We start from the raw sequence: 461,373 nt of genomic DNA, 5'->3' as shown, positions 1-461,373 counted from the left end.
GTAGGCGCCTATAACTTTCCAAATGTAATGGCCGCAGTAGCCGTAGCTACCCACTTTGGCGTACCGGAAAAAGATATTGCACCTGCTATTGCTCATTATACACCGTCTAATAACCGCTCCCAGGTAATACAACAGGGTACCAACACCATCATTATGGATGCGTACAATGCCAATCCTTCCAGCATGAAAGCCGCCATCGAAAATTTTGCCGGCATACAAGCAGAGAAAAAGGTATTATTACTGGGCGCCATGATGGAATTAGGAGCAGACAGTATAAAAGAACATACTGACCTGGTTCACTTACTGGAACGCACACACTGGGATGCCGTGGTATTGGTGGGTGGAGATTTTAAAAAGGTAAATCATCCTTATATCTTCCTGGAAAATGCTACAGAAGCGGGGAAGTGGCTACAGCAGCAGCAATTCCAACACACACACCTGCTGATTAAAGGGTCCAGGAGCACCGGTATGGAAAAGGTACTGGCATAAGGGATCCAACTTGTCATGCGCCGCCAAAAAACAAATAGTTCAAATAATTTGTTAACGATTTCATAATTGTATTATTTTTAATACTTGAATCTGTCATTTGAACTTTGCACAAAATCTGAATCGCATGCACAAAAAGATCTGGTGTTACCTCATTTGTATGCTTTGTTGCGTACTTATGTTGCCTAATGCCCTGTTTGCCCAGGAAACAACGGCCGATATTGCCGGAACCATTGGCAGTAAAGAAGGCCCTGTACCAGGTGCCAGCATTGTGGCCATACATCTCCCTACCGGTACTAAATACAATACTGTATCCCGTAAAGATGGCCGCTTTAACTTACCCAACCTCCGTGTTGGTGGTCCTTACACCTTAACCGTTTCTTATATTGGTTTTAAAGATGAGAAACGGGAAAACATCAATCTGTCACTGGGTCAGGAATACAAAGCAGATGTAACACTGCAACCCAGTACCAGCACACTGACGGAAATAGTAGTTACTTCTGTTGCGCAAAACAAAGTAATCAACAAAGCCCGCACTGGTAGCCAGGAAGTGATTACCCGTTCACAGATGGACAGGTTGCCTACGATCAGCCGTTCTATGCAGGACTTTACCCGGTTGACCCCTTCCGCCAATGGTCTTAATATTGGTGGTAGAAGCAACCAGTTAAACAACATCACCGTTGATGGTGCCAACTTCAATAACTCTTTCGGTTTGCAGGCTACACTTGGCTCCCAGACCTCTTCCCAGCCTATCAGCCTCGAAGCACTGGAGCAGATACAGGTAAACGTATCTCCTTATGACGTAAGACAAGGCGGCTTTTCCGGCGCCGGTATCAACAGTGTTACCAAGAGTGGTACCAATACCTTCAAAGGTTCTGCGTACACTTACATCCAAACACCTGGTTTGCAAGGCCGGAAGGTGGGTAATGTTACCGTTCCTAAACCGAACTTCAATTACAACATGCGTGGATTTTCTATTGGTGGTGCTTTCATTCCCAACAAATTGTTCTTCTTTGTAAGCGCTGAACAGGAAAGGATTAAAGCTCCCGCTACCAGCCTGGTGGCTAACAAACCTGGTGGTGTTGCCGGTGGCAACGTTTCACAAGCGGTAGCAGATACCCTGGATGCACTGAAACAATTCCTGATCAGCAAATACGGATACAATCCAGGTGACTACCAGGATTATACTTATCGTACACAAAGCGATAAGGTAACCTTTAAGGTAGACTGGAACGTAAACGATCATAACACCTTTACTTTTAAATACAGCTACCTGAAATCTTTCAGAGATATTGCAGCCAGCAATAGTGGCGCACCAGGTGGTGGCGCCGTTGGAAGTGGCCGTCAGCCCAGCGCTACAGGTCTTCCTTTTAGCGGTAGTGGTTATACCATCAATAATAACTTCAACATCTTTATCGCCGAATTAAATACCCGTATCGGTAACCGCGCTTCCAACAAATTCCAGGTAGGATTTTCGGCAATGCGTGATTACAGAGCAGCACTCTCTCAAAGTAATTTCCCGTTGGTGGACATCATGAACGGACAAGGCGCCAGCTATACCGCCTTTGGTTATGAGCCATTTACTTACAACAATAAGCTCAATACCAACGTATACCAACTGTCCGATATCTATACCATGTATAGAGGTAAACATGAAATTACCATCGGTACTCAAAACTATTACAAAACATTCCTGAATGGTTTTGCTCCTAACTACATGGGTAACTACCGTTTCAACAGCCTGAGCGACTTCTACGCCAGTGCAAAAGACGGATTGCCCACCGCGGTTCGTTACGCATTATCCTATGCTACCACCAAAGACAAGTCTTTCCCATATGCGAAAGTAAATATGCTGGAACTGGGTGCGTTTATACAGGATAAATGGAATGTTTCCAACTTCTTTACCTTCACTTACGGTGTTCGTATAGACTTACCAGTTATAGGTAGTACGTTTGACAGGAATGATTCCCTGACTACCTTAACTTTCAGAGATGGGGTAAAACTGGATGTAGGTCAGGCGCCTAAAACTACACCATTGATTTCACCTAGAATTGGTTTTAACTGGGATATCACGCATGATGGTAAAACGCAGTTACGTGGTGGTGCCGGCTTATTTGCAGGTCCTCCGCCGGCGGTGTGGATCAGCAACCAGGCAGGTAACAACGGTGTACAGTTTGGATCATTTACCGCACAAACCAGTACTACTGTTCCTGTTATCAATTATCCTTTCAATCCTAATCCGGATACTTACCGCGATAATTCAGGACAGCTCTCTAAACAATATAATATAGCCGTTACCGATAAGAATTTCAAATACCCGCAGGTAATGAAAGTAACCCTGGCTATTGACCGTCAGTTACCATGGGGTATCATTGGTACATTGGAAGCCAACTATTCCAAAGATATCAACGCAGTATACTTCCAGAACGTAAACCTGCCGTCTACCGGATTTCAACTGGACAGCACCCCTGACCACCGTCTCCGCTACAGCAGCAGCAAAATATACGGTGCAGGTACCAGCCTTGGCAACCCGAATATCAGCGATGCTATCCTGATGCGTAATACCAATAAAGGCTACTCTTATTTTGCCACTTTACAGTTCCAGAGAAATGTAAATAATCTTTACATGAGTGTTGCCTATACTTATAGCAAATCACGCAGTGTAAATGATGGTGGTACCATTGCACAGAGCAACTGGCGCGATCGTCCGGTACAGGGAGATCCTAACGCCAATGTATTGGGTTATTCCAACTACTATATGCCACACCGTGTGGTGGCTGCCGCTTCTTACCGCTTTACCTGGGCAAAACATTTTGCTACGTCTGTGGGTATGATTTATGAAGCAGCACCAAGCGTAAATGGCCTTTATAGCACTACTTCTTATACCTATAACGGAGATCTGAATAATGATGCTTCCGGTGGTAACAATGACCTGATCTACATTCCCAGAAACAGCAATGAGATTAAACTGGTACCAGTAGGTTATGGCGATAAAGGATTTAATCCTGCTACCAATGCGGATAAACGCACTGGCGCTATCATCTGGAACCAGGTGGATAATTTCATCAAGCAGGATGCTTACCTGAGCAGTCACCGTGGTGAATATGCAGAGCGTAATGCAGTAGTATTGCCTTTTGCTAAAAGAATGGATGTAAATATCACACAGGACATTTTTGTGTATAGCGGCAAGGAAAAAAACAAGCACACCATCCGTATCAGCTTCGACATTATTAACTTCGGTAACTTCCTGAACAAAAACTGGGGTATTTCCAAAATGCCTAATGTGCCTTCTTTCCTGAAATATGAAGGTCAGTTCAGAGATCCAAGTGGTAATACTACCAATGCTGCTGCTTTCTCCTTCCCTTACCAGGATGCTAATAACCAGATCCCGGTTACCAATTCATGGAGAGATAATACCAACGTTATTTCCCGTTGGCAGGGTCAGATTGGTATTAAATATCTGTTCAACTAACAAAAACAAACCTATAAAAAAGAAAAGTCCGGATCATGATCCGGACTTTCTTTTTTATAAACATGACATCATCTTTTACATCAACATCTAAAATGTGTGTGAGCAAATAAAATCACTACACAACACTGGAACATCCACGCGGCATATCTCTTACCTGCTTTCCCGAAATAAAAATATACTTGAAACAATTTGCTCGATCTGTTGAGCGTTAATAGCATTAACAAATAAGCATAGCAGCTGTACGATCCCTCCCTGAAGCTATTTCCCGGCTAATTGAATTGAATCACTCTCTGTAGAGGTAGCTTTTAAAAAAAGACCTGCAAGCTAAAAAACCCGCAGGTGTTCATAACCTATGCCAACTTTAGAGTAATCGTTAAAACTTAAACTGTTAAAATCTATAAAGCTTAAGTCTTGTAATATTTTGAGTATTGTTCTTTTTTGTATTTGAGTGTTTGTAGATATAACGCTATGGAAAATCTATTTGTTCAGTTTTTTTATAAAAATATTTTGGTTTTAACTTTTTGTGCCCTTTTGGGGGGTGTTTCATAATTACTTACGAATACATAATTCCTTTGGATTGCTAAAATGGAAAAAAAATTAAAAAAAATATTATTATTTATATTTAATATATATAAGTAAATGTTTACTTGATCTCCTGGCAAATTTCGATCAAAACCCCGTTACTGTGCTTAGGATGGAGGAAACATATCAGTTTATTATCTGCCCCCTTTTTGGGTGTTTCCTGTAATAAAACGAACCCTTCTGCTTGCAATCTTTTCATCTCCGCATAGATATCTGCTACCTCAAAAGCGATGTGATGCATGCCTTCCCCTTTCTTATCCAGGAATTTAGCAATAGCACTACCCGGACCAGTCGCTTCCAACAATTCTATTTTACTTTCTCCCTGCTGAAAAAAGGCCGTTATCACTTGTTCACTGCCTACTTCTTCCTGTTTATAACAGTTAGTGTTTAACAGCTTTTCAAACAACGGAATGGAGTCAGCCAATGAATTTACTGCAATGCCAATATGTTCTATCCTGAGCATGTTTATGAGTTTAATGATGTATCCGAAATACAGTGTCTGCAAGGCATTTTCGGGACATGCCCTACCCGGTAAAAATAGAACTTATGTCGTAAATTTGTTAGCTCAGCGATGAGATAACAAAGACACATATGCTACAATTGCCTGTTTACCTTGACAATAACGCTACCACTCCCTGCGACCCAAGGGTAGTAGCCGCCATGTTACCCTACTTCACCGAAGTATATGGAAATGCGGCCAGTCGCAGCCATCCATTCGGGTGGGCTGCCCAGGAGGCAGTAGATTATGCCCGTGAACAAGTAGCCAGGCTGATAGGCGCTGATACCAAAGAAATCATATTTACATCCGGTGCCACCGAAGCGGTAAACCTCGCCATCAAAGGCGTATATGAAATGTATGCCAGCAAGGGCCGTCATATTATTACCGCTACTACGGAACATAAAGCCGTATTGGATACTTGCAAACATCTCGAAAAACAAGGCGCCCAAATCACCCTGCTGCCGGTAAACAGGGAAGGACTGATTGACCTGACTGCGCTGGAAGCTGCCATTACGCCGCAAACCATCCTGATCAGCATCATGTACGCCAACAATGAAACCGGTACTATACAGCCGGTGCAGGCTATCAGCGCCATTGCCAGGAAACACGGCGTATTGTTTATGACAGACGCCACACAGGCCGTAGGAAAAATTCCGGTCAACGTAAACACCGATGGTATAGATCTGCTCACCCTGAGCGCCCATAAGATATACGGCCCAAAAGGAGTAGGCGCCCTCTATGTACGCAGACGTTCCCCCCGGGTAATGCTCGCTGCCCAGATAGATGGCGGCGGACATGAACGCGCTATGCGTTCCGGCACCCTGAACGTACCCGGCATAGTAGGCCTGGGTAAAGCCTGCGAACTATGTGACGCAGAAATGGCCAGCGATAACGCCCGGATCAGCCTCCTGAGAGACCGGCTGGAAAAGGCCCTGCTGCAACTGGAACAATCCTATGTCAACGGATCCACCACCCATCGACTACCTCATACCACCAACCTCTCTTTTAAATATATAGAAGCAGAAACCCTGATGATGGGCTTTAATAAAAACATTGCCCTCTCTACCGGTTCCGCCTGTACGTCGGCCTCCCTGGAACCCAGCCACGTGCTGAAAGCCCTGGGGATGAGCGATGAACTGGCACGCGCTTCCCTTCGCTTCGGACTGGGACGTTTTACCACGGAAGAACAAATAGATTATACCATCCGCACCATTACAGATGCGGTAAATAAGGTGAGAAGCGAAAGCCCGATATGGGAAATGTATAAAGATGGAGTAGACCTTGATACAATAGCCTAAAAGGTAATAGCGTTTAGCTATATTTGTATCTTTACTAATATCCTAATCCTTACAAACTGTTCATGCTAGCCATCTTTAAGAAAGAGATTAACCAGTTTTTCAGCAGTGTAACGGGCTATGTGGCCATTATCCTGTTTTTGCTGGCAAATGGATTATTACTCTTCGTTTTTCCGGAAACCAGTTTGCTCGATACCGGTTATGCTAACCTGGATCCGCTGTTCAACCTGGCACCATTCATTTACCTGCTGCTGATCCCGGCTATTACCATGCGCTGCTTTGCTGATGAATTTAAAAGCGGTACCATGGAACTGCTCAGCACCAAACCTGTTACCGGCTGGCAAATAGTAATGGGCAAATTCTGGGGTAGTATGGTGATTGTACTCATTTCGCTTTTACCGACCATCGTATATTATTTTGCTATCCAGCAGTTGAGTGTAGACACACAACAGCCAGACACCGGCGGTATCATCGGGTCTTATATAGGCCTGCTGTTGTTGGGCGCATCGTTTACGGCTACCGGCATCTGGGCGTCTTCCTTCACCAACAATGCCATGATCGCCTTTCTCATTGCCATTTTTACCTGTTTCATATTATATAACGGTTTTGACGCCATCAGCAAAATACCTGCTTTCACCGGCGGGGCCGACTATTACCTGCAGATGGCCGGTATTAAATTTCACTACGCTTCTGTTAGTCGTGGCGTGATTGATAGCCGGGATATCATTTATTTTATCAGCATCATTGGCCTGATGCTCTATCTCACTAAATTATCCCTCCAAAGAAAACTCTGGCAAAACGGGTAAAGATTTCCCTTACTAAATGTTATGGCTACACGAAAAAAATACATACAACGTGCAATAGCAGTCATCCTGCTACTCACGGGCATCAATATAGCAGCCGCTTACTTTCATGGCAGATGGGATCTGACAAAAGAAAAAAGATATACGCTCACCAGCCATACCCGGCAAATGCTGCGTCAGCTGGATAGCCCGGTAGATATTGAAGTATTCCTGAAAGGCGATTATCCTGCCAGCTTCCGTCAACTGGCGCAGGCCACCTCCGAATTACTGGAAGAATTCCGGGAATACGGTAAACAAAATATACGGTTTACCTTTATCAACCCCGGGCAGGGCATGAACGATACTGCCCGTATGAAATTCCTCGGAGAGCTGACAGCACAGGGTATCATGCCTTTTAATATGCAGGTACAGCAGGAATCCAACGATGGCTTCGCACAAAAACTCATCTTCCCCGGTGCACTGGTGCATTACAAAGGGAAAACCATGGGCGTGAACCTCCTGAAAAATCAGGGCGGACAAGATCCCATGCAAACCATGAATAATTCCGAAGCCCTCCTGGAATACCAGTTTGCCAATGCGATCAACAAACTACAACAAAAGGAAAAACCACTCATCGGCTATATGATGGGCCATGGAGAATCATTAGGTGCAGAAGTATATGACGCGCTGAGTACCCTCCAAAGCAACTATGCCCTGGATACGCTCACTTTACAGTCTGCCTCTTTTATTTCCCCTGAATTCAATGTGATCCTCTTTGCCAAGCCTGCCGGCACTTTCAGCGATGCCGACAAGTTGAAAATAGATCAATACGTGATGAATGGTGGTAAAGTATTGTGGTTTATCGACGAAACCAGTGCTTCCATGGATAGCCTGCATCAACAAAACGCCTTTGTAGCAGTAGACCGGGGACTCAACCTGGAAGATCTCCTGTTCCGTTATGGCGTGCGCATTAACCAGGACCTGGTAATGGATCTGCAAAGTGATGTGGTACCACTGGTGGTAGGTAATGTAGGTAACCGGCCACAGATACAGCCGGTACCCTTTCCCTACTTTCCCATGCTCATGCCTACCAAAGCGCATCCTATTGTAAAAAACCTGGATATGGTGCTGAGCCGGTTTGTTAGTTCTATGGATACCATAAAAAATGACGCCATCCGTAAAACCATTTTACTGACCAGTTCCCGTACCAGCCGCTCCGTGCGACTGCCAGCCGAAGTGAGCTGGGATGTGGTAAAAACCCAACCTAACCAACGCGAATATCGCCAGCAGTATATCCCGGCGGCCGTATTACTGGAAGGACACTTTACTTCTTTATTTCATAACCGCCAGGATCCGGCAGTAGTGGAAGCGCTGCAACGTGCTTCCGGCAAGCCTTTCCGGGATGCAACAGACACGCTCAATAAAATGATTGTGGTGAGCGATGGCGACCTGATTGCCAATGCCGTATCCCGCAAAGACGGCCCGCTGCAAATGGGTATCAACGAATTTAATCCAGGCTTTACCTTTGCAAATAAAGAATTTTTCCTCAACTGCCTGGAATACCTCAGTGGTAACAGCGGTATCATGGAAGCGCGCAATAAAGAACTGACGCTGCGCCTGCTTGATAATGGAAAAATCAAGCAGGAAAAAACCAAGTGGCAGGTGATCTGTTTCCTTGTACCCATTGGGTTGATCCTGTTATTCGCCATGGTTTTCCAATTTATACGCCAACGAAGATTTGCCGACTAAATCAATTGCCGCAAATGCAGCGAAGATTAACATAATATGTTCTCCGCTGCATTTGCTAAAAGCTAAAAGCTAACTGCTAACCGCCGTTTCACTATCTTTGCTCCTTCATAAAAAAAATCAACTACATGACCTCCATACAATGGACCTATCTCATATTCTTTATTGTGGTAGTCATTGCATTAATTTTTGACCTGGGTTTATTCAGCAAAAAAAACGAGAAAACAACAATCAAAACTGCCCTGTGGCAAAGCATCTTCTGGGTAGGGCTTTCCGTATTATTTTTTGGATTCATGTGGTTTGAAGATGGTCCTGACACCGCCGTTAGCTTTATGAGTGCTTACCTGATGGAGAAGTCATTATCCATGGATAATATTTTTGTATTCATTCTCATATTTAGTTTTTTTAAAATAAAAGAAGAGAATTATGCCCGGGTATTGCTGATCGGTATTGTGCTGGCTATCATTTTCAGGGCTATCTTTATCAGCGTAGGCGTTGTATTGATTCGTCAATTTGAATGGATCTTATATATCTTTGGCGCCTTTTTGCTGTATACCGGTTTTAAAATGTTTACAGCCAACGCGGAGGATGAATTTAAACCGGAGGAGAATTTTGCCTACCGGTTTATGAATAAGTACATGCGGGTAACAACAGAAGAGCCGAAAGGACGTTTTGTTATTCAGAAACATAATAAGATGTATCTCACCACGTTATCCCTGGTAGTGGTAATGCTGGCGGTAACAGATATCATATTTGCACTGGATTCTATTCCAGCTGTATTTGCGATATCACAACAACCGGTAGTGGTGTATACTTCCAATATATTTGCGGTACTGGGACTCAGGTCCTTGTTCTTTTTACTGAGGGGAGCGGTGGATAAATTTGATTATTTGCCTCAGGGTATTGCTATTGTGCTTATTTTCATAGGACTGAAAATGCTGGCAGAGTATTTTATTCATATACCGGTATATGTATCATTGATAGTGATCGTACTATGCCTGGGAGGTTCTATCCTCTATTCCCTCTATCATCAGAAAAAAGAATTACCGGAAGCAGAAGAGAAGTAAAAAGCAGCTGTAGACAATGTTTTTGCGGCCGCTAAGTGATTATTCAAACCTGATAAACGTGTATAACGCAGCAAGCATCAACAAGACTTTGAAAGGGGAATTGTTGCAAGAGACTGGATTTTCTGAAATTGACCATCTTTTATTGGATAGCAGGAAGCTAAGCTTCCCGGAGTCGTCGCTGTTCATTTCTTTGGTTAGCCCACGGCGCAACGCGCACCAATACATTGAAGAATTGTACCGCAAGGGAGTCAGCAATTTTGTTATAAGTGAACCAGTGCCATTGGAAAAATACCCCAAGGCCAACTTCATTTTAGTAAAAGATACCCTGCAAGCCTTACATGCACTGGTGGCCTTTCACCGTCACCATTTCAATATTCCTGTGATTGGCATTACCGGCAGCAATGGAAAAACCATTGTAAAGGAATGGCTGTATCAATTACTGGAAAAGGATTATAACATAGTACGCAGTCCTAAAAGTTATAATTCCCAGATAGGCGTACCCTTGTCGGTATGGCAAATGAAGCCGGAACACCAGCTGGCCATTTTTGAAGCGGGTATTTCACAACCCGGGGAAATGGTGAACCTGGAAAAAATTATCCGTCCTACCATTGGCATTTTCACGAACATCGGAGAAGCCCACAGTGAAGGTTTTTTAAATATCCGGCAGAAGATCAACGAGAAGCTGGTATTATTTGCGAAAAGTGACATCCTCATTTACTGCAAAGACTACCTCGCCCTCAATGAGTGTGTGCTGGCCTTTCACAACCAGGTAGGTAAAAAAGAAAACCAGGAAGGCGGCGGACCGGAATTATTCTCCTGGTCCCGGAAAACAGATGCCGATCTGCGGGTGATCAGTGTGGATAAAAATGATAATCATACCCGCATAGATGCCCTGTACAAACAGGAACCCCTGCACTTTACCATTCCGTTTGTAGATGAAGGCTCCATTGAAAATGCCATTCACTGCGCCGCCCTGATGCTGTACCTCGGTAAGGATGAAGCGACCATCCAACAGCGGATGGATCAGCTGAGCAATATTGCCATGCGCCTGGAATTGAAGCAGGGTATCAATAACTGCTCTGTTATCAACGACGCCTACAACCTGGACCTTGGCTCTTTAACCATTGCACTGGATTTCCTGCAACAGCAGCAACAACACGCTACCCGCACCGTCATCCTCAGTGATATCCTGCAAAGTGGTAAAAGCGATGCTACCCTCTATGAGGAAGTAGCTGACCTGTTACAGAAAAAAGGCATTAATAAATTAATTGCCATCGGGAAAAATATTGGCCGGGAAAAGAAAAGCTTTCAACAGGTGGAAGGACTGAAAACACAGTTCTTTACCACTACCGATGAATATATACAACAATTCAACGCAGACGATTTCCAGAATGAAACCATACTGGTAAAGGGATCCCGCATATTTCAGTTTGAGCGTATCGGCAAATTACTGGAACAGAAAGCGCACCAAACCATCCTGGAAATCAACCTGAGCGCTATTTCGCACAATGTAAAGCTGTATCAGTCGCTCCTGAAGCCCGATACCAAATTAATGGCCATGGTGAAAGCATTTTCCTATGGCAGCGGTAGTTTCGAAATAGCGAACCTGTTACAGTTTCATGGGGTAGACTACCTCGCGGTAGCCTATGCCGACGAAGGCGTGGAGTTAAGAAGGGCCGGTATTACCATGCCTATTATGGTAATGAACCCGGAACCTGCCAGCTTTGACGCTATTTTGCACTGGAACCTGGAGCCGGAAATTTATTCCATGCAGATATTATTGCAGTTTATGGAAGAAGTGACGGCCGCAGGCAAAACAGGATTCCCTGTTCACATCAAGCTGGATACCGGTATGCACCGGTTGGGCTTTGTGAAAAGTGAAATTGCCGAACTGGCACAGCTGCTGACTGCCAGCCCGTTAATGAAAGTACAATCTATTTTCAGCCACCTGGCTGCCAGTGAGGATCCGGAAAAAGATGCCTTTACACAGCAGCAGGGACGCTTATTTTACGATATGAGTCATGAGCTGCAGAAAGCATTGGGCTATGCTGTGATCCGCCATATTGCCAACAGTGCCGCTATTACCCGTCATCCGGAATTACAACTGGATATGGTAAGACTGGGTATAGGTATGTATGGCATCGACAGCAGCAATGGCATCCAGGATCAGCTCCGCAATGTGAGCACCCTGAAAACCACCGTGGCGCAGTTGAAACACCTGGACGCCGGCGATTCTGTAGGCTATGGCGCCAAATGGGTAGCAAATGGCCCGGCAGTTACGGCAACTGTGCGTATTGGCTATGCAGATGGGTACCCCAGGAGATTAGGTATGGGTGTAGGCAAAATGCTGGTTCGTGGCAAATTGGCCCCGGTAGCGGGTGTGGTGGCCATGGATATGCTGATGCTGGATGTAACCCATATCCCGGACGTGGAAGAAGGGGATGAAGTGATTGTTTTTGGCCAGGACCTGTCAGTACAGGACTTATCAGCCTGGGCGGACACCATTCCTTACGAAATATTAACAGGAATTTCACAGCGGGTAAAAAGGGTATATTTCCAGGAATAATGATATTGCAGGCTTCGACTTTGAAATAAACTATTATTTTTGATAAAATTTTAATATCAGTTGAAATATCGTCACGTAGTATTTATCGTTATCCTGATCCTGGTTATTGACCAGACCCTGAAGTTTTGGATCAAAACGCATATGTTCATGCAACAGGAGTTTGTGATCTTCCCTAACTGGTTCCGTATCCACTTTATTGAGAATGAAGGAATGGCCTATGGGCTTAAGTTTGGAGGCGACTTTGGTAAAATTCTGCTTACCATGTTCCGCCTGGTGGCGGTAGTAGTAGGCTTTGTGTACATGAAGAAGCTGATCAAAGAAAAGTACAGTACGGGGCTGCTGATCTGTGGTTCACTGATCCTGGCTGGTGCTGCCGGTAACTTGATCGACAGTATGTTCTATGGCCTGATCTTCAATGATAGCGTAGGTTATGACGTAGCTAAGTTCCTCCCTGCAGGAGGCGGCTATGGCAGTTTCTTACACGGCAGGGTAGTAGATATGCTGTATTTCCCCATCTATGAAGGCTATTTGCCCAACTGGGTACCATTCAAAGGAGGCGATTACTTTGTGTTTTTCCGCCCGGTATTCAACGTAGCGGATGCGGCTATTTCAACGGGTGTAGTAGCTATTCTGCTGTTCCAGAAACGTTTTTTCGGCAAACATATGCAGCCTAAAGAAATAGAACAGCCAGTGGCAAAAGACCATGTAGTATAAAAAAAATTAAATATTTATAGGGAGAAGCGTTCGCCAGTGGTGAACGCTTTCTTTATTTGCGAGTTTTTGTCTTTTTCAGGATTATACTGATTATACTGATTTTCTACTTTGATTATATAGGATTAGAAAGGTTACAAGAGCCCAGGTTACAAAAAATCAGTATAATCAGTATAATCCTGAAAAAGACAAAAAAACTCGCGTAATCCCTCATTCCCAATGTGTTAATGGCCGTCCTGCGGCCTGTTTGGCAGTCGTACTACTGCAATTTTCCAACAAATACCTGCATTTGCTTTGAAATAAAAAATATCCGGACTACATTTGTCTACTAATTCTATAGACTATATGATAATAGCATTTACAAAACAACTTATTATTAACCGATGTTGAGGCACGACAACGGTTTACACATCCCCCTTATCAAATTTTATCATTCCAGGATCTTATAATGTTAACAACACTATGCAAAAGTTCTTACCTATACTGGCAAAATACCTTTTTGCGATATTGGTATTCAGTCCGGTACTAGTACAGGCCCAACTCAATGGTTCCTATGTAATCCAGGGAAACATTACAGACGACCACGGGAACGCCCTTCCCGGCGCTTCTGTACAAATTAAAGGCACTTCTTTTGGCTCACAAACAGATGCACAAGGCCATTTTGAAGTAACCACCAACGCCAAATTCCCCCTGAAACTGGTATTCCGCCTCATCGGCTATCAGCCACAGGAATTTGAAGTGAAAAGCAGTACCAGCAAACTGGCCATACAGTTATTCACCCAATCATTGCTCGTAAATGAAGTGGTGGTATCTGCTTCCCGGCAGCAGGAAAAGATACTCCGCTCACCGGTAGCCATCGAAAAACTGGATATCAGGGCCCTGAAAGAAACCCCGTCCTCTACTTTCTATGATGCATTGGGTAACCTCAAAGGGGTTCAAATGACTACTGCCGGCCTTACCTTCAAAGTATTCAATACCCGCGGTTTCAACGTACCCAATAACTTCCGCTTCATGCAGCTGGTGGATGGCGTGGACAACCAGGCCGCTACCCTTGGCGTACCACTGGGTAACGCTATCGGCCCTACGGAGCTGGATATTTCTACCGTAGAAGTAACGCCCGGCGCCTCTTCCGCACTGTATGGCATGAACGCTATCAATGGTATGTCCAACCTCATCACTAAAAACCCCTTCCAATACCAGGGCGTAAGTGTATACCAGAAGGTAGCTGTAAACCATGTAGGCGACGACGGCGGCTCCAAATTACTCACGGAAACGGCTGTACGCTATGCACAGGCGTATTCGCCCTGGTTTGCCTGGAAAATTAACTTCAGCTACATGCAGGGTACCGACTGGTATGCCGACAACCACAGCGATTTTTCCCCGCAATCCAAAGCCAACCCCGACTTTCCACAGTTGAGTGGTCCTAACAACATCGCCAACGACGGCTGGAATAAATATGGGGATAACTCCAACCTACAAGTAATTGACAAAGACGGACGCGCTTACACCGTACACCGCACCGGCTACTGGGAAAAAGACCTCGTAGGCGATTACACCGTAAAAAATAAAAAAGCGGATATCTCCCTCAACTTCCGTTTACCCCGCAAACTGGAATTATCTGCTTCCTATCGCTATGGCGAAATGGATGGCTTCTTCCAACGCGGTAACCGTATTGGCTTACGCGGCGTTACCGTGCAAAATGCCAAACTGGAACTGACACACCCGGACTTCACCGTGAGATCCTATATCTCTATTGAAAATACCGGTAACTCTTACAACATGAACCCGCTGGCGGATAACCTGGAAAAATCTTTCAAGCCGGATAAAAAATGGCTGGCTGATTATACTACCGGCCTGAATAATGCACTCACCGGAGGTGCTGACCTGGTAGCCGCTCACCAGGCTGCCCGCTCCTTTGCCGACGCCGGCAGATGGACACCCGGCACACCCGCCTTTGATGCACAGGTAGCTAAAATCAAAAGTATCAATGACTGGGATATTTACCCTACTTCCAAAGATCCTAACAATACCAGCGGTGGTGCAGCCCTCCTGCAAAAAAGTCGCTTCTATCATACAGAAGGCACCTGGAACCTGCGCAAATACATCCATTTCGCCGATGTACTGGTGGGCGCCGATTACCGCACCTACGAAATCATTCCCGATGGAAACAACTTCGTAGACTTCTCCCGCCCTGCAGACAAACGCAACACACCTGGCGGAAAACACATCTGGTACGGCAAATACGGCGGCTTCGCACAAATCAGCAAAACATTCTTCAATGACGCCCTGAAACTTACCGGCTCCCTGCGCTATGATAAAAACGAGCAATTCGATGGAAAAGTAAACCCACGTATTGCAGCCGTATACAGCATCAAAGACAAACATAACTTCCGCATCTCCTGGCAGAATGGGTTCCGTTTCCCCTCACTGTTTGAAGCTTATTCCTTCGTAAACAACGGCCAGGTAAGACGTGTAGGTGGTTTGGCCTTCATTGAACAAGGACTGGGTTACTTCAAAAACTCCTTCCTCACCAGCACAGTAGATGCGTTCGGGGTAGCGGTGAATAAAACTATCAATGCGGAACATATCTCCAAAGATGCTGCTGCCGCTAAAAACGCCGGCATCCTGAAAGTAGCGAACCTGGATCCTATTGTTCCGGAACAAATCACTTCCTTTGAAGCCGGCTATAAAGCCGTACTGCTCGAAAACAAACTGTTTATCGACCTGGATGCATACTATAGCTCCTACAAACATTTCATTGGACAAATAGAAGCAGTAGTACCTAAAACCGGTAACGTGAACAGCCCTGATCAAAGCGTGCTGAATCAGATGCTGGACAAGGCGCAGCAAGACCGCTACCGCGTATGGACAAACAGTAAATCTACCGTTAACAACTACGGTTTAGCGCTGGCCGTTACCTATGATATCTACAAAGGATATACAATCAGCGGTAACGCCAACTATAATAAACTGGCGCAGGATAAAACCAAAGATGATGCACTGATTCCCGGCTTTAATACACCGGATTGGTTCACCAATGTGAGCGTGGGTAACCGCAACGTAGTCAAAAATGTAGGCTTTAACGTGGTATGGCACTGGCAGAATACCTTTTACTGGCAGAATCTTTTCGGTAACGGCGACGTGCCTGCGTACAGTACCGTGGATGCACAAATTACTTATCGCGTGCCTAAAATCAATACCTCCTTTAAACTGGGTGCTTCCAATGTGCTGAACAGTAAATACTTCCAGTATGTAGGCGGTCCTACTATCGGCGGATTGTACTACTTGACGATAACGTATGATAATGTGTTTAAGAAGATCAAGTAAGCTATTAGCCATTAGCTTTTAGCCTTTAGCAAAAATGCAGCGGAGATAAACATGTAACATGTTCTCCGCTGCATTTTTGCTAAAGGCTAAAAGCTAATGGCTAATAGCTATTTTATTTCCCCTACCATGTGTGCAGGTACTACCCATTCATCAAATTCAGCAGGGGTTACATAACCCAGTTTCACTGCCATTTCTTTGAGGGTGGTGCCTTCTTTATGGGCTTTCTGCGCAATTTCAGCCGCTTTGTAATACCCAATTTTGGTATTCAGCGCTGTTACCAGCATCAGGGAATTTTCCACGTGTTTTTTGATATTGGCTTCGATAGGCTCAATACCTTCTGCACATTTATCATTGAAGCTTACGCAACCATCGCCGATGAGGCGGGCGGAGTGCAGGAAGTTGAAGATCATCACCGGTTTAAACACGTTCAGTTCGAAGTGACCGTTAGCGCCGCCGATGCTGATGGCCACGTCGTTACCCATTACCTGTGCAGCAATCATGGTGAGTGCTTCACACTGTGTTGGGTTCACTTTACCTGGCATAATAGAAGAACCCGGCTCATTATCAGGGATATGAATTTCACCGATACCTGCGCGTGGGCCGGAGCTCAGCATGCGGATATCGTTGGCTATCTTCATTAAACTTACTGCTACGGTTTTCAGTGCGCCATGTGCTTCTACGATAGCATCGTGGGCTGCCAGTGCTTCAAATTTATTTTCAGCTGTGATAAAAGGTAATCCTGTTAACTGTGCAATATTTTTAGCTACATTTTCAGAGTATCCTTTCGGTGTATTGATACCGGTACCAACAGCAGTACCACCCAATGCCAGTTCGCTCAGGTGTGGCAGGGAGTTGTTGATGGCTTTTAAACCATGCGTCAGTTGTGCTACATACCCACTGATTTCCTGACCGAGGGTAAGCGGGGTAGCATCCATAAAGTGGGTACGACCAATTTTTACCACATGCTTAAAGGCTTCTGCTTTTTTCGCGAGGGTGTCGCGCAGCTTTTGAATACCGGGAATGGTTACTTCCAACAGCATTTTGTAAGCGGCGATGTGCATCGCAGTAGGGAAGGTATCGTTAGAGGATTGTGATTTGTTCACATCATCATTGGGGTGAACGAATTTATCCTTGTCGGTGAGTTGACCGCCGTGCAGCACGTGTGCGCGGTAAGCTACCACTTCGTTTACGTTCATATTGGACTGAGTACCGGAACCGGTTTGCCAAACTACCAGCGGAAACTGGTCGTCCAGTTTACCTTCCAGGATTTCATCGCATACCTGACCAATCAGATCACTTTTTTCTTTCGGCAGCACGCCCGCTTCCACGTTGGTGATAGCAGCGGCTTTCTTCAGGTAAGCAAATGCCTTGATAATTTCTTTCGGCATTTTGTTGATATCCTGCGCAATCTTGAAATTTTCAATGGAGCGCTGTGTTTGAGCGCCATAATAGGCATTTACAGGCACTTTCACCTCGCCCATTGTATCTTTCTCTATTCTGAATTCCATGACTTAAACGTTTTATAATAATGGGTACAAAAGTAAAGAATTACGAATTACGGATTACGGATTTGTGGGTAGATATTAGCAAATGTTGTAATTCGCGTTTACCATCTACCCACAAATCCGTAATTCGTAATTCTTTCTTATTCACCCTTAAAATTCGGTTGTCTTTTCTGTATGAAGGCAGCCGCACCTTCTTCCAGGTCTTTGGTGGCAAAGCAGGCGCCGAATTCCTTCAGTTCCAGTTCAAAGCCATCCTGGTCTTTATCCAGTGCGGCGTTAGCGCATTTAATAACGCGGGCAATGGCCAGCGGGGCTTTGGTTTGTATTTTTCGTAAGATGGATAGCGCTTTGGGGAGCAATTCCTCCAATTTTACCACGTGGTTCACGAGTCCCCAGGCCTGTGCTTCTGCAGCGGTAATCATGTCGCCGGTCATCATCAGTTCCATGGCTTTGCCTTTTCCTATCAGCTGGGTCAGGCGCTGGGTACCACCATATCCAGGAATGAGGCCCAGGTTCACTTCCGGCTGACCGAATTTGGCATTTTCGCTGGCAATGCGGAAATGACAGGCCATGGCCAGTTCGCAACCGCCGCCGAGGGCAAAACCGTTTACGGCTGCAATGATAGGCTTCCCGCAACTTTCTATACGTTTAAAAATAACATGGCCTCTTTTAGCCAGTTCTTCGCCCTGCTTATCTGATAAAGTTAGAAACTCACTGATATCTGCACCTGCTACAAAAGCCTTTTCTCCTGAGCCGGTAATAATGGCTCCTTTGATTTCCCGGTTACCATAAATTTCGTCTACCACCAGTGCCAATTCGGCCAGCACCTGCTGATTGAGCGCATTCATTTTTTCCGGGCGGTTGATCGTAATCGTCAGAATATTATTATCCAGTTGTGTGCTTAACGTCTGATACATGAGCTGTATTTTTAGTTTATCAATATTAAGCAATATTCAATAACCTAACGAATCAGGCCGGCAACAGGGCGTTAAACACAAAAAAGCCGACACTCCGCTATGCGGGGTACCGGCTGGATTATACTAAAGTCGCGCTATCTTAATAATTCACTTCAAACTCTGTTTTCCCGCTTTTCATCCTCATGTAATGTCTTTTCTTCTTCACCTTGAAATAGTTGATACCGTTAAAATTATAACTGAGCGTAACAAACACCAGGTTAGCTTCCAGGTTCTTATTGGGATAAACGGTGTTTCCTTTCACGGTTGTTTTAAAGTCCTGGTTAAAGAAGTTCTGCGGATAATACTGCACTTTCAGCCCAAAACCAGGATGCACACGGAATCCGGCAAACAGGGAGGGCATTAACAGGGGCGTACGGTCACTGAACCATTCATTGAACTTATGCTCCTTTTTCCCATCTATAAATTGTTTTTCCTTGTAGTTGATGGCCAGGTCAATTTCGCCACCGGCAAAGAAAAAGAAGCTGCCACCGGACAGGTCACCGATTTTGAAACCCAGCGGTATACCGATTGTATATACCCGTTGTTTCAGCTTAAGGGAGTCGTATGGCTTGGAAATCAACCCGATATTTTTGAGATTGAGGCCGGTAAAGAAGCCCAGGTGCCGGGTTACATCCTTATTAAAGTTGGTACCGATGTTGAAAAACAGGGTAAAGCGTGGAATATTACGCATATGCTCCCCATTGTTTGTCATGTTGGCAAAAGACAGCAGGGCGCCTTCTCCTCCACGGGTTACGTATATCCCTTGCCGGTGCTTGGGATATTTACCAAAAATAATGGAGAAGGTAGTACCTCTCTCCACGGATTTCTCTACGGTAGTATCAGCGGCAGCGGTGCTGGCCGAATCTTTCTTATCCTGTGCAAAAGCAAAAACACTACAACTAATCAGCAACAGTACCAGGAATAACGGGCGTAACGTACATTTCATAAAAACGGGTGTTGTGGTTTTTTAGACTTGGTGGACTATTTCACCTAAAGACGACCCGGTTAAAGAAATGTTACGGCGACGGCAGAAAATTTTTAAAAATTTCTGTGAGTGGCCACCCAGTGTGTGATATACTCGGAAATATCTTTGGTGTTGGTACCCGGAGGGAACAATTTACCCACCCCCATTTCCTGGAGGGCTTCCATATCGGCGTCAGGAATAATACCGCCGCCGGTTAGCAGCACGTCATTCATCCCTTTTTCCTTCATCTGGGCAATTATTTTAGGGAATACGGTCATATGAGCTCCGGAGAGGATACTCACACCAATAGCGTCCACATCTTCCTGCAGTGCGGCATTTACTACCATTTCGGGGGTTTGACGGAGGCCGGTATATATTACTTCCATACCAGCATCCCGCAGCGCTGCCGCAATTACTTTTGCCCCACGATCATGGCCATCAAGGCCCACTTTAGCTACCAAAACGCGAACCGGACGATTTAACGGGTTGACCATACCAATTATCATATTAAGGAAGTAAATGTACGAAAAAGCCGAAAGCAGAAAGCAAAAAGCCATTAAAACGAATGACCAGAGCGGATTTTGTCTTTGTTTACAGGTGCTTTAGCACTTCTGCTTTCTGCTTTCTGCTTTTTCGTACATTTGTCCTCCAAGATAAAAAGCACTATGAGCGAAGAAAGATCTCTCAACTTTATAGAACAAATTGTTGAAGAAGACATAGCGAACGGCGTTAATGATGGTCGGGTACTGACACGTTTCCCGCCGGAACCGAATGGCTACCTGCATATCGGGCATGCCAAATCCATCGTCCTGAACTTTGGTCTGGCCCAGAAATACAACGGAAAAACCAATCTTCGCTTTGATGATACCAATCCTGTAACAGAAGATACAGAATATGTGGACTCCATCAAGGAAGACATCCGCTGGCTCGGATTTGAGTGGGAAAAAGAACTGTATGCCTCCGATTACTTTGAGCAGCTCTACGCTTTTGCCGTAAAGCTGATCGAAAAAGGACTGGCTTATGTAGAAGACGCCACTGCCGAGCAAATTGCTGCCGCAAAAGGAACGCCTACTACCCCAGGTACGCCTACACCTGCCAGAAGCCGCTCCGTGGAGGAAAACCTGGATCTGTTTGCCCGTATGCGTGCCGGTGAGTTCAGGGACGGAGAAAAAACACTCCGCGCCAAAGGCGACCTGGCCGCACCTAACATGCATATGCGCGACCCCCTGATGTACCGCATCAAACATGCGCATCACCACCGCACCGGCGATAAATGGTGTATTTACCCCATGTACGACTTCGCCCACGGACAAAGTGATAGCATTGAAAATATTACCCATTCCATTTGTACACTGGAATTTATTCCTCACCGTCCGCTGTACGATTGGTTTATCAAGGAGCTGGATATCTTCCCCAGCCACCAATACGAGTTTGCCCGTTTAAACCTCACTTACACGGTGATGAGTAAACGAAAACTAAAACAACTGGTGGAAGAAGGTCATGTACGCGGCTGGGATGATCCCCGGATGCCTACTATCAGCGGCTTACGCCGCCGTGGTTATACCGCCGCCAGCATCCGTATGCTCTGCGAACGCGTAGGTGTACAGAAACGCGACAACCTGATCGAACTGGGACTGCTGGAATTCTGCATCCGCGAAGAGCTGAACAGAACTGCCAACCGCGTAATGGCCGTATTGGATCCCGTTAAACTGGTGATCACCAACTACCCGGAAGGACAAGTGGAAGAACTGACCGCCGACAACAACCCGGAAGACGAAAACGGCGGCTCCCGTACCCTGCACTTCAGCAACACCCTGTATATTGAGCGGGAAGACTTCATGGAAAATCCTCCTAAGAAATTCTTCCGTTTGGGCCCCGGTAACATGGTACGCCTGAAAAACGCTTATATCATCAAAGGAGAAAGCTGCGATAAAGATGCAGATGGTAACATCACCACCATCTACGCTGCCTACTTACCGGAAAGCAAAAGTGGCGGCGATCAGAGCGGCTTAACCGTTAAAGGTACCATACACTGGGTAAGCGCTGCACATGCGGCTACTGCCGAAGTACGTATCTACGATCGTTTATTCACCGCAGAAAATCCTGCTGCCGAAGAAGGAGATTTCAAATCGCTGATTAATCCGGACTCCTTACAAGTGATCGAAAAAGCATACGTAGAGCCAGGTCTGCTACAAGCCAAACCAGGCGAACGTTTCCAGTTCCTGCGTAAAGGATACTTCTCCGTTGATCCGGATAGTACGCCGGAGAAAGTGGTGTTCAACAGAACGGTAACACTGAAGGATGCATGGGCGAAAGAAAGCGCAAAAGGAAAGTAAGTTTTTATTTAAATAAGTGAAAGCCGGGCAGTTACTGTCCGGCTTTCTTTTGTGTATAGAGGTAGTGTTTAAAATATTTTTTATGGCAAACACAACTATCGATTTAAACAACAGGCTTATAAAAGAAGCTATGCGCCTTAGCAAAGCGAAGACAAGGAAACAAGTGGTAAATATGGCGCTGGAAAAGCTTATTATGGGTATCAGTCAAAAAAAATTCTTAGCATTACCTGGGGAAATTACTTTTTGGGATGACTATTTAGATGATGCACGGAGTCTATGATTCCGTGCATTTCATTTTGTAAAAACGAAATTGATTTTCGTCAAAATTAGATCAAGGGCTAACAGTATTATCGAACGTTTGGTGTGTATAATATTTGTAATTTTATTTGTAATAAAACCATTCTTTATGGCAAAAGTAAGACCTAATATCCCTCAGGCAACTATTGCGAATTTAGACCCTGAGTTGATCAAAGAAGCAATGAAACTTAATAAGGGAAAGACTTATGAGGAAGTACTCAACAAGGCTTTAAGGGAGTATATTGTCGGAGTTAAAAACAGACAACTATTGAACCTCAAAGGAAAAATTCATTGGGATGGCGACTTAAATGAAATGAGAGGAGCATGAACCCACCACTTATCTTTGACACGTCAGTTTGGGTTGACTTTATCAACAGAAAGAATACCCCACAAACAACACTCTTAAAGTATTATCTCGAACATAAGTTCGAGATCCCGCTTGTTCCTGTTATTCTCCAGGAATTTCTACAAGGGGTAAGAGAAGATAACCAACATAAAAAGATTGTAGAGGTTCTGCGGTGGCATACAAGATTAGAATTACCCCACATGACAGGGGCGATTGGAGCAAGCTCATTGTTTCGAAGACTTCGCAAAAAAGGTGTCACCATTCGTAAAAGTAATGATTGTCTAATTGCTTACTATGCTATACGTTTTGATCTGGAACTGGTACACAATGACAGCGACTTTGATTTAATCAGCGCCAACGAACCTCTAAAAACATGGAAAAACAACAAAGGCTAAACGATTCTCATCGCCTAGCCTTTATCTATATAACAATTAACAATTCTACTTAAACGCGTCCACCCCTTTTGCTATTCTGTTGCGTGTTTCCGCAATACCCAGTGTAGCCACGATATCAAATACCGGAGGTCCGAATTTACCGCCCGTCAGCATGATACGAAAAGGCAGTTGCACATCTCCCATTTTCAGGTTCTTTTCAGCCGCCAATGCTTTGAAAGCAGCTTCCAGATCCGCCGCGGTAGCAGTAGCGAGGGATTCCAACTGAGCAGACCAGGCCGTGAAGAACGCTTCTTTATCTGCATTCCACTTTGGTTTCACGGCAGCTTCATCATAGCTTTCAGGCCCCTGGAAGAAAAAGAAACCATGGTCCCATATTTCATTCACGAAGTAGCAACGCTCCTTTACCAGTCCTGCTACAGTAGCTACATAAGCAGGATCTGCGCTGATGCCTTTTTCCGCCAGGACCGGCAGGAAAAGGGTGGCGAGGGTTTCATTGTCTTTATGATGAATATACTGGTGGTTAAACCATTTGGCTTTTTCGTAATCGAATTTAGCGCCTGCTTTGTGTACACGCTCCATAGAGAACTTCTGAATCAGTTCTTCCAGGGAGAATATTTCCTGTTCGGTGCCGTCATTCCAGCCCAGCATAGCCAGCATGTTGATGAAAGCTTCCGGCAGGAAGCCTCTTTCACGGAAACCTTTAGTGAGGTCGCCAGTCGCTGGATCTGTCCAGTTCATGGCATATACGGGGAAGCCTAAACGATCTCCGTCGCGTTTGCTGAGTTTACCATTACCATCGGGTTTCAGGATCAGTGGCAGATGCGCCCATTGCGGCATATCAGCCTGCCAGCCCAGGTATTTCCAGAGGAGGAGGTGAACGGGTGCGGATGGCAACCATTCTTCTCCACGGAAGGCGTGGGTGATTTTCATCAGGTAATCATCTACTACCACGGCGAGGTGGTAAGTAGGCATACCGTCTGCTTTCAGCAATACTTTATCATCTACCTGTGAGGTATGAAAAGTTACCTCGCCCCGAACCATGTCGGTAAAGGTGAGCTCTTCATTTGCAGGCATATTAATACGGATGACGTGCGGGGTGTTTTTTGTCAGCAGCTCCTGTACTTCTGCATCCGGCAGGGTGAGGGAGTTACGCATTTTTTCCCTTACCACATGATTGTATTGTGGAGAAGGATTTTCCGGCGTTTTCAGCGTTTGGCGCATATTGTCCAGTTCCTCAGGGGTATCGAATGCATAGTAAGCATGACCGGATGCTACCAGTTGCTCAGCATACTGGCGGTATAACGGTTTACGCTCACTCTGGCGATAAGGACCATACGGACCACCTACTGCAGGGCTTTCGTCCGGCGTAAGGCCGCACCAGCTCAAACATTCGCTGATGTATTCTTCCGCGCCGGCTACAAAGCGGGTTTGGTCGGTATCTTCAATACGCAGCACAAAATCGCCTTTGTGCTGTTTGGCAAATAAATAGTTGAACAATACAGTGCGTACACCTCCAAGATGTAGGCCACCAGTAGGACTGGGCGCAAAACGCACTCTTACTTTTTTGTGTTCCATAGGCGGCAAAGATAAGGATTTAGTGTTTAGCTATCAGGTGTGAATACCAGGGATATGCAGTAAATTAAAATTTTTTAATACGTCTTATCGCTTTCACACATTGAGTATATTGCATTATCAAGCATCATATACGCTATGTTCTATCTTACTAAAACACCCGGGATCCTGAAAGCCCTGTATAGTAGTTGTGTCTGGAATATGTCGCCGGCCGGCAACAAAGTATACCTCACTTTTGATGACGGCCCCCATCCAAAGGCTACGCCTTTTGTGCTGGAACAACTGGCTAAATATGATGCGAAGGCCACTTTTTTTTGTATCGGTAAAAATGTATTGGAATATCCGGCTATTTATCAACAGATCCTGGAAGCGGGCCATGCAACTGGTAATCATACCCATAATCATCTCAATGGATGGAAAACCAGTACCCAGGAGTATATAGAAAATGTGTTGGAAGCTTCTCAATATATTGCGTCTCCTTTGTTCAGACCTCCTTATGGCCGGATTACCCCTTTCCAGATCCGGCAAATAAAGAACAAGCTGCCAGGGGCTAAAATTATAATGTGGGATTTGCTGAGTGGCGATTTTGATACAGACCTGAATGGAGAAGCCTGTGTGCAAAATGTAGTATTTAAATTACAGCCGGGGTCTATCGTGGTATTTCACGACAGTGCCAAAGCCTGGGACCGGCTGGAATACGCGCTCCCACGTGTGCTGGAGTATTGCAGGAAACAAAAATACGAGCTGGCAGCTATCGTATAAAAGAAGAAGGGCCGATACGGTTGGTATCGGCCCTTCTTCTTTTTATATAAAGTAATGATTACAGTTTAATTTCTTTTGCTTTATCGCCTACCGTAATAGTAGCCAGGTTATCGCATACCCCATCTCCATAGTTAATTACACCGGTGATATTATTGAAATCCACCTTCAGTTTACCCTTGGAAATATACTGGCAGTTCCACATTTTTATCAGTGATTCTACTGTGGTAAAGGTAGCAGTAACACCTGTTACCGGGCCTTTCTCATAGCTGAGTGAGGCAGTACCATCAATACTGTACACATCGTCAGAGGGGTTCAGGAAAGGAGTGGTGAGGTCAAAACCAGCTATTTGCTTCACCGTCTTTTTATAAGCATAGTTCACCACGGTGGAATCGTTCAGGGTTACTTTACCATTGGTTAATTCCGCGGTGTACTGGATACCAGTAGCAGCACTATAGCTGGCATTGCTGATAACGAAACGACCGGCCACTGCTTTGCCGTTAACTTTGTAGTCAGATGACTCAATGACGATAGTAGAAGCTGGTTTAAAGAGCGGACCGGAAAAAATGACTCTCAGCGTACCGCTGCGATAAACACCGTCCCTGCTAAGGCAGGATGCTCCAAAATTGATCACCACCCGTTTAGGCCAGGTATTACCGGTAGCATCCAACAGTTCTGCAGATGGGCAGGAAGGAGCATCCGCGGTAGTAGTACCTGGGGTAGCCTGACGGCCATTCATCCCCTGGGAAATGCCTACAGTGGTGGCTGTTTCAAACCAATCATTGTACATGGCGCTTGCGGCGGCCTCATGTTGTACCGCTCCCATGGTTTTGTTGTCGGATTCGTTGTTGGGGGCAGTGTCTGTGGTTACTTCTTTCTTGCATGCAAAGAAAATAGTGGCTACGGCCACACCGGTGATGGTCCACGCCAGCACACGATTTGTACTGAAATAGCTTTTCATAGTTTAGGTTTTATTAGCAATTAGGTTTTTCGGTCTTTACCTTTGCGATATAAAGATATCCTTTAAATATTAAAGAAATTACAAATTCAATAAATAAATTATTATGCACTGGATAGACACCCATACCCACCTGTATTCAGAGGAATTTGAGGCTGACCGGGAAGACATGGTAGCGCGCGCCATCGCCGCAGGGGTAACCCAGCTGTTTTTGCCCAATATTGATGAAGACTCCATAGCAGGTATGCTGGCACTGGAAGCCCGGCATCCGGAACATATTTATGCCATGATGGGGATACATCCCTGTTATGTAAAAGAAGACGTTACCTCCCAGTTAAACCTGGTGAAAGCCTGGCTACAACAACGCAGCTTCAAAGCAATCGGGGAAATAGGGCTGGATTTTTACTGGGATAAATCGTTGTTAACCCAGCAGTACCAGGCCTTCCAGGAACAGCTCCTGCTGGCCAGGGAGTACCAGTTACCCGTATCTATCCATAGCCGGGAAGCCACACGGGAATGTATCAACGAAGTAAAAGCATTACAGGATGGCCGCCTCAGTGGCGTATTTCACTGCTTTTCCGGTACGCTGGAAGAGGCAAAGGAAATCATTGACCTGGGCTTTTACCTGGGCATCGGTGGGGTAGTCACCTTTAAAAAATCCGGACTGGACAAGCTTTTGGAAGAAATAGACCTGGCGCACATTGTACTGGAAACAGATGCACCCTACCTGGCGCCGGTACCTTACCGGGGAAAACGTAATGAAAGCGCCTACCTCCCGCTGGCAGGAGAAAAGGTGGCAGATATAAAAAATCTAAAAATAGCAGACGTAGCAGATATAACAAGCAGCAATGCCCGGAAATTATTCAAAACGCTCTAACTGTTTAGGTAATACCTTTGCAGGCAATGGCTACTAGCACAATGAGCAAAATATTGATTATTTACACGGGCGGTACTGTGGGTATGATCTATGATGATAAGACCAAAGCACTGCGCCCAATCGGATTCAACGAGATACGGAATAATTTACCGGAACTATACCGGATGGGGATCGATTTTTATGTGTACGCATTTAATCCTCCCATAGATTCATCAGATATGCAGCCAGAGATATGGGTAGAACTGGCCAGTATCATTGAAGACCGGTACGACCGGTATGATGGATTTGTTATTTTGCATGGTTCCGATACCATGGCTTTTACCGCTTCCGCACTGAGTTTCATGTTGGAGAATCTGTCGAAACCGGTGATCTTAACCGGCTCCCAGTTACCTATCGGCAAAATACGTACGGATGCCAAGGAAAACATTATCACTGCCATGGAAATAGCCTGCAGCAGGCATAATGGCACTACGGTATCCATGGTACCAGAAGTATGTATTTACTTCGACTTCTCCCTGTTCAGAGGTAATCGCTCTAAAAAATATAACGCAGAAAAGTTCGAGGCATTCTACACCATGAATTATCCGCAACTGGCGGAAGCGGGCATTGATATTAAGTTTAAGCACCAGTTCATTTTACCCCCACCAGTAAAACCACTGAAGGTGCATAAAGAACTGGAAACAAATATTACGGTGCTGAAGTTATTTCCAGGCATCACCAGGCGGGCTGTAGAAGCAACGTTGAGCGTATCCGGCCTGAAAGGCGTCATTATGGAAACCTTTGGTAGCGGTAACACCAGCACACAATCCTGGTTTATTGAAAGCATTAAAAAGGTAATCGACAACGGCGTAGTAGTAGTGGATATCACACAATGTGATGGAGGTTCGGTTGAACTGGGAAAATATGAAACCAGCCAGCAACTCATGGAAATGGGTGTTGTAAGTGGCCATGACATGACCTTTGAAGCCGCCGTTACTAAACTGATGTTTGTATTGGGGCAGGGGTTATCACCAGCAGAAACGAAGAAGATGATAGAAACGTCGCTGCGTGGAGAGTTAACACCTATTGAAGTTTACTAACCCTTTTTTCAACGTTATACAAAGCGGGAAGCACTTTAGTTGAGCTTCCCGCTTTTTTTTATCTTGAATATTTAAGGTAAATTTAGTTATCACCAATTTCACATTCCCCGATTTCTATTCACCACAAAATTTGTCTTTCTATGGCGGTTTCATTATCACAGAAATGTATTGCAGAATTTTTTGGCACCTTTGTTTTAGTATTTATGGGTTGTGGCAGTGCGGTGTTAGCCGGCACGCATGTGGGATTCCTGGGTATTGCTTTTGCATTTGGTTTATCGGTAGTAGTCATGGCTTATGCAGTAGGTCATATTTCCGGTTGCCATCTTAATCCGGCCATTACCATCTCTCTGGCCGCTACCGGTAAAATATCCGGTAAAGATGCGGGAGCGTACATTGTGGCCCAAATCCTGGGAGCTATTGTGGCTTCTGCGTTACTTTACTTTGTAGCCCAGGGCAAGGCTGATTATTCCCTTGCGGCCAATGGCCTGGGTGCAAATGGGGTAGAACAGGGATCACCAGACCATTACTCTCTCATCAGTGGCCTGGTAGCCGAAATCATTTTAACCACTATTTTCCTCGTGGTAGTGCATGGAGCCACCAGCAAAAACAATGGTAATACCGCTTTTGCAGGGTTAGCCATCGGTTTATGCCTGACAATGATCCACATTGTAGGTATTCCAGTTACCGGCGTATCCGTAAACCCGGCACGTAGTATCGGACCTGCCATCTTTGTGGGCGGTCAGGCCCTTAGCAACCTATGGGTATTTATTGTAGGACCTATTGTGGGCGGGCTTCTTGGAGCAGGAATCTGGAAATTATATGACAGTAAATAAAAAGTTTTGAAATATAAACTAAAGGATTATCTTTGCAACCCTGAATTGGAAAACAACCGTTCCATTTTAGTTCAGAAAAGATAATCACGGAGAAGTGCAGGAGTGGTTGAACTGGCACGCCTGGAAAGTGTGTATAGGTGAAAGCCTATCAAGGGTTCGAATCCCTTCTTCTCCGCAAGCTTTAAAGCTCTGGTAACGCAAGTTATCAGGGCTTTTTTGTTGTCATTCAGTTATCCTGAATTAACATCAATCAACCCCACCATATGTTCATCCTATAACAGCTCCGGGAAATTAATTTAACTTGTGCAACTGAAAAACCTATTACGTTAATCCGGATTCAATTTTAACCATTCTTAATTATCTTTATGAAACACACCATTGCCATTATTTTGGCCGTTCTCCTTTTGACCGCCTGTAGTAAAAACATTAGTATTGAAAATCCTCCCGGCAAGCCTGACACGTCAAAGAAATTTCCCGTCCAGTTTAGTGTTACCGGTTTCTCCCAGGATATTGATGATTTAAGCCGAAGTAGTGTAGTGGCCCGCAATATGACAAGGACACCTGCTGACTCACTGGCTAAATCTATCCACTATCTTCTGTATAGTGTATTTGACGCAGATACGCATCTTAAGGTAAGATCCATTTATCAAAAATGCCAGGACAGCTCCTTTGGCTTAATCCGGGACACACTACCAGCGGGCAAATATGTCATTACTGTTACTGCCAGTAAAGACTCTGTTTTTAGCCCGCCGGTGATATATGATCCCAACAGTCCAATACCACCATTATACGACCTTAACTACGGTTTCAGCGCAGCTAATCCGCCAGGTACAGACGTATTCTATAAAAAAATAGAAGTCAGTGTTGACGACGCAGTCAATCAGCAATTCACCCTGAAGAGAATAGTATCTAAATTAAAAATTAACATCAAAGATAATATGCCATACACTATCCGTTATATCCAGATGGTGATGATCCCTGATTCTCAGGTGGTGGGAACATCTTATCTGCCGGCATATTTTCACTTTGAAACAGGCATCAGCTATGGCAAGAAAAACGAAGTTTTTTACTTACCCTATACTATCCCCGTTCCGGATGCTGCGAAAGGGAAGCCCAACTTTCAGTTTGAAACATATGTTTTAAACACAGGCACGTTAAAAATCACTCCTATTCTATACGCTATTGATACAGGCAATGCGGGGGTTGCCCGGAAAGATATACGAAATGTTACCCTGGAGGCTAACAGAAAAACTACCTTATCCGGCTATCTTTTCAACGTTCCCGGATCCGGCGCAAACGTTGATTTAGAATCAACCTGGAGAGCGGATAGCATTTATGCGGAGTTTTAATAATTACCTGCTAAAGTATTCATGTTAGATAGCAAATATTTCAGCGCTGATAACTAATGTTATCAGCGCTTTTCATTGTAGTGGCTACCTTTATCGGAGGCAAACAAACACGCCAGATATCTATCTAAATAGATATCTTTATAAAATAGTATTATTTTAGTTTTGTAATCCTTATATCAAAAATAGTTTTAAATGAAACGCGTTTACCTAACCCTGTGCTTAGCAATTCTTGGCTTTACAGCCATGGCACAAACCCCTTCTATTCAGTGGGGAGAAGACTTTAGACTTCGCAAAGGCAGTACCGACCTGAAAGTAATATCTGCAGACAATACCGGCGCTTATCTCCAGGAAGGCCACCTGGCTATGAAAAGCTACTTTGTAGTGGGTGCCAGCTTCAGAGAATCTGCCACACTTGTAAAAGTAGATAAGAATTTAGCGGAAGTTTATCGCAACGACTTTAACAAAGAATTGAAAGGGAAGGAATTTGAACAACTCTTTGCTTTCCAGGAGAAGTTATTCCTGTTTGCATCTGATTACAGCAAACGGGAAAAAACACTCACGCTTTATGCCGCACCAATAGATAAAAGCTCCGGAGAACTTGCCGGCGACTGGAAACAAACTACCGTTTTCCAACTGAATGAAAAAAGTGATGATGTTAACTTCAAGATTGACTACAATGTGGATAGCACAAAAATACTCATTGTAAGCAGCACAGAAGGTACCGAAAGAAATGAATACAAGATCCAGGAACTGGATAAGAATTTGAAAGCTACCGCCAAACCACTTATTCTCAGGAACGAGTTTGAGCGTAAGAAATATGAACTGGAAGATCTGTTGTATACCAGCGATCGCAGTGTGGTATTGGTAGGACGTATGTACGAATATGAAGAAGGCAAAAAGAAAAAGGACAAATTTCTCGACTTCACCAACTACAATATTCGTATTTACAACGATAAAGGAAAACAAAAAGCAGAGATCAATACCGGCATCAACGGAAAATGGCTCACCAACACCAAACTGATACAGGAAAAAAATAAAGATCTCGTACTGGCAGGATTTTACAGCAACGTAAAAAAAGGCAAAACAATTGACGGATTACTGGTGCAAAGAATCAATGTGGCTGATGGAAGCGTAGTATCTACCAGCGATAAAAAAATCAATAACTCGCTGTTGTCTGGTGACCAGGATGATGATGACGATGTTGACAAAGATGAAACCAAAGAAGAAAGAAAAAAGAGAGAGGAACTGAAGAAAATGCAAGCAGAAGGAGAAGGTTTTTCGAAGTACATGCAATTTCGGAAAATCTTTTACACGGCCGACAATGGACTGATTATCCTCGCTGAACGTTACGACCATTACGTAACCACTACCCAAAGTTATAGTCCCGGTCCTGTTGGCGGTGTTGGAGGTATCGGTGCTTCAGCTGGCCAATGGAGCTCAACTACCTATTCCGTTTACCTGTCTGGCGACCTGATGATGTGTAAAGTAGATGCATCTGGCAACATTGGCTGGTTGCAAATAATACCTAAAAAACAACGTGAAGAAATACAGGGCGGTACCCGTACTACCGGAACCGGGCTTTCATTTAGTACGTCTTATTTTATGGACGGAGGCAGACCTTATTATTCCGGCTTTGCCGCACTTCAATCGAATGGAAATATCCAGGTACTGTTTAACGATAACCGCAAAAACATTGCTGTTACCCAGGCAGGCCAGAAAGCAAAGCCAATTTTCCGTTTCTCCAAATCTGATTGCTTCGTTTTAAATATTGACGAAATTTCCGGAAAAATTACCAGGAAGGTATTTTTCTCCAATAGTGACATTCCCACTTCCATGCCCCGTTTAGGAGCAATTGTGGGAAACGATATGTATATGGTAGGAAGAACAGACAGGGCCTTGTCTAAGACAAGAGTAGCCATAGGAGTAATTAATATAAAGTAGGATACCTAAATAAAAAAGGCCTTGGTAACGCATGTTACCAAGGCCTTTTTTATTTAGATTATGTACTCAATCTAACCACCCCATCTCTACGTACATATCAACATAGGAAACAAGTATCAAAACCATATCCTCACATGAAAAAAAATCTCCTGCTGCTGATTTTTATGACTGGTTTCACCGGATGCATGAAAGAAGATCAACAAACCAGCCCTGATAAAATCATCATCATATACGAATTAGAATCCAATACAGACATACCTTTTGATGAAATAAAATACGGTAGTGGCACCACCGGCGCTAATTCCAGCTGGAATGTTTCAGGTATAGGTACTTTTCAAAAAACAGATACCCTTAAAAAGGGGATAGGCGTATTTATGGAAGCCCGCCATCCCAGCAGTAACAAATGGAAAATCCGGATAAAAACAACAGACGAATCTTTATTGATTGAAGGCCCGGTAAAGTTCTCCGGAGGCACACCTGGCTATTATTATTCTACGATAGGCGCCACCGTTAATTAACGGTGTCAGCCCTTTCCTGTTTATTCACTTAACTAGCTCAAAATATTTCCGGAAAATTTCCGCGGTTAATAAAATAACTGTAGATTTACAGCCGAATTGTTTAACCCGTATTGTAACCCGTATAATATATGTGCACCTATATTCATTATCATTTTTTAACATCCAATTTTTAATCCTTTAAACCACTTTTTATCTATGAAAATGAAATGGCTGATAGCGATATCGCTAAGCGTATTATTTTGTGCCTGTAGCAAAGAGCATACCCCTACTAAAGCCCCTGTGGCAGCTGAAAAGTTTCCTGTCAGAATGAGTGTAGCCGAATTTATAAAAAAGGTACAGCCGTTGTCCCTTGTTAATGGCAGGACCAGTGCGGCTTTTGCAAGAGATTCAGCGCTTGCCGCCAAGGTTTCTGATATTTATTACTACATTTTTAATTCTAGTGGAGAACTGATTACCCTTAAGCATCAAACGCTGGCAGATCCCAATTTTGGTTCCATGACTGATTCATTACCTGCGGGCACGTATAAGGTAAATATTGCAGCTAGTACTGATTCTTTAATTTTTGGTTCCAGCCCTTTGGCAGCGATACGTCCTGTTCATTATGAGGGCTCAGACGCAATCATTGACAAGGCGTGGCCAGATATCTTCTTTAAAAGTAGCACTATAACGGTTTCATCAAATGAATCAAGCAACAATTTCCCTATGGTTTTAAATCGCATGGGGTCTCAACTGGAAGTTAATATAACCGATGCGCCAGCTATAGGAGATTCAAACATTACAGTAAATGTGGTAGGTGAGTGTTTTGTCTTTAATCTTTACGATGGATCTAAATCAACATCATTTAGATTACCAATACCACGAAAAAGCCCATCTGTGTATAGCGAATTGGTATTACAGACTGATACTGATATGACCTTAAATATTTCTTATCCAGACAAACTGACCAAAGTTATTGTAACCAAAGAAATACATGTTCAACTATCCCAAAATACTAAAACCATACTAACGGGTAGTTTGTATTCTCCTTCACCAGGGAATACAAAGAATAGTGGTTTCAGTGTCCAGATACAGGACGCATGGAACCCCTCCGAAATAATTAATTTTTAACACCACAAAATATTCACTAATAGAAGAAAGGATAGACGCAAATCTGTCCCTTCTTCTATTTTTCGCATGTAACAAGCATGCTACAATTAACGCTCACCCTAACCTAACATTATTACTTTACGACGCTATACATCGCCTGCTGCACTGTTGTTGTTAAATAAGGATACAACATCCCCGCAAAAACCTGGCTGTAATGCGCTATCGCCTTGCTACCCCTCAGCTTCCCGGTTAACTCATTATTGGAAAGCCAGAAATCTCCCACAATAAATATCTGTGTAACCAGCGATTGTAATACTTCCGCAGGGATATCCGGCCTGAAGATGCCATCCGCTTTAAATTTATCAAAAATGCCCAGGAACTCCTTTTCCCGCCGTTGCGTTAAAGCATGATAATCCTTTCTGATAGCGGGAATACGCATGCCTATCTCCACAAAATGCAAAAATATAAAACGATACTTATACATCAATTCCAACGACCTGTTCACAAAACTCCGTACCGTATCCAGGTTAATATCCGTTGAAGCCCCCACCGCTACCATGATGGCATCAAAATCGGCTGATAACCGGCTATATAAGGTTTGAATGATTTCGTCTGTATGCTTAAAGTGATAATGCAAATTCCCGGCGCTGATACCCATTTCTGCGGCAATATGCCTGCTGGTAATGGTATAAATCCCCTGCTGGTTGTACAGGTCCAGCGCCGTTTTCAGGATGCGTTCTTTCGTTTCCATGTTCAAATTTAGAACAAATGTTCTAATTTCAGAAACATTTAGTACATTTGTTCTAAATACAAGGCAATGAATAACGAAACAACTGATCCAATAGCTGATCAAATGTCTTTATTTCAGCGGCTGAGAAGTACCATGTTCCCCATCAAACCAACAGATGGGGTACCCGTAAAAATATTAAAGGAAAGTGGATTCTATTTATTCGCAGTCATGATTGCGCTGATCACCCTCACCCTTGGTGGGGCTATTATGTTTGTTTTATAACATGAGAAAGTTATTTGATCCACTATTCATTACTTACTGCCTGCTGTGGATCGTGATTCATGGATTCAGACGCCTGCAGCTGCCTGTTCCAATCCTGAATGGCTACCTGACCGACTTCATAGCCATACCGGCCATGGCGCATATCACACTTACCATTACCCGCATATACATTGTTCGAAATAACGTATATACCTATCCGTTACCGTACCTGCTCTTTATTGCCGGATATACTGCTGTTGTTTTCGAATGGCTACTGCCACTTTACTCATCAAAGTATACCGGTGATGTATGGGATGTGGTGGCGTATTTTGGGGGCAGTTTATTCTACTATTATTTTCATGGCAACCGCCTGCCCCGAAGGGCGCAACAATTATAAAAAGCCACTGTCTGCTTCCGATTTTTTTGAAAACTGAATCAGACAGTGGCTCACATTTATTTACCTTACGATAACCCTGGTGGCGCTGGCTCTGCTACTATAGTATGCCTTGCCTATTTCACGGATCGCATTGATACTTTTTTCCTGTAAACTATACTGTCGCTGTTCTCTCTTCTCTACCTTTGCTTCCAGTTGCTTAATCAGCGCAGTCACTTCCTTATTGCAGGCAGCATCCGGTGCAATCTGATCCAATGTGGTCATTGCCAACTCAAAATCGTTATTGGCAATAGCCGCTTTTGCCCTCGCTATATTTTTGCTGCAAAGAAGCGCCTGCGCTTCTTTGTAAATAGCCAGCGACTTAGCCTGCGCGGTAGCATAACAGCTGCCCACCGTTGATGGGATAGCTTGCAGCAAACTCAATGATTGCTCGTAATCATGCTTCCCGGCCAATGTGGTAGCCTGCTGAATGATTTTATTGCAATTAGCTGTATAGTACTGTATAATTTTAGTTCTAGCAGTGGCAAGAAATTGCTTGTAGCTATCATCTGCCGGCTTTATCTGGCTGATAGCATTGCTAATAGCCAATGCTTTATTATTACCACTTCCTTTTAGCTTTTTAGACAACGTATTATATACCAAACTCCCTGCATACTGCTTTATTACCAGCGACAACTCTACCGTGGTAACAGTCAGGTTTTGCAGTCCGCCTTCCACTATCCCGGTTTCTTCCTCCAGCAGCGTGGCATACACTGCAAAATCATTGGTATACCCCATCATGGCTTCCCCGGAGTTATTAATGATTTGCGTCACTTTATTCGACAGCTTCTGTAGTTGTTCGGGAGAAAGTCCGTTTGTTGCTTCGGGCAGCACCACGCCGAGTGTAAAATCAGTTTGTTGTGCGACAGCCATCTTTACCATTCCCAAAAAAGAAAACAGCACCAGCAGGCAGTCTTTAAAAGAAAATAATTTCATTTTTCTAATTGATAGTGATATAAATGGTATTTCCTTTCACGTCCCTGGAAGCTGAAAGTCCTAATGACTTAAGATAGGAAATCAGTTGTAAAGAGAATTTGCTGGCAGTAAACCGGTTGTTATTGGGATCTTTCAACGGTATCCTGGCATCATCAAATATCATTTTAAGGCTGGTAGCGCCTTGTATGTGATAATTGCCATTCACTGTATGCTCAGACATCCATAACTCCAGTGCATCAGACAACACCTCGTTATTTACCTTAGAGGTCATATTATTGGTGGCATTTTCTGCGAAAGAAAAATTTACCAGCACTGACTGTCCATTTTTTGCGATATCCGCCAACTTCAACAACATGGCTTCAGCAAATCCGTCCATGCATTTCTCCGCCGCCTTGTTGGTCAGTTTTCCCAGGTCGGCAGTAAAAAACTTTCCGGAACTGCCTACTTTGCTCGCAAGTGAGTTACCAGTAGCTGTTTCGTAAGAAGTAAGAATGACGTTTACACCCGATCCCTGGTTGTCTTGTTGTGCATCCACTTCTGCCACAATAAAAATATCACATGCCGCCAATTCAATGATTTTTGATTTGATGTCTGTTTGGTTGTCAGAAGTAAATACCTGGTTATCACGCGCCGCTTTCAATTTTCCAACAAAATCAACGGTAGTAAATCCTTTGGCATCTAATCCTTCTTTTACTTTTGCGATAGCAATACGCCGGTTCACATCATTGTCTAACACAGTTCTGATATCCTCTCCATCCTTAGTAAAAGGAATTACCATTATTTTTTGCTGTGTCTGTATTGTTTGCGCAAAGCCTGTAGCAGCAGTAAGCGCCAGCGAAACCGCAGTAATAAATTTGCGCATTATATTCCGTTTATAAGTTCACATTTAACTTTTGCACCCGCTTCTATTTTCTTTGCAATGTCGGCGCCGCCTTCTTTTACTGTACAAACAGAAAATGTTTCATCTTCTACTTTGCTTACCACTACTTTACCAATGGCTTTCTTCCTCGTCATCTTCTTGCCATCTACCACCATTGTTACTTCTTCATATACTTTAAACTCATTGTTCTCTTTCACGCCAGTAGAGGATCCTCCGGCAATGAGAATTTTAACGGCCTCTCCTGCGGATGATTTTTCTTCGATAGAAGCAACGGACACCACCACTTTGAAGTTATCTTTTACAAATTTTTCAATCTGTGGACGGATACCTTTCAGCGCATCATCGAAAGCACTTTTTCCTTTTGCAGAATTGCTAAAGCTGCTGGAGGCAATGATTTCGCCAGTACTTACATCTACCACCCGGATGCTGAACGAAATTTCCGCTACATAGCTGGTAGTAGTACCCACATAAGGAATGTAACCCTGTTTTTTGTCGGTGCCTGCTTTAGCCACATTACCTAACACCACATATTGTGCACCAAGTGATTTAGATTGTTCAATCACAGAACCATCTATAAAGTCTTCACTTTTCTGCAGGTTCTTTTCTGAATTCAGCTGATCCATTTTCTCCCTTTCTACCAGGGAAAATCTTTTTGAGTTCAGGAATCCTTCTGCCACAGCATCTTGCAGGGCAATCCGGTTGCCTTTATCGGCATCACGGTCATAGTAATCACGACTATTACCACTGCTGGCAGCATTTTTAAATGGTACAATACCCACCAGGGCTTTTTCCTGTGCTACAGCCAATGTGGTAATGAATAAGGAGGAAAGGGCGAGGACAAATTGCTTTTTCATGTTTTCATTTAATGTTTATAGGTGCTACCAAAGCAGCCAGTTTTAAGTATGACTTGTTTATTGTTGCTACTGACAAACTTATCATGCAGGATAAACGTTACAATCACCGGGGGAATAAGTACCATCATGCTTCCTGGCATAAGTGTATAAGGGATACAATTGGGCATTCACATTCTTCCGAAGTATTTTTTTGTATGCTACTGATCAGGTATAGGATTGGCTGCTATACACTATTACCATTTCTTCTATCCGGGTGAAAGCTATTTGTTACTGTCCAATTACTTTCAACAATACCGGTACTGGTATCTAGCGTACAAGCATGTACGAAGATAAAATATTATTTAATTTTATTATGAATATTTTTCAGAAGATGAATAACTTGATAAGTATTCTGCCCGGTACAACCTGGGCATCTCGCTATTTTTCCTGTAAGGTCATGAAAAGAATAGGAAATGGTTTTCCCATCCCATCTGTAGCGGCGCGGCCGGTGATAACAAATCCCATATGTTGATAAAATCCTACCGCCTGACTGTTCTGTTCATTTACGTCTACGGCGTTAATGTTTTCATGCTTAATTACATACTTTATCAAGTCGCTGCCAATACCTTTTCCCCTGGCGGCGGGATCTATGAATAACATTTCTACTTTCTGTTCTGCCACGCCAATAAAGCCTGATATTTTGGAGTTGTCATCCTTCACGCAAAACAGGTTCACGACCTGCAGGTATTCCTGCATAATGAGGGGCTTATAGAATTGAATATCTGCTTCGGTTAAAAAATCGTGGGTAGCTCTCACAGAAGCCTCCCATACGGCTACCACTTCGGGGTAATCCATTGTTTCCACTGCTGATACAGGGTATCTCATAAGATCAAAAATTCAGTCGTCAAATGTAGTGTTTTATCCGTATTACTACTTAGATACAAAATTCAGCACAACACCTCATTTCTCTCACTTGCCGTCAAAATACCTTTGTATGGTTAAATCCAGCCTGTATGAAAAAGAAAAAATATTCTACCCACATCATATGGCGCTTATGCCTGCTATTACTTTTATTGGGCTCCTGCCATAAAAATCCATCAGATAAACCGGGTCCGGTGAATCCCGGAGATGTTGACGAACCAGGGGTTGCTACCACTATAGGCGTTGCTAAAGGCACCCCGGTATCCGTAGCTATTGGCGCACAGGGTGGCACTATCAGCGCCAACAACGGCACGATAAAGGTGGAAATTCCGCCTGGTGCGTTAACCCAAACCACCACTATTAGCATTCAGCCAATCACCAATACCACGGAAGCAGGGGTAGGCGACGGTTTCCGGATCACGCCGCACATGACATTTGCTAAACCAGTGAAAATTACTTTTGACTATACCGCTCAGACAAATGAAATTGCCAATCCGCTATTCACCGGTATTGCTTATCAACATACAGATAACATCTGGTACATGCTGCCCGATGCACAAAACGATACCCTTCATAAAAAAATAACGGTCAACACTACACACTTCAGCGATTGGAGCCTGGTGAAATGGTTAAGTCTTGTTCCTATTAACGCGATTGTTCCAACCAGCGATGACAGACGCATTACGGTCTTAAGATTTGTACCCCTAAAACCGGCTACAGATGATGCTGAATTAATCCTCCCGCTTGTAGCGTCAGCGATCCCAATAGGCAAGGGACACGAATTGTCTGCCTCCCGCATTAAAGAATGGAAACTCAAAGGGGTAGGGGTGTTAGAAGGACAAGGTTCAAAAGCAGTGTATATAGCACCGGCAAGTGTGGCAGGCACAGAGCATGCAGTCGCAATTTGTGAACTGAAAGTACGTGATGCGCAAATCTTACTGTTCTGCCATATCACCGTTTTTGAGGAAGGCATTTTTCTACGGATAAGCAATGGCCCCGAATTAAAACTCCCAGGTAGAATGACACAAAAGCCTGGCACAGATGACTATGTTGTTGAGAGTGTTTCAGCCAAACGTCCTTTTGTTACCATACTATGGCCCGGCCTTGCGGGTACCTGGACCTGGGCTGATCCCAATGAAGATCCAAGCGAACCGCCACCATTGAAAGAGTTTTCGCTTAAGATGCTTATGCCCGATACCACACAATACGAAAGCCATTACTTCACACCAGATTCCCATAGGAATCGTATCTACCATACTAGCGGCGGCAATTTAGTGATAGATGGAACAAATGGAAAAATATGTTTCGGAACATTTAAAGTCCTTACAGCCGGAGCATTCAAGCTAAACACGGAGGACTTTAATACCATCACCAGCATCACTGGAAGATTTGCAGTACGCATTTTATAAGTACCAAAATCAGCTACAAAAGTATCCGCTTTGGTAGCTGATTTTTTTATCGGAATCATTTATCTTAGCCAACATGTATTTTATCAGAATAGCCTGTATCCTTGTATTTGCATTACTGTTGCGGCCCACACTATGGGCACAAACAACCGCTTCCGATACCTTGCTTGTTCATAAATGGCTGCTAAGTATCCGGGAAAAACTGGACAATAACGACCTGGATTCCGCCAACTGGTATCTCAAAAAAACCAGCGAAAAATTTAATGCCGCGCTCCCCTCACAAAAACAGCAATACCTGGAGCGCTATGGCATGTACCTATACTCGCGTTTACAATACCAGGAATCGCTGAAAGCCTACGAACAGGCGCTCGCCATCAGCCTGCAATTAAAAGATCATTCTTCCACGGCCCATATCTATAATAACATTGCTATCCAGCACCGATGCTTAGGCCAATTACAACCCGCTGCGGAAGACATGATCAAGGCACTGAAAATACTGGGTAATCTGAAAGACTCTGCCGGGCTTCGCAGGTCTTATAATAACCTGTCTTCCATTTTCCTGGACCTTCATGACAAAAAAAATAGTCTTTATTATGCAGAACTAAGCTATGCTATTGCCGTCAGGCTAAAGGATTCCCTGCAACTCGCCAAAAGCATTGTAAACCTGGCCAATGCAGAAGTACTGTATGAGCGGTATGATACTGCCACCCAGCACCTGTTGCAGGTAGCCGCCATATCCGGCAAGCTGAAAAACAATTCCCTGCTATTATATGCCTACGTTAACCTGGGCGACATCTGCAACCGCACGGCCAATTACCAGGGTGGCATGAATTATTATAAAAAAGCTGCGGATCTTCTGCAGTCAGCTCCCGATCCCGATTTTGAAATTTATACCAACTATGGCCTTGCCAATTCTTATAATAACCTCGGTGATCCGCATACCGCAAAAAAATACTACGACCTGTCCATTGCCAGCGCACAGGACCTGATGCCCAAAAATGACCTGAAAGAGGTGTATATGCTGGGAGCATCTATCCATGAAAAACTTCACCATCCGGAGGAAGCACTGGCATTATGGAAAAAATACAGCCAACTAAATGACTCCATCATCAATGGCAGCACGCAAAAAATTATCCTTGAAACCGAAATCAAATACCAAACCTCGCTGAAAGAAAAAGCCCTGGTAGAACAACAACTCCAAATCAGCAACAACAAAGTGCAACTGCAAAAGAAAGATAGATTCATTTTGCTGGCATCCATTATCATCATAGCGTTGATCAGCGTTTGCCTCATTATCTATCTTATCTACCGGAATAAAAACAAACTCATAGCACTCAACCTGCTGAAAGCACAAATCCATCCACATTTCCTGTTCAACACCCTCAATAACCTGTATGCGTTAAGTCTTCGTAAATCCGATAAATCTTCCGCTGTAGTACTGGAGCTATCGCATATCCTGCGTTACATCCTCTACGAATGCAATACGCCTACAGTAAACCTGGAAAAGGAAATACAAATGATTCAACGCTATATATCATTAGAGAAAATACGATACCAGAATCAGCTGGAAATAAACATGGATATAGACGGCGACCTTTCCAAATTTAATGTGGCGCCTTTGTTAATACTGCCATTAGTGGAAAATTCCTTCAAACATGGTATCAGTAAACTGATGGAAGATGGCTGGATCAATATCTCGGCAAAAGCAAGAAACAATGAATTTACTTTCAAAATTTCCAATAACAAACTGCCGGAAGATAACAGTAAAGCCCCTTCTTCCGCTTTCGGTAATATAGGGCTCCTTAATATCCGGAAACGGCTGCATTTCCTGTATCCAAACCGGCACCAGCTGAAAATCATCAGCGAAGACGAAGTTTTTATGGTTGTTATGAGAATAAAGCTATAGTAAACGGCCAAATTTGCTGTTAATCGATAAAACAATACGGTATATCTTCAGTAACTTATAGGAGCCTCCTAAGAGCTTATCTTTGTAACTGTAGTCTGTCGCACACATGAATAAAAGAGTTTTTATACATATAACTTTCTGGCTTGTTGTAATTACCGTACTTACCATTTTCTATGGCACAGGCTTACCTAACTATGGTATTGGCTTTAACATTATCATGATGCTATTGCCGGTGCATGTCGGATATTTCTATACGGTAGCCTATGGCATACTTCCTAAATTCCTTTACCGCAAACAGTATGGAAAGCTGCTATTGTGCGTGTTCGGATGTACCCTGTTTTTTGCAGCGGTATACCGGGTGATAGAAATACGCTTTGCCGATCCATACCTCTATCACATCCTGGTAAAAGAGAATCCCGCCTTTAAATGGAAGAAGTTAAATGGTACCTTCTGGCAACAATTTACCAATCCTATTTACATCGTTAATGCGCTGGAACAAAGTAACTTTGTTTTCCTGGTTGCCATATCACTGAAGTTTATAAAAATGTGGATTGAAAAAAGGCAGCTGACCGTGCAGGCAGAATTAAGTGCCCTGAAAAGCCAGATACATCCGCACTTCCTGTTCAACACCCTCAACAACTTATATTCACTCACTTTACAGCAGTCGCCTCAATCGCCGGCCATTGTATTAGGCCTGTCAGACATTCTCCGCTACATGCTCTATGAATGCAATACTGATAACGTTTTGCTGAAACGTGATATAGAAATCATGCAGCATTACGTAGCATTGGAAAAACTGCGTTATGAGGAACGGTTGGACCTGAATTTCAGCATCACCGGTGATGTGAATATGCAAAGAATCCCGCCTTTGCTGATGCTGCCCCTGATAGAAAATGCTTTCAAACATGGCACCAGTGAAACCATTGATGAGGTATGGATTAACATAGACCTATTCCTTAAAAAGAATAAACTGAAGTTTAAAATATCTAATAGCAAGCCTCCTGAAGCAGCCAATATACTGAAAAAGTCAGGCGGGCAAATCGGATTGAATAATGTAAAAAAACGACTGGAACTACTTTTCCCGCATGCTCACCAATTGCAGGTGTTTAATACGGAAGATATGTTTGTCGTTATTCTTGATATAGACCTAAAACAAAACCTGGTACTCCATGAAAATAAAAACCTTAATCGTGGATGACGAACCACATGCGATTGAGATCATTGAAAAATACGTAGAAAATTTCCCTGAAATAGACCTGGTATCCAAATGCAATAATGCTATCCAGGCTTTCCAGGTACTGCAGCAGCATAAAATTGACCTCATTTTCCTGGACATTAAAATGCCGGGACTATTGGGTACGGACTTTATCAGGAGCCTGAAAAATCCGCCTAAAATTATTTTCACTACTGCCTACCAGGACTATGCACTGGAAGGCTATGACCTCAATGCAGTAGACTACCTGCTGAAGCCTATCCCTTTTGATCGCTTCCTCAAAGCCATTGACAAGGTTTTTGCCTTGTACAAAGTAAGCAGCCAGAAAATCAGTATTGCAGAACGTCCGGCAGAACAAGCCAGTGACGTGTTTCTTTACCTGAGAGTAGAAAGGAAGATGGTGAAAGTAAATGTAAACGACATTTACTGGATAGAAAGCCTGAAGGACTATATCAAAGTAGTACTCAAGGACAAGGTGTTGATTTCTAAACAAAAAATCAGTTTGCTGGAAGAGTTGTTGCCGGAAGAAAAATTCATGCGCATACACCGGTCTTTTATAGTAGCTACCCATAAAATAGAAAGCTACCATGCCTACTCCGTAGAGGTATTAGGCATTGAGCTTCCTATCGGTCGAAATTACAAAACAGAATGTCACAAGCGGCTGAAAAGTACCTAATCACACGCAATATTTCCCGAGCAATGCTTTGTCCACTCCTTTCCTGCAGCCAATATTGGCGAGGATATTAAACAATGGAGTCAATAATTTAAAGATCCCGGGCAGGTACATGCCGCTCATGTTAGAAATGACGGCCATGCTGATCAAGTCGTGCGGTAATCCTTTTTCATTGGTCAGGCGATCACCTGCGAGCCCATAAAGAATACGCAGCGAATTCTCAAAACCAACAGAACCTGGTTCTATAATGGTTTTGAAAGTTACTTTCTCATTGGTGGCATTAAAAAACCGGTGTATTTCCTTTTTCTGTACGGTGTAGGTCATTCCTCCTGTCAGGTGTATCACTTGTTTTCGTCCCAGTTGAATACTTAGTATGCCGTCCAGCACCACAAACTGTTCCGTAAAATCTTTGTGAAAGTGCAGTGGGGTACCACCTCCGGGGCTCAGTACCACTTCCATTTCTGTAATGCGGCCATTTGATTGCCGGCTGGTTTGAATAAAGGTAACCTGGTCTTTGATGAGCGGGTTAGTAATCGTTTCTTTCATAACATCGATATCAGGCAGTTAAAAATTCCGGCGCCCAAAAGAGCGCCGGTCCATCATTTGTCAAAAGGTATACTTCACGCCAACTCCACCGTATTCCGCGGTGAAGCCACTATCGTAATAACCGCTGTTGAACTGGAATGCAGGTTGCCAGTCGGCACTAACGGCCAGGGGTATCGTTTTAAACTTATACTCGGCTCCCATTACGCCGGACAATCCAAAATAGGTAGTAGACGCCTTCCCGTAATATCCTTCCCATGCATCCGCATATACATTCTTCAGTTTAAAATGCCCGATCATGGGGCCACCACCGGCGTACCAGCGCAGGCCTTCTACCGGGATATCTCCATGATATTCGTACAGGAGTGTCAGGTTGATATCACTGCCTACGCCATGATAGCCCCTGAACTTAAAAATAGCTTCTCCGGCATGATGATCTTTGAAAAAGTGTTTTCCCGTTACAGCAAAACCCCACATTGCTTTGAGGCCCACCGCAGTGGAATATAAGGCTTTGGTATTCAACACCTTCACTGGCTTCGTTGGTGCAGCTGGTTTACTTTCCGCTGCGGAGGTAGTAGCGGTGGTGGTAGAAGTAAGGGGAGCGGCGTTTGCCGTTTCCTTTTTTTCCGCTACAGGGGCAGCCGTACTGGTAGTAGCTGTCTTTTTTTTCGGCGCCGCAGCAGGCTTTGCTACAGTTGTTTTCATTGCCTTCTTAGGTACTGGCTTGCCTGTAGATGTTCTAATCTGTGCAATAGTAGCCAACGAACAAAACAGGAATAATCCGCAAATCGATAAAATTGTTTTCATGTTTACTTGTGCTTACTTTTTTTTAAAATGTGGGGTTATTAAATTTTCGATGATAATCAAATAGAAAAAAATGAGGTAAAAAAAACACGTACAACAAACGTATAACCAACAGTGGTGGCCGATCCATCCGGAATACATTCCGGTACTTCATCAATAAAAAAATGGCATCAGGCAGTTTTGGAACGCCACTTTTATTGGTGGCTCCTATATTAGCCAACCACGTGATGGTGCGGAGAAAGTTTTCCGTACTCATAGACGGTGTTACCTTCCAGCTCACAACTGTTTCCTTAAATCCGGAATTCCATACGCTATGCCTTTCTTCCCTTTTTATATGTATTACGGCGCCCTGCCGGTAAATTTTCACTTCTCCATTTAATCGAACGGTCAACTCTCCCGCCAGCACCTGGAAGTACTCTTCCTGGTATGGATGATAATGAACAGGAGGCTCTTCGGAGAACGGCATGTACCGGGTCTCCATTTCCAGCAGTCCTTTTGTATCTGTTCCCGCTGGTAGGAATTTGACAATCTGCCCTGTTGCCTTATTAGTAATCTGATGATGATCAGAAATAAAAATTTCATTCATTTTCCTGGGGGAATTTTAATAACTATTTTTTAGTGCCCGATGTAACAGACCACAATATTGCGCTATAAAAAAATGCGGTACAAGCAACAGGGATACAAGGAGTTCCAATGATTCCGGATGGGTTAAAATCGCGGGCTAACAGCATTGGGAATACAATACCTGCTGAACGGGGCAATAAATGTGTATTTCGTCTACAAAACAAGGATGTATATCCGTCCAATACTGTGTACTATAGCAAGTTTGGTCGTTATTTCGGAACATTGTACTATCAATTTGTTCACCCCAAAAAATCGGAACAAATGCGCTTGATTCCGATACCAAAAAACAAAATGAAAATGAAAACAATCTTTTTATGTTTAGCGATATTAATGCTAACATCCTGCTCCAAGCCGGCAGAAAGCGATGGTCCCGGTGAAGGGTCCATTACCTGGGGTACACAACCTCCATTACCGGTAGTAAACGGCGAGGCTACCTTTAATCTTTCAGCTACAGATGACCACGTAAATGTGATGGGCAATACTATACCAAGAATGCCTGCTTTCCCTCCCCTGAAAACACAACCGAAGAAATTGCGTGGCTTTGTGGCAGACCTGAGCGGAAAGCCGCTTAAAGGGGCTTATATTGGCATAAGAGCAACTATTGATGGAGGACTCTACTCTGGCGCTTCTGCAGAAACCGATGAAAAGGGCTATTATGAAATCTCCTTACCTGCCGGTGCCATACATTTCTACGCCGCAGGATACAATATTACCTACGGCAATACCATCACCACAGTAGGGCTGTATGCGGCAGATTATTCAGCAGACAATTTTGCTTATCAAAAGGGCGCAGTAGAAAACTTTGTGCTGTTGTCTTATGGCGTTGCAAGCGCCCAACAGGCGCAGGCGATGCCCAGAGACGAAGCAAACTATTTTGGAGGCGCCTTATCCCTGAGTTATGCCGTATTTGACCCTACTGACATCCTTCACAGCCCGGGAGAATTACCACAGAACGCAGAAATTGAAATTAAACTGGTTCCCGATGGCGCCGGGTTATACGGAGAAAACAAAACATTTGTCATCAACAAAAAAGTAGGTAACACCAGTTTCTCTGTTACCAATATCCCGGTAGCACAATATAAAATCAGTGCTAAGCTGAAAGATGGACGACAACTGCGTATAAAAGCAATCGGGCCACAAACCAATAACTTCCCTTCTTTAGGATTGCAACCCCGGGAAGCTTTGGGTACCGCCAAAGTATTGTTTACACCATTGTTTCATTCTCTGCCATCCACAGCATTGGCACATACCGGCAACTGGCGGAATGTGGAAATTAAATTTGAACTGCCCTAATGATGAAAATACTATTCCTGCTTTGTTGCTTACTCAGCACAACGGCCTGCCGGAAAAAGCAGGAACCTTCACCGGGGGAATCTATACTGCGCATCAAAGCGGGAATAGGGATAGTAGCAGGACTTTCCAGCTTCAAAACTATTGGCACGGAAGGAGACAGGCACGGACTTTTTAATATACAACTGGATATTCCGGCAGGTGCATTACGTCAAACAACAGGCATTGGAATCAGCATCATTTCAAACACCCTGCCTGGCAGCCCGGGCAAAGCTTTCAGAATTCTCCCAACAAGTATTGCTTTCCAAAAACCAATAGATATCGTTTATACTTATAGTGAGGCAGAAAAACAGGGTGGCACCCTTTATCTCGCGTACCAGGATGATGAGGCGTACTGGACTATTATGAAACAGACTAAAATAGATACCGTCGCACACACACTAACGATCACTACTACACGAACAGGAGACTGGACCATTTATTCGAAACTATAACCGACATACTACCTACAACTAAACACAACTAAAGCGGCAGTTTGCATCATAGCAGCTGCCGTTATTTGTTGGGGTTGGTGAGTAAATAGCAGGCGATCCCGGTAATAGGCTCTCCTTCTTCTTCCAGTCGCTGCCGGAGCGCATCGTCCAACATAAAATGATACCGTTGCAGTAACTTCACGGAGCGCTCATTTGCTTCAACAGGCAAGGCCGTAATACGGGTCAACCTCATCGCCTCAAACCCAAACTGGATAACCGCCGGCAGCACTTCCCGCATAATGCCTTGTCCGAAAAATTCAGATTGTAATTCATAGCCTACTTCCGCTTCATCCAAATCGGGTACGAGGTTCCATAAACAAATGGTGCCAAACACTTTTTCGCTGTTACTTTCTGTGATCACCCAATACATGGATTTGTAGGAACGGATATTATCCAGGATCATTTCCAGGAACTTTTCAGCGGCTGCTACGGTAGTAGTGGGAGCCCGGTCCAGGTACTGATTTACACGGGAATCAGAGCGTAAACGCGCTATTTCCGGGGCATCAGATAGCGAAGGCGGTCTCAATAGAAACCGGGAGGTAGTTAACTCGGAATATGGGTTAAAATCGAATGTTAGCATATACTAAAAGTACCGATTTTCGGAGAAGAAAAAACAAAGGATATTTATATTTACATCCACAAAATTTAAATCGTTGCTTATGGAAAAGTTATTAAAAGAGGTTAGAATCCTGAAAATCTATGCCCTTACGTTAACCGTCATTTTTGCCTTATTTCTGTTCATGTCTTTCAGACCCGATATTACCCGTCAAAAGTTCCAGGAAATTGATGTAGAGCGCATCAATGTGGTGGAAAAAGATGGTACACTGAAAATGGTGATCTCCAACAAGGAGCGCCAACACCCTGGTATGACGGAGGGAAAAGATTTTCCTAAACGTGAAAGATCCCAGGGCATCATCTTTTTCAATGGTGCAGGAGATGAATGCGGTGGCCTGGTATATGAAGCGGATAAGTCTTCTGCCGGCATGGTGTACTCCGTAGACCAATACAAAAATGACCAGGTTATGCAGTTGCAATACTCCCAAAACATTGGCGGCGACAACCTGAAGCGTTCTTACGGATTGAAGTTATGGGACCGGCCAGACAACTTCACACTGGCGGCGCAAACTAAATTCTTCGACTCTCTTACAGCGCTTAAAAATGACGCCATCTTTGAGAGAGAAGCACAACGGTTATCTGATGCGGGTATGCTGGGCACAGAACGCTTATTTGTAGGTAAAACTACGAAAGATGAGGTGGGGCTATTTATCCGTGATGCAAAGGGGAAAGTAAGGATTAAGCTCTATGTAAATAAAGACAATAAAACAGTAGTGGAAATGCTCGATGAAAACGGGCAACCGATATCCCATTAAGTGAAATCGCTGCTAATACAATGTAACCTGCATAGACCGCCATTAGCGTCCTATGCAGGTTATTTTTTTATATCATAAGAAGACTATACCGGCCAGGGGTTCTGGTAAGTTGAGTTATTCAACTTCACTTCCCTGGATGACAGGGTTAACTGAATTTGCAGGGGCTGCTCATTGTTGGCATTAAACAATTCTGAATAAGCCACACAATAGGCATCTGTAAATTTCAGCTCTTTTAACCGGGACATGGAATCGCGCCGGAAAAAAGTAATACTGCCATTTTTTGTTTGCGTATTAGAAATCATCCAGTCAAATAAACTGGTTTCTCCGGCAGACTCTATCAGTAAATCAATGGAACCTCCTTTAGGGCGGGCTGCTGGTTTTCCATTATGGTCTGTGTTCTGGGAAAATGAAAACCTGCATTCGAGGACGTTCATTTCTTCCCCATCAATGTTGAGAACGGCTTTAAAAGACATAATTAATTTGGTTAACAAGCCCGTTGCAAGGCGCAACAGACAGGCAAAAAAATATGGTATACAGAATGAAAATACACATTTCTGTTTACATCCCGAAAAATGAAAGGTTATTTTTTCGGGCACTGGTGCAGTCCATATCTGGCCTGACTTTCAGCGCACCTATAATATAATACTTAACAATTATATAAGATCAAATGCCTGGGCAAAACTGGTCAGATCGTAGCTGGACTGTGCCCCGATTTTAGCTTTGATATTGCGTCGGTGTGTAACGGCTGTTTTCTCAGAAATACCCGTGTTGGCAGCAATTTCTGCCGCACTGAAGCCCAAAGCCAGCATACGCAGGATTTCCTTTTCCCGCCGGGTCAACGACGCGAAAACATGTTGGTTACGGCGCAGGAAATTATTCTCTTCCAGCAGGCGGTTCACCTTACTGGTCACGTGATGCAACGGATCCACGGGTGTAGCGCAGGTAATAACATGCGTAGGCATGCCCTGGGCATCCCGGCAAAATACCCTGCTGGAACCCAGGTGCCAGGCCCAGTCCCGCGAATTGGCCCTTCTTACCTGTTGGAAAAAAGTAACCGTCATATTAGCGGCTACCGGCGCATCCAGCATCGCCACTACCTTTGGTACGTAGTCGGCCACGTCGTGCGGGTTAAAGAAGTTATCGAAGTATTTGGGGCCCATTTCCCGCAGCTCCTCCAGCGTAACACCTAATTCCCTACAGCCCCTGGGCGACATATACTCCACATAATTCTTCAACACATTCATTACTATTACTACTACCGGAAGTTCCTTATCAATGGCTTTCAAAGCGGTCAGCTTATCATCCAGGCCGGATTCAACATTTCTAAATGCAGCATGCTCCATCATGTACGTGGTATAAATCGTGTATAGGAATTTCTCTAAGATGTTGGTTGATTACTGTGCTCCTGCAACAAATGTAATAAAAATAAGAAAGGGTCCCTCATGAAAAAGAGACCCTTTTTTGGGGATAGAAAAATAGTTTACCCGTTTAATCCAGGTGGATGACTTTATAATAAGGTTAATTGAGATCAATTCGTTGCAACAAAGGTATGTTAAAGTTCAGGGCTATCAAATACCTAATTGTGAGTATTTTTACAAAAATAAAAGCCGCTTCGCTACATGAAATCCACCCCCTCCAATTTACCGGAAACCCTTTCCCACATTGCGCCAATGAGCGCTGAAGCCATGTCTTTGTTCTTAAACAGTGCACAACGCGAAATAGTAAAAAAAGGTGACTATCTGCTATCAGAAGGGCAGCGCTGCCACTCCATCTGGTTCATTGAAACCGGTGCCTGCCGCGCTTTTTACGACCATCATCAAAAAGAAACCAATACCAGTTTTTACTTCGAAAATACTTTCTTTACCAACCTAAACAGTCTCCGGAACAGCGTTTCCTCCGATTACCATATCCAGGCAATGGAAGCTACCGTTCTATGGAGATGGCATAAAGAAGAACTATCACGCCTGTACGAATTATCGTCCGAAATTGTTGCATTTGGCCACCAGTGGCTGGAACATATGGTCATTGCACAGGAAAGACATACCAGCTGGCTGAAAAAGAATACCCCGGAAGAAAGATACCAATCCGTCCTGACCCATCACCCCGAACTGATACAGCGGGTGTCTCTTACCCAACTGAGTTCCTACCTGGGTATCTCCCGGGAAACATTGAGCCGCATACGCCGCCGGATACAATAGGCATTTCAGATTTGTGGAGTACCCCGGATTGTGACGTTTGACACAATGGCGCCATTTCTGGCGGTATACCTTTGTATGGTAAAACACAACCTTATGACTATACAGGAACAAAAAAACCTCGTCAACAACTACATTCACACTATCTGGAACGAGGGTAACACCTCCCGGCTGAACGAATTTCTGCATCCCAACTTTACAGATCACGGCCTGCCGCCCTCCCTCCCGGCAAACGCCAGTGGCCTGACGCAATGGGTAGCATTAACCCATAGCTCTTTTATACCTGAAACGGTAATAGAGCACCAGGTAACAGAAGGCGACCTATGTATCATTAAAATCACCATGCGCATGCAACACATTGGGTTGTGGCGGGGCATACTACCCACCGGGAAAACCGTAACAACAAATGGCTACCGCACCTTCCGGTTCCAGGACGGCCGTATCATTGAACATTGGGCTTTGATTGATGGTACCACACTGGAACAGGCCCTTCAGGGAAAAGCGCACGCCTGTGCGAGATAGCTTTGCGAATACCTTCCGCTCCCGTCATACAGCGGGGCGGAATGGTACTGTCTGCGGCTTATTTAACACATACATGAATTTAATGCCAACCTAATGGTGGTACTTTTTTATCTATTGATTATACTTTTGATTGTCACTTACATCACACAGAATAGGTGTAAAACATACACACATACTGCCAATTAGCCGCAGTACAAGTATTATACTAAAAAATAACCCGAAATTTTATTTTACATTTGATACGCCTGCTTTTATAATGCTTTTTTAGCCGTAAAAACGCTTATGAGAAGACATATTACATTCCACGTAGTACCGTTTCCGTTAGTATAAACCACGTTATTATGAAAGGTAAGTTATTAAGAGAGATTACCCCGTTAACCCAGAGCGATTGTTTCACTTTATTTTCCAGGGAGAAGAAGGAGTTTGATTTTCCATTGCATTACCACGACGAATTTGAATTAAATTTTATTCAGCATGCCAAAGGCGCCAAGCGCATTATTGGTGATCATATAGAAGAAATTGACGAGCTGGAATTGGTGCTGGTAGGCCCTAACCTGCAGCATGGCTGGTTTACACATAAACATGCCGGCGGAACCATCAAAGAAATCACCATTCAATTTCACCGCGATTTATTCGATGAAAAATTTTTGCAGCGCAACCAGATGCACTTCATTAAAAATATGTTTGAGCGTTCGTTGCGAGGCATTCTTTTTTCTGCAGAAACGATGCAACAAATTATGCCGCGACTAATCCTGTTGTCACAGCAGCAAGGGTTTGATTCTGTACTGGAACTGATGTCGATATTACATGATTTATCTACCAGCCGCAATATGCGGTTACTCTCTGATTCTACATTTGGTAACACAGAAACGCTTTCCTATAACAGTCGACGTGTAGAAAAAATTATGACTTACCTGAATGCTAATTTTGATAAAAATATTTCGCTGGGTGAAGCGGCTAAATTAGCTGCGATGACGGAAGTAGCTTTCAGTCGTTTTTTCAAAGCCAAAATTGGAAAAACATTTGTAGATACGCTGATAGAAATAAGGTTAGGGCATGCTTCCCGTTTATTAATTGAAACCACGCATACGGTAAATGAAATTGCTTATAAATGCGGTTTCAATAACATCTCCAATTTCAACCGCATCTTCAAAAAGAAAAAAGATTGTACGCCAAAGGAGTTCAGGTTGGCTTATACCTCTTCCGGCACCCGGACTTTTGTATAGTTATCGAGTAATAAATTTCTTACAAAATGTAAGAAATACATTACTTTTTGTAAGAAATTTCTATCTTTACAAAAAGACCCTAATGATGAAATCTCGTTATTTATTACCCTACCTCTACAAGAAAATTGGCTTTTTTCTGTTCCTGGTGTTTCTGACATTAGGTGTTTTGCTGAGTTGTTTTGATTATACCATAAGCTGGCTGACATATGATACACCTATAAAATGGGCATCCGGAAATTTAACTGATGAACTTGTGGTGACCGGGCTGATGATCGGTTTACTGATGATTGCTTTTTCAAAAGAAAAAAATGAAGATGAGTACATTGCTACGGTTCGGTTGGAGTCGCTACAGTGGGGCATTTACATCAATTATGGATTATTGCTGATTGGCACCTGGCTATTTTTTGGATTTGATTATCTCAGTGTGATGATCTATAATATGTTTACGCCACTGGTATTCTTTATTCTCCGTTTTCATTATGTAATAATAAAAAACCGCAGAACTTTACCCTCATGAAAAACACCATAAAAGTGCAGCGGGCTATTCATAATATGACGCAGGAAGAACTGGCAAAAAAAACCGGCGTAACCCGTCAAACCATTAACACCATTGAGGCTGGGAAGTATGTTCCCTCTACCGTACTGGCCCTTAAAATGGCTAAAATATTTAATGTATCAGTAGAAACAGTCTTCCAACTGGAAGCTGCTGATGAATAAAACAAGACGGATAGCTGCTGGCTTACTGCTAAAAAAATCGTAACTTTGCGGCTTCATGCAAACGTCTACATTACTAAAGCCCGGGAACTACGTAAACGATGCCGCTTTTGACTGGCTGTATCCTGAAAAGATACAACAACTATCAAGACGCCACTGGACACCGATTAGCATTGCTAAAACAGCTGCCCGTTTTCTGGCGAATGAGCCCGGTAAAAAAATACTGGATATTGGTAGTGGAGTAGGAAAGTTTTGCCTGGTAGGCGCAAGGTTTTACCCGGAATCTACCTTCTTTGGTGTAGAACAAAGGGAATCACTGTATCAGCAGGCAATGGAAGCAAAAGAAGTAATGCAGTCACGCAATACCCACTTTATCCATGGCAATTTTACAGAATTAGACCTTTCTGCTTACGATGGTTTTTACTTCTACAATTCTTTCTTTGAAAACCTGGTAGACCAGGATCAGATAGATAGTTCCGTAGAACAATCAACAAGTTTATATAATTATTATAGCCGCTACTTATTCAAGCAATTGGATAAATGTGCCAGCGGCACAAGACTCGTAACCTTTCACAGTCTTGAAGATGAGGTACCACCCTGTTACCAGTTGGTGGATACTTCTATGGATTTAATGCTCAAAATGTGGATCAGAAGATAGGCGCAGACTATCGAAAAATTAATACCATGACAACAGACGAACAGGCATTACTGATAATCGCACAACTCAGCGCGGCGAAGGATTACATGCAGGCAGACGAAATACTTGCAACTGTTGAAAAAGAACACGCATCTCTACCAAAAGATCTCCTCACTTCCCTTCAGGAAAAAATAGAAAATTTATCACCACTGGAGTGTAACAGTTTACAATGGAGCAACTACCGCTATACGCTCATGTGCATCCGTAAACGCACCATGATGGAACCTGCCTGATTTTCAGGCACTGATAGCCAGCTTTTTATCAATAGCTGCTACCAGCGTTTCCGGTGAAAATGATTCCTGTAAATACAGATCTACAAATGCATAACTGATTTCCAGTGAAGGTGTCACCAAATAAACGCCAGGCACAGGTACATCTGCATTTACACCAGATACCCGGCCCCAGATGGGGTCTGACTCCCTGTATATACCAGCTTTCCTGGCAATACGGTGCTGTGCGTCATGCACTACATCGAAAGGAATATCTCCTGGATTCACCGTTGTAAACAGTTTCTTGTCTTCACTGGATACCACCAGTAAACGCGCACCTGCTGCTTCAATAGCCGCATGCGCCTCTTTTAATTGTGTAATTAAACGATCGGCATACCCATTCCAGTGCCAGGAATAAAACGCAATCACCAGTGGCTGCGCCGTCAGCTGATGCAATGATACCAATTGGTCAGCATCCGCTAATAAAGCACCGCCATTAATAATGCGGGATTCTTCCAGTAAAAATTCAGGGAAATAGTTACCTGTATTCAAAGGATTTATTTTCTCCCGTACTTTAACAGGACTGGGGAAATTTTCCGGAACCGGGGTAGGCAGGTAATCTGCGTATCTGTAGAGCGTTGACAGTGATGACATATTCAGTTTTTTTAATGGCTGGTAAAATGGCCGCTGTTATAGGTTTGGTGATTGTCTTTTTGCTATCGTGAAACAAATATAGGGAGAATATTTTAATTACTCTACTATTCCTATAGACTATTAGGTAATTAAAATATAAATAATTGATTTTTAGAGAGATAATATTCCCATTTTTTTTCTTTAATTTCAAAATAGGACCGTTACCCAAAAAAAATACGCCATAAAATATCCGGATATATGTTGCTGAAACATCGTCTTTCGCTCAGCCAGATTTTTTCCTTTACCTGGAAAGTAGATCTTATGCTGCTGGCTTGTTGCACCCTTGTTTTTTTATTAGACAGATACTGGATGGCTGCTCATGTATCCATACCGGTTGCCGTATCCGCAGTACTCGGTACCGCTATCGCCTTTTTCATTGGATTCAATAACAACCAGGCCTACGACCGCTGGTGGGAAGCCCGCAAAATATGGGGCGCACTGGTAAATGATTCCCGCTCCTGGGGCCGCGGCCTGCTTTATTATGCTGCCGCTCCCGGCGATCCTGCTACCCAGGCTATCGTACGTCACATGATTTACCGCCACCTGGCCTTCATTTGCGCCCTGAAAGCCAACCTGCGCAAACGCCCGGACGAATACTACACCCGCTATCTCACCCAGGAAGAAATTGCCGAGGTACAAAAACAAAGCAATATCCCCAATGCCCTCCTCAACATGCAAACCCGCGACCTGCAGGAATTACGGAACACCGGCGTAATAGACGGATTTAAGTTTATTGAACTCAACCAGCTCCTGATCAGGCACTGCGATTCTATGGGACAATCAGAGAGAATCAAAAACACCGTATTTCCTCCCAGCTACGTATACTTTACCCAGGTGTTCATCTGGTTTTATGTGATCATGAATACCCTCATGATGACCGAATCCATTGGCGTTTGGGCCATCCCATTCGGTTGGATGTTTGGATTTGTATTCCATGTTACCCACCTCAATGGGATTACCCTCATGAATCCTTTTGAACTCCAGCCCCTGGCCATTCCACTCGACAATATTTCCAGAACCATAGAAATCAATCTCATAGAGCTATTGGGCGATGAACCAGTGCCCACCCCCGTACAGCCAAGGCTCAATGGGCTTTATATCATGTAAAAGCGCGGGGATTGTCTTTGTACAAGATTAGACTGATTATTCTGATTATAATTTTTGATGATAAACGATCATCTTTCTTTTATCATTTAAAATTTAAAAAAATACAAAATCAGTACAATCAGTCTAATCCTGTCCCAAGACAAAATCCACTGTAATTCCTTATTTTTACGTTTATGACGTATGACCAATTATGTAATCTATATGCCCAATCAGTAACACTGAAGATACTCCGGGCACGTAGCGCGCCAATGATGCTGTCATTTTTTCATTACACATTCAAGGAAAAAAACCATACCACCATTTCCAATGTGGAACTGGTAACGCGTTTATCAGACTACCTCGGCATCACCGGCTACCGGGCCACCGATGACGAAATAGACGCAAGCAGCCTGCTGGAAAATGACGACGAAAAAGCCCGGAAGTATATTGAACAGTGGAGCAATAAAGGCTTCCTCCGCAAATATCCCGACGACGACGGCCAGGATATCCATGAGCTGAGCAGCGACATGGAAAAAGTAATGCATTGGGTATCCACCCTGCAGAAACGCGAATTTGTGGGAACAGAAAGCCGCTTCAAAGATATTTTCTCCAAACTCAAAGAACTGATCGATCAGAGTAACAAAGACCCTGCACAACGTATACAGGAGCTGGAGAAAAAGAAATATGAGATAGAACAGGAAATAAAAGCCATCACCATCACCGGTAAAGTACAGGTGTTTGATGACACACAGATAAAGGAAAGATTTTACGACGTTAACCGCATGTCGCGTGAACTCCTCAGCGATTTCAAAGAAGTAGAACAAAACTTCGAACAAATCACCCAGGAAATATACCGCAAACAAAGCGAGAGAGATGTCGCCAAAGGCGCCCTGCTGGAATATACCCTCGATTCCTTCGAAGCCCTGCGCCAAAAAGATCAGGGTAAAAGCTTCTATTCCTTCTGGCAATTCCTCATGGATGAAAACAAGCAGGAAGAAATGCGCGAGCTGATAGAAAAGCTCTACACCCTGCTGGAAGACCGGAACATAGAATATAAAAATGATCGCTTCCTCAAAAAGCTGAAACAATTCCTCCATGCCTCCGGAAAGAAAGTAATTGATGCCAACAAAAAACTGAGCGATAAACTCAGCCGGGTACTCAGTGAAACCAATCTCACCGACCGTAGAAAAGCCCTGGAACTCATCAATGATATCCGTCAACTGGCTTTCCAATCGCTCGATAACCCTCCCGGAGAAGAATTCTTCATCGAAATAGAAAGCGATCCTGACATAGATCTGCTCGACCGCTGGGATATGGCGGAAGAAAAGAAACCTAACCTGGAAGTAGAATTCCCGGACGGCGTAGGCGGCACAGAATTTGACCCCGACGATCTCAACGCATTATTTAACCATTTTAATATAGACCGTGCCCTGCTGGAAGATCGCATCTCTACACAGTTACAAAATAAAAAACAGGTCAGCCTGAAAGAACTGGTAGACATCTATGGCGCCGAAAAAGGACTCACCGAACTGATTACCTACTTTTCCATCGCCAGCCAGTCGGCACACCACATTATCCTGGAAACACCAGACCCGGTAATGTTAGGTAGCCGCACCATCAATATGCCCATGGTGCTGTTCACAAATTCACAAAACTAAAAACATGGCCGAGAAAAATATATCTCCCTTTGCACACGTGTTTCTAAAACTCATGCAGGGACCCGTATACGAAGAAGACAAATCCTACTGGAAAGACCTGCTCGGATGGCAAACAGAACTGAGCAAATACCTCCAGCAAACAGGCTTACAACTCGTTATCAACGAAGCCGACGGCTTTGCCCGCATCGTACAACCGGAAGCAGAAGAAACCAACGACAAACCACTGCCACGGCTCATGCGCAAAACCCGGCTTACATACGAAGCCACCCTGCTTTGCATTGTGCTCCGGGAAGCCCTCGACGAATTCGATCTACAGGGAAATGGTACCCGTCTTTTTATGACCCAAAGGGAAATCAAAGAAAGACTCGCCCTCTTCTTCAAAGAACGACACAACAAATCCAAACTGCTGAAAGATCTCAATAAACCTATCAACAGCCTGCTAAACGTAGGAGTGCTGAAAGTTACCCGCGAAGATGCCGCCAATAAAGAACTGCATCAATACGAGGTAAAAAGAATTATCAAAGCACTGGTGAATAATGAGAAACTGGAAGAAATAAAATCAAAATTAAAACTGCATGTCCACCCTGTTCAATAGCGATTCGAAAGAAAGTGGATTCCGGCTGCAATATCTCGAAATATACAACTGGGGTACCTTTCACAATAAAATATACCGGCTCAATACCAATGGCAATACCTCCCTGCTCACAGGCGCCAATGGTAGCGGCAAAACCACACTCATCGATGCCCTGCTAACCCTGCTCGTGCCAGCCGGCAAACGCTTCTATAACCAGTCTTCCGGTACCGAACAACGGAAAGACCGCGGCGAAGAATCCTACTTCTGGGGATACTACGGAAAAACATTTTCGGAAGATTCCCTCCAGTCTAAAACAGAACAACTCCGGCACAAGGAAAACAATCCCTACTCCGTACTGCTGGCCTACTTCTACAACGCCGCTACCATGCACCAAATTACCCTCGCACAGGTAAGATGGCACTCCGGTGAACTGAAAAGACAATTCATCGTTTCTCCCCATAAACTCAATATCAACGACCATTTCGGCGCCGGTAAGTTTGATGTGAAAGGAGACTGGAAAAAAAGATTACGCCTCGAATTTCCTAAAACGGAAATCACCGATAGCTTTAAAGAATACGCTGCCCTGTTTAGCAACATCTTCGGACTGAGAAGTGAAAAAGCCCTGTCGCTCTTTAACCAAACCGTTGGTATCAAAGTACTCGGCGATCTCAATACCTTCATCCGTAGCCAGATGCTGGAAGAAACAGATGCCGAAGCAGAGTTCATCAAACTGCGCGAAAACTACGACAGCCTCCTGTCCAGCCACCGCGCCATTCAGAAAGATGAAACCCAGCTGAAAATGCTCGGCCCCATCATCGAAAATAAAACCGCCTGGCAGGCACTACAGGACCGCAATCGCGAACTCCAAATGCTCCAGGACATCCTGCCCACCTGGTTCAACAAACAGGAAAAAGATATCCTCGAAAGAGACCTGGAAGTATTGCAGAAAGAACAACAGGTAACCGGCAGTACCCTCGCCAGTATCAACGAACACCTGCAATCACTGAACCTGCGCAAAGATGAGCTGATTGCCCAGAAAGCCAACAACAGCGTAGATGAGCAACTTCGCTCCATCGAAAAATCTATCCATTACGAACAAAAGGCCCTCGAAGCCAAACGTAATAAGATGGAAGAATATAACATGCTCGCCGACCGGCTGGAACTGGCCCCCAACCCCGATGAACAGCAATTCCATGAAAATATCACCGGCGCAGAACAACTGAAAGCCGGTCACGATAAACAGCTGGAAACATTACAGGAGGAAATGTTCCACCATAAAAGCAGCCTGAATGCCGAAAGAACACAGGCTTCCCGCCTGGAAGAAGAAATAGACTCCTTCCTGAACCGGAAAAACAATATTCCTTATGAACTGATCCGCATCCGCCAACAGCTGGCCGATATGCTGGAGGTACAGGAAGATGACCTGCCTTTTGCCGGTGAACTGATCAAAGTAAAAGAATCGGAACTACACTGGGAAAATGCCATTGAGAAAGTATTGCACAACTTCGGTCTGCGCCTCCTGGTACCGGAAGAATACATCATGGATATCAACCGGTATATCAATTCCAATAACCTGCAAACACGCCTGGTATACCACAAGGTAGAGGAGGAGAGCTATACCATGCTACGCATGCCTACCGAAAAGGAAAGCCTGCTGCAAAAAATAGACATCAAACCAGGCACCGTTTTCAAAGAATGGTTGCAAAACCAGCTGCTCGACCAATTCGACTATACCTGTACCGATGACATGGCAGTATTCAACCGCTCACGCAAAGCGGTTACTTCCAATGGACTAACGCGACAGGCTACCCGTCACGAAAAAGATGACCGCCCTAACCGTTCCCAGCAAAACAATTATGTACTGGGATGGAACAATAAAAACAAACTACGCCTGTTAAAAGAAGAACAGGATGAATGCAATAACAACATCGCCACGCTGCAACACAGCATTACACAGCTGGAAAACAGCCGCAAAGCCGTTACCACCATCAACACGCTGTTGAATGCGTTTCTGTCGCTCCGCAACTACAGCGAAATCAGCTGGCAATCGCATGCCGGCGTCATCGAATCGTTTGCGCGTGAAAAATCACAGCTGCTGCAAACCAGCGATAAATACCAGGTCATCTGCGATCAACTCGACGATATCACCGCACAACTGCACGCCAAAGAAAAAGAGAAGGAAAGAACCCTGCAGGAAAAAGGACGATTGGATGATAAAGCCGCGGAAAAACTACGCCACTTCAACCAGCTAAAGGTCAATAAACTCGATGATATCTCCCTCCAATACGTGATGGAATACCTGACAGACCTTTCGCTCACTGAGCCGGCAGAAACAGCCATGGAACTGGCTTCTTACCGCAAACGCGCCGATGATAACATGAAAGCAACCATGCAGGATGCCATGCGCCAATCGGCCGAAAAAGAAGCAGAAATCACACGTCAGCTGTCCGCCTTCGTGATGCCGCCTAAAGCCATTCATGATACCTATCCCGACTGGCTCGGCGATGTAACCGACCTCCAACCACATGTGAAATACCTGGAAGAATTTACTTCCCTGTACGAACGCATTAAATTCCAGCGTCTCATTGAACATAAAGAACGGTTCCGCAAATACATGGATACCAGTATGCTCAATGCCATCACCAACTACCGTGCATGGATATACGGACAGGAAGACCTCATCCGCGAAGTAATGGACGATCTTAATGAACCTTTGCGTAACATTACCTTCAACAAAAATCCGGATACCTACCTGCAACTGGAATGCCGCCATGTAAAGGACGTGGAAATACGCAACTTCAAAGAAAAACTCAGTGGCGCTGTTCCCGATTCCTACAAATATCACATGGAAAAGGACGAAGCCTATGGTGATCAGCTCTTCGAAAATATCAAGGTCCTCATCGATGAACTGCAGCAAAACGAAGCGTGGCGTCGTAAAGTAACCGATGTGCGTAACTGGCTCGATTTCGGTGCGAAAGAATTCTATATCGCCGATAATAAAGCCTTCAAATATTACGAAGATACGGCCAGTCTTTCCGGTGGTGAAAAAGCACAGTTTACCTACACCATTCTCGGTGCCGCCATTGCTTACCAGTTTGGTATCAACGAAGCCAACAGGCAGCATCGCAGCCTGCGCTTCATCACGGTGGATGAGGCTTTCAGCAAACTGGATCCTGAAAAAAGCCACTACCTGATGGAGTATTGCGGACAGCTCAATTTGCAGCTGTTAGTTGTAACGCCGCTGGATAAACTGAATATCGCAGAACCGTATATTCATGCTTGTCACTTTGTAGCGAATAAGAACAAACGCGATTCAGTAGTGTATAATTTTACGATGGAGGAGTATAGAGACAGGAAGAAAGAATTTGAGGCAATGGCAACATTGTCGTAAAAGGATAATTATAACTAAGATGCCCCCCACTGAAAGCGGAGGGGCATCTTAGTTTATACTGCTATTGTAGCATTGATTATTCAAAATTTGCTGAAAAGTTCAGCGTTTTAAGGTGATCGCATTTTGCGACTACCTCCTCTTTTTCCGCTACCGTATTGAAAGCTGTTCCGTCACCACCAGCTCATAATGCGGCTCCAGTCCCATCTGCTTCCGTCCCCAGTTACTCAACAGCTTAATGAAAGGCAACAACTCTCTGCCAGTAGCTGTTAATTCGTACTCCACCCGCGGTGGCACTTCCAGGTATACATGACGGGTGACCAACTGATCTTCTTCCAATTCCCGCAATACCTGCGTCAGCATTTTTGCAGTAATACCGGTTACTGACCGGCGTAATTCTCCATATCGCCTTACACCATCTCTAAGATGATAAATAACCCGTCCTTTATGTTTGCCTCCAATGCGTTGAAAAGCATAATCTACTGCACAAATAGTATCGAGATCATTATTTTTTTCCGATTTCTTCATTTTTTTGGCATTGATTATCAGCAATAGTACCCAACTGGTAACTACATTACCAAAAGGTGCATACTTGTCTGATATGAAGTTAGTATGCAATTTTGTGTCAGAAAAATTATTCTTATGAAAGCAGTACAACAAATAGCCTTCGGACTGGACAGTTTACAACTCACAGAACTCCCTACCCCCACACCTGCACCGCACGAAGTATTAGTTAAAATAGAAGCCGCCGGGCTCAATTATCTTGATGTAGCCCTGGCTACTGGTACTTATAGTAAACAATTGCCTTTACCCCGCATCCCAACTTCTGATGGCGCAGGCGTAGTAGCCGCCATCGGCGATAAGGTAAGCCAATGGAAACCTGGCGACCGGGTAATTGTACAATATAATCAGCTTTGGCAAAACGGGAAAGCCACTCCCACCACCAATCACATCAGAACAGGTGTGAGTACCCCCGGTATGCTCGCAGAATATGCAGCTGTTCCGGAATATGCTTTGGTGCGTACGCCTGCTAACCTCAGTAGCGTAGAGGCGGCCACGTTACCAGTTGCTGGTGTTACCGCATGGACAGGCCTTATGGGTTATGCCGGCATTCAACCCGGACAAACCGTTCTTACACAAGGCACTGGCGGCGTTTCCTTGTTCGCGTTGCAATTGGCCCTGGCGGCGGGTGCGAAAGTAATCGCTACCAGCAGCAGCCCGGAGAAATTAAAAAAATTGCAGGCGTTGGGGGCGCATGAAGTCATTGATTATAAACAATATCCCGACTGGCACGAAGAAGTAAAGCGGCTGACTAATGGCGCAGGCGTACACGCTACGCTGGATATTGCCGGCGCTGCCACTATTGTTAATTCTGTGAAATCTGTTGGCATGAACGGCTTTGTGGGATTGGTAGGATTCATTGCGGGTGCGCAATTACCATTAGACCTGTTTACCATTGTAGGTAATTACATCCGGTTACAGGGATATTCTGTGGGTAGTTTGGAGAGTTTCCAGCAATTGGTAGCAGCAGTAGAGGCAAATGATATTCATCCGGTTATAGACAGCGTATTCCCTGTAAGCAAGGTGCAGGAAGCATTCCAACACATGGGTAGCAGTAGCTATTTTGGTAAAATCGTGATTGAAATGAACTAAACTAATATACATATAAACGTCCTGCGCAGCGGCAGGACGTTATATCAAGTAAACCATTACACTAAAATTATTGTTTCAAGATAGTAAAACAAGGCGACAAACCTGTTATTTTCCTTGTTAAGGTGATGATAACATTATATTTTTATCAATACATGACAAACATCAGTTTCATGGATATCTTCACCTCCTACCTTTGCATCAATAATTTTGTATTATGCCTTCTGTAGAAATACTATCCAGGATACAATTTGCCTTCACCATTGCCTTTCACTATATCTATCCTCCGCTGAGTATAGGACTGGGACTCTGTCTCGTTATTATGGAAGGGCTGTATCTCAAAACAGGTCTCGCACTCTATAAGGATATCACCCGGTTTTGGATCAAAATATTTGCCCTAATCTTCGGGATTGGGGTAGCCACGGGTATTGTGATGGAGTTTGAATTCGGGACCAACTGGGCTACCTACTCTCATTATGTGGGGGATATCTTCGGCAGCGCCCTGGCGGCAGAAGGGATCTTCGCTTTTGCCATGGAATCTGCCTTCCTGGGCGTTTTACTGTTTGGATGGAACCGGGTGAACAAAGGCGTTCACTTTTTTTCTACCTGTATGGTTGCCCTGGGTTCTATTTTTTCCGCGTTGTGGATCGTTATTGCCAACTCCTGGCAGCAAACACCCGCAGGATTCCGCATTGAAGGCCACGATATGCAGGCGCGTGCGGTAGTAACAGACTTCTGGGAAATGGTGCTGAATCCTTCTTCTGTAGATCGCTTCTCTCATGTTATTATTGGTTCCTTCCTCGCAGGTGCTTTCCTGGTGATGAGTGTAGGCGCCTGGTATATATTAAAAGAACGTTTTGTAAAACACGCGCAGGCTATGTTCAAAGTAGGCCTGAGTGTAGCCGTGGTGGCTGCTTTGATGCAGCTGTTCACCGGGCATCGCTCTGCACATTATGTCAGCAAATACCAGCCGGCTAAATTAGCAGCGATGGAAGGCCACTATGATAGTTCGGCTGTAGCGCCAATGTACCTGGTAGGATGGGTGGATAATAAAAATGAAACCACTACAGGTATAAAAATCCCTGGCGGTCTTTCTTTCCTGACACATGGGAACTTTTCAGCGCCGGTAGAGGGATTGCGGGCTACGCCCAAAGAAGACAGACCTGGTGCCGTCAACTTCGTTTTCCAGATGTATCATATGATGATCTCTATTGGCATGATACTCATTGGATTAACTTTGTTAGCTGTTTTTCTTTTATGGAGAAAGAAGTTGTTTAACCAACGCTGGCTGATGATCATCTTTGCCTGGGCTGTGGTGTTACCACAAATTGCCAACCAGGTAGGCTGGTATGCCGCAGAAGTAGGACGACAACCCTGGGTAGTATACAAGCTGCTACGCACCTCAGATGCTTTATCGCGGAAAGTGACTTCAGACCAGGTGATGTTCTCGCTGATATTATTTACGCTGGTATATCTATTGTTGTTTACGCTTTTCATGTACCTGCTAACCCGTAAAATCCAGCATGGGCCAGACATTTCGGAGAATGCTGAAACAGAGTTTGATGGCTACTACAATGACAACCTTACTTACCATCCTAAATCATAGCAATATATGGAAACAATACTCGGACTGGATCTGCCAACCTGGTGGTTTTTAGTAATTGGCGGATTGATCACAGGATATGGTGTACTCGATGGTTTTGACCTCGGAGCAGGCGCCCTGCACTTATTTTTTAAGAAAGAAGAAAGCCGGCGCCTGGTGCTGAATGCTATTGGACCGGTATGGGATGGTAATGAGGTATGGCTGGTTATTGCAGGAGGGGCGCTGTTTGCAGGCTTCCCGCTGGTATATGGCGTAGTATTATCTACCTTTTATATTCCCTTCATGTTATTCCTGGTAGCCCTGATTTTCCGGGCTATTTCCATAGAATTCAGAAGTAAGGAATCCTGGCTGTGGTGGCGGAAAATGTGGGATATCAGTTATACCGTTTCCAGCACCAGTATTACGTTGCTGTTGGGATTGGTATTGGGCAACCTGATTCATGGGCTGCCTATCAATAAAGAACATGAGTTTACCGGCAACCTGCTTACCTTCTTTAATCCATACGCTATCCTGATTGCGTTTACCACATTATCGCTGTTTATGCTCCATGGAGCTATTTACCTGGTCATGAAAACAGAAAACAGGTTGTATACAAGGCTGACAGTGATTGTAAACAACTGCAGTAAATTTTTCATCCTGTGTTTTATACTAACGTCAATGGCTACCCTGATTTATGTGCCACATATGACGCATCAGTTTAAAACACATCCGCAGCTGTTCATATTGCCAATGGTAGCGGTACTCATCCTGTTAAACATCAAAAGGAATGTAGACGCCCGTAAATATTATACCGCTTTTCTCTATTCCAGTATTATTACCGCCTGCCTGCTGATCCTGTTTGCGGTTGGATTATACCCGAACATCGTCATCTCTACTACAGATCCAGCCTATAGCATCAGCATTTATGCCGCGGCTTCTTCTGTAAAGTCATTAAAAATTATGTTATTAATTGCGGCTATCGGTACCCCTATGGTAATTGGATATACGGTTTTCCTGTTCTGGACTTTCAGGGGTAAAGTGAAATTAAACGAGATGAGTTATTGATAGAAGCTAAAGGCATAAAGCCGAAAACAAAAAGCTATTAAAGCGGGTGAGGAAATTGTATAGGCGACTTTTTAGGTGCTACTTTCGCTTAAGCATTCGCTTTGATAGCTTTTTGCTTTAACCTCCTAAAAAAACAGGTCCCCGCAAGAAATTGCAGGGACTTACCATTTAACCTATATTCTGTACTGTAGCATTGTGTTGATGATCTTCCGAAAGTCGTCTTTGTCTTTTTCTCAGTATCTTTTCTGTTATCAGAAGATTGTTATGTATTTAAGACGATGTACGTTGAATAAAGTTTAATGGATTTAAAAAAAATTCTGAAAATAATTTTTGGACCCCGAAATTCGTACCCAGAACAACAGCCTTCATGAACCGTATAGACCGTCTAACAGCCATTCTCATTCAATTACAGGGTAAAAAAATTGTAAAGGCGGCAGAAATCGCCGACCGCTTTAATATTAGCCTGAGAACGGTGTACCGGGACGTAAAAGCCCTACAGGAGGCTGGTGTGCCTATTGGAGCGGAGGCAGGAACCGGCTATTATATCGTGGAAGGCTATCACCTGCCGCCGGTGATGTTCTCTAAAGAAGAGGCTGCTGCGCTCCTTACCGGCGAAAAACTGATGGAGCACTTCAGCGACCACAGCAACAAGAAGCAGTTTAGCCTGGCCATGGAAAAAATACGGTCCGTATTGCGGGGAGCTGAAAAAGACTACCTCGAGTCCCTGGACGAAAACATCGCTGTATTCAGGTACCAGCCTGTAAATGCGGAAGTGAGCCAGTTTCCTAACCGCTTTCTTTCCGATATTCAACAGGCACTGGGTATGAGCCAGGTAGTCAGCATGGAGTACTTTTCCCTGCAGGAAGGAGTAGGGACCAAAAGAGAAGTAGAACCAATAGGTATTTTTCATCTCAGCAGTAACTGGCACCTGATCGCCTTTTGCCGGCTCAGGCAGGGCTATCGCGACTTCCGGTTAGACCGGATCCGTAAATTAAGTGTACTATCTGTCAATTATCAGAAAAACAAACACCCCTCTTTACAGGATTACCTGGAACAACAGCGCCAGCAGAATAAGGAAGATACCCACCTGATCAAAATCAATGTGGATAACGAAATCATGCGATATATCCGCGAGCAGAAATATTATTACGGCCTCATGGAAGAAAAGGTGACCGGTAACCAAACAGAGATGACTTTTCTCCAACCCTACCTGGGAAACTTTGCCCGCTGGCTCATCATGTTCGGCAACCATGTGGAGGTAATCCAGCCACAGGAGCTCAAAGAGCGGATGCAAGAACTGGTAACGGAGCTCAAAGAACATTATTTATAATTTTCAGATTACTGCTGACATAAGGTTGTCACTGCCCCATCGTTGCTTTGTATTGTGATTAAAAACAACACAATATGAAGACGCTGAACAATTGTTATGTATTCCTTTTCGATGGCTATTCAGACTGGGAACCCGCCCTTGCGATGTATGGCATGGGTAGCTTTACATCTGTTAATATCGTTACTTTCTCGCTCGATGGCCAGCCTGTTACATCCGGAGGCAAACTATTGGTACAGCCACAAGCCAGCCTGGCACAGGTAATGGCTGCTGATATTGACCTGCTGATTCTCCCGGGAGGCGCACCCATGGAGCAAGGCGCCAACACCGAAGTATTACCTCTTGTCCGGCAATTACTCGAAAAACAGAAAACTATTGCCGCCATCTGTGGCGCTACTGCATTATTAGCCCAACACGGCTTCCTGGATAATATCCCGCATACCAGCAATCATTCGGAAGTTCTGAAACAACTGGCGCCAGCTTACAAAGGCGGCGATTTCTACGACAACAGCCCGGCAGTGGCGGCACCGCATATTATTACCGCCAGCGGCACCGCGATGGTTCCTTTTACCAAAGCTATCCTTCATCACTTCGACCTGCTGCAAAACGAGCAGCTAAAATTCTGGTTTAGCTTCTTTGACGGTGGCGCTGCAGGTACTGACATGGGAATGTCTTCTTCCTTTCACTTCTTCTACCGCCGCTATGAAACTAACTATGAAGGCATGCTGAAACTGGTACGTACTGCTATTAAAGACGTATACGAGGCAGCAGTAGCAGCCGGGCTGGAAATCAGCGGCGGAGCGCAATGGCACTACCATGGCTTCGATGGGCAACCTGACACCATATTTGCCCTCGATATAGGCCTGCCGGTTACCGAAGTAAAAGCAGTGGCCGCCCCCTGGCAATGTGAAACATTACCTCCCTTCAAATGTGTAAGCATGCAGCACCACGGCAGCTGGGATCTTTTAGCCAACACGTACGGTAAACTGTTTACCGGTATGGGAATGCTGGGTTTACAAATGAATGGTTATACCCGCGAACAGTACCTCCAATACAATTTTGAACATCCTGAGCATAACATCACCAACGTGCAGATAGGAGTTATATAGTCTGATAGTGGGTGCGGGAACGGGCGCCTGCACCCATTATTTGTATTGCCCAAACCTTTTATATGAAAACGTATATCTATCTGGGCTGGTTGCTCCTGATCTCATTTGCTTTTGATATACAGCTAACACTCAAACACATGGACAAACTGGATTTAACGAAAGTATTCAAATCCTACTATACCGCCGGGAAAACACCTGAGCTGGTAACCATTTCAAAAGGATTATTTCTGACGATTACCGGCAAGGGCGATCCGGATGGCGCCTCGTTTGCAGAAGCCGTTGCAGCACTATATGGTGTAGCTTACGGGATTAAATTTGCCAGCAAACAAAAGGGGCTTGATTTCACGGTCAGCAAACTGGAAGGTTTCTGGTGGGTAGATAACCAGCAGGTAGACCCTTTACAGGTTCCCCGGGATCAATGGAATTATGAACTGGCTATTCGGTTGCCAGATGAAATCACCCGGCAGCAATTTTCCGAGTCAGTATTGGCTACAGAGAAAAAGAAGCATTCGGTTTATATCCGGCAGATTGACTTTAAGCAGATAGAGGAGGGGTTATGCGTACAAATGCTACATACCGGACCTTTTAGTGAAGAACCGGCATCACTCAAAAAGATGGACGATTTCATGGAAAAGGAAGGCTTACATATGAATGGCCTGCATCATGAAATCTATTTATCTGATTTTAGGAAAACGGCGCCAGAAAAATTGAAAACAATATTAAGGCATCCGGTGAGGAGATAATATAGGGAGATGTAAAAGAAAGTCTCCAACAACAACAAGGTAGTGGACCATTGTAGACGAAAGCCGGAAGCTTACTGCTGACGGCTTTTTTAGTCGCCTAATCCCAGTTGTATAATGGCTTGTTGGGCAGCAATCTGGCTGGCATCTTTTTTATTAAACGCTTTACCGCTGCAAATCAGTTCTCCATCTACCACAGCTCCTACGGTAAAGATGCGGCGGCCGTTATCCATTTGTTCTTCGAGCAATTCGAATTCCAATGTTTTGCCATTTTTATTGGCCCAGCCGTATAGTTTGTTTTTGTGGTTCATTTCCACGGTTTCCAACATTTCCATGTCGATATAAGGCATAATAATGCGCTTATGAACAAATTGCTGGGTTTTATTATAACCGCGGTCCAGGTAAACGGCGCCTACAAGGGCTTCGAGGGTGTTACCGAATATCTGGCTGATTTTGAGAAAGCTGTTGTACTTATCGTAGATGGTGAGCTTACGCAGTCCCATCTTGATGGCGATATCATTGAGTTGCTGCCGGTTTACAATCTTGGACCGCATCTCTGTTAAGTATCCTTCTGTTTTGTAAGGATATTTTTTAAAGAGATAGTCCCCCACGATGGCGCCGAGAATAGCGTCTCCGAGGTATTCCAGCCTTTCGTTGCTTTCCAGGAATTTTTCTTTACTGGAACGATGGCTCAGGGCCACTTCATAAAGGGCGAAGTTACCTGGAGGGAATCCCAGCAGGTTGTGCAACTCCTTATATAAGTGCCGTTTTTTGGAAACTAGTCGATATAAAAAACCTGGCAGTAAATTCACACAATCAAGATCAAGGAACGAATTTTTTGAAAATAACGGAGGCATTATGTCCTCCAAAACCAAAGGTATTGGATAATGCAGCGCGTACTTCTCTCTTTTGTGCGATATTAAAAGTAAAATTCAGCTTCGGGTCTAACTGCGGGTCGTCAGTAAAGTGGTTGATCGTAGGAGGAACTATGCCATCAAGGATTGACATAATTACGGCTATAGATTCAACGGCGCCGGCAGCCCCGAGCAAGTGCCCGGTCATGGATTTAGTAGAGCTGATGTTTAAATTATAAGCATGCTCTCCAAAAACCCCCTGAATGGCTTTTACTTCGGCAATATCTCCCAACGGAGTGGAAGTACCGTGAACGTTGATATAATCGATTTCGTTGGCCTGCATTTCGGCATCTGCCAGGGCATTCCGCATTACATTTAAAGCGCCCAGTCCTTCCGGATGGGGGGCTGTAATGTGATATGCGTCTGCGGTAGCGCCGCCACCGGCTAACTCTGCATATATCCTGGCTCCTCTTGCCTGTGCATGTTCTAATGACTCCAGTACAAGGGCACCAGCTCCTTCTCCCATCACAAAACCATCACGGTCAAGGTCAAAGGGTCTGGAAGCAGTTTTGGGATCATCATTCCTTTCCGACAGGGCCTTCATAGCGTTAAATCCGCCAACACAAGGCTCATTAATTACATTTTCTGACCCACCGGTAATCACCATATCGGTTTTACCATAGCGGATACTGTACATGGCCTCTATGATTGCATTGGTTGCAGACGCACAGGCTGATACAACAGAAAAATTCGGCCCCCTGAAACCATGGCGGATAGAAATATACCCTGCCGCGATATCAAGAATAAGCCTCGGAATTAAGAAAGGACTGAAACGGGGTGTACCATCCCCAGTGTGGAATTCTTTCAGCTCGTTACTGAAATTGATCATACCACCAACACCGGTACCCCATATCACTCCAACCCGATCAGCATTGATCTTGTCTTTATTGATATTGGCGTCCAGTATCGCCTGATCTGCGGCAATTACAGCCGTTTGTGTAAAGGGGTCCATCTTACGGGCCTCCTTTTTGTCCAGGTAGTTAGCAGGATCAAAATTTTTCAGTTCACAAGCAAAACGAGTTTTAAACTTGGAAGCATCAAATTGCTTGATAAAATCCGCGCCGGATACACCGTTCGTCAATCCGTGCCAAAAATCAGCTACGGAATTGCCGAGCGGTGTAAGAGCGCCTAAACCTGTAACGACAACTCGTCTTGGTTGCATTAAAACAATTCTGATTAGTAGGATTATTTTACATGTTCTTCCAGGTAAGCAACTGCCTGGCCAACAGTAGTAATAGTTTCAGCTTGTTCGTCAGGAATGGAGATGTTGAATTCTTTTTCGAATTCCATAATCAGTTCTACCGTATCCAAAGAGTCAGCGCCTAAGTCGTTGGTGAAGCTGGCTTCAGGAGTTACCTCGGCTTCGTCAACGCCCAATTTGTCAATGATGATCTTTTTAACTCTTGATGCAATGTCTGACATAATTTTAAGTGTTTTTGGTTTAAAACTTGACTGCAAAAATATAATTTTTATTGAATTGCCAACAGATAGCCCGAATTTTAAAGGCGCTCCAATAGGATCAATCTCACCAAACCCAGTACAGTAAACATATTCATAGCTTTGTTAATAAAAGAATTTATATAATTTTGATACTGGCAGGTTTATAGATTTGCTTATTTTAGCACAAAAGTCGCCTTTTTCGGGACAAATAAGCCAATCTCCCAAATCCAAAATCTATAAATCTTAAAATATCTCCATTCAACCACCTATATCACCACTTATCTAAAGCCTTAACGCTAATTAACAGTTGCCGGTAGTATTCAGCCCCCTCAATGCTTAAATTTGCCCGGCTTGTGAGATAATGGCACGATATCGCCATCTTCCAATTGTTGTATTCGCGTATTTTTCTGCTAAAACTAGCAGCTAAGGACCAAAAAGCTATAAAAAACACCTATAAAAAGATATGGCCATCACCAAAAAGACTGTTCGCTCAATCGTATTATTGGCCGCTGCCGGTATTGTAGTCTTCCTTATTTATAAGAAAACAACCAATACCAAGGCTGCCGGAGAACCAGCCGCAGCCGCCAAAGGAGCCGGGCCCAAAGCCCTGCTCACCGATGCCTGGATTGTAAAATCATCCCGGCTCGACCAATCTATTGAAGCCAGCGGTACCCTTCAGAGCAATGAAGAAGTAGAAGTAAAGCCGGAAATCAATGGCCGTATCATACACCTCTATTTTAAAGAAGGCACCTCCGTTAAAAAAGGCGACCTCCTCGTAAAACTGTACGATGAAGATCTCAAAGCCCAGCTGCAAAAACTCAAATTACAACAACAACTGGCCAAAACTACGCTGGAACGCCAGGAAAACCTGCTGAAAATAAATGGTATCAGCCAGCAAGACGTAGATGTTACCCATAACCAGGTAAGCGCTTATGGCGCCGATATGGACTATACCCAAACCCAACTGCAGAAAACGGAACTCCGCGCCCCCTTTAGTGGAAAATTGGGCTTACGGAACGTCAGCGAAGGCGCCATCGTGTCCTCCGCCACCGTTATTACCACCCTCCAACAGATAGATCCACTGAAAATGGACTTCTCCGTAGCAGAGAAATACCGAAATGCCATCAAAAACGGCGACCAGGTCAATTTTTATGTAGCAGGAGACAATAAAGAATATAAAGGCAGCATCTATGCCATTGATCCGAAAATTGACCTGACCACCCGCACCGTAAAACTCCGGGCCATTGTTCCTAATAATAATGGTGTACTGTTCCCCGGATCTTTTGCCAAGGTGAAAATCATATTAAAAGACCTGCCCGACGCCCTGATGATTCCTTCACAGGCGGTGATTCCCGGTACCCGCGATAAAAAAGTAATTGTAGCAGATAGCGGCAAAGTAAAATTTGTAGTAGTGGAAACAGGCCTGCGTACTGAAAGTAGCGTACAAATCACCTCCGGACTGCAGCCCGGCGATACCGTCATTACCACCGGTATCCTCCAGCTGAAACAAGGCATGCCGCTCAAGTATAATAAGATACAATAATGAAAAATTACGAATTAGGAATTACGGATTTGTGAGGAGATCATAGCGGATACGCTTCGCGTTCACCATCTTCCCACAGATCCGTAATTCCTAATTCGCAATTCTTCCTAAAATATTTACCATGAGTTTACCTTCATTATCACTCAAACGCCCCGTATTTGCTATCGTGATGAATATCATTATTGTGATATTCGGTCTGGTGGGCTTTACTTTTCTGGGGGTAAGAGATTTCCCGGCCATCGATCCGCCTATCGTGAACGTGCGCACCTCCTATGCCGGCGCTAACTCCGATATTATTGAAACACAGATCACGGAACCACTCGAAAAACAAATCAACGGTATCGCCGGGATTAAAAATATATCTTCCAGCAGCAGCCAGGGAAGCAGCAATATTACCGTGGAATTTGAGCTCGGACAAGACCTGGAAGGCGCTACCAACGACGTACGCGATAAAGTTTCCCAGGCCCTCCGCAGCTTACCTCCCGATATTGATGCCCCTCCCGTAGTATCCAAGCAGGACGCCAACTCAGACGCCATCATTTCCATGACGGTTCAGAGTAACACCCGCAACCAATTGGAAGTAACAGAATATGGTACCAACGTACTCCTGGAAAAACTGCAAACCATTCCCGGCGTAAGTGCCATACAGATATGGGGAGAAAAAAGATACGCCATGCGTATCTGGATGGATCCGGCTAAATTATCTTCCTATAGCCTTACCCCCGGCGACGTACAAGCCGCGCTGGCAAGAGAAAACGTGGAGTTACCTTCCGGGAAAATAGCTGGTAATGCTACCGACTTCACCGTACGTACCTTCGGCCGCCTCGTTTCTGAAGATGATTTCAATGGCCTCATTATCAAAAATATCAATGGCAGCGAAATCCGCATCCGGGATATTGGCCAGGCCGTACTCGGACCGGAAAATGAAGAAACCGTGCTGAAAGAATCAGGTAGTCCTATGATTGCGCTCGCCCTGATTCCCCAACCCGGCTCCAACTATGTGGCCATCGCCGACGAATTCTACAAAAGATTCAACCAACTCAAAAAAGATATTCCGGACGATTACTCCGTAAATATCGCCATGGACAACACCAAATTCATCAAACAATCTATTGATGAAGTAGAGGAAACCCTCATTGTGGCGTTAGTACTGGTAATCATTATTGTATACTTGTTCTTCCGCGACTGGTTGATGGCTTTGCGCCCTTTGATAGATATTCCGGTATCCCTGATCGGCGCCTTCTTCATTATGTATGCCTGCGGATTTACCATTAATATCCTTACCCTCCTGGCCATCGTACTCGCTACAGGGCTGGTAGTGGATGATGGTATTGTGGTAACAGAAAACATTTATAAGAAGATAGAAGCCGGTATACCCAGAATGCGGGCGGCCAGAGAAGGATCCGAGGAAATATTCTTTGCGGTTATTGCAACGTCTATCACCCTCGCCTTCGTATTCTTACCTATCATCTTCCTGCAGGGGTTTGTTGGGCAGCTTTTCCGCGAATTCGGAATAGTGGTGGCAGGAGCGGTAATTATTTCTGCTTTTGTCTCCCTCACCTTAACACCTGTACTGAACGTGAAGCTGGGTCGTAAAACACATACCCACTCCTGGTTCTATACTAAAACAGAACCTTTCTTCCGCTGGATGGAAGACGGCTATAAAAATTCACTGGAAGCGTTTATGCGTTTCCGTTGGGTAGCAGGATTAATTATCGCCGGCTGCCTGGTGATGATTTACTTCCTCTTCAAAACCCTGCAATCAGAACTGGCGCCACTCGAAGATCGCAGCACTTTCCGCTTGTCTATCACCACACCGGAAGGCACTGCCTATGACTACATGGACAACTATGTAGACCGGCTCACCAAATTCATGGTAGACTCCATACCGGAGAAAAAGATTGTACTCAGCGTTACCTCTCCCGGATTCAGTGGCTCCGGCGCCGTTAACACCGCCTTCGCCAACGTTATGCTTACCGAACCACATGACCGTAAACGTTCGCAGAAAGATATTGTGAATATGGTGAACCGTAATATGAACCGGTTCCCTGAGGGTAAGGTATTTGCCATTGAAGCACAAACCATCCAGGTAGGGCGTCGTAGCGGATTACCGGTGTCATTTGTACTGGAACATATCAACTTTGATACGTTAACATCTGTACTGCCTAAATTCATGGAAGAAGTAAGCAGTAGCCCCATTTTCCAGGGAACGGATGTGGACCTGAAGTTTAATAAACCTGAATTACGCATACATATCAATCGCGATAAAGCCACACAGTTGGGTGTTTCTGTGCAGGACATCTCACAAACCCTGCAGCTGGCGTTGAGTAACCTGCGCTATGGCTACTTTATCAGAAATGGCAAACAATACCAGGTAATGGGGCAAGTGTTCCGTGCAGATCGCGATGATCCAATGGATCTGCAAAACCTGTATGTACGCAACTCCCGCGGCGAAGCGATACAGCTGGACAACGTGGTAAGCATTGAAGAAGAAACCAGTCCGCCGATTATTTATCACTTTAACCGTTATAAATCTGCCACCATTTCTGCGGGCCTTGCTCCGGGCAAAACCATTGGTGATGGTCTTAAAGAGATGTACCGGATTTATGATAAACTACAAAAAGAACAAATCCTCAATGACTCGTTTAACACCGCATTATCCGGTTCTTCACGTGACTATGCAGAAAGCGGTTCCAATACGATGTTTGCATTAGGATTGGCGCTGGTACTCATTTACCTGGTACTGGCAGCACAGTTTGAAAGCTGGGTAGATCCGTTAACCATCATGCTTACGGTACCACTGGCTTTTGCAGGTGCATTGTTATCACTCTGGCTGTTTAATCAAACCTGGAATATCTTCTCTCAAATCGGTGTTATTATGCTGATCGGGTTGGTAACCAAGAATGGCATACTGATCGTGGAATTCGCCAACCATCAGCGCGACAACGGCATGCAGAAAGCGGATGCTGTTATCAACGCGTCTTCCATGCGTCTTCGTCCCATCCTGATGACCAGCCTGGCCATGGCGCTGGGTGCGTTGCCAATTGCCATGTCATTGGGTGCCGCCGCTACCAGCCGTATTCCACTGGGGATCGTAATTGTGGGAGGTATTGTATTCTCACTGGTATTAACACTATATGTAATTCCGGCCATGTACACCTTCCTCTCCCGCAGAGGTAACTTATCTCATGATGATGAGGAAGCAGAAGAGGATGCGACAAAGAAAATTGCCGCCACGCATGCCTGAGGAGGAATGGATTGAATGATTAAGACTAAGTTTTTTATGAAGACATATATCCGTAAGCGTTACTTATTATTAACCCTGTTACTGGCAGGTACCGGCGCATTGCATGCACAACAGAAGGTACTTACCCTGGAACAGGCCATAGACCTGGCGCTGAAAAACAACTATGATATTCGCCTGGCAAGGAATACAGCAGAATTGTCGGCTAACGATTACGCCTACGCGAATTTTGCTTTTATTCCCCGGCTGAATGCTACCGCTGGTACTACCTGGAGTAACACCGCTACCAAACAGGAGTTTGTAAATGGTACCGGACGCGACACCAGCGGCATCAAAGGCAATAACATCAATGCCAGCGCCAACCTTAGCTGGACATTATTTGATGGTCTTAAAATGTTCGCAACACGCAATAAACTGGAATCTATCCGTAACCTCGGAGAGCTGGCGATCAAAGACCAGGTACAAAATTCCGTTGCGACTATCATTAGCGGGTATTATAATATAGTGCAACAAAAACAACAGCTGAAGGCTTTAGCAGAACAGATGTCCATTTCTGAAGAGCGGGTAAAATTATCCGATGCCAAATTCAGTACCGGACTGGCACCTAAAACAGACCTGTTACAATCAAAAGTAGACCTGAATGCACAAAAGGCATTATATATCCGTCAGCAATCACTGATAGCGCAAAGTAAAGGGTTGTTGAACCAGCTCATGGCAGTGCCTGCAGGCGCCATTGGATATGATGTAATTGATTCCATACCACTGGAAAACAGTCTTTCTTTTGCTGCCTTACAGGAAAATATTGCCAATAATAATACCGCCATCAAAGTGCAGCAACAAAATGTAAATGTATCGGCACTCACTATTAAAGAACGTCGCGCTGACTATTTCCCGGTGATATCTTTTAACTCTGCTTACAACTATACCCGGAATACCTCCAATGCTGCGTCCAATGCCTTCAGTCCTAAATTTAGCAGGAACGGCGTGATTAACTATGGCCTGACAGCTGCTATTCCGATCTTTAATGGCTTCAATGTAAAAAGGCAGGTACAAGATGCGCGGATAAATTTTGACTTTCAAAACATCACCCTGGATAACTTAAAATCACAGGTAGATTTGTCTCTCAATAATGCCTTTAAGGATTACGAATACTATAAAAAACAGGCATCCCTCGAAGAAGAAACCAATGACCTGGCGAGGGAAAATGCCATGGTGGCGTTGGAACGCTTTAAACAAGGTGTATCTACTATTCTCGAAGTGAAAATAGCACAACAAAGCCTAGAAGACTCCTACTATCGGCTCATCCAGGCAAGATATAATACCAAATTAGCCGAAACTGAATTAGGACGGTTAAATGGTGCTTTGGTAAAATAAATAGTCTACCTGATTGACAAAAAATAAAAGCGCAAAGCAAAAAGCGCTTGCAACAAATGACCAAAACGGCGATTGATACTCGTTCCTGGCATTCGCTGCAAGCGCTTTTGCTTTGCGTGCTACTTTTACATTATGTGCGGGCATGAACAAAGGGTTGTATTATTACCGAACACATATGAAATAAGACAATGTAATAATCGTTACTTATCAGCACTAACTCCTCCGGCATGGTTTTGTAAATGCTATAGTTTATAAACCCTGCGATTATGTTACGCCACCTTTTAATTATGTTCGTTTGTCTGTCATCAGTACCCGGCACCGCTACCGGACAGCAATTGCGGGTTGTAAACCGTGGAATGGTTGCAGATTCCGCTACCGTACACCTTGATCAGGCTCCGGGCCCGGGAATTGCCTGGATCACCCAACAGCATTTTAACAACGGCACCATAGAATTTGATGTAAAAGGGAAAAATATACTACAGCAAAGCTTTGTTGGCATTGCCTTTCATGGGGTAAATGACTCCACATACGATGCCATCTATTTCCGGCCTTTTAACTTCCAGGTGCCGGAAACTACCAGGAGAAAGCATTCTGTTCAGTATATTTCTCTACCGGCGTACGACTGGCCCCTACTGAGACAGAACTACCCAGGCAAATACGAAAATGAAATAGATACCAAGGTAGACCCAAATAGATGGTTTCATGTAAAAATTATCGTATCTTCTCCCGGAGTATTCGTGTACGTCAACGATCAAATGTGCCTGACAGTGACACAATTGAGTAACCAAAAGGGGGATATGATTGGATATTGGGTAGGTAATGGTTCCTCCGGCGACTGGAAGAATTTAAAGATCAAATAAAGTTTGTTGATTGATACAGTTAGAAGTCGGGCTTTAGGAACGCGGGTTCTTAAAGCCTTTTTTTTGCAGTCTATTTCCTCCTGCTAACGGTCCTTCCTATTTTGAAGTAACCTCAATCTCTCACTACTCCGGCTCAAGCTTGATGACTGCTACCACACCCGGCTGGTGCTGACTTCACACAGTGCATAGCAGAGGCAACTCGTCAGTGTTTGGGTTAACAAACTGCGGATGAAAATCATGCAGATGTATTCTTAAAAAGCAATAGCTACAAGCCTAAAAAATAAAGATGATGACTGAAACCCCGCCGGACCGATATCAACTTCAAGTGGTACTCGGCAGAGGTAACAGGCCATCGTTGGGTCAACAAACTGCGGATAATAACCATGCAGATGTATTCATAAAAAGCAATAGCTGCAAGCCTAAAAAATAAAGATGATGACTGAAACCCCGCTGGACCGATATCAACTTCAAGTGATACTCAGCGGAGGTAACAGGCCATCATTGGGTCAACAAACTGCGGATGATAACCATGCAGATGTATTCATAAAAAGCAATAGCTGCAAGCTTAAAAAATAAAGATGATGACTGAAACCCCGCCGGACCAATGCCGACTTCATACAGTACTCAGCGGAAGTAACAGGTCATCATTGGGTTAACAAACTGCGGATGATAACCATGCAGATGTATTCATAAAAAGCAATAGCTGCAAGCTTAAAAAATAAAGATGATGACTGAAACCCCGCCGGACCGATCAAGCGGCACTCGGCGGAGGTAACAGGTCATCGTTGGGTTAACAAACTGCGGATGATAACCATGCAGATGTATTCATAAAAAGCAATGGCTGCAAGCTTAAAAAATTAAAGATGATGACTGAAACCCCGCCGGACCGATCAACTTCAAGCGGCACACGGCGGAGGTAACAGGTCATCGTTGGGTTAACAAACTGCGGATGATAACCATGCAGATGTATTCATAAAAAGCAATAGCTGCAAGCTTAAAAAACACGGTTGATGACTGAAACCCCGCCGGACCGATGCCGACTTCATACAGTACACGGCGGAGGTAACAGGTCATCATTGGGTTAACAAACTGCGGATGATAACCATGCAGATGTATTCATAAAAAGCAATAGCTGCAAGCTTAAAAAACACGGTTGATGACTGAAACCCCGCCGGACCGATCAACTTCAAGCGGCACTCGGCGGAGGTAACAGGTCATCGTTGGGTTAACAAACTGCGGATGATAACTATGCAGATGTATTCTTAAAAAGCAATAGCTACAAGCCTAAAAAAGTAAAGATGATGACTGAAACCCCGCCGGACCAATGCCGACTTCATATAGTACGCGGCAGGGGTAACAGGTCATCATTGGGTTAACAAACTGCGGATGATAACCATGCAGATGTATTCATAAAAAGCAATAGCTGCAAGCTTAAAAAACACGGTTGATGACTGAAACCCCGCCGGACCGATATCAACTTCAAGCGGCAATCGACGGAGGTAACAGGTCATCGTTTGGTTAACACATGCTACAGGATTATACAGTACCCGAATGTCTAAACAGAATAAGATCTTCATCATAAATAAATAATTTCAGCAGTATTCTTCCAGCAATTGATTTTATACCCCTTATAGCAAGGAGTTACAATAAAGCAACATCACTCAAACACGCGTCCCTCTTAACTGGATGACAACCGCCCTACTGACGCACACACAGCAACCTTCAACACACAGCAAGGCAAGTCATCATCGTTGGGATAACAAAAGAATCAGATATAACGTATAAGTATATACGCAATAAAAATAAAATACTACACATAGCGATCCCTAATCCGTGAATCAATCAAGGAACAAACTGCAACAGTCATAAGCTGTCCGTTCAACCTGTCAACGACAGGTACTACAACAAGTTCACATCTAAACTATTCTGGCTACTGCTCTTCAACAACGACAATGCTAACTTGATGATAGTCGCCCTGGCTACTTCTATCCACCAACCATTTATCACATGCAGCATAGGGCGATCCATCACCGTTGGGTTAACGAAATCAAACAACTTAAATACCATGACAGTATCAATAAAACATCTTCATTTTTAAATATTTCCATAACAATTATTTACGTAGCATTCCCCAAGCGAAGCCAACAGGCGTCGCCAAATTGAAGATTCTCTGATGTATAGGATATTCTCCCCACAGCATGTGCTGCGCTGACTTACTCAGGTACCAAAAGGTGCATGACAACTGGTCGTTCGGGATATTTCCCTACCACTACATAACTGGATTTTAGTTGCACTAGCAGTACATTTAATGATTCGCTCATTAATAGATTTCCATTTGGGTTCCAAAGGCTCCAGAACACTTATTTATCTGAAGCTATATATTTTATTCTCTTGTGACAGATCAATTCCAGGGACAATTTGCGCTACTTTAAGACCAACAATGCTCTCCAATAAAACAATATCTTAACTCACATAGCAGTAATTGCAGCTAAATCTACTGCAATACCAACATCACAAAACTCCTCTAATCTCAGCACCCCATCATGCTATTCAGTTCCTGCGCATTTTTCTGCATCAATATTATTCCGATATTCCTTTCTATTCATGATCACCCACTCGGAATATACTCGTCAAGGAGACTTTCATCCTCCCATAGCTCATTCAATGAGCGGTAAAACTATACAAACTATCGTCAGGTTTCCCTAATAGTTTGCCTGATGCAACATACATTTACTAGCGGATGGAATGCTTATTGTGTCAATAATACTGTTCAAAAATTTCGCAGATTATAGCAGAAGAAAAAGACTGCTTGGGATTTTGGTTGAGCGAAATTATATTTTTTTCAACAAAAACAAAAAAACTTACAAAAAAAATTTCTCACCAGCAATAATCAATATCTACAAACGCAATACAGTAAAGGGTTAAAATGACTAAAAAAAATATTTACAATCTCGAAAAAATAATATCATTAAAAAAATTTAGGTAGGATTCTTAATTATTTTTTTTGCAATTAAAATTAATTACATAATTTCGGACCCATGTTTGTTCCCAACAATCATATCCTCTCCCAAAGAAATCCTCAGACATTTTAATCAACAAAAACATGACCATATTCACCAAAACAACTGTATCCGTAGGAGCGCAACAATTTGGACAATTCCAGTTCCTTCACTTAAAACAATCCATGACAGCGCACCACGAATTTGAACTGGGCATTGGATACGATTGGCTATCACGCCAGGGCTCAAATCCAATAGCAGCCGGCAAATCCTTTCTCGGAAAGGAGATTAGCATCTGTATTCAACCGATTGAATCTTCCCTAAATTTCAAACCACTCCTATTCAACGGCATCATCACCAATGTAAGCTCCGGCAAAGAAAAAGATGGCATTACCGGCAACTGTATATTGCGGGGAAACAGCCCAACCATCCTACTCTCCGGGAATCCACATACCCAATCATTTGAAGAACAAACACTATCAACCATCGTTCATACCATTTTTAAGAACAGCCACCCGGTAGCAGTGAGCCCACACATCAATCCTGTTATCATTCATCCACTAAAATATATTGTTCAATACAAGGAAACCGGGTTCGACTTCCTTTACCGACTCTCCGAGCGCTATGGAGAGCCCTTCTTCTATAATGGGCAACAAATTATATTCGGACAATACACACCACAACGAACGCCACTAACGCACCAGGAAGATCTTACCGAATTTCAACTGGAATGCAAACTAATACCCGGCAAGCAGGTATTAAATGTCTATGAATACAGGCTGCAACAATTCCTGGATGAAGAATCAGGAAAACAAGGCCTCCGTTCTCCCAATAGTCACTCACAACAGGCGTACGATTTAAGTAATAAATTCTTTCCACAACCTGGCCATTATAAAATCCCTTTCGCCGTTTCAGGCAATGCCAGCGCTGAACTATCAGTACTTGCCCGGCAATACCAGCAATCACGCATATCGCAAATGGTTTTCATGAAAGGGCGTAGTAATAATACCAGTTTACAACCCGGGAATATTATCAACATACGCGAGAAATGGATCTCGAATGAAGAACACGGAGAATATCTTCTTACAGCACTGGAGCATTATTGCAACGGAAACGGGAACTACTATAATACCTTTGAAGGTGTTCCTGCCGACGTGGCCACTCCCGTTATGCACCTGCATAATATACCTTACTGCGAGGCGCAAAGCGCCATAGTAACAGACAATCGCGACCCCAAAGGGCTTGGAAGAATCCGTGTAAAATTCCAATGGCAAAAAGGTACCACGCCATGGATCAGGCTACATCAACCCCATGGCGGACCAGACAAAGGCTTTTACTTCATTCCTGAAATCAATGAAGAAGTATGGGTCGAGTTCGAAGGTGGTAACCCCGAAGCTCCCTATGCCACCGGCTGTGCCAGTAACGGTAATTCCCGGACGAACTACGGCGACGACATGAATAATGTAAAAGTAATTAAAACCCGTAGTGGACATACTATCCGACTGGATGACACCCATCAGCAGGAGCATATAATTATTTCTGACAAAGGCGGAAACTCCATCATGATGGATACCCAGGGGCAAAACATTTCCCTCTCCGCCCCGGAAAATATCAAAATAACGGCACGAAATATCAGCCTTTTCGCCCTTGAAAACATAGATACACAGGCAGGATTTCATATGACGCATACTGCCGGACAGAACATCACTCAGCGTGCAGGCGATTGTTTAAGTCAATATACTGTAAACGACTATCTGTTAACGGCCACAAACATCACCAAAACTGCATTGGAAAATATAAACATCCAGGCAAGGGAAATAGAAAAAACTGCGGCAGCAATAACAGTAGAAAGTACTAAAGAAGATATGCTGTTCCGCGCTGAGAAATCCGTCACTATTCAAAGTAACGAGAAATCCAAAATATCTTAATACCAAACGTCATGCATCAATACCCCACAGGCAACATGCGTATTATCTGCAAAAATTATACAGAAACTGGCAGAAATATCCACTGGCACAGTAGCGGAGAACTTTATATTCATTCCGGAAAATCGGTAATCCTGAATGGTATAAAAAAAGGCATAAAATTCCGAAAAAAACACCAATAATATATCCCGTAAGCTAACCATATCATCATACCAACAACCATTAAAATGGCTGACAAACATTTTGTAGTACAGGGAGCCATCTGTAAATGTAGTTTTGGCAGCACCAGCAGCCAACTACAGGTAGCTGGGGGCACCGAATACATCAACGACTATAGTGGCACCATTAAAGCTGCTGCCAGTACCAAAGAAACGGGAAATCCATTCCTACCACCCACATTCGGCATGTGTAAAATTTCGCATAATGCCTGCATACCGGCTATTACAAAATGGCTGGGATATTCACCCAATATTACATTATCAAATAACGGACAAATACTCACGGAAGACAGTAAAGCCGTTTGTGCAGTAGCAGGAAGCCCTTGCATCAGCATCAGTCATCACGGACAAACAGCAACTGTGATTACTTCATCCGACCATGATCCGACATCCGAAAGCGCATCTACACTTAATCCATTGGCACCGGGAAAAGCAGCAGTAAAAGAACTGCCACGGATACTCAGCATTAGCCTGCAGCTGGAAGAGCGCCCCAACAGATGCACGTACTCCGGCTCTAAAATAAAAGATAACACGCTCCCCGAAATCATCGTACGGGTTAACGAGTCACTGTTCTTTTATATAAGCCAATACGATAATCCCGGGAAAACAGACGAATCATTGGTTAACTGGAAAGTATACAATAGCCATGGCTATAATACTATGCCACTTTCTTTTGAAAAGCAGGGGCCCTCACTACGCATCAAATTGGAAAAAGCAGGTAAATACCGTGTTACGGCTTATGGCAATGAACAAACAGCTAATACGGCATACCTGGATATCACAGCAACCATCAATCACTTAAAAGATGCGTTCAGCATAACTGGTACCGTCTCTGATATACCTACCAACAAAACACATCAGCTGAGAAAAGGAGTACCCGTGGAAATAACAGCAGTATACGAAATAACTCCTCCTACTCCATCAGAAAAACAAAGCGTTTCTTTGCAAATTGCCGATACGTGTAACAATATCGTCGCCATTTCAAACACAGATAGTATCAGTTTTACCCCTCCCAATAGTACCGCAACTTATTTCGTGAGTGCCATGATGTGCAGTAATGATTACGCCCAAACCATTATACATATTTTAGCACCAGGAAAAGAAATAACCATATCAAAAACCAACCACCTGATCAGACCCCGAACATCCCTGCAATTGCATGTCAATGCAATCATACCTGGTCCCATAGAATGTTTGGGTAACGCGGAATCCACCCAATGGACTCTTAACGGAAAAAAAGTAGGCATCGGTTCATCCATCGCAATGGATGGCGATACTCATTTCACTCTCCCAGGCAAATATCTTGTCGAAGCCCGTTTAAGTTACCCAACATCAGGGACCTCTTCAACCAACATTGTAAAATACGGCTCCTGGAAACTGGAAGTAAAAAACAACGAACTACTACCCATCAAAGTAGTCAACGGCAATACTAACTGGATAGTAGGCAAACTTTACCAACTGTCCGTTAAAACGCGGATGCCTTATGACGATGCCCTGGACGGTCCTATTACCTGGAGCCCATTCGGTGCAGGCGGCACCATCCTGCAAAATGCCGTAGCTACACAACCAGGTCATTTAACAATAAGTGCCGCCTTAGGTACATCAAAACAAATACTGGAGATCAACGCCTGTTATGCCAACATCACCCGCTGGTGTTTTGCCGACCAGGAAGGCATCTGCAAACCATCCGCAGGGTGGCGGGAAAACATTAATATTACTATCAACGCTCCGATGGCCGCTAATGAAAAGATACGTATACATCTGTTGCAAGCCAATCCGGCCAACAGCATATGCCACATCAAAGACCTTGGATCGGTCTCCTTTGATGGAACTGGAGAATTGAAACTAAATTTCAGCATCTACAGCCTGAAACCATTACTAACCGCACTGAGTTTTGAATGGGATACTTTCAACTTACTGTTTGCTATCGAACAGGTAGCAAACAGTATCCAGTTTTCTGATATGAAAACCATCCAATGCGGTAACAAAAAGTACTGGTTTCCCAGCATGCAAAGCAACAAGCGAAATGCAGAAAAAGGGAAATCCCTTCGTATAAACGCAAGAAAAGAAATCATTTCAGTAATACTATACGACAGCCATAATTACCCGGCCTATAAAGTATACAAATATGGAGAAAAGATAAAAATACATATACAAACAAGCAACCTGTCCGGTGAAAAACTGCTATTACAAATCTGGGAAAATAAATTCCTGGATGAAGACAAATGCCGCTACAGTACCAATCTTGTGATAAACGAAGATGAAATATGCAATACGGTAATTAATACACGTATACTTAAAACCGGCAACTTGTTGGAGGATAATTTCTTCCGCTGTTTCTATGTAGTTATAAAAACAACAGCAGGCAAATATCTATATCCTGCCGACATAGCGGACGCTAATATGTTAAATCCCAATAGTGTCAGCTTTTATCAGCATATCAAGCTATCTGATAAATTAGATCGCTTATTGAATCAGTTTGGCAAAAAAAATGCGCCGGCTGTACTCGGCGAGTCCTTGCCCGAAGATCTATTCGCAAAAGAATGTCCTAGGTGCAATGAAAATATCACCTTGTCACAACTTAAGAGCATGTTCCCCGGAGCCAATGATACAGACCTGTTGATAGTAGCAGACACCTACAACCGGTATATGAAAGCAACAGGCATGAATACCTGCTGGAATAAGGCTCATTTCTTTGCCCAGGTGGGCATTGAAAGCGGTCAATCTCTTCATATTAAGCACGGAGAAAATTTTAACTGGTATTGGGAAGATCTTTGTAAACATTTTTCTGCATTCAATACCGTAGAAGGAAAAAAGAAAGCCAAAGAGTGGGGTAGAAGTGTAAGAAAACCCGCATCTCCTGGCGTAAATGAAGAAAACCAGAAAAACATCGCCAATTACGCCTATGGTCCAGATACAGCTACTGGTAAAGTACTGGGTAATACAGTAAAAGGAGACGGCTGGAATTTCAGGGGTCGTGGGCTCATACAAATTACCGGTCGTGATGCATACGCTTTTGCGAATAGTTATACCATCAAAGAAAAAGCAGACATCATTAATCACCCAGACCTGGTAGCTACTGATATGAAAATAGCAGTGCTTTCCGCAATGGCATTCTGGAAATGGAAAAGCTTACAGCATATCGCCAACCGCAGTAAAGAAGTAACAACCCAAATTAGCAGAGCAGTTGGAAAGAAAATTATATCGGGTGGAAAAAGCAATTATGAAGAAAAAAACCGGCTCTTCAAAAACAATACCGCCATTGTATTTCAGGTAAGCAACTGTCAATTTTCGGAGGCCGCTGCCGGAAGACTTAACAGGTACGTTATCTATGCAGATATATTTACCTACAAATTTGTCGAAACTAATACCAACAGCAACAAATATCAATACGACATATACTTATCCAATCGCTTGATAAAATCATTCCAATTAGAAAAGAATAAACATGGTCTTTTGCCGTTCCCGGAAACTGGCCCTAACTGGGGCCGATATGGGGACAGAGATAGTGGAGATGATAACTATATTGCCCCACACATAGCGGCTCCTTTATTCGGGTTCTTTTATTCTTTACCTAAAAACGGATACAAGGAAATACTATATTACAATGATATTTCCGCTAGTAATAAACGGAATATCGGACATCAGGGGCATATTGAAGGAAATGATATTGATATCAGGTACCCCGGTAGCACTAATAGGGGAGGAGAAGTATTATGGAGCGAAGCTAAAAGAGCGTATAAATCGGAACAGGAGTTTATAAATGTGCTTGAAAATATCCTAAAAGTAGCCGACAGATGGGGGTTCTGTAAAAACTATGGCTACAAAGTTGGTATTAAAAACACGACCGGTGGTTCAACAAGAGTGCATAAAAATCATTTTCATTTAGGATTTAGATAAAAAATATTTCTATGAGGACAATATACATCATGTTCATAGTTAGCCTATCAATCACTTTTACAAGCTGTCAAATGAAAAGGCAACAGCATGAACCATCTATCGAAATAGATAAACCCAAACCAGTCGAAAAAACTTATACTATGAATATTGCAGAAATAAGAAAACACGACGCATTACAGGAACATATCGAAGCATCCGAAGATAACAGTTATACTATTTATAATTACACAGTACATGATGTGGAAATTGCATTGCCTGTCATTGCCCAAGGGTTAAAGGAAAAAAAATTTGTCACACTCGACAAGGATGCCTTTAACAAAAAAATAAAAACCATTTTCGGAGATATCTTCAATAAAGAAAATAAAAAAGTTAAACTTAGAGATAAGTTCAATACGGTATTCGTCGATACTGTTGCCAATGAAGAAAACGAATTTGATTATACGATTGACAACATCTTCATTTCAAAAGAATATAATTTTATTACTTATGTCCCGCTCATTGGAGACTTTATTACTTTCGTAGATAGTAGCCATTATACTATTGAAATAAATCCTCCACTTATCGCTCGCAACAAATATCTCCTTAACAATAGCCAACCAGACCTCGCCTACCTTCTCCACGAAGACACCCTCTTCCTCAAAACGTTGGTCAAATCATTCGGTTACACAAAAGAGCCCAAAATAAACGACCTCGTCATGAAAGATTACCTCGACCTGGATGATAATCGTATAGCTTCCGTCGGAGAAATCATCTTTGTAAAAAATGCAGCCGGCGTATTAGAAATAAAAGAAGAACTACTCAAATGGATCACTGATCATACCAGTATCAACGACAATCGAATGGCGGATGCATTGCGTTCGTACGCCGATGCGTTATACGACAAATCGTATAATACTTTTCTCAACATCAACGCCTATCAATTTTCCCTGGATGAAAAAAGGAAAATTGCTGCGTATATAATCAACACCTATGACCCACTCTATCGCCGTTTTGTGCTCCAAAACCAAAGGATCTGGCCTGCGGATGGAGCGCTAAACGGCCTACTGATAGACGATACCGGAATGGCAGACTATTTTAAACAACAACATTACTTCTCATTGCCTGCACTGAAAATGGAAATGGAACTTACGGTTGATGCTTCGCAATGATATACCAGTTTCCGGCAACTGCCTGAACGGTAATACCCAGATAAGCAACAGCTGAGGTAAAGGAGGTGGCATTATCAAGTTTCTGTCCTGCGGCTGCAGGTTTAATAGTGATGCCTCCAGACGTGCCTGTTCCCAACAACTTGATGTTGTAAATACGCCCTTCGCGGATAGTGGCATCTGGAAGGAAAACAGTAATATTGGTATTAGCAGATGCATCTACCAGTATGGTATAATCTGCATCATTGGCAGTGGTAGTACTGTTAACAATTCTTGCAGCACCACCCACGGATCCATTTACATGGAATGTAGACGCGGGCGTTGCAATTCCCACACCGATACTACCAGAGGCAGTAATGCGAAGGCGTTCTGGTTGCGTCGTTCCACCAGCGCCCGTACCGGTATGAAAGCTCATGGCGCCGGGGGTAGTTGAGTTAGCACCCGCGATCAATTTAATTTCGGCGCCTTTAAATGAATTAACCGTTGTTGCTCCTCCAAAAATGCTGATATCTCCAATAGAATTATTAGAACAGATAACAGGAGTGGCGAGTGTACCAAAAGTTCCTCTACCCGACCAAAATGAGTTGCCAGCCCCATCTATCCTTCCTACTTCCGTAGTACCTCCATAGAATTTAAAATCATTAGTGGCATTGTTTTGAGGCACTGCCAGCCACAGGCTGGAGGTATCAACACCCAGGCTGTAATCTCCCTGAGAAATACTAATCGTCGGGTTTAGGGTTATTTTTGTACCAGTACTCCGCGTATTTAAAGCAGGTTTCCCTACCTGCGTGGCGGTAGTGCCGAAATAAATATTATTTGCGGTAGTGTTCAATAACCTCAGCTGCCCACCATCATAATCAAGGGTAGAAGGGCCTACATTCATTTTTGCCACACTGCCATTGGAATATACGTTTACATTGAAGGCGTTATTGACTCCCTGACTCAGTTCTGTTGAATCTGTATTGAGTAATAGTTTTATAGGTCTCGCAGTAGCTGTATTTACGGCGATATTATCAACCCATGAGGAGGATGTTACATCTTTAGCATCAAAATAAGATACATACCAGGTTACATCACTGGTGGTTGGCCCTGCCAGATAAAAATAATTCACACTGGAAAAGCTCCCTCCATCGCCGGCTCCCCAACGAAAAATATAATCTTCCCATTTACCGGTTCCTTCGGTTTTACTTAACCAACGATCCACCCACGAAGTACCATGTGCATTTGACGCCTGTTGTATAGCATATCCTACCGGTATTAATGCACGTATCCTGGTAATGTAAGTTTTATTTGCGGCGGTGTTAATATGAGCAACAATACCTCCAAGTCCCGGTGTTACTGGTAAACCCGACTTATAATCTACTTTAAGATAATAACCCGTAGCGTTAGGGACAATATTAGTTAATGGAGCATTGGTTCTCACAACGGTAACAGCGCCCCCACCTGCATTGTTATAGGAAATAACATTATTCATTCCACTTCTGAATTCCGGATCAGGAAATAGCTGCCTTCCTTCAAATGAATTCCATAGTTGATTAATGCCACCATTTGAAGAATTGGCAAACGGTGTATTGATATATTCTGAAGCCCGGATACCTGCTCCGGTTACATCCAGTTTACTTCTCGGATTGGTAACACCCATCCCTATAAATCCACCAGGTGTGATGCGCATCGCTTCTTTCCAACCACTGGCATCATATGCCCAGAATGCTAGCCCCGGATAGCCGTTAGCATCATTACCTGTTAGCTGAATATTAGCGCCTTTACTTGTAGGATCCTCCAGTACGATGCTTGCATTCAAGGCATCCGATCCTAATTTCAATAAGGAGAACCTCCCTTCTGTACGTTGTATGCCAGTTATCCAGCTATCAAAAGGCTGTGCTACTGTATATTGATTACGGAGATAAGATTTATCTCCATAATCTTTAAATAACAATTCACGCCAGGCGCTCCATTGTAACCGGTTATCATCCTTAGTTCGGATAAACGCACCATTAGGCCCCAATAGTTCACCATCCCAGTTTATGGCAAAATCGAATCCGGTAGCGTTACCAGCCGGAGATGTTTTAACAACCAATCCATTAAAGTAGTTTTTTCCGCCTCTGCCCTGGAATGCCTGATCCGATAATATCGGCATGTCTTTCCCCTTATAGGCAAAGTATCCCATCACTTTTCCGGCAGCCCAATTATCGAATAATACACTATCTCCATCAGCAATCACTCTAAAGTTAGTACTTGCCAGATCATAACGGCTATCGCCCCAGGCACTCAAATCCATCTTTATGGCAAATGTCCTACCATCCATCTTCCGGTAATACAGGGTATCCGCAGACCTGTATAAAGTATCTACCGCTGTCTTTACCAATGTTCCCAATTGAATAGTATCCTGCCCTACAATCGCCAGGGAGTTCCCCAGCAATTTCAGCCTCATTTTTCTAAACTCCGTACGTCCTTTACCTTTATTTAAAAGTACACCCAGGGTATCTTGTGTATGGTTTTCAATAATCAGCTCGGCTGTATCGCAGGCACTATAAATTCGAACACTGTCAGCCCGGATTTGGTAAACAGTTTGTGCATAGGATACAATACCGATTAAGCAAAACAGTACAACACAGGATAAAAATTTCATAGGGTATGAATAACAAATTTTATTTGGAAGAGCGTTCGTTATTATTTTTCTGTTCCAGTTTATCTAATCTTGCATTTGTCTCTTCAATGCTTTTATCTACTTTGGCATTCAATTCTTGTACACTTTTCAGCAATAAGCCTATCGCATTCATCATATCCAGGTGGTCATGCTTCTCTCCCGAAATAATGGCAGGTTCTTCATCTGCAATGATGCCAATTACTTTTCTACCAGGCGCTTTCTTATATTCAAACTCTCTTACCTTAATGCTATCAATGATCCGTAGCGCATTTAGTTCAAAATCTTTGATATTCATTTTTAATGCACGTAGAGAAGGCGGATTAAACCCGGTAGCAGTCACTGTTCCTGTTACCACCACGTTACCACCTATTGTCAAATTACCGCCCAATGCGCCGGTACCATTCAGATTAAAGCTACCTGCCTGTGCACTGGCGGATTGATTTTGAATATAGCTTGTCGAACCTGTAGCAGGGGCTGCGGCGATATCAGCCGGTGTTAGCGTCCTGGTGGTAGCTGCTGTTACGTGTCCTGCATCATTGGTTATAAAAGAGGCCAGCACATTTGCTCCTGTAAGTGTAGGCGTCAATGGTTTTCCGGCAACATGGTTATTTGAATGCCATATTGTGTACTTATTCGTACCATTATCAGGTGAGTATAACGGTGCAGCATCGGTATTATTTAAATAGAATATTTTTGATCCGGTAGGAGTACCATCAGCAGTGGAAATAAATAACCCACCAACATTGGCACCCGTATTAGATACACCGAGAGAAGCGGTAGCATTGATTCCACCAATGTAACGAGTAGTTTGAAAAACATATTGAGTGGCATCGCCTGCAGCTCCCAGTGCCACAGTTTTCTGGGCAGTGTTACCATTATTCAATATGGCAGATAACGCAATATTAGCTGGAGCTGCGGCAATATCAGTAGCTTTTAAGGTTCTTGTTTTTACCTGTGTAACGTGTCCAGCTGAATTTGTGAAGAAAGAATCCAGCACAGTGGCTCCCGGGAAACCAACAGTTACTGCGTTTCCTGCGGGGTGATTCGTTTGCAGCCAAAGAGGGTCTCTATTTGTACCGACTTTGGGTGTGGCGGAAAATATAACATCTCCATTTACCCTCGCAATCTGCAATGGGTTGTCCTGAAACACACCATTGTCATTGTACCTTGATATCACAAAATTACTACCGGCATTTCCTCCGGTCTCTGCTCCTGATTTATAAAACACCCATCTTTTGTTGGTAGCGAGAGAGTCCGGATGCGAAGATTTATATATTACAAAATCCTCGTTGCCTATATTAGCTCCTGTAGCAATGCTTTTGGCAACACCCGAACCGGATATATTAAAACTGATAGCCTGTGGAGCAGCGCCCAAAGCCTGCACAAAATTAGCGGAGCTATTAATCAGGTATCCATTCGCATCTGTTCCTAAAACGCCTACATTAAAAAACTTCGGAGTACCGCCTTCTAATTTGATATTTTTGGCCTTTATCCTGAGTGTGCCAATAAAATTGCTGCCATTGCGTGGGCCAAATACAATGTCTCCATTATCTGGCGTATCAAACCAAATACGGTTTCCATTCACACCGTCCACCGCAGTAAGGTTATCACTATACACACCAAATCCCTGCTGCCAATCCATCAGTTGATTGGCTGCCGACAGGGTTCTGTTAAAAACAATAGCGTTGTTACCTGTTTGGTTACCCGCTGCCAGAATATTTGACAAAGAAGCTACTTTGCTTACCAGGTAGCCATTTGCATCCGTTGCCAGCATACCTGCATTAGTTAAACTATTAAATCTATATCCTGTTCCATCTATCCCAAACGTCTTGGGATCATTAGCTGCGCTTCCCCCTGTAACACTGATAGTAGTGTACATATTTGTCGTTCTGTTATACCCCCGCAACTGCGCCTGACCTGATGAAAAACCTACCTCTGTAGCAGGCCCGGCACCACTTGAATAATCGCCCTTGAATCTACTCATCCCTTCCCAGTCAGCACCGCCTTGCCCATCTATTTTGCCAATTGGTGTGGTCCCTCCATAAAATTTCCATCCAATATTATTTGCATTCTGCGGTACGGAAAACCACGTATATCCCGATTCCATACCTATCCCATAGTCAACGGTTGTCGCGCCAATACCAGAGGACAACACCACTTTCGTTCCCTTACTTCTGATACTAAAAGCTGGCGCACCAATACCATAACCGGCATAAACAATGGTATTAACCGTTGTATCGGAAAGACTTAATGTCCCCGTTTTCAAGATTAAATTTCTGGTGCCCAGGTTAAATTGAGGATCTTGCGCACTGTATGCGGAAAGGGCGATATTCCCTTTGGCACTCTGAAAAGTAAGATCATCATTAAGGGATGACCGCTTGCCGATATATCCTACCTCATTTACCACATTCGATTCCATAAACGTCAAATAGGATTGATTCACAGTCCCTGTTCCTGTTCCCCGAATCCGCGAATATGGACCTGCTATCAACCCCGACGGCATATCTACCATCCCTGTCTGCCTTTTTATCACTAATGCCGGACCTGTCAGATTGCCAAAATCATTATACCTCCATAGCACAAAATCAGAACCGTCATTTGCCTGACCTGTTTCTGCATTGGTTAAACCAATGTTCCACCTGTTATTATTATTTACCCTTAAAGTATAATGCTGTATATTTTGCCCCGCATTAGCAATAAAGCCTTTGTCTGATTTTCCCACACCATCAATATAAAAATTGCCGCTCTGGGCAGAATCATACTGATTTCGTATATACCGCGCATTCGACTCCACCTTCGTATAAGCATCCACCACATACAATCTCACTCCCACAATTTTCCCATCAGTTTTCCTGTAATACAAGGTATCATTAGACTTATAAAGGGTATCCACAGCTGTCTTTACCAATGCCCCCAATTGAATGGTATCCTGCCCAACTAATGCCAACGAATTCCCTAACACCTTCATGCGCATCTTCCTAAATTCAGTTCGTCCTTTCCCTTTGTTAAAAAGAAAGCCCAACGTATCTTGTGTATGATTTTCGATAATCAATTCAGCGGTATCGCAACCGCTATAAATACGAACACTATCGGCGCGGATTTGGTAAACATTTTGCGCATAGGAAACGCTGCTTATCAGGCAAAGCAATGCAAGGCGGAATAACAACTTCATAGGATACAGAACTATTGGTATAGGTTTAAAGGTACACACTGTTGAGGGCAACTGCTCATACAGCGTAACAATATGCAAATATATAAATAATTATATGTATTAGGGAGATATATACCGCCCCGTAAATAATTACGCCACGCGGAGAATCGCGTGGCGTAATTAATTCCTTTAAGGTTCCTTTCTGACGGCCTTTTCTTTCTGATAGGCTTCAAACGACTGCTTGATATATAACATCAGGTCATATTCTGAAGCACTGTTAAGAAACTGATAGCCTGGCCGGTATTTATACATAAAGGAATCCAACTCGGGGCTCTGCAATTTGGTCATTTTTTCCACTAATTCGGGTGAATAACGGTAATCAATATATTTTTCCTTCTCCCAATAAAGCAATTGTTCATGAAATTGCTCCTTCCGTTTACGAACCTTACTAGGTACCAGGTAGGTTAATGCAGTGATAGGATTAGCCGGCAGCGTTTTCAACACATCTACTGCTCCTGGCTTATGATAATTGAAATAACGCCCATATTCATCACGTAAGGCCATCGAGTCGTTACGATAATTCTTTCCCCTTACATTTACGCCTTGTAATTCAAACAACCGCTTCTGCATATATACATTCTGGGAAGAGGACAGCATCGGTACAATAATTACTTTAGTAGCATAACTCAACATGGAAAATTCCAGCGTGTCCCCGGGAATAGCTTCCATATAATAACGGCCACTTTCATTGCTAAGTGCCCCCGTCATAGTTCTCTTGTTTACAATGGAAACAAAAGGCAATCCCGTTTTGGTCTCCTGATCCGCCACCATACCAGACAACCGCACCTGTGCGACAGTACCCTGCATGCTAATGAAAAAGAAAAAAAACAGCGCTCCGATATATACTGTAAAACGAATCATGAATAAAGTAATCCTTCAAATTTAATGTTCCACCCGCAAATGAAAAGTTAAAAAACAGGGGAAATGACAGTGCTCAACGGCAAAAATATTAATTATCAACGTTATAAATATCCCCTCAATCACTTATTTTTACCATTATCTAGGATATATCCTGTAAAAGTCATGCCACAGAAGATCATTTTTGCTACACAGCATTACCAGTACCTGAAAAATAAGATACTGTCAATCACAGGAAATACCTGGGAAAATGGGGAATTGGAGATACGCGATTTCCCTGATGGGGAACATTATCATCGCATACTGAGTAATGTCAGCAACAAAGAAGTGATCTTAATTGGTGGCACCATCGACGATCAGGCCACCCTCGAATTATATGATCTTGCCAGTGGATGTGTACAACTGGGCGCCTATTCTCTCACAATCGTTATCCCTTTCTTCGGATATTCCACTATGGAAAGAGCAGTGAAATACGGAGAAATTGTGAAAGCAAAAACCCGCGCAGTACTGTTTTCCTCTCTTCCCAATACCTCGCGGGGTAACAGGATTGTGATGATCGATCTCCATGTAGACGGCATCACCTGGTATTTTGAAAACGATGTACGCCCGGTTCATTTATACGCAAAAGAATTTGTCATGAACGCTGCCATAGAACTGGCTGCCGGCCATCCTTTCGTCCTCGCCAGCACAGATGCCGGCAGAGCAAAATGGGTAGAATCTCTCGCCAACGATATGCACGTTCCTGCCGCCTTTGCATTTAAACGTCGCCTCTCCGGCGATGAAACCGCCATCACCGCCATCAGTGCCGACGTGAAAGATAAAACCGTTATCATTTACGACGATATGATCCGCACAGGCGGATCGCTGATTCACGCCGCCCAATCTTATCATGATGCTGGTGCAGCCGATATCTGTGTAATCACCACCCACGGCATCTTTGCAGGTAATGGATTTGAGAAAATCAAAAAAAGTGGCCTCATTAAAAAAGTTATTTGCACCGATACCCACCCCAACGCACTCCGGATAAACGACCCAATGCTAACAGTCAAATCAGTAGATCAACTCATCGTCAGCTATTTTAACTCACAACATTCCTGATTCCCGGTTGGCAAGCTATTTGTCTTCCCGACAATTATGGACATTGTAGCAAATCAACTGCTCACCTTGCAATTACTTAAATTGCAGTACATAAACCTAACAAACAAATATGCTTGATTTTCGTATACTCGAGTACGGTAGTTGTGACTATCACACCATGCTGGACCTTCGTAACGAAGTACTCCGAAAACCACTGGGACTCAGCTTTACAGCAGAACAACTGCAACAGGAAATAAATGATATTTTCATTGCCGGATTCATCTCCAACAATGAAAAAGAAATACTCGCAGGTTGTTGCATTCTTACTCCGGTGAATGAAAATACCGTACAACTGCGACAGATGGCCGTTTCTCCCACCTTGCAAGGGAAAGGAGCCGGCAGGGAAATTATCTTGTTCGCAGAAGCATATGCACGTGAAAACAACTTCGATATACTAACTATGCATGCCCGCAAAGAAGCCACAGGCTTCTATCAGAAACTAGGCTATGAATCTTGTGGAGAAGAATTTACAGAGGTGGGCATTCCACACTACGAAATGAGGAAAAACCTGAAATAATATTTTTTTTGCTTTTGCAACCCATTGTAGAAGCCATTTTGATTGTATTGTTATATTGATGGATCACCAATATAACAATAGACAGCGTAGGATTCCTGTCAAAAAATTTTGTAACCAAATCTTTGATTATACAATGAGAAGCCATGTACTAGCCTGGTCGGGGCTGTGCTATGCCTTTTTCTGCTATACCTCCAGCAGCGCATACGCAAAACCCGAAGGGTATCTATCCGCCAAACTGCCCGCTGATACCACCGTTCCGGTAGTGATTAAGCCTGCTGCAGCCGATACCAGTGTGAAACCCAGGCAAGATACTGCCGTCAAAGCAGCTCCTGCACAGGATACCACCAAACCCAAACAGGATACTTCCGGTAAATCCGTTCCTGATACTACTAAAACTACTACCGCTAAACCTAAAGAGGATACCGCCCTCATCCTTCCCCCGGACCCGGCTACGGCAAAAAGTGAAGTGGGAAAGTTCTCTCTCACCGGCACCGTGAAAGATGATAAAGGAACCCCGATTCCTGGCGCTGTGATCCGTAATAAAACAGCTAAACTAAATGCCCAAACAGATCCTACAGGTAACTATACGATCAAGGCAGCTATCAGAGATACCATCCTCATAACAGCACCTACTTTCGGCGAACAAACAATTCCCATAGAAAAAAGAGGGGAACTGAATATTACCATGGTACCTTCTAATGCTACTAAAAAAGTGTTGGGAGAAGTAGTAGTAACCGCCCTTGGCATTAAAAAGAACCCCCGCTCAGTAGGCTATGCCATACAGGAAGTAAGCGGCAGCGCGGTACAGGAAGCCAAAGAAGTCAATTTCGTCAACGCCCTTACCGGTAAAGTGCCTGGTGTGCAAATCAGTAGTAACACCGGATCTATGGGCGGTGCCAGTAAAATCACTATCCGCGGTGTAAAATCCATCCTGGGCGATAACAACGCCTTCTTCGTACTCGATGGCGTCCCCATGATGAATAACGTTACTAATGATCCCGGTCAACAAAACGGTGGCGGTGGCTACGACTACGGTAGCCCCATGCAGGACATCAATCCGGAAGATATTGAAAACATCTCCGTCCTCAAAGGCGCCGCTGCAACAGCTCTTTATGGAAGCCGGGGCGCCAATGGCGTTTTACAGATCACTACTAAAAAACGTCCTGATACGGAAAGAGGAATTGGTGTTACCTACAGCCTCAATGCACAAATTGACCAGGTAGCTGTTCTTCCAAAATACCAGAATATGTATGGTGGCGGTAATGCAGGAAAATTCGATACACTGTATTATAACCAACATCCCGATGGGTTCCTCAATGAACAAAGCGCTACCTACGATGATAACAATGGCAAAGGACGCTATGACCTGCTGCCACAATATGCAGTGGATGAATCATGGGGACCAAAACTGAATGGACAAATCATCCGTCCTTATTGGTCATGGGATAAAAATAAAAATAACCCCAACTTCGGTAAAACCGATACCTGGTCAGCACATCCGAATAATGTAAAAGACTTTTACAAAACAGGTTTTACACTTACCAACAATATCTCTATGGCTGGTAGCAACGATAAAGGAAGCTTCCGCCTGTCATACGGCAATATGGATCAAACCTTTGTTTTGCCCAACGCTACCAACAAAAGAAATAACCTTTCCTTCAATGGTAGCTACGAATTAACAAAGGGAGTGAAGGCAGTCGCCTCCATGAATTATACCTCCTTAAAAGTGAAAGGCCGCCCCGGTACCGGTTTTACCGGGCCCAACCCAACTTTACAGTTTACCATGTACGGCCAACGCCAGCTGGATATAGCAAGAGAAAAGAACTACCAATATAATGATGGTTCCCAAATTACCTGGAATCGCCGCGCATGGGATGATCCAAGTATTTCTTCCAGCAATGGTCCGTACTGGAATCGCTATATGGATTACGAAACAGACAGCCGTAACAGACTGTTTGGATCTGCTGGCCTGGATGTAGACGCTACCAAATGGCTCTCTTTCTCCGGCCGTGTATTCATGGACGACTATAATACACTCGAAGAAGAAAGAACTGCAAAAGACTATTCAATTGGTGGGTATATCAAACGCGTAAGAAGCAACCGCGAGATGAACTACCAGTTAACAGCAGATATCAAAAAAGACTTTGGTAAAGACTTCCAACTGAACGCTACAGTCGGCGGAAATATTATGCATCGTCAGTGGACAGTTACTGGTGGAAGCACAGTCCAGGGCCTGATCACCAAAGGTGTGTATAACTTGCTCAACTCTGTACAACCAGCACAAGCTATTGATCAATACTACGAGAAACAAATCAATTCCGTTTTCGCTACTGCCAACCTGGGGTATAAAAATCTCCTGTTTCTCGACCTGACAGGACGTAGCGATTGGTCATCAACACTGGTAAAAGGTAATAACCAATATTTCTACCCTTCTGCTTCCCTCTCTTTTGTTTTCTCAGACCTGTTGAAAGACTGGAAGTGGTTGTCATTCGGTAAGTTAAGAGGTAGCGTGGCCGCAGTAGGTAATGATGCAGACCCTTATCGCATTTATAATACCTACGATTTCGTTCCTCCTTTCGGTAGTAATCCAATTTCTCAGTTCTCATACACTTTATACAATCAGGACCTGAAACCAGAGCGTACCACGGAAGTGGAAACCGGCGTAGAACTGAAATTCCTCGACAATCGCATCGGACTGGATTTAACTTACTACAGACGTGTCACTAAAGACCAGATCATTACACTGGCATTACCCACTGCTACCGGATTCACCGGTGCTTATGTAAATGGTGGTAGTGTGGAAAACAAAGGCATTGAAATAGGCTTAAACCTGAATCCCATCCGCCTGAAGAATGGCTTCCGCTGGGATATCAATGCCAACCTTGCCCGCAACAGAAACAAAGTACTGAACCTGGATATCGCACAGTATAATACATCCCTCGCTTTCCTGACCATTGGTACCGACCGTCGTACACAAAAGGTGTCCGTTGTAGGACAGGTTGGGGAACCACTTGGAACTATTCGTGGTACAGATTATACTTATCTCAATGGGCAAAAAGTAGTGGATGCGCTTGGTCGTTATGTACCCAGTGCAATCAAACCTATCGGTAACGCCTATCCGGATTATGTGGGTGGTGTTACAAATACCTTCTCTTATAAAGGTATTTATTTGTCTGCCCTGGTTGATTTCCAACACGGCGGCGACTTTTTCTCCTACACTAACCTGTATGGAAACAAGTCTGGCTTGCTGGAATCTACTGTGGAAAACGGGATTCGTGAAAATGGCATTATCGTTCCGGGTGTAACAGCCGATGGTCACGCCAATACCACAAAAATTACAGCACAGGATCATTTCAATTATAACGGAGGCAATGTGATTAGCAAGGCTAATTTATATGATGCCAGTTATATCTACCTGAGGGAAGCAAAAATTGGTTATAACCTGCCGGAATCATGGTACAAGAAAATTGGCGCGCAGGCGGCACGTATTTCCGTATATGGCCGTAACCTCTGGCTAATTAAATCCAATGCACCTAATGTGGACCCGTCCAACATCCTCAATTCTGCATCTAATGTGCAGGGTATTGAAGGAGGGGCGCTGCCTTCACTCCGGTCTTATGGATTAAACCTGAATGTATCATTCTAAATTTTGTGACGATGACTAAAAAGATTTTAAAATATAGCAGCTTAGGAATCCTGATGGTTTCACTGGCAGTCACCAGTTGTAAAAAACTGGATGATATGAACCACGATCCTACCAAACCTACTACTGCCGAACCACAATACCTGCTCACCGGGGCGCAGAAAAGTACCATGGATGTGCTTTACAGCGGATTGCAGAATGGCTTTATCGCCATGAACTACGCACAATACTGGACTGGCAATTCCAGGACCAATGATAGCCAGTTTAATCTCGATGAAGGTAACAACGCCACTTTCTGGAACACATTGTACCGCGTATCATTACATAATTTGGACGACCTGGTAAAACAAAATAATGCGAAAGCAGACCAAACCGGTGTGCCGAATCAGAACGCGATCGCCAAAATTACCAGTGCATGGATTTACCAGATCCTGGCAGATACTTATGGTAATATTCCATATTCACAGAGCTTCCAGAACACTACGAACATTACACCCAAATATGATGACGCTAAAACCGTTTATAATGCCCTGATCGACACTTTACAGGCGCAGATAAATGTACTGGATACAGCACAAATCAGCTTCAATTCCGGAGACGTTATTTACAATGGAGATGTGGAAAAATGGAAAAAACTGGCTAATTCACTATTGCTCAGAATGGCTATTCGCATGGTAGATGCCAACCCGGAAAAAGCCAAACAGATCATCGAAGCGCATTATAAAGATGCTATCAGCAGCAATGATGACAATGCACAATTTCAATACCTGGATGCAATGCCTAACCAATTTCCTTATAATGAGGCTGCACGTCCTATTATTGATTTCTCGGTAAGTGCCACCCTGGTTAATTACATGAAAAGTGTGAATGATCCGCGTCTTAGCATTTACGCCCGTCCTTCCAAAGATGACAAAGTCTATAATGGAATGCCATACGGCTGGGCCGCATCAGATACCAACAGGCTTTCACAGGATCGCTACTCTTTTCCGGGCACCCAGATCTATAGCGCCACAATGCCAGGCATCCTGATGGGTTATTCAGAGGTAGAATTTATTCTGGCAGAGGCTGCCGCCAGGGGCATGAAAGTAGGAGATGATGCAGCTACTCACTATGCAAATGGTATCCGGTCTTCTATCAATTACTGGCGCCTACTCACCCGCAACAAGGATATTACCGACGCAGCGGTTGATGCATATATTGCCAAAGTGCCTTATGTAGCATCTGACTGGAGAAATGTGATCGGTACACAAAAATGGCTGGCACTTTATCCACAAGGCTTCCAGGCATGGTTTGAAAGAACCAGGCTCCATTTCAGCAAGCCGGGTGGTCAACCCTTATTTATTGCACCTGTGTCTGGTTCACTGGACCCAAGTGTCACCGTAGTGCCCTACCGCTTAACCTATCTGCAATCCGAACAAACACAGAATAAAACTAGTTATGACGAGGCCGCTGCAGCTATTGGAGGCGATAAAAAAGGCACCAAACTGTGGTATAATAAATTCTGATACAACAATCAACTATAGCTAAACAACAATCTATCGGCGCCTGCATCTGCAGGTGCCTTCTTTTTTTAGCCCCGGTTTCCTTATCTTTAACGCCAACCTATATTCAGCGATTATGAGGAAAGTACTGCTCACAATGGCTCTGATAGCCATTGCCCGTTTTGTATCAGCACAGGATATGACACAAGCCTACCAAAACTGGTATACCTATTTTGGCACCACAAAAATTAACAGCAAATGGGCCATTCCGTTTGATATACAATTACGTATCAGAGATGGTATCAGCAACAAAGGTCAACTCCTGATGCGGGGCGGATTACAATATTCACTCACCAAACAGGATCATATTTTATTAGGCTATGCCTATGTTCCTACCTATAACGGAGTAAGCAACACCTGGCTGCCGGAACAACGTATTTTCGAACAATACATTCACAAGGCAAAAAAACTGGATATGACACACCGGGTACGATTAGAACAACGCTGGGTGTCTCAGCCATCTAAACCAGGCGCCCACAGCGCTATTGGTGACTGGAAATATGGCAACCGCGCCCGCTATTTTAACCGCACCCAATTCGCTATTAAACATAAAAAAGAAACAACTCCTTTTTATGTAGCCTTACAAGATGAAATTTTTCTGAACCTGTGGGGAAATGATATCAGCAACCTGCTATTTGATCAGAACCGCTTCCTGGCGGCATTCGGGTACCAGTTTAATACCAAACTTAAAGCCGATATCGGGTATATGAACCAATTGGTACAAGTCACTTCCGGCGCTAAAACCATGAATCATATCCTGCATTTCAGCGTATTTCAAACAATTGATCTGTAGACAGATTATATTTTAAAAATTTAGAGAGATAGATAACAGCTTGAAGTGATTGATTCGCTCCGACCTGTTATCTATCTCTCTAAACTTTTAAAATATAATCTGTCTGATCCTGTATAAACACAATCTCCGCCCGCTTACTTATAATTACTGAACTTCTCTTTAAGCATACCAGTGAACTGCCGGTAAGCCTCTTCTGTTTGAAAGGCACTGATGGGAATAAGAAAGAAAGTTTTTTTGTCTCTATATAGAAAGAAGAATTTCCTGGTTTCAACTACCTGGGAAAAATTGCTCCAACTGATGGCCCGCTGGTGCTCACTGGCACGCGTGGATATTAACAGACCTTCGTCCGAATAATTAAGCTGTATGCTGTCTTTAAATGTAGCTGCCTTATTGTAGATGGAAATAGGTAGAAGATACCAGAATACCCATCCTAATACCAAAATCATGAGTACGATCCCTGTAAGGGCGCTGGAAGTAACTACACGGAAAAAATAACCGGTTAAGGTGGCTAGTAGGAGTATAATAAGGGTATTGCGAAAGACTTTTATCTCTCCTCTCCGCATAAAATGATAGCGCAATGCATGCAATACCTCCCCCTTATCGTAATTAAACTCTAAATGCATTATCGCCTGGCAAAACGATTTTATCTGTTAACTGAAATCGACATAGGATTATCCATTTCATCACGCACAGTAACAGGTGCTTCTTTCTTCCGGCCGCGTTTTACATTAGACAAGTCGTCTTCGCTGAAACCCGGGAAGTTTTTCTTGATGAACAGAAAATATTGTTGCAAGGTCTTAGGATCTACCTTAAAAGGGAACGCCAATTCCTTACCACTTCCTTTAAGGAAGTCGTTAGTATTTAATTTGGTTTCGTTTTGTAAATACCATTTGTACAAATCCACAATAGCTTTTTCCAACTCTCCCTCATCAACTTTCTCCGCTGTCTCAACCCGTGGAAACATTAACACGAACTCTTCTACCCGTACAGGCTTAGGATTATTTGTGTTCTTGGAGTTATTACGGTTATCGTTGTTGTCCCCGTTTTTATCTCCATTCTTATCCCCGTTATTGAAACCAGTGTTGGCATTTGCTGAAGCGGCTGCGGCCAAAACTACCAACAGCATTAACAACAGCTTTTTCATAAGGTGTCAAATTTTCGAGTCTAAAAATACAATTATATTTTGAGATTTCTAGCAGATAAAAAAATATGCGTAAAAACCCGTAAAAGCCCTGAAAAAACAAAAGCAATGGACGAACCATTGCTTTCGAGAGTCATTTACAGTGCATGAGGAGTCATGCGGTGTAGGAATATTTGGTTTTTCATAGGACAGTAACCATAATAAAAATTAATACAATAACAAATATAATAAAATTATATCGTGACTCGCTGAAAAGTATAAATATTAGAAAAAATCAAATATTTGAGAGCTTAATTATAAAAGCTGCAACAAAATTGATTTAAACAGAAAATTATCAAATGAGAAATATAGACTTAAAAAAATAAGAGAGGAATCCTATGCCCAAAAAAGAAGGTAAAACCAGGTGTTTTCTAAAAAAAGTAAGGGCGCCTAGAAAAGCGCCCTCAATTTGTTACTATCCTATGAAAACCCTATTTGAATACAAAGGTAAGGGCATGTTATTTTTCTTTGAAATTTTAAAGGCACAATAACATATCATTAACAAGAAGTTGCAACATCAATCAGCTGCAACCCATGCTGGTACCGCAATTCAAACATTTATAACAAGTTCCTGATCGTACGGTAATATGCCCGCAAGTATGGCATGCAGGTGCATCACTTTGCATACTTTTCAGATAATCCTGCGTGGTATTTTCTTGCTGAAACCCGCTAACAGACTGAGCTTTGACCACACGCGGTGCCACTCTTCCGGTACTGTTTACCAGTGGGGGAGCAGGAGCCTCCGTTTCATCATCTTCCCCGGTATTACCAGGCGCATCCAACACATGCACCAGGTCTGTACGCCCCAGGTACTCATAACCCAGCACACGGAAAATATAATCTATCAGGGAAGTGGCTGATTTAATGTTGGGATGATCTACTACACCTGCCGGTTCAAACCGTGTAAATATGAACTTGTCCACAAATTCTTCCAGCGGCACCCCATATTGCAGTCCTACAGAAACCGCGATGGCAAAGCAATTCATCAAACTGCGCAGGGTAGACCCTTCCTTCGCCAGATCTATAAATATTTCTCCTAACGTACCATCATTATACTCCCCGGTACGCACAAAAATTACTTGTCCACCTACATTCGCCTTCTGCGTAAAGCCACCCCGCTTGGATGGCAACGCCTGTCGCTCTACAATCCTCGACAACTGCCGCTTCAATGTAGTATCCCTGCTGGCCAGCATCCGCTTATTCACTTCTTCCAGTAATTCATCTATGCTTAACTCATTCAAATCTGGCGTAGTAGCCGAGGTAACGGCCTCTGCTTTCTTTTTCTTATCGCTTTTGTTGCTCAACGGCTGACTTAATTTACTGCCATCCCGGTACAACGCGCAAGCCTTCAACCCCAACTGCCAGCTCAGTTGATAGGCATCCGCCACCTCTTCCACCGATGCTTCATTCGGCAAATTGATGGTTTTAGAAATAGCGCCGGAAATAAATGGCTGCACCGCCGCCATCATCCGGATATGCCCATGCGGATGAATATAACGCTCTCCATGCTTGCCGCATTTGTTTGCACAGTCAAATACCGGTAAATGGGCCTCTTTCAAATATGGCGCCCCCTCTACCGTCATGGTGCCACATACAAAGTCGTTGGCAGCCTCTATCTGCGCATCAGAAAAGCCAAGCTCATGCAATAAGCTGAATTCCAGGTTATAATATTCTTCTGCCTTAAATCCTAACCGCTGCAGGCACTCTTCTCCCAACGTATAAACGTTGAAAACAAAAGCAATATCAAAGGAAGAAATAACCGCCGCATCCAGTTTCTTCAGTTCTTCCCCCATAAATCCCTTCTCACTCAACGACTGATGGTTAATATAGGGCGCGCCCGCAAAACTGCCGGTTCCCCTGGCATAATCCACAATAGCCTTAATTTCATGAGACGTATATCCCAGGTTTTGTAATGCCGTGGGAATAGACTGGTTGATAATCTTAAAATAACCACCCCCCGAAAGCTTTTTGAACTTCACCAGCGCAAAGTCCGGCTCTACACCGGTAGTATCGCAATCCATCACCAACCCAATAGTACCGGTAGGAGCAATAACGGTGGTCTGCGCATTGCGGTAGCCATACTGTTCTCCCAGCTTCACCGCTTCATCCCAGGCTTTGGTAGCGGCTTTCAGTAAATAATCCGCACAATAGCGCGCATCAATCCCCCTGGGCTTTATTTCCAGCCCGTCATAAGCATCTACCGCATCATAGGCCGCGGCCCGGTGATTACGCATTACCCGCAACATATCTGCCCGGTTAGCGGCATATTCCGGAAACGCTCCCAGGTGTGCAGCCATTTCCGCAGAAGTTTTATAGGCTACACCAGTCATGATGGCGGAAATAGCACCGGCAATGCCCCGTGCTTCCTCACTGTCGTAGGCAATACCACTCACCATCAGCATGGATCCCAGGTTAGCATAGCCCAAACCCAGCGTACGGTAATCATAACTAAGCTGCGCAACTTCTTTAGAGGGAAATTGCGCCATTAACACAGAAATCTCCAATACAACCGTCCACAACCTAACAGTATATTCAAATCCGGGAACATCAAACAGGTTACGCTTATCGTCAAAGAATCGCCGCAGGTTCACTGATGCGAGGTTACACGCAGTATTATCCAGGAACATATACTCTGAACAAGGATTGGAGGCATTGATACGTCCTCCCTGTGGGCAGGTATGCCACTCATTGATAGTAGTATCATATTGTGTACCCGGGTCAGCACAGCGCCAGGCAGCATAGGTAATCTGATCCCACAAATCCTTTGCCTTCACTGTTTTTACTGTTTTTCCGTTGGTACGGGCCTTGAGGTCCCAATCGCTATCTGCTTCCAGCGCACGGAAAAAGGAATTAGGAACACGAACAGAATTATTTGAATTCTGACCCGACACCGTTTTATAGGCTTCTCCCTCATAATCAGAAGAATACCCGGCGGCAATCAGTGCCGCCACTTTTTTCTCTTCTTCCACTTTCCAGTTCACAAAGTCCATGATTTCCGGGTGATCCAGGTCGAGGCATACCATTTTAGCCGCACGCCGGGTGGTACCACCCGATTTAATGGCACCTGCTGCCCGGTCACCTATCTTCAGAAAACTCATTAATCCACTGGATGTACCACCTCCACTCAGTTTCTCACCGTCTGCCCGGATTTGTGAATAATTGGTGCCCACACCAGACCCGTATTTAAAAATGCGCGCTTCCCGCATCCATAAGTCCATAATACCGCCATCATTTACCAGGTCGTCATTCACACTAAGAATAAAACAGGCATGCGGCTGAGGACGCTCATAGGCAGAAGTGGATTTTTCCAGCTTCCCGGTTTGTTGTTCCACATAATAATGTCCCTGGGGTTTGCCTTTTATGCCATAGCTCTCAAATAACCCGGTATTGAACCATTGTGGGGAATTAGGCACACAAGATTGGTTTAGCATGCTATAGCTCAGCTCTTCATAAAATATCCGGGCATCCTGTTGGGAAGCAAAATAGCCATATTTCTCACCCCAGGCCCGCCAGCAGTTGGCCATCCGGTGCACCACCTGCTTCACAGAGGCTTCCCGCCCCGATGTTCCGTCGGCCTGCGGCACACCCGCCTTCCGGAAATATTTTTGCGCCAGGATATCTGTGGCTATCTGCGACCAGCCTGCTGGTACTTCTACATTGTTCATCTCAAATACAATGTCGCCGCCAGGATTACGAATAACAGAGGAGCGGAGTTCATACTCAAATTGATCGTAAGGACTCACACCTTCTTTGGTAAAATGACGGGAGAACGCGAGACCACTAGTACTATTGACTGGATTTTTCATGCCCATGACTTTTTCTTAGGTGATACAAATGAGTTAGTAATGCGGAGTACTCTAAAATTAATTTTTAAATACGGGGCTCATTCCATTTATTTTGCACAGATTGTGGATAATTGCGCAAACAGTTTGCCAACCCATTTGTTATACCCCCTGAAAAGAAATCCGGCTCAAAATTTGCCCTTAAGAAAAAATTTGCAGTTGTATAACATATAATCAGGTAGGTATCATGAAGTTCATGAATAGAAAATGAATTGAATGCTTATTTATATAGCACTGTGTGTTATTAACAAAAATATTATACATTTGCGACAACCGGAACAATGCGCTATTGATGTACAATAACATATACACTTCGTTCATCGAAAGAAAGGCTAAAAAGGAAAAGGCATTCGCGGTTTTAATTGATCCGGATAAGGTTACACCTACCGATATCATAGAAATTGCTGCCAAATGCACTGCTGCCAAAGTTGATTATATCTTCCTGGGAGGCAGTTTGGTGATTTCCGATCATCTGGATGAATGCGTACAACAGCTGAAAGCCAGCTGCGATATACCCGTTGTATTATTCCCCGGCAGCCCCTCCCAGGTATCAAAATATGCTGATGCCTTACTCTATCTGTCTGTTATTTCCGGCAGAAACCCAGAATTGTTGATTGGTCAGCATGTAGTATCTGCGGCGGCTGTTAAGAAAAGTGGGCTGGAAGTAATTTCCACGGGCTATATGGTCATCGACGGAGGAGCCCCTACCACCGTATCTTATATCAGTAATACCACTCCCATTCCGGCAGACAAGGCAGATATTGCCATGTGCACTGCCATGGCAGGCGAAATGCTGGGAATGAAGGTAATATACATGGACGCCGGCAGCGGGGCCCGTATCCCAATCACCGAAAGCATGATTAGCCGCGTTGCCAGCCAGGTGCAAGCCCCTATCATTGTTGGTGGCGGTATCAGAGACGCAGAAAAGGCCTACCTGAACAGCAAAGCCGGCGCGGATATTATTGTAGTAGGTAACGCTATTGAAAAAGATCTCTCCCTGATAAAGGAACTTGCTGATGCAGTACACTCTGTAAGCAGAAAGCAAAAAGCCTAAAATAAAAAGCTATTGAGGCGAATGATTAGCGAGTATATAATATTCGCTAATCATTCGCCTCAATAGCTTTTTGCTTTACCTTTTCGGCTTTCAGCTGTTTTAGAGGCTCATCATTTCCTTGAACTTCACCGCCTGTCTGCGGCTCACTTCAATTTTTTCACCTCCACGCATTTCCAACAACAAGCCACCATTGAAATAAGTATCAATTTTTTCGATCATCCGCAGGTTCACGATATGCTTACGGTTGGCACGGAAAAAAGTACGTTCATCCAGTCTTTCCTCCAATGCGTTCAATGATTTCAGGATCAAAGGCTTATTCGTTTCGAAATATACCCGGGCATAGTTACCAACGCTTTCAAACAACCGAATCTCCTGTAATTTCACAAACCAGCAACGGTCCCCGTCTTTCACAAAAACCTGGTCATTTTCAGACAGTAAATTGCGGATTCCCCCGGTAGCCGCCAGGCGGTCCTTCTCATCCTGCTGATGCAGCTTGTGAATAGCATCCGCCAAACGCTTAGGCTCTATCGGCTTTAACAGGTAGTCTAACGCATTATATTCAAATGCTTTCAATGCATACTCATCATATGCTGTAGTGAAAATCACCTGCGGTGTTTTCTCTAATTCAGCCAACAAGTCAAAGCCGGTCTTGTCAGGCATCTGGATATCCAGGAACAGTAAGTCAGGATGGAGCGTTTCTATCTTCTCTATACCATCCTTCGCATTCACAGCTTCTCCCACCACCACTATTTCCGGGTGATCTGCCAGCAATTTTTTAAGTTCACTCCTGGCCAGGCGTTCATCATCTATTATCAATGCTTTTTTCATTGGCAATATGAAGTTTGGTTGATGATTTAATTAGTTAAATAATAATAGCCATATCCACTATGAAGCAGCTATGGCAGGTTATAACAAGTGATTTAGAGCAAAGGCATCACTACAGTAGCTTCTACCGTCTGCTCGTCTTTATTCCTGATTTCAAAAGAGGCCCTGTTGCCAAACAAAAGACTTAACCTTTGCCGGGTGCTCTGTAAACCAAAGCCATGGCCATTTATACTATTTTCTACTATTTGCCCGGTGTTCTCTATGGTAATTACATGCTGCATCCCCTTCAAAGAAGAGTTGATGTACACCGATCCTCCCATAATAACACGGGAAATCCCATGTTTAATGGCATTTTCCACCAATGTCTGTAACATCATCGGCGGCACCTGTAACTCCAGCGTATCCGGATCAATCTCATATTTTACGTTCAGGCGTTCCTCAAAACGGATATGCTCTAATGCAAGGTAATCCTTTACAATGTTTAATTCATTTTCCAGGCTCACCGTTTCTGCTTTCTCCGTTTGCATGGAACTCCGCAATATGTTGGAAAGTTCTGTGATAGCTGTTCTGGCCCGTTGTGGATTCTCATCCACCAATGCCCGGATACTGTTCAATGCATTAAAAATGAAGTGCGGATTCATTTGGGCCTTGATCGTTTTTAGCTCCAGCTCCTTTACTGTTGTTTCCAACTTCAGCTGATCTACCTGGGAACTACGGTTCCGCTCTATATAGTGCCAGATATAATAGATCATCCACCACATAAAAGAAAGCGCAAAAGCAGACACGCCTTTGATAATGCCCGTGAAAAGATCCTCCTGCTTATACCTGAATACAAAGTACATCAGCGCGTTATAAGAAATATATAACGTGACCGCCGTACCCGTCACCATCATAAAGAATAAAAAAATCTGCTGCTCAGAACTATAGGTCACCCATTGTCGCCTGTTTATTAACGTGCGAAAAAGATGTGTTATCAGAACTCCTAAAGTAGTGAAAATTAATAAGTTAACAAAGTCAATCAGCTTAACTATCGACTTGTCCTGGGTGTAGTAGATAAAACAATTTAACACGAAATAGGCCGCCCACCCCAAAATCTGACACCACCAGTATTTGTTTATTTGCTTAAACATTAAATCAAATTAGTAAACTTCACCTATATTCCAAAAATACCCTACAGCGCCCCCCGTAGAAACCTAAATGTTATAAATGGTGAATCAAAACTGGTAAATGGCAGATGCCTCCATCTGAATGGTGAGATATCACTTATCTGTACTACTTTCCTGTGATCAGATCACGATTTACCACATATTTTTATGTATTTTTGTTACTTCATATAAACCCTGAGCCCAATTATGAATATAAAGGCAGGTCAACTGTTGAGCCAGATAGAATATCCCGCTGATTTGCGAAAGCTGAATAAAGAACAGCTTCACCAGGTATGTGAGGAGCTGCGTCAGTACATCATTGACGTGGTAAGTGTGCATGGTGGCCACTTTGCGGCCAGCCTTGGTGTAGTTGAGCTTACAGTGGCTTTGCATTATGTTTTTAACACCCCATATGACCAACTGGTATGGGATGTAGGCCATCAGGCTTATGGCCACAAAATCCTGACCGGTCGCCGGGAAGCATTTCCTACCAACCGGAAATACAAAGGACTTAGCGGATTCCCTAAAAGAGACGAGAGCCGGTACGACACCTTTGGTGTGGGACACTCCTCCACCTCCATTTCCGCCGCACTGGGTATGGCCATGGCCTCCCATTACAAAGGCGAATTTGACCGCCAGCACATTGCCGTGATCGGCGATGGCGCCATGACAGCAGGTATGGCCTTTGAAGCACTGAACCATGCCGGCGTTGCCAATGCTAACGTACTGATTATCCTGAACGATAACTGCATGTCCATAGATCCAAATGTGGGCGCGCTGAAAGAATATCTCACAGATATCACCACTTCCCCTACCTATAACAAAGTAAGGGATGATGTGTGGAACCTGCTCGGAAAACTGCCGGTAGGCAAGAAATTTACCCGCGACATGGCCTCCAAACTGGAAGCCAGCCTCAAAGGTGTAGTATCCAAATCCAGTAACCTCTTCGAAGCACTGAAGATGCGCTATTTTGGCCCTATCGACGGCCATAATATCACCAAACTGGCCGATACCCTGCAAGACCTGAAAGATATCCCCGGTCCAAAATTGTTGCATATCGTTACCACCAAAGGTAAAGGCTATGCCCTCGCAGAAAAAGACCAAACCACCTGGCACGCACCAGGCCTGTTCGATAAAATCACCGGCGAAATATTCAAGAAACCAGTTACCAGCCCTCAACCTCCTAAATACCAGGACGTTTTTGGCCATACTATCATTGAACTGGCAGAACAAAACGAAAAAATCATCGGTATCACTCCCGCCATGCCTTCCGGCTCCTCCCTCAAATTTATGATGGAGAAAATGCCGCACAGAGCCTTCGATGTTGGCATCTGTGAACAACATGCCGTTACCTTATCTGCAGGTATGGCTACCCAGGGCATGCGCGTATTCTGTAACATCTACTCCTCTTTCTTCCAACGTGCCTTTGATCAGGCCGTACATGATGTACTGATCCAAAAACTCCCCGTAATATTCTGCCTCGACAGAGCAGGATTGGTAGGAGAAGATGGACCTACACACCATGGCGCCTATGATATCGCCTACATGCGCGGTATTCCAAACGTAATCATCAGCGCACCTATGAACGAAGAAGAACTGCGGAACCTGATGTATAGTGCACAATTACCGGAAAATGATATGCCTTATGTAATCCGCTACCCACGCGGACAAGGAGTGATGCCGGAATGGCGCACACCGTTTAAAGCTATCAAAGCCGGTACCGGCCGCAAAATCCGTGACGGTAAGGATATTGCTATCCTCTCCCTCGGACATACCGGCAACTTCGTAGTAGAAGCCTGCAAAGAATTAATAGGAGATGGACTTCAACCCGCTCACTATGATATGCGCTTCGTAAAACCATTGGACGAAGCCCTCCTCCACGAAATATTCCAGTCGTTCGACAAGGTAATTACAGTGGAAGATGGTACCATTGTAGGTGGCTTCGGTAGCGCCGTGATAGAATTCATGGCCACCAATAACTACAGCGCTCAAATAAAACGATTAGGCATCCCCGATAAATTAATTGAACACGGTAAACCAGAAGAACTCTACCGCGAATGCGGCTACGATGCCGCCGGTATTGCCCGCACTACCAGGGAAATGCTGAAAGAAAAAATTACGGTGACCATTTAAAGTGGAATTACGAATTACAAATTACGAATTACGGATTGATGTGGAGATGACAGCAAATGATCAACATTTACCTATCTCCCCACAAATCCGTAATTCGTAATTTGTAATTCGTAATTTTTTTTCTTCTTATGTACTTTCAGCTAAGGATAACGGATATCATACGCGAAACAGCAGGTACTTACACCTATAAACTGGAAAATACCACGCCAGAGCCACTTGAGTACCTTCCAGGCCAGTTCCTGACCTTTCTTATTACTCTTCACAACAAAGAATACAGACGCTCCTATTCCTTTAGTTCCACCCCGGGAGTAGATCCGTTTATGTCCGTCACCATCCGCGAAAAAGAAAATGGTGAAATATCCCGGCACCTGATCCATACCTGGAAAAAAGGAGATATGGTGACCGCCCTGGAACCCTCCGGTCGCTTTACGTATGAAAAACCTGTCACAGCAGCGAGAGATATCTTCCTGCTCGCAGCGGGCAGCGGTATCACCCCCGTATTTTCACTACTCAAACATATCCTGAAAAATGAACCAGGTGCACATGTTAAACTGATTTATAGTAACCCTACACCGCAAAGCACCATCTTTTACCAGCAGTTACTGCAATGGCAAACGCAATACCCGGAACAATTACAAATCCTCTTTCTTTTCAGCAATGATCCGGATAGCGATCATACTTACAGAAGACTCAATAACATGTTACTGGAACAACTGGTAACAACACATCTTCGTTACTCCCGCGCAGCCGCCACATTTTTCCTTTGTGGCCCTCCGGACTATATGCGCATGATTCTGCTTACCCTTACGTTTATGGGTTTTCATGAAACCCAGCTGCACAAGGAAAATTTCGTAGTCAATACAGACGCACGAATCGCTAAAACACCACCGCCACCCGACCATCAACCTAAAAAGGTGCTGATACGTTATCGTAACGAAGCCTATCACCTCGAAATACCGGGCAATCAAACCATCCTGAGCTATGCCCTGGAAAACGAAATATTGCTGCCTTATAGCTGTAAAGGCGGGGTATGCGGTTCCTGCACGGCACAATGTATCAGTGGCAAAGTATCTATGACCGTGAACGAAGTACTCACCGATAAAGAGCTGGCAGAAGGCCTGGTGCTGACCTGTGTAGGATACCCCGCCAGCGATGACATTATTCTCGAATTATAATCACTTATAATACAAAAAATACTATCAATCATAATGCCCTGAGATAATTTTTTCTATTGGTCAAAATTTGGCTAAATTATATGAAAATCAGGTCATGCGGAATGCCCCTTTAAAAAAGATGGCTTGCATAATTTTAGTTCTCATTGTTTTTGTAATTAACAGCTATCTCCTCATAAAAACCGGTCCCGGACAGCATACATTTTTGCTTGCCGCAACTATATTATTATCTGCTGGTATCCTTCTCTTATTATTCTTCTCTGCCGGATGGCGTAATCAACGCTCACTTCAATTTGAGCACCTCTTTAATGAATATCCTATTCCCATGTGGATTTACGAGAAAGCCACCATGCGCTTCCTCTCCGTAAATACTGCCGCACTTGAAAAATATGGTTATTCCAGGCAAGAATTCATGGAACTAACGCTAAAGGATATACGCAATAAAGAAGACATTCCACTACTGCTGGAAAATGCGGCTGAACGTTGTAATGGCACCGATTACAGGGGAATATGGCGGCACAGGAAAAAGGATGGCAGCAACTTCTTCGTGGAAATATATTCCTTACCCGCCGTCTACTACGGGAAAACTGCCCGCTTCATTATGGCCAAAGATGTGGATGCGGAAGTAAGAGCCAGCAAAGAAGCACATGAATTGGGTATGCGCTACGAATTACTGGCGCAGGCAACCAATGATGCAGTATATGATAAAAATATGGCAACCAATACGGTTACCTGGAACAATGGTCTGACCAATCTTTTTCAATACAATATTAACCAGGAAACAGACCTCGTGCAATGGTGGCAGCAGAACTTACATCCTACTGATCAAGCCCGGGTCACTACCTCCCTGGCAGCCTGCATTGCTGCCGGCTTTAACTACTGGTCAGAAGAATATCGCTTCCAATGCGCCAATGGCGTATACAAATATGTGGTAGACCGCGCTTACATAATCTATGAAAACGGACAACCTATTCGTATGATAGGTATGATGCAGGATATTGACAAACACGTCAAACAAGCCATGCAACTGGAAGAACAAAATAGAACACTGAGAGAAATAGCCTGGATTAACTCACATGAAATACGTCGTCCGGTAGTATCCATTCTAAGCATTGCCGGCTTATTCGATAAAAGTAACCAGGACCGGCATCTCAACTCTCAGCTCATGGAATGGCTACACGAATCCACGCAACAGCTGGACAATATCATTCACAAAATAGAGCACAAAGTCAAGACCCTTGAGTAATCATTTAAGGCTCACAAAGGCATAAAATGATTGAAATCTTCCTTTAATCCCACATACAATTTCTGGAATATTTCCATACGGGTTTGTATGGTGTCAAAGTCATCAACCGGACGGTCGTCATGCACTACCGTTACAGGCGTGTCAGATAGTTTTTTGGCACATTGCTTAATGTCGTGATGCATTTCATCAGCTACTTCCCGTTGGCGTAGTAAACGGTTTTCAAAATGTTCTACTTTAGTCATTACTTCCCTGGAAGCTTTACTAAGACTAATCTGTTCCAATCTTTCCCGCATCATCTTCACTTCATTTCTTACTTCATTTACTTCTTCTTTCCAGGAATTTAGCTGCTGGTGCAGTTCTTCAGTGGGAGTTGTCATTTCCATGGTGTATTGATTTATCAATTTAAATGATGATTAAAAAGCTATTCATCATACCAAACGCTGTTGTCAATATCCATATCAAATTACTTGCAAAGACCTATTCTAAGTTACAATCTTTTTCTCTTCCCCTCATCATTTTTCACCCCTCTTTTCACAGATAAATACCGAATTCCGGGAAAAATTCCATGGCCTCCAGGATGCCACCGGCTCCTGCACGCTGTGCCTGTAATACATGCGCCATGGCAGCAGTTTGTTTCACTAATTCGGGTTCCGAATCACCTACTACCACCCCTTTAAACCCAGTGGCATACATAGAATAATCATTCATAGAATCCCCGGCTACCAACACCTGTTGATGTGGTAAGGCCAATACTTCCAGCAATTGTTGCAGCGTATACCCTTTGTTTACACCGGCAGGCAGTATATCCAGGTACTTACCGGCAGATAACACCAGGTCGCATCGAAGTGAAGTGGCCAGCAGCCGGGCGCCATCAATATCTGTCCCTTCATCATAATAGTAGGAACAACGATACTGCTGATGTGCTTCCTGGTGCAATAAACCTTTCACCGTTTTCAGGGTTTCTCTTACCTGGTCACCAGGCCACTTAGCAGCAATATTAGACTGCACCGGTTCTACAGCAGCAAGCGTAGGGAGATGGGTAACCGTGGCCCCTACATCACAAATAATATATTCCGGTCGCGGCAGTACAATATCTTCCAATAGCTGCAATACACTTCGTATGCCCCTTCCTGTTACAAATACCAACTGTATCTCTTTATGCTGATGCAACAGGGTATATAAACGTTGCTTATCTTCCGGTGTACCTCCTAAAAAAGTACCATCCAGATCCGTGGCTAATAGCATGATAATTCCTCCATAGCGGCTGTTAAAGAATGATGGCAATAATAATAAAAAAAAAGATCAGCCTTATCAGCTGATCTTTTATATAACGGGTTAGTATCTAATGACGTGTATGATTAGCCCAACATTGCTATATCTATCAGCAAAAACTCTGCCGGTTTAATCACTTCAATAGTGGCGGTATCATAATCCCACAATCCAATGGCATCACGTGCCTGCAATACTTCACCGGCTATCTTTATTTCTCCACTCAGTAAAAACAAATAACTTCCTGTACCTGCTGCCTTGGGTGTGATGTCCAGTAATTTACCGGCATCAAATTTACCTAATGAAAACCAGGCTTCCTGGTGTAGCCAAAGCACGTTTTCGTTTTTATCTGGTGATACAATTATCTGCAGCATATTTTCACGGCCAGCAGGATCAAATGTTTTCTGATCATATCGGGGTGTTACATTCCGCGTAGCTGGTATTATCCAAATCTGCAGGAAGTTCACATCTTCCGTTTTGGATGCGTTAAATTCAGCGTGCACCACACCTGTTCCGGCGCTCATAATCTGTACATCATTTTTGCGGATAATTTCCTGTTTACCCGTATTATCCCGATGCTCCAATGCACCATCCAATACAATAGACACGATCTCCATATTGTCGTGAGGATGCGCACCGAAACCCATTCCTCCTTTTACCACATCATCATTCAATACACGCAGGGCACCAAAGTGAAGCCTGTTAGGATCATAATAATTTGCAAAGCTAAATGTATGATGACTCTTTAACCAACCATGGTTAGCATACCCCCTGGTATCAGCACGATGAATAATTTTTTTCATAACTCAATCTCCTTTATTTAATACATCACAAATATCGCTATAAACGCGCCGCCAGAGAATGGATCAACTATTGAAAAGGATGGACAAAAAACAGAAAGCCTATTGTATGGCTACAATAGGCTTTCTGCTTTATCCTTTCAGCTTAATTATACCAACTTAGCGTCAGTAGTAATAGCTGCATTCAATACTTTGCTCACAGGGCAGTTTGCTTCTGCATCTGCTACAAATTCAGCAAATTTTGCTGCATCCAGGCCTTCTACGCTGGCAGTTACTTCCAGGTGGCTGGTAGTGATAGCGCCATTCTCCAGGGTGATGGTGCATTTGGTATCAATGTTACCAGGCGTAAAACCGGCACCAGTGATTACAAAGCTCAGCTTCATGGTAAAGCAACCAGCATGTGCAGCGGCAATCAGTTCTTCAGGGTTAGTACCAATACCATCTTCAAAACGGCTGCTGTAAGAGTACTGAGTTTTGTTCAATACGGTTGACTGGGAAGTTAAAGTGCCTTTACCTTCTTTGCCGGTACCTTGCCAATTGGCAGATGCAAATCTTTTCATGTTAAATTTTTATTTTTTCTTGTTAGAAAAATCAGTGTGGAGGCCCAAATTACAAATTAATCGGCAATAAAAAACGCCGGAGCTTCCTGCCCTCAAAACGCACTCACTACGCTCAACAAAAAAGCCGCACCAAAATAGGGTGCGGCTTTATACTTATTCCTGTCAATTGATCCTTATATCGTTTCTACCAATTCTGCTATTGGCTTACGTACTTTCTTAGCATGTTGCATCACATCATCTGCGGCTCTGAACCCTACTGCAGCAAGAACTACGGTAGCCAATCCTTTATCTTTCAATCCTAAAATTTCATCGTATTTGGCCGCATCAAAGCCTTCCATAGGGCAGGCATCTATATTTTCAACGGCAGCGGCGGTGAGCAGGGTGCCTAATGCCAGGTACGCCTGTTTAGCGCTCCATATGGCAGTTCCGGCTGCTCCCAGGCGGTTAACAGTACCTTTCATCATACCCGAAAAACCAGCCAGCTGTTCCTGGTCTATCTGACGTGTGCTAGCGATGTTACTCGTATAATCATCCACGTGAGATTCATTCAGGTCAGTATATCTTGCAAAAATAACCAGGTGCGATGCGTCTGTTATCTGCGTCTGATTATTCGACGCTCCTTTCAATTGCTCACGTACAGCGGGATTTTCCACAATCAGGATCTTATAGGGTTGTAGCCCATAAGAAGAAGCCGACAATCTTGTGGCTGCAATCAGTTTTTCCAGTTGTGCTTCACTCAGCTGTTTTGCCGGGTCAAATTTCTTAACGGCATAACGCCATTCCAGTTTACTCAGAATATCCATTCTTCACGATATTATAATCAGATATGCTGTTCAGGATACAGGGCTGTAAATAAACAGCATATCTGAATGATGATATAAAATACTTATTGTTTAACCATTTGTACACTTGCCAGCAATTTCACTTCATCGCTCAGCAATATGCCGCCGGTTTCGGTAGTAGCGTTGAAAGTAAGACCGAAATCTTTACGGTTAATCTTACCGGTTAATTCAAATCCAGCTTTAGTTTGACCATATGGATCCACTACTTCACCACCAAATTCTACATTCAGTTCTACCGGGCGGGTATTGTCGCGGATGGTTAAATCTCCTACCAGTTTATAATTCTCTGCATCTACTTTCTTTACTTCTTTAGACACGAATGTGAGCTTCGGATATTTGGCTGATTCAAAGAAATCTGCCTCCTGCAGGTGTGCATCACGCTGCGCATTCTGTGTGGAAATACTGTCGATGTCTGCTTCAAAAGAGATGTTGGCAGTGCTGAAATCATTGTCAGTGGTCTGCATGGTACCCTCAAATTTTGCAAACTGACCGGTTACGGTCGTAATCATCAGGTGTTTAACTTTAAATTGTACATCACTATGTGAAGGATCAATTTTCCAGGTTGTCATATAACTTTTAGTTTTAGTATTATTAATAAATGTTAGTGTGTGATTAGTTTAATTCGCCCATTTTACCGGCATTGTAGTCGTTGATGGCCTGTCTGATATCGTCTTCTGTATTCATTACAAAAGGACCATAAGCGAAAATGGGCTCGTTTATCGGCTCTCCGCTCAATACTACCATACTGGTATCTTTCAGCGCAGTAATGGTAATTTCAGTGCCTTTACGTTCGAATAATGCGGTTTCTACTGCTTTCACCGGCTGACCGTTAATATCCACTTCGCCTTGAAATACCACGGCGGCGGTATTGAAATCTTCCGGTACAGCAAACGTGATGCTGTCGTCTTTCTTCAGGCGTACATCCAGTACGTTTACCGGAGAAAAGGTAGTAGCAGCGCCTTTTGTGTCCTGGTAAGTTCCGGCAATCACTCTCACATAACCTTCTTCACTCACCTTTATTACCGGGATATCTGCTTTGGACAGGTTCTGATAAGAAGGTGGATTATTTTTAAATGCTTTGGGAAGATTTACCCACAGTTGGGCAAATTCTGCTTTACCCCCTGTTTTGGTGAATGCTTCACTGTATTTTTCTTCGTGTAAAATTCCACCTGCTGCCGTCATCCACTGTACATCTCCGGGATATAAGTATCCATGGCTACCGGTAGAATCCCGGTGTTCCAGTTCGCCCTGGTACACGATGGTAACGGTTTCAAAACCTTTGTGCGGGTGTTCGCCTACACCACGTGGCCTTGGGCTGGGTGGAATGTAGTTGGGTGCCGCGTAGTCCATCATAATGAAAGGGCTGATCACGTTGTTTTCAGAACGGGTACCACCTGGTAAGGTGCTTTGTACCCGGAAGCCATCACCTACCATATGGGGAGCGGCTGCTATAACTATCTGATTTACATGTTTTTTTGTGTTCATATTGTTTGCCTCCTTAAGACAACACAAAAATACATGTTGCAACACCATTCAAGAATGGATAAAACGCCGCTAGTGATGGACTTTTTTAAAATTCCGGGAAAAACTAGGCAGAAGGGCTCATAGAAGAGCGGGAAGCATCCTTAAATTCAGACGGGCTCTGACTGGTATACTTCTTAAAAAAACGGCTAAAATAATGGGGATCATCAAATCCCAGTTTATAGGCTATTTCTTTCGCCGTGAGATCAGTATTATACAAATAGCGCTGGGCTTCCAGGATCACCCGGTTACGGATATGTTCACCGGCAGTAATACCGGACAATTGTTTGCTGATTTCATTCAGCAATACAGGTTTTATATGTAGCAATCCGGCATAATCGGATACTGTTTTGAGTTCCTGGTATTTCTCTTCTATCAGATTTTTGAATTTCAGGAAGATGGAACTATTGTGCATCGCATGCTGCTCAGGAGAAATGGCCACATTCTCTCCCTTAATGCGGGATGCCAGCACCAGGAAATAGCGTAACAACCCATGGATGGCCATCTCGTATTCCGGTTCTTGTGTAGTCAATTCTTTCATCATCAGGCGCACTACAGCATCAATATCCTTCTCCTGTTCATCATTGAGATGTATAACGCTGCTGAACTGGCTGTTGAAAAACAGGCCGGAATTGATTCCTGACACCTGTGTCTGATCTTTCAAACACATAAAAGCATCCCGGAAAGCAATCATGTAACCTTCGATCTTCTCGGTAGCTTGTATATTATGCACCTGGCCGGGCGCCACAAAAAAAAGGGTATTCTTGGTTACTTCATAAGTAGTGGCATCAATGGTATGCAATAGCTTACCACTCTTGATCCAGTAAATAGTATAGAAATCGTGTCGGTGCGGCACACCAATCTGGTCGAAAAAGGAGTTTCCTAATTCACAAAGACCAGATACCACAAAACCTGCATCTACCTGCGCATATTCCGGTAAGGACACAATGCCTATATTTTCACGTTTCTCAGCCATCTATTAAAGTTCCTGCGGGTTCTTCCTCCCTGTCAGAAGGATCAATATACTCAATAATAAAGTTGTTTCTGCCTTCTCCCACCATAATACCCATATGCTTCATTTGTACCAGTTCCAACATACTCAGGAACAGGAAAATAGCATGTACTCTGTCTTTACAGTGGTCAAATATTTTTTCGAAAGATAGGGTCCGCTCAGCTCTCGCCAATTCTTCCATATACATCCTGGAGCCTTCCATGGTGTAATCATATTTATACACCACGTGCTGGGGCTTATTATCGCGCTCTTTCATGCGCTGCATCACCTTTTCAAAGGTTTTGGTCAGCTTAAAGAGGGTAAGCGTTTGTACCTCTGTACCTTCACTGGTTACTTCACCAATTTCCGCCAGTTCTTTGGCTATATTACCCCGTTTAATCTGCAACATCCTGTCTGCCTCCATTTCGGCGAGTTCTGCGGCAGCGAGCTTATAACGCTTATATTCCAGGATTTTGTCAATCAACTCCATACGCGGATCAATCTCATTTCCCTGTTCATCCAGTTCTTTGCGTGGCAGCAACATCTTAGCCTTGATACGCATGAGGGTAGACACAAAGAGAATGAATTCACTGGCTAATTCAATATTCAACGACTCTATATGGTGAATATATTCCAGGAAATCCTGCGTCAGCTTATTGATAGGGATATTATAGATATCCAGTTCATCACGCTCAATGAAGAATAGCAACAGGTCGAAAGGACCTTCAAACTGCGGTAATTTGATCTTATAGACAGGTGCTTGCTCGCTCACGTATTGCGTTTAACAGTTGTTTAAAAAGAATTCGCACAGAGGCACTCCGGAAAACGAATAACCGATGCTTTGTAGCCGGCTTCTTTTACACAAGGTGCCTGTGTGCGATATCAAAAATAACAAAAATCCGGCGAATCAGAACTTCGCGGCAAAACCAACCCCTATAATCTGCTTAATCTGCAAACGGGGCCCCATTACGCCAGTCTTCTTATTCTCAAATACTTTTACATCATCATCATAAATCATATCTACAGTCAACATGGCTGAAATCCATTTATTTACTTTCAGTTCCAGCGCGTTATTGAACATCACATCAATATTTTGTGGATTATGCCTGTAATCGGAGAAAAGATCTAACCGGCCTTTGTAGGTCATGTTCTTCGCGAAAGTCTTCACATAATTAGCAGACAAATAAGCGCCTATTTCATATTTAAAATGGCTACCGGTATCTACGCCATAAGCGCCCTGTTTGGAGAGGAAATCATCCATCACAAACACAAAGCGGGAAGTAATAGGAGAGAGGAATAAAGAAAATGAATTATCAGGCTTATAGTCAAAACCCGGTGATACCAGCACATATGCAGGTGAAAAGAATTTAGACGACAGTTGCTTCGTGGTATCAGAAGGATACAGGAAACCATTTGCAAACTGAGTACGCAGGTTAAGTAATCCACTTAAATACCAATGTTTGCCAATATCATAACCGTATTTGGTAGTGAGGTCAATACGGTCATCGCTTTTACGTCCACCTAAACTGGTGGTATTCAGATAGCCATAAGCGAGGTCAGCTACGTTATCCCAGGAATTTCTTCCTTTTTTATAAAATGCCCAGGCATACAGGTTAGAACCAATAGAGAAAGAAAAATTATCTCCACCCGCAGCCCAGTTGCTCAATGATCCCTGGTTGATATTCACATTAATATTCATTCCTTTTCGCCATAGCTTTGGGATGGTATCGTTATCATCTTTTTTAATTTTACCGGCGGCTTCTTCTCTTGACTTCTTCATCCAGTCATTTTGCGCGTGTACAGCTGTAAACAATAGCATACAGCAGGCAATGGATAAAGTAAATTTTTTCATCAATTTATTATTTAAGGTGAGTATACATATATCATTCACCTATTACCTCCCGGTGGGAAGCAATAGGTGAATGGGGATTTTTAGAAAGATATTTTTATCTGGATTTTTTCAGTTCATCACGAATTTCCGTGAGTAATTTTTCTTGTGTAGTTAACTCAGCTGGGGCTGGGGCTTCTTCTTTCTTCTTGGTCAGTTTATTCATGAATTTTACCAGTAGGAAAATACAGAAAGCGATGATCAGGAAATCTATGATGCTCTGAATAAAGGCGCCATAAGCAAATACAGCGATACCTTTTGTTTTCGCATCGGCCAGCGTGGTTACAATTCCCTTCTTATCGTCCAGCTGTACAAAGAGATCATTAAAATTCCGGCCACCGGTGACTATTCCAATAAGCGGCATCAGAATATTATCAACCAAAGATGTAACGATCTTCCCAAATGCACCTCCAATAATCACACCCACAGCAAGATCCATTACATTGCCTTTCATGGCAAACTCTTTAAACTCTTTGATGAACGACATAATGCAAGGTTTTAGTAGTTAAAATAAGTGCACAAAATTAAAGCATAATCCCCGAAGGCGTTAATTATTAATCGATTATTTCTTTAAACGGGGATATTTCATGTCCAGTGACTTCAGTGTATCCCTTAACGTTAGCGCTATCAGGTACTCTTTATACCAGTTTTGATCAGCCGGTACAATGAGCCATGGTACATAGTCGCAATGATTAATGGCGTCTTCGTACGCCTCCATATATTTATCCCAGAGCTTTGCTTCTTTCAGGTCATTCTCATTATACTTCCACATCTTGCGTGGATCTTCTGTTCGTTCTACCAGGCGTTGTTGTTGTGCTTCTCTCGATACATGCAAATAACATTTAATGATGTGCGTATTGTTATGTACCGTCAACAGTTTTTCAAAGTCATTGATGGCTTCCATTCTTTTACGCACCATTTTGTCGTCAATCCATTTGTGTACACGCTGTATCAGGATATCTTCATAATGGGAACGGTTGAATACCTGGATCATTCCTTTACCCGGCGCCTGCTGATGTACCCGCCATAAAAAATCGTGTTCTGATTCTTCTGTGCTGGGAGCCTTAAAAGAGTGTACGGTACATCCCTGTGGATTCAGTGTACCCGTTACATTCTTGATCACCCCATCTTTACCGCTGGCATCCATTCCCTGCACTACCAATAGTATGCTGTGTTTGTGCTGTGCGTACAGCAGGTTTTGCAGTTCGTCGAGTTCCTGCAGTATCTCCTGGGTTTGGGCTTTGGTTTTCTCTTTATCCAGCTTCTTAGGGGCTGTGGTGCTGATCGCGGACAACTTGATTTTACTCATGAAAATGCATTCTTATAAATAAATTTAACAAAAACAGATCAGAAGTGTTGCAATAACACGATTTATATTTTGCCGAATGCCTCTGATATCTGCACCTTTGTAGCTGAAAATTGTAGCTATGCATCAACGTTTTGCCCACTGGGGAGTTTTTATTTTACTCTCGCTTACCTGGGGCAGTTCCTTTATATTAATGAAGATTGGGTTGGAATCCTTCACTTCTTACCAGGTGGCCAGCTTAAGATTGGTGGCCGCCGGTGTTGCGTTGTCGCCGTTTTTGCCCAAAGCATTACGACAAACACCTCGCAGCAAAATACCTGTTATATTGCTCTCTGGTATTCTGGGTAATGGCATTCCAGCCTTTCTTTTTTGTTTGGCAGAAACAGAAATAGACAGTTCACTGGCAGGTATCTTAAACGCACTCACCCCACTGATGGCGTTATTGTCTGGTATTATCCTCTTTAAAAGTCCATTTAAAAAGGCACAGCTTACCGGTATTTTCGTGGGGCTGTTGGGGGTAGTATTGTTATTTACGTCTAAAGGTATTAATACCAACGGTCATTGGTACTACGCTCTGCTGGTTATCCTGGCAACAATTAGTTATGGTGTTAATATCAGCCTTGTACATCACAAGTTAAAAGGGTTTTCCTCTTTGCAACTGGGGTCTATTGCCATGTTCTTTTGTGGTATCTGCACATTTCCGATTCTGTGGGGCAGTAATTTCTTCCCACAATTTACCCAGCCTAATGCGCCGTGGCGTTCTCTTTCAGCCGGCCTGGTATTAGGTGTGATGGGTACAGGTATAGCTGCTGTATTGTTCTTCCTGTTAATAAAACGTGCCGGATCTATGTTAGCCTCCATGGTGGCGTATGCATTGCCGTTAGTAGCAGTGGGATGGGGGTTGTTGGCGCACGAACCTATTACCTGGATACAGGTGTTATGTATGGGTATTATTTTATTCGGAGTATACCTGGTAAATCGTGCCAGCAGGCCTTCAACAGAAAAAAGCGTGGAACAGGCCCGTTAGGGTATATATAAAAAAGCGGAGATATCAGTTGATATCTCCGCTTTTTTATATATACCCTAACGGGCAACGCCCGATACAATTTAAATAGCCATAATTTCCTTCTCTTTCACTTCGCAGTGCTTATCGATCAGGACAATATGTTTATCGGTCATAGCTTGCACATCTGCTTCGGCATCCTTGGCAGTGTCTTCACTTAAGCCGTCTTTTTGTAATTTTTTCACAGCTTCAATGGCGTCCCGACGGATACTTCTCACTGCTACCTTTGCCTGCTCACCTTCGTTATTTACTCTCTTCACAAACTCCTTTCTACGTTCTTCTGTTAACGGAGGGAGAAACAAACGGATAATAACACCATCGTTTTGTGGATTAAGTCCAATATTGGATGCGATAATAGCCCTTTCAATAGGCTGCAGCATGTTCTTTTCCCATGGCTGAATGGTGAGGGTACGTGCATCAGCAATGCTCACGTTAGCTACCTGGTTAAGTGCAGTTGGCGCACCATAATAGTCAACGAAAATACCATCCAGTATTTGCGGATTAGCTTTCCCCGCTCTGATTTTTGTAAGCTCCAATTCCAGGTGCCCGATAGCTTTTTTCATCGAGTCCGCTGCGTCATCAATGATAAGCGTTAGATCATCTTGCATAACATAAATAGTTAAGTGCGTGCAAACCTACAGGTTTTCTTTTAATCGTCAAAGTAACGTCCTGATAATAGCAGGAGAAATGCCTGTAATAAGCTTTAGCAGGAAATTCCCAGGTGAGAATTATTTGTCCTGCAACACACCATCTGTTGTAACACGCAATATTTTGGTGGATTCTTTTCCAGGAACAGCTGTTGCTGCTGGTTGAATCACCGGTTCAGGTATAACCTGGGCGGCCAGTTTCCTTCTGCGAGCCAGGTATAACATGCCGGTAAAGAAGGTAGCAGAACCAATAACCACCATCAATAATAAGGTAGCCCCCATACCCTGCAAAACAAATGCGCCCAAAATGTAAGAGGCATTAATAGCCACTGATACAAGCGTAGTTTGTCTGTGATTCAGTTTCAGATCAAGCAGGTAGTGATGGATATGATTTCTGTCGGCAGAGAAAGGAGATCTTCCTTGTAACATACGCACGGCAAACACGCGCAGGGTATCGAATAAAGGAACTATCAGGATGGCGAAGGCAACAGCCGGAGTAGCTGCCACAGGCATCTTTCCAACAGGATTACCTGCCACATCAATAAACTTAAGTATCAATACAGCGTTCACCAACCCTATCAGTAAGGACCCCGTATCGCCCATGAAAATACGGGCAGGAGAAATATTATAAATCAGGAAACTGGCTAAACCACCTGCCAGTGCAAAACCGATTACAGCATAAGTAATTTCACCTACATGCAGGAAGTAAGCACCCAATACCGCACTCACCAGCAATCCAATACTACCGGCATGACCATCTACCCCATCAATCAGATTAAAGGCGTTAATCACCACAATAAAGGTGAAGTAAGTCAGCATAAGGCTGATATTGGGAGGTAATGTGTAGATTCCCATAAAGCCATACATACTGGTAATCTGCAAATTACCAAGATAGATAATAGCAAAAGAAGCAGCCAGTTGTCCGATTAATTTCTTGAGTGGAGACAATCCAACAATATCATCTTTCATACCTACCATGAAAATGATAAAGAAGGCGGCCATCATGTATTGAAACGGCGAATTGGCCATTGCGGGTACACAAATAGCCGAGGCAATAATGAACCCAGAGAAAAATCCAATTCCTCCAAGCGTTGGTATACGTTGTTTATGTGCTTTTCGTTCGTCCGGTTCGTCGTAAAGATGCTTTAATTCCGCAACCCTGATTAGTATTGGAATCGAAAAATAGGTAACCACAAAACTTAGGACGGTAGCAATTAATACATTCTCCATTAGTGGGGCTTAATTGTGCAAAGATATTAATTTCAATGAAATGTGAAAAGAAACGTTAAAAAAATCAAGTTTTTTAATACATTGGAACCGCAAAAAAAACATTCAACAACCACAAATTCTACGAAATTCGATTAGTTTTGCGGTACAAAATTTAACAACTATCATGCCACAGCTCAAAGATATTGCTACTCAGGTCAGAAGAGATATTGTACGGATGGTACACGGCGTTCAAAGCGGACACCCGGGAGGGTCGTTAGGTTGTGCAGACTTCTTGACTGCACTGTATTTCAAAGTAATGGACCACAAACCGGTACCCTTTGATATGGATGGTAAAAACCAGGATCTGTTTTTCCTTTCCAATGGTCACATTTCTCCTGTTTTCTACAGTGCACTGGCTCGTTCAGGATATTTTCCCGTGCAGGAACTGAGTACATTTCGTAAGCTGAACTCCCGCCTGCAGGGTCACCCCACCACTCACGAACACTTACCTGGTGTACGTATTGCATCCGGCTCCCTCGGCCAGGGAATGAGCGTGGCGATTGGCGCAGCATTGGCAAAAAAACTGAACAACGATAAAAACCTGGTATTCTCCCTCCACGGCGATGGTGAACTGGAAGAAGGACAAATCTGGGAATCTGTGATGTTTGCTCCTCACCACAAAGTAGATAACCTGATCATCACTGTAGACCTGAATGGACAACAAATTGATGGGACTACTGATGATGTGGCCGGATTAGGCGATGTAGGCGCTAAATTCGAAGTATTTGGATGGCATGTACTCCATATGAATGGTAACGATATGGACGATGTTGTAGCTACACTCGAAAAAGCCAAAAGCCTTACTGGTCAGGGTAAACCAATTGCCATCATCATGAAAACCGTAATGGGACAGGGTGTTGACTTCATGGAAGGTCATCACGAATGGCACGGTATCGCTCCCAGTGATGAACAACTGGCCAAAGCATTGGCACAATTACCGGAAACTTTAGGCGACTACTAATACTTCGTCTTTAAAAAAAATTAAAAAGGACATGCTTAATATAAGCATGTCCTTTTTAATTTTTTTTAAAGACTGACGGCTCATATCAATATCTAGGTAGCCTTCAATGCAATAGCTTCCATGGCGGCTCTTCTAGCAGGATACCAACTGGCAGCTATACCAATGATCATGATAGTTATAAACACCAGTAAAAAATCTTCCACATGCATGCTCACTGGATAAGTGTCTACCAGGAAGGAGGTTCCCTCCAGCCTGATAATACCAAAGTGTTGCTGTAACAAACAAAAGGTAGTCCCTAAACCCAGGCCGATCAACGTACCAATACCGGCTATGATTAATCCCTCTGCCAGGAAAATCCGCATCACCAGCGACCTGCGCGCCCCCATAGCTTTGAGAATAGTAATATCTTTTTGCTTCTCCATCACCAACATATATAAAGACCCAATCATATTGAAGGCCGCAATGATCATAATAAAACTCAGTATAACATATACCGCCCACTTCTCCGTTTGCATAATGGCATACAACGACTGATTCTGCTCATAACGGGTCTGCACCTTGTAACTCTTCCCCAGGAGCAGCGTCAGTTTTTCCTTCAGTTGTTTTTCGTTTACGCCTGCCCGTATACCCACTTCCAATGCCGACATCTCATGATCACCCAGCTCCAGCAACTTCCGCATGAACTCGATATTGGTAATCACATATTTACTGTTAAACTCCTGCTGAATAGCAAACGTGCCTGCAGGATACAAAACCCCATTATTAAGGGCATCTTCAGGGGTTACAAAAGCATTGGCATTCCGCCGGGGCAGGTATACGGTTACCGGGGCCAGACTATGTACCACATCCACACCCAGTGCGCCTTCCAGCTCCAGGCCAAGTACAGCCCGGTAAGCCACGCTATCACCGGTATCAAAGCGTCCTCTTACAATATTACTTTTAACATCCGTTACATCATTATAGCTATTGTCTACTCCTTTCAGAATAGCAATCGTAGGCTCGTCACCGTAGCGTAACACCGCTTTTTCTTCTATAACTTCCGAAAAATGGGCTACACCGGGTATCTTCGATATCTGCTGTAACTGGGCAGGAGTGAGGAGAATTGTTTTCCCGCTGGCGGGTGCAATTTTAATAGCTGGATAAAAAGAAGAGTAAAGGGATTTGACCAGGTCTTCAAAACCATTGAATACACTTAATATCACAATCAGGGCACCAGCCCCTACTGCAATAGCTACCACACTTACCCAGGCAATGATATTAATCGCATTGGTAGATTTTTTAGCCCGGAAGTAACGGGAAGCAAATTGCCAAACCATGTTTCTTTAATTACGGATTTTCAGATTTTTTGATGTTGGAATATTGTTTTCGGGAGATATCAAACTACCGGATACAATTGCCAACATCAAAAAAATCGCGGGTCTGGCCTGATTTATTTATTGCCATCCTTAATATTTGCATCATCTTCCTTGATCTTTTTAAACAACTCTTCCATCTTGAAAACGTAGTCCAGTGTGTCGTCCAAAAAGAAACTCAATTCGGGAATTCTGCGCAATTGCTTACCCAAACCTATACCAAGGGCTTTCTTGATTTCGCCCATTCTTTCCTTGATACGCTCCAGCATCTCCGCAGGCGCTTTTATCTGAAACATGCTCAGGTATACCTTCGCTTCCAACAGATCAGGCGTCATTTTTACGGCAGCAACAGATATCATTCCTCCCTCTACCACATTAAACCCCATCCGCTGAAGAATACCACTTAGTTCCTGTTGCACTAATTGTCCTATTTGCTTCTGCCTTTTAGTTTCCTGCATCTCATTCAATTTTAATCGTTAGTAAAACGGGGGCCTATGTACGATAATAACATTTTTACTGCACAGCGCCAAACCTTAACAGGCTGCCTGGCAGCCCGCCAGATGCGAAATTAACCTTTTCCTGCAAAGAATAGTGTCAATTAGCCCCCGACATGTGGTATTTATGCTATTTTTGCCAGCAGTTTAAAAGCAACAGGAATGAAGACATTCAAGCGATTATTGAAATTTGCCACCCCATTACATCATTATTTACCTGAATATGTTATATATACTTTGATCGGTATTATATTCGGTATGGTCAATTTTGCCATGCTGATTCCACTACTCGGGGTTATTTTTAACCAGGTGGATGAAATACCCAAGGTAGCAGCACAGCCACACTTTACCTTTTCCATCCAATACTTTATAGACCTGTTTTACTACTATTTCTACGACTTTATCAAGACCAGCGGCTCCAAACTGAGTGCTTTATACTTTGTTTGTGCAGTTATTGGCGTGTGTGTAATCATTGCCAACTTTGGCCGGTATATGAGCGCCCGGGTAATGGTACGCCTGAAAATGACAGTATTATCAAGATTACGGGTGCGCTTATACGAAAGATTTACTGAGCAATCACTTTCCTTTTACAGCGAACAACAAAAAGGAGATCTCTTGTCTTCTATGACCAACGATGTGCAGGAAATTGAAAACAGTGTGATCAATGCCATTCAAACACTACTCCGCGACCCATTCATTATCATTGGTTACTTTGCTGCGTTATTTTATATCTCCGTAAAGCTGACACTGTTTACCATCGTTTTCTTTCCTATTTCCGGTTTGCTGATTTCTTACGTTTCTAAGAAATTGAAATTAAAAGGTAAGTTCAGCCAGGATCTGTTGGGAAAAATTCTTTCTGTTACAGAAGAAACACTCAGCGGAATAAGGATTGTGCAGTCTTTCACCGCTGAACGATTTATGAAAAATAAATTCGGGGAAGTAAATGGCCGGTTCGTAAAAGTCAGCAAATCCATGTACAATCAGCGGGAACTGGCATCTCCCATCTCCGAAATACTGGGGGTAGTGGTGATTATTATCCTGGTTATTTATGGTGGGTCACTGGTGCTTTCCGGCAGCGAATTGCTCACCGGTGCTACTTTCATGACTTACCTGGTTTTCTATTCCCAGATTATGACACCCGCCAAAAACGTGTCTACCTCCATTACCACCATTCAAAGAGGAATGGTATCCAGTGAACGGATCTTTAAAATACTGGATGCGCCGGTAACAATTGAAGAAAGCCCACAGGCACAGCCTGTAAAGGAATTTGACAACAACGTTGAGTTCGACGATGTATCCTTCAAATACGAACAACAGTATGTGCTGAAAAACATCCGGCTCCGGATTAACAAAGGTCAAATGATTGCACTGGTTGGGCGTAGCGGTGCGGGTAAATCTACCATGGCCGACCTTTTACCACGCTTTTATGATGTAACTAAAGGCGCCATTCGTATAGACGGCAAAGATGTACGTGATCTCAAAATACAGGACCTCCGCAGCCTGATTGGGGTAGTATCGCAGGAAGCTATCCTGTTCAATGATACTGTGATCAATAATATTGCCTTTGGTCAGCCCAATGCCGACAGAGCTGCCATCATAGCCGCTGCAAAAATTGCCAATGCCCACGAATTCATTGAACAACTGGAGCAGGGTTATGACACCTCCATTGGTGATCGCGGCCTGAAACTCAGTGGAGGACAACGTCAGCGCCTCACTATTGCAAGAGCTATTTTCAAAAATCCTCCTATCCTGATTTTAGATGAAGCTACTTCCGCTTTGGATACCGAGTCTGAAAAACTAGTGCAGGCGGCATTGGATAAACTGATGCAAAACCGCACCACTATTGTAATTGCACACCGCTTAAGTACCATACAACACGCCAGCGAAATTATTGTCATGGATCACGGAGAAATCAAAGAACGAGGTACACATGAACAATTACTGCAGCAACAAGGCATCTATCACAAACTGGTAGAAATGCAGGAATTTAAATAAAGGAATCCTAACGTTTAAGCATATACGTAAACGAAGAAGGTCCCGCCAATGCGCGGGACCTTCTTCGTTTCAGGCAGTCTCCACGGGCATTTCCTCATTATTATCTTTTAAAAACCAGGAGGTAACGGGTATGGTTTTTGTAACTATTGCGGCCTGACATGCCAATACCAGCTCTTTGCAGCACTATTTCTTAACCTTTTAACATAGCGAACTCCTATGATATCTATCGTAATTCCTGTATTAAACGAAGGTGCTACCATACGCCAGGTGATTAAAACTGTAAAAAAAACATCCCGTAAAATTGAAATCATTGTAGTAGATGATAACTCCACAGACAATACTGTAGAAGAAGCCATGAAAGAGCAGGTAAGAGTTATTACCAGCAGCCAGCGCGGCAAAGGTATTTCCATGCGCGAAGGGATGATGGCAGCGAAACATGATATTATCGTTTACGTTGATGGCGACATCCTTACATACCCCGACAATATTGTAGACCTCTTAACTGGTCCTATTGAAAAAGATGAAGCTGACTTCGTCAAATCCTACTTTGAACGGCAGGCAGGCAGGGTCACCCAATTGGTGGCCAAGCCGCTGCTGAGTATTTTATACCCCGAATTGTCGCACTTCCAGCAGCCGCTCAGCGGTATGATTGCAGCGCGGAAATCGTTCCTGTCGCGCGTACATTTTGAGAATGATTATGGCGTAGATATCGGTTTGCTGATAGACATGCACCATTTGGGTGCACGCATTACAGAAGCCAATATAGGCAAAGTGGAAAACGCCATGCAAACCTGGGAGCAGCTGAGCAAAATGTCGAGAGAGGTATCCCGCACTATTCTCCGGAAAGCAGAAAATATCCCACAGGAAAACCTGGAAACACTCGGTAATATTAACCTGATACGGGAACAGATGGAATACTCTATCCTGGAATCTATTGATAAGTTACAGAAGATGGTCATTTTTAACCTGGACCATGCAGTATTTACGCAGAGCTATCTGCAATGGGCCGCCATTGCTTTTGACCAGGAAGATGCCCTGCAACAGATACTGGCCGGCCGGCATGATGATGTTACCCGTATGCAATTAACAGCTACCTTATTTGAAGGACGTAACATTGCCGAAATGCTGGAAGTAGCAGATGCCATTCCACTGGTACCCGGCATCCGGGAAATTGTACGGGAGCTGAAAAAGAGAGGATACGCCTGTGGTCTTATTACAGATGGCTATGGAACAGTGGCCCGTCATATAAAAAACAAACTGGGAATGGACTTCGTATTCGCCAACAAGTTGCACCTGGTCAACAGTGTGGCTACCGGCGAATTTTCTATAGCCGATTATTTCCTGAAAGAAGAAGTATACTGCAAAAGCAATATGTTCCCGCACATTGCACAGCAATATCATATCAACCGGCAAAACATTATTTACGTAGGCGATGGAAAGCAGGACAGCCAATTGTTAGCGGAAGCAGGCATAGGCGTTGCGTTTTGTCCACAGTATCGTGGTGAAATTGTAGAAAAGGTTGCCGATAAGATTATCAGTGGGCTATCTCTTGCACCATTGCTGGATATTGCGCAGGCGGGTCCCGGCAAATTCAAGCTGCCGGCTATCAGTAAAAAACAGGCGCGAAAAATTGGGGTAGGTAGTTTGGTCGGTCTGGCAGGAGCAGGGTTGATTTACCTGGCCGTTCGCCAGCTGCGCAACAACAGGAGAGAAGCGGCTTGCTGAAGTCTTGTTGCAGTGAAGTAATTAAAAAGGCGTCACGCTGATAGCGTGACGCCTTTTTGTTAGGTCTTATTAAGACTATTTACTTTTAGCCAATTTGGCTTCAATGCTCAACGTAGCGTGAGGAACTGCTCTGAGGCGCGCTTTGTCTATGAGTTTACCGGTTACACGGCAAATACCATAGGTTTTGTTTTCAATACGCATCATTGCTTTTTCCAGGTGATCAATGAACTGAATCTGACGGCTGGCCATTTGGTTCAGCTGCTCTCTTTCCTGGGAGCCGCTACCATCTTCCATGCTCATGTATTTGTTTTCAGTATCATCGGTACCAGCTTCATCTTTACGAGTGATTAAGCCTTGCAGGTAAATGAGTTCCTTTTTAGCTGATTCCAGCTTTTTTTGGATCAATTCTCTAAATTCCTGGAGGTCAGCATCACTGTATCTATATACTGGGCCACTGGGAGTAGCTGGTTGATCCAGCACTGATTTGGTAAACTCAGGTTGATAAGTCACCAAAGTAGCTTTTCCACCTTTTTTCTCGGTTTTTTCCGTTTTTTCGGGTTTTTCGGCTCTCTCGGGCTTCTCGGATTTTTCCGCTTTTACTGATTTCTCAGCCTTAACAACTGGCTTTTCAGCTGCCTTTTTTGAGGATTCTTTTTCCTTAGCAACTTCTACCTTAGTATCTGCTTTCTTTACTGCCATCGTTTTAAGTTCTTTTTCTTCTGACTTAGAAATAAATGGTTTCTTTTTTTCAGCGGAAACACTTTTCGTAACCACTTGTTGCTGCTTTACAGCAGGCTCTTTTTTAACGGTCGATTTCGCAGGTACAGCAACGCTCTTGACGGATGTTAATTTACTGTTGGGTAAGGCAGAAGCCTTTTTTACGGCTGTTTTAGGCGCCACAGGGGCGACTTTTTTAGCGGTACTTTTGGCTACCACGGCTTTTCCGGCTGCTGGTTTTACTGCTGCTTTGGGCGCTGCCTTTGCAGGAGCGACTTTTTTAGCAGCGGCTTTCTTAGGCGCTGGTGCGGCTTTTTTTGCGGGAGCAGGTTTAACAGCTTTTTTTGCTGCGGGAGCCTTCGCCGCCGTTTTTTTCACCGGAGCTGCCTTTTGGGTCGTTTTACTAGCAACCTTCTTTTTTGTTGCCATGGGGGATTAGCTTTTTTTGTTAACTAATACATTAAATTTAAGGTCATTCACCTCTATTTCTGTACCATCGTGCAATCTCTCCACTAATTCCAGGCTATCTGCCAAAATTTCCGTGCAAATATAGTCATTATAGTTCACAACGGCCGATTTGAGCGCTTCCACACTTTCAACGGCAACATTGATTCTATCTGTTAAAGCAAAGTCACTATCCTTACGGATTTTCTGTATCCGGTTTACCAGTTCCCTGGCATTACCTTCCTCCTGTAACTGGGGCGTAATAGTAATATCAAGCGCTACCGTTAAGGCGCCTTTATTAGCTACTGTCCATCCCGGAATATCTTCGGAAATGATCTCAACATCAGAGAGTTGAATTTGCAATTGCTCTCCTTCCACAACCAGGTTGAAATGGCCGTCGCGTTCTATGGTGGCAATATCTGCAGCTGTGAATCCACCGATAACGGCAGCAACAGACTTCATCTTTGCACCCATTTTACCACCAAGCGACTTGAAGTTCGGCTTAATCTTTTTCTTGATAAAACCTTCCGTTTCCGTAAGATAATCAATCCCTTTGACATTCACCTCACTTTTTATCAAGTCTGCTACCTTTTCTATTTGCTCCTGTATCCGAACATTGGTTACCGGAATCAAAATCTTCTGTAACGGCTGACGAACCTTGATATTCACCTTCTTACGCAAGGATAATACCAGTGATGAAATATCCTGCGCCAGTTGCATTCTTTCTTCCAGGTCAACGTCAATCGCTTTTTCATTGGCCACCGGAAAATCAGTATGGTGAATAGAAACCGCCTTGTTACGTCCACTTACACGGTTCAGGTTATTAAATAACCAGTCGGTGAAAAATGGGGAAACCGGGGCCATCAATTGTGTAATTTTTTCCAAACATTCATATAATGTCTGGTAGGCACTGATTTTATCGTGTTCGTATTCTCCTTTCCAGAAGCGGCGACGGCAAAGACGTACATACCAGTTACTCAGCTGCTCATCTACAAAACGCTCAATAGCCCTTCCTGCCTGGGTTGGCTCATAATCATCAAAGCTGCTGGTCACGTCTTTCACCAGTGTATTTAGTACCGAAATGATCCAACGGTCAATTTCCGGACGTTCTTCTAATGGAATGTAGGCCTCCTTGAACGTAAAGTTATCAAGATTAGCATACATAGCGAAGAAATTATATGTATTGTATAGGGTACCAAACAACTTACGTTGTGCTTCACCTATTCCTTTCACATCAAACTTCAGGCTGTCCCATGGGGAAGCATTGGTGATCAGGTACCAACGGGTGGCATCTGCACCATATTGCTCAATGGTTTCAAATGGATTCACCACGTTACCGAGGCGTTTACTCATTTTATTACCATTGCTATCCAACACTAAACCATTGGATACCACAGTTTTATAAGCTACTTTATCAAACAGCATCACGCCCAGCACATGCAGCGTATAAAACCATCCACGGGTCTGGTCTACTCCTTCTGCAATGAAATCAGCAGGGAAAGAGGCACCTGTTTCTATGAGCTCTTTATTCTCAAACGGATAATGCCACTGTGCATACGGCATGGCACCACTGTCAAACCAAACATCCACCAGATCAGGTTCACGACGCATTGGCTGCCCGGAGTCACTGACTAATATGATCTCATCCACATAAGGCTTGTGTAAATCCAGGATACCTTCATGCAGGTATGACTTATTCACATCTCCTCCTAAAACCTCACTGGCTTTCCGGATTTCAGCGTTCAACTCTTCAATTCCTCCGATACATTTCTCTTCGCTGCCATCTTCCGTACGCCAGATAGGCAACGGTGTTCCCCAATACCGGCTGCGGCTGAGGTTCCAGTCTACCATGTTCTCCAGCCAGTTACCGAAACGGCCGGTTCCTGTAAACGCCGGCTTCCAGTTAATGGTTTTATTTAATTCAACCATCCGGTCTTTCATAGCAGTGGTTTTAATAAACCATGCATCCAGCGGATAATATAATACCGGCTTATCAGTACGCCAGCAGTGAGGATAAGTGTGTTCGTATTTTTCTACTTTGAAAGCGCGATTCTCTTTCTTCAGTTTCACTGCGATATCCACATCCACATCTTTATAATCAGGATCATCCTTATAGTTCTTCACGAATCTACCAGAAAACTCACCTACATTATCTGTGAACTTACCTTCTCTATCTACCAGGGTTAAAATACCAATGTTATTCTTTTTACCTACGCGGTTATCGTCTGCACCAAAGGCTGGTGCAGTGTGTACGATACCAGTACCATCTTCTGTGGTAACGAAATCACCCAGGATGACGCGGAACGGATCTCCTTCTTCCGGCTGTGCAAAAGGCAACAGCTGCTCATAGCGGATATTCTCCAACTGGCTGCCCTTAAAGCTGCTCAGTACTTTCCACGGAATTACTTTATCGCCTTCTTTATATGCATCAAAGTCAGCGTTTTCACCTTCCGGCTTGAAATATTTGCCCAGTAACACTTTCGCCATTACTACATTCACCGGCAGGTGGGTGTATTGATTGAAAGTACTTACCAGTACATATTCTATGTTAGCTCCAACTGTTAAGCCCAGGTTGGAAGGCAATGTCCATGGGGTAGTGGTCCAGGCAAGGAAAAACACCTCACTGCTGCCCGCTGCATCAAAAAGGAATTGAGAATTATCTGCCTGTAATGCTTTGAACATAGCCACGATAGTGGTGTCTTTCACATTTTTATAAGTACCCGGTTGATTTAATTCTGCAGAACTCAAACCCGTACCTGCAGCAGGAGAGTAAGGCTGAATGCTCACGCTTTTATACAACAGGCCTTTTTTATATAGGGTTTGCAGGGCCCACCATAAGGTTTCAATGTACTTATTCTCAAAGGTGATATAGGGATCTTTCAAATCAACCCAATAACCCATTTTACGGGTCAGGTCATCCCACTTATCTTTATATTTCAGTACTTCTTTACGGCAGGTTTCATTATAATCTGCAATAGAGATCTTGGTACCAATATCTTTTTTAGTAATGCCCAAGGTTTTTTCAACGCCCAATTCAACAGGCAATCCGTGGGTATCCCATCCACCTTTACGTTTTACCTGGAAACCACGCATGGTTTTATAACGGCAAACGAGATCTTTTAAGGTACGTGAAATGACATGGTGAATGCCCGGCAAACCGTTGGCGCTTGGGGGACCTTCATAAAACACAAAAGGAGTGGCGCCTTCGCGCACTTCCACACTTTTTTCAAAAGCCTGGTACTGCTCCCAGTGCTGGAGTATATCTTTCTCTATCTGAGGTAAATTCAACTGGTTATATTCCTGATATTTGCTGGACATAAAACAATTCCCCGCCCTTTGATGTTATTTAGACAATAATTGATTAAAATTGTGCGAAGTTAAGAAAATACACTGGCTCCTAAAGGAGGAAGTTTACCAAAAACAAAGCTTTTTGAATATTTTTTATTGTTTTTTTTGTAATTTGCAATAAACAGTATATAAATTACGTTTTTGGCATTGTTTTAGCTTATTTGCCAGGAAGATTAGAAAAACCTAGTAGTTAATTTTAACCCAACGGAAAAAAACCATATCGAATATGAAAAAGTTGACGTTAATATTTTGCGCGGTTCTATTCACTTCCGGCATAACTTTTGCACAGCAAAAAAAATCAGTTAAAAAAACAAAAGTAGTTGCTAAAACGGTGCAAGCACCTGAAGCAGTTAAAAGTTCTTTTGATCAAAATTTTGCGGGAACAGCGGCCAAGTGGACAAAGACAAGTGCAGGACATTGGACAGCGAATTTCCAAAAAGACAACATAAACACCAGTGCAGAGTATGATGCAGATGGCAAATGGATTGCCACAAGAAGCGCTTATGATGCTCAAAACCTTCCGGAATCAGTGTCTGGTACATTGAAAACAAAATATCCGGCAGCAACCATAAAAGATGGCTGGAAAATTGAGAGATCAGATGTAGCTTCATACTACAAAATAAATATTCAGGACAACGGTACAGAGAAAGCAGTGTTATTGAACGAAGCAGGTACCATCACTGAATAACACAAACAAGTATTTCATAGGTATAGGGATAAATAGGACAGACCCTGCTCTTTTGGGCGGGGTTTTTCATTTTATATACCCAAAGAAAAACAGCCCCCCTGCCATTTTGCACAGGTTGTCATGAAAATATTTCACAAAAAAAGTCGCCCGCAAAAGCGAACGACTTTATGAAAATCTGGTAGAAACTTTTCTGGCAAGATGCACTTAACTTCAATGGTGTTTGATATTTCATGCAAGTATATTTATGGCTTTACTTACTTTTCGCCAGCCAAGCTTCTCCCATGGTCAAATCTAATAAGGAAGCTTATAGGAAGTGCAAATGGATATTTGCTTATCGTCCTACAAAGAAACACCTATATTTTATCTTCCACTTTTCAAATCGGGAAAACAAATGATCGAAAAAGGAAAATACACAAGTATCCTTTACAGTAGCGGATTTGCCGACACGAGTGTGCTATAAATTATCAAGAATTAAAACGGCCACAGGCCCATTAGCGCAGCAATAGTTCACAAGGTTTCAACCCGGTGTGCTTTTTAAAAGCCGTAGAGAAGTGAGAAATGCAGGAATACCCCATCAACATGGCTACCTCAGAAACAGACATCCCTTTTTCATACAGAAGGCCTTTAGCTTTTTCCATTCTTTCTTTCTGGAAGTAGTCATATATGGTAGTGCCATACATGGCCTTAAAGCCTTTTTTCAGGTAACATTCATTCATGGCCACCCGACGCGCCAAATCCCTGATGGTAATAGGGGAGTCCAGCTGTTCTAAAAGAATGCTGCGGGCATTTTCTATTTTTTCGCGGTCTTCCAGGTGAGTCAGGAAGCGGCAACCATAGCGTTCATCGGTATCATTTTGCATAAACTGGTCGGAGCTGTATAACAACAGATCCAGCGCCCGGCTTTGCAGGAATATATTTTTCAGAATGCCTTCATAATCGTGATGTACCATCGTTTCCAGTACTGACTTGGATTTTGTACAGGGCTGAATGGTTTTCACGAAAGGCTTTTGTGACTGATTTTCGAACAAAGAGAAAGTAGTAGTGCCTTTCTGCAGTGATTGTATAAAAGCTGGCTGGAAACGCACACTGATCACATCTACAGATGGTACCCGGTCTGCGCAGACCTCTTTATTACCTTCCACACATAATTGATCTGTACAGGAAGGATTCTTACAATATTTGCTGCCGGCCACACAGTAACGCAGTTCGATGGCAGCAGACTGGCCTCTTTTTGCAGGCTGATATACCACCATGGCCACATCTTCTACCGGCAACGGCTTGTCATAGGTAAAACGCTGTAAAGTAAAGTCCAGGCAATCAGGTACCAACACACTATCCTGCTCCGCCAGATGTAGCTGATCGCTCATCGCTGGCTGCGGAATGGCTAATGACAATATTTCCTGTATTTCTTTCACTTTAGCTATTTTTTTAATGCCGTGCTGTTACCGAAGCCACAAATTTAGGGATTCATTTTTTAAACAAATACGTTTTGACAATACAGTTACAAAGCCGCTGGCCCTATGAACACCTGCTGATACGCTGCAGTGCCCAATAGCAGAACTTATTGGTATAAATTTCGTTTATGCTTTACAGATATGGCCCTCAGAAAATTTAATATCCGTAAACTGCTAAAGATCGTGTTCATCACGTTCGGCATACTTACTTTATTGGTGCTGGCCACCGGTTGGTTCCTCAACCGTCACTGGAATAAGCTGTTGAAGCAGGAACTACCTGGCTATGTAACCGATTTATCTGATAGTCTTTATACCGTCAAATTCCAGGATCTGCGCCTGGATGTACTTTCGGGCAGCCTGGTATTGGAAAAGGCTGTCATGGCAGTGGATACAGCTATCTACCGGCGGCTGTTAGCCCAACAGCGGGCACCTTCCGCGTTGTATACCATCAGTGTAGATAAATTAGCACTAAAATACTTCAAACCGTGGCGGTATTTCATCGGGAAAGAATTGAATGCAGCTTCCCTTACCGTAAGTGGCCCCAGTATTATTATGGAGCAAAATGCCACCGTCAAAGATACCAGTGCGCCCAAAACAGCTTATCAGCATATATCAGCAAAAATGAAGTCTATTTTCATAGGCAAACTAATATTGGACAGCACCAATTTCAAATACATTTTTACGCGGAAAGATTCCTCCCGCGTCATTCACCAGTTTCACAACCTCCGGGTACGTGTCAACGATTTTCTGATAGATTCCCTGGCCCTGAATGACCCAACCCGTTTTTTATATGCCCACAATTATGAGATCGGGATGAAAGATTATATGAACCGGACCAGGGATAGCCTTTATTGGCTGAATGTACGGGGTATCCGGTATGACGCCGCGTTGCGTACCCTACATGTTGGCCGGTTAGAAATTCAACCCCGCTATGATAAAGTCGCCTTTCAACAAAAAAACGGCGTACAACAAGACCGGTTTGAGGTAGTATTAAATGATATAAGCCTCCATAGCCTTAATCCGCGTCTTTTATTACAAGAGCAGCAAATATGGGCGCAGCGGGCCAATATAAAAGGAGGTAGTGTGGAAATATACCGGGACCGTACCTTACCAATGCCGCCAGGCAACAAATTGAGGCAATTTCCCCACCAACTGCTCCACCAACTGGAAATCCCGGTAAGCCTTGATACCCTGCTGGCCAATAACATTAATTTACAGTACCAGGAAATGAGTCCTGTTACCGGTCAATCCGGCCAAATCAGCTTTAGTCGTGTACATGCGCAATGCAGCAATATTACCAACATTGATAGCCTGGTGGCTAAAAACAGTAATATGGTGGCCAATTTTGATGCAGTTTTTATGCAAAGCGGGAAGCTCACTGCCCGGTTTGATTTCACCCTCAATGATAAAGCCGGGCATTTTGCCGTGTCTGGCGCACTAAAAAATATGAATGGGAAAGACCTGAATGTGGTCACCAAACCACTGGGAAAAATTGAAATCCGCTCCTGCGATATCCAGGAATTAGGCTTTCATATAAAAGGAGATGAACGGAAAGCAGCCGGCCAAATAAAGATGCGTTACCAACACCTGAAAATAGCAGTGCTTAAGCAAGACAAAGAACATCGGGAATTTCAACGGAAAGGATTGGCCAGTTTTCTCGCTAACTCACTGGTTATCAAAGACGCCAACCCTCTTGAAGGGGAAAAAGAGCGGGTGGCCACCGTAGTTTACCAGCGGGACATCCAAAAATCCTATTTTAACCTGGTGTGGAAAACTTTATTTACCGGGGTAAAAGACATTGCCGGCGCCGGAAATCTGTGAAGATAAAATTGGCCTGTCCACACCTCTTAAAAACAGGCATTCTTTTGCGGAAATAAGGCTTATTTTTCGTATTTTTGCATGATTGTCTACCGTTTTTATTTCTAATAGATTTTACACCAACATATGAGCGAAGAATTAGTGCAAGCACCCAGCCCCAGCAGCAACGGATATGATGCAGGGAGTATTCAGGTATTGGAAGGTCTGGAAGCCGTACGTAAGCGTCCAGCCATGTATATCGGCGATATCGGCATCAAGGGACTTCACCACCTGGTTTATGAGGTGGTAGATAACTCTATTGACGAAGCCCTTGCCGGATACTGCAAAAATATTGACGTAACTATCCTGGAAGACAACTCTATCCGGGTAAAGGATGATGGTCGTGGTATCCCCACCGGTATCATCCCTAAAGAAGGTCGTTCTGCACTGGAAGTTGTCATGACCGTACTCCACGCCGGTGGTAAATTTGACAAGAATACTTATAAAGTATCCGGAGGTTTGCACGGTGTGGGTGTGAGCTGCGTGAACGCCCTGAGTGACAGATTATATGTAACAGTAGAACGTGAAGGCAAATTATTTGAACAGGAGTATCACCGTGGCGTACCACAGTATGGCGTTCGTGAAATAGGCAACAGCGAAATCACTGGTACTACTGTACATTTCAAACCAGACGGTGAAATTTTTAAGGAAACTACTTACAACCGTGAAATCCTCGCCGGCCGTTTGCGTGAACTTTCTTACCTGAACCGTAAGATCAAAATCACCCTGACCGACGAACGCGAAAAAGATGAAGAAGGCAACTTCTTCTCCGAAACCTTCTATAGCGAAGGTGGTATCAGGGAGTTTATACAGATGCTCGACAAAAATGGTCGCCGTAACCCGCTGTTACCCGCTCCTATTTATGTAGAAACACATGATGCAGCTTCCAACGTAGCAGTAGAAGTGGCATTGGTATATAACGATGCATTCAGTGAGAATATCTTCTCTTATGTAAATAATATTAACACCATTGAAGGAGGTACGCACGTAGCTGGTTTCCGCCGTGCTATTACCCGCGTATTCAAATCTTATGGTGATAAAAATAAAATGTTTGAGAAATCGAAGGTAGAAGTTACCGGAGATGACTTCCGCGAAGGATTGAGCGCAATTATCAGTGTGAAAGTACCTGAGCCTCAGTTTGAAGGACAAACCAAAACCAAACTCGGTAACTCCGATGTGATGGGGGTGGTAGATAGTTCTGTAGCGGCCGTATTGGATGCTTTCCTGGAAGAAAATCCACGTGAAGCTAAAACGGTTATCAATAAAGTAGTATTGGCAGCGCAAGCGCGTGAAGCAGCCCGTAAAGCACGGCAGCTGGTACAACGTAAAAGCGTGATGACCGGTAGCGGTTTACCAGGTAAACTGGCCGATTGCTCCGATAACGATCCTACCAAATGTGAACTGTACCTTGTCGAAGGAGACTCCGCGGGTGGTACTGCCAAACAAGGCCGTAACCGTAACTACCAGGCTATTTTGCCATTACGTGGTAAAATCCTGAACGTAGAAAAAGCCATGGAGCACAAAATCTACGAGGATAATGAAATCAAAAACATCTTCACTGCATTGGGAGTAACCATTGGCACAGAAGAAGATGATAAAGCCCTCAACCTTTCTAAGCTGCGCTATCACAAGCTCATCATCATGACGGATGCCGATGTGGATGGTAGTCACATTGCTACATTGATCCTGACTTTCGTTTTCCGTTATATGAAAGCGATGGTAGAACAGGGTTACGTGTACATTGCACAACCACCACTGTACCTCGTGAAAAAAGGAAAAGAGCAAGTATACGCCTGGACAGAAGAACAGCGTAAAGCGGCTACCTTGAAACTTGCTGGTGCTGGTAAGGAAGACAGTGTTACCATTCAGCGTTATAAAGGTTTGGGAGAGATGAACGCAGAGCAGCTATGGGATACTACCATGAACCCTGAACATCGCACACTGAAACAGGTAACAATTGAAAGCGCTGCAGAAGCAGACCGCGTATTCAGTATGCTGATGGGTGACGAAGTTCCGCCACGCAGAGCATTCATCGAATCTCACGCGAAGTATGCTAAGATTGATGCTTAATTACGTATATACGTTTATGTTATAAAGCAAAAAGGCTTCCGTTTACACGGAAGCCTTTTTGCTTTATAATTCTTTTTTATTTTTCTTTCGTCAGTATAAAATTCGCTAAAATCTGGTAGCCGAAGACGCCTATCAACATAACGGTAACGAATATATTAAATGGTTCGTTTGTTATAAAAGTAAAGCCTACTCCTAATATTCCCAATGCTACGAGTGCCCAGACATACCACTTTGTAAAATTACGGTACTTCTTTCCATCGGCAACATATAGTCCGGCTGAAGGTAACAGCATTACGCCGCTACAGATACACAGCGCCAGTAAGCCATTTATACCCGTGAGCATAAATGCCGCCCCTGAGAGCAGTGTGGCACCCAGCAGGATACCTACGATATTGGATACTTTCGTTTGTTCCGGGCTCAAGGCATATCTGCCGTAGGGATTGAGGCGAAGAAACAGGTTACTCACCGGTGTAATCAGCCAGGTGGAAATAGCAATCAAGGCCAGTATAACATATAGAGGGAAGTAATACTGATTAGCCACTTGCGTGAGCACAAAAATTGCGATAATGATAGCCCATTGCGTACCTGCTTTCTGGCGACCCATAAAGAAGGAATAATTCAGGAACTGCCGGTATAGCCAGTATTTGGCTTTCATAGCCTGTACCATGCCGTTGCGGGCCAATTCATTATTGGGATCAATTTTCAAAGATTCTCTGAAATGTTCCAACGCCTTGCGATGGTCATTTACTTCCAGCCATTTCCAACCGAGGTTGGCGTGGGTGTAAGCATTTTCCGGGTTATGCTCCAGGGCTTCATGCAAATTAGAGAAGGCTTCCTCTTTTCTGCCCAAACTAAACAGCGCATGGGATCGCAGGTTCAAACAAATTTCATCTTCCGGATTCAGCGCCAGGCCTTCTTCTGCCTTTTGCAGGGCTGCTTCATACTCCTTCTTATTCAGCAGTATCTGGCTCCACATGGCAAAATAATGCGCATAACCAGGATTGATGGCTACTGCGCTGCTGATAGCCCTGATGGCTTCCGCATACTGATTTTTAATGAAAGCAATTCTTGATTGCAGATACAGGAACCGGTCGTCGTAAGGGGCGAAGCTCAGTGTATTGGCCGCTACCTGCTCCGCTTCTGCTATATTGCCTGTTTCGAGGTAGCAGATGGTCAGCAGGTAAAGGCCTTCCGTATCATGCGCGTTCATGCTCAGGTGTTGACGTAATGCCGTGAAGGCATCCTCAAAGCGACCTTGTTGTAACAAAATATGAGCGCGCTGAATTAATACAGCCATAAACGTTATTTCTTAATATCCAGGTATTTCAGAACATCATCATAAAGACCGGTTTCATTTGAATACAATGCGTAGTTACGGGCGGTATTAAACCATTCCCTGGTGGTAGGCTTATGTATTTTAGCGGCTTTTAAAAGTTCTTTCTGTGTGATAGGCTGTGGTGTACCTTTTTGTAATGCTTCCAGCAATTTTTCTTCTATCGCAATGTCAACGATGGCTTTGAGATCAGCACCGGAATAGCCGGCGGTGGCTTTAGCCAAAGCGTTGTAGTTGATATCGCTTACTGGTTTATTGCGTAGTTGCAGTTTCAGTATTTCTTCGCGGCCATCTGCTTCCGGAGGCGCTACGAAAATGATTCTGTCGAAACGGCCGGGGCGGCGGAATGCCGGATCCAGGCTCCATGGTGCATTAGTAGCGCCAATGATCAGTATGTTTTCATTATTGGCGGCAATGCCATCCATTTCCGCGAGGAACTGGTTAATAATATGTGTTGCGCCAGACTGCCGGAGTGCAGAGCGGTTAGCGCCCAATGCGTCTACCTCATCAAAAAACAATACGCAGGGCTTACTTTGCCGGGCGAGTTCAAACAGGCTGTGGAGGTTTTTTTCACTGGTACCTACCCACATGTCCAGCACATCATGAATGCCTACATTGATGAATTCCGCCTGTATTTGTCCGGCGGTAGCTTTGGCGAGGTAAGTTTTACCGCAGCCGGGAGGGCCATACAATAAAATGCCACCGCCTGCTTTTTTACCGTAAGCTTTATAAAGATCAGGAAATTGCAGTGGCTTAATGATCTTCAGATCTATTTCCTGCTTTTCTCTTTCCATGCCACCTACATCGGAAAAATTGATTTCTGGTTTTTCCAGCATGAACAGGTTTTCGCTTTCTTCTTCGTCTTCATCTTCCTCGTTAAAGGAAACGGGGGCGGACTGAGCTACGCGGAAAAGACTGTCCAGGGCTTCATCACGGAAACCGGGATTTATTTGCAGTAAGTGCTGGTAGATTTCTTTCGCCTGCGGCATAGACTGCTCTTTCACCAGGATGCGGCAATGTAATAGTAACGCGTCGAAATGGTCCGGTTCGCGGTGTTCCAGTTGTTCCAGTACCACAATGGCCGCAGAATATTTCTGCTGATGATAAAAGGTGCGCGCCAGGCCGAGCTGGGCGGCAGTGTTAGTGGAAGAAAGCTCTAATACTTTCCTGTATTGCTCTTCCGCTGCGATATATTCATAGTCTTGCAGTAAAACCTGCGCCAGATGCATACGTAAGGGCACATTCTCCGGTGAAAACTGCACCGCCTCCTGTAATTGCTTGATTACTTCCGATGACATAATGTGCTTTTAAAATATTCAGTAACGCCGTAATAATACGTAATTCGGAGGCAAAAAAATTGTTAATTATGGTGTGTAGTCCGTGTTAAAGGGCAACAGCAGGAAAATGTTATCTCCGGAGATCATAATATATTAAAGGTATCTGTTCATGATATGTTGATCGGGTAGGCTTTCCCGGTTTATTTTCTCCCGGGAACAGTCTGCATCCATTGTTGGGGCTGTTTGATTCCCATCTTGCCATATATATATTTTTTTAATTCGTATTTTTTTATATATATTGCACCCACATTATCCCTATGCCAACAGTCTTGACCAGTATCCTATGTTAATTTAAATTATCGCTGGCCGCCACCATAGCGGCCGGCACTGGTTTTTCCTGATAAAAAGCGGCATACCAAACAAAAAACGTTATGTGATGCGTATTACATTATTATTGGTAGCCATGATTGCCATATTGGGCCTGAATGCCTGCAATCCAAAAAAAGAAGAGGCGAAGCCTAACAGCAGTTTTTCCTTTAAACTGGATAAGGACACTTACCAGTCTAATGCCACGGAAGCGTATGTTACAGACACCGTTTATGCAGGAAAGAAAACCCTGGTAGTAGACGGGGTGACCAACAACTTCGGCTACCACATGGAGCTGATGATTACATTCCCTAAAGATAGTCTTACCACTGGTACGTTTGGCGGTGTAGAGATGTCGCTCATGCAGATCCAGCAAAAGGAAATAGGGTATACCGGTCAAAATATCAAAGTAAATATAACGAGCATTAATAGTAAACATGCAGAGGGTACATTCTCTGGTGTATTATCAAATGGTGATATTGAAAAACCTTTAACGGACGGGACTTTCAAAGTCGAAATTTATTAACATCATTTTCTGATGACTTTTTACAGCAGCCCTGCCTTTAAAGGCGGGGCTTTTTCGTATATACGTTAAGGTTATATTATGTTGTTTATTGTTTACGCTTAGTTAACAATTAATTTGTACCCCCTTTTTTCGGTGCTGTTAACATTAAGGTTAAATTGAGCAGTAAAAATGATGTTATTTTAACCCAAAAAACAAACAATCCCGTTTTTTCGGTTCACTTTATGCACTCCTTAACAATTCCGTAATAATCTGTTAACATTCTGGTTGTTTTAGACTGTTTCCTTTGCACCTGTAAATACTTACAAAACAGTTTATGAAATCATTCTTTACGCTATTAGCTAGCTTTCTTGTAATTCTTTTTTACAACAACGTGCAGGCACAGGTAACTACTTCCGTGATATCGGGTAAGGTATCCGATCCGGGTGGTCAGGCTATCCCTGGCGTTACAGTAGTAATAGTAAACAACAGTACCGGCGCAAAATCCGGCGTTCAGACCAACACAGACGGCCGCTATATCCTGCCGAACCTGAACCCAGGTGGTCCATATACCATCACTGTTTCATTCATTGGATATAAAAAAGAAGTAAAATCAGACGTTAACCTCGGATTGGGTACCACCAATTTCAACTTTAAATTAGCAGAAGAATCAACTGCACTGAGTGAAGTAGTCGTAACAGGAACGCCAGGCGCCGGCAAAGCTGGTGGCACCAGGGTAGGACAAGAGCAGATCAAAACGCTCCCTTCCATGAGCCGCAGCCTGCAGGATCTTACTAAAGTAACGCCACAGAGCAACAACAACTCCTTCCTGGGTACTAACTACCGTTACAATAACGTAACCCTGGATGGTGCTATCAACAACGATGCGATTGGTTTCAGCCCTTCCTTAGGTGGACAGAGCAATACCAGCGGTCAGCCAGGTAGCTCTACCCGTACTAATCCCGTGTCGCTGGATGCGATCCAGGATGTACAGGTATTACTGGCTCCATTTGACGTGAAAGTAGGTAACTTCCTTGGTGGTAGCGTTAACGCGGTAACCCGCAGCGGTACCAACGAAGTACACGGTTCCGTGTATGGCTTTGGCCGTAATGCTTCCATGATCGGTAAAAACAACGCCGGTGATGGTTCTAAATTACCCAGCGACTTCCACGAATACCAAACTGGTGTACGTGTTGGTTTCCCAATCATCAAAAACAAATTATTCTTCTTCACTAACGAAGAAATTACCCGTCGTGTAGATCCGGTTATCCTCGCTGCAGGTTCTGCTGATAACGGTGGTATCTTAACAGAAAAAGATGCAGCTGACATCACTGCTTTGATGAAAACCTACGGCGTAGACGCAGGTACTGCAGGTAACACCAGCATCTATTCTAATTCCAACAAATTCTTCAACAGGTTAGACTGGCACATCAATGCAAAACACCAGTTATCTGTTCGTAACAATACCATTACTTCTGAAGCCACCAACCTGGAACGCGATCAGCAAAACTTCCGTTTCAAAGGCATTGACTTCAAACAAACCAATAACCAGTCTTCTACTGTAGCAGAACTGAAGAGCAACTTCAACAACACCCTGTCTAACAGCTTGATCCTGGGCTACTCTTCTGTACACGACTACAGAGATCCATTGTCTGACCCGGCAACACCACAAATTCAGATTAAAGGCAGAACCCCAGGTTCTACCATCTTCCTCGGTACTGACCGTGAAGCAAGTATCTTTAATATGAAACAAAAGACGTTTGAAATCACCGATAACGTCACCATATTTAAAGGTAACCACACCATCACTGTAGGTACACACAATGAGTTCTACAACATCACTTACGGTTTCGTTAACTCCTGGAATGGCCGTCTGGATTATGACAGCATTCAGGCTTTCCTGGATAACAATCCTGCCCGTGTACGTGGTAACTTTAACTATACTAACAACTCACGCGATTACATCATGAATAATCCGCCAGCACAGTTTAAAGTAAACCTGCTGAGCTTATACGGACAGGATGAAATCCAACTGACGGATCGTTTCCGCATCACACCAGGTTTGCGTTTAGACTACACCGGTATTCCTAACAAACAACCGCTGAGCGATAAAACTAGTAAAGCACCAGAAGATCCTAACTACGGAACTACTTATACCTATACCAAACCAAAGGATATCAAAAACGATTTCCTGAATAACGTACAGTTCTCTCCACGCATCGGTTTCAACTACGATATCAAAGGTGATAACAGCCTGGTATTACGTGGTGGTAGCGGCTTGTTCACTGGTCGTATTCCTTTCGCATGGATTGGTTATGCTTACTATAACAATGGTGTTACTTACGGTGCATATGACAACAAAGCATCCAGCAAACCATTCGTAAATGGTCCGTTACCTGCAGCTAAACCTTCTGCAAATGGTATCGCTGATTTCGCCAAACAAAATAATGTAGACGTTAATAATGCAGCCGGTCCTACCCAGGTAGACATGATCGACAACAACTTCAAAATGCCACAGGTATGGAGAAGCAGCCTCGCCCTGGATTACACTACACATGATCAGTGGAAATTCAGCATCGAAGGTATCTATACCAAAGTAATCAAGGATCTGCAATTCCAACAGGTTAACCTGGTAGATAACCCTACTTACTATGCTTACGACGTAAACAAACAACAGCCGATCTTCTCCGGTAAAAAAATCAACACCTCGTATACCAACGCTTACCTCCTGTCTAACACTGACAAAGGTTACCGTTACAGCATTACCGGTCAGATCTCTAAAGTGTTCCCATTTGGTCTGAGCTTCATGACTGCTTACACTTACGGTCAGGCTAAAGATATCACCAATGGTATCCGTAACTCAATGGAGTCTAACTGGCAGCTGAACCAGGCCCTGAATCCTAACAACCCAGGTCTGGCTTACTCTAACTTTGATGTTCGTCACCGTATCGTAGCTACTGTTAGCTACAAACAAGACTGGGGTTCTAAAGGTAAATGGGTATCTACTTTCTCTGCCTTCTTTAACACTTCTTCCGGTTTACCATTCACTTACGGTTTCGTAAACGCTACCGTACAGGGTACTCCTCAGCAGGTGAGCCTGGCTTACATCCCGAAAGATGTAGCTGAAGCCACTAACTTCTTCACTGATAAAGTAGGTGGTGCTACTGCCGCTCAACAAGCTGCTGCTTTCATGGATCACGTAAACAGCGACAAATACCTGAGCAGCCGTAAAGGTGACTTCACTGAGCGTAACGGCGGACGTACTCCATGGAATACACAAGCTGACTTCCGTTTTGCACAGGACTTCAACATTAAAACACACAAGAGAGTACACACGATTACATTTACTTACGACATCGTGAATGTTACTAACCTGTTGAACAAAAACTGGGGTATCCAATACTTCTCACCAAACACTTTCAACTCTTCTGCGAGTGTTGGTCTGACACCTACTGGTAAAGTGGTTAACAACTATCCAACTTACTCTTATACCAACCCAGGTACTCCTTACTCCAAAGACTTCTTTGGATCCCGTCATCAAATGCAGATGGGTCTGAGATACAGCTTCTAATTTAACTGGATCTTTATAAACGAAAATCGCCCCCCGCTTTATGCGGGGGGCGATTTTTTTGTTATTACATCTCCAGCGTAATTATTTAATAGCAAATACTGCTCTTACTTCTGCGCGGATCTTAATAGTTTTGAATTCGATGTCTGAACCAGCGTCTTCAGCAACTGCTGCAGATTTGAAGTTCGCCATCATCATCGGACGTACATCGGTATAGTTATCGGTGCTCATTTCCTGGATTTCAATTACACCATCTACCTTGTTACCAATAGCAGTCAGCATATATTCTGCTTTTTCTTTTGCGGCCAGTAATGCTTTAATTTTTACTTCTTTACGGTATGCTTCCATTTTGCTGGAAGAATAAGAAGCGATTCTGGTGTTTTCAATTCCTTCTGCATCTACTGCACCCAGGATTTGATTGATTTTATCCAGTTTGGTTAATTTCAGGCGATACTGTTTGCGCGCCATAAATTCCTGTGGATCTTTCTTTTTACGCAATATCTCAAAGTTGTTGCCATACACGTTTTCAACGGTCAAATCATTCTTTGAAATACCAGCTTCCGCTACTGCTTTTTCCAATTGTTTTTCCAGTGTGCTGATGTCTACTTTGGTTTTACCTTTCAGGTATTCACGTAAAGAGATGTCGAAATAAATTTCATCCGGTGTTATTTCTATTTCTGCAGAACCATTTACTTCAATCTTTTTTACTGGTTGTTTATCCGCCTGTTGTGCAAAAGTGCTCAGGGCAAAAAATAAACCGGCTGCTAATAACATTACCTTTTTCATGTGTCGATGTTTTTCTATTGTTTTAAAAAATTTAGTTTCCGTTGTTGTTTACGCCCTCATGATGCGTGGTTAGAAAGTGATTCCACAAACGGGATTTTATAAAATTTTGTTAACGCTCAGTTACAGAAATAGCATTATACATTTCATATTATAAATGAAACGATTACAAAGAGATTATGTTACAGGGAGTTTATTTCCGGCTATCAGTCATTGCCTTCAGGAAGTCATAGAGATCGTTCATATGACGGATACGGGAAGCCACCAACATGAAGTTTTTGCCTACTTGTTTCAGTTTGGCGTTGTTGGTACGGGTTTGTATATACGTTAATATATGATTGAACGTAGGAGATTCGAAATAAGGGGAATCCGGGTTATTAATAAAGTAGCAACGCAGGTTTTCTTCTTTCAGCATCATTTTCTCGAAGCCCAACTGAATGGCCATCCAACGGCAGCGGATCATCGTGAGCAGGTCTTTTACCGGCTCCGGGAGCGGGCCGAAACGATCTGCCATATCCACTTCGAAAGCCTGCAATTTGCCCTCTTCCATGATATTGTCCAGTTCCTGGTAAAGGTTCAAACGTTCCTGGATACTTTCAATATAGGTATCCGGAATGAGAATTTCCAGGTCTGTATCAATGGTACAGTCGCTTACGAAATCTTTTTTCTCTTCCAGCTGATCTTTAAACAGGTCGCGGAATTCATTTTGCTTCAGTTCGCGGATGGCTTCGTCCAGGATTTTCTGGTACATATCAAAACCTATTTCTGCCATGAAACCGCTTTGTTCGCCACCCAGCAGGTTACCGGCTCCACGGATATCCAGGTCGCGCATAGCAATCTGGAAGCCGCTACCTAACTCACTGTGCTGTTCGAGTGTTTGCAGGCGCTTACGGCTATCTGAAGGCAACGTGCTCATAGGCGGCGCCAACAGGTAACAGAAAGCCTTTTTATTACTGCGTCCTACGCGACCACGCAGCTGATGCAGGTCGCTCAGTCCGAAGTGATGCGCATTATTAATGATGATCGTATTGGCATTGGGAATATCAACACCGCTTTCCACGATATTGGTACATACCAGTACATCGTATTTGCGGTCAATGAAATCGAGGATCACTTCCTCCAGTTGATGTCCTTCCAGTTGTCCATGTGCAGTGGCAATAGACAAGTCGGGGCATAATCCCTGGATTAGCCCGGCCATTTCTTTCAGCCCTTTTACCCGGTTGTGGATAAAGTATACCTGTCCGCCGCGTTCGGCCTCAAAGTAAATAGCGTCGCGGATCTGGTCCTGGTTAAATACCTGTACTTCTGTTTCAATAGCCTGCCTGTTGGGCGGAGGCGTGTTGATAACAGACAGGTCACGTGCACCCATCAACGAAAACTGCAATGTACGCGGTATAGGCGTTGCCGTTAGTGTGAGGGTATCTACGTTATGTTTTATTTGTTTCAGTTTTTCTTTGGCAGAAACACCGAATTTTTGTTCTTCATCTACCACCAGTACGCCAAGGTCTTTGAACTTCACTTCCTTACCCAGCAAGGCGTGGGTACCGATAATGATGTCAATTTTTCCTTCTTCGAGGCGTTTGAGTGTTTCTTTTTTCTCTTTGGAAGATTTGAACCTGTTCAGGTAATCTACTGTGCAGGGGAAATCTTTCAGACGGTCAGCAAAAGTTTTGTAGTGCTGGAAAGCCAGGATGGTAGTGGGTACCAGTACGGCAGCCTGTTTACCATCTACAATAGATTTAAAAGCTGCACGGATGGCCACTTCTGTTTTACCAAAGCCAACGTCGCCACACACCAGCCGATCCATTGGAGCGGGTGATTCCATGTCGCGTTTTACATCTGCGGTAGCTTTGCTTTGATCCGGGGTATCTTCATAAATGAAGGAAGCTTCCAGTTCTGTTTGCAGATAAGTATCTGGTGTATGCGCAAAGCCTTGCTGGGCTTTACGTACCGCATATAACTGTATCAGGTCTTTCGCAATATCTTTTACCTGCGTTTTGGCTTTCTCCTTCAGCTTATCCCAGGCATCGCTACCCAGTTTATTCACTTTAGGTTCTACGCCTTCTTTGCCGGTATATTTACTGATTTTGTGCAGGGAGTTGATATTTACATACAACAGGTCGTTGTTTTTGTAAATGATACGAATGGCTTCCTGCATTTTTCCTCCCACCTCAATTTTTTGCAGCCCGCTGTACATGCCTACGCCATGATCGATATGCGTCACAAAATCGCCGGATTGCAGCTCCCGCAAGGTTTTCATGGTAATTGCCTTATTCTTGTTGTAGGCTTGCTTTACCTTATACTTGTGGAAGCGCTGGAAGATCTGGTGATCCGTATAACAGGCCAGTTTCAGCGTATGATCAATAAACCCGTTGCTGATGGCTACGGGAATCGGGAAGAATACAAAATCTGCCTTGAGGTCTTCGAAAATACTCCGCAGGCGTTCCAGCTGACGGGGATTATCGGAGAATATAAAGAGGGAATATTTATTACTATTATGTTTGCCCAGATCTTTGATCAGTAAATCAAACTGCCGGTTAAATACCGGTTGTTCCTGTGTATCGAATATAATATCGGTGGGGGAGTAGCCTTTGTCCTTTAACCAGTCTTTGTTACCAAAAACGATGGTGGGCTTTTCCAGCAGCTGTTGCAGCAGTGGTGCGGCTTTCACAAAGTCATCTTCTTTCAGCACCATTTCCTCATCTTCATCCACTTTTACTTTCTGCCCGGTGAGCAGGAAGTCGTCCAGGCGTTGTTCCAGCTGTTCTATCACGCCTTGTACGTAGCCGGGATCTTTCATCCATACTACGGTATTGGCGGGGAGGAAGCTGGTGAGGGGAGTTTTACCGTGATCCGTGCTGGTGCCATGGGTATCCATGTTAGCGATGAGGGTCACCTGTGTGAGCTTGCGTTCACTCAGCTGAGACTCCGGATCAAACAGGCGGATGGAATCTATATCTTCCCCAAATAATTCAATACGGTAAGGCTTTTCATTACCAAAAGAGTAAATATCCAGGATACCCCCTCTTACGGCGTACTGGCCGGGTTCATACACAAAATCAGTGGCATGAAAGCCCCAGGACACCAGTTGTTCCAGCAGAGGATCTACTTTCAATACATCGCCTACTTTCAACTGCACCATATTGGCGCTGAAAGCCTGGTTGCCAGCAACCTTTTCCCAGAGCGCTTCGGGGTAGGTAACCAGTATTTTTTTGTGGACTTTATCGCCGGAAAACTTCATGAGGGCTTCCGTCCGCAGCATGCTATGGCTGCTGTTGATTTCGTGAAACTGCCCTGCTTTTTTGAAGGAATCCGGAAAATAGAAAATGTCCAGTGCCTGGCTGAGTTGTTCCAGGTCGTTATGGAAATAGGCTGCCTCCTCTTTATCGTTTAAGATGAAGAGATGGTTCGCATCTGCATGCGCCCAGGTGCTAACTGCCACAAAGTTTATTGCACTCCCACTAATGGAGGAAAGCTGAAAGTATTGTGGGGTGGGTGATTGTATCCCCTTCACCAGCGACTGCAGGCGAGCATCACGTTGAAATAATTGTAATACAGCCTGTAAATTCATGAAGAATGCAAAGGTAAAGAACATTTACCGATTTTGATATTGGGTTATCAAGATATTTGGAGAAGCCGGGGGCGTGGATCCTCAAATAATGAAATATCCAAATAATAAAAATGCCAGATTTTCACTATATTCAGTACGACCAAAACTCAACTTCCATGCTGGACCTATGGCATACAGGCATCGTTACAAAGTTGGTGGACGAAACCCACAATACCCGCCGCTTTTGGATCCAGGTACCGGACATGGATCGTTTCGACTTCAAGCCCGGGCAATTCGTTACCCTGGACCTACCCATCCACGAGAAAAAAAACAAGCGCTGGCGTAGCTATTCCATTGCCTCCCATCCCGATGGCAGCAATGTATTTGAGCTGGTGATTGTATTACTGGAAGGCGGGGTAGGCAGTACTTACCTGTTCAACGAAATAAAGGTAGGCAGCGAATTACTGCTGCGGGGGCCACAGGGAATTTTCGTACTACCGGAACCGTTAGACAAGGAATTATTTCTTATCTGTACCGGTACCGGCATTGCGCCCTTCCGTTCCATGGCTCATTACATACAGGAGCACCAGATTCCGCATGCACCCATACACCTTATTTTCGGCGTACGGTATCAGCATGACCTGTTATATGCCCAGGAAATGCAGCAATTGGCGGCATCGCTACCCAACTTCAATTATATTCCGACCCTGTCGCGCGACGAAAACTGGAGCGGCCGGAAAGGATATGTACACAATGTGTATGAAGAATTATTACAAAACGACAAGCGACCGGCCAATTTCTTCCTCTGTGGCTGGAAAGCCATGATAGACGAAGCCAAGCAACGCATTCAGGCGATGGGCTACGACCGGCACGCTATTCACCAGGAGCTGTACGGATAACTAGAAGCGATATCCCAGGCTCCACTCTGGTGTTGGGAAATTAGCAATATAACGTTTTGATCCTATCATCGACGCCCCTACTCTCATCAGCAAACGCCTGCCGATAGCGCGGCGGTAGTTAGCTGAAATCCAGCCCAATACGGCGTAACTGGTAGTAATATCATCGTACCATAGCGAATCGCCGAACAAATAGGTAGCGCCTGCGCCGATTTCCAGCATATTTTTGGAGGTAGGAGAAGATGCCAGCACATAATTTAGTCCAAGTAAAACGGTAGGCTTCCCATCATACCATTTGTAATATACAGGAACATCACTGGTGCCCTTCCATGAGTCTTCGTATGGCGGCACATACGCCACCGCGGCTCTGGCGCCTAACCCGGTATGACCGCTGTTGAAGCGAACATCGTACTGCAGGGATATACCACAGGCCGGACCGGCAAAAGCTACAGAAACTACCTGGTTATAAGGAGCGGATGTTTTCTTGGATCTGTTAGTGGAGAAATCTGAAGAAGAGGTTTGTGCAGCAGCGAACAAACCGGACATAGCAAGGGCTATGACAGTTACAAAAGTACGTATAGGCATAACAGTGGTTGCTTATTGTACTTATTTAACGGCCATAGCCCTTAAAAGTTACTAGAGAATTTTACTTAATACCAGTGCTTTCACTTCAGATAATGGTATGCGTTCCTGTTCCATGCTGTCGCGGTGACGGATGGTAACAGTGCCATCTTCTTTGGTCTGGTGATCAATGGTAACGCAGAAAGGCGTACCTATGGCATCCTGACGACGATAGCGTCTTCCAATGGCATCCTTTTCTTCATAGAAGCAATGGAATGCCTGTTTACACTCATTCATCAATATCTTAGCTGCTTCCGGTAAACCATCTTTTTTGGTGAGCGGGAAAATAGCCAGTTTAATGGGCGCCAGTTTAGCAGGTAAGCGCAGCACTACGCGGCTATCCTGTTTATCAGCGGTACTCAGATCTTCTTCTGCGTAAGCATTACAGATAGTCAGCAGGAACATACGATCCAGACCGATAGAGGTTTCTATCACATAAGGCACGTAGTTCTGATTGATTTCTGTATCGAAGTACTGAATTTTCTTCTTGCTATATTCCTGGTGTTGTTTCAGGTCAAAATCACCACGGGAGTGAATGCCTTCTACTTCTTTGAAGCCGAATGGGAATTCGTATTCAATATCCACCGCAGCATCTGCATAGTGTGCTAATTTCACGTGGTCTTTGAAATGGTATTTCGCAGGATCTGTACCCAGGCTGAGGTGCCATTGCATACGCTCTGCTTTCCATTTTTCGTACCATTCCTGTTGGGTGCCGGGGCGTACAAAGAATTGCATTTCCATCTGCTCAAATTCGCGCATACGGAAAATAAACTGGCGGGCTACGATTTCATTTCTGAAGGCCTTACCAATTTGTGCAATACCGAAAGGCACTTTCATCCTACCGGTTTTTTGTACGTTCAGGAAGTTAACGAAGATACCCTGTGCTGTTTCCGGACGCAGGTATATTTCGCTGGCTTCGTCAGTAACACTACCCAGCTGAGTGGAGAACATCAGGTTAAACTGACGTACTTCTGTCCAGTTAACAGTACCGCTGACAGTACATTTTATTTTGTTGGATTCTATTAATGTTTTGAGTCCTGCGAAGTCGTTTTCCTTCAGCAGTTCGTCCATCTGTGCCAGGAGGGCATCGCCGGCTTCTTTGGATAATGTTTCTGCGTGACCTTCAATGAGGTGATCCACCCGGTAGCGTTTTTTGCTATCCTTGTTGTCAATCATGGGATCGCTGAAATTATCCACGTGTCCGGATGCTTTCCAGGTAGTAGGATGCATAAAGATGGCGGCGTCAATTCCCACGATATCTTCGTGCAATTGCGTCATGCTCTTCCACCAATAATCCTTGATGTTTTTCTTCAGTTCTGCCCCGTATTGACCGTAGTCATATACAGCACTGAGTCCATCGTAAATTTCGCTGGACTGAAAAACAAAACCATATTCTTTACAATGCGATATGATCGCCTGGAATTTATTCTGATCTGTAGACATAGTGGCGCAAAGATAAATGCCAATTTTGAAAATACGTATGCGATTATTAAAATATGTTTAAGAAGATGGTTAACAAATAATTTACCCTTCTTCTACGATTTGGGGCTCATGGGGCACCTCTATTTGTTTGATCCAAACAGCATATTCGTTGGGATAAATCTGTGCCCCGGAATGCTGGACATACACCCGTGTAAACACCGCCCCAAAATAGAGGATAGCCGCGGAATAGTATACCCAAAGCAATATGATTACGATAGACCCTGCGGCGCCATAAGTAGAACTTACTTTGCTGGCCCCCAGGTAGTACCCGATGGCAAATTTACCCAGCATAAAAAGAATAGCCGTAGCAATGGCGCCTACCCGTACATCTTTCCATCGGATGCGCGCATCTGGCAGTACTTTAAAGATGATCGCAAACAGACAGGCGATTACTAAAAAAGGAACTACGAAATCGGCGAGCGAAAATAAGATACCGGAGGTGATCTTTCCTGGCAGGAGTCGCACTACCAAAGAAGAAAATAATTCCACCAACCCATTCACCGCCAGCGATACCAGCAGGATGAAGCCCAAACTCACCACCAGTGAGAAGGAGAGGAGCCGGTTCAGGATCATGCGCAACAACCCATTCTTTTTGGGTTTTGATTTCAGGCGCCAGATATGATTAATAGAGTCCTGTATTTCGGCAAAAACCCCGGTAGCACCAATGATCAACGTCACAAAACCCACGATGGTAGCCCAGCTCATATCACCGGACAACGAGGCATTTTTGATCATATCCTGGATTTGGGTTGCTGCATTACTGCCTACCAGGCCACTGATTTGCCCATAAATATTGCCTTCTATTGCGTCTTTACCTAAAAACAGGTCGCAGAAGAAAATAATAATGATGAGCATGGGCGCCACGGAAAAGATCGTGTAATAAGCCAATGCTGCACTCAGTTTCAATACTTTATCGTCTATAAATTCACTACCAGACTGCTTCAGTATCTGCCATAAGGTTTTTATTTTTCCCTGTTTTCGCATAACTGTATTTTAGGAGCTGTACACAAAAAGCGTGCGTACTGCATCAGGGTTTTAGTTTGGGATTATTATGGTGCCGCTGTGCATCGCGGATATTTTTCTTTTCGAAGTTTTTTTCGAGGGCCACGGTCATGTCAATACCGGTTTGATTGGCGATGCAGAGCAACACCCACATCACATCGGCCAGCTCGTCTGCCAGCAGTTTTTTGTTATCACTTTCTTTCGACGACTGGTCCCCATATTTACGGGCCATTACACGGGCTACTTCACCAACTTCTTCTGTAAGAATAGCCATGTTGGTCAACTCACTGAAATAACGCACGCCGGTAGTGTTGATCCAGTTGTCTATTTTTTCCTGGGCTTCCTGAATGGTCATGGGTTTTGTTTATTTTATTAAAGATAATGGATTGACTTCATTGCCACCGGGTTTATTCCCGCTGCTGGGAATCGATGATGATCGTAACAGGGCCATCATTTACCAGCGTCACTTTCATATCTGCCCCAAAAATACCTCTTTGAATAGTAGTCCCTAAATCTTCCTCCAGCTGTCCGATCATTTTTTCATACATCGGAATCGCGACATCCGGCTTACTGGCACGGATATACGAAGGGCGGTTTCCTTTTTTGGTAGACGCATGTAACGTAAACTGGCTTACCAGCAAAATATCGCCGTGTACATCTTTCACAGAAACATTCATCACACCCGCATCATCATTGAAAATGCGGAGGTTCACTATTTTACTGCTTAACCACTGTATATCTTCGGTGGTATCTGTGTCTTCTATACCCAGCAGGATCATTAACCCCTGTTGAATTTGCCCGGTTACCGCCCCATCTACTGTTACAGATGCGGAACTAACGCGTTGTATAACTACTCTCATGACGCCATTTTAGTGCCGGGAAATTAACGCAAATCAGTTGAATCTGTAACATCATCATGCTATCGTTCGTTTAACAGTACCAAAATCGCTTATCTATGATCCGTTACTGTTGCATTTTATTCCTCGGACTCTTTTTATTTACCGCCTGTAAACGTTCAAAGAAAGACAATCCCTGTGATGGAGCTATGTGTCCTTACATCTACAATCCGCCTACTTATGCGTTTAAGCTGATTGATCCGGCCACCGGTCATGATCTTGTGTATGGCCAATATGCACAAATCCCGCTGGACAGCATCAAAATACAGATGCCCCAGATGACCAAGCGGGTAGGCCAGCTCATAGATACCCCCCATCAAACAGCGGTGTTGACTTACTTCTTCGAAGCACCGCAGACCTTACAAATTGGTCGACCCGGCAGGGTTACTGTGGACAAACTGAACTTCCTCACCAGGCCTAAAAACTGCTGTGACCGGGAAGTATATAGCCTGACATTGAATGAGAACCCGGTTCCTGTAAAGCAGGATGCAGCGGGGGTGTTCCTGATTCCGTATACCTTATAAGCTATTATTCAGCAAATTGTTAGCTATCCGGCGGCCACAGGGCTACCCGGATAGCTTTGTTATAACCCTATCTTGTTAAAAAGTGGCCACCATTCCGCATATTCGCTACAGTTTTAATAAATTGCCCTTCCTAAGTACTTTTTTTTATTAAAACTTAAATTAAAATGAACATTAATGTGACCGCCGAAATCACGTTCCGTACGGCCCGCAGCGGCGGCAGTGGCGGACAAAACGTGAATAAGGTGGAAACCATGGTAGAGGGTTACTTTGCGGTAATGACTTCTGCCCTGTTAACCCCCGAACAAAAAGCAGTGCTGTTGGAGAAATTAGCTAACCGCATTAACGCGGACGGCCAGCTCCAGGTGAAGTCCCAAACAGCGCGGACCCAATTAGGGAACAAGCAGGAAGTGATTGCCAAAATGAACGACCTGATCAACAAAGCGCTGATACCGCGTAAAAAGCGGGTACCTACCCGGCCCTCCAAAGCGGCAAAGGAAAAAAGGATAGCATCCAAAAAACGGCTGTCGGACAAGAAACAACAGCGCAGAGGCGGGTTTGAATAGAATTACGAACTACAAATTACGAATTACGGATTTGCGGGGAGATTCCCTACCATCTTCCCACAAATCCGTAATTCGTAATTCGTAATTCGTAATTTCACCAAAAAATATCTGGGAATTGAGTATCAAGAAACTGGCAGGCCAAACGATGTATTATGGGTTGAGTAATATTGTGAGCAAATTGCTCAACTATTTTCTGACCCCATTTTATCTGACCATTTTAACCCGTGCCTCTTTCGGGGAAATGTCTAACGTTTATGCCTATATACCTTTTGCCAATATTGTGTTGACCTATGGCATGGAAACGGCATTTTTCCGTTTTGCCAAAAAGGAAAACAAAGCGCATGTACTGGGTACCACTACCATCTCCCTGTTATTGTCTACCATCAGTATCACCATTTTATTACTGTTCCTGAGATCCCCGGTCATTAATTCTTATGCCGGAGAACTGGCGGGGCTGAGCGGGCACCCTACTTATTATACCTATGTAGTGCTGCTCATGGCCTTTGATGCGCTCACAGCCATTCCTTTTGCCCAACTACGACTGGAAGACAGGCCCGTGAAATATGCGGCCATTCGTATAGCCGGAATCGTTACCACCATCTTTTTCAATATTTTTTTCCTGGTGATTTGCCCGAAATTATATGCAGCAGGCCACCACTGGTTACCTGACCTTCAAAACGGGAGCGACCAAACCGGGTACATCTACCTGAGCAATATGCTGGGTAGTGGTGTTACCCTACTAATGTTTCTTCCCCAAATCCGTAAAATTGAATGGAAGTTCGATACCGGGTTATGGAAACAGATGATGCACTATGCCTTGCCGCTGATTATAGTGGGCATGGCCGGCATGGTCAATGAAACCTTCGACAGGGCCTGGTTTCTACCCCAGTTTTTGCCGGGGAATGATATGGAAGCCAAAAAAGAAATTATTGCCTTATATAGCGCCAATTACAAGCTGGCCATCCTGATTACCATGTTCATACAGGCATTCCGGTTAGGAGCGGAGCCTTTCTTCTTTAAACAGGCGGAAAGCGGGGATCCCCGGAAAATGTATGCCCGTATTATGAAGCTGTTTGTTATTATGCTTTGCTTTATGTTCCTGTTTGTGAGCCTATACCTGAATATCTGGAAGGCTTTCCTGCGGGTACCTTTTTATTACCAGGGGATGCGTATTGTGCCTGTGTTATTGCTGGCCAATATGTTCCTGGGCATCTATTATAACCTGACCATCTGGTTCAAACTGACAGACCGCACCAAAACGGGCGCGGTCATTACCATTGTAACAGCCATTCTGGCTTTCCTGCTCAATTACTGGTGGATTCCGGTGATGGGGTACTATGGCGCGGCGCTGGCTACTATGGTATGTTACTTTATCCAGATGGTAGTCTGTTATGTTTTGGGGCAGAAGTATTACCCTATTCCTTACCATCTCCCCAAACTCATTACCTATGTAGGACTGGCTATAGGTATCTACTATGTGTTCAACTGGCTGAACGGGCTGGTATTATCACCTAAAGACATCTACGCCCTCAAACCCCTTCCCCTCGCAGCAGCAACTGCGTTCTTTGCAGCTTATGCCTGGTTTATATTCCGGATGGAGAAGAAGGAGTTTGCCCGGTTGCCGGTAATCGGGAAGTATATAAAATAACCCTTAGCCTACCAGGAAGGGATTGTGTTTCTTTTCAAAGCCAATAGTAGTGGAAGGACCATGGCCAGGGAATACCCTTACCTCGTCTGGCAGTACAAACAGCTTTTCCCGGATGCTTTGCAGCAGGGTGTGATGATTCCCCCCGGGGAGGTCAGTACGGCCAATGCTCTGGTAAAACAATACATCCCCACCTATCACAAATTGCTGATCTGCGCAATAGAAGGACACACTTCCCGGAGAATGACCCGGTGTAAGCAATACCGTTAGTTCGTTGGTTCCAAAAGGAATGATTTCACCCTCCTGCAGGTAGCGGCCTGGCATAGGAGAGGGTTCAAACGGAATGTTATAGAGGGCAGCTGCATTTTGGGAGTTGTCCAACACCGGCTGTTCCAGCTCATGGAACTCCGGACGCACCTTATACGTATCTGCTACGAGCTTATTACCAAATATATGATCAAAGTGACAGTGCGTATTCAATAATCTTATAACATTTAACCCATGCGTTTGTATATATTGTAATAATTCTTTTCTTTCGTCCTGAAAATAACATCCTGGGTCTATAATTATACAATCCTTTTTACCGTTAATAAGCAGAAAGGTGTTTTCTTGTAATGGACCAAAAGTGAATTGTTGTATTTCAATCATTGTTACCCGGTTTTTTTAGGCTAATTTTAAAACAGATCACAATATTATCAATACTTTCTGTATGAACAGATTTATTACCAGGTTATTATTCCACGGTACCCTATTACTTGGAACGATAGTATCGCAAGCCCAGACTAATACAGTAGAATTCGGCCAAAATCGTGTGCAGTTCAAGAACTTTAAGTGGAGATACTATCAAAGCCGGCATTTCAATACCTATTTTAGTCAGAATGGACTTGAACTTGGTAAGTATGCGGCCCAGGTAGCCGAAAAGGAGTTACCACAGTTGGAACAGTTCATGGAAAGTAACCCCAGACAACGTATCAATATTGTGGTCTACAATTCGTTTGGGGAAATGAAGCAGTCCAATATAGGGATTGGTGTAGAGTGGCAAAATACAGGAGGGGTAACGAAGCTGGTAGGCAACAAAATGATCGTTTATTTCGATGGCAACCATGAGCACCTGCGCCGGCAAATAAGACAGGGTATTGCCCGTATTATGCTGGAAACATTGCTTTTTGGGGAAGATATCGGCGAATTTGCCGGTAATGCCGCCCTCATAGATTTCCCAAAATGGTTCACCGATGGCTTTATAGGCTACGCTGCCGAAAACTGGACCGCCGAACAGGATGAACAGCTGAAACTGATCATTATGTCGGGCAAGTACAGCAACTTCAATGCACTGGCTTATGATCATCCCCTGCTGGCAGGCCAGGCCTTCTGGTACTATGTAGAAAGTAAATATGGGAAAGATGCAGTGCCCTACCTCATGTATATCACCCGTATTAACCGCGGACTGAAAAAGGGATTTGAACAGGTATTGAACCAAACGCCTAAAAAAGCAACGAAAGACTTCTTTGTTTTTTACCAGAAACGCTTCCAGGAAGACAACCGCAGAAGAAAAACATCTGCCAAGGGCCGCACAATTGTAGCCCAGGAAATAACCCCTAAATCTGAATACTATCGTTTCAACCCGAACCCCAGAAACAACTCCTATGCAGTAGTTGAGTTTAAAAAGGGCGTATACCGGGTACAAATACAACTGGGCTGGAATAAACCTAAAATACTGTTGCGCAGTGGGGTAATGCAGCTGGCCAACCAGGTAGATCCCAACTATCCACAGATGGCCTGGAACACTAAAGGCAACCGCCTCGCAGTGATATATGAACATGAAGGCAAAACCAAACTGATGATCTATGACCTGGTTACCCGTATCACCCTGCGGCAGGAGCTGAACCAGTTTGACCGGGTTATTGACTTCAAATATATGCCAGTACAGGAAAACACCCTGTTACTGTCTGCCGTAAAAAATGGACATACCGATATTTTCACGTATAATATCAGCAATTCCAAAACAGAGCAAATCACCAACGACGTATACGACGACCTGGATCCATCATTTGCCGCCTTCCCTGGCAAAAGCGGTATTCTCTACTCCTCCAACCGGCCTTCAGCCAAAGGAAGAGGCTCAGATACCTCGCTGATGAACAAGCCATTTAATATTTTCATGGTGGATAACTGGAACAAAAGCTCAGATAAGCAGATTACGCAGCTGACAGACCTCCAGTACGGTAATGCCAAACTGCCCATGCAGTACAATACCACCCACTTCACCTTTGTTTCCGATGCTAACGGTATCCGTAACCGTTATGCCGGATTCTTTAAATCACAGGCTGATGGTGTAGACTCCCTGTTCTATGTGGGATCAGAAATCCTGCATAACCCGGAACCGGAAGAACTGGATTCTGCCCTCGCAGCTTACGGCACCACGGCGCCGGACTCTGTAGAAGCAGTAATGCTGACAAAAGATTCTACCTATACTTTCCCTATTTCCAACTACCCTTATGGTATACAGGAATCCCGCATTACCGGCGAAAAGGGAGAAGTATCTGAGGTAGTACAATATGCCGATATCAAACGCCTCATGAAACTGAAGGTAGATACAGTGGTGCTGAAGAAAAGAAACGTCAATGCCCGCGTCACTAACTTCAGACGCGCCCAAATGCATGCTGACAGCCTGCGTTTAGGCTTGCCTACCTATATGGCGCCTGCAAAAGATACCACCACGCATACCAATTTCTTCCAGAACGAATTTGGCAATGAACCGGCTGATACCAGCACCGCTATGGCGATGAAGGAACCCGCATTATTTGAAAAACGGAAGGAAGACGAGCCTATACTGAAGAAAATGAAGCTCTTCCCGTATAAATTCAAATTTGCGTCTGATTACCTGATCCTGCAATTGGATAACTCGATATTGATTAACAAATATCAACCATTCACAGGTCAGCCAACCGCGCCTATCCGGCTTACTGATCCGGTGAACGGATTAATTAGGATCGGGGTAAGTGATTTGTTCGAAGACCTGAAGTTCAATGGGGGCTTCCGTATTCCTTCATCCCTGCAAGGATCAGAATACTTCTTTACTGCCAACTACCTGAAAAAACGGTTTGATTATAAATTCACTTACTATCGTAAAGTAGATAAGAATTTCTCGTCTGCTTATATAGATACCTCTGGTGGTGTTCCCACCCTCACTTTTGCGCCTAATAAGCTTATTACAAATATCTACCAGGGAGAAGTACGCTATCCGTTTGACCAGGTGAGAAGTATCCGTTTGTCAGTTGGTATCCGTACAGACCAACTGGTTGTTCAGGCTACCGACAAGCCGTCCCTGATGGATAAAACCCGGAAAGAGACATATGCATTGGGCCGCCTGGAATACGTGTATGATAATACCATCAACCCTGCCATTAATATATGGAACGGTACCCGCTATAAAATATATGGAGAAACAAATGCCCAGCTCACCAATGGTGGTTTGAATGAAGCGATGTATCCTCCCAATACTACCTTCGCACAAGGGCGGTTTACTTATAACATGGGGGTAGATATCCGTCACTATGAAAAGATTTACCGCAACTTCATCTGGGCTACCCGATTTGCCATGGATATGTCGTGGGGAACGCGTAAACTGTTGTATTACCTGGGGGGTATTGATAACTGGTTAAACCCACAAATCAATGAGAAAACGCCGGTAAACCTGAGTGAGAACTATGCTTTCCAGACATTAACAGAGAATCTGCGTGGTTATAAGCAAAATGCCAGAAATGGTAACAATGCAATGGTGTTGAATACAGAACTTCGTTTACCTGTATTTGCCACTTTTATAGACAAGCCTATCAATTCCGCATTCCTGCGTAACTTCCAGGTGACCTCGTTTATTGATATTGGTACCGCCTGGAATAAGAAGCTGACCTTCAAGGATGCTAACTATGGCTACTATGATGACGGCACCGGCGTTGTTACGCGTATTAAGGAAGGAATCCTGGGACCATTTGTTGGTGGTTATGGCTTCGGCGCCCGTACTACTATTGCGGGTTACTTCCTACGTGTAGATGCAGGATGGCCGGCCATAGCGTTTTTCAGAGGTAGTCCTATCTGGTATTTCGGTATGGGAGTAGATTTCTAATAGAGCGAAAAGCCTAAAGGAGAAAGCAAAAAGCTATTGAGGCGAATGATAAGAGCGAGTATTTAAGTTACTCATTCGCTCTTATCATTCGCCTCAATAGCTTTATGCTTTCGCCTTTAGGCTTTATGCTTCTTTAACTATATTGTTTCTTTACCAATGGATACATTAAACTGAGGAAAACACCCATACAAATCGTAAATGCCCAGGCGTGGCGATTATCCCAGGGATGCAGAAAAATATCTCTCATATCTCCGAGTAGCATCAATGGATCTTTCACTACATCCCAGCTATTATATCTTAGAAAACGGCCAATATATACCCCTAATCCACAGAGAAACATCACCGGGAAAGTAAATAACCAGGCTGGCCAGCGGGTGTAACGTTGGCTCCACATATTTTCCATGCTGCGGATAGACATATATCCCAGTATCATACCATTCCAGGCAAAAGAAAAAATCACAAAGAGATCGAACCACATGGGTACTCCACCATCAAAAAGATGAAAGAGGTCAGTGAGTATATAAGGTGCATTGGGAATGAACAGCAGCCAGCAAATAAAACAGCCATACCAGTTATAGCGATTCTTTATTTGTTCCGGATGTTTCTCCATCCAGCGGGTAATGGCAAAGGGCACAAAAGCTAGGAAGAGGTTCCATATCAGGGTAACCCTGAGATAGGTACCACTATGTATAACCCGGAAAAAAAGCAACGCCAGGCTAAACAGCACTGAGGCATACAGCGTGTATTTCGGCCGGGAACGGCCGATACGATATTGTGCTAAACGCAGGATTCTTTTCAATTGCATATGATATGGTTAAATGGTTTTTAAAATGTACGGGATAAATACGACAGCCCCAATAATTGCTGCAGCGATGGCTGCTATGAGCGCTGCACCAGCAGCTACATCCTTGATGAACTTCACTGCCGGATGTAATTGCGGTGAAAGATGATCCATTATTTTTTCAATGGCCGTATTCAGCATTTCTGTAGTCCAAACAAGCGCTACAGCCATAATAATCCATATCCACTCCGGCGTTGCTATTTTATACCAGCAACCGGCTGCCACTACCACAACGGTAGCAATAGCGTGAATGCGTGCATGTGGTTCCGTGCGCAGGAAAGCGCCAATACCATTAAATGCATATCCGAAACTGGCTAACCGCTTGCTGATATAAGAATTTCCCATGTTTGCTTTATTGTGTAATAGTGTTGTTGTTTTTATGCCCTAATTTATCCCATTTAATGGTAGTACTGAAGTACATGATCAGGGCCAGGATAATAAAGAGTCCTAAGCTTCCCATTAATAATGCCTGATCTTCTGCACTGATGATCACATAAATAAATCCGTATACGACGGCGAGTGTGGCGCCGATGCCTGCTGCAATACGGGTACTTTTAAAGGCAGCAGCCGTGTATGCAATAATCAGACCTATCGTTAATACACTGGCAATAAGGTAAGCCATAATAAAGTTAATTTGTTCTGAAATAGAGATGAGCAGGGTATAAAAAATACAAAGGGCTAACCCGATGAGGGCATACTGTATTGGATGAAGGGCGCGGCGCTGTGACAGTTCAATAAAATAAAATATAAAGAAAGTAAGTCCTATGATGAGAATGGCGTATTTAACGGCCCGCATGGACATTTGGTAACTTTCTGCAGGCATAAATAATTTAATGCCGAAATCGGCGGAATGGATATTGTATTTTTTGCCTTCCCAGCTTTGGGGATAACTGCGGTTCAGGTTTTGTATCTGCCAGGTAGCGGCAAATCCTTTATCATCTACCCGTCTTGTTTTAGGAGGGAAGGCTTCATCAAAGCTGGGGTTAGGCCAACTGGAATTGATGGCTACGGTAGTGGATTTACCGATGGGGGAGAAGCTGATCCTGCCAGAGCCTTTTAAGCTCAGCTCCAGCGAGAAATGACCCGACAAAGCGCCGGTGTCTCCTGGTGTAATGGCAATGGGCGCCTGGATACCGCTGTTAAACAAGTCGTTGCTGACTACTCCTGCATTGAAAACGAAATTCCTGCCATTCCATGCCATCTGCACCTGGTTGTCGATACCATGTAAATCGCTGACGCCAACGAGTATAGATGCGTGTCCCCAATCTAAGGCGGAAGAAGAGGTGTTGAGCGCGGCGATTTCAGCGCCACTGAAGGCTCCACTCAGTTGTAGTTTAGCGTTATACACAGCTACATTGAAAATGCCCCGTTGCAATTTCTCCGGGAGAAGTTCTCCGTTTATTTTAAGATTTTCCGGCAGTACATACAGGTAATTGGCATCATTGGCAGTGTTACTTTTATAAGGAATAGCCAGCACCGGGCCTGTAATATTTTGTTCGCTTCCCCAGCGCCCCGTGACTTCTTTAACTGCTTCCTCCTGCCGGTCGCGGCGTTCCCAGATGAGGTTTTGTATCATGCTGGTGGGGATCAGCAATATCATGATGGTGACTACAATAATACCTGCTTTAAAGGCGTAGGCGTACCGGTCAAAAAAAGACAGTGGTTCTTGTGTTGAAGGTTCCATGGTTTTTATTTTTAAAAAGCACTTTGTATTTCAAAGTAAAAAGGCAAAAAAATTTATTTAGTGAATTTTATCATGTGTTCCAGGGCCGCCAGATGCCCTTTAAAGGCTTTTTCCCCGGCAGCGGTAATCGCATAAGTGGTATTGGTTTTCCGGCCAATAAAGCCCTTGTGTACTTTCAGGTAACCGTTTTCTTCGAGTGTATTGAGATGGGAAGCCAGGTTACCATCTGTTACTTCCAGCATTTGTTTAAGGTCGTTGAAATTAACTTCCTCATTCACCATTAATACACTCATAACGCCCAGGCGTATACGGCTCTCGAATACTTTATTTAAATTACCAATTGGGTTCATGCTATTGATTAAATAGTCTTTTTCCGTTCATATTTCCACCACATCAGCGCTCCGTAAATAATATGGAGCAATCCAAAGCCCGCTGCCCAAAAATAAAGGCCTTTACGCAAATAGAAAAGATTAACTATACCGAGTATGGTTTCACAGATACCCAGGTACTTCACATCCGGTAATGTGTACTTACTGGCGTTAATAATGGCTAACCCATAAAATACCAGGCAAGTGGGCGCTACCAGCGTTTCCAGGTGGTTAAATAACAACCCGGCAATAAAGGCACCACCCGCTGCCAGCGGAATGGCCGTATTAATCAGCACTTTCCTTGCAGTTAAATCCCAGATAGGTAAATTATTTTGCCTTGCTTTACGCCAGGTGAAAAAGGTACCACCTGCCAGGGCTGCTGCCATCACCACTAACCCCAGGGCTATTAAACGATATTTCAAGGTACGGTAATCTGCATCACTGTATGCCCCGGAAATTTCCCACCTGGTATAATATTCTACCAGCCACACACGCGCTATCCAGGCGCCAATCAGCCCGCTGATACCAGCAGATATTCCACTCAATCCACTCAGCGAGATGAAACGGCTGCTCCGCTCCATCAGGCGCTTTATGTCTGTTAATGCTTGCAGATGTTGTTGGTCTGTCATACAGAAAAGTACTTTGCAATACAAAGCTAATAGAAATATTTGAATCTTAAAATATAATTTTTTGTTATAACTACGTTACCTGGAAGAAAGCACACGTGTAGAATAGCGATAAATAATATAATATTGTTGTCAGATATGGTTGGCTGGAAAAGAATATTAGCAATAATCATCGGCGTAAGCGTTTGGTGTTCGGGTTTGATGGCGCAGCAGTATAAGGTCAGTGGAGTGGTCAGGGACGCGCACTCACAGGAGATCATTCCCTTCGCAACTCTTCAGTTTGCCCATACCCAAACCGGTATGGTTAGCAACGCGGAAGGTAAATACCTCTTCGAATTAAATGTTATCCCATCAGATTCATTACTGGTAAGGGTAATGGGGTATACTATTCTCCAACTTCCCGTTAACAGAACCCTAAAAGAACAAACCATTAACTTCGAGGTAACCCGCTCCGACGTTTCTTTAAAAACATATGAAATAAAAGCCAACGTAAACTGGGCCCTCATCCTGCTCAAACAAATTATTAAACACAAACCGGAAAATAACTACAATCGCCTCGATAACTACAAATACGAAGTTTATAATAAGCTGGAACTGGATATGAAGAATCTCAACAAAGAGAAACTCGGCCGGAACCGCTTCACCAAACCATTTGCATTCATCCTGGATAATATCGACAGCACCTCGGAAGACAAACCTTTTCTTCCCATCTTCCTCACAGAAACCCTGTCTGATTACTACTTCCAGTCGAGCCCACGCAAAACAAAAGAAATTATCAAAGCCGCCCGGACCTCTGGTATCGACAACGAAAGTGTGACCAAATTCCTGGGAGGCATGTACCAGAACATCAACATATATGATAACTTCATCCCGGTATTTGATAAACAATTTGTAAGCCCTATACACCATAACGGCGCTTTCTATTACGACTACTCTATTGCCGATACCCAATACATCAGCGGACAACGATTCATAAAACTAAACTTTACGCCTAAACGGAAAGGGGAGAATACCTTCATCGGCGACCTCTGGGTACATGATACTACATATGCAGTACAGAAAACAACCTTGTCCGTTCCAAAAGATGCCAACATCAACTTCGTACATAAAATAAGCATGGTACAGGAATTCCGGCAGCTACACGATAGCTCCTGGTTTCTGTATAAAGATAAATTCATCGCCGACTTCTGGGCGCCCAGTCCCAGACCCGGGAAAACGTTTGATTTCATTGGCCGGAAAACAACGACCTATGATAACGTACATACCAATGATACCGCCGCTACTAACATCTTCAGTGACAAAAGATATCCTGAACCGGTAGTAGTGCTGGACAGCGCCCGCATACGGAAAGATTCCTTCTGGATGGACAACCGCCCGGAAGACCTCAGCAAAAATGAAGAAGGCATTTATAAAATGGTGGATACCCTCCAGAAAATGCCCCTGTTCAGAACTTATTCCAATACCATCCGCTTCCTCGCTACCGGCTATAAACCAGTAGGGCCCATTGAGTTTGGCCCTTATTACTACCTGTTTTCCCAAAACAGGCTGGAAGGTTTCCGCCTCCGCATGGACCTTGGAACAACGCCTAAATTCAATAAAGATCTTTACCTGTACGGCTACCTGGCCTATGGCTTCAAAGACCAGGTATACAAAGGAAAAATATCGGCACTGTGGCTGCTGAAAAGGCATCCCCGTATGTATATTTATGCCGCCTACACCAAAGACCTTGACAACGGTACCCACTACTATGATGAAGTAGGTACAGATAACATCTTTACACTAGCGATCCGCAAAGGTGGCATACCACAGAAATTTTTGATGGTAGACGAAAAACGTGTGGAATTCTTTAAAGAATATTACAGCGGATTTTCACACCAGCTGAACCTGGTATACAAACAGGTAAGACCATATGAACCACTGCCTACCACAACGTCTTACCCGAAATTACCCAACAACCGCGACCCGCTGACCAGCATGGAAGTGGAACTAAAATTACGCTATGCGTTCCATGAGCAATTCCTGGAAGGTAATTATTACCGTATCAGCTTAGGTAGTAAGTATCCTATTGCAGAATTGAAACTGGCAGCAGGCATACCAGGCATAGGCAACAGTGGACAACAATACCAGCGCGCATCATTGAGTGTATCTGACTATGTAAAACTGCCTCCTTTCGGCTCCTTCTACTACAACGTATTTGGCGGTAAAATTTTTGGTACCGTGCCTTATACCTCGCTCGAAGTACATCCGGGTAATGAAATTTACTATTACAACAAGTATGCGTTTAACATGATGAACCGCTTTGAGTTTATCAGCGATCAATACGTAGGATTCAATGTGGAACATACTATTGGCAATGGCATATTTGGCTATATCCCGCTGATTAAAAAACTAAAATGGCGCCAGTTCTGGACTGCCAAAGGCGTAATTGGTTCTTTATCTGAATCCAATAAACAATTGAACCTCAACAACGGGTTTGCCTTCAAAACCTTAGAGGGCAATCCTTACCTGGAATTGGGCACCGGTATAGAAAACATTTTCAAATTCCTGCGGGTAGACTTTATCTGGAGAGTAACACCGGACGTAGCGCCCGGAGAACCTGCCAACAAACGTTTTGGCGTATTCGGCAGCTTCAAACTACAGTTTTAATTGTTTACTCATGAAAGATGTAACACATACGCCGCTGCAGGAAAGCATCTCCAGAGGTGAGATAGATGGCCATCCTTACGATCTGCAGCACGACTACCAATGCATCAAAATACAATTAGACGCCACGGAAAAAAAACTGCAACTAAGATTTACCAACGACGACTTTAAAATAATTGTAGACTTTCACCAGGTAACCATGACCAACTTCTCTATTCATCCGGAGAAAACAGGTAATAACGGCGTACTGGAGCATTTCTACCGTGGAAAATTCAAGTATAATAATAACTTTCACGAAATGACTTCCCAGGGCAAATATTACTATTACCTGGCCATAGGGGAGCAGGACACCATAGAATTATTTGCGAAGAGTGTAACGCTGTCGTTAAGCAGATTGAATTCATGAAAGCAGAAAGCAAAAAGCAGAAAGCAAAAAGCTATTATAGCGATTGATAACAGCGAGTAAAAAATTAAATGATCGCTCTTATCAATCGCTATAATAGCTTTTTGCTTTCTGCTTTACGCTTTCTGCTTCTAAATAGCCTCTGCCGCTTCGCAAATCAGCTTACAAGCCCATATAATTTCTTCCGGTGTAATAATGAGTGGTGGCACAATCCGCATACATTCTGCTGCAAAGAGGAACCAATCGGTGACCATGCCATTGGCAATGCAATAATCAATGACTTTTTTATTGATGGGGAAGTTCTCAAACTCCACGGCTATCATCAATCCAAGTGAGCGTACAGATTTAATAGCCGGATGTTGCAGGTGCTGCAGAAATAGTTGTTCCTTTGCCTGCACATCTTTCAATAAATCCTGGTCCAACAAGGCTTTAAAGCCGGCAAGACCCGCCGCACAATTAACAGGATGGCCGCCAAATGTGGTGATATGCCCCAGCACCGGGTTATTGGTGAGTGTCCACATAATATCGCGGGAGGTAATAAAAGCGCCTAAAGGCATGCCGCCTCCTAATGCTTTTCCCAACAGCAGCACGTCGGGAACAATACCGAATTGTTCAAATGCCCACAGCGTACCATTTCTCCCAAATCCGCATTGAATTTCATCTAGTATCAACAATGCACCTGTGGCAGTACATTTATCACGAAGTGCGTGTAGCCATTCCCGTTGCGGAACGTTTACACCGCCTTCTGCCTGAACCGTTTCTGCAATAACAGCAGCCGTATGTTCCGTGATTAATTCCAGTGATTCAAAATTATTATACTCCAGGTGTTGTATGCCGGGTAATAACGGCCGGTATGCATTACGCCAGTATTCATCGCCCAGGATGCTTAATGCACCTTGTGTAGATCCATGATAGCTGCGGTTAAAGGCTGCTATTTCCATTCTGCCGGTATAGCGTTTGGCCAGCTTCATGGCCCCTTCTACTGCTTCGGCTCCGGAGTTGGTGAAATATACACAGTTCAGTTGTTCCGGAAGATGTTGCGTGAGTAGTGTAGCAAAAGCTACCTGTGGCGATTGCACAAATTCTCCATACACCAACAGGTGCATATATTGCTGCGCCTGTTCCTGTATTGCCTTTACCACGGCGGGATGGCAATGCCCTACGTTACATACACTGATACCGGCAATGAGATCCAGGTATCGTTTACCATTTACATCCCACATATACATGCCTGCTGCCTTCACTATTTCCAATGCCAGCGGAGCATCGGACGTTTGTGCTACGTGCTGCAAAAAAAGTTGCCTGTTGTTCATATCACTAACTACTCTGTTCTTTGCGAAGTTAGAAAACAACTGCTAATTAGTAATTGTTATATTTGTAACGTAAGCATTAAAACACATTATTATGGCGCACATTATACCACTCAGAGGCATCACTCCTCAATTTCCTGAAGACTGTTTCATTGCTCCCAATGCTACCATCGTAGGGGATGTAGTAATGGGCAAAGGTTGCACAGTATGGTTCAATGCTGTGGTTCGTGGCGATGTAAACAGTATCCGCCTGGGCGAGAATGTAAACGTACAAGACGGAGCAGTGATTCACTGTACTTATCAGAAATCTAAAACCATTGTTGGTAATAATGTGTCTATTGGCCACAACGCTATCCTGCATGGTTGCACGGTAGATGATAATGTATTGATTGGCATGGGGGCTATTGTAATGGATAATGCACATATCAGCAGCAATAGTATCATTGCCGCCGGCGCCGTAGTACTGGCTGGTACTAATGTAGAACCTGGTACTATCTACGCCGGAGTGCCCGCCAAAAAGGTAAAAGATATTGATATGGCGCTGATTAACGGAGAAATTAACCGCATTTCCAAAAACTATAGCATGTATGCCTCCTGGTACGAGAACCTGGAAGAAGTAAAACAACCATAACTCATGTTATAGAAAAATATTATATTGCAGGCAAATACCCTCCTATGAAACCTATTTTGTGCCTGCTTTTATTAGGCAGCATCCTGTTTGTCAGCTGCTCATCGCAGAAAACAGGATGCCCCGCTTCCAACTACTACACGAAAGATATCAAGCAAAGCAACCGCAAGGCGGGTAAACAAATGAGTCGTTTATTCTAAAAAATCACTCATGCGTAAAGCCCTTCCTATTGCCTTATTGCTGGTTGTTATCGCCCTGGGGGCCTGTCGTACCCAAAAGAAAGGTTGTCCGCAGCCCAGGCGCAACTGGGGTGCAGAAAAAGTAATTGACGAATTGGGTAAGCCGGGAAAAAGATAATCAGTATTGTTCTTCCTGTATTGTTTCCAGGATAGTAGCATAACTGATGTATCTGTCTGCATCAATCTCACCTTCCTCTACGGCAACTTTTACCGCACAGCCGGGCTCATTGATATGCAAACAGTTGTTGAACTGACACTGACTAAGGTAAGGTTGCATTTCCAGGAAATAATGGGATAACTCTGCCTTGGCGATATCTACGATACCAAATTCCCTCACACCAGGCGTATCTATTAAACAACCGCCAAAAGGCAAGTCGTACATTTCAGCGGAAGTAGTGGTGTGTAATCCCTTACCGCTCCAGCCACTCACGGCCTTGGTACGGAGGTCCAGCCCAGGCATCAGCACATTGATCAGGGAAGATTTTCCTACCCCGGAATGCCCTGACATCAGCGTGGTTTTATCTTTGAGCAGTGCTCTCACTTCATCTACTCCTTCTCCATTGGAAGCTGATATCAACAATACCTGGTAACCGATATCTTCGTATAGCGCAGCCAGTTCCTCGAATTTCTCTAATTCTTTCTGCTTGTAAATATCTTTTTTGTTGAATACCAGTATCACCGAGATGTGATAAGCCGCCGCTGTAACCAGGAAACGGTCAATAAAGCCCTGGGAGGTACGCGGTTCCTTCACTGTACAGATCAGCATTGCCTGATCCATATTAGCGGCCACAATATGTTTCTTGTTTTTTCCATGCGGAGAGCTACGTACAATATAATTCTTACGGGTGCCAATGGCAGTAATCATCGCATTTTTGGCGTTGGCGTCACTATCATCCGGCTCTATGGTAACGGTATCGCCTACCGCAATAGGATTGGTGGAAGTGATATCTTCATCTTTTTTGAAGATCCCCTTCATCCTGGCCTGAAATGTTTCGCCGGTGGCGGTTTTTACCACGTACCAGCTTCCCGTTGATTTATAGACTGTTGCTTCTTGCATATGAGGCCCAAAGGTAAGGATAAAGCAGAAAGGATAAAGCAAAAAGCCATTGAGGCGAGTGACCAGGCGGATAACTAATGTTTCGCTTTTTATCACTCGCCTCAATGGCTTTTTGCTTTATCCTTTCTGCTTTATGCCTATGGTAAGCTCTTGAATACACTATACCGTAACACTACTTCCAGCAAAATACATCCCAGCGCAATCATGGCCAGGAGGAAGAAATGTTCTGCATAGCGTTTATAGGAGGTGATTTCTACCTTGGTTTTCTCCAGCTGATCAATTTCATTGTAAATGCTTTTCAGATCAGTGGTATTGGTAGCGCGGAAATACTTTCCGCCGGTTTCTTTAGATATTTTCTTCATCAACGGCTCGTCGATCTGTACGTCCTGCATCACCATTTGCACACTGCCATCCGCCATAGGCATGGGGAACGGCGCTTTACCAATGGTACCTACCCCAATGGTGTATACCCTGATTTTAAACGCTTTGGCAATATCCAGTGCGGTAAGCGGATCTATAAGACCAGTGTTGTTAACCCCATCTGTAAGCAGGATGATGACTTTACTTTTCGCATGGCTATTCCGTAACCGATCTACGGAAGTAGCCAGTCCCATACCAATGGCAGTACCATCTTGCAGCATCCCACTTTTCACCTGCATGATCTGGTTTTTCAACACGGCATGATCAGTAGTGATAGGGCATTGGGTAAAACTTTCTCCGGAGAAAACTACGAGGCCAATACGGTCGCTGATACGTTTATCCACAAAGTCCATGGCCACTTTTTTAGCTGCTTCCATACGATTGGGTTGCAGGTCTTCCGCCAGCATACTACCGGAAATATCTATCGCCATTACGATGTCAATTCCTTCGCTATCGATGCTTTCTGAGGTATTGGAGGTTTGCGGCCGGGCCAGCGCTACTATCAGTGCGATGACAGCCAGCAGGCGCAATACCAGTAACAATGGCCTGAAACGCACTTTCCAGGATACCGGCAGGCTTTTCAATCCTTCCAGGGAAGAAATCATCATTACACTTTGCCGGCCTTTACGACGGGCGAAGTACCAGTATATCAGCACCGGTACCAGCAGCAAAAGCCACAGGAAAACCGGGTAAGCAAATTCAATATTTTTCCACGTTGAAAAATCCATCAATTTTCTAATTAAGATCCATTCTGGCTTTATGCTTGTTGTTTTTCACCCGCTGCCTCTTCTGCGGGACCGGCTTTCGGTTTGGTCCACTCCAGGATTTCTTCTGCCTTATGCATGCAATCCTCATGTTCATCCGCTGTTGGTTGCAACTTGGCGAATTTCGCCAGATCTGCAAGTGTCAGCAGGCTACGCAGTTTGTCTCTTTGTTGATTCAGCTTTGTCACCGGTTTAATATTCTGTAGCAACTCTTCACTGGTTTGCTCCAGTGCAGCAATATTAAATTGATGCTCAAAGTAGGTGCGCAGAATATCTGTTAACCGGGTATAATATTGTTTGATATCCCCTTGTTGCCACAATTGTTGCTCCTTCAGTACTTTCAGTTCCTGGATGGCAATTTCATATGGAGAAACCGTAGGTACATGAACTACCTTTTCTTTTTTAGGTCTTGTGATGAGATACCACCAGATACCAACTGCCACTAATGCAACCGTAATCCCAATGGCGATATACAGCCAGTAATCCCAAATACTCCAGGGTACTGATTGTACTGCTTTAATAGGTTTAAATGCTTTAGTAGTATCTACGGATACGGTGTTTACATCTATTCCTATTGGCAATGTAATTGCGGAATCAGACTTTGCGTTAGCCCCCGTAATGACCTCAAACCGCATAGGAGGAATTTCCCAGTGACCGGAGTCAAAGCTGGTAAGGGTAAATGTTTGATGAAGAATGTGTTGATCCTGGTTTACCAACGTATCTAAGGAAGTACGGGTTACCACCTCAAAATGTGCCAGGGAGTCTGGCAATACAGGGAACAGTACTTTAAAATTGGCGTCTTTAAACTGTGCCGGTGTGAGCGTAGCAGTAAGCTGCAGTTTTATCTGCTCACCGATCCTGATACTATTGGTATCTGCCCTGGCCGTCACATCTACCGCTTGCTGGGCCAGCAGGCTGAAAGGATACAACAACCCCAGTAAGCAACATAAAAATATACGTCTTATAACTTGTTGTTTATACATGTTTAATTTGCGCTCCATTATAACTTAGGCCCTCTTGAGGAAAAATGTTTGTAATGCTTTCACATAATCTTCATCCGTGCGTACGCTTACCAGTTCGGCGCCACTTTTCAGGAACGCATTTTTGCAATACTGTGAATGCTGCAGGAACTGCTGCTCATAATACTGACGTACCCGGCGGTCGGTGGTATCTATCCATTGGGTTGCCCCTGTTTCCGCATCGGCCACCTGTATTAATCCAACGGGTGGTAAATCTTTATCGCGTTGATCGTATACCTGTATACCTACCACATCGTGCCGTTTGGCTGCGATGTTCAGGGCATCCTGGTAATTGCCGGAAAGAAAATCGCTCAGCATAAAAACGATGCTGCGCTTTTTGGTGGCATTATTAAAGAAACGTAGTGTTTCATTAATATTGGTTCCTTTACGTTTAGGCGTAAACGATAATAGTTCCCGGATAATGAAGAGAATATGTGATTTACCTTTTTTAGGTGGAATATACTTTTCCATTCCATCACTGAAAAAGATAACGCCTACTTTATCATTATTTTTGATGGCAGAGAAAGCCAGCACAGCACAGAGTTCCGTGATCAGGTCACGTTTATCCTGCTTTTTGGTACCGAAGGATGAGCTTTCGCTCATATCTACCAGCAACATAACAGTGAGCTCTCTTTCTTCTTCAAAAACTTTAACAAAAGGGTGATTGAATCGTGCTGTTACATTCCAGTCGATAGACCTTACATCATCCCCGAAATGATAATCTCTCACTTCGCTGAACGACATACCACGTCCTTTGAAGGCGCTATGATATTCGCCTGCAAAAATGTGGTTGGTAAGCCCTTTTGTTTTTATTTCTATCTGTCTTACCTTTTTTAATATTTCAGCCGTATCCATCATGAGAAATTACGAATTACAGATTATGAATAGCTCCCAGCTTTCAGACTAACTGCTATCAGCTAACTGCTATCAGCTAACTGCTAACTGCTAATAGCTAATAGCTACTACTATGGTACTTCAACAGCGTTCAGTATTTCGCTCAGGATGTTTTCGCTGGTCACATTTTCTGCTTCTGCCTCATATGTTAAACCAACGCGGTGACGCATTACATCAAAGCATACATTGCGTACGTCTTCCGGGATTACGTAGCCTCTGCGTTTCATGAAAGCATATGCTTTAGCAGCCCAGGCCAGGTTGATGCTGGCTCGCGGAGAACCGCCATAAGCGATTAATGGTTTCAGTTTATTCAGTTTATAGTCTTCCGGATTACGGGTAGCAAAAACGATATCGAGAATATACTTTTCAATTTTCTCATCCATATACACTTCTCTCACGAGTTTCCGTGCTTCAATGATATCAGAAGGTTGTATGATGGGACGGATAGGCGAAGTGGCTTCCGGGTTGAGATTTTGACGGATGATCAGTTTTTCTTCTTCTTTGGTAGGGTAACCGATCACTACTTTAAGCATAAAACGGTCTACCTGGGCTTCCGGAAGGGTATAGGTACCTTCCTGTTCAATTGGGTTCTGGGTGGCCAGTACCAGGAAGGGTTCATCCAGTTTAAAAGTGGTGTCACCGATGGTGATTTGTCTTTCCTGCATGGCTTCCAGCAGCGCACTCTGGACTTTTGCCGGGGCACGGTTGATTTCATCTGCCAGGATAAAATTGGCGAAGATGGGACCTCTGCGTACCACAAACTCGTTCTTCTGCTGGTTATAGATCATAGTACCTACCACATCCGCAGGTAAAAGGTCAGGCGTAAACTGGATACGGCTGAATTTAGCGTTGATAGCGGATGACAGGGACTTGATAGACAGGGTTTTTGCCAGACCGGGTACGCCTTCCAGCAGCACGTGGCCCTGGGCCAGCAAACCGATGAGCAGTCTTTCCACCATATAACGCTGGCCAACGATTACTTTACCTAACTCCATTGTGAGCAGGTCCACGAAAGCACTTGCCTGGTGGATCTTCTCATTCAGTTGCCGGATGTCGGACGATGTATTTTCCATGCTAATAATTTTTCAGGTGTGCTAAAATAAACATTCTCTGGTCAAATAAAACTTATCACTATGTGAACGGGCCGTTAAAATGCTGTTAAACTTGCCACTGTGGCTCATTTAGACCCATTTATCTCTTTTTTGCCGGGCGGAAAGCCTAAAGCAGAAAGCAAAAAGCTAACTTTGCGGATGATTTTGGCGGATGATTTTAGCAGATAAAGATAAAAAAGATGTTCATCTGCTAAGATAGCTTTTGCTTTTTGCATTGTGCTTTCCGCCCCCACTATAAAACGGACAAAACATGGAAGATTTCGAACAGCGCTGGAAGCCCATAGAAGATATGCTCACCCAAAGGTTTGGCAAGAAACCTAATATGGAAGCCATTCTTTTCATGATCGGCGTGAATGAACTAAATAACCTGACGAAGAAAAAATACACCAAAGAACAGAAACAGGACCTGATGCACATTGCGGTATGTACGCTCCTGAGCCAAAGTGGCTATTTCGATTTGGATGGCTATGATGCGGACGGATGGCCACATTTTAAGGAATTACAACCTGTCCCCAAAATGGAAATGGCCGAACAGGAAGTGTTCCTGAAAGAGCATATTATTGCTTACTTTACGGATCACGAAGAAGCGTAAATACATTTTATGAAAAAACTATTACCCCTGAGCATCCTCTTGTTGTTCTTTGTTTACGCAGGCACAGCAAAAGACAGAAGAGTAAAAGTGATCACCCCTTATGGTACCATGATCATTAAACTCTATGACCAAACCCCGAAGCATCGTAACAATTTCATAAAGCTGGCTAAAAAGCACTATTATGATAGTACCCTGTTTCACCGGGTGATCAACAATTTTATGATACAGGGAGGAGATCCGGATTCAAAACATGCTCATCCCGGCGACACACTGGGTAACGGAGATGTAGGATATACCATTCCTCCGGAGTTTCAGCTGGACTTATTTCATCGAAAAGGTGCGCTGGCGGCGGCCCGGGAAGACCGGCCCGACAAAGCTTCTTCCGGTTGCCAGTTTTACATTGTTCAGGGTAAAGTATTTACAGATGAACAATTAGACAAACTGGAGAAAACCAGGCTGGGAGGGCGCAAAATCCCCGTAGATCAACGCCGGGTATACAAAACAGAAGGAGGTACCCCTCACCTGGATCAAAGCTATACTGTATTTGGACAGGTGATTAAGGGCATGGAAGTGATCGATAAAATTGCAGCATTGAAAACAGATAGTCACGACAGACCCCTGGAAGATGTACGGATAAAAATAAAGGTCATTAAAAAGTGGTGGCTATTTTAAAACAGTCATTATTCCAATTGTCAAATTCATAATACTTTCTGTATTTTTACGGCTCAAAATCAAACTTGATATGAATTTTCCGTCAAACCTGCGCTACACAAAGGACCACGAATGGGTTTTATTAGAAGGTAACGTAGCTACCATCGGTATAACTGAATTTGCACAGCGTGAATTAGGCGATATAGTTTTCGTAGATATCCCTACTTCAGGTAAAGACATCGCTGCTGAAGAAGTATTTGGTACAGTAGAAGCAGTAAAAACAGTATCTGATCTGTTTATGCCTGTTGCTGGTACCGTTAATCAGGTAAATGAAGAACTGGAAGGTTCTCCTGAACTGGTAAACACGGATCCATATGGCGATGGCTGGATGGTGAAAGTAACCGTTAAAAATCCTGCCGATGTAGCTGGCCTGTTAGACGCAGCTGCTTACCAGGCACTGGTTGGCGAATAATTGCACCCATAACTTATTTACATACAAAAGGACAACAGGCTACGTTATTTGCGATAAGCCTGTTGTCTTTTTTTTACTAATTGCCAGCAAGCACATATAAGATGAAGCACGTCAGATATTATATTCCTGCCATACTTTGGATACTCCTGATTCTTTTTTTGTGTACCCTGCCGGGAAAAGATATTCCCTCCAGCTCATTCTTAGATAAAATCCATTTCGATAAGTTTGTTCACTTCGGCCTGTTTGGCGGCATTGTATTATTCCTTAGCCTGGCCATTTACTGGCAAAAGAAATTCATTGCTCCACTTACCCTGGTGATACTGGTAATAATAGCTGCTGCTTACGGCCTTGCTATTGAATATATCCAGAAATACTGGGTAGTAGGCCGCAGCTTTGATATGTACGACGTATTAGCAGATACCCTGGGAGCTATTGCCGGTGTATGGGTATTCCATATAGTGCGGCGTATGTTCCTGACAGACAAAAAATAAAAATCCCCTCCCGCTGAAGCGGGGGGGGATATATATCTGCTTATGAGAAATAAGTGTTCTTAATATTTTGATTATTGCTGACCTGCTTCTTTCTTCGCGTCTGATTTCATCTTATCATTTGCAAAGATAGAGAACTCACAACGGCGGTTAATAGCACGGTTAGCATCTGAATCGTTTGGTACTTTAGGCTGAGATTTACCATACCAGAAGCCTTGAATACGGTTAGCTGCAATACCTTGCGCCTGCAGGAATGCTATTACCGTTTTAGTTCTTCTTTCAGATAATCCCATGTTGTACTCATCTGTACCCTTATCGTCCGTATGACCTTCCACACGTACATAAGTATCAGGGTATTTGTTCAGAATAACAGCCAGTTGTTTAATGTTGTCCTGGGCTACAGGAGACAGGTTTGATTTATCGAAACCAAATAATACGCCTGCATCAAAGGTTACGTTGATACCTTCACCTACACGTTCAACAGTAGCATTCGGTACTTCTGTTTTAATTTCCTGTGCCTGCTTATCCATTTTCTTTCCGATCAAAGCTCCACCAGCCCCACCAACTACAGCACCAATAATAGCACCCAGTGCAGTGTTACCGGCTGCTTTACCGATGATAGCACCAGCGGCAGCACCACCACCTACGCCAATAGCAGCACCTTTTTTAGTATTGTCCGCGCTCTGCCAGGTTTTACAACTGAACAACATGGTTACAGATAAGACTAAAGCTACCAGAACATTGAAATTTTTCATCATAATAATTTTAAACATGAAGGTTTTTAAGCATTAGTTCCGTTGACAAAACTAATTGAAAAACTTGTAATCAAATATGCTGCCAACTTGATTTAACATTCACAACTGATTGATTGGTATCAATAAACGAGCAACGAAAATTTTGCAAGTTTTTAACACATGACAAATGGATCATATACAATCAACATGACTGTCAGTTATTAAACAATGCAAGTGACCAAAAAGATTAACCTAACAGATTTTTTAATAATCCACCTATGCCACCGCCTGTATTCGCTTGCTGCTGTTGTTGAGCACCATTAGATAAAAGGCTTTTCAAATCTTCCAGGTCTACATGTCCATCACCATTTTTATCTAATCCGCCGGATAACTGTCCCAGTATGCCCTGCAAATTGATGCCCTGTGCAGAGCCACCGGTTAATGAATTAAGAATACCATCCAGGCTGAAGCTGCCATTGGAAGGGTCTTTTGTTTTGTTAGCCAGGGAGCTTAACACGGTAGGGATTAATGAAGCGGCCAGTTGTGTAGCAGCGCCTTTATCCAGGTTGAATTTTTCCAACAAGGTACCTACCAGGTTATTGGAAATATTGCCTACTACCGGATTGCTGGCATCTGCAGCACTATTGCCACCCAATAAAGACAACACGCCTTCTGTGTTACCGTTGGCCAGTTCCTGTTGCAGGCCAGACGCGATAGATTCAGTAGCGGCGCCAATAACGGCTTCATTGTGTTCATTAGGAACAGCAGGATTGTTCACCACAGCGCCCTGTGCATGCTCCCGAACGAGGTCCATTAATTGCTCTAACATTTGAAGATGATTTAAGGGGAAGAAAAGGTTTTCTATTTCTTTAGTACAGTCCCGTAAAAATGAGACCGCTAACTAAATGTAGGATATTTTGAGAAATTAGCAGGCTATTGCAGAAAGATAACACAGCATTCATCTGCCGGCATCTTTCTGCAATAACATGGCTGGTATCAGATTAGTTTCCCTGCTTTAATTTTTCCGCGTTTTCAGCGAAAGAGAGGGCATCAATCATATCTTTGATTTCTCCATTCATGAAGGCATCCATATTGTATACTGTCATACCAATACGGTGATCCGTAACCCTTCCCTGGGGATAGTTATAGGTACGGATTTTAGCCGAACGGTCACCGGTAGACACCAGGCTTTTACGCTGGGAGGCGATGGCGTCTTCATGTTTACGTACCGCTGCTTCATAAATACGGGTACGCAACATTTTCATGGCTATTTCGCGGTTGGAGTGCTGGCTACGTCCTTCCTGGCACTCTACTACCACACCAGTAGGAATATGCGTCAGCCTTACCGCCGATTCTGTTTTATTTACGTGCTGTCCACCTGCGCCGGAAGAACGGAAGGTATCCATCTTAATATCCGCTTCGCGTACGTCTACGTCTACTTCTTCTGCTTCGGGCAATACCGCCACCGTAGCCGCTGAGGTATGTACGCGGCCGGAGGCTTCTGTCGCCGGTACACGCTGTACGCGGTGAACGCCTGACTCAAATTTCAGGGTACCATATACATCGTCGCCACTTACTTCCATCACTATTTCCTTGTAACCACCCGCAGAACCTGGGTTCTCACTCAGCAAACTGGTAGTCCAGCCTCTCAGCTCACAAAAACGCAGGTACATGCGGAACAGGTCGCCCGCAAAAAGGCTGGCCTCATCACCACCGGTACCGGCACGGATTTCAAGAATGGCATTCTTTTCATCCTGGGGATCTTTTGGTATCAACAGGTTGCGGATATCTGCTTCCAGCGCGGTTTTCTGCTCCTGCAGTTCTTCTGTTTCCGCTTTCGCCAGGTCACGCATTTCGTCATCACCACTGTCCAGCACTTCTTTATTGAATGCAATATTGTCCAGTAGTTTCAGGTAGGCGTCGTATGCCTTCACGATCTTTTCCAGCTGGCGGTATTCTTTGCTCAGCTGACCAAATTTCTTGTTATCACTAACAACTTCAGGGTTGGTGAGCGCCATTGATACCTGCTCGAAACGACCTTTTATAGCTTCCAGTTTGTCTATCATAATTATATTTGACTTTTGAGTATCCCTTCCCAACCGGAAAAAGATACTGCCAATCGGGTTGCAAAATTAACACCATTAACTTAATTAAACAGCAGGTAATTGAAACAGATCAAATTAAAGGGAAAAGATATATTTAACGGCACCCAATTATTGGGGCCCGGCAACGTGCTGATCCTACAGGAAGATGGCGTAGTGGCGGACATTGTAGCCGATTCCGGGGCAGGTGAGGGTGTGCAGGAACTGGATGGAATTTTATGTCCCGGCTTCATAAATACCCATTGTCACCTGGAATTATCGCATATGAAAGGGGCCATTCCGGAAAAAACCGGCCTGCCCACCTTCCTCACCCAGGTGATGCAATCCAGGAATAATCACTCCGGCAACATCAATACGGCGATTGATGCCGCCGAACAGGCTATGTGGGAAAGTGGCATCTCCGCAGTAGGTGATATCTGCAACGGCACCGCCACCCTGGTTAAAAAGCAGCAGGGCAGGATGTACTACCACTCTTTCGTAGAATGCATGGGTGTAGCAGATGCCGGCGCCAATAGCCGCTACCAGTATAGTATGGAAGTACTGGCCGCCTTCCGGGAAATCAATAATTCCCGGCACCAATGCTCTATTGTTCCGCATGCACCCTATTCCGTTAGTGCTACGCTCTTTGAACTGCTGGCCAGCACCCCTGCCAATACGCCGGTAAGTATCCACAACCAGGAAACAGCCGCGGAAAATGAATTGTTCCGGCAAAAAACCGGCGATTTCCTGGCCTTTTATCAACAGTTCGGGATGGACGTCAGCGGCTTCCAGCCCAGCGGTACCAACAGCCTGGAGGCTTATCTGCCCTACTTCTCCCAAAACAAAATACTACTCGTACACAACACCTTTACTACGGAACAGGATATACGATTTGCACAGCAACAACCAGTAGAAACCTGGTGGTGTCTTTGCCCGCAGGCCAACCTTTATATAGAAAACCGCCTGCCGGATATTCCACTGCTACGGCGCCTGCAATGCCCTATCACCCTGGGTACAGACAGCCTGGCTTCTAACCATACCCTGTCTGTCTGGGAAGAAATAAAAACCATCCGCCAGCATTTTCCGGAAATTCCGTTGGCAGAAATCCTGCAATGGGCTACTTTTAATGGCGCAAAGGCCCTGGGTATAGAGGATACCTACGGCAGTTTTAACATCGGTAGTCAGCCTGGCGTAATATTGATTAACCAGGAAAGTAGCAGAATTATTTAGCCATCATTTTATGAATGAATTTTTGAACCAGGTTTTTTTAGACAACTCCGTACGGGATTACATGGTCCTGGTAGGTGTATTGTTATTTGTGTGGATTGTAAAACGGTATATCTCCAAAGGAGTAGCCGCCATCCTGTTCCGGCTGGTGAAACACTGGTCGCCGCAGATTGACGAAAAAGATTTTGTGACCCTGCTGCTACGGCCACTGGAGTACTTCCTGCTGCTGGTCACCTTCATGCTCACCATTGACCGGTTTACGTTTCCGCGACTGCTTAATGTACATGTATATGGTAAAGCCACCCTGCAAAATGTAACAGATACCTTACTGGAGCTGTCGCTGAGCATGAGCATTATCTGGATTATACTGCGGCTGATTGACTTTGTAGCCCTGGTACTGGAAAAGAAAGCGGACCTGACAGAAGATAAGACGGATAATCAATTCATCATTTTCTTCCGCGACTTCTTCAAGGCCATCATATTTATAATGGGGGCCATTGCATTTATACGCATCCTGTTTGGGGTAGGACTGGTCAATAAAATCATTGCGGGTCTTGGTATTGGTGCGGCAGCCCTTGCACTTGCTGCCAAAGAAAGTATTGAAAACCTGATTGGCTCTTTCATCATTTTCTTTGACAAGCCATTCCGTGTAGGCGATAGCGTTAAAGTAGATGCCTACCAGGGGTCCGTGGAAAAAATTGGTTTGCGCAGTACCCGCATACGTACACTGGAAAAGACTTTTGTAACGGTACCTAACAAAAAAATGGTGGATAGTATCCTGGACAACCTTTCCCTGCGCACCCAACAGCGGGTGGCGTTAAAGCTGGAACTGGGTACAGATACACCAGCGGATGCCGTGTTATCATTTTTACAGGATGTAAGGCAATCCTTAACAAACAATGAGAGCGTGCTGGATAATTTCACGGTGAACCTGAATGATTTTACAAAGGACACCTACGTTATCCAGATCATTTTCAATACCTATATTATTGACGGTACCCGGTATGCGGCATTAAGAGAAAGCGTGAACCTGACAGTGATCAAGCTTTTGGAAGCCAGGGGGATCAAATTACCCACTACCTCCACCAATGTAACCATTACCGATCAACGGCCGTGAGTTTTTGTCTTTTTCAGGATTATACTGATTATACTGATTTTTATTTTTTGATTATAAAGATTTGGGGGAGATGTAAGCAGAGTCGCTTATATCTCCCCCAAGTCTTTTATTCTCCTCTATTATAAAAAATAAAAATCAGTATAATCAGTATAATCCTGAAAAAGACAAAAACTCACGTTTACTCTTTATCTTTCTCTTTCTCTTTTTCTTTCTGGCTGCTGGACAGCAAAATACGGGACAGATCAGCTTCTACAGACTCCTTAGGGGTGCCTACAATACGACCTTCTTCTTTGCCATCTTTAAATACAATGATAGTAGGCAGCTTCTTTACTTTATAGTCAACCGGGGCATCTGACTGCAATTTCTGATCGGCCGCAAACATAACAATCTGCTCTTCCGGGCTACCGCCGGTGATCATAACTTTATAGAGGGCCGGAATTACTTCGCGGCTGGTTTCGTCCCAGGTGCCCATTACCACTACCATATTGAAGTTGGAGCGGTTGGTTTTAATATAGTTGAGCATATTGTCATTAGGCTGGTAGCTATTTACACCTTTGTAGAACCACGTGGTGGAGGTATCATTCATCAGTGTTTTCATGTCTATCTTGCCCTTCAATACCTTTCCACTCTGAGCCCAGGCCAGGGAGGAGAATAACAAGCCGCCACCCAATAGTAATGTTTTCAATCGCATAATGATGTTTTTATAATTGATCTTTCAGTTCCGTTAAGAAACCCCGTACCTTCAGCAAAGCCTGTACCATTTCGAAATTCCGGGCGGCCAGTTTATGATCTTCCTTCAATTTCTGCTTGGCTCCTTCAATCGTATATTTTCTTTCGCGCAGTAGGTGGTAAATTAATTTGAGGTGCTGAATATCTTCCTGCCGGAAAAGCCGGTCGCCTTTTCGGTTCTTTTTGGGCTGCAGTATATCGAATTCATTCTCCCAATAGCGTATCAATGAGGTGTTGACTTTAAACATGGCAGCCACCTCACTAATTGAATAATACTGCTTATCTAGTACCAATTTATCCAATTCCATAATCAGGTCCGGGTCCTCCGATAATTCTTTCAGTGATTTACGTCCCCGTTTTTTCCCAGTTATGATGGGCGCTACGGCAGCTTTTTTGCTGCTTGCCTTTACTTTTACTTTAGCTGGTTTTGTTACCGCAACTTCAGCAGGATGCGGTATTCCAGGTGTCGAAAAAAGGTCTAGCTGGTGCATCGTAGTAAAAAACGAGGTGACAAATATCTTTTACGAAGATGAAGTTAAGCTTTTAGCCTTTAGATTTCCGCTTTTTAATACTGGATTTTTTAGTTTGATATGATTAGTAAGGACATATAACTTACTAAAAACTAATGATTAACAGTTTCAGGTTAGTCGAAAGACTGATTTCCGGATCTGGCCATTTTCAGCATACGATCAAATTGTTCGGGTGTGAGGTCATTGAAGAAGAAGTATACCGGATCTACCTTTTCACCGTTTTTCATCACCTCATAGTGACAGTGGGGTCCGGTAGATTTACCGGTACTGCCTACCCATCCCAATACATCTCCACGTTTCACTACCTGGCCGGCTTTTACTTTCATACGCAGCATGTGGCCATATAATGTTTTATAACCATATCCATGGCGGATCACTACGTGGTTACCATACCCTACATCACTCAGGCTGGCTTCTTCCACGGTACCATCACCGGTAGAATAGATGGGGGTACCGCTGGGTGCCGCAAAATCGAGGCCCGCATGGTACTTCATGGTTTTATAGATAGGATCTATACGATAGCCGAAACCGGAGGCAATATGTTTAAGATCTTTATTGGATACAGGCTGTATAGCGGGGATAGATGCCAGCATTTGCTGTTTATTCTTCACCATCTTGTCAATTTCGTCATAAGAGGCTTCCTGTGCTTTTACCCGGTTATTGAGTTCTTTCAGCAAAACGGCGGTGGAGGCAATAATTTCGCTGCTGGCGAAAGATTGCAACTGGGCGGCTTCTTCATCCCGCTTTATTTTACCCATACGGGTACTGTCCGGAATGGGGGAAGCTTCAAAGATGACGCGGTAAATTTCATTATCCCGGTCTTCCAGCTCAGCCAGTTTACCCTTTACTTCCTTCATACGGCCCTGTAAGGCGTCATATTTTTCCTTCATGCCTTCCAGGTCACGACGGAGCGATTTCTCCTTGGGCGAGTCTACCAGACGGTAGGCCACAGACAGGAAAATGGCACCAGTAACGATCGCCGCAGACACAAACCCCAGTATTCGCAGGACTTTAACCCGCAGTGATACTACGAGCTTCTCGTATTTTAATGTTTGGGTATTATAAAAATATTTAACCTTCTTCATGCACCAGGGTATACTTTATGCGCCATAGTGCAGTGAACGCTATGACAACAGATTTATTTCACGAGGCACAAACTTATGGATGGTTTCGTTGGCATTTCTTTTCCCATAGAACTATTTTTGCCGGGTTATACAAGCTGTTTTGCATAATCATACCAGATTTTGATATTTTTGCACTCCCTTTAACACGGCGGGAAAATAAGGCGCACAAACCTACTGTAATTAGATTAAAACATCAACCTTTTGAATGTCAATTTTCTAACTACTTTATAAGGGCTTGAAATACAGTTACAAGCCCAAAGCTGGTTGAAACGCCTTTATAAGATATAAAATACATATTAATTCGTATCAATATTTATGACAGCATCTGAAATAAGACAGCAATTCCTGGACTTTTTTGCGTCAAAAGGGCACCAGATTGTGCCATCTGCCCCTATCGTTATCAAAAACGACCCCACCCTGATGTTCACCAATGCGGGTATGAACCAGTTTAAGGATTATTTCCTTGGAAACCGGGTTCCACCCCACAAAAGAGTGGTAGATACGCAAAAGTGCCTGCGGGTAAGCGGCAAGCACAACGACCTGGAAGAAGTGGGTATTGATACTTACCACCATACCATGTTTGAAATGCTCGGTAACTGGAGCTTTGGCGACTATTTTAAGAAAGAAGCCATTGCCTGGAGCTGGGAATTGCTGACAGAAGTATATAAAATCCCGAAAGACAAACTCTATGTAACTGTATTTCAGGGAGATGCAAGCGAAAACCTGCCAAAAGACGAAGAAGCATATAATTTCTGGAAAGAACATATTGCGGAAGACCGTATCCTGTTAGGTAACAAAAAGGATAATTTTTGGGAGATGGGAGATACTGGTCCTTGCGGCCCTTGCTCCGAAATCCATGTCGACTGCCGCACGGAAGAAGAAAGAAAGCAGGTAGACGGTAAAGCCCTGGTTAATGCAGACCATCCACAGGTGATTGAAATATGGAACAACGTATTCATGCAGTTCAACCGCCTAAAAGATAAGTCCCTGGAACCACTGCCAGCACAACACGTAGATACCGGTATGGGCCTCGAACGCCTGGTACGGGTATTACAGGGCAAAACCTCCAATTATGATACCGACCTGTTTATGGGTACTATCCACACCACGGAAGGGCTCAGCGGGAAAAAATATACTGGTACTGATGATAAAAAAGATGTGGCCTTCCGCGTAATTGCAGACCATATCCGTGCGATTTCTTTTACCATAGCAGATGGACAACTGCCTTCAAATACTGGCGCTGGCTACGTTATTCGCCGCATCCTGCGTAGGGCGGTACGTTACTACTACTCCTTCCTGGACGTGAAAAAACCACTGCTGCACGACCTCGTACCTGTACTGGCGGCTCAGTTTTCACATGTGTTCCCGGAACTGCAACAACAGGTGGACTTCGTAAGGAAAGTAGTTTTTGAAGAAGAAAACAACTTCCTGCGTACCCTGGAAAGCGGTATACGCCGGATCGAAGACTTTATCCAACATGCCGCTGTTAAAGCAGTAGATGGTAAAACTGCTTTCGAATTATATGATACCTACGGTTTCCCTTATGATCTTACCAGCCTGATCGCTGCAGAAAATGGTTTCTCCGTGGATGAAAAAGGATTCGAGGCTGCCATGAAAGAACAGAAAGACCGTTCCCGCGCCGCTACGGAGCTGGATATGGGCGACTGGGTAGTACTGGACGAAACCCCCAACTCTGTTTTCATCGGCTACGAACAACTGGAAAGCACTACCAAACTCCTGAAGTACCGTACTGTAAAAGCTAAAGGCAAGGAACAATTCCAGCTCGTACTGGGCCAAACGCCTTTCTACGCAGAAAGCGGCGGACAGGTAGGCGATACCGGTACCCTGCATTTTGGAGAAGAAATTATTCATGTAACTGATACCAAAAAAGAAAACAACCTCACTATCCATTTTGCGGATAAGCTGCCAACACAGCCTGGTGCAGTAGTAAAAGCAGCCGTAGCAAAGGATAAACGTCATAACACAGAGCGTCATCACTCCGCTACCCACCTGCTGCATGCCGCCCTGCGCCAGGTATTAGGTACCCACGTAGCGCAGAAAGGATCTCTCGTAAACGCAGAGGCGCTTCGTTTCGACTTTTCGCATTTTGCCAAAGTAACAGACGAGGAAATGGCACAGATTGAAGCCATTGTCAATGAAAAAATCCGGGAAAACATCCCTGTAGTGATCCGTGAACTACCTAAGGAAGAAGCCCTGAAACTGGGTGCCATGGCATTATTCGGCGAAAAATACGGTGATGTGGTGCGGGTAGTCATGATAGATCCTGCTTATAGCGTAGAATTATGCGGTGGTACCCACATCAGCTCTACCGGCGAACTGGGCCAGTTTAAATTTGTATCCGAAAGCGCAGTAGCTGCCGGCGTACGCCGCGTGGAAGCTGTTACCGGTGCCAAAGCAGAAGCTTTTGTGAATGAGCAGTTGCTGCAACTGAAAGAAATCAAGGCAGCCCTGAAAAATCCGAAAGAAATCGTTAAAACAGTAGAAACGTTACTGCAGGATAAAGCGGCCCTGGAAAAACAACTGGAAGCGCTGGAACTTGAAAAAGTACGCGCGCTGGCTGCCAGTCTGCGTCAACAGGCGGAACAAATCAACGGCATTAACTTCCTCGGACAAATTGTATCCGTAAGCAATGCAGAAGGATTGAAACAACTGTCTTTCCAGCTGAAAAACGAAATCCCGGATCATGTGCTGTTATTTGTTGCTAATATAGGCGGCAAAGCCAGCGTAGCATTGACTATAGACGAATCAATAGTAACTGCCAAAGGATTTGAAGCACCGAAATTAATTAAAGAACATATTGCGCCATTGATCAAAGGTGGTGGCGGTGGTCAGAAAACCTTTGCCACAGCCGGCGGACAAGATACCGACAAATTAGATCAGGCTATTGCCGCAGTGAAGAAAGTGCTGCAGCAGGCATAAAGCTAAAAGCGTAAAGCAAAAAGCTATTAAAGCGAATGACCAGGGCGGATGGGTAACTTAATTACTCGCTCTGGTCATTCGCTTTAATAGCTTTTTGCTTTACGCTTTCTGCTTTATGCTTTCTTTTTTAACTTTTTCTTTCCTCTCTCACCCGTTAATTTTGCCTCATTAGCTTACATTTAGTAAACAAAACAATGAAGTAATATGACCAGGTTACTGCAAATCCTCACACTGGCGGGTTTTTCCTGCTTTATTACGGGCGCGGTATCTGCGCAAACAGCTAAGTCGCCCAAAGATCAAATGGGAGAGTTTGATGAAATTGTGATTAAACACAAAAACGACAAAGACAGTAAGGTGACCGTGGAAATTAAAAATGGCGACATCTTACTCAATGGTCAAAAACTCGAGGAATACAAGGATCCTAACCTCTCCGTTTTCCGCAGAAAAATTATTCCGCGCGATGGCAACGCCCTCAGCTTCGATAGCGATAATCTCCCCGGCAATTTTGATCTGTTCAATGGCGATGACGGCGATGACGATGATGCGATGGCAGCCCCCTCCAACAAGGCCATGCTGGGCGTTATCACGGAAAAGAAAGGCGCCACCGGCGTTACCGTAAAAACGGTAGCCAAAGGAACCGCCGCAGATAAAGCAGGCATCAAAGAAGGAGATATCATTACCGCCATTGACCAGGAAAAAATAAATGAACCTGCGCAACTGTTTGAAATCATCGCTAAACATCAACCCGCAGACAAAATAACGGTATCGTATATACGTAATTCTAAAACCAGTAAAGTAGTGGTTACACTGGACGAAAGGAAAGACCCTGGCATGAATAGCTGGAATGGTAATTCCCCTTTCGGACAACCCAGAACCGCTCCCCGCATGTTTAGCTTCCCGGCTCCGCCACGTGGCGGACAAGGCTTCGGAAATGGCTGGTACAATCGCCCTGAAGAAGGCGTAAAACTTGGCCTGCAGGTACAGGATACCGAAAATGACGAAGGTGCCCAGGTAATTGATATTGCCACTGCCTCCGCAGCTGAAAAAGCCGGGTTTAAAAAAGAGGACATTGTAACGGAACTCGCTGGCACCCAGGTTAAATCCGCAGCGGATTTATCCAAAGCATTCCGTGAAAACCGCAGCAAAGGAACTATAACGGCTACGGTTAAACGAAACGGACAAACACAATCACTGGAAATAAAAATACCGAAGCAATTAAATAAAGCAGAATTGTAGAAAGCAAAAAGCAAAAAGCAATTGAAGCGAATGATGGACGCGGATGAGTAAATTAAATACTTGCGCCCATCATTCGCTTCAATTGCTTTTTGCTTTCTGCTTTACGCTTTCAGCTTATTTCATAATCATCTTCATTAGCTTCAACTTATTCTTAAATGGAGGATACTTGGTAGGTACGTCCAGCCAGGTACCTGTTTTCAGCATTCCTTTCTGATGCGTAAACGTGTCAAAACTATATTTACCATGATATTTACCCATTCCGCTGTAACCTGCTCCACCAAAGGGTAATTCAGGATTAGTGAGATGCACCAACGCATTATTCACACAACCGCCGCCAAAACGTACTTGTTCTATCAGCATCTTTTCTGTTTTCTTACTCTTTGTAAACACGTACAACGCCAGCGGGTAAGGAAGTTGTTTGATGGCTTGTATTGCCTGCGGCAAATCAGTATAAGTCAGGATAGGCAATACCGGTCCGAATATTTCATCCTGCATCACGGGATCCGTCCATTCTACATCATCCAGCAGGGTAGGAGCGATATAAAGTTGATCGCGGTTGATTTGACCTCCATGCAGGATATGACCTTCTTTTAAATAGGTAGCTACGGTATCAAAGCGTTTACTGTTGATCATCCGGGCATAATCGCCGCTGGCTGCGGGATCATCTCCAAAAAATTCTGTAATAGTTGCTTTGAGTGCTGTTACCAGCTCTTCTTTTATATTTTGATGTACCAGGAGATAATCAGGCGCCACGCAGGTTTGTCCGGCATTCCAGAACTTACCCCAAACAATACGTTTAGCGGCTACGTTTACATTCACGTTTTCATCCACCACGCAGGGTGATTTACCGCCCAACTCCAGTGTTACCGGCGTAAGGTGTGGAACAGCCATCTCCATAATTTTTTTGCCCACGGGAATACTACCCGTAAAAAACACATGATCAAAGCGGAAGCTCATCAACATAGGAATCACTTCCATGCCATCACCCGGTACAACGGTAATATATGCCGGATCAAAGGTATCGGCAATCAGATCGGCAACAACAGCAGCTGTATGCGGCGCCATCTCCGAAGGTTTAATAATCGCACAGTTACCCCCCGCAATAGCGCCCAGTAATGGACTGATCAGCAGCATAAACGGATAATTCCAGGGACCAATGATCAATGTGAGGCCGAGGGGCTGCTTATATACCCGGCTGCTACTGGGATAGGTGACAAAAGGAGAAGTCACCACTTCTGGTTCCATCCATTGTTTGAGACCATCCAGGATATAGCTGATTTCTTCATATAAAAATCCTACCTCGCTGCCATAAGCTTCCATTGGATGCTTATGCAGGTCGGCATGTAAGGCCGTAATGATTTTCTCTTCATATTTCTGTATGGCTTTCTTCAGCCGTTTTAGCTGGTTTTTCCGGAAAGAATACGGAAGTGTGGCGCCGGAGTCGAAATAAACCTGTTGCGCCTGATAAAGCTGACTTGCCTGGGCCTTACTGATCATAGGGAAGCTTTTTAGTTGTTGCTGTCCTCAATTTAGGATTTTATTGGCACCAAATAGCCTGAAATCACGGCATTATTTGAATATATTTGTGGGAATCAGCATGGAATATGAGCGACATATACAGCAAATATGAAACAGTAATCGGGCTGGAAGTACATGCCCAGTTGCTTACTGAAAGTAAACTATTTTGTAGCGATAGCGCAGCCTTTGGCGGTGCTCCCAATACGCATATCAGCCCAATTACGATGGCACATCCGGGCACTTTGCCCCGTATGAACCGTAAAGCGGCAGAATATGCCATCAAACTTGGCCTGGCCTGTCATTGCGAAATTGAAAAAGACAACTATTTCGCCAGGAAAAACTACTTCTACCCGGATTTGCCGAAAGGTTACCAGGTATCCCAACATACTGCGCCCATCTGTAAAGGTGGCTATATTGCCATTGTTACCGATGCCGGCGCCCGGCAGGTGCAATTAAACCGCATTCACCTGGAAGAAGATGCCGGCAAACTGTTGCACGACCAGGATCCCCACAACAGCTACGTGGATTACAACCGCGCCGGTGTGCCCCTGGTGGAAATAGTTACCGAGCCGGATATGCACAGCAGTGACGAAGCGTATGCCTATCTCACAGAGATGCGCCGGCTGGTGCGTTACCTGGGCGTATGTGATGGAAATATGGAAGAAGGGAGCATGCGCTGTGATGCTAATATCTCCGTTCGTCTGAAAGGCAGTACCACCCTGGGAACCAAGGTGGAAGTAAAAAACATGAACTCTATCCGCAACGTAAAGCGGGCCATAGATAATGAAGTAAAACGGCAGATAGACCTGATTGAAAGCGGCGGTACACTCATACAGGAAACCCGCAGCTTTGACGCATCCAACGGCAGCTCTTTCTCGCTGCGCTCCAAAGAAGAAGCCAATGATTACCGCTACTTCCCGGAACCGGATCTGGCGCCATTCCGCCTTACGGATGAGTTTATTGCCGACATCCGGGCTACTTTGCCAGCACTGCCAGAAGAGCTGATCCGCAAGTACACCACAGAATTTGGCTTACCGGAATATGATGCCCGCGTTATCTGCGATGATAAATCTACCGCAGATTATTACGAAAGCCTGATTGCGGTTACTGCCCAGTATAAAGCTGCCGCTAACTGGATGCTGGGACCTGTTAAATCCTGGCTGAATGAAAACTCGGCAGACATCAGCGCCTTCCCGGTAACACCAGCGGCACTGGCGGCACTGATTACCTTAACAGATGCCGGCAAAGTAAGCTTCTCTATCGCCTCTTCCCGCATATTGCCGGAAATGATACAGTCGCCTGCCGATCCAATGGAAATAGCCACCAGGCTCAATTTATTGCAAGACAACAACGCAGATAATATTGCTCCCATTATTGATGAAGTGCTGGCTAAATATCCAGACAAAGTAGCCGCTTTCAAAGGGGGCAAAAAAGGGCTGATGTCCTTGTTTGTAGGGGAGGTAATGAAACTCTCCAAAGGCAAGGCTGACCCTCGTCTTACGAACGAATTACTGGCTGAAAAGCTCAAAGGCTGAAAAACCGTTACACATTATTAACCTAAATTGAGCAGCATTTGTCAGATGAATGTTCAAAAAAACAGCAGCATGAAAAAACACTTATTATGGATTTCCGCCGGTGCTTTCCTGGCAGGATGTGCCGGACAAACGGAAAAAGGTGCATTTAAGATAGATGGACATTTTAGTAATCTTCCATTGGGCCCGGTAGTGCTGGAAGAGCTCACCCTGGATAACGTAAAAGTGGTAGATTCTACCAATATTAAAGACGCCGGCGGAAAATTTTCATTGAAAGGGATGGTGGCTGAACAAGGACTGTACCGTATCCGCTTCGACAATGGCAAATTTGTGTTACTGGCCCTCGATGCCGGCGATATGAAGCTGGATGGTGACATGGATAAACTGGAAGATGTTAAAATAACTGGTTCCGAACCAACTACCGAATTGCAACAATTTTTGGGCGATATCAGCAAACAATCTATTTCGCTCACTGAAGAAATGCGTCAACTGGACAGCCTGCACGGCGCCCTGCCCGACAGCGTATTCCAGCCCAAACTGGTCGCTTTTCAGAAAAAAGAAAAGGATTTCGAGAACGGCTTCTTCCTGATGGCAGATAAAACAAAAAATCCTGCCAACGCAGTATTTGCTATCAGCCAGGTAAGAAACCCGGAAGAAATTATTGCACACAAACAAGTGTTCACCAACCTCACCACCCGTTTTCCTAAGAATACGCTGGTGAAAAGTATGACCGATAAAATCGCGCAACTGGAAAAAGCACCGCAGGGTGGCGCCGATGCCGCTGGTGGAGAACAGCCTTCTGCAATTAAAGTAGGCCAGGTAGCGCCTGACTTTACCCTTCCTGATCCGAATGGTAAAATGGTAAGTCTCAGTTCTTTCCGGGGTAAATATGTATTGCTTGATTTCTGGGCGAGCTGGTGTGGTCCCTGCCGCCAGGAAAACCCGAATGTGGTGAAAGCCTATCAACAATATAAAGGTAAAAACTTCACCGTACTGGGCGTTTCTCTCGACAAAACAAAAGACAAATGGCTACAGGCTATTAAAGAAGATGGTTTGGCGTGGAACCATGTAAGTGATCTTAAATACTGGGATTCTGCTGTGGTGCCCGTGTATGGTATCAATGCTATTCCAACTAATTTCCTGCTGGATCCTCAGGGCAAAGTAATTGCTTCTGATCTGAGGGGTGAAGCACTGGAAGCGAAATTAAGAGAAGTACTGAAATAAAGCATTCCTCTTCATAAAGAAAAAACCTCACTGGAAAATATCCAGTGAGGTTTTTTTATAACAGGTGATTATTCACAATTATTATGGATTCTGTACAATCTTAGGATTGGCATTTAACTCATCCTGAGGGAACAGCCATTGCCATTTTGTATCACCGGCAGCTATAGTCATTACACTTGCCAGGGAAGGATCATGATTGGCGCCAGTTCTGTCCAGCGCTTCATTTTTACGTTTCAGATCAAAGAAACGGAAGCCTTCACCCCACAGTTCCAGACGGCGTTGAATAGAAATTTCATTCTTCAAAGCCTGGCCGGTATTGGTTGATTTTACATAGTTAACATCGCGGTTTTTTGCCAGCGTGTACAAAGCATCAGCGGCGGCACCATCATTTGTCAGTTGAGCATTTGCTTCTGCATCAATCAGGTACATTTCAGCTAAGCGCATGTAAGGTACATCACCCACACTGCTACCGGTTCCTTTAGCAATGAACTTCTGGTTCATGTAAGGAGCCTTTGTGAAGTTAGAAGCAGGTACGGTAAATTTCTTTCCGGTAGAATCCCACAGCAGCGCACGTACGTCCGTTGCTGTTAGTTTACCGTACAGCAATTTATTGATCGCTTTCGGATTACTGCGGATATTGGTAGAGCTGAAATTAATAGACATGTAGGCAAAGAATCCGTTGAATGCAGTAGTCTGGTCATCGGTAGGACGGCTGGCCCAGATCCACTCTGCGTTATCACCGTTATTGAATCCTCTTACATAATCCGTATTGCTCATCAGGTTGTACTTTGCCTTCTTGATCACCAATTCAGCATTCGTAACAGCATTAGCCCAATCCTGCATGGTTAATGCCACACGCGCCTTAAGTCCCCATACCACAGTGGTATCAAAGTGAGATTTGGCAGCCGGATCACGAACATAACCACTCAGGTTGGTTAATGCGTCGTTCAGGTCTTTGTTTACCTGGGTGTATACTTCTTCTACGGTTGCTCTTGGTTGTGGCTCAATGGTGAACTTAGTCAACACCGGCACACCTGGTTGATTATTAGGCTTCGCGGTAGCATCGTAGCGTGCACCAAATAACTGTACCAACTGGAAATGCGCCCATCCTCTGTAGGCCAATGCCTCACCTTTGATGGCTTTCTTATCAGCATCAGGGCCAGGAATACCATCTATCTTTTCGATGATCTTGTTAGCATTCGCTATGATTCTGTAATAGAAATAATAAACAAATCTCAGTTGGGTAGCACTGGTGTTACGGTGTGTAACCCATTGATAGTTGGCAACCCACCAGTTATTACCGGCGCTGGTCATCACGAGGTCATCTCCCATCATATCTGCATCGATCATAATGGTAGACTGACCCGTTTGATCCTGGCTATCATAGTCCTTGTACATAGCTCTATGTATACCATTCAAAGCAGCCCATGCGCCCTTCACGTCAACAAACACCGCACCTTCTTCTACTGTTTCAGTTGGAGAAGTGTTGAGATAATCTTTTTTGCAGGATGTCAGCGACACGCCGGATACTGCAAAAGCAATGAATATATAAAGTATCCTTTTCATTCTTTCAAATTTTAGAGTGTAATGTTCAAACCTGCACTGATGATACGAGCTGGCATATATACATTCGAAGTAACACCGGTAAATGCCTGTGCTACGTTCATTCCTTTACGTGCACTGAACAGTGCCAGGTTTTCACCACTCAGGAATACGTTAGCAGCACGCATGTGTATTTGTTTTGCGAAAGACTCCGGTACAGTATAACCCAGTTTTATTGACCTTAAGTTCACGAAAGAAGCATTGGTTAACCAACGGTCAGAAGTACCGGCGTTGAAGTTGGAAGTCTGGCTCTGATCCATACGTGGTACGTCTGTAACATCACCAGGTTTCTGCCAGCGTTTCAGGATGTCGGTATGTAAAGCCGCACCATAGCTACCAGAACTCATTAATGAAGCATAAGTTGCATCATATACTTTACCGCCTAACTGGAATGAAATCAGGAAGGACAGTTGGAATTGTTTATAGTTGAAAGTATTGGTGATGCTACCAAATAAGTCAGGAATAGCGCTACCTGCATAGTGATACTTAGCATTGTTGATACTTGTAGTCACAGTATCGCCATTTTTCAGCACACGAACACCGGCACCGGTAGACTTATCAGCAACATACAGCGCAGCACCATCAGTAGGATCTACACCATACCAGTCACGTAACCAGTAGTCATACAGAGAATGACCAACAGACAGCTTCTTGGTGCCGCTGATGATTTCAGCCTGCGGTAATTTGGTAATTACGTTCTTGAGGGAACTCAGGTTCAGATCTACGGTCCAGCTAAAGTCTTTCTTACGGATCACTTCACCTGTTAACTGTAGTTCCACACCTTTATTGACCATCGTACCAACGTTCATGTTTTTAGAAGCAATACCGCTGGAAAGTGGTAATGGCAAGTCGAACAACAGGTTATCTGATCTGCGGTTAAAGTATTCAATGCTACCAGACAATCTGTTATCCAGTATGGCAAAGTCAACACCTACGTCAAAGCTTTTATTAGCTTCCCACTGCAATTGAGGATTACCCAATTTAGTGAAGAATACACCTGGTTCCAGTGCGTTGTTGAAGCCCAGTTTATAAAGTGTTTGCCATGCATAGTATACTGGTGTTACTACACCGTTACCATCTACTTCAATTACGGCATCATTACCCGCAGTACCATAAGAAGATCTCAGTTTCAGCATATTAACCCAGGAAGCGCTACGCATAAAGTCTTCTTTATCTATACGCCAGCCGGCACCAATGGAGTAGAAGTTACCCCAACGGTTGTCTTTGTAAAAACGGGAAGTTCCATCACGACGGATTGACGCTGATGCAAAATATTTCTCGTTATAATCGTAGTTAACACGGGAGAAATAACCTTCAGTTCTGTATTCTCTTTTGTATGAGTACAGGTTATTGGTGGTAGTAAAGTCGTACAATTCAGAGTTACCGAGAATGATCTGTGACTGACGCTCGCCATAAAGCTGGTTTGCTGTCTGATCAAAGTTCTCGTGACCTACTAACACACCCAGGGTATGTGCACCGAAGGTTTTATTATAGTTCAATAACTGGTTCAGTGTATAGCTGGAAATTTGTGTATTGGTACGGGCACCCAAGCCTATTGGCGCACCATCACCCACCACAGTATTCCAATAAGTATTGGCTCTGGTGTTGGAAATGTCTACGCTCAGATTGGTAGTGAATTTAAAGTTTCTGAGGAAAGATATTTCACCAAAAGTTCTGCCACTGAGAACATTACGGGTGAAAGAGTTATCATTCAACAGGTTTTCACCAACGGTATTACGTCCAGGAGAAGCGCTGGCACCACGGCCACCACCCACATCAAAAATTTTGTTGCCATCTTTGTCCAATACATAAGCACCGGTTGCATCATGTTGATATACCGGGTAAATTGGGCCAATATTACGGGCAAAAAAGATCGGATTTACGTAAGAAGTACTGCTGGTAACGTCTGTCTGGTTTGATTTTACAAAGGTACCTGACATGTTAACACCCGTTCTGAACCAATCAGTAGCCTGTGTATTTACGTTGATACGGGCACTGATACGTTGGAAATCAGAATTGATTACATATCCTTTATCGCTCAGGTAGTTCAGTGAAGCAAAATAATCTGTCTTCTCTGTTCCTCCACTATAGTTGATACCATATTCGCCACGGGCGCCGGTACGGGTAACCGCTTTTTCCCAATCCAGATCATCCGGATAGAGCAATTTAGCATTAGGGTTTAATACTCCGTTAGTATCAACAATCGCATTGTTAGGTACGTCAAATGGATTGTATCCCAGCAAATCTTTGATACCTTTTGCGCCGGTAACAAGGCCAGAAGCACGTCTGTTAGCTTCAGCCAGTGGTACTCTATTAGTTACCAGGGCATTACGCTGCGCTTCCCACATTATTGGATAATATTGTTTTGCATCCAGTCTGCTATATTCAGGAATACCACGGGAGTTAAAGCCCTGGATGGCAGTTACCTGCAGCTGATTGCGGCCATTCTTACCTTTCTTGGTGGTTACAATCACCACACCGTTAGCGGCGCGGGAACCATAGAGCGAAGCTGAAGATGCATCTTTTAGCACAGAAATGCTTTCAATGTCAGCCACGTTCAAGCTGCTCAGGTTACCGGAGTAAGGTACTCCATCCACTACATACAGAGGATCGCTGGAAGCGTTGATAGATCCAAATCCGCGGATACGGATAGCCGGACCGTCACCAGGCTGGCCACTTCCTGCATTTGTTTGGATACCAGGTGCAGCTCCATCCAGTGCAGCGGCAACGTTGGAAATTGCCCTGGTAGCAAATTTCTTACTGTCGATTTGTGTAGTAGCACTGGTATTGGATCCTTTCTTAGTAGTACCATAGGCAACAACTACTACTTCACTGAGGGCTTTTTCATCAGCACCCAGTTTAACGTCAATGTTGTTTTTTCCGGAAGTAGCTACTTCTTTCGTAGCGAAGCCTACAAACGTAAACTCCAACACAGCGTTACCAGATACATTCAGGGTAAATTTACCTTCCCCGTTGGTAGTGGTACCCGTATTGGTATTTTTGATTTTAACGGTTACACCGGGCAAAGGTGCACCATCTTTGGCATCAGTCACCCTGCCGGTGATTGGCCGCGTTTGGGCCAGCGCCTGAACAACGCTGATGGCCGCAATAAGCAAGAACAATACTGCTTTCTTCATAAGCGATTTAGATTTGAAATAATTGTTACTACAGCTAAGTACTCCATTACAGGCATAGCAATACCGTTAGGCATCCTACCTTTATTTTTAACCGATATATGTATGTGAAATAACAAACGCTACGTGCATAGCTAACGTAGCGACCAAACTTTACAGTACAGTTAATGTTATCTCATAAGCAATTCAAAAAATAACAAGTTAGTCAGAGTATTTCAGCGACAGACGCGCCTTAATAGCCTGTTAGATTTAGCAAATCAAGTTAACATCGCCATCAGTCCGTTTTTCCGGAGAAATAAATTTCCCTCGGAATTGCAGTCCTGGCCTACAAGTGATTAGCCCAATAAATTCTAAAATGGAAAAAGTTTGTCGTAACTAGTTCCCCTAAGCAAAAATATCCCAATAAAAAACGCGTACTAAACACCAATTCGTCTATTCAGTTGTAACACAGAAAAAAATCGTGGTTGTCGATTTTCGGTTTAGCGAAATTACCATGTTTAACGCAAATTTAACGAAAGCAAAATGCCATGAAATAACATGTTCGTGCTATAAGGTAAAATAAAAAAAATTAAAAAGCCGCCCCGACATGAGGCGGCTTTTAATTTTCGTATGTGCGTTCTAGTTACTTCTTAATCGTATAAGTCACTTTTAAACTGGAGCCAACATAACTGGAAGCATCCGGACCATAAGAGGATCCCACCGGATTAAATATCGGTACCATCAGTCCATTGTTCATGAACACATTTGCCCCTATTTCAAATGTAGTACCACTGTGCATCGTATCCGCCTTCGCACCAAACAAGTCAGCCAACTGTTGGGCCGTAACTGTAAAGGCAGTAGGGTAGGTGGTTACATCTGCTTTTAATACTTTTACGTTCGTATATATTTTGTTCAATGCTACTACCACATCCATTTTCTTCGGCTGTTCTTTATCGGCGAAATAAAGTCCTACACTGAATTTACCCTGGAAAGTAGCCAAATCACTTATGGTGGTACCAGACCCTTTATCTGCCTTCACCAAAGGAAGCGCTCCGCTTTTAGTATCGGAAGGCAGCCGGGGATTCTGATCTTTCTTACATCCGGTTATCATCGTTCCGGTAAGCAATGTTATTATGATGAAAGTTGTTATTCTATTCATAACCATATTTTTTTTTGCATACAATCAATTCTTATCCCAGAATACCGGGTAAGTAGACGGAATCTTCTGTTTCGGTGCATTTTGGTTTACGTTCAAATCCAAACTACTCCATGGCAAAGACAAGGGATAGTTAACACTTAACGTTACCGGAACGGCAGGTTGATTTCCCGCAATAGTGGGGTCTCCTTTTAACGGAGGCTGGAAAAATCCACCAGGCGCCATTTGTGGGTTTCTGGGATCAAAGAGAATCGGATACCCGGTTCTCCTATAGTCTGTATACTGATCCACACTATTACCAAAACTTTGAATCCATTTTTGCGTCATAATGATTTCAAGTTTTTTAGCGGCCGAACCGGCATCATACTCCGCCAGTACTTTTGCAGTATATGCCTTTTCATCATCACTTCCGGCTATCAAAGGCACTCCCTGTTGCTTGGATGCCAGCGTTACTACATAATCTACCTGCTTAAATGATTCCGCCATTGCCGCTATCAGCTTTGCCCGTGCATCACCTCCCAGTACGCCTGTTGACATCAATTCAGCTTCAATGTAAAGCCGGTCTGCATAAGTCAGCATCCTGAATGGAGCAGCACCGGTTGCCATCGATGCATCAAGACTAGCCGTATCATCTACTGCCTGATAACGGCCCCCTACGGGATAAATACCGAATATAGTCAGGGATCCATCCTGTCCAAAATTCCTGTTCACACCTACAGATCCAAAAAGAATAGAAACAAAACCACTATCCCGGTAGTCCGTTGCATTTTCTGCTTCATCATTATAATGCAATTGCTCATAGAAATAATAAGGAATTCTTGGATCCCTGTTATCCGTGAAAATATTCTTGTTATATCCTCTCAGAATTTCATAAAACCAGGGACTCATGTAGTGAGAACGTTGCGTGGCAAAATAGTCGTTATACCCTGGATTACGATCATCAGGTGTAGTACTCCTGCCATAAGTAAACATAAAACCTTCAGACGTTTGGCTAATCATTTTGTTTTCTGCTTCCAGTGCTGCTACCTGTGCAGAAACATTCTGTACCAATCGTACCTGGTTATACAATTTCAGTTTAATAGTACGTGCCAGGTTTGCCCATTTCTTTTTGTCGCCACCATAGTAAAGATCATCTCCCGCAGGAGTAATCAGATTGGCTGCATCTACGCTTAAATTAGCAATCCCCTCATCCAGCAGTGCAAATAATTTAGGATATATGTCTGCCCCCTTATCATACTTAGGATACCGGATACCATTTGGAATACCGTTTACCAAAAATTGATTGGCCTCTGAATAGGGGATATCTGCAAAAGCATCTACAAACTGACTGATGGCATACGCTTTTATAATTTTTGCGATCCCTACGTACACCATGTTTCCATTAGCCGTTCCCTGGGAAATGATGGTTTCCACATTCTGTAAAGTACCCAGTACGTCTGATCCTACCTGCGCCTGTGAACTGCTGTACATATCGGTCCAGGAACCGGTAAGGTTAATATCATTCCCATCTGATCCATATTGATCTGGATCTTCTCTTACTGTTACCTGGTGCATGTATACAGATAGCACTTCTGTTAATCCTCTTGCCCCCCTGTTATCATTGGTGAATCCCAATGCATAGGAGAGTCCTTGTTCTGCTGCTGTCAACAAACGGTTCTCCGATGTTTTGGCCGCATAGTTAGGATCTTTGTTTATATCCAGGAAGTTTTTAGTACACGCCGTCAATAATATCAACGTCCCTAAAAACACATACATCGATCTTTTCATAAATTCCGGGTTTTGACTTGTTGATAATTTAGAAACTTACTTTCAGGTTGATACCGTACCTACGGGTTGTAGGCGCACTGGATAATTCAATACCCTGTGTGGTAGTATTACCAAAGCTGTTTGTTTCCGGATTGAAGTTTGTATATTTCGGGAAGTTAGGTGCTGCGTACCATAAGTTCCTTCCTGTAAGCGTAACCGTTAAACTACCGATGGGTGTTCTGTCAAACCACTTTTTAGGCAGGTCATAACCCACCGCCAACTCACGGAAAGTGTATACGGTGGCATCAAATACGTTCCACTCGGTGGCAGCGTTAATAGCAAATGATTCTCCGAAATACATTTCGCGCAAACTGATGTTAGTGGTATTCGGTATTTTCTCTCCTTTACTGTCCAGTATAGGTTTACCGGTATTCGCATCGCCATAGAAACCGGGTATTACATAACCGGATTCGCGGTCTTTGGTATCCTTCGTTACACCACGACCTAACAGGCTGCTGGTGGTCACAGAATACATGTCGCCTCCTTTGGTCAGATCAAACAGCGCATTCAGGAAAATGCCTTTATAGTTAAAGCCCATATTCACCCCTGTTTTGAAATCAGGATTAGGATCTCCAATCATAGCCTGCTCTGTATTTCTAATCAGCAATCCGGTTTTAGGATTGATCAGCAAATTTCCCTGATCGTCCCGGTAATCCACAGTTCCTCTCAGGTAGCCGAAAGGCTTGCCAGGCTCCAGGTAAGGAGAAATGGTGTTGAGTACATTGAACAATGGAATTCTTTCTACGCCTGGTAACAGGGAAAGCACCTCACTCTTATTCTTGGTAAATACCCAGTGTACAGTCCAGGTAAAATCTTTGGTCCTGACAGGCACTACATTCAGATCCACTTCAATACCTTTATTGGATATTTCCCCGAAGTTTTCATAAAACTGGGTAAAGCCGGAAGAGCCAGGCAGCGTGATCGGCGCAATCTGGTTAGACGATTTCCTGCTATACCAGGCAAAATCCAGGGCAATTCTTCTTTCAAAGAATTCGAGTGTAGCTCCTACTTCCACATCCCTGGTAAACTCTGGTTTGAGATTCGGATTGTTGGCCGTTGGCGATTGTATAACTCCGGAAACACCTGTAATAGGGCTATTCAGGCGGAAAATAGTTTGTAGTGAATACGGATCCGCATCCCTTCCTACTTTTGCCCAACTGGCGCGGATTTTACCGAATGTGAGTACGTTGCTTTTCAAATCAAATGCCTGCGTGAATACAAATGATCCCGACACACTTGGATAGAAATAACTTCTGTTATTAGACGGCAATGTGGATGACCAGTCATTTCTTCCCGTAACAGAAAGGAAAGCCCAGTTTTTATATCCAAACTCCAGGTCTGCAAACATACCCCATAGTCTTCTTTGAGAATATAAGCCACCGTTAGGCAACACCGTTTTAGTATTGTCCAATGTATAAACGCCCGGTGATACGATTTCATTCCCCAGGAATAATCTATCGCGCGACGTACGTTGGTTTACGTTATGACCAACAATTGCTTTGAAATCGAAGTCCTGGTTCCTGAACTTAGGCGTGATGGTGGCAATGAGATTAGATTCTATTTCCTGGAACTGGTAATTATCTTCCACAATTCTTCCCAATCCTTCAGCAGCACGGGACCCGATGTCTGTTACTTCGCGTCTGAACAGGTTATTAGTATTAGTTCCAATCTGGTAAGAAAGTGCTAACCACTCTGCCACGGTATAACCAAACTTGATACCGGCTACATAGCGGTCGGTGTTAGTCGTAATCGTATTATGCCGGAATGACCACAACGGATTATCGAATTGTGTACCAATAGGCGTGATGGAACGGTCGTTGGCATCATGGTCAGGCAGTCCTGCAATATTCCAGTTCCTGGCCAGGAATAGGTTTCTGGCGAAAGAGGAAGCGGCGCCATCTACCTGGTTTTCACCAAACGGGCTACCTACCTGGTTACTGCGGGAATAAGAAAATTGAGCGCTGATGGTTAAGCCCATATCCAATTTAGTGGTTCCTCCCAAACTCAAACTACCTCTGTTGAAGCTGGAACGGGGAACATACCCGTCCTGGTTGAGGTAAGAAGCAGTAACACTCAGGGAGCTTTTCTCTGTACCACCATTGGCAGAAACAGAATTTTCAAACATGGATCCCGTTCTGAACAAATCTTTTACGTTGTTAGGATAGGCTCTGTAAGGTGTTTTCCCGGTAGAAGAAAATAACTCAGGATAAGCACCCAGGTAATCGGGCCATGCCGGGATGGAATCCAGGGTACCAAAACGAGGTCCCCAGGAGCCGTTGGCATTGGAGTATTTAAAAGAAGATCCGGCGCCGTAATCATTCTGATAATCGGGCAAACCAGCCACTTTTTCAAATGCCAGTGAAGAGCTGTAGGTTACTTCCAATCCTTTTTTGGATCTGCCGGCACTACCGGATTTGGTGGTAATAACGATAGCGCCATTAGAGGCTCTGGAACCGTACAAGGCCGCGGCAGCAGCACCTTTCAGTACGTTCATAGAGGCAATATCGTTAGGATCAAGAGAAGACAAACCACTGGAATACGCACCACCACCAGAGGTTTGCGCTGAGGTGGTTACCTGGTCATTGTTATAGGGAATACCATCTACTACAATGAGCGGTTCATTTTTTCCAAAGAAGGAGGTATTACCGCGAATGTTGATACGGGTAGCGGCGCCTGGTGTACCCTGGGAAGTACGTATGTCCACCCCGGCAACTTTACCCTGCAGGCCTTTTAACATATCGGGTTCCGACTTCTGAAGAATCTGATCCGGCTTTACCTGCGTTAAAGAATACCCCAATGCCTTTTCATCTCTCTTAATACCTACCGCAGTAACTACTATTTCACCCAATTGCTTTTTGTCGGCCTCCAGCGATATATCAATCACATTACTCGATCCTACCGACGACTCTTTAGTTAGGTATCCTACGAATGAAAACACCAGCATGGACCCGGCATCTGCTGAAATTTTATAGGACCCATCACCGGCAGTAAAAACGCCTTTTGCAGTACCTTTTACCACAACGGTTACTCCGGGCAGCGCAGAGCCGTCCTTTGCATCAGTAACCCTTCCAGTGATCGACCGCGTTTGTGCAAATACGTTGAGCACGCCAGTACACAAAAGCAGCCATAGAAGTAGCTCTTTTTTCATAAGCGATTTATTTTGATTGACAAGAAAGCAGTTAACAATGTTTAGTTCTAAGAATATAGATACATGAAGTATTATTCATAAAATACAATCAGCTACTAGCTCAACATCTGCATATCACAGTATATCACAGTATATAGTTCTTACTAAATAAAGGTGATAACACGTGATTATTTGGAAAGGTTGCATTAGATGATAAGAATGATTACATATATTTCATACACATATTTTATTTGTGGTATGTAATTTTGATCCCGATATGATCAAATAAAAAAGGGGAACGCTTGTTGGCGTCCCCCTTTTTTATTGCAAAAAAATCAATCAATTATTGACCGTAACCTGGATTCTGTTCAATTGGATTGGTGTTCAGTTCCAATTGAGGAATAGGACAAAGGGCAATCGTGGAAGCAGCACCAATGGTACAAGGAGCTGTTATTTCCAATGTATTGTGACAGAAATTGCGTACTACATCTTTGCCGTTTCTCAGGAGATCGAAATAACGATGACCTTCAAACATGAACTCTTTTCTGCTTTCATTGAGTACATAATCCAGTACTTCATTATCGGCTACGCCGGCTAATGGATCAAGACCTCTCTGCGCTCTCAGGGTATTCAGATCACTGATCGCTTTAGCAGATTGATGCAGGTGTGCGTATGCTTCTGCCCGAATCAGGTACATTTCAGCCAAACGCAACAGCTTGGGGCTGTGCATACCAGCTATACTTTCCTGACCAGCAAATTTCAGGTTGGTTTTCTCGCCGGTACTACCGTCTGAAAAGATACCGATCAACTTCTCACGTACATCGGTAGCTGTAAAGGTGCTATACAGATCCGGAGATACACGCACATCACCATAGCCTGGTTTCAGGTACATCATACCAATGTTATCAGATCCCAGGTCTTCTGCAGTACCCACAAATCTGAGTGTGAATATTTCTTCTGCACTACCAGGGGTATTATAAAAAGTAGGAATCGCGCTTGCTGGTGCTAATGAGAAACCTGCGTTTATAACGTTGGTGGCTTCATCAATGGCAGCCTGGTCATCTCCTTTTGCTAAATATACCCTTGCCAACAATGCAGATGCTGCATACTGGCTCGCATGGTATTTCGTGCTGGCGCCAACATTCGCCAGTAATTTTTTAGCGTCTGTCAGGTCGGTGATAACTCTGGTGTACACATCAGCTACAGAGCTGCGTGGTGTTTTTACGATAGCAAATTTCAGATTAACCGGCACACCTGGTTGGCTACCATTGGTATTACGGTAAGGTTTGGCAAACATATTTACCAGGTCAGAATAAGCCAATGCCCGGATAAATAATGCTTCGCCTTTCGCTACGTTTTTCAACTCCTGATCTCCTTCAACAGCATCTACGCTGTTGATGATGTTATTAGCACCCAGGATGGCTTTATAGGTTGTTTTCCAGAAGTCCGTTACATCTGCATCCTGCACATTGTATTCGCGCTTAAAACTGGATATAAAACGGTTACTGTTTTTAGCTGCCAGGTATACGTTATCGCCGCTTAATTCGGTCATCAACCAAAAGTTACGGCCATAGTATTCTTTCTGTTGCAATACATCGTATGTTCCTGCAAGCGCAGACTGTATAGCCGGTAAATCGGCTAACGCATCTCCTATTGGCAGCGAGTTGCTTGGCTTCAGATCCAGTTTTCCTGAACATGCCTGTAACAGGGTAGCTGCTGCAAATATGCCTATGATATATTTTTTCATGCTGATTATCCTTTTAAAATTACAATGTGATATCTACTCCAAAGCTCACGCTCTTATTAACCGGATATTTGAAGAATTCAAATCCATCCGTTCCGATTTCCGGATCTACACCAGAGTAGTTAGTAATTGTCCACAGGTTAGCGCCCTGCACATACACGCGCACACCCTGTATTTTAGCTGCTTTTAACATGTTAGCCGGCAGGTTATAACCTAATGTCAGGTTACGGAGCCTGATGTAAGAGCCATCTTCCAGGTAGCGGGTAGAAGAAGCATTGGAGGATTTGTTTCCACCAATCACCGGTTTAGGACGATCTGCTTTCTGACCTTCTGTAGTCCAGTAGTTCTGACCTGCTTCTACATTGTAGTTCCAACCAAAACGGCCACCATCTGCGTCACCATATCTCTTTGTACCATTAAAGATTTCATTACCCTGGTTTACATAGAAAAATGCAGACAGGGAGAAGCCTTTGTAATTAACCGTATTGTTGAAGCCCATAGTAAACTTAGGCATGGTGTTACCGAAAGTTCTGTAATTCGCTTTGTTGATATCGTTGGTGGTTTTACCATCAGCAGTATACCACAGAGGATCACCGGTACCAGGATCTACACCCGCCCATTCTCTCAGGAACCAAGTGTATGCAGGTAATCCTTCTTTCAAAATCGTATTGGTATACACGTTACCTTCATAATCTTTGAAGTTATTGATTGGCTCATGGTTGTTCAGTGCCAAAACCTTGTTACGATTCAGTGCAAAAGTAACATCGGTGGTCCAGGTAACTTCTTTGGATTGAATATTCACGGAAGAAACAGTTGCTTCAATACCACGGTTTCTGATAGTGCCTACGTTAGCTGGTCTGTCGATCATACCAACAGAAGGAGGAACAGGTACATTCATCAACAACCCGGTACTTTTCTTATTGTAAAGATCCACAGAAACAGTAAGCCTGTCTTTCAGGAAGCCCATATCAAAACCTACGTTAGCGTTAGTGCTTTTTTCCCAGGTCAGATCAGAATTTCCAATACCATCCAGCACTCCACCTGGTGCGCCGTTGTATCCAACATTATATTTGTACAACGCCATCCAGGTATAGTTACCGAAATTGGCATTACCGGAAGTACCGTAGCTGGCTCTCAGTTTCAGGTTGGAGAAGATGTGCTGGGATTTCATGAATTCCTCATCTATTATACGCCAGGAAGCTCCCAATGCGTAGAAGGTACCGTATCTGTTATTGATACCAAAACGGCTGCTACCATCTCTTCTAATGGATCCGGTCAGGTAGTACTTATTGTTGTAAGTATAGTTTAACTGGCCGAGGTAAGACACGAAACGATAGTCGTAGGTATTTCCTGCTACCGCCTGTGGTGTAGACGCTGCATCGAGCACAGGCAGTCTGCCATTGGCAAAGCCAATACCAGATGTGTTAAATCCATCAAAGTGTGTAGGCACATATTCCATTAATGCCAGGTAATCAAACTGGCTTTTTTCGCCAATATTGAAGTTACCGGAGAAGGAAGTTTGTGAAGTGATGGTTCTGTTAGTTTGACTACCTTCCAGCAAGCTTCCGCTCTTCGCATTATCAACAGCGTTGAATGCATCGGCGGTAGTTGGATCCTGGAAAGATTTCTGACGGGCCATGATCATATCAGCAGAAATATTCTGCGTAAATTTCAGCCAGTCGAATATGCGATAGCTCAGGAACATTTTACCCAAACCACGGAAGTTATAGTTGTTGTTGCTGTTCAGGGGAACTGAATACAGGAAGTTATCTCCGGTAGAAGAGTTTGCCCATGCATCTTCCATACCAGTGTACAACTTACCATTAGGCTTGTAAGGGTTCAGCATGGGAGAGTTGGCAAAACTTGCCAGCAATGGGCTGCTGTAACGGTTACCTGCACCGGCGTTGTTAGCATCGCTGTAAGACAGGTTCAGGTTCATACCGATATCCAGGCGGTCGTTTACTTTGTGTTGGATGTTAGACACCACAGAGTAGCGTTTCAGACCTGAGTAAATCAAGGCACCATCCTGGCTGAAGTAAGCACCGGAAATGTAGTACTTGGTTTTATCGTTTCCTCCGCTGGAAGAAATCTGGTAGTTCTGGGTACGGCCGTTCTGGAATGCTGCATCTCTCCAGTCGAACATATGATTCAGTAAAGAGTCTGGATATTGCGCTTTGATATCGGCTTCTGACACTTTATTTAAGCGCAGCACGTCTTTCTCGTAATTGAAAGCCTGCTCACCGCTCATCTGTTTCCATTTACCGAAGCTGGGAGCGTTAAAACCGTATTGTGCTTTGAAGTTCACGTTAGAAGTACCGGCTTTACCTTTCTTAGTGGTGATAACGATTACACCGTTACTACCTCTTGAACCATACAAACCTGTAGCAGATGCGTCTTTCAGGACGTTCACGCTTTCAATGTCGTTAGGGTTCAGGTTGGCCATGATGTCACTGCTCTGTGTTTGGTTGTCGTAGTTGAACTGACCATTGTTGATGATGATACCATCAATTACGTACAATGGACCTGCTCCGGCGCTCAGGGAACCAACACCACGGATGGTTACTTTCTGTGCGGAACCAGGTTGTCCGGAAGCGGAGGCAGATACCACACCTGGCGCACGTCCCTGCAGGATCTGGTTAACATCCGGCATAGGTACGTTCTCAATTTGTTTGGAACTTACTTCTGCAATGGAGCTTACCATTTTTTTACGGTCTACCTGGGTGTAACCGGTTACTACCACTTCGCTCAGTTGCTTGTTGTCTACCTCCAGGGTAGCATTTACTACTTCCTTGTTAGCGGGCAGTTCTTTCACCAGGTATCCTACAAAGGAGAAGGAGAGGACTGCATTGCTATTGTCTACTGTAATTTTGTAAGAACCATCCGGAGTGGACATGGTGCCCTTGTTGGTTCCTTTGATCTGAATGGTTACTCCCGGTATAGGCGAACCGTCTTTACCGTCGGTAACTCTCCCCGTCACTGTGCGGCTTTGCGCAAAGACCTGTCCGCCCAGCAATAGCACGGACAAGAGGAGAAATAACACTTTCCTCATAAGCATGATTTTGTTGTTTCCTTAACCTTAAAAAAAATAAAAATCCACATCAAGGCTATAAAGCCTTAATTCAATAAGTTTCCGTTAATAAAAGAGTTGAAGTAAAATGTAAGCTGGAATAACTTTAATACTGGAGAGAGCTGGCAAAGTAAGTGTGTAATAAATACTTTAATAATAACTAACCATTGACTTACTCTATTGCATTTTTTTTAATAAAAAAGCAACAGAAGTAATCAACTTCTTCCTCATAAGCAGTTTCCTTAGCAAATTTTCAACCGGCTTCAAATATAATAATTCTTAACAAAAAATTAAGCTGGAAAAGTTGGTGATAACATTCAGATAACAAGTTTTTAACGTTTCATTAACTTATAATAACAAAACATTATGCATATAGGCATGAAAATAAACAAGCGGCAAGATTACCGCCTGTACTCATCAACCAAAATCTAAATCGAGATTAATGTTGCCCCGCATAAAGCGGGGCACAATACCTTATCAGGAAAGGGTAAGTGGATATGTTTTTAACAACTCCAACAATACCATAAACAGATCTTCATTACGGTGATTAAACCGGTATTCACACTCTTTCAGGTGCAAATAGGCTGTGTTACGGTTTAACCCCTTAAACTTGGCCAACCGGTGCTTGGTTAAGCCCCAGAAGGCATCTACATCATCCATTTGATGGGTGTCTGTCGATTGCCCCAATCTGTACAGGCGGTACTGACCTAAGTCTACCAAACCATTAAACCGGCGCAAACGTTCTGATGCACCCTGGGTTTCCAATACGGAACGGCCGCGGGTAGCAGCATGAATCATGGAACGGCTTACATCTGGGAGAATTTCGGTGTGCAACCTGTCTGAGGATCTACAGATGCCAAAAATTACTGGCTTAACAATCCGGTCTACTTCCGGTTTTACGGCCACCAGCGTGTCGCTGTCGTGGTCCGGGGTTAGGTCACTGGGTCTGCTGTCGTAGGTTAAAACGGGAACAGGCGCAGGATGCTGCGTCTCACAGTAGCGGGCAATCTGGTGTCGTAGCTTTTTCAGATAACTGTTAATCGTTACCCTGCTTACACCGCTGATATTGGCTATCTGGGTCGCAGTCAGATCATCGGCAAACAGCCGCAGGATCTCCTTAAATTTGCGCTCGGATAAATGAGCGCCCTTTAAGTACTTATTTTTCATGAACTATGTGGTTAGAATGGCATTATAAACCTCATACTTTTTCATTATAATACCCCCCCCTTTTTTACAAGCGGTGAAAAGGGCTTTTGAATGCTGTCTACTAGATTATTTCAGGGGCTTTTTTTGTCCATTTTAGCTAAATATTTAGCAGCCCACTGCGGAATTCAGCCAATAAAAAGGCCATCGGGGTAAACAGCTGCAGTAAAACTGCTTCCGCTTACCCCGATGGCTATCATTTTTATCTCAGAAATCTACTCTTTATCGCTGATACCCAACTGCTCAATGTCGATATCTTCCTCTTCATCCAGCGTTTTCCATAACTCCTTCTTCTTCGCCTTCTTCAATAATGCCTTCTCCATCCATAACAATAACGCTGGCAATATCGTCAGATTCGTAATCATAGCTACCACTAACGTGAGAGAAGTTAACCATCCCAACGCCTTGGTACCACCAAATTCTGAAAAACTGAAAATCATAAACCCGGCAAATAAAATAGCAGAGGTATAGATAATACTCAATCCTGTTTCGTGAATCGTTTGTTTTACCGTAGCACTGATATCAAAATCATGACGTGGCAACTCCTGCTTAAAGTTAACCAGGAAACGAATCGTAACATCAATAGCTATTCCCAATGCCACACTAAATACCAGTACAGTAGACGGTTTCAGCGGCACGCCTACCCAACCCATTACACCAGCCGTTACTACCAGCGGAATAATATTAGGGATCAGCGATATAATCAACATTCTCCAGGAACGGAATAAATACAACATACACAGCATAATCAACACAAACGCCAGTACAATGCTTTCCATCAACCCATTAATAATAAACCGGGTTCCTTCCTGGAAGATAACACTGGTACCGGTAAACGTTACCTTGTAATGTGCCGTATCAAAAATAGCCGCTACCTTAGGTTGCAACGAATCCAGCAATACCGGTAACCGCTGAGACCCCACATCTTTCATATTCACACTTAAACGGGCCACCTGCTTAGTGCTGTCCATGAAAGAAGACACCAGCTTCGAAAACGTAGACGCAGGTCCTGCCGCTGTACTCGCTCCCTTCATCCGCAGATAAGGCGCCAGAAAACCCAGATCAAACTGGTTAGGCACTGCAAAGTTGGAGCTATCACCGTTATAATACGCCTGCTTCGCAAACTTGATACCTTCCACTACTGATAAAGGACGACCAAAATCAGGTTGTGAAGCAATCAGCTGGGTTAATTCATCCAGCTTGTTCAGCGTTTGCAGGTTAATCACCCCGTTTTTCTTTTTAGTATCCACCGCTATTTCCAACGGCATCACCCCCTTGAAGTTTGTTTCCAGGAACTTCAGATCTGTATACAACTTATCTGTATGAGGGATATCATCCAGCATATAACCCACAGATTGCAGGCGTCCCATACCTATCACAGACAGTACCACCAACACCACACTCACTACGTATACCCATGGACGATACTTAAATACCAGCGTATTCAGGAAATTCAGGATCGCACCAAAGAAACGGTTGTCCAGGTAGGTAGTATGCTTAGTCTTAGGCGCTGGTAAATAACTCAGCACAGATGGAAGGAAAATAAAAGAGATCAGGAAGATGAACATAATATTCAACCCTGCTACTACTCCAAACTCTTTCAGGATGGCACTATTAGTGAAACAAAATACACCAAAACCAATAGCCGCCGTAAGGTTGGTGAACAGCGTTACTATACCCATCCGCTGTATCATATGCACCAATGCCCTTGTTTTATTAGCGTCTTTGGCATATTCCGTATGATACTTACTCAGGAAGTATACACAGTTAGGAATTCCGATGACCACTATCAGCGAAGGAATCAAACCCGTCAGCAACGTAATCTTATACCCCATCAACACAATAGTACCTACTGACCAGATCACCCCAATAGCTACCACAATCATCGACATCAGTACCGCACCAAACGAACGGAAAAACAGGAATAAAATTAGCCCCGTTAAAAGGAAGGATATTTTAAGAAACAGCTTCAGCTCATCTGCCACTTTTACGGCCATGGCTGTACGAATAAGTGGCAATCCGCTCAAACGTACTTCTGTATGTTGTTTTTCCTGGAAAGCATTGGCCAATTTGGTAATTTCCTTTACCACTGCGGTACGCTTCGGCGAATTAAATACATCCTTATTTACATAAATAGCCATGAGATATGCATGGGTATCCGGATTGTACAACAAGCCCTTATAAAACAACAGCGTATTAAATACTTTTGATAAACTATCAATTACTACCTGGTTCGTCAAATCTCCCCTGAAAAGTAAATTCGCCTCCAGTTTCTGTGTACTGTCATTCTTCACCAGGTTGATCGCCATGGGTACGCTCATGATGTTTTCTACTGCAAAAACATTCTTCATATCCTTGTTCAGCTGAACATAGTCCTTGAAAAAGTCTGCCTGGAAAAATTTATCTGTTTGCACAGCGAGCATAAGCACATTACCATCTCCCCCAAATTTTTTCTTAAACTCCTGGTATTCAAGAAATTTCGGATTATCATGTGGAATTGTAGCCACATAATCATAAGACATTTGAACCTTACTGGCATAATAACCCATAAAGCCGGTACCGGCAAGCAAAAGAACAAGAAGCAATAATCGATATTTTAGCACAAAGCCTGCTAAACGTTGCCACATAAGGATTTCCTTTTTAATGGGCGTAAAGGTAATTAAAATAGCTATTAGCTGTTAACCAACCGCGATGAGCTGGCTGGTTTTAGCTACCAGTTGCAGGCTTTTAACCTTCAGCCGCAATGCCCGTATTTCACTAGCCCAGTTTGTATTAACTTGCACTTCTGTTTTTATCATCATGTAAAGCGCCCATAGCTCAATGCTTCACAAAACACGCGGCATCGTATTACGCACGGTCAGGTATGGCGATACCAGCCTGATTGCCACCATATTTACTGAACTTTTCGGAGTACAGTCTTACATGGTAAATGGCGCGCGCTCCTCTAAACCCAAAGCGGCCAAAGGCAATTTGCTGCAGCCAGGTAACATCCTGGAGCTGGTGGTATATCACAACGAAATCAGGAACCTGCAACGGATATCAGAATTTAAGCTGGCGTATATCTATCAGGCAATACACCTGAATGTGGTGAAAAACACGGTAGCGCTGTATATGATCGAGCTCCTGCAGAAATGCCTGAAGCAGCCGGAGCAACAACTGGACCTTTATTACTTCACGGAACATACCCTGCAACTGCTGGACGTATCTGCATTACCGGTAGTGGCCAATCTTCCGTTATATTTTACGCTAAAAGTAGGGGAGCAGCTGGGTTTCCGACTCAATGGCCGCTTTTCGGAATATACACCCTATCTCGACCTGCAGGAAGGCACCTTCACCGACCTGCCTCCACATCACGTTGATCATTTAGACGCCCATAGCAGTGAATTAACGGATCAGCTATTCCAATGCACGGAAATTCAACACCTGGCGGCGATTACGATGAATAAAGAAAAACGAAGGAAGTTGCTGTATGCATACCTGGATTTTTTCCGGCTGCACTTACCTGATTTTACAGAAATGCACTCACCGCCTATCCTGCACGAGATTCTGGACGCCTGACCTGGCAGCCTGCTCACCCGCTTCGGTAAAGAACTTCAGGGTCACCTCATGGCCATCATATACAGCATAAGAGAAATAATTCAGCCAATCGCCCAGGTTAATATAGCGACTGTTATCAGACAAGGAAATATCGAGGGGTAAATGTCTGTGTCCGTATATGAAATAATCGAAATGCTCTTTTTGTAATACTTCTTTGCTGTAAATAGCCAACCATTCATTTTCTGCACCCAGGAAATGTTCCAACTCCTGTCCAGTAGCAGCGCGGCTTTTACGGCTGAAGTAATTGGCCAGGGAAATGCCCCAGGCCGGATGAAGGGCGGAAAACAACCAGCGGCAAAATGGATTCCGGAATACTTTCTTGAGCATTTTATAGCCATGATCTCCGGGGCCTAATCCGTCGCCATGTCCAATATAAAACCGTTTGTTACCAATGGTATAGGTTTGCGGTTCATAGTAAACAGGGATATTCAATTCCTCTTCAAAGTAGCCATTCATCCACATGTCATGGTTACCTATAAATACGGAAATACCAATGCCTTTATCACTTAAAGCAGCCAGTCTGCCGAGGATGCGGGTATAGCCTTTAGGGATAACGTGTTTGTATTCAAACCAGAAATCGAAGATATCACCTACCAGGAAGATATGTTGGGCATCCGGTTCTATCTCGTCGAGCCATTGCAGGAGCACTTTTTCACGCTCTCTGCTGGTCGCTGCGTTGGGTGCACCGAGATGAAAATCAGAGGCAAAATATACTTTCTTATTGGCTGGTAAGAGGATGTCCATTGCTTTAAAACTTTTAGCCTTTAGCGGTTAGCTTTTAGTAGCAAAGCGATGGTTCGTTTTTCTGCTAAAGGCTAAAAGCTAAAGGCTAAATATTATTTTTATCTATTCGTCTACTAAAAATACATATACTTCTTTGGGGCCGTGAATGCCCACCACCAGTGTTTTTTCGATATCTGCTGTTCTGCTGGGTCCTGTTGCAAAGGAAATAGCAGACGGGAGGTCGTTGCCGTACTTATCTTTCAGTTTGCTCAGCGCATCTTTCAGGTCAAAGACCAACTGGTGCGTGTAGGCAACCATGATATGTACGGGGGCATATACCGGCAATGCTCTGCCACTGGGTTGTGCTGCACTCAGCACCACTGTTCCTGTACGTGCCACCAGGTATTCGCAATCGGTGATGGCAGCATCTGCCTCGTGCATAGTTCCTTGGTTGAGGGCAGGTAATTCTTCCTGGTGCATTATTTTCAGCAGGGCAGGCGTCTGACAAAATACGTTATGCCATTCTTTATTTTCACAAAGGGCACGTAAACTCTCCATCAGTTCACCTTTTCCTGTACAGAAAACAAATTTCCCCTGTAATTTGGTAAATTCTTCTGCAAACTTTAATTCCAGGCTCTCATTCTCGGTTCTGAAAACAGACGAGTTGCCCTCCGAATTTGGGAAGGGCAACTGTACTGACTGACTTAACGCATTCCGTACTCTCTTCAGAATATTTTCCTTAGCAGGAGAAATCTTCATATCACTATTTACGCATTAGCTGGTGATGGAGAAGGGTTGATGATATCTGACGGATGAACACCATCAGTAGTCATACCTTCTTTATTCAGTAAATGTTCTCTGTGAACGTCAAAAGGACGTTTGCCGATCAATCTTTCCAGGTCAGCCTGGTATAAAACTTCTTTCTTCAGCAGTTCTTCTGCCAGCACTTTCACCTGGTCCATTTTTTCGGTCAGCAGGTCTTTCGTTCTGATGTAAGCAGTAGCAATCAGTTTCCTTACCTCATCATCAATCATCTTGGATGTTTCTTCAGAGTAAGGTTTGGTAAAGGATTGTTCGCTGTTTGGATCGTAGAAAGAAACATTACCTACTTTATCATTCATACCATATACCGTTACCATTGCATACGCCATGCGGGTAATTACCTGCAGGTCGTTTTGTGCGCCGGTAGATATTTTACCGAATACCAGTTCTTCTACTGCACGGCCGCCGAGGGTCATACAGATATCATCCAGCAATTGCTCGGTATTGTATAAATATTGTTCTTTCGGGAGATATTGTGCGTAACCAAGTGCCGCTACACCACGGGGAACGATTGTTACTTTCACCAATGGATTGGCGTGTTCCAGGTGCCAGCCGCAGATAGCGTGGCCAGCTTCATGGTAAGCGATTACTTCTTTCTCTTCCGGAGAAATGATTTTATTCTTCTTTTCCAGACCACCAATCACACGGTCGATGGCATCGTTGAAGTCATCCATTTCAACCTGCGTTTTGCCTTTACGGGCAGCAATCAGGGCGGCTTCGTTACATACGTTGGCGATATCCGCACCAGCAAAACCCGGTGTCATAGAAGCCAGCTTCTTTACATCAAGGTTAGGAGAAGTTTTGATAGGCTTTAAATGCACTTCAAAAATGGTTTCTCTTCCGGCCAGATCTGGCTTATCGATAGAGATCTGACGATCAAAACGACCTGGACGTAACAACGCGCTATCCAGTACATCCGGGCGGTTGGTGGCAGCCAGGATAATAATACCACTGTCTGTTCCGAAACCATCCATTTCTACCAGCAACTGGTTCAGCGTGTTTTCGCGTTCGTCGTTGCTCATCATCACATTCTTACCTCTTGCACGGCCAATGGCATCAATTTCATCAATGAAGATGATACATGGTGCTTTTTCACGGGCCTGTTTAAACAAGTCACGTACGCGGCTTGCACCTACCCCTACAAACAATTCCACAAAGTCGGAACCGGACATAGAGAAGAAAGGTACCTGTGCTTCACCTGCCATTGCTTTCGCTAACAGGGTTTTACCTGTTCCCGGAGGACCTACCAGCAACGCGCCTTTAGGTATTTTACCTCCCAGGGCAGTATATTTTTTAGGATTTTTCAGAAAATCCACGATCTCCATTACTTCTACCTTCGCTTCGTCCAAACCAGCAACATCGTTGAAGGTGATGTTTACGCGGGTACCTTTGTCGAACAGGGTCGCTTTGGATTTACCAATATTGAAAATGCCACCCGGACCACCACTACCACCGGCAGGGCCACCCATTTTTCGCATCAGCAATATCCATAAACCAATGATGAGAATAATCGGCAATAATAACTGGAAGATAGGTTCAAACCAGCTTTGACGCTCATCATAAGAGATCTTCACCTGGTTTTCTACCGGAACACCTTCCTGTGCCTTATCAATATCTTTCTTAAAACTCTCTTCGCTACCTATGGTAAAACGGTAATGAGGGCCGGGATTATCGCCGCCAAACCTACTTTTGTTAACACCATTAAACTTAGACTCTTTTAAAGAGTCTGGTTTTATGTAGACTTCTACATATTTTTTATTTACTACAACCAGCTTATCAACGTCACCTGGTTTCAGATAATTAATCTGAAACTCCTGGAAACTGATTTCTTTGGTTGAGGTCTTAAAATCACCAAAAATGTTCATAGCCAAAAGGGCTACGCCAATAAAGGCATATACCCAGTATATATTGAACTTCGGTCCTTTCTTAGGTGATTTCTCTGAACCCTTGTTGAAGTTATTGCCTCCTTTTTCCATAATCTTACGCTCCTTTACGGATGTTTATTGCAATCAGAATAATATGAATAATTAAATTCTAAAACAACTGTTTTGTCTAGTCTTCGGTGTGGTCCATTCTATCAGCATCGCTCCACATTTCTTCAAGATTATAGAACTTCCGGTTTTCAGGTTGGAAAATATGCACAACAACATTCACATAATCCACCAAAACCCAGTTTTGTGAACTAAATCCTTCGTGCTTATATGGTTCCTCTGATGTACGCTTCTCTACCTCGTCTGATACATAATCAGCAATGGCTTTCACCTGGGTACCTGAATTGGCTTCACATATAATAAAGAAATCGGCCACGGCTTCAGGAATCTGGCGTAGATCCAGGGATACGATATTTTCCCCCTTCTTATCCTGTATGGCCTTTATGATGGTGGTAAAAATTTCACTTTCTCTGGTCAGGCGTAACTGCGCCTTTTTTCTCGTGCTCAGAACGGTTAAGGGTGCCAATAAATCTCGTTTTTGTTAAAAATAATCTTTAATTGTCAAAGTTACTAAACAAGCAGTAATATAAGATGTTTAATCTCACCTGCGGGCCTCCTGAAATGTTAATTAAATAATAAAATGAATTACTTTTCGGGCCAGATATACAGACTAAAAAAGTTTCATGTGATAGGATACCCGTTTCATGTATTAGACGAAATAGACAGCACCAATAACTATGCCATGGAGCAGGTAAATTCAGGGCAGGTGACATCCGGAACTGCCTGGTTTACCAGCAACCAAACCGCAGGGAAAGGCACCCGTGGGAAGCAATGGTTAGCCCAACCAGGCGATATCAGTGCCCTCAGTATTGCCCTCCAACCGGCTATGCTGCCGCTTTCCCGGCAATTTATGCTCAGCGCTTCCGTGGCACTGGCAGCCGCCGATTTCTTTACCACCTACGCCGGCGATGAAACCGTTATTAAGTGGCCAAATGACATTTATTGGCGTGACAGAAAGGCAGGAGGCATCCTGATTGAAAATGTATTGCGCGGAAATATGTGGCAATATGCCATTATCGGTATCGGGCTCAACATTAACCAGGCCGCCTTCCCACCGGAATTACCCAATGCCGTTTCTCTCCGGCAAATTACCGGCAAAGTCCGGGAAGCCACTGACATGGCCAGGGAATTATGCACGTTCCTGGATAAAAGAATCCGGCAACTACAGCCCGCCAATTATGATACCCTTCTGCAAGAATATACCAGCCGGCTTTTCCGCTGGCAACAACCTGGATTTTACCGTAAAGACGGGAAAATTTTTGAAGGTACTATCCGGGGTGTACTCCCCGACGGACACCTTCAACTGGAAAAAAATGGCGAAATCCTGTCCCTGGGGTTCGGAGAAGTAGAATTTATCCTGAATCGGTAAGGTCGTAACCCCGCCACGCCGGACGAAAGGCGTGGCGGCTATGTTACCTGGATCTTCCTTCATATTCTCCCTGCTTCTCCTGCCATACCTGCTTCAGTCGTGCAGGCAGCCTGGGCGACAAATCAGATAACAGGTAAACATCTGCCCCATACTCATATTCACGGGAAAGCGTATCCTGCAACGTACCAGTTTGTAGAATTTTTCCGGCCAGCTTCAACGTTTCTCCCTGCGGGCGCTTCCCAACCTTAATTATGTAACGGATACTATCCATTTCAGGAAACCAAAAAACATAATCGGCATCAAATGATACAGCCAAAGGCATCTTTCCTTTGTTATAGTAGTTTAATGCACCAGCCTCCCCATAATTACTGGTAATAATCAACGTATAGGGTTTATCCGCCGCAGGCACCTGTTGCCAGGTTTGCAAGGCCATCGCCGCCAACTGGCGCCATCCCAACATATCTGCGAAATCCTGTGGTAAAGGATGATCCTTGCCGTCTTCCCAACGCAATAGCCCCAATGCTTTGAATTTACCTGCCTTTTCACTGATCTCTGCAGGCTTCATTACCGGGAAAACCACATTCACCAGTAACGCAAACGGCACTATAATAATGGCAGCCCACAACCACCGGAGATGCCGCGTCCAATCATGTGTAAAAATCCGCTCCCAGTAAACACTCCCAAATGCCAGCAATACCGGGTATAACCCCAGGGAATAATAACTTTTTGCCCGCAGATAGGTAAATGATAACATTGTTAACCCATATATCAGCAGTATAATACGGTAAGAATGGAAAGGACGGTAAAACAGCAAGCCAATAAACGCCGCTACAACAATAAATGCCCCACCGATAAAGAAAATCAACTGATCACTAATAAATGTCATGCGGTTTACATGCACCAACTGACTTTCAGCCAACTCCTTCATATGATGTAATACCGGCAAACCATGTTGCAACTGCCATATAATATTGGGCGATACCATCAGCAAAGCAATGGCCGCCCCCAGGTACAAATATTTATTTTTAAATACCTGCCGGTGCGACGATAACAGCAAGGCGCCCACCAGGCCTACTACCAGGAATATAATATTATATTTATTGAGAATACCTATGCCTGTTATTACTCCCATCCACAACAAATATTTATCTTTTTGGGTGTGCAACCATTGCAGGAAAAACCAGAATAATAATGTCCAGGCAAGTATGTCAAAAGAATTTGGCTGATACAAAATGTTCACGCGACTCATCCCGGAACAAATAAATACCAGTGCAGCCAATACCTGCGCAAACCATCGGCCGCCCAGCACTTCTACTATCTTCCAAACCAATATCATGGTACATACACCATACATAGCCGGAAAAAACCTTACCCAGAAAACGCCATTGCCCAGCCACTGTATCAGCAGGGAATTTATAGCAGTAAATGGAGGCACAGAAAGATATCCGGCAGACAGATGATTTGCCATATCCAGGTGGAGATATTCATCTCTTTGCAAATCATACCAGGAACGTAATATCCCGAACTGAAAAGCCAGTTTTGCAAAAATAATAGTCAATAACAACCAAACGGGCGAACGATATGGCGATGGAGTAATGGTAGATGTGCTCATAAAAACAGGGACAAAAAAAATGTATACTTATCTCAAAAAAAACGGAAATACCTGCTGTTGAAGCAATGTATTTCCGTTGATAATTTATAGAAGTTCTTGTTCAAGGCATATGTGGCAGGCCGCTCTACATAGCAATCATCAGGGCTCGATGATAACAAGATTTTGGTTGATAAAGGCGTTAACAAATTGTGAAATTTTTTCTATTTCAGCAAAAATGAAATTGCAACATAGTTTCATTTTTAAAAAACATACAGCGGCAGCAAGGATTTACGGGTTATCTTCTCCTGTAAAACTTAACATTGGCAGTATAAGCACACGTCTTATTTATTCCGGAATTGATTAAATTTGGAGTATGTCTAAAAATAAAAATGCTTCCATTGGGCTAAAAACGATTTCTGAATTTAGTGATGACCTGCTCTTGTATTCGCCCAAAGAATTAGTTCCAAAAGCTCCGTTACGTGGGAGTTTTACCGTACAGGCAAGAACCGCTTTCCCTTGTGTAGATGAAGTAACCGCCAGCAGGAGAGACTACTACAAAATAAGTTTCTTCAGTAAAGGCAGTGGTATTTTTACCATGGGAGAGGAGCGCCATGAGATAGATGGGCCTACTTTACTTTTTCTCAATCCATACGAGGTAAAAACCTGGCGCCCGTCTTCAGAGGAGCAGGAAGGATATTTCTGCCTGTTCACCGATCTCTTGTTTGAGGCACAAACATCACCACAGGAAAACCTGTTACAACATCCGCTTTTGCAACTGGGAGCACAGGCGGTATTCAAACTAAACACCGAACAATGCGAATACCTTCAATCCATTTTCAGGCAGCTGATGAGAGAATATAACGAAAATGCCGCTTTCAAACAGGAAGCAATTCTCATATACCTGAAGTTATTGTTACTGGAAGGCAAACGCTTATCTTCCCATACCCATCACGTTCACCGGCAACTTTCTGCGGCCCAGATGCTGGCACATCGTTTTACCGACAAACTGGAAAAACAGTTTCCAATCGAATTCAATCACAACCAGGTAAAACTGAAAACAGCCAAAGAGTTTGCACAGGTATTAAACACACACCCTAATCACTTAAATGCTTCTGTAAAGCAGGCTACTGGTCGCACGGTAAGCGAACATATACGTCAGCGTATTTTGCTGGAAGCCCGTTTGTTGCTCATTCACACCGACTGGCAAATTGCGGAAATCGCCTGGTGTCTTGGTTTTGAAGATCCTGGTAACTTTACGCACTTCTTTAAAAATCATAGCAACGTATCCCCGCATATTTACCGGGCACAATAATGCTTTGATATTAACAACTATTACTTTGCCTCCTACAACCGGGCAACCTGTATCTGCATGTACTTTTGTATCACTTTAAAACTACATCAATATGCACTATAGAAAACTCGGAAAGACAGGCGAATCAGTATCTGCAATTGGACTGGGTTGCATGGGTATGTCATTCGCATATGGTAATAGCCAGGATTTCAATGACGAAGAATCACTCGCTACATTGGAGCTTGCACTGGACCTGGGTATTAACTTCCTCGATACCGCAGACATGTATGGGGATGGCGCCAACGAAATTCTTCTTTCAAAAATATTAGCAACTAAGAGAAATAAAATTTTCCTGGCTACCAAATTTGGATTCAGGTATAAAGAAGACGGAACCCGTTTTTTTGATGGCTCTCCCAAATACCTGAAAGCAGCCTGCGACGCCAGTTTAAAAAGATTAGGGGTAGATGTGATTGACCTCTATTATACCCACCGTATAGACGATACAGTACCCGTTGAAGACACCGTAGGCGCTATGGCCGACCTGGTAAAAGAAGGCAAGGTGCGCTATCTTGGCTTATCAGAAGCAGGTGTAGACTCCATTAAAAGAGCATATGCCGTGCACCCGATTGCCGCTGTGCAAACAGAGTACTCCCTGTTTACCCGCGATATAGAAGCGGAAATCTTAGCCACTACCCGTGCATTAGGCATTAGCCTGGTGGCCTACAGCCCATTGGGCAGGGGCCTTACCACCGGCGCGCTCAGTAGTGCAGACTCATTAAGCAGCGACGATTTTCGCCGAGGTTTACCCCGCTTTCAGGAAGGTAATTTTGAACAAAATCTTCAAATGACAACAGCCCTGGCTGCCTTCGCAAAAGAAAAAGGTATTACAGCAGCGCAATTATCACTGGCCTGGTTATTGGCACAGGGAGAAGATATTATTCCCATTCCAGGCACCAAACGCAGAAAATATTTACTGGAAAATGCAGCCGCAGCAGATACTACCTTATCAGCCGCAGATCTTGCCACCATTGATCATATCCTCCATCAGCATACGGTAGCCGGCGCCCGCTATACAGAGGGTGGCATGAAGATGGTGAACAGATAGTAGAAAGCATAAGGCAAAAAGCGGAAAGCATAAAACTATTATAGCGAATGATTAAGCGTAAGAAAAATCCGCGCTGATCATTCGCTATAATAGTTTTATGCTTTCGCCTTTATGCTTGTAGTTACTTGGTTCTCTTATAACCCCAATCCAGCAACCACTTGATTATTTTTTCTTTGTAGTCGCCCTGTATCAGTATTTCACCGTCTTTAACACTACCGCCGGTACCACATTTGGTTTTAAGCTCTTTTCCCAATTTCTCAATATCTTCTTCTTTACCAACAAAGCCGGTAACCAGGGTCACTACTTTTCCGGCGCGCTGTTTTTTATCGAGTACTACTCTCAAAATTTGTTCTGCCGGCGCCAGTGTTTCGGCGGCTTCTTCCGGTGTTGATTCGAAGGAGAAGTTAGGATCAGTGGAATATACGATTCCACTACCTGGTGTATTTTTCTTTTTCGACATCTCTCTAAAATATTTAAAGGTTATTCGTTTACCACTACATTAAGTGCCTGTGACTGTATCCGTATGCGTACCATCCCCTTTTCAGTGAGCGGCACGGCATCGCCATCTACCTGTAGATATTGCAGTGCATTACTGCGGATAGTGATATCCTTACCTGTATAATGCCTGATATAACGTGTTTGATCTATGTTACCCATCAGCGAAAAAATGCTTACCGGCAACAGGCTAAGAATGCCTACCGGCGGCATAATGCAAAGGTCCAGTTGTCCGTCGAACACACTCGCCTTGGGAGCGAGTTTAAACTCATATCCAAACTGGTTGCCATTGGCAACTGTGAGCAGAAATGCTTTGGTTTGGAAAGTTTGCCCATCGATGTCGATGGTATATTCTGCAGGATCGTAGCTGTTAAAACTTTTCAGCACCAGTTTGGCGTAGCCTGATAATCCACGCCTGGTATTATGCCTGAACTGTTCTGAAATCAATGCATCGAAACCAACGCCTGTATTACTGAGGAAGAGGTGTTCATTCGCATAACCCACATCAATGGGGCGTTGCTTATTGTTAACAATCAGTTGCAATGCTTTGTCAATATTCAACGGAATTTTCAGGGCGCGGGCCAGTCCATTTCCGCTACCCAATGGTAATATCGCCATCGCGGTATTGCTGCCAATCAGCCCTTGTGAAATTTCGTTGATAGAGCCATCGCCGCCAACGGCTACCACGGTGTGTACGCCATTTTTAACAGCTTCCCTGGCAAGATCGGCTCCATGACCAAGATAAGCCAGGTAGGCAGTGCTCACTTCATACTGATCAGCCGGAAAATGTTTGCTGATGGCATGTTCCAATCGCTTCTCCCGATCAGTACCCGCTTTGCGGTTGATGATAAATAATATCTTCTTCAAAAAAACTGTTTTAAAGGATAATGGCCTTCAGGCTCAAATCCAGGCTCACGGCATGGTGTATAATAGCGCCCACAGAAATATAATCCACGCCTGTTTTCGCATATGCTTCCAGGGTATCCATGGTAATGCCACCTGATGCTTCTGTTTCAAACCGTCCGTTGATCAACTCCAGTGCCTTCACAATATCTGCAGGGGTAAAGTTGTCGAGCATGATACGATCTACCTGCCCTACTGCCAATACTTCTTTCACATCTTCCAGGTTACGCGTTTCCACTTCAATTTTCAGGGGGAGGCTACGTGCTTTCAAATAGGCTACTGTATTGGTGATGGCGGCGGTGATGCCACCGGAAAAATCGATGTGATTATCTTTCAGCATAACCATATCATACAATCCCATCCGGTGATTAACGCCACCGCCTATACGAACTGCTTCTTTTTCCAGCATCCGGAAGTTGGGAGTTGTTTTGCGGGTATCTAGTATCCTGGTATGGTATCCTTTCAGTTTTTCAACATATTGATGTGTTAAGGTGGCAATACCACTCATTCGCTGCATGCAGTTCAGCACCAGTCGTTCGCCCATGAGCAGGGTATGCACGGCGGCATCCACTTCAAATGCTATTTCGCCTGCTTTCATGGCCTCGCCATCTTTCTTATGGGGCGTGAATACGGTGTACATATCCAGCCATTTAAAAATGGCTTCGGCTACTTCCATGCCGGCCAGGATACCATCTTCCTTAATCTTGAGTACAGCCTTCCCTTTGGCGGTAGGCGGAATACAAGCCATGGTGGAGTGATCTCCGCTTCCTATATCTTCTGCCAATGCGCTTCTGATAAACGCATTCAATGCTGCTTCATCTAACATAATTCGTAATTATCACGTGAAAGATAGCTCAAAAATAAAAAGTGCCCCGCAATAAATTGCGGGGCACCGGGGTTTTTCAACTAATTTATACTGGTATTTTTATTTGCTTTCAAACCTTAATTCATTTAATACCATACTACCACCTTTCTTTTGCAGGAAAAAAGATACCCTGAAAGTACCGTTTCCTGTAACCATATTACCAATACCAAAGCGGGAATTATCGCCCCCCTGGTGTACCAGTTCAAATGACTTCACCTGGTTTTTTGATAAGAAGTCCTTTAAAATTATTTCTGCCTGTGCTTTACTATAGGAATTCGATTTTCCTGAAATATTGATCTCTACAGTATTGTCGAGGTAACGGGATAAGCCATTCACATCGCCTTGCTTTAATGCCGCCACTACATCATCAAATGGGCCGGCAACGGTGATATTAATTGACCTGGCCGACAGTGTAAGCGTGGTAAAAACACCTCCCAACAACATAATCCCCAGCACAATCAATAGCTTCTTCATTGTCAGTTATTTTATTAAAAATGTGATTTTTCTAACTCAAATTAAAAGCGAAAACTATGCCAAACAGGCTGCAAATCAACAAAATCACATTATAGTGGTAGCTATGAAGGGCTAAGTAATAACAGTAAGATAATATGTATTTATTTTCGAATAAATAAACTATAAAATTTGACGAACGAATGTCTTCCCCGTTAATTTTTTGATAAGCGTTATTTTTGCAAAATATTTAAACCCTTTATAAGTACTTTCACCGCCTGAGTGAATTTACATTAAACTATAACCAGATAGGATATGGAAAAGAAAAGAGCCATTCTCGTAATTATGGACGGATGGGGCGAAGGTAAAGTGCCTGACGCCGATGCCATTGCACACGCAAAAACGCCTTTTGTAAGCAGTTTATATAAGCAATACCCGCACAGTCATCTCATTACCTGCGGAGAAGCCGTAGGCTTACCTGACGGACAAATGGGTAATTCTGAAGTAGGCCACCTGAACATCGGCGCCGGCAGAATCGTTTACCAGGAGCTGCAACGCATCAACGTTGCCATCAGAGACGGCGAACTGGCTGCCAATTCTATTTTACTGGATACCCTGGCACACGCTAAAAACAATGGTAAAGCCCTGCACCTGATTGGGCTGGTAAGCGACGGTGGTGTACACTCTCACATCCAACACCTGAAAGCATTAACCGATATCGCCAAAGCAAATGGCCTGGAAAAAGTATATATCCACGCCTTTACCGACGGACGCGATACTGACCCTAAAAGCGGATTAGGCTTCCTGGAAGACCTCTCTGCCCACCTGGCAACATCCACCGGCAAAATAGCCTCCGTAACCGGCCGCTACTACGCCATGGACCGCGATAAACGCTGGGAACGCGTAAAACTGGCTTACGACGCCATGGTACACGGTACCGGCACGCCTACCCAGGATGTTTTAACCGCCGTAAAAGCTTCCTATGCAGAAGGCGTAACCGACGAATTCATTAAGCCAATAGTAGTAACCGATGCGCAACAACAGCCTATCGCTACTATCCAGGAGGGTGATGCTGTACTTTGCTTCAACTTCCGTACAGACCGTTGCCGCGAAATATCACAGGTACTCACACAGGAAGCATTCCCTGATTTCGGTATGCAACCACTGAATATCTACTATACTACCATGACCGACTATGACCGTACCTACAAAAACGTACATGTCATTTTCGAAAACGATAATCTCAACATGACACTCGGTGAAGTGTTGGCGAAAGATGGCTGCACACAAATCCGTATCGCAGAAACTGAAAAATACCCGCACGTATCTTTCTTCTTCTCCGGTGGCCGTGAAACAGAATTTGAAGGTGAACGCAGACTGATGGCCGCCTCTCCAAAAGTAGCTACCTACGACCTGAAACCAGAAATGAGTGCAAACGAACTGGCTGACCTGATTGTACCTGAACTGCAACAAAAATCAGCCGACTTCGTAGTCCTCAACTTCGCCAATGCCGACATGGTAGGCCATACCGGTGTATTCGAAGCCGTAGTGAAAGCCGTAGAAACCGTAGATCACTGCGTAGAACGCGTAGTTACTGCCGCCCTGGCCAGCGACTATACCGTTTTCCTCACAGCAGATCATGGTAACGCCGACTTTATGATCAATGCAGATGGCTCTCCCAATACTGCCCACTCCCTGAACCTGGTACCATTCTTTATCATCAATAAAGATTTCAGAGGCCCCGTGAAAGATGGTAAACTGGGCGATATTGCCCCTACTATCCTTCATTTCATGGGACTGCCCATTCCTAAAGAAATGACTGGCAACCTGCTCGTGTAGCAGAAAGCGGAAAGCAAAAAGCTATTAGCGCGAATGACAAAAGCGAGTATTAATTACTTATTCGCTTCCATCATTCGCGCTAATAGCTTTTTGCTTTCTGCTTTTTGCTTTTTCCAATTTATTTGGAAGTGCCTGTAACATTTCGCAACTGGCCCCCGTTTAATAGACGTTACCCACGAAAAATATCAGCCCAAACAGCTGATTTACATATTTTTAGTGCTCTCGACAGATTTGCTCATGCATCGATGCGCCGTTTTTACGGCGCATTTTTTATGACCCACATTTAAGTATTAATTTTGCAGCATGAGAATATACCCGCAAGTAATGGCGCTATTTACCATCATTGGCTTCATCGCCTGTAACCAGGCAAATAACCCATCAAAAGGACCGGCTCAGGATAAGTTTGCTCCACTGCCAACCTACTTCAGCCAGGAAAATGCACATATCCGTAATAATGATCTCACCTTATTCAAAACCGTGATACTCAATGGCAAAAAAGATACGACCAGTATGTCTGCCAGCGATAGTGCCACCATACACGACCTGCTGAAGCCATTTGCAGATATAGACCTGAACAAACCTTCCCTCCGGGATGAATATGATACTTCCAGCTTATACGACCCTTTTTCCGGCCGGAAATCGGTGATCTATAAATCAAAAGGGAAACAAACCAACCCTTCTGAAGTAACTATGGAACTGGACAAACAAGGCAACATACAACAGGTAAGCATTCACTCCTACACCAGCAACCTGGTATACGAATTCAGACAGGATTTACTCTACCAGCAAAACAGGCAAGTTCGGATGACTACCTATCAAAAAATAGCCTTCCTGACACCCAAAGAACTGGAAATAAACGTAATGATGGCACCTAAAAAAGGGATGTAAACATGACCGCACCGGAGTTTCAGAAAATATCACATACCATACCTGTAGATGCAGGTATTTATAAATACTACGATGAATCTGGCACCCTCCTATATGTAGGGAAAGCCAAAAGTTTGCGTAAGCGGGTCAGCTCTTATTTTGTAAAAAATCATGATAGCTACAAAACCCGCAAACTGGTGGAACACATCCATCATATTGAGTTTACCATCGTTAACTCAGAACAGGATGCCTTTCTGCTGGAAAACTCCCTTATCAAGCAATTCAGGCCTAAATACAACATCAACCTGAAGGATGATAAAACCTATCCATATATCGTTATTAAACACGAATCCTTCCCCCGCGTATTTTTTACCAGGAATGTGGTCAAAGATGGTTCCGACTACCTAGGCCCTTTTACCTCCGTGGGCAGGGTACGGGAAATCCTGGACGTGATTAAATACAACATCCCCTTACGCACCTGCAATCTCAATTTAACGGAAGAGAATATACGAAAAGGGAAGTTCAAAGTATGTCTTGAATATCACCTGGGCAATTGCAAAGGCCCCTGTGAAGGCCTGCAAACACAGGAAGACTACCGCGAAGGATTACAGCAGGTAAAAAATGTATTGAAAGGCAATCTTACACCGGTAGTAAACCTGTTTAAAGAACAGATGCTGGAACACGTGTCCAAAATGGAATTCGAGAAAGCGGAAATTATGCGTAAAAAAATTGCCAGCCTCGAAGACTATTCTGCCAAATCTACCATTGTAAATAACCGCATGGGAAATGTGGATGTATTTTCCATTATCAGTGAAGGCAACCACGCCTATGTAAACTACCTGCGCATTATGAATGGTACCATTGCAGATACCAAAACAGTAACGCTCGAAAAACAACTGGAAGAAAGTGATGAAGAAGTGTTGGCCTATGCCATTGCCTATCTCCGCGAAGTATTCAAAAGTATTACTAACGAAATAGTAGTTCCACTTCCGGTAGAATACCCTGAAAGCAGCGTTACCGTGACCGTTCCGAAAGGCGGTGATAAAAAGAAATTGCTGGAGCTTTCTGAAAAAAATGTCAACTACTTCAAAGAAGATCTATACCGCAAGAAGATACTGCACCTGGAAGGCAAAACTGATATGGAAAGAAAGCAGGTATTATACCAGCTGCAGGCAGATCTCGAATTACCGGTATTACCGGAACACATTGAATGCTTTGATAACTCCAACTTCCAGGGAAGCTATCCGGTAGCTGCCTGCGTAGTGTTCAAAAATGGCGTAGCCTCCAATAAAGATTACCGGCATTTCAATATTAAAACCGTAGAAGGAATCAACGACTTTGCCTCTATGAAAGAGGTGGTTTTCCGGCGATATAATCGCCTGTTAGCAGAGCAACAGCCGTTGCCACAGCTGGTGATCATTGACGGCGGTAAAGGCCAGCTCGGTTCTGCTATGGAAAGCATTCGCGAGCTGAACCTCATCGGTAGCATGACCGTAGTGGGGTTAGCTAAAAATGAAGAAGAAATATTTTTCCCCGGAGATTCTCAAAGTATCAAATTACCCTACAATAGTGAAAGCCTCAAACTCATACGCCGGGTGCGGGATGAGGTACACCGCTTCGGGATTACTTTTCACCGGCAGAAACGAAGCAAGGGTACTTTCAAAAATGAACTGGAAAGTATTAAAGGGATTGGAGAAAACACCGCTACACAATTACTGAAAACCTTCCGGTCTGTGGCCAAAATAAAGTTATTGTCGCAGGAAGACCTGGAGAAAGAAGTAGGTGCCGCCAAAGCCAAACTGATCTGGAATCATTTTCATAACAGCTAGTACTATACGACTTTGGTTAACGGTGGTACACTTACTGCTATGGCATTTTCTGCCTGCAGCAAGTGGCGGTTGATATGCGCGGTCAGGAACCCGAAGGTATCTCCTACAGACAATTTAATAAAGCGGGAGAGGGAAGTAGTTACCCTGGCCTGCCGGATATTTATTTTTTCTGCGCGGATAAGTAATGCTTCCATTTGCAGTTGTTGTTCCATAAACTCTTTCAACACCATGGTTACAGCCGGTTGTGATACCGGCACATGATCTTTGGGAGATTTCATCCTGGAACGCAGTTGTCCGTCTGCCGAAGGCTGCATCAGGCGGGTGAACCAGGCGCCCAGCCAGCTGCTTTTGAATAATGTTGCTGGCTGGCTGTTTTTTTGTGTTGCCGTGATAATAGCTTTTTCCAGTGCCGGAAGATAGAACCTGCCATAGCTATTCAGGTGCTCCAGGCATTGCACAGCACTCCATTTGCCAGGTGCAGGCGGTTGTTGCAATATATTATCTGCCTGCTCACCGAAACGATGCACCACCTTATCATACCCCTCTACGATCTGTTTGCGCAAACTATGCAGCAATTCAATACTGTTAACGGCCTCCATGTCATCCATATTTATTGCAAAGCTAGACCAACAGCCGTTGAAAAATCTTTGTGCAGATCAACATTTTATAATTTCACAGTACTCAGCAATTTGCTGAAGGTTGCCGGATCTATGCCCAGGTAAGAGGCGAGGTATTTATGTGGGATCAGTTGTAATACCTGGGGGCTGCGGGTGAGCAGTTTCCTGAATTTTTGTTCCGCGGTGAAAGACAACAGCTCCCGGTGGCGTTCTATTACACCAGACAATGCCCCTACTGTTCCTATCCTTGCCCATCTTTCTATCAGCGGGTATTCGAGTGTCAGGCGGTTAAAGTCGGCGTAGTTCATGCGCAGCAGTTCACTTTGGGTAAGTGTTTCCAGGTACCAGGGAGAGGGGCGTTGTAACTGAAAGGAATCCATTACACCAGAAAAGGAGCCGGTATAAGAAAAGAGGAGGGTGGCTTCTTTATCATCATCCAGGCAAAAAATTCTTTGTACCCCTGAGATAACGAAGTAGAGATATTTTTCTACTTCGCCGGCTACGGTCAGCACTTCTTTTCGTTTATACTGCACTGGTGTCCATACTGCTTCGAATGCCTCCCATTCGCGGTCGGGGAGCGGCATCATCTGAAAAACGGTTTTACGAAGTGACTCGAGGTACTGCATACGGAAAGAAAGATAAGAAAAAAGAGCTGAAAGCATAAAGGATAAAGCATAAAGCGATTATAGCGAATGATAAAAGCGGATGAGTAATTTGATACTCGCTTTTATCATTCGCTATAATCGCTTTATGCTTTATGCTTTATGCTTTAGGCTTTAGGCTTTAGGCTTTATGCTAGTATTGCCACAAGTCCTGCTCTTTATTAAAGATACGGTCGTGAATGGCTTGTCCTTCGAGGAGGCGCATAACACCGTCTTTAATGTAATCCTTGATTTCGCGGTTGTAGGTATTATTTTCCTTCACTATGTAGCTACCGAAGAAGCGCATTTCAAAAAGGTCTTCCCAGCTGATAGTGGATGCATCGTTGTTCTGGTTATACACGTCGTGTTTAGCCAGGATACCGCGGCAATCAGGATAATATACCCAGAATAAAGGAATGGAGGCACGGATAGAGCCGTCTTCATTTACACGGGATACCATAGGAGCAATACCCAGTATGCGAACTTTCAGGGCAGAAGCTTCTTTGTCGAATACCCATACTTCTTTGATTTTGTACTGTTTGATGGTACGAGGATCGAAGTCATCGCGGGTAGTCACCATTTTTTCTTCGCCGGTTACCGGATCTATACTACGTACGGTTCTTTCTTCCCCGCTGAGTTTATTCTGGATTTCGGAGTAGGGCATTATGGTGGTAAAGCGGTCGTCGATAGCGCTGAAAGCTTCTATCTCTTTATTCTTGATTGCGTCCAGCAGAATATTTATGAACAGCTGATTGGTACCACTTTCATCTTCCACGTTGTATTGAAAAGGAAGATTGATTTTCTCCCTGATATCAATTACCTGCCAGATACGCTTTTCCCAGAACCTGTCATCCTCGCGGATGTAGTCGTAGGCGATTGGCGTACGTTCTCTTGCCAGGTTTCTTTCCACCACACCATCAATACGTAATGATTTGCGGGGAGTGTCTACCAGCGGACTGGTGATACCGTCCGGGCGTTGAGAAGCAGGGGGAGCAGATGGAGGTGTGACAGCATTCCCGGTTGCCGGGTTTACTACTGAAGCATCTGGTGTAGCCGTAGCTGTGTTAGCAGTTCTGCGGCGGGTTGTACCACCACGTCTTTGCGCATCTGCAGCTGATGCCAGCATTACCAGCAAAAGAGTGCACCAACCTATTCTGTTAAATATTACTGCTCGCATAATTCAGTAATTAATTGACCGTTAGTTTAATTTAAATATAGTGCTCGGCATAGAACGAACGATGTTGTCTGGGCCTTTCACTTTCACGTTTTCAAAAAACACTTCATCACCTGGGCGCAGGGAGCGGATAGATGCCGCTACATTGCCTGGGAAATAAGCGGAAGTAGCATCGCCTTCCTGGTATTCTTTGCCTTTTGCAGAGATACCAACACGGTAACCAACTACCTCATATTTTACACCTTCAAATTCGAAGTCTTCCAGGTCAGCGCGTAAACCGCCCTGTACTTTAAAGTCAGCTGCTTTCATGCTACCGCCTTTGTTAACACCTACTTTCAGGATTGGATCCGGAACACGTTTTACACGGAATTCTTTCTGACCCAATGATTTGGTTTTACCATCGATGTTAGCAACTACGTTGATCACTGCCTTACCTGGCTGGCTTACAGTAACGATATATTCACCTGAACCGCGTTTAGTCATGTTACCACCACTAATGGAGGCAGATACTTGTTCAGCAGGTACACCGGCGGCAGAAATTGAAATTGGGTTCTGCAGGCCGATATACAGTACGTTCATTTTGTCGGCAGAGATGGAGGTGGTTGAAGCACCTACATTATAAGTTTCTGTAAAGGGATAGGACACAGGTGCGCCACCTGTAGGATTAGGTAAGGTAATAGTACCGGAGATGGATTTTTCACCAAGCCCGGAAGCAGGAATATTCACAGTTCCTAAACCTTCGTGTGCTTCAATGGTTTGACCATTTACAACAATGGTTGGATTCACCGTACTGCTGTAAGCGCCTATTGCGATGTTAGCAGTTAAGGTTTGTCCTTCCATCAGATTTTTGGAATTCAGTGAAATGAAAGGCTTTACTTTATCAAATTTGAAATTTTGTGCATCGATACGACTGAACAGGTAATCAATCACGGCAGATTCTGAGTTTTTGATATCATTCTGGAATTTACCCAGGATGGTTACAGCTGCAATGGTAGGTACCATGTTGAAGTGGTAGGTTGTCCATGATTTAGGACCACCAGCGTGATCATCATAGGATTTACCTACTTCTATTTTCAGTGGTAAAGTTTTTTCAATTTGTTCTTTCTTTTTAGGATCGTCAATATAGGAGAGGAATTTTTCACGCAGCTCTTTCAGCTTGCTTTCTAATTCAGGTCCTTTTTTGTTGTTCTCCATTACCCTTGTAGGGGCATCCAGACCAGCTTTATCCTTGATTTCACCGTGTTCATCTTTACCACCGCTTTCAGTGATAATGGTTTCTTTCAGGGACTGTACATACTCAAACATGCCGGCAGACAATTTCTTTACTTCCTCTGCTTTGGCTTTATAAGGTGCTGTTTTCGCAGCATTATCCTTCATTTGCGCATCAAACTGTGAGTAAATGAAATCGTTTTTATCTGTTACCGTTTTATTGGAGGTATTGATTGAGTTATTTACGATACTAAATGCGTTCAATATTTCAGCAGAGACGTTCAACGCGAGCATGGCCGTCAAGACCAGGTACATGATGTTGATCATCTTCTGCCTAGGATCTTTAGGTAGTGCCATAGTTTGTTTTCAGATTTAATAATAAGTGTTAATTCGAAACTATTAGCGATACCTTATCTTCCTCCGTGCATAGCGCTCAGCATGTTACCATAGATAGAGTTCAGGTTGCTGAGGTTTTTAGCGAGCAGGGAAATTTGTTCCTGAGTTTTCTTAGCATCTTCAATGCTGCCACTCATAGCGGAAGAAGCATTCTGCAGGTTGCTGTAGAATGAGTTCATTGCTTTCAGGTGGTTGTTAGTGTCCTGGAGTTCCAGTTCGTAGATAGCATTGAGGGAAGCTAGATTTTTAGTCATGCCCTGCATCTGTACATGGAATTCTTTGGTAGATTCTGATGCACTGTTGAAAGAAGATACGGCAGCAGCAGCAGTAGTGTAAGCGTTAGCTACATTACCAATAGCGCTGGCAGCTTCTCTTGTTTTTTGTGTGTAATCTCCGGTTGCTGCTACTACATCGCTGATGTCTCTCATTTTGTCAACAGTAGTACCCAGTTTCTGGAAGTTTTCGCTCAAACGTTGCAGGTTAGCAGGAGTGATGTCTGCTTCCTGGAGCATTTTATCCAGGCCAGCTACTGCAGGACTGCCGGCAACTGCCACCACTTGTCCTTCAGGATGAGAAGCACTGGAATCAGGCACGAAAGCGTATACGAAGAAGATCAGCGCTTCTGTGCTCAAACCTAAGATCAAAGCAATATCAGCTCCCCGCCAGTGTTGCAGTTTAAATAACGCTCCGATAATTACCACGGAAGCCGCAATACATACGAAAAAGTTCAGCCATTTAGCTTTGTTAGGATTCATAGCCATAGGTTAAAATTTACTGGTTAAAGTGTTAATAGTTAAAGTCTGTATGGAATAGTTAATTCTCACTGATTTGCTAATAATAGTGTACATAATACAAAAGGTTGTCTTTGGTAGTTATTAAATACAGGCTATTACAAATTTGGTTCTACTATCTGTGCTTCGCTCTTCTGCTCAGGGCAATGGTACATCTGAAACCTACATAAGATTTAGCACTATCCTGATATTCATATGTTCTGGTTCCGGTTTGGAGGAAATAACCTACGTCTTTCCAGGATCCACCCCTGATAGCTTTACGCTTCATTTTCAGTGGCGCATCATCTGGTACATCCATTCTCAGATAAGGGTTCATATCGGAAGTGAATGAGTAGGCATTTTCGTAGAAGATATCTGCGGTCCACTCAGCTACGTTACCGGACATATTGTATAATCCGTAATCGTTAGGCCAGTAGGCATCTGCACGTACAGTGTAAAATCCACCATCTTCCGGATAGTTACCACGACCAGGTTTGAAGTTGGCGAGTAAACATCCTTTTTTGTTGCGGATATAGTAACCTCCCCAAGGGTAAGGTGTTTGTTCTCTTCCGCCGCGGGCAGCATATTCCCACTGTGCTTCAGAAGGTAGCTGGAATTTATCTTCCGTAAACAGCTTCTTGCTGAGGCGGTAATCTTCCCAGAATTTACTTCTCCATTCGCAGAAAGCCGTTGCCTGGTGCCAGTTTACACCTACTACCGGATAGTTATCAAATGCCGGGTGCCAGAAGTACATACGTGTCATTGGCTCGTTATAGGCATAAGAGAAGTCTCTGATCCAGCAAAGTGTATCCGGATAGATGGGCACATCTTTTTTTACAATGAAGGTAGAACGGGGTTTACCAATATTCTCTCTCAGCTTGGCTTTATCCCAGTTGAAAGTTTCCTGGTGGTAAATCAGTTTACCCACGTCAATATCTTTACGGCCATACAACCTGTCTGCTTCGGAATACACCATCGCATCCAGTTTCTCCCAGGTGGCTTTATCTTTCCAGACAATCTTCTGCTTCCAGTCAATGATATCATGACCATCATCAGATTTTACATGGCCCAGCAGGATGTGAGCGATGGAGTCTTGTACCCACTGCACAAACTGGCGATACTCGTTATTGGTAATTTCCGTGGCATCCATATAGAAGCCGGAAATGGAAATCGCCTTGTTACGCGCCGTAAATGCATAGTTTACGTCCTCATCACTGGGACCCATGTGAAAAGTTCCGGCAGGAATGTATACCATGCCGTAAGGTACAGGGGGAGTGTACTTTGGTCTCGGACTCACGCCGATCAATTGCCCTTGTGCATTTTTAGGGGTTTTACTACCGCCACAGCTGGCCAGCAGGGAAACCAGCAAAACTGCCAACAGACCTTTTACATAGTTAAGCTTCATAAGGGTAGCTTTCATCAGAATATGTTTTTTCTATTAACCAGCCTGGTGCGATTTGCCTGTATACAAGGGAACACATTTCTCATATTTCACCCGCTTTGTTTATATGAAAGATAGCAAATGTAATAATTAATTTTAATCCGTAGTGACTTTTTATACAACTTTTTCAATCCCACTCATCACCGTTCTGTAACTAGTTTAAACGTTACTTTTAACATTTTATTATATAGTCATAATAACATTTGTTGAATCGCCGGCCACCCTTATAAGGGGCAAGTTACATAATTATTATATTAAATTAATAATTTCTTCCATATAATGTACCGGCTTAATGCAATGATAATCTTTACATAAGTATATCAAAGTGTCATTTTCCCGCGCCCGATCTGTCAGTAGCGGGATGTCAGAAATATTTTTTTCTGACCCCAGCAATATTTTATACGGGATAAACCATTTTTGGGTTTCCTGCATCTTCTCCTTAAAATCTTTTCCTACCACTGCCAGCTCCGGGGTCCCTTTTACAAACTGTAATAACTGGCTCGCCCACACGCCAAAGGAAGTAGGGTAACGAACTACTGTTTGCGAAAGACCAGAAACAGCGCCTGTACACCTGTTAGCCCATAGCTTATGATCAAAAACAACCGAAAGGTACCAAAGGTTTTGCATCATCACCGCATTGCCACTGGGCACCGCCCCATCGTAAATCTCCTTTTTACGTACAATCACATCTTCCTGGCCCTCAATAGTATAGTAGAAGAAAAGTTGATTTTCATCACTGAAATGCACCGTCACAAAAGTGGCAATATCCCGTGCCTGGTACAAATAAGTAGTATTGCCTGTTACTTCCTGCAGGGCAATCAATGCCTGAATCAAACAGGCATAATCATCGAGGAAGGCAGGATACTTAGCTTCCTGTTGCTTCCAGGTATGATAAAAAGCCCAACTATCGGCTGTTTGGCGGAAGTTTGCCAAACAAAAATCCATATTGCGGATGGCCATCTCCCGGTAGGCTTCTATTCCCAGCGCCGCATAAGCTTTACAGCAGGCATGTACCATCATGGCATTCCATCCCAGCAAAATTTTATCATCCAATCCCGGGCGGATCCTGTTTGCCCGTACTGCCAGCAGCTTTTCACGGCAGCCCTGCAACATAGCCCCCAATATATCAGCATCATAGCCTTTCTCTGCCGCAAACTGTACCAGTGGCTGTTTTACCCACAATATATTTGTTTCTTCCCAGTTCCCATGATCACTTACATCATAATACTCACAGAAAGGTTTGGCCTGTTCTCCCAGTATATGATGTATTTCCGCCTTGCTCCAGGTATAGAATTTACCTTCCACGCCTTCCGAATCCGCATCCAGCGCGGCATAAAAACCTCCCTCCGGAGCCGTCATTTCCCGGTCGATGTAAGTCAGTGTATCCTTTATCGTTTGTGCATATACGTTGTTACGCGTCAACTGATACGCATCACAGAGCACATCTATCAGCAGGGCATTGTCGTACAACATCTTCTCAAAATGCGGTGCCAGCCATTTTTCGTCTGTGGAATAGCGGGCAAAACCGCCACCCAGTTGGTCATAAAGGCCTCCCTGCAACATTTTATCAAGTGATAGTAACGCCTGTTGCAAGGCTGCCGGATGATGCCAGGCATGATGGTAACGCAATAAATAAGCAATTGTAAAGGTTTGGGGGAATTTAGGCGCCCGCCCAAAGCCGCCCCAGGTGGTATCTGCCTGTTTGAGTATATTTTCACAGATGCTGTCGCACTGCGCTTTGGTAAATAATTCTTCGTGGGGAATATTCAATGCAAACCCAGGTTGCAGGCCAATCTGTGCCGATTGACTAATATGCTGCACCAGGTTATCGGCCTGTGATTCTATTTCCTCCCGTTTCTGTTGAAAAGCCTCAGCAATAGAAAGCAGCACATCGGTCCAGGAAGGACGGTTATAGGCCTGTGTTGGCGGGAAATAGGTGCCACCATAAAAAGGCTTTTTCTCTGGTGTAAGAAAAACGTTCAATGGCCAGCCACCAGCACCCGTCATTGCCTGTACGGCATCCATATAAATGTGGTCCAGGTCCGGCCTTTCTTCCCGGTCTATTTTAATATTGATGAAGTGCTCATTCATGATGGCGGCGGTAGCGGCGTTCTCAAAACTCTCCCGCTCCATTACATGGCACCAGTGACAAGCCGCATAGCCAATACTTACCAGGATGGGCTTATCCTCCTGCAAAGCACGTTGCAGGGCCTCTTCTCCCCATGGATACCAATTAACAGGATTATGTGCATGCTGCAACAAATACGGACTGGTTTCACTGATAAGCTTGTTCATGGATTCCGATACGCGATAACTGATTGATAAAATAATCTCTTACAAAGAAATTTATTTTTTCAGGATTACAAAGAAATATTTTTTTAGCAGTTAGCCATTAGCTTTTAGCTTTTAGCAAAATGCAGCGAAGATAATATTATGTGGGTCTCCGCTGCATTTTGCTAAAAGCTAATGGCTAACCGCTAAAATAAAGCAGGGATGACCACATGGTCATCCCTGCTTTATTTTATGCAGAAAATACTGCTACTTTTTTGTTAATGTAGTAAGGTACTGTTCCAATGCAGCGGCCATGGATGGCGCTTGCGGCAGTGGTGCTTTTACATCCAGTCTCAATCCTGCTTCTTCAACGGCAGCGGAGGTAGTGGGTCCGAAGGCACCGATATGGGTACCATTCTGCTCAAACTCCGGCATGTTTTCAAACAATGATTTCACACCTGATGGGCTGAAAAATACGATCATGTCGTAAGCTGTAGCCGCCAATACTTCCTTTACATCCGTAGAAACCGTTTTATAAAGGGTAGCAGTAGCATACTCACACTTGTTGGCTTTTAACCACTCCTCAATGTCTTTCTTCTGGCTATCGGAACTGGGAAACAGGAATTTTTCATTATCCCTGTGCTTGTTCATTACTTCCAGCACACCTTTGGTAGAACCGTCTGCTCCATAAAATACCTTCCGCTTACGGTAGAGAATGAATTTCTGCAGGTACAATGCTACCGCTTCTGTAATGCAAAAATACTTGCAGTCCTGCGACACTTTGATCTTCATTTCTTCGCAGATACGGAAAAAGTGATCTACCGAATTACGACTGGTGAAAATCACTGCTGTAAAGCTAAGAATGTCGATTTTCTGTTTTCTAAACTCCTTCGCTGGCAAACCTTCCACCCTAATGAACGGGAAAAAATCCAACTTGATATTGAACTTCTTGGCCAGATCAAAATAGGGTGACTTTTCAGTTTCAGGCTTAGGTTGAGAAATTAGGATTGACTGAATTTGTTTACCTTGCAAATCTTTTTTTGGCCCGCCTTTTATCATACGTTTTTTGCTCTTGTGTTAACAATAGGCGATAATCAGGGATTACCAGTTAACCAGATATTCTGCAGCACCTTGGTTAATATTAAAACAGGCGCTACTTCGAATGCGCAAAGGTAAAGAAAAAAATGCAATTTACTGAAAGATAGGTATTGCTTAACTAGCGAATAAGATCTAATATACCGGTATATAATGAGTAATACAATAAAAAATAACGATATATAGAGGAAAGTACGGGCAATTTCAGGGCTACAGAAAGCAATTATTACCAAAAAGGGCACCAACAATACCCCCAGAATCTTATTAATCAGGTACAAGATGAAAATGTAAGCATCTGCCAGCTCGCTATTACCAAATAACCAACCACAGAAACGCAGCATGATATACTTAAATCCATATACCACCGCTACCAACACAATTAAACCCGGAATCAGTAACCAGGGCTCTGCCTGCGGAAATACCTGCTGACGGTATAATACCAGGTAAAAATACAGTCCCAGTACAATAGCAAAGAAGGTATTCAACAGCATATTCGGAAAAGGCGACTGCGATAACTGATCTTTTAACTGTCGCTGGCTCAGCGTAGGGTTGAGAAAGGCGCGGAAAAGGTCGGAAAAATACTTCTGGTAAATTAAACGGATCACGCTCAGCACCAATAACACGGCAGCCATTAGGTAAATCAGCCAGTCCATACTGCGGTAGGGGCGCGCTGGATTGGTGTCTACAAACGTTGGTCTGCCGGGCTTCAGGAAGATATTTTCCGCCGCCATCTTCTTCATATACAGATCATATGCCGATGGCACCTTTACCTTGGGAGCAGCCACCACTGCGGTGCTATCGGTTTTATGCCCGGTGGTATCCCCGGCTGTCTTTGTAGTATCTTTTTTAACGGATGCGGTCAATGGCGCTACGGGAGTATGGTTTACCCGTGCAGAATCTTTTTTTACCGCTGAAGTGGTATGCACTTTTGGACGTGTGGAATCACCAGCCGTCCGGGCGATTACCGGCTTTTTCTTTACTACCGGCGGCTTTACAGCAGCGGAATCTGTTGTTTGCGCCAGTATCGGCAAATAACTGAAAATGAATAACAGCAATAACCAGTTTCGCACCAGGAAAATATTTTGCAATGACTTTAAAATCGGTTTTTCAATAATAAACGCTCCGTTCACGCTCTCCCGAAACAGCAGCAATTAACGTAGTCCTGTTCACATAACAAAACTGAAACGTAATTTTGATGCAACAAAGATATTAAAATAGTCCATAGTTGCCCCGTAAAACGGCAATGGCAGACCACTATAAAACGCGCATGTCCGGAATTTATATACATATTCCTTTTTGTAAACAGGCTTGTTACTACTGCAATTTTCATTTTTCCACTTCCGTTTCAAAGCAGGGAGCGATGGTGGAAAGTTTATTGCAGGAAATCACGCTGCAAAAAGATTACCTGGCCGGAGCACCGGTGCACACCATCTATTTTGGCGGTGGTACCCCCAGCCTCCTCCAGGCCAGCGAGTTACAGGCATTACTGTTGCACCTGCGCGCTACCTTCCCGGTAGCCGATGACGCAGAAATAACGCTGGAAGCCAATCCGGATGACCTGAACATAGAAAAGCTCTCCATGCTGAAAGCCGCCGGCATTAACCGGCTGAGTATTGGCATACAGTCATTCCATGAAGCAGACCTCACCTGGATGAACCGGGCCCACAACAGCCAACAGGCGCTGGACTGTGTACAACAGGCGCAGGACCTGGGTTTCCATAACATCACCATTGATCTTATTTATGGTGGCCCCACCCTCACTGATGAAGGCTGGAAACAAAATATTGAACAGGCGATTGCATTAGGCATTCCGCATTTATCTTGTTATGCCCTTACTGTGGAACCAGGTACCGCCCTCGATCATTTTATTAAGAAAAAGAAGATGGCCGCTACAGATCCCGATAAAGCAGCGTACCATTTTGAAATGCTCATGGATATGCTGGGTGCTGCCGGCTATGAGCATTATGAAATATCCAACTTTGCATTGCCTGGCTGGCATTCGAAACATAACAGCAGCTACTGGCAGGGGAAATCTTACCTGGGCTTAGGCCCGTCTGCACATTCCTTTAACGGGCATTCCCGGCAATGGAATATTGCCAACAACACCCAATACATACAAAGTATTCAGAACGGAAAAGTTCCTTTTGAACTGGAATCGCTGACAACCGCCATGCAATTCAACGAGTACATTATGACGGCGCTACGCACCTCCACCGGCTGCAACCTGGAGTGGGTGGCAGAGAAATTTGGTACCCCACTGGCAACACACCTGGTCACAAATAGCCAGCCCTTTATGGCTGCACAACAGATGGAAAGGGTAGGAGACACCCTTCGGCTCACTAAAGCAGGACGCCTGTTTGCAGACGGGATAGCTGCGGAACTCTTTATATAACTGCAGGCAGGAGCCCGAAACGAACATGCCGCAGAAATCATCTGCGGCATGTCTTTTTATAAACTATCGTACAGTATATTACCATCCAAGGATATACGCAAACATCAGTGGCGCCACAATAGTAGCATCTGATTCTACGATAAACTTAGGTGTATGAATATCGAGTTTACCCCAGGTAATTTTTTCGTTAGGAACCGCACCAGAGTATGAACCATAAGAGGTAGTAGAATCTGATATCTGGCAGAAGTAACCCCAGAAAGGAACATCGGTCCACTCCAGATCCTGGTACATCATAGGCACTACGCAAATCGGGAAGTCACCGGCAATACCACCACCAATCTGGAAGAAGCCAACGCCTTTACCACCGGAATTTGCACGGTACCACTCAGACAGGAAAATCATGTATTCAATACCGCTTTTCATGGTAGACGTTTTCAGGTCTCCTTTAATGCAGTAAGAAGCAAAGATGTTACCCATGGTGCTATCTTCCCATCCTGGAACGATGATAGGAATATTTCTTTCTGCAGCGGCAATCATCCAGCTATTCTTTGGATCAATTTCGTAATGTTCTTTCATTACGCCGCTCAGCAGCAGTTTATACATGAATTCATGCGGGAAGTAACGCTCACCTTTCTCTTCTGCGTCTTTCCAGATTTTGTAGATATGTTTCTGGATACGGCGGAACGCTTCTTCTTCCGGGATACAGGTATCAGTAACGCGGTTAAAGCCCTGCTCCAGCAGATCCCACTCTTCCTGCGGACTCAGATCGCGGTAGTTAGGCACTCTTTTGTAGTGTGTATGTGCAACCAGGTTCATGATATCTTCTTCCAGGTTTGCACCGGTGCAGGAAATGATATCCACTTTACCCTGACGGATCATTTCTGCGAAAGAAATGCCCAATTCAGCCGTACTCATCGCACCGGCCAATGTCACCATCATTTTACCGCCTTCCAGCAAATGTGTTTCATATCCTTTGGCAGCATCCACCAATGCAGCTGCATTAAAGTGGCGGTAATGGTGCTGGATAAATTGAGAAACGGGTCCCTTGTTCATGTCATTTAGTCGTTTATACATTAACAGTCTGGCTAATAAAGCCTTAACAGGTGGCAAAGTTAAGATAATTTTTGGAGGGCGGCGGTACCGCAGTATAAAACAAAAGAGCCCATCGCAAAAGCGATGAGCTCCGAATTTTTAACACTACTAAAACTAAGCTTTTTTGAGACGGCTCTGTACTTTCATATTCGCTTCTGCATCTGTTTTGATAACGGTCCAGGTGTCTGTACCTTCCAGCGTTACAAAATAAACCACGTTTTCGCCAACGGTATATTCCACTACACAATAAATGCTCTCACCAGGATATTTTTTATTCAGCTTACCGGTTACTTTCAGCGGCAATTGCTCTGCCTGCAGGTAACGGGAGGTAGCCATCAAGGTACCATCTTCTTTGAAGAAGGCAGTTACCTTGCTATTGCTCATGGTAAATTTGGCGGTAAACGTTTTGTTATCGTCTGTATACCATTTTACATCTGTAGCGCCAGCAAAAGATTCGTTGAAGGTGCTGTTAATTTTAGTGTTGGCAGTCGTTTCATAAGGACTTGCGAACAATACGTTGGCACTCAGTAAAAGTGCGGTGCTAACTAATAAGATAAGTTTTTTCATGGCGGAAAAAATTTATGTTTTTAAAATTTTTTTTAGGTTTTGTTTGTTTCGATGAGTCAAAGCTACGCCGGGAAGTGGCCAGTGGTCAAGGCATACTTTACTGATGGGAGTACATGATAACTTCGGGTATCCGGTAATGAACGTCCACCTGACCGGTGGCGGACATCCGGGCATATAGAGCCGCCGTGGCCTGTTTGTTGGTGCCAGCTTGCCAATGTTGCATGGCCGAGCGTTAAGAAATTGTTAAAGTGGATAGAGTTTTAGAAGAAGGCGGATAATTGGCAAGCGGTATGAAAATATCTTCCCTAAATGTATAAATCCTTCATTCCTAAGCCCTCCGATCGTATCACAATTGATGTCCAATGACCGGTGGCCACCCAACAGAGCCATTGGGCATAAATACGTAACTTGAGGGCATGAATCACCTGGCCCATGCTTATTTATCTTTCCGGCAACCTGAACTGATCACCGGTAACCTGATTGCCGATTTTGTGAAGGGCAAAAAGAATCTGGCGGCTTATAGTGAGGGGATACAGCATGGGATTCGTATTCACCGGGCCATTGACACCTTCACCGACCAACACCCGGTGACTACGCGGGCAAAACTTTTCTTCCGGCCTTCCTGCGGACTTTACAGTGGCGTATTCACAGACCTGGTATATGACCACTTCTTAGCCAATGACAACGAACGTTTTACGAATGATTCGCTGTATTCGTTTGCCCGTTACGTTTACACGGAGATCAGGTTGCGGTCGGCCCAGCTGCCGCCGGCATTTCTGCAGATGTTTGAATATATGCAAACCTATAACTGGCTGTATAACTACCACACTACGGACGGTATTGCCAGGTCCATCAGGGGAGTGGCACGGCGTGCCCGCTACCTCGAAACCGATGGCAATATGATATTTGCAGTTTTTATGGAACACTACGCCGCATTAAAAGACTGTTACCAGGAATTTTTCCCTGAGCTTCAGGCACATGTGGAGAATTTGCTCCAAATGGAAAACCGCTAACAGCTTGTTAAAAGCAGGGCTGCTGCTTTTCTGATTCCCTAAAAAAAGGTAGGTTTGCCGCCAATTACCTTTTAAAGAAATAAAGCTTTCCAGGATGATGAAAAAAGTTCTCCTTTTCGCCTTTATAGCAGGCATGCTCGGTTTAAACGCCGGAGCACAGGATAAAAAACTGCCGCCTTTAGATGCCAGCCCTATGGACATGGCCTATTACCCTGTAATGTATCCTTATGTAGTAAAAGTTAAAGGGGAGCCTGGTTCCCTGGTAGCGCGCGTGATTTACAGTCGCCCGCAAACCAAAGGCAGAGATATCTTCGGCAACCTGGAAGAGTATGGTAAAATATGGCGTTTAGGCGCCAACGAAGCTACTGAGATCGAGTTTTTCCGCCCGGTGATCGTTGCTGGTAAAAATATTCCAAAAGGTCGCTACACCCTGTATGCTATTCCAACGGAAAAAACCTGGACCATCATCCTGAATAAAGAAACTGATATATGGGGTGCCTTCAAATACGATCAGAAAAAAGACGTAGTAAGAACCGCCCTGCCGGTAGTAGCACTGGATACCGCAGTGGAAGCATTTACCATGGTGTTTGAAAAAGGAGATCCTGGTGCCAACCTGATCATCGCCTGGGATAAGGTAAGCGTGAGCCTGCCTATCAAATGGTCTGATGCTGTGGCGCCGTCTAAAAAGAAATAATCACTACTGATATTTACAAAGCCAGAGCGGCAAAGTAGAAAGCAATTTAATTGCTGGCTACTTTGCCGCTCTGGCTTTTATGTAGATGCTGCTAACAGCTTTGCTTTAAAAAAAGAAAAGCGGTAAGAATACCGCCTTAAGAATTTTAACCATATCCTATGAAAAACCTAAAACGAATTTAGTCCGATTATACATAACCGTTAGGTGTGAATTGGTGAACGATATAAAAATGTTCGTAACCGTTGTATTTTTTGCGATTATATATCCATACCAGCTAAAATGGACAATAAACTCCTCTTATCATTTGGGTATCTTCAATCGCAAAAACTGGAGTATATTTGGAAACCGCCAGAAATTACTCATTTTTAAATCTTTAAGACATGAAGCTGGGAACAAAACTCATACACGCAGGTGTAGCCCCCGATCCATCTACCGGTGCTATTATGACCCCTATTTTTCAAACCTCTACCTATGTGCAAAGCGCGCCGGGAGTGCATAAAGGCTATGAATACGCCCGTACGCAAAACCCCACCCGCGACGCCCTGCAAAATGCATTGGCGGCCATTGAAAATGGTACACATGGTATTTCCTTCGGAAGCGGGCTGGCGGCTACCGATGGCGTTATGAAGCTCCTGAACCCAGGCGATGAAGTAATTGCCACCAACGACCTCTATGGTGGTACCTATCGCATTTTTACCAAGGTATTTGAGCGCTACGGTATCCGGTTCAACTTCATCGACATGTCTGACGCCAAAAACATAGAGGCGCATATAACGCCCCAGACAAAGATGATCTGGCTGGAAACACCCACTAATCCACTCCTGAGAATTATAGACATCGCTGCTTGTGCGCAAATAGCCCGTAAGAGCGAAATCATGCTTTGTGTAGATAATACCTTTGCATCACCTTACCTGCAAAATCCACTGGACCTGGGCGCCGACATTGTGCTGCATTCTGCTACCAAATACCTGGGAGGCCACAGTGATGTGGTGCATGGCGTAGTGATCGTAAAAAATGAAGACCTGGCCCAACGGCTGTATTTTATACAAAATAGCTGTGGCGCGGTACCTGGCCCGCAAGACTGCTTCCTGGTGCTCCGTGGTATCAAAACTTTACATGTGCGCATGCAACGCCACTGTGAAAATGGCCTAGTAGTGGCTAATTTCCTCCGCAATCACCCCAAGGTAGACAAGGTGTACTGGCCCGGATTTACCGACCATCCGAATCATGATATTGCCCAACAACAGATGCGGGGCTTCGGTGGCATGATGTCCTTTACATTGAAAGATGATAGTATTGAAGCTGCAAACCGCATCCTGAGTACTACCCATCTCTTTTCACTGGCTGAATCGTTAGGCGGGGTGGAATCGCTGATAGGACATCCTGCCAGCATGACCCATGCTTCTATTCCCCGCGAGGAAAGAATGAAAAATGGATTAGTGGATTCCCTTATCCGTTTAAGTGTGGGTATTGAAGACGCAGACGATCTTACCGCTGATCTGGCGAACGCCATCGGTTAAGTAATAGATTTTAATTCTTATCCGGTAAAAATTATCTTTACCAGAACGTAAATATTTACCCTAACCATATCCTGCACCTTTTTATGTCAAGAGCGAGTGCTGATATAAAATGGTTTACGGTGATACACGTGATTTAACTTATGAAAATCGAGAAACTAAGGGAGTTTTTGGATGCAAAGGCCGCGTATTACAACCACACGGACTTTATAGCAAATGACCCCGTTTGCATACCGCACCGTTTCAGTGTATTGCAGGATATTGAAATATCCGGTTTTTTTGCGGCCATACTGGCCTGGGGAAACCGGACCAGTATCATCAATAAATGCACGGAACTGATGAAAATGATGGATAATTCACCCTATGATTTTATCCGTCATCATCAGCCCAAAGACCGGATGAAGCTATTTTCATTTTGTCACCGTACGTTTAACGGCCTGGATTTGCTATACTTTGTAGAGTTTCTCCAGCACTATTATACCAATGTAACCTCGCTGGAATTTGCCTTCAGCGCGCATCTCAGCCCAGAGGATGAAAATGTGGAAAAAGCGCTGACCGGATTCCGAAAAGTATTTTTTTCACTGGAACATCCCCAAAGAACTGAAAAACATATTGCCACCCCCGCCAAGAACTCAGCCTGCAAACGATTGAACATGTATTTGCGCTGGATGGTAAGGCAAGATGAAAATGGCGTGGATTTTGGGCTTTGGCAACACATATCACCCGCTCAACTGGTATGCCCGATGGATGTACACGTGAGTAGGGTAGCCGCCAGACTGGGCCTGATATCTGATGCGAAAGCCGACTGGAAAACAGCTGCCGCCCTCACCCACCAACTGAGGAAACTCGACCCTGACGACCCCGCCAGGTACGATTTTGCCTTATTTGGTTTGGGCGTAATTGAAAAATATGTTTGATCAAATAAAAATGGTAATGAAAAGAATTCTGGGACTGATTGTAACAATAGTAACATTGGCTTTTTCCGCCACTGCACAAGAGTATGTAGCCCTCAACTATACTTTCCATAAAGGAGAACTGTTTGAACTGGAACAGAAGAGCAGAAGTGAAACCTACATGACTGTAAACGACATTGTACAACGCACTACCCGCGACTACAACAATATCATTACCATAGAAGTAACAGATGTACAACCCGGTAAAACCACCCTCACTTTCCGATACAAAGATTTGAAATTCAATTTCAACGCTAAAAACCAGAACATCTTCGTGGATGCCAAAGTAGCAAAAGCCGATGAGCCCTTCCAGGCCGGACTTGCGAAAGTATTGAACCAACCCTTTACCGTTGAAATACAAACTTCTGGTATCATTAATAAAGTAGAAGGATTGGATAACATCCTCGATAATGCCAGCAGTGCATTCAATGAGCTGAAAAAAGACGAACAGGAAGCCTATAAAAAACTGATGAAAGACCAGTTTGGCACCACCGCGTTCCAAAGCTGGCTGGAACAACTGCTCATCATGTATCCTGCCCACGGTATTAAAACAGGCACCCAATGGGAAGAAAATGTGCCGTTACGCGGTGGCCTCATAGGTAGCGTAGACCTATACTGGAACCTGCAAACCTGGGATGCACAAACCGCGAAAATTGGAGGTACCAATAAAATCAAAACAGATAAAGTACAACTGCTGACCCTCGACGACGGTATTAAAGCCACCGCTGAGATTTCCGGCACCACTTCGTCCAACTACCTGATTATGCGTAGCAGCGGACTTCCCAGCATCTGTGTTCAAAACACCGATATGTCTGGTGACTACACCTACAAAGCCAATAAAGCCAAACGTATTAAGCACGACCTGAAAGTTCCTGTAAAGGTGGTTACAAATGCTTCTTACAAAATAAAACAAATGAAATAATGACCGCATTGCCAGCACTATATCTTCAGGAAGCAGCAGCATGGGCGCAGGATCACTTCGAAATAAGTGTACCCGTTAATGTCAGTTACGAATTACTGGAAGAAATACTCGCTAAAAGGCTGGAAATACTGATCAGCGAAAACTTTCAACAGTTTATTTTTTTGTTGTACCGCACAGATGTATCTGAAAACCGGGTAAAACAAATACTGGAAAACGCCGCAGTCAATGCAACAGACCCTTATAAATCTATTGCTGCACTGATCATTGAACGGCAACTACAAAAAATTACCTCCAGGGCTACCTATAAACAAGACAATTTACCAGACGACGAAGAAAGATGGTGAAGTAGCAATTAGCAGTTAGCTATTAGCTTTTAGCAAAAATGCAGCGGAGATGAACATTTATATTATGTTCCCCGCTGCATTTTTGCTAAAAGCTAATAGCTAACTGCTAATTGCTAGAAAGTTAATTCCTTTACTTTTTCTTTGTCTTCCTTCTCTTTATCCAGGTCGAAGAAAGTACCAAATACCCGATCCCATACAGAAGAACTCACCCCAAAACCTTTATCTTCACTTTTGTAGTGATGGAGGTGATGGTTGCGCCACAACGGTTTCATAAACCGGAATGGCGGATTCCACGCATGAATGGCGTAGTGCATACTACCATAAATCAGGTACCCCAGGATAAAGCCCGGAAAAAACATAAAAGTGATTTGCCGCAGGAAGATATATTGCGCGCCAAAAATGGCGGAAGCGAGTATCAGACTGGGTACCGGAGGCATAAACAAGCGTTGTTTGTCTCTTGGATACTCATGGTGGTTACCATGCATCACGTAAATAAAACGTTGCACTTTGGGGTTATCACTCGCAAAGTGAAACATAAACCGATGCATGATGTACTCAAAAAATGACCAAAATGCCATGGCCCCAATGAATACACCGAATACGGTGCCGGGTGTAAAGCCTAATGTGTCGTGGCTATAGTAAAGCATATAACCAATAATGGGCAAATACAGCCCCCAGATCACCAATGGATGCGTCTTTGTCAGCATCTCCAGATACTGGCTTTCAAATAATCTTGCCTGTCCTTTGTTCTTAATCTTTTCAAACTTCATAACCGAATTTTAGAGAGCAGTTACGGGATATGAATAAAACCTTCCTTATAAGCCCCGGCAGTTATGTCAAAAATGGTGCGCATTTCAGATATGGCTGTCCGGTAAAAAGCAAAAATACAATGTTCGCGTATTATTTCCCGCACTATACAATGTCAGAAGGCTATAAATATTATCTATCCGATGCCCTATTCCTTATAGTTGATCTTAAATGATTGCAGGTTAGGCAAATGCTTTTTCCTGCGCTGCAATTCATATTTGTAAATTATTTCGCCAATCTCCCGGAAAAAGGGATAGCCATCTTCCTCATATTCATATTTATTATCATTCAAAATGCCGTCGCGGTTTACGTAAAGGTTGCCCGTCAACATAAACTCTACCTTATTTTTAAAATCCACCACATAGGCCGCATCTGTCAGGAACCCATAAGACCATCCAGCTTTATTAAATACACGTATATAGGATGGAATGTTCTGCTTCCCATCTTTAAAGAAAAAAAACTTGGTAAAGCTGTTGTAATACTCGGTTGTATCATACCTGGGCCACTGTGTTTCCGATGGATACTGCGACATATAGCGGTATAAAAACTGCTGGTCTGCTTTTGTGAGATGGAAACGCGCTGTGGCAGCCACTGATGCGGGAAACAACACCGACTGCAACATCTGCTGTAAATCTTCCAACGGGAAATTGTTATGCTTTGTAAAATCCATAGGTAAAAACACAAGTCGGTCGTTTTTGTCCAGGTACCCGTGACCAATCGTGAAGCGCTGGCTGTAATCAAACGTCAGCGTGTCATATGCCGCTGGCTGCGCATAAATCAGCCGGCCGTTTTCCACAAAACGCAGGGGATTGGTATGCCGGTTTTCCTCCTCTGTCAGCGGCATAAAGCGGCGCACAATACGCATATTTTTATAGCCCATGGCCCACAATCTTTCATGAATGCGTTGCTGCCCCATAAATTCATACAGGCGGTTGTAAGCGTCGTTATCACTGATCAGGAATATTCTTTTGATGTAATGGTAGATAGATGGTAACCCATTCTCCGCGGTACTGTCTGTATACACTTTTTCCTGCCCCTGCCACGCGCTGTCTGTCAACATAGGCGTATTCCCCGTGAGTCCGGGAATATTCAGCTCATGCAGCTTCTCCAGCGCCAGCAAAGCAATGGGGAGCTTCACGGTGCTGGCAGGATTAAAATATTTATTGGCATCTACCTCCAGGTAATAGTTTTTAAAATGAGGCGTATTATCGGCGTCCCGGTTTATCTGCGTATAAATAAGCTGGTAGCGGAAGGAGTCAGGATACTGCAAAATATGTTTCAGCGCCGGAGAACCTTCCCGCTGTAGCAAGTTTTGCAGCATAGTATCTGTACGGGATTGGCCCTGTACAATAAAGAGATGGCTATAGCATAACAAGATCAGCAAACAGGAACGCATATACGTGGTGTTCTGTGTATAAATATAACGCAATTACCCGGCTGTCGGCTTATTTTTATGATCTTTTGGCGAAGACAGGACCTCGCAAAAAAAAATACGCAAACCATTTAAAGCCCATTCTTATATTTGGCCCATCATACAACCAGAACAATTACCAACACATGAAACTAGTAAGCTATTTAAGAGATGAAACAGACCAGTTAGCTATCCTGGTAAACGGCCTGTTATACAATACCCAGGAACTGTTTCCGGATCTTCCGAATAACATGGGCATGTTCCTGATGATGTGGGAAGATGTGATTGACATCGCCAAACAGGCGGATGCCCTGCTGAAAGCTGGTAAGAACCCCAGCAGCGCTATTGGTATTCCAGTGGAAAGTGTACAGTTGCTATCTCCTGTGCCTTTTCCTACTTCCTGCCGCGATGGATATGCTTTCCGTCAGCATGTGGCGGCTGCACGCCGTAACCGTAAGGTGCCCATGATCCCGGAATTTGATCAGTACCCGATTTTCTATTTCACCAACCACAACGCCATACAGGGCCCCGGCGATATTCACTGTATGCCTGATCATTTCCAGAAACTGGATTTTGAACTGGAAGTAGCCGTGGTGATCTGCAAAGCCGGTCGCAATATCAAGGCAGCAGAAGCAGACGACTATATCGGTGGCTACATGATTATGAACGATATGAGCGCCCGTACCCTGCAAATGGAGGAAATGTTGCTCAACCTGGGACCTGCCAAGGGTAAAGACTTCAGCACCGTAGTAGGACCAATGCTGGTTACACCTGATGAACTGGAATCCCTGAAAATACCTGCCCAACCTAATCATACCGGCAATAACTACAACCTGAAAATGACCTGTAAAGTAAACGGCGTCACCGTAAGTGAAGGTAATATGGGTGATATGGACTGGACCTTTGCAGAAATCATAGAACGTTGCGCTTATGGTGTAAATATACTGCCCGGGGATATCATCGGCAGCGGCACCGTAGGAACCGGTTGCTTCCTGGAGCTAAACGGCACCGGCAAGCTGGATAATCCGGATTATACGGAGCAGTGGCTGCAACCAGGCGATGTGGTAGAAATGGAAATAACCGGTTTGGGCACACTTTCCAATACCATTGTGAAAGAAGACACCGACTTTTCCCTGCTGGCACTCAAGAAAAAAGCATAAGCATGCGAATAGATCCGTCTCAGTTAAGAACCGTTGAGTTGCATGCGTACCTGCAGAGTGCCATCGCACCGCGCCCTATTTGCTTTGCCAGCACCATAGATGCAGATGGACGGCCTAATTTGTCGCCCTTCAGCTTCTTTAATGTATTTGGATCCCATCCACCCACCCTGATATTTTCACCGGCCCGCCGGGTACGTGATAATACGGTAAAGCATACACTGGAAAATGTATATGCTACCAAAGAGGTGGTGATCAATGTAGTGAACTATGCGATGGTGCAACAAACCTCGCTCAGTAGCTGCGAATATCCGGCTGGTACCAACGAATTTGAGAAAGCTGGCTTTACACCACTGGCTTCCGAAAAAGTACAGCCTTTCCGGGTAAAGGAAAGCCCGGTGCAGTTTGAATGTATCGTAAAACAGATCATTGAAACAGGAAAGGAGGGAGGCGCCGGCAACCTCGTCATTTGCGAGCCGGTGATGATACACCTCAACGACAACATACTCGATGCTGCCGGTAAAATAGATCCGCATAAAATAGACCTGGTAGCGCGCATGGGCGGCGACTATTACTGCCGTGCCTCCGGCGATGCGGTATTTGAAGTAGCAAAACCCAATACCCAGCTAGGTATTGGTGTAGATGCTTTGCCTACCGCCATCCGCAACAGTAACATCCTTACCGGCAACAATCTCGGCCAACTGGGCAACGTACATGAAATGCCGGTCATCGATGCCGCCTTTTATGACGACCATCTCAAAAATATTATCCAATACTACAGTGTAACACCGGAAGAAATGGATAAAGAGCTACATCGCTATGCAAAAAAGCTGCTTGACGAAGGGAAGGTTGCTCCCGCATGGCAGGTGCTTTTGACAGCGGCGGGGCAGTAGATCCTTACCCCAAGAGCAAAAAGCAAAAAGCTATTATAGCGATTGATCAGAGCGGATATTTAATCCTACACTTTAATCAACCGCTATAATAGCTTTTTGCTTTCTGCGTTACATTATTTCGATCCAAATACTTTCTTCAACAAGTCAGAAGTTCTGGCAGCAGGATTAGCACGAATCGCTAATTCTTCTTTCGCAATCTGGTCAAACAGTGCATTAACGGCCATTGTGGTCACGTAGTCCTGCAGATCCGGATTTACTTTATTGAAGGTAGTAGGCAGTTTGTTATAATTGGTAACAATATCTGAATAATAGCGGGTAGCGGAGGTGCTGTCCAGCGTTTTCTTAATCACCGGCAGGAAGGCTGTTTTCAGTGAATCTGTTGTTTTGCTTTTGAAGAAGTCAGTAGCAGAAGTTTGACCGCCTTTTACGAGGTTCAACGCATCTGTTAATGTCATTTGCTTAATCGCAGATACAAAGATGGGCGCAGCATATCCAACGGCTTTTTCCGCAGAACGGTTGATTTGCAGAATGGCTTTATCTACCTGTGGGCCCAGGCCGATTTGGCGCAGGGTATTCCCAATTTTCACGGCATCTGGTGGCAGCAACAATTTATATACATCACTACCAAAAAAGCCATCTTTCTTATTGAGTTTGGCAATACCTGCTGCCACACCTTTAGCCAGGGCTTCTTTGATGGCACCGCCAGCATCGGATTCTGTTATACCAGCCAGGGAAAGGCCGGAAGAATTACCTGTACTATTGTTGTTTTGACCGGTGGCAGTTTCCAGTTGCTTACCCAATTTTTTCAGGAGCTGTGCCTGGCTGGTCTGCAGGCAGAAAAAGCCCAGCAGTACTAATAATGAACGTTTAAGCATAGTGTTATTATAAAAATTAATATCTATCAAATGTATAAATTATTCATGTAATGTCAACAGCGGGATATGCGTTTTGTAGGCTAGTTTCAGCGTACGGCTACGCCTGAAAATGCTTTCAAATAATCCATGTTTTTTAGGAATAGTGAGTACAATATCCGCTTTATTTTCTTCTGCAAATTCTACAATTCCTTCTACTATATCCGGGTTATCTATGAAATGATAAACCGGGTGAAAATCTTCCAGTAGTGTATCCAGCATTAATGTTTCAAAAGGTGTATCTGTGCTGAAATGCCGGCTTTCGTGATCAATATTGATAACATGCAGTTCGGCATTAAAAATGTGCAGTAGCTTCTTCAGTGGCTCCACTGGCGTAGTTTCGGCCACTTTGCGAAGGTCTGCTGCAAACACTATTTTTTCAATGGGCTTATACTTTGCACTCCCGGGGATAATCAATACCGGGTAGCTGGTATGTTTCACCACATCAATGGTGTTGGAGCCTATCAGCACTTCTTCCAGTTTGCTGCCGCCGGTAATTCCCATTACCACCAGGTCTGCTTCTTCATTCTTACAAACCTCTTCAATGGTAGCGGCCAGCAGGGTATTGTCGGCCCGTGTTACCAGGGAAGCATCTGCCGGGACCAGGGCCTGCAATTCTTTCTTCATCTTCTCCAGTCCTTCCTTACTGGCGGCCTCCAGGTCATCCGGATTTACCATAGGTATCATGGTAGGTATATCCGGAACGGGCACAATCAGCTCATATGCATGGTACAATACAATACGGGTACTGCCTAAACTTTTGGCCAGTGATAGGGCGTAAATAGCAGCATTGTAGGCAGTATCAGAAAAATCAGTAGGTACTAAGATTGTTTTCATATGGCTAATTTTAAGATACAATGAAGCACTACTTAAAGTTAACGATGTGCATTGGTATATGAACGCCTACTGAAAATTTAATGCCATTTTTTGAGGAGCAGAAAGCGTGAAGCAGAAGGCATAAAGCTATTGTAGCGAATGACAAGAGCGAGTATTAAATTACCCAATTGCTCTTATCATTCGCTACAATAGCTTTATGCCTTCTGCTTTATGCTTTCTGCTCTGGTTTCATCTGCGGGAAGAACAGCACATCCTGGATAGATGGCTGGTTCGTCATCAGCATGGTTAAGCGGTCAATCCCTATACCGATACCGGAAGTAGGCGGCATACCGTATTCCAGGGCGCGCAGGAAGTCGTAGTCAATGTACATGGCTTCATCATCGCCGCGTTCCATCAGTTGTACCTGCTCTTCGAAGCGTTCACGCTGGTCAATAGGGTCATTCAGCTCACTATAGGCGTTGGCAATTTCTTTACCGTTCACCATCAGCTCAAAACGTTCTACCAGGCCTGCTTTGCTACGATGTTTCTTCGTCAGCGGGCTCATTTCTACCGGGTAGTCCGTAATGAAAGTTGGCTGAATATAGTTGCCTTCACATTTCTCACCGAAAATTTCATCGATCAGTTTCGCCTTTCCTAATTTAGGATCTACATGTATGCCTAATTGTTTGCACACCTCGCGGAGTTGGGCTTCGTCCATGTTGGCGATATCGATGCCGGTATGCTCCAGGATAGCTTCATACATGGATACCCGACGGAATGGTGCTTTAAAGTCGATGGTTTTATCGCCTACCTGGATGGCAGTGGTGCCGTGTAAGGTAATGGCTATTTTTTCCAGCAACGACTCGGTGGTACGCATCATCCACTCGTAGTCCTTGTAGGCGGCGTACATTTCCATTACGGTAAATTCCGGGTTATGGGTACGGTCCATGCCTTCGTTACGGAAATCTTTTGCGAACTCGTATACCCCTTCAAAACCACCTACAATCAGGCGTTTCAGGTATAATTCGTTGGCTATACGGAGATAGAGCGGCATGTCCAGCGCATTGTGATGCGTTATGAATGGACGTGCGGTAGCCCCACCGGGGATTGGCTGCAGAATCGGTGTTTCTACTTCCAGGTAGCCCAGGTTATTGTAGAAATCACGGATGGTTTGCATGATTTTGGTGCGTTTGATAAACACCTCTTTCACTTCCGGGTTGATCACCAGGTCAACATAGCGCTGACGATATTTGAATTCAGGATCTGTTACTTCGTCGAACACTTCCCCTTCCTTTTCTTTTACGATAGGCAGCGGGCGCAGTGATTTAGCCAGGATGGTGAGTTCTGTGGCGTGAACAGAGGTTTCTCCGGTTTTGGTAACGAAGGCATATCCCTTCACCCCAATAAAATCGCCAATATCCAACAGCTTCTTAAACACAACATCGTACAATGTTTTGTCTTCGCCGGGGCAGATATCGTCCCTGCGGATATATATCTGGATACGACCAATACTGTCCTGGATCTTGACAAATGCTGCCTTACCCATATCACGCACGGTCATAATACGGCCTGCCAGGCATACCTGCTGGAATTGTTCTTTTGTTTCTTCCGAATAATTAGAAACTATATTAACGGAAGTATCGTTAACCGGGTACTCCGCTGCAGGGTAGGGATCTATACCTAAATTCTGCAGCTCCTGTAATTTTTCCCGGCGTATAATCTCTTGCTCAGATAATTGTGTCATGTAGTAAGTTGTAATTCCTATTGGAGTGCAAAAATAGTAAAAAGGGCTGTAAGACTACAGCCCTCTTATTTTTTGACCATATCCTATGAAAACCATTTTAAAGGTAACCGCTTCCACTGCTATTTATAGCCTCAATTACCAGGCGCGGGAAAATCTTTCATAATTGGTGGGATTTGGCCAATGGCCGGTTTTTAGAGGGGTACCCGCTTGTGTAAATTGTCAAGACTATTTTCCAGTTATGCTTATTTTCGCCCGCTAACGACAAGATAAAACCACCTGATCTTACAAATTATGAGAAGCGAACAATGGTTTAAGCCAACCACCATCAGCAGTATCGCGTTATTGCTGCTGTCAGCTCCCTGTTTGCATGCGCAGCAAAAGCAGGACATTACTTTCGAACAGGCATTTAAAGGCAAAGCCACCGGCATTAGCAAGCCATTGCCCGCTATCCGGGAATGGACCCATGCAGATCATTACCTGGAAATGCGTCCTGACACTGCTAATGGTCGTATGCAGGCCTGGGAAATAGATGCCCGTACCGGCAAAGCCACCATATATACGGCACCGGTAGACGGCCCCAGTGTGGAAGTGCGCGAAAAAGATGTGTTTTACAAAGCCGCAGATGGCAATACTGTGCGCTTAACCAATGACGCCGCAGAAGAAAAAAATCCCACCCTTTCTCCGGATGGGAAATATGTGGCTTTTACCCGCAATAATGACCTGTACAGCGTAGAAATAGCTTCCAAAAAGGAAACCCGTTATACCAACGATGGTTCCGACGTCATCTACAATGGTTGGGCATCCTGGGTATATTATGAAGAAATCCTGGGACGACCTACCCGTTACCGCGCTTTCTGGTGGAGTCCTGATAGCCGTAAAATTGCTTACATGCACTTCAACGACAGCAAAGTGCCGGTATTCCCGATCTATAGCGAAAAGGGCCAGCATGGCTATCTTGAAAACACCCGCTACCCTAAAGCCGGCGATCCTAACCCTGCTGTAAAAGTAGGCGTAGTACCCGTTTCCGGTGGCACTACCACCTGGGCCGATTTCAACGAAAATGACGACCAGTACTTCGGTATGCCTTTCTGGACAGACGATAGCCAGCAATTGTGGATGCAATGGATGAACCGCGGACAGGACAACCTGAAAATATATAGCATCAACCCACAAACCGGTGCTAAGAAAGAAATCTACGATGAAAAGCAAAAGACCTGGATCGACTGGTTCGATGCCGTACCTTTTGTACAAAACAACCAGGGCTTCCTGTTGCAGAGCGATAAAACCGGTTGGTCGCACCTGTACCTCTATAATATGGACGGTTCCCTGAAAAAACAGCTGACTTCCGGCAACTGGACTGTAAAGGAAGTATTGCAGATAGATGATAAAAACCAACTGGTATACTTCACCGCCCGTAAGGAAGCGTCTACCCGTTTTGACCTGTACAAGGTGAGCATGAAAACCGGTGTGATTACGCGTCTGACCAAAGGCGACTATACGAACAGTATTAAAATAGCGCCTGGCGGCAAATACTTCATTACTACCTATTCCAACCTGCAAACGCCGTCAAAAATGGCGCTGATGGACAATAACGGTAAGGTGATCCGTGAACTGGGCGATAGTAAAGGAGAACATTTTGAAAACTACAACGTCGCCAAAACGGAGCTAAAAACGTATAAAACCCGCGATGGTCTTACGTTACCATTTACCATTACGATGCCATTGCATATGGAGCCGGGCAAAAAATACCCTGTCCTGATCAGCATCTACGGAGGTCCTAACGCCGGTACGGTGTATGATAGCTGGAAATACACCAACACCCAGCAATGGTGGGCACAGGAAGGTGTAATACAGGTGGCTATTGATAACCGTAGCAGCGGGCAGCTGGGCAAAATGGGAATGAATTATATCCATCGTCAAATGGGCAAATATGAAATTGAGGATTATATGGATGCCGCTAAGTGGCTGCGGGCGCAACCCTGGGCTGATAGCAGTAAAATCTGTATGACCGGCGGAAGCTTTGGCGGATATATGACCTGCATGGCCCTTACCTATGGCGCGGATGTATTTACCCATGGCATGGCCAACTATGCTGTAACTGACTGGCAGTTATACGACAGCCACTATACAGAGCGCTATATGGATACCCCGGCCGAAAACCCGGATGGCTATAAAGCTACTTCTGTAATGACCTACGCAGATAAATATAAAGGACTGATCCGTATTGTACATGGTACCATGGATGATAACGTACACATGCAAAATTGCATTCAGTTAATAGACAAACTGGAAAATCTGAACAAGCATTTTGAATTTATGCTGTACCCCGGCGAGCGCCATGGTTGGGGTGGCTTAAAAAGTGTGCATTCATCTGCCGAATCTTACCGCTTTATATATAATAACCTGCTGAACAAGCCTTTCCCGGCTCAGCTCCAGCAATAGCATTCACAACGCCCATTATTTATTACGGCCCGGCATGCAGTACATTGCTGTATGTTGGGCCGTAATTCATTTAATAGCAATAGCCACCAGCACCCGGATAGAGATGTAGGCAGATGATTATTTATGTGTGTATAAAGGAAAGAAGATATGAATCGGAAGGTGTAGAAAAAGAAACAGGGCTGCAAGACTACAGCCCCGAAAAATTTTAACCATATCTTTATTGAAAAACCTATACCAAAGGTGGCCGTTTTTTACGATACTGCAGTGAGCATTCTAGTGAATGATATATTTTATCCGGTAAACGTAAGAAAAGAGAAGGTGAACGTATGAAGGCAAAAAACGCTTCAAGATAACTTCAAATACGAGTATTTCTATTCAACTAATTGATTATCAATTTAAATAGATGTTCAAACACCTATTAGGCTCTTTTCGGACAATAAACGCAAAAGGGAAATAAAAAAGGGTGGTAAGAATACCGCCCTTGTAATAATTTTAACCATATCCTATGAAAAACCTAGAACAAAGATATACCGCCAAATTTAGTGTTAGGTTTCATTTCCGTGAACGATGTATTATTGTTCGTAAACTGATGATAATGGTTAATGTGTTATTATATTATTTTAATAATAATATTATTAATAAATAGAATTAGATTAAATAAACACTTTTATCTAATTGATAATCAATATAAAAATAATATCGAGTATTTTAGCGCTATGCTATACGCTGTCCGTTGACTGTTGGCTTATCGGGCTGAAGCAATACCACATCCTTATTATCACCTACTACACCCAGTACAAGGCACTCAGAGATAAAATTTGCAATTTGTTTTGGTGGGAAGTTCACAACCGCTACTATTTGCTTTCCAATCAGTTCTTCTTTTTGATATAGGGTGGTAATTTGAGCAGAAGATTTTTTAATACCCAGCTCTGTTCCAAAATCTATCACCAGTTGATATGATGGATTACGGGCTTTGGGAAAGTCATTAGCTTCCAGTATAGTACCCACCCTGATTTCTACTTTTTCAAAATCCGGCCAATTGATAGTTTCCATTTGCGCTAATTTGTTTGACGAAATATAGGAAATAATAGGAAAAAAGGCAGCTACATTCCCGGTAGATGGTTCTATGAGTCGCCCCGTAACAAAGAATGCAATTCAAATGTTATAAAGTGTGGTTTTCTTGCCAAGACAGCCCAAACTGGCATAATTATTGGCAATGTTCACCCAAATTTTAGGTTAAAAAATAGGTTAAAGCGAAAGAACCCCACCTGCAGAGGTGGGGTTCTTTCGTATATATCTTTCCGTTAGTTAGTTCAGGTTAGTAGTACTGTCTTGCACCGTAATAGGACCACTCACTTTCAGGATTTTTTTAACACTGAAATCTTCGTTTGCTTCCAGGCCCCATCCATGGAGGGAATCGGTGGGTGTTTTTATAAAAACCTCTTGTGTGGAATAAAAGATCTTACGTTTGGGATCCCAGTTTAACTCTTTGGTATCCAGTCTCTCGCCTTTCTTGTTAATCACTATCACACTATCTGATAAATAAACATAGCCTTCTTCTTCCAGGTATTTGCCCTTTTTAGCGGAAAGCGTGCTTTCCAGCCCCAGGGTGTCGTTATACATGAATACCCGCAACCCTTTATTGAATGCAACATAGGAAGGGCGATCCAGGCTACGTTCCATAGCAGGTGCCAGCAGCTTGGCATTTACCTTTCCTCCCTGACTAAAAATGGTGATAATATCAACCCCGTTTTCGGTGGCTGCTTTCTTGGAATCGAACTCCATCACCGTTTGTATATCATTCTCACAACTACTAACGGCAATGGCTATTATAAAAAATAAGATGGTTCTTTTAATCATTTTGCGCAATAATAGGCCAAAGATAGCATTTAGCTTTAGCATTTGTTTTTTAGCAAAAATGCAGCGAAGATAATGTTCATCTCCGCTGCATTTTCGCTAAAAAGCTAATAGTTACTCACTAAGAGCTTTATTCGTATTTACGTTTTATGAACCACTTATCACTCAGGGTAAAGCCTAATGACACGCGGTAGATATTTTCTTTTAATGCCGTTTGGTTGTTACCACGGCGGGCAATTTCGAATGCCAGGTTCACCATACTATACTGGTTAGAGTAAGCCATACGGCGAACAGGTAAGCCAGCACCTACCGTAAAACCGGTGATCGGCATGGTTACACCATTCAATTTCAGGTAATCATTGCCATAGTAAGCACCTAAGCGGTAAGCAACCCTGTTCCAGTAACCGCTGAGTGCCATCGCATTTGGTACAAACTGACCACCCACGGATAATTTCCAGGCGCTCTGCAAGGCAGAATCCTTTGCACCGAAGCTTTTAAAGTTTTCCCACTGGCTGCTGTTGAAATCCACTCCAATGGACCATTTATCGAATTTACGGAGCATGATCCCCACCGCAAATTCTTCCGGATAAACCACTGTTCCTCTTTCTCCTTTTACATATTTAACCGTGTCCTGGTTGGAATAGTTCCCGGCATTGTCGAATTGTAATGTTTCGCTCAGCATTTCCTGGCGGGCATTCATATTCTGCTTCAGGCTACCGGAGGCCCCAAAAGTGAGGTCCATTTCCTTCGCTACCTTAGCCCTGTATTGTACACCCAGCTTATAGAAGAAGCTGTTATAGGTGGTACGGAACATTTTATGAGATGGGTAAATGCTGGCATCCGGGAAAACCAGGCGGGTATTGTTCTCAATGTTACCAAACAGGTAGCCGAGGTTTACACCAATGCTAAAGTGCCCAAAACGTACGCCTGTACCAGCATACAATTGATAAAGACCTCCACTGCCTTCGTATTTGTTGGTCAGGGGATATTTGAGGGTATCAAAAAAAGCCCCGTTAAATCCTTGTTCAATATTGTAGGAAGACCTGGTTACCGGGCGAAGTCCGAGGTTCAACCCCCACTTGTTTATGATCAGTGGTATTCCCAATTGTAGGTAGGAGAGTGTACCGAAGCCAGAACTAAATTTATTTCCCTGGTCAGTAATAGATCTACCTCCTCCTTCCACGCCTACGTCGAAAGTTGTTAACACTAAGCTGGAATAGCTGGCCGGATTAACAAAGTTAACCGACTGAGGATCGCTATAACCTTGAGAAACCCCTCCCATACCGCGGTTCACCGTGTTTTGGTTGTTATTCAGATCTCCTAATCCGTAGCGGGAATATGGTGAGTTGTCCTGTGCGATAGCCTTATTTGCGATCAGGAAGAAGCTTCCTAGCAAGCAAAGAATACTGACTTTTGTCCAATGCATTGAATACAGAATTGAGTTTAAGCCCTTATTCCTGTTAAAATATGGGTCTGCAAATATCTATTTTTTAAGGCGGGAAGCAAAAAAAACCAAAACCCTACCTGTTAAAGACACGTTAAAGTTCCCCTTTGAGGGCCTTGAAACGTATACCAGGCAAGCATCTTACTGAAAATTATAAATTATCGGCAGATAAGTTCCGGAAGTGCCCATTCAACATGACCCGTTCTTTTAGTCTTTCCATTTCCGCCATCATGGGAATTACCTTGTGCAGGTGGCGTTTCAGGTATTCCAGCCGCTGTGTTTCGTAAAAGAGGTGCAGCAGCTCATATTCCTCATCCAGCGACAACCCGGCATGATGAGCCAGGTCGTAGGAGCACAGCTGGTCGTCTTCTTTTTTGAAAGTTTTATGAATTTGCAGGATGGCATGTAGTTCCCGTACACCATGCAGTACTTCCTGTAAAAGCCTGGAATGGCTTTCTGCATTATTCTCCGGATAGTTTACAATGGCGCCGGCATATAATTTATCTGGAATTTCCACTACTTGCTCCAGCATCCGAAAAACACTGTCCCCGGTGGTTACAATGTCCATTTCCCCGGTTTCATATATCTTCTCTACCTTTTTTATTTGCACCAATGTTCCATATTCCATAATTTTTTTATTTATTACAGTTGGAATGCCAAAAGGCTTATGTTCAGCGATGCAAGCGGCCACTAGCTGTTTATACCGGGGCTCAAAAACGTGAAGGTTTAGTTGTTCTCCCGGATACACTACAATTCCAAGCGGAAATATGGAAATAAAATTCGTCATTAGTATAATAATAGGCAATTGGACTGACAACCAATATACGTTAGTAAGACAATTAATCCGGGAAAGGGTAAAAGATAATTATCTTTTTTTCGTAAAAAGTTGTAATATCTTCGCTTAAGCATTTAGTTATATATAAATATATACCAGACAATTATTCAAACTGATTAGTATATGCCAAGATTTGTGATAGACTGTGAAAGATTAAAATATCCGAATAACGGTCTATATACTTATTGCAGCGAACTTGGCCAATCTTTGCTGAAATTGGTGGCTCCTCCGGAAGAACTGTACTTCTATTTGCCATCTTACCGGCAAACTATTTTTTCGGAACACGCACACTATAATCAAAAAGCCTGGCACAAGCTATGGATGCCTTATTCCAAGGACATCCAGGTGTGGCATACCACCTATCAACTTTCCGACTACTCCCCTGGATCATCCAGTATTAAGCGGGTATTGACCATTCATGACCTGAATTTTTTATATAAACCCAATTATAAGCACAGGATCTCAGGACAACTTGCCAAGGTACAACGGATGATCAATAAAGCAGATCATCTTATTGCTATCTCTAATTATGTTAAACAAGATGTACTTCAACACCTTGACATAGGAGATACCCCTTTAAGCGTTATCTACAATGGGTGTAATATCAAATCGTACCCCGACTTTAATAACCCGGTGTATCGTCCCAGCAGACCATTTCTGTTTACGATTGGCACCATATTACCCAAAAAGAATTTTCATGTAATCCCCTGTTTGCTGAAAGACACTGATTATGAGCTGGTAATTGCCGGAAACGCCAATACCTCCTATCAGAAACAGATATTACAAGAAGCTGCCCACTATGGCGTACAGGACCGTGTGAAGATTTTAGGGCCTATTGATGAAGAAAGCAAATACTGGTATTTTAGTAATTGCGCCGCATTTGTATTTCCATCCATTGCAGAAGGCTTTGGTATTCCTGTAATAGAGGCCATGCACCACGGTAAACCGGTTTTCTTATCCAATAAAACCAGCTTGCCGGAAATAGGCGGAGACCTCGCGTACTACTTCGAAAACTTTGATCCCGTATACATGCGGGAGGTATTTGCCAAAGGCATGGCACATTACGCAGCCACCCAACCGATGGCCGCTATAAAAAAACATGCAGATAGCTTCAGTTGGGATGAAATAGGAGAGCAGTACCTGGATGTTTATCGCTCTTTACTGGTGTAACCGGCAGACCCCTTATTTTTGTTCCTGAATATTTGTAAGCAATAAAATGTACCAACAGTATATACCCGGACTTTTAAGCGGTGATATAAAATCATTGGCTCGTTGCATTTCCCTGGTGGAAAATGAAGCAGGAGGGTATGAAGCATTGTTGGAGCAGCTTCCCATCAGCCACCATACCATCGTGGCCGGTATTACCGGACCTCCGGGAGCTGGTAAAAGTACCCTGGTTAACGGCTTGATTACCACGCTGCTGGAACAGGATAAAAGCGTAGCCATCATTGCCGTAGATCCTTCTTCTCCCTTCAATTTCGGTGCACTCCTTGGCGACCGGATCCGGATGAGCCAACATTTTAACCATCCTAAGGTATTTATCCGGTCTATGGCCAGCAGAGGCGCCTTAGGCGGACTAAGCCCAAAGATCATAGAAGTAAGTGATCTCATTAAAGCAGCCAGGTTTGATTATCTGTTTATTGAAACGGTGGGCGTAGGACAAAGTGAAGTAGAGATCGCCGGCGTAGCAGACACCACGGTAGTGGTAGTAGTACCGGAAGCTGGTGATGAAATACAAACCATGAAAGCAGGTTTGATGGAGATCGCCGATATCTTTGTGGTTAACAAAGCCGACCGGGATAATGCCGATATTTTTGTGAAAAATCTCCGTCTGCTGGCGCATAGTAAGCAGGAGGGAGGTTGGGAAATTCCTGTGATCAAATCAATAGCTACCCAACATACAGGCATACACGAAATTATCACTGCCATTAGCAGGCATCACGAAGCTGTTTCCCATCAGCAACAAAAACATGTACTGTTGCTGGCAGAGAAAGCTTACCAGCTCATACAACACCGACGCATGAAAGATGTAGTTAAACAAGATCTGCAAAAAGAAATACAGGCGCTACTTACTCAAAAAACATTTAACCTTTACCGTTATATCAGTACCAAAACACAGGTGTAATACATGCGTTATCTGACTTTGCTTACCAGTGCATTTACGTCTGCCGCCAACCCGGAAAATGCAGCCGCCATGAAACAATACATGCGCAACCAGTTCGAATTCCTGGGTATTAAAACACCTGAGCGTCGCAACATCATTAAAGCATTGAAAGCGCAACATGGTTTACCCGATTTTACAGAGATGCCAGCGTTGATAAAAGCATTGTGGGAAAAGCCGGAGCGGGAATATCAATACGCCGCCATTGACATAATGCCCTATTTTCGCAAACAATGGACACCTACAGATATTCACCTGCTTGAATACATGATCACACATAAATCCTGGTGGGATAGCGTAGATGCCGTAATATCCTTTGTAGCGGGTCCTTGGTTAAAGCAATTCCAGGATACCAACGCTACAATTACCAACCGGTGGAGCCATAGCGATAATATCTGGTTACAACGTGCTGCCATCACTTTCCAGAATGGCTATAAGCAACATACCAACGAAGCACTTTTATACCAATACATTTTGCAACATGCACACGCCAAAGAATTTTTTATTCAGAAGGCAATTGGCTGGGCATTAAGGGAATACTCCAAAACTAATCCAGCGTCTGTACGGGCGTTTGTAAACAGTCATGCCCTGGCACCATTAAGCAAACGGGAGGCCCTCAAAAGAATAGAGTAAAAAAAAATCGCTACCTTTGCTGTATGCGTTTTACTTCATTCGGCATATCTATCGCTTACGCAGTGTTTAACTACGGTCTCTGATCCACAGAGAACAGGCATTTCATGCCTTTACTATTCAACATATTTTTTCTTACTTTCTAAATTCAGTATTATGCCTTGGTTATTCCTTGTCATTGGTGGACTGTTTGAAATAGGCTTTACTATTTCATTAAAGTATTCTGAGAACTTTTCAAAGCTGTGGCCTTCTGTCAGTTTTATTGTATGTATCAGTTTAAGCTTCTTCTTTCTTAACAAAGCTATTAACGGCGGATTGCCAATAGGTACTTCTTACGCAGTATGGACTGGTATTGGTGCTGCCGGTACAGTAATAGCAGGTATGATCTTCTTTAAAGAGCCTGCTGCGTTATGGCGTATATTCTTCCTCGTGTTATTGATTGGTTCTATTATAGGATTGAAATTTGTGTCGCCTCATGATTAAGGAAGCGGAAAGCACAAAGCACTTGTAGCAAAGAAAAAGCGGAAAGCATTTATATGTTTTCCGTTTTTTTCTTGTTGAAGAACGTGATAAGTGATATGCAATAGGAGATACAACAGGCGGCTAATACCGGCAATATGGTATTGGCATCATGTGTTAACTCTACCGAAAGCACCATGGCGGTAAACACCGCCCTTGATGTACCTGCCAGCATAGCTGCCATACCCGCCAGCACCAAAGTGCCCGAATGTATTATTACGGCAGGAAATAATAGTTGTATCACCACACCTACCAATAACCCGGCAGCTCCTCCTGTTACCAATACCGGTATAATTCCACTACCTGTTTTATAAGCACTGGAGAAGAATAGCCAGGCCACTAATTTCACAACAGCCAATGCAAACAGGATAGACAAGGTGACATGTGCCTGCAACAGATCATTTACATAATGATTACCTGTTCCCAATGCCCTGGGGGAGATATATCCCGCCGCGCCTACTACCAGTGCAGCCAACAGCAAAAACCAGCGATTAAATATAGTTAGCTTTCCAAACCATTTTTCTATCATCTTAGATAAATTCACACTCATCTTTGCCCATAATCCTACCAGTAACCCTACTCCCAGGTAGGCCAACAAGGCCTGCATGGTAACAGCGGGTGCTGCCGGAATGTTAAACACCGGTGTAGTACCGCGAAAGAGGTAGTTGCCTATACCAGCGGTAATAGCAGCCAGCACTACCGGAATCATAGTATTAATAGTAATAACGGCAAAAAAACATTCTATGGCCAGGAAGATAGCGGCTACAGGCGCACCGAAGAGACTTCCCAAAGTGCTGCAGGTACCTGCTACAAAAAGTATATAACATTCGTCCGGATTGCAGCGGAATAATTTACCTATCCAGTTTCCCATGGCTCCGTTAAACATCATGGCAGGGCTTTCTATCCCCATTGGAGCGCCGGCGCCTATAGCAACGGTTAATCCGATCGCCTTTAGAAAACCATTATGATATTTACTCAACCAGGTTAACAATACGGCACCTGCTATAGGAATACCAATGATCCATATGCCCAGGTCGTCATTTTCGGGAGTGCTGATTTCCTTGCCCATATCTCCAAAATATACCAGTGCTGTAAGCCATTGCATCATCCAGGTAAGCAGTTTACCCAGCACTACGCCAATAGCTGCCACCAATATGGCCGCCACAGAGAGATACAATGCCCGGGGTAGATACTTTATCCGTGTAAATTCCTGTCCATCGGGGATGGGTACTATATGAAAAGCCTGCCTGGTGATATATTTTAGCATGATACAACGGGTTATATTCAATGGCATCAAAGCTATAGTGTTCGCTTTAGAATCACAAATAAAGTTATATTAATATATCAGTTCCCTAACGGACAACACCATACGATACGATATAATTTTTTTAGTTAGGCAACCTTATTATATTTGTAATAACCAATCCGTGAAGGACATCTAAATCAACATGTATGAATAACGCTATGCGGCATGGCACAGCGGGCTCAGGTACCCCCAAATCCCCACTGGATGCGCAAGTATTAGTCCGGCTAAAACGAATGTTGTTGTTCACCCATGATGATGAACAATATCTTCTGATGGCTGGAGATATTTTGCTGGCGCATACAGAAGATATCCTGGATAACTGGTATGATTATATTTTAAAGAATAACTATCTCGCCTATTACTTTACGCGGGGAGGTGCGCCTGACCTGGATTACCTGCAAACGCTGCGTCCACAATTCCGACAATGGTTGATTGATTTATGTACCCGGCAGGAGGGGAATACCTGGTGGCAATTTGAGGAGCGTATTGCGGCGCAGTTACAACAGGAACCGGTATCCGAAGCGGATATGGCCACGCTGCCGTTGGAATATCTACGGTATTTATCCACTTTTATTTATCCGGTGGCGGAGGCTGGCAGACCTTACCTGGGCCGGTATGGGCATCCGGCGGTGGAAGTAGAACGGATGCAGCAGGCCTGGTTTAAGGCGATTAGTTTTAGTGTACTGTTATGGGTTTATCCTGATGGATTATCTCCCTCATTTTAATATAACCGTTTACGTTAGCAACAAAAGTACTGGGCTATGGAAGTCGCCGTTTATGATACCTACGTTAAGAGAAAGGATGGGGGGCATTTGCATTTCGACATTATCGTCAATAAGGCCACCCGGTTTGACGATGTGTTGGTATTTGGCAACAGGTATCTGCAAAGCCGGAGGGGGGAACAATTAATGATTTTGCATAAAGATTGCAGATTTTCGCATATTACTGAAGTAATACCGCGGTGGGAGCTGCAAATTTTGCGGAAAGGGTATTATATTCATGAGTTGGAGGGCTGTAGGGGGAAAAAGCGGGATTTGGACAAGGAATGTCACTAATATGCTATTTCCCGCCATATATTTATATTGTACCTTGCCCCACTAACTAACTATTAAGGACAGCAAGACAATATGGGGAAAGTTTCCACATTCAGCCCCGCACAGCAGGCGGAAAACACATCTAGCAAAGTAGTGGCCTCCCTGGAGCGATTATCAGAGGCCTTCCGCGTACTATTATGGCAGGAAGCCACACAGTATGGACTTAGTCCCATACAGATTCAGGTACTTACCTTTTTACTGCATTACCCGGAGGAAAAACGTACTGTAACCACTTTGGCATCGTATTTCAACATGACCAAAGCTACCATCAGTGACGCGGTAAAATCACTGGAGCAGAAGCAATACCTGACCCGTAAGGCAAGCCCTACGGACACACGCAGTCACACTTTACATCTTGTAAAGGAAGGACGGGCTATTGCCAAAAAAGTAGAACAGTTCGCCAATCCTTTACAGGAAACAGTAGATCATTTATCTGCCAAAGAGCAGAGTGGGTTACTGGAGCAATTGATGCAGCTTATTTACCAGCTTAACCAGCAGGAAGTTATTTCCACACAACCTATGTGCTTTAATTGCCAGGCATACACCGAAAAGAAAGGACACTACTGTAACAAGTTGAAGACGTCTTTAAACAACGGTGGATTGCGGGTAGATTGTCAGGTATTTGAACTTCGGGAAGAAGCGTAGCCAACTATTGTACACGGGGTAGCTGGCAGGTCATCTCATTATCTCCGGCTACAAAACCAAACTGCTCGTATAATAAACGTCCATCATCACTGGTATGTAAGCTTACCTTACCGGTATTGCGCGCTTTTGCTTCATCTAGTAGTTTTTGCAGCAAATTTTTTGCGATGCCTTTACGCCGGAAAGCAGGAAGTGTATACACATTCAGGATATAGGCTACTTTGCCTTCCAGGTTGTGGTACAGCGGTGGCTGGTTATAAAAAACTATGCCGGCGCTGGCCACTACCTTGCCTTCTATATCGGCAAACCAGTTCACGAAGTTATTCCTGGAAAGATGTTCTGTTAAATACTCCCGAAGATGCGTTTCTAATACGTCATCCTGAGAATCATCAGCTTTAGGGTAAATTTCTTTCAGAAACTGCAGTCGCAAATGCACCAACTGCGGGATATCTGTTATATCCGCCTTTCTGTAGGTAATCATAGTTTTGGGTTATTCGTCGTTATTTTTGATCAGGCTTCCTTGTTGCTCCTCCACCATCTGAAGGCGAGGAAACCTATAATAGCCAATGGAGTTAATGCCAGCATCAGGATTCCGTTATTCAGCCCTTTTGCCGGGCCTTCTCCCAATTGTTGCGCTGTTTTAGTACACAGGGAACACTGCGCCATTACTGACCCACTCATCACTATTAAAACACCTGTCAGCAAAAACAAAGCTGCCTTCTTCATAGTATTACTCATTTGATTCCACAAAATTAGGCCATCTCACCCAAAAAAATCTATTAAATGTATCAATGGTAGTAGGGGGAAATCATGATATATACGATCACACCCGTTACCGCCACATAAAACCAGATAGGCCAGGTAATACGGGCTATTTTACGGTGACGGGGAATGTCATTCTGGAAGCCGCGTAACAGTGTAAACAATACCAGGGGAACAATAATACCTGCCAATACGATATGTGTCAGCAACAAGAAATAATAAATATAGCGTATTCCTCCCAGCATTGCTTTTTCGGCAGCATCCACCACACCATTGTGATCCAGGTCACCAAAACGCGTTTCCGGCGCCAGTGCATGGTAGGTAACATAAGATAACAGGAATATAGCAGATAACCCTACTGCTACCAGGTTGGTAGTTTTATGTGCTTTTACATGACCATTTTTAATGAAATACAAACTGGCCAGCAGAAGCACTGCCGTAGCTGTATTCAGAATAGCATGGAACAGGGGCAGTATTTTTACATCAAACCCGGGATGCATTTCTGGTTTGGGTAAGAAGAACAATAACGCCACTAACGCCGGAATTGCAATAGATACAATAGTAATAGGCGTATTGAGATTTTTATTTTTAAGTTCCATGTTTGCTAAAATATAAAGGTGAATAAGGTAAGGTGAACACCCTTTCCTTATTCACCCTTTCAAATAAATGATTTATTACTTTTCTCCGGAGAACAATTTCTTGAGGAAGGCGCCAAAGCCAGGTCGATGTCTTTCCTTTGCCAGATGCAATATGGAGATATCTCCAGCGCAACGTTTTACAGCATTAGAATCGAGGCCATTGTAGTATCCCCTGATGTTTCCGTTTTTATCAATCAACACTAATTTCTCTGTATGTATAAAATCATCCGGACCGCCATCACCTTTTGTAACGGAAACGAAAAATTCGTTTCGGGCGAGGTCGTAGATTTCCTTTTTACTACCGGTGAGTAACCACCAGTTATCGGGATTGATCTGGTAGTCGTATGCGTATTTACGCAATTTTTCTACTGTATCTCTCTCCGGATCTACAGAAAAAGAGAGTATCTGCAATAAAGAGTCATTCTTTACGTAGGCACTCTGTATCTTTTTCAGATTCTTTGTGAGTGTAGGACAGATACTAGGGCAGGAGGTAAAAAAGAAATCAACGAGTATTACTTTTCCTTCCATGTCTTTCAGACTTACCTGTTGACCCAATTGGTTGGTGAGGCTGAAGTCCCTGATTTTATGAAAAACAGTATCGTACGATACTTTACCATTTTCCGTAACCGTATCTACTCTTTCCGGGATGAAGTAACCGGGTACTGGTATCACATTTTTCCCATAGTGATCTACAATGAGATAACCCAAAAGCGGCACCAATATAGCCAGTGAAACTCCTAATAAAGCCCTGCGAGTGATGATCCTGATAATTTAGTACGAATGAAAATTATGGGTGTTTTTCAACTGGTCCAACCTTTGGTGTTTCAATGGGAGTACCTGGTTTCAGGTCTTTCCGCATGTTCTTCCAGGAATCACCTTCGTAAAGGAAAGCGATGATGAACCAAACGAATAACAGTAAAGGAACTAAGACGGTCATGATCAGGTTCTTGATTTCGTGACCTAAGTGCATGAACTCCGCTACGATATAGAAAGCTTTCACCAGTGTAAGACCAATAAATATTGCGTTCAGTAACACTCTTGGCAGAAAACCGTATTCCAGGTGTAAGAATGCCAGACCTACTTCCACCAATGTGATACACAACAGGATCCAGAATGTTCTCCAGATTGATTTGGTAGATGAATCAGTATGTGCACTTTCATGCCCTGCCGCAGTATGTGTATGCTCCATTATTCTTTAAATTAAAAATTCGTAAAATTCAGATTCAATAATTGTGACAAACCTTGTATAACGCTACCTGTCCAGGATCAGAGCAGGTAGAAGCAGGTGAATACGAATACCCAAACCAGGTCTACAAAGTGCCAGTACAGTCCTACTTTTTCCACCATTTCATAGTGACCTCTCTGATCGTAAGTACCTTTCAGTACGTTTGCGAGGATAACGATATTCAACACAACGCCGGAAGTTACGTGCAAGCCGTGGAAACCGGTGATGGTAAAGAAGAAGTTGGTAAAGTTGGTAGAAGCTTGTGTACCATCCACGTTAATGAATGGGTTACGACCCCACCAGGCACCTTCGTGATAGAGGTGTGTCCACTCCCATGCCTGACAGCTCAGGAAGGCGATACCACCTACGATGGTCCAGGTCAGCCATTTAGCCACTGCTTTTCTATCTCTCATGTGACCAGCATGTACAGCCAGTACCATGGTTACAGAACTCATGATGAGAATGAAGGTCATTAAGCTCACAAACATTAACGGCAATTCGGCGTGGCCCATGCCAGGGAATGATTTGAACACTTCATTCGGATCAGGCCAGGATGTGCTGGAAAACCGGATGGTACCATATGCTATCAGTAATGCGCCGAAAGTGAACGCATCTGACATCAGGAAATACCACATCATCAACTTGCCATAGCTCACATTAAAGGGAGAATATCCTCCTGCCCACCATTTTTTCTTCGCTGTAACTGCTGTATCCATTGTTAGTTTTATAAAATTTTACAAAGTTTATCTGGCGATACTTAAAAAAATTAACAGGTAAATCCACAATACATCCACGAAATGCCAGTAAGTAGCGGCCACTTCGATGGGTACCGGGCTATAGGTACGTACACGGGTTCTGTAGGCCCTGCCGAACATAATGAGTAGTGCGGTAACACCACCCAACACGTGCAGCATGTGCACGCCTACGATTACATAAATAAAAGAAGCGGAAACCGGCCCATTTAGGGGCAGTCCCATATTTTTCATCTGAGAAAAACCAATCCATTGGCAGGCGGCAAACACTACACCCAGTATTGCAGTAAGGGTAATAAGTTGTTTGTAACGTTGCATATTCCTTTCTTTAAATTGCTTCAAAGCCAGGTGAATCGTTAAGCTACTTGTTAAAATTACGGCAGTGGATAACCAGAAAATGTGGGGCAATTCAAATGCCAGCCAATTTGCCTGTGATCTTTTAACAATGTAAGCACTGGTAAACCCGATAAACATCATGGTAATGCTCCCCATAGCAATCCATAGGGAATATTTATGCGGATGTATTTTCTTACGTTGTTCTAATGTCATAGTATCCATCACTCCTCTTTTCATTTTATGCTTTGTCCAGCAGCTGTGCTAACTGAACGATAGTCAGATAAATATAAGATCCGAACATGAGCTTACGCGCTGCGGATACTTCATTTTTCCTGTACAGGTTAATAGCTCTGTAGAGGAAGAAAACACCTGCCAGGATAGCCACTATTGCAGAGATACTGCCAGTGATTTTCAGGAGGTAAGGTGCTACACCGGCAGGAATCAGCAACAAAGTGTACATAGCAGCCTGTAAGGCGGTGTACTTGTTGGGTTCTCCACTGCCAGGGAGTAGTTTGAAGCCTGCGTTCGCATAATCTTTATACGCAATCCAGGCAATAGCCCAGAAGTGCGGGAATTGCCACAGAAACTGGATAGCAAATAAAGACCAGCCGCCTTCTGCCAGGTTATTGGCGCCAGCTGCCCAACCGATCAACGGAGGCATTGCGCCAGGAATAGCACCTACCAATACGGCCAGTGAATTCCATTTTTTCCAGGGTGTATATACGAAACCGTACAATACCAGGGAAAGCAGGCTTAGGGAAGCAGCTAACCAGTTAAAGCAAAATCCCATAATCAGGATACCTGCCACACCAGTAATCACTGCCAGCGCTATTGCTTCACCATTCTGCATCCGCCCGGAGGGCAGAGGACGAACAGCGGTACGCGCCATTAGCTTGTCTGTATTCTTCTCCCATATCTGGTTGATGGTATTTGCTGCTCCGGAAACCAGCAAGCCACCGGCAAATAATAAAAGAACTTTTATTAAGTTAAACTCCACACCAGGCACCAACAGATAACCCACTACAGACGAAAATACCACCATAAAGGTGAGATTAAACTTCATCAGCTGAGAGTAATCTTTCGCTTTACTGGCTACCGCATACGATGACGACAATTTTATGGAGTTTTCTTGCAACATTTTTTTTCTAGCCACATTCCGGGTTTAAGTCCGGAACAAATTTACAAACATCACAGTGAACAAAATTCCGGGAGGAAGATTTTCCTTGGGGGAGTTTCTTCCTGCCGGAATTCCGAACTATATTTTAGTGCGCTGATTCATTAGGACCAATAGGCTCTGTTTGCGGAATGAAATCTCTTCCATCCTTGCTATAATCATAAGCCCAACGATATACCTCAGGAATTTCACCAGGCCAGTTACCGTGACCAGCGTGAATAGGAGTAGTCCATTCCAGGGTAGTTGCGTTCCATGGATTCTGCGTAGTCATCTTTCTACCTTTGAAAATGCTGTAGAAGAAGTTGAATACGAACAGCAGTTGTACCGCAAATACCAGGATTACCACGATAGTGATGAATTCGTTCAGGCCACCGAATTGTTTGAAGGAAGCCCAGCCGGATACATCATAATATCTTCTCGGCATACCCGCCATACCTTCGTAGTGCATTGGCCAGAAGATCAGGTAAGCACCAATCATTGTTACCCAGAAGTGGATATAACCGATCGTAGAATTCATGAAGCGGCCATACATCTTAGGGAACCAGTGATAGATACCGGCAAACATACCGAAGAACGCAGATACACCCATTACAATGTGGAAGTGAGCGATTACGAACATGGTATCATGCAGGTGAATATCGATAGAAGAGTTACCTAACCAGATACCTGTTAAACCACCGGAGATGAAAGTGCTCACGAAACCGATAGAGAACAGGGAAGCAGGTGTAAAGTTGATATTACCCTTCCAGATCGTAGTGATCCAGTTAAATACTTTAATCGCAGATGGTACCGCAATCAGTAAGGTTAAGAGTACGAAGAACGCACCGAGGAATGGATTCAGACCTGTTACGAACATATGGTGCGCCCAAACCAGGAAGGCCAGGATACAGATAGCGAACAGGGAACCGATCATCGCCAGGTAACCGAAGATAGGTTTGCGTGAGCTAACCGCTAATACTTCAGATACCATACCCATTGCAGGGAGGATGATGATATATACCTCAGGGTGACCTAAGAACCAGAATAAGTGTTGATAGAGAATAGCGCTACCACCTTCATTTGCCAAAGCTTTACCAGCGATAAAGATATCAGACAGGTAGAAGCTGGTACCAGCGTGACGATCCATCAGCAGCAGGATGAAACCTGACAGCAATACAGGGAAAGACAATACGCCTAATACAGCAGTAAAGAAGAAAGACCAGATAGTCAAAGGCATTTTAGTCATTGCCATGCCTTTGGTACGCATATTCAACAGTGTAGAGATGTAGTTCAAACCACCCAGCAGCTGAGAAACAACAAACAGTGCCATACTGGTTAACCATAAATCCACACCTATTTTTGAACCGATAGAAGCATCACCCAACGCACTCAGTGGTGGGTACATTGTCCATCCTCCGGAAGCAGGACCTGTTTGAACAAACAGGGAAGCCATCATTACCAGGCTGGCCAGGAAGAAAAACCAATAGCTCAGGCAGTTCATGAAAGGAGAGGCCATGTCACGCGCACCTACCTGTAAAGGAATTAACAGGTTAGAGAAGGTACCGCTCAAACCGGCAGTTAATACAAAGAATACCAGGATGGTACCGTGCATTGTTACCAATGCATAGTAAGCTTCCGCAGAAATACGGCCACCTTTAGCCCAATGACCCAGGATGCTTTCCAGCCATGGGAAAGTTGCATCGGGAAAACCAAGTTGCAAACGGAACAGAACAGAGAAGAAGGCACCAATGATAGCCCAAACGATACCAGTAATCAGGAATTGTTTGGCGATCATTTTATGATCCATGCTGAACACATATTTCGAAATGAAACTGTCTTCATGATGGTGCTCATGATCATGATGATCATGCGCTCCGTGCATTACCTCCTGTTGACTGTGCAATGTTGCTTCGTTACTCATAATCGGTTCGGTTTATTATAAACTAACGCCCGGGAAGTATCGTCGTTTGTCAGTTCGTCTTTATTGTTTTTAATTGTACTCCGTCAAAAATTCTTCTACACAAATTTACAGCTTACTTAGCAGCTATTACTTTTTGTGTGCTGTCTGCGGCAGGGGCTGCCGGAGCAGGTGCTGCATGTGTTAACTCGTAGGTAGATTTTTGTTTGGCTACCCAGGCATCATATTCCGCCTGAGTTTCCACTACAATCACACCTCTCATGGAGTAGTGACCGCTACCGCACATCTGATCGCAGGAAATTTCGAAAGTGAAATCAGGGTTGCCTGTTTTCTCCTGCATTTGCTTGGTAGTATACTTAGGTGTAAACCAGAGGGTAGTAGGAATACCAGGTACCGCATCCATTTTCAGACGGAAGTGAGGTAAACCTACGTCATGGATAACATCGCGGGAACCAATGATGAATTTAACCGGCTTACCTACTACAAGGTGCAGTTCGGTAGGCATGAAATCGTCTTTATTCAGCGGATCGTTCCAGTCCAGACCTAATTCGTTACCGGCAGAAGGATCGATGGCTTTAAAGTCGCGACGACCGAGCTGACCATCTTTACCTGGGTAACGGAAGATCCAGTTGAACTGTTTACCGGTTACTTCTACTACTGCTGCATCTTTTGGCGCATCAGAAGTCAGTTGGAACCAATGTTTCAGACCGAAAGCTACCAGTATGGTTAAAGCGATAGCTGGAATAACTGTCCAGATCACTTCTAGTTTATTGTTATGTGGGAAGTAAAATGCTTTACGACCTTCTTTTTCCTGGTATTTAAATGCAAACCAGAATAATGCGATCTGGGTAAGCACAAACACTACGCCTGTAATGGCCAGTGTTACGTAAATGAGGGTATCTACCCCTTCGCCCTGTTCTGAAGCAGATTCACCCAGGATTTTGCCTTTCAGCAAATTATTACACCAGTACACGCCTATAAGCCCCAGCACCAGGAATGCAATCAGCATGAAACCATTTATACGGTTGCTCTGCTCGCGCGCTTTCTTTTCTCCCTTCAATATGGACACATATTCGCTCGCCTTCGCAATCTGGAAGATGACTATGAATATGAGAACAACAACTAAGACTGCTAAAAATCCTGACATTGCTATATGAAATAATTAAGTTATCTAATGCTTTTCTATTGCCTATTCTCCTTGATCACCGATTAGGTGTGATGAATGATACTTTCTTTCAGGTAAGGATGATTTTTAGGAACTAATGCTGCTTTAGTCAGTTGATTAGATACCAGGAAAATAATCAGTCCCACGAAACCAAGTCCGAGTCCGAATTCATACCAAGGGAATACCAGGGTTTTAACAGTGCCTGGGTAAACCATTTGCCAGAAATCCAGCCAGTGACCGAAGATGATCACGATAGCGATGAATACGATGGCGGTATAATTACGTTTGGTGTCCCTTTTCATCAGGAACAGCAATGGTGTTACGAAGTTGATCAGGAGGTTCAGGAAGAAAATTGGTCTCCACTGGCCCCAAACACGTGGTTGGAAGTATTCGGTTTCTTCCGGCATGTTGGCGTACCAGATCAGCATGTATTGGGAGAACCAGAGGTAAGTCCAGAAGATGCTGAATGCAAACATGAATTTACCCAGATCGTGCAGGTGTTCTTCAGTTACATAAGAGAGATAACCGTGTTTCTTGAGATATACTACGAAGAGTGCGATCAGAGACAGACCAGATACCCAGGTGCTGGCGAAAGTGTACCAGCTGTACATGGTAGAGAACCAGTGTGCATCGATGCTCATTAACCATATCCATGGAGTGGTAGAACCAACGCTCAGGGTGAAAACTACCAGGAAGCCACCGCATACAACGGTATTTCTCCAGAGCAATTTACGACCAGTTTCAGGGCGCAGATCCCATCCATCTTCTTCGATAGACATTTTACGGAGTTTCAGGGTAAAGAATACCCAGAGACCCAGTGTGAGGATAGTAGCGATGGTAAAGAATCCTTTGTTCAGGAAAGCAGATTTCCAGGTAAGGATTTTGTCTTCTGCCACGTGGTGAGCGTTCACCCAGTGGTAGATATCGTCTTTCCCTCCGAAAACGAGGATCATCACGATTACAAATAAGATGGCAGCCAATACTGGCACTGCCATTGAAATAGCTTCAGGCACACGGCGGAAAGCGATCTGCCAGCCACCATGTGCCAGGGTAGTTGCAGCGATAAAGAAGGTGCTTGCCAATGTAATCAGCAAAAAGAAGCTGCTGTTTTGCAACAGACCGGCCCAAAACCGTGTCTCACCGTGAAACGCAATTAATCCGATCAATAACGTCAGCAAGCCTACGCCCATTAACACGAAGCTGGTCTTTTTTAATCTTGCCGGTACTACAAATTGGTCTTTCATTACTGTATATTAAAATACTTGATTGAAATTCAGTTTACTCTCAATTATTTAGCTGCAGTTGCGCTATCCTTAGCAGGAGCAGCGGAGGCCAAGGCGGCAGCACCTGGCTGTTTGCTCTTGATATAAGCTGCGATCTTCCAGCGTTGTTCTCTGTCGAGCTGGCTGGCGTAGCTACCCATCATGTTATAACCATAAGTCATTACGTGAAACAGGCGGCCTTCGGTGTAACCGGATTTTGCACCAGCTACCAGGTTGGCAGGAGCTGCAGAAAAAGGTCCGGTACCATCTTTATAGAGTGGTCCATTACCATCTAAAGCTGTACCATGGCAGATACCGCAGTAGATATTAAATAAACGTTCGCCTTCTTTCAGATCAGTTGGCGTAATAGTTAATGGATTTTTTACCAGATTAGCCAGTGCCGTATCTGATTCTTTCAGATGGTATGGCAAAAGTTCACCTCTTTTTACTGTTCCTTCCACTGGCTTCAGGCCTGACAAACGAGCACTATAAAATTCATACGCACGGGATTCATACATGTCTGGCATATAAATCCTGCCGGGCTTTCTGTTATGCTCCCCTCTGTTACAGGCTGCCAGGAAAGCTCCAGTTGCCAATGCGGCTACAATCAATATGTTGGAAGTCCTTTTCATCAGAAATTATTTATCTAGCTTTCATTAGTTCTTGCTTGCTCAAATCCTAATGTCGCAACGGTATGTTTTAGCTGTTATTATAATTAAGCGTTTGCGGTCTGAATCTTACGCAGATAAGGCTCATCGTCCTTATCATATCTTCCGAACCACCATCCTGCTTCAGCTTTTTGCTCATTGATATCCTGTGCACCTGCAGCGGCGAGGAAGCTTTTCACTTCTTCTGCGTTGGTTTTCTCTGTCAACTCTATCACCATTACAAACTTATCGTCTGTCTGACGTGGATGGAAGATATGTTTCTTCACACCAGGCATTAACTGGCAGAGATAGCAGAAAGTCATCACCATACCTACTGCCGCAAATAATACGGTCAGCTCAAAAGTAATAGGAATGAACGCAGGTAATGGGAAATGTGGTTTACCACCAATGTTCAGCGGCCAGTCTACATTAAATACCCAGCTCATGAAGGATAATGCTGTAGTAGTACCAGTGATACCATATATGAAACCGGCTGTGTGCAAACTGGTTTCCCTTAAACCCATTGCATGATCGAGGCCGTGAACAGGAAAAGGTGTGTATACATCGTGCAATTTGTAACCTGCAGTGCGTACTTTCTTTACTGCCGGAAACAACACTGCCTCATCGTCAAACAAGCCTACTACAAATTTTTTAACAGCCATATATTTAAAAATTCAAATTCCAGGTAATAAATTCTCTTGATTCGTCTATTAGTGAGCGTGAGCTACATCGTGTGCAAATTTCTCAGCGCTTTCTTCTTCGTATACTTCCATTTTCTCTTTGAAGTTTTCACCGGAAGTTTTCAGGATAGACTTGATTTCAGCTACCGCGATTACCGGGAAGTATTTAGCAAAGAGGAAATAGCAGGTGAAGAACAGACCAAATGTACCCATGTAGAAACCTACTTCAGGCCAGGATGGACGATAGTAAGCCCAGCTGGATGGCAGGTAATCACGATACAGGGAAGTACAGATGATTACGAAACGCTCGAACCACATACCGATGTTTACTACGATAGACATAGCGAAAGTTACTGCGATGTTTCTTCTCATTTTACGGAACCAGAACACCTGCGGAGTGATTACGTTACAGGTCATCATGATCCAGTAAGACCAACCCAGCGGACCAGCAGCACGGTATTTGAAGAAAGTAGCAAATTCGTAAGGGTTAGCACCATACCATGCCATGAATAACTCAGTCAGGTAAGCGCAACCTACTACGGAACCGGTTAATACAATTACCTTGTTCATGGCTTCCATGTGGCCCAGGGTAATGTATTCTTCCAGGTGTAATATTTTACGTGTAATGATCAACAGTGTTTGTACCATCGCAAATCCGGAGAAGATCGCACCCGCTACGAAGTAGGGAGGGAAGATGGTAGTATGCCAACCAGGAATTACAGAGGTAGCAAAGTCAAAAGATACGATCGTGTGTACAGACAATACCAGTGGAGTAGACAAACCTGCCAGTACCAATGACAGCGCTTCATGACGTTGCCAGTGTTTGGTAGAACCTGTCCAACCGAATGCAGCTACACCATATAACAGTTTACGCAGTTTGGTTTTAGCTCTGTCGCGAACGGTAGCGAAATCCGGTAATAAACCAGAGTACCAGAACAACAGTGATACGGTAAAGTAAGTAGAGATCGCGAATACGTCCCAGAGGAGGGGAGAGTTAAAGTTAACCCATACCGGACCACGGGTATTTGGGTAAGGCAGGATGAAGAATGCCATCCATACACGACCCATGTGAATGATCGGGAACTGACCGGCGCACATTACCGCGAAGATGGTCATCGCTTCTGCTGCACGGTTTACCCCTGTACGCCAACCCTGACGGAACAGGAGGAGGATAGCGGAAATCAGGGTACCGGCGTGACCGATACCAACCCACCATACGAAGTTGGTGATATCCCAACCCCAACCGATGGTTTTATTCAGATTCCATACTCCGACACCGAAATAGATCTGCCAAAACACTGAAAATGCGCCGAAGCCCAACAGTGTCAGGGATATAAAAAAGCCTACATACCACAGTTTTCCAGGCTTCCCTTCAATGGGACTAATGATATCTTCCGTTACCTGGTGATAATCCTTAACCCCGTCTACCAAAGGTTCTCTCAGTGTGGATTCGTATTTTAAATGCATATTCTATAAGCTTTTAGCTGCTAGCTTCTAGCTACTAGCCCTTGTCTTTTGTTATGATCTCAGATTCTGTAACTTCTTTCTGTCTTTATCTCCTAACGATTTCCGTTAAGATCTTACGCATGATGCGCTTCTTCCTTGTGAGCAGATTCTTTCTTTTCTGCTTTAGGTTCGGCATCCTTGTTTCTGATCTTAGCCAGGTAGCTGATAGAAGGCAGTACGTGTGTTTCTTCCAACACATAGTATAACCTGTCTGTTTGCATCTCGTTGCGGATCTTATAGATTTCGCTGTTTTTATCGTTGATGTTACCGAATACGATCGCATCAGCGCCACATGCTTGCTGGCAGGCAGTTTTAGCAGCACCATCTTTCAATGGGTGACCGGCTTTCTTCGCATCCAGTTTCGCTTCCTGCAGACGTTGTACGCAGAAGGAACATTTTTCCATCACACCACGGCTACGAACCACAACATCTGGGTTCAGTACCATGCGGGTGAGGTTATCGTTCATATCAGCCACATCGTAGAGGTTATTTTCGAAGCTGTCCGCACCGTTCCAGTCTCTCCAGTTGAGGCGACGTACTTTGTAAGGACAGTTGTTAGCGCAGTAACGGGTACCGATACAACGGTTGTAAGCCATCTGGTTAATACCTTCAGAGCTATGGTTGGTAGCACCTACCGGGCAAACGTTTTCGCAAGGCGCGTTATCGCAGTGCTGGCAGAGCATTGGCTGGAACACTACTTCCGGATTTTCCTCATCACCGCTGAAGTAACGGTCAATACGGATCCAGTGCATTTCGTGTGCTTTCGCCACTTCTTCACGACCTACAACAGATACGTTGTTTTCCGCCTGGCAGGCAATGGTACAAGCACCACAACCAAAGCAGGTGTTCAGGTCGATAGACATACCCCATTTGATACCAGGGTAGCTATAGTTAGGATACAGGGTAGCGTCTTTACGGAAGTCAGGACCAAATTTCTTCAGTTCCAGCCTGTCTTCGTTTACCTCTTTAGGATTGTGGATAAACTCTTCCAGGGTAGTTTCCTTCACGATAGGACGACCTTCGTAGCTATTATGTGTTTGTGTTAAAGCAACAATTTCTTTCTTACCGGTAGCTTCCACACTGGCTTCAGTAGTGAAGTAGTCGAAAGTTTGACCGTTGAAGCTTACGAAAGGATAAGCGTTTACACCGATACCACCAGCTGCCCTACCTACTTTTTCACCACGACCGTAACCTACTGCTATCGCGATTACTTCTGGGTGCATACCCGGAACAATCAGCATTGGCAGTTCGACTTCTTTACCGTTGGATTTAATTTTCAGTACTTTCTTTTCTGCGTTGATTTCGTAATCGTCACCTAACTGAGTAGAGAAAGTTTTAGCGAGCTTGTTGGAGATACAAGCGTAGTTACCCCAGGTAGCGCGGGTGATTGGATCCGGCATTTCCTGTAACCATGGGTTGTTAGCGAGTTTACCGCTACCGATAGCTACTTTTTCGTAGAGTACTAATTCATATTGACCACCTTTCTTCGCGCTGTTGATTTTAGCAGCAGCACCAGCGATATCGCCGGAGAAAGTGGCACCACCTAAAGCTGGAGCAGTAGCTGGTTCAACAACACCGTCCTGCAGTGCTTTGTCCCAACCTTCCTGGCCACCCAGTTTAGTGATCCATTCATTTTTCAGATAATCTGCCCAGGTAGTAGTGTTACCAGTCCAGGTCAGGAGGGTATCCTGTACCGCACGTGTTTTAAACAGCGGCAGGATAGTCGGTTGTCCGAAGCTGTAGTGACCTGCTCTACCTTCCGCATCGTTCCATGCTTCCAGGAAGTGATGATCAGGAGCCTGGTATTTACACAGTTCAGTGGTTTCGTCGTTTCTTTCGTTGAAGGAAACAGCCACTTTCACTTTAGCCAGACCGTCTGTAAATTTCTTCGCATCGAAGTAATCGTAAGCAGGGTTAGCGCCATAAACCAGTACCGCACCGATGCTGCCTGCGTTCATATCGCTTACCAGTTTCGCCATTTCCGCATCATTACCCTGACGGTAGTTAGATGGAGAAGCGAAATCGATGGTGTTACCGTTAGCGCCGATGATGTTGTTGATAGCGTTGACGATGATCTGTACATTCACATCGTTAGAACCGCTCACCACCAGGGCTTTACCGTTACTTTCTTTCAGTGCTTTTGCTGCTTTCTGAATACCTGCTTTTACACGTTCGCTGGCAATAGCCGGAGCAGTTACGCTACCACCTACAGCTGCCAGCAGTGCCAGCGCAATAGCGCCGCTTTCAGAAGGCTTGTGTGTATATCTTTCATCCGCATTTGCACCGGTAAGGCTCATCGTGCTTTCGAACTGGAAGTGTTTGGACATTTCCGGTTTCTGAGCATTGATCTTACGTGTTTGTGCAAACTGGCGGGCGTATTCAACCGGGTTTAACCAGGTTCCGAGGAAGTCGGCTGCCAAACTCACAATCACTTTCGCATTTTCGAAGTGGTAAGAAGGGATCACTCTTTTTCCGTAGGAAGCTTCGTTAGCCTGCAGCATACCAGCGTAAGAAACCGCATCGTATACTACATGGCGGGAGTTTGGATATTTGCCCAGGAACTCGCCGATTACTTTTTTAGTAGACGGGCTGAGTAAAGTAGTACTTAATAAAACAACAGGAGCACCGCCTAAACCGGCCAGTGCTGCACCTACTTGTTTATCCAGTTCTGCCCAGGTAGTTTCCGAACCAGCGATAGATGGGAAACGGAGACGAGCGGTATCATACAGGCTCAATACTGCGCCTTGTACTTTAGCCGAAGTAGCCCCCTGGGTGACAGCTGATAAAGTATTTCCTTCCAGTTTGATAGGACGACCTTCGCGGGTTTTCACCACTACAGGTACATATTCGCCATCAATTGAATAAGAAGAAGCATAATAATTGGCTACGCCGGGGGTGATTTCTTCCGGTTTGTTTACATACGGAATTGCTTTCTTAACCGGTGTTTCACAGCTGGCAGCGATAGCGGCAGCAGCAGTGGTAAAACCAAGATATTTAAGAAAATCCCTGCGCGGGGTAGTAGCATTCAACAGGCCTTCACTCTCGAACGGCAGTTCTTCACTGAATTCGTTCTTCACAATTTCCTGATGCGCATCGGTATTGTGCAACTCCTCCAAGCCTTTCCAATACTTTTTTTGCTCCATGTTATATTAACGAGTTACGTTTATAAATTTGATATCTTCTGATCTGAGAGAAATCTCTCTAAATCCATCCTAGTAGTGACATTTTTGACATTCAGTACCACCTACCATTTCAACTGTTACGCTATCGATCTTCTTATCTTTAATATCCTGATGAAGCTTTTCGAAGATGCTGTAATAGTTATTGTCAGCGAACTGCACTTTCGTAGTACGGTGACAGTTGATGCACCATCCCATAGAGAGGTCAGCAAACTGGTGTACTTCGTCCATTTCTGTGATGGCTCCGTGGCAGGTTTGACATTGTTGTTGACCAGCCACCACGTGTTGAGAGTGGTTAAAGTAAACGTGGTCAGGCAGGTTGTGGATTTTGGTCCATTCGATAGGACGGCCTGGCTTAGTATATTTACCAGCTTCAGGATCCCAGCCTACGTAATCGTATAATTTCGCGATTTCGGCAGTACCATTGATTTTCTTGCCTTCTGCGTTAGTCAGCTCAGGACCGGAGTATTCCTTAATGGCCTTGTGACAGTTCATACAGATGTTTTCAGAAGGAATCATAGCATGCTTACTTTTCTCAGCACCAGCGTGGCAGTATAAGCAGTTGATCTGGTTAATACCGGCGTGTACTTTGTGGCTGTAGAAGATCGGTTGTTCCGGCATGTAGTCTTTCTGACGGCCCAAACCGATAGCACCCTGGATGGTGAAGTAACCACCAACCATGAAGAGCACGAGGATAATCAGTGCCAGGTAAGCTTTGTTCTTGTAGAATGGAACAGGTTCCGGAGTAGGTACGCCTTCTTTATCACCAGCCAGCTTATTCAGGTTGCTGTTGATCTGCATCAGGATCAGCGCTACTACCGCGAGAATCAGGGTAATGATACCGAACAGTAAACTGTTGTCATTGCCTTTTTCTGTTGCGCCGGCAGTTTCATCACCTGGCTTGGCAGCACCAGCTACTGGTTGCGTCTCTGTAACTTTCACATAAGCCAGGATGTCGTCAATGTCCTCGTTTGATAACTGAGGAAATGAAGTCATCTGTGTCTTGTTGAACTCATTAAAGAGATCATTGGCGTATTTGTCCCCTGTAGCCAGGACTGAAGCAGAGTTATGGATCCACTGGTGCAATAATTTCTTATCAGCCCAGCGACCCTCTACGCCTGCTAATGCAGGACCTGTCAGCTTTTTGTGGACATTATGGCAGGACGCGCAATTGGTTTGGAATAATGCTTTACCCTTCGCTGGATCCGCAGCAGCCTTAACGGAAGAAAACGGAATTACTATACTAGCGCATAGAATAAGCACACTCACAAAATGCTTGCGCAAAAGAATGGAAACACGACGATACACAGCCTATATAGTTTAGATTTGACCTAAAGTTTCTTAAAAGTGCCAGCAAAAATAAGACAGAATGTTGACAATTTACCAACAATTAAAAAAATTTATTGTCTTATAGCAGGGCTTTTTTTACCCGTTTTTTGAGTAATTATTGAGCTGTAAGTCTTGCTGCTGGCCTATTTGAACAAATCACCCTTTATATCTTTCAAAACTTATTATTTTGATTGAAAGTTCTTTTCCTCTGTGGAGGCTCGTCTACATCATAACGTGGGGCAAGGTTTGCGGGGATATAATTATAATAGATTGCAGATGAAAATCAGATAGTGGTCCCCTATATCCTTCCTTACACAATATAATATATTATCTGTCAGCGCAATTATTTTCTATGAGAGTTGTTATTTTTACCTTAATAACCTGTCAGCGAACCAGAATGTTCAATCTGTACCAAAAAAACGTTCCCATGAAAAAATACGTTATCCTCGCTGCTTTGATCGCTACCATGGCGGCTTGTAATAATAATCACCCTGCTCATCAGACAGACAGCACTTTACAAAACACCACTACACCATCCGTAGTTGCGACACGTATTACCGGTACCTACCAGGGTACCCTCCCTTGTGCAGACTGCCCCGGCATGGATTACCAGATCAGCCTGTACAACGACCATACCTTCAGTGAACTGGTCGCCTACCAGGGACGAGGACAGGGAATAGCCTCCGTAGAAACAGGTACCTGGCAGCAAACTTCCGACTCCACGGTGGTCATCCGGAAAAAAACAGACAGCTCCTCCTTTCTTGCCGCTGAAGGCAACCTCCTTCAACTTGACACCAAAGGAAAACGCATCGAAGGCGTTCTTGCCAGTAACTACATATTAAAGCCCGTAGAAGGAGGCGATCGCCGGGACATCCTGGCCGGCAAACATAAATCCGGTATCCGGTTTACCGCCAACGGTAATGAACCCGGCTGGACCCTGGACCTTGATAACAAAAAAATCAGCTTCCATGCCATGAATGGCGACAGTACTATAGCTGTGCTGCCTCCCGCCCGTCCCAATACCGATACCCTGAAAGTATACACCACCCCGGGCATCACCGTGAGCATACGCAACACCATGTGTACTGATGATATGAGTGGACTCATGCGCCCTAACACGGTACAGGTACAAATAAAAGATAAAACCTACCAGGGATGCGGTGAGTATCTTAAGTAACCGGGAACGGCGATATCATATATATAATGAACAGAAAAGCGATGGGTGTATCTATTTACCCACAAATCCGGAATCGTAATTCCGAATTCGTAATTTTACACCTTTAAAACAGACTTAGTTGAAAAATATCGCCATATTCGCTTCGGGTGCAGGTAGCAACGCGCAGAAAATTATAGATCATTTCAGAGGTTCAGACAAAGGCAGGGTTTCCCTCATTGTATGCAACAAAGCAGGAGCTGGCGTTTTACAAATTGCAGCACGCGAAGGTATTGCCACTATCCTGATAGAAAAGGAACCCTTCTTCCATTCAGATAAATATATATTGCTGTTAAAGGAACAACAGATTGATCTTGTGGTATTGGCCGGCTTCTTATGGAAAATTCCCGCCAACCTGGTACAAGCCTTCCCTAACAGGATCATTAATATACATCCGGCATTGCTGCCTAAGTTTGGAGGTAAAGGTATGTACGGTCACTTTGTACATGAAGCGGTGATTGCTGCTGGTGAAAAAGAAAGTGGTATTACGATCCACTACGTAAACGAGAAGTACGACGACGGTGAAACGATCCTGCAGGAACGTTGTATCATCACGCCGGAAGACACACCGATCACCGTTGCACAAAAGGTCCAAGCCTTGGAGCATCAATGGTTTCCGGTAATTGTGGAACGATTATTGTCCGCTCTTTAAGCCTGACTTACCAGATCTAAAAGCCAGTCTAACCCTTACAACTGTATGAAAAAGACACTGCTATTACTATGGTTATCCTGTTCGCTCGCCCTGGCATCTTTTGCACAGGATGCACCCAAACGAGGGAGCAGAAATACTTATCTAAAGGTGAACCCGGCTACACTGATTAATGAGCTGGACATTTACCTTGAACAGGAGTTATCTGATAACTTTAGTCTCGAACTCGGTATCAGTGGCATTTATACAGATTATCCCGATTACGTGCTGGCCAAAAAAATTGACTTCGGACAAAAAAAACCAGACATCAGCACAGAACAATTTGTAGACGGCCGCGGGCTGGGCTTCCGTGTGGGTGGACGCCTCTATCTCATATCCAGGGATATGGCGCCTGCCAGAGCAGCAGGCACCTACTTTGAACCTGTGATCTTTTTCAAGAAAGTTTTCTACCCTAACATGGCGAATACTTTCCAAAATAACACCTATACCGACTCCGGTGATAAAAGTGTAGTTGGATTACAATTACTGATAGGCCGTCAGTTCAAAAAAGACCGCTTCATCCTGGACCCATTTATCGGTCTGGGCATTCGCAGCAAAATTTATCATTACAAAACCTATCATTTTGATGACAATACCTTAAGTCTCAACGATGGCAGAATGGTAAGTATATTGCCCAGCCTGCAGATCGGTATAAAAATGGGACTCAAGCTCTGGTAAGAAGTGTACTAAAATGGCACGATTACTTTTGCACTGAAATTTCTTCCCATATTGTAAATCCCCAGATGCCCGTTAGGGGAGGAGCTGTAATACTCAAAATATTTCAACCGGTTCATATTTGCCTGGTAAGCAATATTCCATACGTTATCCAGTTGCAGAAATACTTCGCAAACGGTGTTGCCCTTCTTATTTGTAATACCAGTACCGGCGCCCACATTAATCAGGGTATATCCCGGCGTAAATGTTTCCGTATTATCCACCCCGTAAAAATGTGGCTGGTCTGCCATCACATCTGCTTCCAGGCGTATGTATGATTTGGAAAAACACGCATGCGTTTGTTGGGTGGTAGCCCTCAGTTCACTACGTATATGCGTAGGCGGTATAAACGGAAGATAGCGCGCTTCATCCCCATGCTTATCAATCAGTTCCTTATTACGATTACGTCCCTGCGTACAGGCAATACTGTTATTCATGGTTAGCCAGCGGAGGGCCCGTGGATGAAGATTCACGCTGACCTCTGCACCATATAACCTTGCGGCTGATTGCTGATAGCGATAGGTAGCATTACCCGCCACAATTACTACCGGGTTACCGTTGTCGTCATATAGTTTTGCCTGATAAATATAATTGTCGATACTATTGTTGAACAGTTCTACACTGATATCCATGTCAGGCAACCACGCCTGTATACCGATATCTTCCTGTAAGCTAAACTCTGGTTTAAAGCTGCGGTTACCGAGGTATACAATATGTGCGCCCGGATCTAACCCGTTGGAGCCAATCTCTGTAATATTAGGCGCACGGTAGCCCCGGGCAATATTAGCCTTTACCAATATGCGCTCACTGATATTCCAGGTAGCGCCCACACTACCGGATACTCCTGTATAATTATGCTTAAACTGGGGAAACTGTAAACGGGCACCGGCTGTATCAGGCAGCAATACATGCTGCTCAAAATCATTATGCTTATTGGGTCCTACATAAAAGTCGTTCCAGCGAATGCTCCGGCTATCGTAGCGTACGCCCCCTGATACGTCTACTTTACCGAACGACTTCTTCGCAAAAACAAATCCACCTATATCAAAAAGCCGATAATCTGGAATAGGAAAGTCCGTACCATTCCTGCTTTTATTGGATTGATACATCCCGTTAACGCCGATAGTTGTTTCTACGCCATTCATCTCCGGCAAATTATAGCGAACATCATAATTCAATGTATTGAGCACCACGTACAACCCTGGCTGTGCCGGCATTTCCGGGTGATTAAATTCCCGTCGTATACTTTGTTGTAACCCCAGCATAGCATTGATATCACCATTGCCAATATTCCATTTGGTACGGTTGTACATCCGGTAATGTTGTATATGCTGATGCAAAGGATTAATGGTGTAAGAACGTAGTTCCTGATCTGTCACCAATGGACGATCCCTGATGTCATCATCTTCCTTTACCTGTTTGGTAAACTTACGTGTAAGGGAATCTCTGCTGCCATCCGGTATTTCCTGGGTATTATCGTACAGAGTGGCGCCAAACTGTGAATATCCCCAGGCTTTATCAACACGGGCCAATGCTGTTAGATTGTATTCTTTGAAGGCGGTGCCATATACATATCCATCAATTTTATTCTGATAATTATGTGCTGCTTTTGCAGTAGCCCGAAACACATATTTCCAGTCGTTACTACCATATGCCAGGCCAATGGAAGTACCTACCATACCGTTATTGCTGTGGTAGTCTGTCAGGAAGCTGCCATGCAATTTTCCGGGAGTTAATTCCGGGATATCCGGAATCATGTTTATAACGCCAGCCAGCGCATCTGAGCCATAGGTAAGGCTCGCAGGGCCTTTCACTACTTCTGCCCGGGAAACGCCATATTGATCTATTTCAATGCCATGTTCATCGCCCCATTGTTGTCCTTCCTGTCGTACGCCGTCAAACAGCGTGAGTACGCGATTGTAGCCCAGGCCGCGAATGAATGGTTTGGAAATATTAGGTCCGGTAGTTACGGCGCTTACACCTGGTATACCTTTGACGATAGCATCAATGAGATTATTATTCACATTCATATTCATCTCTCTTTTTCCTATAACGGCAATGGGTATAGGATTTTTGCGAACGGCGGTAGCGCGGGAAACACCCGTTACCACTACTTCATTGAGTTTTGATAAATCTTCTTCCAGGGAGATGTTAATGCTGGTGGTTTTCCCGGCGGCAATTACTTCCCGTCGCACCACCGGTTGATAACCTATCATAGAAATGCTGATATCGTAACTGCCGGGAGGAATGTTCTTAATATTGAAAATACCCTGTTGATCTGCGGTAGCTCCTGTGTGCAACGTTTTTATGGCAATCGTAGCAAATTGCACCGGCCTGCGATCCTTATTAGTAACAACTCCTTTCAGGCTGCCTTGCTGTGCGTAGGTAAGGATAGTGATAAATAGTAAAAATAGTAATGTAGATAAATGTTTCATGCGTGTTTGAAATGTAGGTTTAATACAGTACGGGCTTTCTGGATAGTAACAATAAAGCACACTTCCGAGCTGTTATGCTCAACAAAACTATATTCTATTTTAACACTTGTCTAAATTAATTTTTAGGCTAGACTAAATATTAGGAAAAGGATCTTTAAAAACATAGGTACTATTCAGGAGGTTAATCTCTGCAGTAGTACACAAACAACCATCCAGGTCGCGGATAATATCTTGTTCGGCAAGGTCCTGGCCAATAATGACCAGTTCATTATAGCGATCTGCAAAATGAGGATCCCACCGATTTATGATGAGTGCCGCTGTTTCAGGATCCAGGTTCCATTGTTGGCGGGGAATGGCGCACCACCAGTAGCCCGCTTTCTCTGCACGGAGTGATCCTCCTGCCTGGCTCCAGTTGATGGCAATATCCGGACGGGATGCTAACCAAAACAATCCTTTACTGCGTATGATATTACCGGGCCAGCGTTCATCAATGTATTCCCAGAATCGTTCCGGATGAAAAGGTTTGCGGCTTCTATACACGAAAGAAGATATGCCGTACTCCAATGTTTCAGGAATATGTTCCTGCGCCAGTTCTGCCTGCCAGCCGGCACTTTGCGAGGTAGTGTCAAAGTCAAACAACCCGGTGTGGAGGATTTCTTTCAAAGGTACCTGTCCTTCTACTGTTTCAATAATCTTTGCCTGTGCATTGAGTTTACGCAGCATAGCTTTAAGGCTTCCCAGTTGTTCCTTGCTTACCAGGTCGCATTTATTCAACACAATCACGTTGGCAAATTCTACCTGGTCTGTTAGCAGGTTTACGATGGTACGCTGATCAGCCATATCTTCTGTGAGGCCTCTTTCCTGTAGTTGTTCCACACTGCTATAGTCATTCATGAAATTGAACGCGTCTACTACGGTTACCATGGTATCCAGTTTGCTGACGGTGGTCAGGTCAATATTATTGGTGGGATCCTGGTAGCAAAAAGTTTGTGCTACTGGTATGGGTTCCGATATGCCGGTAGATTCTATCAGCAGGTAATCGAAGCGCTGTTCTTTCGCCAGCAGAGCCACTTCTTTCAACAGGTCTTCTCTCAGGGTGCAACAAATACAGCCATTGCTCATCTCCACTAATCGTTCCTCTGTTTTGTGCAGGGAGTTTTCATTTCTCACTAATTGTGCATCGATGTTTACTTCGCTCATATCATTCACGATAACGGCTACACGTAAATTTTCACGGTTATGCAGTACGTGATTAAGCAAAGTAGTCTTTCCCGCGCCGAGGAAGCCACTCAGCACCGTAACAGGTAGTTTTTCCATATGTGAGGTATTATTGTCTTAGCCGATATCGACGACAGCAGGTTTTTTTATATAAAAACGTATATCCGTTATTGTTAGTAGGTGGATGTTCTGGATGAATAGTTACCTGTCTGTTCCGGGATGTGTATGCTTAGGTACTGTACATTCCTTACAGCGGCGCAGGTTCAATAAATGTGCGCTGGTGACGCCGGCTGCACCCAGGAAAATAATAGCAGGTTCCCAATAACCACCCGCTACACCGAAATGGCCTGCCAGCAGTAATGCAAACCCGGCGGTGAATATCAGCAGGGGAGTTATCCGGCGGTGATGCCTGAAATAGCCACGTCCCAGCGCCAGGCTACCTATACCAAAAGAGAATACCAGCAGCCCGTATTCCAAACTTTCGTTCTCCAAAATATGTGTTCCCAGCAAAGGGAGCACCGTGATCAGCAAAGGTAATAAGGCACAATGCACTGCACAGGCCAGAGAGGCCCCGATACCTACGGTATCCAGGCTCATCCGCTTTAAAATGTTACTTTCCATGTCCCCGTTTTTCTATGCCAACAAAACTACATAAATTTGCAACAATGTTGCAAATTAAATTTAACCAATTAATCAGATAATTTATTTTGTTAATTGTAAAACATTGCATTCGTGTTAAAAAAGACAGACAACAACTACATTGCTGGGCATCTGTCAACTATGTACTACCTTTGTATATCGAATAAAACTGGTATTATACCTATGTCGAAGAAAGCAATTATACTGACCGCATTTTTTGTGATATTGAGCGTGGGATTCCTCGCTTACTCCGCCTACGTGATTAAAGGGCAAACAGGTTCCTTTGTTGGAAAAGAAAAGTTACCGATCCTTGGAGCTCCCGGCCATACTGTACCTGGGTTTTCTTTTACAGATCAGAACGGCAACACCAAAGCGAAAGCGGATGTAGCAGGGAAGATTTATGTATCTGAATTCTTTTTCACCACCTGCACCGGTATTTGTCCGAAGATGAATGCCAATATGGATAAGGTGTACGCAAAATATAAAGATAAACCTAACTTCCTGATCCTGTCGCATACCGTAGATCCGGACCACGACAGTGTACCTGTTTTAAAAGCTTATGCTGCCAAACACGGTGCCGATGAGAAAAACTGGTGGTTCCTTACCGGCGATAAAAAGCAGTTGTACCGGTTAGCCAGACAAGGCTACCTTGTAGATGACGGTGTATATACTGGAGAAGAGGATTTTGTGCATACACAATGGTTTGCGCTGGTGGATAAAACCGGTCAGATACGCGGCCTCTATGAAGGTACCAAACAAAAAGATGTGGAAAAATTGATTGCAGACATAGACCGTTTAATGGAAGAATAAACTTTTTTTTCATCATGGGGACTAAACAACAAATTACAGAACGAATCGGCAGTCTTTTACGTGATAGTAAACTGAGCGTAACAGAAACCAGGACCAAAATCCTGGAGCTGTTCATGAAAAGCAATGGTGCGCTGGAACACAGCGATTTCGAAAAACTCGCGGGCAAATCATTCGACCGCGTAACGGTATACCGTACCTTACAAACCTTTCTTGATAAAGGCATCATTCATAAAATACCTACTACCGACACTTCTGTACGCTATGCTGTATGTAAATCGGAGTGCTCCGAACACCACCACCACGATCATCATATACACTTTAAATGTGAAGAGTGCGGGACCACTATCTGTTTAGATGATACAGACATCCCGCAAATACATCTCCCTAAAGGTTATGCGGCACATAATGTAGAAGTGGTGGTAAGTGGGGTATGCAAAACATGTAAGTAAAGCATAAAGCGAAAAGGGGAAAGCATAAAGCGATGGAGGGGAATGATCGAAGCGAATATTCGCTTTGACCATTCCCCTCCATCGCTTTATGCTTGTTTGTTTATATTTTTTCTATTTCTGCTTTTACGAAATCGGCCAGTTCCTTTACGTATGCAGGAGAGAAGTCGAACTTAATGCCTGCTGCTTTGTACAATTCAGGAAGCGTTTTGGTATTACCTAAACTTAACGCCTGTACGTAGTTATTCAATGCCTGAGTTTTGTTTTCTTTATATTGTTTCCACATCGCAATGGCGCCGAGTTGTGCAATGCCGTATTCGATGTAATAGAAAGGCACTTCAAACAGGTGTAATTGTTTTTGCCAGGTAATAGCACGATAGTCTTCATTGCCGGACCAGTCTACCACCGCAGGGGAGAACTCATTCAAAATTTCCAGCCATTTAGCCGTGCGTTCTTCTGTAGTGTGTTGCGGATGTTCGTAAATCCAATGCTGGAATTTATCGATGGTAGCAATCCATGGGAAAATGGTGATAGCACGTTCCAGTTGTTGCAAGCGTGCACGGCGCAGTTGGGTGGCATCATCAAAGAAAATGTTCCAGTGATCCATGGTAAAGAGTTCCATGCTCATGCTGGCCACTTCTGCTATTTCCATAGGATACTCTTTGAAAGCGCTGAGTGATAAATGATGACTCAGGAAAGAATGCACCGCATGGCCACCTTCGTGTACCATGGTGGTCAGGTCTTTCATTTGACCGGCAGCATTCATAAAGATGAATGGCACGCCTGTTTCCGCCAATGGGCAGTTGTAACCGCCTGGTGCTTTTCCTTTGCGGCTTTCGAGGTCGAGGCGTCCCATTTGTTTCATTACCCGGAGGCAGTTACCAAAGAAAGGGCCCAGCTCATCAAAAGTAGCAATGGCTTTGTTTACCAGCTCGTCGCCGGATTGGAAGGGTTCCAATGGTTTTACGCCTACCGGCTCTGCTTCTGTATCCCAGGGCTTCAGCGTATCGAGTTGTAATTTTTCCTTTTGCTTTTCGAGGATTTGTTGCACCAGTGGTACAATGTGCGCTTTGATAGCAGCGTGGAACTGAAATGCGTCTTCTTTAGTATAGTCGAAACGACCCAGTTCTTCAAATTTATAATCGCGGTAATTGGCGAAGCCTGCATTTTTTGCAACCTGATCGCGCTTCACTACCAGCCCGGTATACAAATCGTCTAATGCTTTTCTGTCTTCCAGGCGACGTGCAGCCGTTTTGGTGAATACTTCTTCTCTCAGGGAGCGATCGCTGTTTTCCAGGAATTTCGCGGCTTGTTGCAGGGTATATTCCTGGTCCTTTACCGTAATGCTCATTCTACCGGAGATAACACCGTACTGTTGCGCCATTACGCTTAGTTCCGCCTGCAGGGGAATATTTTCTTCCCTGAACAGTTTCACCTGTTTTTCCACATTGCGGAGGTAGGTTTTATAGAGATCCTGATCCAGGTCTTTGCGGAAGGGGCTGTCGAGAAGTTTTTTATTGAGTGCATCTGCATAGGGTTGCAGCTTGGGCTGAATTTCCATGCAGAAGTAAGTAAATGCTTCTTCGAGTTCTTTGCTGTTAGTATCGCAGGTCATGCGAATCTGGCGCCAGCAGGCATCTTCGCTAATAACTGCTTCCAGTTCACTCATATCTTTCAACCATTTCTCCAGGTCGGCTACGCTGTTAATAGGCCTTTGTTCCAGGGCTTCGAAGTAGGGTTGCAGCGTATCCCAGGTGGTTACGGTAAAAGTTTCGGGGAGAAATTGACGGGGGAGTTTTTTTATATCTGCACTTAAATTATCCATGCTATCAAATATTTTAAAATTTTTCGAATGTAGAAATTTAGGAATTTTTGTGCGAATGCCGGGCGAATCTGCTTAAAAGAATCGTTAAAAAAGCGGAATGCTAAAACGATTCAGGCTTCTATTTACAGAAATACGATTCTGTAAATAGAAGCCTGACCTATAATATTATTAATGAATATTAAGCTGTTGAAAACAATCTATTATTCACCAATAACTGGTTCTTACTATTCTTCTGTTTTCTTCTTGCGTGGCTTAGCAACTTTTTTAGGTTCTTCACCTTCTGCTGCCGGCGCGTCATCTTTCTTTGCTTTGGCTTTTTTAGGCGCTTTTTCTTCGGCACCTTCTTCGCCTTCTACAGCCTTTTTAGCACGTGGCTTTTTAGGCTTTTCTTCTGTAGCTACTTCTGCTTCAGCGGCAGGAGCGGCTTTTTTCTTTTTCTCAGGAGCAGCGGTTTCTTCTACTGCCACTTCTTCTACTTCACCTTCACCATTGGCCAGAATCTCTTCAAATTTCAACAGATCGTTTGCTTTGAGGATACCGAACCATTTCACCATCTTCTTCATATCACTCACATACACTCTGTCTTCATCGAATTCAGGGAATACGTTTTTGAAATAAGCTTTGATAGCATTGTTATCTGCTTTACCTGCTGCAGGTGGGAATGTCGCTGCTTTTTCATCCATGGCTTTAAATACTTCAGCCAGGTTTACGTTTTCGCCGGTAGTGAATACTTCAATACTTTCCAGTGGAGTAAAATTATGCACGCGGGAAGATACAAACCTTGTACTTTTATCTTCCAGTGACCTTACGATGGCGCCATCTTGTTTGCTGGCTACTAACTGAAACAAACCGCCCAATCCGGTTACTGCAACAATTTCTCTGTACTGCATGTTCAAATTTTTAGGAAGCGCAAATATAAATAATTATAATAGATTGACCGCTGCTATTTTTAATGGCTAAAAAGCCCGCAACGGGGGAGTCGCTCAGGTCAACTTTCGTGCCATGACCACTGTGCGTTTCCAGTGTTTTACTTGTCCGCCGAGATTAAATATCTCTATAAAAAATATATAAATCCCTGATGGTAAAACTACTGCATTTTCTCCAATTCCATTCCACTGCAAATATCCGTTGTTTCCCAATAATAAATTACGCGCCAGGAAGCGTACGGGCCGGCCTCGTATATCAAAGACGGTAATATTTCCCACATAGCCGGGGCCGGGCAATTGCCAGGAAATTTTCACTTCATCATCTATTCCATCGTTATCCGGGGTAAAGGCGGCCGGATCGAGTACAATATTGAGGGAATCCGCTGCTTCCACCCGGCGTTGGGAGTTAAGCGCGCCAGGCGTGGCATATCCGGCAGTAGCCGCAGCAGAATGCCAGTTGTCTCCCTTGCTGGCAGGAACATCATACTGCAGCCTTTCCAGGGAAATGCCCTGTAAAGCACTTGCCAGGGGGAAATGCTGGTCTTCCCGGTAAGGCAATTCATCTATCACCACACTATCTGCCCGCCATAATATAATGTTACCCGCCGCCATTGGCATAGCCGGTAAGCTGCTCACTTCCTGTATATTTTCCGGTGCTTTGCAGGTGTAATGACGACATAGCAATGCGGCATCTGTTGTAATAGCCAGGAATTGCCCCGGCATTAATAGCCGGCCGGCCGTGCTTAATGGTTTAAAGCCTGCTGGCTTCCCCTCTTTTCTTACGCCAAAATATAATTCCTTCAGCGCAATGGCTTTCTGGCTGCGGTTATAGACCTCTATAAATTCCGGTACACCCGGAGGTGGATAAAACAGGATTTCATTAATTACCACGTCCTGCACTGCTGGCGGTTGCGGCATCCCCAATGCAATATTGGCGTAGATGTTACTCTCCTCATGATAACAACCGGTAACACCGGTAGTATTTAGCCAATAGTTTTGTGTGGCCTGGATGGGCGCGGAAAGCAGTAGTTGTACATTGGTAAACAAAGGAGGGAGTACTTCACAGCTGCTTATTTTTATGCCCCCGCTCAGCTGGTAATGCCGGGGATCTGCTGCAATGGCGCTATCCAGCGTTTTGCTGTATTGCAATAGTACATGCAGGCTATCTGTTATGGCAGCATAGAGCAGATCCGGCCGGGTATCATCTATCCTATCAGCGGCTACTGCATTGGCTTTACCAGGTGTACCACCGGTGCTGGCAGTGCTTGCCCGCCAGTTCATTTTACCACTACAGGGCAAAGCAGCGTTAATCATTTCCAGGCTGATGCCTCCTTTGGGCCTGGTGGGCCCATACCAGCCCTGCTGGTAGTTGACCGCGTGTATAACGCTCCCGGAGGGACTGTACAGCACTATCAGGGCGGTATCATCTGCTATGGCCGGAAAGCGTTCCAATCGGCCCACATTAGAGATATGATAGCTATCCGCCGCAGCAGCAGGGCAAAGCAGCAGCAGGCTGTCGGCCGCCAGCAGGTATTCCGGCAGCATTACTTCCCGCTTATTCACTGCCAGGCGCCAGTTTTTTAATTGAACCGGCTGCTGGCTTACATTCCGGAGTTCTATATATTCATACGGTGGCAAACCAGCAACAGGAGAAGGTTTGGGCATTATTTCGTGTATGATCACGTCATAGCGGTTGATGGTTTGGGTAAAACCAGTCAGGGCCTGCAACAGTATGCAGCCACAAACAATGGGCATCCTCATATATTTTGGGTTTTATGGGCTTCAAACTTAACATTCAAAATATTACGGCCTGTTAATGCCGTGTAAACGGTAAAAAAAAATCTTAGTGCTATGAAAAGCGCTTGCTATATATTAATTTTGGGCTTCCAAAATTAAAAATGTAAAAACAAATGAAAGTTGCCGTAGTAGGAGCGACCGGATTGGTAGGCTCAAAAATGTTACAAGTGTTAACGGAAAGAAATTTTCCCGTTACTGAATTGATTCCAGTGGCTTCTGAGAAGTCCGTAGGTAAGGAAGTAACATTTAAGGGCAAGACCTGGAAGGTGGTAAATGCTGAAACGGCGATTTCCATGCAGCCTAATGTGGCGATCTTTTCTGCCGGTGGTAGCACATCCCTGGAATGGGCGCCTAAATTTGCGGCAGCGGGTATTACCGTAATTGACAATTCCAGTGCGTGGAGAATGGATCCTACCAAGAAACTGGTAGTACCGGAAGTAAATGGTGATGCCATTACCCGTGATGATAAAATCATTGCCAATCCTAACTGTTCCACTATTCAGATGGTGTTGGTTTTGAAACCATTGCACGAGAAATATAAAATTAAGAGAGTAGTAGTATCTACTTATCAGTCTGTAACTGGTACCGGTGTAAAGGCGGTAACGCAGTTAATGAATGAAAGACAAGGCATTACCGGTGAAATGGCATATGCTCATCCGATAGATCTGAATGTTATTCCGCAGATAGACGTATTTCTCGATAACGGCTATACGAAAGAAGAGATGAAGATGGTGAACGAAACGAAGAAGATTATGGGAGATGACAGCATCCTGGTAACGGCTACGACTGTACGTATTCCGGTAATGGGTGGTCATAGTGAGTCAGTGAACATTGAGTTTGAAAACGAATACGAAGTGGCAGACATACGTGCCATCCTGGCGGAAACACCAGGTGTGATTGTGGTAGATGATCCGTCTAAAGCATTGTATCCAATGCCTAAAGATGCACACGATAAAGATGAAGTGTTTGTAGGTCGTATCCGCAGGGATGAAACACAGCCTAAAACGGTGAATATGTGGATTGTGGCAGACAACCTGCGTAAGGGTGCTGCTACTAACGCGGTACAAATTGCGGAATATCTCAGTGGTAAGCATTGGCTGTAATCATACTGTTGTGCTATGTAATTAAGGGGTTAAAATACCCCTAAATGCATCTCCCGCAGATGACTATACGAAAATACATCTATAACTCATTAAGAGCAAGCGCGTTATCGCTTGCTCTTTTTTATGCGATTCATAAAACGATAACACAAAAAGCTTAAAAATTACACGGAAGTAGTATTGATTTGTGCGGGATAAAATCCAATTTTGGAAACAATAATCCTATGCCAACTAAAACTCTTTGAAAAAGAAGAGTAGTCCAATTTTAGAGATGCCGGTATTTTTCGTTATTTTCTAATCAGAAAACACCCTTAAGTCCTATGAAAACCAACACCAATCGCGAACTTCTGTTGATGCACAAGTTCACCGAAGAGTGGAGCACCAATTTCTCTTCACAGGTATCCCGGATCATGAATATTGTTGATCAGCAGGATACTTTGGACGGAATTATACCGATTATTGAGGTGGCGAATGTTTATAATCAACGTTTTGCCCACGCGCGTACGGACAAAGAAAATCTTTTAAAGAATCGTAAAGCTCGTCCGTTCGAATTCCTGATTCACAAGAATTAATCCTGGATGAAACCAGGAAGTGTGGTTTATTGGTTTATGGAAGATGTAATCACTTTTATAAACTAATAAACCACTTTTATGTTAGTCCATTGCCCGGTTAAGAAACCGGATTAAAGGCTGCATTACCGCAAATGTTTTCAGTATTTCTCTTACAATAGATGGCTGCGTACAGGCTTCGTCTGTAACGGGACGTGATACCAATACGCTTTTCAGCTTCAGGTATGCAATAGCGGGATTATCCGGCTGATATCCCTGCGGAGCTGTTTTTAATGCATCCCCATCTACCTTTCCAAAATGTTTGATGAATTCTTTATTAGAAATAATCTGTTCAAATTCCTGGAAATTATAATCTATTTCTTGCCTGATTTTTTTCAGATCTGGTGCAGCCGGCATCCAGATGCCGCCACCAGCAAAACTATTTCCTCCCGGTTCCAGTTGAAAATAATAACCCGCCAATGTTGATTTCTTACCACCGGGTTGAAAGGCTGCCCCCAGGTTAGTTTTATAGGGTGTTTTATCCTTTGAAAACCGAACATCCTTATAAATACGATATACACAATCTTTCACCTGTAACCCCTGCACAGTGGCATCCTGTTTAGCCAACCCATCTATGAGTTGTTGTACCATGCTTTCAAAATCATCTTTTGCTGCTAAATATTCGGTTCTGTGCTCATCAAACCAAATTTTATTATTATTTAATTTGAGCAACTTTAAAAATTTTAACGTGGACGGTTGCAACATCATTATTCTATTTTAATCCCAAGATAATACAAAGAGCAGAAAGCGTAAAGCAGAAAGCAAAAAGCTATTAAAGCGAATAATGGGATCGAGTATCTAAATACTTATCCGCTTTCATTATTCGCTTTAATAGCTTTTTGCTTTCTGCTTTACGCTTTCTGCTAGAAATGATATGTGGCGGCTAACAATACATTGGATGTCATATCATAGGGTTTCCCATCAGATTTACTGAATATATCTACTGATGCTTTATCCAATCTGAACTCCGGCATAATAGTAAGGTTTCCTACCTTGTAATTTAAAGTAAGTGTACCGGCTACCACATTTCCGCCACCAGGCACGGCGCTGAAAACTTTCAGTCCATCTTTATCACTGAAGTATTCGCCGCGTAGGGTGAGTCCCACTTTATCTGTAAAGTCAAGATTTACGTACAGTGCATTACCCCACCACTTTGCATTTTCGCGGGTACTTTTGGGTACACGTGTATCTGAATAAGTGCTGTAGGTAGCATTATAACCCAAACCTACTACTTTATTGATCTGGTAAGTGGCTACCAGGTCTACCTGGTGATTTTGGATACCAAAGGTGTCTTTCCCTTCCAGGTAGTTGAGGTACAATTTAATGGGTGTTTCAGCAGGAGCGAAGCCCAGTTGTGCACCAATGTATTTGTGGCTGTTCTGGGTAACTGATTTCAGGTCAGTAGGATTGAATACGCCCACCATGGCGCTTAAAGAAGATGTGATCGCGATGTCTGCTTTAACTCCCGTATTAAAAAAAGGACCGTAACTAAACATGTAACTCATGCTATAATTTCTGTTGGCATAGGCATCAACCAATTCGTACCCGATGTGCGTAGCAAAACTACCCAGGCTTACTTTTATTTTATCAGTTAACTGATAAGCCACATACAACTGTTTGATAGCCATGGATAACCCATTTGAGGAGCCGGGGGCATCATTATAAGAAAATTCTCCTGCTCTTTTACCAAATCCCAGGTCAGCAACAATACTTCCTTTTTTAAATCCATGTTCTACTTTGAGAGACACCATTCCTAATTCGAAAGAATTATGTGAATTAGTAAAACTGGTTTTATTATCTGTATTGTTGCCGTTTAAATTGTACTTATAATATACATCTGCGGATCCGGACAATTTAAAAGCAGGTGCAGTGGTGGTATCCGTGGTCGATTGGGACATGGCAACGAGACTGCTGCCCATAACAAATAAGGTCGTTAACATTCTTTTCATACTTATAAGTTTGGTTGATAAAATGTATGTACTAATGCGGCCTTGCCTTGCTTTCGGATTGTTTCGGGGAGGGTGTACGCGTGCTTTCTGATGATGCTACAATCAGAATAGAAGGAATGGATAATCGGTTGCTAATGATTGGTGCGAGTTTCACTTATTTACAGCGATTTAGCTACCAATTATCCATTCCAGGTTCTTACAACATAAAGTATATGTTTAATAAAGTTGATAAAGATCGAATTCAGCGAGCGGTAATTCCTGCCTGATCGCTAACACGCTTCAGGAGTGTACCAGTTCATCTTCTTCTTTCAGCGAGCCATTATCAGAAACGCTGATCAGGGAAGGATGATAGTTTTCGTTGTGTTGTGTAACATCCAGTCCCAGTTCTTCTTCTTCTTCTGATACACGCAGTGGGTGAATAAAGTTGATGAGTTTAAAGATACCATAGGAGACAGTGAAGCTATAAGCCACTACCAGCAGCAAGCCGATCACCTGGTTTTTAAACAAATCAAAGTTTCCATATAACCAGCCATTGTTGCCGGCATCATTGATTGTTTTGGTAGCAAAGATACCGGTGAGCAACATGCCTACCATACCACCCAGGCCATGGCAAGGGAATACATCGAGGGTATCGTCGATGCTGGTTTTTGATTTCCAGTGTACTGCCACATTAGAAATGATAGCAGCAATGAAACCGATAAATATACTTTGTGGGATAGCTACAAACCCGGCAGCAGGTGTAATGGCCACCAGACCAACTACTGCACCGATGCAGAAACCAAGCGCTGATGGCTTTCTACCACGAATTACATCAAAAAACACCCATGATAAACCTGCAGCAGCAGTAGCGGTGTTAGTGGTAGCAAAAGCAGATGCAGCGAGGGCGTTAGCTGCTAATGCAGATCCTGCGTTAAATCCGAACCAGCCAAACCACAGTAAACCAGTACCCAGTAACACAAACGGAATGTTTGCTGGTTGCAGTTCTTTCTTCTCAATATGATCTTTTCTTCTTTTCAGTACCAATGCACCAGCCAGTGCAGCACAACCTGCTGTAATGTGTACCACGGTACCTCCTGCAAAATCCAGTACGCCTAATTTAAACAGGATACCATCCGGATGCCAGGTCCAGTGCGCAATAGGTGCATATACTAATAAGCTAAACAACACCATGAACAATACATAGGAAGTAAAACGGATTCTTTCCGCTACTGCACCTACTACCAGGGCCGGGGTGATGATGGCAAACTTCATCTGGAAGAGTGCAAACAGCAACAGCGGGATAGAGGGTGCCAGGCTCCATGGAGCACTTGAGCTTACATTCTGGAACATAAAGAATGTACGTGGATCTCCAATGAGTCCTCCGTGAGATTTACCAAACGCCAGACTAAAACCAACAACCAGCCATACTACGCTGATGAGGCCTGTTGCAATGAAGCTTTGCATCATGGTAGAAATAACATTCTTCTTATTTACCATGCCTCCGTAAAAGAAGGACAAACCAGGGGTCATCAAAAATACCAGGGAAGACGCTACCAGGATCCAGGCAATATCAGCAGAATTATATTTACTGGTATCTGCAAAATTCGGTAGGGATGGGATAAAAATTCCAATAATTGCAACAATCGCAAGGAAAATGAAGGGCAGGTAGTCCTGAAGTGATATTTTCTTCATAGCGTTTGATTTTTAAATTTCTTAAATAAAAGTAGATCTGAAATTTAAAACATCAAATAGAAGGCGCTAAAAATAGAAATATTTGAATGAACGGTAGGATATTTAGGATTAAGTCAATTATATAATAATAAATAATAATATTAATTATGCTTTTTCATCATATCGTCTTTTCAAATAAAGAAAAATATGCCATAACTAAATGATTATTAATTAATTATTAAATATTGAATGAAAGGTTAACAATTTTTAAATTCACCAGGTGTACGTGTTACAGTAAAGTAGAAATGACCCACACAAACACCTGATGAATAATCAATTATAAATTACATATTTATCAATTCAATAAGAAAAACAGCTCAAACATATTACAAATAATTCTATGTAACATTATTCCGGGGCGGAGTCAACTATTGTTTCATTTCTAACAATTCTCGCTCCATAGCAAACATCTGATCCCTTAAACGGGCCGCTTCCATAAAATCAAGATCACGGGCCGCCTTCTCCATATCTTTCTTCACCTTAGCAATAGATTTCTCCATTTGCGGAATCGTTTTCCCCGCAGCAGCAGAAGATTTCGCATATTCCATCGCATCTTCCGCTACCAGCTGCACTTCATCATGTATAGCCATCGGAGAGTTCTCATCGAAGTGCTTAATTTCCAGTACAGACGTTTGTCCCAGGATTTGCTCCTTGCTTTTCCGCACCGTTTTGGGCGTAATATTATGTGCCAGGTTAAAAGCCACCTGCTTTTCCCGGCGGCGATCTGTTTCATCCATGGTACGCTGCATGCTCTCTGTAATGGTATCTGCATAAAAGATCACCAACCCATCTACGTTACGGGCCGCACGACCCGCCGTTTGCGTCAGGGAACGCTCATCGCGCAGGAAACCTTCCTTATCCGCATCCAGGATGGCTACCAGCGATACTTCCGGCAAATCCAATCCCTCTCTCAACAGGTTTACCCCTACTAAGACATCTATATTACCCAACCGCAGATCGCGCAAAATTTCTATACGCTCCAGGGTATCTACTTCTGAGTGAATGTAACGCGACTTAATATTAATACGTCCCAGGTATTTATCCATTTCTTCCGCCATGCGCTTCGTGAGGGTGGTTACCAACACACGGTCGCCCTTCAGCACCCGTTTATCTATTTCTTCCAACAGGTCATCTACCTGGTTTACACTGGGCCTTACTTCAATAGGCGGTTCCAGCAAGCCCGTAGGACGTACCACTTGCTCTACTACCACGCCCTCTGTTTTCTTCAGTTCATAGTCACCGGGGGTAGCGCTCACAAAAATGGCCTGGTTCACCAGGTTTTCAAATTCATAAAAATTAAGCGGACGGTTATCCATAGCTGATGGTAAACGGAACCCAAATTCTACCAGGTTTAGCTTACGGGAACGGTCGCCACCATACATGGCACCAATTTGCGGAATGGTAACGTGACTCTCATCTATTACCAACAGGAAGTCGTCCGGGAAATAATCCAACAGGCAGAAAGGCCTTGCACCAGGCTTCCGACGGTCCAGGAACCGGGAATAGTTTTCAATACCGCTACAATAGCCGAGTTCACGGATCATTTCCACATCATAGTTCACCCGTTCGGATAAGCGTTGTGCTTCTATCAGTTTACCATTCGCTTTAAAATATTCCACCTGTGCTTTCAGTTCATCCTGTATTTCATAAATGATCTGCTGCATCATATCTTTTGGCGCCAGGTACATATTAGCCGGGAAAATGGCCGCACTGTCCACCACGGTAATACGTTTGCTGTTTTGTACATCAATGGTTTCTATTTCTTCTATCTCATCTCCAAAAAAAGTAATCCGGTAGCCATAATCCACATAAGGTAGGTTAATATCTACCGTATCTCCTTTTACCCGGAAATTACCCCTGTTGAAATCAGCCGTAGTACGGCTATACAGGGAATTTACCAGTCCGTGTAACAATATATTGCGGCTCAGGGTCTGTCCTTTCTGGATCCGGATAATCCCGTTTTCGTAATCGGTAGGGTTACCAATACCATAGATACAGGACACGCTGGCTACCACAATAATATCGCGCCGACCGGAAAGCAGGTTGGCGGTGGTTTTCAACCGGAGTTTATCCAATTCCTCGTTGATGGCCAGATCTTTCTCTATATAGGTATCACTCACCGGCATATAAGCTTCCGGTTGGTAATAGTCGTAATAGGATACATAATATTCCACCGCATTATCGGGGAAAAACTGTCTGAATTCGCCGTACAGCTGTGCTACCAGGGTTTTGTTATGTGTCAAAACGAGGGTAGGGCGTTGTACCTGTTGTATTACATTGGCTACGGTGTAGGTTTTCCCTGAACCGGTTACCCCCAGCAGGGTTTGAAATGGCTCTCCTGCATTGAGGCCTTCGGTTAACTGTTTAATAGCTTCCGGCTGGTCCCCGGCCGGAGAATATGGTGCATGGATACTAAAAGGCATATTGAAATGATATTTGAGCAGTATCTGTAAAAATACTAAAGAATAAGGAAGTTAAAGTGTTAAAAAAGAAGCTTTAATTTTACGGTTTATATCAAGGACAGACTTATGAGAAAAAAAATTTTAATGGGCCTGGTAGTGGCCTTCCTGCTTCCACTTGCCTCTTTTGCCTGGGGGCCTAATGGTCACCGGATTGTTGCCGAAATTGCCTGGCTCCACCTGACCCCGAAAGCCCGTAAAGCCGTTACGAAGATCCTGGGACCACAAAGCATGGCGATGATTGCCAACTGGCCAGACTTTATTAAGTCTGATACCACTCACCAATATGATCATACCAGTGCCTGGCATTACCTCGACTTCCCCGCTGGTATTGAACGCGAGCAATTCAACCAGTTACTGGCAGCAGCTACCGGTGAAAACCTGTATACCGAAACTGACGCCATGATTAAAGATCTGAAAAACAAGACCATGGCAAAGGAAAAGCACTTATTTGCCCTCACCTTCCTGGTACATTTGATGGGAGATATGCATCAGCCGTTGCATGTGGGTCGTGATGAAGATATGGGCGGCAACAAAATCAATGTGATGTGGTTCGATAAAGCCTCTAACCTGCACCGGGTATGGGATGAACAACTGATCGATTTTCAACAACTAAGTTATACGGAATATACCAAAGCCCTGAATATTGCTTCTGCAGCCGAAATAAAGCGTTTGCAACAGGGTTCTGTTGCCGACTGGATGTTTGAGTCGCATTTGCTGGCCGACAGGGTTTATGGCTACACTAAACCGGATTCTAAACTCAGCTATCGCTACAACTATGTTTTTATAGCTGACCTGAACCAACAATTACTGAAAGGAGGGCTGAGACTGGCCGCTGTTTTGAATAGCATTTACAAATAAGCAGAAAGCGGAAAGCATAAAGCAAAAAGCTATTGAAGCGAATGATAAGCGCGAGTATTTAAGTTACTCATCTGCGCTTATCATTCGCTTCAATAGCTTTTTGCTTTCTGCTTTCTGCTTTCCGCTATACGAGGTCTATATCGAAATTAACCAGCTGCACGAACTGTTCCAGGCGGGCAGAGATATCTTCCTGTGTAATTTCGCGGATACGTTCTGTACCGAATTTTTCCACGCAGAAAGATGCCATTGCAGAACCCACAATGATAGCGGTCTTCATATTTTCGAAAGAAATATCTTTTGTTTTAGCCAGGTGACCAATGAAACCACCAGCGAAAGTATCACCAGCACCGGTTGGATCATATACATCATCCAGTGGCATAGCAGGTGCAAAGAATACATGGTTTTCGTAGAATAACAGTGCGCCGTGTTCTCCTTTCTTAATAATCAGGTAACGAGGGCCCATAGACATGATTTTACGGGCTGCTTTCACCAGGGAATACTCACCACTCAGCTGCCGGGCTTCTCCATCATTTACCATCAGCACGTCTACTCTTTTTAATACTTTCAGCAGATCATCCAGGGCTACTTCCATCCAGAAGTTCATGGTGTCCATCACAATCAGCTTAGGACGTACTTTTAACTGGTCCAGTACGCTCATTTGCACCTGTGGAGTGAGGTTACCCAAAATCAGGAATTCGCTTCCCTGGTAGCTTTCAGGAATAACCGGCTTAAAATCGGCCAGTACATTCAATTCGGTTGCCAGTGAATCGCGGGTATTCATGTCCATGTGGTACTTTCCTGACCAATAGAAAGTTTTCTCTCCCGGTTTGTGTTGTACGCCGTCCAGTGCTACACCTTTTGCAGCCAGTGCATCCAGTTCTGATTGCGGGAAATCTTCCCCGATTACAGATACCTGGTTAATTGGCTGAACAAAGTTAGACGCAGCCCAGGCAATGTAAGTGGCGGATCCACCAATGATTTTACCTGATTTACCAAAGGGGGTTTCGATTTCATCGAACGCCATAGTGCCTACAACCGTGAGTGACATGCTATTTAGTTAATTTTATTATTTTTAAATTTAATACAAAACCAGGCAAAGGTAACTACTTATATAGAAAGCGGAAAGCTAAATCTTTACTGCCTTCCAGGCCCCTCGACGAAACAACAGGATAGCTGCTACAGCAGCTGCTGAATCAGCCAGCACCATCGCCCATATCACCCCTTCAGGGCCCACCTTCAGTACAACAGAAAGGGTATAGGCCAGGGGCATTTGAAACATCCACATCGCAAAGAGGTTAATTAACATCGGAGTTCGGGTATCGCCAGCACCATTAAAAGCTTGGGTTAACACCATCCCGAAAGCATAAAAAATGTAACCTCCGCTCATGAGTTTAAGACATTGTACCGCCATGGCTTTCACATCAGCATTGTCAGTAAAGAAACCGATGATAGTGGGAGCTCCGGTCATAAACACAACCGCCACTATAGCGAGGAAAATCATGTTGAAGAACGCCGCCCGCCATGCAGATGTAGCCGCCCGCTCCGGTTGCCGGGCCCCCAGGTTTTGCCCAACCAATGCAGCAGCGGCATTGGCCATTCCCCACGCAGGTAAAATGGTAAAAATAACCACCCGGATGGCAATTGTATACCCCGCTACTGCATCCTTTCCAAAATGAGAAATGATGCGCACCAGGAAAATCCAACTGGCGGATGCAATCAACATTTGAGCCGTTGCTCCCATCGCTATTTTCAAGATGGCACCAATCAGTGACCAGGCTGGCGCCAGATGACGCTTTGCGATTCGTATCAGGCCTTTCCCCTTTGCCAGGTGATATAATTGATAAGTTACGCCAACACCTCTGCCTATAAGTGTAGCAATAGCAGCGCCTTCCAACCCTAACGCCGGAATGGGTCCCCAACCAGAAATCAACAACGGACAAAGTAAAATATTTAACCCGTTGGCAATCCACAATGTTCTCATCGCCAGTGCGGCATCACCTGCCCCACGAAAAATACCATTGATCAGAAATAGGAGAATGACAACAATATTTCCGCCGAGCACAATTTTCGTATATACCACCCCGTAGTCAGCCACTTCTTTGGCAGCACCCATCAATAGTAATATATCTTTCGAAAAAAATAACCCAATTATACCTATCACAATCGCAATCATCAGGCCGGGGTATAATGCCTGTACAGCAGCATGTGCAGCACCATCCGGATCTTTCTCTCCGGTTCGCCTGGCAATCATAGCCGTAGCCGCCATACTCAGGCCCATGGCACCAGTATACACCAATGACAATACCGACTCTGTTAATCCTACGGTAGTAATCGCATTTACACCTAAATGGCTAACAAAATAAATATCTACCACCGCAAAAAGTGATTCCATGGCCATTTCCAGGATCATCGGAATAGAGAGTAAGAAAATAGCGCGATTGATACTACCTGTTGTAAATTCTTTTTCACTACCGGTAACAGCTATCTTAAATAATTGAAAGAAACGGGCTACGCCAAATAGCCTCTTCCTAAAAATATGCATACAATAAATTTGAAAATAAATAGAGCAACAACGCTATAACAGCATTGCAGATATGAAAAACAGAAGTGGGAGGGCGACAAACGGAAGTACCGTGGTCTAATTACTTTTTCATATTACCATCAAGTTGGCGCATCATCTGATGCGTTACAAATGTAGTTGAATTTTTGAATCCGCAAAATGCGCTTGTAAGAAAAATTATCTTGCAAAAAACTACGTGGTTAAACATGCAGTTATAGTTACCATGCTCTAAGTAAAAAATTATATCTTCTCTGCAACTCTTTGCCAGCAAGGATTACATAAGATTAAAATAAACATTTAAAAAAATTTCTACTTATAGCTGTAACTTTTTATTTCAAGCCTCGTTTAACATCTACAGTAAGCGCTGAAGACCTATATTAAAAACGATTACAAACAAAAAATCTCAAGATCAACATAAGTTGTAAGACTACAACTGTGAAAATCGCCATCTTAAAAACTCTTATAAAACTGAAATCATGCTTATGTTTAACAAAAACACGCTCCTGACAGGAGTAGTGCTCGCTACTGCATTGGGTATAACTTTCACCTCCTGCAAAAAAGACGATGATGCGCCTACACCGCCAACACCACGTTCTAAAACCTTTGAGCTGAAAGGTACTAAAGGTGACGATAAAGATAAAAAAGTAGGTGACCTTACATTGACTGAAAATACCGACAGTACTGTAAATGTGGTATTAAACCTCGCTAAGAACACCAAAGACGCTACACACAAAGTTTACCTGATTGCCGGTACGCCTACTACCCCCGTAACCGACACCCTGTATAAAGGAGAATTCAAGGGAACTGGCGCTGCACAGAAAGTAGATATTTTCACTAAGGTGAATACTATCAAAGTAAGCAAGCCAAATGATATCAAAAAAGATACTGCCTTTAAATACAACAATGTATTAGCTATTGCTTCTCACATAAAAGTATTGAATGGTGCTGACACACTGGCTATTGGCCTGTTTGGAAAAACCAATTAATACGTTCTGGCGTTTACATTAAAACTATCACAGGCATATCCCTTTACCGGGGTATGCCTTTCCTGCTATCATTTTTAATTTAATTAGGATTGCTAACATAACAAATCAGAAAAGGAATTATTCCCATTACTACTTCCTCTCACCACCTTACATACCGTTCCGGTATACGTTCACTTGCTATCATAATTTATTTAACATGTAGTTTTTCGGTTATCACAATCGAAAATACTCCGTATTCCTGGTGCGGCAGGCAATCATTATTCAGTATTGCTTACAGTAAAAGGGTTGAAGCCACGTCCCATTACTTCAATCCTTGCTGACAGGGTTTCCCTTCTTGTACCCACTTTAACCAAATATTGTCCTGTTAAGTATCAATTGAATGATCAATGCTTAAAAGAATTGCTCCAGCAGCGTATTTTATGTTCTCTCGAAATAAGGTAGTTCTTAATGTTAAGTATATCCATGCCGCTACATCGCATGTTACCAATAAAATAGCCGCGCATATGCTGCGCGGCTATGGTAAATATAGGATATGGAAGCAATCGGTTTACTACCGTGCTTAGGAAAAAATACTATTGACTACTACTATTATCGTATTCTTCTTTTACCTGTACTTGTCTTTTCAGCACCTTGAATTCTGTTCTACGATTCAGCTGACGACCTTCAGGATTATCTTTATGATTAGGCAGCGAGTTCGGTGCAATTGGTCTTGACTTACCATAACCTTTTGCAATGAGCCTGTCTGCTGAAATACCTTTACTAATCAGGTAATCAACGCAAGACTGTGCACGTGCCTGTGATAACTTCTCATTATACTTTACGGAGCCCACACTGTCTGTATGCGCACTCATCTCAATGGTCAGTTTCGGATTGTCCTTCAACATATCTACCACGGTATCCAGCACTGCTTTAGATTCTTCTCTGAGCGTGGCTTTATTGAAGTCGTAGTAGATATTATTCAGAATAATTGGTTTTTCTACTTCATAGTGTTTGAGGCATAGGGTAGGGTTATCCATTGAATCTACCCGTTGCAATTCGTCTGTATTGAAATAGAGTGCTTTGGTGAAGTAGTTTTCTTTCTCAGCTATTATCTTATAATAGCGTTGTGGATCTACCTCGAAAGTATATCTACCATTTGTACCTAAGGTTACCTTTTTAATGGTTTTCCTTCTTACGGTATCTACCAGAGTAACTGTAGCACCCTGCAATGGTTGTTGTGTATCACAGTCGATAATAAGCCCGCTGGCTATTTTGCGGATACGCTGAATACCGAATACTTCCAGGCAGCAGATTGATTCCCTGTCGGAGCTGATAAAGCCTGCAGCGAAAGGATGTGTATTATCGAGGGCAGTATAGTAGATATCATCTTTGGGAGAGTTCAATGGTTTGCCCATATTCACGGGAATAGACCAGGTACCGAAATCGCCTTCGCTCTGGAAGAAATCGAGTCCTCCTAAACCTACACGGCCATCAGAGCTGAATACCAGCAGGTTTTTTTCTGCATCATAGAAAGGGGCCTGTTCTTCATCTTTGGTATTAATAGCGGTACCCATGTTACGTGCACCACCTGGCACTCCGTTGGTCATGATACAATACCACAAATCATTTTTTCCCATACCACCTGGCCTGTTAGACGCAAACAACAGGTATTTCCCATCAGCGGTGATATAGGGCTGCATAGAATTATACCCGGGCACGTTTACATTATCTCCCAGTATTTTGGGTTCAGACCAAATCCCGTTTTGGCGGGTACTGAGGTAAATAGCGGATTGTTTTACACCGTCCTTTACCTGCCACCGGGTAAGATAAAGCGAGTTACCATCTGGTGTTACCGCAGATACACCCTGATCATAGCCTTTCGCGGCGGGGATTTTTACTTTCTGACTATTAGCAAAACTATTATCACTACCGGTAGCAGTATACAATGCGTTTACATAGGGGGTACCCTTAGGTTGTTTTTTATTGGCAGCGGATTGTTTAGTAGCAGGGGTAGGTAAGGGTGGATTATCGGAACGGGAAGATGTGTACATTAACGTGCTTCCATCCAATATGACAGGGGCATAGTTAGCGCCTCCTTCATTTACGTTACCAGATGTTTTTACGATTGTAAATCTTGGTTCTTTATTAGCTTCTGACAGGGCGAACTGGCAACAGGCAATTTCAAGTGGGGTTCTTACAGACAGTTCATCTGCGGCGGTATAGCTTTGTTTGAATTTGGTAAACTCATCCAATGCCTGTTGATATTTCCCATTGAAACGCAAACATACCGCGTACCAGTAGCGAGCCTGGGGAAATGCAGGATTATTGAATCCTACAAGCTGGGCATACCAGGTTTCGGCGTTGCCATAGTCGTAGAACAGGCGGTAAGATTCCGCCAGCCTGGCTACTACTTGTTGATAATCTTTCAATTTTCCACTGGGAGGAGCGGAGCCGGCAAGGGTATAGGGTAATACCTGTTCTGGTTTGATCTTGAAAGTGCCAAGCGCTTTATTATAATACTGCGCTGCGGAATAATAATCTCTTGAATTGTAAAAAACATCCGCTGTATGTTTATAATCGTAAACATATTGCGCCTGTATTACATTCATTATTCCTAAAAAAACTACCAGCCAACAGAGTGTAATTTTTTTCATGAGGGTTCCATTTCTTTTTTCAGTATAAGTTTTTTCCTCCATTCTGATCCGGTTGCTTGCTGATTATAACCTGGGACAAATAAAGTATTCTTCGTTCAACACTCTTCTTTTGCGGCTGATAAAGGAAAGAGATACTTCAAAGCTCTGGCTGCCATTTACCAGGCGGCGCATGTTAGAAGTATTGGCATCATAGCTCAACCCCAGTGTAAAGCTTTTAAAATGGAATCCGGCAAAAGGTATTACCGCATCGTTGAAGCGATAGTTACCACCCACCAGGAAATCGAATTCGGGGTTTACCATCAATTGTGCATACATGCCTGCTACAATTTCCTCTGCATTACCTTGTCTCATATAAAGACCCGTAGGGGTAAGATGTATAGCATCATTCAGTTTAATCTTTGTACCACCGTGTACCAGGTAGCGTACCGGCAATTTCCTTTCTGTGCCATCAGAAGAGAAAGGATCTTTAGGTTGTGTGAGGTGCGCGGCAGCAAATCCGACAAATGGATTGAACATGTGATTCGGATTACCATCAAAGAAAACAGCACCAGCGCCGGCATCAAACTGTGTGGAAGATGTTTTACTTACATTTTCTCCATTGAAAATGCTGGGGTCAAACCCTGTTACTGGTTGGTATTGGCTACCAGTTTGAAACTTTGCAGGATCCAGGCGTCTGTTGATCAGGCCGGCGTTAATACCAAACACGATCTGACTGGTTTTGGTAGGGCCAAATTTCACACCACTATAGGAAACGCTGGCCATGGCATTAAAGTAATTATAGCCGGCATCCCCTGCCGACATATTCATTACGTTCAACCCCACACCTACATTCTTATTGGTGGCGGCGTCAATGGACACTCCGGCAGTAGAAAATGGCTTGCCATAGTTTGCCCACTGATTACGATAATCACCACTAATGCGGTAATCACCATCTATTACCCCCGTCAGAGCAGGATTCAGCCACAGCGGGTAAGCATAGTATTGAGAGAAGTGTGGATCTACCTGGGCAGCACATATCCTGGGCAACAAACTGCTCGATAAAATCATTGCAACTATAAAAATCCTTTTCATAGGAACATTTTTTAGCTTTTTCTGGATAAACCGGGATGCAAAGCGCATCCCGGTTTTATGATTGACTTTGTATTACGCTGATGAAGCATTATTATCTCATGAGTGTTACGTTACCTTTCTTCGTGATTACTGTACCATCCTGCATTGTAGCTCTCAAGATGTATACGTAAACGCCTACTGGTTGTTTCTGACCACTCATAGTACCATCCCATCCCTGACGTTGATCTTTGGATGTGAATACCAACTGACCCCACTGGTTGTAGATTCTGAATTCCAGTTGTGCAATGGCAGTTGAATACACATACTCAATATCATTTATACCGTCGCCGTTCGGGCTGAAGAGGTTCGGTACAAAGATGTTATTGCCTTGCGGATTAGTGGTTTTACCAGTTACTGCGGTAGACAATGCACTGGTTTCACAATCAGAAGCACCTATCGCTCTTACCTGTATGGTTGCGCTCTGGTTAGGTTGTAAGCCTGTTACCGTATGCGTTGTACCATTTGCGCCGGAACTTGGTGCGATGAAGGTGACACCGTTGTCGAGTGTTACTTCATAACGTTGTGCTCCGGTTACTGGTGCCCAGCGGAAGGTGATAGTAGTAGCGGTGGTGTTATCCACGGTAACTACTGGTGCCGGGAGCGGTTGTGCAATGACAACTTCTACTAATGTTCTCTGACCTGCACTGATACATCCACCGGTGGTAAATGCTTCCACATAGTAAGTAGTATTAGTATTCAGCGCTGGTGTTACAAATGTGGCGCCGGTATATATTGGCGTTCCACCTGTAGCAAGCGTGTACCAGCGGAAGTCTACACCTGCAGTTGTTGAAGTAGCGGTGAGTGTTGCTGTTTTACCAGGGCATACACCATTGTCGTTACCTGTTACTGTTGGTTTACCAGGTGCCGGCGTAGCGATTACACTTACAGCGGTACGTGTTGGGCTTGAACAGCCATTGCTGTTGGTTGCCTGCAGGTAGTACATCTGGTTTGTATTTACCGGAGGTGTAGTATAGGTTGCTCCGTTAGCTACTGCTGTACCACCTACTGCACTGGTGAACCATTGGTAAGTGAGCGCTGGATCAGGATTCAGTGCATTGAGTGTAACCGTTTGACCTGGGCAAGCCTGCAGTGTTGCATTAGTAACAGCCGGTGCTGATGGTGACGGATTCACAGATACATTCACCTGCGTTCTGCTTGCGCTTACACAACCACCACTGGTAGAAGATTCCAGGTAGTATACTGTATTCGCTGTAGGCTTGATGGTAAAGTCGCCACCGGTGAATACTGGTGTACCTCCCAGGAGTGAAGTATACCATTTATAGATCACACCAGCTTGTTTGTTCTTCACTGTCAGCACTCCGGTTTGACCGCTACATACGGTAATCGGATCTGCCAATGGTGCATCAATGGTGCTTACTACGGTTGCTGTTAATCCTTTACGTGCACTGCTGCAACCTGCGCCATTCAATGCTTCCAAGTAGAAGACAGTTGTTTGTGCGAGTGGTGCGGTAGTATACGCATTACCGGTAGCCAGGAGCGTTCCGTTAGACGGTGCATCGAACCAGCGGTAAGTCATAGCAGGATCAGGATTACTGATAGTGAATGTAGCGGTACCGCCTATGCAGGTTACTACATTATCCAGGTCTACTGTTGGAATTGGCGGAGCCGGATCAACGGATACACTCACCGCTGTTCTGGTAGAGCTGGAGCAACCGCTGCCCAGGTTAGCCTGTACATAATAAGTAGTATTCTTGGTTACTACTGGTACGCTGTAAACAGGACCGGTAAAGAGCAATGAACCATTAGTAGCCGCATCATACCATTGGTAGGTAATATTAGGCAGTATTGTTTTCACTGCTACGGTAACGCCTGTACCCGCGCATGTTTTAAGAGAAGATGCTACCACATCCGGTGCATTTGGTGCTACAACTACTGTTACAGTAGCTTTCACTCTGGCGGATGGGTTACCACATTGACCTGTAGTACCGGTAGCTTCCACCCAGAAGTCCATGCTGGTGTTCAGCGGATCTGTTGTAAATATTGGGCCTGTGAATATTGCAGTACCACCGGCTGCCTGGGTGTACCATTTGTAGATGATACCGTTGGTAGCTGACGTTACACGGAGTGTAGCGGAGGTACCCTGACAAGTGGTTACTGCATTAGATTCCAGTATTGGTGTTGGTGCTTGTCCTACGCCAATGGATACCTTGGTTCTCTGCGTACTGCTACAGTTGCCGTTGCTGGCTTCTGCATAGAAATCAGTGTTCGCATTCAGCGCACCGGTGGTGAAGCTGGTGCCTGTGAACAGGAGGTTACCAGCGGCCGCTGCATCAAACCAGCGGTAGGTAGTACCTGGAACCGGATCTTTAATTGCCAGTGTTACACTTCCACCCTGACAAACGAAGAGAGAAGAAGCAGTAACTACCGGTGCGGTTGGTATACTGTTCACCTTGATGGTAGCGCTGGTTCTGGTGGCACTTGGGCAGCCTCCATTTACCAATGCCTGTACATAGTAGGTGACGGTGCTATCCAGCGCAGTGATACTAAATACTGGTCCTTCGAATACCATCGTGCCTCCGGTAGCTGCGTCAAACCATTGGTAGGTAGTACCTGCAGCAGGATTTTGGATGGCCAGTGAAGCTGGCTGACCAATACAACCCTGTACACTGTTGCTTACCAGGGTTGGAGCTGCCGGCACTGGCACCACGGTTACTTTCGCGGCCGCACGGGCGGATGGTTTACCACATTTCGAAGTATCGCCGATTGCCTCTACATAGAAGGTAGTATTAGCATTGATAGTACCGGTTGTGTAAATCGGTCCTGTGAATACTGCAGTACCGCCTGTAGCTGTAGTGTACCATTTGTAAGTGATGTTATTTACGGAAGAAGTCACCTTCAGTACCGCGGTACCACCCTGACAAACCGTTACATTATTAGATTCCAGGATCGGAGTTGGTGCTACACCTACGCCGATGGATACTTTAGCCCTGGTAGCACTATTACATGTACCGGAAGAAGCTTCTGCATAGAAGTCTGTTGATGTAGTAAGGCCTTTCACCTCATACACTGGTCCGGTGAATAATAAGGTACCACCTGTAGCCGCACTGTACCAGCGGTAAGTGAGTGTATTATCTGCATTTTGAACTGTTAAGGTAGTAGTGTCACCTACACAGATGCTGATAGCAGAAGCGGATATAATCGGCACTGGTACATCGCGTACTGTTACGGTTACCACTTTCGCATTTGCTGCTGTGTTAGCGCACTTGTTAGCACCTTCTACTGTCACATAGTAAGAAGTAGTAGCGCTGATTTGTCCGGTAGTATAAGATGAACCGGTGAAGAGCAATGTAGTAAGTGCTGCGTCTTTATACCATTTGAAGACAGGGTTGGTAACAGTAGTGCTGGCAGCAGTCAGTTTCACGGTAGTGTTTGCACAGATAGTGGTATCTGCCAGTACAATGTCTGAAGCTGTTGCGTTTGCGTTTACAGTTACTTTCACTGCTTTCAATGCACCGGCGGCATTTTCACACTTGCCGGCATTGCTTACACTTACATAGTAGGTGTACGTTCCGGTAGTCAAACCTGAAAGGGTTAATACGCCGGTAGCACTTACACCCTGTGTGATTGGGCCTGTTTTATCCGGATTTGCATACCATTTGAATACAGGGTTCTGAACAGTTGTGCTGGTTGGTGTTATTACCGCCACACCACCTGCGCAGATTACCTGGTCAGCAGCCTGGATATCGGCAGCTGTGGATGCACTATCCACTCTGAGGGTGATCTTCACGCGTCCGCTGTCGTTGGTACAGTTACCTGTATTCACCGCTTCCACATAGAAGTTATAAGTACCTGCCTGCAGATTGGCCGGAGTAGTGTAGGTATTATTGTTTGATACCAGTTTAGCTCCACCGGTTGCTGCATCGTACCAGTTGAACTGAACACCAGCCACCGCTTTCACGCTGAGGGTTACAGGTGTATTCAAACAAGTAGACACGTTGTTATTCACCGGTACCGGCACGGATGGTATTCCTTTCACCGTTACCTGCACAGGTACTGAAGCAGCTCCTGTACAACCGTTCCTGGTGGCTCTTACATAGTAAGTATACGTACCGGAATCGAGGGTAGTTGGTGTTACGAAGGCGATACTATCGAGCAAGCGGTTACCTGCACTGTTGTACCAGCTGTATACTACACCCGGAGCAGGGTTCACTACATTGAGCGTAGCTTGTTTTCCTTTACAGATAGTGGCGTTGGTTGCCTGTACCGTTGGTTGTACAATAGCACGTTGTGCGTAGTTGAAGTCTACCGCTGTCAGCGCACCTATGATGCCTGATCTCAGTTTCACTTCTACTGCATCAAATGCTTTGGTTGGAACGAATGACAGTACCGCACCTCTGCTACCGCTGAGCAGATCGAGATGGATCAGCGGATTAGATACCAGTACGGAGTCACCAGCAGTGTTACCGTTGTAGGTTGTCAGCTGTACGCTGGCAAGTACGGCAGCGGAAAGCACCTGACCTGGATTAGATAGCATCACTCTCACGGTATCACCAGGTGTAGACAGGCCATTGAATGTTGCTTTTTCAAACACACTGGCATTGACTGCACCGAGGTTAATTACGAGGGACGATGCCGTATTCTTATTATTATCTACTGCGAGGGCAGGGTTGTAAACATTACCCAGTATCAGCAATCCAGATCCACCGATCGTTTGACCAGTTGCGCCTTCGCAAGGCACCAGATCCAGGTTACCACTTACAGTGAGTGCGTTCACAGCCACTCTTGCTGACTTACAGGTAGCTGCTCCCGGCAGGGCTGCTTCTACCCAGTAAGTAATAGTGCCTAATACATTAGAGGCTGGCGGCGCAAATGTAGATCCTTTGAACAAGGTATCTGTACTTGTTTGCGTAGCGAACCAGTAGAACTGAGCATTTGCAGTAGCTGCGCTTGCTCTGAATACAGGTTGCTGACCAGCTACCACTGTATCTGTTGTTGGTGTTACAGTTGGAGGAGCCAATGCTGCAGCAGTGTTAACAGTTACTGCTGTTCTTGTAGCAGATACTGTATTACAGCTATCATTGATTGCTTCCACATAGTAGATGGCTTTAGTGGTAACATTCACCACTTTATAAGTGAAGCCACTATCTGTGTTCAGTTTAGTACCACCTTGTGCCACGTTGTACCATCCGTAAGTGTATCCTTTAACCGGATTCACTACAGCCAGTACAGCATCAGAACCAGCACATACATCTACGTTCGCAGCCTGTACCTGTGGTGCCGCTGGCGCTGCCGTTACTTTCACATCCACCCTTGCACGTCCTTTGCTTGCACAACCATTTCTGAATGCTTCCACAAAGAAGGTAGTGTCTTTGGTGAGTGTACCGGTAGTGAAGGATACGCCGTCTTTACCGGTGAGGTATGTACCATTACTGTTGTACCAGCGATAAGTAACGCCTGTTACCGGATTCTGTACATTCAGTGTAGTGGTATTTCCTGCGCAAACAGTTACCTGTGCAGCCTGTACTGTTGGTGCTACGAGGGCGCGTTGTGCGTAGTTAAAGTCTATTGTAGTTAATGCTCCCGCAATACCTGATTTCAGTTTCACTTCTACTGCATCAAATGCTTTCGTTGGTACGAATTCCACGATTGCTTGTTTTTTGTTGTTCAGCAGTGTCAGTTTAATCAGCGGGTTGTTGATCGCAACAGAATCACCTGGCGTGTTACCATTATAAGTGGTTAACTGTATGCCACCCAGTAATGCTGCAGATAATATCTGACTTGGGTTAGACAACAGTACTCTTACTGTATCACCCGCACCGGACACGCCATTGAATTTAGCTCTCTGCCATACCTGCGCATTCAGCGCACCCAGGTTGATTACCAGGGAAGATGCCGTGTTGGCGTCATTATCTACTGCCAGGGCAGGGTTGTATACGTTACCCAGTATCAGCAATCCGCTACCTCCGATAGTTTGAGAAGAAGCGCCTTCACAAGGTACCGCCTGGTTAGGACCTGTTGGTCCGTATACCACTACCACCGGTACTCTGATTGACTTACAAGTAGTACCACCGGTGAGGGAGGCTTCTACCCAGTAGGTAACAGATCCCAGGGTATTCTGCGTTGCAGGAGCGAAGATCTGGCCAGTAAACAGGCTATCATTACCTGCCTGGCTGCCATACCATTTGAACACCACATTGGCAGCATTGGACGTTGCAGTAAGTACAGCTTGTGTGCCAATAGCCACTGTATCTGGATTTGGAGATACAACCGGTGCACTCAATGCAGAAGACAGGACAACACTGATGGTTTGTCTTGGAGACGCCGCACCACAGCTACTTACTGCTTCTACATAGAACGTTGTATCTCTCATCACTGCTGGCACCTTGAATACAAAGCCACTGTCTGTATTCAGTTTAGTACCACCAGTAGCTACATTATACCAGTTATACCGGAGTTGATGATCCGGATTAGTTACCTGCAACAGGGCGTCAGCACCTGGACAGATATTAACCGTAGCCGGAGCACCAGGTACAGCCGGAGCTGGAGATACAGTAACGCTTACCGGTATACGTTCTGGGTTCGGACAGTTGTTAGGTCCGCCCAGTACCGCTACGTAGTAAGTTATTTTTCCTGCTGTTTTCAGCGTATCCGTAGTATAAGTAGCCTGTGTGCTCAATACGGTAGTGCTGGTAGAATCAGCATACCAGCGTACAGAGGTACCTGCTGCCGGAGTTACGGAAAGAGTAGCTTTATTGTTTATGCAAACACTTGCATTAGTAGTATTTACCACTGGTTTAGGATAGAAGATCCTTGCACCATAGATATCTATAGAATTCAACAGATTTGCCACACCGGTTAACCTTACTTCTATGCGATCGTAAGCAGCAGGTGCTGTAATAGTAGCAGCAAACTGTTGTCCGTTGAGCAAGCGTAAAGTAAGCAGGCGTGATAAGGTATCTGCTTTCACGAGTGTGTTGTTGTTGTACAGTGAAATCAATGTACCGCCCAGCAGACTTACATCAGCCAAACCTACAGAAGTAGCCAGACGAATCTGGATACTATCTGTTGCCTTACCTGGATTCGGGAATATCAGCTGTTGATAAACTGATCCACCCAGCAATCCTACAGGGATAGACAACCTGGTGAAATTAGTCTGAACACTATCGATATCGTTAGTAGGTCCATTTACGCTACACAGGATACAACCAAGGGTGGTACCGGAGTTCTGGCTGGTTGGCACATTACAATCCGGAGAAGGAATAACTGGTCCTGTTACCACCACATGTACAGGCACGCGTGCAGAAGAGCAAGCGCCTGTAATTTGTATAGCTGCGAAGTAGGTATAAGTACCTGGGTTATTGAAAGGTCCTACCTGAATAGAAGCTCCAGAACCTACAGGAGTAGTACTTGTGGAATCGCTATACCATACGATGGTAGCGTTGCCACCTACTACAGGCGTAGCATTCAGTGTAGCTTTCACACCAGTTTGTACTACTACGTCGCCGGTTACCACTGGCGCCGCAGGTGCTGTTACTACCTGTACGGTTGCTGCTTTCAGTGCACCGGCAGGGTTTTCACATTGACCGGTACCTGCTACGCTTACATAGTAAGTATAGTTACCGGCAGTGAGACCAGTAATCGTGAGTTTACCCGTTGCACTATCCACTGCATATTTCACAGTGCCATTTACCAGGCCATCTGTAATTGGTGTTGTTTTGTTTGCATCCTTGTACCATTTGAATACCGGTGCAGTTACGCCTGTTGCTGTTGGCGTGATCACTGCAGGGTTGCTGGTGCAGGCAGTAGTAGTATCTGCTACTGTGATGTCACCTGCTTTGCTTACCGGATTAACGGTAACGGTAACAGGTATGCGATCAGGATTAGCACAACCATTTGCACCTACTGCCTGTGCATAGTATACAAATGTTCCTGCTGTTTTAAGGGTATCCGTTGTAAAGCTGTTTTGTGTGCTGAGTATAACCAGCGTAGTAGAATCTGCATACCAGCGTACAGTAGTACCGGCAGCTGGCGTAGCAGTTAATACAGCGCGTTGACCAGCGCAAACAGTTACATTCTTGGTGGCAATTGTTGGTTCTGCTACCACGGCGCGTACACCATAGATATCCAGTGAGTTCAACAGGTTAGCCACACCCGTGAGTTTCACTTCAACTTTATTGTAAGCACCGCCAGCTGCTATAGTAGCAGTGTAGCGGGTGCCACTCAGTAATCTTAAAGTAAGCAACTGAGATAAAGTATGCGTGCTTACTACAGTATTATTGTTATAAACAGTCACCACTGAACCTCCCAGTAAGGATACGTCAGCCAGGCCACCTGGAGAAGACAGATCCAATCTGATACTGTCAGATGATGCTCCGGTAGCAGGGAAGATTAATTGTTGGAATACGGAACCACCCAATAAACCAACTGGTATATTGAGGCGGGTGAAATTAGTGTTTACGGAGTCGATGTCGTTAGTTGGATTAACTACGCTACACAGTACGCAACCCAAAGTAGTACCGGTTACCTGGCTGGTTGGTACATTACAGCTGGTTGGGATTACCGGACCAGTTACTGTAATAGTAATTGGCAGACGGCTGGACAAGCAGCCACCTGCCAGACTATCGCCTGCATAATAAGTATATACACCTGGATTTGTAAATGGAGGTAATGTAATAGAATTACCAGTAGCAATAGCCGCCTTCGTAGTATCGCTGTACCATACTACTGTTGCACCTGGGGCAGGAGATGCCACTAATGTAAGTGGCAATCCTGTAGTAACGGTGTAGTTCTGTACAACAGTAGGCGGAGCAGGTGCACCAGTTACGTTGATAGTAGCTGCTTTCAGATTACCGGCTGCATTTTCACAACGGTTGCTGCCAGATACGCTTACATAATAAGTATGTGCGCCTTGTGTTAAACCTGTAACGGTAAGTTTACCAGCAGCGTCTATTGCGAAGGTAGCACCACCTATTACGGTACCATTTACAATTGGACTTGTTTTGTTTGCATTTGCATACCATTTGAATACCGGAGCTGTTACACCTGTAGCGGTTGGGATCAGTGTTGCTGCACTTCCACCACAGGTAGCTGTAGTATCTGCTACAGTAATATCAGCAGGAGAACCCAGTGGGTTTACTGTAACGGTAACTGGTATACGTTCAGGATTTGGACAGGTTCCATCTACTACCTGTACGTAGTAAGTGAAGGTGCCTGCTGTTTTCAGACTGTCTGTGGTATAAGTAGGCTGGTTGCTCAGAGAAGCACCACCAGTAGAATCTTTATACCACTGTACAGTAGTACCGGCTGCTGGCGTAGCTGTCAGTGTGGCTGGCTCGCCTGCACATACTGTTACGCTGTTAGCAGCAATCGTTGGATTAGGTCCTACTGCACGTACATTATAAATATCCAGTGAGTTCAGCAGATTGGCTACACCGGTGAGTTTTACTTCTACCTTATTGTAAGCACCGCCTGCTGCTACTGTGGCGGTGTAACGGGTACCGTTGAGTAATCTTAATGTGAGTAATTGTGATAAGGTGTGAGTGCTGACAACTGTGTTATTATTATATACAGTCACCTGCGCACCACCCAGTAAGGATACATCTGCCAAACCTCCTGGAGAAGACAGGTCGAAGCGGATGCTATCGGTACCTGCACCATTGGTTGGGAATACCAGTTGCTGGAATACAGAGCCTCCCAGTAAACCTACCGGTATATTCAGGCGGGTAAAGTTGGTGGCATCTGCATCGATATCATTGGTTGGATTAACTACGCTACACAGCACGCAACCCAAAGTGGTTCCGGTTACCTGGCTGGTTGGCACATTACAACTGGTTGGGATTACCGGACCAGTTACAGTAACAGTTACCAGTAAGCGGCTGGAAAGACAACCACCTGCTACGCTGTCGCCAGCGAAATATTTGTACACACCTGGTGTAGTGAATGGCGGCAGTGTGATAGAACTTCCGCTGCCAATAGAAGCTTTGGTAGTATCACTGTACCATACTACGGTAGCACCAGGAGCTGGTGACGCTACTAAGGTAAGCGGCAAGCCGGTGCTTACAGTATATGTTTGTACCAATGTTGGCGGAGCCGGTGCACTGGTTACAGAAATAGTAGCTGGTTTCAGATTACCCGCCGCATTTTCACAACGGTTAGTACCTGATACGCTTACATAATAGGTGTGGTTACCTGGAGTAAGACCAGTGACGCGCAGATTACCTGCTGCATCAATGGTAAAGGTAGCGCCACCTATTACAGTACCGTTTGTAATCGGCGTTGTTTTGTTTGCATTTGCATACCATTTGAATACCGGAGTAGTTACGCCTGCAGCAGTTGGAGAGAGCAATGCAGTAGCACTTCCACATACTGTTGTAGTATCGGCCACGGTAATGTCGGCCGGTGAGCCAAGTGGGTTAACAGTGATGATAACAGGTATACGTTCAGGATTTGCACAAGTTCCATCTAACACCTGCACGTAATAAGTAACAGTACCAGCTGTTTTCAGGCTGTCTGTAATATAAGTAGGTTGGTTACTCAGAGAAGTACCACCAGTAGAATCTTTATACCATTGTATAGTAGTACCTGCAGCCGGAGTAGCTGTCAGTGTTGCTGGTTCGCCTGCACATACTGTTACAGGGCCGGCAGCAATTGTTGGATTAGGTCCTACTGCACGTACATTATAAATATCCAGTGAGTTCAGCAGATTGGCTACACCGGTGAGTTTTACTTCTACCTTATTGTAAGCACCGCCTGCTGCTACTGTGGCGGTGTAACGGGTACCGTTGAGTAATCTTAATGTGAGTAATTGTGATAAGGTGTGAGTGCTGACAACTGTGTTATTATTATATACAGTAACCTGCGCACCTCCCAGTAAGGATACATCTGCCAAACCTCCTGGAGAAGACAGGTCGAAGCGGATGCTATCGGTACCTGCACCATTGGTTGGGAATACCAGTTGCTGGAATACAGAGCCTCCCAGTAAACCTACCGGTATATTCAGGCGGGTAAAGTTGGTGGCATCTGCATCGATATCATTGGTTGGATTAACTACGCTACACAGCACGCAACCCAAAGTGGTTCCGGTTACCTGGCTGGTTGGCACATTACAACTGGTTGGGATTACCGGACCAGTTACGGTGATAGTCACCAGTAAGCGGTTAGAAAGACAGCCACCATTGATGCTGTCGCCAGCGAAATATTTGTACACACCTGGTGTTGTGAATGGCGGCAGTGTGATAGAATTACCGCGACCAATAGGTGCCTGAGTAGTATCACTGTACCATACTACAGTTGCACCTGGAGCAGGAGATGCTACTAATGTAAGTGGCAAGCCGGTAGTAACAGTGTAGGTTTGTATTAGTGTTGGCGGCACTGGAGAACCTACTACCTTGATAGTAGCTGGTTTCAGGCTACCTGCTGCGTTTTCACAACGGTTGGTGCCTGATACACTTGCATAGTAGGTATAGTCACCCGGAGCCAAACCAACAACACTGAGTTTACCGATGCTGTCTATTGTAAAGGTAGCAGAGCCAATTACTGTTCCGTTAATGATCGGAGAAGTTCTGTTGGCATTAGCATACCATTTAAATACTGGTGTAGTTACACCAGCGGCTGTTGGTGTGAGTACTGCGGCAGCGCTACCACAAGTAGTGGTAGTATCTGGCAGTGTGATATCAGCAGCAACACCCAGTGCATTAACCGTAACTACTACTGGTATCCTTTCAGGATTGTTACAAGTACCATCTACTACCTGTACAAAGTAAGTTACTTTACCTGGTGTATTCAATGCGGTAGTAGTATAAGTAGCCTGATTGCTGAGTGAAGTAGTAGTGGTAGAATCTGCAAACCATAATACGCTTGTTCCGGGAGCTGGCGTAACGGATAATGTAGCAGTAGATCCTACGCAGGTAGTGAAGCCAGCCGGATTAATGGTTGGATTAGCACCCACCGCACGTGCGCCATATATCTGTAATGCATTCAGCAGGTTCAGCGTGCCGGTCATCAGGATCTGTACACGATCGTATGGACCTGTTGCAGGAATACTTACTGTAAAGCGGTTGCTGCTCAGCAGGCGCAGGGTAAGGATCTGCGAAAGCGTATCCCTTCTTACAACGGTAGTACCATTTGCTACCGTAATAATGGTACCACCCAGCAAACTTACATTAGCAAGAGGAGCGCTTGTACCCAGGTCTAACCGGATACTATCTGTTGCAGCACCAACAGCAGGGAATATCAATTGTTGATAAACGGAGCCGCCCAACAGTCCAACAGGAAGATTCAGCTGGGTGAAGTTGGCAGCATTCGCATCAATATCATTAGTTGGATTATCAACGCTACATAACACGCAACCGAGGGTAGTACCAGTTACCTGGCTGGTTGGTACGTTACATCCGGTAGTTGTTACCGGACCAGTAACAGTTACCACAACCGGAACACGATATGATTCGCATCCGCCGGTAAGTCTTACCCCTGCATAGAAGGTATAAGTACCTGGTGTGCTGAATGGCCCTACCTGGAAGGAAGTACCGGTACCGATAGACGCCTGCGTGGTATCACTGTACCAAATAATAGTAGCGCCGGTAACCGGAGCAGCCGTAAGGGTTACAGTTTGACCGGTAGGCACAGAGAATGCTGGTGCTACAGAGGCTGGAGCAGGGCCTGTACCTACTGTTACAGTTGCCTGTGCTAAAGCATTGGCAGCATTTTCACAGTGGTTACTGTCTGTAACGCTTACAAAATAATGGTAAGTTCCTACAGTAAGACCTGTTACGGATAATTTTCCGGTGGTGTCAATATTATATTTCACTGCACCTTCCACCAGGCCATCGGTAATGGCGGTGGTTTTGGCAGCATCTTTATACCATTTGAATATAGGCTTTACATTAGCCGTAGTAGAAGTAGGTGTGAGCCTAACAGTATCACCAGGACAGGAAGCCGTATTGGCAGGTATAGTAATATCAGCTGCTGACGCGAAATTATTCACTTTCACTGTTACCAGCGTTTGGGCTGATTCTGTGGAACAGTTCAATCTTTTGGCTGTTACATAATAGCGAAAAGTTCCGATGGTGTTCACCGGAGGATTAAAACTCGAACCACCACCTACTACAGTTGTTTGCGTAGAATCGTACCAGGTATAAGTAAGTCCAGGGTCGGGGCTACTTACATTTAATGTAATGGCGTTGTTTAAACAGGTAGTTCGCAATGCGCCACCGCTGGCTCCCGGTCCCGCCGGGAATCGCTGTATTTCATGAATTCGAATGGACGAGAGGGCACCGGCGACGACTGCTCCCAACAATACTTCCACGCGGTCAAAAGGGGCAGAAGGCTGGAAAGTCAGTGACTGGAGTCCGCCACCTCCACCCAATAATGTCAGGTTTAGTAGTCCACTGGAACCAGTAATATTATCAACTACATTTTTACCATTATAAGTAATGACTTTAACAGAGCCGAGTACTGTTAAGGTTAACAGGGAAGAAGGAATAGATGCAACAACGCGCACGGAATCGCCGAATTTGGAAAGACCCGGAAATACGGCAGTTACTTCTGCGCTGCTGTTCAACAAGCCAACGGCGCTGAACAGTGTAGCATAATTGGTGGGTGAAACGATACCATCGCCGGCCTGGGCAGGATTGGTGACACTTCCTAATGCACCAATAGCACCAGTTACACCGGATAATACATCAATGGGTTTATCACATGCAATGGTGCTGGCAGCAGGTATATTATAATAAGCGGAATAGATATCGATACTTCCTGCAACACCGGCCAAACCGCCATCTACAGTTACTCTTACACGATCATATGTTCCGCCGGGAGCGTTCAGGAATATTTCTGCCTGGTTACCGCTGGCAAGGAGGCTCAGTACTGTTTGGCTGGCAAAAGCAGTATCTCCAACAGGCGTTGATCCATTGAAGGCTTGTACATATACTCCCCCCAACAAGTTCAATGACACTACATTACCGAGGCTACCGGAGGCGCCTATTTTCACTATTGCGGGGATATTACTGGTAACCGCTGCCGGGAAAATCAGGTCCTGGGAAGCGGTAGCGCCCAGGGCAGCTACAACAGTATTGATAGTTGATGCAGTGCTCAAAGAGCCATCCACCGCCTGTCCGGGGTTGTTCACACCACAAAGAAGGCAGATCCCACTGACTCTGTTGACCTGAGTGTTGGCGTATACCCGGGTGGTGTATGTTTGCGCCCGGCCTTCTTTAGCGCTTATACCAAAAAGTAGTAGGAGTACCAGCAGACTTTTCCAGGCCAGAGATCCGGCACTATTACAGATATAGGCGAAGCTGGTTGTAGCAGTAGCCGTTCCCTTTGGGTTAGGGAGAGAAAAGAGAGCAGTAAAAGGGCTATTAGGAGTAGCTTTTGAATGCATAGCATCAAATATTTGAATAAAAATTGTTCAGTTTCATTGCGATACAACAAAACTCTATAGGAGGCAGCCAGGTTAGGAATGTCTTGGGGAAAGGATACTGGTTGATAAATAAGTATACTTCCTTGCGGTATTTGTTAAAAGAATGTTACAAAACGGTACGAATGTATACTGAAGGGGTGGTTTATCGAAGGCTCTTTTTGTTCATTCCATTTTCCCGGTTCACTTTGTTCAATGTCTGAATTTCCTGTTCATTTCATTCATTCGTATTATTCAATATCCCGTTTTTAGGGAACTGAGCAGTTAAGGGCGTTAAACCCCGCTGCCACTGATTATTTTTTTTCGGGCATCCAACAAATATTTTGGAACCCCTGCTGGAAGGTCAAAAAACAAAAAAATAATATATAATAATATTTCATATAATAATACTATATTGTAATACTCATATTTATATATGATATTCAGATTATAATTAAAGAGCGCGCAAATCTTATTTATTTATTTTATATATATAATTCAATTTAATATTTCTTGTTCATTTTGTTCATTCGTGTTTTTCCAAATCTAAACGCAGATAGCGTACGTAATTAAACTTGTACCGACAATTCGAAAATCCATTTTATTGTCCCCTATGATTGATCTATCCTATGACTTTATCGTCACCTTGCAGAACGAAGTTTTACGCAGGTTCGGTGTTGAAGTCATATTGCCAGGAGATTGCAAACATCTCTCTCAGTCCATATTGGATGACACCACGAAACTGGTGAGCGAAACTACGCTCAAACGGGTGTTTGGTTTTGCTGTGGCTCAACACAGCTTCTCCAGATATACGTTGAACACACTTTCGCAATACTGTCAGTATAAAGACTGGGAAGATTTTCAGCAACATCATTACAGGATGCTGAATAATGAGCCGGTGTTTACCAGCGAAAACATGAATGTTCCTGTATTTGATCCTACAAAGTGGCTCGACCTTAAAAGTAAAGCGGATGCTGTATCCCATTACACCATCCTTACCCTCAAAAACCGCTCAGGTATTGCCTTCCCGTATACCGTACACCGGCCGTATTGTAATGCACATATTGAGAAGTTCCTGGAGAGCGACTATGCGGCTACCGCATTAATTGCTCCCTCCGGATGGGGTAAATCGCTCGCCCTTGTACATATGGCAGAACACTGCTGGTTTGGGAAAGAAGCCCGGTATAAAAGAGATATCTGCTGGTTTATTCACGCACATGCTGCAGGCAGCCTGTTGCTGAAAGGCTTTTCCCTTTCCACCTGGCTCGACAACCAAATGAACCTGGGCAACGGTGAAAACTTCCGCGAATATTTCGCCAGCCACTTCGATAAAAAGGGGGGACGCCTTATATTAATAATAGACGGATTCGATGAAATTGCAGTTGCCGGCGAAAAACTCCGCTTGCTTTATTCCAAACTGGAAGACTTTGTATACTCCAATGACCTGTATCCCTGGGTGAAAGTGATTCTTTCGATCCGGAGCAGCACCTGGGCAGAAATATTCCAGCACTCCCAACAATACCCCGCCTTCCGGCGCTACTGGTACCTGGGCGCTGAAATGGATGAAGAAACCAATATCAATATGCCCCAGCTCTCAGAGCAGGAGGTGAAGTCCATATTATATAACCACCAATTTGATCCGGCTACCGTACGCCTGTTTTCTGAAACCTTTCTTCAGAAATTAAGGTATCCATATTATCTGCAGTTGTTCTGCCAGCTCAACACCGGCCCAGATCAAACATTTGTAGATGAGCACCTTAGCCTGTTCGAGATTGTTTCGCGATTCATCCAAAACCGGGTGTTCAACTCGCAAAGCAATTCTTTCAAAATAAAAATCATTGAAAAATTACTGACCCTGCTGGATCTTGGCAGAACAGGAATTTATACAGACAAGAACCTGTTGCTCACGCAAAATGCCGAATTATTCCCCGCTTATAAGGAGTTACTGGCAGATAATATCCTGGTAGAAGAAAACCTGAGCCAGGAAATTATGTTCAACGTAAAGGTGCGCTTCGCCCATACCATGCTACTGGAATATTTTGTGGCAATGCACTACCTGAAACAAAACGGCCAGGAAATTAATGAAACCCTGCTCATGGCCATATTGGACCATTTGCCACAATCCCCTTACCGGATAGGTGTTTTCAGATGGCTCCTACGCTACGCTATCAATCACGCCCAGATAGATGGCATCATCAAAATGTTACATTTACCATTATCCAATATAGAAAAATCCCATCTGCTGGAATACCTCGTACTACACTACCAGCACGATGGCAATAACCAGGGAGAACTTAAATCTATCTTCCCGGCAGGCTTCTTTAAAAAGAACCTTATTGGCCCCTTTATCAGCGACGAATTTATCCATTTCAGAAAAAGAAAAGTACTGGCAGCACTGCTGGGATTGGCCGAAGCCCGGGAAGATAAACTTAAAATCAGGAGCAAACTCTTCACCATGGCACTGCTTCAACTGGATGCAGAGCAATGTGAAGTAGAGCTCAACAATATTAAAAAGATATATGCCGCAGATGAATTTGAAGATGAACTGTGGGTAACACCTTATGAAATACAACTGTTCATTTACGAATTCCTCAAATTTGGTATCGTGAATGAAGATATCCGGGAAAAGATTTACAACTATTTCCGTTACTGGACAGGCGCCAAAGGCGGGAAAAAACCCATCACAGAGCCACAGGAAATTGTATTCCGGAATATGGGTATTGTATTTACCCTGCTGGAAGACCATGAACACCTGCTGAATTTTACCACCAGTATATTTGAAACGTACCCTTCCTTACAACACCGCAAAACAGATTCGCTTCGTTTGACGCTCCTCTGCTGGCAGGCACAAGCCTATCTTGGATTAGGACAAACGGCGTCGGCTGCACGAATTTGCAGACATACCGACCAGGTCATTAAAAAATACTCCTCCGATTATTTCGGTGGCAAGTACCTGGAATCTGTACAGAAACTATTGTATGCCGGCGTCTACTTTAACGAACACGAATTCAATAAAGCCATTCGCACAGCGGAAACAGCAGTAGAGAATGCACAAAAGCTGGATTTCAAAGTGCTGGCACTCATGAATTTCGGTTTGCTGAATAAAATCTATCAGCAATTGCAGATGGATAAACAGAAAAATGATACCGTTCAGCAAATAGAACTCATCAGAAAAAGTACATCGTTTAAACAGGCCGTTTCAAATTTTGCGAGGTAATTATGGCATAATTTTGCTTTATTGCGTAGCATAATGGCCATTGACGAAAGCAAATACACACGGGTACAGTTACTACTGCTCAATTTATTGAGCCTGTTAACGTTAGCACTACTTGCACCTTACATGAATCGTTTTATTCCACCATTAGTGGCTAATGGATGGCATGTAGATTTGTTGGTAGCCGTGGCAATAAGCTTCTGCATAGTATATCTGCTTCGATGGATATTCCGGCCGCTCATCATCCCGGTGTTTTTATTGGCTTGCAGTGTAATGATATTTAATAAATATACCGGGCGCTATACTTTCAGTAATGTACTCAACGACTATAAAGGAATGGTGCAGGGTAACCTGGGTGCAAAAGATAGCAAACAACTGGACATCCTGAGCTTCTATCCCAGAAGGGTAGAAAGCTATCGCGATAAAACGGTAAGGGGTATACGGGAAAAAGTCAACTTCCAGGATTCCGTAGTCCGTAACTTCTCTGTAAAACACTCTCTCGAGTATTACGACCAATATTTCTATAAATACGGAAAAATCACCCGTTTTCTTTCACTGTTCCGTTATATCAACAGTCATTTTAAATATGTACTGGACTCCCGGCGCGATGAATATTTTGCTACACCACAGGAAACCATACAAAATGGATTGGGCGGCGACTGCGATGACCACTCCATTTTAATGACCTCCTGCCTGCAATCTATTGGTGCCCGTTGCCGTATTGTACTGATAAAAGGACATGCTTACCCCGAGTTGTTTTGTGGTGACCGGGAAGATTTTGAAATTATGAAACAAGCCATTGTCACCCTTTTTCCCAAGCCATTGGTCACCGAAATATATTATCACGAATTAAAAGGTGAATACTGGATTAACCTGGACTATACAGCCCGTCATCCCGGCGGCCCATATATGAACGATAAAGTTTATGCACTGATTGAGCTCTGATCCTTAAATTTGCTGCATGAGTAAATTTAGTCGCCTTCGGAAGTACCATCATTTTTTTCGATTTAAAAAGGATTTCGAACAGTACAGTCTAAGGCGTGCTAAAAGCTATGAACTGGCTTTACATTGGCTGCACAGTAAAATGAACCGGCAACAATTCCTTTTGCTATCCGGTATATTGGTAGGCTGCAGTGCCGGTTTAGCCGGAGTGATCTTAAAAAGCCTGGTTCACTATATCCACTATGTAATTACCTACAAAGTACATTTCCATACACAGGTGATTTTTTATATGGTGTTTCCATTCCTGGGAATTGTGCTGACAACGTTAATGGTAATCTGGTTTTTTAAAGGGCAATCGAGAAAAGGCATTCCCGCCATATTACACGAAATAGCACTGAACTCCAGCCTTATTCCGCCGGTAAAAATGTATTCGCAGATTGTGCAAAGCGCCATCACAGTAGGATTGGGAGGCTCGGCCGGGTTGGAGAGTCCGATTGCGGTGACGGGTGCTGCGTTAGGATCCAACTTCGCGCGGACATATCACCTGGGCTATAAAGAACGAACCCTGTTATTAGCAGCCGGCGCCACCGCAGGTATCGCTGCAGCCTTTAATGCTCCTATTGCCGGGATGATGTTTGCCTTCGAAATATTGCTGACAGGCGTAGTGTTTTCCGACTTCATGCCCCTGATCGTGGCGGCCGTATGTGGTAGTTTATTATCGAAAATAATTTTACAGGAAGAAGCCCTGTTTCATTTCGAATCCCGTGTGGCCTTCAATTATCACAATGTGCCCTACTATATAGCCCTGGGAATTATCAGTGGATTTTATGCGAGATATTATGTGGTCATCTCCCAAAAAATAGAACATTTTTTCCATCACCTCAAATGGACAGCCCTACAGCGGGCTATACTCGGAGGCATCCTGGTGTCGGCACTTTGCGTGGCTTTACCTCCTTTATTTGGTGAAGGATACAGTAGTGTAAAATCGCTGGCTTCCGGCGATGGTAATGCTATTTTACAGAATAGTTTTTTCCGGTATCTTCCCATGCAAAGCTGGATGCTGGTTGTTTTCACCGGTTGTGTATGTTTACTGAAAGCCCTGGCTGCGTCTGTAACTATCCAGAGTGGCGGTAATGGCGGGAACTTTGCACCATCACTGTTTGCCGGCGGATTCCTTGGCTTCTTTTATGCCATGGTATGCCAGCAAATGGGGCTGACCGATATCCCGGTGACGAACCTCGTCATTGTAGGAATGGCCGGGGTAATGGCCGGGGTGATGTATGCACCGCTAACGGCCATCTTCCTGATTGCTGAATCCAGCTCCGGATATGACCTCTTTATCCCGTTGATGATTGTTTCTACCATTTCCTTTTTGATGGCAAAATGGTTTTCCCCTATCTCCCCGGAACTAAAACAACTGGCCAAAGAAGGTAAAGTATTTACCCGGGCGCACGACAACAACATATTACTGCTCCTAAAAATGGAAGATGTGATAGAAAAAGATGTGCAACTCATTTCCATTGATGCTACCTTACGTCAACTGATTGAACTCGTAAAAGAGGGGCATAGAAATATTATAGCGGTGAACAATCATCAGCAACTGTTTGAAGGTATTATTACACTGGATGATATCCGCCCGATTATGTTTAACCCGGAATTGTATGATGTTGTAACCGTTAAAAAACTGATGCAGCCGCCGCCGGCAGTAGTATCTTTAAAAGATAATATTAACACGGTCATCAAAAAATTTGATGACGTACAGGCCTGGAACTTACCCGTAGTACACGATAAACGGCTGATAGGTTTTATCTCTAAATCCAGTATTCTCAATAAATACCGGTTACTGTTACAAGAGTATTCCGAAGGATAGCATTGCTTTTACCATTAAATCCTCTTTTCGTCAAATGGCCAAGGTTCTGATAAATTTTGCACATCCTGCATTGGAGAAATCCAGGGTACACCTCCAGTTGGTACGTGCCATTAAAAATATACCAGGCATTACTTTCAATGACCTGTATGAGCAATACCCTGACCTGGATATCAATGCCACGCGGGAACAAAAACTATTGGAGCAGCATGATATTATACTCCTGCAGCATCCGTTTTATTGGTATAGCGCACCTGCCATTATAAAGCAGTGGATAGACCTGGTACTGGAGCATGGCTGGGCGTATGGTCATACCGGGAAAGCGTTGCAGGGGAAATACCTCGGTAACATTATCAGTGCCGGTGGTTCTGAACAATCCTATCATCCGGAAGGCCACCATGGGCATACGATTCATGAGTTTCTGCTACCTTTTTCGCAAACCGCGAAATTGTGCAACATGCATTACATGGCACCCTATGTGATTTATGGGGTTCACCGACAGGATATTTCTGATATAAAAGAAGATGCTGTTGCACTGACGCAGGTGTTGGAAAAATTAAGCGACAAAAAATTTGATCCAACACCGTTGCCTGCACTAAACTATCTGAATCAAATTCTTCAACTACCCGAACAAACCCGTTAACATGGATCAACATTCACTCTTATTTCAGTCGATGGTATACCTGGCGGCAGCCATTGTATTTGTACCGCTGGCCAAGAAAATGGGGCTGGGAGCCGTTTTAGGCTACCTGATAGCGGGTATTATTATTGGTCCTTCGTTACTGGGTTTTATAGGCAGAGAAGGAGAAGACATTATGCACTTCGCGGAATTTGGTGTAGTAATGATGTTGTTTTTAATCGGGATAGAGCTGGAACCTGCACTGTTATGGCGATTGCGGGCATCTATTCTTGGGCTCGGCGGATTACAGGTGGTGCTGAGTGCTGCTGCCATAGCAGGTATTGCATTCCTGATCGGGCAACCGCTGAATACCTCGCTGGCGTTGGGAATGATTTTATCGCTTTCCTCCACCGCCATTGTATTGCAGACGCTGAATGAAAAAGGGTGGATGGGTACTGCCGCAGGGCAAAGCGCCTTCTCTGTATTATTGTTCCAGGATATTGCAGTGATTCCGATGCTCGCCATTTTCCCTTTGCTGGCCGGCAATGCAGCGGCTGATACCACCTCGCATTCCCATTCCCTGCGGGATAACCTACCAGGCTGGGGACAAACGCTGGTAGTGTTAGGAGCCGTAGCTGTGATTATTATTGCCGGCAGATACCTGGTAAGGCCCATCATGCGAATTATAGCCCGTACCCGGGTACGTGAATTATTTACCGCTACCGCTTTACTGATGGTAGTAGCCATTGCTGTGCTGATGAACCTGGTGGGTCTCAGCTCTGCGCTGGGGGCCTTTTTAGGGGGCGTAGTGCTGGCTAACAGTGAGTATCGTCATGAGCTGGAAAGTGATATTGAGCCCTTCAAAGGATTATTGCTTGGCTTGTTTTTCATTGCAGTAGGCGCGTCTATCGACTTCCGGTTGATCATGGCGCAACCTTGGCTCATCATGGGTTTGGTAGTTGGCATCATGGTATTAAAAGGCATCGTGTTGCTGATATTGGGTAAAATATTCAAACTGAATTTAGATCAAAACCTCCTGTTTGCCTTTGCATTGGCGGATATCGGTGAGTTTGCCTTTGTGTTGTTGTCCTTTACCAGTCAAACGCATTTGATGAGTGCTGAAATGAGCGCTATGATGACCGCCGTGGTGGCCATTAGCATGGCGCTTACCCCGCTGATTATGTTGTTGTATGAAAAAGTAATACAGCCATATTCTACCCGTTCTGAAGTAGCTGCTGAGCGGGAGGCAGATGCCATCAATGAAAAGAACCCGGTGATTATAGCGGGTTTCGGTCGCTTTGGCAGCATGACAGGGCGTTTCCTCCGTGCCAATGGTATTAGTGCTACCATCCTGGACCTGGATTCTGACCGGGTAGATGCATTACATAACCTGGGTATTAAAGTATATTATGGAGATGCGTCCCGCTATGATCTGCTGGCCGCTGCGGGCGCTGCCGATGCTAAAATGCTGATCATTGCTACAGACCATCCGGAGCAAACCCGCGACATTGTGAAGATGGCGCAACGCTATTTCCCTCACCTGCAATTGCTGGTAAGAGCAGAAAATAATGAAGATACCTTTGAGCTGATGGATCTGGGTGTACTGCATATTTATCGTGAAACGGTAGACACCTCGCTGCGTGTAGGCGTTGACGCACTGCGTATGCTGGGACAGCGCGCTTATCACAGTGAACGGGCAGCCCGTACTTTCTTCCGGCAGGATGAGCGCACCCTGAAAGGCTTGTCGGCCTTACGCGATGATAAAAAACAATATATCAACTCTATGAAAGAGCGTATTGAAGAAATGGAAAAACTCATTTCTTCTGACCGCGTTAAAACCTGGCTGGACGAAGGACAGGGCTGGGATCCCGAAACATTACGCGATGAAATCAGGGGAGAGAGCGGAGAAGCTACCTCCTGATGTTATTGAATATGTTCAACAATGAGTTCTGCTACGCGGTGTAACAATCCGATATCCACCGTGTTTAAATGCTCGTGTAATGGCTTGCTGGAGATGGCTCGTACAAAGCCTTCTTCATCTGGCTCAAAAACTATTTCATGTTCAGCAATGGTCACTTTGTACACCGTTTTAAATTGCTGATGCGCTGTTTGTACTTCCAGGATGTGTGGATGACCTTTGTATTCAAACTTGAGTGTGAAAATATCAGACATAAATTGTTACCGTTGCGCAGTATTGGCTTCATCACCGCTGTGACGGTGCTGGTAGCGCTTCATCCTGTTTCTTTCATCGCGCGAAAACTGATGAATTAACCACAGGGAAAAATAAGCAAGACCGCTGATGATAAATATGTAGCCTATAAATCCGAGCGTGTGGAATACCTTAAACCATATCCAGTCGTTGATGTAGGCGTACTGCGCTAAGATAGCTAAAATCACTCCTGCGATCACCAATATCACGGCAATTTTTTTCATGGGGGAACATTTTTTTGGGATAAAACAATTTTGTACCCGTAGCAACAGAGACAAACAAAATGCCATCTCCTTACTACCTGGTACTCAGGTGTACCGTTGTGTTTTCACGTAGATATATTTCTACATTACGCGTATTATAACGCAGGTTGGTACCTGAATGTTACAGTTGCAGACGAATTCCCAGCTTATTTAAACCTTTAACAACAAACAACATGGCGACTGCAAAAAAGGCGCACCAGAGTACACCTGGAATACCTTGCCCCAATACAGCAGGTAAGCCCACGCCCGCCAGTAACATGCCATAGAAAACAATGTCGGGCAGGATATATGTGAGGAGGGGATTAGCACCGGCAGGGCGGAAAAATGCGGTCCATTTACTGATATGCTTTACATCTATCAAAAAATACAAAAAGGAAAATACGGCGATACAACTGGCTGCGCTATATAAGCACCAGCTGGGCGTTGCATGAATTTTTGATACCTTAAATGCAGGCCGCAGGAACCACGCTGCTACCAACAACATGATTAAAAACCCGGTGACCCTGGACACCAACTTACTGCCTTTTAAACCCAGGTCTTCATCAAAATAAAACAGTGATACCACCATGCCGCACAACACAATAGATGTGTGTGCCAGATTCCTGCTTTGCGAAGTAAACTGACTCCAGCTGTTCTGATGATGTTGAATGAATGCATAGCCTCCAATACAAGCAGCTATCATCAACATAATACCACCCGCATTCCCCCTGAACAACTGATAAATAATACAGGCATACAGGTAAGCCCAACCAATCAGCCCCAGGATTCCCCACCACTGCGGACTTAACCGCTCACTGCCATCTCCGCCACGATAAATAATTCCTAACACCAGTAGTCCCAGCAGTCCAATACCTTTCAACATCCAGCCAATCCAGCGTTGTTGGAACGTATATACATTCCATACCAATATGGCGCATGCGTAAAACAATAATGCCCACAAAGCAGTACTCATCCCTGTTGCCGCAGCATTTAATTCTTCTGCATTTACCATAAAAACACCCAATACCCACAAGCCCAGTGTACGCCAGGCAATATGCTGCTGTAATTTCCAGAAGCTATCTCCTTTTGCCAAACGACTATTGATAGCAAAAGGAATAGACATGCCTACAATAAAAAGAAAAGAGGGAAACACTACATCCACAAACGTCATCCGGTCTTCTTCCGCCAGTGCATGCTGCATCCAGGAAGGAATACCGCTTACACCAGATACGCTATTCACGAAAATCATGACAAGAATAGTAATGCCCCGAAATGCATCGATCGATAAAATACGGCCGGATGTAAGTCTGTTGATCATAGTGTAGTGGGTTAGGAGTTGACTTCCTGACAAAATACAATATAAAACGAATATTTGCTTTAAATTATCCTGCTACCATTAAGCCCATTTTAATAGGGTGGGTCACAAAAAAATAATTACCTTTCTCCCGACAACAAAATTCTCTACAGCTTATGATGAAATACATCCTTACCGGAGCAGGTATAGCCACTATGGCTTGTTTTGTAGCCTGCAACCAGGGACAAAAAAGCGCAGACGCCCAACAAGCTACGCCCGATGCCGTTGCCGCTAATGTAGACAGTACGGTTAACCCCGCACAAGATTTTTTTGACTATGCCAATGGCGGTTGGGTAAAACGCAATCCCATTCCAGCGGAATATAGCGCCTGGGGAATTGGTAACCTGGTACAGGAAGAGCTTTATAAACGCCTTCGTACCATCAACGAAAAAGCAGTGGAAAACCCCACTGATGGTACTTCTAAAAAAATTGCTGCCTTCTGGAAAAGTGGGATGGACTCGGTGAAAATAAATGCCGATGGCATCAAGCCCATTGAAGAAGAACTAAAAGCTATTGATGCCGGTACCAGTATATCTCAATTGGTACAACTGGCCGCCAAAGCGCATAACATTTCCCTGTGTAGTTTTTACATCGCGCAGGATGCCAAAAACAGCGAAGTAATGCTGGTGCAATTTGGACAAGGAGGAATAGGCTTACCTAATCGCGATTATTATTTCAACACTGATGAACGCACCACTAAAATAAGAAATGCCTATCCGGCACATGTGGCCAAGATGCTGCAGTTCACCGGCATGGACAGCACCGCTGCGAAAAAAGCTGCTGCTGAAGTAGTAGCACTGGAAACCATCCTGGCAAAGTCCAGCCGTAAGCTAGAAGCCCTCCGTGATCCGGAAGCCAACTACCACAAAATGGCCGTGACACAATTGAATAAAATTGCCGGCAATGTTGACTGGGTGGATTTTCTCAAACAACAAGGTGTCACCCAATATGCTGACACCGTGATTGTGGGTCAGCCAGAATTCTTTACCACCTTGAGTAACGCGCTGAAATCGCAACCACTGACTACCTGGAAAAATTACATGAAATGGCACCTCATCAATAATGCAGCCGGTATGTTGAGTGATACCATTGCCAATACTGATTTTGCCTTTTATGGCACCCTGATGAGAGGACAAGATAAACAGAAGCCTCGCTGGAAACGTGTACTGGATGCAGAAGAAGGCGCTATCGGCGAAGCACTGGGTCAACTCTTTGCGAAAGAATTCTTTAATGCTACAGCTAAAAAGAGATATGAAAACCTGGTAGAAGAAATACGCGGAGAACTGAAAACCCGTATCGAACACCTGGATTGGATGAGCGACAGCACCAAACAAAAAGCATTGTACAAGTTGTCGAAAATCACCAAAAAAGTAGGCTATCCTGATAAGTGGAAAGACTTCTCTGCTATGGATATCAAGGATCAATCCTACTATGCAAACATGCAGGCTGCAGAGCATTGGTGGCAAAACTACCAGATCGCGAAACTGGGCAAACCTGTAGATCGTACAGAATGGGATATGACACCACAAACTTACAACGCCTACTATAACCCCAGTAACAACGAAATTGTATTGCCTGCTGGTATCTTCACCGTTCCTGGTAAACGCGACGAAGAGCTGGATGATGCCATCGTATATGGTTATGCCGGCGCTTCCACCATTGGCCATGAAATTACACATGGCTTTGATGATGAAGGCAGACAATTTGATGCCGCCGGTAACCTGAAAAGCTGGTGGACCAAAGAAGATGAAAAGAAATTCAATGATCGTGCAGCCGTAATGGTAAAGCAGTTCGACGGATATGTAGTAGTAGACAGCTTACACATCAACGGTAAAGCTACCCTCGGCGAAAACATCGCAGATCTGGGTGGTATATTACTGGGATGGGAAGCATTCAAGAAAACTGAACAGTATAAGAAAGGCGAAAAAATTGCCGGCTTTTCTCCGGCACAGCGCTATTTCATGGGCTATTCACTGGGATGGCTGAATCATACTAAAAAGGAAGCACTGGCAAAACAGCTGCTCACAGATGTACATTCTCCTGCTAAATTCAGGGTGAATGGACCATTCAGCGATGTAGATGCGTTTTATGAAGTGTATGGACTTAAACCCGGAGATGGTATGTACAGAGCAGATAGCCTGAGAGTGCGGATCTGGTAGCGAATATTTGTCTGGATCAGGATTAGACTGATTAGACTGATTTTATTTTTTTGATTTTTTATTTACCTTTTTAATACTTCTTGAGCCGGATTTTATTCCGGCTCTTTTTTTAATATAGTGAATTGGCTAAATTAGTGGCATTGTTTGTTTAACCTTTCCTTACTTTATGATTAACCCTGACTACAAGCATTCTGAGCTTACTGGTAAAATAATAGGATGTGCCATGCATATTCATCGGATATTAGGCCCTGGATTTCAAGAGGTGATATATCAGCGTGCATTAGCAATTGAGATGACAGAAAAGGGAATTATTTTCGAAAGAGAAAAAGAGAGTCCAATATATTACAAAGGACTATATGTGGGAGGACGCAGAGCTGACTTCATAGTTGAAAATGTGGTTTGTGTAGAACTAAAAGCATTAACAGTAACAGAACAAGTGCATTTATCGCAGGCACGAAGTTATCTTAAAGCATACAACGTGGAAACAGGATTACTTATTAACTTTGGCGCGCCAAGCCTTGAATTTAGAAGACTATTCAACGATAAATTTCAATGAAAACAAAATATCCTTTAATAAAAAAGAGTATCGGTATAATCAGTATAATCAGTATAATCAGTATAATCCTGGGAAAGACAAGTTCCGCCCAAACTTTCTCCGATGCCTTCAAACCATTTACCGGTACACCTAAACACTATATCTGCTACCGGACAAAAGGAAATGTAGCTATTGATGGCAAGATAGAGGAAGATTCCTGGAAGCAGGTGGAATGGAGCGCTGACTTTGAAGATATTGAAGGCAAAGCCAAACCAACTCCCCGGCTGCGTACCCGGGTAAAAATGATGTGGGATGATCAATACCTCTATATTGCCGCTGAACTGCAGGAGCCGCATATATGGGCCACGCTGCGTGACCATGATGCCATCATTTTTCACGACAACGACTTTGAGGTATTCATTGACCCCGATGGCGATACACATCAATATTATGAAATAGAGATCAATGCCCTCAATACCGTCATGGACCTGTTTATGAGCAAGCCTTACCGCAATGGCGGCGAAGCCCTCCTGAACTGGGATACCAGGGGAATCCGCACTGCTGTACACGTAAACGGCACCCTTAATAATGCGAAAGACACTGATAAAGAATGGACCGTGGAAATGGCCATTCCATTTACTGCACTCAGTTTCTTTAATAACAACCAACGTCCTGCTGACAATACTTTATGGCGGATTAATTTTTCCAGGGTAGAGTGGGACACTGATATCAAAAACGGTGAATATGTGAAACAACAAAAACCGGAAAACAACTGGGTTTGGTCGCCACAGGATATCATCAATATGCATGCACCAGAAAGATGGGGCTACCTGTTGTTTACCACTCAACCTAAAGCCGTATTTCAACTTCCCTCGTCAGAAGACGCCAAGGCTTACCTATGGCGTATTTACTACGCACAACTGGCCTACAGATACCGCAATGGCAAGTATGCCGCCAACCTGGAAGCACTGAAGCTACCCGCCAAAGAAACCGGTGCTAACGGACAGGCATATAATTTGAAAATGGAAGGCATCAGTACACAATTTACTGCCAGCATTACCGGCAGCTTCGCGGGAACGGTGACGATTAACCAGGAAGGGAAAGTGGTCTATAGCAAAAGATAAATTGTAACCTGGTAAGCTGTGGGAACGTTTTAAAACAGAAAATAACGGATATGGATAAACGTCTTTTTATTAAATCATTAGGTATCGGGGGATTGGCGCTAGTGAAGCCTTCCTTACCGGTAAGTGCTGCCGCCACTGATAATAAGGCGCCGCTGCTGGAGAAAACGGTGGTACAACACCGCGTGTGGATCAATCCTGATCTTAAAGATACCGCCGCTGTATTACAGTCCAGGTACGCCACTTACAGAAAAGCAGGCATCACGGATATTATGTTTGAGGCAGACAGTGAACTACACTTCAAAACGGCCAAAGCCAATGGTATCAAAGCTCATCGCTGGATATGGACAATGAACCGTGGAGAAAAAGACCTGCTGGCGAGCCATCCGGAATGGTATGCAAAGAACCGCAAAGGCGAATCCTGCGCAGATCATCCACCATACGTAGACTACTACAGATGGCTTTGTCCCAGCAAACCAGAAGTGGTAAACTATCTGAAAAGCCAGGTGGAAAAGATTCTCTCGCTTGATTATGTAGATGGAATTCACCTGGATTACGTACGTTTCTGTGATGTGATATTGCCTGTAAACCTGTGGAGCCACTATGGTATTGATCAGTCGAAAGAACTACCGGAATATGATTTCTGCTATTGCGAACAATGCCGCAATGCTTATAAGGAAAAGAATGGCATTGATCCGCTACAGATAGAGCATCCCGATCAAAGCCCATCCTGGCGCAAGTTCCGATACGATCGTATTACCAATGTAGTGAACAACCTGGCACAGGTAGCCCGTCAACATAAAAAGCCCATTTCAGCAGCGGTATTCCCAACGCCTGAAATAGCCAAACGTATTGTGCGGCAAGACTGGACCAACTGGCCGTTGAATGCAATATGTCCCATGATTTATCATGGCTTCTACCGTGAAAATGTGAGTTGGATCGGAGATGCTGTAGCAGAAGGTGTGAAAGGACTGCATGGCGCGTTTCCGCTGTATGCCGGGCTTTATTTACCTGACTTCCACGGCAACTATACTGAGTTAGCGGAGGCGGTAAGATTGGCTATTCAGAATGGCGCGGCCGGGGTTTCTATTTTTGGCGAGGTAACACCGGAAGTACTGCGGATATTGGGAGAGAGCGCGTAAGCGAGTTTTGTCTTTGTACAGGATTAGACTGATTATACTGATTTTCATTTTTTGATTATAAAAGATTAGGGGAGATAAAAAGCGAATATGCTTTTTATCTCCCCTAATCTTTTATAATTTATTTATACTCTTAAAAATCAAAAATAAGAATCAGTATAATCAGTCTAATCCTGTACAAAGACAAAATCCGCTACAGCACGTTTGCAGGTCTGTTTGCAGGCGCTTTACCGAAATCGTAGTTAGGTTTGTTGCCCATCTTCACTACCAAAGTACCGCCTTTCATGACGTCCTGATGTGTGATAAAGCTTTTGCTGTAAGGCTTTCCATTGAGGGTAACGCTTTGAATATAAATATTCTCCGCGCTGTTACCGATGGCCTGTACCGTAAAGGTTTTGCCTCCACCTACGTTGATAGTAGCTTTATCAAACAGTGGGCTGCCTAATACATACACGCCACTGGCAGGGTTTTCAGGGTAGAAGCCCAGGGAAGAAAACACATACCAGGATGACATAGCACCGCAATCTTCATTACCGGCCAGCCCTTCTGGTTTATCGAAATAGAATTCTTTCATTACCTGTCTTACTTTCTCCGCAGTTTTCCATTGGTAACCAGCGAATGGGAACATATAAGTAACGTGATGACTAGGTTCATTACCGTGTGCATACATACCTATCAAACCGGAGATATCGCTGGAAGCTTCTGCCCCCATATCACCTTTAGCGGTGAAGAGGCTATCGAGCTTACGGGTAAAGGCATCGTCGCCGCCCATGAGATGAATTAACCCTTCTACATCTTGTGGTACCAGCCAGGTATATTGCCAGCCATTACCTTCCGTGAAATCACCTTTTTCGTGGATAGAGTTAAACGGATCGTAAGGTGTTTTGAAGCTACCATCGCTCATACGTGGACGTACAAAGCGGATGTTGCTATCGAAATAGTTTTTATAGTAGCCTGCACGTTTTTTATAATATTCGTAGTCGGCAGTTTTACCCATTTTCTTTGCCATGGCAGCAATACACCAGTCGTCGATGGCATATTCCAGTGCTTTTGAAACGGATTCATATTCTTTATCTGCAGGAATATAGCCTAACTCTTTTACATATTTCACGCCGAGGTCATCGCGGGTAGAAGAGGCTTTCATAGCGGCAAATGCGTCTTCTGCATTGAAGCCGGTAAAGCCTTTCAGGTAAGCGTCTACAATAGGAGGCACGGCATGATAGCCTACCATGCAATTGGTTTCGTTGCCATTCAGGTGCCAGATAGGTAATTTACCCTGCTGTTTGTAGATAGCGAGCATAGCGTTTACAAAGCTGTTCACCTTATCAGGATGCAGGATAGTACTCAATGGCGCGCAGGAGCGATAAATATCCCACAGGGAGAAAACAGAATAGTTATCGAAGCCCGGATTAGGATATACTTTTTTGTCGGTACCGCGGTAGCTACCATCATGATCATTGAACAATGCCGGATCAATCATGGTATGATACAATGCAGTATAGAACACGCGGCGGGCCGCGTTGTCTTTTGTTTCAATTTTTACTTTAGACAGTTCCTTATCCCATTTGGCATTAGCGCTATTTACCACTTTAGCGAAGTCCCAGCCTGGAATTTCCGCTTTGATATTAGCCAGTGCGTTTTCGCTGCTAACAGGGGAGATGCCTACTTTCAGCATTACTTGTCCGGGGGATTTATCAAAAACAATAACGCCTTTGGCGGTTTTTGACTTTACGGAATTACCGGTTTGTTGGGTATCTCCATCAAATACCAGGAATTGTTTTACCGGCACGGAAGATTTGATAGCAAACCACAGGCGCTGGTCTTCCGCCCAACCTTTGGAGTAGCGGTAACCTTCGAGTGTGTATTCATCTACCTGACGGATAAATGTTTCTACTGGTGCATCCCAGCCGATACCTTCTTTCAGGTCAATAATGATATTTGCTTGCTGATCTTTCGGAAAAGTATACCTGTGTAAGGCTACTCTTTCTGACGCGGTGAGTTCTGCTTTGATCTTGTAATCGTCCAACTGTACGGCGTAGTAGCCCGGGCGAACGGTTTCACGTTCGTGTGTGTAGTGGGAGCCATATCCTGAAGTAGGATCTTCCTGTGTACCTCTGTTGGTTCTTACTTTACCGGTGTAAGGCATTACCAGTACATCGCCGAGGTCGCCGATACCGGTGCCGCTCAGGTGCATCTGGGAGAAACCTATCAGCACGCTGTCTGAGTAATGATAGCCGGAGCACCAATCCCAGCCCTTCACAATATTGGTAGGACCCGTTTGTACTGCGCCGTAAGGAACACTGGCGCCAACGAATACGTGTCCATGTCCACCGGAGCCAATGTATGGATCTACTGAAGCTACTGATTTACTTTCTACAAATGTTTCTTTCTTCTGAGCATCTGCCTGTATGCCGTGAGTCAGCAATGCAGATAACGCCAATGCGCCACCTATCTTGAATCCCGTGTTCATAATCAAAAACCTTTAATAATCTGGCAATTTACGGCCTGATTATTACTTTTTTAGTTAATTTTTTTATACCTGGGCGATGGGCGCTAACTGCCGCACCGGTGGAGTGGCGTCTTCCTTTTTCAACAAAAACTTCTTTGTAAAGATTTCATACGCAATCATGAGCCACAACATCAGGCAGGGTAAGGCTTTCAGCGCATATGGAATGGCCAGATTTTTCCTCACCCAGGGTGTTACCACGTCTGAATGGGAGAAGCTTACCAGCAAAATGGCAAAAAAGATGAATACGTTATTCCACTTTGTAGAAGGCTGCATCACATACCAGATACAGATGGCCGGGATCGCGATGATGTAGGTAGGCGACTCTGAGCTGCTGCTAAAAAGTACCGGGAACATCAGCGTAGAGCATAAGATGTATAAGCGGTAGCGGGAGTTATATCGAAACTTTAACCGGGTATATTGCAACAGGAATATTACAATTGCCGGAATCAAGACTGCCAGATTGCTTAATTCCGGAACACGGAATACCCGTTTAATAAATCCACCAGCGGAAATATCCTGAAACGGGTGGGCTTCTCCACCATTTTGCGCATTTTTAGCCACCAGTGCCGGCAGCCACTCGTTATAACAACGAACGATATAGCTGGGAGATGAAATAGCCATGGGCAAGGCAAACATTACGGCAGCCCATAGCAGGAGTCCGGCAATAAAGCGTTTCGGATTAGGACTAAAAAAGAAAAATGCGAGTCCTACGATACCATAAAACTTGGTGAGGGTACCTAATACGATGAAAAAGGTAGCCCATAGCTCCTTTCCTTTAATCGTATAGGTGAAGGTCAATATGATGAAAGCTCCTATAAACTGGTTGAGCTGGAACCATCCACTGGCGCCCATCAATTCCGAAGTACACAGTAACAGGATGATATTTTGCTGCATGCGATTGAGCGGAAGCTGACGAATCGCATAAAAAAGTGCGGCAGCACCGGCCATTGCCCATAAAACGGCGCCTATGTGAGGCTCCAGCGCGGCGAATGGTGCAATCACAATACTAAATACCGGCCCATAAAGGTTTACGTCGTAATATTCTTTGGGATAAGGAATGTAGAGGGATTGCTGATGCAGCACGTGAAAGAATACGTTCCTAAATATTTTAAAATTATTAAAATTGTTCCGGGATATATCCACAACAGCGCCCACGAAGGCTAATCCAAACCACAAGGAGAGGACCAACCATTCCCTTTCCGCCAAAAACGTTAGCACATTCCTTTTTTCGCGCATATCAATAGTTACTAGATAAATAAAAAGCTACAGTACGCAGGTATGACGCAGCCGCAGCGCGCATCCCCCTACTGAAAAGCTTAATTATTTAACAAATATGCCCTTATGGAGCGACTGAACTCCTAGTTTTCGGATTCCGCCCACTGTTTGGACTGCGTATTAATCGCATATACTACTGCTGCCATTACCACTGCACAGCAGATTACAAAGGAACTTATCAATAAAATCATAGCAAACCCGATTTTTCACATGATGAACTCAAATGTAAAGAAAAAATGGAATGATCAACTTGATAAATATACATAAGCGGTGATATGTTATTCACATTTGCCATCCTGGGAAAACAGACATTGAAGTTGGAAATCAACAAATTCGGGAAGCTATGGGAGATAAATTCCAGGCAACATTGCTTCCTTCCAGCCCAGGCGCCGGGATGAAAGAAACAATTTTTGTAAATTACCCTCATGAGTGCAAAAGGACGACGTTCGGGCAAGGACGAAAAATTAACCTTTAAAGAGCGACTGGCAGCCTTACGAAACCTACCGGCATTTTTTCGCATGGTATGGCAAACCAGCCCCGGTTTGACAATTGCCAATAGCATATTACGGGTGGCGCAATCAGCCATGCCTTTATCCTTACTTTATGTAGGTAAACTGATCATTGACCAGGTAGTGCACCTGAACAAAGACCCGCATCATTCTACCACCTGGCTATGGCAGCTGGTAGCCATAGAATTTGGACTGGCGATTATATCTGATGGATTGGGTCGCGTTATTTCCCTACTGGACGGGCTGTTGGGCGATCTCTTCGCCAACCACACTTCTGTGAAAATCATGGAACATGCCGCCTCGCTGGATTTAGATCAGTTTGAAGACGCCGATTTCTATGATAAACTGGAACGTGCGCGTCAACAAACAACCGGGCGAACCGTGCTGCTGGCACAGGTATTGAGCCAGATACAGGATATTATTACCATTATATTCCTGGCGGCGGGCCTTGTATTATTCAATCCCTGGCTGATACTATTGTTGTTGCTCGCCGTAATTCCTGCGTTCTTAAATGAATCGCATTTTAACGACCTGTACTACAAACTAGCCTGGGGCCAAACCTCCGACAGGCGGGAGCTGGACTATATCCGCTACCTCGGCGCCAGCGATGAAACAGCGAAAGAAGTGAAAGTATTTGATCTTTCAAATTTCCTGATCAACCGCTTCCGGACTATCTCCAATAAGTTTTATACCGATAAGAAAGACTTACAGGTAAGGGATGCCACCTGGGGTACTGTCTTTGCCATACTGGGCGCAGCGGGCTATTATGCCGCTTACGTGATCATCATTCTGCGAACCATCAGCGGACATCTCAGTATTGGCGATCTTGCATTCCTGGCGGGATCATTCCGGCAATTGCGTACCACCTTCCAAGGTATTTTAATTCGCTTCTCCAGTGTAACGCAGGGCGCATTATACCTGCGGGACTTGTTTGAATATTTTGAGATGCAGCCCAAAATGGTAGCACCGGTGCACCCGCGGCCATTTCCACAACCTATACAACAGGGATTTACTTTTGAAGATGTAGGTTTTAAATATATCAATTCCGACAAATGGGCCATCCGTCATTTGAATTTCACCTTACATGCCGGCGAAAAGCTGGCGCTGGTAGGGGAGAATGGTGCTGGCAAAACCACGCTGGTAAAGCTATTGTCCCGCCTGTATGATCCGGTAGAAGGCCGGATTTTACTAGATGGGGTTGACCTCCGGGAATATGATCTGAAAGAATTACGTGTACATGTAGGCGTTATATTCCAGGATTTCCAGCGCTATCAGATGACGGTATCGCAAAATATTGCAGTGGGTAATATCGCCCAAAGCGGCAACCAGGATATGATTGAGGATGCCGCCCAACAAAGCCTGGCTTATCCGCTCATTGAAAAAATGCCACAGGGCTATCAGCAAATGCTGGGGCGCCGTTTCCACCAGGGGATAGAACTATCTGGCGGTGAATGGCAGAAAATCGCACTGGCGCGGGCTTACATGAAAGATGCGCAACTGCTGATATTGGACGAGCCTACTTCTGCACTGGATGCACGGGCAGAATACAATGTATTTCTCCGCTTTGCGGATCTTACCCGTCATAAAACGGCTGTGTTGATTTCTCACCGGTTTTCCACCGTGCGCATGGCCAATCGCATACTGGTATTGGAAAGGGGGGCTTTAGTAGAAATAGGCAGTCATGAAGAACTGCTGGCAAAAAAAGGAAGATATGCGGAGCTGTTTGAGTTGCAGGCTGCAGGATATAAATAAAAGAGGGACGCTAATGCGTCCCCCTTTTAAAGAAAAACTATGGCGGAAGGAGAGCTAATGCCCCTTGTACACAGGACGCAGCTATTCAGGTGCTACCCCTATTGGTACTACAAAAGTTTATTAATCGCTTCTTTGATGGTACTTTCCGCGCTGGGCCTGGGCGCATTTGCACTCACCACTTTTCCTTCTTTATCAAAAAGCAGGAAAGTAGGGTAGCCAGGCACCTGGTAATACTGCATGAAAGCCGTTTTTTCGCCGGAATACAGTTGTAATGTTTGCTTGTGGCCGGCCATTTCTACCCAGGTGGCCTTGTCTTTAGGCTTATCTGCCGAAATACCTAAAAACACGATATCCTTACCGGCATAATCAGCCGCCATTTTTTCAAAAAGTGGTGCTTCTGCGCGGCAGGGACCACACCAGGTGGTCCATACATCCACATACACCGCTTTTCCTTTAAGGTCGCTGAAATGCCAGATTTTCCCTTTATGATCTTCCAGGGCAAAATTGAGCCCTGGTGTGCCTGGCAATACATTTCCCATGGTGGCAATCAGTTGCTGTAAACGGTTCTGAAAAGCCGTATCTTTTATAGGCTCGCTGGCAGCCATCGCGAGCTTGCGCGCAATGGGCAGTTGGTTTGTTGTGTAATGTTTATTGAGATAAGAAAAATAGGTGTTCTTTACATACACGAACCTGGCCACTTCCTTAAATGGCGCATACTTGTTTACCTGCAATATTTTCTGTCCCAGGAAAAGCACTTTAGCGCTATCACTCATACCAACCATGGCGCTTTTATAGCGTTGATTCAGCATCCAGTCGTAGGTAAAGAAGAATCCTCTTCTTGCTTCTTCCGGAAGGATGTACTTCACAAACACCGGTTTATTCACCAGCTCAAAAGCTTTATCATTATAGGCTGGCGCTATTAATGCGGATGGCAGGGCTGGCGTAATTTTATTTTCATCGTAGTACCAGCTGTAAGCATTGCGGATAGTGATTAAACTATATTCATACAGCACCTCCAGGTAATTATTATAACCCGTCAATTGCTTTGCGCTGGCATACAGTGTTTTCATGCGCTGCAAATGTGCTTCCATGGTAGAAATGGTCGCTTTATTTTCGTCCAGGCCCGTCCACATATCATCCATCACTTTGTAGCTGTTATATTCATACCATGCCAATACATTATTCAATGTGCCGGCTTTAGACTGAAGCGTATCCATCAGGAGGCCTTCGTTTTTCCCGTTGAATATAATACTCAGTGAGTCGCCGGGTTCCAGGTATACTTTCTGCGACGAGCTTACTTCTTTGCCCCGTAACGCCAGTGTCACCATTACCGGTTCGCTGATGTTGGTGCTCCAGGTGATATATTTTGCGCTGTCTGCGGGGAAACGCTCACCGGCAGGCTTCATTTTTCGCACCAACACTTCGCTTACAGCGGGTAGTTGTTCTACCTGGAAGTAGCCGTCTATATCAGTGCCGCTCATGGTGATAGTACTGCGCTGTGGCTTGCTTCCTTTATTTTGAGCCGTTACCACCGATGCGGTAATGAGGGCAAATAGTAAAAAAATGGTTGCTCGCATGATCTACGTTTTTATCTTGGATTTTGCTCCAGGTGGCTGGCGGTAATTTCCTTGTTGGGAATAGGGAGTACATAACGGTTATCGCCTGGTGGCAATGTCAGGGTTTGCCCATCCAGTGTACGCGTTAACGTTACTTGTTGTCCAGGATCCATATTCAATCGTTTGAGATCCATGAGGCGGAGATTTCTAAACACCAATTCCTTACGGCGTTCCAGTAATACTATTTTCAGCGCTTCTTTAGCAGATGCAGCGGTTAACGGCTGGAAAGTATTCTCTTCGAAACGTTTTACCAGTAAGGTATTCAGATCTCCCATAGCTTTGGAAATATCATTTTTACGTGCATAACACTCCGCCCGTACCAGGTATAGCTCTGCTACCGTAAATCCCGAAAATGGTGAAGGGACATTCGTACGGCCGCCATCGTTATATGTACCAATGTATTGATAGTTCCCATTATCCGGCATCTCTCTAAACAATAAAGAAGTGCGCAGATCATGGTTGTCATATAGCTGATAAAAATCTGAAGAGATGAAATGATTTTTAGCATATACCCCTGTGGTAGATGAAATAAAAATCACCTCCGGATTATTCACAATATTTATCGGGAATACTGCATCAAAAGTAGAGTTCGCCGGATCCACTGTTTTATAATCTACCAGGGTATTTTGGAGAGACAACGCACTGTTAGCCTGTTCCATGGCCTGATCATAATTGCCCATCTGCAGGTTAATACGTGCTGATAAGGCATAGGCCGCGGTGCGGGAAGGCCTTGTTTTAAAAGATGATTTCACTGGCAGCAACTTAATAGCGTTGTCTACATCCTTAAGTACCTGCGCATATACTTCTTTCACACTATTACGTGTAACCGACGTCGTTATATCTGATGACAACCGCAATGGTACGCCCGGATCTTTATCTGCGGTAGCTACATTGTATTGTTTGGCAAAGGTATTCAGCAGGTTGAAGTAGGCGTAGGCGCGAAAGAACACTGCTTCTCCCTCAACCTGGTTACGTATTTCCGGGAGTCCGGCCGGGTTGGCCGCCAATCCTTCCAGGATGGTATTGGCGTAAAAAATGATTTTATACGGTGCGCTCCAATCGCGGATATCTTCATCAGGTGCAAAAACATCTTTGCTCCAGGTGTAGATACGTTGTTGATATTCCTGCGAGAGGTCGCCGTACTGACTTTCTGATAACGACAGGTCATCAGTCATGATGTCTGCCAGGCCCGGAGTTAGCGTCATGGTCCACTGATCATCGAGCAGTAAACGAAAATCCTCTACACTGTTGGGAATGAGTTTGTCTTTCGGCTGTATATCCAGGTAGTCTTTACAACCTGCCAAAGCCGCCGCTATAAAAGCAAATATGATATATATACTCCTTTTCATTGCTTAGTAATTTGAGGTGATTAGAACCCTACTTTGGCGCCAATAGCCAGTGTACGCACCGGTGGCATCACCGATGAAAATGTTTGTGGCGCATAGTCAGGATCTATTCCATTTTTATTGGCTCTCCAGATAATACCCAGGTTGCTGGCCTGCGCATACAGTGTAATGCGGTTCACCGGCAGGCGGGCTACCGTTTGCTTAGTGATATCATAACTTAACAGTACATCCTGTAAGCGGATATGATCTGCTTTATCCACGTTTACATCTGAATATTGATAGAAATCATTGTTTGCCCTGTCCTGTGTTCTTACGGCAGTGAAGGCAGGAATATTTGTTTTCTTTTCATCTCCCGGTTGTTTCCAGCGGTCTTTAAAGCTGTCTGGTCCGCGCTGGTACATTACTGCCATGGTGTAATAACCGAGGTCACTGCGGCGATAGTAGTGGCCCAGTTTATACAGGAGATTCACGGTCAGGCTTAACTGCTTATAGGAAAAGGTATTTGCCAGGCTACCAAATACCGGCGGATTCACGGCACCCATGTACTTCATTTTGTAGATGTTATCGTAGGCGCGGCCTGCTTCAAAACGATCGGTGATGGTTTTTCCATCCGGACCGAGAATTCTTGCATTTCCTTTTGCATCCAGTCCGCCCCAGGGGTAGGCCCATATACCGAATAGCGGATATCCTTCTACCGGCAGGTAAGTAGACTTATCATCATTATCGCGGCCGCCATACAACAGGAACAAGGAAGGGTTCATGTCGCCACCGGTGTTATAAAATTTGGTCACCTTATCTTTTGCGATGCTCAGCATAAACGTGGTGTTCCAGCGGAAATGATTGGTACTGATATTACGGGAGTCCAGTTTTAGTTCCCAGCCATTTGTGCGCATAGCGGCTATATTGCTGCTGATGCTATTGAAGCCGGTAGACGGCGCCAGGAAATCGCTTCCAAAAAGATCCTGTGCACGTTTATTGAAATACTCCAGTGATCCACTCAAGGTTTCATGGAAGAGCGCGAAGTCCACACCCAGATTCACTTGTCCTACTTTTTCCCAACGCAGGTTAGGATTGGCAGGGTTGATAATGTTAGCATAGGGAATGAACGACGTGGAGTTTTCGCCGGAAGGCATCAAACCAGCCGTGGTATATGCGGTAGCAGTTTTGTTGATGTTACCATTAAAGCCATAAGTGGCGCGGAGTTTCAGCATATCTACCCAGTTGGCATGGAAGAATTTTTCGCGCTGCACCTGCCAGGCACCACCCACTGACCACAACGGGTTAAGACGGCGATTGCGTTGTACGCCAAAAAGGTTAGATCCGTCTACACGTCCGCTGGCAGACAAGGTATAGCGGTTCAGATAAGTATAAGAAGCGTTGGTGAAATACGAAACAAAGCGATCTTTTATGTAGGTAACTGGGGTACCTACGCCTAACACACTACCAATAGAGTTGGTAAATCCATACATATCCGGGAATTGCGTTACCATATCCACATCTGCATATTGCAGCGTACGATCGTTGTAACCGAAGAGGCGTTGTCTGTTCCCTTCTCTTAAAATCTCCCTCGCTTCTGCTCCGGCAATGGCTGCTATTGCATGCCTTTTTCCCCATAGGTGGTTGAAGTTCAGTTGGCCGCGGAAGGTTTGTGCGGTCAGTTCCGTTTTAGCGAGAGTTAAGATATCGCCTAATGGCAGATGTCGCACTTGTTCGCCGTCAGGCATGGTTTCAGAGAAGAGGTTTACGTTGTCTCTCACCATGAAGGTGCGTTGGTCTGCCAGGTCCCTGTCTGATCCGGTATTCTTTTCCAGGTTGTATTTCAGGTCGAGATTTAAGCCTTTGGTGATTTCGTAGTTAGCACCGAGTCTAACGTTCACGGCCATACTTTTTATATGACGGTTCATCATTTGATATTCCGTCAGTGGGTAGTAGTCCATGTTGAGGAGTCCCTGGTCGTAGCCATTTTGCTTGAATGCATCATTGTACATCCAGGGTATTTTCAGGGCGTTGCCTTTATCATCGATCAGGCGGGTGTAAGGGGAGGGGATCTGTGCGGACACATTGGTAGCGCTGCGGGATCCGCTGATCATATCGAAAGGGGAGCTGCCACTTACATCAAATGGGTTGGTGGTATTGCCCTGTGAGAGCTGTCCGGCGATGCTTAATTCTAATTTCTTTGTTACGCGTACGGTGTTACTGGTATTCAATGTGAAGCGTTCGTAGTCGCTGCCCACCATGTAGTTGGCATTTTTATCATATCCTGCGGAGAGATAGTATTGCATGTTTTCGCTACCGCCACTTACATTTACCTGGTACTGCTGTGTAAGTGTATTCCGGGTAAATAACCGGCTGTAGTCGTCCAGGATATCGATATTACGTAATGCGTCTACTTTTTGCGCAGCTACTTCATTGGTGATTTTCCCGTCTTTCGCATCTTTCCAGATCTGCACTGCTTCCGGAATAGGGGTACGGCTACCGGGAGAAAACAGGGAATTAAATCTCCCAGCTTTAAACAATATCTGTTGTGCATCTATATAATCACTGCTACTCATTAAACGCAATTGACCATAATCCGGCTTCTTTCCGAAAATGATGTTGGATCTTGCTTCTACAGTAGGACGCTGATTTAACTTACCCTGGCGGGTAGTGATCACAATCACCCCATTGGCCGCACGAACACCCCAGATAGATGCGGCAGCGGCGTCTTTCAGGATGGTAATGCTTTCTACATCATCCGGATCAATGCTATTCAGGTCGCCTTCAATCGGGAAACCATTTACCACAATCAATGGCTGATCTTCCGAGAACAGGGTACTGCGGCCGCGCAGGCTCAGCTTAGGCTTATCAGAGGTAACACTTCTTGAAAAAGATAATCCGGTGCTCAAGCCTTCCAGTTTGTCGAGGATATTGGTAGATACCCGTTTATCCAACTGGGATTTATCTACCTGCGAAAATGAGCCCGTAGCGCGTTCTTTCGGGAGGGTAACATATCCTGTAGTAACCACTACTTCGTTGAGTTTCTTTTTATCTTCTTCCAAAAAAATCACCTGGTCATCCTCCGCTCTCACTTCTTTGCTGATATATCCCAGGAAAGATACCTGCAACACGGGATGCTGGATGCCGGTAGTTACCGTAAATGCGCCACTACTATTGGTAGTAGCTCCTTTATCGGTGCCACGTACACGGATAGTAGCGCCAATGAGCGGCTGTTTACTTTCGTACGCCAACACCCGGCCGCGGATAGTGTACTCCGCCGCCGTAGTGGTGGCTGTCTTCGGCGTTACCACAATCGTTTTATCCACTACCTTCCAGGTAAATGGAATCTGGCTAAAACACTGCTGCAATGCAGATTCCAGCGACGCCTGCTTCACCGACAAACTCACCGTTCCGGCCTTTTTTATAGACTCGTTATTATATAAAAATTCATACCCGGTTTGTTGCTGAATCACAGCAAATGCTTTCTCCACGGGCACCTGCTGCAGACTGGTTGTGACAGACTGCGCGCATAGTGATCCTATATACTGCATACAAAGCAGTAACATCGACAATCGTTTCATTGACTACAAGAGATTTTGGCTCAGCGAGCATGACAATTGTACCCGTAACGTTCCGGGTACTCATCTGGCATTACACTGGTTGGTTGTTGATTAAAATGCTACATTTATTTGTTTACCACTAAGTTTAAAATTGGCGCCTCCTGTTTGATTTAGCATCTCCAGTACCTGTTCTATGTTATCGTATCGTTTGATAGCCCCGGTAAAATGCTGGGTACCGACTTTCTCTTTTGGATATACTGCTGTTACATCGTACCAACGTTCCAGTTGATGCAACACCGTAGTAATATCATCATTTCTGAATACAAACATTCCCCGTTTCCAACCGGTGAGGGCGGCGATGTCCATTTGCTTCGCCGTGGTGTTACCATTTTCTGTAATACCTACCCATCCTGGCTGCAGCAACGTTTCACCGTTAGTGGTTTTAATTTTTACGCTACCACTGACCAGCGCCGTTTGCATGGTTGGCTCATTGTCGTAGGCCATGATGTTAAATTCCGTTCCTAATACCGCCACTTCTGCTTGTCCGGCTACCACGCTAAAAGGCTTGCGGGCATCAGTAGCCACTGCGAAGTAGGCTTCTCCCGTAAGATATACCTTCCGGTCGCCTTCCGTAAAGTGTACCGGGAAACGTAACGACGATTCCGCATTCAGCCATACCTGGGTACCATCGCTCAGCGTAAGGCTGTAATCCATACCCCTCGGTATTTTCAGCGTGTTATACACCAGCGGTCCACTTGTATTGTTATATGCCAGCTTATTACCCTGCTGCCGGATACTGGCTCCGTTCTTCTCTGTAAGCAGCGTATCTTTCGACGCGCCCAGTACCATTTCTTCTCCATTACTCATTACCAATACCGGCTTGCCTTTTACTGGCATGGCTGTTCCTATCACTGGTTGCTGCTGCTCTACCTCCGTACTCGTATACCACCACCTCGCGCCAATGGCCAGCAGCAATACTACCATGGCCGCGGCAATCCGTCCCCAGGGCACCATACGTTTCACCATCATCTCTCCCTGGATACGGTTCCAGGCCTGCTCCGGGTGATACTTACCCATCTGCAACATCTCTTCCTTCAACACCTCTTCCTTGCTCAACTCCTCAAATAACAGCCTGTTGGCCTCACTCTCGGCTATCCATGCCTCCAACGCTACGCGCTCTTCTTCAGATAACGTATTATCCCAATACTTCACTATTAACCGGGACGTGTGATACAGGTGATGATATGATTCCATGTGCTACTATATCTATAAACAATCTGCTAACCGCAAATGGGTGAAAGACCTAAAAATATTTTTCAGAAACGAGGATACACAGTGCCATAAAGGATTCGGGGGTTAAGCGCAGCTTTAGTAACGCCAATGCCCGGGCTTTTTGCGTTTTTACCGTATTAACGGAAATCTTCAATTCATCTGCTACCTCCTGGTTTTTTAACCCTTCCAGGTAACTGAGCTTGAAAACATTACGGCAGCCTTCCGGCAAAGAAGCAATAGCCCGATGCACTTCCCCCCATACTTCTGCCTTCACTACCGCTGCTTCTTCTGACTCCGTTGTTTGTGTTGCTGCAAATTTTTTGGCCACCTTCTGGTGCTTAAGGTGGTTGAGACAAGCATTCCTCACCATTACATAAAGAAATGTTTTAATGGCTGGGAGGTCGGTCATTTCTGCGTTGCGTTGCCAGAATTTTATGAATGCTTCCTGAACGATATCCTCTGCAGTGGCTGAATCGGAGATAATTTGGTCAGCAAATCGGCATAGGCGCAGGTATAGCAGGTCAAATAATGACTTCAATTGGTGATGGGAGAGGTGTGACTGGCCGGTATGCATGTGGGGTAAATTTAGGGAGAATAGGGGGGATTTGCAATTGTGGGGGGAAGGATGGCATTTCTTTGTTTTATTTTTTTATTTTAATTACCAATTTGATCTTAATTTTATTTAGGCCATGGTTTGATTTATGCCGCTAAGTCGTGGCAAAAGTTGATCCATCAAATATTTTAAAACCAATACGTCCATTCCGAACTTTGTATATGAGTAGCGTACCTCGTTTATGGATACTAAAATCCAAAGGAGACAATAGTGCTTTTGGAGGGAACAGTGGATATCCTGATCAACCCACCTCTCACTATGTATATGATACCACGGTTAAGAATCATGATAAATTAAAACAGGGAGACCAAGTTGTAATTGTTGACAAATTGTATTTAATTGGCATTGCTACTATAACGTCGATTACTACTGAAAAGCATTTACCCAAGAAAAGATATCGTTGCCCGATTTGTAATACACAGGAACATTACATGAGGCAATCTGTTCAACCCAGATATAAATGCAGAAAAAAACATGAATTCGATGAATTAATTGAGGAAGATATAACGGTTGATCAATTTACTGCCCACTATTCCACCACATTCAACCCAGCTCCTCCTAAAACTTCTGTCAAAATTTTAGACGATTATTATATTAAAAGAAATTATTACTATTCAATACAACAGGCTGACTTGAATTTTTTAAGGACAGCTTTTCCGTACATTTATGACAACATCAATCTTGTTACTGCCACAAGTCCTGACTTCCCGATTGATAGCATTATTCCTTATTCCCCAATTGAAACAGACCAGCGCAGGTACAGTGCAGTAAGAACACCTGGCCGACAAGGGCAAGATAAATTCAGAAAGAATTTGCTAGCAATATATGGCCCATACTGCATGATTAGTGGATGTGAAACAATTACTGTAATTGAGGCGAGTCATATCTGTCCATATAGAGGGCTCAAAGATCACAATCAGCACAATGGCCTATTGCTGAAAAAAGACCTACACGCTCTATTTGATTCAGATTTACTAGGTATAGACCCTGCTACTTTGACTGTAATGCTTCATCCATCGCTTAAAGATTCTTACTTCAAAAAGTATATTGGCAAAAAAATAATACTTAACAGGGATGATTTTCGACCTTCACCAGAAGCTTTGAAAATACGTTGGGAAATATTCATCAATAAACAACGGATATAAGAAGTTCTTTTCTTCGTCAATGCAGCATTTACAACTTGCTACCTATATGTTCTTGATAAATTTCCAAAATCTTAGTTGCATGATTAACGATGTGCTCCTTAATCCGCTTCCCTTTCTGCAGCTTCTGCACTAAATTTCTAACCACACCAATCTGTATCTGGTCTAATTTTCGTTTTTCAACACCAAACTGCTCTATTAGCTGCCAGGTTTTTATAGACGTATTCATGATTTTTTCTTCATTCTCACGATAAATGGTCACACCTTCATTAGAATCAGGCAGACTTATATCCTGACTAATTAGATTAAAATCAATTTCCCATCTGGATTTATCAATAGCTTTTAATTGTTGCCAGCATTCTTCTCTTTTGGCCCATTCCCCGACTAACGAAAACTGTTCTGGTTTTTCTGTTAAAAAGAATTCATTCACACCTAGTAATACCGTTTCTAGTAACTTATCTAAGGCGGGGGAAAGATCCTGCTGGCGCCAAATTTTTTCAAGATCAATTTTTGCAGGGCAGTTAGCGCTTATCCATGCCAAAGCGTAGGGAACTACAATGAATCTTAAATCGCCCATTGCATTTGGCTTAACTCCATAAATTAGTTCCGCTTTTTTAAAAAGAATAGCCAGAGAAACTATATTTCGAAAATATAAACGGTCCGGTTCTATTTTTGATTCGTTTTGAATAAATTGGAGATAGTTTTTCTGGCTTCCTTTAACTACTATATTAGGTAGTCCATTCCAGGAATTTTTAAATTTTGCCAACTCCTCTTTTCTTATAATTTGATTCGCAGGATTATTTTGCTTAAATTTTCTCCTTCTACGGTCTCCACTGTGTTCTTTATTAATCTCCTCATTATATTGCCCTTTCACTCTTTCATAGTACCAGCGGCTTTGATGTGAGATACCTTCTTTCGATGGTGCCCATGTAATTCTGGACAACTCCTCAAGTGTTATATGAAACGTCTGATTAGATGTCAGATCAATTTCACTTACTTTATTCTGACTATTCGCAAATTTTGAAATACGAGAAATAATTCCTTCCGTTTCTTTATTATCACCTACCAATGTGATTTTCACTTGAACAAAAATATCTTCTAATGTCGCTTTCCCTTTTTGTCTCGCATAATAGATAGAAGAGGTTGTTTGTCCACCATTTACAATCTGAAGACCTTTAACTCTCTTTATAGTATTAAAAACATCATTCTTGTTACTATTTAATTGAATATCCTTAACTGTTGCGGAAATACCATTATTATATGCCAGGAACATTTTAGAATCTTCTAAAATCGTTTTCCGCATCTCTTTATTTACTTTTCCTACGTTCTGCAAATAGGATCTAACATTCTGCTCTAATAATCGAGAACCATATAGATCGTACAAATCGGCTAATAAATACCCTGGTATGATGGCAAGAAAGACACCGTGGTTATCAGGAGTGGTCAGGCATCTAACCTCTTCGTTAAAATCAGCTTTAAAATCAATCTCAATAGGCATTCGTTCGCGCTGAGATAACCATAATTTAGAAACTCTCTCCAGATCCCATATTTCATATATTATACGCAAATTACTTTTCCCGTCAAAAAGAGCTGGAATTTCCGTCTTTACAATGCCATCAGTTAGTAGAATAATACGTACCCTAAGTAGTTCTTCCCTATAATCAGCGAAATTCTGAAGAAATTCCATTTCGCTAGCAGATTCATCTACTTCATCAAATTGACCCTTTTCAACATATTGCAAATATTTTTCAGCCAAGCTGAAATTACTTTTTATCCGACTCTTCTCTAGCGTATAAATCTCTGCCCCGCCCTTATAATCCGTTATAAAGATATCCAATGTCTCATAGTTATCCCATAAGGCATATGCATTCATTTGACGCATGCGTTTATCGTTCTTGCTCCGAAATATTGATGTACATACTTGTGGATGTCCTGTTTCACCAGCATCGCTTAATATCTCAACAACAACCTTTGTAAATGCCTCTTCGCGAAAATCAATAGCATTTGCTTCTTTCAATTCATCATCAACACTTTCGCGTACAAATGCCAAAAAATTTGTGAGCTCCAATTCGGTACTTGCCATTTTCAAATAGTTACTTTAATTATATGTCATCCTGGTTTTCTGGATTCTCCTCTGCATCTTCAGGATAATCATTTTCTTTTCTAAATTGGTTATTGACTTTGTAGGTCAATTTTACATCACCATCTATACGGGGAAAGCTAATAGCATATCCCACGGCAGGCAAATCAGGAGAGCCATTAAATCCTGCTGGATCCAATAAATAAATTAATAACAGTGCAGTGTTCTCTCCTCTGTAATATCTGATATACTTACCAGCTGGTACTTTGGGAGCCGTCTTTGCTTTACTATTTTCTATCGTTTTTTTCTTCGCCAAATCATATCGTGGATCACTAATATCCATATCTAGGTACTCATGGGGAGGACTTATTATGTGGGATTTCCTAATTAGATAAACATCTTTATCCACAATAGTATTCCCGAAATCATCGGTTCGCTCAGCCTCCATCCTTTGGGTGAGACCAATATCTAAGTCTCCAATTTGGAAGAGTGATTCAGAAAGGCTGTTATTAATAAAAACAATCGTCCACTTATTCAAGTTTCCTGCTTCCACTTGTTTATTGATATAACTCCGTATTACATCGGGAATAATATTTAATTGTTTCGTTTTATATTCTGCTATAAAATCATCAACTATCGCATATTTGACATTCTCCCAAATATAGGGCTGACCTTGTCGTTGCTTCCCTGACGTTTTACCCAGTCTGGATGCAAACCTTGTAAGTGCGAGTATATTCTCTTTAAGTACATCTTCAGACTTGCTTAACTCATATGTTTCCAACAAATCTGCCGAAAAGCTAAGAGTGAGATCAGTTGCACTTTTTATTTTAGCCGCTGCTGAAATCATCAACATACCTGGAGCAGACTTAACCTTTAATCCGAACTCATTAGGAGACGCGCTACTCAACTTCATTATATCAAACTGCTCCTTAAGTTCCTCAGTTGCATTTCCGATATATTGGTACCAAGATATAATCTCCTTCGTTGTATAAAGTCTACAGAGATCAGCATAACCTGGTCTATAACCAAACCATCTCCCCATTTGCAAAAGCGTATCATAAAATTTTGTAGCCCTTAAAAAATAGCTAATTGACAACCCTTCAAGGGTTAAACCTCTTGATAATTTATTCCCACCTATTGCTATAACAGAAAGTCCTTTTTCATACTTACTATAGTTCAATGGGGTTGTATTTTCATACTCTAACCCTCTACTTGTTCCATGGATAGCTCTTACTTCAATTTTTTCGACAGCTTGTTTAAGAAATGGTCTTACTTCTTCCCAATCATGCGTAATTAACCTGGAATCACTATACGAGATTCTCCCGATAATACTGATTGACTTAGCTTTAAACTCTCTTTCCCACAAATATTTTAGCTCATCTATGAATCCTCTAATGGATGCATAACGAATTTCATTTTTTATTTCTCCAACATAGTCACTTATTAATCGTGCAATCCTATTAATCCATTTTTTATACCACGAGACATGCACAAGCATAGAATTGTGTTCATTCTCTTGACCACGAGCTATACGAATTGCGCAGACGATTACAAAACTTTGCACTGCATGCTTTAAGCTAGCTGGAATTTCATCTGGCAGCTCGTCATTCATCAGGTGTTTAGGAGGAATATATTCTTCATAATCGTCTATGACATTTATGCCTGACAACGGATTCTCATCAGTATCTTCATCATTATTTAAATTAATGTCAAAAACATTCGCATAACCAATATAATTTGAAGGAGGAGGTACATTTATTATAAAATCTTTGGGGAATAAATCTTCTCCTAATTGAAATAATTTATTATTAATCGTTATACTTTGCCCTTCTGTATTGTTCCTATCACTTATAAAAATATTAGCAAAGGGAGTAGCTGTATAACCAATAAAGGCACTCTGTTCAAATAGACTCAGTACAGCGCGAATCGAGCCATTAATTTTAGAAACAAATTCATTGTCAACATTAATTGATGCATTATCTGCCTCATCATCTATAATTAACAACGGAACATTTTTTATTATTTTAAACTTTCCATTCTTTTCTCCTCTTGCATGTAACCACGTTAATAGATTCTTAAGAATTAACGGATTCTTTTTAATAACCAAGGCGTAGTAACTATCAGTTTTAAGCGGAAAATTCTTAAGACTGGCTGACTTTAAATCTCCATTATCTCCCGCATGCGTTATAGGGAAAACTTCCCTGGTTTTACGGTATTTTCCAACTCCAATCCGTTGATCATTGCCGGGTTCTGACGAGACTCCTGAAAAACCTTCATCAACTCTCAATTGCGTTTGTTGACGCAGGCTCTCATATAAACCACTTAATACAATTATCAATTTAAATCCTGCATCAGCCGCTTTATTAATTAAACCTATATAATTACTTGTTTTCCCAGATTGAACATCTCCAACAATCATCCCTCTTTTATTCCAGGGGCCTTGCCGAGAAGGATTTCCTATTCTATCAAGAATATCATCTGTTATTTGATCCAGTTGATTAATTGTAGTACTTGCCAATCCTTTTTCATCAAGATATTTCTTATAGGCATCCCAAAATACCCATGAAATTTTATTCTTCCCTTCTTGTATCCATTTATGATGAATTTCTTTATCGCCTTCAAAAACCTGATATGAAAAATTAGTAACCAGATTCTTACTCTCCAGCTCAACCTGTAAGACTAATCTATTTAATAATTCATCCAACGTTTCTTCACCAAACTCCTTAACATATCTAACCCTTACTGCTGCATACGCAGCTTCAATTGCATTGTCCACTTTATCAGACTCTAACTCATCATAGCCTGATAAAAAATTTTGCGCAATGGTATTTACGTCCATTTTAATTTTTCTTCTCGACGCAATACTAGCCATTAGATTTTTGAACTGTAATTCAATTTCCAATGGTATTTCTCCTTTCATTGCTTCATTCAAAAGCACAAGTGCCTCATCAAAATAATCAAGATTCAATGCAAAATGCGCTGCCCCAAGATAAATAATTGATCTTGTTGGTTCCTGATCATGCAATGGCTCTAACAGTCGAGCTGCAGCTTTTTCATAATTCAGAGCTCTCTGAATAAACCGCCAATAGTTATGATATTCTCCACGCCGTTTTGCAAAAAAAGCCATTTCGGCGAGGTCCATTGCCTCCTCATGCCAGTTTCTAATATTACTTTGTAAATCCTTCATCTTCTGCCAATTAAGGTTTTAGGATTACTAAATTCAACAATAACTGCATAAGCGGGGAGTTTTGTATGATCTGAGGTCTGTGTTTGTAACAACTTTTCCGCCAAACGCGTTTGCATCTGTATCTGCGTACCTTTTAAAATACCACTAACTTCAAGGCGTGCTTTATTCTGAAAAATGAATTTCTCATCTGGTTCTCCTAACCAGTAATCAAATCCTGTTCCTTTCCAAGATCTTTGTATCCCAAGATTCGTCTCATGAGCAATGATAGCCACCGCAATACCACTTGCCCCATGCTCAGTTGCTTCCTGTAAATCTTTAAAGCTATTAATTGCGTCTGTTGTAACGTGTATGCAAGAAATTTCATAACGTTCGGTATAATACCCTTCGCTTTCAAAATTTGCTTTGAGAATATGTCCATTATGGTGAAGGCACACAGATGCAGCTTCTACAAGGAAACCCGCATAGCGTCGGGACAAACCGGTTATACCTGTTTCAAGAATTTGGAGGTCAATAGTTTTCATAGCGTCGTTTAGCTTCGCAATAGTTCAATCAAATGTGGATAATTACTAAATGGATCAATACTATGCAACTCATCAAGTGCCCTTTGGGGGCTTAGTCCATCATTTAGCAACTTGGAATATACAATATTCATTAGATCTATAACTTCGTCATCTGTTGTAGGATATTTATACTCCTTAGCTGTTTCCTCATTCAACGCACCATTCAACGCAATTGCTGGAATGGGAATCGTCATCTCTATCAAGTTCAACAACTTATCAAGATCTTTTTTATTACTACCTAGCTTCTCACGAACTACCTTTACTACGGGATGATTTCTATTAATCTTAAAACTCTCCCCTTGATCATGCTCTATTGTATTCCAAACAAATTCATACGTGGATTTGCCTATTTTTCGTTGCTCTTGTTTACCTCTGTACTTAAATACTTCTATTGCAATCCTCCTTATGCCAGCAGCATATCTCTCTAAATGATCTCTAAACATTTTTGGAGGAACTGCCCGGGATTTTCTAATATCCAACTGCCATGCAAAATCAAGGCTAGCATCAATATCAATCATGATCCTAGCCAACTTCGTGTACTCTGATTTATTAAATAGCTGCAACCATCCTCCGGCACAAAGTATCCTATTCTTCCTATAAATATAAAACCCTTGATGCTCATTCCAGCCTCGTGTACCACCTGCCCGTTCCCATAGCTCTGTACTTACTTTAGAATTGTGGGGCAAGACATATCCTGTTACTTTAATTCTATCATCAGCAAAAGCCTCCATCGGAAAAGACCTGGTTGCTTTTTCTGTTCTTAAAAAAGGATCCCATGGAGCAATGAATTGACCATTAATCCATAACCTTACTTTAGAGGTTTCAATTAGCCGATGGAAAACCATTGCAAGATGGTTTTCAATATCTCGGATTGCCTCGAGAAATTTTTTCCGTGTTATCAGCGTTTTCTCTTTATCAAAAATAACTCTATCGAGGTTCTCCCATAATACCAATGTCCCCTTCTCCATATCTTCCAGATCAGTGAAAAAAAACGAATCTGAAATATACTTGATTAATTTCCATGCATTCCTTTTCCCTACATAATTCAGATCCCACGCTCTATAGTTAATATCTTTATTGCCTTCTACTTTCGAGGCTACAGTTAACCTTCTGCATTGGGAAAATGAAGCTGTTTTTAGTCCCAATCCAAATCGACCTAGATCTGTAGCCTTTCTATCTGCTAAGGGATTTTGGGCACCCGGCCTTAGCGCCTCGACCAGGGCTTTTTCATTCATTCCCCATCCATCATCCAGAATGCTAATAAAGGAATCGGCATCCTTCCAGACCATGTTTATCCAGACATTCTTTGCCTCAGCGGAGATACTATTATCAATAATATCTGCCAATGCGGTAGGCAAACTATACCCAATTGCCCGAAATGTTTCTATGAGAGCAGAAGCATTTGGGTCTACTGTTTCCGCTTCATATTTTTCTAGGAAGTCTACTTGGTCATTTTTGAGCATTTTATACCTTGTTCAATTGTTGATCGAATTGCTACAGCTAGTTTATTCGCCATCAAAGGAGGTACAGCATTTCCAATTTGCCGAAATGCTGCATTCATAGCCCCCGCGAATTGAAACTTATCAGGAAATGATTGTAATCTGGCTGCTTCACGTACAGAAATAGTCCTTGCCTGATCACTATCATAATGTATATGAGAATAACTATCTTTCCCCAAATGAGCCATCAAGGTGCGGGCTGGCATATCTGATTCCATTTTCCGCCACTTATTAGGAAACTTTTCAACATCATAAGGTGGAATTGTTTCGGCCTGAATTTCTTTATATCTCTTGGATGATTCAGAAAGTTTTCTGCCAATCAACTTTTCTTCCTTATTCAGTTTCCCTTGAAAAATTTTGATTGCCACTTCAATTGCCTGTGGATATTGATCTCCGGGCTTCATTTTTTTAAAGATAGGATAATCTCTTGGTAGAAATCTAATCACATTTCCATCCACGGCTCCATTAGCATTAAAACCGATCCAGTTTCTCATTTGTTCTTGATATTCATTTTGAGGGGGTGTTCTATAAGGAATATCATTATTCAATTTCTTAGTTCCACGCTTTAATTCATTCTGCAAATGAGTAACAAGTTCCGGGAGATCGGCCATTGCCTGTTCCGCTGAAATGAATGTCGGTAAATCTTTCAACACCTCTGGTGCTGCCTTATAATACCGGTTAAATAGATCTGGATTAAACAAGTTGGGATTAATATACTTCAATGCTACATTTCTGGAACCGTGATATCCCCTCGGTAACTCCGCATAGTTTGTTGGAGCAGGAAACCGTATCTCAGCTTTAATGGACTTATGTACTGCTATCAGGAACATCCTTTCCCTCATTTGTGGAATTCCATAGTGTACTGAGTTGAGCAAAGTATACTGACAATTGTAGCCTAATTTGGTCAAATCCTCACATACCAGATCTGCAATATTAACCCCACCATAGTTTAACATATCTGGCACATTCTCCATCAAAATAGATAAAGGAGCCAGCAGCTTAACATATTCTAGATATCGTTTATACAACTGGCTTCTTGGATCATTCAGAAATCCCTTTTCATCACTTGACACCTCTCTTAGCTTAGCCCGCCCGATTCTTGTAAATGCCTGACAAGGGGGCCCACCAATAATCATATCAATTTGTTCCGCTGGTTTTCCTTTTAAACCTATTTCCTTAAAAAGTTGCGCCGGTGCAGTTTCCTGAATGTCTCTTGACTTTGCATGCTCCTCAAAGTGCGGATCATTCTTATGAAAATTCAATGCATGAGAACGAGCTGCTTCTTTATCCAGTTCAACTCCAGCTACTATCTTATACCCTGCCTTATGAAACCCCAACGATAATCCACCACAACCCGAAAATAAATCAAGAATTCTCAAACTTTCTCCTGTAGCAAAACGAGCTATCTTTTGTTGAATGAAACTGGCTATAAAGTCTTTGGCCATTATAATAATACTAAATTTTTCAGCTACAAAAATATCTCGAATAAATTTACTTAAGATAATATTTTCTGAAGTAAGTGTAAAAGAGTTTTTCCCAATTTATCTGGGCGCAATTCACATTCCCATAAATTAATGATCTTCCATCCCAACCCATTTAGTGCAACAATCACTTTCTTGTCGTTTTCAACGTTGCCATTAATCTTATTTAACCACCAATCAGTTCGTGTTTTCGGAACCACAAAATATTTACATCCCTTATGCCCATGCCAAAAACAACCATGTACAAATATGACAGTCTTATGTTTCGGCAATACGATATCCGGCTTTCCTGGTAAATCTTTTACATGTAACCTAAACCTATATCCATTAGCATGCAAATACTTTCTTACTTGTATTTCGGGCTTGGTGTCCTTACCCTTAATCATACTCATGTTAAAGCTCCTGGTCGCTTTTGAATGAACGTCCGCCATAAAACCTCATTTTTAAAAATAAAAATCGAGGCGATCCTATTCGCATTACGAGTAACGTAAAACCCAGATCTATTACAAACAACGGAAGGTCGTAAAATTATTTACCAAATCTGCATTGTAAGTACGCATTGGATATGCATTCACCTCTGCATACATAAGCCTCTTCAATAGGCTAGTCCTTTCTCAAAACCAGCAACTCTCTTGCTTCCACATCTAATACCTCAGCTATCTCAAACAGCGTTTCCACTGAAGGCTGTATTTTATTCGTGCACCATTTCGATACTGTATTAATATTTACTCCTATTGCCTCTGCTAACCACTTATTTGCTTTAGCCTTTTCCGCTAATACAGCTTTTATTCTATTTAATACTTTATCGCTCATAAAACGCTTTTAAAGCATATTTTTCTACAATTTAAGCATAATAGAAATTACAAAAACGAACAAAAATATCCCTAATAAGTATATTTATATAAATATTATAGAAATAAATAGCTGTTATATAGATATTCATATGTAAATTAGGGTTACATTAAAAACCTATTGTTATGCAAACCTCACAACCATTCTTCTACCACACGCACCTTTCGGACCAGGAGTCTAACGACCCAACACTTGTATGGCCCAGTTCTCCGAACTCTTCCCGCCCAGTACTGCGCGGCAAACGCTGTGCCTCTGGCTTTCGGAAACACTTGCTGCAGCAGATACGCAGTACGAAGATGCTCAATCCCGGGCGGAGCTATTGTTATTCTATCAAGAAGTACTCAGATTAATAGATGCCAGCTATCTTTTAAGTCTTTCAAAAGAAACCATATAGCCGTCCATGTCCGATCCTCCCCACAAAAAAAGCCTGACAACCACGTGTCAGGCCCCATTTATAAACCCGTTTCAATTGTTATACGATCTTATACCAGGCTAATCCATCCACCCCTTTCGGATGGTGAATAGACGGCGTTATACTATTGCCATTAATTTCAAACCAGGGAAATGAGCTCCTCCCATTTGGATGATGCATGGTAGGATATAACTTATTTTCCCTGACCTCATACCAGGGGAGGGAACTGGAGCCCTTTGGATGGTGTATGGTGGTGAAAACATTGTTGTCTCTGATTTCATATTCTGCTAATGAACGCCCACCATCTGGATGATGTAATGTTCTGTGGAGTTTCATGGTCATTGTTTTTGAGTTTTTTAAATAATATGGTTAACATTCTCTTTTGGGTTTACTAAACAGGTATCGAATATAAGAAAATATTTAATGAGGAAAACGAACTAAATATTAAAAATACCGGACACTGTCTTTCGGTACAGAAAGCAGATATCCGGATCGCTGTACAGTCAAAATCTCTACAGTATTACTATACTTGAAATGGGTTCTGAGCATGGCAATAGTGGCATATAGTGTTCGTTGTTTGTCTGTCCCCGAAACGAGGGGTTTCAATAAATCGTTTACTACCGTCTTATTGATATTGGCAATAAGATACTTCAGGACTCGCACTTCGTTAGCGTTAAGGTAAATGGATACATCATCAAAAGTAAGCGTAGACAGCCGTGTGTTAAAAATGTAAGTGTCCAATACAATCGTTTCACAAGCTTCCAACTGCTCTTTTGCTCTGCGAACAAGGGCCTCCATCCTGGAAACCAATACGCGCGTATCAACAGGTTTAACGCAGTAGGCATCTGCACCTCCTTCACTAAAACCTCTCAACTGGGTTTCCGGATGACCATCAGCGGAAATGTATAAGATCGGTACAACAGTATTAACAGTACGTATTTTTGCGCCTAACTCAACTCCATCTAACTTCGGCATGTGAACATCCAATAAACAAACATCAAAAGATCTACTATTAAAACATTCCCAGGCTTCCATACCATTAGCTGCAACGATCACTTCATAGTTTCCCATTTTTTCCAATGCATATTTCAACACCCTGGCATTGATGGAATTATCCTCTGCGTATAAGATCGTTTTAGTGTCAATACGTTTTCCAATAATGTTCATAAATGTATGTTTCGGTTGAAAAATCGGTTTTTCATTTTGGAATGCAGGATAGGAACCATCGGGAAGAGTGGGAGTAATAGGTTTTCAAAGCTCAATACTTCGGTACGATGAACACATATCCCTTTCCGTATATGTTATCTATTTCCTGCTTTACACCTACTATCTTGAAATAACCTCTAAGCCGCGATACATATACCCACAACTGGTTATCGCCTGCGGACACTGCTTTTAACAAGTCTTTTTTAGCAACCATTACATTTGGTGTTGCCTTCAGGCACATCAAAAGCTCATGAATATCAGGAGGAAGCTTTTTCTTCCTTTTCGGACCTGATAATTCACGATTGGTTTCATCATACTTGAATTCTGTCATAAGGTTTTATTATAGGTGTAGATATAAAATAGTGCAGCAAAACACTAGATAATTTATTGATATTAAATGTCTTATTAAAATATCCATTACCTCCGCCGCGACCAAATACCTCTTTCTCCACCAACAAAAGATCTTCTCCCGACAAATAAAAAATCGGTACCTGCTTATCCACCTTCCGGATCCTTTCTCCCAAATCAATCCCGTTTAGCCGGGGCATCATAATGTCCAGCAGGCAATAATGAAAACACTGCTTATTAAAAAGCCCCCAGGCTTCCTCTCCATCATAGGCACTACTTACCTCAAAACTGCCCTTCTGCAAGATTTTTTTTACAATGCTGGAGAAAATAGTATCGTCATCAGCGTGAAGTATACGGATATTCATGCGGCGTTTATAATTGATTAACAGAAATAAGAAGTAGAGACAATATTATTGCAGTTGCTCCTTTTATAAATGTTACGGCTATACGCTGGATAGCAGGGACATTACAACTATCAATAAAATTGATGAGCATAATTTTTACTTTTTTTGACCTTACAAAGGAAAAAAAAATTTGTGAGTCATTTCGAATCCTTAATAGAAAGTTTTTAATTTAAACTATCAAAATGCAATTCTAATTTAAATGCACCAAACTGCTTATATAAAAGGATTGGCAAAAAATTGTATAGTTTGTTAAACAGTAGTTAATCTGTTTTATTTGCGTTTTGATTAACACTGATTTTGTTAATCAAAAATCATTTAATTAACGCATGTCACGCAAGAATTATGTAATTATAATTATTGATAATTATTTTTCATTCAAAACAACCCATTCGCTATCCTTACCTTCCTCAATCATCTCCCAAAATTCACCCCTCACTTATCTAGCTAAAAAATATTTTTCAAAAAAATTTGGAGATATTAAAAAATTATATCCATCTTTGCATTGTTAAAAAAATCACAAAACATGTACTGCTCAACAACGCACATACAAATAAAAAACTGGTTTAGTCTGCGGGAAGACTATACAAGTTGCGGGGCAGGTTATGCTACAGAATAGTTAAAAACGAATTCTATATAACGTAAGCCCCGCAAGAGATTGCGGGGCTTTTTATTTGTATTTATAACGAAAAAATTAAGCATGCAAACGCATATTCATAGCATACGATTTACAAATGATCATAACGGGCAACTGTTATCGAAGTGCTATGGCTATGAAAAAAAATATCAACGACCCTGGTGTCAACGAACATAAGTAACTGCTTATGTACAACGTAAAAACCGGGCGTCAAAAACGCCCGGTTTTTTTGTGCTAAAAAGTGGCCCGTAGCTCAACGGTTGGAGCGTCTGCCTTATATGCAGCGGGCTACCGGTTCGAATCCGGTCGGGCCAACTTTGTAAAATGGTGCGTGTAGTTCAATGGTTAGAATATCCGGCTGTGAACTGGAAGACCTGGGTTCGAATCCCCGCCTGCACCCCGAGAACCAATGTTGTTAACCCTGTTTGTTAACCCAAATTTTGTTCATCCAAACAGGTGCAACCCCAAAAAAATGTTAACCCGGAAAGCGTGTTAACCCAAAACAGGAAAAGAAAACGTTAACCCAAAAAGTGTGTTAACCCAATAAAAAACGTTAACCCGGAAAGCGTGTTAACCCCAACGTAGAAAAAGAAATCGTTAACCCGAAAAGCGCGTTAACCCCAAGGCAGGAAAAGAAAACGTTAACCTAAAAATGTGTTAACCCCAACGATGACCTAAGGAAAATGTTAACCCCCAAAAAACATTCTCCTAACAAAGTTGATTGAAATGTTTGTTAACCCATCACGTGAGTACGGCGAAGCGGGAGTGTCGCAATGGTCTGTAAAACCATCGCCCTAACGGGCTTAGCAGGTTCGAATCCTGCTACTCACACTACAAACGGATGAATAGCTCCAATGGTAGAGCAGCGGTTTGAAGCACCGCCAGTGCAGGTTCGAGTCCTGCTTCATCCACCAGGTAAATGAAAAGCATTTACTAAAAAGCTTCCTTCACGGGAAGAAGAGATTTGATGTCGCTGAATGCAAACCAGGCAAGGGTTTCTAAAAGCCCTGCAGTGCAACTGTAGTAACACGTTGTATGCTGTTGCCTCATGGCACAAGTCTCTCCAAATAATCTATGGGTCTTAGGTTCGAATCCTATCCGTCTACGAAACGGTAGCTCAACGGTAGAGCAATAGAAAAACTCCCTTTCACGGAGATCAGTCTGCAAAACTGAAAACAACAACAAACAAAAAAAGTCAGGGCTGTAGGCCCCGCTACTACATCAAAAGGATGACAGCAGCAGTTGTGACAACACCCGCAAACAGGAATAAACATCCGGCGATTACCATCACTTAGCACTTCCGCCCTAACTGATGAATAACCGCCAATTGACAACTGTTTCCGTGCTGACAGAACGGGCAACAACACTGACTTTTTTATTAACCCCAAAAATGAAAATGAAATGAAAAGAGTAACTATCAACGCCTACGAAAGAGGATTGGTTTTTAAGAACGGTGCTTACCAGCGAATGCTGCTGGAAGGAAGACACTGGCTGATTAGCGAAGATGTTCACATCTACGACATCACCAAACCATTTGTAGCCCCTGTTGAATTAAACATATTACTGCAGGATCCCGCTATCACCACTGCTTTGCACGTGGTGGAAGTAGGTGAAACAGAAATCGTTTTGCACTACGAAAACGGATTGCTGAAGCAGGTATTGACCGCCGGAAGATATACTTTCTGGAAAAACATGATCGACTATAAGTTTGTTCGTGCAGATATTTCCGGTATCGCGATACCGGATAATATAGACCGGTCCACCCTGTGCCACCGACTGGTAGCTCCTTTTGTAAGAAGCTACAACGTAGACAGCCACGAACAGGCCATCCTGCTCGTTGATGGTAAGTATTCCATGACGCTGTATCCCGGTATTTATTTCTGGTGGAAGAATAACATCTCCATCGTGGTATCTAAAATTGATACCAGGCAATTGCAGGCCGAACTCAACGGACAGGAAATCCTGACCAAAGACAAGGCTGCATTAAGAATAAATGCCTGGGCGCAGTACCGCATCGCAGATATTAACAAGGCCGTGCTCCAAAATAAGGAATACGAACGTCAGCTCTACGTGCTTTTCCAACTGGCATTGCGGGAATATATCGGCGCACTGACTTTTGATGAATTGTTGGAAAAGAAAGATTCACTGGCGCCTCATATCATCCAGGCCGTTAGTGCCAGGGCCGAAAGCCTGGGCATTACCATCGCCGGATTTGGTATCAGGGACATCATCCTGCCTGGCGATGTGAAAGAAATCATGAACCAGGTACTGGTGGCCGAAAAGAAGGCACAAGCTAACATCATCATGCGAAGAGAAGAAACCGCCAGCACCAGGAGCTTGCTGAATACCGCCAAGCTGATGGAAGATAACCCGATGCTGTTTAAGCTGAAGGAAATGGAATATGTGGAAAAGATCGCAGAAAAAATCAATAACATCAGCGTAAGCGGAAACGGGGTGCTTATTGATCAGTTAAGGCAAATATTTATCCCTAAATAAGCGAAAAGGCACTGCCGTGATGGTAGTGCCTTTAGCCATTTATAGTATAATATAAATTTTCTAGCTTTGCATCATGGACGGACAATACAGAAAAGACATATACCCTGGCCTGGAAGTGGCTATTATCCTGAAAAAGGACCAGCGCAGCGGTAAAAAAACCTATGGCATTGTGAAAGATTTACTGACCTCTGCCGCCTATCATTCCCGTGGTATTAAAGTACGTTTGGAAGATGGACAAGTAGGCAGGGTAGTAGAAACAGACGTTGTAGGCGACGAGGACTAAAGTAATTTCAAATCCTTCGTGATACGATCTATTTCTTCATTCAAATTAGGTCCTATTGCACAGCAGGTTTTGGTAGGCACGCCGCCGAATTCTGTTAACCCCGAATCTGTTATCAGCGTGGCATTCAGCCCATCATCTACCGCCTGTTGATATACCCGGTCCAGGTCTTCTTCCGAATCTACCGACAAACAAATTTTGGTAAATCCTTTCGTCATCCACTCCGCTACTTCTTCTGGGTTTCTCAGGTTAGTTTGTAAAGTATGGCCGTCGATAGTAGCATGCCGTGTCAGAAACGCAATGGATGCATGGGCTCCCTGGGCAATCATTTTACCTTTGCGCATATTCAGATCTTTGCGCATCACTATTACCTGCTTAACTATCCGCGATGACATATAACTCCGTTTAGGCAACGAATGTACAACATTACCAAATCACATATCCTACCTTTAAACGTGCATCCAGCGCATTAACAGCACTTTCTTCATATTCTACCGGACTAAACCTGATGCCAAATTGAGCTTCAAAGCTAAAGTGTTTACCCCAGCTACGTTGCATACCCCAGGCGGGTACAAAGTAAGCATAGGCCCCTTCATAATAATCGTTAGAAACAATGGGATTCGTCACGTAACCACCCCTTATCGTAAAAAAGCTACCGGCGTTATTGTCAATACGTTTTCCTTTCCTTTCGCGGCGGGCGATATTGTAGTATTGTCTTACTCCCACCGAAAAATCAGGCACAATCGCATATCCCCATTCCGATCCTGAATAGTCGCTATAGGAATAACTTAAACCGGATCCCACTTCTGCATCAAAATTAAGGGTAGTGAATTTTAACAATCGCAATTCGTAATTTGCACCTAATCCAAGGAGGGATAAATTTGCTCTCAATTGGCTCGGCTTTCTTTCTAAACTCTGTTGGCCGTTAACATGCAAAAAGGCTCCTAATAATAATGCACCCAGGAGGCGCCATTTCTTTGACATCATATACAGTATATAGGTTATAGATTAATGACAATATACTTAAATACTGTGGTCGCTCAAACAGAGCAGAAAAAAGTCGTACTTTAATCTTTTCAAGTGTCCGGATAAGAATGCGAAACATACCCACGCTGAACGATGTACATCAACAATTTGCCGAGTATTTTGATATCCCGGCGCTGAAACCGTATGCTTATCTACTATCAAAAAAAGGAAGCGAAGGACATATTTGTCTGCATCTCGATAAAGTAAAAGAAGAGCAGGCAAATCTGCCTGAATCTTATCAAAAAATAGATACCAATAACAGCATCCTGGAAAGCCTTCCCCTGGTTGGCCTCCATGGCAACGATAAACAACCCTTTGTTATTTATCAGAACCGGCTGTACCTGCAACGATACTTTAGGTACGAAACGGAGTTTCTCCTGCGTATCAAACAATTCCTGGCTACAGAACAGGCATTGCTGCCGGAAAGAATGCAGCTGCTGCAACATCAGCAAACGCTGATCAGCCAACTGTTTGCCAGTACCACCAAAACTGACGACAACGATCCGGCCGACTGGCAACTGGCCGCTGCCATTACCGGCGTACTCAATAATTTTACCATCATCACCGGCGGACCAGGCACCGGTAAAACTACTACCGTAGCCAAAATTCTGGCGATCCTGTTTGCCACCGACCCGGCATTGAAAGTAGCGCTGGCCGCACCTACCGGTAAAGCCGCCGCCCGCATGGCAGAGAGTTTACGTAATACCACCATTTCGGTAGATACTGGCATCACTGAAAAATTCCGGGCACTGCAACCCTCTACCATTCACCGGCTGCTGAAACCGGTCAGCGGCACTCCCTACTTCAGGCACAACCGGGAAAACCCGCTGAACTACGACGTAGTGATCGTGGATGAGTGCTCCATGATAGATGTGGCCTTGTTTGCGAAGCTGATGCAGGCCATCCATCCGCAAACCCGCCTTATTTTACTGGGTGACAAAGACCAGTTGGCCTCTGTGGAAGCCGGCAGCTTATTCGGGGATCTCTGCCAGGCACAGGAGCAATTAAATCTTTTTACCCCTGCCCGCCGGCAATTCATCAATCATTTTATTACAGATGCCAGCCGCCAGCTACCCGCTGCCGTCGAAGCCGATAGCCCACACCCGCTATTTCAACACCTGGTGGAACTAAGGCATAGCCATCGTTTTACCGGTAATACCGGCATAGGCAAATTCAGTAAGGCCATTATTGCCAATAATGTACCTGTGATCCAAAGTTTTTTTCCGCCTTCGGCAGATGAACAGGTGGTGATTGACCCGGATACATCAGCGAAACTGTTCGACAACTTTATCGCCGGCTATGAAACGTTTATAACAGAGAAAGATATTGCCACGGCGCTGAAACTGCTGAATGCACAGCGTGTACTCACCGCCGTAAGAGAAGGGCCCCAGGGACTATACACCGTTAACAAGCAAATCGAAAAATATTTACACGACAAACGGCTGATTCAGGCCAATACCGAATTTTATCAAAACCGCCCGGTCATCCTTACCCGTAATTATTATGAGCATGGTTTGTTTAACGGGGATACCGGCATTATCCGGAAAGATGAAAATGACGTATTAATGGCCTGGTTTGAAGACAGCACCGGCGTATTGAAAGCAGTATTACCCGGTTACCTTACCCAGGCAGAAACAGCTTTTGCCATGACTATCCACAAAAGCCAGGGTTCCGAATTTGGAGAAGTACTGGTACTTTTGCCGGATACCACAGATGTACCAATTCTTACACGCGAACTGCTATATACCGCGGTGAGCCGTGCCAAACAGAAAGTGTATGTTCAGGGAACACCGGAAGTAATCCTTATGGCGGCAGAACGCTTTGTAGAAAGAGCTTCCGGTATCGCCTCCAGGTTCAGAGAAGTGGATGCGCATGCGAATTAATAACATGCTTCGGGAATGGCGGAGTGTAAACAAAGGAGTTATCAATGGCATTGTTTTTAAAAGTCTCGAACTCACTCAATAGCTTGTCGTCCGGGTTAGCACAAGACCTCCAGGATGCAGGTAACAGCGTGTTCCAGCCTCATTATATTATTACACAAACAGAAGGTATGAACAACTGGCTGAAACTCCAGTTGGCCGACCGTTTGGGCATTGCGGCCAATTGCCGCTTCCTGAAGCCCAACGATCTGCTATACCAACTATACGTGCTGCTGGGAGGTCCTTTCTCCGAAGTCCTTTCTCCGCAAAACCTCTCCTGGCTGGTGTTTAAACTACTGGGACAGGAGGAGTTCATGGCCAAATTTCCTAAAGTAGCGGCCTACTACGCCGATCATCATGCAGAAAGTGACCTGAAACGCATGGCGCTGGCAGAAAAGGTAGCCGACTTATTCGACCAGTACCAGGTTTACCGCCCGGAAATGATCCAGGCATGGACCAACACCCATATGCCCGATTTAGTCAGCGCTGGCTGGCAACACTGGCTGTGGGTAAAAGTAAAACAACTGTCTGGTGGCGCCCTCCCGGATAAAACCATCGTAGGTAACTTTATCCTCGACGCGCTGCGCAATACCAACAACAATAAATCCGGGCTCACTTCCCGCATGCCGGTGATCCACCTGTTTGGCTTATCCATTATTACTGCCTACCACGTGAAAATTCTTCATGAGCTATCCAGCTTCATAGATGTACATTTTCACATCATCAACCCATCGCCGGTGGTATTTTGGTTTGATGACCGCAACGAAAAACAACTGGCCCGCTGGCGGCAAAAAGGGCTCAAGGAATTGGAAAATTCCAAAGCCGGCAATGCCCTGCTAACTGGCTGGGGCAGGGTAATACAGGACTCCTTCGGTCTTTTCTTTGCTTATGATGCATTTATCAATGCCTACGAAGAAATAGACACCGTAGAACCAGACACAGATACCCTGCTGCATAAAATACAACACGATATCTTTATCGCCGCCACTACAGCAGACCGCGAACCTATCTCCCAAAAAGATATTAAAGACGGCTCTATTACCATCAATGCCTGCTATACCCCTGCCAGGGAAGTAGAAGTTCTCTACAACTACCTGGTACACCTGGTAGCCGAACGAAAAGAACAGCTATCGCCCCGGGACATTGTAGTGATGGTAAGCGATATTGATGCCTACGCACCCTATATCAAGGCCGTATTCAATAATGCCCCCTATCCGTTCCGGTACACCATTGCAGATGAAAGCTATACCGATAACGACAACCTGTTCAACGCCCTGCATGCCATTCTCACCATGAATGAAGAGAATTTCAAAGCAGAGGCCGTGATGCAGCTACTCGATTTTTCGTATATCCGTAAACGTTTCAACCTGCAGGACCCGGTACTCATCCGCCGCATTATTGAAGCCGCCAATATCCGCTTTGGTATCAACGGCCAGAAAAAGGATGAAACCCATTTTGTGAGCTGGCAATACGGGATTCAGCGGATCATGTACGGCATCTGTATGAGTGGGGAAGAAGAATATGGCCATGGAGAGGATAGCTTCTTTCCACTGGACATCACCGAAGGCAGCGATGCACACGACGTGATCCGGTTCTGCCATTTTGCAGAAGTGCTGATGTCGTCTATCACCGACCGGCGCCGGCCCCGCACCATTGTAGAATGGGTAGCCTACACAGAAAGAGTATTACATAATATGGTGTTTGAACCCGTGGAAGATATCGACGAAGACTATAATACCCTGGTAAAACAACTCACGGCCTACAATGCACTCAACGAATTCATGAGTGAAAAAGTAACCTTTGAAGTGTTTAGCCATAGCTTCCTCGATACCCTCACCGGCAGCACCCGCGCAGGATTGTTTGTGAACGGAGGTATTACCTTCTGCTCTCTCATCCCCATGCGTAGTATTCCTTTCAAGGTAGTAGCCCTGATGGGACTGAATTACGATAAATTCCCCCGCCGGGAAAATAAATCCAGCTTCAACATCATGGAAGAAAACCGGCAGAAAGGAGATCGTAACGTGAAAGAAAATGATAAACACCTGTTCCTCGAAACCTTACTATCGGCCCGGGAATATTTATATATCAGCTACCTCGGAAAAAACGCCAAAGACAACGCCGACCTGCCACCATCGGCACTGGTAGACGAACTGATAGATTACATAGAAGCCGGTACCACACACCCGGAAAAAATCCGTGGTGAACTGGTAACCTTACAACCCCTGCAAAGTTTCAGCCGGAAATACGCCGGCACCGATGAACGACTTTTTTCTTACCTCAGTACGAAAGACGCCGCCACCGGCTCCTTTCTCAATGAAAATAAAATCACCACGCCGCTAACTTTTGAAGAAATTACCCTGGATGAGTTAATCAGCTTCTTCAAAAATCCTTTCCGGTCGTACTATAATAAAGTATTAGGTATTCGTTACAACGACAGCCAATTGCTCCTCAGTGAAACAGAAATTTTTGATCTGAATAAACTACAACAATGGTCCGTTAAAAATGAATTACTCCCCGTTGCGCCGGCAGCACAGCAAACCCTGCAAACCACCATGGTAAAGAAAGGGCGGCTCCCGCTCCGCAACATGGCGACAGTAGCCATTCACCGAATGGAAGACCAGGTAGTACCCGTACGTAATTTATACGAAGCCTGCACCCAGGGAACAACAGAAAAGAGATTGCCGATAGAAATCAACGTCGATAACAGCATCTTAAAAGGACATATCAGAACCTTTGACCATACGCTGTTACAGATATCCTGGTCTAAGAGAGAAAGCAAATACCTGGTGGAAGCCTATCTCCGCTATCTCGCAGGACGAGCCGCTGGCTTAATCACGCATCTCTGCTTTATTTCCGGCACCAAAAAAGAAGATGCCTTCCAGGCCCTGGCATTAACGCAGGAAGAAGCTGCACGCCGGCTGACGGCCATTATTAAAGTGTATAAAACAGGGTTTACGCATATTATTCCTTTCTATCCGGACCTGGAGATAACAGCCAAAGATATACTCACCCTGGATTTGAAGAAATTCAAAAGTAAAATTACCGGGCTGATAGAACGCCACGAATCGCCAGACCCTTATATCGTGCAGGTGTATGAACAAGGATTTTTTGATAGCGAAGAAGCACTGACCAGCTTCCTTGACATCTACGACCTGCTGATAACGCCGCTAACAACACTGCTACCGGCGTATTTTGAAAAACCAGACAAAGAGAAATGATCGATAGCATTATATATAAAAAGTTTGACGCCGCTACGGTACCACTGGAAGGTAGCAACCTGATTGAGGCCAGCGCCGGAACAGGGAAAACCTATTCCATCGCTATCCTTGTGCTGCGGCTCATCCTGGAACAAAAGCTGTCTATCAAAGAAATATTGATGGTAACCTTTACCAGGGCAGCCGTAGCCGAACTGGAAGAAAGAATCCGTCTCTTTATCCGCCAGGCCTACAAAGCCAGCATGGGTAAAGACATTGCCGATGAAAAAATTCTCGACCTGGTACTGGAAGTAATTGATCCGGAAAATCCACAGCCAGTACAACAACTACTGCGCGATGCCATCCTGCTGCTGGATGAAACTTCCGTACTCACCATACACGGTTTCTGCCAGCAAACCCTTAACGAATATGCATTTGAAACTAACCAGCTGTTTGGCGCCCAAATGGTACCAGACCTCACGCCGGTAGTAGAAAATGAACTGAATAAATTCTGGCGCAGAAATATTACCACCCTCAAAACCAGTTTACTGGAAAGTATCTGGGAGGAAAAAATGAAAGACGACCTACAGGCAATCATACAGGAACATCTCAGTGGGAAAAAATATATCGGGTACCGGGACGATGTTCGGGAAAACATCAGTGAAGCACAACAGGATCAATGGATCCAGGAAATGGATCGGCAATCCGCTCATATACAAACAGCGATAGAAGCACTCTACGAAGGTATCACCGCCAACGCTGCCCATATTAAAGCCGCCTGCGAAGCCAACCGCTACACCAAAAAAGAGTGGCCGGAATTGGTTACACAACCGGAACTATTGGTAAAAAAGATCCTCGCCAAAAGAAAAGACGCAAAATATATTGAAGCCGTTTTCCCGGATATACTGGAAGAACTGGATAAAGTAGAAGAACTCCGTCAACAACTCACCGACTATCAACAACAAATACGTCGGGAGATCTTTTACAGCGCCATCCGGGAAGTAGGGGAGCAGGTGCGTCTGTTCAAAGAACGCAGCAATATGATGGGTTATGATGACCTCATCAACAACCTGCATACAGCACTGGTAAAAAACGAAAACCCGGAGCTCATCGGCCGCCTGCAAAGCAAGTACAAAGCTGTTTTTGTGGATGAGTTCCAGGATACTGACCGTCAGCAGTTTGAAGTATTTGACAAAGCTTTCAGTCAAAATACCACGCTGTTCTACATCGGAGACCCTAAGCAAAGTATTTACGCCTGGCGCAAAGCAGATATTTTCACCTATTTCAATGCCCGTAATGTAGTGCAACATGTGTACGACATGAATCAGAACTTCCGCTCTGCCGAAAACCTGATCCGGGCCATGAACATCTTCTTTGAGCCTACTCCCGGATTCGACACCTTCGATTTCAGCGGACAAAACGATAGCATAGACTACATTCCGGTAAACAGTCCTGATAACAATACCAAAGGCTACCTGTTTAAAGGTAGCCGTAAAGAAGTACCCATAGAAGTAATTGCCTGCGATAAAAAAGAAACGATCTGCGAAGCCGTAGCCGCGCAAATAGCGCAGCTGCTGCTGGATAAAGACTACCGGATTGAAAATGAAAAAGGATCGCGTCACATCACACCCTCAGACATTGGTATCCTGGTGCGTACCGGGCAGGAAGGAAAAGATATTAAACATGCCCTCGCCAAATTGGGCATACCAGCAGTAACCATTGATGAGGCCAGGGTATTAAGGTCGGGAGAAGCACAACAGCTGCTTCATCTCCTGGAAGCCATGGAAACGCCGGACAGATCTTCTATTAACCGCGCATTGCTCGGATCTTTCACCGGCTACAACACCAGCACCATTTTAAAGCTGGATGATGAAACCATGCTGGACCTCTTTGGCAAATACCGCAACCTCTGGCAACGCGACGGCGCTTACACCGCACTGATGGAGTTCATTACCGATTTCAATGTGCGGCATGTTTTACTGGATGGACATACCGAAAACGGAGAGCGTATTATCACCAATCTATACCAACTCTCTGAACTCGTACACCAGGTACAGAGCCGCAAGAACTTATCCATGCGCGATCTCATCTCCTGGTTGAAACGCGGCATAGATGGCATGACCACCGACGGCGATGAATTCGCCCAACGTGTGGAAAGCGATGAAGAAGCCGTGAATATCGTCACCATCCATAAAAGTAAAGGACTGGAATATAAAATTGTGATGGCGCCCTTCCTGGACTTCGTAGCATCACAAAACATTGACCTGATCAGCTTCCGCGACCAAACAACCGGAGATTACCTTAGCTCACAGCGTTCCCGTCTTTCAGAAGACCAACTTACCGCTTACCAGCAACAACAAGAGCAGGAAAACCGTCGCTTAATTTATGTAGCAATTACCCGTGCAGTGTACAAATGCTACCTGTTCAGAAACAACTATACCCGGTTTAAAGACTCGTCACTGGCATTTTTTCTGAAAGCCTTAACGGTAGCCAATCCGGATCCGTCGCTGATACAATTGCAAGGAAGCTTCCCTGCGGAGACCGACCAAACTTACCGGCAACAAACGCTTAAAGGACAGTTGGCAGTAAACCGTCCACCGGTAAAATTTCAACTGCTGGAACAAAACTGGCGCAAGATGAGCTATACCATGCTGGCCGCTAAAGCAGAACACCGGCCACGGGTGCGTTCCTTCCAACAAACAGATCCTTACGATAATTTCATTTTTACTACGTTGCGACGCGGCGCTAAAACGGGGAACCTGCTGCACTTCATTTTTGAAAGCATCAACTTCTCTGATAACAGCAAATGGGAACACTGGATCGAAGAAGCCATCCGACGCTTTGTACCCGGCCAGCGGGAAGTATATCTCGAACGACTAAACGAAATGTTGCAGCATGTGATGTATTCCACCATTCACATTGCCGGCAACAGCTTCCAGTTGGCGTCTGTAGGGCGGCATCAGCGCCTGGCAGAATTCGAATTCGATTTTCCGGTGCCCGTGTTTCAATCTAACTTACTCAATAACCTCTCCGATGAGGAAGTAAGCGTGAGTGTAAAACGGTTCTCAGAATACAGCAGCCAGGAACTGGAAGGAATTATGAACGGGAAAATTGACCTGTTCTTTGAATACCAGGGTAAATACTATATCCTCGACTGGAAATCGAACTACCTGGGCAACAGTGTGGCCGACTACGACAAAGACGGGCTGGCAGCCGCGATGAACGAAAACAATTACCACCTGCAATATTTTATTTATACCGTTGCCGTAAAAAAATATCTCGAAACCCGCATTCCGGGATTCAATTATGAAAAGCAATTTGGCGGGGTGATTTACTGCTTCGTGCGCGGTGTAAGAAATACCAGCGGGCAGGGAATATTCACGGCAAAGCCTTCGCTCAAAAAAATACGATTACTGGAATCTTTACTTACAAAAGCTGTTAACAGTTAATGACTAACTGCTAACAGCTGATAATGGCTAACCTTTAGAAGAGCCACACTCCATTCATCATGGCTACTCCGCAGGTAGTTTCAAATGAATTAACGTAATTATCTGGTGTTCTGTGCCACCATTGTCCCCACATCAGCCCATTGGAATTTCTGTAGCTCCAGGCTTGTGCAGCATTATAATTGAGCCATGCAGCATAGGTGCTCTGGTAGTTCTGATCATGTACAAACTTACAGGCCCAGCGGGCAAATATGGCTTTAAATCCCTGGCAATCGTCGTTATCATACTCGTCGGGTAACAACCCTTGTGCATTGCACATGTTATTTTTCGTATAGTCCATGGCTTTAGCCCCCATTGCTTTGTAGCCACCGGAAGGATAGACGTTGTGCAACATGCTGCAGGCGCCAATAAACGTGCCTTGTGTGTAAGTGCGGGCTCCTTCTGTAATAACGCCGGCGGAGTTCATGGCACCTTTTACTTCGCCGGTACCGGATACATATAGCTTAGTCACCATCCAATCAATGATTTGCTTCGCTTTAGTTTGATAACTGACATCGCCGGTAGCCTGGTAAAGGTACATGGCACAAATGGCGGCAGGCGCGTTTACACAGGCATTTTTGGTATTGTTGGCGGTGGTCCACCACAGCCCTCCGCCAAGGTTAGTGTCCCAGGCGCGGGCCCATACCATATCAAAATTGTTTTTAGCCATGTCCTTCATGCCGCCATCGTTGGTAATCTGGAAAGCACGGATACACATTAATGCTCCCCATATTACGTCGTCATTATAAATATTGGATGACCATAGTAGCCCGTAGGCATCTCTCATACCATTGTACAGGTATACCATCTTATTTTTCAGGTCTGCATCATTGTTGATGTTATACGCATCAATCAATGTTTCAATAGCTTCTGCCTGGCGCCAGAAATCCATCCGGCCTGATTGGGTCACATCGGAATAATAGTACGCTTTAAAAGAAGGACCATAGGTACCATACTGATGATAGAACGCATTGTTGTAGCATTGCATGGCCAGCAATGCTTCCGACTTCACTGGCTGTACAGCATTGATAGTAACCAGGTTCGCCTTTGTTCCGGGAAGGTCCGCATACTTGCCGGCTAACATTTCTTTTTTCCGGCATCCTGAAAAGATCAGTACCAGTAACAGGGTAACAGCCACCAGGTTGATGGAGAGAAGCGCTTTGGCGCCCAAAGGAGTTTTCATGTTTTCAATTTTGTGGAATAAAGAATACTGTTTCGTGGAATAACATCAGTGCCATTCGGCTGATCAGTGCCGGTCTTCAGGAAAAGCCATACTTATTGGATAATGGCCGCAATGGCATGTTGGTTGTGCAAGCCATGCGGGCGTATAACAGTGGAACCGGGTTTACACGGATATCCTATACCTGGAGGACAGGTATACAAAACAGAATTCCCTACAAACACAAAAAATATTTTTGGGGAGAGTAGTGCTTAATTACAATTGAATGCGGCTATTCACCAACTGTACTATTTCTGCATGAATGTCTGCAATAGACCTCATTCCCTGGGCGGCATCTGCACAAACAATCCGGTTAATGCTGTCATCGGCCAGCAGCATGGCTTCGTACTCTTTCTTTACGGCTTGCTGGAGAGAAGTATCTTTTTCGTGGATATCATCTTTCCCCTGGAGGTATTCCCGGTTTTCATTGGCTCGTCTTTTTTCAAGGGCGGCAGACACAAAGGAAAACGGCACATCCAGGTAGATGGAAAATTGTGGTTTGGGGATCTGGTTGTAGTTATATTCAAACTCGTTGATCCAGTTACGCAGGTAGTTTTTTTCTGCATCTGTGTTTAACTTGGCGCATTGGAAAGCGATGTTGGAAAGCACATAGCGGTCTACCAGTACAAAATAGCCATCACGCAGCCATTCATTGATAGTAGCTGCAAAAGCTTTGCGATCTTCTGCAAATAACAGGGCCACCAGTTGGGGGTGTACGTTCTTCACATCCCCAAATTCACCCCGGAGAAATTTAGCAATCAATTCACCAAAAACGCCTTCATTGCTACGAGGAAAATGCACGAATTTAGTTTTCTCATTTTTAGACGCCAGGTATTGGGTCAACAATTCAATCTGTGTAGATTTTCCTGCACCATCCAAACCTTCTACCGCTATAAATTTGTTGCTTGCTATCATTGTAATGTGGCTGTTAAAACGGGAAATTAACAAAAATCTCCTGTGCTTTTAAATATGCATGTCCTGTTAAATGCGAAAAGTCCGCGTTACTGCGGACTTTCGGGCACGAAGGTAATAAAGTTTTACTAAAATCAAATCCGGTCGGCGGTAACGCCTGCCCCCAGGTGAATAGCGATATCGGAGTAATTCCTATACACGGTTCCTTGTCCGAAGCCATTTTCATTTACCACGCCTCCTTTGACTTTATTATTATAGAAGATTTTCCTTCCTACATAAATAGCTCTTTTTAGCAGGAAGTTTTCCCGTAGTAAGTCAGAGCTGATACGATTAAATGCCTCCCCATCATCCCCCAACAAGTGGATACTGCTTTGATAGATCAACGTCAGGAAAAGGCTGCCATTTTCCTTATACAGTCGAAGTTCGCGCCCATCCTGTTTATAAGAGCCTTCATATCTTTTTTTGGGATGAAGTACACAATCTGTTAGCTTACCACTTACCAGCGATTCACTGGGTACGTGAAAAATTTCAAAGGCATTGTTATCTTCCAGGTAAATGATGGCGGTTAAGTCTCCTGGCGCAGCTGAAACAAGTACATCCTTTGTTTTCTTTGTTGAAAATCCATCTGCCATCCTAAGCGTATCAGTATGCGTGATGGCTTCTAAAAAAGCGGGATCCTTGATAGTCATGCCTTTTCGGCCGTAGGCTTCCAGTCTGCATTTGAAGTCTTTATCTTCATAACCGTAATCTTTTACTCTTTCATCATATCCACGTAAAGCATAGAAATCGGCTCGTTTTACACATATCCTTCCCTGTACATCCCACCATTTTTTGTTGGTACCTATACGGGGTGGTAACAAATAGATATCCGGATCCTGGTTGAACCGATCATTTACGTATGCCGCAAACCCGGGACCAGTGTAATTATCGGCATCTATGCCACATAGAATATCGCCGGTAGCCAATCTGAAAGCCATATTCTTGGAATGACTCATATGGAAAAACTGCGGGTCTTTGGTGGCAAAATACACCACCCGACCGGTCTCTATTTCGGATTGGAACTCGGTATGTATCCAATCGTGCAAATCGTCTTTGGAGCCATAGTCGAGGATCACGAACTCGATATCGGGGTATCCGTCATTATCGGAAATGTTACGTTTCAAGGTTTGTTTCAGGTGTATGGTCCGGTTCATACATACCGTACACATAGAGATGCGGTGTTGCATGGATAGTTACTTTAATGGTATAATGAGATGCCGGCTTATATAACAATGGGAGAAGAAGATTGTTTGGAAGATGATTATGCCCTGCTAACGTTTTGTATGTGAATCATTAGTAAAAAAGGAAAAATGATATTCGAAAAATACTAATTTAATTAGTATAATTGCTAAATAAATTAGCTTTAAACTTTATACCGATGCCCGAAAAAAAAGCAGATATCATTGCGCAACTGCAGAAAGATATCCTTCTTTTACAAGGGCTCAAACCAACATTAAACAGTGCTGCCGTAGATGTGGGGCTTGGGCCTATAAAGAATGCATTTCCCAATCATTCTTTTCCTACAGGCGCTGTGCACGAATTTCTGAGTTCCGCAGCTGAAGATGCAGCGGCCACTACTGGTTTCATTAGTGGGTTAACCGGCTGTTTGATGGCGGGAGGTGGTATTTGTTTATGGATCAGTACTTCCCGGACCATTTTCCCACCCGCTTTAATGAGTTTTGGCATTGCGCCTGACCAGGTCGTCTTTGTAGACCTGCAGCGCGATAAGGACGCCCTCTGGGCTATAGAGGAAGCCTTGAAATGTGAAGGATTAGCCGCTGTTATCGGTGAAATCAGGGAACTCAGTTTCACCAATTCCAGGAGGTTGCAGTTAGCAGTAGAACAAAGCAGGGTAACAGGCTTTATTCACCGGCATCAACCCCGCAGCGTTGGTACTACCACCTGCATATCCCGATGGAAAATTACCCCCCTCCAGAGCGAAGCAATAGACCATATGCCGGGTGTGGGCTTTCCCCGCTGGAATGTTGAATTACAGAAAATCCGTAATGGTCAGCCAGGCAGATGGCAGGTAGAATGGTCAGCAGGCAGATTCCAACCAGTACGCAAGGCGATACCAGCATTGCCACAGCAACCCATCCGAAAAATTGGTTGATATGCCGCGGCGCTTTGTCACCATATGGTTTCGTCATTTGCTGACGGATTGGTTTACCCGCCGGCAACCACACCTGCGTAATACGCCCTTTGTATTAGCAGCACCGGATCATGGGCGCATAAAAGTAACGGCTGCCAATGCAGCCGCGCAGGCCCGTGGCATCCATGCAGAGATGTCTGTTGCGGATGCCAGGGCACTCTTTCCCTCCCTATTGGTATTGGACGATGAACCGGAATTACCGGTGAAATTACTGACTGCACTGGGGCATTGGTGCATCCGCTTTACCCCGGTAACTGCCATAGACCCGCCAGATGGCCTGATCCTCGATATCAGTGGTTGCCCACATCTATGGGGTGGAGAAGCACCCTACCTGCAGGATATCCTTTCCCGTCTGACTAACTTCGGCTACCAGGTACGCGCCGGCATGGCTGATACCATTGGCGCCGCATGGGCCATCGCACGATATGGCACCACATCTCCCATGATCCCCCCCGGCGAACAAACCGCCTGCCTGCTACCACTGCCACCTGCCGCATTACGCCTGGAACCCGCTGTGGTAGACCGGTTGCTGAAACTCGGACTATACCAGGTAAACAACTTCATTGCCATGCCCCGATCCGCCCTGCGCAGGCGATTCGGCCAACAAATGTTGTATCGGCTGGACCAGGCCCTGGGCCATGAAGACGAAGCCATTATACCCTTACAACCGCCCGAACCTTACCAGGAAAGACTCCCCTGCATGGAGCCCATTCTTACGGCTACCGGCATCGAAATAGCTTTACATCAGTTGCTCGCAACGCTTTGCCAGCGACTGATACAGGAAGGGAAAGGATTACGTACCTGTGTGTTGAAATGCTACCGCATAGATGGCAATCTCCAGCAAATAACAATAGGAACCAACCGGGCCTCACATAACCCGGCACATCTTCTCAAACTATTTGATCACAAAATTGCCACTATTGAACCGGCATTGGGGATAGAACTATTTGTGCTGGAAGCTACCAAAACAGAAGACGTCACCCCCTCCCAGGAAGCATTATGGATCAGCCACACTGGCCTCGAAAATGTGATAATAGCAGAACTGCTGGACAGACTTACCGGCAAAATAGGTCCGGGTATTATACAACGTTATTTACCCGATCAGCATCACTGGCCGGAACGTTCTATCAAACCCGCTGCCAGCCTGGAAGAAAAGCCCACTATTCACTGGAGAACAGACCGCCCCCGGCCAGTCCGGCTTTTACCTACCCCAGAAATAGTGGAAGTATCTGCCCCCATACCCGATTATCCACCGATGTTATTTCGCTACAGGGGAGAAGTACACCGGATAAAAAAAGCAGATGGCCCGGAAAGAATTGAACGCGAATGGTGGCTGGAAACAGGCGAGCATCGCGACTATTACACCGTGGAAGACGAAGAAGGAAGGCGTTACTGGATTTTCAGATTAGGACATTATGATGTGGATAAACCTCATCGATGGTTTATCCATGGCTTTTTTGCGTGATGAATGAAAAAGAAGGAGTATGCATTACACAGAATTACAAATCACCACCAACTTTAGCTTCCTGCGTGGCGCCTCCCACCCGGAAGAACTGGTAGAACATGCCGCCAGCCTGGGGCATACTGCCATTGCTATAACGGATCATAATACCCTGGCTGGTATTGTCAGGGCACACGTAGCCGCAAAAAAGGTAAATATCCGCATGATTCCCGCCTGCTGCCTGAACCTGTTGGATGGTCCCAGTTTGCTGGCGTATCCTACTAACAAGGCTGCTTACAGTCGCCTATCTGGCTTATTAACCATTGGCAACTTACGCGCGGAAAAAGGCCAATGCCACCTGTATAAAGCAGATGTATATGAACATGCACAGGATATTAAATTCATTGTGCTGCCTCCCCCTGCCTTAAACACACAATTCGATTATAATGACGACTTCAAACAAACATTGGCGGAATACCGCGATGCCTTAAAGCACCACCTATACCTCGCCGCCACCCGTTCCTACCAGGGCGATGACGCTAAAAAACTATATCGTTTGGCACAGTTATCTGAAACCCTGCACATTCCCCTGGTAGCTACCAACGACGTACATTTCCATCAGCCGGAACGCCGCCAGCTACAAGATGTATTAACCTGCATCCGGGAGAAATGTACCATCTATACTGCCGGATACCGCCTGCACGAAAACGCAGAAAGATACCTGAAGTCGCAGGCCGAAATGCAACGCCTGTTTCGCCAGTACCCCGATGCCATCAGGCGTACACAGGAAATTACTGCTGCCTGCCAGTTTTCACTGGATGAACTGAAATATATTTACCCGGAAGAATTAACCACCGAAGGACGTACCCCACAAGAGGAGCTAACAATGCTCGCCTGGAAAGGTGCCAAAGAAATTTTTGGCGAGCCTGTTCCGGAAAAAATAATTTATAACATTAATTATGAATTGAAATTTATTGAGGAGATGAATTATGCACCATATTTTCTAACGGTGTATGACATTGTAAGATATGCCAGAGAACAACGTATCCTTTGCCAGGGACGTGGGTCTGCCGCCAATTCTACCATTTGTTTCTGCCTGGGTATTACCTCCGTTAATCCAACAAAATTTGATTTGCTGTTTGAACGATTTATTTCTTCTGCACGTAATGAGCCCCCGGATATTGATGTAGATTTTGAACATGAAAGAAGGGAAGAAGTAATGCAATACATCTACAATAAATATGGACGCGACAGAGCCGCTATTGTGGCTACCGTCACCCAACAGCGTCAAAAAGGCGCCATCCGCGATGTAGGCAAAGCAATGGGACTTTCTGTGGATATGATTAACCGCCTCTCCGGTGTTATTCAGCACTACACCGGCGATTCATTCAGCGATGAACGTATTACTGAACAAGGACTAAACCCCAATGATCCACATCTGAGCAAAGTGCTGGAGCTCACGGATCAAATGCTCGGTTTCCCAAGGCAGCTCGGTCAACATACCGGCGGGTTTGTGATCACACAGGGAAAGCTATCAGATTTATGCCCCATCCTGAATGCACGCATGGAAGACAGGACCAATATTGAGTGGAATAAAGACGATATCGATGCGCTGGGCTTTCTCAAAATTGATGTACTGGCACTCGGGATGCTCACCTGTATCCGTAAAGCATTTGATCTTATTAAAGCGCATTATAACAAGGAATACACGTTGGCAAACATTCCACAGGATGACAAAGCCGTGTATGAAATGGTTAGCCATGCCGATACTATCGGGGTGTTTCAAATTGAAAGCAGGGCACAGCAGTCAATGCTGCCGCGACTAAGACCTAAATGCTTTTATGACCTGGTAATAGAAGTAGCTATTGTGAGGCCAGGGCCTATCCAGGGCGATATGGTGCATCCTTATCTGCGGCGGAGGAATGGGGAAGAAGAAGTGACTTACCCAGGTACATTAGAAAAGATTTTAAAGAAAACTTTGGGAGTTCCATTATTCCAGGAACAGGCCATGCAAATTGCCATCGAAGCAGCAAGTTTTACTCCTACAGAAGCAGATGAACTCCGGCGCAGCATGGCTACCTTCAAATCAGTTGGCACTATTAATAAACTCCGTGAAAAACTGGTAGCCGGCATGGTAAAAAACGGATACAAAGAAGATTTCGCCAACCGTATTTTCAAACAACTGGAAGGCTTTGGTAGCTATGGGTTCCCGGAAAGCCATGCCGTCAGCTTTGCTTTATTAGTATATGTTTCTTCGTGGATCAAATGTTATCATCCGGATGTTTTCGCCTGCGCACTGCTCAACAGTATGCCCATGGGATTTTATCATCCTCCACAAATCGTTATTGACGCCCGTAATCACGGCGTGGAAGTAAGGGCCGTAGATGTGAACCTATCTTTCTGGGATAATACACTGGAAAAAATAAACGATGAAAAACATGCACTACGACTAGGTTTTCGCCAGGTAAAAAGCCTTCGTGAAGATGACCTGCAAACATTTTTAACAGAAAAAACACACCACTACAGCAATATTCCGTCCCTACGCGATGCCGGTCTTTCATTAACTACACTAGAAAAATTAGCAGATGCAGATGCTTTCAGATCTATGGGATTAGACCGGCGTAGAGCGCTCTGGGAAGTATCTGCACTCCACGACCGTCCTACCGGCATGTTTACCGGACAACAATCTGACAGTGCATCAGAAGCAGCTATACAGCTCCCTGAAATGACCGACTCAGAGCATGTGGTACACGATTATCATGCTACTACACTTTCTTTAAAAGCGCACCCCGTAAGCTTTATACGGGAAAAACTGCAACAGTTGCATATCACCGCCAATAAAGACCTGGACAACATCCTGGATGGGCAACCCGTAAAAGTAGCAGGACTGGTACTGGTACGGCAAAGACCAGGAACCGCCAGCGGCGTTTGTTTTATTACCATAGAAGATGAAACCGGATGCAGCAATCTCGTTGTTTTCAAAAAAACATTCGACAAATTCAGAAAGGAAATTGTGCAATCCCGCTTACTCATGGTGGAAGGGAAACTACAACGCGAAGGCGAAGTAGTACATATTGTGGTACAACGATGCTATAATATATCGCGCTTATTACAACAACTGCTGCCCTCCAATGTTGCGAATAAAACAACCGGTGAACAGCAGCAGGAACAGAAAAAAGAGGTAACGCAGGGTAATATTTTTGCAGAGTCCAGGAATTTCAGGTAGTTCCCTGAAAAACACCTTCTTATTTCCTAAACAACGGCGCCAGGTTATAACTCAGCCCCAGCTGCACCTGCAAGGCTTTAACTTTATCATATGGCAGCAAATAGGGGCCCTTTTCCTTATAAAGGGAATTAAAGAAATATTGCCCACCTAACATTACTTCCAGGTTAGACACTATTTCATACCGGGCATTGAGGTGAGCACCAAAAAGAAACTGCTTTGGCTCCCCCTTTACTTCAAAGAAAGCACCAGCAGCTTGTCCATTGTTATCATATACCACAACGGTATTTGTATATTTCTTACCTACAAGATAATTTAAGATAGCACCTCCCTGAACAGAAAACTTGTTGAACGTTACTGCAACATTAATAGGACGAGAGGTGAGATAAGTCAGTTTGGTATTTCCATAATCACTGGCAATATCTCCCAGATGAAAATCATTTTTATAAAATGATTGAGGGATATAAGTATCATACTTATAGTTCATCTGCATCAAGCCTAATGAAAACGACAACTTCCACCGATTATTTAACCTTCTCCCTGCTTCGGCCTCCACAACAAATCCTACTTTCGATTTGGTAGTGGAGTTCGTTTCCAGACTTCCGGGAGGATTTTTGGAATTACCGGGAATGATCACATTAGGTATAGTAAACCCATCTGCAATAACAAACTGATTCTGAAAATTGGGAACAAAGGTGGTGTTAGCGCTGGCATTAACTTTCAATTCAACTTTTTGGGCGATACCAGCAGTACTGCAAAGTATAAGTGCCATCAAGGCAATAGGGAATTTCATTGTTTATTAATTAAAGGGATGAAATTGAAGACCTCGAATAAAGTTAATTGATTATTTCAGTCGATGCAATAGACGCTGATAACTAATCAAAGTTTAATTTCCACCATTGAATAATTGGATTGGTGCACCTATAACGAAGACAGTAAACCATTGCCAGGTTATTGTTTGTGCAGCTTTCTATAGGTACCTGGAGACATGCCTCTCTGCTTTCGGAACACCCTGGATAGATAGCTTTCATCCGTAAATGATAGTTCCAGTGCAATCTCCTTGAGTCGCATATTACTATAGGCTAACCTGGTTTCTACCAGTTTAATTCTATATTCAATCAAGTAATCTTGCAGGCTATTTCCCGTGTGCTTTTTAAAATATTCTCCCAGATAATTAGGTGAAATATTGAATTGCGTTGCAAGGGCTTCAATTTTCAAGGCTCCAGGATCGCCAATATGTTGCTGGAGATACGTTACCACTTGCATAATCAGGGGCTGTGTGCTGCTTTTCCTTACACCAGGCCCTTCACTGCTGATGAGGTTACGGGCTATCAGATTGATGAGTATGGAAAGTGATTGCCGGATAATCAACATATGACCATAACCTTTCTGGTTATATTCCCGCATAATGGCATCCAGCAAGGCGCCCGCCATTTGGTGATCATTTTTGTCAACGAAAATATTTCCGGCTTTCGCGTGATAATGATTGAGTATGTAATTGATTTTTTTCAGGTTGTCACAGGTTTCTATTCTTTCGTTCTCAAATCTCACCTGTTCAATAAACCCAGGGCTAAATCTCAGGAATACAATAGTGGTTGGCTTTTCAGCAGTGAAGGTATAATGTTCGCCATTTTGCATCATGAAGAGCCTGCGGGAAGAATAGCTATAGTGGTAGCTATTACCGGAGTGTTTACCATTTCCTTCTAATATCCACGCCATTTCGAAAAGATGCCGGGAGCGGTATTTTAAAGCCCCACTGACCACCTTCTTTATTTGTATCTCTGCCTGTTCTCTTATAGCGATTTGACTCATATTCAAAAGTACCAAACAAACCCCTTAAAGTGCTAATTTATTTGTACTGATCGTTCTTCCTTTGCATCATGAATAACATCAAAACAACCTCGTTGGAATATAGCCCGCATAGATGGCTGATTCTGGCTATTCTGTCGCTGGGGGCTTTTCTTTCTCCATTGGATTTTTTTATTGTGAATGTGGCATTATCTGCTATTAAATCTTCGTTGCATGCCACTGATACCGCGCTGCAACTGGTGGTAGCCGGCTATGGCCTTACTTATGCCGTATTGGTTGTAACCGGCGGTAAGCTTGGCGATCTTTATGGTAGAAAACGGGTATTTATTACGGGCATGGTCATTTTTATACTGGCGTCAGCGTTCTGCGGAGGAGCACCGGATACAAGGATGTTGATTATCGCCAGGATAGTGCAGGGTGCCGGGGCTGCCATGCTGGCTCCCCAGGTAATGGCCACCATCAGGGTAATCTTCCCTCCGGGAGAACAGCCCAGGGCAATGGGTATTTTCGGCGCCGCATTTGGGCTGGCCTCCATTGCAGGTCAATTATTGGGAGGGGTGCTGATAAAAGCACAACTCTTTGGATGGACCTGGGAAAGCGTTTTCATGGTGAATATCCCTGTAGGGATACTATGTATTATAGCGGCCACGCTATTTATGGAAGAAAACCGTTCTATACAGCGTAGCAGATTGGATATTGGGGGAATATTGTTGGTAACACTGGCGTTGGTGCTTTTTATATTCCCCGTAGTATTGGGACGCGAGGCACATTGGCCCTGGTGGGTATTCGCATCGATAATAATGTCAGTTGTCATTGGTATATTTTTATTTCGTTTTGAGACCAGGTTATTAGAGAAGGGAAGGGATGCGTTACTGTATATTCCCTTTCTCAAACAGAAGTCTTTTCTAAAGGGGATCTCGATTATTTTTCTATACAATTTCACGGCAGCTTTCTTTTTGGTTTTCCCCTATTATCTGCAGAACAGTTTACGCTGGAGCGCCTTTGATGCAGGGCTGTCTATATTACCATATGCTGCAGGATTCTTTCTGGCCCCATTGCTAAGTCCAAGGTTAGGGCTAAGATCTGGTATATTAGTTAAAGCTGGTTTGCTGCTGTTAACTACTGGTTTTATCATAGGGGCGATAGCAATTTATGGGCATTTTCAGCCGGGTATATTATTGGGAGGGGGGTTATTTTTTGCGGGTTGTGGTCACGGTACCGTAATGCCGGCTATGCTAAGAACGATAATGTCATCGGTACAGGTGGAACTGGCGGGACAGGCGGCTGGCATTGTCAGCACAGGCATGCAGGTAGGCGGTGTTGTTGGTGCGGCATTGATTGGATCTTTATTCTTCTCATTGATAGGAACATGCTCTTTTGAGGCAGCGCTGATAGCATCTTTCTCTGTGCTGGCATTTATACAATGTACAGCCTGGCTAATAGCACGTAATTACTTTAAAAATACAGCAATATGAATCTCTCAGAACAAGCAACACAACAGGTGATTAATTTCCATCTGGCAATAGAAAATTGGTTTAATGGTATAGGAAAAGAAACACTCGAAGACATGACTGCTTTTTTCAGCCTTGATTTCAATATGCAGGGTGCTTCGGGTGTCACTATGAATTTTGAACAACTAAACAAGTGGCTACAGGATGTGCGAGGCCTAAAACCAGGCATAAAAGCCACACCTTCCAACATCAAAGTCTACACTACTTTCAGTCATGCGCTGGTATACTATGAAGAGTTACAGGAGCATGCAGGTGCTACTACCAAAAGGAGATCCAGTGCCATTTTCCAAAGAGAAGGAGCGTCCTTAAAATGGAGCGGACTCAAAGAAGAATGGATATAAAGTTCGTATTCCAGCCGATATGTTTATCAACGTATCGGCTGGTATTCAAGCATCAACACGCCTTTGTCGGTAGCCTGTGAATGCTTCAGTGTATATTTTTTTAATTCGAAGTTGTCATCGAATAATCGCAACCCACCACCAATAGAGATAGGGAATACCATTAACCGCAACTCATCTACCAGGTCATGACGAAGTAAGGCTTTGACGAGCGTGGCGCTACCATACACGAGGATATTACCTCCGGCGGTATTCTTCAACGCAGCAACATCTGTTGCCACATCGCGAAGAATATGACTATTGTTCCACTCCGCCTTTTCCAGGTGCTTTGATACCACATATTTGGGTAACCGGTTAATTGGATCAGCGAACTCTTTACCAGTCTGATTCGGCCAATATCCCGCGAACACATCATAAGTAGTTCTGCCTAATAATAAAGCATCCACAGATGCCAGCTCATCAACTTTGTATTTACCAGTTTCCGGAGCGTTATATGGCATTTGCCAGCCTCCGTGGGGATGAGGGGTTTCATTGCCTCCCGGGGCTTCTATTACACCATCAAGGGTGATGAATTCGGTAACGATAATCTTTCTCATGATCTTTTTTTTATAAAATTAGCGGAGAAGATGTTGGGGGAGAGGGGGGAAGTGAGACATTTTAGAGGAGAAATGCGTCGTATTCACAGTATTGCTGCGAAGTTTAAAATGAAAAATAGCCTAGGTCAAAAAACGCTATTTACAAAAGCACAATATACTGCGCTTTCTATGTCAAATTCTGACTTTGGAAATTTTTAAACACTGAAAAGCGAAGTATACTTCGCTTTTCAGTGTTTAAAACGATTAAAAATTATATGTATTTACGTATAATCTAGAAAAATTAAATCTAATTATATCTAAAAACATATAATGGCCATATTCTTTTCTCTCCCATATCCAGAATATGAAATTCTTACCTTCATAAGGTTCTATACTTAGAAGCATACTTGCATGAAGCCATTACAGCCACAAATTATTAGTCATCAAACTAGATCATTGGATTTTTTTGCACTAACCCGATACGACCTGCTTAATATCGATGTGGTAAGATTAATACCTGCCGAATATGCAGGAAAAGCAATTGAAGGCGCAATATTAGTCAGAAAGTCATATCTGAAGTAAACATATACACCAAAAGCTAGTGAAAATATCCATTTAAATATGCTGGGAGGAGTACCTGAATTACTAGCACTTTTTACCAGGTACCCCACAGGATCGAGCACAAGATATACTGGCAGCACGCAGGTAAATGCAACACAAATAATAAATGGCAAAATCCATAACCACTTATTATTGCTTTTCAAACAGATGAGTATCCCTTTAACAAAGTAGACAAGCAAGTAAAGTATATAGCTGACAAGAATAACAACGGCTAACCCCAATAAGCTGGTTACCTCTTTTTTCATTATTGATGATACAATGATAAATGACGTGATAATAAGTGGGAAATAAATCAATACTTTTAATAACCATTTTGCTACCTGCCACAAAATTCCAGTGTTCTTGTCAAACATTTGTTGATCATCCATTACGTGAAATTTAACTTGAAAAATAGGGTTCAATTTGGGTTGACATTACCTAAGTTAAGAAAATTTTGCAGCAATTACAATGGCCCAAGCGGCCACTTCAGTAGAACAAGTCCTCTTTGGCAGGGCATTGAATTGATTGCACTATAAACATCGTATCTTCCGCCATTGTCTTATTTTTCAAACGTCTTTTTATAATAAAATGCAGGCATTAGATTCAGAACGGTATATAAATCAACTTGAGCAACATTACCAGGATTACTTTGGTGTTGAAGGAACAAAGAAGGTACTTGATAAAGGCCCTAAAGAAAAATTACATCCCAACTTCTATGTGCTCGAAATTCCTCCCAACAAGCGCCATAACATATTTATTTATTGCACGGTGGGCATGTCTGCCGACAGAACAGATAATAACCTGATTGAGTTATTTGCTTTTTCTCCGAAACCCGATAATCAATTGGTGGAGTTAATGACTTACTGCGCTTCTTACCATAGAAACGGTCTTCCTTTAAATATCCATCATACTATCAATATTGGTCAGCCCTGGTTGGATAATTCCACCTGCGATCATGCTTTTATATCATTGCCCTATCTCGACGAACAGGACTTCTGGCTTTTAAATGTTGATGGCCATGACATTCACTGTTATTGGCTCATTCCAATAACAAAGGAAGAAAGAGATTATAAAATTGAAAATGGTTGTGAGGCGCTGGAACAACTTTTTGAAGAAAAGCAATTGGATTATATAAATCCGCTGCGAAAATGCCTGGTAACGGGAGAATGATAAAGTGTACTCTTATCCGCGAGCATTAAAATAAAAAAGCCCCGCAAATGCTTGCGGGGCTTTTCATTTTCTGCTCCCCCTTCTGGACTTGAACCAGAGACCCTCTGATTAACAGTCAGATGCTCTAACCAACTGAGCTAAGGAGGAATATATTTCCTTTTCCGGCGGCAGATCTAATTAAAAATATCCGCCTCTCACTTTTAAATTAAAAAGCTGAAATCCCTAAAAGAACTTCAGCTTTTTGCTCCCCCTGCTGGACTTGAACCAGCGACCCTCTGATTAACAGTCAGATGCTCTAACCAACTGAGCTAAGGAGGAGTGTTTCCCGTACCGCTTACGCGATTTGGGATTGCAAAAATAGGTAAATTTTTATTTTTGCAAAATCTAATTCTATTCTTTTTCAAAAAAACAGGGATAAATAGCACAGAACAAGCTACCACACTACATCTGGCTCATAATAAAAATTTTCACTTTTTTACCGCTACCAGCATTCTTTCCCCTAAAACACCCGCCCTGGTCACCTTTCGGACAAATGGCAAATCCAGCTTGCTCACATAAAAATGAGGAAACGATTTTATCAGGGTACAGGCATATCCTTGCTGCTGTAGTGCCGTTACACCTTCCGGCGTCGTAAAAATGAGCGGCGTAGCGGTGTCTGCACGTAATACCGGCGCTTTTAAATAAAAGTCGAAGGAATAGGAATTCGCCTGGTACAACCCTATACTGCGTCCCGGAAGATACGTATTCGCATACGCAGCAGCGGTACTTCCACTTTGGTATTGCATCATATCCGGGTATAAGATGGTATTCAGGTATACATTCAACAGGATGCTCACTGCCACGGTGCGATAAAAGATCGCCTGCCGGGTGGATTTGTCGAGCCAGTAGTGGAGAAGAAGATACAGTACACATATGGCCACTGCCAGCAGGAGCCAGGCGTAGTCCATGGCTGGCTTATATAGCAGGTCTATCACCGTTACACCTATCGCTAACAGAATAATAATGGTGTATTGCGTAACCCGGAAAAACTGAAGCCCCTTGCTGCTTTGCAGCGATAAAATATACTGCGCGGTAAGAATAGCAAAAAAAGGAAAGATGATATTCAGGTAATGAGGCAACTGAAAACGGGACAACGAAAACAAAGCAAAAGTAGCCAGGGCGGCACATATACAATAATATTCCCTTTGTTGTTTCCATTTTTTTATGAAGATGATAACCGCCGCATATAACATCACTGACCAGGGCAGAAAAGCCCACAGAACGGTATGAAAGAAGAAAAAGGGATCTCCGGCGCCCTTAATAGGCCCGGTGTTCATGAAACGCCCAAACTGGCTGTCCCAGAAGAAAAACCGTAGGCCGGAAACACCGGTACTGCCAAAAACAACTTTCTCCGGATGCTCGTCAAATTGGATGTAGAGCGCATATAGCTCCGGCGCAATGAACAACGCCACCAACACCAGGGTCAGCACCCAGCGAAGGTGAAACAGCTCTTTCCAGTTGCGCGTAAACAGCATTTGGCCGCCAATAGCGGCGCCAATTGGCACCAGGGCGAATAAGCCCTTGGTCATGATAGCACAGGCTGTAAAAACAGCTCCCAGGAGTATTCCCCGTCGATAAAAATGATACACCGCGGCGATAATAAGCCCGGTGAGATAAGGCTCTGCCCGTACATCGTTGTTGGAAATAACCAGGTGTTCAGCCGTGAGCAAGATGCAAAGCGCCCAGCGGGCTACCTTTTCATCGTATAACAACCGGGCAAACCGGTAGGTATACGCTGCACCCATCAACAAAAACAGGATAGCCGGCAATTTATAAGACCAGGTGTGGATACCAAAAAGTTGAAAGCTCAACGCGGTTATCCAGAAAGGAAAGTGGGGTTTATCCAGCCAGTCGTGGCCATCTGCATAGAGGTTCCAGTAGTCATGTTTCAGTACCATGGTTTTGGCAATACCGGCATAGAGCGCGCCATCAGGCTCAAGGATAGGTACAAACAGCGCGCTGAATTGTAACAGTATAACCATGGCGGTTATCAGTAGCCATACCTGCTTTTCAGTAAGCACGTATCTACGGGTGGGTGTGATAGTTGTAGGGGAGGTCAGCATACCGAAAAGTTACAGGCATCTGCCGGCACTTCAAATACACCTGCCACTCTTAACAGAAAGATAATTGCTTACCAGAACCAGCCGCTTTTTTCCATACCCAGCCAGGGGCCGTCTTCACGCTGTTCTATGGGATAGGTTTTCAGGTAATAACCTTCCCCGCTGCAATTGTAGCCATTTTTCAGGCTAAACTTGTAGCGGTGTAGCGGACAAACCACGTTACCGGCGGCATCAATCACCCCATCGGCCATAATGCCACCGGCATGCGGACATTTATACGCAAAGGCGAAAAGCCGTCCCTCGTGGAGGGTACAGCAAATCTTTTTGCCGTTTACAGTCATAACGCTGATCGCTTTCTCTGCAAACGGTAGTTGGCCTTCATCTAACTTATACCAGGAATATTCTTTGGCCATTAGTAGAAGAATTCTGTTTTATAAGGGAAGCGCTCCTTGTAGAGTTTTGATACCCTGTCGAGGATGGTTTGGCGCAACTCTTCAATGTTCCTCTTTTCTGTGGCAGAAATGAATACGCAGTTACCCTGTGTTTTGGTTTCCCAGTTCTGTTTCAGGTTAGCCAGGATATCCTGTTTAATTTCGGGTTCCAGCCATTGGTCGAAGGTATTGGCCTCGTACAGATCCATCTTATTGAAGATCATGATAGTGGGCTTCTCAAAGGCTTTCAGTTCCTGCAGGGTACGATTTACCACTTCAATCTGCTCTTCATACTGCGGATGCGAAATATCCACCACATGAATCAGGATATCGCTTTCGCGTACCTCATCCAGCGTAGATTTGAAGCTCTCCACCAGGTGATGCGGCAGTTTGCGGATAAATCCTACGGTGTCGCTGAGCAGGAAAGGGGTTTGCTCAAATACTACCTTACGGGTAGTGGTGTCGAGGGTGGCAAACAACTTATTTTCGGCAAACACGTCACTTTTGCTGAGCAAATTCATGGTGGTGCTTTTGCCTACGTTGGTATAACCGACCAGTGCTACCCGGATAAACTCACCTCTTTCCTTACGCTGCGTAAGGGATTGGCGGTCGATGTCTTCCAGTCTTTTGCGTAACAGGGCAATTTTATCCTTTACGATACGGCGATCCGTTTCAATCTCCGTTTCACCGGGACCTCTGCTACCGATACCACCTCCTTGCCTTTCCAGGTGACTCCACATACCACGCAAGCGGGGCAGGATGTACTGGTACTGCGCCAGTTCTACCTGTACCCGGGCCTGTGCGGTGCGTGCACGGCGGGCAAAAATATCCAGGATAAGATCACTACGGTCTATCACCTTTACTTTCAACACTTTTTCAATATTGGAAATCTGAGAGCCGGTAAGCTCATCATCGAAGATAACCAGTGATATATCCCTGCCTGCAATAAACTGATGTATTTCTTCCAGCTTACCCTTTCCTACAAACGTAGCCCTGTCGGGGTGCGCCAGGCGTTGGGTAAAGCGTTTTACGGTGGTTGCCCCTGCGGTTTCTGCCAAAAACACCAGCTCATCCAGGAATTCATTTACCTGGCGCTCTGTCTGCTCTTTGGTGATAACACCTACAATGACGGCCCTTTCCTCTTTTTCTACTACTTGTTTCTTTTCAATCAAGTTATTTCTGAATTTGCTGCAAATTTACAGAGAATTTAGTCTTTACACGCCGATAGATTTTCTTCCCGGAATTCCCCTGATTTCGGTAAAAATCATCAAAATCAGTGTAATCCCGGGTAAGAAATGTAAGCGGGCAGTCCCTATTTCTTCCTACATTTACCCGATCCAAAACAACCTTTCGACATCATGTATAAACCTTTTTTACTGACAGGACTATTCATATCAACTATGGCAGTAGCCCAGGATAAGATGACACCCGAATTGCTGTGGCAATTAGGCCGGGTGAGTGGAGAAGCCATCAGTGCTGATGGCAAAACCGTGATCTACGGCGTTTCTCAGATTAATATGACGGAAAACAAAGGAGAGAAAAATCTCTTTGCCATTCCGCTAACAGGTGGCGCGCCAAAGCAGCTCACCCAAACCGCTGGTGCAGAAGGCGACGTAGCCATATTGCCCGGCAATAAAATTGGCTACTCCCTCAAAGGACAGTGGTATGAAATGGATGCCGATGGCACCAACCCCGTGCAGAAAACCAATGTGGAAGGCGGTATGCAAAATATCCGTATTTCTCCCGATGGTAAGCATATCTTGTTTTCGAAAGAAGTGAAAGTAAAGAAGATTGCAGGCGTTGATCATTACCCGGACCTTCCTAAATCGAATGTTCAGATCTATGATAACCTGAACTACCGCCATTGGGACACCTGGGAAGATGGTAACTTCTCCCATGTGTTCTATGCAACCTACAATAACGGGGAAGTAGGTACGCCGGTAGATATTATGGCAGATGAACCATACGACTGCCCCCAAATGCCTTCCGGTGGCCCCGAAGACATGATCTGGAGCCAGGATGGTAAAAGCATCATTTACGTTACCAAAAAGAAGTACGGAAAAGATTACGCCATCAGCACCAATACAGATCTCTACGAATATAACCTCGATACCAAAGCTACCCGTAACCTGTCGCAAGGCATGATGGGCTACGATATGGCCCCGGCTTTCAGCCAGGATGGTAAATACATTACCTGGTTAAGCATGGCCCGCGATGGCTTTGAAGCCGATAAAAATGATGTCATCATCATGGATCGTGCAACCGGCACTATTACCAATCTTACCAAAGGCTGGGACGGCACCGCCGGCGCTACCCGCTTCAGCAACGACGGTAAAAAAATATATTTCCTGGCGGTGATCAAAGGCACCGAACAACTGCTGGAAATTACCCTGCAGAAAAATATCGCCCAAACAACGGAAAAGCATATACGCCAGGTAACCACCGGCGATTTCGACATCAATGATATGCTGGCACAAACCGGCAATACCATGGTGGTATCCCGCACAGATATGAACCATGCGGCCGAACTGTTCACAGTAGACCTGCAAAAAGGCGCCCTCACCGCGCTGACCAGCGTTAACAAGGCCGCCTACGACAAAATAGGTATGTGCAAAATCGACAAGCGCTGGGTGAAAACCACCGATGGGAAAGACATGCTGACCTATGTCATCTACCCACCCGACTTTGATCCGGCAAAAAAATATCCTACCCTCCTGTATTGCCAGGGCGGACCACAATCAGCCGTTTCACAGTTTTATTCCTATCGCTGGAACTTCCAGCTGATGGCTTCCCAGGGCTATATAGTAGTAGCTCCCAACAGAAGGGGAATGCCCGGACATGGGGTGGAATGGAATGCCTCCATCAGCAAAGACTGGGGCGGACAACCCATCCGCGACTACCTGAGCGCTATTGATGATGTTAGTAAAGAAAGCTACGTGGATAAATCCCGCTTAGGCGCTGTAGGCGCCAGCTACGGCGGATACTCTGTATACATGCTGGCAGGTGTACACGAAAACCGTTTCAAATCCTTTATCGCACATGATGGTCTCTTTGACCTGAAAAGCTGGTATGGCACTACCGAAGAACTGTGGTTTGCCAACTGGGACATCGGTGCGTACTGGGATCCGGCCAATGCCAATGAATACAAAAACTTCAATCCAAGTGAACACGCCAACAAGTGGAATACACCTATCCTGATTATCCAGGGTGGCATCGACTTCCGTGTACCTATTGAGCAGGGCCTGCAAGCCTTCCAGCTGGCACAGTTGAAAGGCATCAAGAGCAAATTGCTCTACTTCCCGGAAGAAAACCACTGGGTATTAAAACCACAAAATGCCATTGCATGGCAGCGTGAATTCTTTAACTGGCTGAAAGAAACCCTGTAAATCACCAAACAATCCAGCTACCATGGCGGCTTTATTAATGGATATCCAGGATGGTATTGCTACCATCACACTCAACAGACCTGAAGTATATAATGCATTCAATGATCCGCTCAGCTATGAACTGCAGGACGCACTAAAAAAGGTGGAGAAGGATGCCTCCGTGAGAGTGGTAGTGCTGACAGGAGCCGGGAAGGCCTTCAGCAGCGGGCAAGACCTCAAGGCTTCTATGGAGTCCGGGAAACGTGATTTGAGTGAGTCGCTACATAAACGTTATAATCCTATTATACGCGCCATCCGCAACATGCCTAAGCCGGTGATATGCCGGCTCAATGGGGTAGCGGCTGGCGCCGGCTGCTCCCTCGCCCTGGCCTGCGATATGATCATCGCCAGCGAGGAAGCTACCATGATTGAAATATTTGTGAATATAGCCCTTGTGCTGGATTCCGGCTCATCCTACTTCCTGCCCCGTACTGTAGGCTACCACCGTGCATTTGAACTGGCCACCAAAGCCACCAAAATCACGGCGCCGGAAGCCCTGCAAATGGGACTGGTCAATAAAGTAGTGCCGGCCACCGAGCTGGATGCCGCCGTACAGGCCGAAGCAGCCTATTACGCCGCCGCACCAACGAAAGCTATCGCCCTGATGAAGAAAATGCTGACAAAAGGCATGACAGACAACCTGGACAATGTGCTCGACTACGAAGCCTATTGCCAGGAAATAGCAGGTAATTCTGCCGATAATGCCGAAGGAATATTGGCCTTTATTGAAAAGAGAAAGCCGGTATTTAAAGGAGCTTAAAGCGGAAAGCAGAAAGCAAAAAGCTATTAAAGCGAATGACCAGAGCGGATGAGTAATTTAACTACTCGCTCTGGTCATTCGCTTTAATAGCTTTTTGCTTTCTGCTTTCTGCTTTAAGCTTTATTACAATCCGCTAATGCAGAGACCTATTGAATACGGTTTGATTTCCCAGCCACCATTGTTGCTGTCTTTCAGCAATGGATTCAGGGAATAAGCACCAAACAAGGCAAAATTACCATAACCTACACGGGCGGTTGCTGCAAAGCGCCATGGGTTAAAGAATCCACGATTAGCATCCTTCTCAATGGTTTTGCTGCCATTTGGAGCGGTAAGTTTGGTTTTTGTATGTGCATCTACCAGCGCACCTACTTTCAGACCAATAGCCGCTTTGAAGCCTTTATTGGCATTATCCGGTACACTACGATACCTTAATTCCAATGGAATTTCCAGGTAGGTGGTAGCAACTTTATTCTTCTTATTGGTAGAAGCAGGGAATGATACCTGGCCTTTATTTACCGTTCCCATGATGTCCATGCTGTTGTCTTTCAGGTAAATACCACTGGTACTAATGCCTAAACCCGCAGCCATGCTCAGTTTGGATTTCTTAAACGGGAAATCATACATCAACGCCATATTAAAACCCCTGTTCAGGCCGGTCTTAATACCATCTGGCTTACCAGCCCAGCCATCGTAAGACAACTGTATCATCAAAAAGTCGTTGGAATGGGTAACCTTATTAACCGCTTTATTCATCGGCGAGCCACCATCCTGCGCGAAAACTCCAATAGAAACAGCTATCAGACCCAGGGTAAAAATTATTTTCTTCATATAAGATACATACTTAGGAAAAAGAATATTAGGCAAATATAATGGAATGATTGTAACACAATTGGTTAAAATATTGCAAAAACATGTTCCGTATTATAGCTTACCGGGCCGAAAGTTACAGAAAAAGTGATATTGCTGCCATAATCTTTTCCTGATCTACCCCCATCCATACTGAACAAGATGAATAGCAATATTGGCGCAAAAAAACTTAATTTAAATAAATAATCCTCCATTAAGGCCATCACCCCTACCAATGCTTTTAATGGGTCCTTGAAATCTACGCATGAAAAAAATTATAAATACTGTTTTGGTACTCGTACTGGTAGTGTTAATGGCGCTCTCCGGATTTATATACTACGCCTGGATGGTACAAAAAAGAAGTAAAAGTGCGGCCGAACTCATGGTACAAACAAGTACAGAAATAGACCAGGTAAGAACCATCTCCATCCTGGAAACTAACTACACCAGCTATATCCGGGATATGCTGCTCATGGACAAATCATCCATGCCGGCAGCCGCTTATCTCTTACCAGACAGCATGAAATCCCTGTTGAATAATATGCGGGGAAATACAGAAAACGATACTGCCTCCCGGCGTATACTGACCAACCTGCAAACAGTACTGGAAGAAAAAAATGCCTACAATCAACATATTCTTGCAATAGCCACTACCCAGCCTACCCTGGCCAAACAACTCGTTACTGCGGAACAAGAAACCATACTAAAGACCAATATCCGGAAAATCGTCAATGAATATATCCAGGAAAATCGTCGCAAACTCACTGCCCGTGTAGAAAAAGATAATCAATACACCCGCTACTCCTTCTGGACCACCGTTATCATCAGCCTCTTTACACTGGTGCTTCTACTGGGAGAATCCCGCTATATATACCGCCTCTTCCTGAAGCTAAAAAGCCGGGCAAACCGCCTGTATAAAAGAGAACAATCCTTTATGCGCCTGGCCGAAGAAACAGAACTCATTCTGTTCAAATCCGGACTGGACGGCATTTTCACCTCCGTAAGCAAACGCACTACGGAAATCACCGGCTACACCGCCACAGAACTCATAGGACAACACTATTCTATCTTCCTTGACCCCGATACCTGGAAACGACTCGAAGATTTTTATGCCCAACAGGTACAAAACGGCGACGACTATACCTTCATCGAATTTGAAATCATCACTAAATCAGGCGCCAAAAAATGGGTAGAACAACTCGCCACACTTATCTACAACGAAGACGGCTTCATTAAAGAATTTCAATGCATTGTCCGCGATATCGATAAGGAGAAACGGAATGAGGACCAGTCCATGTACCTCCAGAAACGACTGGACGCCATTGTTGACTACATGCCCGCTATGATGTTTATTAAAGACATGCCAGGGAAATACCTCCTCGTCAACAACCGCTTTACAGAAATGCATGGGGTGCAGAAAAAAGACGTTATCGGCAAAACAGACGCGGAGCTTCCGTACGACTGGGTAGCCAAATATGCGGCCCTCGACAAAGAAGTACTCGCCACCAAATCCAGGGTAAAAGTAGAAGATATTATTACCCACAATGGCATCGAATATCATTTCATCATCACCAAATTTCCATTACGCAATGCGGAAGGCGAAATGATAGGCATCTGTGGCATCGGAACCGACTTCACAGAAAAAGCCCAATATATCATCGCTGTAGAAGAGGCCAATAAGCAGGCGCAGGAAGCAGTAAATGCACAGGAAATGTTCCTCGCCAATATGAGCCACGAAATTCGTACGCCCATGAACGGCATCATTGGCATGACGAACCTCCTCATGCAGCAACAACTCACCACCTCCCAGCTGGAATACACCAGCGCTATCAAAACATCCGCAAATCACCTGCTGGTTATCATTAACGAAATCCTTGACTTCTCTAAAATAAAAGCCGGTAAACTACACCTGCAAAACGAATCTTTCGACGTATATGAGGTGATCGATAATACCCTCTTTCCACTGAAACTACAGGCCCAGCAAAAAGGATTATCCTTCTTTGATGAAATAGATAACGCCGTTCCCACCTTCCTCCTGGGCGACGAAATCAGGCTCGCACAGATATTAACTAACCTCGTGGAAAACGCCATTAAATTCACCCATCATGGCAAGGTAATGGTGAAAGTATCACTGGTGGCGGAAAACAAAGAAACGGCTACCCTCACACTGGGCTTCGAAATAAAAGATACCGGTATTGGTATCGCTCCCGAACAACATGCGATGATTTTCCATAGCTTCTCTCAATCACATACCGATAATACCCGGAAATTTGGCGGCACCGGCCTGGGGCTGGCGATCAGCAAGGAACTAATAGAGTTACAAAAAGGCGCTATCCGCGTGGATAGCCAACTCGATGAAGGCGCCTGCTTTTACTTTGAATTACCCTTTACCAGGGGTGATGGAGAAATAAATGAGAGAGATGAAAAAGTAAACCTGGTGCGTATCGACAAACCACTCCAGGGCAAAACCATCCTGGTGGTAGAAGACAACGATATCAATCAACAGGTAGTATACCATACCTTACGCAACGCCGGCGCCAGAACTGATGTAGTCAACAGTGGCAAAGCCGCATTGGAAATGGTGGATTACAAACAGTACGACTGCATCATTATGGATATCCAAATGCCGGGCATGGACGGCTATCAAACTACCCAGGCCATCCGCAACAAAGGCATCCAATCCTGTATCATTGCCATGACCGCCTCCGCACTGAAAGGAGAGAAGGAACGCTGCTTGAAGGCTGGTATGAATGACTATATCTCCAAGCCCTTTGATAGAGATGATCTATTTCATAAAATCCTCAAAGGATTGGGAGAACAGGTGCCGGAGCCGGATACAAAAATAAACACTACCACGCCCGTAGCAAGTTCTATCGACCTCTCCACCGTATACAACATGATGTCGGGTGAAAAGGAACATGTGAAGATATTATTGGGCGAATTGCTCGACAGTATCCCCAAAAAGTTCCAGGAAATGAATGAACTGGTGGCAGAGAAAAACTGGCAACCACTATACATGCTGGCGCATCAAATGAAATTTAACCTGAACGTGGCAGGGCTACAACATGCCTCCAATATGGCCTATAGTATAGAAAGAGACGCCCGGCTGGAAGAAAATCTCGATACCATACTACCACGCCTCAACGAAATTATGCAAACCTATTATCAGCATGCCCCCCTGATCAAAGAACATGTGGATCAGTGTTAAGCAATCGCCTCAGGGAGCGTAAAGTAAAAACGGCTGCCTTTACCTTCTTCGCTCTCTACTCCTATAATACCGCCCTGTGCTTCAATAAACTCCTTACTGATGGCCAACCCCAGACCACTGCCTTTATGTCCTTTCATACCAGGTACCTGGAAAAACCGTTCAAAAATCCGGCCCCGGAAAGCAGCAGGAATACCATTACCGTAATCCTGTACTACAAAGGACACCATTTCGGTACCTGTGGATGATACCGCCAGGTCTATGGCTGCGCCATGTGTTGAATACCGGATAGCATTGGTGAGCAGGTTGACTAACACCCACGCCGTTTTTTCCACATCGGCCAATACCTTCGGCAAATTATCAGGCACATTAATACGAATGGTCACTTCCCGTTGTGCGGCCTGCTTCTGTACTGTATCCATGGCATATTGCACAATATTAAATGCGGCAACAGGCTGCGGTTGCAATTGTATGTTACCGCTTTCTACCTGCGATAAATCCAGCAACTCACTTACAATTTTAATCATACGCCGGTTGTCCTGTTTCATGCTGTCCACCAGTTCTTTCTGCTCATGGTTCAGGGTACCGGTTCTTTCATCTTCCAGTAGCTTGATACTAAAGTCTGATGCGGCCAGTGGTGTTTTCAGTTCATGTGAAATAGTGGCAATAAAGTGTGTTTTGGCAATGTCTTGTTCTTTGAAAGTGGTAATATTTCTCAATATAACCACATAGCCTATACGTGTTTCTTCATGTTTTATATCCGTTGTTTCCCGGGTGAAGAAGCACTCTTTGCCGTCTACTACAATCTTGAGTGGCGCATTTTCTGAGTTGGTCATCAGGAAACGCAACAGGTCATTGCGTTTAGACACCTCGGCGGCGGATTGACCAATGACATCTTTCTCCGGCAAACTTAACAGCTGTAACGCCTGGGTATTAGCAAACAGAATGATGTTGTTTACATCAAAACCGATGGTGGCATCTTTTAAACTGCCTATCACGGCTTCTGCCCGTTGTTTTTCAAACATAATGCGGGCAAGGTTACTATGTTCATACTCATCCAGTCGCTGTGCCATGGTGTTGAACGCAGCGGCCAGCTCCCCGAATTCATCACTGGAAGTAAAGTAAAGTCGTTTGGTGTATTGCTTATTGGCAATGCCTTTGATCCCTTCTGTTAAGGCGTGGATAGGGTTAGCGATGTAGCCCGGGAAGTTATACACAAATGTAAAGCCCAACAAAAAACAAACGCCGCTGATGATAGCAATATACATCAGGGCATTGTCGGCTGTTTTCTTTACTTTCTCATTTTTACCAACAATGGCGGCCATATTGAGGTCCATGATGGTATAAATACTTTTCTTAATCGCGCCTACATCGGTAGTAGTATCTTTTTGCAGTAGTTGAAAAATGCGGGTTACTTCTGCCGTAGCATCTTTTTCACCTCTTTCCGTTACGTTGGCCTGCTGTTTTTTCAGGTTATCGGAGAAAACGGCCATGGCCTGCGTACGATGTTGTGGCAAATCTTCCAAAGCCACCAACATATTTTTGGCATACTCCAATGATTCGTAGTTATCCTTGAGAATAAACTTCGCCTTTTCGTTCAGGCGGTTCAGGTAGTAATAACCGAGTATGCTCACCAGCAGCAGCATGATGTAGAGGAACAATACCCCCAGCGTAATCTTTGTTTTTAGCCTGAACTTACTCATGATAATATGATGATATCGATATCGTTTGAAGAAAGCGTTTTCAACAACTGATTAAAGAGGTTGGTACGCAAAATGATACGGAAAAGACTAATATGTGGCTTTCCCATACAAATGGTAGTGACCCGCTTTTGTAATGCAATGTTAATGATAGCTTCTGAAACTTTGGCACTATGTTCCTGGATTACTTCTGCACCAAGTTCTGTAGCCAGTTTCAGGTTATTAATAAGATGACGTTGCGCAGCCAGTGCTATTTTATCAGAACTTTCTCCAGGTACCTGCACATACAATACGAACCAGTCGGCGTGATAATACGCCGCCAGCCGGGCGGTTTTCCGGATTACTTTCCTGGCTACTTCATCATTGGTAGAAATACATGCCAGGAAGCTCTCATGGCGCATTTGCAGGTTACGGGGGATCTCCGTTTCCACTTTCCTTTCTACCTGTGTGGTTACTTCTTTCAGTGCCAGCTCCCGCAGTTGCAGGATTTTATCTGCCTGAAAAAAATTACTCAGGGCACTATCTACTTTGGAACGATCATAAATTTTACCTTCTTTCAAACGGGTAATTAGCTCGTCTGCTGTCAGGTCAATATTTACTACTTCATCGGCCATCTGCAATATCAGGTCAGGGATACGTTCCTGCACTTCCACGCCGGTAATAGATTTCACTTCCTGGTTAATGCTTTCAATGTGCTGGATGTTTACGGCAGACAACACATTAATACCCGCATTCAACAGGTCTACCACATCCTGCCAGCGCTTTTCATTTTTTGAACCGGGGATGTTGCTGTGGGCCAATTCATCTACTACTACCCATTCGGGGGCGAGGAGTAATATAGCGGAGAGATCCATCTCGTCCAGCATTTTCCCTTTGTAAAATACCTGTCTGCGGGGTATTTGGGGCAACCCATCCAGCAGGGCATGCGTTTCCGCACGCCCATGTGTTTCAATGTAACCAATCTGGATGTTTACCCCATTTCTCAACATGGCATGTGCTTCCTGCAACATGCGATAGGTTTTTCCCACACCAGCACTCATGCCAATGTAAATCTTAAACTTACCTCTGCCGGCGCGATTGGCCAGGTTAAGAAAATGCTGTACCGAGTGTTCTTTATCTGTCATATGAGGTGCTTAGAACCATACTGCCAGTGAGGCGGTGATGGCGGTATTGGTATTCTTCAATTCTGTGCCCTTCATAAAGGTTTTGTCTTTCCCATCAAATGTTCTTCCTTCCAGTCTGAACATCACATTATCCACCGGGGTAAAGTCGAGGTTCAGTGAATAGCCGGTTGTTTGGAAACCGTTTGTTGTGCCGGTGTTAATGACTACGCCATGTTGATCATTGTAATGTTCTACACGGGCCGCCATGGCAAACTTTTTAGTAAACGCATACTTACCGATGATAATTGGGCTGTACCAGTTGTTCAGATCAGAAGATCCCTTCGCTTTTTGTTGCAGTCCAAAGTCAAATCCGGCAGTAAGACTAAATTTTTCCGATATATTAAAGGTACCATAAACATCATTAAAATAGCGCATCTGGCGGGTACTGTCCGGGAGATCATTACCGATGTAGGTACTCCAGTTCAGTAATATTTTATCCGATGGTTTAAAGGTGATTTGTGTACCAAAATTAGGGGTTTGGTTGGCATCTACGCGCTTGATCCGCTGCCATCCATTGAGGTACATGGCGGCGAAAGTCCATTTGTCGTTAGGCGTCCAGGTTACTTTTGCGCCGGTTTCATAATAAGGCGTATTCTCCGCCATAATGCTGCGGGTGAGGGTAGGGCAGTCTTTCCCGATAGCGCTTTCAAAACCAATATGCGATGGCATCACCCCTGCATCAATCCAAACGTTTTTGCCTACACGAATACCGACGTTGGCTTCGTATACATACTGCATCAGGGTAGGTTCTGACGACAGGTTGTATTGCGGGTAGGTACCAGCCATCAGGCCTACGTTAGCGCGTACACGATCGGAAGTATAATTAGCCTTTACCATGGCCAGGTTCAGATTCAGCTCATTATGACGATTATAGTTGTACAGAAATCCCGGCTTGGTGTGGTTCTCCGGCTGATTCAGATCGTAGCTATAGTACGCCTCGGCGTACCCGGAGAATGTAATTTTACTTTTGCTTTTGTCGTTGTCTGTTTTCGGAGCGTCCTGGGCAAACATAGTAATAGCTGCTGCCAGCGCGCCGGCCAGTAATAGAATTTTTTTCATCTTTCAAGTTGACTTTTAAAATATAGGTAGCTGGTGTTGTTAACACTGGCAATTCGCTGCGACGAATTGCCAGGCAAGATAGTTAATCATAGGATATTCACAGGTGACAGGAATAAGAGGACAGCGCTCAACTTACTTCAACTCATCGAGCGCGATATTCAATTTTAACACATTAACAGTAGCTACTCCCAATACCCCCAGTACAGGTGGTTTGGTGTTGGCATCCACCAGTTGCTTCAGGCGATCCGCTGAAATACCTCTGTGTTTGGCAACACGTGGTATTTGTACATAAGCCGCTTCCGGACTGAGGTGCGGGTCAAGACCGCTGGCAGAAGCGGTAACCAGTTCCGCAGGGATATCGGATTTTTTTACATCCGGGTTATGCACCATAAAGCTGTCTATTCTTTCCTGTACTGTTTTCAAATAGTCGGGATTACCAGCTGATTTATTGGAGCCACCGGAACTGGCAGCATTATAATCCACAGTAGATGGACGGGGCTGGAAGTACTTATCATCAGAAAATTTCTGCGCAATATTTTCGTAACCCACTACTTTCCCATTCCGCATCACCTTTATGCCATCACCACCACCAGGAGCCATTTTGGCCACGCCTGCCAGGAACAAAGGATATATTCCACCCAACAGTACTACCAGTATTAAAGTGAGTTTTATAGCAGGCAAAAGATACTTTTTCATCTCTTTAAATTTTTATCATTTAGAATTACATGAACAGCGCCATCAACATATCAATCAACTTGATACCGATGAAAGGAGCAATAATACCACCTACACCATAGATCAGCAGATTTCTGCGGAGCAGGGCGCTGGCGCCGATAGGCTTGTAAGCCACACCACGCAATGCCAATGGAATCAACAACGGTATAATGATGGCGTTGAAAATAACGGCGCTCAAAATGGCGGTTTCAGGACTATGCAGTTTCATGATGTTAATACCTTGCAAAGCGGGTATAGACGCCACAAACAAGGCAGGAACAATCGCAAAATACTTCGCCACGTCATTCGCAATAGAGAAGGTGGTAAGGGTACCGCGTGTCATCAACAACTGTTTACCGATTTCCACTATTTCAATCAGCTTGGTAGGGTCATTGTCCAGGTCCACCATATTACCGGCTTCTTTAGCCGCCTGGGTACCGCTGTTCATGGCTACTCCTACATCGGCCTGGGCGAGGGCAGGGGCATCGTTGGTACCGTCGCCCATCATGGCTACGAGGCGGCCTTCGTTTTGCTCCTTGCGGATATAGCTCATTTTATCTTCCGGCTTGGCTTCTGCGATGAAGTCGTCCACACCTGCTTTATTGGCAATAAATTTCGCGGTCAGCGGGTTGTCACCGGTCACCATTACGGTTTTCACACCCATTTTACGCAAACGGTCGAAACGTTCGCTGATACCGGGTTTGATGATATCCTGCAGTTCAATAACGCCCTGAACTTTACTATTGAGCGATACTACCAGCGGCGTACCACCATCTTTAGAAATGGCTTCTACTTTTGCCAGGGTTTCGGCAGGGAAGGTGTACCCTTCTTTCTCAGCGAGGCGTCTGATAGCGTCGTAAGCACCTTTACGGATGCGGTTACCATCAGGGAGGTCAATACCGCTGCTGCGGGTTTCGGCGGTGAATTTCACCAGGCTGGCGCCGCTCACCGATAATTTATTCACTACCTCTTTACCTGCCAGTTCCACGATGGATTTACCTTCCGGCGTTTCATCTGATAAGGAGCTGAGTGCACAGAGACGAATAAATTCTTCGTTGGAAACACCATTGGTAGCGTAGAAGTTAGTAGCCTTACGGTTACCAATGGTGATAGTACCTGTTTTATCAAGCAACAGCACATCTATATCTCCGGCGGTTTCTACGGCCTTACCGGATTTAGTAATCACGTTGGCACGCAAAGCCCGGTCCATACCTGCTATCCCGATGGCTGATAACAAACCTCCAATGGTAGTTGGAATCAGGCACACAAACAAAGAAATGAATGCGGCAATGGTGATAGGCGTTTGGGCATAGTCTGCAAAAGGTTTCAGCGTTACGCACACGATGATAAATACCAGGGTGAAGCTGGCTAACAGGATCGTCAGCGCAATTTCATTCGGTGTTTTCTGTCTGCTGGCGCCTTCTACGAGGGCAATCATTTTATCCAGGAAAGATTCACCGGCTTCGGTACTTACTCTTACTTTAATGTGATCGGATAATACTTTGGTACCACCTACCACACTTGATTTATCACCACCGGCTTCACGGATCACCGGGGCGCTTTCGCCGGTAATGGCCGATTCATCGATGCTGGCGAGGCCTTCCACTATTTCTCCATCTGCCGGAATAATATCCCCGGCTTCACATACAAAGATGTCGCCTTTACGCAGGGAAGCAGAAGAAACGATTTTAATTTCGTTGGTGAATATTTCACCGATCAGTTCTATTTTTTTCGCTGGTGTTTCTTCTCTCGTTTTACGGAGACTTTCTGCCTGTGCTTTACCACGCGCTTCTGCAATGGCTTCTGCGAAGTTGGCAAATAACACGGTGAGGAAAAGCACTACAAAAATAGCTACGTTGTAAGCAGCACTGCCCTGTTCACGGCTGCCGGTAAAGATGGCATACAGTGCTACTATCAGCATTACAGCGGTACCTACTTCCACGGTGAACATCACCGGGTTTTTAATCATCAGTTTTGGATTCAGTTTCACGAACGACTGTTTCAGGCTCTCCATCACCAGCTCTTTCGGAAACAATTTATTATCATGCTTCATGGTAGTCAGTCATTAAAAAATTACAGGGAAAAATACTCTGCGATAGGACCCAGGGCCAGTGCCGGGAAATAAGACAGGGCAGTGAGAATAACGATTACCGCAAATGTCATGGCTCCGAAAGTGAGTGAATCTGTTCTCAGCGTACCGGCAGATTCAGGGATGTATTTCTTGGATGCCATCAAACCTGCAATTGCCACTGGTCCTATAATGGGCAGGAACCTGCCGAGGATCAGCACAAATCCGGTAGAAACGTTCCAGAATACGTTACCATCTCCCAAACCTTCAAAACCAGAACCATTATTGGCATTAGCAGAAGTATACTCATACAGCATCTCCGAGAATCCGTGATAACCGGGGTTGTTTAGCCATGCCGTTGGCTTCACCGCCCAGTTCACATCCGGATGATGCGATAACATATAAGAGGATAACGCAGTACCTGCCAGGATCAGGAAAGGTGATAACAGCGTAATAATTGCCGCAATCTTTACTTCCCTCGCTTCCAGTTTATGGCCCATGAATTCCGGTGTACGGCCTACCATGAGTCCGGATATAAATACCGCGATAATAATGTAGATGTAGTAGTTCAGGATACCTACGCCACAACCACCATACAGGCAGTTCAGCATCATACCCAGGAGCTGCATCAAACCGGTCATCGGCATGGTGCTATCGTGCCATCCGCATACGGAACCGGTGGAGATAATAGTGGTAACGGTACTCCAATAACCGGTGGCGGCGGCGCCGAATCGCACCTCCTTACCTTCCATGGCCCCCGTCAACTGGTGAATGCCCATTTTGGCGATGGCCGGGTTACCCGCCATTTCCTGCTGCATCGATGGGATCAATAAACAAATCATACCGATTGTCATGATCCCGAATATGACGTTGGCGAATTTCCTTTTCTGTATAAACAAGCCCAGCGCAAATACCATGGCAATAGGCAGTACTACCTGCGCCACCATTTCGGTCATCCAGGTAACGTAGTTAGGATTTTCCAGTGGGTGGGCAGAGTTGGCGCCAAAGAAGCCACCACCATTAGTTCCCAGGTGCTTAATGGCCACAAATCCAGCTACAGGACCACGGGATACGTTCACGGTATCGCCCTGCATGGTCACCACGGTATCTTTACCGGCGAAGCTGGCAGGCATACCATTGAATATAAAGATGAGTGCAATAACAATACTGAGCGGTAACAGGATACGGGTAATGGTTTTCAGGAAAATATCCCAGAAGTTACCCAGCTTAGTAGTGGTTTTTTCCTTCATGGCCTTAAACACTACTACCAGTGCGGCAATACCAGTTGCAGCACTTACAAACTGCAGGAAGGCCAGTACAAATAATTGTGTGAAGTAGGTCACCCCGGTTTCGCCGGAATAGTGTTGAAGGTTACAGTTTACCACGAAACTGATGGCGGTATTAAACGCCAGATCTGCCGACTGGCCGGGGTTTCCATCCGGGTTCAGGGGCAGTTTATCCTGGAACATTAAAGCGAAGAAAGCATATACAAACCACACGAGATTGATTGTCAGCAAGGCTTTCATGTGGTCTTTCCAGTTCATTTCCTCTTTGGGATTGATACCGGATATTTTGAAGAAGAGGCGTTCCAGTGGCGCCATAAAGTCGGACCAGGTCCGCTCACCCCTGAATACTTTTACGATGTACCTGGAGAGAGGCCAGGCGAGTAACAGCGTGATGCCGTAGGTGGCAATTACGCCTAAAATGTCTGTTGTCATTGCTATAGTTAGTTAAAAAGCGTTGCGTATAGGCATGGGAGTTGCTACCCCAATCAGAACTTTTCAGGTTTCAACAGTACATATACCATGTAGCCGAAAACGAAAAGCGATAAAACAAATAATGCAGTCATAATAATTGTGTTAGATCTTTTCGAAATAGTCTACCGATTTGAAGAATACAGCAAAGCAGGCCAGTCCTGCCAATACCAAAAGAATAGTCATCATCATAAAAAGTGTTTTATATAGCGATTGTTTGTAAATGCTGGATCCTTACATTCTTCAGCGACAGCGGTAGTAATTCCTTATGCTTTCCACAGATCAGGGGGGACAACGTGTACATAAATGCACTTTCGATGGCGTTCCGCAAGGCACTACTTCCATTATGATACAGCACACCGGCTACATGAAAGCAACGCTTCACCTCATGTAATTGTTCATTACGTATCATCCGGCCGGTATAGTCAGCAAAGGTGTGAATCACTTTACTGATGGAACCTCTTGCGGGAACTTGTTGCTCTGCCGGGAAAGTTACCCCTGGTATCTGCGAACCTATCAGTTGAGAGATTTTCGAGTCTGGTAGCATATGGATCAATTTGTTTTTGATACAAATGGGGTAATGCCAGCGGAGTGCCAGTATGCCGTAACGGGGTTTTATTTTATCTTATACAATTGATTATCAGTTATTTAAATAATAATTTCGGGAGATAGGGTTCGCAGTACGGTTCCCGAAACCATGCAGAAATGGTAGGGTGTATGCAGAAATGAAAGTGTTTTCCTACCTTGGCGTCCAATTGTAGTATACCCATTCCCGATACCTAAACCTATTTTTCTATGGATGAAGTGAATGCCTTATCATCGACACCAGCCCCAAAACCAGGTTGTCATAATTGTAATAATCCCGAAACCGAGCCGGGCTATCTGACACCGCTTTGTAAAGAATGCAGGAAACAATTTAGTCGTTACCCGGTATTGAACAGTGTAAAATGGGGAGCCGTTGGTGTAGCACTGCTCTTTTTAATTTCCGGGTATAATTTGCCTAAATACCTCAAAGCAGGGGTCACCTATGAGCGGGCGCTCAAAGCGGAAAAAACACATCATTATATTACGGAGAAAAAGCTACTGGCGAAAGTGTTGCAGGAATTTCCCAACAACTTTGAAGCTGGCGCACACTATCTGATTGCGGCCATACAAAGTGATAATTTAGTAGAAGTAGACAGCATGCTGACAGTCATGGCCGATAAAAAAAGTGATAACAAGGAGCTGATTGAAGAGGCCAATGCTGCCATGGGCGTTTTTCAGTATTATCGTTTACACGATACTGCTTTCTCCGCTTCTATTAGCCAGATCGCAGAAAGTAATCCGGTATATCATCAACAACTGACCACCTATTGTACCAAACATCCGGAAGATCCCTGCGCTGCTTTTATGTTAGGCAGAAGTGCTTTCAATCAGGAAAACTATACCCAGGCGGATAGCCTGTTTAGTAAATTGGTGAAGGATCACCCGGATTTCCGTTTCGCCTCCTTATGGTTGGCCAATACTTATAGAGAGGAGAAAAAATATGATGAATCCATAAAGCTCTGCGAAGACCTGCTGAAGCAAAATGCAGAAGCACATTATGCCATTGCCGGAATCGCAAAAACACTGTTAAAACAGAAACACGATAAGGAAGCGCTCCAAAAAGCCCTCATCGCCTATGAGCTCAATCCAGATGCAGCATCCAGCGTATATACCTTGGCGGTAGCCGACCACTTCAATAACAAACCGAAGGAGCGGGACCAGCTATTTACAAAAATGAAAACGATGCCAGATGCAGACTCTGCCACCATTGCGGAAATGGCAGGCATCTTCAGTGGTAAAATCAGTTACCGGTAATCATCTCCCCAAAACTCAAAAATTTATCAATATGTTTTTTGTTCCCGGTATCCTTATCACCGTCATCACCTTTCCGGGTGTAATTGTACATGAATTTGCACACCAGCTTTTCTGCCGTTTGTTCGGCGTAGCCATATTTGAGGTAAAATATTTCCAGGTCGCTAATCCTGCCGGATATGTGATTCACGAAATACCACGTAACCCTGTACATCAACTGATGATCAGTATAGGACCATTTTTCGTCAACACCATCCTGGGCTTCATCATTGCTTTTCCGGCGGTCATCCCGATAGTGCAATTTGAGTCCGGCACCATCTTCGATTATATCTTATTATACCTCGGCGTTAGCATTGCCATGCATTCTTTTCCCAGCCTCGGCGATGCAAAAAGCATGTGGCAAACCCTCTGGCATGGGGAAGATACACCGATATGGCTTAAAATACTGGCCGTTCCTGTTGCGGGATTAATTATGATAGGTGCGCTGGGCTCTTTCTTCTGGCTGGATCTGGCTTACGGAATAGCGGTGGCCATAGGGCTACCAAAACTGATTGTTAGTTTATGTGCATAAAAAAAGGAGCGATACCAATCGCTCCTTTTTTTATGCGGTCTCAGCGCGTCCAAAACCCACCGTATTACGAAACAGCTGCGGCGACACATCCGTATTCGCCTTAAAGAAGCGGCTAAAATAAAACTCATCTTCATACCCCAGCTCAAAAGCAATTTCCTTTACCGCCTTATTCGTCAGATACAGCTCTCTTTTGGCTTCTACAATAATACGTTCAGCAATGAGATGCGTAATGGTTTTATTGAAATGGGTCCTGGTAATACGGCCAAGGGCCTTCGTAGAAATATTAAGCAGTGCGGCATAGTCGCCGGCACTGTGTTTCATTTTAAAATTGCCTTCAATCGCATCTTTCAGTTGTTGTAATATAAGGGGTTCTTTATACTGGCTATCCGAAAGTAAATTCAACTCCTCCTGCTGCTGAATTTTCAACCTGGAAGCGGTTACCAGGAATATTTTGAGATAGGAGATAAGGGCATCATACTGCGCTAATTCCTTGTGTTTCATCTCCAGCTTCATTTGTTCAATAATCATATTGAAAGTAGCGGCAGCAGCGCTATCCACTTTCACATAAGGCGCCTGGTAAATATTATTAAATAACACACCATTGCAGGATACCTCTTTATGATGCATATGAATACAGAAAAAATCAGGGTGAAATTGCAATGCGATACCAGTCAGTTGGGAAGTGGTACACAACATAAACGGCTGATAAGGAGCGAATGCCAACAGGTTATTATCTCCAAAATCATACGCTGAAAAATCTGATTTCAATTTTCCACTTCCCTGGTGTATCCAAATCACCGAATAGTAATTATTACGCTGCACATGGTCAAAGTGATTGTTATTCTCAAAGGAGAATAGCTTCAGCGCAAGGTTTCCTGTAGCCGGATCTGTAAGTGTATAGGCCGTAGACGTGTCCATAATACTGGTTAGTTTAGTAATAGGCAGGTGCGTGCACTTTCACCTGCTTATTTACATCCGTAAATTTAAACTATTGTAGCATGCGCAGCTACCGGAGGAAAGTCTATTTCCGTTTCAGCGGTATGATTAAAATAATTGGTCAGGATATTTAATCCTACATGTCCTATTACTTCACCAATCTCACCTTCTGTTACACCTGCTGCTTTCACTTCTTCCAGGTCGTCATTACTCACACGACCATTTTTGCTCACCAGCTTTTGGGCAAATTGAAGGATAGCCTGGGTTTTAGCATCTGCGGCTTTCCCTTCTCTGGCGTCAGTTAACGTGCCGGCGTCAACTTTTACCAGGTTAGCCCCTATAAAAGTGTGGGCAGACAGGCAGTAGTCGCAGCTATTACTTTCTCCCACCGCCAGGGCAATCAGTTCGCCTGTTTTGGCGCCCAGCGTTCCGCCGCCAAGTGCTCCACTTAGTTGGAGATATCCATTCAGCAGGGCAGGAGAATTGCCCATTGTGCGCATCATATTGGGAACTACGCCGAGTTTGCCTTGTACGGCGTTAAATAATTCTTTGGCTTTACCGGTAGTGGTGTCGGGATTTAATGCAGTTAATCGTGCCATGTTTTTAAGTTTTTACTGGTGAAGATTTTAAGTCGTTGTTATTGATAGCACAAAATTGGCCCAAAACAACCAGGTACGCCATGCAGGATTGGCGCTATCACATGGACAATTTTCCCAGAGGGGTAGGGGCATAAAAAAGGAGCGCTGTTAGCGCCCCTTTTCACTTATTTATGTACTATTCACTAACTGAACAAATACAACACATCTTCTTTCGTCAGCTTCTTCACAAAACCACTATCATCGGAAATAATCTCTTTCACCAATGATTTCTTGCGTTCCTGCAACTGCAATATTTTCTCTTCCACAGTGTCTTTACAGATCATGCGGTAAGCAAAAATATTTTTCGTTTGCCCGATACGGTGTGTACGGTCAATGGCTTGTTGTTCTACAGCCGGGTTCCACCATGGGTCTACGATGTACACGTAGTCGGCTGCGGTGAGGTTCAGACCCACACCACCGGCTTTCAGCGATATCAGGAATACGCGGCACTCATCGTTGTGCTGGAAGTTCTGGATCGCTTTTTCCCTGTCAACGGTGGAGGTGCTACCATCAAAGTATTCGTAAGGAATTTTGAGGTGTTGCATCCGGTCGCGGATCAGGCCCAGCATACCCAGGAATTGAGAGAAGATCAGCACTTTGTGGTTACCGATGTTCTCCGATATTTCACGGGTGAGCTCATGCAGCTTCACAGAGTGATTCGGATACTGCTCTGTATCGTTGAGAATAGCAGGGGAATCGCAGATTTGGCGCAGCTTCATCAAACCTTGCAGGATGGTGAGCTGGGAACGTTCCATACCCTGATCTTCAATAACACCAAGGATCTTAGAGCGATAGGTGTTGCGGTAGGCATCATAAATATGACGTTGCTCCGCGTCCATTTCGCAGAAGATCACGGTTTCTATTTTTTCCGGCAGATCTTTCGCCACCTGTTCTTTGGTACGACGAAGAATAAACGGATAGATCAGTTTACGCAGGTGTTCTTTTCTTTCTTCATCCTGGAATTTATCGATAGGCGTAGCAAATTCGTTGCGGAAGAAGTCAACGCTACCGAGCATACCCGGATTCAGGAAGTTCATCTGAGCATAGATATCAAAGGTATTATTCTGCATAGGTGTACCGCTGAGCGCCAGTCTGTTCCTGGTTTGCAGGAGTTGCGCCGCTTTGGTAACCTTGGATTGCGGGTTCTTAATAGCTTGTGATTCATCAAGGATCACGTAGTCGAACTCCACTTTCATGAGCAGTTGAATATCGCTACGCAAGGTGCCGTAGGTAGTAATAATGGCATCAAATTTCACCAACTCTTCAGACGATTTCAGCCGCGCCGGGCCGTGGTGGATATGATGTTTGATATCTGGTGTGAATTTCTTTATTTCATTTTCCCAGTTGTAAATCAGCGTGGTAGGGCAAACTATCAACGCCATGGTTTTACCACCATTCTTGTTTTTGTAGTACTGCAGGAAAGTGAGGGCCTGGATGGTTTTACCCAACCCCATGTCATCTGCGAGGATACCGCCCCATTTGATGTCATCGAGGTAGTTGAGCCATTGGAAGCCGCTTTCCTGGTAAGGACGCAGCGTAGCCTTGAGGTTCTCCGGCAGCGCAATGTTGCGGATTTCATCGAACTGCAGCAGTTTGCGGCGCTTTTGTTCCAGTTCTAAAACTACGGCTTCATCATCAATAAACTCATAGAGTTCATCAATTACGCTGAAGTTGTATTTGCTGAGTTTAAGTCCTTTATCTCTTTCTTCACCTACTTTGAAGAGCAGGGAATATTTACGCAGCCATTCTTCCGGCAGGAGGCCCAGGGAGCCGTCTGCCAGCTGAACATAGTTTTGTTTGTTGGCCAGCGCATTTTTAATATCCTTGATACTTACTTTCTGATCACCGTATAATACTTCGATCTGTGCATCAAACCAGTCGATGCCGGAGCTGATTTGCAGGTTGGTAACCGGTTTATGCGAACTAAATTTGAAGTTACGCAGGTTATCGAAGCCAAATACGCGCACGTTCATTTCTTTCAGGGCGTCGAAGAAGAGGAAGAACCAGTTGTTCTTCAGGGCTTCTTTGGCGCGCAGATAGAAATAGTTGTGGTTATCGTGCTGTGCGAAGTTGGTATGTAAGGTGCGGAGTTTAGCTACAAATGCTTCTTCCGCATCTTTGTTACGGTGAATGATGAGTACTTTGTTGCCTTCCTGGACGGTGATTTTGCTTTCATCGTTCCATTCTACTTCCTGCCCGCGGTAAGCGAAGCCAGGTTGTATGATAAAGGTTTCGCCCAGTTCTTTCAGGAATACGCGGGGTTCGGGGGTGATATCATCTACCTCGGCCAGCAATTCTTTGTCGAACTGGATATCGTACTGCCGGCTTAATGGCAGCAGGTAATCTTTCAGGTAGGCCGGCCATTCTTTGTTGGCCACACGTAGTTTCCCGTTTTGTCTGAAGAGTTCTACGTGCAGGGCATCCTGTGGGCTTTCGAACAAGTAGATCACCTGTTTGTAGAGGAACATCAGGGGGCTATCCCATTCGTTATCCGCTACATTCACCAGTTCTCCTTCAATGTTTACGAAGCAGTTTACTTCCACGTTCGTGTCGCCGGTATTGGTTTTGATGACCAGCTTCAGGCGTTCGGCGCCTATTTGCAGCAGTTGTAAGTTCTTTGTTTTGAAGGCTTGCCGGTTAGACAAGGCAAATACCAGTCCGTGCTCGGCCAGTTGCGGGAACAATTTGGCGAGTTTGGGATGCAGGTATTCCAGCATCAGTTCTTTTGTTTCGGTAGGGAGTTCTTCCGCATTTTCGTGCGTAATATTTTCCCAGATGCCGGCAAAAGGAGAGTTTTTGCTGAGGAATTTGCTCACTTCGCTGCCTTGTAATTTTCGTATAGGCGCTATGAGTTCCCTGTCTTTTTCCTTGTACTGGTAGAAGTCTACGTATTTGGTCAGATCCAGTTTGCTGGCGAGGGATACGAAGGCGTTTTGTTCTTCGTTTATTTCGCCGCTAACCAGGTCTATTTTAAAGTAAGGGTACAACGATTCGTTGGCATTGAATACGGCTGCCAATCGTTGGGTGATGGTAATGGTTTCTTCCGGTGGTGGTGGCGCGGTCACGGGCTGTCGGCCTGCGGCGGCGCCATCTACGCGTTTAATGGACGGATCCAGTACACGGAGAAATGGCTTACCATCCATGTAGGAGAAAGCAAATTTCCCGTTCAGATCATCTGAAAGGGAGTAACCATAGAGGGAGAGGAGTTTGTTTTTCTCTTTATCCCAGTTACGGAGGGTATCGAAATAAAACGGACCGTTTTTCTGCAGTAACTGTAGGAAGAGGGTGGTTTTATGCACACAGAGGGCATGATCCGTTTCATCGCAGGTGCAATGCGTATCAAAGAAGCGTTCCTCATTCCGCTGAATGATCAGGGGAAATTCGGCTCCGTTGACCTTCAGCAGGGCTTCTACCTTTTCATCTTTCGCTGCAATGATTTTAGCGGGATGCTTTTTGGCGATTTCTTCTGCTTCGGCCAGAATAGCGCCGGAGGTAAGCAGTTTGATGGATTTTATATCGATAGACTTCATTTTAATCAGCGTATGCTGCTGATCAAATTGTGTGTCGAAGCTCTCGAAATGGTTTTTATCCAGCATTTCCTGGAGCTGGAAAAGTGCGGCTGCTTCGTGCCGGCAGATGTCACCCAGGTTGTATGGGCATTGACACCGGATGGACATACCGGTTGTTTCTCCATATTTACTGATAGAAACACGGTAGTAGTTGGCGTGTGTGTCGCTCTTTACGCGGAAGGTAGCTGATTTCAGTACCGGGTCTGCCTCGATGAGTTCAACGCCCCCGGCCGAAAAAATACGCTTCCCCCTGCGGATCACTTCATCAGTGCCGTTGTTGTAAACATATTTTAGCAAATGGGGTAGCGACATACTATACGTTGTTGCCCGCTTTTTATTATCAGCAAAAGGGTTAATAGATAGATCAAAAAAACTTAATAGCTGATAAAAAGGCAATCCACAAAAGTAAGCAGAAATTTTCTAATTACCCGCAGTCAACACATTAAGAACGCATTAACCGCTCCCCGTTTGCCATGGCGGGGAAGCGGGATTTTTCCAGCATCTTTTTTTGCAAATATAGATGCCTGTTTATCAATCATTTAATTCGCTGCAGATATCTCTCTAACGAAAAATCCACCGCTGCCTGCGCACCGGTTTTAATATATTTACCAAAAGCACCATACATGGCGTCGTATGCCAGCGGCTTTATGGCTGCATGTAGCGTATTAATTTCCCGGGCAGATAAAGGAATATTATTGGGATAACTGTACATCACCGATACGGTTTTCCGGTCGGACGACACCTGGATAACATCACCTACCAGCAGCATGCCTTTTCCCGCTGGTGCATAAAGCACATTGGCGCCGGGGAAATGCCCGCCACATAATACCAGTTTGATACCATCCCATAAAGGCAATTCATGGCCGGACCATAGTTTAATCACGTCATCGCGGCGTTGCAACCACTCCGCATCCAGCTGGTGTACATACACCGGGATATTACCAAAAGCATGGCTCCATTCCACAATCGTAGAAAAATAATGCGGATGGGAGAGGGCAATGGCTTTAATGCCACCCAGTTGCTGTATAATTTTAATCGTAGAGGCGTCGAGGTTAGCAATACAATCCCAGAGAATATTTCCACCGGGCGTAATGAGCAAATGCGCCCGTTGCCCGATCGCAAAATCAGGGGTGCTGTAAATAGCATACAAATTAGGTGCTACCAACTCTATAATATTCTTATGGGTTTGCTGTACCTGCTCCAGGGTAGTCCAGCTTTGACCACCTGGATTCACATACTGGCGGTCATCTTCACAAATAGGACAATGTTCCGGCGCTTGCTCACTGGCTTCATATTGCACCCCGCAGGTGGTGCAGAGATAATGTTTCATAGTAGTTACTTTGTCGTTTCCGGGGAGAATATAAGCATTTTTAAACAGCACAGGCAAGCCCATCATGGCGAGGGTGCTTTGTTTAATCCATTTTCTTCTTGAGGTATCGTCTGGCATAATCATTAATTTTACACCACAAAAGTAAGCCGGCGCCGGAGGCGTCTCAATGGACATTCCATACAATTACTTGTACATTTAAACATGCAACAAAAACATATTCCTTCTCACCGTATCCATGATGGTGTAACCGTCAACATCCCGTCACAGCTGGAAGATGTGCTGGTATCCGGCATCAACGAAGAAGGGAAAATTATGACGCGGCAATATCCTCATCGTCACGATTATTATGAGATCATGTTGCTGAATGAAAGCGAAGGCATTCATCATATCGATTTTACCGCCTACCCCTTCAAAGGTCCGGTAGTATTTATGTTGTCGCCGGAGCAGGTGCATGAACTGGTACGGAAAACCGGTTGCCGCGGATTTTCGCTGAAATTCAATACCCCCTTTTTCAGTAGTGGCAATGATCCGGATAATCAACTATACGCCCACTTCCTGTTCGATAATCTCCAGGCCTACCCGGTGATTGAACTACAACCGGAAGAATACACCCGCTTGCATACCCTGATGACGCTGGCCCTCCAGGAATATAACATGGCTGCCAATGGTGCCGCAGATATCCTGTTTTCCTACATCCGCGTAATACTCCTGGAAATATTGCGCATCCGGAAACAACACCTGCAGGAAACGCATCTGCAACCAGGCATTGCGCAAACACAACTACTAACATTCAAAAAGATGTTGCACCAACATTTTCATGAAAAGCATGCGGTACAGGATTACGCCTCCCTGTTACATATCACGCCTCAGCAACTAAATACCCTGGTACAAAAGCTCACCGGTAAAACCGCTGGCACACTCATTAAAGAAAGAATATTACTGGAAGCCAAACGCTTGTTATTTACGGACACGCTCAGTGTTAAGGAAATAGGCTACCAGATTGGTTTTGAGGATCCTGCCTATTTTAACCGCTTCTTTAAAAAAAATGCAGGCCTGGCGCCGCAACAATTCCGGGAACAGGCACAGCAAGCATAAAATGTCCAATACAAAACCTATTTTATCCATCGACCCGCTGTGCTGATATTGTGTTGATCAGGATTAAACTGGTTAGACTGATTACATTTTTTAAAAGATTAGCGAAGATAGATGCGGATATCCACATCAGTCTTCGCTAATCTTCCAAATCAAAAATATTATCAAAAAAAATCAGTCTAATCAGTTTAATCCTGAATAAGACTAACTACCCGGCAATCAGTTCCCCATCCCTGAACAATGGCAGCACATTGGCGCCATCCGGGGTGAGACAGTAATGAATATCTTTTTCCAGCCCATACTTTGCTAAGCGTTGGTAGTGGGAGGCTTGTTTCATAAAGGTATAGATATCGCCTTTGGCGCTTTCATAGAGCGTTTCTGCGGCAATCGCAGAATCGCAGTTAACGTCGAAATGTTCCTTAATACGGCTTACCACGGCGCCGGCAAAAAGGGTATCTTCCATGTTTATACGGTCTTTCCAGGCAGCACAACCGAGGATAACATTTTTATTTTGTGAGATGAGGTACTCGCAAACGGCACTGATATTCGGGAAAGAACCGGTAATAATCTGGATGGCATCTTTGGCCATATGCAGCAGTTTGGTGCCATTGGTGGTAGTGAGTACCAGGGTTTGATTTTCCACGAAATCACGGGGATATTCAAAAGGGGAGTTGCCGTGTACCAGGCCTTCCGCGACTTTTCCATCGCGTTCGCCGGCGGTAATGCCGCCAATAGCACGACCAATATTCACACATTCTTCTACACTGGCTACGGGTATTACCCTGGAGGCGCCGTTGTAAAGCGCGGTACAGATGGTAGAAGTAGCGCGCAGTACATCGATAATAACGACAATACTGTTTTTTACATCAAACAAATGTAATAAAGCCGGAGATAAACATACTTCCAGGCTGGGTTTGTTGCTTTCTGTCATTCAGTTACTTTTAACTTTAATCAAGGATTACTCTCCACTTTTCACTCTCTGCATAATCCTTAATGGCACTATTACGCTCCTGTAGGAGCTTAGTCATATACTTACACAAATAAAACCGCTCAAATACCCGTCCGAACCAGCCATAAGGCGTTCCGAATTCCATGATATCAATCATGACGGTACCATTGCCGATTTCTTTAAAATGATGTTCATGGTTCATGTGGGTAAAATCACCGGCCGTCATCTCATCACAGAAAAACTCATTCTGACGCATGGCGGTAATTTTAGTAGTCAGCTCCCTTACTTTACCCAGATGCTTTGCCTTCCAGGTGACGGTTTCATTATAAGATATCAGTCCGTTGGTACGGCCTTTTATCGCTTCCTCCTGTCGGTGCGACATACTTCGCTTGTGCAGCGTAATGCTCCGGCTCAGGTCAAAAACCCTGTCCAGCGGGGCATGAATGACGGTAGTCAAATGAATAGTAGGCATAGATATGGTAATAAAATATAAAAATTCCGGTGCACTGAAAACTTTCCAGGCACCGAAATTAACAACTTTAACCGGCTATTCATACTATTCCTAGCTCAGGAAAGGCACTTTTACCACTTTTGCTTTCAGGGCCTTATCCCTAACGGCAATAAATATTTCAGTATCCTGTGCAGCGAAAGCGGTATTCACATAGCCGAGACCGATAGCTTTCTGCATAGAAGGAGATTGGGTACCGGAAGTTACACGGCCAATCACATTACCAGCTGCATCTTTAATTTCGTAGTCGTGACGCGGAATACCTTTATCCACCATTTCAAAACCTACCAGCTTCTTGCTAACGCCTTCTGCTTTTTGTTTTGCGAATAATTCGCTGGAAGTAAATGGTTTAGTGAATTTGGTGATCCAGCCTAAACCTGCTTCCATTGGAGAGGTAGTGTCGTCGATATCGTTGCCATACAGGCAGAAACCCATTTCCAGGCGGAGGGTATCACGAGCGCCTAAGCCAATAGGCTTCAGACCTTTAGGAGTACCGATTTCGAAAATAGCGTCCCAGATTTTGTTGGCAGCACCATCTACATCTTCAAAATAGATTTCGATACCACCTGCGCCGGTGTAACCAGTAGCACTGATTACCACGTTAGGCACGCCGGCAAATACGCCTTTGGCAAAGGTGTAGTACTTCATGTTTACCAGGTCTACTTCCGTGAGTGGTTGCAGGATGCTGGTAGCGTTAGGTCCCTGGATGGCCAGCAGACAGGTTTTGTCGGAAATGTTGTGCATTTCCACATTGTTGGTGTTGAACTGGCTGATCCAGTTCCAGTCTTTTTCAATGTTGCTGGCATTTACTACCAGCATATATACTTTATTCTCTTCAATGCAATATACCAGCAGATCATCTACGATACCGCCTTCGTTGTTAGGCAAGCAGCTGTATTGCGCTTTTCCGGCAGTGAGCTTGGAAGCGTCATTGCTGGTCACACGCTGGATCAGGTCCAGGGCATGTTCGCCTTTCAAAATAAATTCACCCATGTGGCTTACATCGAATACGCCGGCGTTTGTACGCACCGCCTGGTGCTCATCGTTAATACCAGTGTAGGAAATAGGCATGTTGTAACCCGCAAAGGCAGCCATCTTGGCGCCCAGCGCAATGTGTTTCTCAGTAAACGGCGTGTTTTTCATTACTTTGTTTTTAAAACGGGGCAAAAATAGCGATTTGGAATTTACCAACGGCCAATCCCCACCGGCGAATGACTATTTTAAGACGAAAGCATTATATTATAATTAGTTGAAATACAATACAATCGTCAAAAGAATTGCTGTCAATTGCGTTATTGCCCGTGGGTAATTCGTAATTTTGCCGCAACACCCAAACAGATTGCTGTGAAAAAGATAACCTGGCTGTTACCACTGGTGGTTGTAACCATATACGTGCATGCGCAGAAAAAAGAGGACAGAAAAACCATAGGTAACCTACAATTGCACATTAACTACCTGAGCAGCGATAAGCTGGACGGTCGCAGCACCGGGGCTCCCGGCGAACAACTGGCTGCCACTTACATTGCAGCACAATTGCAGCAAATTGGACTAACGCCTATGGGCGACGACGGCTTCCTGCAAACTTTCACCGTAAAAGAAACCCGCGAACCGGCAGCCTCCTGCCACATGACCCTCAATGAAGATAAGTTACCGGCAGGCAAACAATTTCTCCCGCTACCCTTCAGCGCCGAGAAAACGGCCAAAGGAGAAGCCATGCCAGGGGTAAATGAACCCGATAATATCTGGTTTATCAACGTAGCCGAAATGGATAGCGATAACCACAAACCCATGCTGCAACAATATCTTGATCAAACAAAGGTGGCCGAAAAATCCGGCGCCACCGGCGTTATATTTTATAATGGGAAAGAATCTGTTGCAGAAGTGACTAAGTGGTTGGAGCAACACCCCGCCAATACCGGCATTCCGGCCGTTTGGGTAAATAGTGATATCAGCAAAAAGTTGAGTGCAGAAGACGCCGGCAGCTTCCAGGTAAACATGCAGGTGGCTTTCAAAGCCATCAAACGTAATGGCACCAACGTAATCGGCTATATTAACAACAAAGCTCCCAGGACCATCGTTATTGGTGCCCATTACGACTACCCGGGATGGGAAACCACGGCCAAAGCGGAAGACAATGCCAGCGGTACCGCCGCCTTACTGGAAATAGCCCGTATCCTGAATGGTTCCCGTCTCCATAACAACAATTACGTAATTGTTGCTTTTTCCGGTAAAGAACAGGGATTGTTCGGCTCCAAATATTTTGCCTCCCATAGCACCGTCAATCTTTCCCAGGTAAACTACATGATCAATATGGATGGTATTGGTCAGCTTAACCCCGGCACCTCCCTGCAAATCGGTGGTACAGGTACCTCTCCCGGATGGGCAGCTATTCTGCAGCAGGCCGCCAGCAAAGACCTGCCAGTGAAATATGACTCTACCGGCATCAACAACTCTGATCACGCATCTTTCTATCAAAAAAATATACCCGTTCTTTATTTTTCTACCAGCACCGCCACCAACAATAGTAAGATCAACTATGAAGGTACCCTGAACGTGCTCAAACTGGTATATAATATCATTGATAAAACAAACGATAAAGACAAACTCGCCTTTACAGGAATTACGAATTAAGAATTACGAATGACGGATTTGTGGGGAGATAAACGCAGTCAATCTCCCCACAAATCCGTCATTCATAATTCGTAATTCGTAATTCTTATCTCTAAATGTATATTTTCGCATAATTACGTCATTCAAAAATATTTCAATTTATCCCTTTAAATGGAAGAGAAACTGGCGCTTATATACCGGTATTTCCAGCTGTTGGAAAGCTTTTCAACAGACCCCGTTGAATTTGCCAGGGTTTTTCATCCGAATATCATTCAGACTGAATATCCAAATCAGCTCTCGAATGAGATCAAACAACGAAATTTTGAGATCATGCTGGAAAGCATGGCCACCAATAAAATTATTCTAAAATCCCAACACTTCAGCGTGCTGAAAGTAGTGGAATCCGGCAATACCCTCGTGGTAGAAGCCAAATGGACCGGGGAAATAGGTGTAGATGCCGGACAATTTCGCCGGGGACAGATCATGAAAGCATTTATTTGCACCATCATAGAATTCCGCGATGGCAAAATTTATCGCCAACGCAACTATGATTGCTACGAACATTAAAGTTTTGAACGCATGAATAAAATATTATCACTCCTCACCATCGCCATAGGATTGTTTGCGTGTAACCCTACCCGTAATGATGAGCATACCACCGACAAATCCGCCTACGATGTGATCAGCGAGAAATCCTATGTGTACCGCGAATTCAAACCCGCGTCCAGCCTGTTAAATGATTCGGTACTGCAATTGCGAAAACAAATGACCGATTTCCTCGACCGCCACAACTTTAAAAGGCATATGGCCGGAAAAGACAGTTTACTGTTCCACCGCGCCAACGGCCAGGAAGTGATCATAGAACTGCCTACCCCCCAGGATATATGGGAACAAAGCACTATTATCGTTTTTGATCCGCAGAAAAATCCTTTGTTCGTAAATTTACACAAAGACACTGCCCAGTTAGGTCATTACATCAAGTAAAACAACAGATAAGCTTGCCGATCAAACAAAACATCAAACTCACCGTAGATGCGGTAGTATTTGGATATATTCCCAAAGAAGGCATTGTGGTGCTGCTCATCAAACGCACCATAGAGCCTTATCTGCACAGCTGGGCACTCCCCGGCGGTTTTGTGCTGGATGAAGAATCCCTCGAAGAAGCCGTTACCCGTGAACTGCTCACCGAAGCCGGCGTAAACATCAACTACCTGGAACAGCTGTATACATTCGGCTTACCCGGCCGCGATCCCCGTGGCAGAATCGTATCTGTTGCCTACTTCGGCCTGGTAAACCCTGTCAACTTCCAGCTGGCCGCCAGCTCAGACGCGGAAGACGCCAAATGGTTCAATATCAAAGACCTGCCCACACTGGCCTTTGACCACGCCGCCATCATTGATGTAGCCGTTCAGCGCCTCCGCAACAAAATCCGCTACGAACCGATCGGCTTTGAACTGCTCGCCAAAAAATTCCCGATCGCAGACCTGGAAAAGCTCTACGAAACCCTGCTGGACCGGCCTATCGACCGGCGGAACTTCCAGAAAAAAATTAATCACCTCGGAATATTGATTGCGCATAATGAAAAGCAGAAACAGGTATCGCAGGGGAGACCCGCGAATTTATTCAGCTTTGATGAGGAACGGTATTTTAAGTTGAAGAAAGAAGGGATGACGTTTGAGATATAGCTGCCCACCCAAACTATTATTTCTACACCCTGTAATTGACCCATATGTTCCGAACCAGCTGTATCATCGTCGCACTTATCCTTACTGTTTCCACGGTATCTGCACAATCCAACTGTAGCATTGCTCCAAACATTGGAAAAATATTGGATCACCTTTACACCTCCTGGGATACCATTGTGATAAATCCAGACGCCATGCGGCCTGTCAGATATGAGCTACTATATTGTTTGAAGGATAGCGCGGATTTCCGGAAAACCAGCAACCTGTTGTTGGATGACAAAACCTGGGAAATATCGTTTTCTTCCAACGGAGGTAGTAGTACGAAGACCAACACCACTGGCACTACCCTTCAAAAAATTCCACAGGAGGTGAATGAGATCTCCTCTATAAAAGCATCGCGGGAGAAATATGGGGCCATGAAATTGCAACATCGAACAGATAGCATCATGACCAATAAAGTAAAGATGGGACAACAAGTGGTAGCTTTGTATTTTACCCGTCAGAAAAAAACGATGCGGTTTATAATGGTGGTAGATGGTGCTTTTGTAGCCTACAGCACATTTGATTTAGTGACAGCACATGATAAAATCAGGAATACGCATAGTAAAGCATTTCTTACGTTTCCTTAAAAATAAAAGAGGCCATAATGGCCTCTTTTATTTTATAAAGATTATCTCGTTGGTAAAAGCTCCTTTTTACAAACAGGCTTCCTACAAATGAAAGGCAGCAATTTCATTCGGCAAAACCTACTGCTGTATTACCACATAACCCAATCATATGCTATCATTTCTGTATTCCAAATTATATTTTGTGTATTTTTTACAATAAATATTTTGCCGTTTCAAATTCCCTGCATACATTTGTGTAACAATGACACAAAATAGCTCGGATATGCAAAACACAAAGCCCACAGGAGTTATTATCGCCCGCTTCCAGACACCTTCCCTCCACGAAGGCCACCTGGCACTAATCCGGCAGGTGAAACAAAAGCACAATCGCGTGCTGATCATACTCGGCGTTAGCCCGGTAAGGGGTAGCCGCAAAAACCCGCTCGACTACTACACCCGCGAGCGCATGATCAAACAACAGTTTCCGGAAATCATCGTATTGCCACTGAGCGATCAGAAAAGCGATGCAGTATGGTCACAGAAGCTGGATGAATTGCTGCACAACAACTTTCCACACGAAAGCTTTTTGTTGTACGGCAGCCGCGATAGCTTCATGGGTAATTACACCGGTAAGTATACCACCGAAGCACTGCCTCCGGTAAAGGATTACAACGCCACCGCTATGCGGGAAGCCCTATCCGACAAGGTGTTTGACACAGAAGAGTTTCGCGCCGGCATCATATACAACACCTATAACCTGTTCCCGTCTGTATATGCTACCGTAGATATTGCCCTGTTCCGCAACAACAAACAGGAACTGCTGTTAGGCCGCAAGCCCAACGAAAACGCATGGAGATTGCCTGGCGGTTTTTCCGACCCAACAGACGATGATTACGAAATGGCCGCTGCCAGAGAGTTACAGGAAGAATGTGGCCCACTGTCAATCAGCCAGATGGAATACGTCGCCTCCATGCGGATTGACGACTGGCGATATCGCACCGAAGTAAACAAAATTATTACCACCCTGTTCAGTACTAACCTGGTAGCCGGTATAGCCGCTGCCGGCGACGACCTGGCCGAAGTAAAGTGGGTAAATGTAAAGGATATACCCTCCTTAATTACCAACGGAGAAATTGTAGATACACATCTCCCTTTACTCGCCAAACTGATGGAAAAATATTCTTACCAAGACTAAAATATTAAGTTATGACAAAGGAAAACCTCCTCCTCCTGGCCGATGCTTACAAATACTCCCACCACAAATTATATATCCCCGGTACCCAATACATCTACTCTTACCTCGAAAGCAGGGGCGGTAAATTCGATGAAACCGTTTTCTACGGCCTGCAATACTTTCTGAAAGAATATTTAGCCGGCGAAGTATTTACCAAAGAAAAGCTGGACGAAGCAGAAGCCTTACTCACAGACGTATTTGGCCGCGCCGATGTTTTCGATCGCAGCCGCTTTGAATACATTATCGATAAACACAGCGGTAAACTTCCCATCCGCATTAAAGCAGTGCCGGAAGGTACGGTGGTGCCTGTACGAAATGTACTGATGACCATCGAAAACACCGACCCGGAATGTTTCTGGCTCACCAACTTCCTCGAAACACTGCTCATGCAGGTGTGGTATCCCTGCACCGTAGCTTCTGTATCCAGGGAGATTAAAAAAGTAGTAAAGAAATATTATGAAGAAACCGCCAGCGCAGCTGCTTTCGCCGGCATCGATTTTGTCCTCAACGACTTCGGCTTCCGCGGCGCCAGCTCAGTAGAAAGCGCCGGTATAGGCGGCAGCGCCCACCTGGTCAGCTTCGCTGGTAGCGACACTATTCCAGGATCCGTATTCGCTAAAAGATATTATGGCGCTACAACCGCACCAGGACTGTCTATCCCCGCTACCGAACACTCCGTAGTAACCCTTTTAGGCGAAGCCGGAGAACTGGAGATATTCAAACACATACTGGACACGTATCCTACCGGCACCATCGCCTGTGTATCTGACTCCTACAATATTTTCCGGGCCTGTGAAGAATACTGGGGCACTGCCTTGAAAGAACAGATATTAAAGAGAGATGGCACCCTCGTTATCCGCCCCGACAGCGGCGATCCCATACAAACCCTGCTGAAAATTTTTGATATCCTGATGAAAAAATTTGGGCACACTACCAACGAAAAAGGTTTCAAAGTACTCCCACCACAGGTAAGGGTAATACAAGGCGATGGCATCAGCTACTCTTCTATACCAGGCATCTTTGAAGCACTCAAACAAGCAGGTATCAGCGCGGAAAACCTGGTACTGGGCATGGGCGGCGCCTTACTCCAACGCGTAAACCGCGATACACAAGAGTTTGCCCTCAAATGTGCCTACGCCGTAGTAAATGGTGAACCGGTAAATGTGCAAAAAATGCCAGTAGAACTGGATGCCGCCGGTAATCTTCGTACTTCTTTCAAAAAATCAAAAGCCGGCAAACTCAGCCTGGTACGCGATAATAACACCTTCAAAACAGTATCTGCTTCAGAAGTCGCCGTAGCAGATGACCTCCTGCAAACCGTATTCGAAAACGGTGAAGTAATCAGGCAATATACTTTCAACGAAGTACGCCAAACCGCCGCTTTATAAAAATATCCTTATTTCTTCCAACACGTTTACCTCAATAGCAGCCGTTTCATCCCCGAAACGGCTGTTTTATTTTTCATTACTTTAACGCCCTTCTCCTGCAATAATTCACCTCATTCATTATCTTCATAGCATGTATTTACTCATACCCGGCCGCCATCATCTGCTAACTGACTTTCAGTTCAAATATCTCAACCGCCTGATCAAATGCAAACTGACAGGCGAAAATGACGTATATGGCCATCCGTTAGCTACACAGGAAATAAACGGAATTATTTTCGCGGTTACCTCGGCAAATCACCTGGGAACCAAGCGGAACCCGGTGCCGTTCTATCTTCGCGCCATGGCCATCCAGGAATTCTCTAACTCCCTGGATGTACCGGCCTTTGTATACGGCATCGACGACGTAGGCGTGATCAACGACTTCACAGATTATACCATCAAAACCATCAAACATTCCAGCGAAGGCGTACACGCGCTCACCCCGGAAAATACCCTCGTGATTTGCTCTACCGCCGTGAAAGAAATGTATCTCCGCAAAGGATACACCGTACTGCCGGCAGAGTGGGACCCTGCCAGTCAACAACTCACCCAACCCATGCCCTGGGACATTGTAAAACTGGTAGCACAATCCGACGACTGGCGAAAAAACAAAACCATCCTGGATCAAATGCATCCGGCCTCATTCAAAGTCTGGTCACTGTATGGAGTAGGGGAGAAGGTGCAACAAATACTCAAAGACCCCATCATCGGCGCCGACGGCGATCTTACCGCTACCCGCGATTACGCCGTATACGTAAAGCAAATGGACGACATCGCAGCACAGAAATACCGCGAAACAGCTCCCTATATCCAACCTGGAAAAATTGGGGACATCGGCTGCGCCGCCGGTTCCTGGATTAAAATAGCCTGCGAAGATGATCGCCTCCATGAGTGCGACTTTTACGGCATTGAAGTTTCCCGGCACTTATACGATATCTGTTTACAACGAAAACATAACGGAGAATTTGCTAATCCTTCTGTCTTCTTCTCACAGAAAAACGCCGTTACCAGCCTGGTGTTCGAAGCAGGCAGTATGAATACCATCCATACTTCTTCGCTCACCCATGAAATTGAATCTTACGGCAACAGGGAAGATTTATTAGCGTTTATCCGTAATCGTTATAATGAATTAGTACCCGGTGGTGTATGGATTAACAGGGATGTAGTAGGTCCGGAAAATAAAGACGAAATCATTTTACTGTGGCTCAACGATACTGATGGAGAAAATAATCTCCCTATGCCCGAAAATGCCAACACGCATGAACTATCGGCCTGGTTGGGCAAACTATCTACCATGGCGCTATTCAAACAATTCGCCAAAGACTTCCGCCACCATGAAGGATTTCAATTGCCATACGAATGGGTAACCATTGCCGGTAAAACCTATGCACAGCTATCCATGCAAAATGCCTGCGAATTCCTTTTCAAAAAAGATTATCACGATAACTGGCTGAGTGAAATGCACGAAACATTTTGCTTCTGGAATTACAACGATTGGAAATCAGCACTGGAAGAAGCCGGGCTAAGGTTAGATCATCTTTCCAGTACCTGGAGAAATGAATGGATTGTGCAAAACAGGTTGGAAGGAAAGGTACAGCTGATGCGCCCGTGCAAAAATGATGTACCCTTGCCCATTCCCTTTCCTGTATCACATATGTTGCTGTTAGCGAGAAAATAATGTTGATAAAAAAACATCATTATGATATCGCTTGTTCTGCAACGTAGTGTTTATATAGTGACAGCAATGCTGTAATAGAAATACCCAATAAGTTGAAGCGGCTCTGTGAGAGCCGGCTTCCCCTTATTATTAGCTTACAACCCTAATTTCTTCAGTGAAACAACTTCCAGTCTGTCGTCCAGTAATTGCGGTATCAGCAATTCTTTCTTCTTTGTATCCAGTGCGATATCAGCAGGAGCACGCTTGGTTTCCTGTTTAGTATATTGATTATTCTTTAAATCATACACGTATAAATTGCCTTTCACCGGGTCTTTAATAGTGATCCAGTCAGATACCAGCAAACGGTGGTCATCTAATTGTACAATACCATCAAAAAGCCCTACCGGTGAATTTTTCAACTCCTCAAAAGCGGCGTTTGTATCGTGCAGTTTCTTTGAATATAATTTACCTGTACCGTCAAAATTGGCGCCCATGCTGCACACGTATATATCATCTGTAGCAACGTTATATACCACACCATTGGGTACTACAATTTCGCCCTTTAACACCGTCCAGGAAGCGGTAACCGTATTCACCAGTAATACATTATTTTTAAATGAGTCGGTGATCACCAGTGTACTATCATCCACTTTAGTTAAATCATTGAGGAGCAGCGCTTTCCCCTCCAGGTTCAAATCAAATACTTTCTTCCGGGTATTAATATCATAGCCTTTCAGGTGATCAATATCTGCTACATACAATACGTCACCAATGATCTCCAGGCCTTTGGGGGCATTCAGGGCATCATCAAAATATTTGAGTGTTTCCAGTTTGCCGGCACTGTTGATATAGGAGATGGCACCATCCCCATCTTTGCCTACTGGATCTAGCTTTGGACCGATTTCAGAAACAAAATAGCCACCTTTATAAGCAACCACACTTTCTGGTTTTTCCAGGCCAGTGGTGGTTTTCTGTGCCTGTACAATAAATGGGGAAATTAATAAAGATAAAAAGGGGAGATACTTTTTCATATGGAAGATTTATGCCCACAAAAGTAATATGCCCTCATTAACTACACCATGTGAAAACGAAAGAATTAATTGTTAATATCAAAGAAAAAAGGAAGCCGGAGTAGGAGTACTCCGGCTATTACCTAAACCTACAACTGTTACACTGTTAGTAACATATCTTTAATTCACATGAATTTCATTTAAAGGAACTTCTTCATAAGAAGCCACCATGCGCTGCCTGATGTAGCGTTTGGTCGACAGCTTACCAATTCCAAACTTCGCCATTACCTTGTCAACCACCATGTATACCACCGGTACCACAATGAGTGTCAGGAACATGGAGCTAATCAAACCTCCAATGATGGCCCAGGCCAAACCATTTTTGATGGCGCCCACCCCACCTGTTGCCAATGCAATAGGTAACATCCCAATCACCATGGCGATAGTGGTCATCAGAATAGGCCGCAAACGAGCGTTGTTGGCATGTATCAACGCCTGATAGGTGCTCTGGCCCTCTTCTTTCATCTGGTTGGTAAAGTCTACCAGGATGATCGCATTCTTCGCCACCAGACCAATCAACATGATTATACCCAATATGGTAAATATATTCAGCGTATTGTTAGTCAGCGCCAATGCCAGCAACGCGCCAATAATTGCCAATGGGATGGAGAACAATACCACAAATGGATAAATGTAGTTATCATACAATGCCACCATGATCAGGTATACCAGTACAATAGAGATCAGCAACGCTGCGCCCAACGTACCAAAGGAATCGCCCTGGTTTTCTGCATCTCCGCCAAACAGGTAACTGATACCCGTTGGTTTACCCATCTTAGCCAGCTTTTCTGTAAACTCCTGTGTTACGGTACCGGAAGGGCGACCCATCACCTGCGCCTGCACTGATACCGACGTATTTTTGTCCCTTCTTTCCAGATGACTCGGACCAGAACCTTCTGTTACCGCAGCAAACTGCGACAACTTGATTAACTGTCCTTTATCATTGATGAACTGTATATTTGAAACATCATCCAGGTTCTTTCTGCTGAAATCATCGAAACGAATGTTGATATCATATTCATAATCTCCCTGGCGAAACTTCACTTTGGAATCATCTGCTGTACCACTGAATGCCGTTTGCATAGTTCCTCCCACCGCATCCAGGGTAAGCCCCAATGCGGCCATCTTATCACGGTCTACCTGCACATTGATTTCCGGATTACCATCTTCTACAGACAGCTTTACTTCCGTAGCACCACTGATGGTTTTCAGGGTATCCATCGCTCTTTTAGCATAGTTCATTACACTATCGAGTTCTGTACCCATTACAATCAGCTCTACCGGCGCACGCTCTGCAGTACCCATAATACTTACAGCCGTGGTTTTTACTTTAACACCAGGTAAGATATTCTTCAACTCTTTCTTAATCTTTGCCGCATAAATATCTGATGCATCCGCGCGCTTCTCCGGATCTACCAGCATTACGGTGATTTCTGATTTATAAGCAGTGGACTGTGAATTACCAAAGCCATCTTCACTGGTTTGACCAACGGTAGTAATCAAACGGGTGATTTCCGGTTTCTTGTTGAGATATTTTTCCGCTGTTCTGGTAGCCAGGTTGGTTTGATCTACAGACGCATCCTTTGGCATTTCCAACATCACAATAAATTGTCCACGGTCACCCTTCGGAATAAACTCACCTCCAATATATCCTTTACCCAACAACATGAAGGAGGCGAATAACAAGCCTATCGCTACTATCAGGGTAATTGCCTTATGCGCCAGTGCCCAACGCAGGATATCTGTCATCCAGCTGGTGAACTTTGATAACTGCGCTTCAAACCAGAGGATAAACTTCTCAAACCAGTTTTTACCCGTGATATGTTCCAGTTTACCAAAACGGGAAGATAACAACGGTACAATCATAAAGGAAGAGAGCAAACTTAACATAGTAGATATCATTACCACCACGCAGAATTCACGCAGAATTTTTGATACCAGCTCATTGGTTAAGGATATAGGGAGAAACACTACCACAATTACCAGGGTAATGGAAGTAACCGTGAATCCTATTTCTTTTACGCCATCAAATGCAGCACGCACCCGGTTCTTACCCATCTCCATATGACGATAAATATTCTCCAGTACCACAATGGCATCATCCACCAGGATACCTACTACCAGCGACAAACCCAACAGGGACATCAGGTTGAGCGAGAAACCCATCAGCTTCATGCCAATAAAAGTAGCAATCAGCGAAGCCGGAATAGAGATCATTACGAAGATGGCACTCCGCACACTATGTAAGAACAACAACATTACTACTGCTACCAGCGCTACCGCCAGGATCAGGTCATGTATTACGGAGTCTGCTGACTCCAGTGTAAAGTCAGAAGAATCATTTGCCACAAGTATCTTCAGATCATTAGCAGCATAGTCTTTCTCTATTTGAGTAATCGTTTTCTTCATTTCCTCACTCACGGTTACCGCATTGGCATCCGTTTGCTTCTGCACCTGCAACGCAATGGAACTCACGCCGTCTACACGGGCAATACGATCCGCGTCTTTCTGCGCATCCTGTACATCAGCAACATCTGTAAGACGCACCTGGGTGCCATTCTCCGTTGTTTTCAACACCAGGTTACGGAGCTGATCTACATTCTTATACTTACCTGCCAAACGGATCAGGATCTGTTCATTGGCTGTTTTTACTTTACCGGTTGGAAAGTCCAGGTTCGCATTGGTGATCAGCTGACGCAACTGCAGGATAGACAAGTTAAATGCCTGCAGTTTCTTAGGATCTACGTTTACCTGAATTTCACGCTCCTGGCCACCAATCAGCGACACCTGCGCCACACCGGGTAAGCGGGACAATAACGGTTGCAGTTTCTTATCTACCAGGTCATAAAACTGTTTGTCGTCCATTTTTGCGGTGGCAGACAATGTCATGATAGGCAAATCATCCAATGAAAATTTGTTGAGGGAAGGTGGTTTCGCATCACCGGGCAAATCCGCCAGGATAGCGTTTACCTTACGCTGTGCATCCTGCAATGCGATATCCACATTGGCATCGTTGTTCAGCTCAACAGTAATAACGGAAAGGCTTTCGGAAGATTTAGAAGTAATCTTCTTGATCTTTTCCATAGACGCAATGGCGTCCTCTATTTTTTTTGTCACACTGCTTTCTACCTCATTAGGAGAAGCTCCCGGGTAAATGGTAGCAATGGTAACGATGGGGGAGCTGAACTTGGGCAACAGCTCGTAGTTCAGCGATTTATAACTCATCACGCCCAACAGGGTGAGGATGGTAAATACCACCACCACAATGGTAGGTCGCTTAATCGATACTTCAGTAATCTTCATGTTGCAAAAATTTGGTCAAACACCAGATACATTTCCTTACTTACTTCGCAGCGTTTTGTACGGCTACAGTGGCGCCTTCTGTCAGGTTAATCTGACCGCTGGTAATGACGGTATCACCTTCGTTGAGGCCTTCCCGTATTTCCACCTGGTCGCCAATAATGCGACCGGCTACTACCTTGCGTTTCTTTGCCACATTACCTTCCATGATATATACTTCGTTGCTGTTTACACCACCAATGAATGCGGTGCGTGCAATAAAAATGGTTTTATCTGCATTCGGGTCTACGAAGTGCGCGGTGCCATACATCCCTGCTTTCAGGTCTTTGCCGGCTACATTGTTTACTTCCATCTCTACCGGGTAGTTAAGGGAGTTATCGCCTTTGGCTGCGATAAAGGTGATAGTACCTTCATACTTTGTTTCCGGGAAAACGTTGCTGGTGACTTCTACTTTCTGACCTTTTTTCAGGGTTACTACCTGACCTTCCGGCACAGATACCGCCAGTTTCAGGCGGGATACATCCACGATATCGAACATTTTAGTACCTACAGAAAGATAAGCACCCAGCTCAATATATTTTTTGTTGATGATACCGGAGATAGGTGCCTTCACATAAGTATCGCTTACACGGCGGCTGGCGGCCTCGTAGCGTGTTTTGGCCACGTCGTACTGCAGGCGTGCATCGTCCATTTGTTTTTGTGTAACGCCACCGGTTTGGAAGGCGCTTTCGTATCTTTCTTTATCTACTTTCAGCTGGTTGAGGTTAGCTTTTGCAGATTCGAGGTCGGTGTTTACAATTTGTGCATCCACGTAAGCAATGGGTTGCCCCTGTCTTACTACACTGCCTTCGTCTACCAGTAATTTGGTAATACGACCGGCAGTTTCTGCCAGGTAAGCCAATTCACGCACGGGGGCGAAGTTACCATTGGCGAGGAAGCCATTTGAAAAATCGTTGCGGGTTACTTTTTGCACCAGCACCGGGATATCGCCGATATTGCTTTGTTTTACGAATTCTGTTTTCGCCTCATTAGCCTTTTTATTAGCATTGAGTTTCCACATGATCAGTACCACTGCACCTATTGTCACTACGCCCCAGATTATAAACTTTTTCATCTGCAAATAGTTTATCGTTGTTTTCGTTTATACGTTTAGTTTAGGAGATCTTTTAAAGATCCTTTGCTCTTTATGATGTCCAGCTCTGCCAGTTTATATTGCAGCAGTGCTTCGTTGTAGCTGTTTTGCGCATCAGCCAGGGAAGTTTCTGCATTGAGCAGATCCGTTAACCCTGCCAAACCGAGTTTGTAGTTATTCTGGGTAGAATAATATACTTCATTGGCCAGGTCCACGTTTTCCTTTTGTGTGGTGATGGTAGATAAGTTACTACGTACCATCAGCTTGGCATTTTCGTAATCTGTGCTAAGCGTTTGTTCGGTATCTTCTATTTGCTTGTTCAGCTGACGCAGCACAACATTTTGCTGGTTTACTTTAGAGCGGCGGCCAAAACCATCGAAGATGGGTATCTTCAGTGATACGCCGATAGCGGCAGCACCAAACCAGCTGGTAGAGTTGGACGGATCTTTGGAGAAAGCGAATTGCTGACTCATGCCGTTGTAAGAATATCTTCCGAATAATGACAGGGAAGGGTAGTACTCCGCCAAGTAAGCTTTTTTCTGGAACAGTTGTAGTTCTTCCTGTTTCTTCAACAGTTTATACTCCGTTCTGTTGGCAATATTCATATCATCATATTGCAATACGCCGGCAGCAGCGGTTTCAATTTCCTTCAATGAGGCGGCAGGCAATAAGAAAGAAGATTGCAATGGCATCCCCATTACCTTTTTCAGGTTATTGGTTTGCATGGCATACTGGTTCAACAGTTGCGTGCGTTGCGTGAGATAATTAGTCAGGTTTACCTTGATACGATCAAGGTCTATCTTCTTGGCCAATCCATTATCGAATTGTGATTTGGTAGCACTTACCAGTTGGGTCAGTTTCTCAATATTACTGTTGATAGTCACAATTTTTTCTTGTGTTACCATCAGTTGATAATACAGCTGAGATACGCTATAGATCACGTTTTCCTCAGATTGCACGGTTTGTATTTTATAATATTCTTCACCGGCTTTTGCTGCCTTCAAACCTGTAAATACGGCCTGGTTAAAGATTTGCTGGCTCAATTCTGCGCCTACGGTGGCATTATACTTTACACCGAATGCCACGAGGATAGAGCTATCTGGTGGTTTACCAAATACAGCACCTGGAATGAGTGATTTTTGCAGCATCAGGTTATCTGTATAAGATGCGTTAGCATTCAGCTGAGGCAAGGCCTGGGAGCGGACTTCCTGGGTTTTGAATTTACCCATTTCCTCGTCCATTTTAGTCCGGGCTAATTGTTTGTTGTTGTTCAATGCAAACTTCAGCGCTTCGGATAAAGTGAGCTGCGTTTGGGCATAGCCATTATACACCCCTATCCCCAATAGGAGGACAAGCGTTAACTTTAATCGCTTCATAAATTAAATCTGTTAGCGTAGTCGTTTATTCGTCTTCGTTAATATGCAGGTACTGGTTAGCCAGCTTATGTCCTTTGATGGTGGCAATACCCAGTATAAAATGGGCGGTTACCTGTTCCATTACCGTGTGCAGGTCAAACTGATCTGCGGGGTATTGTATCGGATCAAATGCGGCTTCCAGCTGTAGCTGGCGCATACGTGCTACAATATCAATATGGAGGTTATGACGATATAGGCCTTCCGTCATGCCTCGTTTTAGATTGTCTTTGATATTAGTTAGTATCGCATCCCCCTTAAAACTTTCAATACTCTTCCAGGTGTCCGGATGGTACTTCTGGATTTCATACAACATCACCGGGTTAAGGGTTTTGGCTATGCTGGTAACATATTTCATGTTACGCATCATTTCTTCAATGGCATCGGCTGCGGTTTGCAGCGATGCGGTAAAATAGTTAATATGATTAGTTAACAACTGCTGCATCCCTTCGTCTATCAATGCCTGTTTGTCTACAAAGTGCTCGTACACAGTTTTCTTGGAGATACCACAATCACGTGCAATGTCGAACATTGTCACACCTTTCACACCGTAGGTTCTGAACATTTTCAGTGCCGTTTCCAGTATCCGTTCTCTCACAACCATGATTTCCGTTATTATGCTTTTATTCCTTTTATGAAGATCTCCAGCAGTTGTTTTTGTTTCTCTATGATATTGTCCATCATCTCATCATCGAGGTCGGTATCTTCCCGGATGTGATCCGGAACAGAAAAGCGCAGGCCCATGGTAGCTTGTACCAATAGTTCGGCTACCTGTGCGGGATCTGATACTTTAAATTCTCCCAAAGCAATACCTGCCTTAATGATATCTGTATGGATATTGAATTCTCTTTGTTTGGCTTTCTTTTTCTCCGCCAGGAAGAAGGAGGAGTTGTCTTGTATGATTTGAAATAATTCGAGGCGACAGAATTTACGGATAAATTCTTTTCGCAGATCGATGATATTATATAATGCCTGCGCAGCCGACTTCAATTCTGCTGCTTCTTTCTCCATTGTCTGGAAATAGGCTTCCGCAATTTTTTGTAGTACGGCTGTATGCAGGGCTTTTTTGTCCGGGAAGTAGTAATACAGCGATGCTTTAGAGCAGTGAAGATCATCTGCTATTTCGTTCATCGTTGTTTTGGATGCGCCATAGTGAGTAAAACGCTTCAGAGCCGCGTCCAGGATTTTATCCCGCATTTCATCTTTAGCTTCTGTTTGCATTAACTTTTTGACTTTTTTAGTTTCAGGGTCAAAATTAGGAAGTTTTTCGGAAATAGTAACAACAGTTGACCATTTAACAGGTTTTTAACTTTTCGACGCAAAAAGTCAAAAGGAAGATATAAAGAGCTGAAAGCATAAAGCGTAAAGCAAAAAGCTATTAAAGCGATTGAAAAGAGCGAATAAATACCCGCTTCTTTCAATCGCTTTAATAGCTTTTTGCTTTACGCTTTATGCTTTCAGCTCTTTATATCTAGCTTAACTTTTCAAGGGCAGCCTGCAGTTTTTCGAACATTGCCGGGATCTCTTCTTTCACGCAAGTACCAACGCTGAGGCGGTACCATGGAGAGTTTTTAGCAGATCCGAATGCGTAGAACGGCACCAGGGCCAGTTTTGCTTCATTCAGGATGTACGAAGTAACTGCAGCCTGATCAGCCAGTACAGCACCATCCGCAGTTTTCTTACCTACCAGGTCAAATTTAACCGTCAGGTAAATAGCTGCCTGAGGTGCAATCGCTTCTACCTGGTGACCTGCATTTTTCAGTTTATCGAAGCCCTGGTAAATTTTCACCAGTCTTTCTTCGATTTCACCTTTGAAGTGTTTCAGGTAAGTATTTACATTCTCTTTCTGTACCAGGTAGCGGGCAGCAGCTTTTTGTTCTGCCATTGGGCTCCAGGCGCCTACGTGAGAGAGAATAGATTTCATTTTACCGATTACGTGTGCGGGTCCTAAAGCCCAACCTACTCTTACGCCGGTTGCAGCGAAAGCTTTACTCATACCATCAATGAAAATGGTATAGTCTTTCATTTCAGGACGGAGGGAAACCGGGTTGTAGTGGTGTGTGTCACCGAAGGTGAGTACCCAGTACATCTGGTCGAACAGCACATAGAGTGGCTTTTCGTCGGCACCCCTGCTTTTATTTTCAGCGATAACGAGGTCGCAGATTTCTTCCAGTTGTTGTTTGCCGAATGCAGTACCGGTTGGGTTCTGCGGCGAGCAAAGCGCCAGGAGGGAAGCTCCTTTCAGCAGTGGCTTCAATTCAGCCGCTGTAGGCATGAAGAAGTTTTCCGGTTTGGTTTCCAATACCACGTGCTCCGCTTCCAGGAAGTGGGTGTAGTGGTTGTTGTTCCAGGACGGAGTTGCATACACTACTTTTTCGCCACGGTCCAGGATTGTTCTGAAAGTAGCATAAATGATAGGACGACCACCGCAGGAAATCACGATTTCCTTGGCTGGGTCGTAGGAGAGACCTTCACGCTCAGCTATAAAATCACCTACAGCCTGTCTTAACTCCGCGATACCATCAGCAGGAGGGTAGTTAGTGAGGTGCTCCTTATAGGCTGTTATGATTTCCTGTTCAAATTCAACCGGGATGGGAAATACCTTCGGGTCAAAATCACCAATGGTGAAATTATAGATCTTCTCACCCTTGGCCTGTTTCTCCTTTATTTCAGCTGCTAACTTAATGATTTCGGATCCAATCAGTGTTTCGGCTAAATGAGACAGTTTCATAACCTGCTTTTTTTGTTGGTTTGGAATAATTTTTTTTAGCGCGGCAAAAGTAACCGATTTGAAGATAATTTAAAAGAATCAGGGAATTCTTTTCACATTCGTCAATAACTAACAACAGATATTACATCTCATCTAAATAAAAGCCTTTTTTCTATCTTTCTGTTTAGTATTATATTAAAAACAAATGTTTGAACCCTCACAAATCGTTGTGTAAAACCGCATTATCTTAGTGTATAAGATGTGATGAAATTAGGGAGAATGACAAAACTTTCTATCTTTGTTTACAGTACATTTGACCTTTTATGCAAGGTAACATGTGAATCAGGCCACCTGCCTTAATGGTTACCCAAGAACAAAAAATGATAAGCAAACTTATATAACTCATGAAATTTATTGTTTCTTCCTCTACTTTATTAAAACAATTACAACAGATCAGCGGGGTTATCAATTCCAACACAGTATTGCCTATACTGGAGGATTTCCTATTCCTGATTGACAAAAACGAACTGACTGTAGTTGCTACTGACCTGGAAACTGTTATGCGGGTGAAGCTGGAGGTGGAAGCCAAGGAAAGCGGACGTATCTGTATCCCGGCAAAAATCCTGATGGATTCCCTCAAAAATCTGCCAGACCAGCCCCTCACTTTCCACATTGACCTGAATTCTTACGCAGTAGAAATTACTTCAGACAATGGTAAGTACAAGGTAATGGGCGAAAATCCGGAAAACTTCCCGAAGGAACCTGCTGCTGACGACACCACGTCTTTTACCATGTCTGCCACTGGCCTGGTTACCGCTATTAATAAAACCCTGTTCGCCGTAAGCAACGACGACCTGCGCCCCGCTATGACCGGCGTATTCTTCGAAATTGCTCCCGGCAGCCTTACCTTCGTAGCCACCGATGCACATCGCCTGGTGAAATATGTAAGAACAGACGTTACCTCTCCGCAGGCCGACAGCTTCATTGTGCCTAAAAAACCACTGAACCTGCTGAAATCTGCCCTGCCAGATAACGAAACGCAAATTAAAATCGCTTATAGCCAAAACCACTTCTTCGTGCAACACGAAGGTGCACAGATGATCTGCCGCCTCATTGATGCCCGTTTCCCTGACTATAAGGTAGTAATACCAAAAGATAATCCTTACCGCCTTACCGTAGTAAAAAGCGACTTCCAGAACGCTTTAAAACGTGTAGGCGTGTTCGCTAATAAAAGCACCAACCAGGTAGCCCTCAGCATCACCGGCAGCGAATTACAACTCTCCGCCCAGGATGTGGATTTCTCTTTCGAAGGTAATGAGCGCATGAATTGCCAGTACACCGGCGATGATATGCAAATTGCTTTTAATGCGAAATTCCTCATCGAAATGCTGAATGCTGCAGAAGGTGATGAAATCTCCATCGACCTCGCTACAGCTACCAAAGCAGGTATCCTCCGCCCTTCCGAAAAAGAAGAAAACGAAGATCTGCTGATGCTGGTAATGCCATTGATGCTGAATAACTAAGCATTTAACTAAAAACAGATAAGCGATTAAGCCGAATGAGGAGCACATGAATAATGTGCTTATCATTCGGCTTAATCGCTTTTATCATTATCGCTTTTATGCCTTTAGCTTTAAATTAATATATAATACGATACTCCCCAAGTGCTTGCTATTTTCTTTGCCCATGGCTCAAAAGAGCCTTTTATTATTCCTTAAATAGTTGTAATTTTTCATCGGAATCAAGGGTAGAAATACCCCTCCAGGTTCCAGGACCGTAACGCAGAGATAATAACAGTAACGTATATATGTTTGCTGTGTATTATATTATAAGATCACTTCCCCATATCCACCGTATAGATTTTGTTGGCCTGGTCAGGAAAAACCAATAAAGCGCAGCATTAGTACAACTATATATATTACCGGTTATGGTAAGTTTTTTTGAACATATTCCATCTGTGTACCGCACAGCCATTTTAGTTGGTGGACTCCTGCTATTATGGATACTGGAAGGCATGGTGCCAAGATTCCGCTTCCGCGGCAATCGCTATAAACATGCGGGTACCAACCTGTTCTTTACGCTGACCACCATCATTGTAAATACCGGGCTGGCCTTCCTGGTGGTGAAAGCCTCCCAATGGACTACTGACAACCGGTTTGGACTCCTGTATCTCACCCGTCTTCCATTATGGCTACATGCTTTACTCGCCATAATGTTGCTGGATTTCCTGGCTGCATGGCTCATTCATTGGGTACAACATAAAACCGGGTGGATGTGGCAATTTCATAAAATACATCATATAGATACACAAATAGACGCAACCACGGCACTCCGGCACCATCCAGTTGAAAGCCTGTTCCGGATTATTGCGCTCTTTGCGGCTATCCTTATCCTGGGTGTCCCATTCTGGATGATCATGCTGTATCAAAGTTTGTCGGTAGTATTCTCCCAATTCAGCCACGCCAATATCCACCTGCCGCAATGGCTGGATGATGCGCTTAGCTGGATCATTGTATCACCCGACATGCACAAGGTGCATCACAGCCACTACCAACCGCAAACAGACGCCAATTATGCTAATATATTCTCTATATGGGACCGGATATTCGGCACCTTCGTTAAAGTGCCAGACACGCTTTCCATTCACTATGGATTAGATGAGTACCAGGATCCCCGTTACCAGGAAATAGGATCCCTGTTAAAAGTGCCCTGGGAAGCTACCGGAGTGGTGGAAGAAAAAGTAAGTAGTCAACATCACAACCTATAAGCAAATTTTTATTCCTTCACCTGTTTTTAAAACTCGAATACATATGCAACAACACTCAACAGCTCTGACAAAAACAGCTTGTATTTCAGCACTCATTATTGGTGTATTATCGGCCGCATTTGCCTTTACCACCAAAACTCCTGGCTATGCCGTAACTGCCGGTTCAGTAGCCATCGTGATAGGTCTTATCTCTTTATTTATCGGAAGAAAAAATATTGATGATATGCAGCTCGCTGCTGCGGGTATATTCATGGCAGTTGTCGCTTGCCTGGTAGGCTTATGGCAGTTGTATAACTGATTTAATTTCGTTTATGGTACTTTTCCACATAGCCCTCAGCGGCTTTCACAGGAAACAGTAGCAGCGAAGTATCTGACAGTTCTTTAATGATAGTAGTATCCACAATGGTGGACGTGTCTTTTACACCTTCGGAATGATTCCATAATAACAAGGTGTCGTGCGTCAATTGCCATTTTTCGTATACAAGCGTATACATATTAATGGACCTGGCAGTTCCGTTCTTTCTTAGTTGAAAACCCTGCATTTCCCTATCCAGGCCTGCTACAGGCTGAATCCACATCCCTATGAGCTTAGCTGCATCCACATGCAGCGTATCCGCAACAGCAGCGATGCTGTCAGTAATGCCGGCATTACTGCTGTCTGCGATACTTACCAGGCTACTGTCGTCGAACAACTCTTCCTTACTATCTTCCTTATGCGTTCTCCCATTACATGCAACGGCCAGTATCAATAAACACACTAAACTGAATCTTACCATAACTTAAAATTACGAATTACAAATTACGAATTACGGATTTGTGAGAAGATAATAGCGAATGATCTCCTCGCAAATCCGCAATTCGCAATTCGTAATTCGTAATTCTAAAAAATTGCATTACTTTTATGCCTACACTTTAGGGGTGTTTATCCACCATGTAGGCGGATAAACTGAGATGATACCCTCAGT

General features: G+C 44.2%; 370 protein-coding genes, 7 tRNA genes, 1 pseudogene and 1 riboswitch (2 of these 379 running past the window's edge). Of the genes and pseudogenes, 169 read left to right on the top strand and 209 right to left on the bottom strand.

Features of this window, described 5'->3' with window-relative positions; translation table 11 throughout:
- Together AC5ZC7_RS32005 and AC5ZC7_RS32000 are read left to right on the top strand one after the other, a co-directional pair.
- Positions 1 to 489, top strand: partial view of a UDP-N-acetylmuramoyl-tripeptide--D-alanyl-D-alanine ligase gene (locus AC5ZC7_RS32005; RefSeq protein ID WP_496161307.1) — the 3' portion only. It extends 792 nt beyond the left edge of the window; 489 of the gene's 1,281 nt are visible here — the last part of the coding sequence; its start codon lies beyond the left edge, outside the window; its stop codon occupies positions 487 to 489.
- A gap of 124 nt (positions 490 to 613) precedes the next feature.
- A complete protein-coding gene (locus AC5ZC7_RS32000) occupies positions 614 to 3,958 on the top strand; it encodes an outer membrane beta-barrel protein (RefSeq protein ID WP_496161308.1) in 3,345 nt (1,114 codons plus the stop codon).
- A gap of 643 nt (positions 3,959 to 4,601) precedes the next feature.
- Here the strand turns inward: AC5ZC7_RS32000 and mce are convergent.
- Entirely contained in the window at positions 4,602 to 5,003 is a 402-nt protein-coding gene (gene mce, locus AC5ZC7_RS31995; RefSeq protein ID WP_496161309.1) for a methylmalonyl-CoA epimerase, read from the bottom strand.
- Positions 5,004 to 5,131: 128 nt separating this feature from the next.
- Here mce and AC5ZC7_RS31990 point away from each other — a divergent pair, with 128 nt between their 5' ends.
- The 7 genes from AC5ZC7_RS31990 (at position 5,132) to AC5ZC7_RS31960 (ending at position 16,533) form a co-directional block, all read left to right on the top strand.
- Positions 5,132 to 6,337, top strand: coding sequence for an IscS subfamily cysteine desulfurase (locus AC5ZC7_RS31990; protein WP_496161310.1), 1,206 nt, complete (start codon positions 5,132 to 5,134; stop codon positions 6,335 to 6,337).
- 62 nt (positions 6,338 to 6,399) lie between these two features.
- Positions 6,400 to 7,140: a gliding motility-associated ABC transporter permease subunit GldF gene (gene gldF / locus AC5ZC7_RS31985; RefSeq protein ID WP_496161311.1), complete on the top strand. Its 741-nt coding sequence runs from the start codon at positions 6,400 to 6,402 to the stop codon at positions 7,138 to 7,140.
- A 21-nt stretch (positions 7,141 to 7,161) separates the two neighbouring features.
- A complete protein-coding gene (gene gldG / locus AC5ZC7_RS31980) occupies positions 7,162 to 8,865 on the top strand; it encodes a gliding motility-associated ABC transporter substrate-binding protein GldG (protein ID WP_496161312.1) in 1,704 nt (567 codons plus the stop codon).
- Positions 8,866 to 8,990: 125 nt separating this feature from the next.
- Positions 8,991 to 9,929: a TerC/Alx family metal homeostasis membrane protein gene (locus AC5ZC7_RS31975; protein WP_496161313.1), complete on the top strand. Its 939-nt coding sequence runs from the start codon at positions 8,991 to 8,993 to the stop codon at positions 9,927 to 9,929.
- A 58-nt stretch (positions 9,930 to 9,987) separates the two neighbouring features.
- Entirely contained in the window at positions 9,988 to 12,495 is a 2,508-nt protein-coding gene (locus tag AC5ZC7_RS31970) for a bifunctional UDP-N-acetylmuramoyl-tripeptide:D-alanyl-D-alanine ligase/alanine racemase (RefSeq protein ID WP_496161314.1), read from the top strand.
- A 60-nt stretch (positions 12,496 to 12,555) separates the two neighbouring features.
- On the top strand, positions 12,556 to 13,209 hold the full coding sequence (locus tag AC5ZC7_RS31965; protein ID WP_496161315.1) for a lipoprotein signal peptidase: 654 nt from the start codon (positions 12,556 to 12,558) through the stop codon (positions 13,207 to 13,209).
- A 459-nt stretch (positions 13,210 to 13,668) separates the two neighbouring features.
- The gene (locus AC5ZC7_RS31960; RefSeq protein ID WP_496161316.1) at positions 13,669 to 16,533 is read left to right on the top strand and encodes a TonB-dependent receptor domain-containing protein; all 2,865 of its coding nucleotides are present in this window, start codon (positions 13,669 to 13,671) and stop codon (positions 16,531 to 16,533) included.
- A gap of 107 nt (positions 16,534 to 16,640) precedes the next feature.
- Here AC5ZC7_RS31960 and fumC read toward each other — a convergent pair whose 3' ends face one another.
- From fumC to AC5ZC7_RS31940, 4 genes are all read right to left on the bottom strand, one after another.
- Positions 16,641 to 18,041: a class II fumarate hydratase gene (fumC, locus tag AC5ZC7_RS31955; protein WP_496161317.1), complete on the bottom strand. Its 1,401-nt coding sequence runs from the start codon at positions 18,039 to 18,041 to the stop codon at positions 16,641 to 16,643.
- 137 nt (positions 18,042 to 18,178) lie between these two features.
- Positions 18,179 to 18,955 carry an enoyl-CoA hydratase-related protein gene (locus AC5ZC7_RS31950; RefSeq protein ID WP_496161318.1) on the bottom strand — a complete coding sequence of 259 codons (777 nt, stop codon included), beginning with the start codon at positions 18,953 to 18,955 and terminating at the stop codon, positions 18,179 to 18,181.
- Positions 18,956 to 19,094: 139 nt separating this feature from the next.
- Positions 19,095 to 19,940 carry a hypothetical protein gene (locus tag AC5ZC7_RS31945; protein WP_496161319.1) on the bottom strand — a complete coding sequence of 282 codons (846 nt, stop codon included), beginning with the start codon at positions 19,938 to 19,940 and terminating at the stop codon, positions 19,095 to 19,097.
- A 92-nt stretch (positions 19,941 to 20,032) separates the two neighbouring features.
- The gene (locus AC5ZC7_RS31940; protein WP_496161320.1) at positions 20,033 to 20,452 is read right to left on the bottom strand and encodes a cobalamin-dependent protein; all 420 of its coding nucleotides are present in this window, start codon (positions 20,450 to 20,452) and stop codon (positions 20,033 to 20,035) included.
- A 171-nt stretch (positions 20,453 to 20,623) separates the two neighbouring features.
- On the opposite strand from AC5ZC7_RS31940, the gene AC5ZC7_RS31935 reads away from it, so the two are divergent.
- The 4 genes from AC5ZC7_RS31935 to vapC all read left to right on the top strand — a co-directional run bounded on the left by AC5ZC7_RS31935 (position 20,624) and on the right by vapC (position 23,332).
- Positions 20,624 to 22,294: a glutamine--tRNA ligase/YqeY domain fusion protein gene (locus AC5ZC7_RS31935; RefSeq protein WP_496161321.1), complete on the top strand. Its 1,671-nt coding sequence runs from the start codon at positions 20,624 to 20,626 to the stop codon at positions 22,292 to 22,294.
- A gap of 82 nt (positions 22,295 to 22,376) precedes the next feature.
- Positions 22,377 to 22,574, top strand: a complete 198-nt coding sequence (locus tag AC5ZC7_RS31930; protein WP_496161322.1) for a type II toxin-antitoxin system VapB family antitoxin — start codon at positions 22,377 to 22,379, stop codon at positions 22,572 to 22,574.
- Positions 22,575 to 22,700: 126 nt separating this feature from the next.
- On the top strand, positions 22,701 to 22,919 hold the full coding sequence (locus AC5ZC7_RS31925; RefSeq protein WP_291920325.1) for a type II toxin-antitoxin system VapB family antitoxin: 219 nt from the start codon (positions 22,701 to 22,703) through the stop codon (positions 22,917 to 22,919).
- Entirely contained in the window at positions 22,916 to 23,332 is a 417-nt protein-coding gene (gene vapC / locus AC5ZC7_RS31920) for a type II toxin-antitoxin system VapC family toxin (protein WP_496161323.1), read from the top strand. The genes AC5ZC7_RS31925 and vapC overlap by 4 nt, the downstream gene beginning before the upstream one ends.
- 45 nt (positions 23,333 to 23,377) lie before the next feature.
- Here the strand turns inward: vapC and gltX are convergent, their stop codons facing one another.
- A complete protein-coding gene (gene gltX, locus AC5ZC7_RS31915; protein ID WP_496161324.1) occupies positions 23,378 to 24,907 on the bottom strand; it encodes a glutamate--tRNA ligase in 1,530 nt (509 codons plus the stop codon).
- A 135-nt stretch (positions 24,908 to 25,042) separates the two neighbouring features.
- Here gltX and AC5ZC7_RS31910 point away from each other — a divergent pair, with 135 nt between their 5' ends.
- Entirely contained in the window at positions 25,043 to 25,666 is a 624-nt protein-coding gene (locus AC5ZC7_RS31910) for a polysaccharide deacetylase family protein (RefSeq protein ID WP_496161325.1), read from the top strand.
- Between the two features lie 58 nt (positions 25,667 to 25,724).
- On the opposite strand, the gene AC5ZC7_RS31905 is transcribed toward AC5ZC7_RS31910, so the two are convergent.
- Positions 25,725 to 26,624 carry a hypothetical protein gene (locus AC5ZC7_RS31905; protein WP_496161326.1) on the bottom strand — a complete coding sequence of 300 codons (900 nt, stop codon included), beginning with the start codon at positions 26,622 to 26,624 and terminating at the stop codon, positions 25,725 to 25,727.
- Between the two features lie 103 nt (positions 26,625 to 26,727).
- Between AC5ZC7_RS31905 and AC5ZC7_RS31900 the strand changes: the two genes are divergently transcribed.
- From AC5ZC7_RS31900 to AC5ZC7_RS31865, 8 genes are all read left to right on the top strand, one after another.
- Entirely contained in the window at positions 26,728 to 27,498 is a 771-nt protein-coding gene (locus AC5ZC7_RS31900; RefSeq protein WP_496161327.1) for a TatD family hydrolase, read from the top strand.
- A 26-nt stretch (positions 27,499 to 27,524) separates the two neighbouring features.
- Positions 27,525 to 28,577, top strand: coding sequence for a type I asparaginase (locus AC5ZC7_RS31895; RefSeq protein ID WP_496161328.1), 1,053 nt, complete (start codon positions 27,525 to 27,527; stop codon positions 28,575 to 28,577).
- Positions 28,578 to 28,717: 140 nt separating this feature from the next.
- Entirely contained in the window at positions 28,718 to 29,410 is a 693-nt protein-coding gene (aqpZ, locus tag AC5ZC7_RS31890; protein ID WP_496161329.1) for an aquaporin Z, read from the top strand.
- Between the two features lie 88 nt (positions 29,411 to 29,498).
- A tRNA-Ser gene (locus tag AC5ZC7_RS31885) sits at positions 29,499 to 29,585 on the top strand.
- A gap of 190 nt (positions 29,586 to 29,775) precedes the next feature.
- On the top strand, positions 29,776 to 30,759 hold the full coding sequence (locus AC5ZC7_RS31880) for a DUF6562 domain-containing protein (protein ID WP_496161330.1): 984 nt from the start codon (positions 29,776 to 29,778) through the stop codon (positions 30,757 to 30,759).
- A gap of 192 nt (positions 30,760 to 30,951) precedes the next feature.
- Positions 30,952 to 32,700 (top strand): hypothetical protein, encoded by a 1,749-nt coding sequence (locus tag AC5ZC7_RS31875; protein WP_496161331.1) that lies wholly within the window; start codon positions 30,952 to 30,954, stop codon positions 32,698 to 32,700.
- 134 nt (positions 32,701 to 32,834) lie between these two features.
- Positions 32,835 to 33,218, top strand: coding sequence for a hypothetical protein (locus AC5ZC7_RS31870; protein ID WP_496161332.1), 384 nt, complete (start codon positions 32,835 to 32,837; stop codon positions 33,216 to 33,218).
- Positions 33,219 to 33,413: 195 nt separating this feature from the next.
- Positions 33,414 to 34,325 (top strand): hypothetical protein, encoded by a 912-nt coding sequence (locus tag AC5ZC7_RS31865; protein ID WP_496161333.1) that lies wholly within the window; start codon positions 33,414 to 33,416, stop codon positions 34,323 to 34,325.
- A gap of 112 nt (positions 34,326 to 34,437) precedes the next feature.
- Here AC5ZC7_RS31865 and AC5ZC7_RS31860 read toward each other — a convergent pair whose 3' ends face one another.
- Entirely contained in the window at positions 34,438 to 35,055 is a 618-nt protein-coding gene (locus tag AC5ZC7_RS31860; RefSeq protein ID WP_496161334.1) for a TetR/AcrR family transcriptional regulator, read from the bottom strand.
- 66 nt (positions 35,056 to 35,121) lie between these two features.
- Between AC5ZC7_RS31860 and AC5ZC7_RS31855 the strand changes: the two genes are divergently transcribed.
- A complete protein-coding gene (locus AC5ZC7_RS31855; protein WP_496161335.1) occupies positions 35,122 to 35,316 on the top strand; it encodes a hypothetical protein in 195 nt (64 codons plus the stop codon).
- Between the two features lies 1 nt (position 35,317).
- Positions 35,318 to 35,692 carry a hypothetical protein gene (locus AC5ZC7_RS31850; protein ID WP_496161336.1) on the top strand — a complete coding sequence of 125 codons (375 nt, stop codon included), beginning with the start codon at positions 35,318 to 35,320 and terminating at the stop codon, positions 35,690 to 35,692.
- 60 nt (positions 35,693 to 35,752) lie between these two features.
- Here AC5ZC7_RS31850 and AC5ZC7_RS31845 read toward each other — a convergent pair whose 3' ends face one another.
- From AC5ZC7_RS31845 to AC5ZC7_RS31830, 4 genes are all read right to left on the bottom strand, one after another.
- The gene (locus AC5ZC7_RS31845) at positions 35,753 to 36,664 is read right to left on the bottom strand and encodes a hypothetical protein (RefSeq protein WP_496161337.1); all 912 of its coding nucleotides are present in this window, start codon (positions 36,662 to 36,664) and stop codon (positions 35,753 to 35,755) included.
- Between the two features lie 4 nt (positions 36,665 to 36,668).
- Entirely contained in the window at positions 36,669 to 37,526 is an 858-nt protein-coding gene (locus tag AC5ZC7_RS31840; RefSeq protein ID WP_496161338.1) for a DUF6175 family protein, read from the bottom strand.
- Entirely contained in the window at positions 37,526 to 38,398 is an 873-nt protein-coding gene (locus AC5ZC7_RS31835) for a CsgG/HfaB family protein (protein WP_496161339.1), read from the bottom strand. Before AC5ZC7_RS31835 ends, AC5ZC7_RS31840 begins: the two co-directional genes overlap by 1 nt.
- Before the next feature lie 417 nt (positions 38,399 to 38,815).
- A complete protein-coding gene (locus AC5ZC7_RS31830) occupies positions 38,816 to 39,262 on the bottom strand; it encodes a GNAT family N-acetyltransferase (protein ID WP_496161340.1) in 447 nt (148 codons plus the stop codon).
- 128 nt (positions 39,263 to 39,390) lie between these two features.
- Between AC5ZC7_RS31830 and AC5ZC7_RS31825 the strand changes: the two genes are divergently transcribed.
- From AC5ZC7_RS31825 to AC5ZC7_RS31810, 4 genes are all read left to right on the top strand, one after another.
- Positions 39,391 to 40,707 (top strand): hypothetical protein, encoded by a 1,317-nt coding sequence (locus tag AC5ZC7_RS31825; RefSeq protein WP_496161341.1) that lies wholly within the window; start codon positions 39,391 to 39,393, stop codon positions 40,705 to 40,707.
- A gap of 73 nt (positions 40,708 to 40,780) precedes the next feature.
- Positions 40,781 to 42,610, top strand: coding sequence for a histidine kinase (locus AC5ZC7_RS31820; protein ID WP_496161342.1), 1,830 nt, complete (start codon positions 40,781 to 40,783; stop codon positions 42,608 to 42,610).
- Positions 42,611 to 42,716: 106 nt separating this feature from the next.
- A complete protein-coding gene (locus tag AC5ZC7_RS31815) occupies positions 42,717 to 43,808 on the top strand; it encodes a histidine kinase (protein WP_496161343.1) in 1,092 nt (363 codons plus the stop codon).
- Positions 43,780 to 44,499, top strand: a complete 720-nt coding sequence (locus tag AC5ZC7_RS31810; RefSeq protein WP_496161344.1) for a response regulator — start codon at positions 43,780 to 43,782, stop codon at positions 44,497 to 44,499. Before AC5ZC7_RS31815 ends, AC5ZC7_RS31810 begins: the two co-directional genes overlap by 29 nt.
- On the opposite strand, the gene AC5ZC7_RS31805 is transcribed toward AC5ZC7_RS31810, so the two are convergent.
- From AC5ZC7_RS31805 to AC5ZC7_RS31795, 3 genes are read right to left on the bottom strand one after another with little or no spacing between them, the layout of a single operon-like run.
- Complete coding sequence (locus AC5ZC7_RS31805) at positions 44,500 to 45,042, bottom strand: cupin domain-containing protein (protein ID WP_496161345.1); 543 nt, start codon at positions 45,040 to 45,042, stop codon at positions 44,500 to 44,502.
- Between the two features lie 60 nt (positions 45,043 to 45,102).
- A complete protein-coding gene (locus AC5ZC7_RS31800) occupies positions 45,103 to 45,846 on the bottom strand; it encodes a hypothetical protein (RefSeq protein ID WP_496161346.1) in 744 nt (247 codons plus the stop codon).
- A gap of 22 nt (positions 45,847 to 45,868) precedes the next feature.
- Positions 45,869 to 46,429, bottom strand: a complete 561-nt coding sequence (locus AC5ZC7_RS31795; protein WP_496161347.1) for a cupin domain-containing protein — start codon at positions 46,427 to 46,429, stop codon at positions 45,869 to 45,871.
- 335 nt (positions 46,430 to 46,764) lie between these two features.
- On the opposite strand from AC5ZC7_RS31795, the gene AC5ZC7_RS31790 reads away from it, so the two are divergent.
- Together AC5ZC7_RS31790 and AC5ZC7_RS31785 are read left to right on the top strand one after the other, a co-directional pair.
- Complete coding sequence (locus AC5ZC7_RS31790; RefSeq protein WP_496161348.1) at positions 46,765 to 47,760, top strand: carboxypeptidase-like regulatory domain-containing protein; 996 nt, start codon at positions 46,765 to 46,767, stop codon at positions 47,758 to 47,760.
- Positions 47,760 to 48,251, top strand: a complete 492-nt coding sequence (locus tag AC5ZC7_RS31785) for a hypothetical protein (protein WP_496161349.1) — start codon at positions 47,760 to 47,762, stop codon at positions 48,249 to 48,251. Before AC5ZC7_RS31790 ends, AC5ZC7_RS31785 begins: the two co-directional genes overlap by 1 nt.
- Positions 48,252 to 48,312: 61 nt before the next feature.
- On the opposite strand, the gene AC5ZC7_RS31780 is transcribed toward AC5ZC7_RS31785, so the two are convergent.
- Positions 48,313 to 48,870, bottom strand: coding sequence for a GNAT family N-acetyltransferase (locus AC5ZC7_RS31780; protein WP_496161350.1), 558 nt, complete (start codon positions 48,868 to 48,870; stop codon positions 48,313 to 48,315).
- A 79-nt stretch (positions 48,871 to 48,949) separates the two neighbouring features.
- On the opposite strand from AC5ZC7_RS31780, the gene AC5ZC7_RS31775 reads away from it, so the two are divergent.
- The gene (locus AC5ZC7_RS31775; RefSeq protein ID WP_496161351.1) at positions 48,950 to 49,660 is read left to right on the top strand and encodes a hypothetical protein; all 711 of its coding nucleotides are present in this window, start codon (positions 48,950 to 48,952) and stop codon (positions 49,658 to 49,660) included.
- Positions 49,661 to 49,743: 83 nt separating this feature from the next.
- On the opposite strand, the gene tssD is transcribed toward AC5ZC7_RS31775, so the two are convergent.
- Positions 49,744 to 50,133, bottom strand: coding sequence for a type VI secretion system tube protein TssD (gene tssD / locus AC5ZC7_RS31770; RefSeq protein WP_291920276.1), 390 nt, complete (start codon positions 50,131 to 50,133; stop codon positions 49,744 to 49,746).
- A 180-nt stretch (positions 50,134 to 50,313) separates the two neighbouring features.
- Positions 50,314 to 51,006, bottom strand: coding sequence for a LuxR C-terminal-related transcriptional regulator (locus AC5ZC7_RS31765; protein WP_496161352.1), 693 nt, complete (start codon positions 51,004 to 51,006; stop codon positions 50,314 to 50,316).
- Between the two features lie 273 nt (positions 51,007 to 51,279).
- On the opposite strand from AC5ZC7_RS31765, the gene AC5ZC7_RS31760 reads away from it, so the two are divergent.
- The 7 genes from AC5ZC7_RS31760 (at position 51,280) to AC5ZC7_RS31730 (ending at position 55,247) form a co-directional block, all read left to right on the top strand.
- Positions 51,280 to 51,858: a cyclic nucleotide-binding domain-containing protein gene (locus AC5ZC7_RS31760; RefSeq protein WP_496161353.1), complete on the top strand. Its 579-nt coding sequence runs from the start codon at positions 51,280 to 51,282 to the stop codon at positions 51,856 to 51,858.
- 93 nt (positions 51,859 to 51,951) lie between these two features.
- The gene (locus tag AC5ZC7_RS31755) at positions 51,952 to 52,377 is read left to right on the top strand and encodes an ester cyclase (protein ID WP_496161354.1); all 426 of its coding nucleotides are present in this window, start codon (positions 51,952 to 51,954) and stop codon (positions 52,375 to 52,377) included.
- Between the two features lie 341 nt (positions 52,378 to 52,718).
- Positions 52,719 to 53,603 carry a helix-turn-helix domain-containing protein gene (locus tag AC5ZC7_RS31750; RefSeq protein WP_496161355.1) on the top strand — a complete coding sequence of 295 codons (885 nt, stop codon included), beginning with the start codon at positions 52,719 to 52,721 and terminating at the stop codon, positions 53,601 to 53,603.
- 82 nt (positions 53,604 to 53,685) lie between these two features.
- Entirely contained in the window at positions 53,686 to 54,120 is a 435-nt protein-coding gene (locus tag AC5ZC7_RS31745; RefSeq protein ID WP_496161356.1) for a hypothetical protein, read from the top strand.
- Positions 54,117 to 54,320, top strand: a complete 204-nt coding sequence (locus AC5ZC7_RS31740; RefSeq protein ID WP_496161357.1) for a helix-turn-helix domain-containing protein — start codon at positions 54,117 to 54,119, stop codon at positions 54,318 to 54,320. The genes AC5ZC7_RS31745 and AC5ZC7_RS31740 overlap by 4 nt, the downstream gene beginning before the upstream one ends.
- 55 nt (positions 54,321 to 54,375) lie before the next feature.
- Positions 54,376 to 54,975, top strand: a complete 600-nt coding sequence (locus AC5ZC7_RS31735) for a methyltransferase domain-containing protein (protein WP_496161358.1) — start codon at positions 54,376 to 54,378, stop codon at positions 54,973 to 54,975.
- A gap of 26 nt (positions 54,976 to 55,001) precedes the next feature.
- Complete coding sequence (locus tag AC5ZC7_RS31730) at positions 55,002 to 55,247, top strand: hypothetical protein (RefSeq protein ID WP_496161359.1); 246 nt, start codon at positions 55,002 to 55,004, stop codon at positions 55,245 to 55,247.
- A 3-nt stretch (positions 55,248 to 55,250) separates the two neighbouring features.
- On the opposite strand, the gene AC5ZC7_RS31725 is transcribed toward AC5ZC7_RS31730, so the two are convergent.
- A complete protein-coding gene (locus tag AC5ZC7_RS31725) occupies positions 55,251 to 55,877 on the bottom strand; it encodes a redoxin domain-containing protein (protein ID WP_496161360.1) in 627 nt (208 codons plus the stop codon).
- A 237-nt stretch (positions 55,878 to 56,114) separates the two neighbouring features.
- On the opposite strand from AC5ZC7_RS31725, the gene AC5ZC7_RS31720 reads away from it, so the two are divergent.
- The 4 genes from AC5ZC7_RS31720 to AC5ZC7_RS31705 all read left to right on the top strand — a co-directional run bounded on the left by AC5ZC7_RS31720 (position 56,115) and on the right by AC5ZC7_RS31705 (position 62,625).
- The gene (locus AC5ZC7_RS31720; RefSeq protein ID WP_496161361.1) at positions 56,115 to 57,023 is read left to right on the top strand and encodes a bestrophin family protein; all 909 of its coding nucleotides are present in this window, start codon (positions 56,115 to 56,117) and stop codon (positions 57,021 to 57,023) included.
- A 173-nt stretch (positions 57,024 to 57,196) separates the two neighbouring features.
- Positions 57,197 to 58,660, top strand: a complete 1,464-nt coding sequence (locus AC5ZC7_RS31715; RefSeq protein ID WP_496161362.1) for a DUF3375 family protein — start codon at positions 57,197 to 57,199, stop codon at positions 58,658 to 58,660.
- Positions 58,661 to 58,664: 4 nt separating this feature from the next.
- Positions 58,665 to 59,255: a DUF4194 domain-containing protein gene (locus AC5ZC7_RS31710; protein ID WP_496161363.1), complete on the top strand. Its 591-nt coding sequence runs from the start codon at positions 58,665 to 58,667 to the stop codon at positions 59,253 to 59,255.
- Entirely contained in the window at positions 59,236 to 62,625 is a 3,390-nt protein-coding gene (locus AC5ZC7_RS31705; protein WP_496161364.1) for an SbcC/MukB-like Walker B domain-containing protein, read from the top strand. The genes AC5ZC7_RS31710 and AC5ZC7_RS31705 overlap by 20 nt, the downstream gene beginning before the upstream one ends.
- 147 nt (positions 62,626 to 62,772) lie before the next feature.
- Here the strand turns inward: AC5ZC7_RS31705 and AC5ZC7_RS31700 are convergent, their stop codons facing one another.
- Positions 62,773 to 63,150 (bottom strand): winged helix-turn-helix transcriptional regulator, encoded by a 378-nt coding sequence (locus AC5ZC7_RS31700; protein ID WP_496161365.1) that lies wholly within the window; start codon positions 63,148 to 63,150, stop codon positions 62,773 to 62,775.
- Between the two features lie 114 nt (positions 63,151 to 63,264).
- Between AC5ZC7_RS31700 and AC5ZC7_RS31695 the strand changes: the two genes are divergently transcribed.
- From AC5ZC7_RS31695 to AC5ZC7_RS31670, 6 genes are all read left to right on the top strand, one after another.
- Positions 63,265 to 64,275 (top strand): zinc-binding dehydrogenase, encoded by a 1,011-nt coding sequence (locus AC5ZC7_RS31695; RefSeq protein ID WP_496161366.1) that lies wholly within the window; start codon positions 63,265 to 63,267, stop codon positions 64,273 to 64,275.
- Between the two features lie 214 nt (positions 64,276 to 64,489).
- Positions 64,490 to 65,878 (top strand): cytochrome ubiquinol oxidase subunit I, encoded by a 1,389-nt coding sequence (locus tag AC5ZC7_RS31690; RefSeq protein ID WP_496161367.1) that lies wholly within the window; start codon positions 64,490 to 64,492, stop codon positions 65,876 to 65,878.
- A 6-nt stretch (positions 65,879 to 65,884) separates the two neighbouring features.
- A complete protein-coding gene (gene cydB, locus AC5ZC7_RS31685) occupies positions 65,885 to 66,919 on the top strand; it encodes a cytochrome d ubiquinol oxidase subunit II (RefSeq protein ID WP_496161368.1) in 1,035 nt (344 codons plus the stop codon).
- Between the two features lie 367 nt (positions 66,920 to 67,286).
- On the top strand, positions 67,287 to 68,249 hold the full coding sequence (locus tag AC5ZC7_RS31680; protein WP_496161369.1) for a WYL domain-containing protein: 963 nt from the start codon (positions 67,287 to 67,289) through the stop codon (positions 68,247 to 68,249).
- A gap of 74 nt (positions 68,250 to 68,323) precedes the next feature.
- Entirely contained in the window at positions 68,324 to 69,355 is a 1,032-nt protein-coding gene (locus tag AC5ZC7_RS31675; RefSeq protein WP_496161370.1) for a DJ-1/PfpI family protein, read from the top strand.
- 62 nt (positions 69,356 to 69,417) lie between these two features.
- Positions 69,418 to 70,098, top strand: a complete 681-nt coding sequence (locus AC5ZC7_RS31670) for a GyrI-like domain-containing protein (protein WP_496161371.1) — start codon at positions 69,418 to 69,420, stop codon at positions 70,096 to 70,098.
- Positions 70,099 to 70,187: 89 nt separating this feature from the next.
- On the opposite strand, the gene rnc is transcribed toward AC5ZC7_RS31670, so the two are convergent.
- The 3 genes from rnc to AC5ZC7_RS31655 all read right to left on the bottom strand — a co-directional run bounded on the left by rnc (position 70,188) and on the right by AC5ZC7_RS31655 (position 72,431).
- Complete coding sequence (rnc, locus tag AC5ZC7_RS31665) at positions 70,188 to 70,844, bottom strand: ribonuclease III (RefSeq protein WP_496161372.1); 657 nt, start codon at positions 70,842 to 70,844, stop codon at positions 70,188 to 70,190.
- A 73-nt stretch (positions 70,845 to 70,917) separates the two neighbouring features.
- Complete coding sequence (fabF, locus tag AC5ZC7_RS31660) at positions 70,918 to 72,171, bottom strand: beta-ketoacyl-ACP synthase II (RefSeq protein WP_496161373.1); 1,254 nt, start codon at positions 72,169 to 72,171, stop codon at positions 70,918 to 70,920.
- A gap of 23 nt (positions 72,172 to 72,194) precedes the next feature.
- A complete protein-coding gene (locus AC5ZC7_RS31655) occupies positions 72,195 to 72,431 on the bottom strand; it encodes an acyl carrier protein (RefSeq protein WP_012788038.1) in 237 nt (78 codons plus the stop codon).
- Between the two features lie 481 nt (positions 72,432 to 72,912).
- Here AC5ZC7_RS31655 and AC5ZC7_RS31650 point away from each other — a divergent pair, with 481 nt between their 5' ends.
- From AC5ZC7_RS31650 to AC5ZC7_RS31635, 4 genes are all read left to right on the top strand, one after another.
- The gene (locus AC5ZC7_RS31650) at positions 72,913 to 73,992 is read left to right on the top strand and encodes an efflux RND transporter periplasmic adaptor subunit (protein ID WP_496161374.1); all 1,080 of its coding nucleotides are present in this window, start codon (positions 72,913 to 72,915) and stop codon (positions 73,990 to 73,992) included.
- 121 nt (positions 73,993 to 74,113) lie between these two features.
- Entirely contained in the window at positions 74,114 to 77,239 is a 3,126-nt protein-coding gene (locus tag AC5ZC7_RS31645) for an efflux RND transporter permease subunit (RefSeq protein ID WP_496161375.1), read from the top strand.
- Between the two features lie 36 nt (positions 77,240 to 77,275).
- A complete protein-coding gene (locus tag AC5ZC7_RS31640; protein WP_496161376.1) occupies positions 77,276 to 78,610 on the top strand; it encodes a TolC family protein in 1,335 nt (444 codons plus the stop codon).
- A 266-nt stretch (positions 78,611 to 78,876) separates the two neighbouring features.
- The gene (locus AC5ZC7_RS31635; RefSeq protein ID WP_496161377.1) at positions 78,877 to 79,470 is read left to right on the top strand and encodes a 3-keto-alpha-glucoside-1,2-lyase-like domain-containing protein; all 594 of its coding nucleotides are present in this window, start codon (positions 78,877 to 78,879) and stop codon (positions 79,468 to 79,470) included.
- A gap of 1,899 nt (positions 79,471 to 81,369) precedes the next feature.
- On the opposite strand, the gene AC5ZC7_RS31630 is transcribed toward AC5ZC7_RS31635, so the two are convergent.
- Positions 81,370 to 81,537 carry a hypothetical protein gene (locus AC5ZC7_RS31630; RefSeq protein WP_496161378.1) on the bottom strand — a complete coding sequence of 56 codons (168 nt, stop codon included), beginning with the start codon at positions 81,535 to 81,537 and terminating at the stop codon, positions 81,370 to 81,372.
- A gap of 1,036 nt (positions 81,538 to 82,573) precedes the next feature.
- Here AC5ZC7_RS31630 and AC5ZC7_RS31625 point away from each other — a divergent pair.
- From AC5ZC7_RS31625 to AC5ZC7_RS31615, 3 genes are all read left to right on the top strand, one after another.
- Entirely contained in the window at positions 82,574 to 84,397 is a 1,824-nt protein-coding gene (locus AC5ZC7_RS31625; RefSeq protein WP_496161379.1) for a phage baseplate assembly protein V, read from the top strand.
- 224 nt (positions 84,398 to 84,621) lie between these two features.
- Positions 84,622 to 88,512, top strand: a complete 3,891-nt coding sequence (locus AC5ZC7_RS31620; RefSeq protein WP_496161380.1) for a PAAR-like protein — start codon at positions 84,622 to 84,624, stop codon at positions 88,510 to 88,512.
- 71 nt (positions 88,513 to 88,583) lie between these two features.
- Entirely contained in the window at positions 88,584 to 89,660 is a 1,077-nt protein-coding gene (locus AC5ZC7_RS31615; protein WP_496161381.1) for a hypothetical protein, read from the top strand.
- Here AC5ZC7_RS31615 and AC5ZC7_RS31610 read toward each other — a convergent pair.
- The 3 genes from AC5ZC7_RS31610 to AC5ZC7_RS31600 all read right to left on the bottom strand — a co-directional run bounded on the left by AC5ZC7_RS31610 (position 89,638) and on the right by AC5ZC7_RS31600 (position 96,376).
- Positions 89,638 to 92,286 (bottom strand): hypothetical protein, encoded by a 2,649-nt coding sequence (locus AC5ZC7_RS31610; protein WP_496161382.1) that lies wholly within the window; start codon positions 92,284 to 92,286, stop codon positions 89,638 to 89,640. The two genes, AC5ZC7_RS31615 and AC5ZC7_RS31610, sit on opposite strands and share 23 nt — an antisense overlap.
- 19 nt (positions 92,287 to 92,305) lie before the next feature.
- Positions 92,306 to 95,476 (bottom strand): tail fiber domain-containing protein, encoded by a 3,171-nt coding sequence (locus AC5ZC7_RS31605; protein ID WP_496161383.1) that lies wholly within the window; start codon positions 95,474 to 95,476, stop codon positions 92,306 to 92,308.
- A 168-nt stretch (positions 95,477 to 95,644) separates the two neighbouring features.
- Positions 95,645 to 96,376, bottom strand: a complete 732-nt coding sequence (locus AC5ZC7_RS31600; protein ID WP_496161384.1) for a carboxypeptidase-like regulatory domain-containing protein — start codon at positions 96,374 to 96,376, stop codon at positions 95,645 to 95,647.
- 162 nt (positions 96,377 to 96,538) lie between these two features.
- Here AC5ZC7_RS31600 and prs point away from each other — a divergent pair, with 162 nt between their 5' ends.
- The 5 genes from prs to AC5ZC7_RS31575 all read left to right on the top strand — a co-directional run bounded on the left by prs (position 96,539) and on the right by AC5ZC7_RS31575 (position 104,004).
- Positions 96,539 to 97,471 carry a ribose-phosphate diphosphokinase gene (gene prs / locus AC5ZC7_RS31595; RefSeq protein WP_496161385.1) on the top strand — a complete coding sequence of 311 codons (933 nt, stop codon included), beginning with the start codon at positions 96,539 to 96,541 and terminating at the stop codon, positions 97,469 to 97,471.
- A gap of 109 nt (positions 97,472 to 97,580) precedes the next feature.
- Positions 97,581 to 98,027, top strand: a complete 447-nt coding sequence (locus AC5ZC7_RS31590; protein ID WP_496161386.1) for a GNAT family N-acetyltransferase — start codon at positions 97,581 to 97,583, stop codon at positions 98,025 to 98,027.
- A gap of 133 nt (positions 98,028 to 98,160) precedes the next feature.
- Positions 98,161 to 101,673, top strand: coding sequence for a SusC/RagA family TonB-linked outer membrane protein (locus AC5ZC7_RS31585; protein ID WP_496161387.1), 3,513 nt, complete (start codon positions 98,161 to 98,163; stop codon positions 101,671 to 101,673).
- Between the two features lie 11 nt (positions 101,674 to 101,684).
- The gene (locus AC5ZC7_RS31580) at positions 101,685 to 103,175 is read left to right on the top strand and encodes a SusD/RagB family nutrient-binding outer membrane lipoprotein (RefSeq protein ID WP_496161388.1); all 1,491 of its coding nucleotides are present in this window, start codon (positions 101,685 to 101,687) and stop codon (positions 103,173 to 103,175) included.
- A 112-nt stretch (positions 103,176 to 103,287) separates the two neighbouring features.
- Positions 103,288 to 104,004: a DUF2490 domain-containing protein gene (locus AC5ZC7_RS31575; RefSeq protein WP_496161389.1), complete on the top strand. Its 717-nt coding sequence runs from the start codon at positions 103,288 to 103,290 to the stop codon at positions 104,002 to 104,004.
- A gap of 134 nt (positions 104,005 to 104,138) precedes the next feature.
- Here AC5ZC7_RS31575 and AC5ZC7_RS31570 read toward each other — a convergent pair whose 3' ends face one another.
- The 3 genes from AC5ZC7_RS31570 to AC5ZC7_RS31560 all read right to left on the bottom strand — a co-directional run bounded on the left by AC5ZC7_RS31570 (position 104,139) and on the right by AC5ZC7_RS31560 (position 108,990).
- On the bottom strand, positions 104,139 to 104,627 hold the full coding sequence (locus AC5ZC7_RS31570; protein WP_496161390.1) for a YcxB family protein: 489 nt from the start codon (positions 104,625 to 104,627) through the stop codon (positions 104,139 to 104,141).
- A gap of 20 nt (positions 104,628 to 104,647) precedes the next feature.
- The gene (locus tag AC5ZC7_RS31565; protein ID WP_496161391.1) at positions 104,648 to 105,148 is read right to left on the bottom strand and encodes a hypothetical protein; all 501 of its coding nucleotides are present in this window, start codon (positions 105,146 to 105,148) and stop codon (positions 104,648 to 104,650) included.
- Positions 105,149 to 105,705: 557 nt separating this feature from the next.
- Positions 105,706 to 108,990: a vitamin B12-dependent ribonucleotide reductase gene (locus tag AC5ZC7_RS31560; RefSeq protein WP_496161392.1), complete on the bottom strand. Its 3,285-nt coding sequence runs from the start codon at positions 108,988 to 108,990 to the stop codon at positions 105,706 to 105,708.
- Positions 108,991 to 109,318: 328 nt separating this feature from the next.
- On the opposite strand from AC5ZC7_RS31560, the gene AC5ZC7_RS31555 reads away from it, so the two are divergent.
- Positions 109,319 to 110,080, top strand: coding sequence for a phosphoglycerol geranylgeranyltransferase (locus AC5ZC7_RS31555; protein ID WP_496161393.1), 762 nt, complete (start codon positions 109,319 to 109,321; stop codon positions 110,078 to 110,080).
- A 99-nt stretch (positions 110,081 to 110,179) separates the two neighbouring features.
- Here AC5ZC7_RS31555 and AC5ZC7_RS31550 read toward each other — a convergent pair whose 3' ends face one another.
- Positions 110,180 to 110,908, bottom strand: coding sequence for a response regulator (locus tag AC5ZC7_RS31550; RefSeq protein WP_496161394.1), 729 nt, complete (start codon positions 110,906 to 110,908; stop codon positions 110,180 to 110,182).
- A 92-nt stretch (positions 110,909 to 111,000) separates the two neighbouring features.
- The gene (locus tag AC5ZC7_RS31545; RefSeq protein WP_496161395.1) at positions 111,001 to 111,837 is read right to left on the bottom strand and encodes a histidine kinase; all 837 of its coding nucleotides are present in this window, start codon (positions 111,835 to 111,837) and stop codon (positions 111,001 to 111,003) included.
- A 420-nt stretch (positions 111,838 to 112,257) separates the two neighbouring features.
- On the opposite strand from AC5ZC7_RS31545, the gene dxs reads away from it, so the two are divergent.
- The 3 genes from dxs (at position 112,258) to AC5ZC7_RS31530 (ending at position 116,601) form a co-directional block, all read left to right on the top strand.
- On the top strand, positions 112,258 to 114,183 hold the full coding sequence (gene dxs / locus AC5ZC7_RS31540) for a 1-deoxy-D-xylulose-5-phosphate synthase (RefSeq protein ID WP_496161396.1): 1,926 nt from the start codon (positions 112,258 to 112,260) through the stop codon (positions 114,181 to 114,183).
- Between the two features lie 128 nt (positions 114,184 to 114,311).
- Positions 114,312 to 115,358 carry a 2Fe-2S iron-sulfur cluster-binding protein gene (locus AC5ZC7_RS31535; RefSeq protein WP_496161397.1) on the top strand — a complete coding sequence of 349 codons (1,047 nt, stop codon included), beginning with the start codon at positions 114,312 to 114,314 and terminating at the stop codon, positions 115,356 to 115,358.
- Positions 115,359 to 115,476: 118 nt separating this feature from the next.
- Entirely contained in the window at positions 115,477 to 116,601 is a 1,125-nt protein-coding gene (locus AC5ZC7_RS31530) for a PAS domain-containing protein (protein WP_496161398.1), read from the top strand.
- A gap of 11 nt (positions 116,602 to 116,612) precedes the next feature.
- On the opposite strand, the gene AC5ZC7_RS31525 is transcribed toward AC5ZC7_RS31530, so the two are convergent.
- The 12 genes from AC5ZC7_RS31525 to AC5ZC7_RS31470 form a co-directional block, all read right to left on the bottom strand.
- Positions 116,613 to 116,984 carry a hypothetical protein gene (locus tag AC5ZC7_RS31525; protein ID WP_496161399.1) on the bottom strand — a complete coding sequence of 124 codons (372 nt, stop codon included), beginning with the start codon at positions 116,982 to 116,984 and terminating at the stop codon, positions 116,613 to 116,615.
- 148 nt (positions 116,985 to 117,132) lie between these two features.
- Entirely contained in the window at positions 117,133 to 117,846 is a 714-nt protein-coding gene (locus AC5ZC7_RS31520; protein WP_496161400.1) for an HAD-IIB family hydrolase, read from the bottom strand.
- Positions 117,847 to 117,959: 113 nt separating this feature from the next.
- The gene (locus AC5ZC7_RS31515; RefSeq protein WP_496161401.1) at positions 117,960 to 118,673 is read right to left on the bottom strand and encodes a pirin family protein; all 714 of its coding nucleotides are present in this window, start codon (positions 118,671 to 118,673) and stop codon (positions 117,960 to 117,962) included.
- A gap of 146 nt (positions 118,674 to 118,819) precedes the next feature.
- A complete protein-coding gene (locus tag AC5ZC7_RS31510) occupies positions 118,820 to 119,230 on the bottom strand; it encodes an OsmC family protein (protein WP_477079733.1) in 411 nt (136 codons plus the stop codon).
- A 173-nt stretch (positions 119,231 to 119,403) separates the two neighbouring features.
- Positions 119,404 to 120,033 carry a nitroreductase family protein gene (locus AC5ZC7_RS31505; RefSeq protein WP_496161402.1) on the bottom strand — a complete coding sequence of 210 codons (630 nt, stop codon included), beginning with the start codon at positions 120,031 to 120,033 and terminating at the stop codon, positions 119,404 to 119,406.
- 83 nt (positions 120,034 to 120,116) lie between these two features.
- Entirely contained in the window at positions 120,117 to 120,641 is a 525-nt protein-coding gene (locus AC5ZC7_RS31500; protein WP_496161403.1) for a YceI family protein, read from the bottom strand.
- A gap of 43 nt (positions 120,642 to 120,684) precedes the next feature.
- Complete coding sequence (locus AC5ZC7_RS31495; RefSeq protein WP_496161404.1) at positions 120,685 to 121,557, bottom strand: pirin family protein; 873 nt, start codon at positions 121,555 to 121,557, stop codon at positions 120,685 to 120,687.
- Between the two features lie 103 nt (positions 121,558 to 121,660).
- The gene (locus AC5ZC7_RS31490) at positions 121,661 to 122,569 is read right to left on the bottom strand and encodes a helix-turn-helix domain-containing protein (protein ID WP_496161405.1); all 909 of its coding nucleotides are present in this window, start codon (positions 122,567 to 122,569) and stop codon (positions 121,661 to 121,663) included.
- On the bottom strand, positions 122,562 to 123,356 hold the full coding sequence (locus AC5ZC7_RS31485; protein ID WP_496161406.1) for a segregation/condensation protein A: 795 nt from the start codon (positions 123,354 to 123,356) through the stop codon (positions 122,562 to 122,564). Before AC5ZC7_RS31485 ends, AC5ZC7_RS31490 begins: the two co-directional genes overlap by 8 nt.
- A gap of 135 nt (positions 123,357 to 123,491) precedes the next feature.
- Positions 123,492 to 124,436 carry a DUF3078 domain-containing protein gene (locus AC5ZC7_RS31480; RefSeq protein ID WP_496161407.1) on the bottom strand — a complete coding sequence of 315 codons (945 nt, stop codon included), beginning with the start codon at positions 124,434 to 124,436 and terminating at the stop codon, positions 123,492 to 123,494.
- A gap of 94 nt (positions 124,437 to 124,530) precedes the next feature.
- Entirely contained in the window at positions 124,531 to 124,959 is a 429-nt protein-coding gene (gene mscL, locus AC5ZC7_RS31475) for a large conductance mechanosensitive channel protein MscL (protein WP_496161408.1), read from the bottom strand.
- A 75-nt stretch (positions 124,960 to 125,034) separates the two neighbouring features.
- On the bottom strand, positions 125,035 to 125,781 hold the full coding sequence (locus tag AC5ZC7_RS31470; RefSeq protein WP_496161409.1) for a PPK2 family polyphosphate kinase: 747 nt from the start codon (positions 125,779 to 125,781) through the stop codon (positions 125,035 to 125,037).
- A gap of 118 nt (positions 125,782 to 125,899) precedes the next feature.
- Between AC5ZC7_RS31470 and AC5ZC7_RS31465 the strand changes: the two genes are divergently transcribed.
- A complete protein-coding gene (locus tag AC5ZC7_RS31465) occupies positions 125,900 to 126,805 on the top strand; it encodes an EamA family transporter (protein ID WP_496161410.1) in 906 nt (301 codons plus the stop codon).
- An 80-nt stretch (positions 126,806 to 126,885) separates the two neighbouring features.
- On the opposite strand, the gene frr is transcribed toward AC5ZC7_RS31465, so the two are convergent.
- Complete coding sequence (gene frr / locus AC5ZC7_RS31460; protein WP_496161411.1) at positions 126,886 to 127,449, bottom strand: ribosome recycling factor; 564 nt, start codon at positions 127,447 to 127,449, stop codon at positions 126,886 to 126,888.
- A 120-nt stretch (positions 127,450 to 127,569) separates the two neighbouring features.
- Positions 127,570 to 128,718 (bottom strand): glycosyltransferase family 4 protein, encoded by a 1,149-nt coding sequence (locus AC5ZC7_RS31455; RefSeq protein ID WP_496161412.1) that lies wholly within the window; start codon positions 128,716 to 128,718, stop codon positions 127,570 to 127,572.
- A 163-nt stretch (positions 128,719 to 128,881) separates the two neighbouring features.
- Between AC5ZC7_RS31455 and AC5ZC7_RS31450 the strand changes: the two genes are divergently transcribed.
- Positions 128,882 to 129,718: a thiamine pyrophosphate-binding protein gene (locus AC5ZC7_RS31450; RefSeq protein ID WP_496161413.1), complete on the top strand. Its 837-nt coding sequence runs from the start codon at positions 128,882 to 128,884 to the stop codon at positions 129,716 to 129,718.
- 92 nt (positions 129,719 to 129,810) lie between these two features.
- Here the strand turns inward: AC5ZC7_RS31450 and AC5ZC7_RS31445 are convergent, their stop codons facing one another.
- A complete protein-coding gene (locus AC5ZC7_RS31445; RefSeq protein WP_496161414.1) occupies positions 129,811 to 131,034 on the bottom strand; it encodes an FtsX-like permease family protein in 1,224 nt (407 codons plus the stop codon).
- A gap of 113 nt (positions 131,035 to 131,147) precedes the next feature.
- The gene (gene rbfA, locus AC5ZC7_RS31440; RefSeq protein WP_291920151.1) at positions 131,148 to 131,528 is read right to left on the bottom strand and encodes a 30S ribosome-binding factor RbfA; all 381 of its coding nucleotides are present in this window, start codon (positions 131,526 to 131,528) and stop codon (positions 131,148 to 131,150) included.
- 198 nt (positions 131,529 to 131,726) lie between these two features.
- Here rbfA and AC5ZC7_RS31435 point away from each other — a divergent pair, with 198 nt between their 5' ends.
- Both AC5ZC7_RS31435 and AC5ZC7_RS31430 read left to right on the top strand, forming a co-directional pair.
- A complete protein-coding gene (locus AC5ZC7_RS31435; protein ID WP_496161415.1) occupies positions 131,727 to 133,559 on the top strand; it encodes an ABC transporter transmembrane domain-containing protein in 1,833 nt (610 codons plus the stop codon).
- Between the two features lie 216 nt (positions 133,560 to 133,775).
- A complete protein-coding gene (locus AC5ZC7_RS31430) occupies positions 133,776 to 135,284 on the top strand; it encodes a glycosyltransferase (protein ID WP_496161416.1) in 1,509 nt (502 codons plus the stop codon).
- A 75-nt stretch (positions 135,285 to 135,359) separates the two neighbouring features.
- On the opposite strand, the gene AC5ZC7_RS31425 is transcribed toward AC5ZC7_RS31430, so the two are convergent.
- Positions 135,360 to 136,430 carry a TraR/DksA C4-type zinc finger protein gene (locus AC5ZC7_RS31425; RefSeq protein ID WP_496161417.1) on the bottom strand — a complete coding sequence of 357 codons (1,071 nt, stop codon included), beginning with the start codon at positions 136,428 to 136,430 and terminating at the stop codon, positions 135,360 to 135,362.
- A 6-nt stretch (positions 136,431 to 136,436) separates the two neighbouring features.
- Positions 136,437 to 139,763 carry an isoleucine--tRNA ligase gene (gene ileS, locus AC5ZC7_RS31420; protein ID WP_496161418.1) on the bottom strand — a complete coding sequence of 1,109 codons (3,327 nt, stop codon included), beginning with the start codon at positions 139,761 to 139,763 and terminating at the stop codon, positions 136,437 to 136,439.
- Positions 139,764 to 140,019: 256 nt separating this feature from the next.
- Here ileS and AC5ZC7_RS31415 point away from each other — a divergent pair, with 256 nt between their 5' ends.
- Positions 140,020 to 140,481, top strand: coding sequence for a PepSY-like domain-containing protein (locus AC5ZC7_RS31415; RefSeq protein ID WP_496161419.1), 462 nt, complete (start codon positions 140,020 to 140,022; stop codon positions 140,479 to 140,481).
- Positions 140,482 to 140,972: 491 nt separating this feature from the next.
- On the opposite strand, the gene AC5ZC7_RS31410 is transcribed toward AC5ZC7_RS31415, so the two are convergent.
- Entirely contained in the window at positions 140,973 to 141,896 is a 924-nt protein-coding gene (locus tag AC5ZC7_RS31410) for a helix-turn-helix domain-containing protein (RefSeq protein WP_496161420.1), read from the bottom strand.
- A 180-nt stretch (positions 141,897 to 142,076) separates the two neighbouring features.
- Here AC5ZC7_RS31410 and AC5ZC7_RS31405 point away from each other — a divergent pair, with 180 nt between their 5' ends.
- Both AC5ZC7_RS31405 and gyrB read left to right on the top strand, forming a co-directional pair.
- Positions 142,077 to 143,756: a hypothetical protein gene (locus AC5ZC7_RS31405; protein WP_496161421.1), complete on the top strand. Its 1,680-nt coding sequence runs from the start codon at positions 142,077 to 142,079 to the stop codon at positions 143,754 to 143,756.
- Between the two features lie 123 nt (positions 143,757 to 143,879).
- Positions 143,880 to 145,862, top strand: a complete 1,983-nt coding sequence (gene gyrB, locus AC5ZC7_RS31400) for a DNA topoisomerase (ATP-hydrolyzing) subunit B (protein WP_496161422.1) — start codon at positions 143,880 to 143,882, stop codon at positions 145,860 to 145,862.
- Positions 145,863 to 145,938: 76 nt separating this feature from the next.
- Here the strand turns inward: gyrB and AC5ZC7_RS31395 are convergent, their stop codons facing one another.
- Both AC5ZC7_RS31395 and AC5ZC7_RS31390 read right to left on the bottom strand, forming a co-directional pair.
- Complete coding sequence (locus tag AC5ZC7_RS31395) at positions 145,939 to 147,159, bottom strand: tetratricopeptide repeat protein (protein ID WP_496161423.1); 1,221 nt, start codon at positions 147,157 to 147,159, stop codon at positions 145,939 to 145,941.
- A gap of 5 nt (positions 147,160 to 147,164) precedes the next feature.
- Complete coding sequence (locus AC5ZC7_RS31390) at positions 147,165 to 148,493, bottom strand: AAA family ATPase (protein WP_496161424.1); 1,329 nt, start codon at positions 148,491 to 148,493, stop codon at positions 147,165 to 147,167.
- A 415-nt stretch (positions 148,494 to 148,908) separates the two neighbouring features.
- Between AC5ZC7_RS31390 and AC5ZC7_RS31385 the strand changes: the two genes are divergently transcribed.
- Together AC5ZC7_RS31385 and AC5ZC7_RS31380 are read left to right on the top strand one after the other, a co-directional pair.
- Positions 148,909 to 149,364, top strand: coding sequence for a hypothetical protein (locus AC5ZC7_RS31385; RefSeq protein ID WP_496161425.1), 456 nt, complete (start codon positions 148,909 to 148,911; stop codon positions 149,362 to 149,364).
- Positions 149,365 to 149,677: 313 nt separating this feature from the next.
- Positions 149,678 to 152,911, top strand: a complete 3,234-nt coding sequence (locus tag AC5ZC7_RS31380; protein ID WP_496161426.1) for an outer membrane beta-barrel protein — start codon at positions 149,678 to 149,680, stop codon at positions 152,909 to 152,911.
- Positions 152,912 to 152,992: 81 nt separating this feature from the next.
- Here the strand turns inward: AC5ZC7_RS31380 and AC5ZC7_RS31375 are convergent, their stop codons facing one another.
- Complete coding sequence (locus AC5ZC7_RS31375) at positions 152,993 to 153,694, bottom strand: SIMPL domain-containing protein (RefSeq protein WP_496161427.1); 702 nt, start codon at positions 153,692 to 153,694, stop codon at positions 152,993 to 152,995.
- A gap of 190 nt (positions 153,695 to 153,884) precedes the next feature.
- On the bottom strand, positions 153,885 to 157,262 hold the full coding sequence (mfd, locus tag AC5ZC7_RS31370; RefSeq protein WP_496161428.1) for a transcription-repair coupling factor: 3,378 nt from the start codon (positions 157,260 to 157,262) through the stop codon (positions 153,885 to 153,887).
- Between the two features lie 155 nt (positions 157,263 to 157,417).
- Here mfd and AC5ZC7_RS31365 point away from each other — a divergent pair, with 155 nt between their 5' ends.
- Positions 157,418 to 158,140 (top strand): FAD-binding oxidoreductase, encoded by a 723-nt coding sequence (locus AC5ZC7_RS31365; protein WP_496161429.1) that lies wholly within the window; start codon positions 157,418 to 157,420, stop codon positions 158,138 to 158,140.
- Here the strand turns inward: AC5ZC7_RS31365 and AC5ZC7_RS31360 are convergent, their stop codons facing one another.
- The 5 genes from AC5ZC7_RS31360 to dtd form a co-directional block, all read right to left on the bottom strand.
- On the bottom strand, positions 158,141 to 158,722 hold the full coding sequence (locus AC5ZC7_RS31360; RefSeq protein ID WP_496161430.1) for a hypothetical protein: 582 nt from the start codon (positions 158,720 to 158,722) through the stop codon (positions 158,141 to 158,143).
- 51 nt (positions 158,723 to 158,773) lie between these two features.
- A complete protein-coding gene (locus tag AC5ZC7_RS31355) occupies positions 158,774 to 160,201 on the bottom strand; it encodes a glycine--tRNA ligase (RefSeq protein WP_496161431.1) in 1,428 nt (475 codons plus the stop codon).
- 81 nt (positions 160,202 to 160,282) lie between these two features.
- Entirely contained in the window at positions 160,283 to 161,224 is a 942-nt protein-coding gene (locus AC5ZC7_RS31350) for a YhjD/YihY/BrkB family envelope integrity protein (RefSeq protein ID WP_496161432.1), read from the bottom strand.
- 43 nt (positions 161,225 to 161,267) lie between these two features.
- The gene (locus AC5ZC7_RS31345) at positions 161,268 to 161,597 is read right to left on the bottom strand and encodes a nucleotide pyrophosphohydrolase (RefSeq protein WP_477079766.1); all 330 of its coding nucleotides are present in this window, start codon (positions 161,595 to 161,597) and stop codon (positions 161,268 to 161,270) included.
- Positions 161,598 to 161,649: 52 nt separating this feature from the next.
- Positions 161,650 to 162,102, bottom strand: a complete 453-nt coding sequence (gene dtd, locus AC5ZC7_RS31340; protein ID WP_496161433.1) for a D-aminoacyl-tRNA deacylase — start codon at positions 162,100 to 162,102, stop codon at positions 161,650 to 161,652.
- A gap of 95 nt (positions 162,103 to 162,197) precedes the next feature.
- Here dtd and AC5ZC7_RS31335 point away from each other — a divergent pair, with 95 nt between their 5' ends.
- From AC5ZC7_RS31335 to AC5ZC7_RS31325, 3 genes and pseudogenes are all read left to right on the top strand, one after another.
- Positions 162,198 to 162,662 (top strand): hypothetical protein, encoded by a 465-nt coding sequence (locus tag AC5ZC7_RS31335; protein WP_496161434.1) that lies wholly within the window; start codon positions 162,198 to 162,200, stop codon positions 162,660 to 162,662.
- 179 nt (positions 162,663 to 162,841) lie between these two features.
- Positions 162,842 to 163,225: pseudogene (gene arfB / locus AC5ZC7_RS31330) on the top strand (alternative ribosome rescue aminoacyl-tRNA hydrolase ArfB); the annotation flags it as partial.
- A 115-nt stretch (positions 163,226 to 163,340) separates the two neighbouring features.
- Positions 163,341 to 164,873, top strand: a complete 1,533-nt coding sequence (locus AC5ZC7_RS31325; protein ID WP_496161435.1) for an oligosaccharide flippase family protein — start codon at positions 163,341 to 163,343, stop codon at positions 164,871 to 164,873.
- 3 nt (positions 164,874 to 164,876) lie between these two features.
- On the opposite strand, the gene AC5ZC7_RS31320 is transcribed toward AC5ZC7_RS31325, so the two are convergent.
- A complete protein-coding gene (locus tag AC5ZC7_RS31320; protein ID WP_496161436.1) occupies positions 164,877 to 165,518 on the bottom strand; it encodes an MBL fold metallo-hydrolase in 642 nt (213 codons plus the stop codon).
- 61 nt (positions 165,519 to 165,579) lie between these two features.
- Here AC5ZC7_RS31320 and AC5ZC7_RS31315 point away from each other — a divergent pair, with 61 nt between their 5' ends.
- Complete coding sequence (locus tag AC5ZC7_RS31315) at positions 165,580 to 168,990, top strand: hypothetical protein (RefSeq protein WP_496161437.1); 3,411 nt, start codon at positions 165,580 to 165,582, stop codon at positions 168,988 to 168,990.
- A gap of 133 nt (positions 168,991 to 169,123) precedes the next feature.
- On the opposite strand, the gene AC5ZC7_RS31310 is transcribed toward AC5ZC7_RS31315, so the two are convergent.
- The 5 genes from AC5ZC7_RS31310 to AC5ZC7_RS31290 are packed head-to-tail and all read right to left on the bottom strand — an operon-like array spanning position 169,124 to position 172,512.
- A complete protein-coding gene (locus AC5ZC7_RS31310) occupies positions 169,124 to 169,795 on the bottom strand; it encodes a DUF1361 domain-containing protein (protein ID WP_496161438.1) in 672 nt (223 codons plus the stop codon).
- A gap of 9 nt (positions 169,796 to 169,804) precedes the next feature.
- Positions 169,805 to 170,176: a diacylglycerol kinase gene (locus AC5ZC7_RS31305; protein ID WP_496161439.1), complete on the bottom strand. Its 372-nt coding sequence runs from the start codon at positions 170,174 to 170,176 to the stop codon at positions 169,805 to 169,807.
- Positions 170,177 to 170,183: 7 nt separating this feature from the next.
- Entirely contained in the window at positions 170,184 to 171,515 is a 1,332-nt protein-coding gene (gene creD, locus AC5ZC7_RS31300; RefSeq protein ID WP_496161440.1) for a cell envelope integrity protein CreD, read from the bottom strand.
- Between the two features lie 53 nt (positions 171,516 to 171,568).
- Positions 171,569 to 171,865, bottom strand: a complete 297-nt coding sequence (locus AC5ZC7_RS31295) for a winged helix-turn-helix domain-containing protein (RefSeq protein ID WP_291920103.1) — start codon at positions 171,863 to 171,865, stop codon at positions 171,569 to 171,571.
- A gap of 8 nt (positions 171,866 to 171,873) precedes the next feature.
- Positions 171,874 to 172,512 (bottom strand): hypothetical protein, encoded by a 639-nt coding sequence (locus AC5ZC7_RS31290; RefSeq protein WP_496161441.1) that lies wholly within the window; start codon positions 172,510 to 172,512, stop codon positions 171,874 to 171,876.
- Positions 172,513 to 172,647: 135 nt separating this feature from the next.
- On the opposite strand from AC5ZC7_RS31290, the gene AC5ZC7_RS31285 reads away from it, so the two are divergent.
- Positions 172,648 to 175,155, top strand: a complete 2,508-nt coding sequence (locus AC5ZC7_RS31285; RefSeq protein ID WP_496161442.1) for a DUF5686 family protein — start codon at positions 172,648 to 172,650, stop codon at positions 175,153 to 175,155.
- 10 nt (positions 175,156 to 175,165) lie between these two features.
- On the top strand, positions 175,166 to 175,558 hold the full coding sequence (locus AC5ZC7_RS31280; protein ID WP_496161443.1) for a hypothetical protein: 393 nt from the start codon (positions 175,166 to 175,168) through the stop codon (positions 175,556 to 175,558).
- Positions 175,559 to 175,686: 128 nt separating this feature from the next.
- On the opposite strand, the gene AC5ZC7_RS31275 is transcribed toward AC5ZC7_RS31280, so the two are convergent.
- Positions 175,687 to 176,868: an aminotransferase class III-fold pyridoxal phosphate-dependent enzyme gene (locus AC5ZC7_RS31275; protein ID WP_496161444.1), complete on the bottom strand. Its 1,182-nt coding sequence runs from the start codon at positions 176,866 to 176,868 to the stop codon at positions 175,687 to 175,689.
- 91 nt (positions 176,869 to 176,959) lie between these two features.
- Between AC5ZC7_RS31275 and AC5ZC7_RS31270 the strand changes: the two genes are divergently transcribed.
- From AC5ZC7_RS31270 to AC5ZC7_RS31260, 3 genes are read left to right on the top strand one after another with little or no spacing between them, the layout of a single operon-like run.
- Positions 176,960 to 177,496 (top strand): gamma carbonic anhydrase family protein, encoded by a 537-nt coding sequence (locus tag AC5ZC7_RS31270; RefSeq protein ID WP_496161445.1) that lies wholly within the window; start codon positions 176,960 to 176,962, stop codon positions 177,494 to 177,496.
- Between the two features lie 44 nt (positions 177,497 to 177,540).
- Positions 177,541 to 177,693, top strand: coding sequence for a hypothetical protein (locus AC5ZC7_RS31265; protein WP_496161446.1), 153 nt, complete (start codon positions 177,541 to 177,543; stop codon positions 177,691 to 177,693).
- A gap of 10 nt (positions 177,694 to 177,703) precedes the next feature.
- Positions 177,704 to 177,850, top strand: coding sequence for a hypothetical protein (locus AC5ZC7_RS31260; RefSeq protein WP_496161447.1), 147 nt, complete (start codon positions 177,704 to 177,706; stop codon positions 177,848 to 177,850).
- Here AC5ZC7_RS31260 and rsgA read toward each other — a convergent pair whose 3' ends face one another.
- The 5 genes from rsgA to AC5ZC7_RS31235 all read right to left on the bottom strand — a co-directional run bounded on the left by rsgA (position 177,851) and on the right by AC5ZC7_RS31235 (position 182,959).
- On the bottom strand, positions 177,851 to 178,789 hold the full coding sequence (gene rsgA, locus AC5ZC7_RS31255; RefSeq protein WP_496161448.1) for a ribosome small subunit-dependent GTPase A: 939 nt from the start codon (positions 178,787 to 178,789) through the stop codon (positions 177,851 to 177,853).
- 137 nt (positions 178,790 to 178,926) lie between these two features.
- Complete coding sequence (locus AC5ZC7_RS31250) at positions 178,927 to 179,937, bottom strand: VWA domain-containing protein (protein WP_496161449.1); 1,011 nt, start codon at positions 179,935 to 179,937, stop codon at positions 178,927 to 178,929.
- 29 nt (positions 179,938 to 179,966) lie between these two features.
- Complete coding sequence (locus AC5ZC7_RS31245; RefSeq protein ID WP_496161450.1) at positions 179,967 to 180,956, bottom strand: hypothetical protein; 990 nt, start codon at positions 180,954 to 180,956, stop codon at positions 179,967 to 179,969.
- A gap of 24 nt (positions 180,957 to 180,980) precedes the next feature.
- The gene (locus AC5ZC7_RS31240) at positions 180,981 to 181,850 is read right to left on the bottom strand and encodes a DUF58 domain-containing protein (RefSeq protein ID WP_496161451.1); all 870 of its coding nucleotides are present in this window, start codon (positions 181,848 to 181,850) and stop codon (positions 180,981 to 180,983) included.
- 107 nt (positions 181,851 to 181,957) lie between these two features.
- Positions 181,958 to 182,959 (bottom strand): AAA family ATPase, encoded by a 1,002-nt coding sequence (locus tag AC5ZC7_RS31235; protein WP_496161452.1) that lies wholly within the window; start codon positions 182,957 to 182,959, stop codon positions 181,958 to 181,960.
- Positions 182,960 to 183,248: 289 nt separating this feature from the next.
- Between AC5ZC7_RS31235 and AC5ZC7_RS31230 the strand changes: the two genes are divergently transcribed.
- From AC5ZC7_RS31230 to AC5ZC7_RS31215, 4 genes are all read left to right on the top strand, one after another.
- On the top strand, positions 183,249 to 183,590 hold the full coding sequence (locus tag AC5ZC7_RS31230; RefSeq protein ID WP_496161453.1) for a hypothetical protein: 342 nt from the start codon (positions 183,249 to 183,251) through the stop codon (positions 183,588 to 183,590).
- Between the two features lie 9 nt (positions 183,591 to 183,599).
- Positions 183,600 to 184,262, top strand: a complete 663-nt coding sequence (locus tag AC5ZC7_RS31225; protein WP_496161454.1) for a peptidylprolyl isomerase — start codon at positions 183,600 to 183,602, stop codon at positions 184,260 to 184,262.
- Positions 184,263 to 184,332: 70 nt separating this feature from the next.
- Positions 184,333 to 184,713 carry a glycine cleavage system protein GcvH gene (gene gcvH, locus AC5ZC7_RS31220; RefSeq protein WP_496161455.1) on the top strand — a complete coding sequence of 127 codons (381 nt, stop codon included), beginning with the start codon at positions 184,333 to 184,335 and terminating at the stop codon, positions 184,711 to 184,713.
- 101 nt (positions 184,714 to 184,814) lie between these two features.
- Positions 184,815 to 185,204, top strand: coding sequence for a VanZ family protein (locus AC5ZC7_RS31215; RefSeq protein WP_496161456.1), 390 nt, complete (start codon positions 184,815 to 184,817; stop codon positions 185,202 to 185,204).
- 71 nt (positions 185,205 to 185,275) lie between these two features.
- Here the strand turns inward: AC5ZC7_RS31215 and AC5ZC7_RS31210 are convergent, their stop codons facing one another.
- The 3 genes from AC5ZC7_RS31210 to prfA all read right to left on the bottom strand — a co-directional run bounded on the left by AC5ZC7_RS31210 (position 185,276) and on the right by prfA (position 188,001).
- The gene (locus AC5ZC7_RS31210) at positions 185,276 to 185,956 is read right to left on the bottom strand and encodes a YiaD family glycine zipper/OmpA-like lipoprotein (RefSeq protein ID WP_496161566.1); all 681 of its coding nucleotides are present in this window, start codon (positions 185,954 to 185,956) and stop codon (positions 185,276 to 185,278) included.
- A 226-nt stretch (positions 185,957 to 186,182) separates the two neighbouring features.
- Positions 186,183 to 186,764 (bottom strand): hypothetical protein, encoded by a 582-nt coding sequence (locus AC5ZC7_RS31205; protein ID WP_496161457.1) that lies wholly within the window; start codon positions 186,762 to 186,764, stop codon positions 186,183 to 186,185.
- Positions 186,765 to 186,936: 172 nt separating this feature from the next.
- Positions 186,937 to 188,001 carry a peptide chain release factor 1 gene (gene prfA, locus AC5ZC7_RS31200; RefSeq protein WP_496161458.1) on the bottom strand — a complete coding sequence of 355 codons (1,065 nt, stop codon included), beginning with the start codon at positions 187,999 to 188,001 and terminating at the stop codon, positions 186,937 to 186,939.
- 99 nt (positions 188,002 to 188,100) lie between these two features.
- On the opposite strand from prfA, the gene AC5ZC7_RS31195 reads away from it, so the two are divergent.
- Together AC5ZC7_RS31195 and AC5ZC7_RS31190 are read left to right on the top strand one after the other, a co-directional pair.
- A complete protein-coding gene (locus AC5ZC7_RS31195; protein ID WP_496161459.1) occupies positions 188,101 to 189,246 on the top strand; it encodes an amidohydrolase family protein in 1,146 nt (381 codons plus the stop codon).
- 10 nt (positions 189,247 to 189,256) lie between these two features.
- Complete coding sequence (locus AC5ZC7_RS31190) at positions 189,257 to 190,360, top strand: mechanosensitive ion channel domain-containing protein (RefSeq protein WP_496161460.1); 1,104 nt, start codon at positions 189,257 to 189,259, stop codon at positions 190,358 to 190,360.
- Between the two features lie 178 nt (positions 190,361 to 190,538).
- Here the strand turns inward: AC5ZC7_RS31190 and AC5ZC7_RS31185 are convergent, their stop codons facing one another.
- From AC5ZC7_RS31185 to AC5ZC7_RS31175, 3 genes are all read right to left on the bottom strand, one after another.
- The gene (locus AC5ZC7_RS31185) at positions 190,539 to 191,051 is read right to left on the bottom strand and encodes a thioredoxin domain-containing protein (protein ID WP_496161461.1); all 513 of its coding nucleotides are present in this window, start codon (positions 191,049 to 191,051) and stop codon (positions 190,539 to 190,541) included.
- Positions 191,052 to 191,061: 10 nt separating this feature from the next.
- Positions 191,062 to 191,580: a MerR family transcriptional regulator gene (locus tag AC5ZC7_RS31180; RefSeq protein ID WP_496161462.1), complete on the bottom strand. Its 519-nt coding sequence runs from the start codon at positions 191,578 to 191,580 to the stop codon at positions 191,062 to 191,064.
- A 152-nt stretch (positions 191,581 to 191,732) separates the two neighbouring features.
- Positions 191,733 to 192,704: a peptidoglycan DD-metalloendopeptidase family protein gene (locus AC5ZC7_RS31175; RefSeq protein WP_496161463.1), complete on the bottom strand. Its 972-nt coding sequence runs from the start codon at positions 192,702 to 192,704 to the stop codon at positions 191,733 to 191,735.
- Between the two features lie 354 nt (positions 192,705 to 193,058).
- Here AC5ZC7_RS31175 and alaS point away from each other — a divergent pair, with 354 nt between their 5' ends.
- Positions 193,059 to 195,683: an alanine--tRNA ligase gene (gene alaS, locus AC5ZC7_RS31170; protein ID WP_496161464.1), complete on the top strand. Its 2,625-nt coding sequence runs from the start codon at positions 193,059 to 193,061 to the stop codon at positions 195,681 to 195,683.
- Positions 195,684 to 195,887: 204 nt separating this feature from the next.
- Entirely contained in the window at positions 195,888 to 196,919 is a 1,032-nt protein-coding gene (locus AC5ZC7_RS31165; RefSeq protein ID WP_496161465.1) for a PDZ domain-containing protein, read from the top strand.
- A gap of 114 nt (positions 196,920 to 197,033) precedes the next feature.
- Here the strand turns inward: AC5ZC7_RS31165 and AC5ZC7_RS31160 are convergent, their stop codons facing one another.
- Positions 197,034 to 198,416 (bottom strand): aldehyde dehydrogenase, encoded by a 1,383-nt coding sequence (locus tag AC5ZC7_RS31160; protein WP_511911297.1) that lies wholly within the window; start codon positions 198,414 to 198,416, stop codon positions 197,034 to 197,036.
- Between the two features lie 107 nt (positions 198,417 to 198,523).
- Between AC5ZC7_RS31160 and gatB the strand changes: the two genes are divergently transcribed.
- On the top strand, positions 198,524 to 199,972 hold the full coding sequence (gene gatB, locus AC5ZC7_RS31155) for an Asp-tRNA(Asn)/Glu-tRNA(Gln) amidotransferase subunit GatB (protein ID WP_496161466.1): 1,449 nt from the start codon (positions 198,524 to 198,526) through the stop codon (positions 199,970 to 199,972).
- A gap of 69 nt (positions 199,973 to 200,041) precedes the next feature.
- Positions 200,042 to 201,193 (top strand): redoxin domain-containing protein, encoded by a 1,152-nt coding sequence (locus AC5ZC7_RS31150; protein ID WP_496161467.1) that lies wholly within the window; start codon positions 200,042 to 200,044, stop codon positions 201,191 to 201,193.
- A gap of 81 nt (positions 201,194 to 201,274) precedes the next feature.
- Here the strand turns inward: AC5ZC7_RS31150 and AC5ZC7_RS31145 are convergent, their stop codons facing one another.
- The 9 genes from AC5ZC7_RS31145 to AC5ZC7_RS31105 form a co-directional block, all read right to left on the bottom strand.
- Positions 201,275 to 202,759, bottom strand: coding sequence for a RagB/SusD family nutrient uptake outer membrane protein (locus AC5ZC7_RS31145; RefSeq protein ID WP_496161468.1), 1,485 nt, complete (start codon positions 202,757 to 202,759; stop codon positions 201,275 to 201,277).
- 11 nt (positions 202,760 to 202,770) lie between these two features.
- Complete coding sequence (locus AC5ZC7_RS31140) at positions 202,771 to 205,932, bottom strand: SusC/RagA family TonB-linked outer membrane protein (protein ID WP_496161469.1); 3,162 nt, start codon at positions 205,930 to 205,932, stop codon at positions 202,771 to 202,773.
- A 619-nt stretch (positions 205,933 to 206,551) separates the two neighbouring features.
- Entirely contained in the window at positions 206,552 to 207,067 is a 516-nt protein-coding gene (locus AC5ZC7_RS31135; protein WP_496161470.1) for a hypothetical protein, read from the bottom strand.
- Positions 207,068 to 207,091: 24 nt separating this feature from the next.
- The gene (locus tag AC5ZC7_RS31130) at positions 207,092 to 208,831 is read right to left on the bottom strand and encodes a SusD/RagB family nutrient-binding outer membrane lipoprotein (protein WP_496161471.1); all 1,740 of its coding nucleotides are present in this window, start codon (positions 208,829 to 208,831) and stop codon (positions 207,092 to 207,094) included.
- 28 nt (positions 208,832 to 208,859) lie between these two features.
- Positions 208,860 to 212,018: a SusC/RagA family TonB-linked outer membrane protein gene (locus AC5ZC7_RS31125; RefSeq protein ID WP_496161472.1), complete on the bottom strand. Its 3,159-nt coding sequence runs from the start codon at positions 212,016 to 212,018 to the stop codon at positions 208,860 to 208,862.
- A gap of 322 nt (positions 212,019 to 212,340) precedes the next feature.
- Entirely contained in the window at positions 212,341 to 213,744 is a 1,404-nt protein-coding gene (locus AC5ZC7_RS31120) for a RagB/SusD family nutrient uptake outer membrane protein (protein WP_496161473.1), read from the bottom strand.
- 19 nt (positions 213,745 to 213,763) lie between these two features.
- Positions 213,764 to 216,790 (bottom strand): SusC/RagA family TonB-linked outer membrane protein, encoded by a 3,027-nt coding sequence (locus AC5ZC7_RS31115; protein ID WP_496161474.1) that lies wholly within the window; start codon positions 216,788 to 216,790, stop codon positions 213,764 to 213,766.
- Positions 216,791 to 217,285: 495 nt separating this feature from the next.
- Positions 217,286 to 217,975 (bottom strand): IS1595 family transposase, encoded by a 690-nt coding sequence (locus AC5ZC7_RS31110; RefSeq protein ID WP_496161475.1) that lies wholly within the window; start codon positions 217,973 to 217,975, stop codon positions 217,286 to 217,288.
- Between the two features lie 251 nt (positions 217,976 to 218,226).
- Complete coding sequence (locus AC5ZC7_RS31105; RefSeq protein ID WP_496161476.1) at positions 218,227 to 220,638, bottom strand: MMPL family transporter; 2,412 nt, start codon at positions 220,636 to 220,638, stop codon at positions 218,227 to 218,229.
- 193 nt (positions 220,639 to 220,831) lie between these two features.
- Here AC5ZC7_RS31105 and recO point away from each other — a divergent pair, with 193 nt between their 5' ends.
- A complete protein-coding gene (recO, locus tag AC5ZC7_RS31100; protein ID WP_496161477.1) occupies positions 220,832 to 221,569 on the top strand; it encodes a DNA repair protein RecO in 738 nt (245 codons plus the stop codon).
- On the opposite strand, the gene AC5ZC7_RS31095 is transcribed toward recO, so the two are convergent.
- The 4 genes from AC5ZC7_RS31095 to rsfS all read right to left on the bottom strand — a co-directional run bounded on the left by AC5ZC7_RS31095 (position 221,534) and on the right by rsfS (position 225,610).
- On the bottom strand, positions 221,534 to 222,352 hold the full coding sequence (locus AC5ZC7_RS31095) for a metallophosphoesterase (protein ID WP_496161478.1): 819 nt from the start codon (positions 222,350 to 222,352) through the stop codon (positions 221,534 to 221,536). The two genes, recO and AC5ZC7_RS31095, sit on opposite strands and share 36 nt — an antisense overlap.
- Before the next feature lie 102 nt (positions 222,353 to 222,454).
- On the bottom strand, positions 222,455 to 223,090 hold the full coding sequence (locus tag AC5ZC7_RS31090) for an LUD domain-containing protein (RefSeq protein ID WP_496161479.1): 636 nt from the start codon (positions 223,088 to 223,090) through the stop codon (positions 222,455 to 222,457).
- Positions 223,091 to 223,098: 8 nt separating this feature from the next.
- A complete protein-coding gene (gene ftsH, locus AC5ZC7_RS31085; protein ID WP_496161480.1) occupies positions 223,099 to 225,129 on the bottom strand; it encodes an ATP-dependent zinc metalloprotease FtsH in 2,031 nt (676 codons plus the stop codon).
- A 76-nt stretch (positions 225,130 to 225,205) separates the two neighbouring features.
- The gene (gene rsfS, locus AC5ZC7_RS31080) at positions 225,206 to 225,610 is read right to left on the bottom strand and encodes a ribosome silencing factor (protein WP_496161481.1); all 405 of its coding nucleotides are present in this window, start codon (positions 225,608 to 225,610) and stop codon (positions 225,206 to 225,208) included.
- A 159-nt stretch (positions 225,611 to 225,769) separates the two neighbouring features.
- Here rsfS and AC5ZC7_RS31075 point away from each other — a divergent pair, with 159 nt between their 5' ends.
- The gene (locus AC5ZC7_RS31075; protein ID WP_496161482.1) at positions 225,770 to 226,513 is read left to right on the top strand and encodes a biotin--[acetyl-CoA-carboxylase] ligase; all 744 of its coding nucleotides are present in this window, start codon (positions 225,770 to 225,772) and stop codon (positions 226,511 to 226,513) included.
- A 43-nt stretch (positions 226,514 to 226,556) separates the two neighbouring features.
- Here the strand turns inward: AC5ZC7_RS31075 and AC5ZC7_RS31070 are convergent, their stop codons facing one another.
- On the bottom strand, positions 226,557 to 228,125 hold the full coding sequence (locus AC5ZC7_RS31070; protein WP_496161483.1) for a glycosyltransferase family 39 protein: 1,569 nt from the start codon (positions 228,123 to 228,125) through the stop codon (positions 226,557 to 226,559).
- Positions 228,126 to 228,477: 352 nt separating this feature from the next.
- Between AC5ZC7_RS31070 and AC5ZC7_RS31065 the strand changes: the two genes are divergently transcribed.
- Entirely contained in the window at positions 228,478 to 229,416 is a 939-nt protein-coding gene (locus AC5ZC7_RS31065) for a helix-turn-helix domain-containing protein (protein WP_496161484.1), read from the top strand.
- A gap of 91 nt (positions 229,417 to 229,507) precedes the next feature.
- A complete protein-coding gene (locus AC5ZC7_RS31060) occupies positions 229,508 to 230,500 on the top strand; it encodes an aldo/keto reductase (RefSeq protein WP_496161485.1) in 993 nt (330 codons plus the stop codon).
- Positions 230,501 to 230,621: 121 nt separating this feature from the next.
- Here the strand turns inward: AC5ZC7_RS31060 and AC5ZC7_RS31055 are convergent, their stop codons facing one another.
- From AC5ZC7_RS31055 to AC5ZC7_RS31040, 4 genes are all read right to left on the bottom strand, one after another.
- The gene (locus AC5ZC7_RS31055; protein WP_496161486.1) at positions 230,622 to 230,960 is read right to left on the bottom strand and encodes a translation initiation factor; all 339 of its coding nucleotides are present in this window, start codon (positions 230,958 to 230,960) and stop codon (positions 230,622 to 230,624) included.
- 20 nt (positions 230,961 to 230,980) lie between these two features.
- Positions 230,981 to 231,862 (bottom strand): YegS/Rv2252/BmrU family lipid kinase, encoded by an 882-nt coding sequence (locus tag AC5ZC7_RS31050; RefSeq protein ID WP_496161487.1) that lies wholly within the window; start codon positions 231,860 to 231,862, stop codon positions 230,981 to 230,983.
- Between the two features lie 10 nt (positions 231,863 to 231,872).
- Entirely contained in the window at positions 231,873 to 232,724 is an 852-nt protein-coding gene (nadC, locus tag AC5ZC7_RS31045; protein ID WP_496161488.1) for a carboxylating nicotinate-nucleotide diphosphorylase, read from the bottom strand.
- A 99-nt stretch (positions 232,725 to 232,823) separates the two neighbouring features.
- Positions 232,824 to 233,237, bottom strand: a complete 414-nt coding sequence (locus AC5ZC7_RS31040) for a DUF4783 domain-containing protein (protein WP_496161489.1) — start codon at positions 233,235 to 233,237, stop codon at positions 232,824 to 232,826.
- 291 nt (positions 233,238 to 233,528) lie between these two features.
- On the opposite strand from AC5ZC7_RS31040, the gene gpmI reads away from it, so the two are divergent.
- From gpmI to uvrC, 3 genes are all read left to right on the top strand, one after another.
- A complete protein-coding gene (gene gpmI, locus AC5ZC7_RS31035) occupies positions 233,529 to 235,052 on the top strand; it encodes a 2,3-bisphosphoglycerate-independent phosphoglycerate mutase (RefSeq protein WP_496161490.1) in 1,524 nt (507 codons plus the stop codon).
- Positions 235,053 to 235,355: 303 nt separating this feature from the next.
- Positions 235,356 to 235,940, top strand: coding sequence for a hypothetical protein (locus tag AC5ZC7_RS31030; RefSeq protein WP_496161491.1), 585 nt, complete (start codon positions 235,356 to 235,358; stop codon positions 235,938 to 235,940).
- Between the two features lie 2 nt (positions 235,941 to 235,942).
- Positions 235,943 to 237,748: an excinuclease ABC subunit UvrC gene (uvrC, locus tag AC5ZC7_RS31025; RefSeq protein ID WP_496161492.1), complete on the top strand. Its 1,806-nt coding sequence runs from the start codon at positions 235,943 to 235,945 to the stop codon at positions 237,746 to 237,748.
- 2 nt (positions 237,749 to 237,750) lie between these two features.
- Here uvrC and AC5ZC7_RS31020 read toward each other — a convergent pair whose 3' ends face one another.
- The 9 genes from AC5ZC7_RS31020 to AC5ZC7_RS30980 form a co-directional block, all read right to left on the bottom strand.
- Positions 237,751 to 238,347, bottom strand: coding sequence for a DinB family protein (locus tag AC5ZC7_RS31020; protein ID WP_496161493.1), 597 nt, complete (start codon positions 238,345 to 238,347; stop codon positions 237,751 to 237,753).
- Positions 238,348 to 238,412: 65 nt separating this feature from the next.
- Complete coding sequence (locus tag AC5ZC7_RS31015) at positions 238,413 to 238,991, bottom strand: cyclic nucleotide-binding domain-containing protein (RefSeq protein ID WP_496161494.1); 579 nt, start codon at positions 238,989 to 238,991, stop codon at positions 238,413 to 238,415.
- Positions 238,992 to 239,160: 169 nt separating this feature from the next.
- Positions 239,161 to 240,183, bottom strand: coding sequence for a type IX secretion system ring subunit PorN/GldN (gene porN / locus AC5ZC7_RS31010; RefSeq protein ID WP_496161495.1), 1,023 nt, complete (start codon positions 240,181 to 240,183; stop codon positions 239,161 to 239,163).
- A gap of 21 nt (positions 240,184 to 240,204) precedes the next feature.
- Positions 240,205 to 241,746: a type IX secretion system motor protein PorM/GldM gene (gene porM, locus AC5ZC7_RS31005; protein WP_496161496.1), complete on the bottom strand. Its 1,542-nt coding sequence runs from the start codon at positions 241,744 to 241,746 to the stop codon at positions 240,205 to 240,207.
- A 53-nt stretch (positions 241,747 to 241,799) separates the two neighbouring features.
- A complete protein-coding gene (porL, locus tag AC5ZC7_RS31000; RefSeq protein WP_496161497.1) occupies positions 241,800 to 242,540 on the bottom strand; it encodes a type IX secretion system motor protein PorL/GldL in 741 nt (246 codons plus the stop codon).
- 151 nt (positions 242,541 to 242,691) lie between these two features.
- Complete coding sequence (gene porK, locus AC5ZC7_RS30995) at positions 242,692 to 243,975, bottom strand: T9SS ring complex lipoprotein PorK/GldK (protein WP_496161498.1); 1,284 nt, start codon at positions 243,973 to 243,975, stop codon at positions 242,692 to 242,694.
- Between the two features lie 270 nt (positions 243,976 to 244,245).
- Entirely contained in the window at positions 244,246 to 246,291 is a 2,046-nt protein-coding gene (locus AC5ZC7_RS30990) for a DUF255 domain-containing protein (RefSeq protein ID WP_496161499.1), read from the bottom strand.
- 243 nt (positions 246,292 to 246,534) lie between these two features.
- Positions 246,535 to 247,326 carry a uroporphyrinogen-III synthase gene (locus AC5ZC7_RS30985; protein ID WP_291919963.1) on the bottom strand — a complete coding sequence of 264 codons (792 nt, stop codon included), beginning with the start codon at positions 247,324 to 247,326 and terminating at the stop codon, positions 246,535 to 246,537.
- 35 nt (positions 247,327 to 247,361) lie between these two features.
- A complete protein-coding gene (locus tag AC5ZC7_RS30980) occupies positions 247,362 to 248,432 on the bottom strand; it encodes a DUF4271 domain-containing protein (protein WP_496161500.1) in 1,071 nt (356 codons plus the stop codon).
- Between the two features lie 173 nt (positions 248,433 to 248,605).
- On the opposite strand from AC5ZC7_RS30980, the gene hemW reads away from it, so the two are divergent.
- Complete coding sequence (gene hemW, locus AC5ZC7_RS30975) at positions 248,606 to 249,754, top strand: radical SAM family heme chaperone HemW (protein ID WP_511911296.1); 1,149 nt, start codon at positions 248,606 to 248,608, stop codon at positions 249,752 to 249,754.
- Between the two features lie 78 nt (positions 249,755 to 249,832).
- Here hemW and AC5ZC7_RS30970 read toward each other — a convergent pair whose 3' ends face one another.
- The 3 genes from AC5ZC7_RS30970 to AC5ZC7_RS30960 form a co-directional block, all read right to left on the bottom strand.
- On the bottom strand, positions 249,833 to 250,807 hold the full coding sequence (locus tag AC5ZC7_RS30970) for a deoxyhypusine synthase family protein (protein ID WP_496161502.1): 975 nt from the start codon (positions 250,805 to 250,807) through the stop codon (positions 249,833 to 249,835).
- 153 nt (positions 250,808 to 250,960) lie between these two features.
- Positions 250,961 to 251,413: a hypothetical protein gene (locus AC5ZC7_RS30965; RefSeq protein WP_496161503.1), complete on the bottom strand. Its 453-nt coding sequence runs from the start codon at positions 251,411 to 251,413 to the stop codon at positions 250,961 to 250,963.
- Positions 251,414 to 251,510: 97 nt separating this feature from the next.
- Complete coding sequence (locus tag AC5ZC7_RS30960) at positions 251,511 to 251,636, bottom strand: hypothetical protein (protein WP_496161504.1); 126 nt, start codon at positions 251,634 to 251,636, stop codon at positions 251,511 to 251,513.
- 193 nt (positions 251,637 to 251,829) lie between these two features.
- Between AC5ZC7_RS30960 and AC5ZC7_RS30955 the strand changes: the two genes are divergently transcribed.
- The 6 genes from AC5ZC7_RS30955 (at position 251,830) to AC5ZC7_RS30930 (ending at position 256,856) form a co-directional block, all read left to right on the top strand.
- Positions 251,830 to 252,426: an ACP phosphodiesterase gene (locus AC5ZC7_RS30955; protein ID WP_496161505.1), complete on the top strand. Its 597-nt coding sequence runs from the start codon at positions 251,830 to 251,832 to the stop codon at positions 252,424 to 252,426.
- Between the two features lie 94 nt (positions 252,427 to 252,520).
- A complete protein-coding gene (locus AC5ZC7_RS30950; RefSeq protein ID WP_496161506.1) occupies positions 252,521 to 253,120 on the top strand; it encodes a DUF2911 domain-containing protein in 600 nt (199 codons plus the stop codon).
- A 380-nt stretch (positions 253,121 to 253,500) separates the two neighbouring features.
- A complete protein-coding gene (locus AC5ZC7_RS30945) occupies positions 253,501 to 254,640 on the top strand; it encodes a cystathionine gamma-synthase (protein WP_496161507.1) in 1,140 nt (379 codons plus the stop codon).
- A 140-nt stretch (positions 254,641 to 254,780) separates the two neighbouring features.
- Complete coding sequence (locus AC5ZC7_RS30940) at positions 254,781 to 255,554, top strand: TIGR02757 family protein (protein WP_496161508.1); 774 nt, start codon at positions 254,781 to 254,783, stop codon at positions 255,552 to 255,554.
- A 16-nt stretch (positions 255,555 to 255,570) separates the two neighbouring features.
- Positions 255,571 to 256,512 (top strand): DUF6263 family protein, encoded by a 942-nt coding sequence (locus tag AC5ZC7_RS30935; RefSeq protein WP_496161509.1) that lies wholly within the window; start codon positions 255,571 to 255,573, stop codon positions 256,510 to 256,512.
- Positions 256,512 to 256,856: a hypothetical protein gene (locus AC5ZC7_RS30930; RefSeq protein WP_496161510.1), complete on the top strand. Its 345-nt coding sequence runs from the start codon at positions 256,512 to 256,514 to the stop codon at positions 256,854 to 256,856. Before AC5ZC7_RS30935 ends, AC5ZC7_RS30930 begins: the two co-directional genes overlap by 1 nt.
- Positions 256,857 to 256,969: 113 nt before the next feature.
- On the opposite strand, the gene AC5ZC7_RS30925 is transcribed toward AC5ZC7_RS30930, so the two are convergent.
- Both AC5ZC7_RS30925 and AC5ZC7_RS30920 read right to left on the bottom strand, forming a co-directional pair.
- Positions 256,970 to 257,626, bottom strand: a complete 657-nt coding sequence (locus AC5ZC7_RS30925; RefSeq protein WP_496161511.1) for a sterol desaturase family protein — start codon at positions 257,624 to 257,626, stop codon at positions 256,970 to 256,972.
- Positions 257,627 to 257,811: 185 nt separating this feature from the next.
- Positions 257,812 to 259,059 (bottom strand): serine hydrolase, encoded by a 1,248-nt coding sequence (locus tag AC5ZC7_RS30920; RefSeq protein ID WP_496161512.1) that lies wholly within the window; start codon positions 259,057 to 259,059, stop codon positions 257,812 to 257,814.
- Between the two features lie 161 nt (positions 259,060 to 259,220).
- Between AC5ZC7_RS30920 and AC5ZC7_RS30915 the strand changes: the two genes are divergently transcribed.
- Both AC5ZC7_RS30915 and AC5ZC7_RS30910 read left to right on the top strand, forming a co-directional pair.
- Positions 259,221 to 260,234: a fumarylacetoacetate hydrolase family protein gene (locus AC5ZC7_RS30915; protein ID WP_496161513.1), complete on the top strand. Its 1,014-nt coding sequence runs from the start codon at positions 259,221 to 259,223 to the stop codon at positions 260,232 to 260,234.
- Positions 260,235 to 260,236: 2 nt separating this feature from the next.
- Complete coding sequence (locus AC5ZC7_RS30910; protein WP_496161514.1) at positions 260,237 to 261,124, top strand: flavin reductase; 888 nt, start codon at positions 260,237 to 260,239, stop codon at positions 261,122 to 261,124.
- A 113-nt stretch (positions 261,125 to 261,237) separates the two neighbouring features.
- Here the strand turns inward: AC5ZC7_RS30910 and AC5ZC7_RS30905 are convergent, their stop codons facing one another.
- The 3 genes from AC5ZC7_RS30905 to lysS all read right to left on the bottom strand — a co-directional run bounded on the left by AC5ZC7_RS30905 (position 261,238) and on the right by lysS (position 264,595).
- Complete coding sequence (locus AC5ZC7_RS30905) at positions 261,238 to 261,999, bottom strand: DUF4197 family protein (RefSeq protein ID WP_496161515.1); 762 nt, start codon at positions 261,997 to 261,999, stop codon at positions 261,238 to 261,240.
- Between the two features lie 39 nt (positions 262,000 to 262,038).
- Positions 262,039 to 262,872, bottom strand: coding sequence for a universal stress protein (locus AC5ZC7_RS30900; RefSeq protein WP_496161516.1), 834 nt, complete (start codon positions 262,870 to 262,872; stop codon positions 262,039 to 262,041).
- Between the two features lie 208 nt (positions 262,873 to 263,080).
- A complete protein-coding gene (gene lysS, locus AC5ZC7_RS30895) occupies positions 263,081 to 264,595 on the bottom strand; it encodes a lysine--tRNA ligase (protein WP_496161517.1) in 1,515 nt (504 codons plus the stop codon).
- Between the two features lie 291 nt (positions 264,596 to 264,886).
- On the opposite strand from lysS, the gene AC5ZC7_RS30890 reads away from it, so the two are divergent.
- A complete protein-coding gene (locus AC5ZC7_RS30890; protein WP_496161518.1) occupies positions 264,887 to 267,037 on the top strand; it encodes a DPP IV N-terminal domain-containing protein in 2,151 nt (716 codons plus the stop codon).
- A gap of 714 nt (positions 267,038 to 267,751) precedes the next feature.
- On the opposite strand, the gene AC5ZC7_RS30885 is transcribed toward AC5ZC7_RS30890, so the two are convergent.
- The 4 genes from AC5ZC7_RS30885 to AC5ZC7_RS30870 form a co-directional block, all read right to left on the bottom strand.
- Complete coding sequence (locus tag AC5ZC7_RS30885; RefSeq protein ID WP_496161519.1) at positions 267,752 to 268,090, bottom strand: tRNA-binding protein; 339 nt, start codon at positions 268,088 to 268,090, stop codon at positions 267,752 to 267,754.
- A 255-nt stretch (positions 268,091 to 268,345) separates the two neighbouring features.
- Positions 268,346 to 268,897, bottom strand: coding sequence for an LPS export ABC transporter periplasmic protein LptC (gene lptC / locus AC5ZC7_RS30880; RefSeq protein ID WP_496161520.1), 552 nt, complete (start codon positions 268,895 to 268,897; stop codon positions 268,346 to 268,348).
- A gap of 127 nt (positions 268,898 to 269,024) precedes the next feature.
- Complete coding sequence (bamG, locus tag AC5ZC7_RS30875) at positions 269,025 to 270,320, bottom strand: BamG family beta-barrel-assembly machinery protein (RefSeq protein ID WP_496161521.1); 1,296 nt, start codon at positions 270,318 to 270,320, stop codon at positions 269,025 to 269,027.
- A 169-nt stretch (positions 270,321 to 270,489) separates the two neighbouring features.
- Positions 270,490 to 271,125, bottom strand: coding sequence for an LON peptidase substrate-binding domain-containing protein (locus AC5ZC7_RS30870; protein WP_496161522.1), 636 nt, complete (start codon positions 271,123 to 271,125; stop codon positions 270,490 to 270,492).
- Between the two features lie 171 nt (positions 271,126 to 271,296).
- On the opposite strand from AC5ZC7_RS30870, the gene AC5ZC7_RS30865 reads away from it, so the two are divergent.
- From AC5ZC7_RS30865 to AC5ZC7_RS30850, 4 genes are all read left to right on the top strand, one after another.
- Entirely contained in the window at positions 271,297 to 272,343 is a 1,047-nt protein-coding gene (locus AC5ZC7_RS30865; RefSeq protein ID WP_496161523.1) for a glycosyltransferase, read from the top strand.
- A 46-nt stretch (positions 272,344 to 272,389) separates the two neighbouring features.
- Positions 272,390 to 273,298, top strand: coding sequence for a methylmalonyl Co-A mutase-associated GTPase MeaB (gene meaB / locus AC5ZC7_RS30860; protein ID WP_496161524.1), 909 nt, complete (start codon positions 272,390 to 272,392; stop codon positions 273,296 to 273,298).
- 3 nt (positions 273,299 to 273,301) lie between these two features.
- Positions 273,302 to 273,967 (top strand): DNA alkylation repair protein, encoded by a 666-nt coding sequence (locus AC5ZC7_RS30855; RefSeq protein ID WP_496161525.1) that lies wholly within the window; start codon positions 273,302 to 273,304, stop codon positions 273,965 to 273,967.
- A gap of 153 nt (positions 273,968 to 274,120) precedes the next feature.
- Complete coding sequence (locus AC5ZC7_RS30850) at positions 274,121 to 274,447, top strand: SMR family transporter (protein WP_496161526.1); 327 nt, start codon at positions 274,121 to 274,123, stop codon at positions 274,445 to 274,447.
- Between the two features lie 49 nt (positions 274,448 to 274,496).
- On the opposite strand, the gene AC5ZC7_RS30845 is transcribed toward AC5ZC7_RS30850, so the two are convergent.
- Positions 274,497 to 275,750 (bottom strand): chloride channel protein, encoded by a 1,254-nt coding sequence (locus tag AC5ZC7_RS30845; RefSeq protein ID WP_496161527.1) that lies wholly within the window; start codon positions 275,748 to 275,750, stop codon positions 274,497 to 274,499.
- A 185-nt stretch (positions 275,751 to 275,935) separates the two neighbouring features.
- Between AC5ZC7_RS30845 and AC5ZC7_RS30840 the strand changes: the two genes are divergently transcribed.
- The 3 genes from AC5ZC7_RS30840 (at position 275,936) to AC5ZC7_RS30830 (ending at position 277,528) form a co-directional block, all read left to right on the top strand.
- Complete coding sequence (locus tag AC5ZC7_RS30840; protein ID WP_496161528.1) at positions 275,936 to 276,514, top strand: protoglobin domain-containing protein; 579 nt, start codon at positions 275,936 to 275,938, stop codon at positions 276,512 to 276,514.
- Between the two features lie 36 nt (positions 276,515 to 276,550).
- Positions 276,551 to 276,844, top strand: coding sequence for a DUF2024 family protein (locus AC5ZC7_RS30835; RefSeq protein WP_496161529.1), 294 nt, complete (start codon positions 276,551 to 276,553; stop codon positions 276,842 to 276,844).
- Positions 276,845 to 276,916: 72 nt separating this feature from the next.
- Entirely contained in the window at positions 276,917 to 277,528 is a 612-nt protein-coding gene (locus tag AC5ZC7_RS30830) for a MarR family transcriptional regulator (protein ID WP_496161530.1), read from the top strand.
- 4 nt (positions 277,529 to 277,532) lie between these two features.
- Here AC5ZC7_RS30830 and AC5ZC7_RS30825 read toward each other — a convergent pair whose 3' ends face one another.
- The 16 genes from AC5ZC7_RS30825 to AC5ZC7_RS30750 all read right to left on the bottom strand — a co-directional run bounded on the left by AC5ZC7_RS30825 (position 277,533) and on the right by AC5ZC7_RS30750 (position 294,011).
- Positions 277,533 to 278,006 carry a GNAT family N-acetyltransferase gene (locus AC5ZC7_RS30825; RefSeq protein WP_496161531.1) on the bottom strand — a complete coding sequence of 158 codons (474 nt, stop codon included), beginning with the start codon at positions 278,004 to 278,006 and terminating at the stop codon, positions 277,533 to 277,535.
- A 29-nt stretch (positions 278,007 to 278,035) separates the two neighbouring features.
- On the bottom strand, positions 278,036 to 278,251 hold the full coding sequence (locus AC5ZC7_RS30820; protein WP_496161532.1) for a CAMCR motif-containing small membrane protein: 216 nt from the start codon (positions 278,249 to 278,251) through the stop codon (positions 278,036 to 278,038).
- A 62-nt stretch (positions 278,252 to 278,313) separates the two neighbouring features.
- The gene (locus AC5ZC7_RS30815; protein WP_496161533.1) at positions 278,314 to 278,886 is read right to left on the bottom strand and encodes a DUF420 domain-containing protein; all 573 of its coding nucleotides are present in this window, start codon (positions 278,884 to 278,886) and stop codon (positions 278,314 to 278,316) included.
- A gap of 75 nt (positions 278,887 to 278,961) precedes the next feature.
- A complete protein-coding gene (locus AC5ZC7_RS30810; RefSeq protein ID WP_496161534.1) occupies positions 278,962 to 279,633 on the bottom strand; it encodes an SCO family protein in 672 nt (223 codons plus the stop codon).
- A gap of 79 nt (positions 279,634 to 279,712) precedes the next feature.
- Positions 279,713 to 280,114 (bottom strand): cytochrome C oxidase subunit IV family protein, encoded by a 402-nt coding sequence (locus AC5ZC7_RS30805; RefSeq protein ID WP_496161535.1) that lies wholly within the window; start codon positions 280,112 to 280,114, stop codon positions 279,713 to 279,715.
- A 77-nt stretch (positions 280,115 to 280,191) separates the two neighbouring features.
- Positions 280,192 to 280,866 carry a cytochrome c oxidase subunit 3 gene (locus AC5ZC7_RS30800; protein WP_496161536.1) on the bottom strand — a complete coding sequence of 225 codons (675 nt, stop codon included), beginning with the start codon at positions 280,864 to 280,866 and terminating at the stop codon, positions 280,192 to 280,194.
- Between the two features lie 27 nt (positions 280,867 to 280,893).
- Positions 280,894 to 281,475 carry a cytochrome c oxidase subunit 3 gene (locus AC5ZC7_RS30795; RefSeq protein WP_496161537.1) on the bottom strand — a complete coding sequence of 194 codons (582 nt, stop codon included), beginning with the start codon at positions 281,473 to 281,475 and terminating at the stop codon, positions 280,894 to 280,896.
- Position 281,476: 1 nt separating this feature from the next.
- Positions 281,477 to 282,391 carry a heme o synthase gene (gene cyoE, locus AC5ZC7_RS30790; protein ID WP_511911295.1) on the bottom strand — a complete coding sequence of 305 codons (915 nt, stop codon included), beginning with the start codon at positions 282,389 to 282,391 and terminating at the stop codon, positions 281,477 to 281,479.
- 109 nt (positions 282,392 to 282,500) lie between these two features.
- A complete protein-coding gene (locus AC5ZC7_RS30785) occupies positions 282,501 to 284,312 on the bottom strand; it encodes a cytochrome c oxidase subunit I (RefSeq protein ID WP_291919893.1) in 1,812 nt (603 codons plus the stop codon).
- 112 nt (positions 284,313 to 284,424) lie between these two features.
- Positions 284,425 to 285,456: a cytochrome c oxidase subunit II transmembrane domain-containing protein gene (locus tag AC5ZC7_RS30780; RefSeq protein WP_496161539.1), complete on the bottom strand. Its 1,032-nt coding sequence runs from the start codon at positions 285,454 to 285,456 to the stop codon at positions 284,425 to 284,427.
- A 62-nt stretch (positions 285,457 to 285,518) separates the two neighbouring features.
- Entirely contained in the window at positions 285,519 to 286,718 is a 1,200-nt protein-coding gene (locus AC5ZC7_RS30775; RefSeq protein WP_496161540.1) for a quinol:cytochrome C oxidoreductase, read from the bottom strand.
- A 44-nt stretch (positions 286,719 to 286,762) separates the two neighbouring features.
- Positions 286,763 to 287,368 carry a c-type cytochrome gene (locus AC5ZC7_RS30770; RefSeq protein ID WP_496161541.1) on the bottom strand — a complete coding sequence of 202 codons (606 nt, stop codon included), beginning with the start codon at positions 287,366 to 287,368 and terminating at the stop codon, positions 286,763 to 286,765.
- An 83-nt stretch (positions 287,369 to 287,451) separates the two neighbouring features.
- Positions 287,452 to 288,045 carry a DUF3341 domain-containing protein gene (locus AC5ZC7_RS30765; protein ID WP_079471715.1) on the bottom strand — a complete coding sequence of 198 codons (594 nt, stop codon included), beginning with the start codon at positions 288,043 to 288,045 and terminating at the stop codon, positions 287,452 to 287,454.
- 48 nt (positions 288,046 to 288,093) lie between these two features.
- Entirely contained in the window at positions 288,094 to 289,530 is a 1,437-nt protein-coding gene (gene nrfD / locus AC5ZC7_RS30760; RefSeq protein WP_496161542.1) for an NrfD/PsrC family molybdoenzyme membrane anchor subunit, read from the bottom strand.
- A gap of 113 nt (positions 289,531 to 289,643) precedes the next feature.
- Positions 289,644 to 292,712: a TAT-variant-translocated molybdopterin oxidoreductase gene (locus tag AC5ZC7_RS30755; protein WP_496161543.1), complete on the bottom strand. Its 3,069-nt coding sequence runs from the start codon at positions 292,710 to 292,712 to the stop codon at positions 289,644 to 289,646.
- Positions 292,713 to 292,781: 69 nt separating this feature from the next.
- The gene (locus AC5ZC7_RS30750) at positions 292,782 to 294,011 is read right to left on the bottom strand and encodes a c-type cytochrome (RefSeq protein WP_511911614.1); all 1,230 of its coding nucleotides are present in this window, start codon (positions 294,009 to 294,011) and stop codon (positions 292,782 to 292,784) included.
- Positions 294,012 to 294,504: 493 nt separating this feature from the next.
- Here AC5ZC7_RS30750 and AC5ZC7_RS30745 point away from each other — a divergent pair, with 493 nt between their 5' ends.
- The 3 genes from AC5ZC7_RS30745 (at position 294,505) to AC5ZC7_RS30735 (ending at position 296,656) form a co-directional block, all read left to right on the top strand.
- The gene (locus AC5ZC7_RS30745; protein ID WP_496161544.1) at positions 294,505 to 295,254 is read left to right on the top strand and encodes a copper resistance protein NlpE N-terminal domain-containing protein; all 750 of its coding nucleotides are present in this window, start codon (positions 294,505 to 294,507) and stop codon (positions 295,252 to 295,254) included.
- 118 nt (positions 295,255 to 295,372) lie between these two features.
- Positions 295,373 to 295,942: a phosphoribosylglycinamide formyltransferase gene (gene purN, locus AC5ZC7_RS30740; RefSeq protein ID WP_496161545.1), complete on the top strand. Its 570-nt coding sequence runs from the start codon at positions 295,373 to 295,375 to the stop codon at positions 295,940 to 295,942.
- Positions 295,943 to 295,987: 45 nt separating this feature from the next.
- Positions 295,988 to 296,656: a hypothetical protein gene (locus AC5ZC7_RS30735; protein WP_496161546.1), complete on the top strand. Its 669-nt coding sequence runs from the start codon at positions 295,988 to 295,990 to the stop codon at positions 296,654 to 296,656.
- Positions 296,657 to 296,664: 8 nt separating this feature from the next.
- Here AC5ZC7_RS30735 and AC5ZC7_RS30730 read toward each other — a convergent pair whose 3' ends face one another.
- The 3 genes from AC5ZC7_RS30730 to AC5ZC7_RS30720 form a co-directional block, all read right to left on the bottom strand.
- Complete coding sequence (locus AC5ZC7_RS30730; protein WP_496161547.1) at positions 296,665 to 299,127, bottom strand: TonB-dependent receptor domain-containing protein; 2,463 nt, start codon at positions 299,125 to 299,127, stop codon at positions 296,665 to 296,667.
- A gap of 132 nt (positions 299,128 to 299,259) precedes the next feature.
- The gene (locus tag AC5ZC7_RS30725) at positions 299,260 to 300,444 is read right to left on the bottom strand and encodes a GTP-binding protein (protein WP_496161548.1); all 1,185 of its coding nucleotides are present in this window, start codon (positions 300,442 to 300,444) and stop codon (positions 299,260 to 299,262) included.
- A 102-nt stretch (positions 300,445 to 300,546) separates the two neighbouring features.
- Positions 300,547 to 300,966 (bottom strand): MerC family mercury resistance protein, encoded by a 420-nt coding sequence (locus AC5ZC7_RS30720; protein ID WP_496161549.1) that lies wholly within the window; start codon positions 300,964 to 300,966, stop codon positions 300,547 to 300,549.
- A gap of 201 nt (positions 300,967 to 301,167) precedes the next feature.
- On the opposite strand from AC5ZC7_RS30720, the gene AC5ZC7_RS30715 reads away from it, so the two are divergent.
- Together AC5ZC7_RS30715 and AC5ZC7_RS30710 are read left to right on the top strand one after the other, a co-directional pair.
- Positions 301,168 to 301,794 (top strand): SCO family protein, encoded by a 627-nt coding sequence (locus AC5ZC7_RS30715; RefSeq protein ID WP_496161550.1) that lies wholly within the window; start codon positions 301,168 to 301,170, stop codon positions 301,792 to 301,794.
- A gap of 14 nt (positions 301,795 to 301,808) precedes the next feature.
- Positions 301,809 to 302,243 carry a transcriptional repressor gene (locus AC5ZC7_RS30710; protein ID WP_496161551.1) on the top strand — a complete coding sequence of 145 codons (435 nt, stop codon included), beginning with the start codon at positions 301,809 to 301,811 and terminating at the stop codon, positions 302,241 to 302,243.
- A 100-nt stretch (positions 302,244 to 302,343) separates the two neighbouring features.
- On the opposite strand, the gene AC5ZC7_RS30705 is transcribed toward AC5ZC7_RS30710, so the two are convergent.
- The 3 genes from AC5ZC7_RS30705 to AC5ZC7_RS30695 all read right to left on the bottom strand — a co-directional run bounded on the left by AC5ZC7_RS30705 (position 302,344) and on the right by AC5ZC7_RS30695 (position 306,752).
- The gene (locus AC5ZC7_RS30705) at positions 302,344 to 304,065 is read right to left on the bottom strand and encodes a M3 family oligoendopeptidase (protein WP_496161552.1); all 1,722 of its coding nucleotides are present in this window, start codon (positions 304,063 to 304,065) and stop codon (positions 302,344 to 302,346) included.
- A 224-nt stretch (positions 304,066 to 304,289) separates the two neighbouring features.
- On the bottom strand, positions 304,290 to 304,955 hold the full coding sequence (locus AC5ZC7_RS30700; protein ID WP_496161553.1) for a DUF5606 family protein: 666 nt from the start codon (positions 304,953 to 304,955) through the stop codon (positions 304,290 to 304,292).
- Positions 304,956 to 305,048: 93 nt separating this feature from the next.
- Positions 305,049 to 306,752, bottom strand: a complete 1,704-nt coding sequence (locus AC5ZC7_RS30695; protein ID WP_496161554.1) for a lamin tail domain-containing protein — start codon at positions 306,750 to 306,752, stop codon at positions 305,049 to 305,051.
- Between the two features lie 149 nt (positions 306,753 to 306,901).
- On the opposite strand from AC5ZC7_RS30695, the gene AC5ZC7_RS30690 reads away from it, so the two are divergent.
- Complete coding sequence (locus AC5ZC7_RS30690; RefSeq protein WP_496161555.1) at positions 306,902 to 307,891, top strand: aspartate-semialdehyde dehydrogenase; 990 nt, start codon at positions 306,902 to 306,904, stop codon at positions 307,889 to 307,891.
- A 317-nt stretch (positions 307,892 to 308,208) separates the two neighbouring features.
- Positions 308,209 to 308,460 (top strand): hypothetical protein, encoded by a 252-nt coding sequence (locus AC5ZC7_RS30685; RefSeq protein ID WP_079471700.1) that lies wholly within the window; start codon positions 308,209 to 308,211, stop codon positions 308,458 to 308,460.
- Positions 308,461 to 308,541: 81 nt separating this feature from the next.
- Here AC5ZC7_RS30685 and AC5ZC7_RS30680 read toward each other — a convergent pair whose 3' ends face one another.
- From AC5ZC7_RS30680 to uvrB, 4 genes are all read right to left on the bottom strand, one after another.
- Positions 308,542 to 309,201 carry a DUF2461 domain-containing protein gene (locus AC5ZC7_RS30680; protein ID WP_511911613.1) on the bottom strand — a complete coding sequence of 220 codons (660 nt, stop codon included), beginning with the start codon at positions 309,199 to 309,201 and terminating at the stop codon, positions 308,542 to 308,544.
- Between the two features lie 158 nt (positions 309,202 to 309,359).
- A complete protein-coding gene (locus AC5ZC7_RS30675; RefSeq protein ID WP_496161557.1) occupies positions 309,360 to 310,445 on the bottom strand; it encodes an outer membrane beta-barrel protein in 1,086 nt (361 codons plus the stop codon).
- A 279-nt stretch (positions 310,446 to 310,724) separates the two neighbouring features.
- Positions 310,725 to 312,116 carry an ammonium transporter gene (locus AC5ZC7_RS30670; RefSeq protein ID WP_496161558.1) on the bottom strand — a complete coding sequence of 464 codons (1,392 nt, stop codon included), beginning with the start codon at positions 312,114 to 312,116 and terminating at the stop codon, positions 310,725 to 310,727.
- 407 nt (positions 312,117 to 312,523) lie between these two features.
- Entirely contained in the window at positions 312,524 to 314,578 is a 2,055-nt protein-coding gene (gene uvrB, locus AC5ZC7_RS30665; RefSeq protein ID WP_496161559.1) for an excinuclease ABC subunit UvrB, read from the bottom strand.
- A gap of 105 nt (positions 314,579 to 314,683) precedes the next feature.
- Between uvrB and AC5ZC7_RS30660 the strand changes: the two genes are divergently transcribed.
- Complete coding sequence (locus tag AC5ZC7_RS30660; RefSeq protein ID WP_496161560.1) at positions 314,684 to 315,475, top strand: S1/P1 nuclease; 792 nt, start codon at positions 314,684 to 314,686, stop codon at positions 315,473 to 315,475.
- A 124-nt stretch (positions 315,476 to 315,599) separates the two neighbouring features.
- On the opposite strand, the gene AC5ZC7_RS30655 is transcribed toward AC5ZC7_RS30660, so the two are convergent.
- The gene (locus AC5ZC7_RS30655; RefSeq protein WP_291919845.1) at positions 315,600 to 316,523 is read right to left on the bottom strand and encodes a PfkB family carbohydrate kinase; all 924 of its coding nucleotides are present in this window, start codon (positions 316,521 to 316,523) and stop codon (positions 315,600 to 315,602) included.
- A gap of 78 nt (positions 316,524 to 316,601) precedes the next feature.
- A complete protein-coding gene (locus AC5ZC7_RS30650) occupies positions 316,602 to 318,017 on the bottom strand; it encodes an MATE family efflux transporter (protein WP_496161561.1) in 1,416 nt (471 codons plus the stop codon).
- A 494-nt stretch (positions 318,018 to 318,511) separates the two neighbouring features.
- Here AC5ZC7_RS30650 and AC5ZC7_RS30645 point away from each other — a divergent pair, with 494 nt between their 5' ends.
- Positions 318,512 to 319,021, top strand: a complete 510-nt coding sequence (locus AC5ZC7_RS30645; RefSeq protein WP_496161562.1) for a hypothetical protein — start codon at positions 318,512 to 318,514, stop codon at positions 319,019 to 319,021.
- A 572-nt stretch (positions 319,022 to 319,593) separates the two neighbouring features.
- On the opposite strand, the gene AC5ZC7_RS30640 is transcribed toward AC5ZC7_RS30645, so the two are convergent.
- The 3 genes from AC5ZC7_RS30640 to AC5ZC7_RS30630 form a co-directional block, all read right to left on the bottom strand.
- Positions 319,594 to 321,654 (bottom strand): OmpA family protein, encoded by a 2,061-nt coding sequence (locus AC5ZC7_RS30640; RefSeq protein ID WP_496161563.1) that lies wholly within the window; start codon positions 321,652 to 321,654, stop codon positions 319,594 to 319,596.
- Between the two features lie 63 nt (positions 321,655 to 321,717).
- Positions 321,718 to 322,725 (bottom strand): PorP/SprF family type IX secretion system membrane protein, encoded by a 1,008-nt coding sequence (locus AC5ZC7_RS30635; RefSeq protein ID WP_496161564.1) that lies wholly within the window; start codon positions 322,723 to 322,725, stop codon positions 321,718 to 321,720.
- A 91-nt stretch (positions 322,726 to 322,816) separates the two neighbouring features.
- Positions 322,817 to 337,105, bottom strand: a complete 14,289-nt coding sequence (locus AC5ZC7_RS30630; RefSeq protein ID WP_511911294.1) for an Ig-like domain-containing protein — start codon at positions 337,103 to 337,105, stop codon at positions 322,817 to 322,819.
- 628 nt (positions 337,106 to 337,733) lie between these two features.
- Here AC5ZC7_RS30630 and AC5ZC7_RS30625 point away from each other — a divergent pair.
- From AC5ZC7_RS30625 to AC5ZC7_RS30605, 5 genes are read left to right on the top strand one after another with little or no spacing between them, the layout of a single operon-like run.
- Entirely contained in the window at positions 337,734 to 340,337 is a 2,604-nt protein-coding gene (locus AC5ZC7_RS30625; protein ID WP_496161203.1) for an NACHT domain-containing protein, read from the top strand.
- Between the two features lie 33 nt (positions 340,338 to 340,370).
- Positions 340,371 to 341,279, top strand: a complete 909-nt coding sequence (locus AC5ZC7_RS30620; protein WP_496161202.1) for a transglutaminase domain-containing protein — start codon at positions 340,371 to 340,373, stop codon at positions 341,277 to 341,279.
- 16 nt (positions 341,280 to 341,295) lie between these two features.
- A complete protein-coding gene (locus AC5ZC7_RS30615) occupies positions 341,296 to 343,146 on the top strand; it encodes a chloride channel protein (RefSeq protein ID WP_496161201.1) in 1,851 nt (616 codons plus the stop codon).
- A gap of 34 nt (positions 343,147 to 343,180) precedes the next feature.
- A complete protein-coding gene (locus AC5ZC7_RS30610; protein WP_496161200.1) occupies positions 343,181 to 343,786 on the top strand; it encodes an NAD(P)H-dependent oxidoreductase in 606 nt (201 codons plus the stop codon).
- Position 343,787: 1 nt separating this feature from the next.
- The gene (locus AC5ZC7_RS30605) at positions 343,788 to 345,683 is read left to right on the top strand and encodes a monovalent cation:proton antiporter-2 (CPA2) family protein (protein WP_496161199.1); all 1,896 of its coding nucleotides are present in this window, start codon (positions 343,788 to 343,790) and stop codon (positions 345,681 to 345,683) included.
- Between the two features lie 2 nt (positions 345,684 to 345,685).
- Here the strand turns inward: AC5ZC7_RS30605 and AC5ZC7_RS30600 are convergent, their stop codons facing one another.
- From AC5ZC7_RS30600 to AC5ZC7_RS30590, 3 genes are all read right to left on the bottom strand, one after another.
- Positions 345,686 to 345,934 (bottom strand): hypothetical protein, encoded by a 249-nt coding sequence (locus tag AC5ZC7_RS30600; RefSeq protein WP_496161198.1) that lies wholly within the window; start codon positions 345,932 to 345,934, stop codon positions 345,686 to 345,688.
- Between the two features lie 6 nt (positions 345,935 to 345,940).
- Positions 345,941 to 346,195: a hypothetical protein gene (locus tag AC5ZC7_RS30595; RefSeq protein WP_496161197.1), complete on the bottom strand. Its 255-nt coding sequence runs from the start codon at positions 346,193 to 346,195 to the stop codon at positions 345,941 to 345,943.
- Positions 346,196 to 346,355: 160 nt separating this feature from the next.
- Complete coding sequence (locus AC5ZC7_RS30590; RefSeq protein WP_496161196.1) at positions 346,356 to 347,531, bottom strand: DUF5009 domain-containing protein; 1,176 nt, start codon at positions 347,529 to 347,531, stop codon at positions 346,356 to 346,358.
- 152 nt (positions 347,532 to 347,683) lie between these two features.
- Here AC5ZC7_RS30590 and AC5ZC7_RS30585 point away from each other — a divergent pair, with 152 nt between their 5' ends.
- From AC5ZC7_RS30585 to AC5ZC7_RS30570, 4 genes are all read left to right on the top strand, one after another.
- On the top strand, positions 347,684 to 349,726 hold the full coding sequence (locus AC5ZC7_RS30585) for a M13-type metalloendopeptidase (RefSeq protein ID WP_496161195.1): 2,043 nt from the start codon (positions 347,684 to 347,686) through the stop codon (positions 349,724 to 349,726).
- A 166-nt stretch (positions 349,727 to 349,892) separates the two neighbouring features.
- On the top strand, positions 349,893 to 350,282 hold the full coding sequence (locus AC5ZC7_RS30580; RefSeq protein ID WP_496161194.1) for a GxxExxY protein: 390 nt from the start codon (positions 349,893 to 349,895) through the stop codon (positions 350,280 to 350,282).
- Positions 350,279 to 351,385, top strand: coding sequence for a carbohydrate-binding family 9-like protein (locus AC5ZC7_RS30575; RefSeq protein ID WP_496161193.1), 1,107 nt, complete (start codon positions 350,279 to 350,281; stop codon positions 351,383 to 351,385). Before AC5ZC7_RS30580 ends, AC5ZC7_RS30575 begins: the two co-directional genes overlap by 4 nt.
- Positions 351,386 to 351,435: 50 nt before the next feature.
- Entirely contained in the window at positions 351,436 to 352,524 is a 1,089-nt protein-coding gene (locus AC5ZC7_RS30570) for a family 10 glycosylhydrolase (protein ID WP_496161192.1), read from the top strand.
- A gap of 190 nt (positions 352,525 to 352,714) precedes the next feature.
- Here the strand turns inward: AC5ZC7_RS30570 and AC5ZC7_RS30565 are convergent, their stop codons facing one another.
- Positions 352,715 to 354,991 carry a GH92 family glycosyl hydrolase gene (locus AC5ZC7_RS30565; protein WP_496161191.1) on the bottom strand — a complete coding sequence of 759 codons (2,277 nt, stop codon included), beginning with the start codon at positions 354,989 to 354,991 and terminating at the stop codon, positions 352,715 to 352,717.
- A 63-nt stretch (positions 354,992 to 355,054) separates the two neighbouring features.
- Positions 355,055 to 356,266, bottom strand: coding sequence for a glycosyltransferase 87 family protein (locus AC5ZC7_RS30560; RefSeq protein WP_496161190.1), 1,212 nt, complete (start codon positions 356,264 to 356,266; stop codon positions 355,055 to 355,057).
- Positions 356,267 to 356,730: 464 nt separating this feature from the next.
- Here AC5ZC7_RS30560 and AC5ZC7_RS30555 point away from each other — a divergent pair, with 464 nt between their 5' ends.
- Positions 356,731 to 358,566 carry an ATP-binding cassette domain-containing protein gene (locus AC5ZC7_RS30555; protein WP_496161189.1) on the top strand — a complete coding sequence of 612 codons (1,836 nt, stop codon included), beginning with the start codon at positions 356,731 to 356,733 and terminating at the stop codon, positions 358,564 to 358,566.
- Between the two features lie 107 nt (positions 358,567 to 358,673).
- On the opposite strand, the gene AC5ZC7_RS30550 is transcribed toward AC5ZC7_RS30555, so the two are convergent.
- From AC5ZC7_RS30550 to AC5ZC7_RS30530, 5 genes are all read right to left on the bottom strand, one after another.
- Positions 358,674 to 360,143 carry a redoxin domain-containing protein gene (locus AC5ZC7_RS30550; RefSeq protein ID WP_496161188.1) on the bottom strand — a complete coding sequence of 490 codons (1,470 nt, stop codon included), beginning with the start codon at positions 360,141 to 360,143 and terminating at the stop codon, positions 358,674 to 358,676.
- 11 nt (positions 360,144 to 360,154) lie between these two features.
- On the bottom strand, positions 360,155 to 361,531 hold the full coding sequence (locus tag AC5ZC7_RS30545) for a RagB/SusD family nutrient uptake outer membrane protein (protein ID WP_496161187.1): 1,377 nt from the start codon (positions 361,529 to 361,531) through the stop codon (positions 360,155 to 360,157).
- A 20-nt stretch (positions 361,532 to 361,551) separates the two neighbouring features.
- On the bottom strand, positions 361,552 to 365,085 hold the full coding sequence (locus AC5ZC7_RS30540; RefSeq protein ID WP_496161186.1) for a SusC/RagA family TonB-linked outer membrane protein: 3,534 nt from the start codon (positions 365,083 to 365,085) through the stop codon (positions 361,552 to 361,554).
- A 90-nt stretch (positions 365,086 to 365,175) separates the two neighbouring features.
- Positions 365,176 to 366,318 (bottom strand): FecR domain-containing protein, encoded by a 1,143-nt coding sequence (locus tag AC5ZC7_RS30535; protein WP_496161185.1) that lies wholly within the window; start codon positions 366,316 to 366,318, stop codon positions 365,176 to 365,178.
- A gap of 49 nt (positions 366,319 to 366,367) precedes the next feature.
- Positions 366,368 to 366,910 (bottom strand): RNA polymerase sigma-70 factor, encoded by a 543-nt coding sequence (locus AC5ZC7_RS30530; RefSeq protein ID WP_496161184.1) that lies wholly within the window; start codon positions 366,908 to 366,910, stop codon positions 366,368 to 366,370.
- Positions 366,911 to 367,050: 140 nt separating this feature from the next.
- Between AC5ZC7_RS30530 and AC5ZC7_RS30525 the strand changes: the two genes are divergently transcribed.
- Positions 367,051 to 368,094: an HNH endonuclease gene (locus tag AC5ZC7_RS30525; protein WP_496161183.1), complete on the top strand. Its 1,044-nt coding sequence runs from the start codon at positions 367,051 to 367,053 to the stop codon at positions 368,092 to 368,094.
- Positions 368,095 to 368,122: 28 nt separating this feature from the next.
- Here the strand turns inward: AC5ZC7_RS30525 and AC5ZC7_RS30520 are convergent, their stop codons facing one another.
- The 11 genes from AC5ZC7_RS30520 to AC5ZC7_RS30470 form a co-directional block, all read right to left on the bottom strand.
- Positions 368,123 to 370,174 (bottom strand): AIPR family protein, encoded by a 2,052-nt coding sequence (locus AC5ZC7_RS30520; RefSeq protein ID WP_496161182.1) that lies wholly within the window; start codon positions 370,172 to 370,174, stop codon positions 368,123 to 368,125.
- A 19-nt stretch (positions 370,175 to 370,193) separates the two neighbouring features.
- Positions 370,194 to 373,358, bottom strand: a complete 3,165-nt coding sequence (locus AC5ZC7_RS30515; RefSeq protein ID WP_496161181.1) for a Z1 domain-containing protein — start codon at positions 373,356 to 373,358, stop codon at positions 370,194 to 370,196.
- Positions 373,355 to 373,879 (bottom strand): hypothetical protein, encoded by a 525-nt coding sequence (locus tag AC5ZC7_RS30510; RefSeq protein ID WP_496161180.1) that lies wholly within the window; start codon positions 373,877 to 373,879, stop codon positions 373,355 to 373,357. Before AC5ZC7_RS30510 ends, AC5ZC7_RS30515 begins: the two co-directional genes overlap by 4 nt.
- Before the next feature lie 8 nt (positions 373,880 to 373,887).
- The gene (locus AC5ZC7_RS30505; RefSeq protein WP_496161179.1) at positions 373,888 to 375,381 is read right to left on the bottom strand and encodes an ATP-binding protein; all 1,494 of its coding nucleotides are present in this window, start codon (positions 375,379 to 375,381) and stop codon (positions 373,888 to 373,890) included.
- Positions 375,360 to 376,862 carry a DNA (cytosine-5-)-methyltransferase gene (locus tag AC5ZC7_RS30500; protein WP_496161178.1) on the bottom strand — a complete coding sequence of 501 codons (1,503 nt, stop codon included), beginning with the start codon at positions 376,860 to 376,862 and terminating at the stop codon, positions 375,360 to 375,362. The genes AC5ZC7_RS30505 and AC5ZC7_RS30500 overlap by 22 nt, the downstream gene beginning before the upstream one ends.
- Before the next feature lie 50 nt (positions 376,863 to 376,912).
- Entirely contained in the window at positions 376,913 to 377,329 is a 417-nt protein-coding gene (locus AC5ZC7_RS30495) for a DNA mismatch endonuclease Vsr (RefSeq protein ID WP_496161177.1), read from the bottom strand.
- A gap of 172 nt (positions 377,330 to 377,501) precedes the next feature.
- Entirely contained in the window at positions 377,502 to 377,711 is a 210-nt protein-coding gene (locus tag AC5ZC7_RS30490; protein WP_496161176.1) for a helix-turn-helix domain-containing protein, read from the bottom strand.
- A 511-nt stretch (positions 377,712 to 378,222) separates the two neighbouring features.
- A complete protein-coding gene (locus AC5ZC7_RS30485) occupies positions 378,223 to 378,498 on the bottom strand; it encodes a hypothetical protein (RefSeq protein ID WP_496161175.1) in 276 nt (91 codons plus the stop codon).
- Positions 378,499 to 378,606: 108 nt separating this feature from the next.
- Positions 378,607 to 379,329 carry a response regulator gene (locus AC5ZC7_RS30480; protein ID WP_496161174.1) on the bottom strand — a complete coding sequence of 241 codons (723 nt, stop codon included), beginning with the start codon at positions 379,327 to 379,329 and terminating at the stop codon, positions 378,607 to 378,609.
- A 91-nt stretch (positions 379,330 to 379,420) separates the two neighbouring features.
- Positions 379,421 to 379,699, bottom strand: coding sequence for a winged helix-turn-helix domain-containing protein (locus AC5ZC7_RS30475; protein ID WP_496161173.1), 279 nt, complete (start codon positions 379,697 to 379,699; stop codon positions 379,421 to 379,423).
- Positions 379,680 to 380,081, bottom strand: a complete 402-nt coding sequence (locus AC5ZC7_RS30470; protein ID WP_496161172.1) for a response regulator — start codon at positions 380,079 to 380,081, stop codon at positions 379,680 to 379,682. The genes AC5ZC7_RS30475 and AC5ZC7_RS30470 overlap by 20 nt, the downstream gene beginning before the upstream one ends.
- A gap of 915 nt (positions 380,082 to 380,996) precedes the next feature.
- Here AC5ZC7_RS30470 and AC5ZC7_RS30465 point away from each other — a divergent pair.
- The 6 genes from AC5ZC7_RS30465 (at position 380,997) to AC5ZC7_RS30440 (ending at position 383,533) form a co-directional block, all read left to right on the top strand.
- Positions 380,997 to 381,069, top strand: a tRNA-Ile gene (locus AC5ZC7_RS30465).
- An 11-nt stretch (positions 381,070 to 381,080) separates the two neighbouring features.
- A tRNA-His gene (locus tag AC5ZC7_RS30460) sits at positions 381,081 to 381,154 on the top strand.
- Positions 381,155 to 381,499: 345 nt separating this feature from the next.
- Positions 381,500 to 381,585: transfer RNA gene (locus AC5ZC7_RS30455), tRNA-Tyr, on the top strand.
- 8 nt (positions 381,586 to 381,593) lie between these two features.
- Positions 381,594 to 381,668: transfer RNA gene (locus AC5ZC7_RS30450), tRNA-Phe, on the top strand.
- 487 nt (positions 381,669 to 382,155) lie between these two features.
- Positions 382,156 to 383,250: an SPFH domain-containing protein gene (locus AC5ZC7_RS30445; protein WP_496161171.1), complete on the top strand. Its 1,095-nt coding sequence runs from the start codon at positions 382,156 to 382,158 to the stop codon at positions 383,248 to 383,250.
- A 73-nt stretch (positions 383,251 to 383,323) separates the two neighbouring features.
- A complete protein-coding gene (locus AC5ZC7_RS30440; protein WP_079471660.1) occupies positions 383,324 to 383,533 on the top strand; it encodes a YwbE family protein in 210 nt (69 codons plus the stop codon).
- Here AC5ZC7_RS30440 and pth2 read toward each other — a convergent pair.
- A complete protein-coding gene (pth2, locus tag AC5ZC7_RS30435) occupies positions 383,530 to 383,925 on the bottom strand; it encodes an aminoacyl-tRNA hydrolase (RefSeq protein WP_496161170.1) in 396 nt (131 codons plus the stop codon). The two genes, AC5ZC7_RS30440 and pth2, sit on opposite strands and share 4 nt — an antisense overlap.
- Before the next feature lie 31 nt (positions 383,926 to 383,956).
- Positions 383,957 to 384,517: a hypothetical protein gene (locus tag AC5ZC7_RS30430; protein WP_496161169.1), complete on the bottom strand. Its 561-nt coding sequence runs from the start codon at positions 384,515 to 384,517 to the stop codon at positions 383,957 to 383,959.
- 107 nt (positions 384,518 to 384,624) lie between these two features.
- Here AC5ZC7_RS30430 and recD point away from each other — a divergent pair, with 107 nt between their 5' ends.
- From recD to recB, 3 genes are read left to right on the top strand one after another with little or no spacing between them, the layout of a single operon-like run.
- Positions 384,625 to 386,439 carry an exodeoxyribonuclease V subunit alpha gene (gene recD / locus AC5ZC7_RS30425; protein WP_496161168.1) on the top strand — a complete coding sequence of 605 codons (1,815 nt, stop codon included), beginning with the start codon at positions 384,625 to 384,627 and terminating at the stop codon, positions 386,437 to 386,439.
- Positions 386,440 to 386,483: 44 nt separating this feature from the next.
- Positions 386,484 to 389,693, top strand: a complete 3,210-nt coding sequence (gene recC, locus AC5ZC7_RS30420) for an exodeoxyribonuclease V subunit gamma (RefSeq protein ID WP_496161167.1) — start codon at positions 386,484 to 386,486, stop codon at positions 389,691 to 389,693.
- Positions 389,690 to 393,118 (top strand): exodeoxyribonuclease V subunit beta, encoded by a 3,429-nt coding sequence (gene recB, locus AC5ZC7_RS30415; protein ID WP_496161166.1) that lies wholly within the window; start codon positions 389,690 to 389,692, stop codon positions 393,116 to 393,118. The genes recC and recB overlap by 4 nt, the downstream gene beginning before the upstream one ends.
- Positions 393,119 to 393,152: 34 nt before the next feature.
- Here the strand turns inward: recB and AC5ZC7_RS30410 are convergent, their stop codons facing one another.
- The 3 genes from AC5ZC7_RS30410 to AC5ZC7_RS30400 all read right to left on the bottom strand — a co-directional run bounded on the left by AC5ZC7_RS30410 (position 393,153) and on the right by AC5ZC7_RS30400 (position 396,511).
- Positions 393,153 to 394,337 (bottom strand): glycoside hydrolase family 76 protein, encoded by a 1,185-nt coding sequence (locus AC5ZC7_RS30410; RefSeq protein WP_496161165.1) that lies wholly within the window; start codon positions 394,335 to 394,337, stop codon positions 393,153 to 393,155.
- A gap of 252 nt (positions 394,338 to 394,589) precedes the next feature.
- Complete coding sequence (tmk, locus tag AC5ZC7_RS30405; RefSeq protein WP_496161164.1) at positions 394,590 to 395,288, bottom strand: dTMP kinase; 699 nt, start codon at positions 395,286 to 395,288, stop codon at positions 394,590 to 394,592.
- Positions 395,289 to 395,419: 131 nt separating this feature from the next.
- Positions 395,420 to 396,511, bottom strand: coding sequence for a glycosyltransferase (locus tag AC5ZC7_RS30400; RefSeq protein WP_496161163.1), 1,092 nt, complete (start codon positions 396,509 to 396,511; stop codon positions 395,420 to 395,422).
- A gap of 191 nt (positions 396,512 to 396,702) precedes the next feature.
- Between AC5ZC7_RS30400 and AC5ZC7_RS30395 the strand changes: the two genes are divergently transcribed.
- From AC5ZC7_RS30395 to AC5ZC7_RS30385, 3 genes are read left to right on the top strand one after another with little or no spacing between them, the layout of a single operon-like run.
- The gene (locus AC5ZC7_RS30395; protein ID WP_496161162.1) at positions 396,703 to 397,437 is read left to right on the top strand and encodes an ImuA family protein; all 735 of its coding nucleotides are present in this window, start codon (positions 396,703 to 396,705) and stop codon (positions 397,435 to 397,437) included.
- A 1-nt stretch (position 397,438) separates the two neighbouring features.
- Positions 397,439 to 398,941: a Y-family DNA polymerase gene (locus tag AC5ZC7_RS30390; RefSeq protein ID WP_496161161.1), complete on the top strand. Its 1,503-nt coding sequence runs from the start codon at positions 397,439 to 397,441 to the stop codon at positions 398,939 to 398,941.
- Between the two features lie 19 nt (positions 398,942 to 398,960).
- Positions 398,961 to 402,143 (top strand): error-prone DNA polymerase, encoded by a 3,183-nt coding sequence (locus tag AC5ZC7_RS30385; protein WP_496161160.1) that lies wholly within the window; start codon positions 398,961 to 398,963, stop codon positions 402,141 to 402,143.
- 19 nt (positions 402,144 to 402,162) lie between these two features.
- On the opposite strand, the gene AC5ZC7_RS30380 is transcribed toward AC5ZC7_RS30385, so the two are convergent.
- Both AC5ZC7_RS30380 and AC5ZC7_RS30375 read right to left on the bottom strand, forming a co-directional pair.
- Positions 402,163 to 402,933: a hypothetical protein gene (locus AC5ZC7_RS30380; protein ID WP_496161159.1), complete on the bottom strand. Its 771-nt coding sequence runs from the start codon at positions 402,931 to 402,933 to the stop codon at positions 402,163 to 402,165.
- Positions 402,934 to 403,091: 158 nt separating this feature from the next.
- Positions 403,092 to 403,952, bottom strand: a complete 861-nt coding sequence (locus AC5ZC7_RS30375) for a helix-turn-helix domain-containing protein (RefSeq protein WP_496161158.1) — start codon at positions 403,950 to 403,952, stop codon at positions 403,092 to 403,094.
- A 68-nt stretch (positions 403,953 to 404,020) separates the two neighbouring features.
- On the opposite strand from AC5ZC7_RS30375, the gene AC5ZC7_RS30370 reads away from it, so the two are divergent.
- Entirely contained in the window at positions 404,021 to 405,424 is a 1,404-nt protein-coding gene (locus tag AC5ZC7_RS30370; protein ID WP_496161157.1) for an MFS transporter, read from the top strand.
- The gene (locus tag AC5ZC7_RS30365; protein ID WP_496161156.1) at positions 405,421 to 405,801 is read left to right on the top strand and encodes a hypothetical protein; all 381 of its coding nucleotides are present in this window, start codon (positions 405,421 to 405,423) and stop codon (positions 405,799 to 405,801) included. Before AC5ZC7_RS30370 ends, AC5ZC7_RS30365 begins: the two co-directional genes overlap by 4 nt.
- Before the next feature lie 26 nt (positions 405,802 to 405,827).
- On the opposite strand, the gene AC5ZC7_RS30360 is transcribed toward AC5ZC7_RS30365, so the two are convergent.
- Positions 405,828 to 406,394 carry a dihydrofolate reductase family protein gene (locus tag AC5ZC7_RS30360; RefSeq protein WP_496161155.1) on the bottom strand — a complete coding sequence of 189 codons (567 nt, stop codon included), beginning with the start codon at positions 406,392 to 406,394 and terminating at the stop codon, positions 405,828 to 405,830.
- A 422-nt stretch (positions 406,395 to 406,816) separates the two neighbouring features.
- Positions 406,817 to 407,362 (bottom strand): hypothetical protein, encoded by a 546-nt coding sequence (locus tag AC5ZC7_RS30355; RefSeq protein WP_496161154.1) that lies wholly within the window; start codon positions 407,360 to 407,362, stop codon positions 406,817 to 406,819.
- 199 nt (positions 407,363 to 407,561) lie between these two features.
- Between AC5ZC7_RS30355 and AC5ZC7_RS30350 the strand changes: the two genes are divergently transcribed.
- Positions 407,562 to 408,143, top strand: coding sequence for a suppressor of fused domain protein (locus AC5ZC7_RS30350; protein ID WP_496161153.1), 582 nt, complete (start codon positions 407,562 to 407,564; stop codon positions 408,141 to 408,143).
- Between the two features lie 73 nt (positions 408,144 to 408,216).
- On the opposite strand, the gene AC5ZC7_RS30345 is transcribed toward AC5ZC7_RS30350, so the two are convergent.
- From AC5ZC7_RS30345 to hflX, 5 genes are all read right to left on the bottom strand, one after another.
- Positions 408,217 to 408,290 (bottom strand) — tRNA-Asn (locus AC5ZC7_RS30345).
- Positions 408,291 to 408,387: 97 nt separating this feature from the next.
- Positions 408,388 to 408,461, bottom strand: a tRNA-Asn gene (locus AC5ZC7_RS30340).
- A 149-nt stretch (positions 408,462 to 408,610) separates the two neighbouring features.
- Positions 408,611 to 410,245, bottom strand: coding sequence for a glycosyltransferase family 39 protein (locus AC5ZC7_RS30335; RefSeq protein WP_496161152.1), 1,635 nt, complete (start codon positions 410,243 to 410,245; stop codon positions 408,611 to 408,613).
- A gap of 68 nt (positions 410,246 to 410,313) precedes the next feature.
- On the bottom strand, positions 410,314 to 410,655 hold the full coding sequence (locus AC5ZC7_RS30330) for a Rieske 2Fe-2S domain-containing protein (protein ID WP_496161151.1): 342 nt from the start codon (positions 410,653 to 410,655) through the stop codon (positions 410,314 to 410,316).
- Positions 410,655 to 411,845, bottom strand: a complete 1,191-nt coding sequence (gene hflX, locus AC5ZC7_RS30325) for a GTPase HflX (RefSeq protein WP_496161150.1) — start codon at positions 411,843 to 411,845, stop codon at positions 410,655 to 410,657. Before hflX ends, AC5ZC7_RS30330 begins: the two co-directional genes overlap by 1 nt.
- A gap of 186 nt (positions 411,846 to 412,031) precedes the next feature.
- On the opposite strand from hflX, the gene AC5ZC7_RS30320 reads away from it, so the two are divergent.
- Complete coding sequence (locus AC5ZC7_RS30320) at positions 412,032 to 414,059, top strand: prolyl oligopeptidase family serine peptidase (protein WP_496161149.1); 2,028 nt, start codon at positions 412,032 to 412,034, stop codon at positions 414,057 to 414,059.
- Positions 414,060 to 414,081: 22 nt separating this feature from the next.
- Positions 414,082 to 414,858, top strand: coding sequence for an enoyl-CoA hydratase-related protein (locus tag AC5ZC7_RS30315; RefSeq protein WP_496161148.1), 777 nt, complete (start codon positions 414,082 to 414,084; stop codon positions 414,856 to 414,858).
- 123 nt (positions 414,859 to 414,981) lie between these two features.
- Here the strand turns inward: AC5ZC7_RS30315 and AC5ZC7_RS30310 are convergent, their stop codons facing one another.
- The gene (locus AC5ZC7_RS30310; RefSeq protein WP_496161147.1) at positions 414,982 to 415,686 is read right to left on the bottom strand and encodes an outer membrane beta-barrel protein; all 705 of its coding nucleotides are present in this window, start codon (positions 415,684 to 415,686) and stop codon (positions 414,982 to 414,984) included.
- A 283-nt stretch (positions 415,687 to 415,969) separates the two neighbouring features.
- Between AC5ZC7_RS30310 and AC5ZC7_RS30305 the strand changes: the two genes are divergently transcribed.
- Positions 415,970 to 418,912 carry a PAS domain S-box protein gene (locus AC5ZC7_RS30305; RefSeq protein ID WP_496161146.1) on the top strand — a complete coding sequence of 981 codons (2,943 nt, stop codon included), beginning with the start codon at positions 415,970 to 415,972 and terminating at the stop codon, positions 418,910 to 418,912.
- Here the strand turns inward: AC5ZC7_RS30305 and AC5ZC7_RS30300 are convergent.
- The 8 genes from AC5ZC7_RS30300 to AC5ZC7_RS30265 form a co-directional block, all read right to left on the bottom strand.
- On the bottom strand, positions 418,909 to 420,612 hold the full coding sequence (locus AC5ZC7_RS30300; protein WP_496161145.1) for an ATP-binding protein: 1,704 nt from the start codon (positions 420,610 to 420,612) through the stop codon (positions 418,909 to 418,911). The genes AC5ZC7_RS30305 and AC5ZC7_RS30300 overlap by 4 nt on opposite strands.
- Positions 420,609 to 421,733, bottom strand: a complete 1,125-nt coding sequence (locus AC5ZC7_RS30295; protein ID WP_496161144.1) for a sensor protein KdpD — start codon at positions 421,731 to 421,733, stop codon at positions 420,609 to 420,611. The genes AC5ZC7_RS30300 and AC5ZC7_RS30295 overlap by 4 nt, the downstream gene beginning before the upstream one ends.
- A 9-nt stretch (positions 421,734 to 421,742) precedes the next feature.
- A complete protein-coding gene (locus AC5ZC7_RS30290) occupies positions 421,743 to 422,831 on the bottom strand; it encodes an outer membrane beta-barrel protein (protein ID WP_496161143.1) in 1,089 nt (362 codons plus the stop codon).
- Positions 422,832 to 422,963: 132 nt separating this feature from the next.
- Positions 422,964 to 423,527, bottom strand: coding sequence for a potassium-transporting ATPase subunit KdpC (kdpC, locus tag AC5ZC7_RS30285; RefSeq protein ID WP_496161142.1), 564 nt, complete (start codon positions 423,525 to 423,527; stop codon positions 422,964 to 422,966).
- 25 nt (positions 423,528 to 423,552) lie between these two features.
- Positions 423,553 to 425,598 (bottom strand): potassium-transporting ATPase subunit KdpB, encoded by a 2,046-nt coding sequence (gene kdpB / locus AC5ZC7_RS30280; RefSeq protein ID WP_496161141.1) that lies wholly within the window; start codon positions 425,596 to 425,598, stop codon positions 423,553 to 423,555.
- Between the two features lie 20 nt (positions 425,599 to 425,618).
- A complete protein-coding gene (kdpA, locus tag AC5ZC7_RS30275; protein ID WP_496161140.1) occupies positions 425,619 to 427,331 on the bottom strand; it encodes a potassium-transporting ATPase subunit KdpA in 1,713 nt (570 codons plus the stop codon).
- Between the two features lie 53 nt (positions 427,332 to 427,384).
- On the bottom strand, positions 427,385 to 427,462 hold the full coding sequence (locus AC5ZC7_RS30270) for a potassium-transporting ATPase subunit F (protein ID WP_496161211.1): 78 nt from the start codon (positions 427,460 to 427,462) through the stop codon (positions 427,385 to 427,387).
- 107 nt (positions 427,463 to 427,569) lie between these two features.
- Positions 427,570 to 427,914 carry a DUF7674 family protein gene (locus AC5ZC7_RS30265; RefSeq protein ID WP_496161139.1) on the bottom strand — a complete coding sequence of 115 codons (345 nt, stop codon included), beginning with the start codon at positions 427,912 to 427,914 and terminating at the stop codon, positions 427,570 to 427,572.
- 248 nt (positions 427,915 to 428,162) lie between these two features.
- Between AC5ZC7_RS30265 and AC5ZC7_RS30260 the strand changes: the two genes are divergently transcribed.
- Together AC5ZC7_RS30260 and AC5ZC7_RS30255 are read left to right on the top strand one after the other, a co-directional pair.
- Positions 428,163 to 429,206 (top strand): tetratricopeptide repeat protein, encoded by a 1,044-nt coding sequence (locus AC5ZC7_RS30260; RefSeq protein WP_496161138.1) that lies wholly within the window; start codon positions 428,163 to 428,165, stop codon positions 429,204 to 429,206.
- Positions 429,142 to 429,774 carry a DUF3267 domain-containing protein gene (locus AC5ZC7_RS30255; RefSeq protein ID WP_496161137.1) on the top strand — a complete coding sequence of 211 codons (633 nt, stop codon included), beginning with the start codon at positions 429,142 to 429,144 and terminating at the stop codon, positions 429,772 to 429,774. Before AC5ZC7_RS30260 ends, AC5ZC7_RS30255 begins: the two co-directional genes overlap by 65 nt.
- 30 nt (positions 429,775 to 429,804) lie before the next feature.
- Here AC5ZC7_RS30255 and AC5ZC7_RS30250 read toward each other — a convergent pair whose 3' ends face one another.
- From AC5ZC7_RS30250 to AC5ZC7_RS30235, 4 genes are all read right to left on the bottom strand, one after another.
- Positions 429,805 to 430,692, bottom strand: coding sequence for a helix-turn-helix domain-containing protein (locus tag AC5ZC7_RS30250; protein ID WP_496161136.1), 888 nt, complete (start codon positions 430,690 to 430,692; stop codon positions 429,805 to 429,807).
- A 65-nt stretch (positions 430,693 to 430,757) separates the two neighbouring features.
- A complete protein-coding gene (locus AC5ZC7_RS30245) occupies positions 430,758 to 431,309 on the bottom strand; it encodes a carboxymuconolactone decarboxylase family protein (protein ID WP_496161135.1) in 552 nt (183 codons plus the stop codon).
- A gap of 182 nt (positions 431,310 to 431,491) precedes the next feature.
- Positions 431,492 to 435,229, bottom strand: a complete 3,738-nt coding sequence (locus AC5ZC7_RS30240) for an SNF2-related protein (RefSeq protein ID WP_496161134.1) — start codon at positions 435,227 to 435,229, stop codon at positions 431,492 to 431,494.
- Positions 435,230 to 435,452: 223 nt separating this feature from the next.
- The gene (locus AC5ZC7_RS30235) at positions 435,453 to 436,364 is read right to left on the bottom strand and encodes an MBL fold metallo-hydrolase (protein WP_496161133.1); all 912 of its coding nucleotides are present in this window, start codon (positions 436,362 to 436,364) and stop codon (positions 435,453 to 435,455) included.
- An 84-nt stretch (positions 436,365 to 436,448) separates the two neighbouring features.
- On the opposite strand from AC5ZC7_RS30235, the gene AC5ZC7_RS30230 reads away from it, so the two are divergent.
- Positions 436,449 to 437,342: a helix-turn-helix domain-containing protein gene (locus AC5ZC7_RS30230; protein WP_496161132.1), complete on the top strand. Its 894-nt coding sequence runs from the start codon at positions 436,449 to 436,451 to the stop codon at positions 437,340 to 437,342.
- 205 nt (positions 437,343 to 437,547) lie between these two features.
- Here AC5ZC7_RS30230 and AC5ZC7_RS30225 read toward each other — a convergent pair whose 3' ends face one another.
- The 3 genes from AC5ZC7_RS30225 to gcvT form a co-directional block, all read right to left on the bottom strand.
- The gene (locus tag AC5ZC7_RS30225; RefSeq protein WP_496161131.1) at positions 437,548 to 438,270 is read right to left on the bottom strand and encodes a 2-phosphosulfolactate phosphatase; all 723 of its coding nucleotides are present in this window, start codon (positions 438,268 to 438,270) and stop codon (positions 437,548 to 437,550) included.
- Positions 438,271 to 438,286: 16 nt separating this feature from the next.
- Positions 438,287 to 438,760 (bottom strand): SRPBCC family protein, encoded by a 474-nt coding sequence (locus AC5ZC7_RS30220; protein WP_496161130.1) that lies wholly within the window; start codon positions 438,758 to 438,760, stop codon positions 438,287 to 438,289.
- A gap of 90 nt (positions 438,761 to 438,850) precedes the next feature.
- Positions 438,851 to 439,939, bottom strand: a complete 1,089-nt coding sequence (gene gcvT / locus AC5ZC7_RS30215; protein WP_496161129.1) for a glycine cleavage system aminomethyltransferase GcvT — start codon at positions 439,937 to 439,939, stop codon at positions 438,851 to 438,853.
- 201 nt (positions 439,940 to 440,140) lie between these two features.
- On the opposite strand from gcvT, the gene AC5ZC7_RS30210 reads away from it, so the two are divergent.
- The 8 genes from AC5ZC7_RS30210 to AC5ZC7_RS30175 all read left to right on the top strand — a co-directional run bounded on the left by AC5ZC7_RS30210 (position 440,141) and on the right by AC5ZC7_RS30175 (position 448,038).
- On the top strand, positions 440,141 to 441,427 hold the full coding sequence (locus AC5ZC7_RS30210) for a M28 family peptidase (protein ID WP_496161128.1): 1,287 nt from the start codon (positions 440,141 to 440,143) through the stop codon (positions 441,425 to 441,427).
- A 150-nt stretch (positions 441,428 to 441,577) separates the two neighbouring features.
- Positions 441,578 to 441,973, top strand: a complete 396-nt coding sequence (locus AC5ZC7_RS30205; RefSeq protein ID WP_291919683.1) for a nuclear transport factor 2 family protein — start codon at positions 441,578 to 441,580, stop codon at positions 441,971 to 441,973.
- 12 nt (positions 441,974 to 441,985) lie between these two features.
- Positions 441,986 to 442,390, top strand: a complete 405-nt coding sequence (locus tag AC5ZC7_RS30200) for a hypothetical protein (protein WP_496161127.1) — start codon at positions 441,986 to 441,988, stop codon at positions 442,388 to 442,390.
- A 14-nt stretch (positions 442,391 to 442,404) separates the two neighbouring features.
- A complete protein-coding gene (locus AC5ZC7_RS30195) occupies positions 442,405 to 443,091 on the top strand; it encodes an NrtR DNA-binding winged helix domain-containing protein (protein ID WP_496161126.1) in 687 nt (228 codons plus the stop codon).
- Between the two features lie 44 nt (positions 443,092 to 443,135).
- A complete protein-coding gene (locus tag AC5ZC7_RS30190; RefSeq protein ID WP_496161125.1) occupies positions 443,136 to 443,720 on the top strand; it encodes a hypothetical protein in 585 nt (194 codons plus the stop codon).
- A gap of 262 nt (positions 443,721 to 443,982) precedes the next feature.
- The gene (locus AC5ZC7_RS30185) at positions 443,983 to 444,894 is read left to right on the top strand and encodes an NUDIX domain-containing protein (protein ID WP_496161124.1); all 912 of its coding nucleotides are present in this window, start codon (positions 443,983 to 443,985) and stop codon (positions 444,892 to 444,894) included.
- An 11-nt stretch (positions 444,895 to 444,905) separates the two neighbouring features.
- On the top strand, positions 444,906 to 446,321 hold the full coding sequence (locus tag AC5ZC7_RS30180; protein ID WP_496161123.1) for a nicotinate phosphoribosyltransferase: 1,416 nt from the start codon (positions 444,906 to 444,908) through the stop codon (positions 446,319 to 446,321).
- Between the two features lie 130 nt (positions 446,322 to 446,451).
- Positions 446,452 to 448,038, top strand: coding sequence for a class I SAM-dependent methyltransferase (locus tag AC5ZC7_RS30175; protein ID WP_496161122.1), 1,587 nt, complete (start codon positions 446,452 to 446,454; stop codon positions 448,036 to 448,038).
- Between the two features lie 134 nt (positions 448,039 to 448,172).
- On the opposite strand, the gene AC5ZC7_RS30170 is transcribed toward AC5ZC7_RS30175, so the two are convergent.
- The 7 genes from AC5ZC7_RS30170 to AC5ZC7_RS30140 all read right to left on the bottom strand — a co-directional run bounded on the left by AC5ZC7_RS30170 (position 448,173) and on the right by AC5ZC7_RS30140 (position 457,662).
- Complete coding sequence (locus AC5ZC7_RS30170; RefSeq protein WP_496161121.1) at positions 448,173 to 449,048, bottom strand: hypothetical protein; 876 nt, start codon at positions 449,046 to 449,048, stop codon at positions 448,173 to 448,175.
- 159 nt (positions 449,049 to 449,207) lie between these two features.
- Complete coding sequence (locus AC5ZC7_RS30165) at positions 449,208 to 452,390, bottom strand: efflux RND transporter permease subunit (RefSeq protein ID WP_496161120.1); 3,183 nt, start codon at positions 452,388 to 452,390, stop codon at positions 449,208 to 449,210.
- A 40-nt stretch (positions 452,391 to 452,430) separates the two neighbouring features.
- A complete protein-coding gene (locus tag AC5ZC7_RS30160; protein ID WP_496161119.1) occupies positions 452,431 to 453,501 on the bottom strand; it encodes an efflux RND transporter periplasmic adaptor subunit in 1,071 nt (356 codons plus the stop codon).
- A 35-nt stretch (positions 453,502 to 453,536) separates the two neighbouring features.
- The gene (locus tag AC5ZC7_RS30155; RefSeq protein WP_496161118.1) at positions 453,537 to 454,895 is read right to left on the bottom strand and encodes a TolC family protein; all 1,359 of its coding nucleotides are present in this window, start codon (positions 454,893 to 454,895) and stop codon (positions 453,537 to 453,539) included.
- A 25-nt stretch (positions 454,896 to 454,920) separates the two neighbouring features.
- Positions 454,921 to 455,535, bottom strand: a complete 615-nt coding sequence (locus AC5ZC7_RS30150) for a TetR family transcriptional regulator (protein WP_496161117.1) — start codon at positions 455,533 to 455,535, stop codon at positions 454,921 to 454,923.
- Between the two features lie 11 nt (positions 455,536 to 455,546).
- Complete coding sequence (locus AC5ZC7_RS30145) at positions 455,547 to 456,152, bottom strand: TetR family transcriptional regulator (protein WP_496161116.1); 606 nt, start codon at positions 456,150 to 456,152, stop codon at positions 455,547 to 455,549.
- 250 nt (positions 456,153 to 456,402) lie between these two features.
- Positions 456,403 to 457,662, bottom strand: a complete 1,260-nt coding sequence (locus AC5ZC7_RS30140; protein WP_496161115.1) for an aminotransferase class I/II-fold pyridoxal phosphate-dependent enzyme — start codon at positions 457,660 to 457,662, stop codon at positions 456,403 to 456,405.
- Between the two features lie 383 nt (positions 457,663 to 458,045).
- On the opposite strand from AC5ZC7_RS30140, the gene dnaN reads away from it, so the two are divergent.
- The 3 genes from dnaN (at position 458,046) to AC5ZC7_RS30125 (ending at position 460,706) form a co-directional block, all read left to right on the top strand.
- Positions 458,046 to 459,164 carry a DNA polymerase III subunit beta gene (gene dnaN / locus AC5ZC7_RS30135; protein ID WP_496161114.1) on the top strand — a complete coding sequence of 373 codons (1,119 nt, stop codon included), beginning with the start codon at positions 458,046 to 458,048 and terminating at the stop codon, positions 459,162 to 459,164.
- A gap of 404 nt (positions 459,165 to 459,568) precedes the next feature.
- Positions 459,569 to 460,408 carry a sterol desaturase family protein gene (locus tag AC5ZC7_RS30130; protein WP_496161113.1) on the top strand — a complete coding sequence of 280 codons (840 nt, stop codon included), beginning with the start codon at positions 459,569 to 459,571 and terminating at the stop codon, positions 460,406 to 460,408.
- Between the two features lie 43 nt (positions 460,409 to 460,451).
- Complete coding sequence (locus AC5ZC7_RS30125; RefSeq protein ID WP_496161112.1) at positions 460,452 to 460,706, top strand: hypothetical protein; 255 nt, start codon at positions 460,452 to 460,454, stop codon at positions 460,704 to 460,706.
- A gap of 1 nt (position 460,707) precedes the next feature.
- Here the strand turns inward: AC5ZC7_RS30125 and AC5ZC7_RS30120 are convergent, their stop codons facing one another.
- A complete protein-coding gene (locus AC5ZC7_RS30120) occupies positions 460,708 to 461,184 on the bottom strand; it encodes a lipocalin family protein (protein WP_496161111.1) in 477 nt (158 codons plus the stop codon).
- Between the two features lie 128 nt (positions 461,185 to 461,312).
- Positions 461,313 to 461,373: riboswitch (TPP riboswitch) on the top strand; it runs 46 nt beyond the window's last position.

The organism is Chitinophaga sp. 9-1-y, assembly GCF_059511905.2.
Note: the sequence above shows the minus strand (reverse complement) of the source record. Positions and strands in the feature narration are given on the sequence as shown.

What these genes read in the sequence shown, in the direction of transcription:
- AC5ZC7_RS31580 (WP_496161388.1), top strand. Translation starts at nt 101,685, where the DNA reads ATGACTAAAAAGATTTTAAAATATAGCAGCTTAGGAATCCTGATGGTT.
- AC5ZC7_RS30635 (WP_496161564.1), bottom strand. Translation starts at nt 322,725, where the DNA reads ATGAAAAGGATTTTTATAGTTGCAATGATTTTATCGAGCAGTTTGTTG.
- AC5ZC7_RS31830 (WP_496161340.1), bottom strand. Translation starts at nt 39,262, where the DNA reads ATGAGATACCCTGTATCAGCAGTGGAAACAATGGATTACCCCGAAGTG.
- AC5ZC7_RS30685 (WP_079471700.1), top strand. Translation starts at nt 308,209, where the DNA reads ATGAAAACCAACACCAATCGCGAACTTCTGTTGATGCACAAGTTCACC.
- AC5ZC7_RS31445 (WP_496161414.1), bottom strand. Translation starts at nt 131,034, where the DNA reads ATGGTTTGGCAATTTGCTTCCCGTTACTTCCGGGCTAAAAAATCTACC.
- AC5ZC7_RS30960 (WP_496161504.1), bottom strand. Translation starts at nt 251,636, where the DNA reads ATGCAACATTGGCAAGCTGGCACCAACAAACAGGCCACGGCGGCTCTA.
- AC5ZC7_RS30840 (WP_496161528.1), top strand. Translation starts at nt 275,936, where the DNA reads ATGAATAACGCTATGCGGCATGGCACAGCGGGCTCAGGTACCCCCAAA.
- AC5ZC7_RS31345 (WP_477079766.1), bottom strand. Translation starts at nt 161,597, where the DNA reads ATGACCATTCAGGAAGCCCAGGAAAAAATAGACAACTGGATCAACACT.
- AC5ZC7_RS31150 (WP_496161467.1), top strand. Translation starts at nt 200,042, where the DNA reads ATGAAAAAACACTTATTATGGATTTCCGCCGGTGCTTTCCTGGCAGGA.
- AC5ZC7_RS30650 (WP_496161561.1), bottom strand. Translation starts at nt 318,017, where the DNA reads ATGCATATTTTTAGGAAGAGGCTATTTGGCGTAGCCCGTTTCTTTCAA.
- AC5ZC7_RS31335 (WP_496161434.1), top strand. Translation starts at nt 162,198, where the DNA reads ATGATCCGTTACTGTTGCATTTTATTCCTCGGACTCTTTTTATTTACC.
- AC5ZC7_RS30430 (WP_496161169.1), bottom strand. Translation starts at nt 384,517, where the DNA reads ATGATGTCAAAGAAATGGCGCCTCCTGGGTGCATTATTATTAGGAGCC.
- AC5ZC7_RS31190 (WP_496161460.1), top strand. Translation starts at nt 189,257, where the DNA reads ATGAATGAATTTTTGAACCAGGTTTTTTTAGACAACTCCGTACGGGAT.
- AC5ZC7_RS30920 (WP_496161512.1), bottom strand. Translation starts at nt 259,059, where the DNA reads ATGCGTTCCTGTTTGCTGATCTTGTTATGCTATAGCCATCTCTTTATT.
- AC5ZC7_RS31530 (WP_496161398.1), top strand. Translation starts at nt 115,477, where the DNA reads ATGGCTTGCATAATTTTAGTTCTCATTGTTTTTGTAATTAACAGCTAT.
- AC5ZC7_RS32000 (WP_496161308.1), top strand. Translation starts at nt 614, where the DNA reads ATGCACAAAAAGATCTGGTGTTACCTCATTTGTATGCTTTGTTGCGTA.
- AC5ZC7_RS31040 (WP_496161489.1), bottom strand. Translation starts at nt 233,237, where the DNA reads ATGAAGAAGCTATTGATTGTGCTGGGGATTATGTTGTTGGGAGGTGTT.
- AC5ZC7_RS31565 (WP_496161391.1), bottom strand. Translation starts at nt 105,148, where the DNA reads ATGAAAAAGCTGTTGTTAATGCTGTTGGTAGTTTTGGCCGCAGCCGCT.
- alaS (WP_496161464.1), top strand. Translation starts at nt 193,059, where the DNA reads ATGACAGCATCTGAAATAAGACAGCAATTCCTGGACTTTTTTGCGTCA.
- AC5ZC7_RS30645 (WP_496161562.1), top strand. Translation starts at nt 318,512, where the DNA reads ATGCTTATGTTTAACAAAAACACGCTCCTGACAGGAGTAGTGCTCGCT.
- AC5ZC7_RS30770 (WP_496161541.1), bottom strand. Translation starts at nt 287,368, where the DNA reads ATGAAAAGGACTTCCAACATATTGATTGTAGCCGCATTGGCAACTGGA.
- AC5ZC7_RS31700 (WP_496161365.1), bottom strand. Translation starts at nt 63,150, where the DNA reads ATGAAGAAATCGGAAAAAAATAATGATCTCGATACTATTTGTGCAGTA.
- kdpA (WP_496161140.1), bottom strand. Translation starts at nt 427,331, where the DNA reads ATGACAACAGACATTTTAGGCGTAATTGCCACCTACGGCATCACGCTG.
- AC5ZC7_RS31710 (WP_496161363.1), top strand. Translation starts at nt 58,665, where the DNA reads ATGGCCGAGAAAAATATATCTCCCTTTGCACACGTGTTTCTAAAACTC.
- AC5ZC7_RS31705 (WP_496161364.1), top strand. Translation starts at nt 59,236, where the DNA reads ATGTCCACCCTGTTCAATAGCGATTCGAAAGAAAGTGGATTCCGGCTG.
- AC5ZC7_RS30310 (WP_496161147.1), bottom strand. Translation starts at nt 415,686, where the DNA reads ATGAAGAAAATAATTTTTACCCTGGGTCTGATAGCTGTTTCTATTGGA.
- AC5ZC7_RS30265 (WP_496161139.1), bottom strand. Translation starts at nt 427,914, where the DNA reads ATGCTACCAGACTCGAAAATCTCTCAACTGATAGGTTCGCAGATACCA.
- AC5ZC7_RS30785 (WP_291919893.1), bottom strand. Translation starts at nt 284,312, where the DNA reads ATGAGTAACGAAGCAACATTGCACAGTCAACAGGAGGTAATGCACGGA.
- AC5ZC7_RS30820 (WP_496161532.1), bottom strand. Translation starts at nt 278,251, where the DNA reads ATGAAGAAGGCAGCTTTGTTTTTGCTGACAGGTGTTTTAATAGTGATG.
- AC5ZC7_RS30230 (WP_496161132.1), top strand. Translation starts at nt 436,449, where the DNA reads ATGCAACAAAAACATATTCCTTCTCACCGTATCCATGATGGTGTAACC.
- AC5ZC7_RS30290 (WP_496161143.1), bottom strand. Translation starts at nt 422,831, where the DNA reads ATGAAAAAAATTCTATTACTGGCCGGCGCGCTGGCAGCAGCTATTACT.
- AC5ZC7_RS30710 (WP_496161551.1), top strand. Translation starts at nt 301,809, where the DNA reads ATGGGGACTAAACAACAAATTACAGAACGAATCGGCAGTCTTTTACGT.
- AC5ZC7_RS30625 (WP_496161203.1), top strand. Translation starts at nt 337,734, where the DNA reads ATGATTGATCTATCCTATGACTTTATCGTCACCTTGCAGAACGAAGTT.
- gldF (WP_496161311.1), top strand. Translation starts at nt 6,400, where the DNA reads ATGCTAGCCATCTTTAAGAAAGAGATTAACCAGTTTTTCAGCAGTGTA.
- AC5ZC7_RS31610 (WP_496161382.1), bottom strand. Translation starts at nt 92,286, where the DNA reads ATGAAATTTTTATCCTGTGTTGTACTGTTTTGCTTAATCGGTATTGTA.
- bamG (WP_496161521.1), bottom strand. Translation starts at nt 270,320, where the DNA reads ATGCATTGGACAAAAGTCAGTATTCTTTGCTTGCTAGGAAGCTTCTTC.
- AC5ZC7_RS31765 (WP_496161352.1), bottom strand. Translation starts at nt 51,006, where the DNA reads ATGATGGAGCATGCTGCATTTAGAAATGTTGAATCCGGCCTGGATGAT.
- AC5ZC7_RS30550 (WP_496161188.1), bottom strand. Translation starts at nt 360,143, where the DNA reads ATGCGAGCAACCATTTTTTTACTATTTGCCCTCATTACCGCATCGGTG.
- AC5ZC7_RS30510 (WP_496161180.1), bottom strand. Translation starts at nt 373,879, where the DNA reads ATGAAAACTATTGACCTCCAAATTCTTGAAACAGGTATAACCGGTTTG.
- AC5ZC7_RS31795 (WP_496161347.1), bottom strand. Translation starts at nt 46,429, where the DNA reads ATGAATGAAATTTTTATTTCTGATCATCATCAGATTACTAATAAGGCA.
- AC5ZC7_RS30560 (WP_496161190.1), bottom strand. Translation starts at nt 356,266, where the DNA reads ATGCGCGAAAAAAGGAATGTGCTAACGTTTTTGGCGGAAAGGGAATGG.
- AC5ZC7_RS31125 (WP_496161472.1), bottom strand. Translation starts at nt 212,018, where the DNA reads ATGAAAAAAGAGCTACTTCTATGGCTGCTTTTGTGTACTGGCGTGCTC.
- AC5ZC7_RS31850 (WP_496161336.1), top strand. Translation starts at nt 35,318, where the DNA reads ATGAGAAAGTTATTTGATCCACTATTCATTACTTACTGCCTGCTGTGG.
- AC5ZC7_RS30600 (WP_496161198.1), bottom strand. Translation starts at nt 345,934, where the DNA reads ATGTCTGATATTTTCACACTCAAGTTTGAATACAAAGGTCATCCACAC.
- lptC (WP_496161520.1), bottom strand. Translation starts at nt 268,897, where the DNA reads ATGATTAAAAGAACCATCTTATTTTTTATAATAGCCATTGCCGTTAGT.
- AC5ZC7_RS31495 (WP_496161404.1), bottom strand. Translation starts at nt 121,557, where the DNA reads ATGAACACAAAAAAACATGTAAATCAGATAGTTATAGCAGCCGCTCCC.
- AC5ZC7_RS31425 (WP_496161417.1), bottom strand. Translation starts at nt 136,430, where the DNA reads ATGGCAACAAAAAAGAAGGTTGCTAGTAAAACGACCCAAAAGGCAGCT.
- AC5ZC7_RS31510 (WP_477079733.1), bottom strand. Translation starts at nt 119,230, where the DNA reads ATGAAAAGATTTGCATCTGCCAATTGGCAAGGTACCGGCAAAGAAGGT.
- AC5ZC7_RS30930 (WP_496161510.1), top strand. Translation starts at nt 256,512, where the DNA reads ATGACCGCATTGCCAGCACTATATCTTCAGGAAGCAGCAGCATGGGCG.
- kdpC (WP_496161142.1), bottom strand. Translation starts at nt 423,527, where the DNA reads ATGAAAAAGTATCTTTTGCCTGCTATAAAACTCACTTTAATACTGGTA.
- AC5ZC7_RS30515 (WP_496161181.1), bottom strand. Translation starts at nt 373,358, where the DNA reads ATGAAGGATTTACAAAGTAATATTAGAAACTGGCATGAGGAGGCAATG.
- AC5ZC7_RS30330 (WP_496161151.1), bottom strand. Translation starts at nt 410,655, where the DNA reads ATGGCCAAAGAATATTCCTGGTATAAGTTAGATGAAGGCCAACTACCG.
- AC5ZC7_RS31625 (WP_496161379.1), top strand. Translation starts at nt 82,574, where the DNA reads ATGACCATATTCACCAAAACAACTGTATCCGTAGGAGCGCAACAATTT.
- AC5ZC7_RS31395 (WP_496161423.1), bottom strand. Translation starts at nt 147,159, where the DNA reads ATGGCTGTATTAATTCAGCGCGCTCATATTTTGTTACAACAAGGTCGC.
- AC5ZC7_RS30300 (WP_496161145.1), bottom strand. Translation starts at nt 420,612, where the DNA reads ATGAGTAAGTTCAGGCTAAAAACAAAGATTACGCTGGGGGTATTGTTC.
- AC5ZC7_RS31375 (WP_496161427.1), bottom strand. Translation starts at nt 153,694, where the DNA reads ATGAAAAAGGTAATGTTATTAGCAGCCGGTTTATTTTTTGCCCTGAGC.
- AC5ZC7_RS30150 (WP_496161117.1), bottom strand. Translation starts at nt 455,535, where the DNA reads ATGGTTGTGAGAGAACGGATACTGGAAACGGCACTGAAAATGTTCAGA.
- AC5ZC7_RS31755 (WP_496161354.1), top strand. Translation starts at nt 51,952, where the DNA reads ATGACTATACAGGAACAAAAAAACCTCGTCAACAACTACATTCACACT.
- lysS (WP_496161517.1), bottom strand. Translation starts at nt 264,595, where the DNA reads ATGACACAATTATCTGAGCAAGAGATTATACGCCGGGAAAAATTACAG.
- AC5ZC7_RS31515 (WP_496161401.1), bottom strand. Translation starts at nt 118,673, where the DNA reads ATGAAAAAAATTATTCATCGTGCTGATACCAGGGGGTATGCTAACCAT.
- AC5ZC7_RS31250 (WP_496161449.1), bottom strand. Translation starts at nt 179,937, where the DNA reads ATGGATTTTTCAACGTGGAAAAATATTGAATTTGCTTACCCGGTTTTC.
- tssD (WP_291920276.1), bottom strand. Translation starts at nt 50,133, where the DNA reads ATGTCTTTTAAAGCCGTTCTCAACATTGATGGGGAAGAAATGAACGTC.
- AC5ZC7_RS31500 (WP_496161403.1), bottom strand. Translation starts at nt 120,641, where the DNA reads ATGACAACCTGGAAAATTGATCCTTCACATAGTGATGTACAATTTAAA.
- AC5ZC7_RS31670 (WP_496161371.1), top strand. Translation starts at nt 69,418, where the DNA reads ATGAAAACGTATATCTATCTGGGCTGGTTGCTCCTGATCTCATTTGCT.
- AC5ZC7_RS30715 (WP_496161550.1), top strand. Translation starts at nt 301,168, where the DNA reads ATGTCGAAGAAAGCAATTATACTGACCGCATTTTTTGTGATATTGAGC.
- AC5ZC7_RS31950 (WP_496161318.1), bottom strand. Translation starts at nt 18,955, where the DNA reads ATGTATCAGACGTTAAGCACACAACTGGATAATAATATTCTGACGATT.
- AC5ZC7_RS30565 (WP_496161191.1), bottom strand. Translation starts at nt 354,991, where the DNA reads ATGAACACGGGATTCAAGATAGGTGGCGCATTGGCGTTATCTGCATTG.
- AC5ZC7_RS31810 (WP_496161344.1), top strand. Translation starts at nt 43,780, where the DNA reads ATGAAAATAAAAACCTTAATCGTGGATGACGAACCACATGCGATTGAG.
- AC5ZC7_RS31930 (WP_496161322.1), top strand. Translation starts at nt 22,377, where the DNA reads ATGGCAAACACAACTATCGATTTAAACAACAGGCTTATAAAAGAAGCT.
- AC5ZC7_RS30720 (WP_496161549.1), bottom strand. Translation starts at nt 300,966, where the DNA reads ATGGAAAGTAACATTTTAAAGCGGATGAGCCTGGATACCGTAGGTATC.
- gyrB (WP_496161422.1), top strand. Translation starts at nt 143,880, where the DNA reads ATGAGCGAAGAATTAGTGCAAGCACCCAGCCCCAGCAGCAACGGATAT.
- AC5ZC7_RS30260 (WP_496161138.1), top strand. Translation starts at nt 428,163, where the DNA reads ATGGATGAAGTGAATGCCTTATCATCGACACCAGCCCCAAAACCAGGT.
- AC5ZC7_RS30270 (WP_496161211.1), bottom strand. Translation starts at nt 427,462, where the DNA reads ATGACTGCATTATTTGTTTTATCGCTTTTCGTTTTCGGCTACATGGTA.
- AC5ZC7_RS30145 (WP_496161116.1), bottom strand. Translation starts at nt 456,152, where the DNA reads ATGCAAACAGAAGCTAAAGATGAAATGCGGGATAAAATCCTGGACGCG.
- AC5ZC7_RS31780 (WP_496161350.1), bottom strand. Translation starts at nt 48,870, where the DNA reads ATGCTAACATTCGATTTTAACCCATATTCCGAGTTAACTACCTCCCGG.
- AC5ZC7_RS31095 (WP_496161478.1), bottom strand. Translation starts at nt 222,352, where the DNA reads ATGGACATCCTCTTACCAGCCAATAAGAAAGTATATTTTGCCTCTGAT.
- AC5ZC7_RS30620 (WP_496161202.1), top strand. Translation starts at nt 340,371, where the DNA reads ATGGCCATTGACGAAAGCAAATACACACGGGTACAGTTACTACTGCTC.
- mfd (WP_496161428.1), bottom strand. Translation starts at nt 157,262, where the DNA reads ATGAATTTACAGGCTGTATTACAATTATTTCAACGTGATGCTCGCCTG.
- AC5ZC7_RS31605 (WP_496161383.1), bottom strand. Translation starts at nt 95,476, where the DNA reads ATGAAGTTGTTATTCCGCCTTGCATTGCTTTGCCTGATAAGCAGCGTT.
- AC5ZC7_RS30380 (WP_496161159.1), bottom strand. Translation starts at nt 402,933, where the DNA reads ATGAAATTCCCTATTGCCTTGATGGCACTTATACTTTGCAGTACTGCT.
- AC5ZC7_RS31550 (WP_496161394.1), bottom strand. Translation starts at nt 110,908, where the DNA reads ATGAAAAAAGCATTGATAATAGATGATGAACGCCTGGCCAGGAGTGAA.
- AC5ZC7_RS30935 (WP_496161509.1), top strand. Translation starts at nt 255,571, where the DNA reads ATGAAAAGAATTCTGGGACTGATTGTAACAATAGTAACATTGGCTTTT.
- AC5ZC7_RS31840 (WP_496161338.1), bottom strand. Translation starts at nt 37,526, where the DNA reads ATGCGCAAATTTATTACTGCGGTTTCGCTGGCGCTTACTGCTGCTACA.
- AC5ZC7_RS30970 (WP_496161502.1), bottom strand. Translation starts at nt 250,807, where the DNA reads ATGAACAAGGGACCCGTTTCTCAATTTATCCAGCACCATTACCGCCAC.
- AC5ZC7_RS30200 (WP_496161127.1), top strand. Translation starts at nt 441,986, where the DNA reads ATGAATAAAATATTATCACTCCTCACCATCGCCATAGGATTGTTTGCG.
- AC5ZC7_RS30825 (WP_496161531.1), bottom strand. Translation starts at nt 278,006, where the DNA reads ATGATTACCTACAGAAAGGCGGATATAACAGATATCCCGCAGTTGGTG.
- AC5ZC7_RS31285 (WP_496161442.1), top strand. Translation starts at nt 172,648, where the DNA reads ATGGTTGGCTGGAAAAGAATATTAGCAATAATCATCGGCGTAAGCGTT.
- AC5ZC7_RS31820 (WP_496161342.1), top strand. Translation starts at nt 40,781, where the DNA reads ATGTATTTTATCAGAATAGCCTGTATCCTTGTATTTGCATTACTGTTG.
- AC5ZC7_RS31280 (WP_496161443.1), top strand. Translation starts at nt 175,166, where the DNA reads ATGAAAGATGTAACACATACGCCGCTGCAGGAAAGCATCTCCAGAGGT.
- AC5ZC7_RS30590 (WP_496161196.1), bottom strand. Translation starts at nt 347,531, where the DNA reads ATGATCAACAGACTTACATCCGGCCGTATTTTATCGATCGATGCATTT.
- AC5ZC7_RS31110 (WP_496161475.1), bottom strand. Translation starts at nt 217,975, where the DNA reads ATGAAAAATAAGTACTTAAAGGGCGCTCATTTATCCGAGCGCAAATTT.
- AC5ZC7_RS31635 (WP_496161377.1), top strand. Translation starts at nt 78,877, where the DNA reads ATGTTACGCCACCTTTTAATTATGTTCGTTTGTCTGTCATCAGTACCC.
- AC5ZC7_RS30250 (WP_496161136.1), bottom strand. Translation starts at nt 430,692, where the DNA reads ATGGACACGTCTACGGCCTATACACTTACAGATCCGGCTACAGGAAAC.
- AC5ZC7_RS30485 (WP_496161175.1), bottom strand. Translation starts at nt 378,498, where the DNA reads ATGAAACTCCACAGAACATTACATCATCCAGATGGTGGGCGTTCATTA.
- vapC (WP_496161323.1), top strand. Translation starts at nt 22,916, where the DNA reads ATGAACCCACCACTTATCTTTGACACGTCAGTTTGGGTTGACTTTATC.
- AC5ZC7_RS30890 (WP_496161518.1), top strand. Translation starts at nt 264,887, where the DNA reads ATGAGAAGCGAACAATGGTTTAAGCCAACCACCATCAGCAGTATCGCG.
- AC5ZC7_RS31160 (WP_511911297.1), bottom strand. Translation starts at nt 198,416, where the DNA reads ATGATCAGTAAGGCCCAGGCAAGTCAGCTTTATCAGGCGCAACAGGTT.
- AC5ZC7_RS30615 (WP_496161201.1), top strand. Translation starts at nt 341,296, where the DNA reads ATGAGTAAATTTAGTCGCCTTCGGAAGTACCATCATTTTTTTCGATTT.
- AC5ZC7_RS31380 (WP_496161426.1), top strand. Translation starts at nt 149,678, where the DNA reads ATGAAATCATTCTTTACGCTATTAGCTAGCTTTCTTGTAATTCTTTTT.
- recD (WP_496161168.1), top strand. Translation starts at nt 384,625, where the DNA reads ATGCGAAACATACCCACGCTGAACGATGTACATCAACAATTTGCCGAG.
- gpmI (WP_496161490.1), top strand. Translation starts at nt 233,529, where the DNA reads ATGGAAAAGAAAAGAGCCATTCTCGTAATTATGGACGGATGGGGCGAA.
- AC5ZC7_RS30855 (WP_496161525.1), top strand. Translation starts at nt 273,302, where the DNA reads ATGCGTTATCTGACTTTGCTTACCAGTGCATTTACGTCTGCCGCCAAC.
- AC5ZC7_RS30630 (WP_511911294.1), bottom strand. Translation starts at nt 337,105, where the DNA reads ATGCATTCAAAAGCTACTCCTAATAGCCCTTTTACTGCTCTCTTTTCT.
- AC5ZC7_RS30955 (WP_496161505.1), top strand. Translation starts at nt 251,830, where the DNA reads ATGAATCACCTGGCCCATGCTTATTTATCTTTCCGGCAACCTGAACTG.
- AC5ZC7_RS31535 (WP_496161397.1), top strand. Translation starts at nt 114,312, where the DNA reads ATGTACTTTCAGCTAAGGATAACGGATATCATACGCGAAACAGCAGGT.
- AC5ZC7_RS31815 (WP_496161343.1), top strand. Translation starts at nt 42,717, where the DNA reads ATGAATAAAAGAGTTTTTATACATATAACTTTCTGGCTTGTTGTAATT.
- AC5ZC7_RS31525 (WP_496161399.1), bottom strand. Translation starts at nt 116,984, where the DNA reads ATGGAAATGACAACTCCCACTGAAGAACTGCACCAGCAGCTAAATTCC.
- AC5ZC7_RS30795 (WP_496161537.1), bottom strand. Translation starts at nt 281,475, where the DNA reads ATGAAAAGAGGAGTGATGGATACTATGACATTAGAACAACGTAAGAAA.
- AC5ZC7_RS30390 (WP_496161161.1), top strand. Translation starts at nt 397,439, where the DNA reads ATGCCGCGGCGCTTTGTCACCATATGGTTTCGTCATTTGCTGACGGAT.
- AC5ZC7_RS31120 (WP_496161473.1), bottom strand. Translation starts at nt 213,744, where the DNA reads ATGAAAAAATATATCATAGGCATATTTGCAGCAGCTACCCTGTTACAG.
- mce (WP_496161309.1), bottom strand. Translation starts at nt 5,003, where the DNA reads ATGCTCAGGATAGAACATATTGGCATTGCAGTAAATTCATTGGCTGAC.
- AC5ZC7_RS31845 (WP_496161337.1), bottom strand. Translation starts at nt 36,664, where the DNA reads ATGAAATTATTTTCTTTTAAAGACTGCCTGCTGGTGCTGTTTTCTTTT.
- gcvH (WP_496161455.1), top strand. Translation starts at nt 184,333, where the DNA reads ATGAATTTTCCGTCAAACCTGCGCTACACAAAGGACCACGAATGGGTT.
- AC5ZC7_RS30335 (WP_496161152.1), bottom strand. Translation starts at nt 410,245, where the DNA reads ATGCTGACCTCCCCTACAACTATCACACCCACCCGTAGATACGTGCTT.
- gltX (WP_496161324.1), bottom strand. Translation starts at nt 24,907, where the DNA reads ATGGAACACAAAAAAGTAAGAGTGCGTTTTGCGCCCAGTCCTACTGGT.
- AC5ZC7_RS31760 (WP_496161353.1), top strand. Translation starts at nt 51,280, where the DNA reads ATGAAATCCACCCCCTCCAATTTACCGGAAACCCTTTCCCACATTGCG.
- AC5ZC7_RS31990 (WP_496161310.1), top strand. Translation starts at nt 5,132, where the DNA reads ATGCTACAATTGCCTGTTTACCTTGACAATAACGCTACCACTCCCTGC.
- prfA (WP_496161458.1), bottom strand. Translation starts at nt 188,001, where the DNA reads ATGATAGACAAACTGGAAGCTATAAAAGGTCGTTTCGAGCAGGTATCA.
- AC5ZC7_RS31480 (WP_496161407.1), bottom strand. Translation starts at nt 124,436, where the DNA reads ATGAAAAAATTTACTTTATCCATTGCCTGCTGTATGCTATTGTTTACA.
- AC5ZC7_RS31355 (WP_496161431.1), bottom strand. Translation starts at nt 160,201, where the DNA reads ATGTCTACAGATCAGAATAAATTCCAGGCGATCATATCGCATTGTAAA.
- AC5ZC7_RS31715 (WP_496161362.1), top strand. Translation starts at nt 57,197, where the DNA reads ATGACGTATGACCAATTATGTAATCTATATGCCCAATCAGTAACACTG.
- AC5ZC7_RS30945 (WP_496161507.1), top strand. Translation starts at nt 253,501, where the DNA reads ATGAAGCTGGGAACAAAACTCATACACGCAGGTGTAGCCCCCGATCCA.
- AC5ZC7_RS30680 (WP_511911613.1), bottom strand. Translation starts at nt 309,201, where the DNA reads ATGTTGCAACCGTCCACGTTAAAATTTTTAAAGTTGCTCAAATTAAAT.
- AC5ZC7_RS30640 (WP_496161563.1), bottom strand. Translation starts at nt 321,654, where the DNA reads ATGAAAAAAATTACACTCTGTTGGCTGGTAGTTTTTTTAGGAATAATG.
- AC5ZC7_RS31555 (WP_496161393.1), top strand. Translation starts at nt 109,319, where the DNA reads ATGTACAATAACATATACACTTCGTTCATCGAAAGAAAGGCTAAAAAG.
- AC5ZC7_RS31295 (WP_291920103.1), bottom strand. Translation starts at nt 171,865, where the DNA reads ATGAACCCAATTGGTAATTTAAATAAAGTATTCGAGAGCCGTATACGC.
- AC5ZC7_RS30545 (WP_496161187.1), bottom strand. Translation starts at nt 361,531, where the DNA reads ATGAAAAGGAGTATATATATCATATTTGCTTTTATAGCGGCGGCTTTG.
- AC5ZC7_RS31130 (WP_496161471.1), bottom strand. Translation starts at nt 208,831, where the DNA reads ATGAAAAGATCGATGTATGTGTTTTTAGGGACGTTGATATTATTGACG.
- tmk (WP_496161164.1), bottom strand. Translation starts at nt 395,288, where the DNA reads ATGATAGCAAGCAACAAATTTATAGCGGTAGAAGGTTTGGATGGTGCA.
- AC5ZC7_RS30355 (WP_496161154.1), bottom strand. Translation starts at nt 407,362, where the DNA reads ATGGATGATCAACAAATGTTTGACAAGAACACTGGAATTTTGTGGCAG.
- AC5ZC7_RS31360 (WP_496161430.1), bottom strand. Translation starts at nt 158,722, where the DNA reads ATGCCTATACGTACTTTTGTAACTGTCATAGCCCTTGCTATGTCCGGT.
- AC5ZC7_RS31600 (WP_496161384.1), bottom strand. Translation starts at nt 96,376, where the DNA reads ATGATTCGTTTTACAGTATATATCGGAGCGCTGTTTTTTTTCTTTTTC.
- AC5ZC7_RS30830 (WP_496161530.1), top strand. Translation starts at nt 276,917, where the DNA reads ATGGGGAAAGTTTCCACATTCAGCCCCGCACAGCAGGCGGAAAACACA.
- AC5ZC7_RS30800 (WP_496161536.1), bottom strand. Translation starts at nt 280,866, where the DNA reads ATGGATACAGCAGTTACAGCGAAGAAAAAATGGTGGGCAGGAGGATAT.
- AC5ZC7_RS30475 (WP_496161173.1), bottom strand. Translation starts at nt 379,699, where the DNA reads ATGACAGAATTCAAGTATGATGAAACCAATCGTGAATTATCAGGTCCG.
- AC5ZC7_RS30240 (WP_496161134.1), bottom strand. Translation starts at nt 435,229, where the DNA reads ATGTCGCTACCCCATTTGCTAAAATATGTTTACAACAACGGCACTGAT.
- AC5ZC7_RS30530 (WP_496161184.1), bottom strand. Translation starts at nt 366,910, where the DNA reads ATGCATACCGGCCAGTCACACCTCTCCCATCACCAATTGAAGTCATTA.
- AC5ZC7_RS31140 (WP_496161469.1), bottom strand. Translation starts at nt 205,932, where the DNA reads ATGAAGAAAGCAGTATTGTTCTTGCTTATTGCGGCCATCAGCGTTGTT.
- AC5ZC7_RS30505 (WP_496161179.1), bottom strand. Translation starts at nt 375,381, where the DNA reads ATGCTCAAAAATGACCAAGTAGACTTCCTAGAAAAATATGAAGCGGAA.
- AC5ZC7_RS30570 (WP_496161192.1), top strand. Translation starts at nt 351,436, where the DNA reads ATGGATAAACGTCTTTTTATTAAATCATTAGGTATCGGGGGATTGGCG.
- AC5ZC7_RS30900 (WP_496161516.1), bottom strand. Translation starts at nt 262,872, where the DNA reads ATGAAAACAATCTTAGTACCTACTGATTTTTCTGATACTGCCTACAAT.
- AC5ZC7_RS30700 (WP_496161553.1), bottom strand. Translation starts at nt 304,955, where the DNA reads ATGCAGTACAGAGAAATTGTTGCAGTAACCGGATTGGGCGGTTTGTTT.
- AC5ZC7_RS30535 (WP_496161185.1), bottom strand. Translation starts at nt 366,318, where the DNA reads ATGGAATCATATCATCACCTGTATCACACGTCCCGGTTAATAGTGAAG.
- AC5ZC7_RS31825 (WP_496161341.1), top strand. Translation starts at nt 39,391, where the DNA reads ATGAAAAAGAAAAAATATTCTACCCACATCATATGGCGCTTATGCCTG.
- AC5ZC7_RS30130 (WP_496161113.1), top strand. Translation starts at nt 459,569, where the DNA reads ATGGTAAGTTTTTTTGAACATATTCCATCTGTGTACCGCACAGCCATT.
- AC5ZC7_RS31560 (WP_496161392.1), bottom strand. Translation starts at nt 108,990, where the DNA reads ATGAAAAATCCAGTCAATAGTACTAGTGGTCTCGCGTTCTCCCGTCAT.
- AC5ZC7_RS30580 (WP_496161194.1), top strand. Translation starts at nt 349,893, where the DNA reads ATGATTAACCCTGACTACAAGCATTCTGAGCTTACTGGTAAAATAATA.
- AC5ZC7_RS31630 (WP_496161378.1), bottom strand. Translation starts at nt 81,537, where the DNA reads ATGGTATTTAAGTTGTTTGATTTCGTTAACCCAACGGTGATGGATCGC.
- AC5ZC7_RS30245 (WP_496161135.1), bottom strand. Translation starts at nt 431,309, where the DNA reads ATGGCACGATTAACTGCATTAAATCCCGACACCACTACCGGTAAAGCC.
- AC5ZC7_RS31465 (WP_496161410.1), top strand. Translation starts at nt 125,900, where the DNA reads ATGCATCAACGTTTTGCCCACTGGGGAGTTTTTATTTTACTCTCGCTT.
- AC5ZC7_RS30320 (WP_496161149.1), top strand. Translation starts at nt 412,032, where the DNA reads ATGTATAAACCTTTTTTACTGACAGGACTATTCATATCAACTATGGCA.
- uvrC (WP_496161492.1), top strand. Translation starts at nt 235,943, where the DNA reads ATGACCGCACCGGAGTTTCAGAAAATATCACATACCATACCTGTAGAT.
- gatB (WP_496161466.1), top strand. Translation starts at nt 198,524, where the DNA reads ATGAGCGACATATACAGCAAATATGAAACAGTAATCGGGCTGGAAGTA.
- AC5ZC7_RS31180 (WP_496161462.1), bottom strand. Translation starts at nt 191,580, where the DNA reads ATGCACCAGCTAGACCTTTTTTCGACACCTGGAATACCGCATCCTGCT.
- dxs (WP_496161396.1), top strand. Translation starts at nt 112,258, where the DNA reads ATGAATATAAAGGCAGGTCAACTGTTGAGCCAGATAGAATATCCCGCT.
- AC5ZC7_RS31975 (WP_496161313.1), top strand. Translation starts at nt 8,991, where the DNA reads ATGACCTCCATACAATGGACCTATCTCATATTCTTTATTGTGGTAGTC.
- AC5ZC7_RS30360 (WP_496161155.1), bottom strand. Translation starts at nt 406,394, where the DNA reads ATGAGAAAGATTATCGTTACCGAATTCATCACCCTTGATGGTGTAATA.
- AC5ZC7_RS30295 (WP_496161144.1), bottom strand. Translation starts at nt 421,733, where the DNA reads ATGACAGATAAAGAACACTCGGTACAGCATTTTCTTAACCTGGCCAAT.
- AC5ZC7_RS30585 (WP_496161195.1), top strand. Translation starts at nt 347,684, where the DNA reads ATGATGAAATACATCCTTACCGGAGCAGGTATAGCCACTATGGCTTGT.
- AC5ZC7_RS30725 (WP_496161548.1), bottom strand. Translation starts at nt 300,444, where the DNA reads ATGGAAAAACTACCTGTTACGGTGCTGAGTGGCTTCCTCGGCGCGGGA.
- AC5ZC7_RS31315 (WP_496161437.1), top strand. Translation starts at nt 165,580, where the DNA reads ATGAACAGATTTATTACCAGGTTATTATTCCACGGTACCCTATTACTT.
- AC5ZC7_RS31115 (WP_496161474.1), bottom strand. Translation starts at nt 216,790, where the DNA reads ATGAGGAAAGTGTTATTTCTCCTCTTGTCCGTGCTATTGCTGGGCGGA.
- AC5ZC7_RS31260 (WP_496161447.1), top strand. Translation starts at nt 177,704, where the DNA reads ATGCGTAAAGCCCTTCCTATTGCCTTATTGCTGGTTGTTATCGCCCTG.
- AC5ZC7_RS30155 (WP_496161118.1), bottom strand. Translation starts at nt 454,895, where the DNA reads ATGAAGCGATTAAAGTTAACGCTTGTCCTCCTATTGGGGATAGGGGTG.
- AC5ZC7_RS31165 (WP_496161465.1), top strand. Translation starts at nt 195,888, where the DNA reads ATGACCAGGTTACTGCAAATCCTCACACTGGCGGGTTTTTCCTGCTTT.
- AC5ZC7_RS30670 (WP_496161558.1), bottom strand. Translation starts at nt 312,116, where the DNA reads ATGAAGAAAATATCACTTCAGGACTACCTGCCCTTCATTTTCCTTGCG.
- AC5ZC7_RS31015 (WP_496161494.1), bottom strand. Translation starts at nt 238,991, where the DNA reads ATGCAGTACCTCGAGTCACTTCGTAAAACCGTTTTTCAGATGATGCCG.
- AC5ZC7_RS30255 (WP_496161137.1), top strand. Translation starts at nt 429,142, where the DNA reads ATGCAGACTCTGCCACCATTGCGGAAATGGCAGGCATCTTCAGTGGTA.
- AC5ZC7_RS31030 (WP_496161491.1), top strand. Translation starts at nt 235,356, where the DNA reads ATGAGAATATACCCGCAAGTAATGGCGCTATTTACCATCATTGGCTTC.
- prs (WP_496161385.1), top strand. Translation starts at nt 96,539, where the DNA reads ATGCCACAGAAGATCATTTTTGCTACACAGCATTACCAGTACCTGAAA.
- recB (WP_496161166.1), top strand. Translation starts at nt 389,690, where the DNA reads ATGATCGATAGCATTATATATAAAAAGTTTGACGCCGCTACGGTACCA.
- ftsH (WP_496161480.1), bottom strand. Translation starts at nt 225,129, where the DNA reads ATGGAAAAAGGAGGCAATAACTTCAACAAGGGTTCAGAGAAATCACCT.
- AC5ZC7_RS30870 (WP_496161522.1), bottom strand. Translation starts at nt 271,125, where the DNA reads ATGACGAATTTTATTTCCATATTTCCGCTTGGAATTGTAGTGTATCCG.
- AC5ZC7_RS30520 (WP_496161182.1), bottom strand. Translation starts at nt 370,174, where the DNA reads ATGGCAAGTACCGAATTGGAGCTCACAAATTTTTTGGCATTTGTACGC.
- AC5ZC7_RS31265 (WP_496161446.1), top strand. Translation starts at nt 177,541, where the DNA reads ATGAAACCTATTTTGTGCCTGCTTTTATTAGGCAGCATCCTGTTTGTC.
- AC5ZC7_RS31640 (WP_496161376.1), top strand. Translation starts at nt 77,276, where the DNA reads ATGAAGACATATATCCGTAAGCGTTACTTATTATTAACCCTGTTACTG.
- AC5ZC7_RS30385 (WP_496161160.1), top strand. Translation starts at nt 398,961, where the DNA reads ATGCATTACACAGAATTACAAATCACCACCAACTTTAGCTTCCTGCGT.
- AC5ZC7_RS30595 (WP_496161197.1), bottom strand. Translation starts at nt 346,195, where the DNA reads ATGAAAAAAATTGCCGTGATATTGGTGATCGCAGGAGTGATTTTAGCT.
- AC5ZC7_RS31855 (WP_496161335.1), top strand. Translation starts at nt 35,122, where the DNA reads ATGAATAACGAAACAACTGATCCAATAGCTGATCAAATGTCTTTATTT.
- AC5ZC7_RS31230 (WP_496161453.1), top strand. Translation starts at nt 183,249, where the DNA reads ATGGAAGATTTCGAACAGCGCTGGAAGCCCATAGAAGATATGCTCACC.
- AC5ZC7_RS30780 (WP_496161539.1), bottom strand. Translation starts at nt 285,456, where the DNA reads ATGTCAGGATTTTTAGCAGTCTTAGTTGTTGTTCTCATATTCATAGTC.
- AC5ZC7_RS30850 (WP_496161526.1), top strand. Translation starts at nt 274,121, where the DNA reads ATGCCTTGGTTATTCCTTGTCATTGGTGGACTGTTTGAAATAGGCTTT.
- kdpB (WP_496161141.1), bottom strand. Translation starts at nt 425,598, where the DNA reads ATGAAGCATGATAATAAATTGTTTCCGAAAGAGCTGGTGATGGAGAGC.
- AC5ZC7_RS31275 (WP_496161444.1), bottom strand. Translation starts at nt 176,868, where the DNA reads ATGAACAACAGGCAACTTTTTTTGCAGCACGTAGCACAAACGTCCGAT.
- AC5ZC7_RS31070 (WP_496161483.1), bottom strand. Translation starts at nt 228,125, where the DNA reads ATGAGCACATCTACCATTACTCCATCGCCATATCGTTCGCCCGTTTGG.
- AC5ZC7_RS31055 (WP_496161486.1), bottom strand. Translation starts at nt 230,960, where the DNA reads ATGTCGAAAAAGAAAAATACACCAGGTAGTGGAATCGTATATTCCACT.
- AC5ZC7_RS31430 (WP_496161416.1), top strand. Translation starts at nt 133,776, where the DNA reads ATGATATCTATCGTAATTCCTGTATTAAACGAAGGTGCTACCATACGC.
- AC5ZC7_RS30440 (WP_079471660.1), top strand. Translation starts at nt 383,324, where the DNA reads ATGGACGGACAATACAGAAAAGACATATACCCTGGCCTGGAAGTGGCT.
- dnaN (WP_496161114.1), top strand. Translation starts at nt 458,046, where the DNA reads ATGAAATTTATTGTTTCTTCCTCTACTTTATTAAAACAATTACAACAG.
- AC5ZC7_RS31895 (WP_496161328.1), top strand. Translation starts at nt 27,525, where the DNA reads ATGGCTACTAGCACAATGAGCAAAATATTGATTATTTACACGGGCGGT.
- AC5ZC7_RS30500 (WP_496161178.1), bottom strand. Translation starts at nt 376,862, where the DNA reads ATGGCCAAAGACTTTATAGCCAGTTTCATTCAACAAAAGATAGCTCGT.
- AC5ZC7_RS31415 (WP_496161419.1), top strand. Translation starts at nt 140,020, where the DNA reads ATGAAAAAGTTGACGTTAATATTTTGCGCGGTTCTATTCACTTCCGGC.
- AC5ZC7_RS31875 (WP_496161331.1), top strand. Translation starts at nt 30,952, where the DNA reads ATGAAACGCGTTTACCTAACCCTGTGCTTAGCAATTCTTGGCTTTACA.
- AC5ZC7_RS31745 (WP_496161356.1), top strand. Translation starts at nt 53,686, where the DNA reads ATGATGAAATCTCGTTATTTATTACCCTACCTCTACAAGAAAATTGGC.
- AC5ZC7_RS30540 (WP_496161186.1), bottom strand. Translation starts at nt 365,085, where the DNA reads ATGAAACGATTGTCGATGTTACTGCTTTGTATGCAGTATATAGGATCA.
- AC5ZC7_RS31860 (WP_496161334.1), bottom strand. Translation starts at nt 35,055, where the DNA reads ATGGAAACGAAAGAACGCATCCTGAAAACGGCGCTGGACCTGTACAAC.
- AC5ZC7_RS31365 (WP_496161429.1), top strand. Translation starts at nt 157,418, where the DNA reads ATGCTGGACCTATGGCATACAGGCATCGTTACAAAGTTGGTGGACGAA.
- AC5ZC7_RS30470 (WP_496161172.1), bottom strand. Translation starts at nt 380,081, where the DNA reads ATGAATATCCGTATACTTCACGCTGATGACGATACTATTTTCTCCAGC.
- AC5ZC7_RS31405 (WP_496161421.1), top strand. Translation starts at nt 142,077, where the DNA reads ATGGCCCTCAGAAAATTTAATATCCGTAAACTGCTAAAGATCGTGTTC.
- creD (WP_496161440.1), bottom strand. Translation starts at nt 171,515, where the DNA reads ATGGAACCTTCAACACAAGAACCACTGTCTTTTTTTGACCGGTACGCC.
- AC5ZC7_RS31210 (WP_496161566.1), bottom strand. Translation starts at nt 185,956, where the DNA reads ATGAAAAATTTCAATGTTCTGGTAGCTTTAGTCTTATCTGTAACCATG.
- ileS (WP_496161418.1), bottom strand. Translation starts at nt 139,763, where the DNA reads ATGTCCAGCAAATATCAGGAATATAACCAGTTGAATTTACCTCAGATA.
- AC5ZC7_RS31455 (WP_496161412.1), bottom strand. Translation starts at nt 128,718, where the DNA reads ATGGAGAATGTATTAATTGCTACCGTCCTAAGTTTTGTGGTTACCTAT.
- AC5ZC7_RS31385 (WP_496161425.1), top strand. Translation starts at nt 148,909, where the DNA reads ATGCGTATTACATTATTATTGGTAGCCATGATTGCCATATTGGGCCTG.
- AC5ZC7_RS31910 (WP_496161325.1), top strand. Translation starts at nt 25,043, where the DNA reads ATGTTCTATCTTACTAAAACACCCGGGATCCTGAAAGCCCTGTATAGT.
- AC5ZC7_RS31960 (WP_496161316.1), top strand. Translation starts at nt 13,669, where the DNA reads ATGCAAAAGTTCTTACCTATACTGGCAAAATACCTTTTTGCGATATTG.
- AC5ZC7_RS31270 (WP_496161445.1), top strand. Translation starts at nt 176,960, where the DNA reads ATGGCGCACATTATACCACTCAGAGGCATCACTCCTCAATTTCCTGAA.
- AC5ZC7_RS30775 (WP_496161540.1), bottom strand. Translation starts at nt 286,718, where the DNA reads ATGAAAGACCAATTTGTAGTACCGGCAAGATTAAAAAAGACCAGCTTC.
- AC5ZC7_RS30705 (WP_496161552.1), bottom strand. Translation starts at nt 304,065, where the DNA reads ATGGATAATTTAAGTGCAGATATAAAAAAACTCCCCCGTCAATTTCTC.
- rsgA (WP_496161448.1), bottom strand. Translation starts at nt 178,789, where the DNA reads ATGCAAGAAGCAACAGTCTATAAATCAACGGGAAGCTGGTACGTGGTA.
- AC5ZC7_RS31505 (WP_496161402.1), bottom strand. Translation starts at nt 120,033, where the DNA reads ATGGATATTCTGAGTAAACTGGAATGGCGTTATGCCGTTAAGAAATTT.
- mscL (WP_496161408.1), bottom strand. Translation starts at nt 124,959, where the DNA reads ATGTCGTTCATCAAAGAGTTTAAAGAGTTTGCCATGAAAGGCAATGTA.
- AC5ZC7_RS30815 (WP_496161533.1), bottom strand. Translation starts at nt 278,886, where the DNA reads ATGGAACTTAAAAATAAAAATCTCAATACGCCTATTACTATTGTATCT.
- AC5ZC7_RS31320 (WP_496161436.1), bottom strand. Translation starts at nt 165,518, where the DNA reads ATGATTGAAATACAACAATTCACTTTTGGTCCATTACAAGAAAACACC.
- AC5ZC7_RS30925 (WP_496161511.1), bottom strand. Translation starts at nt 257,626, where the DNA reads ATGAAGTTTGAAAAGATTAAGAACAAAGGACAGGCAAGATTATTTGAA.
- AC5ZC7_RS30490 (WP_496161176.1), bottom strand. Translation starts at nt 377,711, where the DNA reads ATGAGCGATAAAGTATTAAATAGAATAAAAGCTGTATTAGCGGAAAAG.
- AC5ZC7_RS30835 (WP_496161529.1), top strand. Translation starts at nt 276,551, where the DNA reads ATGGAAGTCGCCGTTTATGATACCTACGTTAAGAGAAAGGATGGGGGG.
- AC5ZC7_RS31790 (WP_496161348.1), top strand. Translation starts at nt 46,765, where the DNA reads ATGAAAACAATCTTTTTATGTTTAGCGATATTAATGCTAACATCCTGC.
- AC5ZC7_RS31450 (WP_496161413.1), top strand. Translation starts at nt 128,882, where the DNA reads ATGCCACAGCTCAAAGATATTGCTACTCAGGTCAGAAGAGATATTGTA.
- AC5ZC7_RS31725 (WP_496161360.1), bottom strand. Translation starts at nt 55,877, where the DNA reads ATGTCATCACTGTCAACGCTCTACAGATACGCAGATTACCTGCCTACC.
- hemW (WP_511911296.1), top strand. Translation starts at nt 248,606, where the DNA reads ATGGCAGACCACTATAAAACGCGCATGTCCGGAATTTATATACATATT.
- porN (WP_496161495.1), bottom strand. Translation starts at nt 240,183, where the DNA reads ATGCGAGCAGTAATATTTAACAGAATAGGTTGGTGCACTCTTTTGCTG.
- AC5ZC7_RS31945 (WP_496161319.1), bottom strand. Translation starts at nt 19,940, where the DNA reads ATGAAATGTACGTTACGCCCGTTATTCCTGGTACTGTTGCTGATTAGT.
- AC5ZC7_RS31225 (WP_496161454.1), top strand. Translation starts at nt 183,600, where the DNA reads ATGAAAAAACTATTACCCCTGAGCATCCTCTTGTTGTTCTTTGTTTAC.
- AC5ZC7_RS31870 (WP_496161332.1), top strand. Translation starts at nt 32,835, where the DNA reads ATGAAAAAAAATCTCCTGCTGCTGATTTTTATGACTGGTTTCACCGGA.
- AC5ZC7_RS30735 (WP_496161546.1), top strand. Translation starts at nt 295,988, where the DNA reads ATGAAAAAGACACTGCTATTACTATGGTTATCCTGTTCGCTCGCCCTG.
- AC5ZC7_RS31205 (WP_496161457.1), bottom strand. Translation starts at nt 186,764, where the DNA reads ATGTTAGAGCAATTAATGGACCTCGTTCGGGAGCATGCACAGGGCGCT.
- AC5ZC7_RS31290 (WP_496161441.1), bottom strand. Translation starts at nt 172,512, where the DNA reads ATGACAGACCAACAACATCTGCAAGCATTAACAGACATAAAGCGCCTG.
- AC5ZC7_RS31680 (WP_496161369.1), top strand. Translation starts at nt 67,287, where the DNA reads ATGAACCGTATAGACCGTCTAACAGCCATTCTCATTCAATTACAGGGT.
- AC5ZC7_RS30480 (WP_496161174.1), bottom strand. Translation starts at nt 379,329, where the DNA reads ATGAACATTATTGGAAAACGTATTGACACTAAAACGATCTTATACGCA.
- rbfA (WP_291920151.1), bottom strand. Translation starts at nt 131,528, where the DNA reads ATGCAGGAAACTAAAAGGCAGAAGCAAATAGGACAATTAGTGCAACAG.
- AC5ZC7_RS31145 (WP_496161468.1), bottom strand. Translation starts at nt 202,759, where the DNA reads ATGAAAAGGATACTTTATATATTCATTGCTTTTGCAGTATCCGGCGTG.
- recO (WP_496161477.1), top strand. Translation starts at nt 220,832, where the DNA reads ATGCTTCACAAAACACGCGGCATCGTATTACGCACGGTCAGGTATGGC.
- AC5ZC7_RS30375 (WP_496161158.1), bottom strand. Translation starts at nt 403,952, where the DNA reads ATGAGTCAAATCGCTATAAGAGAACAGGCAGAGATACAAATAAAGAAG.
- AC5ZC7_RS30180 (WP_496161123.1), top strand. Translation starts at nt 444,906, where the DNA reads ATGACAAAGGAAAACCTCCTCCTCCTGGCCGATGCTTACAAATACTCC.
- AC5ZC7_RS30315 (WP_496161148.1), top strand. Translation starts at nt 414,082, where the DNA reads ATGGCGGCTTTATTAATGGATATCCAGGATGGTATTGCTACCATCACA.
- AC5ZC7_RS30575 (WP_496161193.1), top strand. Translation starts at nt 350,279, where the DNA reads ATGAAAACAAAATATCCTTTAATAAAAAAGAGTATCGGTATAATCAGT.
- AC5ZC7_RS31570 (WP_496161390.1), bottom strand. Translation starts at nt 104,627, where the DNA reads ATGCATTTAGAGTTTAATTACGATAAGGGGGAGGTATTGCATGCATTG.
- AC5ZC7_RS31615 (WP_496161381.1), top strand. Translation starts at nt 88,584, where the DNA reads ATGAAAAGGCAACAGCATGAACCATCTATCGAAATAGATAAACCCAAA.
- AC5ZC7_RS30175 (WP_496161122.1), top strand. Translation starts at nt 446,452, where the DNA reads ATGTATTTACTCATACCCGGCCGCCATCATCTGCTAACTGACTTTCAG.
- AC5ZC7_RS30660 (WP_496161560.1), top strand. Translation starts at nt 314,684, where the DNA reads ATGAGAAAAAAAATTTTAATGGGCCTGGTAGTGGCCTTCCTGCTTCCA.
- recC (WP_496161167.1), top strand. Translation starts at nt 386,484, where the DNA reads ATGGCATTGTTTTTAAAAGTCTCGAACTCACTCAATAGCTTGTCGTCC.
- AC5ZC7_RS30185 (WP_496161124.1), top strand. Translation starts at nt 443,983, where the DNA reads ATGCAAAACACAAAGCCCACAGGAGTTATTATCGCCCGCTTCCAGACA.
- AC5ZC7_RS31655 (WP_012788038.1), bottom strand. Translation starts at nt 72,431, where the DNA reads ATGTCAGACATTGCATCAAGAGTTAAAAAGATCATCATTGACAAATTG.
- AC5ZC7_RS31785 (WP_496161349.1), top strand. Translation starts at nt 47,760, where the DNA reads ATGATGAAAATACTATTCCTGCTTTGTTGCTTACTCAGCACAACGGCC.
- AC5ZC7_RS30865 (WP_496161523.1), top strand. Translation starts at nt 271,297, where the DNA reads ATGCCAAGATTTGTGATAGACTGTGAAAGATTAAAATATCCGAATAAC.
- AC5ZC7_RS31175 (WP_496161463.1), bottom strand. Translation starts at nt 192,704, where the DNA reads ATGAAGAAGGTTAAATATTTTTATAATACCCAAACATTAAAATACGAG.
- AC5ZC7_RS30655 (WP_291919845.1), bottom strand. Translation starts at nt 316,523, where the DNA reads ATGTCACTCACGGTTGTAGGCACTATGGCGTTCGATGAAATCGAAACC.
- AC5ZC7_RS31065 (WP_496161484.1), top strand. Translation starts at nt 228,478, where the DNA reads ATGTCTAAAAATAAAAATGCTTCCATTGGGCTAAAAACGATTTCTGAA.
- porM (WP_496161496.1), bottom strand. Translation starts at nt 241,746, where the DNA reads ATGGCACTACCTAAAGATCCTAGGCAGAAGATGATCAACATCATGTAC.
- AC5ZC7_RS31020 (WP_496161493.1), bottom strand. Translation starts at nt 238,347, where the DNA reads ATGGAGGCCGTTAACAGTATTGAATTGCTGCATAGTTTGCGCAAACAG.
- pth2 (WP_496161170.1), bottom strand. Translation starts at nt 383,925, where the DNA reads ATGTCATCGCGGATAGTTAAGCAGGTAATAGTGATGCGCAAAGATCTG.
- AC5ZC7_RS31435 (WP_496161415.1), top strand. Translation starts at nt 131,727, where the DNA reads ATGAAGACATTCAAGCGATTATTGAAATTTGCCACCCCATTACATCAT.
- AC5ZC7_RS31245 (WP_496161450.1), bottom strand. Translation starts at nt 180,956, where the DNA reads ATGTATAAACAACAAGTTATAAGACGTATATTTTTATGTTGCTTACTG.
- AC5ZC7_RS30555 (WP_496161189.1), top strand. Translation starts at nt 356,731, where the DNA reads ATGAGTGCAAAAGGACGACGTTCGGGCAAGGACGAAAAATTAACCTTT.
- gcvT (WP_496161129.1), bottom strand. Translation starts at nt 439,939, where the DNA reads ATGAAAAACACGCCGTTTACTGAGAAACACATTGCGCTGGGCGCCAAG.
- dtd (WP_496161433.1), bottom strand. Translation starts at nt 162,102, where the DNA reads ATGAGAGTAGTTATACAACGCGTTAGTTCCGCATCTGTAACAGTAGAT.
- AC5ZC7_RS31800 (WP_496161346.1), bottom strand. Translation starts at nt 45,846, where the DNA reads ATGAAAACAATTTTATCGATTTGCGGATTATTCCTGTTTTGTTCGTTG.
- AC5ZC7_RS30225 (WP_496161131.1), bottom strand. Translation starts at nt 438,270, where the DNA reads ATGACAGAAAGCAACAAACCCAGCCTGGAAGTATGTTTATCTCCGGCT.
- AC5ZC7_RS30445 (WP_496161171.1), top strand. Translation starts at nt 382,156, where the DNA reads ATGAAAAGAGTAACTATCAACGCCTACGAAAGAGGATTGGTTTTTAAG.
- AC5ZC7_RS31720 (WP_496161361.1), top strand. Translation starts at nt 56,115, where the DNA reads ATGTTGCTGAAACATCGTCTTTCGCTCAGCCAGATTTTTTCCTTTACC.
- AC5ZC7_RS30125 (WP_496161112.1), top strand. Translation starts at nt 460,452, where the DNA reads ATGCAACAACACTCAACAGCTCTGACAAAAACAGCTTGTATTTCAGCA.
- AC5ZC7_RS30985 (WP_291919963.1), bottom strand. Translation starts at nt 247,326, where the DNA reads ATGATAAAAGGCGGGCCAAAAAAAGATTTGCAAGGTAAACAAATTCAG.
- AC5ZC7_RS31675 (WP_496161370.1), top strand. Translation starts at nt 68,324, where the DNA reads ATGAAGACGCTGAACAATTGTTATGTATTCCTTTTCGATGGCTATTCA.
- AC5ZC7_RS31520 (WP_496161400.1), bottom strand. Translation starts at nt 117,846, where the DNA reads ATGCTATTAGCCACGGATCTGGATGGTACTTTTTTAGGAGGTACACCG.
- AC5ZC7_RS31835 (WP_496161339.1), bottom strand. Translation starts at nt 38,398, where the DNA reads ATGAAAAAGCAATTTGTCCTCGCCCTTTCCTCCTTATTCATTACCACA.
- AC5ZC7_RS31750 (WP_496161355.1), top strand. Translation starts at nt 52,719, where the DNA reads ATGAAAGGTAAGTTATTAAGAGAGATTACCCCGTTAACCCAGAGCGAT.
- AC5ZC7_RS30205 (WP_291919683.1), top strand. Translation starts at nt 441,578, where the DNA reads ATGGAAGAGAAACTGGCGCTTATATACCGGTATTTCCAGCTGTTGGAA.
- AC5ZC7_RS31865 (WP_496161333.1), top strand. Translation starts at nt 33,414, where the DNA reads ATGAAAATGAAATGGCTGATAGCGATATCGCTAAGCGTATTATTTTGT.
- nadC (WP_496161488.1), bottom strand. Translation starts at nt 232,724, where the DNA reads ATGTTAGATGAAGCAGCATTGAATGCGTTTATCAGAAGCGCATTGGCA.
- AC5ZC7_RS30170 (WP_496161121.1), bottom strand. Translation starts at nt 449,048, where the DNA reads ATGAAAAAGTATCTCCCCTTTTTATCTTTATTAATTTCCCCATTTATT.
- AC5ZC7_RS31135 (WP_496161470.1), bottom strand. Translation starts at nt 207,067, where the DNA reads ATGAATAGAATAACAACTTTCATCATAATAACATTGCTTACCGGAACG.
- frr (WP_496161411.1), bottom strand. Translation starts at nt 127,449, where the DNA reads ATGCAAGATGATCTAACGCTTATCATTGATGACGCAGCGGACTCGATG.
- AC5ZC7_RS31185 (WP_496161461.1), bottom strand. Translation starts at nt 191,051, where the DNA reads ATGCGATTGAAAACATTACTATTGGGTGGCGGCTTGTTATTCTCCTCC.
- AC5ZC7_RS31880 (WP_496161330.1), top strand. Translation starts at nt 29,776, where the DNA reads ATGAAACACACCATTGCCATTATTTTGGCCGTTCTCCTTTTGACCGCC.
- AC5ZC7_RS30400 (WP_496161163.1), bottom strand. Translation starts at nt 396,511, where the DNA reads ATGCAACACCGCATCTCTATGTGTACGGTATGTATGAACCGGACCATA.
- aqpZ (WP_496161329.1), top strand. Translation starts at nt 28,718, where the DNA reads ATGGCGGTTTCATTATCACAGAAATGTATTGCAGAATTTTTTGGCACC.
- AC5ZC7_RS30395 (WP_496161162.1), top strand. Translation starts at nt 396,703, where the DNA reads ATGCCCGAAAAAAAAGCAGATATCATTGCGCAACTGCAGAAAGATATC.
- AC5ZC7_RS31620 (WP_496161380.1), top strand. Translation starts at nt 84,622, where the DNA reads ATGGCTGACAAACATTTTGTAGTACAGGGAGCCATCTGTAAATGTAGT.
- AC5ZC7_RS30885 (WP_496161519.1), bottom strand. Translation starts at nt 268,090, where the DNA reads ATGGAAACTATCAATTGGCCGGATTTTGAAAAAGTAGAAATCAGGGTG.
- AC5ZC7_RS31650 (WP_496161374.1), top strand. Translation starts at nt 72,913, where the DNA reads ATGGCCATCACCAAAAAGACTGTTCGCTCAATCGTATTATTGGCCGCT.
- AC5ZC7_RS30910 (WP_496161514.1), top strand. Translation starts at nt 260,237, where the DNA reads ATGCGAATAGATCCGTCTCAGTTAAGAACCGTTGAGTTGCATGCGTAC.
- AC5ZC7_RS31740 (WP_496161357.1), top strand. Translation starts at nt 54,117, where the DNA reads ATGAAAAACACCATAAAAGTGCAGCGGGCTATTCATAATATGACGCAG.
- AC5ZC7_RS30495 (WP_496161177.1), bottom strand. Translation starts at nt 377,329, where the DNA reads ATGGCGGACGTTCATTCAAAAGCGACCAGGAGCTTTAACATGAGTATG.
- AC5ZC7_RS30730 (WP_496161547.1), bottom strand. Translation starts at nt 299,127, where the DNA reads ATGAAACATTTATCTACATTACTATTTTTACTATTTATCACTATCCTT.
- AC5ZC7_RS30940 (WP_496161508.1), top strand. Translation starts at nt 254,781, where the DNA reads ATGAAAATCGAGAAACTAAGGGAGTTTTTGGATGCAAAGGCCGCGTAT.
- AC5ZC7_RS30965 (WP_496161503.1), bottom strand. Translation starts at nt 251,413, where the DNA reads ATGAAAAAACTTATCTTATTAGTTAGCACCGCACTTTTACTGAGTGCC.
- AC5ZC7_RS31900 (WP_496161327.1), top strand. Translation starts at nt 26,728, where the DNA reads ATGCACTGGATAGACACCCATACCCACCTGTATTCAGAGGAATTTGAG.
- AC5ZC7_RS31350 (WP_496161432.1), bottom strand. Translation starts at nt 161,224, where the DNA reads ATGCGAAAACAGGGAAAAATAAAAACCTTATGGCAGATACTGAAGCAG.
- AC5ZC7_RS30350 (WP_496161153.1), top strand. Translation starts at nt 407,562, where the DNA reads ATGCAGGCATTAGATTCAGAACGGTATATAAATCAACTTGAGCAACAT.
- meaB (WP_496161524.1), top strand. Translation starts at nt 272,390, where the DNA reads ATGTACCAACAGTATATACCCGGACTTTTAAGCGGTGATATAAAATCA.
- AC5ZC7_RS31490 (WP_496161405.1), bottom strand. Translation starts at nt 122,569, where the DNA reads ATGGCTGAGAAACGTGAAAATATAGGCATTGTGTCCTTACCGGAATAT.
- AC5ZC7_RS30120 (WP_496161111.1), bottom strand. Translation starts at nt 461,184, where the DNA reads ATGGTAAGATTCAGTTTAGTGTGTTTATTGATACTGGCCGTTGCATGT.
- AC5ZC7_RS31735 (WP_496161358.1), top strand. Translation starts at nt 54,376, where the DNA reads ATGCAAACGTCTACATTACTAAAGCCCGGGAACTACGTAAACGATGCC.
- AC5ZC7_RS31390 (WP_496161424.1), bottom strand. Translation starts at nt 148,493, where the DNA reads ATGTCATCGGAAGTAATCAAGCAATTACAGGAGGCGGTGCAGTTTTCA.
- AC5ZC7_RS30605 (WP_496161199.1), top strand. Translation starts at nt 343,788, where the DNA reads ATGGATCAACATTCACTCTTATTTCAGTCGATGGTATACCTGGCGGCA.
- AC5ZC7_RS30755 (WP_496161543.1), bottom strand. Translation starts at nt 292,712, where the DNA reads ATGGAGCAAAAAAAGTATTGGAAAGGCTTGGAGGAGTTGCACAATACC.
- AC5ZC7_RS31060 (WP_496161485.1), top strand. Translation starts at nt 229,508, where the DNA reads ATGCACTATAGAAAACTCGGAAAGACAGGCGAATCAGTATCTGCAATT.
- porL (WP_496161497.1), bottom strand. Translation starts at nt 242,540, where the DNA reads ATGAATCCTAACAAAGCTAAATGGCTGAACTTTTTCGTATGTATTGCG.
- AC5ZC7_RS31940 (WP_496161320.1), bottom strand. Translation starts at nt 20,452, where the DNA reads ATGGTCAACCCGTTAAATCGTCCGGTTCGCGTTTTGGTAGCTAAAGTG.
- uvrB (WP_496161559.1), bottom strand. Translation starts at nt 314,578, where the DNA reads ATGCCTTTTAGTATCCATGCACCATATTCTCCGGCCGGGGACCAGCCG.
- AC5ZC7_RS30690 (WP_496161555.1), top strand. Translation starts at nt 306,902, where the DNA reads ATGAAAGTTGCCGTAGTAGGAGCGACCGGATTGGTAGGCTCAAAAATG.
- fumC (WP_496161317.1), bottom strand. Translation starts at nt 18,041, where the DNA reads ATGGAATTCAGAATAGAGAAAGATACAATGGGCGAGGTGAAAGTGCCT.
- AC5ZC7_RS30990 (WP_496161499.1), bottom strand. Translation starts at nt 246,291, where the DNA reads ATGAACAAGCTTATCAGTGAAACCAGTCCGTATTTGTTGCAGCATGCA.
- AC5ZC7_RS31805 (WP_496161345.1), bottom strand. Translation starts at nt 45,042, where the DNA reads ATGAAAGAAACGATTACTAACCCGCTCATCAAAGACCAGGTTACCTTT.
- gldG (WP_496161312.1), top strand. Translation starts at nt 7,162, where the DNA reads ATGGCTACACGAAAAAAATACATACAACGTGCAATAGCAGTCATCCTG.
- AC5ZC7_RS30220 (WP_496161130.1), bottom strand. Translation starts at nt 438,760, where the DNA reads ATGCCTACTATTCATTTGACTACCGTCATTCATGCCCCGCTGGACAGG.
- AC5ZC7_RS31310 (WP_496161438.1), bottom strand. Translation starts at nt 169,795, where the DNA reads ATGCAATTGAAAAGAATCCTGCGTTTAGCACAATATCGTATCGGCCGT.
- AC5ZC7_RS30370 (WP_496161157.1), top strand. Translation starts at nt 404,021, where the DNA reads ATGAATAACATCAAAACAACCTCGTTGGAATATAGCCCGCATAGATGG.
- AC5ZC7_RS30365 (WP_496161156.1), top strand. Translation starts at nt 405,421, where the DNA reads ATGAATCTCTCAGAACAAGCAACACAACAGGTGATTAATTTCCATCTG.
- AC5ZC7_RS31775 (WP_496161351.1), top strand. Translation starts at nt 48,950, where the DNA reads ATGGAAAAGTTATTAAAAGAGGTTAGAATCCTGAAAATCTATGCCCTT.
- fabF (WP_496161373.1), bottom strand. Translation starts at nt 72,171, where the DNA reads ATGCAACCAAGACGAGTTGTCGTTACAGGTTTAGGCGCTCTTACACCG.
- AC5ZC7_RS30915 (WP_496161513.1), top strand. Translation starts at nt 259,221, where the DNA reads ATGAAACTAGTAAGCTATTTAAGAGATGAAACAGACCAGTTAGCTATC.
- nrfD (WP_496161542.1), bottom strand. Translation starts at nt 289,530, where the DNA reads ATGCATTTAAAATACGAATCCACACTGAGAGAACCTTTGGTAGACGGG.
- AC5ZC7_RS30950 (WP_496161506.1), top strand. Translation starts at nt 252,521, where the DNA reads ATGATGAAAAAAGTTCTCCTTTTCGCCTTTATAGCAGGCATGCTCGGT.
- AC5ZC7_RS30675 (WP_496161557.1), bottom strand. Translation starts at nt 310,445, where the DNA reads ATGAAAAGAATGTTAACGACCTTATTTGTTATGGGCAGCAGTCTCGTT.
- AC5ZC7_RS31235 (WP_496161452.1), bottom strand. Translation starts at nt 182,959, where the DNA reads ATGGAAAATACATCGTCCGACATCCGGCAACTGAATGAGAAGATCCAC.
- AC5ZC7_RS31925 (WP_291920325.1), top strand. Translation starts at nt 22,701, where the DNA reads ATGGCAAAAGTAAGACCTAATATCCCTCAGGCAACTATTGCGAATTTA.
- AC5ZC7_RS31240 (WP_496161451.1), bottom strand. Translation starts at nt 181,850, where the DNA reads ATGATGGATACGGCTGAAATATTAAAAAAGGTAAGACAGATAGAAATA.
- AC5ZC7_RS31935 (WP_496161321.1), top strand. Translation starts at nt 20,624, where the DNA reads ATGAGCGAAGAAAGATCTCTCAACTTTATAGAACAAATTGTTGAAGAA.
- AC5ZC7_RS30610 (WP_496161200.1), top strand. Translation starts at nt 343,181, where the DNA reads ATGGCCAAGGTTCTGATAAATTTTGCACATCCTGCATTGGAGAAATCC.
- AC5ZC7_RS31730 (WP_496161359.1), top strand. Translation starts at nt 55,002, where the DNA reads ATGACAACAGACGAACAGGCATTACTGATAATCGCACAACTCAGCGCG.
- AC5ZC7_RS30845 (WP_496161527.1), bottom strand. Translation starts at nt 275,750, where the DNA reads ATGCTAAAATATATCACCAGGCAGGCTTTTCATATAGTACCCATCCCC.
- AC5ZC7_RS31695 (WP_496161366.1), top strand. Translation starts at nt 63,265, where the DNA reads ATGAAAGCAGTACAACAAATAGCCTTCGGACTGGACAGTTTACAACTC.
- AC5ZC7_RS30745 (WP_496161544.1), top strand. Translation starts at nt 294,505, where the DNA reads ATGAAAAAATACGTTATCCTCGCTGCTTTGATCGCTACCATGGCGGCT.
- AC5ZC7_RS31590 (WP_496161386.1), top strand. Translation starts at nt 97,581, where the DNA reads ATGCTTGATTTTCGTATACTCGAGTACGGTAGTTGTGACTATCACACC.
- AC5ZC7_RS30235 (WP_496161133.1), bottom strand. Translation starts at nt 436,364, where the DNA reads ATGCCAGACGATACCTCAAGAAGAAAATGGATTAAACAAAGCACCCTC.
- AC5ZC7_RS30765 (WP_079471715.1), bottom strand. Translation starts at nt 288,045, where the DNA reads ATGGCTGTTAAAAAATTTGTAGTAGGCTTGTTTGACGATGAGGCAGTG.
- AC5ZC7_RS31305 (WP_496161439.1), bottom strand. Translation starts at nt 170,176, where the DNA reads ATGGGAAATTCTTATATCAGCAAGCGGTTAGCCAGTTTCGGATATGCA.
- porK (WP_496161498.1), bottom strand. Translation starts at nt 243,975, where the DNA reads ATGAAAGCTACCCTTATGAAGCTTAACTATGTAAAAGGTCTGTTGGCA.
- AC5ZC7_RS30805 (WP_496161535.1), bottom strand. Translation starts at nt 280,114, where the DNA reads ATGGAGCATACACATACTGCGGCAGGGCATGAAAGTGCACATACTGAT.
- AC5ZC7_RS30160 (WP_496161119.1), bottom strand. Translation starts at nt 453,501, where the DNA reads ATGAAAAAGTTTATAATCTGGGGCGTAGTGACAATAGGTGCAGTGGTA.
- AC5ZC7_RS30140 (WP_496161115.1), bottom strand. Translation starts at nt 457,662, where the DNA reads ATGAAACTGTCTCATTTAGCCGAAACACTGATTGGATCCGAAATCATT.
- AC5ZC7_RS30165 (WP_496161120.1), bottom strand. Translation starts at nt 452,390, where the DNA reads ATGAAGATTACTGAAGTATCGATTAAGCGACCTACCATTGTGGTGGTG.
- AC5ZC7_RS31090 (WP_496161479.1), bottom strand. Translation starts at nt 223,090, where the DNA reads ATGAAGATTTCTCCTGCTAAGGAAAATATTCTGAAGAGAGTACGGAAT.
- AC5ZC7_RS31105 (WP_496161476.1), bottom strand. Translation starts at nt 220,638, where the DNA reads ATGTGGCAACGTTTAGCAGGCTTTGTGCTAAAATATCGATTATTGCTT.
- AC5ZC7_RS31215 (WP_496161456.1), top strand. Translation starts at nt 184,815, where the DNA reads ATGAAGCACGTCAGATATTATATTCCTGCCATACTTTGGATACTCCTG.
- AC5ZC7_RS31585 (WP_496161387.1), top strand. Translation starts at nt 98,161, where the DNA reads ATGAGAAGCCATGTACTAGCCTGGTCGGGGCTGTGCTATGCCTTTTTC.
- AC5ZC7_RS30305 (WP_496161146.1), top strand. Translation starts at nt 415,970, where the DNA reads ATGAAAAAAATTATAAATACTGTTTTGGTACTCGTACTGGTAGTGTTA.
- AC5ZC7_RS30905 (WP_496161515.1), bottom strand. Translation starts at nt 261,999, where the DNA reads ATGCTTAAACGTTCATTATTAGTACTGCTGGGCTTTTTCTGCCTGCAG.
- AC5ZC7_RS31575 (WP_496161389.1), top strand. Translation starts at nt 103,288, where the DNA reads ATGAGGAAAGTACTGCTCACAATGGCTCTGATAGCCATTGCCCGTTTT.
- AC5ZC7_RS31645 (WP_496161375.1), top strand. Translation starts at nt 74,114, where the DNA reads ATGAGTTTACCTTCATTATCACTCAAACGCCCCGTATTTGCTATCGTG.
- AC5ZC7_RS31690 (WP_496161367.1), top strand. Translation starts at nt 64,490, where the DNA reads ATGCCTTCTGTAGAAATACTATCCAGGATACAATTTGCCTTCACCATT.
- AC5ZC7_RS31470 (WP_496161409.1), bottom strand. Translation starts at nt 125,781, where the DNA reads ATGAGTAAAATCAAGTTGTCCGCGATCAGCACCACAGCCCCTAAGAAG.
- AC5ZC7_RS31905 (WP_496161326.1), bottom strand. Translation starts at nt 26,624, where the DNA reads ATGAAAAGCTATTTCAGTACAAATCGTGTGCTGGCGTGGACCATCACC.
- AC5ZC7_RS30695 (WP_496161554.1), bottom strand. Translation starts at nt 306,752, where the DNA reads ATGAGGATGCCCATTGTTTGTGGCTGCATACTGTTGCAGGCCCTGACT.
- cydB (WP_496161368.1), top strand. Translation starts at nt 65,885, where the DNA reads ATGGAAACAATACTCGGACTGGATCTGCCAACCTGGTGGTTTTTAGTA.
- AC5ZC7_RS30410 (WP_496161165.1), bottom strand. Translation starts at nt 394,337, where the DNA reads ATGAAAACTCCTTTGGGCGCCAAAGCGCTTCTCTCCATCAACCTGGTG.
- AC5ZC7_RS30190 (WP_496161125.1), top strand. Translation starts at nt 443,136, where the DNA reads ATGTTCCGAACCAGCTGTATCATCGTCGCACTTATCCTTACTGTTTCC.